We start from the raw sequence: 346,276 nt of genomic DNA, 5'->3' as shown, positions 1-346,276 counted from the left end.
GTGGAATCGAGGCAGGGTCAGCTTTTTGCTTCGCGCATGAAGCTGCAAGCTTGACACGCCGAGCGTTTCGCTCGACGTTCGGCACAAAACGTTTGGAATCTGGGAATTTGAACTTCACGCGCCGCGCTCTGAGGTCGGTGCACGGAGCATTGAGCTTTGCATTCGGCGTGTTGAACCCCGCGCTCACAGCTTTATGCCCCGCCCTTCAAACCATCCGACGCAAGCATCGCGTCATAAGCTCCATCCGCGTACTCCATACACGTCCACAGGTAGTCCGCCTGCCGGTTTTCATCCAAGCTGCGGAAATGTTCAAACCCGTTGGAATGCAGCATGCCCAGCAACGTGCGCAGTTTCGACAGCTTGTCGAACAATTCCGCATGTGCCTCAAGGCGTTTGGGATCAAGGGATTCGGGGATCGAGTGGGTCATCGTGTTTCCTTTCATGAATGGAACCACGCCCAGCCCTTGGGGGAGAGGGTGGGCGAGCACAGGCAAGGTGGAAGACCGATGACTAGCAATCGGCACGGCCGAAGCCGTTCAAGCCTGGCCCGCCCTTTGAAGGCAAAGCCAAGCCATAGCAGGTTGAGGACAAGCGCTTATGCTCAGCACTTGCCCGCCAGTCACGAGGCTTCCACACCTCGACCACTTCCTCTATGGCACCGGAAGTGATGGCAGCGAGTGTAGCGACCACGACTTCCTTCAAGCAAAGGCGGAACTATAAATCAGAATCTGCCGATGCTTCGCCGCGGGGCGCGCGCTGGCACACAAGTACTGCTCACCTTCATCGACGGCGACATCGACCGGCCGATGGTGGCCATGCAGCTGCACAACACGCAGGACGCCCTGCCCTGGCCCGCCGCCGACGCGCCGCTCGGGCAGGCGTTGTCCGGCTGGCATTCGCAAGGCCTGGGCGGCGACGGCTACAACCAGTGGGTGATCGACGATCATCCCGGCCAGTTGCGCACGCGTCTGGCCAGCTCCACCGCCAACAGTCAGCTCAACCTCGGTTATGTGACCTCGCACGGCGCCACGGGTGGCAACCGCGGCAGTTGGCGCGGCACTGGCGCAGAGCTGCGTACCGATGCGTGGGCCGTGGTGCGCGCAGGCGCGGGCCTGCTGCTCTCGACCACCGCGCGGGCGCAGGCAACAGGCACGCTGCTCGACGCGCATGAGGCACGCGGGCAGCTCACCGCTGCGCAGAAGACAGCACAACGCCTGTCCGATGCTGCAACCAGCCAGCAAGCGCTTCCGTTGGCAGCCAACGAAGCATTCGACCCGATCGACAAGGCACTCGACCCATCGCAATACGGGCATTACGCCAGCAACGTCAACGGCCAAGACACGCAGCAACCCGTCGACAAGTTCGGGCAGCCGCTGCTGGTGGCGGAGTCGCCTTCCAGCATTGCGCTGACATCTCAGGCCACCACCACGGTTTACGCGGGCCGCCATTTGCATGGCACCGCGCAGGCCGATTGGCACCTCGCTGCGGGCAACGTCGTGGCCGCCGCCGCTGCCAAGGGCGTAAGCCTGTTTGCGCAGCGCAATGGCATCCGTGCGATTGCTGAGGGCGGGCCGGTGTCGATCCAGGCGCATACCGATGCGCTGGCCGTGCTGGCGGATAAGGCTGTCACCGTCACCTCCTCTGCGGATTCGATTGAGATCCTCGCGCAGCAGAACGTCGTGCTGCACGGCGGGGATTCAATGATTCGGCTGGAGGGGAATGCGATTACGTTTGAGACGTCGGGGTTATTGTCGGTGAAGGGGGCTGGGCATCCGCTGGTGGGGCCGGGGGGGCAGACGGCGGCGTTGCCTCCGCTCCCCTTCGGCACCGTGATGCCAGAGCCTGCGGAGCATTCGCTGTTCCAGAAATTCGACGAGCAGGTGCTCTTCAAGGACGCTGATCAGAAGGTAGTCGAAGGTCGACTGCGCTTCCGCGTGCGCAACCAGGCGCAACCAGAGCAGACCTTGCGCGGCGATGCCCCGCAGGGTGGTGAGACGGAACGGCTTCAGACACCCACGGAGCAACCGCTCGAGCACGCCTTGCGCTACGCCCGATTCAAGTTCGATCGATGAGAGGAGAAGATTTGCACGATGGCGCATGACGACGACAACGGCTACGACATCGAAGTACTGGGCCAGTGCCGGACGAACCCGCGACAAGGTTCCCAGCACACGCAGAACGTCGAGGCCAAGTTCCTGTGGTCCTACGCGCAAGAAGAAGCCCTGGTCGCGCTAAGTGAGCAAGGTGACGACAAGTGTTGGCACCTGATTACCGATCCCGAGCGCCGAGCCAAGCGCATCGCCGCCCGATATGCCGACTTGTACTTCGCCAGCGCCGATAAATCGCGCGGCAAACTGCAGATGCTCTGGCCGGCTCTGGCCGCCTTCGTGGTCAAGGACATCGTGGAGGCCTACCGCTATTCGCGCGAAGATGTCCTCAACGGCGGCTGGCGTAACATGGCGCGCACCTCTGGCTTCTCGCAGGCGGTGTCCGAGGCGTTCGCCGATGCGTCGCCGTATGAGCATTCGCTGCGGGTGTATGCCGCGCTGGCCAAGGGCAACCTGTGGCTGTTCATGGACATCTACCCCTGGCTTTGGTTTGTGCTGGAGTATGGCCTCAACCGGGATGGCAGCCTCAATGCCGACCGGCTACGCAGTCACGTGGAGAAGCGCGACGCCAGCACGCTGCAGCAGCAATCCAGGGATGCAGTCAAGGAATTGCCCTTTGGCGCGAACTGGATGGGGCGGTTGCGGGGACGCATCGCGGGCGACCCGGTATACACACAGGCGAGAAGCTATTTCCAGACGCCCCCTGTGTGGGGCGGAATGGATGGCGGCTATGGACAGTTCCAAGCCAATGCCAGCCAAGCACATCGCTATGTGAAAGCGAACGTGAAAAGCTACGACAAGGGCTACCGCGTTCCAGGCTCGGAGTATTGGGGAAGCTTCAATGAGGCGTTCTATGTCATGGAGGAAGAGCGCAAGGAACTGAGCCGGATTGCGGACGACGCCGGGGCCATCGGAAGATTGCAGAAGGTGGCGCAGTTCAAGGTGACCCCTGAAGTGAAGAAAACATACTCGCTTTTTATCGACGAATATGCTTTGGACCAGGCAGGCAAAGTCAGCAGCCAGCAGGAAGAGGTGAACATCATCGCGCAGCAGGAGCAAATTAACGTACTGCAACCGCTGATCTACCAGGACCCAAAGTTGATTAGGACGATGGATATCAACCATCTGTTCAGCCGTGCGTCGCTAGGATTGCTGTCACCTACCTATACGCTGTACTTCAGTGCTGCGCCCAAGAACGACGATCCTGCGTTGCAGGCAACCTTCGATAAGCCCAAGGGCCCTTGGGACTATGTGACCGGGCGGAAAAAGAGCTTGCCGAACCCCACCGACCGAATGGCCTATGTCAAGGAACTCGCGGACAAATTTAACGACTTGATGAAGAACCGACGGTCATATATGGATGGCGAACTTCAGAAAATCAGAGGGTGGCTTCATGCTTAACCGGCGGCGCTTCATGATGCTTGCCGTGCTACCCGCAGCGGGTAGTTTGCTGGGTTGTAGCAAGACTGCAGGAGAGGGAATGACAGAAATCCGGTTCGATCTTGGAAAGAACATCGTTGATACGGCACGTGCTTCAGGCGTCCCGACATTTTCGACCGACAATATCGATGGCTATATCAGCTATAGCGTTTCGCCAGTGCCGGATGCTGTTGTTGCGCACTACATGCGTGAAGGCTTTGAGGTTCGGTGGCACCCGATCTTCTCGCTCGCCATGCGTGCTGACGAGAAGAGATTTCCGGATCGCCGAGTTCAGTCTGTGTCGCTCCTGCTCAACGATAAGATCATAAAAACCCATGCCGAGGCGCAAGCCCTGGTAGAACAAACGATTGCCCAGTTCCAGCGGGGCAAATGGCAGCGGTACTACGATCCTGAATGGGATGTGTTGCTCACAGGGCGGTCTAGTTTGCTCAATGAGAACGGTCAGTTTGGACGTTTCCCACGAACGATTGACCCTGCATACAAGATTCCAGCGGAGGACTGGCCGGCGGTGGTGCAGCAAGGTCCTATCTGGCGCTGGGTCGGTGATGGAGTGCTGGCGCAATTGAGCGTCAAGGGGGATGCCGGCACCTTGGGATTGAGCTATGACGTTCGTCTCAATTTCGATCTACTGGATGTCGCACTCAAGCGCGACGCAGAGAACCTGGCGCAGCAGCTCAAGGAAGGTGATGCCAAGGGCTGGAACAGCACGGCAGAACACGAAGCGGACAAGAAGAAGCGCGCAGCGCTGAACAAACGCCTGATCGAAAACGCCATCAACCGCGGGGACGCCGTCGTCAGCCCAAGCGCTTTGAAGTGACTGTCAACCCAGGGCGGCGGCTTCATGCCAAGCGATTTCACCGCCCTGGGCGCGAGTACATGCACGCACAGTCAACGCTTTCTCCGATCCTGGCCGCAGCGACCAATCGTAAGTCATTGCCTGAGTACACGTGACCACCACCAGCGCCAGCCCCAACTGGAGCAACAGCCATTTGCTACACGACTGCACGCAATCGCGTCGACAAGTGCAGCAGGGCGAGGTGATGTCCGCAGTCATGTCCGATGACGGTTCCACGAACTGACAGTGGGATAGCGATCCGTCTGATCCAAAGCTGTAGCACAGCCTCGCGATATCGTCGGATCCAATTCAGGAGAGGTTCTTTCAGTGGATGCTGAAATACGCCGCCGGCAAAACTCAAGATTCTCCAGCTCGTCAGACTGCGCGATAACCGAGGGGTATGGCGGGCGGGCCGCAATTCTGAAGAGAGGTTGAACAATGATCAGCGCGATTCGCCGGTTCCTTACTGCGTACGCCGCAGTCAAGACCGAAAGGATCCGTCGTGAGAGTGCGATCGACCACGTCATCGCCCATCCGACGCAGTTTCTCGGCCAACACATCGACCAGATCATCAGTCGATGCGGACAACCTGATCGTTTTTCCAGTTTCGACTTTGGAAAAGGGGAAGCCGAATGGGATGGCCGTCACCCGACCCGTCTACGTGTCTTCTTGCGAGACGGCGCTTATGTCGAAGAAATCGAATGAGGACGGCAGGGCGCGCCCCAACGCGACGCTTGCCCGCGCGGCGGTACTTCCGATAAGGCCATCTCATGCCTGCGTTTGAGGCCAGCACGGACGAGCAAACCGTCAGGCAGTGGAACGTCGATCCGCCGTGATGATCGACTAGCGCAGCACATCGCATTCATCATCTGCAAGCTAAACAGGACAACTGGATGTTCTGGCTTCTCTATTTCGCCCTACCCGTGTATGCCGGGGCACAGGTGGCAACTCGCGTCGGCCCGAAGTACGGCTTTCTCGCGGGCTTCGCCACGTTGGTTGCGGTAGCGGTTGCCGTATTGATCCCGCAGACGGCGCTGCTTTATTGGCTGGGTGGAATAGTGGAGCGCCGAAACAAGGCTGCTCCCACACAGCCCAATGCACCCGCCGCGGCACCCCCTCCCAAAATCAAGTTGCCGGAGCAGACCGGGGCGCGAGCGCGCTTCAGGCAGTTGATCGTCCATGACGATGAAGACGGGCGCCAAGATGCAACGCGTCTCGTCTACAGCCTGCTGGTGAAAGTTTTTGCCGAGCACATTGACGTGGAAGAAAGCAATGCGGGCTCTGACACGTCGATGGTTTCAGCCGATGAGTTGGCCGAGGGATTGGACACACCACCGCCTTGCTCCGACGAGGTACTCGTGGTGTTCCGCTCGCACGACCGTGCATGGTCTGGTTTCCAATGCGGAGGCGACAGTTTCCGCTTCCGGCATCGCGCGCTCACTGACATTGGGGCCACGTTGATCCATCCAGCAAAGGGGCCGGGTGGGTGCGATTTTGCATTTCGGTTCGACGTGTCCCACAAAGCTCCAGCGTCTGGCGCTGGCGGACAACCCAGCATCTACGACAGGTCTGGGTACATCGGCGTATTCGATCTGCCATTCACCGCGAACGAACAGCACGCGCGTGCACTCGTATCCGCATTCGCTGAAGTCGCACACGTGCTCGACGCGAAGTATGAGATCAGCGAGTGCATGGATGTTTAGGCACAGCAACGCTCGCGGCACCATGACTTCATCTGGACGGAACATCACCGCCTCTCGATACAGCCAGCTGAGATGGCTCACTACGCTATGCATGGTGGCAGCCCTCGTCGGTTGCGACCGAAGTGACACGCATGTGAGTTCGGGCACCGCCTCTCTCGCGCAGTACATCCACTTGAATGCGCAACCCAAAGCTGTCCGCCTTGAACTCGCCACGCTTCCGGAACGCAACCCCAGCGACAGCGGTGTGCCGCGCCCCACTGACTATGTGGCGCTGATCGCCGCCGTTACGCTGAAGGATTCCGATGGCAAAGAGATCACCGATCAGCCTCGTTACGCAGAACGCCAGCCGATTCCCGAAGCCTTCCTCCGCGCATGGCTATCGAGCGCTGAAAAGACTGCACTGCGCGATGCCTTCTCCCAGAAAGGCGGCCTCGCCTATGACGTCAGCCAGCTGGTGACTCGGCCAACCAAACGCGCCGTTGCCATTCCGATGGATGCAGATCACTGGGTGCTGTACCTCGAATACGTCGCACCCTAAGCGCAACACCGCACGCCTAGCCTGAGATCGGCATCAGCCGACTCCACCGCACACCTTCGCCCCTCCAGCGCCACCCCCAAAAAGCAAGTTCAACCACTTTCCAACACCGTCCTTGAAATCCACAAATAACTGTATATATTTACAGTATCTGTACATTTATACAGTTATTCGCCATGGACGACCTGATCCGGATCGAAAACGAGTACGACCGCCAAACCGTGGCGTGGCTGCGTAATCGCCTGAGCGACCAAGCCTTGTGCGAAGTCGTGATGCGCATGGAGGGGCGTGGCCGGCCGTACGCGTCGGAGGTGTGCCGCACACTCGGCGTAACGCGCCCGCCATACCAACGCGCTTCGCGGGTACGGCCGCTCAACCGTGCCGTGGGCGAGGCGTATCTCGCCACCATCCGCGGCATTCTTGGCGCGGGTCGGCACGCAACGGCATAACGGCGGCGTCAATCTGATACAGAGGCGGCAGTCTCTTCACGCAGCCAGGCAAGCCATGCACCGGCCGGGCTATCTGGCGTGATTGGCGCGCTCGACAGCAGGCAGTACGCAGATCCATCACGCTGGAAACCATCGGGTGCCACCAGCCGCCCATCATTCAGGTCATCTCCGGCCATCAACCTCGATGCGATGGCGGTACCCTGCCCCGCCAACGCGGCCTGCAGGCTCAAATAGAAATGTTCATAGCGCGCCTCGGGCAACCGCCCGCGTGGGCGCGGTGTGCCGCTAATGCGCCACCATGTCTGCCAGGCATCGGGGCGCGTCGCGGTGTGCAATAAGCGTCGGCGCGCAGCTGCATCCGCATGTGGCACATGCACGGGGCCGATCCACTCTTCGCAGATCGGCTCGGCGTGCACATGTGCTGGCCAAGCAAAGTCATTGCGACGCAGGGCCACATCCACACCTGTACGCGCGAAATCGATCGGCCCACCCGCCGCAAACAGATGCACCTGAATGGCAGGATGCCGCGCCTGAAAGCGTGACAAGCGCGGGATCAGCCAGCGCATCGCCAGTGTCGGTTCACACGACACCACCAGTGCATAAGACGTAGCCCGACGTGCGATCCTGTCGATGCTTTCTGTGAGAATGGAGAACGCATCGGCAGTCGCTAAACGCAGTTGCTCTCCCGCCGGTGTCAGGAAGACGGCCCGATTGCGCCGCTCGAACAAGTCAACCCCTAGCGATTCCTCCAACTGCCGAATCTGCCGGCTGACAGCGCCATGGGTCACGTGCAATTCCTGCGCGGCGCGCACGAAGCTGCCATGCCGTGCCGCGGCCTCGAACACACGCAGGGTATTCAGCGGAGGAAGCGCCATCTGTCAGTTTTTCTCACTGAAAAACAGCATCATAAATCGATTTTCAGCGATGGCCCTGTCGCCCAGAATCGGCGCATCTCCACTTCCCATCGGGCGCCTGACATGGCCGAACTTCTTGCCGTTGCCGTCATCACCGTGCTGGCTGTCATCAGCCCTGGGGCGGATTTCGCCATGGTCACACGCAACAGCTTGCTGCATGGCCGGCGTGCGGGTGTGCTCTGTGCCTTGGGTATTGCATTGGGTGTGCAGGTGCACGTGTTCTATACGATGTTCGGCGTGGGGCTGCTGATTGCGCACGCGCCGGCGCTCTTGCAGGGCATCAAGTTGATCGGTGCGGCCTACCTTGTGTGGATCGGCTGGAAGACGTTGTCAGCCAAGGCGCTGCTGCCGAGTGAGGCGTCTCCCAATAACGCGTTGAACCAAACGCTCTCGACCGGTGCCGCCCTGCGCATGGGTTTTCTTACCAACGCGCTCAACCCGAAGACGACGCTGTTCGTGGTCAGCACGTACACGCAGGTCGTCGACCCGAGCACACCGCTGGTGGCGCAGTTTGGCTATGGGTTGTTCATGTCGGTGGCGCACGCGGTGTGGTTTGCACTGGTGGCGATGGTGTTTGCGTCGGGCGCGCTGCGGCGCTCGTTGCTGGCGCGGCAGCGAATGGTCGATCGCGTCATCGGCGTGATCCTGATCGGCCTGGGCCTGTCGCTGGGTCTGGCACGGCTGGCGTGACACGCTGCGGCACGGCGTCGCAGCGCGGCCGTTGATTGCGGGCCAGGCAGTATCCTCGCGCGATGTCCGCCCGCCGTATCCATTGGAAACCCGCACCCCGTCTGCATCTTGCCGGTGGGCGCATAGTTGCGTGGGTTTTGCTGTGGACGTATCTGCTGGCAGCCGCGTGGATGCCGCTGGCGCATGCGGCACGCGCGCACGCTGAACAGTTGCCGGTAACGCTGTGCTCCGCGCATGGCACCGGCGTGATGATCATTCCGCTGTCGGACCCTGGCGAGCGCAAGCGTGTCGAGCAATCGATGTCGGCGCCGGCATGCTGTGGCGCATGCATCGTCGTTGCTGACATCGCGCCCGCGCTCGACATCGGCATGCCCAACGCACCAGCGCTATTGGGCAGCGTCAGCGCAACGGATATCCTCACCCCTCGCTTTGCCACACCCGCGCCGCAACGGCGCGCCCGCGACCCACCGCTGGGTTGATCCACCCCATCTCAAGACACCCTCGCCCGCGCTGCAACTGCGGCGGCGGGCTTCACCCATTTCGTCTTTTTCATGATGCTGGATCACCCATATTCCGGCCGGCACGCCATTGCCCTGGCGGTTGCCGCGCTGTCGTCCATGTCTGCGGTGCACGCGGCAGAACCCACGCCGCCTGAGATCGATCTGTCGACCACGATGGTGATTGCACCCGCGCCGTCGTCGCCGCTGACCATCGTCACCAACCCGAAATCCCCACGCCAACCGCTGCCTGCCAGCGACGGTGCGGACTATCTCAAGACCATCCCCGGCTTCACGTCCATCCGCAGCGGCGGCACCAATGGCGACCCTGTGCTGCGCGGCATGTTCGGCTCGCGGTTGAATATCCTCACCAACGGCGCCTCGATGCTGGGCGCCTGCCCCAACCGCATGGACGCGCCCACGTCGTATATCTCGCCCGAGAGTTACGACAAGCTCACCGTCATCAAAGGGCCGGAATCGGTGATCTACGGGCCGGTCGGCTCGGCAGGCACCGTGCTCTTTGAGCGCAACACCAAACGCTTTGCCGAGCCCGGCACGCGCTTTGACGGCAGCGTGGTCGGCGGGTCTTTCGGCCGCAATGACCAGAACGCCGACTTCACCGCCGGCACGCCCGACGCCTATGCGCGCATCACCGCCAACCACGCGCACCAGCAGGACTACAAAGACGGCAACGGCAACACCATCCCCTCGCAGTGGGACAAGTGGAATGTGGACGCTGCGCTCGGCCTCACGCCCGACGACCACACGCGCCTGGAGCTGACCGCCGGCACCGGCGACGGCTACGCGCGCTATGCCGGACGCGGCATGGACGGTGCACACTTCCGCCGAGAGAGCGTGGGCCTGCGCTTTGACAAATCGCACATCGGCGAAGTCCTGCAGCGCATCGAGGCCCAGGTCTACTACAACAATGCCGACCACGTGATGGACAACTTCACGCTGCGCCAACCCGACCCGATGAGCAGCATGCCGATGGGGATGGCTGCCGACGTGGGCCGGCGCACGGTCGGCGCTCGCGTGGCCGCCACGCTGCGCTGGGCCGATGCGCTGCAGTTCGTCACCGGTCTGGACATGCAGACCAGCCGCCTGCGCTCACGCAGCGGCACCGAGATGGTGTCGTACAGCACGCGTGCGTGGGTGCCGAGTGCCAGCTTCTTCAACACCGGCGCCTTTGGCGAACTGACCTGGTTTGCCGCCGAGCACCAGCGTGTGATTGCCGGCGCGCGCATTGACCAGGCCAGCGCACGTGACGATCGCGCGTCGATCAGCAGCATGATGGGCAGCCGCCCCAACCCCACCGCGGGCGAAGACCGCTCGCGCACGCTGCCCAGCGGATTCGTCCGCTACGAGCACGACGTGTCCGGCGTGCCTGCCACGCTGTACGCGGGCGTGGGCCATGCTGAACGCTTTCCGGATTACTGGGAGCTGATCTCACCGAGCATGGGACCCAGCGGGTCTGTCAACGCGTTCTCGGCCATCCGCCCCGAGAAAACCACGCAGCTCGACGTGGGGGCGCAGTACAAGAGCGCGCGGTTTGATGCGTGGGTCTCGGCGTATGCGGGTGTGGTCAACGACTTCATCCTCTTCAACTACCGGCCTGGCATGATGGGGCCGATGTCGCAAGCCACCAACGTGGACGCACGCATTGCCGGCGGCGAAATCGGCGGAACATGGCGCGTGAACAATGCGTGGCGCGTTGACGGTGCGCTTGCCTATGCGTGGGGACGCAACAGCAACACCGGACAGCCGCTGCCGCAGATGCCGCCGCTGGATCTGCGTCTGGGCGTGGAGTACGAGCGCGGGCCGTGGTCAGCCGGTGGCCTGTGGCGTGTGGCAGCGGCACAGCATCGCTATGCGTTGAATCAGGGCAACGTGGTCGGTCAGGACTTTGGGCCCAGCGCGGGCTTTGGCGTGCTGTCGCTGCATGCGGGCTACGCCGTCAGCAAGACGGTGCGCGTGGCCGTGGGTGTCGACAACGTGTTGAACAAGGCCTATACCGAGCACCTGAACCTGGCAGGCGATGCGGGCTTCGGCTTTCCGGCACGCACGCCCATTCCCGAGCCCGGCCGCACCGCCTGGGCACGCGTGAGCATCAAGATGTAGCGCGGTATTGCGCCGCCTGCACATTGCGCGAGGGAATTCGCCAAAAGTGACCCCGTAGGCGCACAAAATGACCGCGCCCGCATTGAGGCTCGCCGCGCCCTGCACTACCTTGGAACCATCAGCGATCGCACGCCGCGCCCGGCGCGCGGTCGCTTTTCGTTTGCTACCAAGGAGTGTTGTTCATGCTGCATACGCTTTCCAAGTTGTGGTGGGTGCTCGCGCTGCGCGGACTATGTGCACTGACGATTGGTGTTGGCGCATTCATGGCGCCGGCGGCCACGTTGGCTGCACTGGTGCTGGTGTTCGGTGCCTACGCGCTGGTGGAGGGGTGCCTACTGCTGGCCACCGCCTTTGGCGGCCAGCACCGTGGGCATGAGCGCTGGCCGATGCTGCTGCAAGGGTTGCTTGGCGTGGCGGTGGGGGCCCTGACGCTGTTCAACCCCGGCGTGACTGCGCTGGGGCTGCTGCTGTACATCGCCGCATGGCTGCTGGCACAAGGCGTGCTGCAGATTGTCGTGGCCGTGCGCTTACGTGAAGAACTCTCTGGCGAGTGGTGGCTGGTACTCGGCGGCATCGCCAGTGTGCTGCTGGCCGGTTGCCTGCTGTGGCGGCCTGAGGCCGGTGTACTGGCGGTGCTGTGGTGGATCGGCGTGTGGGCCATCCTGTGGGGCATCGCATTGATCTTCGCGGCGCTGCGTGTGCGCAAGTGGGGCCGCAGCGGCTCCGCGCGCGCGTTCGCTTAGCACTGTCCCATCATGCTCGCGCCGTTTCGTGATCGCGCGGATGCCGGCCGACAATTGGCCGACGCACTCGCAACGCGCAACCTGCCCGCACCGCGCATCGTACTGGCGCTGCCGCGCGGCGGCGTGCCGGTCGGTTACGAGATTGCACGGGCGTTGAACGCAACGCTCGGCGTGTTGCTGGTGCGCAAGCTCGGTGCGCCGTGGCAGCCTGAGCTGGCACTCGGCGCGCTGGCCGATTGCGGCGCGGGCCTACCGCCGCACGTCGAATGGAACACCTCTCTACTGGATGCCATTGCGCCTTCGCAGGCCTACCTTGACGAGGTAATGGCGCAAGAGCTGGCGGAACTGGAGCGCCGTCGCACACGCTACGGCGTCACACCATTGCCGCTGGCAGACGCAACCGTCATCGTGACAGACGACGGCATCGCAACTGGGGCGACCGTGCGCGCAGCCCTGGCTGCCGTGCGCCGTGCCAAACCCGCGCGCGTGGTGCTGGCGATTCCCACCGCGCCCGAGACCACCTGGCAGGCGCTGCGCACCGAGGTGGATGACGGCCTCTGCCTCATCGTCGCGCCCGACTTCAGCTTCCAGGCCGTCGGCCAGTACTACGGCAATTTCGATCAGACCGAAGACAGTGAAGTGACGGCGTTACTGGCCGATGCCTGGCAACACCATCACTAGCCCATCACGCCGTCTGCAGGCGCTGCTTGCGCTCGATGTCCGGCAGGAACACCGTCAACAGGCCGATGAGCGGCAAGAACGAGCAGAGGTGGTAGACGTTGTAGATGTCGGTGGCATCCGCCAGTTTGCCGAGCACTGCCGCGCCAATCCCGCCCAGCCCGAACGCAAACCCGAAGAACAGGCCCGACACCATCCCCACCTTGCCGGGAATCAGCTCCTGCGCATACACGAGGATGGCCGAGAACGCAGAGGCCAGCACCAGCCCGATGATCACCGTCAGCACCGCCGTCCAGAACAGGTTGGCGTACGGCAGCATCAGCGTGAACGGCGCCACACCCAGGATCGACACCCAGATCACGACCTTGCGGCCCACGCGGTCACCAATCGGGCCGCCCACAATCGTGCCCACCGCCACCGAGAACAGGAAGAGGAACAGGAACAGTTGCGAGGTCTGCGCCGACAGGTGGAACTTGGTGATCAGGTAGAACGTGTAGTAGCTGTTCAGGCTCGCCAGATAGAAGTACTTGGAGAACAGCAGCACGACCAGCAGCGTCATCGCAAATGTCACCTGACCGCCTGTCAGCTTGACTGCCGAATGTGCGCGGCCACCCGTGCGGCGAGCGTGGCCCGCAGCGCGCTCACGCTTGTACCAGCCGCCCACCTGGTAGAGCACGAAGATAGCGACGAGCGCGGCAATCGAGAACCATGCCAGGCTGTGCTGCCCATACGGCATGATGATGGCCGCGGCAAGCAGCGGGCCCATCGCGCTACCCGCATTGCCGCCCACCTGAAACAGCGATTGCGCCAGGCCATGTCGCCCGCCCGATGCCATGCGCGCCACGCGTGACGATTCCGGATGGAAGATTGACGAGCCCGTGCCCACCAGTGCCGCCGCCAACAGCACCGTGCCAAAGTTGGGCGCCACCGACAGCAGCACCAGCCCCACCAGCGTGAAACCCATGCCCACCGCCAGCGAATACGGCTTCGGGTGCTTGTCGGTATAGAGCCCGACCATCGGCTGCAGCAGCGATGCCGTGATCTGGTACGTGAGCGTGATCAGCCCGATCTGCGAGAAATCGAGGTGGAAGTTGCCCTTGAGCAGCGGATAGATCGCCAGGATCAACGACTGCATCATGTCGTTGAGGAAGTGCGCGAAGCTGATGGCGCCGATCACGCCAAAGCCGGTCTTGTCGGCCTGCATGGCGGGGGTGCCAGACGCGGCGGCCGTGCCGTTTGCGGTGGTTTGCATGAGGTTTTTGCGAAGAAAGGAACACAAGCGAGGAGCGCTCCATCATGCGCCCAAACGGTGCAGGCTCGTTACCGCAAATTCGACAATGATTAGCGCGAAACAGACAAATTATTGTCCGGGCAGAAGCGTCACCGCACACCGTGCCGCTTCACCCAAAACACCCCCTGATTTCCCGCAAACCCGCGCCGCGCTTGCCTCGGCAGACAGCTAACCTGTTAGCCATTTTCGTGCACGAGGCTCCTCCGTTCGTAGCATGGCCCGTCAGGAGGCGCTTTCTATACTCGCCAGCATGGACTGCAGTACGACGCAAGACACGCAACAAGCGCCAGCACTGACAGCCAGACGGACCCGGCGCATGCGCAGCACAACCAGCCAGCGCATGTGCACGATCTGCATACCGAATCGGTGACCGGCGCCCCAAAAGACTTGGCCGCCGCACACTGACCAGCCATGGGAGGGGAAGCCATGAAGATCCTGATAACGGGAACGCACTGCCGCGCGATGGGAGACCTCTTCTATCAGGCCTTGCTCGACGACCGCGTCGTCTGCTGCTTCGTTACCTCCGAAGCCGTGGACGTGACCGGCAACGCCATGCATCCGTCGCCCGCCATCGCCTCCCCGTGTACCGACCCTCGGCTCGCTGACGTCTCTCGGTCGGCGAGTTATTGCGCGCCCCTCGTCCCGTAGGGCGCGCTCTTTTCTACCGATGCCGTCAGCGCGGGGGCGCTGGCGGATCACCCCGGAACAAACGCCTCAGCCGATCAGCCCGGCATCCGTCAGTTCGCGCTTCATGTAGGCATACAGCACCGGCGCGGCAATCACGCCGCCCACCCCAAACAGTGCTTCCATCACGATCAGCGCGAGGATCAGTTCCCACGCGCGCGCATCGATGCGGCTGCCGATGATGCGCGCATTCACGAAGTACTCGAGCTTGTGCACCACCACCAGGAAGACGAGCGACGCCACCGCCAGCTCCAGCGATGCCGTCACGCTCATCAGCACGATGGCCGTGTTGGAAATCAGGTTGCCCGCCACCGGAATCAGCCCGGCCACGAAGGTCAGCAGGATCAGCGACTTGGAATACGGCACGTGCTGCCCGAACAGCGGCAGCGCCCCCAGCAGGTAGATGGCTGCCAGCGCCGTGTTGAGCGCGGATATCTTCACCTGCGCAAACACCACAGCCTCAAACGCTGCGGTGAGCCGCCCCAGCCGGTTCAGCAGCGCTGCGGCCAGCGGCTTGTGGCGTGACGGGTCAGGTGTATCGGACCACGCCACCATCGCCCCCAGGATCAGCCCAACCAGCATCAGGGCGCTGGCACGCAACCCGTCGATGCCAATGGTCGACACCTGATGGCCGTGCTCCTTGATCATCTCGACAAGCTGCCCACGCAGCTCAGAGACCGACTGCGGAACATAGTCGACCACCGCCGCCGGCAAGGATTCACGCAGGTTGTCGAGCACGTCGGCAAGGCGCGTGAGCATACCTTCGAGCCCATGGCCGTGCTCGACCAGGCGGCCGATCCCGATGCCCAGCCCGGCAAGAATCAGCGCCGCGATCAGGAATACACCGCTCACTGCGATCGCCTTGGCGCTCTTGGACAGCGTGCGCCGCTCACGCAGGCGCGCCTCCAGCTTGCGTGCCAACGCGTAGACGAGGAAACCGGCAATGGCCGCCGGCAGCAGATGCAGCCACAGCACAGCCGCGATCATGGCGACCACCAGCACGTAGCTGACGGTATCAATAGTGCGGGAGTGCATGGGCAGAGGAAGCTTCGTCATGAGAACAGGCCGGCAGCGATGTTGATGGAGAGCGCGAGGATGCTCGTATTGAAGAAGAACGACAGCAGCGACTGCCCGAGCACCGCCCGGCGCATGGCGCGCGAGCGGATGGCAACGTCGGCCGTCTGGCTGGCGACCGCGATCGTAAAGGAGAAGTAGAGAAAATCCCAGTAATCGGGCTCGATCTCACGGTCGGGAAACACCAGCGTCGGCTCGTTCGGCACGCGGTAGTACAGATGCGCGTAGTGCACGGTGAACATCATCGGCACCATCAGCCAGGCACCCACCACCGTCACGCCGGTCAACGCGTAGTGCCAAGCCTGTGCGTGCCCGGCCGACTTGGCCGTCACCAGCTCAAAGACAATCGCCACCATGCTGGCCACCACGCCCAGGCAGACCACCGCCAGCACCGCCGAGGCGCGCTCATCCTCACGGCGTGCCACAGCGCGGATGCGGCGCGGGTTGGCCTTCAGCATCATCACCGAGACCAGCACCAGATACGTCCACACCGCGGCATCCCAGCCGAGCAGCGCGCGTGTCAGCCAACCGTGCGCCGCCGGTATCAGCACAGCAACAACAATGCCCAGCGTGAACGCCCCGAGCAAACGCGGCCGCGTCGAGGCGAATCGGGGGATCGGAAAGGACTCGTCCTGCGGGTTCACGTGGGCCTCTTGTGTGCGTTCAGGCAAGGCGACATGGTAGCCGCTCCAGCCTGAGCGCCCAGCGCCACATTCAAGACGTCGTCAAAATCAACGCGAACGAACGCTTGCACTTCTCCTGCACACGCTCGTGGGTCTTCAGTTGCTCAGCAGTGATGATGGCTTCCGGATAGACGCGGCACATGCCGACCATCGCGATGTCTAGCGAGTCCGACGAGCTGGCTTGGAACTCGAACTGCTCAAGCACCGTGTCATCTGTATCGCGCACGGTGATCTGGAACGGGCCAGGCGTCACGAAGGTGGCACAGCCGGCCAGCATCGTGGCCGCCGCAGCCAGAGCGATACAGGCTGCTGAACGGGCGGTGCGAACGGGGCGGCGGGCACGGATCATCGAGGGAGTTCCAAGCGTGAAATGCTAGTGAGACGCGCGGACACTATATCGGTTCGCTACAAAACAAAAACGCCCGCATCGTGCGGGCGTTCTGTGAATCACGTATGGCAGGCGCCTTCGCGCCAGCTGCAACCTCAGGCGTTGGCACCGTCGGTGTACGTGTTGAACTTGTCGCCAACCTTGGCACCTTCGGTGTAGGTGTCGAACTTGCCTGCACGAGCCAGTGCGCCTTCGGTGTACGGATCAAACTTGCTGCCTGCCTTGGCACCTTCCGTGTACGTATCGAACTTGCCAGCACGAGCCAGTGCGCCTTCAGTGTACGGGTCAAACTTGCTGCCTGCCTTGGCACCTTCCGTGTACGTATCGAACTTGCCAGCACGAGCCAGTGCGCCTTGGCTGTACACATCAAACTTGTCGCCCACCTTTGCGCCTTCGGTGTACGGGTCGAACTTGCTGCCTGCCTTCGCGCCTTGCGTATAGACGTCGAAACGTTGGCCGGCTGCGGCGCCTTGGGTGTACACGTCGAACTTCGCAGCAGCCAGGGCGGGCACGGTTGCCAGGGCGATCAGGGCTGCAATCAGGGTGCGTTGGGCTTTCATGATGTCTTCTCCGGGATGGGCGCAGCGCGTCGGGCAGGTATCCGGTGTTTCTCTTGGACTATTTCGCTGCGGCGCCGCATTCGATGGAGTCATCGTAGGCGAGCCTGTTCAGACAATAAATGTCGCGACAGACAATTTATTGTTGCGATATTCGAAATTACGGGAAAACCCGCACGAACACTGACTTTGCGGCCTGCAGCAAGGGATTGCCGGATTGTTTGCGCAAATCCAAGTCGTGACTTTTTCAGCAAAAGTCAGCTTTGTACGCCGACCGAACGCTTCGGATTGCTGCACCTTCGTGCGTCGCACCAATCACACACACGCGCCACAGATTGTCATTTCCGGATACAAACACGCACAGGTTTGTGGGCGGGCCTATGTCACACTCCGCGGCATTCGCTTTCACCCCTTTGCCCAACCCACGATGAAACGCCTTCTGCTGGCCATTGCCCTACTTGGTGCTGCATTCCTCTCCGGCTGCGGCGTGGTGGCCGCGCCCTGCCGTGTCGCCTCGGCTGGGCTGAAGATGGTGCCACTGGTGGGGCATGTGGCCGCAGCCCCCACCGATGCCTGCGCGGACATCATTGACTGAGCCCCTCCGCATCACTCCGGCGCGCTAGCGATACCCGCCTGCCGCGCCACCCAATCCTGCAGATCCTTCAGTTGCTGGGCGTTGGCGTGGAAAGCTTCGGCTTCACGCTCGTGCTGGGCTTCAACGTCAGAGAGGACAACGCCGCTGGGGGCTTCATCAAGGAGGCTGGTGGTGGTGGGAAGCTCGGCGTGATTGGCGGAGTTCCACATGCCGACAAAGCGGCCAGGGATGCGGCAAGCAGCATCGTCGTGCACAACGACTTCATGGGGTACCTCGCGATCGCGGTAAAGGATGCGGTCTCGAAAGACCGTCTGGATCTGGGTCTGCGCCTGCGCGGACTGGTCAGCAACCTGAGCGGTCACTTCAGCCTGGCGGGTCTCGGTCTTGGCGGCGGCAACCTGACGCTTGAGGGCTTCTGCCTGCTCCACGCGGATGCGATGCAGATCGCCCGCGCCATAACCCAGGCCAAACGCCAGAGCCAACGCCAAGATGGCGCTGCCCCACAAGCGGGGATCGAGCAAGCTCATGGCGTGACGACTCCCACACTGGCTGCAAGAACGGCCCGCGCACGTGACCACAGTGCGCGCCGGTCATTGATGCCGTTGGTGCCGCCATTGATGCGGCGGGTCAGCTCCACAAAGGCGACATCGGTGTCCTGATCGGCAAAGCGGTTGAGCCCGCCGCGTAGCCAGAACCATGCGGCCGATGCAGCTGCATGCACAGGCTGTTCGAGCAGCTCGGGCTGCGCTTCCAGATCCAGCCCCAACGCCATGCCGCAGACGCGGTAGTTGGCGCGGCCCGTAATCTGGATCAAGCCACGGCCCAGGAAACGCTTGCCGTCACCGGGCTGCGTATTGCCCAGGTCTGCACGGCCCTCGTAGCCGCGCTGTGCGGGCGTCGGCCCCCACAGCTCACGCACATAGCGCAGTTGCCCCGATTCGTGCCCGACCTGCGCCAGAAACGCGGCAATGCGCGCGGGCGTGTTGATCTGACGAAACAGGAGAACGTCGGCAAGGATGGGCGCGAACACATCGGCACGCGTGCCGGCGTTGGGCATGACGGTGCGCAGTTGCGCAGCGGTCAGAAGAGGTTCAGCCATGATTTGCCTTGTGCAGGGATTCGCGTACGTCGTCGACGACCTCGGCCAGGTCGGCATCGCGCCGCTTGTTGATGAAGTTGAAGACCCAGCGCACGATCGCCCAGCCCGGCAGGCCGCAGACGAAATAGATGCCGCCGAGTGCCATAGCGCCGTTGGCCGAGCCGATCCAATGCGCCACCCCGAAGTACTGGATAACGGTGGCGCCGCCGCCCACGCTGGCGATGACAGTGGAGATGAGCGCGACCGCCCACTCGCCGCGTGCGCGTGGCAACGTCATCACCATCACAACGATGGTGGCGAGTGCGCTTGCGCCGCCCGCCACGGCTGCGGATCCGCCAAGCGCCTTGAAGGCCGCTGCGCCCGCCGCCCCCGCAACGGCGCTGCCGCTGATGGGTTCAGACATGGTTTCCCCCCGGAATGAAAAAAGAAAAAGCCCGCGCGAAGGCGGGCTTTGCTGCTGAGACGACGGTGCCTACCAGTCAATGGCCTGCACGTCTGCGATGCTGGTTGCGGCGTTGATCTTGGCGATCAGGTCAGCGTACTTTTGCTGGGCAGCGACGCGATGTGCGAGCCAGTCTGCGTTGACTTGCTGGACTTGGGCGGCGGTGTGCGAGGTGAATGACCAGGTATCGCCATCGGCACACCAGATGGGGGTGGTCCAGTTTGGTGAGGCGATGGCGGCTGCGCTGACTGCGCATTGCAGGTTCCGCTGGTCACCGTCTTGCGATGGGTAGGTGTGTGCCGTACCGAGTGCGGATGAGGTGAAGCCGGTGATCAATGCGGCACCGCACGCAGTGCTGGCCTTGGCGGCCTGCGCTGTCCGCACTTGACTCAAGGTCATGAGCGAGGTCGGATCAACGGCAATTGGCTTGCCGTCAGCATCTGACGTAATGGCCTTCCCTGCTGTTTGCGCTTCCATCAACTGCGCATGTGTTATTGACCAATTGGCTTCGTCAACAGCGTCAGCTGGAATATTTGAGCCATGAACGGCAGAATCATAAAAACCGCCGGTGGATTTTGCGAAGAACATAACCATCTCCTTAGTATCCAATGGCAACCCATCCGCAAAGACGGACCCCCGGGTTGCTACAGTTGATCTTCATTGTCGAGGTCGTCGTACTGGTGATTTCGGCGCCAGCGAGGGCCTGAGACCCCGGCACTTCTCCGTTATTGAGGTATGCAGTTGCCCATGCAGCGGAAACACTGATCGGGAATGCAATCGGAAACGTGACGGTGGCGGATGTGTTTACACCCTGTTGGCCCCATTGCAGGATCAACCCGCTAGGCAGCTTTTGATAGCCGCCTGTCGAACTCAACTGTGCCTTAAACAAAGACGAAAACTGCGTTTGCCCTGAGCCAGAAATCGGAAGCCAAGAGCTTGTTGAGGCAAGCAGCGTGATTGAATCAGTTCCACTTAATGGAAGCGAAGCGACAAACCCGCCTCCTCCATAGATAGTGTCGGAACCCTGACGCTGAACTACGGTTCCCGACGCACCCGCTGGATGAAAAGTGATGGTCGAACCAATCGGCACCGATGACAGCAAGGGCAGCGTCAACGTGATGTTGTTGCCGACAACTGTGACCGTCTTTCCGCAGATTGAAGGGGGCAACGTCGAGCTGGTGGCAAATCCCACGTAGTCAGCAAACTGCAACCCTGCAGTCTTGACGAAAGCCGTCGTTGCCAGCTTCGTACTGCTATCGAACTGGGGCGCCGTGGTCCAGTTGGCACCTGACATCACAGATGCATACGGCAACTGCGCGCTACCGCCTGTTGCAACCCATTGGTTCGGGGGAACAGCGACGATCAACAAACTATCACCAGCAGACAGAACCATGCTGTTACCACCGTTCAGCACGCTATCCGAGCCAGCTCGTGTGACCGTCAGTGGAGCACTTCCACTGTTGTTGAACAGAAACGCGCCACCAGCCGGCAAGCTTGAACAAGCTGGCAATGTGAATGTCGCGGCGGAACCACCCCAAAAATTGATCACATTTCCCGCTTGAGCCGCGGTCAGCGTTTGTGAGGTCGTGTAGCCGTTGAAATTCTGAAAATTGCCCAGTGCGCGCTGCACAAACTGCGTCGTGGCCAACTTCGTGTTGTTGTCGAACTGCGGAGCACTAACCCCGAGCGTTGCAGCCCACTGCATGATGCCGGTCCCGCCCATGGCGTAGAAGTAAGAGCCTGCGCTGGACAGCAATGTGAGGGAATCACCTTGCTGCAAGGTGATGGACGTGACAACGCCAGCCGAACCGACAGAGATTCGGTCACTACCGCCAGCAACCTGCACATACAGCTTGCCCCCACCGCTGTTCAGAATCTCAAAGACAGACCCGTTTGGCGTGGCTGTGGAGGACGGCAGTGTCCACGTACCACCATCTGGTCCGTAGTACTGCAGTGCCATCCCCGCCTGAGCCACGGTAAGCGTTTGGTTCGTGCTGTATGCCGCCATCATTTGACGATTGCCCAGCGCCCGTTGCACAAACTGCGTCGTCGCCAACTTCGTGCTGCTATCAAACTGTGCTGGCGTCACCCCCGTGGTCAACGTCTGCCCGGCACTCACCCAACCATTCACGCCGTTCGACACGAACTGCACCGCCTCGCCCGGATTGAGCACAAGGCTGTTGCCACCGTTGCCTTGTCCAAATGCAAGCGTATCGGCGCCGTTGCGCGTGACAGTGGCCGATCCGCTGGCTTGCATGTAGGTCACGCAGATGCTTGTGCCATTCGGGCAGTTGGCAGCGGGCGGCAGCGTGATGGTCTGCCCGGTGGACGTCACGTTCACCAGCGCGCCGAGTGCAGCCGTGGTCAGCACGCTTGAGACCGCAACGTTCTGAATGCTGGAATAGCGCTCACCCACCGCAGCAAGCAAGCCGCCAACTGGCGCCGTCGGCACATTCGGGTAAGGCACAATGCTCGCGTTCGTCACCGTGCCTTGCCCGTTGGCAACCGTGATGACCGCCAGCCCCACGTACCCCGCCGTCACCGCTGGCGTGATCTGTGTGTTGGTAGGTGCGGCCGTGCCGGCGACAAGCTGCAACGACACCTGCCCGGCACGCGTAGTCGGCTGCGAGGCACCGCTGCCACCCGGCCCATTGAACGCCTGCGACGGATTCGCGCTGTTGTAGTACGGCAGCACGACATTGCCGATGTCGTTGTCCAGGTAGGCCGCCTGGATCAGGTAGTTCTGGCTGTAGCCGGTCGTGGCGGGAGCCGTGAGCGTGAAGGACTGCGCGTCCATCAAGATGCCTTGCTTCAGCAGGCTATGCGCGGTGTCTTGTGGCAGTGCGCTATAAGGCGTGCCATCAAGGTTGGCCTGCTGGTAGATCTGCCCCGGGTTGATGTTCACGCTCATCGAGGCAGGCGAGGTGGGCACGCAGTTCAGGCCCGAGACCACGGTGGACGTGCCAAACAGATCGGCGCACAGCTTGGCCAGCGCGATCATGGTCTGCTTGTTGGTATTGAGCAGGTCCGTAGTTTGCGGCACCTGGCCGCTGTAGACAATCTGACGATCCAAGACTGTTCTCCAAATGAAAAAGCCCGGCGTGCTGCCGGGCTGTCGGTGGTGAAGAAAGAAAACGCGTGCGCCTAGGAACTGATGCGCGTCCAGACGATGGAAGCAGCCGGCCGCACCGATTCAATGGCGGCGTAGATGTCGGCATCCGACACAGTGTTGCTGCTCATCGAGAGATCGGTGTACTCGCCCTGCGACGGCACGCTGTAGCCGGTGGTGACGGTGCTGTAGCCGGCTACATTCGGGATGCCGCTGCCAAACGGCCGATACGCCTGCACGAACGCCTGGTAGGTCAGCGAGACCTGTCCGTATGCGCCAGCCATGCCGTAGCCGCTGTTGGGAGCGTCATAGGCGCCGCAGTCGGCCGGGCAGTTGGGTTCGATCACGATCGGTGCGCGGCCGGTCAGGTCTGTCAGCACCCGCACGATGGCGTTGCGCGTGCCGCGTTCACGAAGCACGTTGGCGATGATGTTGGCGCGAAACGAAGCGTCCGACTGGCCGGTCCTGCGCTGGATCGACGTGCCGAAATAGTCTGCCGCGATCATGTCGAGCCAGCCATCGGACGCCGTCCTGATACGCGTCTGCAGCTTTGCATAGGCATACAGGCTGTAGACGTAGGCACCGCTATAGGCCAGCCCCTGCAGCAACGCATTCAGCACCGGGGATTGCGCTACATCCCCAAACCAGCGCGGCAGATAGCCACGGATGCGCGCAAAGATGTCTTGTTGATCACCTGTTGCCATTACGACACCGTGATGGAGTTGAGCGTGGTCTTGATGACCTGCAGGTTGGTGGCCGGCAAGTCTGTCGTGCCGCCGTTGAGCAGCATGCTCGTGACGTTGATCACCCCGGGCGACGCGTCATACGCCACCTGTGCCAGCCGTGAATATGCAAGCGTGGTACCCAGCGGCAAGCTGTTGACGTAGTTCATCAGGGCTGTCTGTACCTGTGCCGTGATGACCTGGTGCGTGTAGCCCGCTGCGGTTGCGATGTTCATCGCCACCGTGGCGTTGACGACCACCGGGCCATACACATAAAACGTGCTGGTCAGTGGTCGAACTGCATCCACCGCGTTGCTCACGCTGGAGAGCAGCGCGGATGAGGGTGAACCGCTGCCGTCATCCACGATCACGATGAACGTACCGTTCTGCTGCAGCCCCGCATACGTCTGGTTCTCCAGGATCACGTACGTCAGGCCTTGCTTGATGCTGGCAATGGCCGAACCGATAGCGGTCTTGGTCGCCTTCGACAGGCTGGCCACGTAGGCGATGAACCGCGAGCGGAAGGCACCGTCGGGCTCGGCATCGGCGCCGTTGGTGAAGGTGGCAGCGTTGGTCACCGTATCCACGCCAACGATGGCCCCCACGATGGTGGAAACCGCGCCAGCCACCGCGTTGCCCGCAACACCGGGTACGACCGCCTGCACCGGCACGACCACGCTGGCAGCGCCCGCTGGGATCACGTAGCCGCCCAGTAGAGCGTTGTAGGCGGGGTTGGTCGTATCGACGGTCACGTTGAACTGCTGCGTACCGTCACCCGTCTGCACCACCGCCGTGAGCGGCACCAGCACCTGCTGCGTGGTCGTGAAGCGCGAGAACGTGACCGTGCCTGTGGCCGGCACTGCGGCCAGGCGACTGAGGCCGAAGTCGGCCATCCACGAATCGAGATCGGCACCGCTTGATGTCGATGCCCGCGTGATCGCCATGACTTGCAGGATCAAACCCTGCAGCCAGACTGTCACCGCGGCGTTGGCTTCGACCACAGCGCGCAGCACCGACCCCACAGTCAGATCGACCAACACCTTGGCATAGCCCTGGATGGCCGTTACCTGGTTGCGCACGAGCGTCACCCAGTCTTGCGTCTGAATGGACATATCACTTGCTCACATTGAATTGAAGGGATACCGGCTCGCGCGTGATCGAGCTGGAGTACAGAATGCGCACGCTCACACCGCCCGTGATGGCAGTCACATCCACCTGCGGCTCGGGCGTCTGTGCGACGCCAGCCTCCAGCGCCGTCTGCGTGCGGATGAGGCCGCGCAACGCAGCGATGTCGAGCGTCTGCCCAATCCGCTGCGGCAGGCCCGCGCCGTAGTCGGTATGAAAAAGGTAGTCACCAGGATTGGTCACCAGGCGTCGCACAATGCGTTGCTGCGTACGCAGGTCCGCACTGGCAAGTCCCAGATCACCCGTGGGCGAGACACCAATATCGTCGCCCACCCAGTGGTTCACGTCGTTCAAGAGTTGCTGGGTCATGCCACGCTCCCCGTTGTGCTGGGGCCGGACTGCACGCCCGTGTGGCGGTGCGTTTCGTCGATCGGATGGCCATTGGCCGACACCCGCCCACTGAACTGCGTGTTGCCGCTGATGCTCATCGAGTTGCCGGTGCCGTTGTTGCCTGACACCGCCATGCCGGCCTGACCGGTGATGGTTTGCGTCACCAGCAGCGTGCCGTCGATCTGCACCGGGCCGCTGTGGTTCCACTGCGGCGCCTGGCTGGTGAGCGTGCCCGCACTGATGAGCGTGACCGTGCCGTCGTTGTGGAACTGCAGCTTGGAACCCGACGCGTGCGAGAGAAAGAACTCACCGGATTGCGCGCCAGTCGGCCGCGCTTGATCACTGAACAGGCGTGCGCAGATGTAGCCGTTCTCAACATCGCCGCCGAGGAACTGCACCTCCACCTGATCGCCCGGGCTGACCGGCGCATCGATGCCCCAGCCATTGCCGACCCAGGCAGAGGCAACGGGCATCCAGCCGGTCAGCGAGCGCGCTGGGTCGGCGGGGTCTTCGGGTTGGAGGCGTACGCGCGCAGATGCCGTGCCCGCGTCGTAGCTGGTGACGATGCCCATGCGATTCTCTGCGCGATTCGACTGCGCCATCATCGCAGCGAGCACCATCTGGTTGCGGAGCTGTTGGATCATTTGCTGGTGTCCCTGTTGATGTCTTTGGCCGAGATCTCCATCACGTAGCCTTCACCCAGGCTCATGCTGCGCGTGATGCTGTCGATGAGGTAGTCCTGGTCGAACTTCGTGCCGGTGCCGGTCAGGCGGATGGTGTCGGTTTGCGTGAGGACGTGATCGGCGGGCAGACGCGCATGCAGTTTCATCTCGTGCTGCGCCACCTCGTCGTGCTTCTGCTTGGCCAGGCGCTTGACGCCAGCCTGGTCGAGGCCGTTGCGCTCAACGGTGTGGGTGGGCTTGCGGCCCTTACCGCCATCGGCCTCGTTGCTATACCGGGCAACAAACGGCTTGCTCTGCTTCTGGTGCCACGAGCGCGCCTCGACCGTTACGCCTTTTGCAACCGTCAGGTCACGCGACAACTGCAGACTGGCCACATTGGCCGCCGGGTTGCCCTTGTCATCACGCCCCCAGCGCAACTCATAGGGCTCAGCCGACGCGGGTGCACGCGGGCCGAAGTACAGCGTCTTGCCAGTGACATAGCAGACGAACCCTTCAGCAAGGGCCATCGCAGCAAGCAGGTCCCATTCACTGCGCTGGTCCGTCATGCTGACCTGATCACGCGCATACAGCTTGCCCACCGGGTTCTTCGTCGCGCTACCGGCGATCTCTAAGCCATGTCCCGTTGCCAGCGTTTCAGCCACTTCCGATGCGGTCTGGTTCTGGAACTGCACGGTCACCTTCGCATCGATGAACAGTGCGGTCAGGTCCCGGCCGCTCAGTGTCAGTTGCGCCACAACCGGATCGCACTCGACGCTATCAACGCGGCCGTAGATCAGCGTTAGCAGATTGGTCTCGTCGTACTGCAGCGGATCCTGCGGAAAGCCGGCAAAGATCTCGACCAGCAGCTCCCGCTGGCTGGAGAACCAGTTCGCGTCGCGGTCGGGTGGCAGGCCACCCATGGCCAGCGTGAGCTGAAACGTATCGGCCTGCGCATACGAGTTGTTCTGCACCGACCAGCTCACACAGGCCGGCACACGCTCGCCGTTGACCCTCACGATCGTGCGTGGTTGCCTCACCTGCGGCACCACGGGTAGTTTGTTCAGGCTCATAGAAGAAAAAGGCCCCGCAGTGCGGGGCCGTCCAGTTGGTGAAACTGCGGAGCTAAGGGTTCATCAGGCCGCCCACGTTGTCCTTGTTAGGCGGAATCGTCAGCGTCTGGATGCCCTGCACCTGCGGGTCACCCATGAGTTGCGGATTGGCCTTTGCCAGGCCAGTCCACGCCATCGCATCGTTGTATTCCTTGACGGCCAACTGCATCAGGTTGCCGCCGGCAACCACGACTTGCTTGGCGCTCGTGTAGGTCGAGGTGATGTTCGCTTGCATTCGGCCGGCAACGCGATCGAGCTGAACCAGAACAGGCAAGCTCAGTGCTGAGCTGATCTGCCCATTGAGCTTGGCCACCTGTTGCGAGACCGGGTTGTTCGGCAGGATGCCGCCCAGCGTCGTCACCGTCGTCAGTGCATTGTTTGCGGACGCGACCAGCGTCTGCGCACGATTGCGGACCGCGGTGACCTGTTGCAGCACGTTGCTGAGCGTCGACTGCGCTGCGTTGGCAAAGCTGGCAACGTTGTCGATCGCCGCGTTGGCCGAGTCCATCAGGCCCGACAGCGCGCTGTCGCCAATGGAGGCGACCATATCGGTGACGGCTGCGGCATCGCTCTTGATCTGGTTGTCGATACTCTGGTCTTCATCCTTGCCTGCGAATTTCGACAGGTCACTGGTCACCTCGCACGCGATCTTGTAGGGGATCTTGTAGAAGCGCTGGAAATCCGCCCGGAACTCGCGAATCACCACGGCGTAGTAGATCTCGGACCATTGCAGTAGTAGCGATGAGCCGCGCACGCGCAGGTCATCCAAGTCACGCGCGCGAGCCAATGCATCCTCACCGAGCAGCCAGCCAGACCACTCGACGGGCGCGCAGAACGCCCCCATTGAGTCGATCACGCGCGTGCCGCCCACCAGGTCATGCATGGCCAGCTTTTGCGTACCGCCAAACGAGAGGCTTTCGGGAATCTCCAGATCCTTGAACTGGAACCTCCCAAGCTTGAGAGCAAAATCAGACATGGTTGGTCAAAGTCCAGAAGGCATCAGTTGCATGCCGGTGTTGAAACTGCTGGAACCGGTTTGCGGCCGTGCGAGGTTGCCGTTGATCTGCTTCCACACCACTTGCCCGACCGAGCGGCCGTCCATCGTCACGTCACCCTTGAGGATGACGGGCTTCTGATCTGCGATCTTGACGGAGCTGCCGACCACCGGGCTGCGGTTGTGACCTTCGTTCGAGTAGGGTGTGGTGGGAGGACTCGTGAGCTTCTTGCCTTCACCCGGGTGCAGCAGGTCGTACAGATAGGTGCCGAGCGTTGCACCTTTGACACCGCTCATACGCTCCGCCAGCGGGTTGATGAGGTTGGTGTTTGCCCAACTGCCGACCTGATAGGCGGTCTTGCCGACTTGCCAAGCTGTGTCGATCGCGTTGACCGCCAAACCAACCGGTCCGGCAAACCGTAACGCTGTACGCGCCACGGGTGACTTGACCAGGGCGCCCACAGCGCCCAGTACGCCTTTCAACGGCGACTTGGCCAAAGCCCCCGCGGTACTCAAGAGCCCCCGCCCCAAGCCAGCGCCCTTGCGAAGCACCGACACGCCGGTTGCCCCCAGCGCCTTCACCATCGTGCCGGCATTGCGCCCAACCAACCGCACCCCTGTTGCAAGCGAACGGCCTCTGCTGGCCATGTTGCGAACCAGCGTCCTGCCCCAGCCTGCACCGGTACGGAGCGCTGACACCGTACTTTTCCCCAGCGACTTCGCCATGGTGCCTGCGCGGCGCCCCACCGATCGCACCCCATTTGCGAGCGAGCGACCACGGTTCGCCACGTTGCGGACCAATCTCCTGCCCCACTCCGCCCCCTTGCGGAGTGCCGACATCCCCGCTTTACTCATCCGCTTCACGCGCGAGCCGAGCGCCCCGCCCAGCTTGCGAAGCGGCTTGCGCGCGATCGACTCACCCAGCTTCAGGCAATCGCACGGTGAGCCCTTGCCCGAGCCACCACCGCCCGCAGGAGGCACCAATACTGGCAACAGCTTCTTGAAGAGCGTCAATCCCGTGACTGCGAGCATGACCCCCTTCGCTACCTCAGGATGCTCCTGCGCAAGCTTCGTGATTTTCTCGATAAGGTGACTGAACTTCTCCAAGCCGGCAATCGCCAACGGCAAGATATTCTCGCCGAGCGTGATCTTCAGATTGGTGACCTTGGCTTCATAGTCCTTCAACTTGGCGTCATGTCCCTCGTTTGCCTTTTCATAGGTCTGGGAAACGCCACCCGCCTGACTGCGGTTCTGAAGGTACTTGCCGGCACGGTCCTGCTCGTGAAGCAGCACGTTCGCGAGGCTGGCGTCTTTCGCCCCCAGAATGGCTTCCAGCTTCGTGTTGAGACGATCCCCCGTGTACCCCTGCTTCTGCAGCGCGGGCACAATCACGTCGGCCACATACTTGAACGGGTTGGCCGCAAACTCTTGCGAACGCGCCATGCCAGTCGCGTCCACGCCGACAATGTGACCGGACTTGTCACGATGCACGGCCTTGTGGTCCAGCAGCTTGACCCGCTCCAGCTCACGCACCGCGGTCGGCGACATCTTCCCCGAGGTCCAGCCCTGGAGCGTGGTCATCGCGGCGACGCTGGTGTTGGAAGCACCCGCGCTCTGCATGAACTGCTTCAGCCCGAAGAATGCGGCCTCGGTTTGTGTGAACTTCGTCGAGAGCTTGCCGGACTGCACCGCCTCCTGGTAGTCCTTCGGCTCGACCTTGCCGTTGCTGACCAGGTAGCTATTCGTTACCGCATCCAGCGTCTCTCGCACTTTCTGCGTGTCGATCTTGCCGGTGTTGGGGTCGATCACCCCGTCACGCATCTGCGCCACCTTCAACGCAGAGAGCACCAGTTCCTCAAACTTCGCCCCATCCTTCGAGCCCGTTGCGGCCATCAGCCCCGATTTCATCTGCGCCAGCATCTCGGTAACCTGCTGCGCCTGGGTTGAATCCTGCAGAATGGTCTGCGCGCCACCATAGAGGCTGGCAAGGTCGGTATAGGACTGGCCCTTGACCTCCAGGCTCTTGATGAACCTGTCATTGGCTGCAAGCGAACCGGGCTGAAGCAAGCTGATGCGCTCAAGCACGGTGTGATACTTCGACGCCGCATCCAGTTCGTCCTTCCACATCAAGGCAGTTTCTTTGCCAGCCTTGGCCAGGGCATCGCCGGTATCGGCCAGCTTCTTGATCTTCTGTAGTCGGGTCTCGACTTTCTCTGCGTTCTTGTCGATTGCCTCGAGCCGCGTGGCGATCTCCATCAACCCGCGCGAGGCGCTATCCACCAGCGCAATCCGTATCCCGATCTTGTAAGCATCGAGGCTCATAGGAATCCTTGTTCATCTGTTGAGGCCACCGATCTCACGTGTGGGCGTGTGCGATAGGGCGGCCCGCCAGCGCCGCCGCCACCGCATCGCCCACCCTCTTCTGCACGCCGTCAGCGCGCGCCAGTGCCCAATCCCAGGACGACCGCTTGGCTGGGGGTGGTGCCGATGGCAGCCACCAGCCCGCCCAAGCGATGCACCATCTCCGCAAGCGAAAGATTCATTCGCGCTCCTTGAAAGACATCGTCTTCAAGTCAAACTCCGCGCCATGAAATTCGCTGCATTTGATGGCCATCGCCTGGCGCATGGTGTCGTCCAGAGAAAACGCCACGTCGAACGGCACACCGTTATGCACGAGCCACATTGCCTCGTGAAACGGGCCGTTCGTCAGGAGTTTTTTAGCTCGGACTCCGGCTCGGCCGTCTGGATGAAGCTGGCCGCCACGCCGCGCTGCGCGGCTTCGTTACCCTCTTCGCCCAAGCGCTGATACAGGGCACGCAGTTGTGCCTCAGTGGAAGGCGTGAGCACCGGTTCGCCATCGATGGCCGAGACGAACTTGAGGTGCGCCACCTCCGCCAGATACAGCATGTTGAGTTCGCTGCTGCCGGCGGCCTTCGCAAAGTCCAGGTTGCCCAGCGGACTTGGCTTGCGCAGCGTGATCTTGCGGCCGAGCGCGTCATCAACCACCACCTCTTTCGCGGCGGCCTTGATGATCTGTTCAGAGGGAGTGATGGTCACGTTGGTCATCAGGACACCTTGACGCGGCGCGAGGCCACGAAGTTGACGGATTGCTTGATAGTGGCGTCGCCCGCGCGGTTGCCGGCGTCAGCCAGCGTCATCATCACCCCGTCGTAGCGGAACTGCGAGACCGAGCCGTTGGCTTCCTGGATCGTTTCGTAGATCTGCGCGCCCAGCTCGTTGAAGCCGGCGTAGTAGCCCGCTTCGAGTTGCGCGAAATAGTTGTCGAGCGTGGCATCCTGGCGCTCCACGTCAAACGAACCCGACCAGCCATCGAAGAAGCGCACGTGGTCGGTGATGCCGTCCAGGCGCTTGACGCGCACGTCGGTCACATCCTGCTTGCTCTTGAAAGCGGTGATCTTGCTCGGTTGCAGCGTGCCGCCTGCAGTCTGGATGACCAGCGCGTAGTCGCGGCCGACGGTATAGCCTTGAATCGGCATAGTGTTCTCCAAAAAAAAAAGCCCCGCGCATTGCGGAGCCGAAGGGTTGATTGAGTAGCGTGTTACTGGTTGTTGGTCGAGGTCCGGATCACGGTGGCTTGCGAGCCTTCCACGTTCACCAGGAACTTCTCGATAACCGACAGGTAGACCACCTTCACGTCGGCCTGCATGTAGCCCAGCGCGACGCGGTTCATCGGGTTGTTGTTCGCATCGATCTGTACCGAGTACGCCGGACCGCCGTTGACCGCGCCGATCATGCCCTGCTGCTCCATCGAGCTCAGGAAGTTCGACAACGTGGCCGCGGCCTGCGCGCGCACCGTGGCCGACTGCAACTGGCCAACGTACTTGCCCATGCCCGCATTGATGGTGCTGGCGATGTAGTTGGTCATGCGCGTGTAGTTGTCACCCTGCGTGAGCGCGTTCGAGCTGGTGTTGTGACCCGCGCGGCAACCGAAGTAGGCACCGCCCGGCACCGGGTTGGTGACCACATCAATGCCGGCCTGGATCAGCGTCTGCAGTTCGGCCGAGCTGTAGCTCTGGTTGGCAAACGTCTTCTGCGTGCCGACCACACCATAGATCTGCTTGTTCAGGCTGCTGTTCTGCGGCGACAGGTTGGCCAGCAGACCCGCCACGAAACCTTGCGGCGAGACCAGGCGCGTCACGCCGTTCACGGTATCGAGCCAGTACACCCAGTCGCCGAAGAGCAGCTTGAAGGCATACGAATCGATGCCGCCGGTGCTCTTGGCGGTCACGGCGTTGGCGATGGTGTCGCCGCTCGGGCTCACGCCGATCATGTAGATGCCTTCCGACAGACCGAAGGCAACCTGCGTCGGCCACGTGGTGGCATCAGCGCAGTCGGCCAGCATGGCGATCGACACGCCCTGGTTGCGCAGCGCATACATGCCCTTGCGCGGCACAGCGTCCTGGCCGAGCAGCACGGCACCGTTGATGGTGGCCGCACCGTCGGTGCCGCCCGTCAGGGTGAGCGTGGCAGCCGTCGGTGCGGTCGTGCCGGCGCCTGCGCTAGCGGTGATGATCTGCGAGGCGCCGCGCATGACGCTCACGCCGTTGTTGATGGCGTTGGCGATGGCCACCCACAGCGCATTGCCGGTCTGGCCCGCGCCAATGTTGTCGAACACTTCCGGTGCCAATGCGGGCGCGGCCACGGTCACCTTCCACGTGTTGGCTGCAGAGCCTGCAGACAGCGCCACCGTGACGGTGTTGCCCAGCGAACCCGTGTACTTGGCGGTGAACGTGATGCCGTTGGTCTGTGCGATCACGGTGGCCGCGGTGTCGGTGCCGTCGGTCACGCGCACGCAGCGGAAGTTGTTGGCGCCTTGCTGGACAGCCACGGCCACGGCGGTGCCCATGTCATACGTGCGATTCTGGATCGCGCCGAATGCCTGGGCATACATGGCCATGTTGCCGATGATGGTCGGCGAGTTGACTGGGCCCCACGTGGCGGTACCGACCACGCCGAGCACGTTGGTCGGCACACCATTGAGCAGGGTGACCTGCGGCGGAACAATCTGGACGTACAGGTCCGGAACGATGAGAGCAGTGGTATTGATGCTGCCCTGCTGAACGATCGGCATGCTTGCCTCCAAGGAAAACAAAAAAAGCCGCGCGAAGGCGGCCACACATGAAAAAGCCGCCCAGAGGGCGGCACGGGTTGGTGAACTGCTACTGCAAATACGCTGGGCTGTTCAGCCCATCACTTACTCCACCAGCGTGCGGACGGGAAACTGCGCGCCCATCGACGCACCGGCCGTCACGTTCTCCACACCGGTGGCGATCTGGTAGGCCGTTTCGGTCACGATGGTCGCGTACTCAACGGCATAGCGCAGGTCCCGCCGGTAGATCAGGTTGGTCGAGTCATCGTGCTGCAGCCCAAGCTTGTAGCGCAGCGCGGCCCCCTGGTCGGGCAGCGTCAGGCGCACGAGGCCCGACAGCACCGCATCGACCTTGCCAGTGATGAGGTCGCGCGGCGCAGCGCCATTCGCCCATGTGGAGATGAGGAACGTGCGCTCCTGCCGGCGCGTCTCGCGCTGCACAGTGCCGATCCCCCCTACACGCGGCGAGATGTAGGTCGCGCCCGGAATCGTGATCGACGCGCCCGTCGCGCTCGCCGGCTGGTCTACCGCCACCAGTGCGGCAACCGCCGTTGCAATGCTCGCGGGTGTATCGCTGGCCTGCACGGCGTAGACATACACGCGCCCATCCACGAGCAACACGACGTTCTGCGGCATGCTGACGGTGCCGTTCACCATGACGGTCTGCCCGGCCAGGCTCAGTGCCAGCGTGTTGGCCGGCGGTGCAGACACCGTCCAGTCAGAGAACGCCGTGCTCTTGTGCCGCTGGTGGCTCTTGGTCGGGAAGACCGACACGTGCGCCTTGTTGGCCTGCAGGTCTGTCTTCAACTGCGTCATGTTGGGCCAGCCGCTATACACCAGTACGGGGTTGCCCGTGATCGACGGTTGGCTGGTGCCGTTCGGATAGACCACACCCGTGACGAGCGCGACGAGTGCGTTGGAAACATCAGAGAGGTCTGCCATAAGACAAGCGCCTTCATCAATGCGCGCGGCGAGGCGCGATCGATCGAGTGAGTTGCATCAAGAAGTGAGATCACCTCGATCAGGTCGTCACCGTGCAGTGACATCGAGGCAGGTGTTGCATGTACGTAAGCGACGCGGAGAAACAAAAAAGCCCGCTCAGTGGCGGGCATTTCTTCAGCGCATCTTCGCTTCGTCTGGGTAAGTCAATGCACCCCAGTGGGGTGCATGTCTCGGTCTGAACCGGTTACGCCGCGAGGGCAATCGAACATCTGGGAAACAGAATACGAAGGGGATATAAACCGTGCAAGGGGTCTGCGAAAAAAATTTTCAGGCAACCATCGGCACTGCCGCAGCGGCGCGCACGGCCTTCATCATCTGCACGCGTGCAACCTCTGAATCAATGACGTGCGACATGATCGACTGCGCCTTCGCAAGACGCACCTTCCAGTGCTTGAGCGTGTGCGGCGATGCGCCGTACTTGCGCACGAGGATGCGGCACACCATCTCCGCAGGCATGCGATGCACGTAGTGATACTGCAGCAGACGCTTCGCAACCGGGTCGGCAATCTTCTGCCACGCGCGCTCCACCAGCCAGCCATCATTCACGTCGATGGTGACGATGGCTTGTGGGGCGCCACTATCGGCATCGCGCATGGCAACCGCCAGGCGTGCCCACGATGCGCAGTACTGCGGTTGCCAGCTCGGGTCACGCACCACGCGGCCCCAGTTGTCCAGACGGTCTTCAATTCCCATATCCCATTTCCTCGTTGGTTCAGTGCTTGTTGATTGCCGTGAGATGGCAGCGCCCATCACAGCGGTAGATATCGTTGAACGTCGTGCCCTGGCTGTCGCTGTGCTCACTGCCAGCGACGCAAGGACGTGACGCGCGCCTACTGAAACAGGCGCACTTGCACGGGCGCCACGCGCACGGATTGCACCCAGCGGCCCGTGGCGCTGCACTTGCGCTCCTCGGCCAGTTCCAGCCGCTTGGCCGCGATCAGCTCGCTGCGGCGGGCAGAGACGCTGGACTTCTCAATGCGCAGCGCCAGCGCAATCTCAGCAATCGTGGCGGTGCCGGCGCGGGCCACGTAGTCGGCAATGCGATCGCACTGCAGCTTGGCGGTCGACGTCGTACGGCCACGTCGAAAGGCATCCATTGAAGTTTCGGTGACGGTCATGGGAAGAGGCTCCTGTCGGCGCACATCGCTGCGCGGATTGAACGAGATTCGGTTCGGCCCGGCAGCCCAGGAAGCGGGTTGGAGGCGGGTCGATGGGTTGTAATTTAGATTATTCTAAACTACGATGTCAAGACACTTCTAACCCACGGATTAGAAATTTCTTGCTCTAATGCGCCCCATGGACATCTACGACAACCGCCGCCAGTGGCTTGCCCACTGGATCCAAACCCTCGTCAATGGCGATCGCGCCGAGTTCGAGCGCCAGTACGGGTACTCGCGTTCACAGGTGGCCCAGTTCCTGTCGCGCACCTATCAGGACGGCCGCAGCATTGGTGATATCGCTGCGCGCCGGCTGGAGAAGAAGCTGGGATTTCCAGACCGCACGATGGACGCGCCGTTCTCCGAGGCGGCCGCAGACGCCGTGGGCGGCGTGGATGATGGCGCCCCCGTATCGGCGCACAGCAAGGGCTTTCCTGCCCGCCCCATCACCACGTATGACAGCCTGGATGAACTGCCAACGGAGTCGACCATCCTGATCACACATGTGGATGTGACACTGTCCGCCGGCAACGGCCGTGAGACCTGGCACGTTGAAGAGAAAGAGCCGCTGCCGTTCCAGGCCGACTACATCCGCCGGCTGGATGCGAGCCCCAAGAACCTGGTGGCAGTCAAGGTGCGCGGCGACAGCATGGAGCCGCGCCTGTTTGACGACGACACGGTCGTAGTCGACAAGGCCGACCGCCGCATCCCCACCGGGGGCGGCGTGTTTGCCCTGGTCTACTGTGGCGAGATGCTGGTCAAGCGCCTGTTCCGCCTGCCCGACGGATCGATCCGCGTGGTCAGCGACAACAAGGAGAAACACGATCCGTTCATGGTTGCTCCTGAGCAGCTCGAGCACATCGACATCGTTGGCCGGGTCAAATACCGGTCGGGCATGGGCGATTTCTGAGCGCACCCGTACCCGCTTCCCCAACACATGCAAACCCGCTTCGGCGGGTTTTCTTTTGGGTGCTCGCAACGTTCTAAACACAAACATTTAGAAGTATCTTGACATTTTATTAGAAACATCTAAAATATCGAGACCAACAGCGCGAGGGGAGCACAATGGTCAACGCGAGCACGCCGATGGAGCGCCTGGTCTGCCAGGCCCTGATTGCCGACGACATGTATTGCGCTGACCGCGGCCTGGATGACACACACATTTACATGGCACCCATCGCCGCCACCCTGCTGCGTAACGACCTGGGCGACCCGGCCATGGCCTCGCTGGGGCGTGAGCTGCTGGGCCAGTTCCTGCGCGACATCAAGCAGGCGGTCGCAGAAGAAGCGGCACTGGCCGATGCTGCCATCGACACGGCCGACATCGGCGAGCGTACGTGGTACCGCAACGGCGCTTTGGCGCTGGCAGCGTGATGCTGCATCGCGACCGTCGCGGCTGGCTGGGCCGCCGGCGCATCGATCTGTTGATCGTCATCGCCCTGTTTGGTGTTGCGCTACGCGCGCTCGCGCACCTGCTCTGACACGGAGATCCCCATGAAGCACGGCATGAGGCGAGACCTACCGCAATGGGTGGATGAACACGCCGCCCTCGTCGATTGGCTGCTCGTGATCGGCGTGGGCTCACTGGCCGGGGCAGTGATGTATCTGGCCGTCGTCCTGCGTACGAGCGGCTGAGCGCCCTGACTCACACACAACACACGTTTCTGAACTGAATGAACGAAGCACTGATCCGCATTCTTCGCACGACCCGCAACGCATGGGGCTTGACTGCCGCGCCACGCAGCGCGCCGCCCAACCCGCCTTACAACGCGCGCTGCATGAGCAAGCAATCCAGCCAGCGCCCGAACTTGTAGCCCACCTTCTCCAGCACGCCCACCTCGCGGAACCCGCAGCGCGCGTGCAGCTTGGCAGACCCCGGGTTCTCATACCCACCGCCCACCACGGCCACCATCTGCTTGAACCCGCGTGCCTGGCATTGCGCAATGAGCGCCTGCAGCAGCAACGTACCAACGCCCCGCCCTTGCGCAGCCGCATCCAGGTAGATCGAGTCTTCCACCGTATTGCGATACGCGGGCCGCGCGCGGTGCGGGCCAGCGTAGGCATAGCCGAGCAGTTTTCCAGCGGCCTCGGCAACGATATAGGGCATGCCAACGTCCTGCAGCGCCTGGAAGCGGCGCGTCATCTCTGTCAGGTCGGGCGGGTCGATCTCGAAGCTGGCCGAGCCGAACAGCACGTGCTGCGTATAGATGGTGACGATGACCGGTAAGTCAGCCGGCGTGGCTGGGCGGATGCTGACGGCGTCAGCGCCGGAGACAACGGCAGAAGCGTTCGTGGGCAATGCAGAGGACATGGCGACAAATGCGTGCGCGAAAGCATCATTGTCATGCCAATTTCACGTGGCGGACACGTCGCCTAACAGTCCATACAGGTATGCCTATCGGACGACGCCGGAATGCGGTAACTTGGCAAACGCATTTGCTACGCCGCGCCTCCCGTTTTCCTCCTATGCACGACCTGTTCCCCCTCCTTGCCGAATACGGTGCATTTGCCGTGTTCCTGAACGTGCTGCTCACGCAGGCCGGCGCGCCGCTGCCCGCCGTGCCAACGCTGTTGGTGGGGGGAGCACTCACCACGATCGGCCCGCTGCACTTCATGGAGTTGCTGCCGGCCGCGATCACCGGCGCCCTGATCGGCGATGCCCTGTGGTACTTCGCCGGCAAGCGCTACGGCCGGCACGTGATGGCGCTCCTGTGCCGCGTTTCGCTGTCGCCCGATTCCTGCGTGCGGCGCACGCGCACACAGTTCGAGCGCTGGGGTGCGCCGCTGCTGCTGATCTCGAAGTTTGTGCCGGGGCTGTCGACCGTGTCTTCAGCACTGTTGGGCACGATGCGCACGCCGTTCAGCGTGTTCGTGTTGTACAACCTGGCCGGCTCGGCGCTCTGGGCGGCAATCTGGCTGCTGTTCGGGCGCATGGCGCATGACAGCATCGACCAGGCGCTGCGGCTGCTCGACAAGCTCGGCACGCAGGCCGTCGTGCTGATCGTCGTGCTAGCGGCGCTCTACGTGGCCGGCCGCTGGCTGCAACGCTGGCGTTTTCGCAAGATGCTGGAGATGGTGCGCATCTCGCCTGACGAGCTGCACGCGCTGATCGAATCAGGTTCAGCCCCGGTGATCATCGACGTGCGCAGCGACAGCTCGCGGATGTCGCAGCCACAGCGCATTCCGGGTGCGATGCTGTACGACATGTCGAGCCAGCACAACGCCATCGAGATCGACGGCCCCGACCGCGAGATCATCATCTACTGCGCCTGCCCGAACGAGGCGTCTGCGGTGGTGGTGGCACGCACGCTGATGGGCCGCGGCTTCAAGCGCGTGCGGCCGCTGCACGGCGGTATCGATGCGTGGGTGGAGCGCGGCTATGGCGTGGAACACGTGGTCTCGGTATCGCCAGACACGCTGACTGCGGCCGAAGCGCGCGCCTGAGCCCGCGTCTTTTCGGCCGCCACAAAAACAAAAAGCGCACCTCGCGGTGCGCTCTCCCGTAAGTACGGCAAACATGCGGTGCGCCAGCCCCCCGGCTCGGACACGCCGCATCGGTCCGTGGCATCCACCCGAAGGTGGATGTGGCGAAGTGATCCCCGTTTGATCCCGTCTTCGCCGGTCGGACTTGACCCCCTTGTTATTCATCGCAAAGCCACCGTCGCTGCTGGGGCATTCGCGTTGTTATTTCCCGTCCTTCTCTACTTTCGTCGCCTTACGGCTGGCCATTGATATGGCACTCGTGAGGAGTAACGGCCGGTCTTAATAAAACTTTAGGAATTGCCCCCAGCCGTCACGCAAAGGTATCGATGGCGCCGTCGTGGCTGGAAACGCGCTGCGGTGCAGCGGCCACGGCGCTGGTGGCATCGGCACGGCCTTGCGCGTTGCCCCCAAAGCGGCTGCCGCTGCCACCATTGCCCGAGCCGTTGCCTTGTGCCGATGCACCCTGCCAGGCACCCTGCTGCTGGCTGAAATCGCCCGTGCTGACGGTCGTTTGCGCAAGCTGCATACCGCCTTGCTGCATGGCATCACGCAAGCGCGGCATGGAATCCTGCACGAGTTCGGCCACGGCCTGGTGCTGGCAAACAAAGCTGGCATTGACGGCACCGTTGTCGACATCCAGCTTGACGTGCAGGCCGCCCAGTTCGGCAGGATTCAGCTGCAGCTCGGCAGAAGACTGGCGGCGCACCTGCATGAAGGCAAGCTGACTGGCCATGCTTTGCGGCCAGGCGGCATCGCCGAAGGTGGGGAGCGTATGAACCTGCGCGGGCGTGATCGTGGCGCCAGCAACATTGCCCGCTGCACCTGCTGTGCCGACGGCGAAGGTCGGTGCAGCAGCGATGGCATTGCCTTCGGCGCGCGCGAAGATACCTTGGAACTGCGTACCACTGCCCTGTGCATCAGTCTGTGCACCGGTATTGCCGCCATTGCTCGCGCGGCTGTTGGCATCGGCCACGGCTGCAGCGGCGGTTTGCGAGATGTTGCTCTGCGTGCTCGATTCCGCGCGCTTCGGCAGGCCATGCTCGCCGTTAGCGTTCTGCGCTGACGAGGCACTGCCAAGCTGGCGTACGGCAGCCGGCGTGTTGTCAGACACGGCACGCGTGCGCGCCAGGGTCTGGGTGAGCGCATTGCCATCGGGCAGCGGCGTGGCGGGCTGCGTCGGCGTGTTGCCGTTCGCAGCGGTGCTTGCGGTCTTGGCACTCTTGGCGGCTTGCAGCGCGGCCTGTGCGGCCGGCGTGGATGCTGCCGCATCGGCGGCTGCATCGGTACCACCTTGCGAACCATTGGCCGCAGCGTTCAGCGCGGCCAGCGTCGCGGCGTCGGCATCGGTCGTAGTCGAGTTGCTCGTGCTCTGCGCCACAGTGGTCGTTGTATTCGACTGCGTGCCGGACTGCGTGGCCGGCAGCGTTGCTGTCGATGCACCGGCGGTCTGCTGCGCAACTTGTTGAGCTGCCTGCTGAGCGGCCTGGCGTGCAGCCTCGATCTGGGCGGCCAATTGGGCAGCCGGATCAATGACAGCCTGCGCCGCAGCCGCATCCAGGTCCTTGGCATCGGCAGGTTGCGCCGGCTTGGTGCTGGCAGCGTCCTGCGTGCTGGTTGCCGGCACGGTCTGCGCAAGGGCCGTGGCAGCGGGTTTGATGTCCTGGTTGTTGCGCGCAGCGTTGGCGTTTGCGGCGTCCTTGCGGGCGACGTCTGCACGGCGGCTGGCCGCGTCGTCAGCAGCAGACTGTGCATCGGCGCGACGGCGCGCGGCATCCTGGGCCAGGCGATCCGAGAGCAGGTTGCCGAAGGTGTCGCCGTTGGACGACGACGCGCTTTGCGACTTGTCTGCGGCAGCGTTGTTGCTGGCGGACAGCATGCCGGTCAGATCTTGCGCGGCAGTATTGGGGGTGGCACTCAAACCCACGTTGACTCCGTCTTCCGTCTGCGTACGTGTACGCGTGTTCAGTTGCCACCTTGGGCCGCACGCATGCGGATCACCTTGGCGGCGTGTTCGTCATTCTCGCGCTGGTCGCGGCGCTCCTGGTCCAGACGCTGCTCTTCAATATGGCGCTGGCGCAGGATGTCGAACGATTGCTCGCGGCGCTGCTTCTCCAGCCAGTTGGCGCGGCTCGCTTCGAGCTGGTTTTCCAGCGCGTTGATCGTGCCCTTCTGCTGGTCCACTGCGGCACCCAGCCGGTCAATGAACGCGGCGTAGTTGCGCAGGCGCGTGATGTCGATGCCGCCCTCGGCGTTGGCCGTGGTCAGCATCTGCTGGTGATAGTTGTTGCGGTAGTCGGACAGCAGGGCCAGCTTTTGCGTGGCGGCCTCGCGCGTGTTCATCAGGCGGCCGACTTCCTGCGTGGCTTTTTCGGTGTCCTTCTGGGCCAGTTCCAGCACCGTACTCAGGCGGAACGGCTTGCTCATGGTGGTCATGGTCGAACCTCCGGATTTCCACACCATCTACCAATCGGTTTCAAACTGTGCGGCTTGAGCCCGAAGCTTTTGCCGCGCTTAACACTTCACACTGTCAAGCAAGCACTGCGTTCATCTTGTCCAACGTGTGCTCGCGGCTCTCGTTCTCAAACATGCCCTGCTGCAGGAACGCTTCCATGTCGGGATAGCGGGCGATGGCCTGGTCGGTCATCGGGTCGCTGCCGCGTGCATAGGCGCCCACCGCAATCAGGTCACGATTGCGCTGGTAGCGGGCATAGAGCTGCTTGAAGCGGCGGGCGGTGTCGAGCTGCTCGCGCGGCACGATGGCCGACATCACGCGGCTGATCGACTGTTCGATATCGATGGCCGGGTAGTGCCCCTGCTCTGCCAGCTTGCGCGAGAGCACGAAGTGGCCATCCAGAATGGCGCGCGCGGCATCGGCAATCGGGTCCTGCTGGTCATCGCCTTCGGCCAGCACGGTGTAGAACGCGGTGATCGAACCACCACGGCCGCTGGCATCCACCATGCCGTTGCCGGCACGCTCCACCAGCGCCGGCAGCTTGGCAAACGCCGAGGGCGGATAGCCCTTGGTGGCCGGCGGTTCGCCGATCGCCAGGGCGATCTCGCGCTGGGCCATCGCGTAACGCGTGAGCGAATCGACGATCAGCAGCACATTGCAGCCGCGGTCACGGAAGTACTCGGCAATGGTGTGTGCGTAAGCGGCGCCCTGCAGGCGCATGAGCGGCGAGTTGTCGGCCGGCGCGGCCACCACGGCCGAGCGTGCGAGCCCTTCCTCACCGAGGATTTCGTCAATGAATTCCTTCACTTCGCGGCCACGCTCGCCGATCAGGCCCACCACCACCACGTCGGCCTGCGTGTAGCGGGCCATCATGCCCAGCAGCACACTCTTACCAACGCCGGAGCCGGCGAACAGGCCCAGGCGCTGGCCTTGGCCAACCGTCAGCAGGCCGTTGATGGCACGCACGCCCACGTCGAGCACGTTCTCGATCGGCTTGCGCTTGAGCGGGTTCAGCGGTGCCGGGGCCAGCGTGCCCCAGGCGAGTTCGTCATGCGTGCCAAGCGGCCCCTTGCCATCCAGCGGCTCGCCGTTCGCATCCACCACGCGGCCCAGCAGGCGCGGGCCCACGGGTAGGAACTTGCTGTGCGAGATGGTCGGGTCGGCTGCATCTGCCGGCAGGCGTTGCGGCTCCAGCGGGAACACGCGCGCACCGGGCACCACGCCCACCAAATCCGTCTGCGGCATCAGGAAGGCACGCTCTTCGGCAAAGCCCACCACCTCGGCCAGCACGTGACGGCCGTGCGGCAGTTCCACGCGGCAGGCGCTGCCCACCGGCAGCTTCAGGCCAACCGCTTCCATGACCAGACCGGCCACGCGCGTGAGCTTGCCGCACGTCACCACCGGGCGGGCCAGGCGAGCACGCTGCGCGGTCTGGCGCAGATGCGCTTGCCACATGCGCACGTTGGGATTGTTGGCGGCTGCCTGCGCGGTGGAGTGCACGGTCTCAGGCGACATGGAGTGCCCCTCCGGCCACGCGTTCGGCCTCCGAGCGCTCGCTGGCGATCCATGCGGTATCGCGGCCCAGCGCGCGGGTCAGTTCTGCCCAGCGGGTTTGCAGCGTGGCATCGGTCTCGCCAAAGCGGGTTTGTACACGGCAACCGCCGCGTTCGATGGCGGCGTCAACGATGATGGTCCAGCCGGCGGCGGCCAGCTCGGCGCCCAGCATCTGGCGGATCAGCTCCGCATCCTCGGCATGCACGCGCAGCATGGCGGGCGCCGGTGCGGTGGGTGCATCGCCTAGGACTTCGCGAATGAGCGGCAGCACGCGCTCGGGCTGCGCATGCAGCGCGCCGCGCAGGAACTGCTGCGCAAGCTGCAGCGCCAGATCCACCAGCTCGTCAGCAACGTTGCCGTTCAGTTGATCGATCGCTTCACGCACCGATTGCATGAGCGCGGCAATCTGCTTGGAATCTTCCTCGCCCTGGCGACGACCTTGCTCGAAACCATCCTGGAAGCCTTGGGCAAAGCCATCGCGACGGCCTTCGTCGCGGGCGGTGGCCAGTTCGGCATCCAGCATCGCCTGCCATTCCTCTTCGGAAATCGGGGGCTCTGCAGGCTCGGCTTCCGGCGGCGGGGGTGGCGGCGCAGCTTCGGCAGCCGCCTGCTCGGCCTGGCGCTCGAAGTCGGTCGGTTCCCACGGCTGGTACTCGACCAGCGTATCGCGCGGAATGATCGGCGGGCGCGGCATCTCAGCGCTCCATCATCAACACGTGAGGCAGGCGCGCGCGATCAGACATATGCGTCCTCTGCCTTGCGGCCGATGCTGATCTCGCCCTCGTCGGCCAGACGGCGCGCGATCATCAGGATTTCCTTCTGCTGCGCTTCGACTTCCGACACCTTGACCGGGCCCAGCACTTCCAGCTCTTCCTTGAGCATCGTGCCGGCACGCTGCGACATATTGGCAAACACCTTGTCGCGGAACTCCTGCTTGGCACCCTTGAGCGCCACCACCAGCACTTCCTGGCTGACTTCGCGCAGCAGCGTCTGCAGCGCGCGGCCATCCAGGTCGATCAGGTTGTCGAAGACGAACATCTTCTCGACGATGGCGTCGGCCAGTTCCGGATCGCGCGAACGCACGCCTTCAATGACGGCGGACTCCACGGCGCTCGGCACCAGGTTGAGAATTTCGGCCGCCGTGAGCACGCCGCCCATCGCGTTCTTCTTGCGATGGTCGTTACCCTGCAGCAGCTTGGTCAGCACGTCGTTCAGCTCGCGCAGGGCGCTAGGCTGAATGCCGTCGAGCGTGGCAATGCGCAAGATGGTGTCGTTGCGCAGGCGCTCGGTGAAGTAGGTCAGGATTTCCGACGCCTGGTCGCGGTCCAGGTGCACGAGGATGGTGGCGATGATCTGCGGGTGCTCGTTGCGGATCAGTTCCGCCACCGACGATGCATCCATCCACTTGAGGCCTTCAATGCCGCTGGTGTCGCCGCCCGAGAGGATCCTGTCGATGATGTTCGCGGCGCGGTCGTCGCCCAGTGCCTTGCGGAAGACGGTGCGGATGTACTCGTTGGAGTCCACGTCCAGCGGCAGGTCTTCGGCTTCCACGAAGAAGGCGTCGAACGCGTCGAGCACGCGCTCGCGCGAGACGTTCTTGAGCGCCGCCATGGTGGCACCCAGCTTCTGCACTTCACGCGGGCCCAGGTGCTTGAGCACTTCGGCGGCTTCGCTTTCGCCCAGCGACATCATGAGGATGGCGCTGCGTTGGAGTCCTTCGGCGCTCATTCGTTACTCACCCATTGCTTGATGACGGCCGCGACGGCACGCGGGTTCTGCTGGGCGACACGACGCATCGTCTCCAGCTTCTTCTCGAAGTCGTTGTTCTTGAGCTGCGGCAGGCTGTCGGGCATTTCGCCCTCAACGCCGGTGGCCGACGACGGGCCTTCCAGCTCCGGCCCGGCCGAGGCCGCAGCGCCGGTGATGATCGGGGCGTTCGGGTCTTCGCCTTCGCGGCCCACGAAGGTGGCGCCGTTGGCCGCTTGGAGCTCGTCCTTCCTGCCCATCGAGCGGATCAGCGGGCGGATCACCGCAAACACCAGGATCAGGAAGCCAATTGCCAGCGCCAGGTACTTGGCCCCTTGAATGGCGTACTGGATCATGTCCGGCTGCTTCCACAGCGGCAGGTCGTCCTTCGGTACCGGCAGCGTGCCCGAGAACTGGCTGTTGACCACGTTCACGGAGTCGCCACGCTTGGCGTCAAAGCCCACGGCATCCTTGACCAGCGCGTTGAGCTTGGTCATGTCGGCGTCGGACAGCGGCTTCCAGGTCTTGCCGTCGGCGCGGTAGTTGACCACCACGGCCACCGACAGGCGGCGCACGGTGCCCACTGCAGCGCGGGTGCGGCGCACGGTCTTGTCGACTTCGTAGTTGGTTGTGGTGTCGCGGGTGCTCGACGAGTTGCCGCTGGACGCGGTGCCGCTCGTGTTGGCTGCAGCAGCCGGTTGTTGCGGCTGACCGTTCGGGCCATTGGCAGCCGGTTGCGAAGCCGAGGCCGGCGCTGGTGCGGTCGGCAGCATGCGCGGCGCGGTCGGCGGCTGGTTGGACAGCGCGCCCGGCACGCCGCCCTGGGCGTCGGCCTTGTTCTGCGTCGCTTCCGCCGTATGCGTGCTGCGCACGGCGGCGTTGGCCGGGTCCTGGTTCGGACGGTACGTCTCGGCCATCTGCTCGGTGTTGTCCAGATCGACGTCGGCCGTCACCTGGGCACGCACGTTGTCGTCGCCCACCACCGGGCCGAGGATGGCTTCAATGCGCTTGATGTAGCCCTGCTCGATCTCGCGCACGTAGTTCAGTTGCGTCGGGTCCAGGCCCGAGGCGTTGTCCTGAAACGCGGTCGACAGCAGGCGGCCGGACTGGTCGACCACCGTCACGTTGGCCAGCGGCAGGTTCGGCACGCTGCTCGACACCAGGTGGCCGATGGCCTGCACCTGCGAGCGGTCGAGCATGCGGCCCGGATACAGCGTCAGCAGCACCGAGGCGCTGGGTTTGGCCTGCTCGCGCACGAAGACGGACGGCTTGGACAGTGCCAGGTGCACGCGGGCGGACTGCACCTCTTGCATGGCCTGGATGGTGCGGGCCAGTTCGCCTTCCAGGGCGCGCTGGTAGTTGACCTGCTCGGCAAACTGGCTGGTGCCGAATTTCTGGTTTTCCATCAGCTCAAAGCCAGCCAGGCCGCCCTTGGGCAGCCCTTGCGACGCCAGCTTCAGGCGTGTCTCGTGCACGTTGGCCTCGGGCACCATGATGGCGGTGCCGCCGTTGGCAAAACGGTACGGCACGTTCATCTGCTGCAGGGCGGCAATGATGGCGCCGCCGTCGCTGTCGCTGACGTTGCTGAACAGCACGCGGTAGTCAGGGGCGCGGCTCCACAGCATGGCGGCAGCAATCACGGCCACGAGCGCGGCCCCGCCGATCATCATGAGCAAACGCGGCGACAGACGGCCGAGCGGGCCCAGAGAGCCCAGTGCTCCCCCGTTCTGGCGCGTCATCGCGCCTTGGCCCACCGCCGGCATATCGACCGTACCGAGCGTGTCGGCGACAGCAACCGAATCGGCTGTCGTTGGCATCCCAAATCTCCTGACTGACTGCGCTAACTACATAACGGGAGCAACTAAACCCCGAGAAATCCAAATAACGGGCAAAGCTCCGTGGTTGCCATTATCGGCAGGGGGTGCACAAGCAAATTGGCAAGAAGAGGGCCTTTTCCCGCTCTTTTGGGCGCTTGGGAACGCCTGCCCGGCGGCTACCTTTGCATCACCGTGGCGCCATAGCGGCCAGAAACCGGCCAACAGCCGGCGCCACACGCAAGAGACGCACAGAAAAGAGGAGTCCTCTTCACATGGATATTACGAACGCCAACTCGGTGGTGTCGCTGATGAACAGCGTGCTGGCACCGTCGGGCAAGGTCAGCGGGCTTGGCGGCGCCAGTGGCGCAGACGGCGACGGCGCCAAAGTCAGTGTCGACTTCGGTGCGGTGCTCAAGTCGTCGCTGGATAGGGTTGATGCATCGCAACAAAAGGCCGAATCCGTCTCGCGCAGTTTCGAAATGGGCAATAGCGACGTGGATCTGCACGACGTGATGCTCTCTCTGCAGAAGGCCAACATCGACCTCCAGACCGCCGTGCAGGTGCGTAACAAGTTCGTCTCGGCGTACCAAAGCATCATGAGCATGTCGATCTGACGCCACACGCTCCGGGTTTTTATTTTTTGTCCGCGCCAACTGGCTGCTGCTGCAGTTGGTGAGTCCGGGAGTCCGTATGTCCAAACACGCCAAGCACCGCGCCAAATCCGACATTGCGCTGGTGGTCATCGCCCGCAATGAGGCCGCCTGCATCGAGCGCTGCCTGCTGAGCGCCAAGCCGCATGTCGACCGCATGATCGTGCTCGACACCGGCTCCACCGACGACACCGTGGCGATTGCCCAGGCATGCGGCGCGCAAGTCCACCACTTCACGTGGGTCGATGACTTCTCGGCCGCCCGCAATGCCGCACTGGCCGCCGCCAATGCCGACTGGAACCTTGTGCTGGACGCCGACGAGTGGATCGAAGGCGGTACCGCAGAGCTGCGCGACGCGTGCACCTTCGGCCCGCTGCTGGGCGTGGTGTGCATCCGCAGCGAATACGACATCTCGGGCCACGTCGAGCACTCCAACAGCTGGATCGCCCGCCTGCTGCCGCGCGGCGTGCGCTACAAGGGCCGCATCCACGAGCAGCCCGTCGCCAGTACGCCCACTGCGGCCAACCTGCAGCGCGTGCGCCTGCCGCTGGTAATCGGCCACGACGGCTACATGAACGCCAAGCTGGACCAGAAGCGCGGGCGCAACCACACCCTGCTGCAACTGGAGCTGGCCGCGCATCCGGATGATCCGTACGTGCTCTACCAGCTCGGCAAAGACTTTGAGATCAACCAGAAAGACCCGGCCCAGGCCGCTGCGCACTACCAGCGTGCGCTGACAACGGCGCCCAAGACGGCGCCGTATCGGCATGACCTGTGCATCTGCCTGCTGGCGTGCCTGTCCAAATCCAAGCAACTGGATGCGGCCATCACCCTGGCCGGCGAGTGGATGGAGGAATGGTCCGGCTCGCCCGACTACTTCTACATGCTCGGCCACCTGATGTTTGAGGCCGCCGCCCAGGACGCCGCGCAGGCCGAAAAACAGTGGCTGCCGATGGCGGAGTCCGCCTTCCTGAAATGCCTGGAGATTGGTGAGCAGCCCAAGCTGGACGCCGCCGTGTTCGGGCGCGGCAGCTTTGCCGCCGCAAAGTACCTGGCGCTGACCTACCGCGCCCAAGCCGACACCCTGGCTATCAAGGCCAATCATTTTTCCAACCTCGCGCGGCAGATGCAGGAACGCACCGCCGCTTCGGCCGCACCGGTCGCCGCATGAGCGAGCACTGAACCATGAAGACAGTCATCCTGGCCGGGGGCCTCGGCACGCGCATCAGCGAGGAGTCGCACCTCAAGCCCAAACCGATGATCGAGATTGGCGGCCGTCCGATCCTGTGGCACATCATGAAGATCTACGCCGCCCACGGCATCAACGACTTCATCATCTGCCTGGGTTACAAGGGCTACGTCATCAAGGAATACTTCGCCAACTACTTCCTGCACATGTCGGACGTGACGTTCGACATGTCGAAGAACGAAGTGACCGTGCACGAGCGCCACGCCGAGCCCTGGCGCATCACGCTGGTCGACACCGGCGAGCAATCGCAGACCGGCGGGCGCCTGAAGCGCGTGGCAGCCTACCTCGACCCGAACGAGCCGTTCTGCTTCACCTACGGCGACGGCGTGTCCGACATCGACATCACCAGCAAGATCGCCTTCCACCGCGCGCACGGCAAGATGGCCACGGTGACGGCCGTGCAGCCACCGGGGCGCTACGGCTTGCTCCAGCGCGACGGCACGCGCGTGACCGGCTTCACGGAAAAGCCGCCGGGCGACGGCGGCACCTGGATCAACGGCGGCTTCTTCGTGCTGAATCCGTCCGTGATCGAATACATCGCAAGCGAAGACACCCCCTGGGAAGGCGCACCGATGACGCGCCTGGCCGAGATGGGCGAACTGAATACGTTTGAGCACCACGGCTTCTGGCAGCCGATGGACACGCTGCGCGACAAGAACAGCCTGGAAGCCCTGTGGCAATCGGGGAGTGCTCCGTGGAAAAAGTGGTGACGCTCCATCCCGCCGCCTGGGCCGGCAAGCGCGTCTTCCTGACTGGGCATACTGGCTTCAAGGGAAGCTGGCTGGCGCTGTGGCTGCATCAACTTGGCGCGCAAGTCTACGGTTACAGCCTGGCGCCGGAAACGACTCCGAATCTTTTCACGTCTGCCAACGTGGAATCCGCGTTGGCCGGTCATACGCTGGGCGATATCCGTGATGCGGATGGCTTGCCGGGTTGCGTACATGAAGCCATGACTGCGGCACAGCCCGACGTCGTCTTTCACCTCGCGGCACAGCCGCTGGTGCGCGCGTCGTACAAGGACCCCGCTGCCACCTACGCCACCAACGTAATGGGCACGGTGAACGTGCTGGAAGCCGCGCGCGGCTGCACGAACCTGTCGGCCATCGTGGTGGCCACCACCGACAAGTGCTACGACAACCGCGAATGGGCCTGGGGCTACCGCGAAACCGATGCACTCGGCGGCCATGACCCCTACAGCGCCTCCAAGGCGTGCGCAGAACTGGTGGCCGCAAGCTACCGGCGCGCGTTCTTTGCCAACGGCCCGCTGTTGGCCACTGGCCGTGCTGGCAATGTGATTGGCGGCGGTGACTGGTCGGAAGACCGGCTCATCCCCGATGCCGAGCGCGCGATGCGTGCCGGTACACCGTTGGTCATCCGTTCGCCGCACGCCACGCGGCCGTGGCAACACGTGCTGGATTGCCTGCATGGCTACCTGGTGCTCGCGCAGCGCCTGCTGGCCGGTGACGCCTCCTGCGCAACGGCCTGGAATTTCGGCCCGGACAGCGCCGCTACGCGCACGGTTGAACAGGTGCTGCAAGGTCTGCAACAACACTGGCCGGATCTGATCTGGCAACTGGACGCCAATGCCACCACCGGCCGCCATGAGGCGGGCATGCTGCATCTCGACGCCAGCCGGGCGCGCCAGCAACTAGGCTGGCAAACAGCCTGGCCGTTCGAGACCGCGCTGGAACACACAGCCGCCTGGTATCGCCAACTGCATGACAAGACAGCAGACGCGCGTGCGCTCTGCGACAAGCAGATCGACCAATTTACCGCCGCCGCATCTGCCTCCACATCCAGGAGCGCCGCATGAGCCGCTTCACCATCGCGCCGACACCGCTGGCTGGCGTGGTTGAAATCACCCGTAAAGTCATCGGTGACCACCGCGGTTTCTTCTCGCGCTTCTTCTGCGCAGAGGAACTTGCCGCCGCTGGGTTTGACACCCCGGTCGCGCAGATCAACCACTCCTATTCCGCCAAGCGCGGCACCGTGCGCGGGCTGCACTTCCAATACCCGCCGCATGCCGAGATCAAGCTGGTGAGCTGCGTGCGCGGCCGCGTATTCGACGTCGCTGTCGACCTGCGCGCGGGCTCGCCGACCTTTCTGCAATGGCACGCGGTTGAGCTGTCTGCCGAGCGGCACAACAGCCTGCTGGTGCCCAAAGGCTTCGCGCATGGTTTCCAGGCGCTGGAAGACGATTGTGAGCTGCTGTACCTGACCTCGACACCGTATGCGCAGGCCGCGGAAGACGGCCTCAACCCGAACGACGGCCGGCTGGGCATTGCCTGGCCGCTCGCCATGACCGAATGCTCCGACCGGGACCGCAACCATCCGCCGCTGACCCACGCGTTCACGGGGATCGACTTGCTGGCCCTGAATCCTGAACCACAGGCATAGCCATGACCCAGAAGATTCTGTACTCCAAGCCGTCGATCACCGAGCTGGAAGTCGAATACGCCACCGACGCCGCCCGCAACGGCTGGGGCGACCAGTGCTACGCCTATATCAACCGCTTTGAAAAGCAGTTTGCCGCGTTTGTCGGCACGCAATACGCCATCGCCACATCGAGCTGCACCGGTGCCATGCACATGGGGCTCGCAGCGCTGGGCATCGGCGCGGGCGACGAGGTGATCCTGGCCGACACCAACTGGATCGCCACCGCCTCGCCCATCACCTACGTGGGCGCCACGCCGGTATTTGTCGACATCCTGCCCGACACATGGTGCGTAGACCCGGCGCTGGTGGAAGCCGCCATCACGCCGCGCACGAAAGCCATCGTCGCCACGCACCTCTACGGCAACCTGTGCGAGATGGACCAGTTGCTGGAGATCGGCCAGCGCCACGGCATTCCCGTCATCGAAGACGCGGCCGAGGCGCTCGGCTCGCGCTGGCATGGGCACGCTGCGGGCTCGCAGGGCATCTTTGGCACGTTCTCGTTCCACGGCACCAAGACCATGACGACGGGCGAAGGCGGCATGTTCGTCACCAACGACCGCGCACTGTACGACCGCGTGATGACGCTGAACAACCACGGCCGCGTGCCTGGCGGCAAACAGTTCTGGTCGGACTTCATCGGCTTCAAGTACCGGATCTCAAATATCCAGGCCGCGATCGGCTGCGCGCAGCTTGAGCGTGTAGATGCACTGGTTACACGCAAGCGCGAGATCTTCGCTGAGTATCAACGGCATCTCGGTGACGTTGCCGGCCTCGCGCTCAACCCCGAGGCGCCGGGCACGCTGAACAGCTACTGGATGCCGACCGTCGTGTTTGACGAAGCCCTGGGCATCACGCGCGATGGGCTGCTGGCGGCGTTCTCGCGCCGCGGCATCGATGCGCGCGTGTTCTTCTATCCGCTGAGCCAGACGGAGCTGTTCGGCACATCGGCAGACAGTGCGCGCAACAAGGCGCCCAACAGCTATGCGATTGCCGAGCGCGCGATCAACCTGCCGTCGTATCACGATATGTCGAGCGAGAACATCGAGACGGTGTCCAACGTGGTGCTCGATCTCGTGCGCGAACACCAGGAGAAGCTGACATGCCTGGCATCCTGAGCCCCGATCAAATCGAGACGTTTCAGCGCGACGGCCTGCTGATCCTGCGCGACTTCTACGCGCCATCGCAGGTCGAGCCGATCCAGCGCGCGATCTACGACATCATCGGGCTGGTGATCGACAAGTACCGCCTCGACATCGTGCGTACGCCGTTTGCACCAGAACGCTTCGACGACGGTTATCAGGCGGTCATCAAAGCCAATCGCAAATACGGCGCCGAGGTGTACGACGCGGTCAAGCAGATCCCGGCATTCGTGCGCCTGCTGGGCGACGAGCGGCACGAACAGCTCGTGACCGAAGTGCGCCCCGGCTCGCTGCCGGGCATTGCACACGCCGGCTCGGGCATCCGCATCGACAACCCGCGTGAAGAGAAATTTCGGGCCAACTGGCATCAGGAATATCCTGCCCAGTTGCGCAGCCTGGACGGTGTGGTGTTCTGGAGCCCGCTGGTGGAAATCACGCCCGAGATCGGGCCGGTTGAGTTCTGCCCTGGTTCCCACGTGGAAGGGCCGCTGCCCGTGTTCAGCGCGGACCCCGACAACGCCGGCAAGCAAGGCGCCTATGCCTTGCTGATCAAGGACGAAGCAAGCTATCTCGCGCGCTACCCGCACGTGCAGCCGTTGACCAAGCCGCGTGATCTGGTGATGGTGGACTTTCTGGTGCTGCACGCATCGGGGCACAACACGAGCCAGCGTTCACGCTGGTCGATGCAGTTCCGCTACTTCAATTTCTGCGAGCCGACCGGGCGCTCGCACGGTTGGAAGGGCTCGTACGCCAACGGCGTCGACTTCCGCACCGTCCATCCCGAACTTTCTGTGGAAGCCTGACCATGACCCAGGGTGCACTGCCATGCAATGTCTGCCAGCAACCGCTGGCAGAGCCGATCTACCGCGCCCCGCAAAGCGCACTGTCGTCACTGCGCCGGGCCATGGAAGGCACGCTGGAGGTGTTCTGCTGCGCCGCGTGCGGCCACATCCAGACCGTCGAGCTGTGTGACAACGGCAGCTTCTACGACACCGAGTACGACATCCTCGTCAATAGCGAGGAAGAAGACCAGATCTACGCCGTCGAGAACGGCCAGAAAATCTTCCGCGCCGACCACCAGGTCGCCCTCTTCCAGAAAAAGCTGCAACTGCCCGAAGGCGCGCGCGTGGTCGACTTCGGCTGCGCCAAGAGCGCGACCATGCGCCTGCTGAAGCAACAGCGCCCGGACGTGAACGTCCACCTGTTCGACATCAGCGACCGCTACATCGGCTTCTGGGAAAAATTCCTCAGCCCCGAACAGTGGGCTACGTACACGATCCCACCGGCATGGCAACGCTCGTTCGATGTGGTCAGCTCGTTCTTCTCGCTTGAGCACATCCCCGACCTGACGACTGCCCTGCGCAACATCCATGGCCTGCTGCGTGACGGTGGCCGGCTGTACGCCATCGTGCCGAACACGTTCACCAACTCGGTGGATTTTCTGGTGGCGGATCACGTCAATCACTTCACACGCACGTCGCTGCAGACGCTGCTGGCCAACCACGGGTTTGATCTGCTCGAAGCGGATGCGCAAAGCCATCGTGGCGCGTTCGTCGTCACGGCCGTGCGCCGGCCCGGCGATAGCAAAGTCGCACCGGTGCTGGATGCGCAGGAACTGGCCGACACGCAGAGCGCCGCCAACCGGCTCGCTCGCTTCTGGCAACAAGCCTCCAGCCATCTGACGGACTTTGAAACACAGCACGGCGGCGCGCCTGCCGTGATCTACGGCGCCGGTTTCTACGGCGCCTACACCGCCAGCAACCTGCAACAGCCGCATGCCCTGCGCGCGTTTGTCGACCAGAACCCGTACCTGCAGGGGTCGTCGCTGGCCGGCAAACCGGTGGTGGCGCTGGACAGCATTCCGGACGAAGTCGAAGTCGTGTACCTGGCCGTCAACCCGGTCATTGCCGACGAAGTACGGCACACCGTGGAAGCCGCGTATCCGAACCGCTTCCGCTACTTCCGCTTCCAGCCATGATTGCGCGCGGCAAACTCATTCTTCGGGAATGGCGCGAGAGCGATATCCCGCAACTGGTACCGCTGCGCAACGATGTGCCGACGCAGCTGCAGTTGATGACACGCCCACGGCCCAACTCTGCCGCCAGCGTGCGCGACTGGTTGATTGGTAAATCCAAGCAGAGCGAGGTGGTGCTGTTCATCATCGCCAGCCAGGCAGATGACAGCGTGCTGGGTTACCTGCAGTTGAACCACATTGATGCGGTCAACCGGCACGCCTCGCTGGGCATCTGCCTGGTGTCGTCCGCCCAGGGCCACGGTCACGGGCGTGCCGCGTGCGAAGCCGCGTTTTCCTACGCCAGTGAAACGCTGTGCCTGCGCAAGATCACGCTGGAAGTGCTGGCCGAGAACACACGCGCGATCGAGTTGTACCGAAAGCTCGACTTCCGGCAGATCGGCACGTTGAACGCGCACTACCTGCAAGACAACCGCTGGCACGACGTTGTCCTCATGGAGCGGATGCTGGCGCCATGAACGTCGTCATCACACAACCGATGCTGTTCCCCTGGGTCGGGCTGCTTGAGCAGATCATGCTGGCGGACGTGCTCGTCAACTACGCCGACGTGCAGTTCTCCAAGGGCAGCTTCACCAACCGCGTGCAGATCAAGGAGCCCACCGGCACGCGCTGGATGACGGTGCCGCTGGAGAAATTCCACCTCGGCGCCCGCATTGACGAGGTCAAACCGGCAACCCATGTCGACTGGCGCGCGCAGCATCTGCGCATGCTGGAGCAGGCCTACGAGGCCGCACCCCATGCAGGCGACATGCTGGCGCTGGTGCGCTCGGTGTACGAAGCGGACTACGCCAACATGGGCGCACTGGCGCTGGCGTCGATGCGCGCGGTCTGCCGCTATCTGGGCATCGAGCTGGACCGCAAGTTTGTCGATTCGCCTGAGCTGGACATCCCCGGCCGCAATACCGACCGCGTGCTGGCCATCGTGCAGAAGCTGCAAGGCGACACCTACATCACCGGACACGGTGCCAAGAACTACCTGGCCCATGCCGAGTTCGAGCAGCACGGCATCACCGTGGCCTACATGAATTACGCGATGCGGCCGTATACACAGTTGCACGGCGCGTTCACCCCCTTTGTCAGCAGCCTGGACCTGATTGCCAATCATGGGCCGGCAAGCAAACCGTACCTGAGCCCTCAGACCCTCAACTGGCGCGAGTTCATCCAATGAGTGAGATTGCAGCAATCCAAACCGAAGCCGGGGCAGCCTTGGCGCCTCAGAAGCCGGATGAGGTGGTCCAGCAGGTCGCACTCAGCGTCTGTATTCCGACCTACAACCGCGCCCGCTACCTCGACAACCTGCTTACCGAACTGGTCACGCAGATTGGCGAGCTGAAGTTCAGCTACGAACTGCTGATTGGCGACAACTGCTCCACCGATGCCACCGAGGAAGTCGTGGCCCGGTATCAGGACAAACTGAACATCCGGTATTTCCGGCGCCCGTCCAACCTGGGCTCCGACCGGAACCTGAGTGAGCTGTACCGTAGCGCGCAGGGCAAGTACGTGCTCTACCACGCCGACGACGACCTGCCGATCCTGGCGGAGATCAACAACAACATCGACATCTTCGAGCGCAACCCTGGCGTGGATGTCATCTTCGCGCCGTGGCTCATCCATGACCTGCCGACCCGGCAGGACTTGACCGCCTTCTATCGCCAGGACGACGACTACCTGATCGAGCAGCACGACTATCCCAAGCTGCTGGCGCTGGTCCTGTCGCACCACCTGTTCCCAGAGATCTACCTGGCGCGTCGCGAGGTGATGAACCGGCTCTATTTCAGCGCGCCGGAGCATGCGTTCTACGCCTTCGTGCATGCGGCGGAAATGCTGGGCACCAGCGCGGTGTACTTCAGCAAGACACCGTTCTACCGCTCGGTCTCGCGCTACTTTGCGGACGAGACCCGCGCCCAGGCCGGCAACGAACAAGTGAAGTTTGCGTGGGACCGCTATCGCGGCGGCCTGGAATATCTGTTCGGCAAGTTCTCGCACACGCTGCCGGCGGCTGAGCGGCCGGAGTGGTTGAACGCGATCAACCAGTTCATCCTGGTGCGCATGAAGGTGGCACTGCGCCTGCGCACCCAGGAGGGCGGCGACTGGATCAACAACTACTACATCGCCAACCGCGTCCGCGCGCTAGGTGAAGTGGCCGATCTGCCCGCGCCGTACGACCTGTACCGCGTCAACGCCGCATTTGAATACCTGACCAAGCTCGACCCGTTCAAGCCCGAGCCGCCCAAGTACGCCACCCTGCGTCGCGCACCGCTGCAGGTCTTCCCGCACGCGCAGGGTTTTGCTGGGGCGGAGTTCCTGGTGCTCGACGACGATGCCGCCATTCCACACCACACCGTCGTCGTGACGCCGATTCCGATGGACATTCCGGTGCCGGCCGGCCGCGAAGTCCACTTCGTGTCGGAACTCGAAACGCTCGCCAAATTTCCCTAAGCCGAACGCAACATGGATTTCTCCAACGCCAACTCCGTGGTCTCGCTGATGAACAGCGTGCTGGCGCCGTCCTCCGCCGTCGGTGCCAGCACCGCCAGCGGTGATGCTGCCAAGCCCAGCGTCGACTTCGGTGCAGTGCTCAAGTCATCGCTGGACAAGGTCGATGCCTCGCAACAGAAGGCTGACGCCATCTCGCGCAGCTTTGAGATGGGCAACAGCGACGTCGACCTGCACGACGTAATGCTCTCGCTGCAGAAGGCCAACATCGACCTCCAGACCGCCGTACAGGTGCGCAACAAGTTTGTCTCGGCGTACCAGAGCATCATGAGTATGTCGATCTGACGTGACCCTGCCGTCGCTTGGTTCTCCTCGCCAGCATCGAGCGACGGCAAGCGCGCTTACAACTGCCGCCAGGCGCGCGCCCCAATTCGCGTGCCGTCCGTGGCAATATTGACGTCCCATTGAACACGGTCACGCGCAAACCGCTTGCCCAGGCCACTGCGGCACGCGCCGCACAGGCGCCAGGACCGTCCCCGGGAGTCTTGCCGTGAACGACGTGCTGGCACTCGATCAGCAGCTCTGTTTTCCTCTGTACGCCGCGGGCCATCTGCTGACGCGCCTGTACCGTCCGCTGCTCGACGAACTGGGGCTGACCTATCCGCAGTACCTCGTGATGCTGGCCTGCTGGCAGCAGGCGCCGTGTGCCGTGGGCGACCTGGGCCGCACGTTGTATCTGGATACCGGCACGCTCACGCCGTTGCTCAAGCGCCTGGAAGAACAGGGGCTGCTGACGCGCACACGCGATCGTGACGACCAGCGCCGCGTCGTCATCGAGCTGACCGAGACCGGCCGCACGCTGAAGGAGCGCGCCACCAAGGTGCCGCAGGCGCTTGCATGCAAGATCCCGCTCGAACTCGACGAGATTGGCGCCACGCGCGAGGTGCTGCGCACGCTGCTGGATGCGCTTGCTGCAGCAGATGACCGAGGTTAACCGCCCCACCACCCCATCACCCTTCACACAGCCGGGCCGGATTGACGTGCCGGGCTGCATCCCGAATTTTCATCTCCCCGACACACCGTGCAATCCACTCCCACCAACCCGGCGCGGGTCGCGCTTGTTGTGATCGCGCGCAACGAGGCCGCCTGCATTGAGCGCTGCCTGCTGAGCGCCAAACCGTTTGTCGATCGCATGGTGGTGTTGGATACCGGCTCCACTGACGACACCATCCCCCTTGCCCAGGCATGTGGTGCGCATGTCAGCCAGATGACTTGGCAGAATGATTTTTCTGCCGCCCGCAACGCCGCACTGGAAGCCGCCAATGCGGACTGGAACCTCATCCTGGATGCGGATGAGTGGCTGGAGTCCGGTGGTGAGCACCTGCGCGCTCTGGGCAACGCCAACCCGATGCTGGGCATCCTCTGCATCAAGAACGATACCGATGCGACCGAAGATGCCAGCCAACTGATCGCGTGGCTCCCCCGATTGTTGCCGCGCGGCGTGCGCTACGTGGGACGGATCCATGAACAGCCGGTGTCATCGTTGCAGGCGGAACGCCTGCCCATCGTGCTGCGGCATGACGGCTACACCACCGCCAAGATGCAGAAGAAAGGTGATCGCAACACGCAGCTCCTGCTCGATGAACTCAAGCATCGGCCGGAAGATCCTTACGTGCTGTTCCAGCTCGGCAAGGAAATCGAACTGCATCAGGAGGACTACGCCAGGGCCGCGGACTACTACGCCCGCGCTTTCGCCCGCGCGCCGCAAGACGCGCCCTACCGCCGCAACCTGGCGCTACGCTATCTGTACAGCCTGGGTAAATCTGATCGCCTGGATGAAGCAATGGCGCACGCGGATGCCAGCATCCATGCATGGCCGGACTTTCCGGATCTGTGTTTCGCGCTGGGTTTGGTGTTGGTGGATGCGGCGGTCAAGCACCCGGAGCATGCCAGCACGCAGTGGCTGCCGCTGGCGGAGCAGGCGTTCTGCCGTTGCCTGGAGATTGGCGATCAGGCGGGGATGGATGGCAGCGTAGTCGGGCGAGGCAGCTTCCTGGCTGCCCAACAGCTCGCCACCGTGTATCAGATGCAGGCCAACGTACTTGCCCGCAAATCCGATCAATACCTGGCACTGTCGCAGGAGATGCAAGGCGCGCCTGCGCCTCGCGAAGTTGGGTAACCCCGTAAGAAATCAGTAGCGCGCCATGCTGCCGTAAGCGTGGCTGGCGGTGTTGGCACGGCGCGCCGTGTCAATGCGCTTCTGCAGACGGTCCAGGCGCGGATACACCATCGCGCGCACGCGGGCGTCGTCTTCAAGAATGCGCACGAGCAGCGTGCGCTTGCGCTCGATGTCGTCGCGTGACAGCGTGGGATGCGGCTCGGAACGGCGCAGCGCATCCACATAGGCGGCGCTTTCGCTCTCAAGCGTACTGACGATTTCCCAGTTACCCACTTCGGCCGCGTTGACCATTTCAGCAGTCAGGCGTGCGATGGCTTCGTAGCAGGCGAACAGACTTTCGCTGTCCTTGATCGGGATATGGCGGTGCATGTTGGCTCCAGGTGGGCCGAATTCGATAAAGAAATCGCTTTGCTGCGCGGCTGGTGTGCAGCAAACGGCGTCAGCTCACAACACTCAGGTGGTTGCTGGGGGCCGCCGCACCCGGCTGGCCAATGGCAAGCCAAGCATCCTGCAGCGAAGCCAGCAAACCGTCAACCTCGGCAAGCATTGACACGTCATTGGTGCCGTTGGCCACCAGCAGGCGGCGCAGCATGTAGTCGTACAGGCCATTGAGCTGCACGGCGATCTCGCCACCACGCTGGTGGTCGAGACTAGCCTGCAAACCCTGGCCGATGATCGAGATGGCCTTGTCAAACGCACGCAGCTTGGTGGGCAGGTCGCCGCGCTCGATGGAGGCGGCAGCCAGCTTGACGGCCGCGCGTGCACCGTCAAACAGCATGGCGATCAATCGATGCGGGTTGGCGTCAACCACAGACGTCTCGATACCGACTTGCGCGTAGGCACCGATGGCGCGGCGTGCTGCGTACATGGAAAAGGTCCTCGCTGTGTGATCTTGTTATGGGTGTTGCTTCAATCCTGACTTAGCTGCTCTTGGTCTGGTTCGCAATGGCCGCGAGCTGCGTGGTCAGGTAGGTGCTGGTATTCGTCATGCTGGCCACCGCTGCAGACAACGCATTGAACTGCGTGTAGTACAGGGCCTGCTTGTTGCTCAACTGCAGTTGCATGCTGCTGATCTGGCTGGCGAGCGAAGTGAGCGAACTGTTGATCGAGTCCGTCTCGTTCTGCACCATGCCGGTGGTCGACAGCAGGTTGGTCATGACTGTGTTGAGTTGCGCGGCATAACCACGCTGCACTGTCACCGTGCCGCGGCTGCCCAGCGCACCGCCGGTCACCTGCACGGTCAGTCCATCGACGGCCGTGCCCGTCGCGCCATACAGGTTCTGACCCGAACCCGTGGCCGCCACCCCGTTGATGGTGCCCTGCACGTCCTGGCCAATCACTGCGGTGGGGCTGCCGCCCATCAGGGACGCAGCACCATTGCCCGACACCGATACCGACGAGATCGAACCGAACTGGCTGTCGGTAATGCTCAGCACGCCGCCAGCATTGGCCGACACCGATGCGGTGATCTTGGCGCTCTGCAGGCTCGACGATGCGTTGATCTGGCTCTGGACCTGTGCGGCCAGGCCCGCAGCGCTGTAGCTGCCGGCCGGAATCGTCACGTTGACGGCGATACCGCTGACGTTGAACGCCAGCGTGTCGTTGGAACCTGCCGTGATGGTCGTGTTGGCCGCGGCCGAGCCGGAGAGCGAGCCCTGCGTGGCCAGTTGCGAAACGCTGACGGCGTAGCTGCCCGACTGCGTGGTGCTCGAAAACGTCGGCACGTTGACCAGCGCATCCGTGGCCGTGCCCGTGCCGGCAAACAGGCCAGCCACCTGGCTGGGCGATGCGGCAATCGCCGCCGACAGCTTGGTGTTGTCGACCGCCAGCGTGCCGTCCGAATTCATCGTCACGCCCACGCTGCCCAGCGACTGATACTGGCCGCTGCCGATGGCCTGGCCCAGCACATCGGTAATCTGGTTGATGAGCGTCTTGGTGCTCACATCGCCTGCCAGCGGGCCGTTGTTGGCGCTGTTGCTGGTGTCGATGTTGGTCAGGTTGTTCAGTTGCGTGCGCAGCGCGTTGTAGCCATTCACGAAACTGGTGATGGCGTTGGTGGTGGCGGTCGGGTCGTTGGCCACCGTCACGGTGGTGCTGCCCGTCTTGGCCAGCGTGAACGACGTGCCATCCACCACGTTCGACAACGTGTTGGTCGGGCTTTGCACGGCAATGCCGTTGACGGTGGCCAGGGCGTTCTGGCCCGTGGTCACCTCGTTCAGGTTCTGCGTGCCGGCCGGATCTTGCGAGAGCAGCGATTGCAGCGTTGAGTCGCCCGACACGGAGATCTTCATCTCCGAGTTGGAACCGCCCGCCGTGGAGGTCAGCACCAGACGGTACGGATTGCCGCTGCCGTCATCCACGATGCTGGCCGAGACGCCCAGGTTGGCCGAGTTGATCGCATCACGAATACCGGCCAGCGTGTTGTTGGACGAGTTGATCGTGATCGAACCACCCGCCAGGCTGCCGTTCTGCGTGAACGTGGCGCCGGTGTACTTGCCGCCCGAAAGCGTACCGCCCGACACCGAGCCGAACGAGAAAGAAATCGTGGTGGACGACCCGCTGCCAATGGCTGCCGTGGTTGACGTCTGCCCCTGCGCGGCCAGCACCTGTGATTGCGCCAGCTGCGTCACATTGACGGCATACGAGCTGGCCGGGGCAGAGCCGGTAACCGATGCGCTCAGCACCGACGAGTCATAGCCGCTCGCCTTCATGGCGCTGTAGTTCGACGCGGTGGTCAGGTTCGACAGTGCAGTCTGGAAGGTCGACAGCGCACTCTTGAGCGTACCCACAGCCGAGAGCTGCGTCTGGTACGAGCTCTGCTGAGTCTGCAACTGTGTCAGCGGCTGGCTTTCCACGCTCATCAGGCTGGAGACCAGCGAGTTGACGTCGATGCTCGTCCCAATACCGGGGATGGAGATCGGCGGAACGTAGTTGCTGGTGGTGGAAGAGGTCGTGGTGGTCGCCATGATCGAATCTGGTGAACGTCTTCGCCGACGGAAGTCTCTCTTGTCAACGGCAGCGCCTGCCACTTCTTTAGGGCATGGCGCCCATACGCCACCCCTGATGAAGTGGGGTGTCGTTCAACCGTCGTTCAGCAAAAAAAAAGCCGGCGCCCCGAAGAGCGCCGGCCCCTACCGACTCTTGCAGCCAGCCGCCAGGCGGCCGAGCCCGCATCAGTCTGCTATTAGCCCTTCAGCAGGTTCAGGATGCTGTTCGGTGCCGAGTTGGCTTGCGCCAGCATGGCCGTACCCGCTTGCTGCAGGATGTTCTGGCGGGTCATGTTCGACGTTTCAGCAGCGTAGTCGGTGTCGATCATGGTGGACTTGGCGGCCGACAGAGCGGTGTTCGACGAGGTCAACGTGTTGATGGTCGAGGTCAGACCGCTTTGCTGGGCACCCAGGCTTGCGCGGGCGGCCTTCAGGCTGGTCAGGTCGGTGGCGATCGCGGCCTGGGCTGCGGTTGCGTTGGCGGTCGAGGTTACGCTCGTACCGGTCAGCGTGCCGAAGCTTGCCAGGTTGGCGTTGGTGACGTTGGCCACGTCGGTTGCTGCGCTTTGGCCGTACTGGAACGACGTCGACGTCACCGAGCCGTCGAACAGCTTGGCGCCGTTGTAGTTGGCGTTGGTCTCGATGCTCTTGTTGGCCGAGGCCAGCTGTTGGTATTCCTTGTCCAGGTTAGCCTGGTCGGTGGTCGACAGACCGCCGTTGTTGGCTTCCACCGCCAGCTGGTTCATACGCTGCAGGTTGTTTTCAACCTGACCCAGGTACGAGTCGGCCGTTTGCAGGTACGACTGCGCGTTGTTGGCGTTCTGGATACCTTGGGTTTGGGCGTTCAGCGTGGTCGTCAGGCTGGAGGCCACAGCGTAAGCAGCGGCATCGTCCTTGGCGCTGTTCACGCGCAGGCCGGTCGACAGACGTTGCAGCGACGTTTGCAGAGCGGACTGCGATTGATTCAGTGCTTGCTGCGTTTGCAGGGACGAGATGTTGGTATTAAGGCTGAGGGACATGACGGCTCCTAAGTTTCCCGATGGCGTTGTTGCCCGTTTGATTGCTCATTCCGGCTAGGCCGGGCAACGTGACCTGCAACTTGAAGGGGATCAGGTCTGCGTTGTACTCAGGTTATCGGTGGCCGCGGCAGAAAGTTTAGGGGCAACTTGACAAATTTGTGCGCGAGCGGCGGTTTGGCCTGGCGGCACCCCCTACTTTCATCCCCCACCAAAAGAGGCGCCGGGCCTCCTTCTTGGCCGGCAGGCCCTCGGCTATACTCGATCGATCCGTTCAAAGGCGCCCGCCCCTATATATAGAGAGCACAGAGCGCCGCCGCACAGATGGGGAGTTGCACGGCCCGCCAGCCTGATCCACAGGTCCATGACCCGCTGGCGGTTAGAAGAGCTCTGAAGTGAGCCCGCTTGACCCGCAACGCCCATGCTTAACGTTCTGATTGTCGAACCGCACGATATTGCCCGTGTCGGCCTGCGCCAGATCCTCAAGGATTCACGCCTGGCCCGGCAGATCGAGGCTGTGCCCGACCTGCGCGACGCCAACAACGACCTGCTCGAACAGCGCGAGTGGGACGTCATGCTGTTCTCGGTGGAATCGGCCACCGGCGATGAATTCCAGACCATCAAGACCGTGCGCCAGCAGCACGCGCGCCTGGCCGTGCTGGCACTCGGCCGCCACCCCGAGGCGCTGCTTGCGGTGCGCGCGCTCAAGGCCGGGGCGTCCGGCTATCTGCCCATGGATGCCAGCCAGCCGCAGTTGCTGGCCGCCGTCAACGCCATCTCCAAAGGCAAGAAATACCTGCCTTCCGACATGGTGGAGGTGTTGGCCGACAACCTGAACGTCGACTGGGACAAGCCCCGCCACGACATCCTGTCTGACCGAGAATTCCAGACCCTGCGCATGCTCGGCTCCGGCCGCACGCTGAGCGAGATTGCCGAGGCACTGCAGATCAGTGCCAAGACAGTCAGTGTGTATCGGGGGCGGGTGCTCTCAAAGATGAAGCTGCGCAACAACGCCGAGGTGACCATGTACGTGGTCAGCAACGGGTTGCAGTTATAGGGTGTCCTGCAAAGCTACTGCGCCACCCGATCTTGGCCCTGCGATGCTCGCCGTACACGTGTACGGCTGCGCTTCTCGCGCCAACCTCGGGCGGCTCGCTACGCTTTTCGGGACACCCCGAAAAGACTCGAAATCACAGAAGACGCGGCTCGCGCGGTAGGCGCATACCGTACTGGCGCACGTTCTCGCGCACCAGGTCCTGCACGGCGGAGGGCTCCAGCGGCCGCGTGAGCAGATACCCCTGATACTCGTCGCAGCCGACCTCGCGCAGGAAATCGAGCTGCCCGGTGGTTTCCACGCCTTCGGCCACGGTCTTCATGCCCATCGCCTGCGCCATCATGATGATGGCCCGCGTGATGGCGGCGCGCTCGGCTACGTGCGGCAAATCCTGCACGAAGGAGCGGTCGATCTTGAGCGTATCGATCGGGAACCGGTGCAGATACGACAGCGATGAATATCCGGTGCCGAAATCATCCAGCGCCAGCGACACGCCCATCGCGCGCAGCTCGGTCAGCAACGCATGCAGCGAAGGATCATCGCGGATCAGGATGCCCTCGGTCATCTCCAGTTCAACCGCATCACCCGGCAAACCGCTGGTGGACAACGCCCCGCGCACCATGGCACTGAGCTGCCCCGAGCTGAAGGCCTGCCCCGACAGGTTGATCGACATGCGCAGTTGCGGCAGCCCGATGCGGCGCCAGCGCGCAAGCTGATCGCAAGCGGCGCGCAAGATCCAGCGGTCGATCTCGACGATCAGGCCGGTCTCTTCCGCGTCTTGAATGAACTGGCCGGGCATCATGCGGCCGAAGTCTGCCGAGTTCCAGCGGATGAGCGCCTCGACGCTGACAATGCGGCCACTCTTCACGTCCACGCGCGGCTGGTAGTCGGCATAGAACTCGTTGCGGTCGCTGGCGCGGCGCAGACCCGATTCAATGCGGAAGCGGCGCGAAACGCGGTCGTCCAGGTCGCTGGTGAAGGTCTGGAAGTTGTTGCGGCCGCGCTCCTTGGCCAGGTACATGGCCGCGTCAGCCTTGCGCAGCAAGGTGTTGGGGTCGTCGCCGTCGTGCGGTGCCACGGCAATACCGATCGACACGCCCAGGAACAGCTCCTGCCCTTCGATATAGAACGGCGCGCTGATGGCCGAGAGAATGCGCTCGGCCACGCGGCGCGTGCCCAGGCCGTCGAGCGATTCGAGCATGACGACAAATTCGTCGCCGCCCAGGCGCGCCACCGTGTCGGCCTCGCGCGCACAAGCCTGCAGGCGGGCTGCCACTTCACGCAGCAGCATGTCGCCAAACTGGTGGCCCAGCGTGTCGTTGACGTTCTTGAAACGATCCAGATCCAGGAACATGACCGAGACGCGCGTGCGGTTGCGTCGCGCGATGGCCAGTGCGTGCTCCAGGCGGTCTTCCAGCGCGGAGCGGTTCAGCAAACCGGTGAGCGTGTCGTGCGTGGCCAGATGGCGGATGCGCTGCTGCGCCTCGCGGATCTGCGTAATGTCGACCAGCGACACCAGCACGGAGTACGGCGGCAAGGCCGCATTGGACCCGGCCGCTGGCACGGCGGTCATCGCGTGGCCGCCCTCGGCGTACAGCGGTGTCCAGTTGCTCGACACCCACACGGTGCGGCCATCCTGACAGTGCAGCCCGAAAATCTGGTTCAACTGCGGCAGGCCCTCGGCCATCACGTCGCGGTCGGGCCAGTCGGTGTCGTGGATGGTCGTCTCGAACTCGTCAACGGCCGACAACACCACCTGTGCCAGCGTGCGGCCGATCAACTCGGCCACCGGCACACCCAGCAAGCGTGCGGCGCTGGGGTTGGCGTACGTCACCCGGCGCTGCCCGTCGCACACCAGAATGCCCTCGGTCAACGCGTTGACCATCGACAGCAGGTCGAGCTTCGGGCAGAAGCCCGGCGGCTCGCCGCGTGCCGGACAGTCGGCCGGCAGCCTGTCGGCATCGACAGGTGCAAGAGCAGCGTGGGTGGGAAAGGGCAAGGAATTCAAGACAGCTTCCGGCAGGACGGCAACACATGTATGCGGCGCCGGAAACCCGTCCGACGCCCTTTGCAGAACTACAACGGCACGCACAGGCAAATCTTTCGGGCGGACATCACTTTTACGCGGAGGTTTGCTTGCCGGGAGATGCGCAAGGCGCCTGAAAGCGGGTCACGCCTCAAAAAAAGTGCTCTATTAATTACTTTTAAGTCACTCAACGGCCACCTCGCTTTGCCGCAAACCCCCGAGATAGACGGGATTGACCGCGTTTCTTGCCGGAATGAGCTGGACAGAGGTGGGGAAGAATGCCATCCGAGAACCCGACTCTGGAATTTACGGATTTCGAGCTGGGAAGGCCCACCCCCCCATAGCCTCCGAGTGATCCCCATGGCCGAAGCTGCTGCCGCCACTACCGCCCCCGCCCCCGCAAAGGGCGGCTCCACCAAGCTGCTGCTGATCATCCTGATCGTGCTCGTGCTCGTCGGCATGGGCGGCGCCGCTGCCTGGTTCTTCCTGGGAGGCGGCAATCACGCTGCATCCCCTGCTGCCCCGGCCAAGCCCAAAGAGCCGGTCTTCGTGGCGATGGACACCCTCACCGTCAACCTGAAGCCCGAGGAAGGCAGCGATCGCTATCTGCAGATCGGCATCACCTTCAAAAGCTTCGACAAGCACGCTGAAGAGGGCATCAAGACCTACACGCCCGAGTTACGCAGCCGGATCCTGACGCTGCTGGCCAGCAAGTCGCCCACCGAGCTGTATCCGGCAGAGGGCAAGGCCGCGCTGGCCAAGGAAATCGTCGAACAATGCGAGCAGGTGTTCAAGGCTGTCGGCAAGGAATCGCCGGTGGCAGACGTCCTGTTCACCAACTTCGTGATCCAGTGACATGCTCAAGGAAGAGTTTCTTTCCCAGGAGGAGATCGATGCGCTCCTCAAGGGCGTCACCAACGAGGTCGACGAGGAACCTGTCGCGGCCGACCCGTCTGGTGTACGCACCTATAACCTGGGCTCTCAGGAGCGCATCGTCCGTGGGCGCATGCCCACGCTGGAAATCATCAACGAGCGGTTTGCGCGCAACTGGCGTCTGGGGTTGTTCAACTTCATGCGTCGCAATGCGGAGATCTCCGTTGGGCCGGTAAAGGTCCAGAAGTACAGCGAGTTCATCCGCAACCTGGTCGTGCCGGCCGCCATCAACCTCGTGCACGTCAAGCCGCTACGCGGCACGGCGCTGTTCGTGTTCGATCCCAACCTGATCTTCCTGGTGGTCGACAACCTGTTCGGTGGTGATGGGCGCTTCCACATGCGCGTGGAAGGCCGCGACTTTACCGACGTCGAGCAGCGCATCATCCAGCGCATGCTGCAGCTCATGTTCGATCACTACGCCAAGGCGTGGCAGCCGATCTACCCGATCGAGTTCGAACAACTGCGCATGGAAATGCACACCGAATTCGCCAACGTGGCCACGCCCAACGAGGTGGTGGTCACGACCAGCTTCAGCGTGGAGCTGGGCAGCAACGGCGGCGATGTGCACATCTGCATGCCCTACACGATGATCGAACCGATCCGCGACCGGCTGACCTCCGCCATTCAGGGCGAGGCGCTGGAAGTGGACAAGCGCTGGGTGCGGCTGCTCTCACAACAGGTGCAAACCGCCGAGGTGGAACTGGTTGCCGACCTGACCACCGCCCGCGTGCAGTTTTCCGACCTTCTGAACATGAAGGTGGGCGATGTCTTGCCGGTGGAGCTGGACGATTCCGTGACGGCCAAGGTAGACGGCGTGCCCGTCATGGAATGCAACTACGGCACCTTCAACGGTCAATACGCCCTGCGGGTTAACCGCATGCTGAATATGAGCGGCAGTGAATCTGCCATGGAGTCTGACGATGACAACTGAACCGACCATGAACCCCGAGACCGGCGCCGACGACATTGACGTCGAGATGACGATGGAAGAGGCCATGGCCCTGGAGGCGGCGCAACGTGCAGCCTCCAATCCGCCGGCCGCCACGCCGGCCGCCGATTCGGTGTTCAAGCCGCTGGTTGTCGATAGCCCCAGTGCGACCGGCAACTCGCGTAACGACATCGACATGATCCTGGACATCCCCGTGCAGTTGACGGTGGAACTGGGCCGCACCAAGGTGCCCATCAAGAACCTGCTGCAGTTGGCACAGGGCTCGGTGGTGGAGCTGGACGCACTGGCCGGTGAGCCGATGGACGTGCTGGTGAACGGTTACCTGATCGCCCAGGGCGAAGTGGTGGTCGTGAACGAGAAGTTCGGTATCCGCCTGACCGACATCATCACGCCGTCTGAACGTATCCGTAAGTTGAATCGCTAAGAACCGGTCACGATCCGTAGCGAGCGGCCCGAGGTTGGCTCGAGAAGCGCAACCGTACATGGGTACGGTGAGCATCACAGGGCCAAGATCGGGCCGCGCAGTAGGATCGGGAGCCGGTTCGACGCACCCTGACAGCAACCAATGCTCCCCCCGGGCAAGGTGTTGAAATGAACCATGCAGTTGATTGGGCCCGCACGCTTGGCGGGCTGTTTGTAGTGTTGGCCATGATCGTGGCAGCCGGCTGGCTGCTGCGCAGGCTGCAGCACCGCGCGGGCATGGGCCCCGGGCGCCGGAGCCAGGTCATCTCGGTGGTGGCGCAGCAGATGCTGGGCGCCCGCGAGAAAGTCGTAGTGGTGGAAGTGGAAGACACATGGCTGGTGCTGGGCGTTACGCAGCAGCACGTGCAGACGCTGCACACGCTGCCGCGCCCGGCAGATGCCGCCACGGCAACCACGCCGCACACCGACAACAACACCACACCCGGCAGCAAGCCGCCCGCCTTTGCCGATGCACTGGCCAGCGAACTCAAGCGCCGCTTCACAGGCAACACAGGGAAGTCGGAATGAACATGCGTGCTGTCTTCCGTTGCTTGATGGCACTGGCGCTGCTGTGCGCGGCGCCTGCCGTGTTTGCTCAGGCACAACCCGGTCTGCCGCTGCTCTCGGGCAGCGCCGGCGGGCAGAGCTATACGCTGCCGGTGCAGACGCTGATCTTCCTCACGTCGCTCGGTTTCCTGCCGGCCATCATCCTGATGATGAGCAGCTTCACCCGCATCATCATCGTGCTGTCGTTGCTGCGCCATGCGCTGGGCACGCAAACCACCCCACCCAACCAGGTGCTGATCGGGCTGGCGCTGTTCCTCACGTTCTTCGTCATGTCGCCGGTGCTCGACAAGGTCTATACCGACGCCTACGTGCCGCTGCGCGACAGCAAGATCACCGTGGAACAGGCCATGGACACGGCCGCCACGCCGCTGCGCCAGTTCATGCTCAAGCAGACGCGCGAGCCGGACCTCGCCCTGTTCGTGAAGATGGGCAACATGCCGCCCATCGCCAGCCCTGAGCAGACGCCCATGCGCGCGCTCATTCCCGCCTTTGTCACCAGTGAATTGAAGAGCGCGTTCCAGATCGGGTTTGCCATCTTCATCCCGTTCCTGGTGATCGACATTGTGGTGGCGGCCGTGCTGATGTCGATGGGGATGATGATGGTCACGCCATCCATCTTCTCGCTACCGTTCAAGATCATGCTGTTTGTGCTGGTGGATGGCTGGCACCTGCTGCTGGGCTCGCTGGCCCAGAGCTTTGTGCAATAAGGAGCCGTCATGACACCCGAGTACGTATTGGATATGGCGCGCCAGGCGATGCAAGTCGCCATGATGGTGGGTGCGCCCATGCTGTTGGTGTCGCTGGTGGTCGGCCTCCTGATGGCGGTGTTCCAGGCTGCCACGCAGCTGAACGAGCAATCGCTGTCGTTCATTCCCAAGCTGGTGGCCGTGGCCGCCACCATGATCCTGGCCGGCCCATGGCTCGTGAGCGTGATCGTCGACTACACGCGCGATCTGCTCACCAACATCCCCAACTACGTGAATTGACGTCACCGAGCTGACCTAGCCGCCATCCACCATGATCCAGTTCACCGCCACTCAGCTCAACGGCTGGATCGCCATGTACTGGTGGCCGCTCGTGCGCGTGCTGGCGTTCATCGCCATTGCGCCGCCGTTTGCCAACACCGAAGTGCCGATGTCGGTCAAGGTGGCGTTCGGCGTCATCATCACGGTGGCGCTGGCGCCCATGCTGCCGGTGCCGCCGGAGGTGTCGGTCGGCTCCTACGAGGGGCTGTGGATCACCCTGCTGCAAGTGGCGATCGGGCTGTCGCTCGGGTTTTGTGTGCAGCTCGTTTTCAGCGCCATCAGCGGCGCAGGCGAGCTGATGTCGATACAGATCGGCCTGGGCTTTGCCACGCTGGTCGACCCGCAACAGACCGAAAGCAGCATGTTGCTCGGCCGCTTCCTCAACCTCACGGCCATCACCGCCTTCATTGCCGGAGACGGGCATCTCGTGCTGCTGCACGCCCTGTTCGACAGCTTTACCGCACTGCCCATCGCGGCCACGCCGCTGGCCAATCCCGGCTGGCAGACCTTGGCCCAAGGCGGTGCCATCGCCTTCGCGCTGGCCATACGCATCGCCCTGCCGATCATCGCCATCATGATGATCGTCAACCTGGGCTTTGCCGTGCTCGCACGCACCGCACAGGCGCTCAACCCATTTGCCGTGGGGATCTCCGCCACGCTAGTGGTGGGGCTGATGCTCCTCATGGTGATGATGACCTCGCTTGCGCCGGTGGTGGAGCGCTCGGTGATGGATGCGCTGGATCTCAGCGGGCGGGCGTTCACTCAATTCGGAACGTTGCCCCGCTAGAACGGCATTGCGCCTCTGCCCCTTCCTCTGCTGTTAGGCTTGCACACATTCAAGCATCTACTTCAGGGAGTCTCACCACATGAGCCGCCGTGTTCTTGTGACGGGCGCAAGCCGTGGCATCGGCCGCGCAATCGCCTACCAACTGGCGTCTGACGGGTTCGACGTCTCGGTCCATTGCCGCAGCGGCCGCAAAGAGGCCGAGGCCGTCGTGGCTGACATCCAAACGCAGGGCGGCAAGGCCCGCGTCCTGCAGTTCGACGTGCGCGACCGCACTGCCTGCCGCACACAGCTCGAAGCCGACGTGGAAGCACACGGCGCCTACTACGGCATCGTCTTGTGTGCAGGCGTCACCCGCGACGCAGCTTTCCCTGCCCTGACAGACGAAGACTGGGACATCGTGCTGGAGACTGGCCTGGACGGTTTCTACAACGTCGTGCACCCGCTCACCATGCCGATGGTGCGAGCGCGCCAGGGCGGGCGCATTGTCACCATTGCGTCCGTCTCAGGCGTGATGGGCAACCGCGGGCAGGTCAACTACAGCGCAGCCAAGGCAGGGTTGATTGGCGCGTCCAAGGCGCTGGCGGTGGAGCTGGCCTCGCGTCGCATCACCGTCAACTGCGTGGCACCGGGGCTGATCGAGACCGAGATGCTGGCGCACATGGAGCACCTGGACCAGGCGCTGGAAGCGGTACCGATGAACCGCGTCGGGCAACCGGCAGAGGTGGCTGCCGTGGTGGGCTTTCTGATGTCGGATGCGGCATCGTATGTCACGCGACAGGTCATTGGCGTCAACGGCGGCATGATCTGATGCAGCTACCGCGCTGAGCAAAACGCTACCTCCGGCGTGCCACCAGATCGTCCACCACCGGCACAACGGCCAGCAGCATCAGAATTGATGCGAGTGGGATGGTGGTGGCATACCCCACGTGCTTGAAACCCAGCGCGCCTGCGACACCGCCCACGAAAAACATCCCCAGCAGGGAGACCAGCAAGCGCAGCTTGGGCCGATTGGCGACCACGGCCGGCAGATTGCGGTGCCCGTGGTTCCAATACAGCGCCTTGCCGACCTCGATGCCGATGTCGGTGGCCAAGCCGGTCACGTGCGTCGTGCGGATTTCCGCCCTAGAAATCTTGGTGATGATGGCGTTCTGCAACCCCATCAGAAAGCACAGCAGCGCCACGGTTGCCGGCACGAACACGAGGCGGTATTGCCCAAGCGACGAGCCCATCAAACCAAAGAGCAACAGCAGCCCCGCCTCGAGCATGAGCGGCAATGCAAATTCACTCTGCGTGCTGCGCCGGCGCCCCCAGTTGACCAGCACAGCCGTACAGGCCGCCCCGCACAGGAACGCCAACAACGAGGCGAAGCCCGCCAGCACGAATAGGAAATCCCCCAGCACGAGGTCGTCGGCCATCGCCGAGACAATGCCGGACATGTGCGACGTGTACTGTTTGACGGCGAGAAAACCGCCTGCGTTGGCGGCACCGGCCACGAAAGCCAGCGATTGGCCCAGCCGGCGGTTGGCGTCTTCGGTACGCTCTGGGCTGGTCAGGCGGCGGAGATATTGAATGGGCATGACCAGTCCTGACGGTAGGCGAGCCGACATGATACGCCGCGCCCCCTGACCGCCCCTGGTCAGCCGATCAAGGATTGAAGTACTGGAACAGCGACATGCCCTGCATGGCCGTGAAGGTTTTCTGCGCGGCCTGCAGCGACACCTGCTGCTGGGCAAACTGCGAAATGGCCGTGGTGTAGTCCACCGACTGCAGCTTGGAGATCTGCTCCTTCAACTGCTCGCCGTAGTTCGAACCGCTGCTGTTGAGCGTGGTGATCTGCGCCTGCTGCGTGCCCACCGTCACCTGCGCCTGCAGGGCGACTTGGTAGGCATTGTCCAGGTTGCCCTGCGCCGTTTGCACGGCCTTCTGCAGGTTGGCAACGTCAGTAGCCTGCGTGGCCGGATTGATCGGGGTGGACAGCGCCGTAATCAGGTTTTCGTACGTCTTGAAAATGCTCTGGTTGGCGCTCGGGTTTGACGGGTCGGTATTGGCAATGCGCACGAACACCGAGTCACCCGACACCGAATTCGGCATCGATACATTTTGCGAGACCTGCACCGTGGGCGGCTGACCGCTGCCGACATACTGCACGCTGCCGCTCGTGCTGACGAACGGGTCGGTCGTACCGTTGGCACCGCCAAACAGGGCCACACCCGAGGCGTCACGCTGGTTGGCCGTCGACAACAGTTGCTGATACTGCTGCTTGACCTGCGCCAGCACGCCAATGCGCTGCGAATCCGTCATCAGCGTGGTGTTGGCCGACACCAGCGACTGCTTGCCCTGTTGCAGCGTGGTCACCAGGTTGGTGAGCGCCGAAGACACGTTGGTCAGGCGCGCATCGGTGGCGTCGCGGTTGACCTGGTATTGGTCGTTCGCGTCTTGCGTTTGCTGCAGTTGCGTCATCTGCCCAAACGCGCTCGGGTTGTCACCGGCGCTGGTGAGCGCAATACCGCTGGCAATCTGCTGCTGCAGCGTGAGCAGGTTCGACTGCGTGTTCTGCATCGAAGCAGAAGACGCGGCAAAGAATTGGGCGGTACTGACTCGCATGATCGGTCCGGACGAAGGGCTTTAGGACGTTATCGGCACGTTGGCGCGATTCTTCAATCGGTTGCGTTAGCTGCCTGCAATCGACAGCAGCGAATCGAACAGCGTATTCGCCGTCTGCATCACCTTGGCCGATGCCTGGTAGGCCTGCTGGTACTTCATCAGGTTCATCGCTTCGTCATCCAGGCTCACGCCCGACACCGATTGCTGCTGCTGCGTGGAGCTTGCCAGCAGCGCCTTCTGCGACGTCAGGTTGCTGCTGGCCGTATTGGCCTGCACACCCACCTGGGTGACGAGGTTGTTCCACGACGAGCCGATCGAGGTGGTGCCGCCATCGAGCAGCGTGGCATTGCGCAGCTTGGCCAGCGCGCTGGCATTGCCGCCGTCGGTGCTGTTGGCGGTGTTGGCCGAGATGGCGAACGTGTCGTTGTTGGCCGGCGTGCCCGAGAGCGTCAGTTGCACGCCGTTGAACGAGTACGTCGCGCCCTGCGTGTACGGCGCCGTACCACCTGTGTATGTGGTGTTGGTGCCGTTCACGTTAACCGTCACGCTGCCCGGGAAGCCCGAGAGCGAGCCGCCCACGGCCGAGCTGTACGTCAGGTTGACCGGCGACGTGAGCGGCGAACCGGCGTACGTGCTGTCCACGCCAATGGACGACACCGTGGCGCTGCCCGTGTTGTTGCTGCCCTGGTTGAGCACCACCGGCGTGGCGGCGGCCACGTTGTGATAGTCGGTGGTGAGCGTCTGCATGCTCGATGCGGCGTTGGCGGTCGGGCGCACCAGGAACGAATCCCCGCTGGCCATCGAGCCCGACACGTTCATCGTGATGCCGTCAATGGTGGTCGGCCAACTCGTCACCGTTACGGAGGCGGAGCCGTCCGGGTAGTGCGAGACGGTGTAGGCGCCGCCCTGGTACTTGATCTGGTAGTCGTAACCCTGGCCCGCGTTGGCGTTGGTGATGCTGGCCGTGACCGTGGCGCTGCCGGTGTTGTTGCTGCTGGCAGCAACGGTGGGGCCGGCCACGGAGAAGAGGTTCGTCCCCATCTTGCCGTTGGCGTCCATCCCCAGGCTGTTCTGCGCGTTCACGTCGGCCGACACGGCCGCTGCCAGTTTGCCCAGGCTGTTCTGCGCCGGGATGAGCGTGTTGCGGCGGAAATCCATCAGCCCGCCCAGGGCGCCGCCGCCCAGTTGGCTATCGTCAATGGTGACGGTACCGGCCGAACTCTTGTAGCCCACCGACAGCTGCGTCGGGTCGTACTGCGACGGCACGGCTGTCAGCTGGTAGCTCTGGTTGCCCTGCACCAGCGCCTGACCATTGCCCACGTAGACGTTGTACTGGCCGTCGCTGGTCTGCACCACGCTGGCCTTGATCGACTTGTTGAGCGTCTGCACGAGCTGGTCGCGCTGGTCACGCAAGTCATTGGCAGGCTGGCCGGTAGAGGCTTCTGCCTTGGTGATCTGGTCGTTCAGGCCGGCAATCTGCTGCGCCACGCTGTTAACGGAGCTGATCTGCGTTTGTACCTGCGTGTTGACCTGGCCGGAGAGCGAGTTCAACTGCCCGGCAATCGAATTGAAACGGCTCTGCAGACCGGCCGCGGCGTTCAGGAACACCTGGCGCGCGGTGGTGCTCGACGGGTTGGACGTCAGGCTGTCTGCGGAGTTGAAGAAACTGGTCAGCGCCGAGCTCAGGCCGCTGTTGCTGTCCGACATGTACTGGCTCAGGCCGGAAACCAGGCTGTTGAGCTGGTCAGCGGAACTGGTAGCGGCCTGGCCGTTCTGCACCTGGGCCGTCAGGAACTGGTCGTAGATACGCTTGACGGTGGTCACGTTGGCACCCTGCCCCAGATAGCCGACGCCGGCGTACAGCGGAATGTTCTCCGTCTGCACGGCTTCCTGGCGGGAATAGCCGGGCGTATTGGCGTTGGCGATGTTGTTGCCAGTCACCTGTAGGTTGATATTGGCGACCTGCAGGCCGGTCGCACCAATATTCAGAAGGGAGCTGCTCATAGTTGTCTCGGTGCAGGCGGCACAGCGCCGCCAGGATGGACCCTACAAACAACATCGGCCGGCTCTGATCAAACTTGAGCCGGCCGATGCTATTGATTTTTCTTACTGATAGCGAACGTCAAACGATCTGTTTGAGCACCGCCATGATCTTGTTGGCGTAGTTTGGGTCTGTGGCGTAACCAGCACGTTGCAGGCCCTTGGCAAACGAGGCCGCATCGTTCCCGTTGCCGGCCGCCACAACGTTGCTGTAGCGCGGGTTGTTGGCCAGCAGGTTGGCGTAGTCCTTGAACGCTTCGGCGTACGAGCCGTAGGCGCGGAACTTCTCCTGGACCTTGTGGGCGACACCGCCCACGTATTCGGTGGTGGTCACCGTTGCGGTCTTGCCCGTCCACGAGCCGCCGGCCTTGATGCCGAACAGGTTGTGCGTGTTGGTGCCGTCTTTGGCCTTGATTTCGCGGCGGCCCCAGCCGGACTCCAGCGCGGCGTGGCCGATCATGAAGTTGGCAGGAATGCCCGTTTCCTGCGCAGCCTGCGAGGCGTGGCCGATCAGCTTGTTGTAGAAGCTGGCCATGCGCTCGCCACGGGGCTCGGAAGCCACGGTCGACAGATCCACATCCGGCGGCGCACTGGTGGACTGCCCAGCGTCGGCCTGCTTGCGCAAGGCAGCCAGGGCACGCTGCACACGTTCTTCCAGACCCGGGCGCGGCACGGTGCTGATGCCCGAGCCGTCATCTTCCGTGCCGGGGGCAACCGCCGCGGCCATGCTGTTGAGCGACGAACGGGCGATGGCGCGGGCGGCGTCGGACGTGGAGCCCGCGGCGCCGGGCAAAGCGGTATTCGTTGCCGTCGTGCTGGACAGCGCGGTGTTCACCGGGCCTCCAGCATCGGGGTTCACGTGGTTGGCCTGGCGCAGCATCTGCTTGAGCAACTGGTCCGCCACGCCCACCCCGCGTGACGCCATCGTCTGCGAGAGCTGCTGGTCGAGCATCGACGTATACATCTTGGTCGACGACGAATCGAACGGCCCGTTCTGCGGCGATGCATCGCGCATCTGCTTGAGCATCATGTTCACGAAGATCGCGTCGAACTGCTTGGCGACGGTCTTGGCGGCGCTGGTCGGGTCGGTGCGCGCGGCCTGCTTGAGTGACTCGAATCCTGTGGAGTCGAGCGCCAGGCGGCTGGTGAGGTCGGTCGGGTTCATCGCGTCGGCCCGTGCTTTAGATGATTTCCAACTCGGCGCGCAGCGCGTTGGCCGCCTTCATCGCCTGCAGGATCGAAATCAGGTCTTGCGGGTTGGCGCCGATCGCATTGATGGCCTTGACCACATCTGCCAGGTTGGTGCCGCCCTTCACGTTGATCAGGCTGCCACCTGCCTGCTTGACCTCGATGTTCGAGCGCGCGGCCGCCACCGTCTGGCCTTGCGAGAACGGTGCCGGCTGGCTCACCACCGGCTCGGTGCTGATGGTGACCGACAGGCTGCCGTGCGCCACCGCGCAGGGCTCAAGCTTGACGAGCTGGTTCATCACCACCGAACCCGTGCGGGCGTTGATCACCACACGCGCGGCGGCCAGGGCCGGCGTCACGTCAATGTTCTGCAGCTTGGCGAGAAACCCGACGCGGTCCGCCGCCAGCGCCGGTGCACGCACGTTGATCGTGCGGCCATCGGCGGCCTGGGCGGTGTCGGTGCCGAACTGCTTGTTGATGGCGTTGACGATGTTCTGCACCGTGCCGAAATCGGTCGAGCCGGTGTCGAGCTGGATGTTGCCGGCTTCGCCCACCGTGGCCTGCACCGCGCGCTCCACCGTCGCCCCGTTGGCGATGCGGCCCGCGCCCAGCTGGTTGATCTGCACCTTGCTGCCATTGGCCGACGCACCCGCGCCGCCAATCACCACGTTGCCCTGCGCCAGGGCATAGAGCTGGCCATCCACGCCCTTGAGCGGCGTGAGCAGCAGCGTGCCGCCGCGCAGGCTCTTGGCATTACCAATGGAGGAGACCGTCACGTCGATGGTCTGCCCCGGCCGCACAAAAGCGGGCAGCGAGGCCGTCACCACCACGGCGGCGGTGTTCTTGAGCTGGATGCTGGCGCCGGCCGGCACGTTGATGCCGAACTGCGTCAGCATGTTGTTGAAGCTCTGGATCGTGAACGGCGTCTGCGTGGTCTGGTCACCGCTGCCGTCCAGGCCAACAACCAGGCCGTAGCCGATCAGCGCGTTCTCACGCACGCCGGCAACGCTGGTCAGATCCTTGATGCGATCGGCGTGTGCCGCGGTGGGAGCAAACCCGGTAATCGCGCTCAGTGCCACCAGGGCTGCGCCAATGATGCGATGCAAAGTCATGGCCGCTTCCTTAGAACGGTGACACGGTCAGGAAGAAGCGCGACAGCCAGCCCATCTGCTGGGCTTCGGCCACATAGCCGGTGCCGCGATATTCCATGCGTGCATCCGCCACCTGGGTGGACAGCACGGTGTTCTGGTTGTTGACGGTGGTCGGGTTGACCACACCCGAGAATTTGACCGACTCGGAGCCTTGTCCAATCGCCGTCTGCTTCTCGCCGCTCACCACCAAGTTGCCGTTGGAGAGCACTTCCACCACCGTCACAGTAATGGTTGCAGTGAAGTTGTTCTGTGCGCCGTTGGCGCCCTTGCTGTCGAACTTGTTGGCGTCGCTGGCAGAGATGCCCAGCAGCGACAGCACGCCCGGGTTCATGCCGGCAAAGGTGGGCACCGACGTGGTCTTGCTGCCGCTGCGGTCCACGCTGCCGGAGGTCTGCTTGCTGGCTGCGGTGTTCTCGGTAATCACGATGGTGATGGTGTCGCCCACCATGTGTGCGCGGCGGTCTTCGAACATGCCGCGAAAACCACCGCTGCCCGATGCAACCTCTTGGTAGATCGCCCCATTCTGACGCGGCGCCATGACAGGCATGGGCGGGCGCGCCGTGGTCGGACCCTGCACGATCGGGGCCGGCGGCGGCAGGAAGCCGCACGCCGTAGCGAGCAGAGCTGCCGTGCCAAGCACGGCCAATCGAATGATGCGCACAGCGCGGCCGCTGCGTTGCACATTCTGGAGCGAGTAGACCGGGGGGGTTTGCATCGCAAAACGTCCTTAAAGACTGCGCTGCCCAGCTTAGAGCTGCGACAGCTTCTCCAGCATCTGGTCGGAGGTCTGCACCGACTTGCTGTTGATCTCGTACGCGCGCTGCGTCTGGATCATGTTGACCATCTCTTCCACCACGTTCACGTTGGACGTTTCCACGTAGTTCTGGTTGAGCACGCCCGTGCCGTTGGAGCCCGGGTTGGCCAGGTTGGCCGTGCCGGCGGCTTCGGTTTCGGCGTACAGGTTCTCGCCCATGCTGCGCAGGCCGGCCGGGTTGATGAAGTTGGCCAGCTGGAACGTGCCCACCTGCGTGCTGTTGACCGAGCCCGGCGTGGTGACGGTCACGACACCGTCCTTACCGACCGTCAGGCTCGTGGCGTTCTGCGGAATGGTGATGGCCGGCTGGATCGGGTAGCCGCTGGAGGTCACCAGTTGGCCCTGCGCGTTGACCTGGAAGCTGCCGTCACGCGTGTAGGCCAGCGTGCCGTCCGGCATCTGCACCTGGAAGAAGCCGTTGCCATTGATGGCCACGTCGGTCGAGTTGCCGGTCTGTGACAGGTTGCCCTGCGTGTGCAGACGCTCGGTGGCAACGATGCGCGTACCGGTACCGATCTGCATGCCCGAAGGCAGCGTGGTCTGTTGCGACGATTGCGCACCCGGCTCACGCACGTTTTGGTACAGCAAGTCTTCGAACACGGCGCGCGAGCGCTTGAAGCCCGTCGTGTTGACGTTCGCCAGGTTGTTCGAGATGACATCCAGCTGCGATTGCTGGGCGTCCATCCCGGTCTTGGAAATCCACAGGGAGCGAATCATGTTCGAGTCCTTGGTTGATTCAATTCATGCGCCAGGCGCTTTAAGCGTGGCGCAGCAATTCATTGGCCGACTGGGCGTTCGTGTCGCTCGTCTGCAGCGATTTCATCTGCATCTCAAGCTGGCGAGAAATCTCAATCATGCTGACCAGCGAGTCGGTCAGGTTGACGTTGCTGCCTTCCAGCGCGCCGGGCGTGATGCGCACGTTCTCGTTCGTGTCGGCGTCTTGCCCATCACGCTGGCGGAACAGACCGTCAGCGCCACGGTTCAGGTTTGACGGATCAATGCTGACCAGCTTCAGGCGGCCCAGTGACACCGGCGGCGTCACGTTATCCGCGCTGATGGCATTGACCGTGCCGTCCTTGGCAAACTGCACCGTCGTGTTGGGCGGCAGCGTGATCGGGCCACCATCGCCCATCACCGGCTGGCCAGCCAGGGTGACGATGGTGCCGTCGGCACTCAGTTGAAACGTACCTGCACGGGTATAGGCCTCGGTGCCATCCGCGGCTTGCACCGCGAAGTACCCCTGCCCGTCGACTGCCACGTCCAGACTGCGGCCGGTGGTCTCGATCGGGCCCGGCGTCACGTCCGTGCCGATGGCCGAAGCCATCACATAGCTACGCGTGGGCGAGCCATCACCTTGCACGCCCACCGTATGGAACGCGTCGATCTGCGCCTTGAAGCCGGTAGTGCTGGCGTTGGCGAGGTTGTTGGCGCTGGCAGCCTGTTGGTCGAACAGGTGCTTCACGCCAGTCATCGACACGTAGATCGAGCGGTCCATGCGAATGTCCTTGGTGTGCGGTCAGGCTATGACGATGGCGATTACATGCTCACCAAGGTCTGCAGGATGGTGTCCTGCGTCTTGATGGTCTGCGCGTTGGCCTGGTACGAGCGCTGGGCGATGATCATGTTCACCAGCTCGGCCGACAGATCGACGTTGGATTGCTCCACCGCCGACGACTGCAGCAGGCCGAACGAACCCATGCCCGGCGTACCCAGGTTCGGGGCGCCAGAGTTGGACGTTTCTACCCACTGGTTGCCGCCGATGTTCTGCAGGCCTTCCGGTGCCTTGAAGTTGGCCATGGCCACCTGACCCAGCACAGACGTGCGGCCGTTGGAGTAGCGCGCGGTCACGGTGCCGTCGGTGCCGACCGAGTAGCTGGCCAGGCGGCCAGTGGCGTAACCGTCTTGCGTCACGCCAGGGGCCGTGTCGTTGTAGCCGCCGCCGTACTGCGTGGTGCCGGTGAAGTCCATGCTGGCGATGCTCATACCGCCAAAGGCCACGGCAACCTTGCTGGGCGCAGAGGTCAGCGCGCCATTGCCGTTGAACGTGAGCGACGTCACCGGATTGCCGCCGGTCGGGTTGTTGCCGTCCACTTGCGAGTAGACATCCCAGCCTGCGGCGGTGCGCACGTAGAAGTTGGTCAGCATGTGGGCCGTGCCCGTGCCGTCGTACACCTGCTCCGAAACGGAGTGGTTGAACGTGGCCGAGTTGGTGGCCGAGAACGGCGTGGTGGTCGGCACCGTGGCAGCGGCATCCAGGTTCACGCCGAATGCGGTGTTGGTGGTGGCCAGCGGCGCCAGGTCGTTGACCGGAATCTGCAGGTTGGTCAGCACGGCGGTGTTGACCTTGCCGGTGGCATCCACACCGTAGCCAGTCAGGTTCTGGCCGGTGGCGGAGATGATGTAGCCGTTCTTGTCGGTCTGGAACTGGCCGTTACGCGTGTACGACACCTGGCCGCTCGACGGGTCCACCATGCGGTAGAAGCCCGTGCCGTTGATGGCGATGTCCAGCGGGTTGCCGGTAATGGTCACGTTGCCTTGCGTGAACGACTGCGACACCTTGGTCACGCTCACGCCCTGGCCGACTTGGTTGTCGGAAGCACCCACCAGCGAGCGTGCGTACACGTCGCCGAACTCGGCGGTCGATTTCTTATAGCCGACCGTGTTGGCGTTGGCAACGTTGCTGCCGATCACGTCGAGGTTGGAAGAGGCGGCGTCGAGACCGCTCAGGCCTTGCTGGAATCCCATAGTGTTCTCCCGAGAATAAAAGCGGGTTCGACCCCGTTACTGAATAGAAGCGACGTCAGACAGCTTGGCCGTCCCGCCGGATGCCAGCACCAATTGCATCGTGCCGTTGTTGATAGTCACGCCGGCCACCTTGTCGACGCCCAGCGCGTTGGCCGTGGCGATCTTGCCGCCTTGCGTGGCCGCCACACTAATCGTGTAGTTGCCGTCTGCCAGCTGGTTGCCCTTGTCGTCCTGACCGTTCCAGGTGTAGTTGCCGGAACCGGCAGTCATCTGGCCCAGGTCAACGGTGCGCACGGCAACCCCGGCGGCGTTCTTGATGGTGACGACCACGTCGTCGGCGCCGTTGGGCACCGAGACGCCAAAGTTGGCCTTGCCGGACGTCAGCGTCAGGTTGGTCGTCGGCACCTGCACGGTCCGGCCGATCATCGACGAAGCCTGCGTGGCCGCGTTCTGCGTGAGCATGCTGGACATCGTGGTGTTCAACTGCTGGATGCCGTTGACCGTATTGATCTGGGCAAGCTGCGAAGTCATCTGCGAGTTGTCCATCGGGTTCAACGGATCCTGGTTCTGCAACTGCGCCACCAGGAGCTGCATGAACGTGCTCTGCAGATCGGTGCTGTTGGTCAGTGCCAGGTTGTTGCCGGTATTCGTGCTCGTGGTACCGGTGGTGCCGGTTGTGCTGGAGGTGGAGCTGACGGTCATGGTCGTGTCTCGCTAGATTCGTCGCGTATGTGGCTGGAGCGGGCGCCGTTTACTGGCCCAGGGTCAGGGCCTTGGCGGCCATCGTCTTGGTGGTGTTGGCGACTTCCACGTTGGCCTGGTACGAGCGCGAGGCAGAAATCATGTTGACCATTTCGTCCACCACATCGACGTTCGGCATGGTCACGTAGCCGTCGGCATCGGCCAGCGGGTTGCCCGGCTGGTGCATGCGCTTCATGGGGGTGACGGTGTCTTCCACCACGCGGTCGACCGACACGCCGGTGGCGTAGTCGTCAGACTCCTGCGCGGGCGAGAACACCACCTGCTTGGCGCGGTAGGCGGTGCCGTTGGGCCCCGTCACGCTCTCGGCGTTGGCCAGGTTGGAGGCCACCACGTTCATGCGCTTGGACTGCGCGGTGAGCGCGCTGCCAGCCACATCCATCACCTTGAATAGCGACATGTTGATTCCGCTGTCTGAATACTGCTTGCTGTTGCCGGATCGGATCCGTTGTTGTGTGGGCGCTCTCCGGGCCAGACTGCCTGGCCCGGGGCGCCGCATCACTCCCGCCCCTCTTTCGTCGCGCCCGAGACTGCGGCGCGATCGTCCTACCCTGTCTTGCTCTGTTCTGTTTTGCCTTGCTAGCTGCTCTGGATGGCGGCCAGCATCGACTTGATCTTCTGCGTCACGATGTTCAGATCGGCCTCGTAACGCACGGTGTTATCGGCAAAGCGCATGCGCTCGCCGTCCATGTCGACCGTGTTGCCGTCAATCGAGGGCTGCTGCGAGGTGCGGTACTGCACTTCGCCCTGCAGCGACTTGGTCTGCTGCGAGAGCGACGCCTGCATCAACGTCACATCGCCGGCAGGCGCGCCATCCACCGTCAGGTGGCCGGACGCCGTGGCCGTCATCGGCAGCGTGTTGCCGCTCTGCTGGCCGACCGCCTTCTGCAGCGCCGACTGGAAATCGAAGTCGCGCGCCTTGAAGTTGGGCGTATCGGCGTTGGCGATGTTCGAGGCCAGGATCTGGTGCCGCTGCGAACGCAGCCGCAGCGCCTGCTCCTGAAAACCGAACAACTGATCCAGCTTGTCGACCATGTCTGTCATTCCTCGCGCGTGGCGTCATGTTGTTGCCGCCACCCGCCGGGTTTGGTTTGTCTTCCGAATGCCGTGGGGTTGGAGAAGCAGACATCGGCGGCCCCTTCAAAACCGCCGATGCCGTCTCCAGAACCGCTGTATTGCTGAGTTGCCGTCATGCAGCCTCAGTGGAGAGGGCCTTGTCTGCTGGTCCGGGAGCCGGCCGGGAAACCGCCTACCGGGGCAGGCCACGCGGCAACCAGCACCGCGCAACACCAGGGACTTCACCACGTTGCAAAGTCTAGGGGCCACCTGGCAAGAGCATTCGTCCGAATAAGGGGGGGATTGGCCGACATTTCCGCATTTGGCCCTCCCGCGCGCGTGGCTACACTTCACCGGACTTTCGATGGAGGGCTTTCCATGTCCACGCGGTTTGTACGCAGCGCCCAGTACCCGAGCTTTGCCGTTGGCCGCCGCCACGGCGCCGTGGCAATGCCGTTGGTCGCCCGCCAGCGCAAGCTGCTGCTGTGCCTGGCGCTGGGCGTGCTGGCAAGCCTCGTCCACCCGATCCTGGCGCATGCGCAAGGCATGGTGCGCGTCGGCTATGCGCCGGCAGCCACCAACATGCCGATGCCGGCCCAGCCCGCTCAACCCGCCGCGACCACCATCCAGGGTCCGAACGCCATCCAGATGCAGATCCAGCAGCAGTTGCAGTCGCAACTGGACATTCTGGGCGGCACCAATGACGCGGGCGCCCCGCGCGCCTCGGTGGAAGTCGGCCCGGTCGACCCGCGAGTGGCCAACCAGCCCTGTGACCAGATCGACCTGATGCTGCCGGCGGCCAACCGCCTGCGCGGCCGCATTCAAGTTGGGGTGCGCTGCAAATCACCCCACGCCTGGGCGGCGTGGGTGCCGGCCACCATCCAGATCACGGGGACGTATTACGTCGCCTCGCACCAGCTGTCGCCGGGCAAGACGCTCGACATGACCGACCTGGAGGCGCGCACGGGAGACCTTTCGATCCTGCCGCCGTCAGTCGTGCAGCAGCCCGCCGACGTGGTGGGGCGCGTGCTGGTAACCAGCGTGGCGGCCAATCAGCCGCTGCGCGCCGAAAGCCTGCGTCTGCCGATTGCCGTACAGGCAGGCCAGACCGTCAAGCTCGTCGCCGAGGGCGGTGGCTTCCAGGTCACAAGCGACGGCCGGGCCATGAACCAGGCCGCCGTGGGCCAGGTGGCGCAGGTGCGCACGGCCAACGGCAACGTCGTTTCCGGCATTGCGCAGTCTGCCGGCGTGGTGGCGATCCAGTTCTGAGATTGATTTGATACCAATCGATCACTTTCATACTGTGATGCGTAACCGATACCCCCCGCTAAAGTTTGGGCCGGGGTTGGCCGATATGGGTGATAGGATGAACGCGCTCTTCGGAGACACCCGTGAAAATCAACCATATCGTCAACAACACGCCGGCCATTGCGCCGACCAAGGACGCAGCGTCCGGGTCGACGCGCGCGACCGGCTCGTCCTCGGCCGCCACCACGGTCACGGGTACGACGCGCCACAGCGACGATTCGCCTTCGCTGTCGGTCCATCAAGTTTCGCGCCAAGTGGGCAGCGGCGACTTCGACGCAGCACGCGTCGAGCAGATCCGCAGCGCCATTCAGAACGGCACGCTCAAGATGGACGCCGGCAAGATCGCCGATGCGGCGCTGTCCGATGCGCATTCGCTGCTCTCGGCACAAAGCAAGAAGGTCTGACGGGAGCCTCCCGTCGTCCGTCCCCCATTTCTCATGACGCCGCCAGCCCGCGTGGGCTGATCGCGGCGGGGCGGTGTGCCGGCCGGCGGCTGCCCAAGCTTGCAAGCTAAAGGTCGCCAACATGGACAACACACTGCTGATCCGCACGCTTTCCGACGAGCAAGAACTGCTGCGTGCCGCCACCCTGACCTTGGAAGCCGAGCGCCAAGCGTTGCGCGACGGCGACATGGTCGAACTCGAGCGCGTCACCCTGACCAAGCAGAAACAGCTCACCGCCCTGGGCGAAGCTGACCGCGAGCGCCGCCTGTGGTGGGCGCAGCACGGCGGCGCCGATCCGTACGGGCTGGTCAAATACCTGCGCACGGATGAAACCGCCAGCCGCCTGTTCGACGAGAACCTGGCCCTGGCCCGCACCCTGCGCCAGTGCAACTTGGACAACGGCACGCTGATCGATCTGCGCCTGCGCGCCACGCAAAACGCGCTGTCCGTCCTGCACGCTGCCAACAACGGCGGCGGCACGCCCTACGGCCGCGACGGCAAGCAACCGCTGTCGATGCCGCGCTTCTCGGTCGTCGCTCAATAAACGCAACCGCAGGGCCGTCAAAGACGACCGAACGCCGGTTTACGTTTACGTCAATGGGTTTGAAGTGGGGCTAGCTGCCCCTGCCTGATCCTGCTATCTATAGGGGTCTGGCACACCACCGATCGGGGTAAACAAAAAGGTTTACATCCCATTGATGGGTGCAACAACCAAGCTGGGGATTTATTCTGCCGATTTTGGCGGGGTATATCCTCCGCGCCTGGCGACATAAACAGAAAACCGGAAAGAAATCGCGCCTGAATGGCACGCCAAGGTTTCGGCCCGGCGGCACCGCACTCGGTGACTGCCGGCTGAACGGGGAAACATACCGAAACCGCGCGTCATTGCGTTTCTACCAGCCACGCCTGTATCAATTTGGATCTCGCCGATCCGAATAGGCGACGGCCGGCCATATTCCGGAAATGGGCAAACAACCATAACCAGACAGGCGGCGCAGTGAAATCGATCGTAGTTGAGGCACACCCCTTGGTGCGTGCCGGTGCGACCCACGTTTTACAATCTTTGCCGGCCATTTCCGAAGTCGTCAGCGTCGACCCGGACGAGGCCCTATTTGAAAATCTCGCGGCGCATGCGGACGCCGAACTGGCCCTGATCGGCCTGCCACTGCCGGGCATCGACGATCTGCCCGCACTCTCTCGGTTGCTGCAGCAGCCGCACCCAAGGCACGTCGCCGTACTGGGTGAAAGCGATTCAGCCGCACATGTGCGTGCGCTGATGCAATTGAATATCTCTGCGTATCTGCTGAAAAGCTATTCGGGCAAATTGATTGCCGCCGCATTGGAATTGGTACTGGCCGGTGGCCGTTATGTACCGGCCTCCATTGTGCTGGCCCGCCCGGATGCGCAAACGGGCGGCGCAAACGGCAGCGACGACTGCGCATTATTGGGGCTCACCCAACGCCAGTACGAAATCCTGGTTCTGCTCTCGCGCGGCCATCCGGTCAAAACCATCAGCCGCATGCTCAGCATCTCCGAGGCCACGGCCAAGGCGCACATCAACGCGCTGTACCGTCGCCTGGAAGTCCGCAGCCGCACCGAAGCCGTATTCGTCGCCACCCAGCGTGGCGCCATGCTGCTGAATCAGCCGCAACTCGTGGCTGAGCCGACCACGTCGTCCGTGGCACCCGTACGCATCGCGCGTACCGGTTGAGCACCCCACCCCACTCGTCGTCCACAAGCAAAAAACGGCGCCCGGAACCCCGGACGCCGCTGTAAATGCCCACCCGCGCTGTCGACACACGGGTGGTGACAAGGAAAGCGCAGGTTTAGAACTTTGCGCGAATACCCACGCCGAACGTATCAGCCGAGCTCAGGTCCGACACCTTGTCGCGGAAGTACGCGGCATACACATCGGTGCGCTTGGACAGCGAATAGTCGTAGCCGATTGCCCAGGTGTTGCGCTTCACGTCAGCAGCGCCCGAGGTCTTCGTGTAGGCGTACGACGCCAGCACGCTGCCCGGGCCGACCGGAATCGATACGCCCAGTTGGCCGCCGTTGCTCTTCGCATCGCCCGAAGCAATCGTGTTCTTGATGTACTGGTATTGGCCGTACAGCTTGACCACGCCAAAGTCATACGACGCACCCAGTTGAGTTGCCGTTTGACGCTGGAAGCCTGCCACCAGCGCGTTCAGGTCACCCGGGTTGGCATCGAAGCGCACCTGCTGGAAAGCGGCGGTGGCTGCAAAGTTGCCGCGGAAGTACAGGAAGCCTGCGCCGAACTTGTTCTGGCCATCGTGGCCGGCCTGCTCACCCGCGCCGTACATCAGCGTGCCGGTGAAACCGTTCATGTCCGGCGTGGAGTACAGGATCGAGTTGTTCCAGCCCGAATCGCCCACCAGACCCGAGATGCCGGCAGCGCCCGTGCGGCCGTTGCCCAGGTAGGTGTGGAACACCATCGGCGAGAAGGTGTACGAATCACCGAACGGGTTAAACAGGATCGTCGAAACGAAGTACTGCGGCGTATTGCGACCCAGCTTGATCGAGCCCCAGGTGTTCGACTGCAGGCCGACGAACGAATTACGCGCAAAGAACGTGTCGCCATCAAAGCGACCGCTCTTGCCGGTGTCAGGGCGGAAGAACGCTTCCACCGTGAAGATCGCCTTCAGGCCGTTGCCCAGGTCTTCGCTGCCCTTCATGCCCCAGTACGACGTGGACATACCGCCGGCGTTCTGCACCCAGGCGCGGTCGGACGACCCCAGGTTCTTCTGTGCGCCCATCCAGGCGTCCACCTGGCCGTACAGCGTGACGGACGACTGGGCCTGGGCCGCACCTGCGGTCAGCCCGGCGGCAGCGGCCAGCACGGCCAGCTTGAAACGTCGCTTGAGTTGCATGGTTGATTTCTCCCTCTTCTGGTTCCGTTGTGTTGAATTCGGCTCGCAGCGGCAGGTGGCTCGCCTGCCCCGCTGAGGTCGCCGCGAGTGAATGCAACAGCCGTGCCAATACGCCGTCAGCATGCTGAAGTGTCACGAATGAATACGTTTTCGCGGGAAGGCGCGCAGACTAGCTTGAATACCCCTGCCAGACAAGTCCCAACACAGGGGTGTGTGGCGCCGTTTCTGCACCGTACTGGAGCCAAGTGCAGCTTCAGTCGTTTTGGAGAACGCGAATGTCCACTTCACGCGTATAGCGCTCGGGCGAGAAATCGCAGTACGTGAGGGAAATCGGCACGTCAGCCACGCTGTAGCCGATGCGGCGTACGCGCACCAACGGCACGCCGGCCGCCACATCAAGCTGGCTGGCTTGGTGGGCATCGGCCACACACGCCAGCGGTGCCTCGCGCGAGCGCGCGATCGTCAGATTGGCCCGCTGGAAGACCTGCACGAACAGGCGGTCTTCAAAATCGCGCGCCTCCAGCATGGCTGCCAGCCGTGACGTCAGCCACGTGCGCAGCAGCATGATTGGCTTGCCTTCGACCTGCGCGCGGCGCTCCACGAACGCCACCTGCGCACCGACCTCCAGACCGAGCGCGGCCGCCACCGTCTCATCGGCCTGCTCCAGCCGGAATGCGCTGACGGTGTAGACGGCACCCGGCACGTACTCCAGCGCCGCATCAGACTGCCCCGGCGCATACAGCACTGGACGATGTGGCCCCACTCGGTCAAGCACCACGCTGCGCTGTCCGCGCGAGCGCTTGAGCAACCCGCGTGCGGCCAGTTCATTGAGCGTGCGGCGGGCAGTCAGCCGCGACACGCCATAGCGCTGAGCGACTTCGTTCTCGCTGGGGGCGACGCTGCCGGCCGGCAAGGCACCGTGCAGGATGTCGAGCCGGATGCGATCGGCCAGTTCGAGGTATTTAGGAAGGCGGGGCGTCATGTCGACGTTATAGTCAGGAACGCTCATGCGCTCCAACGAAAACGGCCCACCGGTCAGGTGGGCCGTCGTACCCGAGGGGGCAAATCAGGCGATCAGGAACTTATCGCGGTTCTTGCCGATCCAGGCCGGTGCACGACCACGGCCGGACCACGTTGCGCCCGTCTTCGGGTCGCGGTACTTCGCCGGGACGGGCGCCTTGGCACCAGCGCGTCGGCCACGACGCGGAGCCAGGCCCAGATCTTCAGCGGTCAAGCCGTATTCGGCAACCGTTTGGCGCACTTGCTGGATAACGGCTTCCAGTTCTTTGGCGCGGGCGGTTTCGATCTGCTCTTCCAGCTTGGCCTTTTGTGCAACCAATTCCTTGTATGTCGCCATATGCGCTCCCAATAAATCCTGTTGTGGGTCAGATATTAGTTCAATTGTATTCATAACTGAAATGAAATTTCAACGGTTTTGATCGCGCTCTGCTACTCGCAGCAAGCGCACCCAAACGGTTCGAATCAAATCAGGCATACCGAATGCTCAGGATTCAACCGGAAAGTCAGATTGACGCATCTACTTGGTATACGCGATCAGACAAGACCGCAAACCTGCGATGCACTGCATTTCAGTGCCATCACATTAGCAAGCGCTTATGGGTTCCGCAATTTCCGAGGCCAACTTCCACACACACATTGCCTGGAGCTTGCAGTACGCAGCCGCAAGACGACGTGGCAACTCACATTGGTACCGTATTGCGCCGACACCCAAGATCCATTTGTGACAGACGATAAAGCCGCTTCAAAGCAGCAGACCCAGCAGGCTGGTGGGCGGATGCATTGGTGATGAATCCGTCCTTGCCCGTGTTTTACAGTCGGCTTTGCACTTTGGCATGCCAGTATGCATCCTGTTTACGGACACAATCTTTTTCTTTCCATAACGTCCAATCGTCCGAGCGAACATCAATTTCGCCTTCACAATGCGAATTCGTATCTTGATGCCAGTGCGTAGGCAGTGCGCCCGCATCACCAGGCCGAACGGCATTTCACCGACAAGGAACGCGCTTCAGATGCAGCATTGCCTGCATCGATTGAATCCCGATCGGTAGAAACCCCTTTACTGCCTACGCAGCAAACAACCGCGCACCGTGCGACCAAATGAAATGCACGGTGTGTTGTATAAATCACAAATCAATCATTTGCGCGACACGCGACTTTTGCGCATCATGAAAGTTGTTGTCCCGCCTCCGCAGGCTGGCGCCTGTTGCGTTGCCCGCGGACACATTCATTGCGTGGTGTCTCGGGCAATACCATTGGTTGGAGCGTGGGATGCAAGACGAACTTTCCTACCCGCTGTCGGCACAAAGTCTGCCCGTTCCCCTCTACGTCGTTCTCGAAGGTCGCATCGTGTATGCCAATGCAGCAGGCATCAGCATGGTGCGCGCGCTCTCGGCCGACCAACTGCTCGGTGAGCCGTTCTCGCGCTTCTTCCAGGATGTGCCGGTCACGCTGAGTGCCAACGCGGGCACGGACGCGGATTCACCCGACGCAACCGTCACGCCAGCTGCACAGGTGGTTTCTGCGGTTTCCCTGGGCGCGTCCGATGCGCCGGTCACGGTCCGGCTGACGGTCACGCCGACACGTTTTGACGGGCTGCCCGCGCAGCAGGTGGTCGTGCACGGGTTGCCCCTGCCGCTTGATGCGCAACTGCCCGGCAAGGCCGGCGAGCGTGTCCTCAGCGCCGAAGCCATCGGCGCGGCGTTGCCGCACGAACACCTTGATCACCTGCTGTCTACGCTGCCATCTGCGGCCTCGCTCGGTGAGCGTTTGCATGCGCTTTTGCGCGCGCTCGAAGCAGCACTACCCACTGCGTTATGCGTCGTGACGCGGGTGGTCTCTGGGCGGGCACGGTTGTACGGTACGCAAGCCGCGCGCGCGCAACTGGTGGCGCCCCCATCGGGTGAACTCGATGTCGAACTCGCTCGCGTTGCGCCGCTGTTGAATGACGTTGCGCCCATCGAACTACTCCGCCAGTCCAATGCGCCGGCCGCCCTGCACGAGGTACTCACGCGCGCGCTCGGCACTGCGTTGCCCGGTTGGCTATGCCGCATCCCGGCCCAGCATGGCGGCATGGCCTCGGGCGATGACCTGCTATGCCTGTTCTACGCCGCACCGGCCAATGCCGCGCCCGACGACGTTGCATTGCGCGCCGCATGCGCCAGTTATGTCAGCGCGCTGGTCAAGCTGCTGCGCCTCGAAGGCGAGTACCGCCAGGCGCGTGACCTGCGCGATCAATACCGCCTGGTCGTCAACCACTTGAGCGAAGGCGTGCTCACGCTGTCCACCGACGGCCGCGTGCTGTCATATAACCGCAGCGCGTCCGAGATCCTGCGCTTGTCGGGCGCATCGTGGAAAGGCCGCCCGCGCATGGCACTGAGCGACATGATGCTCGGCGAGGACGGCACCATCCTGCCTCGCGCGGCATGGCCTTCCACGTTGGCCGCGCGCACCGGACGCGCCATCAGCAACGTGGTGGTGGGCGTACCGGCCGGCACCGGGCAAATCGTTTGGCTGCGCGAATCGGTGCTACCGATGTTTTCACCGGACAGCGCATCGCCGCATGCGGTGCTGGTCATCTTTACCGACATCACGGCGGAACGTTCGACCTACGAGCAGCTGCGCCTGCTGGAAACGAAAGACTCGCTGACCGGCCTGCCCAATCGCGCCGCGTTCATCGAACGGCTCGACGCTCGCCTGGCTCTGCCCTCCACCGGCCGGGCCGCACTGCTCTATATCGGGCTGGACCACTTCAAGACTGTCAATGAGGCGATGGGCCACCATGTCGGCAACCAGGTGCTGAATCTGGCGGCGCAACGCATCCGCGCCGAGGCCGGACAGCGCGCGCTGCTGGCTCGCCTTGGCGGCGACCAGTTCTGCGTAGCCATCGACGACCCTGACACCGTTGATGCACTCGCCCAGCAGGTGCTCGAAGCGCTGGCCAAGCCCTTCACCGGCGGCGAGCGAGAACTGCACCTCTCCGCCAGCATTGGTGTCACGGCGTTTCCGGATGACGGCAACGATGCCGGCACGCTGGTCAGCCATGCTGAAGCCGCCATGTACCGCGCCAAGGAGAACGGCCGCAACCGCATCGCGCGATACTCGCGCGCGCTCGAAACGCAGATGCTGCGCCGCTTCACCCTCAACGAGCGCATGCGCCGCGCACTTGCGCGTGGGCAGGTGCGACTGGTGTATCAGCCCAAGTACGCGCTCGCCTCGGGCGAACTGGTGGCAGTGGAAGCACTAATGCGGTGGTCTGACCCGGAACTCGGCGCGGTGTCGCCCACCGAGTTCATCGCCGTGGCCGAAGAATCCGGCTACATCCTCGACCTCGGCCGCTGGGCGCTCATGCAGGCCTGCACGCAGGGCCAGGCGTGGGAGCGCAACTTCGGCTTCACGGGGCGCGTGGCCGTCAACGTATCGGCACGGCAATGCGATGCCGGCGTGATCGAGCGCGACGTGGATGAAGCCCTCAAGGCATCGGGCATGACGTCATCACGACTGGAGTTGGAGTTGACGGAGAGCGTGCTATTGGCCGATCGCCTGTCAACGCAACGTCTACTGACGAGCCTGGCTGCACGTGGCGTGCGCATTTCGCTGGACGACTTCGGCATCGGGTTTTCGTCGCTGTCGTACCTGCGCAGCTTGCCGATCCACAACATCAAGATCGACCGCTCGTTCATCAGCGGCGTGCCTGCGGTGGCCGACTGCGTGGCGTTGACCAAGACCATCATTGCGATGGCGCGCGCACTGAACATGACCGTCACAGCAGAGGGCGTGGAGACACCCGAGCAATCGGCCTTTCTCTCGACACACGCCTGCGACGAGGTGCAGGGCTTCCTGTTTGGCCGGCCGCTGGAAGTGCCGGCCCTCGAAGGCCTGCTGCGCTCGCTCAGCCGCGCGCAGGCATAAAAAACGGCCCCGAGGTTCTCACCCCGGGGCCGCTTCCAAATGCGTATCAGCGTATCAACGCGTCGATACGTTGCCCACCAGGCCGCCCAGTGCGGCACCACCCAGCGTTGCGCCAGGGCCGCCGATCAGCGCGGCACCGGCCAGCCCGCCCACACCTGCACCGATGGCGGTGTTGCGTTGACGTGCCGTCATGTCGGCACAACCCGTTGCCGTCAGCACCGTGGCAGCCGCCAGAAAAATCGTCAGTACCCGAACCATGTTCTTCTCCTTCAAATGCGTCGGTCGCGACCCGTGATCATCGTGATCGCCGTTGTCGCGTATGGGGAGTCTGGTCGAAGAGCGCCTGACATTCTGTTTCGGGTTGTAATCAAGCGTTGCAAGAAGCGCATCATGTCAACACGACGGGTGTGCCAAATCCCCGAGCAATGCCGACCAAAGCCTGTCGCCACGCGGGTCGGACAACGTTTCCCACAGACTTATCCACATGTTCTGTGCATAACCCGCCATGCCGCAAACCGTTGACATGACAACGGGCTTGACGGATTCCTGCAAACGTGTCGACAACGTAAAACGCACGCGCCGGGCGAAAGTTATCCACATCGAGCATGGTCGTTACATCGTGCAACAAATCCTTGTGCGTCAGGCAGTTGCAGCCGGTTTCGCAGGCGATTTGGGGCTTGTTGTGAACAAATTGTGCAACTGCGACAAACTGACCTGCCCCCTCCCCAGCGGCCAAAGGCTTCCAGCAAAACCCAACCCCGGTTCGCTCAAGGGACGAAGCTACGGCAAGCTGACTACGATGCTTCGATGCGGCGAAAAGGACTTGGATCGACTTGGCCGATCACATTGAAGGGATGCTGCGGCCAGAGCTTGCTTTTCTTACGCGGCCGCGTGGCACACAGCCTCAACACGGTTGCCCGCCGGGTCAACCAGGAACGCCGCATAGTAGTGAGGGTGGTAATGGGGCCTCAAGCCAGCGGCTCCGTCTGAATGCCCGCCAGCCGCGAGCCCTGCGTGGAAAAAGGCATCCACGTGTTCACGAGACGGCGCCTTGAAACACCAGTGCCGTTTGTTCGTCCCGATGTCGCTAGGATCCAGATACACGGCCAGGAAGGTCGAGACGGTATCGTCAGCTGAGCAACGCTCGCCGTAACCGAGTGCGGTGGGCCGGTCATAGACCTTGCTTGCGCCCAGTGCGGTCATGATCGCGTCGTAGAAGTGCCGCGCTTCCTCAATGTCCGGAACACCGATCGACACATGGTCAAGTAGCTGCATTGCATGTACTCCCGTTGCGCCCGCCTGAATCAGCTCGGGCAAAGTAATCCAATCCGCCTGCGACAGGATTCAAAGTGATGTTGTGAGGTTGGTTCGATCGCTCGCGGTCGGCGGCGACGAGATGACCAGGAACACGACATCCTCCTCCGACGTGTTGGCGAATCGATGGCGGACCCCAGGTTCAACATGGACGCCTTCGCCTGCGCCGAATGTGACTGAATGCGTTTCAAACTGCAGCGTCGCCGTACCCGACAGAACGTAGAAGAACTGCCTTGCCTTTGTATGAAAATGCGGTGTTTCTCCCGCACCTGGCGGAACACGTTCCTGGATCACACTCAGATCCGGTTGCTTGAGCAGATGCCAACCGTCACAGACGGTACCCCATACGTAGTGTTCTGATGTTTCGAAAGAGACGGCGGAGATCTTGTCGTTCATGGTGGGGATGTCGAAAATAGAAATGGCGACGTTCGATCGCCATGGGGTTGCGGCTCGTGCATCGGGAACAGTCTGCGTTGGCGACACTCACTCTCGCTGCCGGTAAACGCGCGCCATGCTGGCGAGAAACGAGAGCGCAGAAATCGCGCAAGCCAACGTAAATACGTACACGGCGAACTGGCCATCGGCACCGCCGTGCATGCCGCCCACCAGTGCAATCACCACGGCGACCAGGGCGGCGCCAATGGATTGGCCCGTGGTTCTTGCCGTTGAGAGCACGCCCGATACAGTGGCCGTCCGGTTCTTGGCCGCGTTAGCAAACATTTCCTTGTTGTTTGGCGGAAGGAAGAAGCCGTACCCCATCCCGCAGAGCGCCACACGCCACAGGAAATCCTCAACCGCCGGGTGTTCAGGGAGCAGGACGAGAGAGCCCAGCCCCAGACAGAACATCAAGACCCCCATGCTGGAGACCTGCGTCGCATTCAGGCGGTTCGTCAGCCGACCGGCAACTGGGGCGCACAGCGCGACCGCCATCGGCCAAGGCGTGAATACCAAGGCGGATTTCAGAACGCTGTAGGCGTAGGTGTGCTGCAGCACGAACGGCAGCGCAACCAGCGCAATCCCCTGTGAAACGAACATCGTGACCGATGTCAGCACGGCAAATGTGTACCGGCGCGACCTGAAAATATCCAAAGGCAGAAGCGGATGCCTGGCCCGGGTCTGGCCGACGACGAACACACACACCAGCACGGCGGATAGGACAACAAGCGCGACAACGGTACGGTTGCTCCACCGCCCGATCTGGTCGACGGCAAGCGCAAAAAGACCAAACGCCGCAGCAGAGGTCATGGCGCCAAACAAGTCGAAACCGCGCTCCTTGTGCGTGTCCGCCCCCAGAGCCATGGCTGAGAACGCGATGGCCGCGATGCCAAGCGGGATGTTGATGTAGAACAGCCATGGCCACGACGCATAGGAGACGATGAGCCCGCCCAATGCCGGGCCAAGCGCCGTTCCTACCGCAAACACCAGGGCATTCAAGCCGAAGACGGTCCCCAGGGAACTGGGTGGGAAGATCACCCGGTAGAGGCCATAGCCGACGCTGATCAGGACCGCGTAGCTGATGCCCTGGAGGACCCGCATGACGACCAGCATGTTGAACGTCGATGCCAGCCCGCAGCCCAGAGACGCGACCGTGAACAGCACCAGCCCTGCCGTATAGAAACGCCTTTCGCCAACTCTTGAACCGAGCGACGCGCACGTCAGCATGGCCGCCGCGCTGGCCACCTGATAGCCATTCGCCACCCAGATGACAGAGGCTGCACTGACGCCAAGATCTGTTGCGATGGTCGGCAGCGCGATGTTGACGATCGAACTGTCCAACGCCGACATGAGCACGCCGATCAGGATGGCGGCCGCTGCAAAATGGCGTCGCGGTATGTCGAATCCGTCTTCGCTGGATTCAATGATTTCGGCAGTCGTTGGCATGGGCGGCGGATTTGACAGAGTCGGTTCTGACAAAGGGGCGCTGCGAACTAGGCCTTGGCAGTTCCAATGCAAACGGCGTCCAGGGCGGACTCCAGCATAACGCGTGCGTCTTCACGCCGCTTGCGCGCCAAACGCTCCGATCCGACACGCCACTGTTCAGGATCGTCAACGAGCATGGCATGGATGTCGGCCACCGAACGAATGAGGCCGCGACTGCCCCACTGGCCATCCGGAATCTCCGTAGGGAAGACCCAGACGCGTGTTGCAACGTCCTCGAACGTGCCGTTCTCAGCGCGCGCCACAGCTTCCGTGATTCGCCTCACGAGCGTCTTGCGCGATTCGTCTGAGTATTGCCCCTCTGGCACTGTGGGAATGATCCGATAGCGCGGCAACTTCGACGGCTCGCCTCCCACGTACACGGCCGCCGGCCGATGGAGATTGAGCACCGTGACGCTCTGCGCAATCTTGTTGTCGGAACGGTAGCCCTCCGCCTCGATCAGGATGTCCGAGAGCTCCTTGAACAGGCGGGCCTCCGCCTGCGGGGTCAGGGCGCTTTCAGGGATCAGTGCGTCGATCATCGGCATCGTATTTCTCCTTCCTCAGCTGTCTTGAGATGACCATCTTCGGAATTTACGAGGCGCAACGGGAGTGGCAGAATTGCCATTCTTTGTTGGATATCGGACACACAGGTGACTACCATCCGAATCTGGGTCTACGACGGCATCCTGGCCTCTGGCGTCGCTGGCCCCATCGACGTTTTTAACGCGGCCAACCATTTGATGGATCAGGCGCCCATGCGGGAGGGCGGCCATTCCACCAGGTTCACTTGGCGGGTCGAATCGATTGACGGACAGCCTGTCAAAGCCGCATCAGGACAGCGCATTGCCGTGGACGGCAAGATCGATGGGCGCAAGCGCGCGGACGCCATTCTGCTGACCGCGCCATTCGTCTCCGACATGGAGACATTCCTCACGCGCAAGGATCTGCTGAACGCGCTCCGCTCTGCGATCCGCAGCCAGCACAAAGCCGGCGCCGTGGTTGCCGCGTACTGCACCGCCAACTACCTGCTTGCCGAAACCGGTTTGCTCGATGGCCGCATTGCCACAACACACTGGGCAAAATCCGCAGACTTCGCACAACGTTATCCGGGCGTGCGACTGCGGGCCCAAGAAGTTCTAACCATGCAGGACAGAATTCTTTCGAGCGGCGCGGTCACGTCGTATCTCAATCTCGCGGTACGGCTGATCGAAACATTTGCCGGCGAAAGAGTCGCCGCAATGACCGCAAAGATGCTGCTGATCGATACCAGTCGGACTGCACAGGCTCCGTATGCAAAGCTCCTCGGCGAGCATGGGCACACCGATGCGCTCGTCGCGCGCGCGCAGCAGCATATGGAATCGACACTTGAAGACGGCGTTCAACTCCATGCGCTTGCAGCCGATCTCGCTGTCAGCGAACGAACGCTGAACCGTCGATTCAAGCAGGCAGTGGGCATGCCGCCGTTGGAGTATCTGCAGAATCTCCGCATTGAAGTCGCAAAAACGCTGCTGGAATCCAGACCCATCGGTGTCGACCAGGTGAGTGATCGCGTCGGCTACGGCGACGTCAGCACCTTCCGGCAGCTGTTCAAGCGCAAAACTGGCCTGTCGCCCCGGGAATACCAACTACGGTTTGCGCGCGCCGCCAATCCAATCGACGCGTGACACTGATCGGGACGGAGCCCCCAGCTAGTCCCGCGTTGTACCTTGCCCCGCGTCCAAAACCCACGCGCCCCTCACGGGGCATTACGCCAGATCAGCAGGGGTATCGACGTCACGCAGGATGCCGGCATCGTTGCTGTCGATGCGGATGAGCGCGGCGGGATCAATCAAGCGCCGCGCACCTTCATCGCCGTCGAGCGTGGTCAGACCGGCGAAGAAATCAGCGCCGAAACCAATGGGGTGACCACGCTGCCCCGCGTGGAATGGCGCGACACAATGGTGTGCGTCGAGTGCGTGCGCAACTTGAGCGATGGTCTCAGGCGCAATCCACGGCATGTCGGCCAGGGCGATGACCCAGCCGCCCGCGTCAGGACGTGCAGCCACGCCTGCGGCCAGGCTGGCACCCATGCCGTTGGCCGCCGCCGGGCATCGCAGGACTGTGCAACCGGCGTCGGCCAGCAACACGGCCAGCCGTTCAACCTGCGCGCCATGGGTGTCAGCAGCCGGCACCACAGCCACGACATCACCCACGGCTTGCTGCAGATGCCGCGCAGCCTGTACGGCGACAGGCGTGCCATCGGGCAGCGCGGCGAGCAGCTTGTTGGCCACACCGGCCGGGTCAAACCGGCTGCCGCGGCCCGCAGCCAGCAGCACACCAACAACAGCACCAGCAACGGGCCGCTTGTGCATCAAACCACCTCGGTCTTGAGCGTGACTTCCACGTTGTTGCGCGTGGCGTTGGAATAGGGGCACACCTCGTGCGCCTTGGCCACCAGCGCCTCGGCATCGGCTTGAGACAGGCCGCCAACGCGCGCGGTCAGCCCGACCTTCAGGCCAAAACCGCCTTCGGAACGCGTGCCGATACCCACGTCGCAACGGATCTCGATGCTGCTCGGGTTGAGCTTGAGCATGCTCTTGGCGACAAAGTCGCACGCTGAGCCGAAGCACGCTGCATAGCCCGCAGCAAACAGATCTTCCGGTGTGGTCGTATTGGGTTTGCCGGGGCCGCCCATCGACTTCGGGACCGACAGATCATGCGAGACCTGGCCATCTTCGGTTTGCGTGTGGCCGTTACGGCCGCCTGTGGCGGTGGCGTGGGCGGTGTACAGGATGTTCAATGCCATGACGTGCTCCTCCGGTGGGTGAACAGCGAACAACGGGACAACACAAGCGCGAACGCAAGAAGCGGTCCGCCAAGAATACGCGCCAAAACAAAAAAGCCGGCACACATTGCTGCATGCCGGCTCCAATCGCATCACGCGACGATGATCATCACACCGTATCGAACGGCAACTTACGATGTCGCTTGCCCGTCAACGCAAACACCGCGTTGGCCACGGCCGGTGCAATCGGCGGCGTACCGGGTTCGCCCAGACCCGTCGGGTTGTCTTCCGACGGCACGAAGAACACGTTCACCGGCGGCGCGTCCGGCATGCGCACGGGCGGGTAGTCGGGGAAGTTGCTGTTCTTGGTCGCACCGTTTTCGATGTCGATGGCAAAGCCCGGCTGGATCATCCCCAAGCCGAACACGCAGGCACCCTGGATCTGCGCCTCCGCACCCATCGGGTTGACCACACGGTTGGCATGCACCCCAGCTGTCACACGATGCACGCGCGGTTTGCCCTTGTCGACCGACACCTCCACCACATATGCCACCACCGACTCGAACGATGCGTGCACTGCCACGCCCCAAGCCTGGCCCTTGGGCAGCTTGCGCTTGCCGTAGCCGGACTTGTCAACGGCCAGTTGCAGCGCAGCGCGGTGGCGTGCGTGCTCCTTGTCGTTGAAACGTGCCAGACGGAAGGCCACCGGGTCTTGCTTGGCAGCATGCGCCACCTCGTCGACCATCGTTTCCATCACGAACGCCGTATGCGTGTGACCAACCGAGCGCCACCACAGCACCGGCACGTTCACGTCGGGATGGTGCACCGTCAGCTGCATCGGGAAGCCGTAGTCGTTCTCGATCACGCCCTCGACCATGGTCTCGTCCACACCGTTCTTGACCATGAACGCCTCGAACGGCGTGCCCTTCAGAATCGACTGACCGACGATCACATGATTCCAGCCGACCACCTTGCCGCTGTTGTCGACACCCACATCAACGCGGTGCAGATGCATCGGGCGGTAGTAGCCGCCGCGAATGTCGTCTTCACGGCTCCAGATCACCTTGACGGGGCCGTTGTGGCCGGCTGCCGCGTAGGCTTTGGCCACGTTGGCCGCTTCCGTCAGATAGTCCGAGGTAGGAACCGCGCGCCGCCCGAAACCGCCGCCCGCCATCATCGTGTTCAGCTCCACCTTCTCGGGCGACACGCCCAACACCTTGGCAATCGCGCCCTGGTCGATGGTCTGGAACTGCGAGCCGACCCACACCTTCGCGCCGCTGATCTTGCCGCCGTCTTTCTGCACGTCGATCGTGCAGTTCAACGGTTCCATCGGCGCGTGGGCGAGATACGGGAACTCGTAGTCAGCCTGGATACGCTTGGCCGCGGATTGAATGCCGCTCACGTCAGCGGTCTTGGCTACCGCACCTGGCTGGCCAGCAAGCTTCTTGTATTCCGCCATCAGCGCCGGCGTGGACACGGTCGAGCCAGCGTCTTCCCACGTGGCCTGCAGCGCGTCGCGGCCCTGCTTGGCCGGCCAGTAGCCGTCGGCGACGACGGCCACGCCCTTGCCGCCACGATCGGTCGGAATCTCCAGCACATCGACCACGCCCTTCACGGCCTTGGCTGCAGCTGCGTCGTACTTGGCCACCTTGCCGCCAAAGCGCGGCGGACGGGCCAGCACGGCCACCTTCATGTTCGGCAGACGCGTGTCGAGACCGAATTTGAGCGAGCTGTCGAGCTTGGCGCGCGCATCCAGACGCGGCGTGGGCTTGCCGACAATGCGGAACTGCGACGGGTCCTTCAGCGTGACCTGCGCCGGCACTGGCAGTGCCATCGCGGCTTGCGCCAGTTCACCATACGTTGCACGGTTGCTGCCCGAGGTGATCACGCCGTTGGCCGTCTGGCAGGTGGAAGGCTCCACCTTCCAACGCTCGGCGGCGGCCGAGATCAGCATGGCACGCGCACGTGCACCCAGTTCACGGTACTGCTGGAACGAGTGGTTCAGCGCAGTGGAACCGCCCGTCATCTGGATGCCGAAGCCCGGGTCCTTGTACGGATCCGCTGCCGGCGCGAGCATGCCGCGCACGTTGCGCCAGTCGACGTCGAGCTCTTCAGCCAGCGCCATCGGCAACGCGGTGTGCACGCCCTGGCCGAACTCGAGACGGTTGACGGCCACCGTCACCGTGTTGTCCGGCGCGATGATGATGAATGCCTGCGGCGGCGAAGGCGGTTTGGCTTTCGCGTCCTGCGCGCTTGCCAGCACCGGCGCGATGCCAAGCGCAAGACCACCGCCCGCCAGCGAAGTGAGTTTCAGGAAACTGCGGCGATCCAGCGTTGCCGCACCCGCATCGCCAGACACAGATGCCGGTTGATGCTGCGCGCCACCACCCGCCAGTGCTTCAAGATTTCGAATACGCATCGTGAGTTCTCCGGTGGGGCTCAGGCCAGCGACTTGGCGGCGTCGTGAATCGCCGCACGGATACGCTGGTACGTGGCACAGCGGCACAGGTTGCCGGCCATCGCGCTGTCGATGTCAGCGTCGGTCGGCTTCTTCTTGCTGCGCAGCAGACCCACTGCGCTCATCATCTGGCCGCTCTGGCAATAGCCGCATTGCGCCACGTCGTGCTTGACCCAAGCGTCGAGCACGGCCTTGCCGACCTTGTCGTCGGCGATATGTTCTGACGTGGTGATCTGCTGGCCGGCCACTGCGGAAATCGGCAGCACGCAACTGCGCGTGGGCTGACCGTTCAGGTGCACCGTGCACGCACCGCACGACGCAACGCCGCAACCGAATTTCGTGCCGGTCAGGCCGAGGTTGTCGCGCAGCGCCCAAAGCAGCGGCGTCGACGGATCGGCATCAACTTCCACGGATTTGCCGTTGATATTCAGCGTAACCATGGTGGGGATTCTCCTTGTGGGGCCTTATTGGGGCGTAGTGGAGTCGCACCGTTATATAAATGAAGATACAGCGGTTTTACGGTACGAACGGGGTGTATTAAAGCAGGTTCACGCAGGTTCTGCTGACGCCGGAATCACATGCGGTACGGGGCACTTAGGGATTCGTCTGTGGCCTGGCAAAACCCGGAAACGTCCGAATTCCGCCCAGGCAACTTGACAACACCTCGCCTCCCCCAGCACTATCGAAAAATGCACTCCCAGCAGACCACCCTCCTCACCGCTCAAGCCCGCACCTTCTCGTGCGAGCGCGGTCTGCTATCGCTATCCGCTTCCCTACTACGCGTGTAAGCGCGTAGACCTCTCTTTCCCCCCTCGTTCCGGTGTTTGACCGGTCCGCTGCCGTAACAGGCGACGGGCCTCGTGTGACGCAATCCGTTCGCCGATTTGGAGCCTCCCATGCCCACCTCGATCCTGCTTTCGCTACGACTACCGCTCGGTAGCCAGACCACGCGCCCGTGGCTGTCTGGCCGCCACGCCAACACTGCTCACCCGGCCACGCCGGACGCCGCCCGCGCGGTCGTCCTCGACGTACACACCCGATCTCGATCTCACAGGACATCCACACCATGTTGAAAAACCCTGCCACCAAGTACCGCCCCTTCCCCGCAATCGCCCTCGCCGATCGCACCTGGCCGAACAAGACCATCACCCGTGCTCCGATCTGGATGAGCACGGACCTGCGCGATGGCAACCAGGCCCTGTTCGAGCCGATGAACGCCGAGCGCAAGATGCGCATGTTCAAGATGCTCGTGCAGATCGGCTTCAAGGAAATCGAAGCCGCCTTCCCCGCCGCCTCCCAGACTGACTTCGATTTCGTGCGCGAGCTGATCGAAGGCGGGCACATTCCCGACGACGTGACCATTGAAGTGCTGACGCAGGCGCGTGAAGACCTGATCCGTCGCACCATGGAATCGTTGCGTGGTTCCAAGCGGGCCATCATCCACCTCTACAACGCGATTGCACCGGTGTTCCGCCGCACGGTGTTCAACACCGACCGCGAAGGCGTCAAACGCATTGCCGTGCAGAGCGCCAAGCTGATCCGCGAGATTGCGGAGACGATGCCCGAGACGCAGTGGACGTATCAGTACAGCCCGGAAGTCTTCAGCGGCACAGAGCTGGAATTCGCGCTGGAGGTCTGCAACGCGGTGACCGAAGTATGGGAGCCGACGCCCGCGCGCAAGATCATCTTCAACCTGCCTGCCACGGTGGAGATGGCCACGCCCAACATCTACGCCGACCAGATCGAGTGGATGCACCGCAACCTGGCGCGCCGCGATTCGATCATCCTGTCCGTACATCCGCACAATGACCGCGGCACCGCCGTGGCCGCAGCAGAACTGGCCGTGATGGCTGGCGCCGACCGCGTGGAAGGCTGCCTGTTCGGCAACGGCGAGCGCACCGGCAACGTGGATCTCGTCACGCTCGCGCTGAATCTGTACTCGCAGGGTATCGATCCGGAGCTGGATTTCTCGCATATCAATGACGTGGCGCGCACGTGCGAAGACTGCACGCAGTTGCCGGTGCATCCGCGCCATCCGTATGTGGGCGACCTGGTGTTCACGGCGTTCTCGGGCTCGCACCAGGATGCAATCAAGAAGGGTTTTGCGGTGCAAAAACCCGATGCGCTCTGGGAGATGCCCTACCTGCCGATCGACCCGGCCGATGTGGGCCGCACGTACGACTCGATCATTCGCGTCAACAGCCAGTCGGGCAAGGGCGGCATCGCGTATCTGCTGGAATCCGGCTACGGCGTTGCCATGCCGCGCCGCCTGCAGGTGGAGTTCAGCAGCACCGTTCAGCAGTTGACCGACGAAAGCGGCCGTGAAGTCACCGGTGCAGACATCTGGGCGCTGTTCCAGCAAACCTACCTGCGCGTGGACGGTGCCGTCGGCTACGTGTCACACCGGCTGACCGAGCGGGACGACGGCAGCCAGCACATCCGCCTGGTGGTCAACATCGATGACCACGAGCACATCTGCGAAGGCACCGGCAACGGGCCGCTGGATGCGCTGGTGCATGCGCTGTCGCACGTGCTGGCGGCACCTGTGTCGGTCCACCACTATGAAGAGCGTGCGTTGGGCCAGGGCGCCAACGCCGATGCCATTGCCTTTGCAGAAATGGCCGCGCCAGGTGTGGCCGGCAGCGTGTTCGGCGTGGGCGTGGATGCCAACCTGACCACCGCGTCGATCCGCGCAGTGGTGGGCGGCGTGAACCGCCTGATCGCCCGGGCCGGCAAGGGCATGCTGCGCAGCGGCAAGAGCGCGGCGCAAACGGCATAAGGTGCAGGTCGGCCTCACGCAGTGGAGCGCCAGTTGCTAAATTGGAGAGATGCGGCCCGGGCCACGCCTGGGCGCATCCCTTCCGAAACGCGCAAGCGTGCACGTCCACTGCCAAAGGAGAACCGATATGACCACTCGTCCGACCGCGAAAGACAATGCCAAGCGTTTTGCCAGTGTGATTCAGGCGCTTCATGCCTGCCAAACCGCTTGCGAGCATTGCGCGACGGAATCCGGCAAGAACGGCCACGCTGAAGCCATGGCGCGCTGCATGAGCCTGTGCACGGATTGCGCTGAATACTGCACCATCACGCGCAGGTTCCTGGAACGCAACAGCGAATTTGCGGAATTGCTGCTGGAAGACTGCGCCGAGATTTGTAACCAGTGTGCGGAAGAATGCGATCATCACGGCCAAGGCCATTGCAGCGCCTGCGCCACTGCCTGCCGCGCCTGCATGGACGCCTGCTTGAAAGTCGCTGGCGTTGAAGCAGCCACTGCTGAACCGACCGTTTTCTAACACCGCTTTGCAACGCATATGAAAATTGGCGAGCTCGCCCAGCGCACGGGCATCAGCATCGAGACCATCCGCTTCTATGAAGCGCAGGGCCTGCTGCCCCCGCCGGCGCGCGCCGCCAACAACTATCGCGTCTACACGCCTGAGCATGCCGAGCAACTGGCCTTCATCGCGAAGTGCCGGTCGCTCGACATGGCGCATACCGAGATCCGCCGCCTGCTGGAACTGCAAACCAACCCGCAGGCCTCGTGCGAAGAGATCAACAATCTTCTGGACGAGCACCTGCGCCACGTTGAAGCGCGCATTGCGGAGCTGACCGAACTTAAGCGCCAGATCGAGTCGATCGGGCTGCGCTGCACGACGGCAGCATCGGTGGCGGAATGCGGCGTGCTGCAATCGCTGCACGAAGAGCCCGTTGCAACCCCGCATCACGGTCACAACCATGACCATGGCGAGGGCGAACACGCGCATCGGCACATCCGCGGCGTGCATCGCTGACCTGTCTTTTCCGCCGCCGTGCACGTCACTTTGACGTGCGATACTCGCCGCATTTCACGACATGTGGGTGGGGCGGATGAAGACGAAACCGGCAACGTATTTTCTGCATCAACAACGCTTGGCGCTTGGCGCGCTCACGATGGCTGCCGCCGTAGTAGCGCATGCGGCGCCATCGCGCATTACCGATGTCACGCTGTATCCGGACAGCGCCACCGTTGTGCGCACGACCACCGTTGCGCCCGGCGCGCGTAGCGTCGAGCTGACGTGCCTGCCCAGCACATTTGATTCACAAAGTCTGCGCGTGGAGAGCGATAACGCGATCCGCGTGGGCGATATCCGGACCGAGAGCGTGCCGCGCGAAGGTGCACCCGGCTGCGCGATGACGGCGCTGGATACGCAAATCCGTGCACTAGAAGATCAGCGCACTACGGTGAATACCCAGATGCGAGCCAACGAGCTGTCCGCCAACTACCTGAAGGTGATCAGCGAGCGCACCACCAACGATGGTCGTGCGCCGGCCACGGACTTCTCGTCGCTGGGGAAATCCACCGATGCGCTCACCCGCACCGCACAAGAGGTTTTTGCGCGCCAGGAGCAGTTGAAGAAGCGCGATGCCGAACTGAAGAGCCAGCTCGACGCCTTGCGACTGACGCGCGGAGGCGGTTCAGGAGAGACACTGCGGACGATCCGGATTGCGGTAGCCGCACCGCGTGGCGGCGAACTGCGCATCAGCTACCAGACGCCGAATGCGGGCTGGCGGCCTGCCTACCAGGCGAGTCTCGATTCGGCGCGCTCGAACATTGTCATCGAACGGCAAGCCACCATCGCGCAGGCCACGGGAGAAGATTGGCGCGGCGTGCGGCTGCGCCTGTCGACGGGGCAACCGCGGGGTGCGCAGCGCGGCCCCGAACCCTTCACGTGGCAACTCGACATCGTGAAGCCGCAGCCCGCCGCTCAGCGCGCCTATCCGGTAGCGGCAGCGCCTGCAGCGATGCCGTCACCTTCAGCCCCTATGCTGAAACTCGGTAGAAACGCCGAGGATAACGCCCCGCTCTTCGACGTCAGCACAGTCGAGACCTCTTACGCCACCGAATTCGAAGTACCCGGCACGGTGGAGCTGCCTTCAGACGCGCAAAAAGCCACGTTCTCGCTGGCGACACAAGCGCTTCCCGCCACGCTGACCGCCCGCAGCACCCCGCGCCTGGACAGCGCGGCCTACCTGATCGCCACAATCGATCGCCCGGATGGCGTCTGGCCCGCCGGCCAGATGCAATTGCGGCGCGATGGCGCCACGGTAGGCACCACGCTCTGGAATCCGGCCGGTGAAGACCTGCGCCTGGCCCTGCCCTTCGGCCGCGATGATCTGGTGAGCGTCACCGCAGATGCGCCCAAGACCTTCAACCGCAGCGTCGGGCTGCTCGACAACCGCAACGAGCGCCAGTACGCGTCGCTCTATACCGTGCGTAACCGGCACCGTGATCCGATCCGCATCGAGATTCTGGAAGCGATGCCGGTCAGCCAGACCGAAGACATCAAGGTGCGCGCCGCCTTCAACCCCGAGCCGGCGCAGCGCGAGTGGGAACAGCGTCCCGGCATCATTGCCTGGCAGCAGACGCTCAAGCCGGGTGAAAACGCCCGCTTCTCCGCCGACTACCTCGTCACCTACCCCAAGGACGCGCGCATCACCGGCCTGCGCTGATCGCCCTCCCCGCGCACGCGCCGTCTGACGTCAGCCCTCAGACGCGCGTGCGCATCACCCGCAGCCCGTTGAACACCACCAGCAGGCTCGCGCCCACATCGGCAAAGATCGCCATCCACAGCGTCGCGTCACCCATCACGGCGAGCGCCAGGAACACAGCCTTGATACCGAGCGCCAGCACGATGTTCTGACGCAGTACCGCCACCGTGCGACGGCTGATGCGGATGAAGCCGGCGAGCTTGCGCGGGTCATCGTCCATGATGGCCACATCGGCCGCTTCCAGTGCGGTGGCCGTGCCGGCCGCGCCCATGGCGAAACCGATGTCGGCACGTGCCAGGGCCGGTGCGTCGTTGATGCCGTCACCGACCATGCCGACGAAGCCATGCTGCGCCGCGAGTTCGCCCACCACGCGCTGCTTGTCGGCGGGGAGCTGCTCGGCGTGAACGGCGTCGATGCCCACGGTCTTGGCGATGGCCTGCGCGGCGCGGCGGTCGTCACCGGTGAGCATGACGGGCTGCACGCCCAGCGCACGCAGATCGGCGATGGCTTGCGCGCTTTCCGGGCGCTCGCGATCACGCACGCCAAACAGCGCCACGGCACCGCTCGCGTCGCACAGCGTGACGGCGGACATGCCTTCGGCCTGCAACGCCTCAGCAGCAGCGCGCCAGGCTGACGTATCAAAGCCGCGTTCGGCAACGAGTGCCGCATTGCCCAGGTGCCAACGCACACCACCCAGCGTGCCGGCCACACCACGGCCCGGCAGCACGGACAGATCTTCCACCGCGCCAGCATCCACCGCACCATGCGCGGCGGCCGCTTGCACGATGGCCACGGCAATGGGGTGCGTGGTGTTGGCGTCGAGCGCGGCCGCCACCGCCAGCGCACGCAGGTGAGCGTCATCCGTCGCGGCGTTGAGATCGGCCACGGCACGGCGCGTGCCACCGGGCAGCACGACGGCATCAAGCACCGGGCGGCCAGCGGTGAGCGTGCCAGTCTTGTCCAGCGCCAGCGCACGCAAGCGCCGGCCGCTTTCCAGATAGACACCACCCTTCACGACAATGCCGCGCCGGGCCGCTGCGGCCAGGCCGCTGACCACCGTCACCGGCGTGGAGATCACCAATGCGCACGGGCAGGCGATCACCAGCAGCACCAGCGCGCGATACGTCCACGTGAGCCAGCCGTCCGCCGTCACCAGCGGGCCACCGACAGCAATTGCCAGCGCCAGCAACATCATTGCGGGTGTATAGATGGAGGAGAACTTGTCAACGAAGCGCTGCGTCGGTGCGCGCTGCGACTGCGCTTCTTGAATGGCCCCGGCAATACGCGCGAGCGTGCTGTCGGCCGCCACGGCCGTGGCTTCGGCTTCGATCACGCCATCGGTCACGATGGTGCCGGCGAGGATGATGTCGCCGGCGGCCTTCTCCACCGGCAGGCTCTCGCCGGTGACGGGCGATTCGTCCAATGCCGCGCGGCCGCTGACGATGCGCGCGTCGACGGGCACGCGACTGCCCGTGCGTACACGCAAGCGCGCGCCGATAGCCACGGTGTCAACTGCCACATCACGCCAGCCGCCGTTGCCATCGGTCAACTCAGCGGTGTCAGGCGCAATAGCGGTCAGTGCGCGCACGGCATCGCGGGCACGCACCAGTGCGCGCGCCTCGATGGCTTCCGCCACGGCAAACAGGAAGATCACCATGGCCGCTTCGGCCCACTTGCCGATCAGCAGTGCGCCGATCACGGCCACCGCCATCAGGAAGTTGATATTGAAGGTGAGCGCGCGCACGGCAATCCAGCCCTTGCGCAGCGTCGGCCCGCCGGCCAGTGCGATGGAAGCGAGTGCCAGCGCCAGCACCGGCCAAGCGTGATCGCCCAGCGACCATGCGATGGCCTCGGCGCCAAACGCCGCCACGCCACCGATACCCAGCAGCCAGGTGCGGCGTGAAATGCCAGTGGGCTCGGCCGCTGCGACAGCGCGGTCATGTTCTTCCAGTACCTCGCCATCCATGCCGATGGCGCGCAGCGCCTCCAGGAACGGCGTCACGTCGTCAACGGTGTGGTGGATGGTGAGATGGCGCTCAAGCAGGTTGAAATCCAGCGCGACCACGCCGTCGGCACTGCCCAGCTTGGCGCGGATCATGCGCTCCTCAGTCGGGCAATCCATCTGCTGGATGCGGATCTTCGTGCGCCCCTTGGCACGGGCCAGCGCAGCAGCATCCACAGGCGCGATGGGCACTGCGGCTTCGTGCGCGTGGCTATGGTCATGACCGTGGTCGTGCGCATGGTCGTGGTCATGCGCCTTGTGGGAGGTCTCCCGAGCGACCGGGTGATCGTGGCCACAGCAACCGCCGCAGCCGGACGCTTCCGGCTTGGCGGCGTGGTCGTGGGAAGGCATGGCGGAGGCGAGATCTGATTTCATGCCTCCATTCAAAACCCTGAAGAAGCTTTAGGGTCAAGCCCTCATCTCAAATGGGGCTTTTGCTCCACTTAGCGACGATGGCACGGGCTTCCGGCCAATCGCCCAGGCCCGATTCCGCGTTGATGTGGCCGCGCGCACCCAGATCGATCGGCGCCGCACCCCAGGCTTCGGCCTGGTGGCGGCTCCAGGCGGCATCGCTGAACGGGTCGTTGGTACTGAAGATCAGGGTGGCGGGAAACGGCAGGCGCTGCTGCGGCACCGGTTGGAAGTCAGCCAGCTCGGGCGGCGAATCTTCACGGCCGAGCTGCGGAGGCGCCACCAGCAAGGCACCGCACACACGCGCCATGTGGGCGGAGGCCGCCGCCCAATGCGCCGTCAGCACGCAACCCAGGCTGTGCGCCACCAGCACAACATCGCCCGGGGCGGCACTCACGGCAGCCTCCAGTGCAGCTACCCAGTCGGCACGCTTGGGCGTGAACCACTCGCGCTGTTCGACACGGCGATCCCCATGCAGGCGCTCCCAGCGCGATTGCCAGTGTTCAGGGCCGGAGTTCTGCCAGCCGGGCAGGATCAAGACAGTCGGGGCGGTACGCACAAGGTCTCCAGCATCGGGTTGGAACGCGTCACATTCTGCCGGGATTTGCTGGGCGGCGCCTGCGTCACTTATCGACAGTACCGCACAATTCATCCAAATATTCTGTTTCACAGGCAGATCGGCAGCTTCTACAGTGCCCAACCATAAATCCCGCCAACAGGGATTCCGAATCCAAGCACTCGGAGGAGACCATGCTCGCACTGCTCGGGCTGCTGACCATCGTCGCGCTGTTTGTCGTCATCCTGACCAAACGCATGTCGCCGCTGGTTGCGCTCATCGCCATTCCCGTCATCGCCGCGCTTGTGGGCGGCTTCGGGCTCAACACCAGCAAGTTCATCATCGGCGGCATCAAGGATGTGGCGCCGGTGGCGGGGATGTTCATCTTCGCCATCCTGTACTTCGGCATCGTGACCGATGCCGGCATGCTGGACCCGATCATCGACCGCATCCTGCGCACGGTGGGCAGCCGCCCGCCGCGCATCGTGGTGGGCTCGGCGCTGCTGGCACTGCTGATTCACCTGGACGGCTCGGGCGCGGTGGCGTTTCTCATCACCATTCCGGCCATGCTGCCGCTGTATGACCGGCTGGGCATGGACCGCCGCATCCTGGCGTGCGTGACGTCGATGGCGTGCGGCGTGAACTTCCTGCCGTGGACGGGGCCGATGATCCGTGCATCCGCATCACTGCACATGCCGGTGACGGACATCTTCAACCCGCTGATCCCGGTGCAGATCGCGGGGCTCGTCTTTGTGTTCGTGTGCGCGTGGCTGTTGGGCAAGCGAGAGGAGAAACGCCTGGGCCTCGCCAACCACGGCGGCGCTACGCAAGTCGTCGCCCGCCCGCTCACTGATGCCGAACAGGCACTGCGCCGCCCTCGCAACTTTTGGGTCAACCTCATCCTCACCGTCGTGGTCATGGGCGTGATGGTGAGCGGCAAGGTCGATCCGGTGGTGATGTTCATGCTCGGCGTGGTGGCCGCGTTGCTCATTAACTACCCAAATGTGGATCAGCAGCGCCAGCGCGTGGATGCCCATGCCAAGGCCGCGCTGATGATGGCGAGCATCCTGCTGGCCGCAGGCGTGTTCACCGGCATCATGAGCAAGTCCGGCATGTTGACGGCGATGGCGAAGACGGCAGTCGATTTCATCCCGCCCGCCATGGCGCACCACATTCCGGTGGTGCTGGGCGTGCTGTCGATGCCGCTGTCGCTGCTGTTCGATCCGGATTCGTTCTACTTTGGTGTGCTGCCCGTCGTGGCAGAAGCGTCGAAGATGCTGGGCGTGGCGCCAGTGCACGTGGCGCAAGCCGCCGTGCTCGGCCAAATGACCACTGGCTTCCCGGTCAGCCCGCTCACGCCTGCGACCTTCCTCGTGGTCGGCCTGTGCGGCATTGATCTGGCAGACCACCAGAAATTCTCGATCCCCTTCCTGTTTGGCGCCACGCTGCTGATGACGGTGGCAGCCGTGGTGCTGGGCGTTCTTCCGTGGTGATGGCATGAAGAAACTACGCATCGGCGGCGGCGCCGGTTATTCGGGTGATCGCATCGAACCGGCGCTCGAGCTCGCAGAGCACGGCGACATCGACGTGCTGATGTTCGAATGCCTGGCCGAGCGCACCATCGCGCTCGCGCAGCAGGTGCGCCGCAAAGACCCATCGCATGGTTATGACCCGCTGCTCGAAGCACGCATGCGGGCAGTGTTACCGGCGTGCGCGGCACGCGGCATCCGCGTCGTCACCAACATGGGCGCGGCCAACCCGCAGGCCGCCGCTGAACGCACGCGCGACATCGCCCGCGAACTCGGTCTCAAGCTGCGCGTGGCAGCCGTGACTGGCGACGATGTCTTCGACCTGCTGCAAACGCGCGGCCACGACTTCACGCTGATGGACGGCGGTGCACCCGTCGCCTCGCTCGGCGCGCGCATGGTGTCGGCCAATGCGTATCTCGGCGCGCAGGGCATCGCCGATGCGTTGGCGCAGGGAGCGGATGTCGTCATCACAGGGCGCGTGGCGGATCCCGCGCTGGCACTCGGGCCGCTCGTCCACGCATTTGGATGGCGCATGGACGACTGGCACCGCCTGGGCTGCGGCACGCTGGCCGGGCACTTGCTGGAATGCGCAGGACAAATCACGGGCGGTTACTTTGCCGATCCTGGCATCAAGGACGTCCCCAACCTCGCGCACCTCGGCTTCCCCATCGGCGAAGTCGGCGAAAACGGTTCCGTGCTCATCACCAAGGTGCCCACCGCCGGTGGCCTCGTCACAGAGGCCACGTGCAAGGAGCAGTTGCTGTACGAGATTCATGACCCGGCGCGCTACCTCACTCCCGATGTCGTCGCGGATTTTTCCAACGTGCGCATGCACACCGATGGCGCTGACCGTGTCGTCATCGAAGGCGCAACGGGTGCGCCGCGCACCGGGCAGTTGAAGGTCTCGATCGGCTATCTCGACAGCTATATTGGCGAGGGCCAGATCAGCTATGCCGGCCCGAACGCGGTAGCGCGCGGCAAGCTGGCACTCGACATCGTGCGCGAACGGCTAGCGCTCACGGGCGTGCAGATGACGGAAACGCGCTTCGAGCTGATCGGCGTGGATGCGCTGCACGGCTCGGCTCTCTCCCGCGCGGATGCAGAACCGTACGAAGTGCGCGTGCGCGTGGCCGCCCGCACCGAGTCGATGGCCGAAGCCATCCGCATCGGCAACGAAGTCGAAACGCTGCTCACCTGCGGCCCCTCCGGCGGCGGCGGCGCCACCAAGAGCGCGCGCGAGATCATCGCCGTGGCTTCGACGTTGATCCCCGCCGAGCTGGCCCCGCACGCCGTGCACATTCTGGAGAGCTGACATGCCCCGCACACTCCACGACCTCGCCCACACCCGTGCCGGGGACAAGGGCGACATCTCGTGCCTGTCCGTCATCGCCCATCGCGCAGAAGACTTTGCCGTGCTGGAGCAACACGTGACGGCGGAGCGCGTGCGCGCGCATTTTGCAGAACTCGTCCGCGGCGATGTCGAACGCTACGTGCTGCCGCAACTCGGCGCGCTCAACTTCGTGCTGCACGGCGCGCTGGCCGGCGGCGTGACGCGCTCGCTGGCGCTGGATGCGCATGGCAAATCGCTGTCGAGCGCGCTGCTGACGCTAAGGATTCCGGACTAAGATGCGCCCATCGCTAGACGGGAGACGCAGATGAAGTTCGGATACACCATCGTGTATGTGCCAGACGTGCCGGCATCGCTGGCGTTCTTTGAAGCCGCGTTTGGATTTGAGCGCCGCTTCCTGGCAGAAACGAACGACTACGGCGAACTCGAAACCGGTGCAACCACCCTCGCCTTTGCCGCGCGCGAACTGGCCGAATCGCACTCGCCGGCCGGCTTTGTCTATGCGAGCCAGTCCGACAAACCCCTCGGCATCGAACTGGCCTTCATCACGCCCGATGTCGAGGCAGCGCATCGTCACGCGATAGCCACCGGAGCGACGGAAATCGCAGTGCCGCAAATCAAACCCTGGGGCCAGACCGTCTCCTACGTGCGCTGCCCCGACGGCACGCTCGTGGAACTCTGCACACCCATCGGCTGACCGCACCGTGCGCAGCGGCTTGGTATGAACCTCTCCGTCAAGCAGCTCCGCGCCTTTGCCGCGCTGCGCGAGCACAAGAACTTCACGCAGGCGGCGCAGACCTGCCATCTGTCGCAATCTGCCTTCAGCGCACTGATCCAGAACCTGGAGGCCGATGCCGGCGTACGCCTGTTTGACCGCAACACGCGCCACGTTGAGCTGACACCCGAGGGCGAAGCGTTTGCCGAATCGGCCCTGCGCCTGCTGGCCGATTTCGAAGCCACCTTTGCCGAACTCCGCGACCGCGCCGCCGCGCGCACCGGGCGCGTCACCGTGGCTGCGCTGCCGTCGATTGCGGCAGGCATCCTGCCACGTGTGCTGGCGGATTTTTCTGCGCGGCATCCGGGCATTCAGCTTGCCCTGCACGACTTGCTGTCGGACCCGTGCATCGACATGGTCCGGCGCGGTGCGGCGGACTTCGCCATTGCCGCCATCGGTGCGGACATGGCCGGGTTGACGGCACAACCGTTCTGCACCGACGACTTCCACCTCGTCTGCCACCAGGATCACCCGCTCGCGCGCAAGCCTGCGCTGGGCGTGGGCGATCTCGTTGATGCGCCGTTCATCCACCTCGCGCGCAACACGAGCATCCGGCAATACCTCGATGCGGCCTTGCACCCGACCAAGCTGCGCAGCGGCATGGAGGTCGAGCACCTGGCCACCGCAGCCGCGCTGGCGGCGGCCAATCTGGGCATTACCGTCATCCCTGCGCTGGCGCTATTCCAGTTCCGCTTGCCGGAGCTGGTGGTGCGGCCGCTGCCACTACCGGGGCTGGTGCGTACGTTGTACGTGATCCGCCGCGATGGGCGCAGCCTGTCGGTGGCAGCGCAGGCGCTGCTGGACTTGCTGCTGGCGCACCCCGTACACGCCGACAGCGAGGCTTGATAAGACTTGATGCGACGCAAACGCATGCGCACAGCGGGCATGGGCGGCGTCAAACAGGGCTGCTACAGTGGACGCATCCTCACACCCGGAGCGCCCCATGTATCAACGCATCCTCGCCGGTTTTGACGGCAGCCAGGAAGCGCGGCAGGCCGTCGATCAAGCTGCGGCACTTGCCCAGGCATTCGGCGGCCAGGTACGCGTGGTCTGGGCAATCGGCTCGCCGACCATGCCGGAGTCGCGCGAGATCTACAGCGTCGACAAGCTGCGCGACACCGAGCACCAGACCGCCGATCATTCCCTCGCCGAACTGCAACGTACGCTGGAAGGCGCCGGCGTTGCCGTCGAGACCGGCATCCTGATGCTCGACTCCACTGACGACGACATCGGCAACGCCCTCGAACATGAAGCCGTGCGCTGGCAGGCGGACACCATCGTAGTCGGCTCGCAAAACCGGAGCGGGCTGTCGCGCATCCTGCTGGGCAGCGTGGCCGAGCGCACGGTCAAGCTGTCGCGCCGCACCGTCATCGTGGTACGTGCGCAGCACCCCGATCATACAGGCGGCTGAAAGATCACTTTATTCGAATCGGCACACTATGCAACTTGTTGCATAGTGATAGGTGCTGTGCTATGTTGCCTCCACGCTGATGCAATCTGTTGCACTTCCTATCCAGGAGACACCGTGACCCAGCCGATTCCTGCCACCTTGTCCGCCTCGTCGCAAGCCACGCTCAACGCCTGGCACGCCATGATCGAGAGCGGCAACATGGACACACTCGACGACCTGTTCGCCGACGAAGTCGTCTTCCGCTCGCCCGTGGCGCACACGGCTTACCCGGGCCGCACTGCCACCACGCTGGTGCTGCGCACCGTCAACACGGTCTTTGAAGACTTCCAGTACCACCGCAGCTTCGCCACGGATGACGGGCTGAGCGTGGTGCTCGAATTCAGTGCCAACGTGAGCGGCAAATCGCTCAAGGGCATCGACATGATCCGCTTCAATGACAGCGGCAAGATCGTCGAGTTCGAGGTCATGGTTCGCCCGGCAACCGGCCTGCAAGCGCTGGGCGCCGCCATGGGTGCCAAGCTGGCCGACAAGCTCGCGCTGCTCAAGGCTGAGGCCTGAGCACCCCGCGTCGCTCCCCCCCTTCCCGATTCCATAACAATTTCCAACGGAGACTGCCATGTCGCTGCCCCCGATCCTGCAAAACCGCCTGTCTGTGCCCGTCGTGGGCTCGCCGCTGTTTATCATTTCCAACCCTGACCTCGTGATCGCCCAGTGCAAAGCAGGCGTGGTCGGCTCGTTCCCGGCGCTCAACGCACGCCCGATCGAGCTGCTGGAAACCTGGCTGCAGCGCATCACCACCGAACTGGCCGAATACGACGCGCAGCATCCGGACAAGCCGTCTGCGCCGTTTGCCGTCAACCAGATCGTGCACAAGTCGAACGACCGCCTGGAGCACGACCTGGAGTTGTGCGTGAAGTACAAGGTGCCCATCGTCATCACCTCGCTGGGCGCGCGTGAAGACGTGAACCAGGCGGTGCACAGCTACGGCGGCATCGTGCTGCACGACGTGATCAACAACAAGTTTGCTAAGAAGGCGATCGAGAAAGGCGCAGATGGCCTGATCGCCGTGGCTGCGGGCGCGGGTGGCCATGCGGGCACGACCTCGCCGTTTGCGCTGATCCACGAGATTCGTGAATGGTTTGACGGCCCGCTGCTGCTGTCGGGCGCCATCGCCAACGGCAATGCCATTCTGGCAGCGCTGGCCGCCGGTGCAGACCTGGCTTATGTCGGCTCGGCCTTCATTGCCACGGAAGAAGCCAATGCAATCGAGGGCTACAAGCAGGCCATCGTGGAATCCACCGCCAGCGACATCGTCTACACGAACCTGTTCACGGGCGTGCACGGCAACTACCTGCGCAAGAGTATCGAAAGCGCGGGCCTGGACCCGGAAGCGCTGCCGGAATCGGACCCGAGCAAGATGAACTTCGGCTCGGGCGGCGGCGCCAAGGCCAAGGCGTGGAAGGACATCTGGGGCGCTGGCCAGGGCGTGGGCGCAGTCAAGCGCGTGGTACCGGCGGCAGAACTCGTCAAGCGCTTTGCCGAGGAGTTTGAAGTGGCACGCCGTCGCCTGAACACCATCGAGGCGCTGCGCGCCCCGGCAGGCGCCAAGGCAACGGTTTAAATCGTCAGGCCATTCAGGCCATTAGGCCGTCACAGAGGCTGGCTCCAGCAACGGCAGCACATCGTCTGCCCACGCGAGCCAGCCTTCTTCGTAAACGATGCCGCGCTGAAGCACCGCATGCTGCAGCCGCTGCGCGCGCGTGAGATCGGGGCGCGTGAAATCGCGCTGCTCGATCTCGCGAAACGTGCTCAAGCGCGTGCGGTGCTGCTCAATCAAACGCTGCATCTCGTCGATAAAGCCGAGCGGCCCGATCACGGCCTCGGCACGCAGCTTCACCAGCACCTCTTCACGGTTGTCCGACGACACCGTCGGCTCCAACACCCAGCGCGCCAGTTCTTCACGGCCCGGCGGCAGGACTGTGTAGGTCTTCTTGCGGCCGTCTTCCTCTTCTTCCACGCTGACCCAACCGGCCTCGGCCATGCGGCCAAGCTCGCGGTAGATCTGCTGGTGGGTGGCGCTCCAGAAATAGCCCATCGACTTGTCAAAGCGGCGGGCCAGCTCGTAGCCCGACGAGGGCTTTTCCAGCAAGGAGGTCAGCAGTGCGTGTTGGATGGACATGAGCGAGATGACGTGAGCCTGCGTTGTGCCATCGACCGGGTGCTGGGCACCCCTGGCCAATGCGATCTGCGAACTTTACAGAACAGTGATGGGCGCGTCATGCACTGTTTGCCGCCCACAACAGCGCTGCGCGTCACTCGGCAACTTGTGCTTGCGTGAAGTCCTGCGCCGCTTGCACCAGCCATGACCGCAAGGCCTGCAGCGGCGGATAGTCGGTCCGGCTGGTGGGCCAGGCGAGGTAGTAGCGCTCCGCGCTTTCCATCTCGGGCACATGGGGCAACGCTCGCACAAGATCACCCTGCTGTAACTCGTGGGTGATCAAAAAGCGCGGCAGCAGTGCCACGCCCAAGCCTGCAACGGCGGCCTGTGCGGCGGTGGCGAACTGGTCGAACAACATGCCTTGGGCCTCTGCCCTATCCACATGATCCACCTGATGGCTGGCCAGCCAGCGTGACCAGGCATCCGGGCGCGAAGCCAGGTGCAACAGCGGCGCACGCAGGAGATCGTGCGGCTGCGCAAAGCCATAGCGGGCCAGCAGCGCCGGGCTGCATGCGGGGATGACGGTTTCGCTCATCAGCAGGGCGAGTTCCGCCCCGGGCCAATCCGGCGGACCAAAATGGATGGCCGCATCCACCGCCTCCAACTGGAAGTCGAACTGCGACAGCCTCGTGGTCAGGTTGATGGTGATGCCGGGGTGCGCGTCAAAGAACTGTGGCAGGCGTGGTGCCAGCCAACGGGTACCAAAGGTGGGCAAGATGGCCAGATTCAGGCTGCCGCCCTGCGGATTGGCATGAAGGCCGACCGTGGCGCTGGCAATGCGCATCAACGCGCCGCGGATCTCCTCCGCATACGCCTGGCCCGCCGGGTTCAGGCGCACGGTCTGGCGCTCGCGTACAAAGAGCTCTGCCCCAAGACGGTCTTCCAACGCGCGAATCTGGCGGCTGACGGCACTTTGCGTCAGGTGCAGCTCGGCGGCGGCGGCCGTGAAACTCTGGTGGCGCGCGGCAGCCTCGAACGCGCAAAGCAGGGACATCGGCGGCAGAAAGCGGCGTGACGGAAACATGGCGATCAGCGGGATGGCGATGTGGAAATCGGATAGTTCATTCTATTTTGGAATGAACTATGCCCGGATTATCGTTTGACCGGCGCACAACCTCCACCCCAATATCGCTCCAACCTTGGCAAACCCGATCCAGTCATGAGCGCAACGCATCAACCCCAGGCTGCAAACTTCGTCCAGGCAGACGGCATCCGTACGCGCTTTGCGCGCGCCATGTCGGCCATGTATCGCGAGGAAGTGCCGCAGTACGGCACCCTGGTCGAATTGGTGTCCGACATCAACGCGCACACGCTGGGCACCCAGCCCGCGTTGCGCGCACAGATGGCGCAGTCAGGCGAACTGGAGCGGCTGGATGTGGAACGCCACGGCGCCATCCGCGTTGGCACGGCGGCCGAGCTGGCTACGCTGCGCCGGCTGTTTGCTGTCATGGGGATGGAGCCCGTGGGTTACTACGACCTGTCGGTGGCGGGCGTGCCTGTGCACTCCACGGCGTTTCGGCCAGTAAGCGATGCAGCATTGCTGGCCAACCCGTTCCGCGTGTTCACGTCGCTGCTGCGGCTTGAACTGATTGCCGATGCTGCCCTGCGCGACAAGGCCGCCGCCATCCTGGCGCGCCGCCAGATCTTCACGCCGCGCGTGCTGGAATTGATCGCCCAGTGCGAGGCCGACGGCGGCCTGACCGACGCTGACGCCAACGCCTTCGTACGCGAAGCGCTGGAGACCTTCCGCTGGCACAGCACCGCCACGGTCGACGCCGAGACGTATCGCGCGCTGCAAGCCGCGCACCGCTTGGTGGCCGACGTGGTGTGCTTCCGCGGCCCCCACATCAACCACCTGACGCCGCGCACGCTCGACATCGACGACGCGCAAGCTGCCATGCCCGCGCGCGGCATGGACGCCAAGGACGTGGTGGAAGGCCCGCCGCGCCGCGACTGCCCCATCCTGCTGCGTCAGACCAGCTTCAAGGCACTGCAGGAAGCGGTGCGCTTCACAGACAATGTCGGCGCCCACACAGCGCGCTTTGGTGAGATCGAGCAGCGCGGCGTCGCCCTGACGCGCAAGGGCCGTGCGCTGTACGACCAATTGCTGGCCGAGGTGCGTGATATGGGCGGCGCCGGCAGTGCCGCACCAGACTATGGACATCGGTTGGCGCAGGTGTTCCGCGCATTCCCGGATACGCATGAGGCACTGCGCGCGCAAGGGCTGGCGTTCTATCGCTACACGCTCACGGCATCGGGTCGGGCGCAGGCTGAGACAGTGGCGGCCGATGCCTCGTTGGATGCACTGCTGGCCGAGGGCTGCGTACAGGCCGACCCGATCACGTATGAAGATTTCCTGCCGGTAAGTGCGGCAGGCATCTTCCAATCCAACCTGGGCGGCGAAGAACAGAAGCAGTATCAAGCCCACGCCGCACAGCAGGCTTTTGAAGCTGCACTGGGTGCGCGCGTGCACGATGAAATCGCACTGTACGAAGCTGCGCAACAGCGCTCCATCGATCAGGTGCGCGCCGTCTTGCGCGGCACGCCCGCTATGGATGCCGCATGACTGACCTCGCCATGCCGGCCTTTGCCGCCGTGTTCGCGCACCCAGCCGGCTCGCCCATCCGCGAGCTGTTTCCGTACCTCAGCCAACCGGGAATGATCTCGCTGGCCGGTGGCTATCCGTCGCCCAGCCTGTTTGATGCGCAAGGGCTGGCGCAGGCCGCCGCCCAAGCCATGTCGGGCGATGCGCAAACCCTGCAGTACGGCGCCACCGAAGGGCTGCCGGTCCTACGCAAAGCGCTGGCAGCGCTGATGCGCGAGCGCGGCATCCAGGCCAGCGCCGAACAGATGATGGTGACCACGGGCTCGCAGCAAGCGTTCGACCTGTTGGTGCGCGTGCTGACCGAACCGGGGGATACGGTGCTGGTGGAAGTGCCCGCCTACCCTGCCACGCTGCAAGCCCTGCGCTTGGCGCAAGCGCGCATCGTGCCCGTGCCGATGGACGAACACGGCCTGCAGACCGACGCACTGGCCGAACTGCTGCTTCAGTTGCCCGCTGCACAGCGCCCGAAGCTGCTCTACACCGTGCCGAATTTCTCCAACCCGCGAGGCACGCTGTTGCTGACCGAGCGGCGCGAAGCCCTGGTGCAACTGGCCTGTACCTACGGCTTCTGGGTGGTGGAAGACGACCCCTACGGCGAACTGCGCTTCGATGCGCAGGACGGCAACACACCGCCCATGCCCCCAACGCTACGCTCGGTGGGTGACCGGTTGGCCGGCGGCGGCGTGAACCCGGTGGTGTACCTGTCCAGCCTGTCGAAGACCGTCGCTCCCGCCCTGCGCATCGGGTGGATGCTGGCCGACAGCAGCCTGCTACGCCGTTGCACTGTCGCCAAGCAAACGGTGGACTTGTGTACCTCTCCGCTCGCGCAGATGGTGGCAGCACGCTATCTGGAAAGCGGTCGCTATCCGGCCACGGTGCAGCGCGCCCGCAGCGAATATCAGCGACGCATGCACGCCCTGGTGCACGGCATCGCAACCCAACTCGATGGTCGCGTGCAATGTGCGCCGCCGGCGGGTGGCATGTTCGTCTGGGCGACGTTCGCGCCGTCCATCGACCCACAAGCCCTCTTTGACGCTGCCGTGTCGCAGCAGGTGCTGTACGTGCCCGGCAAGGCGTTCTACCCCGACGCGCCGCAACTCAACACCATGCGCCTGTCGTTCGCCGCGCCCGATGTGCCGCAGATCGAGCAGGCCGTGCAGCGGCTGGCGGCTGCGGTGGCGCTGGCCTCGCGCTGAAAACGCTTTCCCTTCATCGCCATGACACCCGAAAACCTGATCTCCACCTTGCACGGCATCGTGGGCGCCGCCCATGTGCTGACCGGCGATGCCTGCGCCGAATACGAATCCGATTGGCGCCAGCGCGTGCACGGTAGGGCGCTGTGCGTGGTGCGCCCCGGCAGCACGGCGGAAGTGGCTGACGTTGTGCGCGCGTGTGCGCACGCCGGTGTCTCGATCGTGCCCCAGGGCGGCAATACCGGTCTGGTGGAAGGCTCGGTGCCCGATGCCAGTGGCAAACAGGTCATCCTGAGTCTGCGCCGCATGCATGCCGTGCGCGCCATCGACGCCACCAATATGACGGTCACAGTAGAGGCCGGCTGCGTACTCCAATCGCTTCAGGAAGTGGTGCGCGAGGCTGGGCTTCTGTTTCCGCTCAGCCTGGGTGCGGAAGGCAGTTGCACTATCGGCGGCAACCTGGCGACCAATGCGGGCGGCACGCAGGTGGTGCGCTACGGCAACGCGCGCGAGCTGTGCCTCGGGCTGGAAGTCGTGCTGCCCGACGGGCAAGTCCTGGAGAGCCTGCAAGGCCTGCGCAAGGACAACACCGGCTACGACCTGCGCAACCTGTTCATCGGCAGCGAAGGCACGCTGGGCATCATCACGGCGGCCACGCTGCGCCTGTATCCGCAGCCGGCGGCGCAATTGACGGCGTGGGCGGCCGTGCCTTCGCTGGAGGCGGCCACAGCGTTGCTGGCCTTGTCGCACCGGCATCTGTCGGCGGCGCTCACGGGCTTTGAAGTCATGGGCCAAGAAGGGCTCAGGCTGGTCGACACACACTACCCGCATCTGCGGGTGCCGATGTGGCGCGAGACGCCATGGTGTGTCTTGCTGGAAGCGTCCGACAGTGAATCCGAAGCGCATGCCAGGGCTCAGTTTGAACACCTGTTGGAGACGGCGATGGAAGACGGCATCGTGACCGACGCCATCATCGCGGAGAACATCCGCCAGGCGCATGACCTGTGGCACATCCGCGAGAGCATCACCCTGGCGCAGGCGGCCGAAGGGCGCAACATCAAGCACGATGTGTCGGTGCCGATATCGCGCATCCCCGAGTTTGTGGCACAGACCGACGCGCAGCTCCAGGCGCTGGCACCGGGGCTACGCCTGATCAACTTCGGGCACCTGGGCGATGGGAACCTGCACTACAACGTACAGGCTCCATTGGGTGCGGATGCGACGGCGTTCGTTGCCGCGCATGAGGCGGCGATTGGGGACGCGGTGTACCAATCCGTCCACCGCTTTGGTGGCTCGATCTCTGCAGAGCACGGAATTGGCGCGCTCAAGCGCGACCACCTTCCCCACTACAAGACGCCGGTGGCCCTGCAGTTGATGCGCACCATCAAACAAGCGCTCGACCCGCAGGGCTTGATGAACCCGGGCCGCGTGCTCAAAAGATCGCCAAGTCAGATCGCTCGATAGGTATCGCTCACGGCCATGGATTGCATGGGGCGGCGCAGCGTCGGATCAAACGGGTTGATTTGCGTGGTCAGCCGGTTGGCCTCACGCAGCAGCATGTCGTACACGATGGGCAGGCGGTCGGCACTCAGGCGGTTGGCCAACGTGCCCACCGAGAGCGCGGCGACCACGTTGCCATTGCGATCGAACACCGGCACCGCAAGGCCGGCCATGCCTTCGAGCAGCCCATCCGTCTTGGCGCTGTAGCCCTGTTCACGGGCTTTGCGGACTTCGGAGCGCAGGTAGACCTCGTCGTACACGCTGTAGTGGCGGATGCGGGGCAGGTTGTAGCGCAGCACCTCCTCCTGCTCGGCCTCGGGCAGGTGCGCCAGGATCACCATCGCGCCCTGGCCGACGCCCAGTTCAATCCGGCCGCCCACATCGCCTGTGAAGGTGCGGATCGGGTACTGCCCTTCCACGCGATCCAGGCACACCGCATCGAAGCCCGAACGCACCAGCAGCAGCACCGTATCGCCCAGGCTGGCATTCAGGCGCAGCAAAGCTGGCCGGGCCACCGAACGCAGATCGTTCACAGCGCCCGCCTGGGCCGCCAGGCAGAACAAGTCCAGGCTCAGCCGATAGAGCTTGTTCTGCTGATCCTGCTCGACCATGCCCTCTTGCGTCAGGCCCTGCAGCAAGCGGTGCGTCGTGGCGGGGGTCATCCCCAGCGTCTTGGCCAGGTACGTGACGCGCACACCTTGGTGCTGCTGCTCCGCCATGGTGCGCAGGATCTGGAAGGTGCGGTGCATGGCGCTGCGCTGATGCGCATCGTCGTCGGAATCGAAGGACATGAAGCTGGAATGGAGTGAATTTGTTGGTTCGATTGTATTCCGCCAATCGGAATAAATAAGAGAAATATTCCAACTACAGCGTATACACCTAGCTGTAATCGATGTCTTGGCACACGCATTGCAATAGCATATCCAACTTGTTCAGATACAGAAGCCTGCGACACCCCCTGTCGCAAAGGATGACCGATGAGCTTTCTGCGCCTCAACCATGTCTCCAAGCAGTACGGTGACCTCCGGGTGGTTCAAGACTTTTGCCTGGACGTGCACAAGGGCGAATTCGTCTCGCTGCTGGGCCCGTCGGGCTGCGGCAAGACCACGACGCTGCAAATGATTGCGGGCTTTGCCGAGGTGTCCGAAGGCACCATCGAGCTGGACGGCAAGGACATCACCCGGGCCAAGACCAACGCGCGTGGCTTGGGCATCGTGTTCCAGACCTATGCGCTGTTCCCGCACATGACGGTGCGCGAGAACGTGGAATTCGGCCTGGAGATGCGCAAGTGCCCGGCGGCCGAACGCCGCGAGCGCGCCATGCAGACGCTGGCGCTGGTGCACCTGGACAAGCACGTTGACCGCTACCCGCGTGAGCTGTCCGGCGGGCAGCGTCAGCGCGTGGCCCTGGCACGCGCGCTGGTCATCAAGCCGCCGGTGCTGCTGCTGGACGAGCCGCTGTCCAACCTCGATGCCAAGCTGCGCGAAGAGATGCAGTTCGAGCTGCGCGAGATCCAGCGCAAGGTGGGCACGACCACCATCATGGTCACGCACGATCAGGCCGAGGCCATGTCGATCAGCGATCGCGTGGTCGTCATGGAAGCCGGGCGCATCACCCAGGTGGATACGCCGCTGGCGGTATACGAGCACCCGCGCAATGCGTTCATCTCCACCTTTGTCGGCAAGGCCAATCTGCTGCATGCCTCGGTGGTGTCCGGCCACGACGGCGAGGTTCGCGCGGCGGTGGGGTCGGTCCACGTGGCATTGCCGGCAGGCACGCGCGTGGGCAGCAACGTCGTACTGGCACTGCGCCCCGAGAAGATGACCTGCACCGCAGACGGCACCGGCCGCTGCGAAGGCCGCGTGACCGAACGCTTCTTCCTCGGCAATCAGTGGATGTACACCGTCGATACGCCGCTGGGCGCGATGCTGGTGTCGGCCGTCAACGATGGCGCCGCACCCTGCGACGTAGGCCAGACCGTGGGTGTGGATTGGCAGGATCGCTATGTGCGCGTGATTGGGGCTGGGGAGGCGGCATGAGCAGTAAGCAGGGGCCCCGCGCAGCGGGGATGCGCACGGCCGCGAATGCCGCCAGCCACCGACACCACGTCGCTAAGTTGACCGACACAAGTGTGGAGGTGGCAGTATGAGCCGACGACCCACCTGGGTGCCATGGAGCATGACCAGCCCCGCGCTGGCTCTGTTTGCCGTGATGCTGTTCGTGCCGCTGGCGTTGAGCGTGATCCTGTCCTTCAACGTCTTCGATGCCGACAAGGGGCCTGTCCCGGGCACCTTCACGTTCGCGCACTACCTGCATGTGGTGCAGGACCCGTACTACTACGAAATCTTCTGGCGCACGCTGCGCGTGTCGGCACTGGTGACGCTGGTGTGCATCCTGATCGGCGCGCCCGAGGCCTACATCCTGAGCCGGATGGGCAAACCCTGGCGCTCGATCTTTCTGCTCGTGATTCTGGCGCCGCTGCTGATTTCGGTGGTGGTGCGCGCATTCGGCTGGAGCATGCTGCTCGGGCCCGAAGGCTTGATCAACGCCGCGTTCAAGGCCATCGGCATTGGCTCGGTCAAGCTGCTGTACAACGAGACGGCCGTGGTGATTGCGCTGGTGCACGTGATGCTGCCGTTCATGGTGATCCCGGTGTGGACCTCTCTGCAGAAGCTCGACCCGTGGGTGGAAAACGCCGCGCTGTCGCTGTCCGCATCACACTTCACCACCTTGCGCCGCGTGGTGCTGCCGCAGGTCATGCCGGGCATTCTGTCGGGCAGCCTGATCGTGTTCGGTCTGGCGGCCAGCTCGTTCGCCATTCCGGGGTTGCTGGGCGGGCGACGCGTGAAGATGGTCGCCACGCTCATCTACGACGAATACCTGAACGAACTCAACTGGCCGCTGGGCGCGGCCATCGCGCTGATTCTGCTGGCAGCCAACCTGATCATCATGCTCGGCTGGAACCGCATGATCGAAGGCCGCTACAAGAAGACGCTGGGTTAAGGGAGCGCACATGCAAAAGAACGGACCGCTCGCGCTCATCTTCAACGCGCTTGTCATCACCTTCATGCTGGCCCCGTTGGTGATCGTGTGCATCGTCGCCTTCACGCCTGAAGAAACGCTCACGCTGCCGACCAGCCACTTCTCGCTGCGCTGGTTTGACCAGGTGCTGCATCACCCCGACTTCGTGCAGTCGTTCTGGAACAGTCTGTGGCTGGGGTTGGCGGCTGCCACGCTGTCTACCGCGCTGGCGGTGCCGGCGGCCATGGCCATCGTCCGCTTTCGGGCGCCGGGCCTGCAGTACCTGCAAGGCGTGTTTCTGTCGCCGCTGATCATTCCGCACCTCGTGCTGGGCGTGGCGCTGTTGCGCATGTTCTCGCTGGTGGGTGGGCAAGGCAGTTTCGGCTGGCTGATCTTCGCGCACGCATTGATCGTCACGCCCTACACGATGCGGCTGGTGATGGCGGCGCTCGTGGGTTTCGACCACACGGTCGAGCACGCGGCCTACTCGCTGGGCGCGAGCAGCTTCACGGTGTTCCGACGCATGACGCTGCCGATGATCCTGCCGGGCATCACGGGCGGGTGGCTGCTGGCCTTCATCAACAGCTTTGATGAGCTGACCATGTCCATCTTCGTGGTGTCGCCTGCCACCGTCACGCTGCCGGTGCGCATGTACATGTACGCCACGGAATCGCTCGACCCGATGATGGCCGCCGTCTCGGCACTGATCGTCTTCCTCACGCTGGCGTTGATGCTGCTGCTGGACAAGGTCTACGGCCTGGACCGCATTCTGATCGGCAAGCATTGAGACAGAGACCACGATGATTGCTCCTGCAAATCCCTCTGCACACGCGCAGCTCCAGCGCCTCAAAGAGCGGAATCGCCCCACGGTGGCGTTCGTGCTGGATGGCCAGCCCGCGCAAGCCCTGGCGGGCGACACCGTGCTGACGGCGGTGCTTACGCACACGCGCCAATTGCGCATCAACGAATTCAGCCAACAGCCGCGTGCCGGCTTCTGCATGATGGGCGCTTGTCAGGATTGCTGGGTGCGTCTGGCCGATGGCCAATCGCTGCGCGCCTGTCAGACCATGATCGAGCCCGGCATGCACATCTGCACGCAGCCGACCAACATTGAGGGAGCCGTGTGATGGTGCAAGCGGCTCCCACACTGCAGCGTCTGGCACAGCAGGATTTGCAGCCCGTCATCATCGGTGCCGGGCCCGCGGGCGTGCGCGCTGCCGAGGCCCTGCTCGCGCATGGCCTCAAACCCATCGTGCTGGACGAGGCGCCGCATTCCGGCGGCCAGATCTACCGCCGCCAACCCGAAGGCTTCGGCCGCACCGCCGCCGAGCTGTACGGCACCGAGGCCGAACGTGCGCAAGCCGTGCATGCCACCTTCGACCACATCCGTCCCCAGCTCGACTACCACCCGCAAACCCTGGTGTGGAATGCACAGCCCGATCTGCTCGACCTGCTGCATGCGCCCACGCGCGAGGTCCGCAGCCTGCCCTGGCGCGATGTGATCGTCGCCACCGGCGCCACCGACCGCGTGCTGCCCGTCCCAGGTTGGACGCTGCCGGGGGTCTACACGCTGGGCGGCGCGCAGGTCGCGCTCAAATACCAGGGCTGTGCGATTGGCGATGCCGTTGTGTTTGCCGGCACCGGCCCCCTGCTGTACCTGGTGGCGTGTCAGTACGCCAAGGCGGGCGCGAAGGTGGTGGCGGTACTCGACACGGCACCCGCCGCCGCGCGCTACAAGGCCGCACCGGCTATGCTGGGCCAGCCTGCGGTCATGGCCAAGGGCATGGCGCTCGTCGCCTGGCTCAAGCTGCACGGCGTGCCCATGCACCACGGCGTGCGACTGTTGCGTGCTGAAGGCGATGCAGCAGTGGAACAACTCGTGTGGCAAGACCGCTCCGGCCGCGAACAGCGCACCGCGTGCTCCGCCGTCGGCATGGGGTACGCGCTGCGGCCCGAAACCCAACTCGCCGATCTGCTGGGCTGCGCGTTCGAGTTCTCCACGCTGCACCGCTGTCATGTGCCCCGCATCGATGCCATGCGGCGCAGCTCCGTCGCGGGCGTGTATCTGGCAGGCGATGGTGCGGGCATCATGGGCGCCGATGCAGCCGAGCTTTCGGGCGAGCTGGCAGCGCTGGCGCTGTTGCAGGATCGCCAGATCCCCGTCGACGCCAATCGCTTACCGCAGTTGCGCCAGCGCCTGCAGAAGATCGAGCGATTCCGTCACGCGCTGGAGACCGCATTTCCCTTTCCCGATGACTGGGCCGCGCACGCCAGCGACGATCTGATCGTATGCCGCTGCGAGAACGTCACCGTCGGCACGCTGCGCCAGACGGCAACCGAATGCAACGCACGTGAACTGAACCGCCTCAAGGCGCTGTGCCGGGTCGGCATGGGCCGTTGCCAGGGCCGCATATGCGGCGCGGCGGCAGCAGAGATTCTTGCGCACGTGCAGTCCGTTCCGCTCGCACAGGTGGGCCGCCTGCGCGCGCAAGCCCCGATCAAACCCCTGCCATTGGATGTGACCGAGGCGACTGAACCGGAGGACCACCATGCGTGAGCAACTCGCGTGTGACGTGGCCATCATCGGCGGCGGCATCATGGGCAGCGCCACGGCGCTGTTCCTGCGGCGTCGCGGGCTGACCGTCACCTTGCTGGAGCGCGACCTGTGCGGCTCGCGCTCCAGCGGCGTCAACTTTGGCGGCGTACGACGTCAGGGGCGCTTCATCGAGCAGTTGCCGCTGGCCCAACGTTCGCACCAGCTGTGGGGGCGCCTGACCGAGTTGATCGGCACCGAGGCGGAGTACGAGCGCAGCGGTCATTTCAAGATCGCCCGCAGCGTGGCCGACATGGAATCACTGGCCAACTACGCCGAGCGCAGCCAGGGCTATGGCCTGGGCCTGCAGCTCATTGAGGGCCGGGCGGCGCTGCAGAAATACTTTCCGATGGGCGGCGACCAGGTTGTCGGCGGTTCGCTATGTCCGGAAGATGGTCAAGCCAATCCGCGCCTGCTGTCTCCCGCGTTTGCCCGTGCCGCGCAGGCTGCCGGCGCCGATGTGCGCGAGCACGCGCCGGTGCAATCGGTGGAGCACGACGGCACGCGCTTTGTCATCCATGCACGCCAGCATGACCGCGACCTGGAGATCAAAGCCCCCGTGCTGGTCAACTGTGCCGGTGCCTGGGCCGCGCAGTTTGCGGCGCAATGGGGCGAGCCGGTGCCCATGTTCACCATCCCGCCCACCATGGGCGTGACCGAGCCGCTGCCGTTCTTCCTGCCCTGGAGCCTGGGCGTGGAAGGCGGCGGCATCTACTGCCGCCAGGTGCGGCGCGGCAATGTGGTGTTCGGCGGCGGGCGTGGCTACGTGCTGGACGATCAGCGCGCACGCTCATCGCACGTGGCCATCCTGCGCCAGTTGCCCCAACTGGCTGCCCTGCTGCCGCAACTCAAGGGCGCCCACATCATCCGTACCTGGAGCGGTACGGAAGGCAACCTTCCCGACGACCAACCCGTGATTGGCGCCAGTGCCCGTCGCCCGGGCCTGTTCCATGCCTTTGGCTTTGCCGGCGCCGGCTTTCAGCTTGGGCCCGGTGTGGGCGATGTCATGGCCGAGTTGATCGCCGAGGGCCGCACCACCACACCCATCGACGCCTTTTCCATCCAACGCTTTCTGCAACCCGCTGCTTGATGCCTCAGGAGACCACCATGAAACACGCGAACCCATCCTTCACGTCCGTCATTGCAGCGGCTGCCGGTGCTGCGCTGCTCACCACCGTCGCTGCCGGCACCGCCCACGCTGAAACCAAGACGCTGTACATCGGCATGAACGGCGGCAACATGGAGCGCACCTACACACAGTTCGTGTTCCCGCCGTTTGAGAAGGCCAACAACGTCAAGGTGGTCGTCGTGCCCGGCACCTCGACCGACATCCTGGCCAAGGCCCAGGCAACCAAGGGCAAAGCGCAGATGCACGTGATGACGCTGGACGACGGTGTCATGTTCCGCGCCATCGGCATGGGGCTGTGCGAAAAGCTCAAGCCTTCGGCCAACCTGTCGGCCGTGCCCGCCATTGCGCACCTCAAGGGCGACTACGCAGTCGGCCTGTCGATGGGGCTGACAGGCCTTGCCTACAGCACCAAGATCTTTGCCGACAAGGGCTGGACGCCACCCACCTCGTGGGGTGACCTGGCCGACCCGAAATACAAGGGCAAGGTGGTCGTGCAATCCATGCCGGCCTCGTCGTTCGGCCTGGACGCCTTCCTGATGTTCAACCGCCTGAAGGGCGGCACGGAAAAGAACGTCGACCCGGCCTTCAAGGCGTGGCCGACCACCATCGGCCCGAACGTGGTGGAGTACATCCCCAACTCGTCGAAGGTGGTGGAGATGATGCAGGCGGGCGATGCCGCGCTGTTCCCCTACACGCTCACGCAGGTGGAGCTGATGAAATCCAAGGGCATCCCGATGGAATTCGTCGCCCCTAAGGAAGGCGCGGTCGTTCTGCTGACCGCGCAGTGTGTGCTGGCCAACAACCCGGATGCCGATCTTGCTCAGAAGCTGTCGGACTACCTGATCAGCCCCGAGGCCCAGGCGCTCGCCATGGAAAACGGCTCCTACAACCCAGTCAATCCCAAAGCTCCACTCAAGGGCAAGGCGGCTGAAGATCAGGCCCGCATGAACACCATCCTCAAGACTGCCGTTGCCCTGGACTGGGACGTGATCAACGCCGAGCGCCCGGAATGGAGCAAGCGCTGGAACCGCGTTGTCGAGCGTTGAGCACCTCGACAACCGAGCAGTATTTTCGATTGAACATGAGAGAACGGTAAGGACTCGCGATGTCAGATTCCCGAACACGATTGCAAGCAGTATTGAACGCCCTGGACCTGGATTTGCAGGCCTACGAGGGGTCGGATTGGACAAGCCGCGCCCCGCGCGATGGCGCCGTATTGGCGACCGTGAAATCGCACACCGCCGGTCAGGCAGACGCGGCCATCCAGAGCGCGCATCAAGCATATCTGGCCTGGCGCACCGTGCCGGCGCCCGTGCGCGGCGAGCTGGTGCGCCGCCTGGGCGAAGTGCTGCGCACGCATAAGGCTGCCCTCGGCGAACTGGTGTCGCTGGAGGCCGGCAAGATCACCTCCGAAGGCCTGGGCGAGGTGCAGGAGATGATCGACATCTGCGACTTTGCCGTGGGCCTGTCGCGCCAACTGCATGGCCTGACCATCGCGAGCGAGCGGCCGGGGCATCGCATGATGGAAACCTGGCACCCGATGGGGGTGGTGGGCATCATCTCGGCGTTCAACTTTCCGGTGGCGGTGTGGTCGTGGAACGCCGCGCTGGCGCTGGTGTGCGGCAACGCCATCGTGTGGAAGCCGTCGGAGAAGACGCCGCTGACCGCCATTGCCTGCCAGCACCTGATGCAGCAGGTAGTCGATGCGTTCAATGCAGAGAAGCCGGGCGCCATTCCGGCGGGGCTGAGCCAACTGCTGATCGGCGGTCGTGACGTGGGCGAAGCTCTGGTGGCAAGCCACCTGGTGCCGGTGGTCAGCGCCACGGGCTCGACCCGCATGGGCCGTCAGGTCGGCGTGAAAGTGGCGGAACGCTTTGGCCGTTCGATTCTGGAACTCGGCGGCAACAACGCCATGATCGTGACGCCCTCGGCCGACCTGGAACTGGCCGCCCGCGCGATCACCTTCGCTGCCGTGGGCACAGCGGGCCAACGCTGCACATCATTGCGACGCCTGATCGTGCACCGCTCGGTGGCTGACACGCTGCTGACCCGCCTGGAAAAGATCTACCAGAGCATCGCGATTGGCGACCCCTTGGCCGATGGCACGCTGGTCGGCCCGCTGATCGACCATGCTGCATTCGATGCCATGCAACAGGCGCTGGCGCTGGCACGCGCTGAAGGCGGCGCAGTGCTGGGCGGCGAACGCCTGCGTGAAGACCTGGGCGCAGATGCCTGGTACGTGCGCCCTGCACTGGTCAAGATGCCGAAGCCGACGAAGGTAATGGAGAGCGAAACCTTCGCGCCCATCCTCTACGTCGTGGTGTACGACGGTGACACAGAAGAAGCGATCGACATCCAGAACAACGTGCCGCAAGGCCTGTCGTCGGCCATCTTTACCGGCAGCCTGAGCGATGCCGAACGCTTCATGTCGCCAGCGGGCAGCGATTGCGGCATCGCCAACGTCAATATCGGCACATCGGGCGCCGAGATCGGTGGCGCATTCGGTGGCGAGAAGGAAACCGGCGGCGGCCGTGAGTCCGGCTCCGACGCCTGGAAGGGTTACATGCGCCGTGCCACCAACACCATCAACTACAGCGGCGCACTGCCGCTGGCGCAGGGTGTTCGGTTCGACGTGTGATGTTCGGTGATGGGCGGCGGCGTGGAATGCTCCGCCGCCCGGATGCTCAGCGCGCGGGACTACCGACTTCGGTGATCGCGCTATAGACCAGCGTGCGCAACTGCCGGCGCACCGGGTAAGCGGACGACGGCAGGACCTGCGTCAGGAACAGACCGATCAGGTCCTCCTGCGGGTCGACCCAGAAGAAGGTGCCGGCCGCGCCGCCCCAGAAGAAGTCACCGGAACTGCCGGGAATCAGCGTGGTCGACGGCGCGACCGTGGTGGCAAAGCCCAGCCCGAATCCCACGCCGTCATAGGCCGCTTCACTGAACATCGAGCGCGGCGACATGGCCGATATGCTGGCCCCGCCCGGCAGATGGTTGGCGGTCATCAGCGCCAACGTCTTCGGCCCGAGCAGACGCGCACCGTCCAGCTCACCACCTTGCAGCAGCATGCGCGCGAAGCGCAGGTAGTCGGCGGCGGTGGACACCAGACCGCCACCGCCGGAAACAAAGCTGGGCGGCTTCAGGTAAGGGCTGGTGCGCGGGTCGTCCTGCAAGGCCGGTCGGTCTGCCACCGCCGTCGAGCCGAGCGCCCCAACGGCATAGCAGGCGCAGAAGCGCGATGCCTTCTCTTCCGGCACATGGAAGGCCGTATCGACCATGCCCAGCGGGTCGAAGATCCGCTCTTTCAGGAAGGTCTCGAACGGCATCCCGCTGATCTTGCCAACGAGATAGCCCAGCACGTCAGTGGAGACAGAATAGTTCCACGCCTCGCCCGGCGAAAACTCCAGCGGCACGCCGGCCAGCTTCTCGATCATGTCGTCGAGCGTGCCGCCGGTCGCGATGTCTCCCAGCTTCAGTCGACGATACGCCGCATCGACATTGGTGTTCTGGTGAAAGCCATAGGTCAGGCCGGAGGTATGGCGCAGCAGATCGACCACCAGCATCGGGCGTGTGACCGGCCGCGTCTGGAAGCTCTCCATGAGGCCGCCGGCGTACACACCCAGGTTCGCCCACGCCGGGATGTACTTGCTGACCGGATCATCCAGCGCGACCTTGCATTCCTCGACCAGCATCATGAGCGCCACCGACGTGACAGGCTTGGTCATCGAATAGATGCGGAAGATCGAATCCTGGGCCAGCGGCACCTGACGCTCGCGGTCGGCCATGCCCAGCACGGCGTTCAAGGCCAGCTCGCCGCGCCGCCACACCTGGACCAGGGCGCCCGGCAGTTTGCCGGTCGCGACATAGGCGTCGTCGATGAAACGTTCGACCCGTTCGAGCCGAGCGCTGGACATTCCCAGCGTTTGCCTGCCTTGCCTATCCATGCCTTCTCCTTGTTATTCGGGCCCACACCAGCGGTGCAGGTTTGCGAGACTCCGATCCGGTCCATGCGAGATTTCCAGCCGCGTCTGTCGGCCAGGTTGACACTGTACAGCCCCCGACCTGCCGCCCGTGGCAGGGCCGTCCTGTGCTTCAATGCGGTTCGACCGCAACACCGCCCCAACATGAAGCGCTTCGACGATTTGTATCTCTTCACACGCGTGGTGGAAGCCGGTGGCTTTTCTGCCGCTGAGCGCGCCACGGGCATCCCCAAATCGCGCCTGAGCCGCCGCATTGCCGAACTGGAAACGCAGCTCGGTACGCGCCTGCTGCAGCGCTCAAGCCATCGTGTGTCGGTCACGCCGGTGGGCGAGGCGGTGTACCGGCATGCGCGCGACATGGCCGATGCGTCCGCAGCCATCGAAGCCCTGGCCGGTGCTGCGCGCAGCGAGCCGGCGGGGGTGTTGCGCGTGGGCACATCGCCGCTGCTGGCCGAGACGTTGCTCGCGGGCTGGCTGGCCGAGTTTGCAGAAACCCACCCGAAGCTGCGCATCGAACTGGACCTCTCCAACACCTATGTCGACCTGATCGAGCAGCGCATTGACGTGGCCATTCGCGCGGCCACCGGGCCGCTGCCTTCGCGTGATGTGGTGGCGCGGCATCTGGCGGTCTCGCCACGTGTGCTGGTGGGCAGCCCCGCCCTGCTTGCGCGTGTGGAAAACCCGAGCACGCCGGCCGATCTCGACAACCTGCCGTGTCTGGGCCAAGGCACGCTCGCACGCAGCCGCGATTGGGTTCTGCAGGACGCACGCGGTCATCGTCTGGCGCTCCCCATTCGCCCGCGCTTTGCCGCCGACAACATCATCGCCCTGCGCGAAGCGGCCATCGCCGGATTAGGTGTGGCCATCCTGCCCCAGCACTGCTGCCATGAAGCGCTTGCTGATCGTCGTCTGCAGACGGTGTTGCCCGGCTGGACACCCGAGCCGGCCGACCTGCATGCGCTGTACCCGTCGCGCGCGGGTGTGGCGCCGTCGGTGAAGGCGTTGGTGGCATTCCTGCGCGAGCGTTTCGCCAAGGAAGCCAGCATGCAGCCGATGACCCGGGGTTAGTCGCTTACTTCACCACCCGGCCGAGGAAGTCGAGCATGCGTGCACCGATTTCTTCGTGGTGCGTCTCCAGCGCAAAGTGGCCGCTGTCGACAAAGTGCACCTCGGCATCTGGCAAGTCGCGCTTGAAGGCCTCCGCGCCGGGCGGAATGAAGATGGTGTCATTGCGCCCCCACACCGCCAGCAACGGCGGACGGTGCGTACGGAAGTACGCGTGCAGCGCTGGATACAGCGCCACGTTGCTCGCGTAGTCCAGGAACAGGTCCATCTGGATGTCGAGCTGGCCCGCGCGGCTCAGGAAGTATTGGTCGAGCAGGTAGCCGTCCGGCGCCACGCGGGCCGGGTCAGGCACGCCGTTCAGGTACTGCCATTGCGTCATCTCGTCGGAGACCAGCATGTGCAGCGCCCGGCGATGCGCTTCGTCCGGGTTGGCCCAATAGGCTTTGACCGGCGCCCATGGGCCCTCGCCCAGGCCATCCTCGTAACCATTGCCGTTCTGCGTGACGATGGCCGTGATGCGCTCCGGATGCGCCATCGCCAGGCGCCAGCCGACCGGCGCACCGTAGTCGAACACGTAGATCGCGTAGCGCGACAGCCCGATCGCCTGCGTAAAGCCATCCACCACGTGAGCGAGGCTTTCGAAGGTGTAGCGGAAGCCCTCCGGCACCTGCGTCAACCCAAAGCCGGGCAGGTCGGGCGCCACCACGTGATAGTGCTCAGCCAGTCGCGGGATCAGGTTTCGGAACATGTGCGATGCACTCGGGAAGCCGTGCAATAGCAGCAGGGTGGGCGCATCGGCCGGGCCGGCCTCGCGATAGAACACGCGCACCCCCTCAACGTCTACGGTGCGATGGCGCACAGCGGTCGGGGCATACGCATCCGCAACGAGATGGGCGGGCTGGACTGGGGCGTTCATGACAGGGCTCCTGGTGAGATTTTGGGGGATGGCACCGGAACCCATAGTAACCATTGAAAATACGTTTTTCAAGTTACATGAAATTTTCCCATCGATCACATTCCGATCTGTGATGCAAAACGAAACGGGCACGCCGTGTGGCGTGCCCGCGCAGGAATGGAGAGCGTAGGAAAACTCAGGTGAGTCGTTCAAGCGCCTGGTTCGCGATGCGACGCGTGATGACCTCGGCAGAGTCTTCCGTGGCCAGTTGGGCACCCTGGCCCGACCATAGGTTGATGAAATCCCCCGAGCCCGTCGGCTCGGTCTTGGCACGCAGCGGCGCCAGCGAACCACCGGCCGTTGGGAAGGCCGGTGCAAACGCACTCATCGGGCCGATCTCACGCATCAGCCGGTTGATGATGCCGCGCGCCGGGCGGCCGGTGAACAGGTTGGTGAGCGCGGTATCCGCATCGGTCGCCTGCTTGAGCGCGGCACGATGGATGGCAGACGTCTTCGCCTCCGGCGAGAGCATGTAGGCGGTGCCGATCTGCACCGCCGATGCGCCCAGGGCGAGCGCCGCCACCACGCCACGGGCGTCGCCAATACCGCCGGCAGCAATCACGGGCACGCGCACCGCGTCGGCCACCTGCGGCACCAGCGCAAACGTACCGACCTGCGATTCGATGGATGTGCTGAGGAACATGCCGCGATGCCCGCCCGCCTCGTTGCCCATGGCGATGATGGCGTCCACGCCGCGCGCCTCCAGCCAGCGTGCCTCTTCCACGGTGGTGGCGGCAGCGATGACCTTCGCGCCGGTGGCCTTCACACGCGCCTGCAGTTCGGGCACTGGCAGGCCGAAGTGGAAACTCACCACCTCAGGCTTGATCTCCTCCACCAGTGCGCAGGTGGCTGCGTCAAACGGCGCGCGGTTGACAGCCGGTGCTTGCGTGCTCAGGTCGATGCCAAGTTCCGCGTAGTACGGCGCCAGATGCGCACGCCACTTGGCCTCGCGCTCCGGATCAGGCTGCGGCGGCGTATGACAGAAGAAGTTCAGATTGATCGGGCCACGCACGGCCGCGCGAAATTGCTCGACCTGCTGGCGGATCTGATCTGCGCTCAACATCGCGCAGGGGATGGACCCCAGGCCGCCCCCGCGCGCCACGGCAATCGCCAGCTCGGCACCACCCACGCCGGCCATTGGCCCCAGCACGATCGGCACCTCAATGTTGAACAGCTCCAATACGCGAGCATCAGGCCATGCGCTCATGATCATCTCCGGCAAAGGTCTTGGATGGACACATGGTAATGCGACCGCCTTTGTGCAGGATTCCGACATCGACAACACCGCCCTCAATGTAACTGGATTAATTTAATAATCCGGTTACAATTCAAGCACCCACCCTTGGCTCATCTCATGTCCTCGCCCGCCGCCGCATCGCCTGACGCACCCATGCTGATCGCCGACCACCCGGTGCTCGACATGCTCAACACCATCGCCAACGTTGACGGCCAGCCGCACGACTTCTGGCGGACCGACGAGGATGTCTCCGACTGGCTTGTGCGCGCCGGCTGGTTGGCGGAGCCGCTGGCTGGCGGCTATCCGCCCGGCGTGCTGCTGGCGGTGGCGCGGCATCTGCGCGACGTGATCCGCGCGCTGGTGGAGGCGCGCAAGGCCGGCCACCCTGCAAGCGCGGATGCGCTCAACGTCTTCCTGCGGCAGGCCCCCAGCCACCCGGTGCTGGTATGGGAGGGCGACACCCCGCGGGTAGACCGCCTGCGCCCGACCGATTCCGTCGAGCAGCGCCTCGCCCCGCTGGCTGAGGCCGCCGCACACCTGCTGGCTGAAGGCGATTTCCAGCTCGTGCGCGTGTGCGAACACCCGGAATGCACACTGTGGTTCTACGACCGCACCAAGTCGCACAAGCGCCGCTGGTGCAGCATGGCGGTCTGCGGCAACCGGCACAAGGTGGCCGAGTACCGCAAGCGCCAGCAAGGCTGATTGCCCACCTCGGCCCCGGTCGTTCCAATGCTGGAACGCCGCGTCGCTGCCGGGCTGGCTGCGCACAGGCCGGCCAATTCGTAACCTGTTCTCCCGAAACATTGCCCCTTTCAGGAGAACACCATGTCGCAAACCCAATCCCCTTCCGCACAGCGCCTGGCAGGCCGCGCAGCCATCGTTACCGGTGGCTCACGCGGTATCGGCGCTGCCGTCTCGCGTCGGTTGGCCGCAGATGGCGCACGCGTGGCCGTGGTCTATCGCAGCAACAGGAGCGAGGCCGATGCGGTGGTCGAGTCCATCCGCAAGACCGGTGCACAGGCGATTGCCGTACAGGCCGACGTGGCCGACGCCGCTTCCGTCAACGCGATGGTGACTACGGTGCGTGAAGCCTTTGGTGCCATCGACATCCTCGTCAACAACGCGGGCATCCTGGAAGGTCAACCGGTGGGGGAGATCGATCTGGCGTCGTTTGACGCGCAGTTCCGCACCAACGCGTTCTCGGTCATCCTCGTGACCCAAGCGGTGCTGCCGCATGTGCCGGCACGCGGCGGGCATATCGTGAATGTGTCGTCGAGCCTGGTGTACCGGCCGCGAGCGGGCCTGGCGGTGTATGCGGCAAGCAAGGCTGCCGTCGATGGGCTCACGCACGCGTTTGCCGTCGAGCTGGGGCCGCGCAACATCACGGTGAACGCGGTAGCACCGGCGCTTACGCGCACCGACATGACAGCACCGATCCCCGATGAGGTGAAGGACCGCATGCGCGAATCGACCCCGCTGGGCCGCCTGGCCGAGCCGGAGGACATTGCCGACGCAATCGCCTTCCTCGCCTCGGATGACGCGCGCTGGGTCACCGGTCGCACGCTCATGACCGACGGCGGCTTCATCTAAGCAACACGCAAATAAAAACGCCGCGCCGGCAAGAACCAGGCGCGGCGTTTGTGCGTGTGCAGACGCTTACTCGGCCAGTTGCTTGACGAGGCGATACAGGAACTCACGACCGTCATACAGGCGCGCGATCTCGATGCGCTCATCCAGACCGTGCGTGCGCAGGTCCGCCGGTTCGGTGAACAGGCCCGACACGCCATACATCGGGATACCGGCGTTGCGCATGAAGCGGCTGTCGGTCGCACCCGTGCTCATGGCCGGGATGACTGGCACGTTCCACATCTGCTGCGTGAGCGCGTCGACGGTCTTCACCAGATCACCATTGAGCGGCGAGGCCGGGCTGGCGAGCGGCTTGTTGATGTAGCGCACGGCGATCTTGTCATTGCCGATGACTTGCTTCAACTGGCGATCAATCTCCGCCGGATCGTCATGCGGCAGGATGCGGCAATTGACGGTTGCCTTGGCCGATTGCGGCAGCGCGTTCTCCGCATGGCCGGCGTTGACCATCGTGGCGACACACGTGGTGCGCAACTGCGCGTTGTAGAACGGGATGGCCGACAGCCGATCGATTGCCGCCTGATCCGGCTTGCCGGTGCCAACCGAGCGCATGTCGTCCGCCAGTTGGCCCGTGGCCAGCGGAGCACTGCGGGCGAAGTAGGTCTGCGTTACGTCTGCCAGCTTGACGGGAAACTGATACGCGCCCAGCCGATCCAGCGCGGCCGACAGCGCATACACCGGGTTCGTCTTGGTCGGCACCGAGCTGTGGCCGCCCACGTCGCGCACCTCCAGTTCGTAGGTGGTGTACATCTTCTCGGCCACCTGAATGCGGTGGAGCACCGGCTTGCCAGCACGCAGCTCGCCTCCACCGCCTTCGTTGATACCGAATTCAGCCTTCACCAGTTCGGGCTTGTTGTTGACGATCCAGTAGGCGCCGTTGCTGGGCACGTCGCCGCGCTCCTCGTCGGTAGTCAGCGCGAGGATGATGTCGCGCGAGGGCTTGAAGCCTTCCTGCTTGAGCTGCCCCAGCACCGAAACAAACGCCGACGCCATGGCCTTGTCGTCAATCGAACCGCGCGCGGTGAAGTAGCCGTCGGTCTCCTGCAGCTTGAACGGGTCGGTCTTCCAGTCGTCACGCTTGGCTTCCACCACGTCGATATGGGCCAGCAGCAAAACCGGCTGTTTCGCGCCCGTGCCCTTGTAGCGCAGCACCAGGTTGCCCTTCTTCGGGAAGGGCTCGATCACCTGCATATCGGAAGCAGCAAAGCCGGCGTCTGTCAGACGCTTTTCCATCGCGCGGGCGGCCTTGGTGGTGTCACCCGCCGAGTGCGTCGTGTTGATCTCGACCAGCTCCTTGTAGATGTCGTGGTAGCGCTGCTGCTCGGGCGTGAGCGTGGCGGGCGCGGGCTTGCTGGCAGGAATGGTCTGGGCGATCGCACCAGCGCTGCACGCCAATACGGCGGCAGACACAAGGGCGCGGACAGAAACACGACGACACTGGAAACGCATGACACCTCCGAATAATCGTTATGGGAACCTGGTCATGGTCCGTAGCGAGCGGCCCGAGGTTGAGCTGAGAAGCACAACCGTACACGGGTACGGTGAGCATCGCAGGATCAAGATCGGGTCGCGCAGTAGGACCATGCGCAGGTTCTGAGTGCACCGCATAAAACAAAGCGGGGCCGACCCGAAGGCCGACCCCGCAGTGTAGCCCTGCGGCAGCCACTTCGCTGCCGGGGCAATCCTTATACGCCGGTGCGTTACATCGCCACGCGGAACACCGCCACAGCACGGCGCAACTCGTCCGCCTGCTCTTCCAGTGCCTGTGCAGCAGCGGCAGCCTGCTCAACCAGTGCGGCGTTCTGCTGGGTCACGTCGTCCATCTGCGTCACGGCTTCGTTGATCTGCTCGATGCCGGTGCTTTGCTCCGCCGAACCCGCACTGATCTCGCCCATGATGTCGGTCACGCGCTTCACGGCCACGACGATCTCTTCCATCGTCTTACCTGCACGCGCCACCAGGTTCGAACCCGATTCCACGCGATTGGCCGAGTCTTCGATCAGCGATTTGATTTCCTTGGCGGCACCGGCGCTGCGCTGTGCCAGCGTACGCACTTCACCGGCCACCACAGCAAAGCCACGGCCTTGTTCACCCGCGCGCGCCGCTTCCACTGCCGCATTCAACGCGAGGATGTTGGTCTGGAACGCAATGCCTTCGATCACGGCGATGATGTCGGTGATCTTGCGCGACGAGTCACTGATCTCGCCCATGGTCGTGACCACGTCTTGCACCACCGCACCGCCCTGCACGGCGATCTCGGAGGCGCTCACCGCCAGCGTGCTGGCCTGACGTGCGTTGTCGGCGTTCTGCTTCACGATGCTGGTCAGCTCTTCCATGCTGGACGCGGTTTCTTCCAGCGAGCTGGCCTGCTCTTCCGTACGCTGCGAGAGGTTGGTGTTGCCCGCAGCAATCTGCTGCGTGGCCGAGGCGATCGACTCGCTGCCACGGCGCACCGTGACCACGGTTTCCTTCAGCTTGGCCTGCATCTGCTGCAGGCCTTCCATCAGTACACCCATCTCGTCTCGCGAGTGGATACGCACGTCGGTGGTCAGGTTGCCGGCAGCAATTTCACGGAAGTGCACCAGCATCTCTTCCAGCGGACGCGAGATGGCGCGCGAGAGCACCAGGTAGCAACCTGCAGCCAGCGCAATGCCTACACCGATCACGATCACGAACGCCCACACCAGCTTGGTGAAGAAGGACTGTGCATCGGCATAGGAGGCCGACGACACCTCGGTCTGGATCGCTTCCAGGCGCTCCAGCTTGGCGAGGTACGGCGTGGAAAGCGCGAAAATCTTGTCGAGCACGTACGGCTTGGCGGCTTCAAGGTCATGGCGCTTGAAGGCCTCGAAGGTCGGCTCCATACCGTCCTTCATCAGTGCGTCAAGCGCGACCTTGGCCTCGCCTGCGGTGCGCTCTTCTTCGGCGGTGGCAAACGGCAGATCGTTGTATGCCTTCCAGGCGGCCAAGCCTTCCTTGTATCGATCCTGGGCAGCGCTCACGAGCGGCGCGATCTTGGCATCGTCCGTTTCATAGATGGCACGATCGAGTGCGGTGCGGGCCTGACCTATACGGGCAATGGCCTGACCGATTGCACGTGCCGAGGCAAGCTGGTTGCCGTAGGTTTCCTTGAGCGCCGCGTTGGAGCGCATATTGCCGACCAACCCAAGCGCGCCGACGCCCGCCAGGAATACAGCCAGAACAAACAGCACCAGCGCCAGCCGGGCCTTGATGGAGAGCGTCTTCATATCTGCGGTCGATTGCTTGGGGAGAAGGCTTTGATGGGTGCTTCGGGCAGCACCGACTTCAACCAAGCTAACGACAGATACTCAGCGATCTTTAATCACTGTAAGGCGCGGTCACAACATTGCCATGACGCAAAGCTTTGCAAGCGCCCAATGTTATGAAAACGTAATTCAGAACTGCATCCGGATCATCAATGCATTGGCCAATGGCACGCCGCGCACCATGACGGTCTGGCGTGCCATCACGGCAAACCCGTTGCGGGCAAAGAAGGCTTCGGCGCACAAACTCACATGCGCCTGCACACGCGGCAGGCGGCGCTGTGCGGCCAGATTAAGAATGTGATTCAGCAGGCGCTGCCCGATGCCCTGCCGCGCATGCGCCGCCGCCACGAAAAAGTGATCGATGTAGCCGTTTGCCTGCAGATCAGCGTAGCCGACCGGATGCCCATCAACCTCGGCCACGAAGGGCTGGATGCGGCGGATGCGCTCGGCCCATTGCTCGGAGTCGTAGTCGGTGGGTGCCCAGGCCTCGAGCTGCTCTGGGCTGTAGCGCCCGGCGGCGATCTCATGCACGGCGGAATGGAAAACCACGTGCAGGGCGGGCTCGTCGCCAGGTTCAAAGGCACGGATCAGCATAGTGTGATGCCGCAGCGGCGCGTTCATGGTCATTGGCCTGCGTAAGGCAAATCCATGGACGCTAGCACGTCCTTGATGTGCTGCGCCGCCTGCTGGGCGCTCTGCACCGCCGGCACGGGCGGTTGCTGATCGGTCGACAGATTGCGCACGTGGTCATCAATGGTGATGCCTGTGCCCAGCGGCGCCAGCATCGCGGCCGATTCGTGCATGGCCCACTGGAAATCGTTGAGCGGCGCATTGCGCGCGGCCTGCAGGCCGGCAGGGTCGGCCGCCATGGCGCGGGCGACAACCGGGTCCCGGTTGTCGTCGGGTGCCGTCAGCTCCAGCACCTGCGCAAGATCAGGCGCGCTGGCATCGCGGGCAGTCAGTGGTGTCTGGATGTTGTAGCGGTTGCGCAGCGTCTTGATGATGGCGGTGTGGTCGTACGGCTGGGCGGCGGTGGAGCGAAAGATCGTGCCCTTGGGAATCCACGGCGACACCACCACTGCCGGCACGCGCACCCCCAGCCGGTCGAACGCAAAGAGCTGCCCCGGTTGCGGCGGGCTGGGCGGCACGGCAGACGGCGGCGGCACGTGGTCATAGCAGCCGCCGTGCTCATCAAAAGTGACGACGAGCAGGGTCTGGTGCCACTGCGGTGAATTGCGCAGCGCGTTGTACACCTGCGCGACCAACGCATCGCCGTAACCAACATCGTGTGGCGGATGCATGTCGTTGGGCCAGTCGAGATCGGCAAAGTAGCGCGGCTCGATAAAGCTGTACGAGGGCAGCTTGCCGCTGGAGGCATCGTCCAGAAAATCGTCGAACAGGTGGAAGTGGTCCAGATGCAGCCACAGCCGCGTGAGCGTGAGTGACTGCGCAAAGTCGTGGTAGTAGACGCGCCAGTCATCCGGCACCACGCCGTCCAACGCGTTGAACAGCGTCGGCATCAGATACGGAAAATGCACCGGCGAGTTGTTCGAATAGCCGTTTGCGGTGCCGGTGTGCACAAAGAAGCGGTTGGGCCACGTCTGACACGGCGCGGAAGCAAACCATGCATCGCTCACGGCGTAGTTGCGTGCCAGCGTGCTGAGCGCCGGCACCTGGTCCGACGTGAAGAAATGCATGATGTCGTGAGGGTCGCCACCGTTCTTGGCGTAGTTGGTGGTGAAGCCCTGCATGGTGGGCGTCTGCCCCAATGGCGTCTGCGCGCTGAAGAGCTGCTGATTGATGTCGGTGAAGAGTTCGCCCGGGTCGGGGCTCGGCAGCGTCATCACGTTGGGGGGTGCGGGGGTCGTCCACACGCGGATGGGGTTGCCGCTGCCGTCGGGGTTGGTCTCGGTGCCGGAGAGCCCATCGAACTCGGCGCTCTTGGGGTAGAGCGTGCCAAACAGGTTGTCGAATGAGCGGTTTTCCAGCATCAGCACGACCACGTGCTGGATGACGTTCAAGCCTGCCATGATGGCCCCCTCGTCTCGTTGTGCGGCGGCCGCATCCATGGCGGCCTGCGGCTCACTATAGGAAGAAACGAAGGGGACTGGCGCCGCGCCGGGGCTCAGCGGTGTACCGCCGGCAGCACCCGCCACGCAATCAGCGCGCACCCTGCGGTCACCAGCCACACCACCGGCCATGACGACCACGCCAGCACATGCGGCAGAAACAACGAGGTCAGCCCCAGCGCAGAAAAGGCGCCCGTATTGCCCAGCCCCAGCGCGGTACCTGCCCGCTGCACGCCAGCCAGCGTTGCCATCTCGGTAAAGCCCACGCCGTGCCATGCCGACACGCAGATGCCTGCCACCACAATGGCCACGACCAGCGCCGCACGCATGATCGACAGGTCGATCGGCAGTGCAGTCGTCATCCACGCTACGCCGGCCAGCACAACGAACAGCGCGGCGCTCAATCGGGCACAGGTCAGCAGATAGGCACGGCGATTGCCGTGGCGATCCGTCCAACGACCGCTCCACACGCGCATGACTGCCGCGCCACCCTGCACTGCCGCCATCGTCAGGCTAAGCGTCAACACGTTGGCGTGTGCGAAGTCCCGCAGGAACACCGTGGCAAACGCGACGACCGCCCCCTGCGGCACACACAGCAGGCCGATGGACAGCGCCATGCGCCAGAGCACCGGATCTCTGAGTGGGCCGGGGCCTGCGGTGGCTTCAGTCTTGGCGATGGTGGTGACAACGTCCGGCGCTTCGTGCACCCACAGCCACGTCAGCACCGCCGTCAACGCGCAGGCCGCTGCCAGCACGCCGTACACCACAGCAAACCCGGCGTGTGCGGCCAGGCTCGGCAACACCAGCGCACCAATGCCACCGCCCAGCGGCACGGCGGTCTGGCGGATGCTCATGGCCAAGCCGCGCTCGCCCTCACGAAACCAACCCATGACCGCGCGGCCGCTGGAACCATTCACGCTGCCGCCAAGCAGGCCTACGCTCAACATGCCGGCCGCCAGCCACGCGAGCGGTGGGACGCTGCCATGCATGGGCGCCACGAAACACGCCATCACGAACAAGGCCAGCGCCGTCGCCCCGAGGCCCGCCAGTAGCACGGTGCGATCGCCCCAGCGGTCGGTCAGCAACCCCCACGGCAGCTCGCTGATGGCAATGCCCAGCCCCAGCAACCCCAGCGCGATGCCAAGTTCGGCATTGCCCAGGTGGTACGACGAGCGGATGAACACCGCAGTGGTCGGGATGCCCGAAAACGCGGCAGAGAAACTGGCATTGGCCGCTACGCCCACCCCCAGCACCTTCCAGCGGTGGTGGTGCGAAACGTGGGCGGGAGCGGCCGGTGAAAGCGCGGCGGTGGTCATGATCGTCTCTCCAGGAATGCATTTGACAGGCGCAGTCTGGCGGAGGAACATCAGGCCTAAATGACGTTATTCCCTCATTTCAAGACATCATGCGCAGAATCGGCTTTCTGGTGTTTCCAGGCTGCAGCCTGCTGGATTTCACGGGCCCGCTGACGGCCTTTGACGTGGCCAACCGCCTGGCGCCGCAACCGGCTTATCGCATCGACGTGCTGTCCGAAGACGGCACGCAAGTGCAGAGCGCGCCCGGCCTGGTCATGCGGACACAGAAGCTGGACGACCCGGCCTTCGACACGTTTGTCATCTCGGGCGGCACCGGCCCGCGTGAGGACACGTTCTCCCCCGCGCTGATCGCCTTCGTGCAGGAAGCTGCGCAGCATTCACGGCGCATGACGAGTGTGTGCTCCGGCGCGTTTGCGCTGGCCGCCGCCGGGCTGCTCGATGGCCGCCGCGCCACCACGCACTGGCGCATGGCCGCGCAGTTGCAGCGGCGCTATCCCCACGTTCAGGTACAGAGCGACCACATCTTCATCCACGACGGGCCGGTGTGGACGTCGGCCGGCATCTCGTCGGGCATCGACTTGGCGCTGGCGCTCATTGAAGAAGACCTGGGCGTGGAAGTCTCCCGCGCCGTGGCGCGTGAACTGGTGGTGTATCACCGGCGGCCGGGCGGGCAGTCGCAGTTTTCCGCACTGCTGGAGTTGGACCCGGCATCGAGCCGCATTGCGCGTGCGTTGAGTTATGCGCGCGAGCATCTGCACGAGACGCTCGACGTCGACCGCCTGGCCGAAGTGGCGCACCTGAGCCGCCGGCAGTTCGATCGCGCCTTCGCGGCCGAGACCGGCCAGACGCCCGCCAAGGCCGTTGAAAAGCTGCGTGCAGAAGCCGCCCGTCCGCGCGTGGAATCCGGCGATGAATCCCTGGAACAGGTGGCCCGCGCCGTCGGCTTTGCCGATCCGGAACGCATGCGGCGCGCGTTCATCCGTGTGTTCGGGCAGCCACCGCAATCCGTGCGGCGCTCTGGGCGGTCGCGGCTGGCGGCGTAAGACTTGCTGGCCACCACAAACCCGTTACCCTAGCGCGCTCGGCATCAACGCTTCCTGCCTCACCCCATGTCCACCGATATCACCCTGCCCCTGTTGTACAGCTACCGCCGTTGCCCGTATGCCATGCGCGCACGCCTGGCGATGCTGCAGGCCAACCGGCGCTTCCAGACGTTTGAAATCGTGATGCGCGACAAGCCGGCCGCGCTGCTGGCGCTGTCGCCCAAGGGCACGGTGCCGGTGCTGCATCTACCGGATGGCGGTGTGCTGGAAGAGAGCCTGGACATCATGCGCTGGGCGTTCGAACACCAAGACCCGGAAGGCTGGTGGAGCCGCGCCCAGACTGACGAGAACCTGGCCCTGCTGCGCACCAACGATGGCGACTTCAAACGCCTGCTCGACCGCTACAAGTACCCCGACCGCTATCCCGAAGATGGGCGATCGCGCGAGGACGTACGCGCACAGGCAGTGGCCGCGCTGTTGACCCCGCTGGAAACACGGTTACTCGCGGAGCGCTATCTTGGCGGCGCAACACCCTGCGCGACCGATCTGGCGATCTTTCCGTTCGTGCGGCAGTTCGCGGCAGTCGAGCCGGATTGGTTTGCCGCCCAACCGTTGCCCGCGCTGCAAGCCTGGCTGGCGGGCTGGTTGGGCAGCCGCCTGTTCGAGGTCTGCATGACCAAGCAACCGGTGCAGGCCGCTGCGGTGTTTCCCGAGTTTCAGCCCGTCACCTGACCCACAAACACGGAGGCGTTCATGAGCACCAGCAACACGCAGGATGTGGCACCGGACAGTACCGCAGCACGTGTCGCCTTGTGGCGCGCCTTGCATGTTGAAGTCGACGCGCCGCCGCATGTGCTGGAGGACAGCGTCGGCCTGAAGCTGCTGGCACCCGAGCCCGGCTGGCAGCAGCGCGGCGATATGAACCCCCAGTTCACGCGGCCCTTTCGCGCCTCCATCGTGGCGCGTGCGCGGTTTATCGAAGACCTGGTCGTCGAGCAGGCTGCGCGGGGGCTGAGCCAGTACGTCATCCTCGGTGCGGGCCTCGACAGCTTTGCGCAACGCCGGCCAGACATTGCATCCCACCTCAAGGTATTTGAAGTGGACCAGCCCAACCCACAGGCATGGAAACGCCAGCGCCTGGTCGAGCTTGGCTTTGGCGTGCCCGATTGGCTGCGCTTTGTACCGGTTGATTTTGAAGCGGGCGGTTCCTGGCAGGCGGGGCTTGCGGCGGCGGGATTTGATGCCAGCAAACCGGCCATCGTGGTGTCCACGGGCGTGAGCATGTATCTCACCAAGGAGGCGAACGCGGCCACGCTGCGCGAGGTGGCGACGCTGGCACCGGGGTCGATGCTGGCGATGACCTTCCTGCTCCCGCTGGACATGGCAGACCCCGACGTGCGCCCCGGGCTGGAGATGGCCGAGAAAGGCGCACGCGCCAGTGGCACACCCTTCATCAGCTTTTTCACGCCGCCGCAGATCCTGGCGCTGGCCCGTGAAGCCGGTTTCAGCAAGGCCCAGCACATCTCGGCAGCGGAGCTGACCGCACGCTACTTTGCCAACCGGACCGACGGCTTTCGCCCACCGAACAACGCAGAGGAACTGCTGGTCGCAACGGCTTAGCGGCGCCCTGGGGTCAACGTTCGTGCACGGGCCCCGGCAGCGCCTTCAGGCCGATCCACAGCACCCCGATGACCACGTTGATCGGCACGCTGAGTACACCCGGTACGTAGAACACCGCCGACAAGCCGGGCGTCTTGAGCCCCAACTCCACCAGGCCACCCAGGGCGTAGCAGAGCAGCCCGCACCAGAGCCATCGGCGCATATAGGCGAGCAGCCAGTGCGCGTGCGCCTTGTTGAAGCGCCACGCTGCTGAACGCTCGAACAGATTGCCGTGGCTGGCATCCTTGAACAGCCAGCTGAAGAAGAAGTAGCGATACAGCAGGGTGCGAAAGGCAAGCTCTTGCATGATGACTCCTTCACCCGCGGCCCCCGTGAGCCCAATCCGTTTCAGCGTATCAAGGAATCGCCGTCTTTGAAGACGATTCTTTGCAGCCAATACGGTCACACACCGGATGGCCTGAAGCCTCAAACCCCGCCTCTACCCGCCTTTCCCATGCCAACGCCTCGCCACTTCGCGGGGCGTTTTGTATGCCTTTGTATCTGCCAGCAGGGTCGATACGTGCCCTGACAGAAATGGGGGTTCGGCGCTACGTGCGTGATACGTCAGCCGTCTTAAATGCGTCTCGTGGCCCGGCGCTGCACGGCAGCAAAACGAATCCCGGCCGCGCAATCCCAACGCAAACCTTCTCTCCAAGGAAAAACGATCATGACCCGCATCGAGAACGTGCTGTACACCGCCAAGGTTCACGTCACCGGTGGCCGTGATGGCCAGGCCCAGAGCAATGACGACCGCCTGAACCTGAAGCTCTCGCCCCCGGGCAGCAGCGGCCGTGGCACCAATCCGGAGCAGCTGTTTGCTGCTGGGTGGTCGGCCTGCTTCATCGGCGCCATGGGCCGTGCCGCCAGCCAGATGAAGATCAAGCTGCCGGCAGACCTGGCGCTGGATACCGAAGTGGATCTGGGCACTGCCGACGATGCGTTCTTCCTGCAAGCCCGCCTGAACGTCAGCCTGCCGGGTCTGGATCGTGAAGTGGCGCAAGCCGTGATGGAAGCGGCACATCAGATCTGCCCGTATTCGAAGGCTTCGCGCGGCAACATCCACGTCGAACTGCATCTGGTCTGACACCCTCCGCAGCCGGCCCAGCGTGACCGGGCTGGCCATTGCCCCCAACCTATTACGGACTTGAGATCATGCGCACCTACTTGCGTGCCGCCCTGGTGGCGATTGCCATTGGCGCGGCCTACTTTGCTGCCACCGGCGCCCGCGCCTACAGCCCCGCATCGACCAACGCAGCGGCCAACGGCAGCGCCGCCCCCGAGTTCACGGGCATTGACCAATGGCTGAATTCACCGCCGCTCACCATGAGCAGCCTGCGCGGCAAGGTGGTGCTGGTCGATTTCTGGACGTACTCGTGCATCAACTGCATCAACACGCTGCCGTACGTAAAGCAGTTGCACGAGAAGTACAAGGATCAGGGGCTCGTTGTCGTGGGCGTGCACACGCCCGAGTACCCGTTCGAGAAGTCGACTGCCAACGTGCAGGCCGCCCTCAAGCGCTTCGACATCCGCTATCCGGTGGCGCAAGACAACAGCTACGCCACGTGGACGGCCTTCCACAACCAGTACTGGCCCGCCCAGTACCTGATCGACGCGGATGGCCGCATCGTCTATCAGCACTTTGGCGAAGGGCGTTATGCCGAAACGGAAGCCGCCATCCAGAAGCTGCTGGCCGAACGCAAGCCTGCACAGCCGACGCATTGAAGCCGTCACCCCCAGGGGGCCGCCCCCTTGGGGCGTGGCGGAATGCGCCACCACGTGAGCACCACCGCCAGCAAAAACACGGTGTAGCTCACGGCAAACACCCACAGCGGCAAGTCGTAGTAGAGCAGCGCGCTCACCCAGTGCTGGATGAAGCCGCGTGAACCAGCCGAACCGGTGCGCAGCCAATCCTCCAGCACCGTGAGCGGACAGGGCACATCGAGCACCGCCAGCCCGGCAACGATGCTGATGGCCGCAAGATGGATGGTTCGAAAAACGCGATTGCGCGCCCAACTGCGCTTGCGTGCAGCGCCCACCCAAATTGCCACGAGCCCGCCAACGATGAACAGGACGAGCAACGCGTGCAGCACGAGCACGGCATCGGCCAATGCAGTCATGGCACCCCGGCCTCCTGAGGTTCAGGACGACCCAGTTTCGCCCCAAAACCGGGGTGGCGCTACAGCGCCGGGCTCAGCTCGCCAGTTTCTTGAACGTTTCCAGCACGGCATCGCCCTTGAAGGGCTTGACGATCCAGCCCTTCACGCCGGCGGCTTTGCCGCGGTCTTTCATGGCCGGGCTGCTTTCCGTGGTGAGCATGATGACGTTGACCGTCTTGTTGCCCAGCTCGCCGCGCACCTTCTCGACCATGGTCAGGCCGTCCATGTTAGGCATGTTCACGTCGCTGATGACGAGCTTGAGGCCCGGGTTGGCCTTGATCTTCGCCAAGCCGTCCTTGCCGTCCACGGCGGTGTCCACTGCCAGGCCGTTCTTCTTCAGGAAGCCGGCCACCTCGTCGCGCACGGTGCTCGAATCGTCGACCACCAGAATCTTGCTCATGGGTTTTTCCTCTCTCGTTGAGTCACTAACACAGCCTGCCTGGCCAAGCGCACCGACGAAGACAGTGCTTGAGTACGGCTAGGAGGTGTAACGACGCCAGGCAGGTTGTGTTAGTGACGCACAATCAAAACAGTTCCAGCTCGCCGCCGGACTCAACCTCGTCACGCACGTCGGCCACAAAGTTCAGCGGGGCATGGGTGCATACACACACCGTTGCGGCCACCCGCACGGCGTCATTGATCGTGACCGTATAAGCGGCCGTGTATCCCGGCTTGAGCACGTCCAGATACGGCAGGCAGCGCGCGCTCACCACATAGGGCGTCGACATGCCCAGATCAGGAAACACCTGCAGCAGCTCCTGGTTCAACGCGCCACAGCACAGGTTGCCGATCTCCAGGCAGGCTTCGTCAAACGAGCGGCCTGGCGCCTCGCCGGTGTAGTACGCCCGTGTGCTGTCCTCATCGTCAAAACGCAGTACCAGCAGCAAGCGGAATGCGATGGACGAGATGGTCAGGATCATGGCCTGCTCACCGCCAATGCTGTCGACCCTGTTGCCCTGGGCTGCGGTGGCCACATCGCAGGTGTCTTCCGCGTGCAGCGCGAGCCTGCTGCGCGCGGCCTTGCGGAAGATGCGGTCGAAGCTGTCTTGCGCGTTACTGCTGATCACGTCGTACCTGCCTAGTGAAGCTGGGTTTGAAACTGGTTGGCCAATGCCTCGACGCTCGACAATGACGCCGTGATCATCTTCCCGCCCGCCTGGATGTCCTGGAACGTGGCGGTGGTGGTCAGGTCATTGAGGTGCAGGCTGTTGCGATAGCTCTTGGACAACTCTTCCGAGCGCGCTGCAAGCGAGCGCACTTCGCTGGCGACCACGGCAAAGCCGCGCCCCGCCGTGCCCGCACGCGCCGCTTCAATGGATGCGTTGAGCGACACGATCACCACGTGGCGCACGATCGACTGCAGCTCCTGGTTCTTGGCATGCATGTCGTGGTTCTGCTCCATGAGCGAGATCATCTGCTCGTGCCAGCGCTCGAAGGTCAGCGCCAGGCCACGCAGTCGGACCGCTTCATCGGCAATCTGCCGGGCGCGACTGGCCCACTGCTCCTTGGCCTCCGTGGCGGACTGCAGCTCGGTGCGCAGTTGCTCGACAAGCTCTGCCTGATCGGATGCAGCGCTCTGCATCTGCGCGACGGTAGCTTCCAGCGTTTGCACGTCTCGCGCGCCGGCTTCCACGTGTGCGGTTTGCGTTGCCAAGTCATTCGACAGCGTGGCGATGCGGCGCTCTGCGTCACCCAGCGTGCGCGCTACCGCATTCACGCGGCGCTGCTGGGCGATCCACACCAGCACACCCAGCACCACTCCGCCGGCCAGCGCGGCCAGAACAATCGATCCCATCACGACGCTTCCTTATCCATGTCCAGATGCACATCCGGCTGGCCGCCGAGTGCCGCGTTCACGCTGTCCACCGCAAAGCGCTCCGGCAGGCAGACCACGGTCTGGAACTGGCGAAACGCAGCGCCCTTGTGGTCATCGGTAAAGCGCAGCTCGATGTGGCCGTGCTCGCGCTTGAGGAACTCCAGCACGGCATCCATGCCGACGCCACGGCCCGACACTTCGGTCACCGTCTCGGCGGTCGAGAAGCCGGGGCGGAAGATGAACTGCGCGATGTCGTCATCGCTTGGGCGCTCTTCCGCGCCAATCCAGCCGCGTTCAACGGCGATATTGCGGATGCGATCCAGCGCCAGGCCGCGACCGTCGTCGCACAGCGCGATCTGCAGCATGCCCTGGTCGACGCCAACCTCGAGGTCGATCGTGCCCGCCGCCGGCTTGCCATGCGCGGTGCGCGCGTCAGCCGTTTCGATGCCGTGATCGATGGAGTTGCGCAGCAGGTGCGTGAACACGTTCTGCAGGATGCCGCCGGCTTCTGCGCGCACGCGGTAGCCGTTGTCGTCGATACGCACGGCGGCTGGTTCCTTGCCCAGCTCGCGGGCCAACGACGGCAGCGATTGCAGCACGCCCGACAGCACCTCATCCACGGTTTCGCTGCCCAGCAGGCGCAGCAGGTGGTAGACGGCATCGCGCATCGACACCAGCTCGTACAGGCTGCCCGGGTTGGTCGATTCCAGCAGGCGCAGGCTTTCTTGAATGCGCGACATGGGGTCGGGCACCACCTGCGCAGCGCCGCCTTGGGCTGCACCCACCTTGCGGCCCAGCTTGCTTTCGTTGATGCGCGCGTAGTTCTCGATGGCCTCGCGCACGCGGGTCAGTTCCTGCATCAGCCAGTCCTGGTCCCAGGTGTGCTCGCTGCCGGGCTCGCGCAGAGCGTGGTAGGTCTGCTCGGTCTCGTGCACGACGTTGGTCAGGTGCTGCAGGTTGTACGTGCGTGCGTTGCCCTTGATGGTGTGCATGTTGCGGAACAGTGCCGCGATGGCCGCGCTATCGGCCTGCGAGTACTGGCGGATGATCCGTTCGTTCTCGTGCACGAAGCTGGTGGAGCTGTCGATGAAGTGCTGGAACTTCTCCTGGCTCACCGCCAGGATCTCGCCAATCATCTCCAGGTTGCGGCGCTGCTCGCTGGCTTCAGCAGCAAGCTTGCGCAGCTCGGTCACATCGCGCACGCACAGCATCAGGCGCAGGATGGTGTCGCTCTCATCCGTAATGGCCGACCACGACAAGTCCAGCGTCTTCACGCGGCCGTCCGGCATGCGTTTTTCCACTTCGCTGGCCAGCAGATGCTGGTTGAAGGCGAAGTTGATGACGTCCTGCCCCAGGCACGCGTCCACCGCCGCTTCCACCTGCGACAACACATCGCTGCCCAGGTTGGTATCGGCAAAGATCAGGTCCATCAGCTTGCGGCCGGCAATCTCCTGTGTCTCGAAGATCGACTCCAGGTAGATCGAATACTCCTCGTGCACCACGCCGGCATCGACCACCGTCAGGATGCCCTGCTGCATGTTCTGGAGCATCGCCTGGATGTCGGCCGTCTTCTGCTTGAGCAGCGCGGCGTTCTCCTGGATCTTCTCGATCATCTGGTTGAACGCCACCACCGAGTGGCCGATCTCGTCCATGCGCACCACCGGCACGCGGCGCGTGAAATCCTGGCTGGTGGCGATCTCGCTCATCTCGGCCTGCATGCGCGTGAGCGGGCGGGTGATCTGGCGATACAGCAGCATGCCGATCAGCGTGAGCAGCACGATGGCCACACCGCTCACCCCGCCGATAGCCGTGGCGGTGGTGGCCAGCTTGCCGTTGAGCTGCGCGATGGCGTCGTCCTTCTCGCGGTTCTTCTCGATGCGCAGCGTCTCGACAATCTTCTCCAGCACATCGCGATAGCTGGCCACATTGGCAAACAGGAAGGCCTGGGCAAGCTCGTTCTTGCCTGCAAGCTTCATGTCAGTGGTTTGCTGGATGGCCTCGACGTAGCTGTCGACGGTTTCCTTGGCCTGCGCGACAAGCCCTTCCTGCGCATGGCTGTTGGCGCGCTTGGCCTGCACTTCCAGGGCGGCCCGCAGCGCGGCTTCCTTGGTCTTCAGGTCTTCCTTGGCTTGCGCGACGATGTTGTCGTCGGGCGCATACACCAGCACCATCGTCGCCAGCTGCACGTCTTTGACCAGCGATACCAGATCGGCCGATGCCAGCGCGCTCGGCACCACGCCTTCGGTCACCTGCTTGACCTCTGATGCGCTGCTGCGGGTCTGGTAGACCGCATAACCGCCAATGGCCGCCAGCGCGACAAACATCAGCACGATCAGCAAAGTAATACGGTGACGAATAGTCATTTGAAATTCTCTCGATTCAATCGTCACCCCCTGAAAGAAGGGTGCGCCCAATATGTCTGCCTGAACATCGGAGGCGCAATTATTGAAGTCGAAAGATGACCAATCGATGACTGCCACATCAACCATCATGGCATTGCGGCATTGCATTCCCGCAGGCGGGCATTGCGCCACACACCCGCATCACGCTTGGGTTCCCGGCGAAATCGTTTTGCACCCCCACTCAGGTGGGGAACGACACGGAAACGCTAAAGTTATTTTTTGACTTGCCGTTAACTGAGCGCCGATTCATTTTGTTTTTTGTTTCTCGCATTATTTTTTGCCTTGATTCCAAATACAACAAAAAGGCGTTTCTAAGTTTTCCAACAAGGATTCGAGCCATCCCCCGGACACCGCCTCCGGGTGGCTAGCGGGCCACCTTCCTGCCAGAATGGTCTGCTAGTCCCATCACAGAGGCACACCCCATGAAGAAGACCACGCCGGACAACGCTGCACCCGCATCCGCACTGATCGATGCACGCATTGCTGAGCTCAATGACTGGCGTGGCGAGATGCTTGCCCACCTGCGCGCGCTGATCCTGGCCGCCGACCCAGATGTGGTTGAGGAGTGGAAATGGAGTGTGCCGGTCTGGTCGCACGACGGCATCCTCTGCACCGGCGAGACCTACAAGCAAACCGTGAAGATGACGTTTGCAAAGGGCGCCTCCGTGCCGGACCCTACGGGCCTCTTCAACTCCAGCCTGGAGGGCAACACCCGCCGCGCCATCGATTTTCGCGAGGGCGACAAGGTGAACGAGAAGGCGCTGAAGGCGCTCATCCAAGCCGCCGTTGCCCTGAACAAGTCCACCGCAGGGCGCTGAGATTCAGCAAACGGCCAAGGGCGGTAAGATGCTGCCCCTGCTTCCGGGGCATCGCCCTGGCCAACCAACGGAGTGATTTCAGTGATTCAGCCAAGCAACGTATTCAAGGACAACCTCGCCCAGCTGCCCGCCATTGACGGCATCGAACGTATTGATCTGGTCGACGGCAAGGGCGCCGTGGTGGCCGACATCGAGAACAAGCCCGGCAAGCAGGGGTCGCTGGCGGTGTATCACTATCTGCAGCAGGCCTTTGGTCAGCTCAACGCCAAGGCAGCCGAGCATGGCCTGGCCGTGTTTGCCGAACACACCGTCGATGCACGCAACCGCCCGGGCGCACACCCGAATGTGGATCGCCTGCTCGCCATTGCGGCGGGCGGTGAGGCACTCCAGATCAACGTTGTCGCCCGCGTCTGATCCGTTAGCCAAGCAGCCCTGCGGTACCCGTTCTGCGGGCGAGCATCACCGCGAGGCATCATCGGATGGCGATGCCGGACAATGTTCGGCCCCACCCAACTTGCAGCCAGTCTCCGCACGCAAACCATGAAGCTCAACCGGATCCTGCTGGTCACCAGTGCAGCGCTACTGGTTGCACTGCCCGCTGCGGCGCTGGCTTTCGTCAAGCCGCTGCGCGTGATTGCCCCGTCGCTCATGCCGGGGGTTTCCTGCCCCCTGCCCAACATCTGCACCGACAACGTTGCCAGCCTGGACGACGCGCAACGGCTGTATCGGGCGGGCTATGCCAAGACAGCCGATGTGGTTGGCCCATTCGAGCACGCGCCGCGCATGGTGTTCTGCACGACATCCGCCTGTGCTGACACGTTCGGATTGGGCCGGCGCGCCGCAGAAGCCGTGGGCAATCTCGGCCTGGTTGTCGCGCCGCGCGGGTGGAAGACCTATTACGTGACGCACGAGCTGATCCATTTCCGGCAAGCGGAAGTGCTTGGCAACTACGCGGTCGCAACCCGCCCCGGATGGTTGATCGAGGGGATGGCCTATGCGTTGAGCGATGACCCGAGGCCCTCGCTGGGCGAGCCCTTTGAGCAGTGGCGCTCCCGCTTCGTGGCGTGGCATGACAGCCTCGGAACTCGCGACCTGTGGGAAGCGGCAAAAGACGTCCGCTGAACCTCGCGCGAACATCCATGGACACCAACCTGCACGCATCCCGCCCCGCACAGGCCGCCAACGCACTGCGCGTGCTTGCGGTCTTCCTCAAGCTGGGGCTGACGTCCTTCGGCGGTCCGGTTGCACACATCGGCTACTTCCGCCGCGAGTTTGTCGAACGGCGGCGCTGGCTTGACGATGCAACCTTCACCGACTTGGTGGGCCTGTGCCAGTTCTTGCCGGGCCCAGCCAGCAGCCAGGTGGGCTTCTCGATTGGCCTGTTGCGGGCGGGGTGGTTGGGCGGCCTGGCAGCGTGGTGCGGGTTCACGCTGCCGTCCGTTGTGCTGCTGATTGCCTTTGCCATGCTGACGCCCACGCTTGGCGGCCCCTTTGGCGATGGACTGATCCATGGCTTGAAGCTGGTGGCGGTTGCCGTGGTTGCGCAAGCCGTGTGGGACATGGCGCGGCGCTTGTGCCCCGATGTGCGTCGTGCCGGCATCGCGTTGGCGGCCGTCGTGCTGCTGGGGCTGACAACTTCCGTCTATGCACAACTCGTTGCCATTGCGCTCGGCGCGGTGCTTGGCCTTGCGCTGTATCGAGAAGCCTCGGCATCTGGTGCCAATGCTGTGTCCGGACATGGTGCAGAGTTCCGTATTTCCCGCCGTGCTGGCGCCATCGCGCTGGTGCTTTTCTGCGTGCTGTTGTTCGGGTTGCCTGCGCTGTCGCAAACCGACGCAAGCGGCGCCGTTCGCGTGTTCGATGCGTTCTACCGTTCCGGCGCGCTGGTGTTTGGCGGCGGCCATGTCGTGCTGCCGCTGCTGCAGGAGCAGACGGTGGCCACAGGGTGGGTCACCTCCAACGACTTTCTCGCCGGATACGGCGCCGCGCAAGCCGTGCCCGGCCCGCTGTTCACGTTTGCTGCGTTTCTTGGCTGGATGATGAGCGGCGTGCCCAACCACCTGGCGGGCGCTGTGCTCGCTACGGTGGGCATCTTCCTGCCGGGCTTGTTGCTTGTGGTTGCCGCATTGCCGTACTGGCAGGCGTTGCGCGCGCGCAGGTCAATGGCTGCGCTGCTGGCAGGCGTGAATGCAGCAGTGGTTGGCGTCCTGGCGGCCGCGCTGTACTCGCCCGTCTGGACCACCGCAGTGCGTTCTCCGCTGGATTTTGCAATCGCTGCCGTCGGATTCTGCCTGCTAACGCGGTGGAAGCTGCCGCCGCTCGCCGTGGTGGCCTTCTGCGCCGCCGCAGGCATCGCCCAGGCGACCTTCCTGCATTAGCGCGACACTCGCTGTGCTGTCCAACGCTTGTATCGCCGCGTCTGGCACGCGTTGGCCAACTGCTGCATCATCAGCGCCCGGAACGGCGAGACCCTAGGGTGCGTACCGCGTCCCTGGCTCAGCCGCTGCAGTTGGAATTTGACCACCGCCATATTGGCCAGCGAGCCCAGCACCTTGTTCTTCCAGGTAATCGGGCGCAGCACCGGTGCGGTGTTCTTGCCGGCTTGCCAATCGCGCGGCAGGTTCGGATCGATCGACAGCGCAGTCGCAATACCCACCATGGCGATACCGCTGTCGACCACTTGCTCCGCCACCGCACGGCGGCGGATACCACCCGTGACCATCAACGGCATCTGTGCAATGGCGGCGATGTCGCGAGCGAACTCCAGAAAATACGCCTCGCGGGCGAGTGTGCGACCGTCACGGGCCTGCCCTTGCATGGCCGGGGCCTCGTAGCTGCCGCCTGACAGTTCCACCAGATCAACGCCCAAGGGGTTGAGCAGCTCGACCACGCGCTTGGCATCGTCGGGGCTGAAGCCACCGCGCTGGAAATCCGCCGAATTCAGTTTGACGGCCACCACAAACTGCGGCGACACCGCACCGCGCACCGCGCGCACGATGTCGAGCAGCAGGCGTGCGCGGTTCTCGATCGAGCCGCCCCACTGGTCCCGCCGCTTGTTCGTGATCGGGGAGAGAAACTGGCTCAGCAGATAACCGTGCGCTGCGTGAATCTGCACGCCGGTAAAGCCGCTCTGCTCCGCCAGTACCGCGGTGCGCGTGAAGCGTTGCTGCACGTCGGCGATGTCAGCGGCGGTCATCTCCCGAGGCACGGGAAACTGCTTGGACAGCGCGCCCAGGTCCATCGCCACGGCAGAGGGTGCCAGCGTGGTCTGGCCGAGTGCGGCAGGCATCTGGCGGCCCGGGTGATTGATCTGCATCCAGACATGCGCACCGTGAGCGCGCGCTGTTTGTGCCCAGCGCCGGAAGCGGTCCAGATGCGCATCGTCTTCCAGCACCACACCGTTTGCCCCGGTCATGGCACGGTGGTCCACCATGACGTTGCCGGTCAGCATCAGACCCGCTTTGCCGTTGGCCCACGCCTGATACAGGCGCACCAGCGCATCGGACGGTGCGTGGTCCGCATCGGCCATGTTCTCTTCCATGGCGGCTTTGGCCAGGCGGTTGGCAATCACCGCACCATTGGGCAGCGTGAGAGGGGTGAACAGCTTCATGAGGGGCATCCCGGTTTGACGACACCCTAACGTTAAGCTTAAAGTTGACTTTAATGTCAAGCCCCGGAGCATGCGTATGAAAATCGGTGAACTGGCGGAGCTAAGTGGCGTAGCCGCCTCGCGCATCCGCTTTTACGAGGCGAGCGGCCTGCTGCAGCCCGCGCAGCGGCAAACCAACGGCTATCGCGAATACTCACCGGATGCGCTGACCCGGCTGGAGATCATCCTGTGTGCGCAGGGGGCGGGGTTCTCCCTGGACGAAATCCGCGCCATCCTGCCGCCCGATCTGGACAAGTGGTCGCACCAGGAATTGCTGGAAGCGCTGCACCGCAAAATCAGCGAGATCGAATTGCTCGAGCAGCGTCTGGCGCAGAGCAAACACCACTTGCGTGCGCTCGTGGACGACATCACCAACCGCGCAGAAAACGAGAGCTGTGAAGGGCGGACCAAGCGCGTGCTGGACAAGATCACGCAAGGCGCAGCAAAGGCGCCGTCGGCAGACCTGCAAACGCGCCGCACAAAAAAACGCGCCTGATCCGCTTCCCTCCTTTCGGCTGACACGGGTTGCACGTTGCCACCCAAGAGCACGCGGCCTACCATGGAAAAGCTCTTTTTCTGCGCTTTTCGGGAGATAGCCGATGTCTGCCCAGCACGAAGAAAAAGTCCGCCAGCACATGGCGGATGCAGTGGCTCTCGCACGCGGACGTGCGCCAGATATTGCCGCGCTGTTCGAGCCGTTCATGCGGCATTACTACGGGCTGGCCGATCCCGAAGACGTTGTCTCGCGCAGCGTGGCCGATCTCTACGGTGCGGCGATGGCCCACTGGCAACTCGGCCAGAAGTTCGTGTCAGGGCAACCACGCGTCCGGGTCTACAACCCGAGCCTTGAACAGCACGGCTGGTACAGCGGCCACACGGTGGTCGAGATCGTCAACGACGACATGCCGTTCCTGTTCGACTCCGTCACCATGGAGATCAACAGGCAGGGGCTGGCACTGCATTCGGGCTTCCATCCGGTCTACCGCATGCGGCGCGATGCGTCCGGCACGCGACTGGCGGTCGAAGCCGGCGGTGTGCAGCGGCCGGTAGCGCTCGCGGGCGATCGACCCGACCCGCCCGCCGATGCGAATGGCGCCACCAACGGCAGCGCCAACGAGAATGGGCGCTACGAGTCCTACATCCATATCGAGGTCGATCGCTTCTCCGAGCCGCAGCGGATGCAGGCATTGCACGACGGCCTGGTACGCGTGTTGCGCGACGTGCGCGCCGCAGTGGAAGATTGGAAGCCGATGCAGGCAGCGGCCCAGTCCACCATCGACGCGCTTGCCGCACGCGCGGCACAAGCCTCCGCCGACGAGACCGAGCGTACAGAGATTGCCGAAGCGCAGGCCTTCCTCGCCTGGATGCTCGAACGGCATTTCACTTTCCTGGGTTATCGCGACTATGAACTGGTCGTCAAGGAAGAAGGCCACTATCTGCAGGGTCTGCCGGGCACCGGGCTTGGCGTACTGCGCGAGGCGCTGCGTGATCCGAACAGCCCCGACCTATCACGGCTCGCCCCCGGGGCCGTCAGGATCATCAACGCACCCGCGCCAATCTTCCTGACCAAGGCCAACTCGCGCGCAACCGTGCACCGGCCCGGTTACCTCGACTACGTTGGCGTCAAACGCTTCGATGCGGACGGCCGCGCTTGCGGCGAGCGGCGTTTCCTGGGGCTGTACACCTCTACCGTCTACATGGTCCCTGCCGAGAGCATTCCGCTGGCACGGCGCAAGGTCGCCAGCGTGATCGCACGTACCGGCTTCTTGCCGAACGGGCACCTGGCTAAAACGCTCGAAACCATTCTTGAACAGCATCCGCGCGATGAGCTGTTCCAGATCGACGCTGAAGAATTGCACGACACCGCGCTTGGCATCTTGCGGCTGCAGGAGCGGCAACGTACACGGCTGTTCGTACGGCGTGATCGCTTTGACCGCTTCGTCTCGTGCCTCGTCTTCGTGCCACGCGAAAAATTCAACACCGACCTGCGCATGCGCATCCAGAAGCTGCTGCAGGAGGCCTATCACGGCACCACCGTTGAGTTCACGCCGCTGCTGTCGGAATCGATGCTCGCGCGCATCCACATCACCGTGCGCACACAGCCGGGCAACGTGCCCGAAGTGGACGTGCCCGAATTGGAAGAGCGCATCGTGCAGGCTGCGCGACGCTGGCAGGACGACCTGGCCGACGCCCTGCTGGAGCGCGGCGGCGAGGAGCGCGGCAACCGCCTGCTGCGCCGCTATGGCGATGCCTTCCCCGCCGGCTTTCGGGAGGACTACCCTGCACGCCTTGCCGTACGCGACATCGAGTTGATGGAGCCGCTGCTGGCATCCGCGCCGGAGGCCATCGCTGACGGCATGCTCACGATGCAGCTCTACCGGCCGCTCGAAGCCCCCGCCGGCGCCCTGCGCTTCAAGATCTACCGCGCGGGTGAGCCAACCTCGCTCTCGCGCAGCCTGCCGATGCTTGAGCACCTTGGTGTGCGTGTCAACGAAGAGCGCCCTTACTGCATCGAACCCGCCGATGCGGCCCCCATCTGGATGCACGACTTCGGCATGGAGACCATCGACGGCAGCGAAGTCGACCTCGATGAAGCCCGTGTGCGCTTTGAAGACACCTTCGCCCGCATCTGGACCGGCGAAGTCGAGAACGACGATCTCAACCGTCTCGTGCTGCAGGCCGGCCTGACCTGGCGTGAGGTGCGCATTCTGCGTGCGTATGCGCGCTACATCCGCCAGATTGGCTCGACGTTCAGCAACGCTTACATGGAGAGCGCGCTAACGAGCAATCCGTCCATCGCCCGGGCGCTGGTCCACCTGTTTCTGGTGCGCTTCGACCCCGCACTCAATGACACCGAACGCACGCGCGATGCCGACAAGCTGCGCGCGCAGATTGCCGAAGCGCTGGAAGAAGTGCCGAACCTGGACGAAGACCGCATCCTGCGCCAGTTCCTGGGCGTGCTGGAGGCCACGCTGCGCACCAACTACTTCCAGAGTGCGGCAGACAAGGAGCAGACAGGGCAATCCAAGCCCTACCTGTCGTTCAAGTTTGACCCCGCACGCGTGCCGGGCCTGCCCGAACCCAAGCCGATGTTCGAGATCTGGGTGTATTCACCGCGCGTGGAGGGCGTGCACCTGCGTGGCGGCAAGGTTGCCCGCGGCGGGCTGCGCTGGTCTGATCGGCGCGAGGATTTCCGCACCGAAGTACTGGGGCTGGTGAAGGCGCAGATGGTCAAGAACACCGTCATCGTGCCGGTCGGCTCCAAGGGTGGTTTCATCGTCAAGCAACCGCCACCGGCTGGTGATCGTGATGCGTATCTGGCCGAAGGCGTGGCGTGTTACCAGACCTTCCTGCGCGGCCTGCTCGACCTGACCGACAACTACGTCGACGGCCGTCTCGTGCCGCCACACGACGTGGTGCGCTACGACGGGGACGACCCCTATCTGGTGGTGGCCGCCGACAAGGGCACCGCCACGTTCTCGGACTATGCCAACGCCATCTCTGCGGAATATGGCTTCTGGCTGGGCGATGCGTTTGCCTCGGGCGGCTCGGTCGGCTATGACCACAAGAAGATGGCCATCACCGCACGCGGCGCGTGGGAATCAGTCAAGCGGCACTTCAGTGAGATGGGCGTCGATACGCAATCGCAGGACTTCACGGTGGTGGGTGTGGGCGATATGTCGGGCGACGTGTTCGGCAACGGCATGCTGCTCTCGCGCCATATCCGCCTGCTGGCGGCGTTCGACCATCGGCATGTCTTCCTCGATCCATCACCCGATGCCGCCACCAGCTTTGCCGAGCGCGAGCGCATGTTCAACCTGCCGCGCTCAAGCTGGGCCGACTATGACAAGGCACTGATCAGCCCCGGTGGTGGCATCTTCCCGCGCACGGTCAAGTCGATTCCGCTATCTCCCGAAGTGCGGGCCATGCTCGATGTGACGGCAACGGAGATGGCGCCGAATGATCTGCTGCACGCCATCCTCAAGGCGCCGGTGGACCTGCTCTACAACGGCGGCATCGGCACCTACGTCAAGGCCAGCAGCGAAACGCACGCCCAGGTGGGCGACCGCGCCAACGACGGGCTGCGCGTAGACGGCGCCCAGTTGCGCTGCAAGGTCGTGGCTGAAGGCGGCAACCTTGGCTGCACGCAACTGGGCCGCATTGAATATGCGCTGCACGGCGGCCGCATCAATACCGATGCCATCGACAACTCGGCCGGCGTCGATTGCTCGGACCACGAGGTCAACATCAAGATCCTGCTAGGCCTGGTGGTGGCGGATGGCGAGATGACGCTCAAGCAGCGCAACACGCTGCTCGCGGAGATGACCGACGAAGTGGGCGAACTGGTGCTGGGCGACAACTACTTCCAGACGCAAGCGCTCTCACTCGCGCGCACGCGCACGACACAGTGGCTGGATGCAGAAGCGCGGCTGATGCGCTACCTGGAGCGCACCGGACGCCTGAACAGGCTCATCGAGTTCCTGCCGCCCGACGAGGAGATCGACGCCCGCCGGGCCGCCAGCGGTGGCCTCACCACGCCCGAACGCGCGGTGCTGATGGCCTACAGCAAGATGTGGCTGTACGACACGCTGCTAGCCAGCGGGTTGCCCGATCAGCCCTTCGTTGCCGATGGCCTGCCTGGATACTTTCCGCATCCGCTGTTGGCGCGTTGCGGCCCGACCATGCCACGGCACCCGCTGCGGCGCGAGATCCTGGCGACCATGCACGCCAACGCGCTCATCAACCGTGCCGGCGTGACCTTCGTGCACCGCCTTGCTGAGGAAACCGGCGCTGAGCCGTTGGCCGTGGTGTGGGCCAGCCTGGTGGCGCGCGCGGTCTATCGACTCGATCCGCTCTGGCAGCAGGTCGATGGGCTCGATGCACAGGTGCCGCACGAAACGCAGACGGCGCTGTTTACCGCATTCGCGCAGTTGCATGAGCGGGCCACGCTGTGGTTCCTGCGACGGCGCATGTCAGATGTGCCGGCCACGGTTGAGCGCTTCCGCGACGCGGTCGATGCACTGGCGCCGGAAGTGGACAGTTTGCAGACGGAAGACTCCGCGCGCACGTCAGCACAACAGCAGCAGGCGCTGACCGACGAGGGCGTACCCGAGGCTCTGGCGCGCACGGCGGCAGGTGTGCCGGCGCGCGTGTCGCTGCTCGACATTGCCGAAGTGGCCACTGCAAGCGGCTGCGACGCCAAGCTCGCCGCGCGGGTGTACTTTGCGCTCGACCAGCCGCTGGGCTATGGGTGGTTGCAGGGCGGCATCCTCAACCTGCCCACGCAAACCCACTGGCAGATGCTGGCGCGTGCAACGCTGCTCGAAGAGCTGGGGCAACTGCGCCGCAGGCTGACCGGCTCGGTGCTGCGCGACGCACCGGCAGGCGCTGCTGCTGGTGCCGATTCGGAAGCCCTGGTCGACGCCTGGAAAGCCGCCCGGCAAGAAGCATTGGCGCGCTACAACCGCGTGATTGCCGATCAGGTGGCCGCAGGGCAGGCGGATCTGGCCATGCTGTCTGTGGGGCTCAAGGCGCTGGCGGAAGTGGAGGCTTGAACGCAGCGCGCCCCACAACGTAACACCCCTCTCCTGTGCGGCGGCCTCACCACTTCTACCGTGGTATCTTGGCCGCCGCGTCGTGATTCCATCGCCTGATCGCGCCATCCAGTGCGCGATGCCATATTGATCGCTGCATCAGCGGCATGGCAGGCACCTGCGACTCACGTTGCGCATCCGACAGAAATCACACATGGCTAAAGGCCGCATTCAGGCCGCATCAAAGATGTTGGGGGCGGGATGATCATCGGGATTGATCTAGGAACAACAAACAGCCTGGTGGCCGTTTGGGAGGACGGGCGGCCACGCCTGATCCCGAACAGCCTTGGGGAACACCTCACACCCTCCTGCGTGAGCCTGGACGAAGACGGCACCATCCTGGTCGGGCGCGCAGCGCGCGAACGGCTGCAGACGCATCCGGACAAGACCGCCGCCGTTTTCAAGCGCTTCATGGGCAGCGAGCGCACCATCCGCCTCGGCAAGCGCGAGTTTCGTGCGGAAGAGCTTTCCGCGCTGGTCCTGCGCTCGCTCAAGGAAGACGCGGAAGCCGCGCTGGGCCAGCCAATCACCGAAGCCATCATCACCGTTCCTGCCTATTTCTCTGATGCGCAGCGCAAGGCGACGCGCGCGGCAGGTGTCATGGCAGGCCTGAAAGTCGATCGGCTGCTGAACGAGCCCACGGCGGCAGCCCTGGCGTACGGCATCCATCAGCTCGGCGCCGAAACCCGCTTCCTCGTCTTTGACCTGGGCGGCGGTACGTTCGATGTGTCGGTGCTCGATATGTTTGAGGGCGTCATGGAAGTCCGGGCGTCTGCCGGCGACAACTTCCTGGGTGGCGAAGACTTTGTCGCCTGCATCGTCGACCGTTTCTTCGAGCAGGCCAAGGCACCGGCCAAACTCAAGACCGATACCGCATTCATGCAACGCCTCACCGCGCAAGTCGAGGCGGCAAAACGCGCGCTGTCGGAACAGCCGACGGCGACGATCGAGGTTGTCCACAACAGCGATACGTACACGCTGGAGCTGGATGAAGCCACGTTCGAACAGATCTGCGCTCCGCTGCTGCAGCGGCTGCGTACCCCGGTAGAACGTGCCTTGCGCGATGCCAACCTGCGCGGCACCGACCTCGACAAGATCGTGCTGGCCGGCGGCGCCACGCGCATGCCCATGGTCCGGCGCATGGTCGCCCGCATGTTCGGGCGCTTTCCGGAGTGCGAGATCAATCCGGATGAGGTGGTGGCGCTGGGCGCTGCCGTGCAGGCTGGCCTGAAGATGAAGGATGCGGCGCTGGATGACGTTGTCATGACAGACGTCGCGCCCTACTCGCTGGGCGTGGCCGTGGCCATGCGGCTTGCCGACGGCTCCTATACCGACGGCCACTTCGACCCGATCATCGAACGCAACAGCCCGGTGCCGATCAGCCGGGTGAAGGACTACGCCCCGATTCGTGAGGGGCAACGCGAGTTGGATCTTCACATCTACCAGGGCGAGGCGCGGCTTGTGACCGAGAACATCCTGCTGGGCACGTTGAAGGTGCCCTTGCCGAGCCTGGCACGCGCCCAGTGTGCGGTCGATGTGCGCTTCACCTATGACGTCAATGGCCTGCTGCAGGTCGAAGCCACCGTGCAGAAGACGCAGGAAACGGTGAGCCTCGTTATCGAAGACAACCCGGGCCTGCTGTCTGAAGAGGAGATCGCAGAGAAGCTCGCCGCACTGTCAACGCTCAAGATCCATCCGCGTGATCAGATGGAGAACCGCACCCTGATGGCGCGTGCGGAACGGCTGTATCAACAGCTGCGCGGTAACGAGCGCGAATGGTTTGGCGCGCAGATCCGATTGTTCGAGGCCGCGCTGGCATCGCAAGAGATGCACCGCATTCAAGCCGACCGGCAGAAGTTTGGCGAGCTGGTCGAGCATGTCGAGCGTCAGATCCGCGTCTTTCCGCAACCCGAACCCCAAGCCTGATTCGCGACCGGAACGACCATGGTGCCGCGCTTTCTGCAGCAACTCGAACTCGATACCACCGCGGATGAGCGCGCGATACGGCGTGCTTATGCGCAGAAGCTCAAGAAGATCGACCAGGAGGCCGACCCAGCCGGTTTCCAGGCGCTCCGTGCCGCCTATGACGCTGCGCTGATGTGGGCGCGGCAGCCCAGCCGATCCGCACCGGAGCAGGACCCAGCCGCAGAATCCGACGCCGATGCGGCACCAGGCCCGGCGCCCGCGCCATCCTTTGCGCCGCCGAACGTGGCAGTCCCCAAGCTACGCGCGGAGCTGACAGCCCCACCTCCGGTGGCACCAGCACCCGTGCCCGCACCAGCACCGCAGGACGAGGCAGTGGCCCAGGCCAATGCCGCGTTCGCCAGCTTCATGGATGGGTTCGAGGCGGCAGCCGCCAACCCGAAGACCATGCCGGATTACCACACGTGGCAGGCCGCGCTGGAAAAGCGCATGGCCAGCGACGCGCTGATCAGCATGACAGCACGGGAGCTATTCGAGTACAGGTTCGCGGCGTTGCTCACACAGGGTTGGAAGCCGGGCCATGAGGCACTGCTCGTTGCGGCCACCAACGTGTTCCGCTGGAACGAAGACCGCCGGCACCTTCAGAACTTCGGGAACATTGGTTTCGTGCTCGATCGCGCTTTGCAGGAGCGCGCGCTGTTCGATCGCCTGCAGCCGAAGGACCGCGCGCAGCAACGCGCGCTCATCCAGCGCCTGCGCAATCCGTCGGAGCCGAGTCGTCGGGAGTTGCAGGACTCCTTTGTATTGCTGGAGAACACGGTCAGAAATTTTCCGACGTGGCTGGGCATCATCACTGACGTCAACCAACTGCCGCGCTGGCGAGAACTGTATGCCGCGCTGCCGCCCGGCAAGCGCGGAAAGCAGGTGCCCACAGGACAGCTGCCGCAGCACGCCACCTCCACCGGATCGCGCTGGAGCGGGTGGTGGGTTGTGCTGGTGCTCGTCGTGCTGGTGAATGGCGCTCGCCTCATCAGTGGTGGATCGGCGCCGCAGCCAACCGTGTTCCCGGGGCCGAGTACAACGGCCAACAGGCTCCTGCCACCCGCCGAGCCGATGCCTGCGCCCCCGCTCACGACGTCGTTCAACTCCAGCCCGGCCGACGACCCGCGCCACGGCCGGCAACCACCGCCGCCGCTCTCGCAGAAGGCCGTTGCTGCACTCGTCAGGAAAGCACCAAGCCCCGAGGTCTGCGACGAGGTCTTCAGAATCTCGCAGGTCTACGACCTGGGCACGCCCTACCAGAGTGCGAACCCCGGCCCGGCGTTCGATCGCCAAATCGTTGCGTGCGTTGGGAAGCGGTATTGGCCGATGTCGATGATGGGCGATGTGTCTGTCCAGCAGGCGCTGAGCCGCGAGAGAGCACGGTTGGCCGCCGACACCAAGAAGCTGCAGGCCGACCTCGACCATATTCATCTGCGTGACGACAAGCCAAACCCGCCGCCACCACCTCCAGCGGCTCCCGCGCCGCGCCTGCAGGGCATCTTCAAAGAGTCCACGGCCACAAGCGCGACGGCAAACCCGGATTGATCGTCGCACGCGACGATCCGTTGTCAATTTCCTGCCGCCCCTGCTGCACGCGTCTGCGCTTGTGTCCGATACAGCAGCAGATGGTCAGTGCCGGATTCCGATAGCCACAGCTCACCCGGCCGCCCCATCATCTGGCGCACACGCGCGTGCGGCCGAGGCATTGGCAACACCTCGAACCTCTCCGTGCGCGGATCGAAGCGCACGAGCGCATTGGCGGTCCACTCACTGAGCCAGACGATGTCCTGATCGTCGACGAAAACGGCGTAGGCGTGCGGGTCTTCACCCGGCAATTGCCATTCGCGCCATTGGTGGGTTGCCGGATCGAACATGCCGACCTTCCCGGCATTCCACTCGCTGATCCAGACGTGCCCCTTTGAATCCGCCCACACGCGGCGTGCGCCCTGCTTTGGTGTGGGCGGTTCGATGACCTGCGCGGTGCCACTTACACGATCGATATGGGCCAAGTAGCTGCTGGCCAGCGATGCGAAATACAGGTTGCCGTTGGGGGTGATGCAGATGCCGTAGGCGCCAGGGCCGCGCGGCGCATCGAACACGCGCATCTTTCCGCTGGCCGGGTCCAGCTCGCCGTAGATGCCGCTCTGGCCGGTAAACCACAGGTGCCCCTGCTTGTCGAACACGGCGGTGTTCAGGTTGGCGCCGGCGCGGTTCTTCGGCAGCGGGAAACGCGTAACAGCAAGCGTCTTCGGGTCAACGCGCACGATGGCGTTGAGGCCGCCGTCGGTAATCCACGCGGCCTGATCGGGGCCGACGATCACACCATGCGGGGCCGACCCCGTGCCCAACGCAACACGCTCCGCCTTGCCGCTGCGCGGGTCCAGCCGCCCAACCGCAGCTTGCGCCTGCGCGGTGTACCACACGGTGCCATCGGGGGAGGGCGCAACATCGTGCGGCGCGCTGCCGATCGGCACGGAAAAGCCTTCAAACGATGACGATTGCGGCGACTGTGCCCACACCGTACCGATGGCGAGTGCGATGCACACCAGCGCTGCCATACCTGTTCTCTGACCGACGTTCAGCATGTCCGCCTCCATGCGAAGGATACCGACCGCTTTATTGTTGCACCGATACCGTTGAGCGCATCAGCCCAGAAAAAAAGCCCATGCGAATGCATCGCATGGGCCCCCTGGAATTGCCATGGCGCTGGCAGATCAATGCTCCATGTGCTCGCGCATCTCTCGCTCGTGCATCTCATGCTCATGGGCTTCGCGCTCACGGCGGGCACGCAGTTCACGCTCTTGGTTCTTGGCCGCCTTTTCGTGCATCTGCATCTGCTGGCGGTCACGCGCCATCTCGTGGTGTTCCTCGGCTCGCTTCTCTGCGCGTTCGTGGTCCTGGCGGAGTTCGTGATGCTCTTCCGGGCCCGGCATGGGCGGCGCCGTCTGCGCATAGGCGGCGGTTCCGGCCAGGGCAAAGAGTGCGGCAATCAACGTGTGTTTGGTTTTCATGGTGGCTCCTCGTGAGGTTCATGGCGCCTCACCCGGCGGTGCTGACGCGCCGGTCCACGAAGGCCGTGTGCCCGCAACATCCCGCACAGAGGTGGACATCTGTTACTCAGCAAGAAGCTCGCCCCGCGCACTTGCGCCGGGGCAGAAATCAGCCATGTGTCGATTGGGTTGCAATCAGAACGATCACAACCGTTCGCGTGCAGCCGACGGTCGGCGGTGCTCCGAAAGCCACGCGCTCTGGAAGCAGCAAGCCGCAACCATCACGACCGGAAGCCGAGATGGCTCACACCAGGAACAGGGAGAAGCGCGTGCTTGAAACCACGCTTAGTGCGCGGTTGCCGCAGCCAATCTTCGGCCGCTTGCGCGAACATGGCCCGACGCTTTGAGGAAGACATAGCCCTGGAGCGTCACCCGCGCGTAGCAGCGGTCGGGGCCACGATGCTCCAGCGTGACGAGCTGCCGCTCGATCAGCGCTTCAACATCCGCGCGATCCAGTTCATCGGGCTCGGCACCATCGTTGACGAGAAGCAGGACGGCAAATTCATGGGGACTCAGCACAGTCGACTCCGGCAGTTTGTCGGTCACGGAAAGGCCGCCGTGACGATAGGCTTGATTCACTGACACCATGAGCACTGCAAGAGCCGATGAAGATGAGAGAGAGCGTGCTGTGCCGGCCTGCAGGAGAACCAAGCATAGGCGGGCGCGAATGACCAATCAAGGCGCCTGCGCGCCACGTTTTCGTGGTGCGCCGCACGATCGTTCACACCTTCACGAGCCGTTCAGGGCGACACACGTTTGCCCCGAAAACGCGCGCGCGGGTGACAACGATTGCGCTGGCCTTGTGCGCGCGCCCTAGTCTTTTTTCACTAGGGCGTCTGCTTGTTGCTGCCGAGCCTTGTTGCTGGTGCAGCAATCAACCGTCGACCGGTTGCTCGGGCATCTGCAGGTTCAGTTGATAGAACGCGGCATCCAGCCAGCGGCCGAACTTGAAGCCGGCCTCTTTGACGGTGCCCGCGTGCACGAACCCGAGGCGGGCGTGCAGGCCGATGCTCGCCGCATTGGCCGCATCAATGCAGCCCACCAGCACGTGCACCTGCTTCTCTTTCGCGCGCCGGATCAGCTCGCGCAGCAACCGCTCGCCAAGCTTGCGACCGCGGCATGCATGGTGCACGTACACGCTGTGCTCCACCGTGTACTTGTAGGCGGGAAATGCGCGGAACGTGCCCCAGCTCGCAAAGCCCAGCAGCTTGCCCGTGCCATCGACCGCCCCCACCACCGGGAAGCCACCTGCGCGCTTGGCGGCAAACCAGGTCTCCATGGCCTGCGGCGGACGTGGCACGTAGTCGTACAGCGCCGTGGAGTTGACGATGGCCTCGTTCAGGATCTCCAGGATGGCCGACGCGTGCTCAGCCTCGGAGCAGTCGATCAAGCGGATGTCGTCGTGGGATTCAGGGGAAGTCATGCAAGCTCCAACTGCAGGGGGGCGGCGCGGTTGCTCAATCAGTGCAGCATCAAACCGTCGATAGACGCTTTCCATGCATTCCATTATAATGGAAAATAAATCCATTAAACTGGAATATCGCATCAACAGCACCGCCCCAGCCGGGATCGTCATGCCGTTGCTCTGATGCTCGATGACCCACTTCTGTATTGCGCGACATCCACCGCGTCAATCTGCTCCGGCTGCATGAAGCGTTTGGCGTAGCGCAGGTACACCCCGCTGCTCAGGAACAGGTCGAACAGTTCCGGATCAATATGCTGCTGGTCTTTGGCGATGGCCATGATGCGCACCGATTCCGACAGCGATTTGGCCTTCTTGTAGGGCCTGTCTGCCGCCGTCAATGCTTCAAAGACATCGGCAATGGCGAGCATTCGAGCCAGCGGACTCATTTGTTCGCGGCGCAACCGTCGCGGGTACCCCGTGCCGTCCATCTTCTCGTGGTGATTGCCGGCAATCTCTGGCACGTCGCGCAGGGGTTTCGGAAACGGCACGCGCGACAGCATGATCTGCGTCTGCACGATATGGTCTTCGATCTTGAAGCGCTCTTCTTCCGACAGCGTGCCGCGACTCACGAGCAGGTTGTGCAGTTCACCACGGTTATACAAGTGCTCTGGCGTGTTCAGCTTGAAGCCCCAGGGGTTGTCCGCTGGGATGGTGTCATGCGCGGTACGCTCGACCACGTGCTCGGGCTTGTCGGCCAGCAGCAGTTCCTGCGCCGGCATCGGCACGGCCGGATGCCGCTGCCTGCGCGCCAGCTCCTCCTGCGAGATGCCGAGGCGATCATCCAGCGTACGCATCCATGTGTGGGCAGCGATGCGCTGCAGCCGCTCCTTCTGCGGCGCATCCATGAATTCACCGCCCCGGTTGCATGAGGCGACGAAGGCGAAGTCCTCGTCCAATGACGCCAGCTCGGCATCGCGCCTGCGCTGCGCGGCCTTGGCATCCTCGCCATCGAGACACGCGCGGAGGCAGCCGATCTCCGCATCGCGCTTGAGCACCTCAAAGCGCATGCGCACCTCGTGGATGCGGTCATGGAGCGTTTCAAGCTTGGTCCCTTTGTCGATCACGTACTCGGGTGTGGTGACCTTGCCGCAATCGTGCAACCACGCTGCCACATGCAACGCATCCCATTGCGCATCACTCATCTGAAACGTCTGGTACGGCCCGTCGGTGGCATCGCAGGCGGCCTGGGCCAGCATCTTGGCAAGCTCCGGCACTCGGCTGCAATGGCCGCCCGTGTGTGGGCTCTTGGCGTCAACGGCACCAGCCATGACCTGGATAAACGCGTCGAACAGCTTGCGCTGGGCATCGGTCAATGCACGCACTTCGAGTGCGCCAGCGCACAGGCTGGCGAGCGTTCCCACCAAGGCCAGCTGGGCGGGTTCGATCGGCCTGTCACGCACGATGAGGATGACGCCTTGCAACGCATGCTGGCGCGTGACGAGCGGAATGGCCGCCGCATGACACGACCCGCCTTCTGCCAACGGTTCGAGCTGCGCCATGCGGATGTCGTCCGGCGTGAGCATGCCAGCCTGCGGTGCGACCGCACCGGCGGCGGAGCGGATCAGGGGCAAGGCGTGCTCCATGCTGGTCTGCGTCATCGCAGCCGAGATATCCGCGCCCTCGCGGTCGAACGCCACGGCTGCTTTCAGCAGGTCATCATCCTCGAGGTACAGTGCACCCGCGCTGCCACCGGCAGCATTGAGCATCTTGCGCAGCAGCAGCGGCAAGAGCTGGTCCAGCCTGCTTTCTGCAGAAACAGCCTGCATGATGACCAGAAAGCGCTGGATGGTCTGGCGCATCTGCTCCGACGTTTCGCCAAGCGCTCGCACCTCGCTAATGCGTGACTGCGCGGCGATAGGCTGCTGGAAATCAAACCGCCGAATGGCCTCCATACCCTCGGCCAACGCCTGCATGGGCCGGGCCATGCGACGTGCCGCCCACCAGATCAGCGGCAATGCCAACAGGATGATCAACCCGGTCGTGCCGATGCCCAGCCATGCCCGCCGCCGCGCATCCTTCAAAAGCTCGTCCTGCGGGACGGCTGAGACGAGGTAAAGCGGCTTGCCCCCGGTTGGCGTCAGGCGGTCGATGCTCGTGTACCACGGTTCTCCGCCCGCAAGGATCATCGTCTGCCGACTGGCCGGCGCGCCCGCGACATTCAAGACGGCGGCGAGTTGCGTCAGGACGGGCATGCCGTAATCGGCAGGGGCCGCCAGCAGCCCCGACTGGATCGCATCCGGGGCCGAAGCGGATGCGGGAAGGTCCCGATCGATTGCGATGACCTGCCCGCTTGCATCCAGCAGCGCCAGCACGGAACGTGCGACGGTTTCCTTGTGCGACAGCATCTGCCCCAGCACATCCAGTCGGAAATCACCGCCGACCACGGCATGACGTGAGGTGGTCGGCACGGCCAGCGTGGCGCCAGCTTGCCGGTCGGAGAAGAACAGGTAGGGCTCCGTGCGGATCAACCCACCAGTCGTCATGGCGGAGACGAACCACGGCCGCTGCCGTGGATCAAACCTCGCCGCAAAATCCGTGGCGTCGACCGTCTGGATGATCGCCAGCCCTGTATCCAGGAAGTACAGGCGGCCCCGTAGCGCGCCGTTGGCACGCTCAACGCTTCGCACAACATAGGCAGCGTGATTTGGGGCATGGAAGACCGCGCGGTCCGCCGCTTCGTGCAACGGCCGGACATAGAAGAAGCTGCCGTCGGTATAGCCGATGAACAGCGACTGCAACACCGGTGAGGTCTCCAGCGCATCACGCACCAGGGCAAGACGCGCCAGCCGCTGCTCGATCGTCTGCGCTTCAGCCAGCGAGCTATGGCTGATGAGCTTGACGGCCATCTGCGCTGGCGCCATGAGGTCTTCAACCTCATCGAGCGTTTCACGACTGATGCGATGCGTTGCCTCGGCAGCTGCAGCCTCCAGCGCAGACTTTGTATTGATGAAGTGGATGGCACATATCAACCCGCCCACCACTAGCATCAGCGAGCCGAACAGCACCCACAGATGGACATGAAGCCGGTAACTTCTGCGCGTTTGCATGGGCCCCTCCCTCGATGGGGAACACGATGGATTGGGGCGGTGTTGCCTCAACCTCTGCAGGGTTCCGCGCCCGGGTCTTAGTCCAGTTTCGATGTCGCCTGAGTGATCGTCAAGGCGCGTGTACCGTCCAGCTCACCCGCAGCGCCCTGAGTCAGCCAGCCACTGGCAATCCGGCAGAAGTGTCGATATTTCCCTTGGCATGCAAGCCATGGCTTGCCTATGCTTCATGCAAGCAACCACTTGCCTATTATCCCGTCGCCCCCATGGTCGAGCCCGCTGATGACACCGACCTGCTGTTCAAGGCCCTCGCTGACCCGAGCCGGCGCAAGCTGCTTGACCTGCTGCATGCACACGACGGCCGCACGCTCAACGAGCTGTGCGAACACCTGGACATGACGCGACAGGGTGTGACGCAGCACCTGGGCGTGCTGGAGGCTGCCAATCTGGTGACCACCGTGTGGCGGGGCCGCGAGAAGCTGCACTTCCTGAATCCCGTACCGCTGCAGGAGATCTACGAGCGCTGGATTGCCAAGTTTGAGAAGCCGCGCCTCAAGGCGCTAAGCAGCCTGAAACGACGACTGGAGGAACCCGATGACTAGATCGACCTTTGTCTACGTGACCTACATCCGCACCACGCCCGAGAAGCTGTGGCACGCGTTGACCGACGTGGAGTTCATGAAGCAGTACTGGTTCGGCATGCACTGCGAAAGCCAGTGGACGGCCGGTGCCGCGTGGAAGCTGGTATCCGGCGACGGTGTGATCTTCGATGACGGCGAGATCGTCGAAGCCGAGCCGCCACGCCGCCTGGTGATCCGCTGGCAACACCAGACCAAACCCGAACTCAAAGCGGAAGGCCCTTCGCTCTGCACGATGGAGCTGGAGCCCAGTAGCACGGCGGTCAAACTCACGATCACGCACACCATTGAACGTGAGCCTTCGAAGCTGATCGAGGCAGTCTCCGGCGGCTGGCCGAAGATCCTCTCCAACCTCAAGTCGTTGCTGGAAACGGGTGCCGTTGCGCTGCAGGAAGCCTATCCGCCCGCGACCAACCAGGCGCAGAAGGCATGAGTGGCAGGCCATAAAAAAAGGGCGCGCCTTCCAAGGAAAGGCGCGCCCTTGTCATTGCAGGTCCAGGCGATCAGTCTTCGTCTGCAACGATGTTGCCGCGACGCCCGAAGCCATGCAGCGGGTCGATACGCTCAACGCGCTCCATCGCTGCATACGGGTCTTCCAGCTGCGCGTGCGCGCCAAAGGCATGCAAGGTACGGCGACGCTCCGATGCACGGCCTGCCACTTGCGTTGCCGCGCGACCATGCACCACCGCACTCACGCCGCCATAGTGGCGTGCCATGCCCGGGCGCATCGCAAAGGATGCCGGTTCTGGCGGCTCCACCCAGTCGTTACGGCCCAGCCGGCCGCGATAACCGAAGCGGTGGAAGCCAGCCGCTTCAGCGGTGATGGCATCGGCGGCCTTCACCACCTCGCGCCGCTGCGGCGCCGGTGATGTCTGCGATGCAGGTTGTGCTTGCGGTGCCGCGTCGGCTGCGCGGGCCAACGACGGCTCGGCACGATCGGCACGGTCCACGACGATCACTTCGCCGGTCGAGAGCACCGGTTCTTCCGGGTCATATTCCGGGCTGCGTGTGAACGGCGTGGCTGGCGCGGCGGTACCGGCAGGTGCCGGGCGGCCGCTCCATTCCTGCCACGAGCGCACGTGGGTGATATCGCCGTCGTCGTCATGGTCGACCACCAGCAGGCGCGTGTTGCGCGGGCGCTGCCAGGCAGTCTGCTGGGCACGCAGTGCAGCGCGCGAAGCCGCTGCCGTGGGTGTCAGTGTTGGCGTCTTGGCGCGCGTCATCTTGCGGCGGATGGCGCGGTCTAGACGCGAGAGGATCAACCACACCACCAGCACCCCGCCCATGCCGGCGATGATGTTGCCGTACAGGCGCAGTTGCTCGAACGGCAGGCCGCTCGGCCCCACGCTGCTGATGGAATACCCCACATACAGCCCCAGCAGCGCCCAGATCGAGATCACAAGCACCGGCCGGAAGATACGGAACCACAGCACGTGATGCACCGTGCCAACAATCCCCTTGTCCGAGAACGACTGTCGGATCGAATTGCGCGAAACGTCAATGACAAGCATGGTCATGGCGAATTCCCCTGTTGTTGTACGCCCCGGTCAGGGCTGGTCCAGCGGGCGCGGGCGCGCGTGCGCTGGAAGGCGACGGCCGGAAAACCGACCACCGTGGTGATGAGGTTGAGAATCCAGAACGCCACCGGATACCAGACGGTATCGATGAAGTAGCGCAGGATGCCGTCGTCGTAGCGGCGGTCGATAAAGCAGCCGATCAGCAACTGCAGCACGCACGTGATGAACAGCAGCGTGCCGTGCCAGCGCGGAAAAGCTTCCATGCGCCACTCGGGCGGCATGTCGACAAAGAAGCCGAGCACCGACCACGTAATGACGAACAGCATGTTGTACGCCCACACGACCGACAGCGCGTACTCGAAGAAGATCGGCCACATCATCGATTGGCGAATCGACAGCATGGCCGGCGCGTACTTGATGAGCGCCTGGATGCCACCCTTGGCCCAGCGCAGGCGCTGCTTGTACAGGCCGCGGAAGGTCTCGGGCATCAGGATCCACGACAGCGCGCGCGGCTCGTAGCGGATGATCCAGCCGCCCACCTGCAGCTTCCAGCTGATGTCGATGTCTTCGGTGAGCATGTCGTCGCTCCAGTAGCCCACCTCTTCAATGGCGTGCTTGCGGAACATCACCACCACGCCGGACACCGTCAGCAGCCGACCATAGATCTGCTGCGTGCGCTTGATCAGCCCCACGATCGACGAGAACTCGCCCACCTGCATGCGCCCCAGCAGCGTGGAGCGCGTGCGGATGCGCGGGTTGCCCGTCACCGCCCCGATGGTCGGGTTCTCCAGCAGGTGGCGGATCATCCAGGCAATGGCGTCGACGTCGAGGATGGAGTCACCGTCGATGCACATCAGGTACTCGGCATCGGTCACCTGTGCAGCGGTGGTGAGGCCAATCGCCTTGCCCTGATTGGACGACTGATGGATCACCAGCAACTGCGGGTACTGCGCGGCCAGTTCGTTCAGGCGCTCGCCGGTGCGGTCGGAACTGCCGTCGTTGACGGCGATGATGTCGAAGTTCGGATATCGCATGCGTGCAAGGTGGCTGATCACCTCGCGCACGTTGGCCTCCTCGTTGTAGCAGGGCACGATGATCGACACCTTGGGGTAGCTCTTCACCCCCAGCAGCGCCAGCGGATGCTGCACGTTCTGCGTACCGCGTTCCAGCAGGAAGTAGTGCAGCAGCCCCCCGATCATCCAGAAATACGACATGAAGAACGGGTAGTAGAAGACAAACCCGGACACCCAGCGTTTAGCGATGAGAAGGTCAACCATGTCAGCCTCCCGCCTTGTTGTTGGCCGGTGCAGCGGCGCCCGCCGCGGCTTCGGTTGCGACCGGGCTCTTGGGCGCCGGCGCGGCATCCGCACGCGGTGGCTGCGTCTTCGGCAACGCGCCATCGATCTTCTCAGCGCTGGGTGGTGCCTTACGCGTTTCGATATAGCTCTTGAGCGACATCACATCGCGCAGCACCTCGGTGTCGGGCCGCCCGGCAATGAAGTCGTCCGGGTAGTAGCCGTAGTTGAGGGCACCGGCAGCACGCAGGTGGCTCATCTGGTCGCGCAGCTCGGCGGTCGGGATGGGCTTGTCCTTGTTGCGCCAGTCCACGGCCTGCAACTCGAAGATGGTCTTGCGCAAGCCATCCTTGTGCTTGGCCACGGCGGCTGTGAGCTTCTTCATCCAGTCCTTCGGGTCGCGGGCTTCTTCCATGTAGGGCATGGCCTCCAGCGCAACGTAGTCGTAGGCCTGCAGGAAGTCGTCGTAGTTCTGCGCCGTCCAGGTCTCGGCCTTCGGATCGAGCACAGGGCCCGCGAAGATGTTGCGCGCGGTCAGCATGTCGCGGCCGTTCTGGTAGCCCTGCACGGTGGAGGTCAGCTCGTGCGAGAAGGCGATCAGCGCAGCGGTCTTGCCGCGCGTCCACTTCTGCATCAGTTCCGGCGACTGGCGGATCTGGTTGATGTCACCCGGCAGACCCATGGCCTGGTAGGCCTTGAGCGCGGCTGGGCTGGCATCTTCGTAATCGTCGAGCACACCGTCGTCGTGGAAGAGAATGCCGTCGATGATCGAGTTCTTGGCCAGATCCTCATAGATGTCCTGGATCATCTTGCGCGCCTGCGGATCGAACGGCGACAAGCGCGGCGGCTTACCTGAACCTTGCGTGCCCGGCTTCTGCGGCGCGCCCGGCAGCGACTGCACGAGGTGCGTGGCGGCAGGGTTGTTGTCCGGCAGCTTGAACGACAGCATGGGCAGCCAGGCGTAAACCTCCACCCTTGCGCGCGTCTTCAACTGCCACGACACACGCGAGAAGAGGTCCGCACGCATTGGCATGTGGCGGTTCGGGAAGTACACGGAATCCACCGCGCCGTTGCCCTTCGGGTCCGCATAGGCCTGCAGGTAGACCACACGCGGCGCCAGATCCTTGATGCGGTCGATCAGCTTGCCGAGGTTGGCTTCCTGCTGCTTTGGGTCGGGGTCGTAGATGTAATCCATGTCGACCTGCACGACGCGCTGCACGGGGTTGATCTCACCATGGTGGGTGACCGGCTCGCGCAGCGAGCGCTCCAGGTTGCCGGTGCCCGTGTCGTAGCCCATCAGGCTGCGGCGGATGGCGGTGAGCGGCACGTCCGGCGTGTTCGGGCCCGGCTCCAGCGTGAGCATGTACTTCAAACCCACGTTGGCGGCTTCCTGGTCGAGCATCAGGTTGTGCGCGCCGTACGGCCACACTACGGTCTGCACCTTGGCGCCGATGTTCTTCTCGATGATGTCCTTGCTGCGCTGCAGGTCATCGCGCACACGCTTGCGGTATTCGTCGTCGTTCTCGTACCGGCCCAGCTTGGGCAGGTACTGGTGCGTGCCAGCGGCCGGCAGTTCGTTGCCCTGGGGATTGGCCAGAATGCCGTGGTGCATGTCATGCGTGTGGGTGCCGAATTCCGCCAGGCCCGAGGCCTGCATCTCACGAATCTGCTGCCAGTTCATGAAGAAATCGCGGTCGACGATCTGCTTGTCCGACAGCTTGATCTTGGCGCCCTGGGGCGCGTTGGTCCACTCCGTCACCAGCCCGAACACTGCCGGGAATCTGAACTGCTTGAGCAACGGGAAGACCTTCGAGTAGTGGCTCTCGTAGCCATCATCAAACGTCAGCAGGATCGGGCGCTTGGGCAGCGGCTTGCCACCGCGACGCGCTTCATCAATCTGCGCCAGCGTGACCGGGTGATAGCCGTTGGACTGCAGCCAGCTGAACATATTGGTGAGCGCCTTGGTGTCGATGGCAAACGCATCGGGCAGCGTCTCGAAGCTGGCGCGCAGGTTGTCGCGAATGTCATGGAAACACAGCACGCGGAAAGTCTTGCCGTCGTCCGGATCGGGCTTGGGCAAAAAATCCACCTGCAGGGCAGCGGCCGGACGGACGGCGGCGACCAGCGTCATCGCCGCAATCAAGACCATCCAGCCGAAGAATCGTCGCAATGACGTATGTCGGAGTGCTTGCATGGGCATCAAAGAGGAATGTTGAGGTTCAGGTACAGGAACTTGCGGTTCTCGGGCTGGCCGTCGTAGCGATGGCGCCCGTAACCGATCCCGTACGAAACCTGCGTCTTGCGGTTGATCTGCCAGACGTGCTCAAGCCGCGCCTCATACATCGGGCTGTTGCCGAACGACTGCTGGTTGTACATACCGCCGGTCAGGTAGACGCGCTGCGTGAACGACTTGTCGGCGTAGCGCCAGGGTGTCCATGACCAGATGGCGGTAGCGGTGCCGCTGTAGTCGCGTGATGGGCTGAAGTAGTTCAGGCCCGTCATGGTGTTGGTGCTGGTGTCGGCACCCAGCAGCACGCCTACCGTGTTGCGCGGCGAGGTGAACACCTGCTGGTAGAAGTTCGCCGCCACGTGCTTGCGGAAGTTGTCGTCGGAATAGCGCGACATGCCGTACGTCAACGATGCATAGCGCGTTTCATCCCACGTGTAGCGTACGTTGCCCGACACCGTCTTGCCGGTCACGCCCACCTGGTAGGCCTTGTAGGGCACCTCCAGGTCATCGGTGGTGACCAGGCCAGACACCTTCCAGTGGTCGCTCGGCATCCAGGTCGCGTCGAGCGTGCCGCCGGTCTTGCCGGCCGCGCCCACCGATTGGTGCACCTCACCGTTCACCTCGACGCCGGTGTCGAACCACTGCAGGCCCGCGCCGTTGCGTACGCGGCTTTGCGATGTGCCATCAAACTGCGCACGCCCCGCAAAGTTGTCGAAGAACAGCCGATAGTGGTCAGAGAACGGGCCGCTATAGACCTTGGTGTTGACGCCGTACTCGTTGTTGGCGAACACCGAATTGCCCTTGTCGGCCGTCGACTGAATGATCAGCTGCGGGCTCTGGTAGACATCCAGATCCTTGTTCAGTGCATGGATGGAGCCGTTCTCAGGAAAGCGATCGGCCAGCCCGTTGGCGACATCCTTGGCGGTCTTGAGGTCATCCACCGCAAGCGATGCACGCCCGTAGCCCGACACCACGCTCAGATCATCCGGGTGTTCGGCCAGCGCGGTCTTGTACATCTCGCGCGAGCGGTACGGCTCGGCCTGCACCATGGCACCGTCGGCACGCGCACTCACCAGCGAGGCGGAGAACGGCGCTTCATGCCGCCACTTGTCCATCTCGGCAATCCCTTGGTGCGTGCGGCCCGTCAGCACTAGGTACTGCGCCTCCAGGCGCTTCACACGCGAGTAGTCCGGGTTGGGCGTACCGGCTTCCGGCGCCAGGCGCACGTACTCCGGGTTGTCGGCTTTCATCTTGTCGAGCAGCGCACGGGCGTCTTCAAAGCGGCCGGTGTCCAGCATCGCGTAGAACAGGCCTTCCTGTACGTCGCCGGTTTCGATCTCGCCAGGGCCGGCGTCCTTCAATGCCTGCGCGTAGGCAGCTGCAGCCTTGTCGGGCGTATCGAGAAATGCGTAGGCATCCCCCGCCGCCACGCGCGTGTAGGCCGGCACCTTGCCCGACTGCGACATCTCTTCGTAGCGCTTGACGGCATCCTTCATGCGCCCGCGTGACGCCAGTGCAACGACCTCGTCGGCGACGATCTCCTGACGGAACTCGGCGTTCTCCTTCGTATCGGGCACCTTCTTGATCAGCGCCTCGATCTCGGCAACGGCCTGGTCGATGATGACGAAGCGCTCAGGCCCCTGGATCGACTTCAACTGCTGACGCCCCCAGCGGATACGCTGTGCGGCAGCAGCATGATCAACGTGCCAGGACTCGGCTTCCGTGAACCAGTCCGGGTGCTCGCGCAGATGTTCCTGCGCCAGCGTCGCTGCGCCTTCGCGCGCCTCGCGTTGGACTTCGTCATGGAATGCCTGACGCTCGGTCGGCATCGGGCCAGCCGGCGCGTTCTCCGGCGGGTTGCCGGTGGTGGTACCAGTCTCGGCAGCCTTGGCAGCCTCGGGCGAGACCTGCAGCGGTTCCAGCGTACCCGGGCCTTGAGCACTCGGCCCCGTGGGCACGGCCGGTGCAGGCTGCGCGGCGTCAGGCGAAGGCACGCCCGGCGGCAGGATCACCGTGGGCGACGGCGGCGGCGCGGGCGGGGCCGCAGGTGCTGCCATGTCAGCGCCAGGCACAGGTGACGGTGCTTGCTGCGCAGGCGCTGCCGGCATCGCGGACGTGGCATCGGCTGGGGCGGGTTGCTGTGCTTGTGCCACCAGCATGGCGTTGGCGGGCGAAGCGGGCAGACCGCTCGATGCGGTCGGCGCGGCAGCCGCTGTGGCGCTGCCGTTCAGTTCCGCAAGCTCAGCAGCAATCAGATTGTGTGTGGCGGTGTTCGAGGCCTCGCTGGTGGTGGCCGCAGCCTGCGCAACCATCGGCGCCGTGCCGACCACGACGACTGTGGCAGCGGCAATTGCGCACCTGCGCGGGTGCCAGGCCGGCGCCGCGCCTGCGCACGGCTGGCTCAAGAGAGTTGGCTCGTAGGGGTTCATGTTGTTTTGGTGTCCGGTAGGCGGCGCGCACGTGCAGTCCGTGCGTCAACCGCGTGATGTGGGGATCGGACCCTGGGGACCAGAGCGTGTCAGCCCAGGCGGGCCATGCCGTTGGCAGTGCGCACGGGCGTGCGCGGTGGTTTGGCAGGTGCCACGCCGCCAAAGGCGCGGGTCATGGCGGCCCAGCGTGATTCAGCACCGTGATCCGGCACGGCAACACGAGGGGCCGTCATCACGGCATCAGCAGCGGCGGCAGGCAGCGAAGCGCGCGATGGGGCGGCCGCGGTCTGCACGAACACGGGCTCGCTCTCCTGCACGGGGGCAGCGGTTTCAGCAGACGCCATGGCGCTCCCTTGCAGTTCAAGCGGAATGCCCAGGCGCATGGCGGCGTACACAGCCTCGCTCTTGTTGCGCACGTTCAAGCGGCGGTACAGCGTGCACGCGTGCGTCTTGACGGTGGCTTCTGAAATGCCGAGCAGGCGGCCAACCCCCTTGACCGAGTGCCCGCGTGACAGCAGCACCAGCACCTCGTACTGGCGCAGCGATACGTTCAGCCGCTGCGCGGCTTCCGATGCATCGAGCGCGAGCATGGTCACGGCCGTAGCGGCTGTAGTAACCCTCGGCGGCATCAGCGCCGGATACGACTGGCCACCCGCCAGTACCAGTTGCAGCGTGGCCAGCAGCACTTCGGGCGGTTGAGATTTGGCAGCATAGGCATCCACCCCGCACGTCATGGCAACGTGCGCCTCTTCCGCCGACTGGCGGGCGGCCAGCAGCACAACGCGGCTGGCCTCGCTGCAGGCGATGGCCTCGCGCAGTTGAGCGGTGTCGACGGGTGCATCGGTCTCGTCCAGGCCGATCACAAGCAGGTCGGCGGGCGTATCAACGGCATGCACGTCGCCCGGCTCGCCAACAGGCGGAACGGGAGCGACGACTTCCAGGCCCAGGGTGGGATGCGCGAGCAATTGCGCAAGTCCGGCTCGCAGCAACGGATGATTCTCCAGCAGGACTGCTTTCATGGTTTCCTCGTTTTCTGGTGAAGCGATTCCGGTCGAGCGCGTACCGAGCCTGCCTCAGCAGGCATGCGCGTAGTCGACCGTTGAAACCCCGGGACCGTCCGAGAGGCGCCCTGCCACCAGCGCGTGCAAGAGAGCCGGCAGTGGAGAAGCGAAGTGCGAATGCCGTTGGTACTGATCCGGATCCGCTTATAGGAAGAACGTTGGTTGCGTGTGGTGTCAGATGAAGCGCCAAATGAGGCGCCACGCACCTTGTGCACGCAGAGTGACCGCACGACATTGAGCAAGCATCGGGCCAGAACCGTGCAATGCAACATCTGCTTACACTCTCGGCACAAAACCGACCGGTCGGAAGGCGATCGAGACCCACTGTGGCAAAGGCTCGTGGGCCCGCGGCGTCGTTTGCTGCACCGCCGCGTGCGCACCCCGTTTCTGTAACCAGACGGTTACGACTTCAGGACGAGTGGCGAATGCACGCTCGTGCGGTCGGTCGACAACTGAACGTTTTTACAACCTGTTTTAAAACTTACCGAGCAAGCGAGGCCGGCGCCACGCGGCATGTGTTGCCGGCAGCGCGGAAGTGAGGGATGCGTGGCCGTTCAGGGCTTACGGCGCATGACGAAGAGGAAGAGGCTATCGATGGCGCCCATCATGAAGATGAGGCCCGCAGCCGCGTGGAGCATCCACGCGCCGTCTGAAAACGGCAGCGAGATCGCAGTGTGCGGAATGGCACCCACCACCGCGGCCGCCACCGACATGCGCACCACCGGCACCCACCATGTGCGCTGCGCCGGCGGTGGATCGTCACGATGATGCTTCGCCCGATCGGGCGAAGCGGAACGCTCATCGGGCGTCGGACAGGGCATGCGGCGGGGGCAGGAAGTGGCGGGCATGCTGCATTGTTGGACACAACTTGCCCGACTGATACTGGGAGCAGCCCTGCACATCCACCCCATTTCTGCCGACTAGCGGGCGTGTGCTCAATGCGCCAGATGCGCGAGATTCTTCAGCATGTCGGCGGTCATTTCCGCGACACCGTACTCGGGCTTCCAGCCCCAGTCGCGTTGCGCCACCGAATCGTCAATCGAGTTGGGCCAGCTCGCCGCAATCGCCTGACGGAAATCCGGCGCGTACGCCACCTCAAACGCGGGGCGGTGCTGGCGAATCTCCGTCGCCAGTTCTGCCGGCGTAAAGCTCACGCCCGCCAGGTTGTAGCTGCCGCGCTCGGTAATGCGCTCGGCTGGCGCCTCCATCAGCTCGATGGTCGCGCGCACGGCGTCGGGCATGTACATCATGGGCAGCGCTTCGTCGCTCTCCAGGAAGCACGTGTAGCGCTCGCCCTTCACGGCGGAGTGGAAGATGTCGATGGCGTAATCGGTCGTGCCGCCGCCCGGTGCGGTCTTGTACGAGATCAGCCCCGGATAGCGCAGGCTGCGCACGTCGATGCCGTGGTGCTCGAAGTACCAGCGGCACCAGCCCTCGCCCGCCAGCTTGGAGATGCCATAGACGGTCTTGGGCTCCATGATCGTGCTCTGCGGCGTGTTGTCGGCAGGCGTGGTCGGGCCGAAGGCGGCAATCGAACTGGGCCAGAAGATGCGCTCGATGTTGTGCTGGCGCGCAGCCTCCAGCACGTTCAACAAGCCATTCATGTTGAGCTGCCAGCCCCACGTGGGCGACTGCTCGGCCGCCGCGGACAGCGCCGCCGCCAGGTGGTAGATCTGCGTGATGCCGTGGCGCTCGATGATCTCGCGCAACTGGCCGCGGTCAGTCACATCCAGCATTTCATGGCGGATCTGCGGATGGCGGCCCTTGGGCACCATGTCGCTGGTCACCACATTGCCGGTGCCGTAACGCTCAGCCAGCGCTGCGGCCAGCTCCGTCCCCAACTGCCCGTTGGCGCCGATGATGAGGATGCGCGGCGCGTCGCTGGTGCCTGTGCTCGTGCTGCTGCTCATCAGATGATCCCCAGTTCCTTGCCGGCGGTTTCAAACGCCTTGAGTGCCGCATCGAGCTGCGCGCGCTCATGCACTGCGCTGATCTGCACGCGAATGCGCGCCTGCCCCTTGGGCACCACCGGGTAGAAGAAGCCAATCACATACACACCCAGTTCGAGCAGACGTTTGGACAGCGCCTGCGCCTTGGGCGCGTCGTACACCATGATCGGTACGATGGGGTGGTCGCCCGGCTTGATGTCGAAGCCCAACTCGACGATCTTGCGGCGGAAGTACTGCGCGCTGTCTTCCAGCTTGTCGCGCAGCGAGGTGTCGGCTTCCAGCAGATCCAGCACCTTGATCGATGCCCCAACGATGGACGGCGCCACCGTGTTCGAGAACAGATACGGCCGCGAGCGCTGGCGCAGCAAGGCCACCACTTCCTTGCGCGCGCTGGTGAAGCCACCCGACGCACCGCCCAGGCCCTTGCCCAGCGTGCCGGTGATGATGTCGATCTTGCCGAACACGCCGCGGTGCTCATGCGAGCCGCGCCCGCGCTTGCCGAGGAAACCCGTGGCATGGCATTCGTCAATGCCCAGCAGCGCGCCAAACTCATCGCAGATGGCACGAATCTCATCCAACCGCGCGATGGTGCCGTCCATCGAGAACACGCCGTCGGTAAAGACCAGCTTGAAGCGCGCGCCCGCCGCATCGGCGGCTTTCAGTTGCTCGCGCAGGTCGTCCAGATCGTTGTGCTTGTAGCGATAACGCTTGGCCTTGCACAGGCGGATGCCATCGATGATGGACGCGTGGTTCAGCTCATCGCTGATCACCGCATCGTCCGGCCCGAACAGGGTCTCGAACAACCCGCCGTTGGCATCGAACGCCGAGCCGTAGAGGATCGTGTCTTCCGTGCCGAGAAACGTCGCCAGCCGCGCTTCCAGCGTCTTGTGCAGATCCTGCGTGCCGCAGATGAAGCGCACGGAGCTGAGGCCAAAGCCGTGCGAATCCAGTGCCTCGTGCGCGGCCTTCAGCACCTCGGGGTGCGACGACAAACCCAGGTAGTTGTTGGCGCAGAGATTGATGACCTCCTTGCCGTCAGCCGTGCGGATCACGCTGCCCTGCGGCGAGGTGATGATGCGCTCGGTCTTGTACAGACCGGCCGCTTCGATGGCTTCCAGTTCGTGGCGAATGGCCGCGTAGAAGGCATCGATCGAAGCGCTGCCGGAAGCATTGGCTGCCGTTGTCCCCATGGTGCTCCTCCTGTAGACTGCGTTGATCGATAAATCGAACAAGTTCGATATATTGAATAATTCGTTCAATTTACAAGATACCATCCGATGGCACAAGCCCCTGCCACCCGTCCGTTCGATGAAGGGCTCGCCGAAGGCCCGCCGGCCGTTGGCGCCAAGCTGCAAGTGCTGCGTCAGGCACGCAAGCTGTCGCTGGACGAACTCTCGCGCCGCGCCGGCGTGTCCAAGTCGATGCTCTCGCAGGTCGAGCGCAACCTCGCCAACCCAACCGTTGCCGTGCTGTGGCGCTTGGCGACAGCGCTGGGCGTGGGGCTGGCGGATTTCCTCTCACCCGAGGGCGCGGCAGATGCGGCGCCGTCTGTGACGGTCATCCCGGCTCACTCCATCCCAGTCATCAAAAGCCCGGATGGCAAGTGCGAATTGAAGATTCTTGGGCCGGTGGACTTGGCGGCGCGCTTTGAATGGTATGAGCTGGCAATCCAGCCAGGTGGTGTGCTGGCATCCGAGCCGCACGAGCTGGGCTCGAAGGAGCACATTTCTGTGCTGAGCGGCACGGTGACGGTGCAGTCAGGCCCGAGCGAGAAGAAGGTGCGTCACGGAGAATCGGCGCGCTATCCGGGGGACGTGCAGCACGCGATTTCGAATGCGGGGAAGACGGTGGCGACGGCGTTGCTGGTGGTGGAGTACGCGCAGTAAGTCCCGCTGACCAGAGACCCCGGATCTGCCACTCTGGCTCACTACCGCATTGAGAACGCTGGGCATTTGGCTGCACCGGCATAAGCAGTCACATTCACAAGCCCGCGCACTTCGCAACGACACACACTCCACCACCGGCATTCGCACTGAACACTGGTGGTGGCTCAAGAGGCCGCGCGCTCAGTCCAGCCGCTCGACAGCTGGCACGCGCACGCGACCATCACGCAATTCGGCCTTGGGTTCATAAGCGCGCAGCACCAGGGCGAAATCACCGGCCGGGGTCGGCAGCCAGTTGGCGCGCTGGGCCGGATCAGCCGGGGCATCACGCTGGATCACGATATCAATCGCGCCATCCGGGCTGGTCTTGAGGCCCGCCGTGCGATCACCGATGGCGTAGCGTCCGATCGGGTTGGGCGTGAAGAACAGTTTACCGTCCGACTCCACCTCGTACATCGACAGCGACCAGAACGCGTTGACCGGCAGCGCGCCTGCCGGCAAGTGCAGGCGATACCGATGTGCGCCCGAGAACCGCTGCTTCTGCTGATCGGCAAAGCTGATCGGATACATGGCCTCGACCGTCTTGAGCGCGAGCAACCCGCCCAGGGCGACTTGCGCGCGGTATGCATAGTCGGTGCCGAAATCGCCAAGGTTGTCCTTTGAGTACGACCAACCGTCGCTCTTGGGCCCGGCACCAGACAGCCCGCCCTTGAGCGAAGCCAGCATGGCCGGCAATTGCTGCGCCCACAGTGTCTTGATTTCCGGCGACAGCGCATCCCAGCGGCAGGCTGCCCCGCAGATGCCGACCGACGCTAGGCGCTGAATCAGTGCGTCTTCATAGCGCGGTGCGGGGTTGCGGGCCAGCATCAGGTTGGCCATGTCGACGAAGGCCTGCGGGCTTTGTTCGAGCGGCGGCGTGGCCTGCCACAGAGGCGGCATCTTGCCGTTGCCCAGCGGCTGCACCTTGAACTGGTCCTGCAGGGCAATCACGGCGGGCATGTCGGCATCGCCATTTACCAGAATGCGCGCCAGCACAAGCACGTCGTTGGCCGGCGCGCGGATCACCTGAGCATTGGGCGGCAGTGGCTGCGTCGTGTCCGGCCCCACCACGATAAAGGTGCCGCCACGCGTGCCGTTGGCGCGCCGGCCGAGGATCTCGAAATTGTTCGTCGCCATGTCGAGGAAGGCGAGCGAATAGTAGCGGCTGGCCATGTCCGGCACCGACAATGCCACCGGCCCTTGCCGCAGGTCCAGCCACAGCGTGGAATACGCCGTATCGCTGTTGGGCGTGGTCACCCAACGGTCATCCGGGCCGGACAGCTTGTGCTGGTGCAGCCATGTGTTCAGCTGCGAACGACCGGGCTTGGCGTCCACACCCAACAGGCCAGCGCGCAAACGCCCCATTGCGACCAGTGGAAAGGCGTAATCGAATGCTTGGTGAAGCGTGACCTGCTGCGAAGGCGCGGCCCCCGTCTGAATCCAGTCCTGCGCGTCTGCGGCTGCGAGATTCGCGCATAGGCACGCGGCAATGGCGGCAAGCAATCGAGGGGTCAACGCCGGGCGTCGCTGGCTGGACAACATGGGGGCTCCTCCTGATATACGGCATGGGTGTGGCGCCCATAATATGAGCCTTGCTCACATCCTGCCACTCGCGTTCCATGGCCCCGCAAGCGAAGACGAAACCCGAGACAGATCAACCACTTACGCGACGCGCGCCACGTCAGACGCGCTCACGCGAGAAGGTTGAACTCATCTTGGAGGCGACGCTGCAGATCCTCGACCAGGAAGGGCTGACCGCCCTGACAACCAACCGTATTGCCGAGGTGGCCGGCATCAGCATCGGGACGCTCTACCAGTACTTCGTCAACAAGCAGCAGGTACTGGATGAATTGGCGCTGCGTGAAAGTGATCGCCTGACGACCGAACTGCTGGCAGTCCTGACCAAGCCGACCAGGCAGACACCGGACCAGCGACTCCGGCAGGTCATCCGCGCCTTGCTCGGTGCGTTTGGCGGGCGGCATCGGGTACGCCGCATCGTGCTCGAACAAGCCATCGCCCGCGGAGGCAACCCGCTGGTCACGCCAGGGCATGTGTCGACGTTCCTGAGTTCGGCCGGCATCCGCGACGTTGATGGGCGACTCGTGACGCTCTCCCCCATCCAGGCATTCGTACTCACCCGCTCGGTCATGGGTGCCATCGGCAGCGCGCTGTCGTACGACGAGCAATGGCTTGCCAGCACGGCTTTCGAAGACAGCCTGTTCACATTGGTGAGCGGCTTCCTGCGCGAGTGCGCCAACAAGGCGGCGGTGCCTTGAGCATGAAGGCCCCTACCGCGCGGTCGGTACGGTAACCAGAGGCGCCAACCAATGCCCTGGCGTTTGTTTGATGGCAAAAGACAAAGACCCCGCGCGCCGCGCCGCGCCGCCAGCCGCAGCGGCAATCCAGTTGCCGTCTTTTTATGCAACGCGCTTGCGGTTCCCGACGAGTCTCAGGCCACCCGCACTTGCGCCACTCGCCACACGCGCGGCAGCAGCGCACCAAGCATCAACCCGCGCAGCGCCATGAAGCCCAGCATCGACAACCACAGCCCATGGTTGCCCCACAGCGGTTGCAGTGTGACGGACAGCCCCAAGAACGCAGCCGCCGCCACGGCCATCGTCACCAGCAGTTCTCGCGTGCGCGTGGCGCCGATGAACACGCCGTCAAACTGGAAGCCCCATACCGACACGATCGGCAGCAGCGCCGCCCACACCAGGTAATGGCGCGCGGCTTCACGCACGGCCGGCTGATCGGTCAGCACGCCGATGATGGCCGCGCCCGCCAGCGCATACACCGCCGCAAACAGCCCAGCGCCCAGCGCGGACCAGAGTGTTGATACGCGGATCGCCATGCGCAGTGCGTGACGATCACGCCCGCCCAGTCCGGCACCCACCAGGGCTTCGGCGGCATGCGCAAAGCCGTCCAGCCCGTAGGCCATGAAGGTCAGGAAGTTGAGCAGCAGCGCATTGGCGGCCAGCACCACGTCGCCCTGCTTTGCACCCGCGTGGGCAAACCAGCCGAAGGCAGCCAGCAGGCAAAGCGTGCGCAAGAAGATGTCGGTGTTCAGGCCCATCAGGCGGCGCCAGGCATCGCGCGCAAGCAGTTCAGCACGCGTGAGCGACGGCAAACCGAGCGGCCGTTGCAGCCACAGGAGCAGCATGCCCAGCACGAAGCCCGCAATATCCGCCAAGGCCGTGGCCGCGCCAATGCCGCCTACCCCCAGGCCGGCACCCAGCACCAGGCCTAGCACCGCCACCATGTTCACCGTGTTGATCAACACCTGCAGCAGCAGCGCACGCCGCACCTGCTGGCGCCCGAGCAAGGTGCCGAGCACCACATAGTTGGCCAGCGCAAACGGCGCTGACCAAATACGCGCATGGCAATACACCTCGGCCATGCGTGTCACGGATTCGCTCGCACCCAGCAGTGCCAGCGTGATGTGGATGGCCGGCCCCTGCAGCACCAGCAACGCCGCCCCGATGGCAAGCGCCAGCAGCAGTGCCCGCACGACGCTCGCGCGCAGCGCGCGCGCATCGCCCGCGCCGTGCGCCTGCGACACCAGCCCCGTGGTGCCCATGCGCAGGAAGCCGAAGCCCCAGAACACGAAGTTGAAGAACACCCCGCCCAGCGCCACCCCGCCGATGTATTCCGGCCCCGGCAAGTGCCCCGCCACGGCCGTATCGACCGCCGACAGGATCGGCTGCGTGAGGTTGGCCAGCACGATCGGAAACGCCAGCGTCAGTACGCGACGGTGCCACTGCGCAGGTGTCGCAGGTGCAACCGATGTGACGGATGAGGACTCCATGGGGTAAAAAAACTGGGAGAAACGGTGAAAAAGAGGTGCAACCGCCAACGATTTCGCTATGATTGCGCCCCATTGCGAGCTCCGGCAATCGGGCGATAAGTGCGGCACCCTGCACAACGTCGCCGATGACTATACGCGAATCCCCCCGGAAGGCAGGCACCGCGCCCCGCCTTTCATCGCGACCGGACAGGTGCGGTTGATGCTACGCGTCAACCCGTGCACGCATGTTCCGCGCTGGTGACACCCACCATGCGGGACGGTGGGCGATGCTGAAACGGCGTCGCCTCGGTAGAACTAAGCGGACTGGTAAGCAAAACCGCGATACCCCTGTCGAGCCATCGACTCGCCGGGTGGAGACTCCCTTGGAAAAAAACGTACAACGCAACCTCGGCGCCTGGCCCCTGATGTTGACCGGCCTGGGCTCGATCATCGGTTCGGGCTGGCTGTTCGGTGCGGGTCATGCCGCACAGGTGGCAGGCCCTGCCGCCATCTTCACCTGGGTCATCGGCGCAATCGTTATCCTGGCCATCGCCCTGACGTATGCGGAACTGGGCGCGATGTTCCCGGAGTCCGGCGGCATGGTGCGCTACGCGCGCTATTCGCACGGCTCGCTGGTGGGCTTCGTGGCCGCGTGGGCCAACTGGATCGCCATCGTCACCGTCATCCCGATCGAGGCCGAGGCCTCCATCCAATACATGAGCAGCTGGCCGTGGCCGTGGGCGCAGGGGCTGTTCCAGCATGGCGAGCTGACGCCGGTAGGGCTGGTGCTCTCCGCGGTGCTGGTCGTCGTGTACTTCCTGCTGAACTACTGGGGCGTGAAGGTGTTTGCGAAGGCCAACAACGCCATCACCATCTTCAAGTTCATCATTCCGGCGGCGACGGCCGTGGCGCTCATCGGTGCGGGCTTCCACCCGAGCAACTTCGGCATGACCGAAGGCGTGAATGGAGCCGCACAGGGCTTCGCGCCGTACGGCTGGTCTGCGGTGCTGACCGCCATTGCCACCAGCGGCATCGTGTTCGCCTTCAACGGTTTCCAGAGCCCGATCAACCTGGCCGGTGAAGCGCGCAACCCTGGGCGTAACGTGCCCATCGCGGTGATCGGCTCGATCCTGCTGGCGGCGGTGATTTACGTGGCGCTGCAGATTGCCTTCCTGGGCGCGGTGCCGCCGGAATCGCTCGTCAATGGCTGGCACGGCATCGATTTCCATTCGCCGTTTGCCCAACTGGCGATTGCGCTCAACTTGAACTGGCTGGCCATCGTGCTGTACATCGACGCGTTCGTCAGCCCCTCGGGCACCGGCAGCACGTACATGGCCACCACCACGCGCATGATCTACGCGATGGAGCGCAACAACACCATGCCGGCCATCTTCGGCCGCGTGCATCCGGTGTTTGGCGTGTCGCGTCCGGCCATGTGGTTCAACCTGGGCGTGTCGTTCATCTTCCTGTTCTTCTTCCGTGGCTGGGGTGCGCTGGCGGCCGTCATTTCGGTGGCGACCGTCATTTCGTACCTGACGGGGCCGATCAGCGTGATGTCGTTGCGCAAGACCTCGCCGGGGCTGCATCGCCCGCTGCGCCTGGCAGGCCTGTCGCTGGTGGCGCCGTTCGCGTTCGTGTGCGCGTCGCTGATCCTGTACTGGGCCAAGTGGCCGCTCACCGGCGAGATCATCGTGCTGATGCTCGTGGCCCTGCCCGTGTACTTCTACTACCAGGCCAAGGCTGGCTGGCCCGACTTCAAAACCGAGCTCAAGGGCGCGTGGTGGATGATCGCCTACCTGCCCACGATTGCCGCGCTGTCGTACTGCGGCAGCAAGGAGTTCGGTGGCCACGGCTACATTCCGTACGGCTGGGACATGGGCATCGTGGCGGCCATCTCGCTGTGCTTCTACCACTGGGGTGTGGCCAGCGGCTGGCACACGCGCTATCTGGACGAAGTGGATGCCGTGCATGAGGACGCTGAAAGCGCCTCCGGCAAGCGCGCGCCGCGCGGGGTACCGCAAGGCGCCTGACCACTGGCTTGATGCATGACAAAACGCCCGGTTCTGCCGGGCGTTCTGCATTTGCGGCGCAGCATTGCCGTATTTGTTCTGGCCCTCAGGCGAACTAAACTTCATGGGATGACTCCCGCCACTCCGGAGAGACCCCATGAAACGCGTGATGAAGAGTTTCCTGCTCGCCGCTGCCCTGCTGACCGTGGTTGGCGGCACCGTTGGCACCTTTGCGGTCCTCTCCGCATCGTCGGCGCACGCTGAGCCGTGCGGCGGCCGTGGGTATCCGGAGGGTAAGGGCAGCAGCCAGCCCTGATCCGAGAATGCAACACCCCAAAAAAAGTGGTGGCCAATCCGCACCACTGATCCGTGCCTCGTCATCTAGCGTGCTTCAGCGAGTTTCGGTTCACCCGCAAACGCGCGTGCCCGCCGGAAGAACGCCACAAAAATCACCGCCGCCATCACCAGCGCACCGCTGAGCAGAAGCAGGCTCAGCGTGAACCCGCCGGTGGCCGCCTTGATGATGCCCACCGCCACCGGCGCGACCATCCCCGCACTGCCGCCAATCGTGCTGATGATGGCGATGCCGGCTGCGGCGCTCCTGCCGGCAAGGAGGCTTCCCGGCATCGCCCACAGCACCGTGAACGCACTGGAGATGCCGGCAGACGCCAGCGCAAGACACAGCAGGGCCCCGCCGACGTTGGCCGGGAACGCGCTGGTGGCCACCAGCCCCGCCGCCCCCACCAAGGCGGCGATACCGAAGTGCCAGCACCGCTCGCCGGTGCGGTCCGAGTGTCGTCCGACCACGATGGAAGCCACCACGCCGCAGACGGCAGGCAGTGTTGAAGCCAAGCCGACCTGCATGACGGTGAGCCCCATCCCCTTCAACATCGTGGGGCTCCAGAACGCGAGCGCATAGACGCCCAGGATCACGAGAAACGAAACGAAGCCGAGCACCCAGATGCGCGTATCGCGCAGCGCATCGACCAACCCACCCGCGTGGCTGCCGGGCTGCTGCACACCGCTCTCCTGCAACAGCACCTGCAGCCGCCCGCGCTCGGTGGTATTCAGCCAAGGGGCATCGGCCGGCCGGTTGGGCAACGTGCGGAAGGCGACGATACCCAGCAGAACGCAGGGCAGCCCTTCCAGCAGGAACAACCACTGCCAGCCGTGCAACTGCCCAACGCCGTTCAGGTAGGTCATGATCGCGCCCGCCGCCGGTCCGGCAACGATCGGTGCCAAACCGTAGGCCATGAAGAAGAAGGCCGTGGCCTGCGCGAGACGCCGCTTCGGAAACCAGAGCGTCAGGTAGTAGAGCACCCCAGGTGCGAAGCCGGCTTCGAACACGCCGATCAGGAAACGCAGCACATAGAACTGTGTCGGCGTGGTCACGAACACCATGGCCGCACATGCGAGCCCCCACAGGCTCATGATGCGCAGCAGGGTCGCGCGTACGCCGATGCGGGCGAGCAGCATGTTGCTCGGGACTTCAAAAACCGCATACCCGAGAAAGAAAATGCTCGCCCCGATCCCGAACACGGTGTCGCCAAAGGCAAGTTGCTCGCGCAATTGCAATTGCGCAAACCCGACATTGGTCCGGTCCAGGTAGTTGAAGAGGTAGCAGACACACAGCAACGGCAGCAGGCGCCAGCTGATTTTCCGGAACAGGGCGTCGTCCACCATGGGGGGACGGGTACTGCTGGCATCGTGCGTTGCGGTCATCGTCGGGGCTCGCTGGTACGCCCTTGGGGGGCGGATTCGACATGGGCCGGCACATGGTGACGTCAGCACAGTGGCAAGACTGTCGCCGATTGGCACTCTCCGATGAGGACTAACCCTGTCTGGAACGATCGCGAGAATCCCTGTGAAATACCGGGCAGGAACCCATTCTTGTGCTGGCTCCCACGGCACACGCCCCATGCAAGAAGACCCCACCGGCGCATCCGAACCTGCGGCCCCGGCACTGTCCGCCGAGCTTGACGCCTTGCTGCGCGCTCACTCCCGAGAACGACGCCTGGCCAAGGGCGACGTGCTCTTTACCTACGGATCCGCACCGGATGCGCTGTTCTACCTGCAGCGCGGCCGGATCCGCGTCAGCACGACGGCGGCCAGCGGGCGCGAGGCGATGCTGGGCATCGTCGAGGCAGGCCAGTGGTTTGGCGAGGTGTCGCTGCTGATGGATGCACCGCGCGTGTATGACACCCGCGCCGTGGTCGACTGCGAACTGCGGGTCGTGCCGGCCGCCACGTTCCACGCGCTCGTCGACGAACAGCCGAAGTTCCTGCGTGAGTTCGTCCGTCTGATCGGCCACCGTTATCGCTGGGCGCTGGAGTGGATCGACGCAACGGTTCTGCTGCCATTCCCGACGCGGCTGGCGCGCCGTCTGCTGGATGCGCAGCAACTGCATGCCCACGCGGTACCCAGCGAGGCGGACGCGGCGCTGCGCCTGTCGCAGGAAGAACTGAGCCAGATGCTCGGTGTCTCGCGGCAGAGCGTGAATCGCCAGCTCAAGCATTGGGAGGGCCAGGGCATCCTGAGCCTCGACTACGGATGCGTGACGCTGCTCGACAAGGCGGCATTGCGCCAGCTCGCCAACTGAAGCGCTGCATCGGATACGAGGCAAGGCCATCGGACAACGGCCTTGCCTGGCATCTGACGCTGCGGCTTACAACGTCGAGAACTCGGCCCCGCCCTTGGGCCGGATGTACTTGGGCATGGGGATGACACCCATCTTCACCGCGCCGAGCACGGCCGCTTCAATGGCGCCGGCATCCATGATGCTGTGGTACTCGCCGTTCACGAAATTGATGTTGGCGCCGTACACCACCATCACACCCTCCGCCGCCTCCTTGGCATCGGCGGGCACCGAGAAGGTATGCATGGAGCCGCCCGGCTCGAAGAGATAGCTGCCCGCGGTCTGCGGGTCGTGCGGATACTCGACGTAGTTCCATTGCCCTTTGGTTGTGTAGAAGTGAACGGTGCCGGTGTGGAAGTGCGTCGGCAGGACAGTGCCGGGTTCAAACTTGCCGTACAGCACCCACACGCCGTTCTCGCGATCGAGAAACAACGGCGTGATCGTCACGCCGGGCATTTCGGTCGGCAGGCCGCCCACTTCGTTAACGTTGACCGTGAGCAGACGGTCCTGGTGTGTCGTGACTTCAGGGTGAGCCATTGCAATCTCCCATGGGTTTATAGGCCGGTGATACCGGCATCCACCGCCAGCGTCTGGGCGGTGATGTAGACGCTCTCGTCGGATAGAAAGAAGAGGAGCGCGTAAGCGACTTCCCACGCGGTGGCATGCCGGCCGAACGGGCCCGCAACGGTGCCGCGCTCCGGACGGCCCGCGGTGGTCAGGCGCCCCAGCGGGGTATCGATCAGCCCAGGCATGACCGTGTTCACGCGGATACCGCGTCGCGTGCCCTCCATCGCCACGTGCCGGGCAAGCCCCTCCAGCCCAGCCTTGGATGCGTCGTACGGAACCAGCTGCGAACCCGCACGCCGGGCGGCAACGGACGACACGAAGAGGATCGAGGCACCGTCCTCCATGCGCTCAAGACCGTGGCGGCAGCACAGCATCGGGCCGCGCAGGTTGGTGTTGAGCACGCGGTCCCATTCGTCGAGCGTGAAGCCGTGCAGCCCTGTCGTGCACGTGATGCCGACGTTGAGCACCATGCCATCGAGGCCGCCCGGGCCACCCAGACCCGTCGCCGCCGCATCGATCATGCGGCGTACGTCGTCTTCGCGGGTGATGTCGGCCTGAATCGCAACCGCGCGACCGCCCTCCTGCGTAATCCGGTGAACTGTCTTGCGTGCGCTGGCAAGGTCGTAGTCAGCCACCGCGACGTGTGCGCCTTCGCGGGCGGCGAGGATGGAGACCGCCCTGCCGTTGCCGATCGGGTCGGTGGCCGCATCAAAGACGCGCTGTCCGCCGCCCACCACCAGAACGCGCCGCCCTGCCAGCCGGCCTCTGCCGGGCGCCTCGCCAAGCGAAGCCGCGCTGGGCGCTCGTATGTATGCGTTGGATTCCATGGCCATCTGCCCGTGCGGATCAAGCCGTGGGCGCAGGCTGTGCATCGGCCTGGCCGAGCATGCCGGACAGCACCTGGAGCTTGGCCGGCTCAGGCAACCCGCCAAGCAACTGGCGCATCATCGTCAGGCTGTCGAAGTAGATCCGCTCGCAGATCAGGGTCTCGCCGTCAAAGAGGAACAGCGCGATCATGCGGCAGCGGAAGCTGTTGCCGGTGGGCGGCAACCCACGGAGTACGCCACGGTGCGTACCCAGCAGCCAGAATTCAACGATGACGGCGTCTTCCGTGTGGCGCAGCTGGATGATCTCGCTGCGCTGGTCAGGAAAGGCCTTTCGGCTCTGTGTGTAGTACGCGCGTACGCCGTCGTTGCCGTCGTAGATGTCGCCGTTGGGAATGATCTCGTAGTGCGGATGCGGGAACGTTGCCAGCACGGCGTCAAAGTCCTGCTTGATCTCGTCGGCAAAGTGATCCAGCACGAGGCGTTCGCGGTGCGCGCGAAGCGCTGCGCTGATCGATACGGTGTCCATCGTCGTCTCCAGTCCTGTCGGCATCGTCGGGGCGCCCGTGGCCGCCATCGGAAGCGGCCGCGGACCAGCGCATTATCAAAAGCCGCCCGCGCGCAGACTGTCGTGGATTGGCGATCTTGCCCTGGGACTAACCCGAAGCTAAGGAAACGACCGGCAACCCACCCGCAACGTTAGGGAACGTGAACATAGGAACCGCCTCCCTACGCTAGACTGCGCTCCACAGCGCATCTCCAACGTTCAAGACACCTCCATCAAGATCAACGCATGCGGTCCTCATCTATGAAACGGCTTCTCTTTGTTGTTGTGTCGGTGCTTGCCCTTGGCGCGTGCGGCAAAAAAGAAGAAGCACCCAACGCGGCAGGTGCCATCGGCCAGGCTGCCATGGCGCCCGCGCCAGAAGCCAGCGCCAAGCAGGCCGAGGGCGCCGAGCGCCGCTTTCTCGCCTACGAGCATCGCGTCTCATTGGAAGTCGATGCCCCGCAGATGGAGCGCCTGTACCGCGAGCTGCAAGACGCTTGCGTGAACGAGGCCACCTGGCACTGCACGGTCATGGACGCGAGCATCCAACTCGAACGCGACCAGCGCGGCGGCACGGCCCACCTGAACCTGCGCGCCAGCTCCGAGGGCGTGCGCGCCATGCGCAAGCGTCTGGCCGACAGCGGTGGCGTAGTCAGCCAGGGCACCCACGTGGATGACCTGGGCCAGCCGATTGCCGAAGTCGGCAAGCGCCTGGACATGCTCAAGAACTACCGCGCCAGCCTGCTCGACCTGCAGCGCAAGGCGACCAAGGTGGAAGACCTGATCCTGATCGCAGAAAAGCTGTCGGAAACGCAATCTGAGTTGGAAGCGGCCACGGGCCAGAGCGCGCACCTGATGGACCGCGTGAACCGCGAGGTGCTGTCGATCGACCTGAGCACCCGCCAGACCGCTGCGCGCAGCTTGTGGGCGCCCATCGGCAACGCCTTGCATGAGTTCATGCCGTCACTGGTGCATGCCAGCGCGAGCGTGATCTCGGCAGTGGCCTACCTGCTGCCATGGGTGATCGTGCTGTCGATCGTGGGCGTGCTGATTGCACGCGTGCGGCGCAAGTGGCGGCAGCGAAAGACAGCCGACTAACGGGTCACCGAGTCATGCACAAAGCGCTCGCCAGAAACAGCGAGCGCTTTTTCTTTGGACTCGGGCTGCCCCAACTGACGGCGGAGGCTCGTGCGCCCGCTCCCCTCGACTAACGTTCCTCCGCAAACGTGCTGCCAAACATCGGATGGCCGCCGGCAGATTCGCTGCGCGTTGCCTCGTCCTGCAGCACGTCCCAATGCTCGACGAGTTTTCCGTCTTCGATCCGCAGGATGTCCATGGCGATCATGGCGGCGGGCGTTGCTGAACTCGTGTATCGACTGTGCACCCAGACAAAGTCGTCTTTGGCGATGACCATGTCGTATTCAAAGCGGATGTCGCCCATCGAGCGGACCAGGCTGAACAGTCCATCGCGTCCGGCAGGCACATGCCGGCTGTGCTGGACGTAGGCCTCAGACCAGAACAGCGCTGCCTTCGCGTAGTCCTTCTGGTTGAACAGCGTGTCCAGCGCATTGAGAACGAACGCGGTGTTCTTCTCTTCCAGTGTTGTCGTCATGGCATGCACTCCGATTCATCGCACCACCGCATAGCGCGGCGCCGGGGTGTTCATCGACAGGTGCGGCGACATCGTCCGCCGCGCGGCCTCGTAGGCTTCCCACTCCTCGCCGGCATGCAGTGAGGGGATCGTCACAAGCTCGCGACGATCGAAGCCCGTCAATGCGGCGTCGACCATGTCGGTGGCCGACATGACAATCTCCTTGGGCAGGTGCTCAAGCGGGAGACCTCCGCTCTGCCAGAAGTCGGTGGCCGTAGCGCCGGGCAGCACGGCTTGCACCTGCACGCCCTTGTCGGCGAGCTCGTGATGCAGCGATTGGCTGAAAGCGAGCACAAACGCCTTGCTGCCGCCGTAGACACCGTTGAGCGTTTCCGGGGTGATGGCAACGATGGACGAGATGTTGATGACTGCGCCCTTACCACGTGCAACAAAGCCGGGGATGGCGGCATACGTCAGCCGGGTGAGCGCGGTGACGTTCAGATCAATCATGCGTGCCATCGCGTCAACATCACTCTCCAGCAGCGGTGTATGCGTACCCACGCCCGCGTTGTTGACCAGCAGTGTGATGCTGGCGTCCTGTTTCAACTTGGCCTCGACGCTGGCAAGTGCCTTGCGGTCACCCAGGTCTGCGTCGACGATCTCAACGCTGCGGTGCGTCTCGTTTGTGATGCGGTCGGTCAGGGAGAGCAGGCGGTCGCGATTGCGCGCAACCAGGATCAGGTCGTAGCCGCGTCGCGCCAAGCGGTCGGCATAGACTGCGCCGATACCCGACGATGCGCCGGTGATCAGCGCCGTACCTTGATGTTGATGTGATTCCGTCATGATGTCGCTCCTGTTCGTGGGGAGGGGTTGTCAATGAATGCGTGAGTGCATTCTGGTTCCAACGCACCGCGACGTGAATGACGTAGATGGGTATGATTCAGGACATGGCTCAACGGGAAACGTAAGGAGAACGGACATGCACCGGATCGGCTTCCTCATCAGCGATGGCTTCCAGATCATGGCGCTCGCCGCACAGTCCGTGTTCGAGTACGCGAACATGGGCATGGGCGAGCCGTTCTATGTGATGGACAACTTCTCCGTCACCGGCGGCGAGGTGCGCTCGTCGCTCGGGCTGGCGGTGGGCACGCGGTCCTTGCGCGGGCGGATTGATGTCGACACCTGGATCGTCGCCGGGGTCAACGACCCGCTCAGCTCCCCAGCGCCCGACAAGATTCTTGCGTACCTGCGCAGGGCGAGCCATCGCGCAAGGCGCATCGCCGGGGTCTGCACCGGCGCGTTCGTGCTGGCAGAGGCGGGCCTGCTGGCACAGCGGCGCGCCACGACCCATTGGGCGTACGGGCGTGAAATGCAGCGGCGGTTTCCGGAAACCCGCGTGGAGGAAGACCGGATCTACATCGTCGATGGGCCGATCTGGACGTCCGCCGGCATGACGGCCGGCCTGGACCTGGCGCTTGCCATGGTGGAAAAGGATCTGGGCGCGGAGGCCGCCCGTTCGGTCGCGCACAAGCTGGTGATGCATCAGCGCCGGGCGGGTGGCCAATCGCAGCATTCCGAAATGCTGGACCTCGCGCCCAAGTCAGACCGCATCCAGGATGCGTTGAACTATGCGCGTCAGAACCTAGGCGGTTCACTGACAGTGGAGGCGCTGGCGGACGCTGTTCACTTGAGCCCGCGCCAGTTCAGCCGGGTGTTCACGCTTGAGACGGGGCAGTCTCCAGCCAAAGCCATTGAGAAACTCCGGCTGGAGGCCGCGCGCCTGATGATCGAACAGAGCCGGCATCCGCTTGAGGTCATCGCTCGGGAGACCGGCTTTCGTGACCGCAGGCATATGCGCGAGGCGTTCATGCGCGGGTTCGGCCTTCCACCCCAGGCAGTCCGGCGCGACGCGCGCCTGGATGGGTAGAGCGCCTGCCCGAACAGCTTGCGCCCTTCCCCCTCCAACTTACGCCGCCTTCAGCCCTTCCATCGCCTCACGCACGTAGGCGATCAGGTCAGGGCCCATCCATGGGCTGGCGGAAAGCTCCGGCTCACGCTCCATCGCCAGACGGATTTTCGCCTGCGTTTGCGGATCGTCACCGGCATACGAGCGGAACAGCTCGACCCAATGCCGGGCAAGCTGCTGCATCTCCGGCGCATGCGGCGCCGTGCCCTTGGCCAGATGCTGCCGCACCTCGGCAATGAGGGTCGGCCACTCGTTAGCGCGCTTGCCGAAGTTCGCCCGCATGTACTGCAGTTCCTGCGGCGACAGGTACTTCGCATAGATCGCGAGCTTGGTCTCGTTGGCCGCTTCCATGATGAAGTCGAGCATCGCCAGGCTGATGCCGGTGCGATCCTGCAGGACCGGCTCGTTCACATGCATGGTGTGCAGCTTGGCCGTGAGGATCGGGTCCGCCACCGCATCGTGCGCGAGCAATTCCATCCAGCGTTTGGACAGCGCCTGTGCCTCTGTGCTGCGGGCGTGTACCCCACGCGTCATCGCCTCCTGCACGGTTGCCACCAGTGCCGCCCAGCGCTCGTGGCGTGCGGTATCCGCATCCAGACGTTCGGCACGCGCGCGTTCTTCCTGTGAAAGATATTTGTCGTACATGGTCATCCATTCCAAGGTTGTGAGCCATTCAGCAAGCTCGGGCTCTTCCTCGCGCATGAGCTGGTCGTGCAGACGGGTCAGCCGGTCGCGCAGCACGCTGGCCTGCGTGATCTGCTGATCGAGCATCGCAATCTGCCGTTCCATGATCGTGGTCAGGGGAACGTCCGGGTTTGCCAGGAAAGCCCCAACGTCAGCCAGCGACATGCCGAAACGCCGCAACGCCTGGATCTGGTGCAGCCGGGCGATGTCAGCCTTGTCGTATAGCCGGTAGCCGCTGTCGGAGCGGGCCGAAGGCGTGAGCAGACCGATGCTGTCGTAGTGATGCAGCATGCGGACCGTGAGGCCGCAGCGTTTGGCGAGATCGCCCACTTTCAACAACATGGCTGGCTCCTGTCTTCTGGCTTGAACCCCAGGCTAGGACCTCACGCAGTGTGAGGGTCAAGCGCGGCGTGAATGGATCGCGCCCCGTGAAGACGCAAGCGCACTCCGCATTCTGAACCATGCCCCCTCCGTGGTGGGGACTCCGGCCCGCCAACCCGCGCCGCTCCGTGCGTCATAAAAAATTCATTCAACTCTGTGTTCAGTGCACCCGCATGTGACCGTTAGGCGGAATGTCCGATCTTGCGTCCCCACGCCATGACCTCCTCACCGCTTCCCTTGCCGGCGGGCATTACGCCCGAAATGCTGCGCACGGTGTTCCAACCGATCTTTCGTCTGTCCACCACCGAGGTGCTTGGCTACGAGGCGCTGCTGCGCGGGCCGGTCGGCTCGGCCATGGAGTCGCCCGCCGCCTTGTTTGCCGCAGCATCGGACACTGAGGGTGCGATTGCGCTGGAGACGACTGCCGCGCGCCTGGCCATCGCCAACTTTTCGGCCATGCGCCTGCCGGGCAAGCTGTTCCTGAATTTCAGCGCGTTTGGTGTGCGTCAGCTGCTGCAAGACCACGCCCGCCTGCTGCACGCGATTGCCGACCACGATTTGCACCCCTCGCGCATCGTCATCGAGCTGACCGAGCAGACGCCTATTGACGACCTCGCCAGCTTTGCCCAAGCGCTGTCAGTAGCGCGTGACTTTGGCATGCAATGCGCGCTGGACGATTTCGGCACGGGCAACGCCAACCTGAACCTGCTGATCGAGCTGACGCCGGACTTCATCAAGCTCGACAAGTACTTCCTGCGCGACATCGCCAAGCACCCGGCCAAGCTGGACGTCACACGCTCATTGCAACAAACCCTCAAGGGCAGTGCGACCAGCATCATTGCCGAAGGGCTGGAAACGGAAGACGAACTGGGTGTGGTGCGCGATCTGGGTATCCGATTTGGCCAGGGCTTCTTCCTGGGGCGGCCGCAGGACAGGCCGGCAGGTGACATGTCGAGCCAGGCAGCGCGCGTGCTGCAGTCGTCGCAGATTGCGGTGTTTCCGCAAGCCGTGCGGGTGGGCTGGCGCGCCATCACGGCGAGCAAACTGCTGCGCGTGGCCCCCACCCTGCCCCTGCGTTGCAGCAACGACGATGTGCTGAACCTGTTCAACCGCCACCCCGATCTGCACGCCGTGGCGCTGCTCGATGAAGACGAACGGCCGCTGGCACTCATCGCCCGCCGTGCCTTCATTGATCGCTATGCGATGCCGTATCACCGTGAGCTGTACGGCAAGAAATCTGCGCTGGCGTTTGCCAACCGGCAGCCGGTGCTGGTGGAGAAATCGGCATCGCTGGAAGACATGTCAGCACTGCTGATGAGCGAAGACCAGCGCTACCTGACCGACGGTTTCATCATCACCGAGCACGGCCGCTACCTGGGCCTGGGCACGGGCGAAGAACTCGTGCGCACCGTCACCGAAATCCGCATCGAAGCGGCGCGCTATGCCAACCCGCTCACGTTCCTGCCGGGCAACATTCCGTTGAACCTGCACATTGAACGTTTGCTGGAAGCCCGCGCGGAGTTCTACGCCTGCTATGTGGACCTGAATCACTTCAAGCCCTTCAATGACCAGTACGGCTATTGGCAAGGCGACGAGATGCTGAAGATGGCCGCCGCCGTGCTGGCCACGGCGTGTGAGCCGACACGCGACTTTCTCGGCCACGTGGGCGGGGATGACTTCCTGATCCTGTTCCAGAGCGCCGACTGGCACGCGCGCGTGGAGCATGCCATCGCCGCGTTCAACACCAACGCGCTGGCCATGTACACACCGACCGACCAGATGGCCGGCGGCATCCATGCCGAAGACCGCAAGGGCTTGCCGGCGTTCTTCCGTTTCGTGACGATGGCGGTGGGCGCGCTGCACGTGGTCCCCGGCGCTGCGCGCAACAGCGACGACATCGGCACCGCCGCCGCACTGGCCAAGCGCCGTGCCAAGCAGAGCGACAACGGTTTTTACCTGGAAGCGATGCGGCCCGCGCAAACGCTGTCGGCCATCGCCTGAGCGCGTTCGGCTACAGCGCCTCCGCCGGATCACGCCGGCGGCGGGCCGGACGTTTGCTTGCCAGCCGCGTGAGGTCGTCCACCAGGTGCGCATGCAACGCCTCCAACCCCTCCTGCTCGAAGAAGTGGTGACCTGGCAGCGTGCGCAATACGCTCGGGCCGCGCGTGACATCGGCCCAGGCGGCATAGTCCGCCTCGTTCAGCAGCGGGTCATCCTGGCCGCGAAAGCCGAACAGCGGCAACGACAGCGGCGGCTCCTCGCGGTAGTCATAGATTTCCGACAGGCGCAGATCGGCCCGCAAGGTCGGCAGGATGTACGACAGCGTGCGCGTGTCCGTCAGCACGGATTCCGGCATCCCCCCCAGCCCGCGCAGGCGGTCGATGAATGCTGTCTGCTCCAGCTCGCAGATGGGTGGGCGGCCCAGCAACCGATGCGGTGCGCGATGCCCTGAAATGGCCAGCGCCACCGGCTGCGCACCGCCACGGGCGCGCAGCGTACGTGCCAGTTCAAACGCCACCAGCGCACCCAGGCTGTGCCCGTAGAACGCAAACGGCAACGCATCCGCCTGCGCACCGGCCACCTCATCGGCCATGCCCGGCAGCAGCGCATCGAGATGGCTGGCACGCGCCACCCCCGCGGGCAGGAAGCGATGCGGCAACTGGATGGCGCGTACCTCAAAGCTCGGCAGCCCGGCTGGCCATTTGGCGAAGTTGCCCGCGCTGCCGCCCGCGTGGTGGAAGCAGTACAACCGCAGGCGCGGCGCTGTCACAGGCGTGCGCCCGATCGGAACGATGTAGCGTAGCTGGGACATGGCAGTCGCCCTCCTTACCAGGAAACCTCGCGCGGCAGGCCGTAGGCATCTGCGCCGGGGAATGCGGACCACGTGGGCGCCTGCGCTTCCTGCGCCGGGCTGTGGCCGGTAAATTGGGCCAGCAGCGCGTGCTGGCGGGTGCGGGCAGACGCAATGCTGGCCGCCTTCACGTGGCCATACCCGCGAATCTGCTTGGGCAGGTTGGCAAGCTGCAGTACTGCGTCGTACGTGAGCGCGTTGAGCTTGCCCAACGCAATGTCGATGGCCTGCTCGTACTCGACAATCAGCGCACGCTCCTGCCGGCGTTCATGCGTGTAGCCAAACGGATCGAAGCGCGTACCGCGCAGCCATTTGAAGCGTGCCAACACGGCAAACAAGCGCTGCGTGCCGGGCCCGAACGTTCGCTTGCGCGGCGTGCCGCCTTCCAATGCCGAGAGAACGGGCGGCGCCAGGTGAAAGCGCAGCGTGACGTCGCCTTCAAAGGTTTCGGCCAAGGCTCGGCGGAAGTCCTCACCGCTGAACAGCCGTGCCACCTCGTACTCATCCTTGTAGGCCATCAGCTTGAACAGGTTGTGCGCCACGGCGGTCGCCAATGTCTGCTTGCCGGTGGCAGCGCGCTCGGCCTGGCGCACGTGCTCGACAAAATTCACATAGCGGCGCGCATACGCTTCGTTCTGATAGGCCGTCAGAAAGCCACGGCGATGGGCGAGCACGGCATCCAGGCTGGCAGGCTTTTGCAGCTTGACGATGGATTCCGCCAGCGGCTTGCTCGTACCGATGCCCGCATCGAACGCGGCATACCTGCCCCACTGGAACGCGCGCTGATTGGCCTGCACAGCGACGCCGTTGTGTTCGATGGCGCGCAGGATGGACGCCTCCGACACCGGCAGCAGCCCGCGCTGAAATGCGTAGCCGAGCATCAGCAGGTTGGTGTACAGCGCATCGCCCAGGTGGTGCTGTGCAAGCGCACCCGCGTCGACAAAATCCAGCTTGGCCTCGGCCGTCTCCCCCAACAGGCGGCGTAGTTGCTCTGAGGGGAACTGCCAGTCCACCTGCCGGATGGCATGGCCGGGGGGTTTCTCCTCCGTGTTCAGCACGATCTGCGTGTGACCGGGCTTGATCTTGTCCACCGCATCACGCGCAGCAGCGGTGAGGATGTCGTAGCCGAGCACCACATCGGCCTGGCATGCGGGAATGCGCTGCGAGTGCAACGCGTCCTGCCGCTGCGCAATGCGCACGTGCGACATCACCGCACCGTTCTTCTGCGACATGCCGGTCATGTCCAGCACCGAGGCGCCCTTGCCTTCCAGGTGCGCGGCCATGCCGAGGATGGCGCCGACCGTGATGACGCCCGTACCACCAATGCCGCAGATGAGCACGTTGAACGGCGCATCGAGCGCTGCGAGTTGCGGCGTCGGCAAGGCCGGCAGGTTGTCGGGCAACGCGGCCTTCTGCTGTTTGCGCCCGCTGCCGCGCAGGCGGCCGCCTTCCACGGTCACAAAGCTTGGGCAGAAGCCCTTGGCGCACGACGTGTCCTGATTGCACGACCCCTGGTGCACGGCACGCTTGCGGCCGAACTCGGTTTCCAGCGGCACGATGGACGAGCAGTTCGATTGCGTGGCGCAATCTCCGCAACCTTCACACACCAGCGGGTTGATGAAGAGGTGCCGGGCCGGCGCCTGCACCGCCTGCTTCTTCTTGCGGCGGCGCTTCTCCGCCGCGCACACCTGTTCGTAGATCAGTACGCTGGTGCCCTGCACCTCGCGCAACTCACGCTGTACGGCATCGAGTGCCTCGCGCGGGTGGAGGGTCACGCCGTCGGGCAGGCCCGCGCGGCCATCGTGGCGCGACGGATCTTCCGACACCAGCGCGATGCGCGTCACGCCTTCCGATGCCAACTGCCGTGCAATCGCCGGCACAGTCACGGCGCCGTCCACCGGCTGGCCGCCCGTCATGGCCACTGCGTCGTTGTAGAGCAGCTTGTAGGTGATGTTCACCTTGGCCGCAATGGCCGCGCGGATGGCGAGATAGCCCGAGTGGAAGTACGTGCCGTCGCCCAGGTTGGCAAACACATGCGGCACCTGCGAGAACGGCGCCTGGCCGATCCACGTTGCGCCCTCGCCGCCCATCTGCGTGAAGGTCTTGTTGTGCTCAGGGTAGATGGCGGTGGCCATGATGTGGCAACCGATGCCGCCCAGCGCCAGGCTGCCTTCGGGCACCTTGGTGGACGTGCTGTGCGGGCACCCCGAGCAGTAGTAGGCCGAGCGCGCGGGCGTTGCCACCTCGCGGTCGAGAAAGGCCTGCCGGTCACGCAGCCATGCCGCCGTCTTGGCAAGGCGGCCCTGCGGGTGCAACAGTGCCAGCCGGTCGGCAATCACCATGGCGATCTGCGCGACGGACAAATCCGTCTTGGCCGAGAACACACCGTTGCCCGCTGGCCCCGCCAGTTCCCCCACCCCATCGGACTTGCCAACGATGCGCGGGCGCGCGTTGTCCGGCAGGTCATACAGGAACTGACGCAACTGCGATTCGACCACCGGGCGTTTCTCTTCGATGACGAGAATCTCGTCCAGCCCCATCGCGAAATCGCAAATGCCATGGGGCTCCAATGGCCACGGCATCGCTACCTTGAACAGGCGCAGGCTGGCCATCTCGGGCGCATCGGCGTCGATCTCCAGCAGGGCGAGCGCTTCGCGCACGTCGCGGTAGCTCTTGCCGGAAGCAACGATGCCCAGCCGCGCGGTGGGCGCATCGTGCGTGGTGCGGTTGAGCCGGTTGGCACGTGCGTAGGCCAGCACGGCAGGCAGCTTGTGGTCTTGCATCAGCGCTTCCTGCTTGCGTGCGGTCAGACCCAGCGGGTCTGAAGAGAGGCGGCAGTTCACACCACCTTCGGGCAGCACATGATCTGTCGGCAGATGAATCTGCAGCGCAAACGGATCGGCGTCGATGCTGGCGGACGATTCCACCGTATCGGCCAGCGCCTTGAAGCCGACCGCGCAGCCCGAATAGCGCGACATGGCCCAGCCGTGCAGGCCCAGCTCGATGTATTCCTGCACATCAGCCGGATACAGCAGGGGAATCATCGCCGAGCAGAACAGGTGGTCGCTCTGATGCGGCAGCGTGGACGAATACGCACCGTGGTCGTCACCCGCCACCAGTAGCACCCCGCCGTGCGCGCTGGTGCCGGCATGATTCAGGTGCTTGAGCACATCGCCCGAACGATCGACGCCTGGCCCTTGGCGTACCAGAGCGCGAAGACACCATCGTGCTTCGACTCACCCAGCAGATGCACCTGCTGCGTGCCCCATACGGCGGTGGCGGCCAGATCTTCATTCACCCCCGGCTGGAAACGGATGTCGTGCGCCGCCAGCGCATCGCTGGCCTTCCAGAATGCCTGATCCAGCCCGCCCAGCGGCGAGCCGCGATAGCCCGACACAAAGCCCGCCGTGTTGAGCCCAGCAGCGCGATCACGCAGGCGCTGCACCACCATCAGGCGGACCAGCGCGTCGATACCGCTCAGGAACACGCGCCCCGTGTGCGCTGTGAATTTGTCTTGTGCCGTGATGAGTTGCACGCGAACCTCGCGAAAGGTGGGGCCGGTATCAAAATGCGGCGCGAGCGGGGGCCTGCCCCGCCGCGCAGCGGGCATCGGAACAGCGTTGGTTGGAAGGCGAGGAAGCGCCCGGTGGCTTACCAGTCGATCAGGCAGGCGCTCCACGACAGCCCGGCGCCAAAGCCGATCAACACGACCTTGTCACCGCGCATCACGCGGCCCTGCCGCACGGCATCGCCCAGCGCCAGCGGAATGCTGGAGGCGCCAGTGTTGCCGGTATCCGCCAGGCTCACGAAGAAGCGTTCGGGCGCAATGCCCATCTTGATGCGCACCGACTCCAGCATGTGCGCATTGGCCTGATGGAAGACGAACAGATCCACGTCTTCTTGCTCCAGGCCGTTCTTCTCCAGCAGCGCGTCAATCACCTCCGGCACCTTGGTCAGCACGAAGTTGAAGACGCCGGGCCCATTCATGCGGAAGTCCGGTTGATACGCGCCGCCGCTGGTCAAGCCGTGCAACCCCGAGGTGTGTGCGGTGATAGCTTCAGCGCCTGTGCCGTCGGTGCCGAACTCGAAATCACGCACCCCGATGCCGTGATCGGCCCGGCGGATGAACGACGCCGTGGCCGCATCGCCCATGATGGTCTTGAGGCTGCGGTCTTCCGGCGCCACCAGCTTGGTGTACGTGTCGGCCGTGATGAGCAGCACGCCCTTGGCGCGGCCGCTGTCGACCAGCCCTTCGGCCAGCATCAGGCATGACACGTAACCCGAGCAGCCCTGATTCACGTCGAGCGCGCCGCTGCGCGTGGGCAGGCCCAGCGCGTGCTGCACCAGGCAGGCGCTCGTCGGGATCAGGAACTTGGGCGTCTGGCTGCAGAACAGGATGAAGTCCACCTCTTCCGGGGCGATGTCGTGTTCGTCCAGAAGACGGCGTCCGGCGGCGATGGCCAGCTCAAGGCTGTACTCGTCGTCGCCGGAAATATGCCGAAGGTGGATGCCGGTTTTGCCCGCGATTTTGTCGACAGGCCAATCCGGGTTCAGCTCGGCAATGGATTGATTGCTGAGCGTCGCATCCGGCAGCGCATAGCTGATCGATTGAATCTGTACCGCCATGAGAGGACTCCGCGTGATTGCGTGGTGGCGCGATTGCGTTATTGACGGTGATACACAAGAGGAACCATCACGGGATCGGCCTGCCGCAGCAGCGCCCCACCCCACGAAAAGCCCACGCCAAAGCCGACCATGCCGAGCGTTTCGCGCGCCGGGCGCGGTGCGTCCGCATCGTGCTCGGTCACCATCATCAGTGGGATGGACGGCGGGCTGGTGTTGCCGAAGCGGTCGATGTTGCTCGGCATCTTCTCGGGCGCAATGCCGATCTTCTTCGAGAAGTAATCGAGCATGAACTTGTTGGCCTGGTGGAAGAGCCAGCGGTCGACGCTCTGCACGGGCCAGCCGGAGATGGTGGAGAGCTGCTGCACCAGTTCCGGCACGTGATTGAGCGTGAGGCCAAACACGGCCGAGCCGTCCATGTACAACTCTTCCTGCGAGCGCAGCACCTTGTCCTGCGGATGCGGACGGCGCTCGGCAGATTCGGTCGTGCGCGGCTGGCGAAAGCCACCGGCTTCGATGATGAGCGAATCGCTGCCCGCGCCGTTGGTGCCGGCAAAGAAGACGCTCTCGGCCGCGTCTTCCGAATACTCGATGGCCGTGGCCGTGCCCGCATCACCAAACAGGATGTTGGCCGGAATGTCGTGCGGCGAGATCAGCTTGCTGGGCGTATCGCCCACCAGCAGCAGCACGCGCCGCATGCCTTCCTTGGCCAGCAGCCCGAAGGCCACCATCAGCCCATACACATAGCCCGAGCAGCCGAGCGTGATGTCGAACGCCGCGCAGTGGAACGACAGCCCCAGCCGGCGTTGCAGCACGCAGCTCGTGGCCGGCACTACGTAGTCGGGCGTTTGCGAGAGGAAGATCAGCGCGTCGACGGAATCCTTCTCCCAGCCGACCGACTCCAGCAGGCGCTCGGCAGCCGCATAGCAGAGATCGGATGCACACATGCCATCAGGCGCCACGTGCCGGGTCTGGATGCCGCACAGCTTGGCCGTGCGGCCGATCTCCACCGGATCACCGGCGATGTCTTCGTTGCGCCGGACGTGATCCGGCACCGCGGCAGACACCCCGGCAATGCGCGCGTTGTGAAAGCGCCGGTAGCCCATTCAAGCCTCAACGCTCTGGCCGTGCACCAGCGCACGCAACTGGCCGAAGGTGATCAGCTCCTGCAACGCCATCGGGTCAACCACCTTCTGGTAGTGCGTGTCGATCAAGGCGATGGTGCTGAGAAACGCCAGCGAATCCCACACTGCGTCTTCCACCAGGTTGAAGTCGTCGGTGATCCGTTCCGGCGACACTTCGAGCAGGGCCGCGAAGTCTTCAATGAATTTGCGATCGTCCATCGGTTCACCTCAATCATCAGGAAACAGCGGGGGAAATACGCCAGTCGTGCCGGCGAGCGTGGTCCAGCAATACTGCGTTGGAGCCGACCGCCACCGGGTGGTCAGCCAGGGAAAGCAGGGGGATGTCGCTGTCGTGGTCGCCGTAGGCAAAGCCGCCGCGCATCGACAGATCGTGCGCTTGCAGGAACTGGCGCAGCGCAATGGCTTTGCCTTCACCAATCGTCGGCTCACCCAGCATGGCGCCGGTGTAGCGGCCGTCGCGCTGCTCCAGGCGGGCGCACACTACGTGTTCGATCGATAGGTCAGCCGCGATGGGTGCAATCGCCTCGGCAAACGAACCGCTCACCACGATGACGGTGGCCCCATCCTGCTGATGCGCCTTGAGCTGCGCGACCACCGTGTCGTGATACAGCGCCGCACGATTGGCCTCGAACCACTGCTGCGCGGCGCGCGCCATGTCTGCCACCGGAATGCCCGCGAGCTGCCGATAGAAGTAGTGGTTCTGCGCGGCGCGGTTGGCGTTGCGCTCGACGTACCACGTCAGGTTGGCGCGCACGTCACGGATGCGGCGCTCGGCCTGGTCGGGCGCGCAAGCTGAGCTGCGGTGGTATTGCTCCAGCACGGCGAGCATGCTCTTCGAGCGGATCAGCGTTTCATCCAGGTCGAACACTGCGCAGATGCGTGCGGCTTCGACCTCGGGCGCAGCACGTGCGGGAGCGACGGGCGAGATGACAGCGGTCATAACAGCGCCTTCGCTTCAGTTGTGTAGCGACTTGAGCGCCGTACTTTCCAGCGCCGAGACGAACTTGCGGTCCAGCACCGTAAAGGTGAGCGTGAGCTGCGCAATCACCTTGCCCTGCTGGCGAAAGTCGATCTGCACGGCCATCTTGCCGTCGCCCGTGGTGCGCAGGTTGCGCTCCAGCACGCGGTACTCCAGGTCCACCCGGAACGGATAGGCAAACGCCTTGAAGTCCACGTTGATGTTCTCGGCCAGGTACATCTTGGCTGCCGTGGAGTGGAATTTTTGCGTGACAGCGTTGCCCATCTGCCGCGCCGCTTCCAGCAACACCATGAACTGCACATGCTTGCCGGTCACGTGGTCGCTCAGGTCGGCGCAGTCATCGTCAATCAGCAGCACGCTGGCATAGGTGTCTTCGCCCGTTTCCTGCGGGTCGGAGATCAACGTGTTCGAACGCTTGGTCTTGTGCGTGAGCGCGCCGTCACAGCGCTGGTGGCTATCGAAATAGCTGCGCAGTGAAATCTGCCCGGCATGGTTGCTCTGCGCCACCAGATCACGCAGCACGTCGACCTGCGATTCCGAGATGCCCTGCTCCAGCGAGATGGCAGCCGGCTCCAGCTGCCCTTCACGAACACGCGTGACGAGCTCGTCGAACGTGAGGATGCTTTGCGCGTTGGACAACTCCTGAAACTTGTTGCCAACCACACGAATGAGGGTATCGGTCATAGGGCGCCTGTCGTATGCGTGCCGGGTAGTCGAATTGCCAATTGCGAATCACTCAAATCAATTTGAGCGTCGATCGCATTTGTCATCGTTTTTATATCGACCCGCCTTTTCCGCATGTGCGTCATTGCATTTACATATGCGGCCAACCTGATGAATTCGCGCTTTGGTGCTCTGCCGCAAATCCACTGCTGGAAACGGGTCACTGCCTCTGCTGGACGCATCCTACCGTTTGCTGCAATGCGGTCAACTGCAAAAAAGTACAGTAGACGCGTTGCCGCTTTTCACACAGCATCCGCGCTTAATCACGGCGCCTTTGTGCTTTGAACCAAATCGGGGCACAGGCGGCGCTGCGGCACCTTTTTGATCTGCAAAACGGTGCGTGCACGTGATTTAAAAGGCCGCCATTGGATTGCCAATCAATCCAATGCGACGGATTGGTGAAATCGCGCGTTGGTATGCGGCCTCCAGCCCAACCTGGAGGCCTGCATTCCGACCCGCCCCACACTCCAACAGAGGCAACAAGATGGCTCAACACGATTCCAAGGCCTTGGCCAATCAGTTCATCCGTGCGCTGGAAACGCGCGACCTTGACGCCGTATCGGACCTGCTGGCCGATGACGTCGTTTTTGAAGACGTGCCACTGGCCGACACCGTGCACCGCGGCAAGCCCCGCGCCGTCGAGAAGGTGGCCGAGTTCTTCGGCAAGTCGTCTTCGTACGTCTGGAACAAGCACCGCGTGGTGTCGGAAAACGGCACGGTGTTTGTCGAGCGCACCAGCGACATCGTCTTCGGCGACAAGAAGGTCACGCTGCCGATGGTCGTCATTCTCGAGTTCAACGACGCCGGCAAGCTGACGCTGTTCAAGGACTACTTCGACCTGCAGACGCTGCAAAACCAGCTCGCCTGATTCAACTGAATCACTGAATGCAGGCACGCCGTCATCCCGAGCGGATGGCGGCGCCTTCCTATCGATCCACCGTTTGAGGAGATGACCGATGAGCACGTCGTATCGCTCCGAAATCCACCGCTTTGGCGCACCCGCCGAAACCCGTGACCTGCACATCGATGAAGCCGTGGCGCTGGTGCGCGATGGTGATGCGATTGCCGTGTTGCTGGATGTGGTGCAGCCCGAACAACTCGATACGTGGTGGGCCGACCCGGCCTACCCCGAGGTGATTCCGCACCGCTCGCTCTCGGGCGTGGCCAACACCGGCGTAGCCGTCGGGCCGATGCAGTTTCTGGAAAACGAAAAGCTCGTGGTCGGGCTGGCCGACTACTTTGCCTATGCCGGCCGCTTCAACGGGCAACTGCGCAACACCGCCTTCGCGCGGCTCATTCACGATGCGCTGCACATTGACACCGTGCAGGTAGGCACGTGGGCGGAGTTTCCGCTCACCTCCAAACGCGAGTTCCAGCCCAAGAAGGAAGGCGTGTACAGCGTGCCGCCGCATTGCGACGCCATCCACTTCTCGCGCGACCCGGGCAACTGGCCGATTGGCGAGAACTACTCCGAGCTGAAGAACCAGATCTCGGTGTTCCTGTCGGTGGCGGATTCCGATGAAGGCACGGGCCTCGTGTTCTGGGACTACCGCCCGCAGGACTTCGCCCAATTGCACACACTGATGGCCGAGTTCTTTGCCAATCAAAGCATCCCCCAGCTTGAAGACGTGCCCAAGCTGGTGGTGCATGGCAAACCCGGCCAGCTGCACGTGCTCAACACGCGCGTCATGCATGCCGTGGAGCAATGCCAGGCCGTGCGCCGCACGATCGGCGCCTTCCTGGTGCGCCACGAAGACAGCTGGCGCATGTTCCACTGACCCCGCCCAGCCACCCGTTGACCGGCAGATGCCCGCGCGGTGTCTGCCGGTGCAAGAGGCCATCTCATGAAGAAATGGATCGTGCTGTTTTCGATCGGCATCTACCTGTTGCTGATCAACCTGGACCTGACCATCGTCAATCTGGCGCTGGCGGAATTCTCCAAAGATTTCAACGCCAGCATCGAGCAGATTCAGCTGGTGATCGTCAGTTACCTGGCGGCTGCGGCGGCGTTCTTCTGTCTGTCGGGCGTGCTGGCCGACCGCTACGGCAAGAAGCGTGTGTTCATGGCGGGCGGGCTGCTGTTCGTGCTGTCGTCGCTCTACATCGGGGCGTTTGCACACAGCATCGAGGCCATCATCGCGGCGCGCTTTGTTCAGGGCATCGGCTTCTCAGCCACGCTGGGGCTGGCGCTCATCCTGATCGGCAAGGCGTTTCCGCCCGAGCAGAAGGGCCTGGCAACGGGCGTGGCCGTCACCATTACCGGGATCGGGCTGGCGGCGGGGCCGCCGCTGGGCGGCTTCATCCTGCAGGCGTTCGGGTGGGAGATGATCTTTCTCATCAACGTGCCGCTGGGGTTGCTGTCGCTGCTGCTGACCGCCGCGTTCGTCGACCGTGACGACGCGAACGAGCTGAGTGCTCGCAAGCTCGACGTGGTGGGCGTGCCGCTATACCTGCTGGGGCTGGGCTGCCTGATCGTGCTGTCCAACGCGCTGGCCACGCTCACGTGGGCGCAGATCGGCGCGCTGGCAGGGGTGGGCGCCATCTCGACCGTGCTGTTCGTGCGCCGCAGCCTGCGTGTGGAGGCACCGCTCATCAATCTGTCGCTGCTGAAGAACGGCACCTACCTGACGGTGGTGGGCATCCGCATCATCTTCAACTTCGTGATGGCGAGCTTCCTGTTCGTGCTGCCGTTGTTCATGCAGAACATCCTGAACTACTCGAAGGTGCGTGCTGGGCTGTGGGTGCTGTGCATGACGGCGTGCATCTTCGTGGTGGGGCCGATTACCGGCAAGGTCATCGACCGCCACGGCTACAAGCTGCCCACACTCACGGGCATGACGTTGCTGCTGGTGAGCTGCGCAGCGTTCCTCACGCTGCGTGTCGACTTGTCCATCGTGCTGTTCGTGATCGGGCTGGTGAGCTTCGGGCTGTCCAACGGAACGCTCACCACCGCCACCATCAACGGCGCGACGTCGCAGGTGTCGCCCAAGCACACGGGCACGGCCATCGGCCTGTTCTTCACGCTGTCGATGGTGGGCGCAATGTTCGGGGTGGCGGTGTCAGGGCTGATCCTGAGCAAGGTGGGGGAACTTGAACTCGCACGCCATATCGCCAGCGCAGCCGCCACGTTCACACCCGAGCAGTTGCGCGCCCTGCAAGGCCTCGTCAATGCCAGCCAGAACCTGGTCAACGTCGCAGGCACGTTTGCCGATCACCCGATCGATACCGTGCGCGATCTCGTCAACACGAGCTACGTGCCCGCCATGCGTGCGTTGATGGCATTCAACGCGCTGCTGGCCGCCATCGGCATCGGCCTGTCGGTTGCGCTGTTCAAGCGCAAGGAAACGCGCCCTGCCGAATCCACCGACACCCCCCAATCCCGCAACGAACACCTCGAAGGAGCCCTGTGATGCAATCCAGATTCCTGAATTTCGATTTCGGCAAGCTGCACTATCTGCAAGGTGGCAAGGCCAACGCGCCCACCATCGTCTTTCTGCACGGCACGGCGTCCACCGCCGCTTCTTTCGCCGATCTGGAACCGATTCTGGGCGACCAGTTCAACCTGATCGCGCTGGACTTTCCGGGCCACGGCCTGTCGGACCACATCGACGTGGCGCGCTTCGGCTTTCAGTACAGCATGATCGGCCTGCGCACCTTGTTTGAAGAGTTCCGCCACCGCCTGTCGCTGCACGAGATCATTGCCGCAGGCAACAGCGTGGGCGCCAACATCGCAACGCAATCGCTGTTCAAGGATCCGAACCTGCTCGGCCTCGTGTCGATCGCCGGCGTGCATGCCGTCAGCCGCGAAGATGCGTTCTCCAACTTTCGCCCCGAGGCGCCCAAGGAACTCGCCTTCAAGAACCACCTGGTGGGCGACGAGGCCGATGCGCTCACGCGTGCCTACCTCGACGTCTCGCAAGCCGGCACCGAAGTCTACAAACGCATGCTGGCGGACATCAAGGAATCCGACGGCAACTTTCGCGAGCAGTTCGCAATCCACCTCAAGACGCAAGGCTGGCTGGATGAGCTGGCCATTCTGTCGGGCAGCAAGGTGCCCTTCCTGTACATCGGCGGCAAAAACGACGCCTTCATCGACAACGCCTACTACGACAAGCTGCAGGCCCGCGTGCCGCGCATCCAGCCCGCCAACGTGCACATCCTGGAAGACGTGGGACACGTACCGCACCTAGAAGCGCCCGAGGTGTGCGGCAAGCTGATCCTCGAATTTTCCAAGACGCTGTAAGGAGCCGGCCATGAGCCTACTGATCGTCGGGTGCGGCCCCGTGGGGATGACGCTGGCCGGGCTGCTCGCCCAGCAGGGCGAGGCGGTGCAGATCATCGACAAGCGGCTGGAGCTGTCGACCCTGCCGCGCGGCATTGCCGTCAACCAGGCGAGCCTGGCCGTGTTCGACCAGCTTGGCATTGGCGCGCAGCTGGATGCGCTGGGCCTGCGCGTGCCGCGCATGAACCTGTACCGGCGCCGTACGTACTTTGCCGACATCAACTTCCACCAGCTCGACATTGCGCGTCCGCACTTCTTCCACCTCACACAAGACGTGATCGAGCGCGCGCTGTATCGGCGGATTTCCGAGCTGGGCGTGTCGATCCGCCAGGGGCTGGAACTGCAGGCGCTGGAGGAGACGCCCACCGGCGTGGTCGCCACCTGTACCCATCTGGATGGCACCGAAGAGCGCATCTTTGCCGACCACGTCATCGCGTGCGATGGCGGCAACAGCACGGCACGTCGCCTGCTCGAGGTACCCGTCGACCAGGTCATGTATGCGGGCTACTTTGTCGTGGCAGACGTGAGCTTCGACGCGCTGCCGCTGGCCAACGACGAGATGCACTGCTTCTGCGGTGTAGATGGCTACCTGATGATCGTGCCGATCCCGGGCGGCAGCTACCGCGTGATCGCGTCCTTCCCGGGTGAAGACCCGCAGAGCGGTTTCGATGCCGCGTTCATTGAACGCATCATCCGCGACATGACGCCCATCACGGCCCACGTGCAACACCTGCACTGGATCACGCACAGCGCATTCGGCCACCGCATTGCCAGCCGCGCACGCGTGGGGCGCGTGTTCTTTGCCGGTGATGCGTGGCACCAATTCAGCCCGATCGGCGGCACCAACATGAACCTCGGCATTGAAGATGCGGCGGTGCTGGCGCGCGCCATCCTCGCCCGCGATCTGGACGCCTATGAGCTGCCGCGCCTGGGCGCCGTCGCGCGCAACCTGGCGGTCACGCGCTACCTCAGTCGCCTGCTGGTGCGCTCGCCCGACCTGGCCACCACGGAGTGGCCGTTTGGTGCGCCATCGCTCCAACACCTGCTGCATGACGAGCTGCCGCGCTTCCTGACCGGGCTGCGCACGCGCATCTCCACTGCAAAGGCCCGCCCGGAAACCGAAGTCGCTACCGCCTGACCGGCACAGGAGACCTTCATGGTGCTCACGCTCCGCATGCCTGCGGCCAGCCGGCTGCCGTCGCTCACCGGGCTGCGCTTTCTGGCGGCCTTGCTGGTCTTCCTGTACCACGGGTCGCTCATGAAGATCGTGGTGTTCAACCCGTTTGCCGATGTGCAGTGGGCCACGGTCTACAACCACCTGTTCAACGTGGGCGGGCGCGTGGGGGTGTCGTTCTTCTTCGTGCTGAGCGGGTTCGTGCTGACATGGTCTGCGCGCAGTACCGATACCACGTCGGCCTTCCTCAAACGGCGCCTGCTCAAGATCTACCCCAACCACATCGTCACGTGGGCCGTGGCCATGATTCTGCTGGTCGCGCCCGGCACACGGGCGGCGGTATGGCTGCCCAACCTGTTCCTGCTGCATGCGTGGGTGCCGGAAGACGACATCCTGCGCGGCGTGAATGCGGTGTCGTGGTCGCTCTGCAGTGAGCTGCTGTTCTACATGCTGTTTCCGCTGATCCTGCCACTGGTGCAGCGCATACGGGCAGCGCGGTTGTGGTGGTGGGCGGCGGGCACCGTGGCGGCGCTGCTGGCAGCTCAAGGGCTCATCACGCTGCTCACCCCGGATGCGCCAATCGCGCCTGGTTGGCCCCTGCCCGAGTTACGCTTCTGGCTGGCGTACTTCTTTCCGCCGTTGCGGCTGTTCGAATTCGTGCTCGGCATGCTGATGGCGCGCATCCTCATGACCGGGCAGTGGATCAGGCTCGGCATGCTGCCCACGTTGCTCTTCATGGCGGTGGGCTATGCAGCGGCGCGCGTGGTGCCGTTTCAGTACAGCCTGAACGCGGTGATCATCGTGCCGATTGCACTGCTCATCACCGCCGTGGCGGCAACGGATGTGGCCGATGCGCCCACGCTGCTCGCCTCGCGCACGATGGTGTGGCTGGGCGAGGTGTCGTTCGCGTTCTACATGGTCCACCTGGAGGTGCTGTACGGCGCGCGTGCGCTGCTGCACGGACAGGCGTTTGCCACGCCCGTTGCGCTGGGCGTGATTGCTGCGGAGTTTGGCGTGGCGCTGCTGCTGGCGTGGGCGCTGTACGCGCTGGTCGAGCGGCCGATCATGCGCCGCTGGGCCGGCAACGCACGGCAGCACACCGCGCGCGCGTTGGTCGGCCGTGCAGACGACGGCAGCCGCGCCTGAGCTTCAGGCTGCCGTGGCCGGAATCAACCCCAGCATCGCCGCCTTCACCACCGCATGCGTCTTGTTGGCCGCGTTGAGCTTGGTGATGGCGTTCTGGATATGAAAGCTCACGTTGCGCTCGGTCATCTCCAGGATGGCCGCCACCTCGGCCACGGTCTTGCCCTCGGCCGTCCAGTGCAGCGTCTGGCGCTCGACGTCTTTGAGGCGCGCGGCGGCATCGGGCAGCACCTTGCTCGCCATCAGGTTGCTGATGGTGGCGTGGGCAAGCTGGCCCAGCCAGATCATCTCGGGCTCGATGGCGGCCAACTCATCGGTGGTGATGGGCTCGGCGTTGCGCGCCAGGCTGAAGGTGCCGAAGATGCCGCGATGATCTCGCATGGTCTGCGACCACCCGTGGTTCAACCCATGCGCGCGCGCATCCACCCAGAACGGCTCGTTCGGATCACTGATGCCAGGCCACAGCATGGGCTTCACGCAGCGCTGGCCGAACTGCAGCACCGGGTCGATGGCGGCATAGCCGCGCGCCGAATAGGTCTCACGCCAGCGCTCGGGGTAATTGCTCCACGCCACGGTGTTGAAGCGCGTGATCGGGATCGCCGCACGCAGGGCATAGGCGTAATAGTCGAAGCCCAACAGGGTGACGGCCGTGTGCAGGCTACGAAATGCAGCATCGGCATCGTCCAGGGTGTTCAACTCGCGCAACAGTTCTGCGCGCCACGACGTTATCCGGTTTTCCGTCAATAAAATGCGAGCGCCCATTCAAGCGTTCTCCCAAATAAGTTCAGCGCGGCAGCAATTGCGCTGGATAATCCCGCGCGCATCACTGCCTCCACTTGCAGACGTTTTGAACATGGCCGCGTGCCGGCACAGCATGCGGCACTCCCCCCGGCTCAGGCTTGTGGCTGTCAGCCCGCGTCAGCGCGCGGTTTCCGCCTTGATCTGGTCGTCGCCTTACGCTTCACTGATTGCGTGAAACAGCGTGCTGGAACTATACAAAATTTGAGGCAGTTTGCGCGCCGCAACATACTAACGAGGGGTAGTACCTTTTCTCGAATGCGGATTTGACTGAAGGCAGGAATAAATCAGCTGATAATCGCCCGTCTTTGCGCAAAATCGGCTCGATGATATGGCCACCTGTTTTTTGTTGGCTGCCGTACGGTTGCTTTTTGTTCAATTTTTTAAGATGTTCACGTTACGTGAACGCCGATCCCCCTTGAACGAAGCAGACTTATCGTTCATAGTTTTCGCACGTTCACGATACGTGAACATGCGATAACCATGAACAATCAAACGTGGCGACCCGATACGACCCCCAGCATCACGAGCGTGAAGTGCTCGATACTGCGCTGAAAGCCCTGGGCGAACTCGCCGGCATTGACGGCAAGATTGTCGCGACCGGGGCTCGCACCAGTTCCCGCGCAAAGTCCGACGCCGTTGTCGACCTAAGGGTCGCTGGCCAGACACATCGTTACCTCGTGGAATGCAAGCACACGATGGACCGAGCCTCCGCACTGGCCCTAGTCCGCACACAACTGGCCCGACACCTCGACACTGGTCTGCTGGTAACACCGTATCTCAGCCCACAACTGGCAGAGCACAGCCGGCAGCTTGGCCTGCAGTTCATTGATACCGCAGGCAATGCCTACCTCAAGGCCGATGGCCTGTACGTATTCGTGAGCGGACGCAAGCCGCTAGACGTTCCGGCACAGACGTCCACGCGCAGCGCGGGCAATGCCACAACCTGGCGCATGGTCTTCGCCCTGCTCTGTGAGCCTGCTCTCATACAGGCGCCATATCGGGAGATGGCAGAAGCCGCTGGCATTGCGCTCGGTTCGGTAGGCGCTGTGCTGCGGGACCTGACCACTCGCGGTCTACTGGTTGAATCAGCCAGGGGCCGTCGTCTGGCAGCACCAACACGAATGCTCGACGAATGGGTTACCGGCTACCCAACGATACTACGCCCAAAGCTGCATCCGCGCCGCTTCCAGGCAAACGACCCAAACTGGTGGCAAGACGCCAGCCTGGCCGACCTGACACCACTGAGCGCGCAATGGGGCAGCGAAGTCGCAGCCGCCCGCATGACCGACTATCTCAAACCCGCCACGCAGACGCTCTATATTGATCCGCCTGCCATGCGAGACACGCTGCGCCACCTGGTCACAAAGTACCGTCTTCAGCCTAGCGCGGATGGCCCTATCGAACTGCTGGAGACCTTCTGGCGACCGCCGACCGGCCATACCGACCGGGAAAGTCTTGTACCACCGATCCTGGTTTATGCGGATCTCATCGCCACGATGGACTCGCGCAATCTAGAAACCGCCAACCTCATTCGAGAAAAAAGCATCGCTCGTGTACTCGATTCGCTCTGACCGCCCACTGGACCACTCAACCCAGGACATCCTCAGTGCCATACACGACGTGGCTGTACCACTGGCACTGCCCATCTTCGTGGTGGGCGCCACGGCGCGCGACATTCTGCTGACACATGTGTTCGGGATCGAAACTGGACGTGCCACGCTCGACGTGGATTTCGCCGTTGCCGTAGAGCATTGGCCGCACTTCGAAGACATCAAGCAGCGCCTGCTGGCCAATGGTCGCTTCGACTCCACTGCCAACATCGTCCACAGGCTGCTCTACCGCACGAGCGACAACACGATCGGCAGGCCAATAGACCTCATCCCATTCGGTGGTATCGAACAACCGCCAGCCACCATCAAATGGCCGCCCGACATGGCTGTGATGATGAATGTTGCTGGCTATGCAGATGCCTGGCGGGCCGCAGTCGAAGTTGAGTTTGCGCCCGGACGCAGCATGCGCGTGGCATCGTTGGCTGGGCTTGCCGTGCTCAAGCTAATCGCCTGGAAGGACCGTGGCCTGGAGGACCCCAAAGATGCGGGGGACCTGCAGGTCCTGCTGCAGAGCTATGCCAGCGCCGGCAACTTAGATCGTCTATATGACGCCGAATCCGCTCTGCTGGAATCGGCCAACTACAACCCGGACCTCGCAGGCATGGCCTTGCTTGGCAGAGATGCCGCCACGCTGGCCGGTCCGCAAACCTGTGAGCAATGCATTGCCCTGCTCGACAACACAGCAATGCGCGATCGCCTGGCCCAGCATATGGCCCAAGCGCGTGCCGGCGCAACGGATGCGCTGGACGCGGCGCATACCCGCTTGGACTGGTTCCGGCACGGGTTCGAACTGCACGCAACCGGCCACGCCTCTGTCTGATTGCAAGGCGGTGGCAACTCGAACGTGTCGCCAGTGGACGCGCATTCACACGAACGCCTGCCGGAACGTGCGCCATGCCTCGGCGTGTGTCTCAAAGCCGATGCCCGGCGCCTGCGGCAAGCCTGCGTAGCCGGCCTCGATGCGCGCACCATCGGCCAGCCCGCGAAACGGTGCAAACGCAAACGGGCTGACCTCCGCACCGCCCAGACCAAGTGCCGCCACCAGATGCAGCCCAAAGAGATGTCCGCCATGCGGCCAGAACGCCTGACGCGGCCAGCCATGCGCGGTCATGGTCTCAATGATGCGCAGGTAGCCCGGCACGCCATAGCAATGCACGGGATCGAACACCAAAACGTCGCGTGCGCTGCGCAGGCCGCCGTACTGGTCGAGCAACCGTGCTTCAGCCTGCGAGAACAGCGCTTCGCCTGCTGCAATAGGTGGTGCGTACACCTCGGCCACCTTGGCGTGCGTGGTGAAGTCCAGCGGGTCGCATATGTCCTCAAACCACCAGAGCGCGTAGGGCTCCAGCACGATTGCGGCCTGCAGCGCGGTGGCCTGGTCATACAGGTTCATGGCATCCACGGCGAGATGGCGGGTACCGGACAACTGCGCGGCCGCCACTTCAATGCGTTGGCAATCCACGTCCAACGGCGCGGCGCCGATCTTGATCTTCGCGTGGGTGAAGCCGAGATCCACACAGCGGCGCATCTCGTCAGCCAAGCGCGCTAGATCGTCATGCGGGTAGCGATACCCGCCACCGGCATACACGCGCACACGCAGCTGCGCCGCCCCGTCGAGCCGCTGTGCAAGGAAGGCGTACAGCGGCACACCAGCGATCTTTGCAGCGGCATCCCAGATCGCCATATCGAGTGTGCCCACCGCCACGCAGCGCTCACCGTGGCCGCCGGGTTTCTCGCCCGCCATCATCGTGTGCCACGCACGGAACGGGTCGAGGTTCGTGCCCGTTTCATCCGCCAGGCTGCCGGGTGATGCGCGCAGCAGGCGCGGCGCAAAGCGCTCGCGAATCAAGCCACCCTGCGCAAACCGGCCGACCGATGCATAGCCGTAACCGACCACCGGTTTTCCGTCTCGCATCACATCGGTGGTGACGGCCACGAGGCTGGTCGTCAGCCCGCCCGATGGAATGGACGGATCGTCATATCGGGAAACTGGAATGGCCTGTTCGCGGATGTCGATGATGTGCATGTCAGCCCTCGTTGTTCCCGAGCATTGTCGCAAGGCTGCGCACGATGCGTGCGCCGATGGCGACATGGCGGCACGCTCCTCAGCAAGGCTTGCACCGTCGCCACGCGACAAATTGTCGCGGTAAAAATGACCAACTTTGGGCGTGTGCGTGCAGTTCGATCAACGTTGTGTTGAGCGCGCGTGTCACTTTTACACGCGTTTGTGGCCGCGCGCTCCCACCCCAAAAACTGAGCGCTGATTTGGCGCCAGAAGCGCGTTCTTCTCACGCTATCGAATTGCGCGCAAAGCCCTTAAAGTCTCGCCCGCGACTCGCCTTTTCGATGTAGTCGAGACCCCGACAACAAGCACGACGGTACGAAGCAACAGGGTCACTTTTCGGCGCGTCTTCGTCGCCTCGTCACTCCCCTGGTTTGTGGCGCTTTTTCAACTTGGGCCTGTCCCGAGATGGCGGAGCTTTGTCTGCAATCTGGCGAGGCGACGAGGACGTGATCTTGACCTAGCGCTGCGGTCTTTGCCGCCCGCCTTTTTGCACAGGAAGTACCCGTTTCATGCGTATCCAACGACTCCCACTCAGCATTGCCGTCGGCACAACGTTTGCCCTGCTTGCCGCTGGAGCCCAAGCCAACTGCGTGGCCAATCCGCCCACGCAATCCAACAGCACCTTTCCGGCCAGCCTGACCGGCAAGCTCGCGTACCACAGCTACGTGAGCTACGGCGACGGCACCAGCCAACTCTTCATCTACGACTTTGCTGCGCGCACGCTGCAGCAGGTGTCACAGCCGTCCTGGGGCATTCAGGACCCGATGAACGCGGTGTTCAGCCCTGACGGCAAATGGCTCGTCTTCATGGGCATCACCAACAACGCGTGGAACGTGTTCTTCTGGCAGGTCGGCACCAACAACATGCCGATCAACATGACCAACAGCACGGGCCAGACGCGCAACGAAGATCCGAAGTTCAGCGCGAACGGCACGTCACTGCTGTTCAAGCAGAACGGCGACGTGATGCAGGCCGCGCTGTCGTACACGAGCTCGGGCCCGGTGTTCACCTCCCTCGTCAACCTGACGCGCACGGCACCTGCAGTGGAAGACTCGATGCCGTTCCCCTCGCCGGATGGCACCGCCGTGTACTACGCCACCGGCACGGGCAGCAACATGGGCCTGTACAAGCAAACGATCGGCAGCACCAACAAGGTGGCGTTCGACACGCCAGCCGGCCTGGTCGCGTACTACCCGATCGTGCGTGCGGACGGCACCGTGTTCTACGCCCGCTGGCTTGACGCCACCAGCCAGGCTGACCAGATCTACACCAAGGTCAACCCAAGCGACACGCCCAACCAGCTCTCGCTCAACGACTGCAACAGCAACAACTCCGACCCCTCGCCCGTGAACGGCACGAACTACGTGTTCTTCTCGTCCACCACCGCCGGCGGCTACCAGCTCTACCTGGGTGACGCGAACACCGGCCAGCGCTGGAGCCTGTCGCAATTTGGCGTGAACAACGACACGACCAAGGCCAAGCTCGGCTCGAACTACTTCCCGGGTGCCTCGGCCTCGGTTGCATCGCAGACGACGGTGCTGCTCTCGCAAGGCAAGCCGGCCAGTGCTTCATCCAGCTACAGCAGCGGCCTGGGCCCGGCCTACGCGTTTGACGGCAACACCACCAGCACGCGCTGGGATTCGGTGGAAGGCGTTGCCGGCACGCAGTGGCTGATGGTGGACCTGGGCTCCACCCGCACCATCAACGGCGTCGACCTGTATTGGGATGCCGGCGCCAAGGTGTATTCCATCCAGACCTCCAACGACGGCGTGAACTGGACCAACATCTACTCGACCACCAACGGTGTGTCGTATGGCCACGTGGCGCTCCCCAACCTCAAGGGCAGTGGCCGCTATGTGCGCATGGTCGGCACGCAGCGCGCCACGCAGTGGGGCTATTCTCTGGACGAAATGCAGGTGTGGGGCTACTGATCGATTGATCGATGGATCGATCCGTCTGCCTGACATGACAACGCCCCGGTGGCCACGGCCATCGGGGCGTTTGTCTTTGCAGCGCGCTAACGCATCAACCCGCCTGGAACTCCCCGGGCGCCCAGGCAAACGGCTTGGCGATACGGTTCCATGTGTTCATCTGCGCAACCACCAGCGTGAGGTTCGACAGCTCGGCCTTGCTGAAGTGGCGCAGCATCTCGTCGATCAGGTCGTCACCGATGGTGTTGCCGGCCAGCAGCGTCACCGCATCGGCCCAACGCAGCGCGGCGCGCTCGCGCTCGGTATAGAACGGCGTCTCTTCCCACACGGGCAGGGAATACAGGCGCATGGCGGTCTCGCCCGCATGGATGCCTTCCTTGTAGTGGCGATCCAGGCAATACGCACAGCCGTTGAGCTGCGAGATGCGGTAGCGCAGCAGCTCCAGCAGGCGCATTTCGAAACCGCAATTGTTGACATACGACTCGACCGCCAGCACAGCTTCAATCATCTTGGACGGCAGTTCACCAAAAGAGATGCGTTCGTTCATGCAAGGGCTCCGTTGAAAGACCGGAGCCATGGTAGGCAGCACGGACCTTTGCCGCGAGCGTGGACGCCGTATAGCGAAGATCAAACTGCTGGTATACGCCGCGCCGTTGCACTCCGTTGAGGACTAACCCCTAGATTGTCAAAAGCTGAACATTCAGCGCCGACGCGACTCGGCACGATGGCGTCTCCGCACCACGCCAGAGGATGGACGATGCCCGCCCCAGTCAAACCGCGCGCCACAGCGCACACCCAAGCGCCACACGGCATGAGCCGGCGTGATTTCCTGACCCTCGGCACCGCCGCTGCCGGCCTGGGCGCACTTGGCCTGGCCTTACCTGAAACCGCACTGGCAACCACGCACGCGGCCGACACCAACTGGCACGCCGGGCAGCTCCAGCACCTGATTCCTGCCGCCAGCCACGACCGCTTTCTCATCAAGGCATCGTTTCAGGCACCACTGACACGCGCGCCGTGGTTGATGGTGAACGGCAAGCGCGTTGCCGGTGAGCCCACCGATGCGGCAGGCCGCTTCTGGCGCTTTGATGCACGCGGCCTGCAGCCCGCCACGCAATACACGCTGCGCATCGTCGATGCCGGCGGCAAGCCGCTGGCCGATGCATGGCCGCTCAAGACGTTTCCCGCACCCAATGCCACGCCCGCACGCCTGCGCATCCTGGCTTACACCTGCGCTGGCGGCTACGACGGCCCGGCGATTGCCGGCAAGACCGCATGGCTTGACATGGCCGCGCGCCGCCGCCTGTTGGCACGCGGCATGGCCTTTGCGCCCGACGCCGTCATCGCCAACGGCGACCACATCTACTGGGATTTGCAAACCTCACAGAACAAACCCTTCGCACGCCACGTGCGCGAACTGATGTGGGACAAGTTTGGCGGCGCACTCGACATGTCGGTGCCGATGTCGCACCCGAAAAACGAGGCGATCTTCACACGTGTGTGCGACTACCAGATCGGCGGCTTGTACGGCACCACGCTGCGCGCCACGCCCGCGTACTTCCTGACCGATGACCACGACACCTTCGAGAACGACGAGTTTGACGACAAGGTCGCCACGCTGCCGCCGGAGCCGTATGGGCTGATCGGTGCGGAGCTGACCCAGCACCGCTACTACCCCGAGTTTCTGCCCGATGCCAACCGCCCGGTCTGGCTGCCCGGTGGCGACAAGGCCGGCATGCCCATCGACACCAACAGCGCGTTCGGCACGCTGCGCTACGGCACGCTGCTTGAGGCCGTGCTGTATGACTGCCGGCGCTTTCTCGACAACAAGGGCATGCACGCACGCGTGGTGCCGCAATGGGTGGAAGACTGGCTCGTCGCACGCACGCGTGCCGAAGACACGGCGCATTTTTTTCACGTGCCGTCGCTGCCGTTTGCGTACTCCTCTGGCAAGCTGGGCGACTGGTATCCGGATCTGCTCGACAAGAAGACCGGGCACCTCGTCGGGAATCAACCCAAGCCCGGCTGGCAGACCGGCTGGCACGCGCAGCACCAGCGTCTGGTGGCTGCGCTCGGGCAGCAGAAGCAGCGCGCTGCCGTCATCGTGCAGGGGGATTTCCACGCGTCGGCTGTCGGGTCGATGTCGCGTTCGGCCGAGCTGGAGTTCGCCCATCCGATACATGCCATCATGACCGGCACGCTGGGCACCGGCGACATGGGCTTCCCCTCCGCCTTCCGCAGCATCGAGACCTCGCCGGCGCTGTCCGTCGCCATGCAGGAAGCCTTGCGCCCAACCGAGAAGAACGGCTTTACCATCATCGACGTGACACCCGAGAAGATGACCTTCTCGCTGTTCCTGTGGCGCCCGCCTGAGCCGGTGGATGCCATCGACACCCTCCAGCCGGCCCTGGTGTACGAGGTGCCGCGCCTGGCTTAAGGTGCCCGCATAACAAGAGGGAGACGCATGGCGAAGATCTGCATCGTGGGGGCCGGGTCGATCGGCTGCTATCTGGGGGGCCGGTTGCTGGCCGCAGAGGCTGACGTCACGCTGGTCGGGCGTGCACGCATTGGCGATGAGCTGCGCGCGCATGGCCTGACGCTGACGGACTACCGTGGTGGCCGCTGGCAAGTGCCTGCCGCCGATGTGGCCTACGTGACCGAGCCCGATGCCGCGGCCGCGGCGGATCTGGTGCTGGTGACCGTCAAGTCTGCCGCCACAGCATCGGTGGCGGACGCGCTGCTGCCCGTGCTGCGCCCCGGCGCGGTGGTCATCAGCTTCCAAAATGGCCTGGGCAACGCCGATATGCTCCGCGCCGCCCTGCCGCAGCAGACGGTGCTGGCAGGCATGGTGCCCTTCAACGTGATGCAGCCTGGGCCGGGGGCCTTTCATCAGGGCACGGCGGGCGAACTGGAGGTCGCCGCATCGCCGGCATTGGGCGCGTTCCTCGATGATTTCCAGCGTGCAGGCCTGCCGCTGGTCCAGCGCACCGATATGGCATCGGTGCAATGGGCCAAGCTGCTGCTCAACCTGAACAACGCCATCAATGCACTGGCCAACCGGCCGTTGAAGGAAGAGCTGTCGCAGCGCGCTTACCGGCGCTGCCTGGCGCTGGCGCAAACCGAGGCGTTGCGGCTAATGGCGCGCGCAGGCATCCAGCCCGCGAAGCTCACCCCCATACCGCCCGCGTGGATTCCGCGCCTGCTGGCCACGCCCGATGCCGTGTTTGCGCGGCTGGGCGGCAAGATGCTCGCCATCGATCCGCTCGCGCGCTCGTCGATGTCGGACGATCTGGCCGTCGGGCGCGCCACCGAGGTCGACTGGATCAACGGCGAGGTCGTGCGCCTGGCCGATCGGCTTGGGCAACGTGCGCCCGTCAATGCGCAGCTATGTGCGCTGGTGCACGCAGCGGAAGCCGCCGCCACGCGCCCAAGCTGGTCAGGCAACGATCTGCTGGCCGCACTGCGCGCGGCCACCTGAACACCTGAACGCGCATCAGCTCACGCTAAGTAGCAACGGCATGTCCTGAATTTCGATGTGCCCATAGCGCAGGCGGATGGCACCCAGTTTCACCAGCGCCTGCAGCTCCTTGCTGAGCGTCTGCCGGCTGATGCCCAGCATCATGGCCAGCGCGTCCTGCGAGGTGTTGATGGTCGCGCGCCCCTCGGCCGATTGCGAAACATCGCCGTGCGCCAGCATGGCAATCCGCCGCGCCACGCGAGCGCGCGTGCCCTGCAGCGCAGCGCTCGCCAGCGAGCCATACGCCAATCGCAAACGCATCGCCACCAGCCGCGCGATAGCGGCCGCAAATGCGGCATCGCACATCAACGCCTCGAAGCGCTCGGCACTGACGGCAAGCACTGTGGCATCTTCCAGCGCAATCGCGCAGTGGCCACGCGGCTGCTGATCCAGCGTCGACACCCCACCAAACCAGTTACCGGGCTCAACCAGCGCGAGGATCGCTTCATCGCCTTCGGTATTGAAGATCGACAACTTGAGCACGCCGCTGGCGACGCCAAAGAAGGCGTTAGCGCCAGCGTCCACCGGATCGCCCTGTCGGAAGAGGAACGCCCCTGCCGCAACAGACACGGTTGTGGCGGCTTCCAACAAGGCCTGCGCCGCCTGCGGCGGAAGGCTCTGGAACCAGGGGTTGGCAGAAAAAACTTGCATGGGCGGTGGCGGTCAATGCGCTGTCACGAGACTACAGGCAATGCCTGCCTATTGGCAAAACGGCTGTGCGTTGCTGCCCGCCGACATACCCCACTTCCGGGTGCCCTCCTGACCGGCACCTTCTGCTACCGTCGCTCGACCATTCGATTGGGGGTCTCATGCCGTATCCGCGTGTTCTGGCTGCCGTTGCCGCGCTACTCGCCAGCGCATCTGTCTGGGCGCAAAACCCGCCCGCCGCCAATGCGGACGACCTCCGCAATGCCCAGCTTCTGCAGGAGGGTGCGCAGCTCGCCAAAGCGAGCCGGCAAGGCGAGGCCATCGACGATTTCGACAAGGTGGCCGCCTTCTACGAGAACGCCTATCGCGACGAAACTGCCCGCCTCTACAGCGCCCGCAGCCAGGTTGAATCGCTGCTGTACCTGGTGGAAGCCGCCAACGCCAAGACGAGCGCAAAAGTCGTGTCGTCCAACTGGGCGTATGCGTATTACCTCAAAGCCTACGCCCTGATGGATTTGAACCGCACGGATGAGGCCAAGGTAGTCCTGCAGCGTGCCATCGACCTGGCGCCGCACAACGCGCAATTCCACGCGGAGATGGGCAATCTCTACCAGCGCGAGAAGAATTGGCCGCTGGCGCTCACCAGCTTCGAGGCCGCTGCACGCGACGCGCGCGAGTTCTCGCCGCCGCAGATCAAGAATGCCGAGCTGACACGTGCCTGGCGCGGCACAGCCTATGTGTATGTCGAACAGAACCGGCTGGACGATGCCGAGGCGCTATACCGCAAGTGCCTGGAGCTGGACCCCAAAGACAGCCGCGCAACAGCGGAACTGCGCTACGTGCAGGCGCAACGCGCCAAGGCGGGCAACCCTTAAGCGGATTCCCCTGGCCGGCGCCCCAGCACCCACCCCAACGAGAACACATACCGGCTGCCTCCCACCACGCGCGTCACGCTGTGCTCGCACGCATCGGGCCGGAACAGCTTGATGCGCCGCGTCTGGAAGATCGGGTTGGCGCAGACGAACTCACCGCCCGCACGCGGCGACTTCAACACGACGTTCAGCCGATAGTGCCGCCCGTTGGACACGGGGTCGGTATGCGCCGGGATCTCCGAGCCTTCCGGGTAGCGGATCAGGTAGCTGTCAAACGGAATCGGCCACGTTGCGGTCGCCAGCAGCATCTTGTCGTAACCCGTGCCCTGGCGGCCGCGTTGCCAACGAAATGCGGTCTGGAAGAACTGGCGCAAGGAAGGCATGGGATCGGTGGGTTGTTCAACCCACGCATGTTAGCCGGGAACTACCGGCGCTTGCCGGCCTTTGACCAGTACGTGAACGGTTCTTCGTGGCATTCGTAGTCGAGTTCCGCCACGCGTGTCTGCAGGCGTTCCTGTACGTCGCGCACGGCGAGGTTGTAGACCACCGGCCCAATCTCTTCCAGGAAGAAACCCAGCAACGCGCCGGCCTGAATGTTGCCGATGCGTTCTTCCATGTGCTCGGTGAAATAGCGCTGGATGGACTGAATCGCTTCTTCGCGGGTATCGCGGTCAAGTTCGATCGGCATGGAGGGTCCTGAGTCCTGAGAATGGGCAATCCGAAAGTGATCGACAGCAGTGCCGCCACTGACACGGTTGGCCGCAAGTCTAAGCCCTTCCATGCCATCGGGCGGCGGCATGGATGTTCCACAGCCAAAAGACTGCCAGCCATCGTCTATCGTTAATGCAGGATCATCGTGGCCTTGACCGCAAGTGCCTGGGCCGCCTCACCGCACGGGAGACCCAGCATGCGCGTCGAACTGAACCACACCATCGTCTGGTGCCGCGACAAGCAACAGTCCACCCGCTTTCTGCGCGACATTCTCGACCTGCCCGAGCCGATTCCGTTCGGACAGATGCTGGTCGTGCCGCTGTCCAACGGCGTCTCGCTCGACTTCTTCGACAGCGACAAGCCGATCGCCTCGCAGCACTACGCCTTCCTCATCAGCGATGCCGAGTTCGAGCGCGCCTTCGCAAGCATCCAGGCCAAGGGGGTCCCCTACTGGGCCGACCCCGCCAGACGACACCCCGGCGAAACCTACGAGCACAACGGCGGCCGTGGTCTGTATTTCGATGACCCGGATGGGCACTTGCTGGAGATCATGACGCGGCCGTATGACCTGGGGTCGTGAGCACTACCCGCGCACCACCTCGTAGCGCAACTCCACGAACGTTTCCTTATACGGCGTGGCTGAAGTCAGCTTCAATGCCGGCGTCACCACCGCCCGCGGCAGGAGCGGCAACCCGCTGCCCAGCACCACGGGCATGACCTGCACGATCAACTCGTCGAGCAGGCCGCGGTCGAGAAACTGTCCGGCCAACTCGCCACCACCAACAATCCACACGTTCTTGCCGTTGGCCGCCGCAAGCATCTGTTGGTGCACAGGCGCCACGTCACCCTGCACGAAGCGGACATCCGCGCCCTCCACCACCGGCAGCTTGCGCGACGTGAAGACCCACGCAGGCTGCGTGTACGGCCATGACTCCGCTTGCGCCGTGCCGGCCTTGACCAGCTCGCGCAGCAGCCATTCATACGTCGATGCGCCCATCGCCAATGCGCCCACATCGCGAATGAAGCCGTCGTAGCTCGTGCCGTCCAGCGAGCCAAACTGCATCAACCAATCCAGCGAGTGATCCGTTGTGGCGATGAATCCATCGAGGCTAGCGGCGGCGTAATACTGGGTCTTGGACATGGCGTGCGTTCTTGTTGATGTTTGGGAACACGATGCTATGTGCAGCACGTTAGCACCGGCTTGCGGACATACAATGCAGCCCAGCCCACTGCGGGCTGATTCCAACCAGTTCACCCAGGACACCCCCGCAATGCCCGCCGGCTCCGCCTTCATCGCTGCCTTTGTGCTCTGCGCGCTGCTCCATCTGACGACATTCGCCATTGTCGGCTCGGCGTTCCGGATTCCGGTGCGCGAGATGAGCCTCGGCTTCGGGCCACAAGTGATCCGCTTCGGGCGCGTACGCATCCGCCTGCTCCCGCTTGGCGGTAGCGTCCGCTTCAAGGACCTGGGCGAGGCGGGACTGACCGAAGCCGATCTGCAGGGCGCGCTGGATACGCAGCCCACGTGGGTACAGCTTGTGGTGGCGCTCTCGGGTGTAGCGTTGCTGCTGAGCGTGGCACTGGTGACACTGCAGCTGGAAGGGCTGCGTGCATTGACCGATGGCTTCGCGCAGATCGTGCTCGGCGCGCTGTCGCCCACCGGATATGCACAGACCCTGCTGGCGCAGGCGCATCAAGCCATCCTGCAACTGCCCTTCGCTGTGCTGCTGGGGCTGGTGGCGGCCAAGTCTGCGGCGTTCAACCTGCTGCCGTTTCCGGCAAACAACGGCGCGCACGCACTGTTCATCATCGGGCGCGCGCTGGGTTTAGGCAGGTTCTGGCCCGCACAACTGACACGATGGCTGATGCTGGCACATCTGGCGTTGATGTTGTCCTGGGCCGGCGCGCTGGTGATGTACCTCTTGAACCGATAGCCTGGTTGCCCGATCATCGGCGGCCATATCGCGCTCACCCCGCCCGCAGCCCCTTCTGCGCCAACCACTGCGCATTGAACAGCCGTGCGAAATACAGCGTGCCCCGATCGCACAGGAGCGTGACGATGGTGTGCCCGGGCCCCATCTCGCGCGCCAGCTGCACCGCCGCGCCCACGTTGATGCCGGTCGAGCCACCGACGAACAAGCCCTCTTCGCGCAACAGCCGATAGACCATCGTCACGCAGGTCTGGTCATCAATGCGGATGGCGTCGTCAATGGGCGTGCCCTCCAGGTTGGCTGTCACGCGCGTCGAGCCGATGCCCTCGGTGATGGAGCTGCCTTCGGCCTGGATGGCGCCCGTCTTGATGAAGCTGTAGAGCCCGCTGCCATGCGGATCGGCCAGCACGGTCTTCACCTTTGGGTTGTGCTCCTTCAGGTAACGCGCCACGCCGGCCAGCGTGCCGCCCGTGCCCGTCGCGCAGACAAACGCATCCACCTTGCCCACGGTGTCGCGCCAGATCTCAGGGCCGGTGGTCTCGTAGTGCGCCTGGCGATTGACAAGGTTGTCGAACTGGTTGGCCCAGATGGCGCTATGCCTATGGTCCTGCGCCAGCTCCTGTGCCAGACGGCCGGCAATCTTCTGGTAGTTGTTCGGATCTTTGTACGGCACTGCCGGCACGGGGCGCACCTCTGCGCCCAGCACGCGCAGCAGGTCCATCTTCTCGGGCGATTGCGTTTCAGGAATCACGATCACACAGCGATAGCCGCGCGCCGCGCAGATGTGTGCCAGGCCGATGCCCGTGTTGCCTGCGGTGCCCTCCACGACCGTGCCACCTGGTTTGAGCATGCCGCGCCGCTCGGCGTCTTCGATGATGTAGCGCGCGGCGCGGTCCTTGACCGATCCCCCGGGGTTCAGAAACTCAGCCTTGCCAAGGATCTCGCAACCGGTCTCGTCGCTCAGCCGCGCCAATCGGATCAGCGGCGTGTTGCCAATCGTGCCGACAAACCCATCGTGGATGGACATGGCGCCTCCTGCAGTGTGGTGTGCACACCTCTACAGGATAGGCAGTGAATGCAGGCCCAGCGGGCTAGACCACACCGGCAGCGTTGGTGACGTCGGCAGCGCAGACTCGGTTGCGCCCCTGGCGCTTTGCGTCGTACAGCGCGCGGTCTGCGCGTACGCTCAAGCGGTCGAAGGATTCACCCGCCTGCCAGCTGGCCACGCCACCGCTCAGGCTGTAGTGATGCACCTGTGCACCGATCGCCACCGCCTGCGCAGCCGCCGCCTTGCGCAACCGTTCAGACAGATGCATGGCGTTGTCGAGACTGGTTTCCGGCAGCAGCAGCGCGAACTCCTCGCCGCCGATGCGCCCCAGAAAGTCGGTCGGCCGCAACTGCGCCTGCGCCATCTGCACGAAGGCACGCAGCACGGCATCGCCACCGGCATGGCCCAGCGTGTCGTTGATGCGTTTGAAATAGTCCAGATCCAGGATCAGCAGCGACAGCGGCCGCGCCTCCATCTGCAAGCGGTCCACATAGCGGCGTGCCAGTGTTTCAAAGCCTTTGCGCGACAGCGCGCCGGTCAGGAAGTCGCGGTTGGCGGCTTCGCGCGCATCGGCCAGCAGTGCGTCGTGCATCATCAGCATGGCCGACATCGACAGGATCGGCATGATGGCCGCCGCAACCACCAGCAGCAGCACACTGCCCGCCGTGGCAAACATGCTCGGGCTGGAGGCGGTGTCGAGCGTCAGGAAGTAGATGCCGCGCGCGAGCTGGCAAGCGCCAAAGGTAAAGGCAATCGCGGCCGTCACCCGATACGGATACGTTGGCCGGTCGGTTGGCGGATGCCGCACCAGCATCCAGGCCAGCGCCGTGCAGAACGCCGCCGAAAACAGCGTGGTCGAAAACACGCGCATTGGGATGCTGTCGATGGCGTAGCGCCAGTAGATGACAGCCAGGCCCACCGTCGCCACGCCCGCCAGCAGGGCGGGCCAGTGCGGCCGGCGCCCCAGAAAGCGCGCGCAGCCTGCGTAGTACGCCGCACCGCCCAGCGCCAACAGCACGTTGGCCGCAACGATGGAAAGTTCATCGGGGATCTTGCCGCGCAGCAGAAGCATCGGCAATGCCAGCACCACGGCAAGGTTGGCGCCAAACCACTCGGCCACACCCGGCTTGCCCGTGCGCAGCAATGAGCCCAGCAGCACCAGGAGCACAAAGCTCATTAGCGCAGACGTGGCAATGGCGACGCCTGGATCCAGCATGGGCACCCTCCCCGGGTCTTGAGCGGGAGGATTCTACGTGAGACAACGTTTTGCGGGCATCACCGGGTGGTGGGGCACGAACTGCAGCCAACTTGTCTACATTACCGACTCAAGTTGCGCAAACACATGTGTCAGATGGGATGGATTGCACCTGTGTGCGGGAATCATGCCTTCCGCTCAAGCGTCGGCGCAAAGGTAGTGCGCCGGCACCGTGTCGGTCAGCCACACACCATTCTCTGAGCGGAAGAACACGTGTCCATCGGCATGCATGCGCGCTGCGTCCACCGTCAGCAACACCACAACCCCATAGCGCTGGCCAACTGATCGTGCAACGGCAAGATCGCTGGTCAGGTGTACGTGGTGGCGCTGGCGCTTGTCCAGGCCAGCGGCCAGGATGGACGCCAGAAAACGCGTTGCCGTGCCGTGGTACAGCACGGCAGGCGGCGCCACGGGTAACAGGCCGAGGTCCACATCGATCGAATGGCCCTGGTTGGCACGGATACGCAGGCCATCTTCGCTGATCGCAAAGCGTTTCTTGTCGCTGGTTTCAACCACGGCTTCGAGTTGCGCACGCGTCATCGGGCGCCCTGATGCGGTGGCATTTTCCAGCAACGTATCGATGCCGGCCCAGCCGGCATCGTCAAGCGTCAGCCCGATGCGCTCGGGCTCGTGGCGCAGGATCAGGCTGAGGAATTTACTGAGAGATTTGAGTTCGGACGGATTCATAGGCGCGATGTTCTTACCCCGCATGACAGGCGTACATCAGGCGTAGCCAGAAAGCTGCGAAACAATCGCGCCCGGATGCTTGGTCGCCGGCGCCACCGTGACGCCCGTCACCCCATGCCGCTGCAACGCCTGCGCAACAAACCCCGATGCTTTCATGTCTTCAACAAACCCCGCGAGGTACGCAGCCGCCTTCGCACCTCGGCTGGTCGGCACGCCCATTGCCTGGCGGATCACCATGAAGCGCTTGTCCAGCAATCGCAGGCCCGGCACGTTGGCAGCGTCGGCTTCAAGCTGTTGCTTGACGCCCGCCGCCACCTCGCACTGCGTGTCGAGGAAGGTCTGCACCACCGTCGGCGACGTGGGTGCGCGCACTATCTCGGCATGGTGCAGTTCGCGCGTGAGGAAGAGGTCGTACGCACTGCCCTTACCGACGACCACGTGATTGCCCGCGCGATCCACATCGGCGTTGGTGCGGATGGGCGAATCGTTGCGCACGAGGTAATAGCCTTCGATCAGCACGTAGGGCTCGGTAAAGGCGATGCTCGCCGCGCGACGCGGGTCGATGGCGAAGAAGCCGATATCCGCTTGCTCTTGCGACACCACGTCGACCGACTTGCCGGCGGCATCCACCACGACCAGTTTCAACGCAACACCCAAGCGTTCAGCCAGCGCACGGGCCAGATCAACGGACACGCCAACGGCCTGCCCTTGCGCATCCAGCCCAGCAAGGATCGGGTTGCCCGTGTTGATGGAGGCGCGCAGCACGCCCGTGGGCGCCAGCGCGGCAATCAAGGTCGAGTCGATGGACATGATCGTGCCTAGTAAACCTGGGAAGAATATCGAATGGTATAGCGCTCACCCGCGCCACGCACCAGCCACCATCCGCGCCAGCAACTCTACATAGGACCACCCGACAGCCCGCGCCGCAATCGCGGTCAGGCTGTCCTGATCTTCCCGCCCTGGCCTGCCCGCACCCGTCATGTTCGGCTTCATGTTGAGGTCGAACAGCCGGCAGCGCCCGCTTGCATCGGCTCGGCAATCGATGCGGATGGGCGCTCGGGCGCCGACCAGTTCGTACGCACGCAGGCAATCGGCGATCAGTGCGCGCACAGCAGGTGCTTCCGTTTCTTCGGGGGTGAGCGCCGCGCTGTTTTGCGTGACGGCAACAACGCCGTTGTAGGGCGCGACGCCGTTGTCGTGATTAAAGCGGCGCACGGGTGGCAGCACGCTGGCGGTCTCGCTGCTGAAGTGCGCAGGCAAATCCGGCTGACGTGGCATGACGGTCAGCGTCAGCTCCTGCCCGCTCAGGAATTGCTCGACGATGAGTGCATTGCCGAAGGCGCCGCCATCAAGCAAGGCCGCCGCTGCGCGATGGAGTTCAGGCAGATCACGCACGAGCGTCACGCCCTGGCTGCCGCGTCCGCGCACCGGCTTGATGATGAGGGGGAAAGCAAGACCGAGACGATCCAACACATCGGCATCGAAGGCATCGATCGGCGGGACGTCACCCATCGGCTCGTGCCCGGCGAGGCAAGACGCGGCCACAGGCAGCCCGCGCGCACGCAACATCGCATTGGTCGCGAATTTGTCGTCTGCGTCCTGCTGGCGTTGTGGCAGCTGGCCGACGATTTGTACTCGCCGTGTGGTGGCTTCGAGCGGGTGGCCCGCAAACAGCACGGTGTTGGCCCACAACAGCGTCGCACCCCGTGCGAGCGCATCGGCAATGCCCTCAGCGGTATCGGCAAAGACCCAGTCCATTGCACGTGCCGGGTTAGGTTCAGCCACGGGTGTCAGCAGGTCATGGCCGGACTGACGCAGCGCAAAGGCGATGTCCGCACCGCTGTCGGAATAGCCGCCCGGTTTGGCGTCCTTGCGCAGGCCGTCAATCACGGGCGGCGGCAACGCCTGGTAAAGGATGGCGATGCGGGGCGGCGGGCGATTGGCGGCGGGCATAGGCATGCGGCAGCAGAAGGACTGCCTCGCATTCTACGAGCCCATATCGGGGTCAGTGCCTGGGACACAGATCATCGATCGCGGCGCCACCAGCCTTCGCCAGTATGACTTCGGTGGCGGCAGCTTCTGTCGGATCGGCCTCGACGATCAGCACATAGCGGCCGCCCAGCACGACGTTCTGGAACTTGCTCTCGTAGGTTTCGGCCATCTCGCCGCGCGGCTGGTGGTCTCCGCTGACGAAGTTGCCGCGCACGGCACCGGCTTCGTCACCTTGATACGAGAGCGCCACGCAATCGAGTGTCAGGCCAGAGCGCAGTACGGTCTGTCGGGCCGCTTCAGCGTCGGCGTGGTCAATAAAGATACGGACGATGGTGGACATGGGGCTCTCCTGATCTGGTGAACCCTCGTTGACGCATCGCGTGTGCCTGCGCCAGCTCAGACCGCTTCGTGCGTCGGCCCGTCCCACCCATCCAGATACTTGGGCAGCGCATCGGCCACATCCACCACGCGATGCCGGTAGAACAGGTGCATGGTCGGTGCCAGGGCATCGGGCAGCGTGTTGTGCGCAGCGCGCGCAAAGAGGCTGTTGGGAATCACCGCCATGCCGAACCGGTTATTGCCGAACAGGGTCTCGCCGCAGTGGCGACAGAAATTGCGCTTGAACTGGCGTGTGGGATGTTGAAAGACGGCGAGGTCATCGGCGCCGCGTTCAATGGTGACGTGCGCCGGGTCCCATGCAGTAGCGGAGAACACCGGCGTGCCGTAGAAATCGCGGCAGGCGTTGCAGTGGCAGTTGGCGCGTGCGGCAGGTGCGCCGGCAATGCGCAGTTGCACGCGGCCGCAGATGCATTGCAGGGTATCGGGGATTGCTGTCAAACCTGAGCTCCTGAGCTGGAATGCTGGCGCGCATTCTACGGGCGCCCGCTCAAGTCTGCTGGTGGCGCTGCGCTGCCTAGAACAGCGCCATCTGCCGCATCCCAAACCCGATCGCCTCTTCCACCCGCACACGCGCGTGCGACAGCGACCCTTCGATGCCCGAGAGCGTGCCGGCCAGCCAGCGATAGACGAGCGGCGCCTGGCCACGCGGGCTCAGGTGGATTTCACCGAGCTTCTTGCCGCGTTTGTCGCGGTAATAGTGGGAGCGGTAGCCGCGTTCCCAATGCGTGATCGGGCCGCGCCATTGGCGCAGACGGCGGGGTTTGGCAGGGGGTGTTTCGGTTGGCGCTGCCGACGCCGAATCCTCCCAGCCGAATGCGGGTTTGGCGAACAGCGGCAAACCTTCCAGATCGGGGTAGAAATCCATCGTCGTAGGCTCAGCTAACCGCGCCGTCTCTGGCTTTGCAGACACACACGGCGCGTAGTCCGCATGATACCTGGGTTTGTAGAGAACATCACGTGCAAACGTAATGCGGGCGCGCTCCGGATGCGGGTCCGCATCGGTATCATGGCGATTGCCAACCCACGTAAACATCCGGCAATCCGCCGACGCCCGCCATGAACCTCTCCTTCAAGCCGTTCGTCACGGCCAAGACAGCCTTGCTCGCCAGCGCCGTGTGTCTCGTAGCGGGTTGCGCGGCCCCGGTCACTGCCCAGGAAAGCGCCTTCGCGCCGCTGCTGCGCCATCTGGCGGATCGCCTTGTCACCGCCGATCAGGTGGCCCTGAGCAAGTGGGACACCGGCCAGTCGGTCTACGACCCCGAGCGGGAGGCCAAGGTCATCGCCAACGTTTCGGGCACCGCGCCCACCTTCGGGTTGAGCGCCACCGACGTGGCCAATGTCTTTGCCGATCAGATCGAAGCCAACAAGGAAGTGCAATACGCCCTGCTCAACGATTGGCGCAGAGCGGGCGCTGCGCCCAACACGCCGCGGCCAAGTCTGGCCGGTGACATTCGGCCGCGCCTGGACAAACTGCAGACAGCGATCCTGCAAAGCCTGCACAACGCCGCCCCGGCCCGCAGCCAGGCAGACTGCCCGACGCAGGTCGCACAGGAAATCGGCCGCGTCGCCCGCGAGAAATCGCTCGACACGCTGCATCGCATTGCGCTGGATCGCGCCACCGCGCGGCTTTGCACCCGATCCTGAGCGACAGAGATGTCAGCGCGGTGACTGGTCGAACCGGCTGACCAGGAAATCCACGAACAGCCGGATGCGCGAAGACAGCTGATGGCGCTGGTGGTACACCGCATAGATGTCGGCCTCGGGCGTGGCGTACTGCGGCAACACCTGCACGAGCCGGCCGCTCTGCAGGTAGCGCGCGATGTCCCATTCCGCGCGCATGACGATGCCGTGCCCTTCCAGCGCCCAGTTCACGGCGATCTCGCCATCGTTGGTGGTGAGGTTGCCGCGCACGTGCACGGTTTCCGTCCGGCGCCCATCGGACTTACGGGCCTTGCCGGAACTCAGGCGCCACACACCATAGGCGTCGCTGCCCTGCCGGATGCCGATGCAGTTGTGGCGGGCAAGCTCAGCGGGCGTCTGCGGCGCCCCATGCTGGCGCAGGTAGTTGGGCGAGGCACACAGCAACCGGCGGTTGGGTGCCACCTTCTTGGCGATGATGCGCGCGTCCGGTGGCTCGCCAAAGCGCACGCACACGTCAAACAAGTCTTCGTTCAGCGGCGGCGGATCGGCCGTCAGCTGTAGCTGCACATCCACCTCCGGATACGCCTTCACGTATTCCGAAATAGCCGGGGCGATGTGCATGCGCCCGAAACCCAGCGTGGCGTTCACACGCAGCAGGCCGCTCGGTCGGCCCTTGGCCTGGGTCAGCAGTTGGTCCAGGTCATCGATCTCGCCCAGGATGCGCCGGGCGCGTTCCACGAAAACCTCCCCTTCGGGCGTCAGGCTCATGCGCCGGGTCGTGCGCGTGACCAGCGGCATGCCGATGCGCCCTTCCATCTGCGCCAGGCGCTTGCTGACCGCCGCCGTGGTGATGCCGAGATTGCGCGCCGCCGCGCTCAGGCTGCCGGCCGTGGCCAGGGCGACAAAGAAGCCCAGCTCAGCAGGTTGGATACCGGGAACCGACATGGCTTCACTTTCAACCTGAAGTTAAGAATGGATTAACTTTAGGCGTGATCCAAAACCGTGTCCAGCACCGACCATTGCCACACAACACGCCGCACACCCCACCCGCATTCCGATGAGGAGACACCCATGAAGACCTACCGCATTGCAACCATCCCCGGCGACGGCATCGGCAAGGAAGTCGTGCCCGCCGGTCGTGAAGTCATGGAAGCGCTGGCCGCCGCTGGCGCCGGCTTCCGTTTCGAGTTCGAGAACTTCGACTGGGGCGGTGACTACTACCGCCAGCACGGCGTGATGATGCCGGCCGAGGGCCTGGACGCCCTGCGCGACAAAGACGCCATCCTGTTCGGCTCAGCCGGTGATGCGCAGATTCCCGACCACATCACGCTGTGGGGCCTGCGCTTGAAGATCTGCCAGGGCTTTGACCAGTACGCCAACGTGCGCCCGACGCGCATCCTGCCGGGCATCGATGCACCGCTCAAGCGCTGCGGCCCGAACGATCTGGACTGGGTGATCGTGCGTGAGAACTCCGAAGGCGAATACGCCGGCGTGGGCGGCCGCGTGCACCAGGGCCACCCGATCGAAGCCGCCACCGATGTGTCGATGATGACCCGTGCCGGCGTGGAACGCATCATGCGCTTTGCCTTCAAGCTCGCGCAGTCGCGTCCGCGCAAGCTGCTGACTGTCATCACCAAGTCCAACGCACAGCGCCACGCCATGGTCATGTGGGACGAGATCGCCGTGCAGATCGCCAAGGAATTCCCCGACGTGAAGTGGGACAAGGAGCTGGTGGATGCCGCCACCGCCCGCATGGTCAACCGTCCGGCCACGCTCGACACCATCGTCGCCACCAACCTGCATGCGGACATCCTGAGCGACCTGGCTGCTGCGCTGGCCGGCAGCCTGGGCATTGCGCCCACCGGCAACATCGATCCGGAGCGCCGTTATCCGTCCATGTTCGAGCCGATCCACGGTTCGGCCTTCGACATCATGGGCAAGGGGCTGGCCAACCCGGTCGGCACGTTCTGGTCGGTGGTGATGCTGCTGGAGCACCTGGGCGAGCAGGCAGCCGCCAAGCGTGTGATGCAAGCCATCGAGGCCGTCACCGCCAACCCGGCGCTGCACACGCGCGACCTGGGCGGCCATGCGACCACCTTGCAGGTCACGCGGGCCGTGTGCGACTTCCTGGCCGCAGAACACGCGCAGGCCGCGTGATCACGTAGCACCTGAGACAGGGCGGCGGGCCAACACCGCCGCCCTCATGCGCTTTCCACCTCAAGACGGGCCACAGAGCCTGCGGCCGAGCGCAGCAGCAAACGAAAGGAGACAGCCATGATTCGCAAGACGCTTGGCAAGCTGTACGTGCAGGTCCTGATCGGCGTGGCCGCCGGGATCACGCTCGGGGTCCTGGCCCCGAAGCTCGGCGCCGACCTGAAGCCCCTCGGCGACGTGTTCATCAAGCTCATCAAGATGGTGTTCGCGCCCATCATCTTCGCGACAGTGACACTGGGCATCGCGCGCATGGAGAACATGAAGGAGCTCGGCCGCGTGGGTGTGCGCGCGCTGATCTACTTCGAGGTGCTGTCCACCTTTGCGCTGGCGATCGGGCTGATCGTCGTCAACCTGATCCAGCCGGGCCAGGGCATGAACATCGACGCGGCACATCTGGATACCAAGGCCATCGCCAGCTACACGCACGCGGCCGCCAAACCCCAGACGTTTGTCGACTTCCTGATGAACCTGGTGCCGTCGAGCATCGTGGATGCGCTGGCCCGCAACGACATCCTGCAGATCCTGGTGTTTGCCACGCTGTTCGGCATTGCGCTCTCGCGCCTGGGCACACGGGCCAAGCCGGTGGTCGATTTTCTGGATGCGTTCACGCACGGCGTGTTCACCATCGTCGGCATGATCATGCGGCTTGCGCCCATGGCAGCGTTTGGTGCGATGGCCTTTACGGTGGGCAAGTACGGGCTGGGGTCGATCGTATCGCTGGGCAAGCTGATGGCGACGATGTACATCACCTGCATCCTGTTCGTGGTGATCGTGCTGGGCAGTGTGGCGCGTGTGTCGGGCTTCAGCCTGTGGAAGTTCCTCAAGTACATCCGCGACGAGATCTTCACGGTGCTGGGCACGAGCTCCTCGGAGTCGGTCATTCCGCAGCTCATGCAGAAGCTGGAGGCGGCAGGCGTGTCGAAGCCGGTGGTCGGCCTGGTGGTGCCCTCGGGGCTGACGTTCAATCCGGACGGCCAGTGCATCTACTACACGATGGCTGCCATCTTCGTGGCGCAGGCCACCAACACGCCGCTTACGCTGACCGATCAACTCGTGGTGCTTGGGGTGTTGCTGCTGACGTCCAAGGGCTCGGCAGGCGTGACAGGCTCGGGCTTCATCACGCTGGCGGCGACGCTCGCTTCGCTGGGCAACATTCCGGTGGCAGGCATGGTGCTGCTGCTCGGCATTGATCGCTTCATGTCGGAAGCGCGCGCCATCACCAACACCATCGGCAATGCGGTGGGCACACTGGCCATCGCCCGGTGGGTGGGCGCGGTGGATCGGCAGCGCCTGCAGGCCGTGCTGGACGGTACGCCGCAAGCACAGCCGGAGCCCCCCGTCATGCACGCCCCCATCCACAAAGCCGAAGCCATGCACCCGCCCCTGGCCCATTGATCCAACGTCCTCCAGAAGCCAACCATGCGACGCCTTCGCAATGCCAAGATCGTAGCCACGCTGGGGCCTTCCAGCACGGAGCGCAGTGTCATCCAGGCGCTGTTCGAGGCCGGTGCCGATGTCTTCCGGCTGAATTTCAGCCACGGCACGCATGAGGATCACAAGCGGCGCCTTGATGTCATCCGCGCGGTGGAGCGCGACAGCGGCCGCCCCATCGGTGTGCTGCTCGATCTGCAAGGCCCGAAGCTGCGCATCGGCACCTTTGAGCGCGGGCGCATTCAGCTCGTGCCGCAGGCCAAGCTGCGCCTGGACCTGAACGCAGATCAGCCCGGCACCGCCGAGCGCGTTTGCCTGCCGCATCCGGAGATCTTCGCAGCCCTGCAGCCGGGTGCGGAACTGCTGCTCGACGACGGACGCGTGCGCCTGCGCGTGGACCGCTGCGGCAGCGACTTTGCCGAGACAACGGTGCTCGACGGCAGCGTGCTGTCCGATCGCAAGGGCGTAAACGTGCCGGGTGTGGTGCTGCCGCTTTCCGCGCTGACGGAGAAGGACCGCCGCGATCTTGAATTCGGCCTGACGCTCGGGGTGGATTGGATCGCACTGTCGTTCGTGCAACGCCCGGAAGACATCGTCGAGATCAAGCACATCGTCCAGGGCCGCGCTGGCATCGTCGCCAAGCTGGAAAAACCTGCCGCCATCCACAGCCTGGAAGATATCGTCGCAGAGGCGGATGCGGTGATGGTGGCCCGCGGCGACCTGGGCGTGGAGATGCCTGCCGAGCAGGTGCCGTCCTTGCAGAAGCGGATCGTTCGCGCGTGCCGGCGAGCAGGTAAACCCGTCATCGTCGCCACGCAGATGCTGGAGTCGATGGTGACTGCACCGGTGCCGACGCGCGCCGAGGCATCGGACGTGGCGACCGCCGTGTACGACGGCGCTGATGCGGTGATGTTGTCGGCAGAATCGGCTTCCGGCCAGTACCCGGTCGAGGCCGTGAGCATGATGAGCAGCATCATCTGCCGCACGGAAGGCGACTCGCACTATCACGAGGCCATCCAGGCATCCCACACCGCGCCGCGCCAGGATGCTGCCGATGCGATTGGCTACGCCGTGCGGCACGTCGCCAATCTGCTGGGGGTGCCGGCCACCGTGGCGTACACCAGCTCCGGCTACTCTGCCCTGCGCATGGCGCGCGAGCGGCCCGAGGTACCGATCCTCGGGATGACGCCCAAGCTCGCCACCGCGCGACGCCTGGCGCTCGCCTGGGGCGTACACGCTGTGCTTTGCCATGAAGTGGCCGACGTACCGGAGATGACGGAACTGGCCAGCCGCACCGTGCTGCGCGAAGGCTTTGGCGCGCAGGGCCAGCCGATCGTGATTTCTGCCGGGTTGCCGTTTGCCGTGGCAGGTACGACGAACCTGCTGCGGATTGCGCAGGTTCAATGAGGACGCTGCCGGTGCTTAGGGCGTGTCTGCTCGGCGACAGACTTCCTTGACCAGCGTGTTCAGCAAGACCCGCTCATCGGTTGCCGCCTCAACCAGCGGCACGGCCCAGGCACAGTCCGACAGCGCGAAGTGATGCTGCCAGTCTGGCAAGGCATGCAGCCCGGCCAGGTTGAAACCGGCCGACCCGCCCGTATCGGCATGCCCGCCGCCAATCGATTCCCCCAGCTCGAACGGGCGATCCCTGAACGGGCAGAGCCAGACGCCGTAGACGTGATGCGAAGCATGTTGCGGTGTCGGCGCCTGGTTCTGGTAGCCGAGCCGGAGCACTTGCCGCTGCAGCGCCCAGCCCTCGATCGGCGCGGACTTCTCATAGAGATACGCGGCATCGAGCACGCGACCACCAGGCCAGCTCACCTGGTGCGCGTCGAACGTCAGGTGCTTGAACTTGTGCGGGTAGGCAAGCTCAGGCCAAGCCTTCTCCGTCCGGGCGATCGATGCGTCGAACAGGCGAATCTCCTGCCCGTCAAACTCGAGCGCGAGTTGCCAGGTTTCGTTCGGGATGACGTTGGTAAGGGAGGGCATCGTGTCCTGGCTCAAGGGTCTGGCAACGGGCGAATGCCGTTGCACACCGCGCATTTTTACGAGATTTTCATTTGACGCGCTATAGCACGGCGCGTACCATCATTTCACGGTTGAGGGACAGACCCGACGCCGCCAATCTCTTGAGGGAGCCTCATGAGCACCAATGCAAAGCGCTTCGATGCGCTTGTCTTCATCGGCCGTTTCCAGCCGATGCACCGTGGACACCTTGACGTACTGCGCCGGGCATTGGGCCTTGCCGATACGGTTTGCGTCCTGATCGGTTCGACCGACAAACCCCGCACCATCAAAGACCCGTTCTCGTTTGACGAGCGCCGGCAGATGATCGCCTCCGTGCTGGACGAAGCGTCCCGCGCCCGCGTGCGTTTCGCGCCGGTGCAGGACTCGACCTACAACGACGGCGACTGGGTGCGCTGGGTGCAGGACGCCGTAGCCGCCGAGCTGGGCGACACGACGGGCCGCAAGATCGGCATCATCGGCCACGAGAAAGACAGCAGTTCGTACTACCTCCGCATGTTTCCGCAGTGGGAACTGGTGGAAGTCGACAGCACCGAAGACATTTCCGCTACCGAGATCCGCGAGCAGTTTCTGGCCGAGCGCAGCAACAGCTTCGTGTCGTGGGCCGTGCCCGCGCCGGTGTTCGAGTGGATGGAAGACTTCCGCAACCAGCCGGCCTTCGCGCAACTGAAGGCAGAGGCGGAGTTCATTGCCGCTTACAAGAAAGCCTGGTCGGCCGCGCCGTATCCGGTCACCTTCGTCACCGTGGATGCGGTGGTCGTGCATTCCGGCCACTTGTTGCTGGTGCGCAGGCGCAGCGAGCCTGGGCGTGGCCTGTGGGCGCTGCCGGGCGGCTTCGTCAACCAGGAAGAGCGACTGGAGACGGCGTGCATTCGCGAGTTGCGCGAAGAGACCGGGCTCAAGCTGCCCGAGCCCGTGCTGCGCGGCTCGTTGAAGGACCGGCAGGTGTTCGACCACCCGCAGCGCTCGCTGCGCGGGCGGACCATCACCCACGCCTTCCTGTTCAGCTTTCCGGTGGGTGAGCTGCCGCGCGTCAAGGGCGGCGACGACGCCGACAAGGCGCGCTGGGTACCGCTCAACGATTTCGCGCGCATGCGCAGCGTCATGTTCGAAGACCACTTCGATATCGCTTACCACTTTCTCGGCAAGCTCTAACGCTTCCAACATCGGATTCATCCGCTGGGACAGACCCGGCGGCCATTCAACGGCATAGAGGAGCTCTAGCCATGCAAAACGACCTGCGTCGTCTGTCGTCCATCCTGTCCAATCCGATCCTCAACACAGATTCGTACAAGGCTTCCCACTATCTGCAGTATCCGCCGGGCACCTCGGCGATGTTCTCCTACATCGAGTCGCGCGGCGGCCGCTATGACAGCACGCTGTTCTTCGGCCTGCAGATGCTGCTCAAGGAATACCTCAGCCAGCCCATTACCACAGCGATGATCGACGAGGCCCGCGCCTTCTTCAGCGCGCACGGCGAGCCGTTCAATGAAGCCGGCTGGCGCTACATCGTCGAGGCCTACGGCGGCTACCTGCCGGTGCGCATTCGTGCGGTGCCCGAGGGTGCAGTGGTGCCGACGAACAATGTGCTCGTCACGGTGGAGTGCGACGACCCTCAGGCATTTTGGTTGACCTCGTACATCGAGACAATGCTGCTGCGCGTGTGGTATCCGGTGACCGTGGCCACACAGAGCTGGCAGTTGCGGCAACTCGTGCGCCGCTACCTGAAGCGCACCAGTGATGACGTCTCGCAGCTGCCGTTCAAGGTGCACGACTTTGGCGCACGCGGCGTGTCGAGCGCAGAATCCTCGGCCATTGGCGGTGCCGCGCACCTGGTGAGCTTCATGGGCTCGGACACCGTGCTGGGCGTGGTGGCAGCCAATGCCTACTACAACGCGCCCATGGCAGCGTTCTCGGTGCCGGCGGCCGAGCACAGCACCATCACCGCCTGGGGCCGGGATGGGGAAGGTGATGCGTATCGCAACATGCTCCAGCAGTTCGGCAAGCCGGGGGCCATCGTCTCGGTGGTGTCGGACTCGTATGACCTGTTTGCCGCGCTGCGCATGTGGGGCTCGGAACTTCGGCAAGCGGTCATCGACTCCGGTGCCACGCTGGTCATTCGTCCGGACTCCGGCGACCCGAAGACCATCGTGATGCAGACCGTACGTGCGCTCGACGAAGCGTTCGGCTCGGTGGTCAACGGCAAGGGATACCGCGTGCTCAACCATGTGCGCGTGATCCAGGGCGATGGCGTCAACGCGGAATCCATCGAGGCCATCCTCGCCGCGCTGGAGGCAGCCGGTTACGCGGCAGACAACATCGTGTTCGGCATGGGCGGCGCGCTGCTGCAGCAGTTGAACCGCGACACCCAGCGCTTTGCCATGAAGTGCTCGGCCGTCAAGGTAGACGACGCCTGGCGCGATGTCTGCAAGGACCCAGTCACGGATGCGGGCAAGCGCTCCAAGCAAGGGCGCCTGACCTTGCTGCGCAATCGTCAAACCGGCGCCTACCAGACCGCAACACTTCCGCTCGCTTGGGACGACCGGCGCATCGAAGGCGATTGGGAAGAGGCGCTTCAAACGGTCTTCGACAGCGGCAAGCTGCTGGTTGACATGTCGCTGGATGACGTACGTGCCCGCGCCCAGGCGCACGAAGTCTGAGTCAGGGGCTGCCACCCTGACGCTGTAGAGTGCCCGCCGCGGCCTGGACCGCCGTACACGTGGTTCCGCCGCGGCACATAGAGAAGCGTCAAGAACCTGATCCGATCATGATCGAGAAGAAGAAGCTCTATCACGTGACCGTGCTGTCCAACTTTGCACGGGCATTCGACAAGTACTCGCTTTGCTATGCGAAAACCGGCATTCCGGAAAGCACCTATCCCGACCGCTTCTATCTGCTGGAGCGTAGCGAACTCGAGATCGGCTACCAGAAGGCTTCACGCTTGATTGAGAAGCTGGCGATTCCGGGCAACCGGTTGATTGCGCTGGAGACCGAAGTCGACCCCAGGCTGATCCAGGAGAACACGACCACCAGACGCGGCGTGTTCATCCAGTCCGGGCACATCAGGCTCAGCGGGCTGTATGACCTGGAGCTGAACGACAGCGGCATCGCAATGCGCCGCGCTGTGGTTGAGGAAACGACAGCAGCGTCGCTGCGGCTGGCGAGCCAGCAGTTTCAAGGGTTTGCAGCGCTGCGGCCGCGCACGCTGTCCATCCTGCCCATCGCACAGGGTTGCCAGGCCAAGTGCGCGTTCTGCTTTTCCAAGGCGTCGATCTCTGCTGATCAGGCGCCGTATCGACCCGACTGGGACGCTGTTGGCGCATGGCTCGACAAAGCGGCAGCGCAGGGGGCCGAGCGCGCCGTGATCACCGGCGGCGGCGAGCCGACACTGCTGCCTTTCGCACAACTCGAAAAACTCATTACCTGCTGCGCAGCGCGCTTCAGCAAGGTGGTGCTGATCACCAACGGGCATGCATTTGCAACGCTTCCGGAAGCCGAGCGCATCGCGCATCTGCGTGCCCTGCATGACGCCGGGCTCCGCGTGCTCTCCATTTCCCGACATCACTTCGATGCGCAGCGCAACGAACGCATCATGAAGCTCCACACGCCCGTTGAAGCGCTCGCCCGTACATGGCGCGAGCATCGTCATCTCTGGCCGAATCTGCGCCTGCGGTTCATCTGCGTTCTGCAGGACGACGGGGTGGAAGACGAAGCGACGCTCGAGCAGTACTTGGCCTGGGCGGCAGACCAAGGCGTTGAAGAAATCTGCTTCAAGGAGCTCTACGTTTCAACCAGCACGGAATCGATGTACTTCGATCGTGCAGCAAACGATTGGAGCCGGCATCACCAAGTGCCGCTGTCGCTCGTGACCGGCTTCGCTGCACGCGAGGGTTTTTCGGTTGCACACCGGCTGCCGTGGGGCGCGCCCGTCTTTGCCGGTGAATGGGCGGGCCGACCGATGCGCATTGCGGCCTATACCGAGCCAAGCCTGTACTGGGAGCGCTCACACGGCATTGCCCGAAGCTGGAACGTCATGGCCGACGGCCACTGCTTTGCATCACTGGAAGACCGCGCGAGCGAACTCACCCTGGGGACCCCGACATGAACTTCGCCGCGTTCAAGCTGTGGCGCGAAGCCTGCCTGCGCACAACGCCCGACGTGGTGGATTGCGCAGAAACGAACCTGTACGACGCTCTCGCCACGCTGCAGCCGCACCTCGATCCATCGCAGGCACCGCAGCGCGTGCACCGTTGCGATCTCGCACGGGCGTGGCTGCAACGGTATGGCTTTGACATCGCGCATTCGCGCCGGGCACTGATCAGCCGCGGAGTGCGGCATGCGCTGCAGTTGATCTTCAGGAGGCTGTCTGCGCAGGGTGCCCGCCTGTGGCTGCCGAGTGATGTCTACCCGGTCTACCAAGCACTCGCCGAATCGGCGGGCCTTGAGCCGCGCACGTTCCCAACGCTGCCCACGCCAAGCTTTCCCATAGACGAGGCCATCGACGGCCCCGAATTCCTCCTCATCGCAAACCCGCTCAAGCCGCTGGGGCGATTCTTGAGCGACGAAGACTGCACCGCGCTGGTTGCGTGGGTCAATGCGGCGCCCGGCCGGCGCCTCCTGATCGATTGCGTCTACGACCTGGGCGCGCCGTTTCATCCCACGACGATGAAACTGCTGCAAACCGAGCGCGCGATTCTGCTGCACTCGGCCACCAAAGGCTGGCTCACGCCGCAGACGTTCGGCGTGGCATTGGTGGGTGAGGACTGCGCTGGATTCGAAGCCGATTTCCGTGAAGATTCCCCGTCTGCGACGCAGCTGCAGCTCGCGCACCACTTCCTGTCAACTGCGGCCGACTGCCCAGCGCAGGTGGTCGACGCACTTCAGGCGCGTGCACGCCGCCTTGTCGAACGACTGCCCCAGGCTGTTCTTGATGCACGCCTGATGGCGCCCGCAGACTGCGCGCCCGGTTGCTACCTCTTTCCGGTGCCGTTCAGTACGGAGCAACTCTTGAACGACTACGGCCTGCTGGCCGTCCCGGCAAGTGCATTCGGCGCGCAGGATTGGAATGGCAGCATCCTGACCAGCCTGTCCGACACATTTGCTCACCAACACCATGCATCGCTCTGACATGACGCCACTTGCCGACATGGCCGTCTACGAAGACGCCGATTTCTACGATCAGGAATTCGCTCACCGCGAGCACGACGCCCGCTTCTTCATCGAGCAGGCCATGCGCGCCGATGGCCCTGTGCTGGAGGTGGCGTGCGGTACCGGCCGCATCACGCTGCCCATCGCGCGGGCCGGCATCGACATCACGGGGCTGGACGTCATGCGTTCCATGCTGGATCGGGCACAGCAGAAATCGCGGGCCGAGGGGCTCGATGTGACCTGGCTTGAGCAGGACTGCCGGGCGATTCAATCAAGGCGGCGCTTCTCGCTGGTCTTCTCGGCCACGAACGCCATGCAGCATCTGCACGACCTGGATTCGGTCAACGCGTTTCTGGGTGCTGTGAAGCGTGTGCTGGCGCCGGGCGGCACGTTGATCCTGGATGTGTTCAATCCGGACATCCGCAAGCTGGCGCGACCGGCAGACACCCGCTACCTGCACAAATCGATGGTTGACGCCGAAGGAAGAGAGATTCGCGTCGAGGCGACTTCGCACTACGACGCGGCATGCCAGATCCTGCGATTCGAGCTCGATTACCTGCGTAACGGCGAGTGCATCCGGACCAAGCAGGTGAGCATGCGCTGCTTTTTCCCGGAAGAGCTGCTGGCGCTGTGCCGATTCAACGGATTCGACGTCGTGCGGCGTTTGGGAGGCTACGACGGGTCGCCGTTCACGGCGCACTCGCCCAAGCAGATCCTGTTCTGTCGTGCCAGCTGAGATACGCAGGTCGGTCGCCGTTTCCAGCCAGGAGCAGAAGATCAACGAAGCCCTTCTGCTCCTGGCCTGAAGAGGCCAACGTGCGGCTTATGCCTGCGCCTCCGCACCGAGGGTCAGCAGCAGCTCGTCGAGTCGTTCAAGGGTGGAGGTCATGCCATCCCTCAACCCCATGTCGATCACCTTTTGCACATCCTCTGGCGAGTTGTACACAACCACGGTCGTCACCAGGGTCTGGTCCCTCATATCGGTAAAGGCGACATCCCAACGCGCCCTGGGCATGTCGGGATTCACGACGCCAGTTTCGTCGCTGAAGCCGTCCAACGCCGTGTAGCCGTCGATCGGGTTGATGGACTGATAGTCCAGACGGCTCCAGAAAGCTTGCCCTTCAGGGGTGATCATGGCGTAGAGCCAATAGCCCCCTGCCTTGAACTCCATGTGCTTGGTCTGGGTAGTCAGAGGCTTGGGTGCAAACCAGCGATCGAGCAATTCACGCTTTGTGTGGCAATCCCACACGAGTTGGCGCTTTGCCGCGAACGCCTTCTTCACTGTGATGCTGCTCTTTTCCTTGTCGACGAGGAAATCAAATTGAAGCTCAGCTTTCATCACCATCTCCTTTCAGTTCTTCTAAGAGGTTGTCCAGGTTGCGATACCGGCTTGCCCAGGTCGCGCGCTGGTCTGCAAACCAGCGCTCGGCGGCATCCAGCTTCTCTTGTTCAAGCACGCACGTCCGGATTCGGCCGCTCTTGCTGGAACGGACCAACCCGGTCATTTCCAGTACCCGCACGTGCTTCATGAAAGACGGCAGGGCCATGTCGAATGGCTCTGCCAGTTCACTCACCGTTGCGGGCCCGCTACCCAGCCGATGAACAACAGCCCTGCGCGTCGGGTCTGCAAGCGCATGAAAGATCGCGTCTAGCGCAACTGCATTGTTATCCATTTGGCTAACTATACTCTCGATGATTTCTTGCTGCAACACAGTTCGACCGCGTGCGCTCCACGCCCCTGAAGCGCACGATGGCAATGCATAGTAGGGAGAATGGTGACTGGCGTCTGTGATGCCGTCATCCCAGCGCAGCAGATGACCCCGCCCACCATGGCGGCGGCATCCTCCTGGATCGCACCGACATGCATCTGCTGCGAGAGTGTGAGACATTGGCCGTCCCGACAACGGCATGCATCCCGTCCTGCAGCACGCGGCGATGTGATCGATTGAAGCCGCTCCATTCGTGACGGATGCCCATGCCCGACGCGTCAGGAGACGCCTATGCCCAGCAAGAACTCGATCTGTCTGTGGTTCAACCACGATGCGGTTGACGCGGCCAACTTCTATGCCGAGACCTTCCCCGACAGCGCGGTACAGGCCATCCACCGCGCACCGGGCGACTACCCTGCCGGCAAGCAGGGCAACGTGCTGACCGTTGAGTTCACCGTGGCAGGCATTCCCTGCCTGGGGCTGAACGGCGGCCCGGCGTTCCAGCACAACGAAGCCTTCTCTTTTCAGATCGCAACGGACGACCAGGCCGAAACCGACCGCTTGTGGAATGCCATCGTCAACAACGGCGGCGAGGAAAGCGCCTGTGGCTGGTGCAAAGACCGCTGGGGCATCTCGTGGCAGATCACCCCCCGTGTTCTCAGTGAGGCGATCTGCGACCCCGACCCCGCCGCCGCCAAACGCGCATTCGACGCGATGATGACGATGGGCAAGATCGACATCGCCGCGATCGAAGCTGCACGGCGGGGCTAACGCCTGTCCTCAGATGGCGCGCGGGTTGGGCCGTTGGATGACTACATCAACGCCCGTTCCAACACCCTGGCTACATGGACAGCCTCCGCCTGCGCGCCGTCCTTGATCTGGTGCCGGCAGCTCGTGCCGTCTGCCACGACAATCGTCCCCTCCGCCCGTTTGCGCACCGCCGGCAGCAGCGACAGCTCTGCCATGGCCTGCGATGCCGCATAGTGCTCTGCCTCGTAGCCGAAGCTGCCGGCCATACCGCAGCACGATGACTCCACCGGCGACACCTTCAGCCCCGGAACCCAGCCCAGCACGGTCTGCACCGGCGTGAACGCGTCGAACGCCTTCTGATGGCAATGGCCGTGCACCAACGCCTCGGGCACATCCAACGCTTTCAGTTGCAGCGACAGCCGGCCAGCTTTGCGCTCGCGCACCAGAAACTCTTCGAACAGGAAGGCGTGATCAGCCAACTGCCGCGCGGCATCGCCGTAGCCGTAGGTCAGGAACTCATCGCGCATGGAAAGCAGACACGACGGTTCCAGCCCGACGATGGCAACGCCGCGTTCCAGGTACGGGCGCAATGCGTCCAGCGTGCGGCGTGCTTCTGCCTTGGCCTCGTCGACCAGCCCAGCGGCGAGGAAGGTGCGGCCGCAGCAGAGCGGGCGCTCGCCAGGGCGCACGTTGAAGTGCACGGTGTAGCCGGCGGCTTCGAGCACGGCCTGTGCGGCGCGCGCGTTCTCGGGCTCCTGCGTGTTGCTGAAGGTATCGACAAACAACAGGACCTCGCGCGTGGCCGACTCGGCGGGCGTCGCCGTTGCACGCGCATCAGACAGGAACGGCTTGGCAAACCGCGGCAGCGAACGCTGCGGCGCCAGACCCATCCACTGTTTGACGCGGCCCGAGACAAACGGCACGCCATCGGCCAGCGCCAACACAGTGCGCAGGCGCGTAGCCCACGGCGCATAGCGCGGCAGGTAAGCCACCAGGCGCTCGCGCAGCGTGGTGCCGTGTTTGCGGTTCCACGCATGACGCGCCTCGATCTTGAAGCGCGCCATGTCGACACCGGTCGGGCAATCGCGCTTGCAGCCTTTGCACGACACGCACAGGTCCAGCGCAGCCTTCACATCCTCACTGGCCAACCCGTCGGGGCCGAGTTGACCAGACACCGCCAGACGCAGTGTGTTGGCTCGGCCGCGCGTTACATGCTGCTCATCACGCGTGACGCGGTAACTCGGGCACATGGTGCCGGCGTCGAACTTGCGGCAATGCCCGTTGTTGTTGCACATCTCCACGGCGGAGGCGAGGCCGTGCGACAGGTCCGTGCCCGTGCCGGGCGCCGTCTCCTGCCCCGTGAGCGGATCGCGCTTGACGTTCCATGCGGACCAGTCCAACGCGGGCTGCATCGGCGTGGCCGCATAACCCGGCGCAAAGCGGAAATGCTCGCGCGCATCCATGCGCGGCGGGTTGACGATCTTGTCGGGGTTGAAACGGTTGTCGGGATCGAACAGCGTCTTGATTTCAGTAAAGGCGGCGTTGATGCGCGGGCCGTATTGCCAGGCTACCCACTCACCTCGGCACAGGCCGTCACCGTGTTCACCGGAGTAGGCGCCTTTGTACTCGCGCACCAGCGCGGCAGCCTCTTCCGCAATCTCGCGCATGCGCGTGGCGCCGTCGCGCCGCATGTCGAGAATGGGCCGCACATGCAGCGTGCCGACGCTGGCGTGGGCGTACCACGTGCCCTCGGTCTCGTGCTTGTGGAACACCTCCGTTAGCTTGCTCGTGTACTCGGCCAGATGTTCGAGCGGGACTGCGCAGTCTTCAATGAAGGACACGGGCTTGCCGTCGCCCTTCATGCTCATCATGATGTTCAGGCCCGCCTTGCGCACATCCCACAGTGCCTTTTGCGGACCGGCTTCGGGCATCTTCACCACGCTGTCAGGCAGCCCCAGATCGGCCATCAGCTCGGTCAAGCGGTCGAGTTGAGCCAGCAGCGCATCGCGCGTCTCGCCGGCAAATTCCACTAGCAGGATGGCCTGCGGTTCGCCCACCAATGCCTTCTCGATGACGGGGCGGAAGGCCGGGTTCTCCATCGACAGGTCGATCATCGTGCGATCGACCAGCTCCACCGCCACGGGCTTGAGCTTGACGATGTGTTGCGTCATGTCCATCGCCTGGTAGAAGGTCGGGAAGTTCACGACCCCCAGCACCTTGTGCGTAGGCAGCGGCGCCAGCTTGAGCGTGATCTGTCGGCTATAGGCCAGGGTGCCTTCCGAGCCGACGAGGATGTGCGACAGGTTGGCGTAGCCGTCGTCGGTATAGGCGCGCGGGTTCTGGCAATCGAACAGGTCGATGTTGTAGCCGGCCACGCGGCGCAGCACCTTGGGCACGCGCTCGATGATTTCGTCACGCTCACGTTGGGCGATGCGCTCCAGCCCACGCAGCAGGCCGAGCGTGCGGGCATCCGCCACCGGCTGCGCGAGTGAACCGAAACGGCATTCACTGCCATCGGCCAGCACCGCGTCGATGGCGAGTACGTTGTGCACCATGTTGCCGTACTCGATCGAGCGCGAGCCGCACGAGTTGTTGCCCGTCATACCGCCAATCGTGCATTGCGCACCCGTCGACACATCCACCGGAAACCACAGCCCGTGCGGCTTGAGCCACGCGTTCAGGTGGTCCAGCACGATGCCGGGCTCCACGGTGACGGTGCGCGCCGGTGCGTCAAAGTCGATGACCTTGTTGAGCCACTTGCTGTTGTCGATGACCAGCGCCTCGCCCACGGTCTGGCCGCACTGGCTCGTGCCAGCGCCGCGCGCCAGCACCGGCATCTTCTGATCACGCGCAATGTCGAGCGCGCGCAGCAGATCGGCCTGATCGCGCGGCACGACCACGCCCAGCGGCATGATCTGATAGATCGACGCGTCGGTCGCATAGCGGCCACGGCTGGCGCGGTCGGCCAGCACATCGCCACGCAGTTCCTTGCGCAGCCGGGCAAACAGCGGTGAAAGCGCCGCGCCCTGCGAGGGCACGAAGCGCACGGGTTGGAGCAGCGAGGCAGGCGTACTGGCGTTCATGGCGGTGCGGGTGAGAGACAGCGTTTCAGGCGAGCGTGAAGCCCACAGGCGGCAGGCCGTCGATACGACCGAGCACGGCGTTCGGGCCGGTTGCGGTGTCCGGGAAATGCATGCCCGTGTACGAACCGGTGGTGACGAGCGTGCCGGACGGCAACGTCATCCCACGCTGCGTGGCGTGATTGACGAGCCAGGGCAGCAACCGTCGTGGGTCCCCCGCCGGATTGGCCGGCGTGCCGTCAACCACGCTGCGGCTGTTCACGGTGAATGAGAGGCTGGGTGCCACGAATGGAAAATCCGCGCGGTACGCCACCACCTCGCCCATCACCAGCGCGCCGTGGTTCTGCAGATCGGCAAGCTGCGCGAAGCGGTCAACCGCTGGCCATTCGTGGAAGCGGCTGGTGACGATCTCCACGGCGGCGGCCATGTAGGCGATGCCGTCGAGCACCTCGGCATCGTCATACGCCTGGGCACGTGCGGCGAATGCGCGGCCAAAGCAGAACGCGATTTCCAGCTCCAGCCCCAGTGGGCGAAACGCATGCTGCGGCAACGTGGCGCCGTGAAAGTGCAAACCACTCTGCGGCAGCGGCGAACCCTGGATGGGCGCATCCGGCCCCTTGGCGCCGACCTTCCACGCACCGATGGAAGTGCCGTGCGCAATCAGCAACTGTGCTTGCGCGGCATACGCTGCCTCTGCGCTGGTGGGAATGAGTGCATGCGGCAGCTCGGCAAATGCAATGCCGCTCTGCCAGCCGGCCGCAAGGCGTTCGGCCAGGGTCTCAGTAGAGGTTTCAATCATGGGGAAGACGTAGGAAGGCGGGCGCCACCGCGGCGGCGCCCCGTTTGACTGCAGGCATCAGGCCGGTGAACGTTCGGTGGCCACCGGCGTAGCGGTAGTATTGGCGAAGCGGCTCTCCGGCTGCATGCGGAAGGCCAGCACCACACCCAGGCCCATCAGCACCATGCTGCCGATGAAGGGCAGCTCCCAACTGCCGAAGCGGTCGATCACGTAGCCGGAAATGACCGGCGACAGGATGGCCGCCAGCGCGGAACCCGAGTTCATCATGCCGCTGGCGGTGCCCGAGTGCTCCGGCGCGATGTCCATCGGCACGGCCCACATCGGCCCGATCGTCATCTCGGCAAAGAAGAAGCCTGCCGCCAGGCACGCCATCGACACATACAGGTCATGCATGAACAGCAGCGGCAGGAGTGACAGCATCGTCAGCAGCATGCACACCGCCACCATCCAGCTGCGGGCGCGCTTGAGGCTGCCGGTGCGGGCGTAGATCTTGTCGGTCACGATGCCGCCCAGCGTGTCGCCAATCACACCCGCAAAGAACACGGCCGAAGCGAACACGGCAGATTTCTTCAGGTCCAGCGAGTAGCTGTGCAGGAAGTACTGCGGGATCCAGCTCAGGAACAGCCACAGCGTCCAGCCGTAGCAGAAATAGACCACCGTCACGGGTGCCATGCGCTTGAACAACGGACCCCACGGCACGCTGGTGGGCTTCTGCTTGGGCGCGGGCAGCATGTCGAGTTCTTGCTGCGTGATGCGCGGGTGGTCTTTCGGGTGCTCGGTATAGACCAGCGCCCACAGCGCCACCCAGACCAGGCTGATGACACCGCAGATGTAGAACGACTCACGCCAGCCATACACAGCCATGATGGCCACCACGGCTGCCGGGGCGACGGCATTGCCGATGCGGGCGAACGCATGGGTGATGCCCTGCGCGAAGCCGCGCTTCTCGCGCGCCACCCAGCGCGACATGGCCGCCGTGGCCGCCGGGAAGGTCGCGCCTTCGCCCAGGCCCAGCAGCAGGCGCGCAGCCAGCAGCGAGATCAACCCGCCGGCCATGCCGGTGAGCAACGTGGCGATGGCCCACAGCACGCCGCACACCAGCAACGTGCGGCGCGCGCCAAAGCGGTCGCTCACCCAGCCGCCGATGATTTGAAACACGAGATACGGGTACGCAAACGCGGAGAACACCAGCCCGATCTCCGTCTTGTTCAACCCGAACTCGTTGCCAAAGCCCGCGGCTGCGGTACTCACGTTCACGCGGTCGAGGTAGGTGACGAAATACATCACGCATAGCATGACCAACACGACATTGGTCGCTCGGAACAGCTTCATGTTTTGTCTCCTTGGGTGGTCGGCCTGCAGCAGAGGCCGGCTCTTTGTCCGGCTAATTGGTTGCTGAGCAATCGGGCGGGGCGCACGCCGCCCTGGCCGCGCGCCGACTCAGTCGTACGGCGCAGCCATCGCTGTCTGCTGAAGGGGTGCGTCAGTTAGGAGGGCGCCGCTTATCGGTCAGCGCCCTCGGGTTGGGAGTGCGCTCAGGCCGCCGCGCGCAACGCGGGCGTGTGCGTGTGCGTGTGCGAGGCCAGGTACTCCATCGCTGCCACCACGCCGCTGGCGGCTACCGGCACGCCGGCCAGCTTCAGGCCCATCTCGCAGCCGGTGAGCGTGGCCATGAGCGTGAGGTCGTTGCAGTCGCCCAGGTGGCCGATGCGGAACATCGTCCCGCGAATCTTGCCCAGCGCCTGCCCCAGCGACATGTCGAAGCGCTCGTAGATGATCTTGCGCACGGCATCGGCATCCACGCCCTCGGGCATCATCACGCCGGTCAGCACGGGGCTGTAGACCGCCGGGTCCGCACACTGGATCTGCAGGCCCCACGCGCGCACGGCGCGGCGCGTGGCTTCCGCCAGTCGCGCATGGCGCGCGAACACGTTGTCGAGCCCCTCGCCCAGGATCATGTCGAGCGCTTCCGACAGGCCATACAGCAGGTTGGTATTGGGCGTGTACGGCCAGTAGCCATTCTTGTTGGCTTCGATGATCTCTTCCCAGCCCCAGAACGCGCGCGGCAGCTTGGCATGCTTGCTGGCCGCGATGGCCTTGGCCGACAGCGCGTTGAAGCTGATGCCCGGCGGCAGCATCAACCCCTTCTGCGAACCGGACACGGTCACGTCCACGCCCCACTCGTCGTGGCGGTAGTCGGCGGAGGCCAGACCCGAGATGGTGTCGACCAGCAGCAGCGCCGGGTGGCCCGCCGCATCAATGGCCCGGCGCACGGCCGCGATGTTGGACGTCACGCCCGTCGACGTTTCGTTGTGCACCACGCAAACGGCCTTGATGGTGTGCGCGGTATCCGCACGCAGGCGCGCTTCGATCATGTCGGCCTGCACGCCGCGCCGCCAGCCCTCGACACCCGGCAAGCCGATGAACTCGGGCTTCAAACCCAGCGCCTCGGCCATCTTCTTCCACAGCGTGGCGAAGTGGCCGGTCTCATACATCAGCACCGTATCGCCGGGGCTCAACGTATTGGTGAGCGCGGCTTCCCACGCGCCCGTGCCCGACGCCGGATAGATGATCACCGGCTGCTCGGTCTTGAAGATCTTCTTGATGTCGGCCAGCACCTTGCGGCCCAGCGCACCGAACTCCGGGCCGCGATGGTCGATGGTCGGGTAGCTCATGGCCCGCAGGATGCGATCGGGCACCGGGCTCGGCCCCGGAATCTGCAGGAAGTGGCGGCCGGCGGGATGGAAATCGAGTTGCAACATCGCTGTCTTGTCTCCGTGGTTGAATCTTGAATTTTGCATGCAAAATACTTTAGCAGAGTGAGCCGACGGATTCCAAGCTAAGAATTTGCCGAAAATGCCGGTGTTTACCCGATGTTTGCAGTGCAATATGCGCCGGAAGCAAGTTGCAGTAGAATCACCGCAAGCAAGAAGAAAGGACTTTGCATGCAAGATTCAGAAGATGTGGGTGTGAGCAGCAGTGCCCCGGCGCTGCCCCGGCTGGAGCGCCAGCGCCTGCACGACACGGTGGTCGAGCACCTGCGCAAGTTCATCGTGGAAGGCGTGCTGGCGCCGGGCATGCGCCTGAACGAGCGCGAGTTGTGCGAGACGCTGGGCATCTCGCGCACGCCGCTGCGCGAGGCATTCAAGGTGCTGGCTGCGGAGGGGCTGCTCGTGCTGTCGCCCAACCGCGGCGCGAGTGTCTACCGCATGAGCGAATCGGAGATCCGCGAGACGTTCGAGCTGATGTCGGGGCTGGAGGCGTTTTCTGGCGAGTTGGCTTGCGAGCGCATCACGCCCGTGGAACTGGCCGAGATCAAGGCGCTGCACTACGCGATGCTGGCGTGCCGCGTGCAGAACGATCTACCTGGTTACTACAGCCGCAACCAGGAAATCCACAACCGCATCAACGAGGCCGCACGCAACTCGGTGCTGCGCAACACATATCTGTCGATCAACCGCCGGGTCATGGCGATGCGGTTTCGCTCAAATCAGCTCGGCGACAAGTGGGACCGCGCTGTGCACGATCACGAAGAGATGATCAAGGCGTTGGAAGCCCGCGACGGCAAGGCACTGTCGGGCATCCTGCGCCAGCACTTGCTGGAAAAGCGCGATGCCGTGCTGCAGATGTATCTGGAAGCGGAGCACGTGCAAGGCGCACGGAAACTCGCTTAACGCGAAAGCTCACATCACGGGCGGCGGCGAGCTTCCACCCACGCCGCCTCTTGCCCAAACCAGTCCGTCAGAAAGTCGATGAACGCGCTCACCTTGGCCGACAGGTTGGCGCGCTCCGGATACACCGCATAGACGTCAGCTGCAGGCAATGCCCAGTCGGCCAACACGGGCACCAGGCGCCCCGCGCGCACGTGTTCGTGGATATCCCATTCGGAGCGCATCAGGATTCCATAGCCGGCCAGCGCCCACACCACACCGGTTTCGCCATCGTTGGTGCTGAGCACGCCGCGCACCTTGACGGTCTCCTGTTTGCTCGCACGCGTGAAGTACCACGTACCGTAAGCCGCATCGCTCTCGCGCAGCACGATGCACTGGTGCGATTGCAGATCGCGCGGCACCTGCGGCACGCCCGCGCGTTGCAAGTACGCGGGCGACGCGCACAGCAGCCGGCGGTTGCTGACAATCTTGCGCGCCACCATGCGCGAGTCCGGCACCGTGCCAAACCAGATGCCGATGTCGAACGCCTTGTCAGCCAGATTGACGGAGCGGTCCGTCAGCTCAAGCTGCAGCTCCACCTCGGGATAGCGCCGCGCAAACTCCACCACAGCCGGCGCGATATGCCGGCGCCCGAACCCAAACGTCGCATTCACCCGCAGCAACCCCTTGGGGGTGCCCCGGCTGCTGGAGACGGTCTGCTCCAGCTCCTGCAGTTCTTCAAGCAACCGCGCGCCGGTGGCCAGATAGATCTCCCCTTCGTGGGTGACGCTCAGCCGGCGCGTGGTGCGGTTGAGCAGCCGCACGCCCAGCCGCTTCTCCAACTGCGCCAGGCGCGCGGTGATGGCCGGCGGCGTCACGCCCAGCTCGCGCGCCAGTGCCGCCAGCGAGCCCTGCTTGACCAGCTGGGTGAAAAACTCCAGATCCGATACGCGATCCATTATTCAATTGAAATGAAGAATAGATAAAGTTACCGGCCAATTATAAAACTCTTCTGCATATCTACACTCCAGTTCGCCAGTGGTCCGGGCCTGATAGGTACAACCGGCCGGCCACCCGACTTGGAGGAAGCATGGCAAAGACGTTGTATCAAAAGCTGGTGGAGTCACACACCATTGCCCAGCTCGATGCGCAAAACGTGCTGCTCTACGCAGACCTGCACATCATGAACGAGTACACCAGCCCGCAGGCCTTTGCGGGCCTGGCAGAAGCCGGCCGCGCAGTCGCCGTGCCGGGCCAGCAGATGGCCGTGGTCGACCACATCATCCCCACGCACCCGGTGCGCGTGCGCGTCATCCAGGACCCGGCCTCTGCGCTGCAGGCATCCAACCTGGCGAAGAACTGCAGCGAACACGGCATCGTGCTGTTCGACACGAACGACGCCCTGCAGGGCATCGAACACGTGATCGCGCCGGAGCTGGGCATGATCCGCCCGGGCATGGTGGTGCTCTGCGGAGACAGCCACACGACCACCTACGGCGCATTTGGCGCGCTGGGGTTCGGCATCGGCACATCGGAAGTCGAACACGTGCTGGCCACGCAAACCCTGGTCTACCGGCTGGCGCAAGACATGCGCATCCGTGTGGACGGCGAGCTGCCCATCGGCACCACCGCCAAAGACCTGATCCTGAACATCATCAGCCGCATCGGTGCGCAGGGTGCACGTGGTTACGTGGTCGAGTTCACAGGCAGCGCCATCGCGGCGCTCTCCATGGAAGCGCGCATGACCCTGTGCAACATGGCCGTGGAAGCCGGTGCGCGCGGCGCGCTGATTGCGCCAGACGCCAAGGCCACGCGTTACGTGCTCGAACATGCGCGCGACGTGGCGCACACGCACGCCAGTGCTGCGCTTGCTGACTGGCGCCAGTTGTTCAGCGATGCCGATGCGCGGTTCGATGCCGAACACCGCTTCGACGCACGCGACGTTGCACCGTATGTGACGTGGGGCACGAGCCCCGATCAGGCAATCCCCGTGACGGGAATGATCCCGCAGCCGGATGCGGCCTCCGCTCAGGCGTTGCGCTACACGGGTCTGCAAGCCGGTACTGCCATCGCAGGCGTGCCCGTGCAGCGGGTGTTCATTGGCTCGTGCACGAACGCGCGCATTGAAGACCTGCGTGCGGTCGCCGCCATCGTCAAGGGCCGCAAGGTGGCACCCGGTGTGCGCGCCATGGTCGTGCCGGGCTCGGGTGCGGTACGCCGCCAAGCCGAGCAGGAAGGCATTGCCGACGTGCTCCAGGCCAGCGGTTTTGAATGGCGTCAGCCAGGCTGCTCGATGTGCCTGGCCATGAACGACGACTTTCTCGCCCCCGGCGAGCGCTGTGCGTCCACCACCAACCGCAACTTCGAAGGGCGCCAGGGGCGCGGCGGCATCACGCACCTGATGAGCCCCGCCATGGCCGCCGCCGCCGCCATCACCGGCTGCATCACCGACGTCCGCCAACTGCAAGCACAACACGCCGAGGCTGCCCATGTCTGACACCCAACGCATTGAAGGCATCGCCGCGCCGCTGCCGACACCCAACCTCGACACCGATCAGATCATGCCCAAGCAGTTCCTGCGCGGCATCGACAAATCCGGTCTCGACAAGGGCCTGCTCTACGACCTGCGCTACGACGCCAATCACCAGCCGCGCAGCGCGTTCGTCCTAAACCAGCCAGCGTATGAAGGCGCATCCATCCTGGTGGGCGGCAGCAACTTCGGCTGCGGCTCCAGCCGTGAGCACGCCGTGTGGGGCCTGCAGCAGTTCGGCATCCGGGCCGTCATCGCGCCGAGCTTTGGCGAGATTTTCTACAGCAACGCGATGAACAACCGTCTGCTGCTGGTGATGCTCGACCCGGCAACGGTCGAGCGCATCCTGGCCGACGCGTCCAACACGGCCACCAGCCACATCGCCATCGACGTCGAAACGATGATCGTGCGCAGCCACAGCGTCGAGGCGACGTTCTCGTTGTCTGAACGCCATCGCCACATGTTCCTGCACGGCCTGGACATGATCGGCGCCACGCTGGCGCGCTGGGGCGAGATCAACACCTTCCAGCAAGCGCACTGGAAAACGCGCCCCTGGCTGCGCGATGTTGCCGCCACCACGCGCGCACGCCTTGCCGCAATGACGCCGGGCAGCAGCCTCTGAGGCTAGCCCGCAGGTTCTTCAACACACACAGACAGCGCCGGCGCTCCACCACCTCGCTCAAGACGAGGCGCGCCGTGCGTCCAACCAGGAGACAACCATGGAAGCATCCATCCAGGTGCAGACCGCGCGTGCCAGCCTATGGCGCACGCTCGTCGACTACAAGATCGGGCCGCTGCCGCTTCCCGTGTATGTGACGATCGCCGTCATCACCGTATTGGCGGCGCTCAACAAGAAACTGCCCAATGACATGATCGGCGGCTTTGCGGTGCTGATGCTGCTCGGCTTCCTGCTGGGCGAGATCGGCGCCCGATTGCCTGTCTTCAAGCACATTGGCGGCGCGGCCATCCTGTGCCTGTTCGTACCGTCAGCGCTGGTCGGCTACAAAGCGATCGACCCCGAGATGCTAAAGGCCATCACCACCACCATGAAGACGGCCAACCTGCAGTATCTGTACATCGCCTGTCTGGTGGCCGGCAGCATCCTAGGCATGAGCCACCGGGTGCTGGTGCAGGGGTTCGCGCGCATGTTCATCCCGCTGCTGGTGGGCACGCTGGCGGCCATCGCGGCGGGTATCACGGTCGGGCTGTTCTTCGGCTATGACCCAAAGCACACGTTCTTCTTCATCGTCATTCCCATCGTGGGGGGCGGCATTGGTGAGGGCATCCTGCCGCTGTCGATCGGCTATTCGGAAATCCTGGGCCGGCCGCAGGCAGAGCTGATCGCCATGCTGGTGCCGGCCGCGCTGCTCGGCAACGTGGTCGCCATCCTGGCAAGCGGTGTGCTCAAGACACTGGGCGAGAGGCGACCGCACCTCAGCGGCAATGGCGATCTGGTCAAATCCGGCAACGATGCCGACCTGCTCAGCAACAGCCACACCGACGTGCCCATCAACCTGAGCCTCATGGGCGCCGGCCTGATGATCAGTTGCGCGTTCTTCATCTTCGGGGCGCTGCTCTCGCAGTTCACAGGCATTCCGGGGCCGATCCTGATGATCATCAGCGCGGCGCTGCTGAAGGTGTCCAAGGTGCTGCCGCAAAAGATGGAACTGGGCGCCTACCAGATGTACCGGTTCGTCTCGACCAACCTGACCTTCGCCATCTTGGTCGGCCTGGGCGCGCTGTTCGTGTCGTGGAAGGAGCTGGTGGCGGCCTTCACGCCGGGCTACTTCGCAATCTGCGCGGCCACGGTGCTGGCGCTCGTCGGCTCGGGCTTCTTCGTCGGCAAATGGCTGGGGATGTATCCAGTGGAATCGGGCATCGTTACCGCGTGCCACAGCGGGCTTGGTGGCACGGGTGATGTGGCCATTCTGTCGGCGTCCAACCGCATGGGCTTGATGCCGTTCGCGCAGATTTCAACGCGCATCGGCGGAGCCGCGATGATTGTTTGCGCGACGCTTCTGCTCAAGGTGCTGCACTGACCTGCGCCGACTCCAGACCCACGCTTGCACGGTAGAACGCATCGATGGCCTCCACCATCTGCGACAGCCCTGGTTGCTCAAGCGGATAGTGCCCCGCGTTCTCCAGCATGACGACCTTCACCGGCACCTTCTGGATGCGGTTGAGGAACGGCTCGCTCAGGTGCAAGGGGGTCCATCGGTCCGCAGCCGGTTGGGTCAGCAGGATCGGGCAGACGTCGAAATCCTCCGGCTCCGTCACCGGCTGATAGGACATATAGCTGCTGAGAAAGGCCATCGTCATCGCATTGCCTGCGGAGCGCTTGTCAGACAGCCAGACCTTCAGGGCGGCATCGTTGTTGACCAGCGCAGACATCTGGCTGGCCAGCGTCATCGGCATACGCATGACCTTCAACGGCGTCCTGGCGGAGAGGTTCAACAACGGGCCGCCCACGCGGCTCATGAACCGGTTAAGGGCGGTCTCGTCGCGCACCTGCTGCAGGCGCTGGTCAAGAAAGGTCATGCCGACGATGCCCTTCACCTTCTTGTTCAGTGCCGCCACGTGGTACGTGAGCATGCCACCTGCGCTCAGCCCGTACAGGACGATCGGGCGGTCATCCTTTGCCAGTTCGGCGTCGATCAGGTCACTGCCGGCGCGCACCCAATCGTCATAGCGGACCAGCGCACCCTTGGCCACTTCCGTCATGCCGTACTCCGGCATGTCCACGGCAATCGTCTCGTAGCCGCGCCGCGCCAGCGGCTCGCCCAGGATCATCGACATCTGCCGCCCGTTCGTACCCACACCGTGGAACAGGATGATCTTCACCTTCGCCCGCGGGTTGCGATACGTATCGAGATGCAGGCGGTGGCCATTCCAGCTCCACCATTCTTCCTGTGGTTGTTGCCCCGCGCTCCACTGGAACTCGGGCGGAAGGAATTGCTGCATCTCGCGCCAGACAGGCTGGTCTGCATAGGTCTTGGGCATGGCGGGTGTCTCAGGTGGGTTAGGCGGATAGGCTTCTTCGGCATGAATGGGCGCGATCAATGCGCTCGACAGCCCAAGGGCGAGCAATAGCGCTCGCACTCGGCTAACAAGAGGGGCGGGGTTCATGGTGACGTTGCGGTGCGCGTTGCGATGCCCCATCTTGGTCGGACACGTCAACGCGGTCGATGTTGGGGCGGGCCAACCGCTTTAGAATCTGGGCCAACCCCCATGGCGAGGTACCCCATGAATGTCTGGAACGTTGCACGCAGTCCGGCTTCCGTTTTGCTCATGCTCGAGTACGGTCGCGGCCGCAAGATCGCGCCGGCGGCCTTGCTCAAAGGCTCGCAGCTCACCCAGAAGCAACTCGCTGATCCCGACTTCACGGTGCTGGCTGCACAGGAACTGACGGTCGCGTCCAACCTGCGCAAGCTGACCCGGCACGAAGCTGGCCTGGGCCTGAAGGTCGGCTTGTCCTACCACCTCTCGGCGTATGGGCTGCTGGGCTATGGATTGCTGAGCAGCGCGACGGGCATGATGGCCATGTCACTCGCGCGCCGCTATCTGGCGCTGACGTTCACCTATGTTGGGATGACGCATCGCCGCGCAGGGCGGCACGACGTGATCACCTTCGCGCCGTCACCCGAACTGCCGGCAGATCTGCAGCGCTTCTTCGTTGAGCGGGCCATGGGCGCCACGTGCCGTGTCACGCGCGACGTGATCGGCGGCGAATTCGCACTCGCCGCGTTTGACCTGGCTTACGCCGAGGAACCTGGTGGAAAGAACAACGTGCTTGGCGCCAAAGTCCGGTACAACCAGCGCGCCAACACGCTCACTTTCGAGCATGCCTTCCTTGAGCAACCATTGCCGCAGGCAAATGCCGTTACGGCGGCGATGTGCGAGCGCATGTGTGCAGAGCTGCTTGCGCGCCGGCGCACTCGCCTGGACATGGTGTCCTTCCTGCAGGAATACCTGACCACGCACACGTTCGATGGCCCGCCGCAGTTGAAGGACATCGCCACCCTGCTCAACACCAGCGAGCGCACGCTCAAGCGCAGGCTGCAGGAAGAAGGCGCCAGCTTCCGGGACATCTCGAACACCGTGCGCAAGGCAAAGGCCCAGGCGTTGATTGCGGAGGGGCGCCTGTCCATGAAGGAGATTGCCCAGGTACTGGGGTTCAGCGATCTGTCATCGTTCTCGCAGGCCTATAAGCGATGGACAGGGGTGGCGCCGAGTCTTGCGCGGTAAACAAGAATGGCCGGCCCCAAAGGACCGGCCATCTGCGACACAGGCCTCAACCCGCGTCAGCCGAGATCAAGCGGCACAAAGATCTTCGTGTCATCCCGCTGCACCAGCAGCGCGACATGCTTGCCGGCGCGATCCACCAGTGTGCGCAGCTCCTGCGCCGACGACACCGGCGTACCGTTGAGCGACAGGATCACGTCACCCGGCTGGATGCCGACCTTGGCCGCGGGGCCGGTCGCATCCATCACCACCAGCCCACCTGGCAGGCCGCTCTGACGCTTCTCTTCCGGTTGCAGCGGACGCACCGCCAAGCCCAGGCGGCCTTGGTCGGGGGCCGCCTTTGCGTTGGACGCCACCTTCGCATCCTTGGATGCACCCACGGTGACCGACAGCGTGGTCGGCTTGCCCTGGCGAATGATCTGCATCGGCACCGTCGTGCCCGGCTTGATCTCGGCCACCTGTTCCGGCAGGTCGCCCGAGTGGTCGATGCGCGCGCCGTTGATCTGCAGGATCACGTCACCGGCCTGCAGGCCCGCCTTGGCGGCGGGGCCGTCCTTCTCGACCGAGTTGACCAGTGCGCCTTCGGGCTTGGGCAGCTTGAAGGAATCGGCCAACGACTGGTCGACCTCCTGCACCGCAATGCCCAGACGGCCGCGTGTGACCTTGCCGGTGGACACGAGCTGCTGCTCCACCTTCATCGCCACATCAATCGGGATGGCAAACGACAGGCCCTGGTAGCCGCCGGTCTGGCTGTAGATCTGCGAGTTGATGCCGATCACCTCGCCGCGCACATTGAACAGCGGGCCGCCCGAGTTGCCGGGGTTCACGGCCACATCGGTCTGGATGAAGGGCACATACGTATCGTCCGGCAGTGAGCGCGACTTGGCGCTCACAATGCCCGCCGTGACGGTGTTATCGAAACCATACGGCGAGCCGATGGCCGCCACCGGCTCACCCACCTTGGTGTTGGCCGGGTTGCCGATCTGTACCACGGGCAGGTTGTTGGCCGAGATACGCAGCACAGCCACATCGGATTGCTTGTCCACGCCCAGCACCTTGGCCTTGAACTCGCGGCGATCGGTCAGCTTGACGTTGACTTCCTGCGCGCCATCCACCACGTGGGCGTTGGTCAGGATCAGCCCGTCAGCCGAGACGATGAAGCCCGAGCCAAGCCCACGCACGATCTGGTCGCCGCGCTGCTGCGGCGCCTGCGGCATGAAACGCTTGAAGAACTCGGCAAACGGATCGTCCGGGCTCATGCCGGGCGGCAAGCCTTGCATGCTGGTGCGTTGCGCATGCGCGGTGGTGCTGATGTTGACCACGGCGGGGCCATAACGCTCGACGATGCCGGAGAAGTCCATCGGCGCGGCCACGGCCATCGGCGCATTGACTGCAGCCTGCGCAGCCACGGGCGCCAAGGGGGCCGCCACCGCGTGCGAGATCATGTCTTTCTGCAGATAGGCATAACCGCCTGCAACGGCCATCACGGCGGCCAGGCCAGCTGCGCTGCGTGTCAGGGTTTGACGCGTCATTGTCGTGTCCTCTCTTGCTTGGAACGTGGGCCACGACTGACAAGGTCGCCTGTCGTGCCCATCGGTTGCAAACATCGTAGGCACGCAGACTTAACCAAGACTTAAATGCTTGGGCGTCACATGCAACAAAGTATTTCTGTGGAGGTGACGACTATGCGGCAGCCTTGAATGGAAAGCGCAGCACCACGCGCAAACCGCCGCCTTCACGCTCCTCCAGCGCCAGCGTGGCGTCGTGCCCCTGTGCAATCTCGCGCACGATCGCCAAGCCCAGGCCGCTGCCGCCGGTCGGTGCCTGCGCGGGGCGATAGAAGCGGTCGAGCACGCGTTCGCGCTCTTCGGCAGGAATGCCGGGGCCGTTGTCTTCCACCACGAGTTGCGCGCCACCGTCAGGTGCATGGCTGGTCGATACATCCACCCGCGCGCCGCGCGGGCAGTAGTTGAGCGCGTTGTCGACGAGATTGACCAACAGCACGCGCAGCGCATCGCCGTTGCCGGTGACAGACGCGGGCTGCGACTCCATGGCGACGCCGAGGTCAATGCCCTTGTGCATGGCCGCCGGTGACAGCTCGGCCACCACATCGGCCGCCACTGCATCGAGCGCAACCGGCGCGCGCTGTGTATCCGCCGCGCCCGGCTCCTGCCGCGCGAGCGTCAGGAGTTGGCCAACCAGCCGAATCATCCGTTCCACGCCGCGATGCAGATCGGCATGCGCGGCGCGGCGTTCGTCCTCATCCTGCGCGCGGTCGGCCACCTGCAACTGCAGCTTGAGTGCGGCCAGCGGCGTGCGCAACGCATGCGCCGCATCGGCAACAAAGGCACGCTGATGTGCGAGTGCAGCGCCAAGACGGGCCAGCAGATCGTTCAACGCTGTGGTGAGCGGGCGAATTTCATCCGGCAACCCCTGCGTGGGTAGCGGCGACAACGCTGCAGCGTCGCGCGCCTGTACCTGCTTGGCGACCGAGCCCAGCGGCGCCAACCCGCGCCCCACCGCCAGCCACACGATCCAACCCAGCAGCGGCAGCAGGATCAGCAACGGCGCCACCGTGCGCAGCGCCATGCGGGCGGCTACCTCGTGCCGCGCGCTATACGGCTGGGCGATCTGCACGACCGCCGGCCCATAGGCCACGCTGTAGACGCGCCACGGCCCTTCTGGCGTGCGCACATCGGAGAAGCCCAGTGCCGCGCGCGCGGGCAGGTCAGGACGCGCGTGCGAAAGATAGAGGCTGCGGCCGGTATCGTCCCAGATGCGGATCACCACATCGTCGTCCCCGGCAATGGCGGCCAGCGCAGGCGGTGGCGGGTCAATCCACTGGCTTGGCAACGCGGCGGCCACCTGCTGCATCTGGTAGTCGAACAGCGCGTTGGCTTCCTGGCGCGCCTGGGTGTAGATCAGGCCGGTCGCCACGACGATGGCCGCCAGCAGGCCGCCAGCCAGCCACCAGAGCAGGGTTTTTCGAATCGATTGCATGCGCTATTGGTGGTCTTTGCTGTCGGCAGGTTCCGCAGGCGACGCGGGCGTCTCGCGCGGGATCACATACCCCACGCCACGGATGTTCTGGATGAAGTGGCTGCCCAGCTTCTTGCGCAACGCGTGGATGTAGACCTCCACCGTGTTGCTGCCGACCTCCTCATCCCAGCCGTAGAGGTTGTCCTGCAATTGCGCGATCGACCACACCTTGCCCGGCCGCGCGAGCAGCGCATGCAGCACAGCAAACTCGCGCCCCGACAGCTTGACCGGCAAGCCTGCGCGCAGCACCTCGCGCGTGACGGGGTTGAGCAACACCTCCCCATGGCGCATGAGCGGGTCAGCACGACCGCCCTGGCGGCGCAGCAGCGCATGCATGCGCGCGGCCAATTCCTGCAGATCGAACGGCTTGACGAGGTAGTCGTCCGCCCCCGCATTCAGGCCGGCCACGCGGTCGGCCACCGCATCGCGCGCAGTCAGGATCAGGATGGGGATGGCGATGCCGCGCTGGCGCACTTCGCGCACCACCTCCAGCCCGTCGCGCTTGGGCAGGCCGAGGTCAAGCAGCATCAGGTCGAACATGGAGGTGCCGGCGGGTTGGGCACCATCGGCGCCGGCCGCACCGGGGGCGATGACCGCCTGCACGGCGGCTTCACCGTCGCGCACCCAATCGATGGCGAAACCGTCGTGGCGCAAACCCTTGCGCACGCTGTCGCCAATCATGTCGTCGTCTTCTACGAGGAGCACGCGCATGACAAATCAAAAATGAGCCGGGGAAGGCTCATTGTAGAACCGCCGGGTGGGCGATGGGGGCAGCTCACGCTTTCCGTGAAGCTGCCCGCAACATCACCGCCGCATCAGAACCCGCCCGACTGGATGAGCTGGTTCAGCGCGCCGATGTTCAGGCTGCCCCAACCCGTCGGGTAATCCCAGCCCTGGGCGGCGTTGTAGCCGTAGCCCTGATAGCCGTTGTTGCCCGACACCACGTCGTACCGCAACAGCGAGGCGTTGGCCGGAATGGCGCTGTACAGCCGCGCCGCCGGGAAGCCCAGGTTGCCATTGGCCGCCAGCAACCGTGCCCAGAAGCCCACGAAGATCGGCGACGACAGGCTGGTGCCGCCAATCTGCTGCAGTTGCCCGTAGTTGTAGATGTAGGCGCCGGTGCTTTGCGCGGCATCGAACGAGACATCGGGCAACAGGCGTGCATTGCCGCCCTGCCAGCTCGGTGCCGGCAGGATCTGGCTGACACCGCCGCCCGTGGCCCACAGCTTGCCGTTGCCGTCCAGGCCTTCGTTCCACACCGTCTCGCTGGCGAAGCTCGAACCGCTGGTGTAGAGCGTCGTACCACCAATGGCCAGCACGTGCGGCGACGATGCCGGCCACGACACGCTGTAGTTGCCGCCATCCGGGTAGCCGCGGTTGTTGCACTCGTAGACGCCCTCGTCACCGGAGGAGACGGAGAAGGTCTGCCCCTGCGCGGCGGCCGTGGTGAAGATGGCCTCTTCGGCGTTGAGCGTGCCGTCGGCGTTGGCGTCGTTCTCGCACCAGCCGAGCGACACGTTGACGATCTTGGCCGTGTTGTCCGACACCGCCTTGTTGAAGGCCTTGGTCAGGCCCGTGTTACCGGGCGCATTCAGGTCAGCCATGTAGAAGGCCAGCTTGCCGACTGCACCGCCGGCCGCGCCCACGATGGATTGGCTGTCGAGGTTCCACTCGCCCTGGCCGTCCTGATCATCGGTGTAGTTGCCGCTGGTGCCGTTGGTCTTGATGGTTTGCGTGGCAACGGTGGCGTAGCCATTGCTGCTGGTGAAGGTGCGCAGGTCGCGCAGCGTTTGCGACACGCCACCAATGGTGATGATGCCGATGGTGGTGCCGCTGGCCGTCGGCACACCGGTGGCGCCGTACAGGGCCGGGAACTCCTTCGGATAGTGGCCCGTGGCCGTGCCGGCGGCCAGCGTACGCGCCTCCGCTACATCCCCCACGCGCAGCAGCGGGCGCGCACGCGTCACGTTCTGCAGCCCCAGCACAGAACCGACGATGCCGCCCAGCGCACGCGGCACCTGCGCGCGGCCGCTGTTGGCAAAGCCACTGCGGCCGGCAAACTGGTAGTGCACCAGCGGCGTGTTGAATGCCGTCTTGACCGTGCCCGCCGTACCGCGTGCCGACACCAGCAGCCGGTTGGGCGCGACTTCGATGTCGATGAAACCGTTCTGGCGCAGATAGTTCACCACGGCATCCACCTGCGCCTGGGTGGGCGCGTGGTCCGCCAGGAACTGCGTGCTCGTGAGGTACTTGCGGTAGTGCGGGCTGCGCGGGTCGTTCACGTCGTGCGCGAGCGCCTTGAGCTTGGCCTCGTTGCGCGGCGTGAGGCTGATCAGCACGTCGGTGGTCTGGCCGGGGGCGACCTCGTTGGCGGCACCGCGCGCCATGAGTTGCGGGCCCGTGACGAAGGCCTTGGTGTGGGTGTCGACCCAGTCGGTGGCTGCATGGATGGACCCGGAGGCCCCAGCCGCCAGCACCAGCGGCCATGCGCGGGCCAGGTGACGGCACAAGGAGGAGAGGTGCTGCATGGGGGTGGCAGTACTGAGCATCGGATGTCCTTTTGAGGAGTACGACGTTGTCGAACCACGGCGCTTGTGGCGCTGTGGGCGTCGTTCACCGTATCCACCGTCCGGCCCCTGCAACAGTGCAAAAACATACAGTTGCGGGCGGAGGCATCGACACCTAAGCAAGCGGTTGCGCAAGGCTGCACAAGCCTTTATCGTGACGCGATCGACCACCGGACACCCGCGCAGATGAGCGCCCAGACAAGCGCCCCACAGGCCACGCCCCCCGCTCCCGCCAATGCTTCAACCGACCTGCGCGAACGCATCCGCACCGCGCGTGCATCGCTGTCGCCAGCGGAGCGTCAGGTGGCGGACTGGGTACTGCGCCAGCCAGGCACGGTGCTGAGCCTGCCCGTGGCCGCCATTGCACGCGAGGCCGGCGTGAGCCAGCCGACCGTGATCCGCTTCTGTCGCTCGATGGGCTGCCACGGCCTGTCGGACTTCAAGCTGCGGCTGGCGCAAGGCAACCTCGGCAACGTTGCGCATGACGGCGCACGCGGTGCCGCGCCTGAACGCGCCGCACCGCCACCGGGCACGCGCGTGCTGCAGAACACCATCGACGCACTCGCCGCCTTACAAGACCGGCTCGACGCACACGTGCTGGAAGCCGCCGTTGCACTGGTCGATACCGCACACCGCATCGACCTCTACGGCTTCGGCAGCTCCGGCGTGGTGGCCGCCGATGCGCAAACCAAGTTCTTCCGCTACGGCATTCCCGCCAATGCGTACAGCGATCCGTATCTCGTGTCGATGTCGTTGAACGTGCTGCAGGCTGGCGATGTGGTGATCGCCATTTCCAAGTCGGGCGCGCTGCCTGAATTGCAGACGGCAGTGGAGCGCGTGCGCGAACTGGGCGTGCACGTGATTGCCGTGACGGCGCCCGACAGCGCACTGGCTGCGCTGGCCGATGTGGTGCTGCCAGCCGACGTGGACGATGCCGTGGCTGACCGCTCCATGGTGGCCCGATTGCTGCACCTGGCGCTGCTCGACGCGCTGGTGCTGGAAGTGGCGCTGCGCAAGGGCAACGCTATTCCGCAAGACCGTCAGCTGCCTGAGTAGATCGGGCTGCGTTCAATCAGCACGCGCACATCGCCGGGCAGTTGGGGAATCAGCTCATTCAATGCCACATTGCCGGCACTGCTGCGCGGGGTGAAATGCCATGCGGCAGACTGGCCGCCAATACGGAAGACCACCGTCTCGCCGGAAATCACGTGGATCAACTTCTGGCCGCGCAATTCGATCACGCGGGTGGCGGCCTTCGCGTCGGCAGGTGTGCCGAACAGGTGAGCATAGGCGCCCGGCAAGGCCGCTTCCTGCACGGTCATCTGCGTCACGGCATGCGCCGGTCCGGCACCGAAAAATGCCGCAAGCGACAACGCCGCGGGCAATACATAAGAAGCAGAGAAGGTCATCGCAGACTCCTGTCGTCGTGTAAGAGACAGGGTCAGCGTAGAAGGCGGCCCCCAACGCGAACGTGGCGCGCAGATGACAAACGCTTCATCCGCCGCACCGACTTCCAGGCGCGATCAGTGCCCTTGCGCCACCGCGTGGTCCATCGCCGCGCACAGGCCGATGAGCGCAGGGTACGGCGAGCGGATCACATACACCGGCATCGACGCCACGTAGGCCGAGAAGCGGCCCTTGTCTTCAAAGCGCCGGCGGAACGGCGAGTTGGCGAAGGTCGGCCCCAGACGCGGCACGATGCCGCCACCGATGTACACGCCGCCGCGCGCGCCCACCGTCACCGCCAGGTTGGCCGCGATGGTGCCCAGGAACGCGCAGAACGTGTCAACCGCATAGCGGCAGCGCGCGTGATCACCAACGTTGTCTTCCATCTCGCCGAGCGCGATGGCGGTGATGTCAGCCGCACGGCGCACGGCAGGGCCTTGCTGCCAGAGGTCGAAGCACGCGCCCAGCGCTTCGTAGATCAGCTCCAGCCCCATGCCCGAGATCAGTCGCTCCGCCGACACGTGGCCGAAGCGGTCGCGCGCGAAATTCCAGATGGCGACTTCCTCGTCGTTCATGGGCGGAAAGGCAACGTGACCGCCCTCACCCGCCACGGCGACGAAGCGACCGTCCGGCGTGGGCAGCAATGACGCTACGCCCAAGCCCGTGCCGGCGCCCAGCAGCGCGCGCGGCGCATCGGTCAGGCTGGCACCACCGCCCACCTGCTCCAGCTCATCCGCCGGCAGGTACGGCAGCGCGTGCGCCAGCGCGGCAAAATCGTTGAGCACGACAAAGGTGTCGAAACCCAGTGACTGCCGCATCGCTTCAATGGAAAACGCCCAGTCGCGGTTGGTCATGCGGATCTGGTCGCCCAGCACCGGGTTGGCGATGCCGATGGCCGCGTGGCGTACACCGGCCGCCGCAATCTCGCGCGGCAACGCGGCAAGGTAGGCGCGCATGGCCGCTTCGAGCGAGGGGTAGTCATCACCGGCCAGCACGCCGATATGGGCGAGGCGCATGGGCGCCATCTCGAGCGCGAAGCGCACGTTGGTGCCACCCACGTCGGCCACCAGGCGCGGGTAGGCCGTGACGTCGGCCGCGGTGCCTGCGCTCACTTCATGCAGTCCAATAGACATCGAGCGGTACCTCCCGCTGATGAATGACGTAGCTCACCGGCAGCGCGTGTTGTGCCACGCCCTGCGCCGCCTGATCGAACACCGTGCGCTTGACTGGCCCCGTGATCGACAGGAACAGCCGCCGCGCCGCACACAACGCCGACAGGTTCAGGCTGATGCGCCGATGCGGCGCCGTACCGGGGCGCACCGGCAGATATGCAGGCGCGTGCTTGCGATCGATGCCGTCGCCCAGTTCTGCCGCATCGGGAAACAATGAAGCCGTGTGCCCATCGTCGCCCATACCGAGGATCACTACGTCGGGTTGCTGAAACGGATCGTTGGCGGTCGCCACACACGCATCCACATCCACCGACTCGCCGTGCACATGCGGTGACAGCACCAACGGAAAGAAACGCGCCACCGCCGCCGCATCCTGCAGCAAGTGCTCACGCACGAGGCGCGCGTTGCTGTCGGCATGCGCGGGCGGCACGGCGCGCTCGTCGACCAGCGTGATCGATACATTGGCCCAGCGCAGTGGCAGCACACGCAGCGCGGCAAACAAGGCGATGGGCGAGCGGCCACCGGATACAGCCAGGCAAGCGCTGCCCTGCTCGTCGATCACGCGCGCAAGCGCGCCGGCAATGGCTTCTGCCAAGCGCGCGACCTGCGTTTGCGCGTCAGCCACGGCATGCCATTGCATCGTCATCACATCTCCTCGTGCCAGGCGGCGGTATCGCGCGAGAGCAACGCGCTCGACGCGGCCGGGCCCCAGCTACCTGCGGTATAGCCCTTGGGCGGCGTACGCGCTTCGTTCCACGCTTCGATAATCGGTTCGACCCAGCGCCACGCCTCGGCTTGTTCATCGCGGCGCACAAACAGGCCCAGCTTGCCGTTGACTGCGTCCATCAGCAGACGCTCATACGCGCCGGCATGGCGCACACCGCCGTGGTTGGTGAAGTCCAGGTCCAGCGTGGAAGGCTGCAAGCCCAGCGCCGCGCCCGGCGTCTTGGTCAGGAACTGCAGACGGATGCTTTCTTCCGGCTGCAGGCGAATGACGAGACGGTTTTCCGGAAACTGGATCAGCGGCTTAGGAAACAGCGCGTGCGGCACGTCATGAAAGCGCACCACGATCTCGGCCAGCCGCTGCGGCATGCGCTTGCCGGTGCGCAGGTAGAACGGCACGCCGGCCCAGCGCCAGTTGGCGATCTCGGCCTTGATGGCAACAAACGTTTCGGTACGGCTGTCGGGCGGAATGCCCTGCTCGTGCAGATACCCCTGCACCGGCTGCCCGGCGATGGCGCCTTCCAGGTACTGGCCGCGCACGGTCTTCTCCGGCACTTCTTGCAGCGGGATCGGCTTGAGCGCCTTGAGGATCTTCAACTTCTCGTCACGGATGGCGTCCTGCGACAGGCTCGACGGCGGCTCCATGGCGACGATGCACAGCAGCTGCAGCAGGTGGTTCTGCACCATGTCGCGCAGCGCGCCGACACCGTCGTAGAAATCACCGCGCTTTTCCACGCCAAGCTGCTCGGCAATGGTGATCTGCACGTCCTTGATCCACTCACGGCGCCACAGCGGCTCGAACAGCGCGTTGCCGAAGCGGATCGCCATCAGGTTCTGGACAGACTCTTTCCCGAGGTAGTGGTCGATCCGGTAGATCTGCTCTTCGGCAAAGAACTCCGCCACGGCGGAGTTGATGCGCTCGTTCGACGCGAGATCGGTGCCGAGCGGTTTTTCCAGCACGAGCCGCACATTGGGTGTGTTCAAGCCCACGCGGGCGAGTTGCGCGCAGATGTCGATGAAGATGCCGGGAGCGGTGGCCAGATAGCACACGGTCACAGGCGCGCGGTCTTCACCCAGTGCGACGGCCAGCCCGTCGAAATGCTCGGGTTTGCGGGCATCGACCTGCTGGTAGACGATGCGCTTGGCAAACGACTCCCAGGCATCGTCCGAGACAGGCGCGCCGGAGTACAGGCGCATGGTCGGGCGCGTTTCGCGCTCAAGCAGGGCCAAATAGCCCCCTGTCTCCAGCGGCTGAGTGCCGATGGCGAAGATCCGCCCACGCGGGTGGAGTTCGCCGCCCTGGTGCGCATCGAACAAGGCCGGAATCAGCTTGCGGCGGGCCAGATCGCCCGTACCGCCAAACAACACCATGTCGAATGCGGGCACCGACATCGTCTTCTCCTGTGTGTGAGCCATCGATTAGGCTAGCCTAGAAGACCTACGAAAAAGCGCGCAGGAATCAGGTCGATTCATTGTGAGCGCGTTTTGTGGCGGCTAGCGGTACAACGTGCTTTTCTCGCCCATTCTGTAGTATTACTACATCACAGGCAAGACGTTGTTACGACTGTCCAGGCAACGTTTTCCGATCGACCGCCGAACGCCTGGAGTGGCGCACAGCCAGACCCGTGGCGCTTCTCCGGGCACGCAATTCGCGTGCTCAACCGCCAGGAAGCAACGGGCACCTGTGGAAAACCCTGCACCACGGCCGGCTCGTTTGTAGGAAAATTACAGTATTCCGCCCCGAGACCCCACCAGGAGAACCCGTATGGCCCTGCACCGCGTACTGGCCGACGTCACCCAGCGCATCATCGACCGCAGCCGCGGCCCCCGTCAGGCCTATCTGGACGTCACGCGCAAGAACATCGGCCGCAAGGTCGAGCGCTCGCTGCTGTCGTGCACGAACCTCGCCCACGGTTTTGCAGCCATGCCGGGCGAGGCGAAGATCCGCCTGAAGGCGCTGGAGCGGCCCAACATCGGCATCGTCTCGGCGTACAACGACATGCTGTCGGCGCATCAGCCGCTGGAGGCGTTTCCGGCGTGGATCAAGGAAACCGCACTGGAAGCCGGCGGCACCGCGCAATATGCCGGCGGCGTGCCGGCCATGTGCGATGGCGTGACGCAGGGGCAGGACGGCATGGAGCTGTCGCTGTTCTCGCGCGACACGATTGCGCTGTCGACCGCCGTGGCGCTGTCGCACCAGATGTTCGACGCCGCGCTGTACCTGGGCGTGTGCGACAAGATCGTGCCCGGCCTGGTGATCGGCGCGCTGTCGTTCGGCCATTTGCCGGCCATCTTCGTGCCCGCCGGCCCGATGACCACTGGCATGAGCAACGATGAGAAGGCCCAAACACGCCAGCGCTACGCCGAGGGCAAGCTCTCGCGCGCTGACCTGCTGGAAGCCGAATCCAAGTCGTACCACGGTGCCGGCACCTGCACGTTCTACGGCACGGCCAACTCCAACCAGATGCTGATGGAGGTCATGGGCCTGCATCTGCCGGGCACCGCTTTCATCAACCCGGGCACGCCGATGCGCGAAGCACTCACGCGTGAATCCGCCCGCCAGGTGCTCAAGCTCGTCTACGGCGGCGATCAGTTCACCCCCATTGCCGATGTGCTGGATGAACGTGCGTTCGTCAACGGCATCGTCGGCCTGCTGGCCACGGGCGGCTCGACCAACCACACGCTGCACCTGATCGCCATGGCACGCGCGGCGGGCATTCTGCTCACGTGGGACGACTTCAACGATCTGTCAGGCGTGATTCCACTGCTGGCGCGCGTGTACCCGAACGGCAAGGCCGACGTGAACGAATTCCAGGCGGCGGGCGGCTTGTCGATCGTGATTCGCGAGTTGATCGATGCCGGCCTGCTGCACGACGACGTGACGACGATCATGGGCCGCGGCCTGCGCCGTCATTCGCAAGAGCCGTTCCTGGAAGATCACAAGCTGGTGTGGCGCGACGGCGCCGCAGCCTCGCTCGACACCAACATCGTGCGCGGCGTGGCCGAACCGTTCTCGGCAGACGGCGGTCTGCGCGTGCTGGACGGCAACCTCGGGCGCTCGGTCATCAAGGTGTCGGCGGTCAAGCCGGAGCATCGCTTTGTGGAAGCGCCGGCGCGTGTCTTCCATGCCCAGGACGACCTGATCCACGCCTTCAAGGCCGGGGAACTGGAGCGCGACTTCATTGCCGTGCTGCCGTACCAGGGTCCGGCTGCCAACGGCATGCCCGAGCTGCACAAGCTCACGCCCACGCTGTCGGTGCTGCAGGAACGCGGCTTCAAGGTGGCACTGGTCACGGACGGCCGCATGTCGGGCGCATCGGGCAAGGTGCCTGCCGCCATCCACATCACGCCGGAAGCGCTCAACGGCGGGCCGCTGGCGCGTGTGCGCGATGGCGACATCGTCGTGCTGGATGCGGAAGCCGGCACGCTGCAAGTCCGTGTGCCGGAAGCGGAATGGAATGCCCGCCAAGTCACGACGCCAAACCTGGCGCACTACCACGCTGGCGTTGGGCGAGACCTGTTCTCGGGCTTCCGCCGCAATGTGTCGGCGGCGGAAGAAGGCGCCTGCACGTTGTTTGTGTCGGCGGGCGCGTGAACTGACGGCCTGTGTGCGGGCCCACAATGCCGGGCCTGTACACGCTTGAAGTCGGGCGCGTCGCGCTTACAGCGTCGACGTGTCGATCGAGATACCCAACTCCCCCGCCATCTGTTCGACCAGCGCCTGAAGCCGGGCGACCTTGTCGGCCAATCGCTTCTGCTCCGCTTTCAGCGCTTCGAATTCAGAAGGCGCGATGGCCTCGTCGGCGGTGCCGCTCTGCTGCATGTCGGTTGACGCGACTTCACCGCACAGCAGATGCATCCAACGGCTTTCACGCTCACCCGGGGTGCGCGGCAACTTCACGACGGTTGGTGGCTCGCTTTCCGCCATCTCATCCAGAAACGCTTCAACGGACGAGATGTCGGCAAAGGCGTGGAGCCGTGCGGCGTTCAGCCGCAGCTCCGCGGCGGTCTGCGGGCCGCGCAGCAGCAGCACGGTCAGCAACGCGATGGATTGGCTCGGCACACCCAGCACGCGATTCATGTTGTGCTCGAAGCGCGGCACGCGACTACTGCTGCCCTCCATGACCAGGCTTATCGATTTCAGTCCATCGATGGCCGTGAGGATCTCGGCTTCGGTCACGGTCATCACCGGCGCGCGTGCGGTTTTCTGATTGCAGCCGGCAACCAGCGCGTTGAGCGTCAGCGGGTAGGTGTCGGGCACCGTTTTCTGCTTCTCGACCAGGACGCTGAGCACGCGTCCTTCGAGCGGGGTCAGGGTGCGGATAGCGCGACGCTGCGGGGCGTCTGGAGTGACATTCATGGTGGGATGACGACGGAGGCGTTTGGAGCAAACTGGATCGCGCACCTCGCAGGCCGCGACCCTCATCCCAACATGATATCTGGCCGATGCCGCCGAGCCTCCGCCTGCACAACAACAACCGATGCTCAGCCCTTGGCGGGACCACGCACCAGCAACACCGGCATGGTGGCCTGGCGGATGAACTTCTCGGCCACGCTGCCCAGCATGACATGCGCCAGACCGCGGCGGCCGTGCGTGCCGATCACCACGGCGTCAGCGCCCCACTTGACGGCCTCGCGCTGCAGCGCGCCGGCCACGTCTTCGCCCACGCTTTCGGTTTCCACCAGCGCGGTCTCGTGCGTCAGGCCTTCCTTGGTCAGCGTGGCGCCGGTATCGGCCAGCAGTGCGGTGCCGGCCTGGATGAATGATTTGCGCAGCTCGCTCGGGTCGTAGTAGCCGACGTCGAACAGCATGGCCGGGCTGTCGACGATATACACAGCACGCACGGTGCTCTGGAAAGCCTTGGCCAAGCGCACAGCTTCGGTCAGGGCCAGTTTGCTGGTTTCGCTGCCATCCACGGCGACCAGGATTTTCTTGTACATGGTTGAAGCCTCGCAGGAGAGTGGTTGTAGATGATTGCTATGGCACGGCTTTGCCGGCACATGCGTATTCTGTGACATCCACGGCCCTTTTGCGTTGCGCCAAATCAGATGACTGTGACCAAGTGACACAACAATGCACCGGCATCCACCTGCTCCCACACCCGAGTTAATTGCGGCCTACCGCAGCGCACGGTATCGCGTCGAATCGCCGCAAGGCGACGTGCTGCTGCCCATCGATGCCGCCAACCCGAGCGTGGCCGCGCTGCTTGCACAAGCCGATGCACCGTGGGCCGTGTTCGTGACGGCGCACCAGCCGTTCTCGCACCCGGTCTCTGCAGAGGAGAACGCCGCGCGCCAGACCAAGCTGCTTGCCTGGGCCATCGCACGTGGCATGCCTTGGCTTGCGGGCGAGGGCGGCCCGCCTGAAGACACGCCCACGGGCATATCAAATGCGTGGGCACCGGAGCCCAGCCTGCTGCTCTTCGTCGACAGCGTTGACCCTTGGGCCATCGCCGACACCCTGATGCTGACCTTCGAGCAGAACGCGGTAGTGCTGTGTGATGCGCAGGGTTTTTGTAGCTTGCGTTGGCACCCGTATCTGCCAGACTGAGTTACGCAAAAGGGCACTTGTGCGAGTGGCGCTTTCGAGCACTGCGAGTGGCGCTTCCGATGCTTAAGTGCTGACGTAGATACATCAGCAGGAGGTCCGTATGGAACTGCATATGCAATCGCATCATTGGGAGCGCCGCATGCCTGACTGGATGGCCGCCGCCGTGTCGGGCATTGTGGGTGGCGCACTGGTCATCGTGCTGGAGTTCTTCTGGTCGACCATGGTGCTCAATGAAAGCCCGTGGCGCCCGACCCACAAGATCGCGGCCATGGTGATGGGCCAGGGGGCGCTTGAGCAGATGTCGCTGTTCAGCTTCGGCATCGTGGCAACCGCGCTGGTGCTGCACTTCGTGCTGGGCGCCATCATGGGGATGATTCTTGGGGCCATCATCGCTCCATTCCACTTTGACTCAAGCATGGGCATGCTTGCCGCCATTGGGGTGGCCTTCGGGATCGTGGCGTACGTGGTCAACTTCTACGGCATGACGGCTGTATTCCCATGGTTCGCCTCAGAGCGCGGGTCCGGGCCGTTGCTGGCGAACCTGCTATTTGGCGCGGTCACGGCTGTCACATACGGCATGCTGGAGCGGCGCGCCCAGGAAACGATGCACTGACGCGCCGTTTTTTTTCCTGCGGCGCCGCAAGACACCCGACGCCATCAGGAGACGGCCGCCTGCGGCAACACATGCCGGAGGCGGCCGTTTTGCATTGCATCGCAGCATGCAGAGCGTGCATCCGCGCTATCCGCATGCCGGGCGCGCGTCCTCCTTTCGTTGCCTTGCACGATCCGAGTGCGCGACCTAGCCTGTCCTTAGCGTGTGGAGGAAGATCCTCGGCGGGAGGTGCCCATGGCCCTTGCGATTGCGCTTGTGCTGATCGTCGTGCTGGCGGTGGGGTTTCACTTTGTCAGCCCGTGGTGGATCACACCGATCGCGTCCAACTGGGTCCGCATGGACGACACGCTGACGATCACCATCGTCATCACCGGCGCGCTGTTCATCGCCATCAATCTCTTCGTCGTCGCGGCGCTCCTGCGCTACCGCCACAGGGAAGGCAACCCCAACGGCCACCGTGCCACGTACGAGCCACACAACCGCCGCCTGGAATGGTGGCTGATCGGCATCACCTCCGTGGGCGTGGCGGCGATGCTGGCACCGGGCCTGTTTGTCTATGCCGATTACGTGCGCCCACCGGCCAACGCGTTGCAGATGGAAGTGCTGGGGCAGCAGTGGCAGTGGCGCTTCCGCTTTGCCGGCGCGGGCGGCAAGCTCGGCACGACCGACGTGCGCTACATCTCCGACGACAACCCGTTCGGCCTGAACCCCAACGACCCCAACGGACGCGACAACCACCTGATCGACGCCGCCGAGGTGCACCTGCCGCTGAACCGCCCGATCCAGGTGCTGGCGCGCTCGCGCGATGTGCTGCACGACTTCTATGTGCCGCCGTTCCGCGCGCGCATGAACATGGTGCCGGGCATGGTCACGACCTTCTGGTTCACCCCCACCAAGGCGGGCCGCTACGACATCCTGTGTGCGCAGCTCTGCGGCATCGGCCACTCCAACATGCGCGGCGTGGTGGTGGTGGAAGATGAAGCGTCGTTCGCGCGCTGGCTGGCGCAGCAACCCACGCTTGAGCAACACGAGCAAGCCAAGGTGCAAGCGGCATCCGCTACCGCCGGCGGCAGCGCGCAGGCGTTGGCAGAACAAGGCAAGGCGATCGCGCAGGCCAAGGGCTGCGTTGCCTGTCACACGATCAACGGCAGCCCTGGTGTTGGCCCCACGTGGAAGGGCCTGTACGGCTCCACCCAGACCATGGCCGACGGATCAACCGCGACGGCCGATGAAGCCTATCTGCGTGCTTTCATCCGCGACCCGAAAGCGCGCGTGGTGAAAGGCTTCGCACCGATCATGCCGAACTTCGATCTGAGCGAGCAGGAGTTGTCGGCGCTGGTGGCCTACATCAAGGCGCAAGGTGCCGACGCTGCAGCCACCGCCGCAAAACCGTAGCGAGGAGACTCCATGTCCTACGCACACACCGACCACGACCACGGCCCACAGAGCTTCTGGACACGCTACGTCTGGAGCCAGGACCACAAGGTCATCGCGGTGCAGTACTCGCTCACGGCCATCGCCATCGGGCTGGTGGGGCTCGTGTTGTCGAACCTGATGCGGTTACAGCTGGGCTTTCCGGGCAAGTTCGCCTTTATCGACGCCAACCACTACTACCAGTTCGTCACCATGCACGGGATGATCATGGTGATCTACCTGCTCACGGCGCTGTTCCTGGGCGGCTTCGGCAACTACCTGATCCCGCTGATGCTCGGCGCGCGCGACATGGTGTTCCCGTTCCTGAACATGCTCAGCTACTGGGTCTACCTGGTGGCGGTGCTGGTGCTGGTGGCAAGCTTTTTCGTGCCGGGTGGGCCGACCGGCGCGGGCTGGACGCTGTATCCGCCGCAAGCCATCCTGCCGGGCACACCGGGCACGGAATGGGGCATCGTGCTGATGCTGGTGTCGCTGGCGATCTTCATCGTTGCGGCCACCATGGGCGGGCTCAACTACGTAACGACCACGCTGCAGGCGCGCACGCGCGGCATGACGCTGATGCGCATGCCGTTGACTGTCTGGGGCATCTTCACGGCAACCGTGCTAGCGCTGTTGGCGTTTCCTGCACTGTTCGTGTCGGCCATCATGATGCTGCTCGACAAGACGCTGGGCACGAGCTTCTTCGTACCGGCGGTGGTGTCGATGGGGCAGCATCTCCAGCATGCCGGCGGCAGCCCGTTGCTGTTCCAGCACCTGTTCTGGTTCTTCGGGCACCCCGAGGTGTACATCGTTGCGCTGCCGGCCTTCGGCATCGTGTCAGACCTCATCAGCACGCACGCGCGCAAGAACATCTTCGGCTACAAGATGATGGTGTGGGCCATCATCATCATCGGCGTGCTGTCGTTCGTGGTGTGGGCGCACCACATGTTCGTGTCGGGCATGAATCCGTACTTCGGCTTCTTCTTTGCCACCACCACGCTCATCATTGCCATCCCGACGGCGCTCAAGGTCTACAACTGGGTGCTCACGCTGTGGCGTGGGGACATCCACCTGACCGTACCGATGCTGTTTGCCATCGGCTTCATCAGCACGTTCGTCATCGGCGGGTTGACGGGGCTCTTCCTCGGCAACGTGAGCGTGGACATTCCGCTCTCCAACACGTACTTCGTGGTTGCGCACTTCCATATGGTGATGGGCGTGTCGCCGATCCTGGTGGTGTTTGGCGGCCTCTATCACTGGTATCCGAAGGTGACGGGCCGCATGCTGAACGACACGCTGGGCCGCGCGCATTTCTGGATCACCTTCATCGGCACCTACCTGATCTACTTCCCGATGCACTACCTGGGCGTGCTGGGCATGCCGCGCCGGTACTACGCGTATGAGGGCTACAGCTTCATCCCCCCATCTGCACAGACGCTGAATACGTTCATCACCATCATCGCGATCATCGTGGGCGTGGCGCAGTTGCTGTTTCTCTTCAACCTGGCGTGGAGCCTGGTGCGCGGCAAGCAGGCCGGCGGCAACCCGTGGCGCGCCACCACGCTCGAATGGCAGACCCCGCAAACGCCGCCCGTGCACGGCAACTGGGGGCCGACGCTGCCGGTGGTCTATCGCTGGGCGTATGAGTACAGCCCGCCTGATCGCACGGAAGACTTCGTGCCGCAGAACGAGCCGCCTTCCGGTGCACCTGGTGCGCCTGAAACGGAAGCCGACATCCTCCACGCTGGCGGGGTGCGCGCATGACGACCCTGCCCCGCCACTTCGTTCCTGATGCTCCACCTGTTCTACCAAGCGCTGGCCAGAATGTGGGAAAAACGGGCCTGCGCGTCTTCATGGGTGTGGTGACGGCGCTGTTCTCGCTGCTGATCCTGGCCTATGCAATGCGCATGCGCGAACCCGATTGGATGCCCGTGCCCCACCCCGTGCTGTTGTGGTGGAACACCGGTGCACTCGCGTTGGCCAGCTTGGCGATGGAGCTGGCACGGCGCGCAGACGGACGCCGCACGATCTGGTTGTTGGCAGGCGGTGCACTCGCCGCACTGTTCGTCTTCGGCCAATGGACTGCGTGGCAGCAACTCTCGGCCAGCGGGCAAGGGGTTACAGTCAACCCATCCAACAGCTTCCTCTATGTCTTCACCGGCCTGCATGCCGCACACGTGATCGGCGGGCTCATCGTCTGGGCGGTGACAGTCGCACGCCTGCGCAGCAACGCTGCATTTGCCCAATACCGCACCCAGCGCGCCATCGCCCTGTGCACAACGTACTGGCACTTCCTGCTGGCCGTGTGGCTCGTGCTGCTGGCGGCGATGTGGTGGATCACCCCTGCGTTCGTCACCGCCGTCTGCGGGCCGTTGTATGGAGCCACGCCATGAGCACCCCCACGCTCCCGAGTGATTCTGCTGAAGCCTTGCCCGAGGGCTGGCACGGCATCGTCAACGACTGGTCGGCCGACCGCGAAGCCTTCAAGGTGCCGTGGGGAAAGGCCATGATGTGGATCTTCCTGCTGTCGGACACCTTCATCTTCAGCAGCTTCCTGATCGGCTACATGACGGTGCGCATGTCGACCACGGTGCCGTGGCCCGACACGGCCGAGGTGTTCGGCATGAAGATCGGCAGCGTAGAGGTGCCACTGCTGCTGATCGCCATCATGACCTTCGTGCTCATCAGCAGCAGCGGCACCATGGCAATGGCCGTCAACTTTGGCTACCGGCGCAACGCCAAACGTGCGGCCGCGCTCATGCTGGCCACTGCGCTGCTGGGCGCCAGCTTCGTCTGCCTGCAGGCGTTCGAGTGGACCAAGCTGATCGTGCTCGAAGGCGTGCGGCCGTGGGGCAACCCGCTGGGCGCCGCGCAGTTTGGTGCGTGCTTTTTCATGATTACCGGGTTCCATGGTTTTCACGTGACCTGCGGCGTGATCTATCTGCTGCTGATCGCGCGCAAGATCCGGCAGCCGGGCTTTGCCGAACACGGCAACTTCCAGATCGTCGAGATCGCGGGCCTGTACTGGCACTTCGTCGATCTCGTCTGGGTGTTCATCTTTGCGTTGTTCTATTTGTGGTGAGGCATGTCATGGACACGATAGACCACGGCGACCCATCTTCCACACCCGCTGCCCACGGCCAACAACACCCCATCGGCATCTACTTGAAGATCTGGGGCCTGCTGTTCGTGCTTAGCACGTTGTCGTACCTGGTGGATTACTTTCGCGTGGAGGGCCTGACGCGCTGGATCCTCATCGTCGTGCTGATGATCGCCAAGGCGGGGCTGATTGTGTCGGTGTTCATGCACATGGTGTGGGAGCGGCTGGCGCTGGTATACGCCATCCTGATCCCGCCCCTGTGCCTGCTAGTGTTGATGGTGCTGATGGCCGCGGAGGCGCATCACACCTTTGGCATGCGCACCCTCTTCTTCCACTGAGCCCGCCGCTCCCTCCAGAAAGAGCGCCCCGCAGCAACGTCAGGATTGACTGCGGGGCGCCCATCGAAGCGCAACAAGGCCCGGCCACTTCACGCTATCGAATCACCATCAGGCGGACAATGCGACGCGACTTCTCCGCCGTGAGCACAGTGAGGGTCAAGCGGTCGTGCAAGGCACGTAGGATCAACTCACCGATCTCCTTTTCCCGGCTCTCGAAGACTTCACGGTCGCAGCAGTTGTCGAGAGCGAAGCCGACGAAGTCGCCAAAGCAGTCAAACATCACCTCGCTGACCTTGCCGGTGAATTCGTGCGGGTGGCCGGGCTGCGGTTGCACTGGGTGGTGATATCCGAGCAGGGATGGCGGGATGGCGCCCGCGTAGCCGCCCAGGCCGTCCACACGTCCGGCAATCTGGTCAATGAAGCGCAGCAGCACCGGATACCAGCGGTTGGTCTTGGGCAGCGCCTCCAGCCGCGCCTTGAGGATCGCGAGCGTGCTCTCCTCCGCAGGCAGCATCGCCTCGCGCGTGGAGACCGGAATCTTCACCTGGAAGGAGCCGACGATATAGCGCTCATAGGCCGGTGACGCCGCGACGAGAGCCCCGGGCTCGGGCACCTTGCTCGATTGCGGCGCGGCGGCAGGCTCGGGCAAGTCGATGTTGCTAGTGCCGCGCTGGACTGTCGAGACCTTTGCAATCTGCAATGCCGGCGTCGGCGGGTTCGGCACAGGATTGTTGTCTTGGCGCCGGCGTAGCGGGCGCTTGCCGATCCGACGGACCACGATGTTGAACTCCTCACCCGTGGTCACCGTCTGCGGCAGATCCACGGTGAACAGCCCCGCGAACGCCGGACCGGTGCCTTGCGGGATGGGCACGAACGTCACGCCCTTGATGGTCTTGCATTCAATCGTGTGGCCATCGAATGCGCTCAACGGGTGCACGCCGTACATCCAAGAAGCCAGCTTGACCACCTCGGCGCTCGATACTGCTGGCCAATAGATGCGGGCCGTGGATCCTTCCGGGATTTCGCCCCAGTCGATCATCAGCTCGTCGGTCCGGCCGGCTAGTGACCCCATCGTCAGTGGCGCGGCGCTCGGCCTCACTTCGAACGTCTGCGGGACCCGGTGCGCGGAGGCCGGACCAGGATTATCCGAGGTGGTGACCTGCATGTTGCGCTGGGCCAACTGGTCGCTGCTCTCAGGCGTCGGCACGCTCCCGCCGACAGTCTGGATCGGCGCCCCGGCGTAGGCGATCTGCGCGACCAGGCAGTGATGGGTGCCGCCCGGAAAGGCCTGCGAGACGGACACGCCGTTGACCTGTCGGCTGCTATCGTTCACGTCGAGGAAGCAGCCGAAATAGGCCCACTGAGAATCCCCCTGGGCAATGGTGATGGTGAGATTGTTCGCGCCAGTGTTGGTGAAGCCGCCGGTCGCGAACTCGGCGTCGGTGGCTGCGCCAAAGTTGGGCGCGGCGCTCGTCGCAAAGAAGGGAACGGTGTGGTTGTCGGCGGGTGCCTGAGGCCAGAGCGGATTGCCGCTGGCGTCGTTGTGACTGAGATAGGTTGACGTCGGGTCCCAACCAGTGTCGGCGCTTTGCGTGCCCCAGATTCGGAAGAACACCTTGACGCCCGTTGCTGCGCCAGCCGACCCCTGCGAGCCCTTCAGCCGCACGCGTGCCAGGGCGAAGCTGTAGTTGTTGTATGTGTTGGCACCAATCGTCGTGAAGGGCGTGACCGACGAGTCGGCGTTGAATTCGCTCTGCTGCTGAGGAATCACGTTACTGCCGGGTAGGAACGGATCGATGCCGGAGGGATTGCCATAGTTCTGATTCAAGTACACCAGAAGCGCCTGGACATAGGTGTAAGCGCCGGAAAAATCAAAGGCGCCGCCTACGCTGTTCTCGACAAACTGCGGCCCGCCCGGGACAGGGGTTTGCTGCCCCGGTGCCCCGGGCGTCGCGGTAAAGACTCTGAGGTCTTCGCTCAACCAGGGGACGGTGAGCTTGGACGGATCGGTCGGGTCCTGCACGACATTGGTGAAGTACGGATCAGCCCCCGCGAGGAAGAAGAATTCCGTCGCGGCAGGAAACGCCGTGCCCAACACATTGATCGACGATGTGACCGCCGCTGCTGTCTCGCCAGTCGCCGGAAAGCCACCGAGTGGGTTGGCGAAGCGGATGTCGAAGGCAAACAGAATCTGCTGGGGCGCCTTGAGATTGGTGCTCGAGTAATAGATGGCGGGCGGTGTTGTCGAGACCACGGAGGTCACACCACCAAAAGCGATGGCCGGTAGGCTGGGTGAGGCCCCCTGCAAGATGTCGCGGCTGAAGCCGTCAAGCGCCAAGTAGATGCCGTCGGGGTAGGTTCCCCCGTTTCCGATGATGTCGTTGATCTCGTCGTGGCCCCAGGTGTTCTTGGCGCCGACAAAGCTCAGCGTGCCCAGTGGCCAGGGGTCGTCGCGGTTCGCCCCACCAATGGCGGAGACTTGATTGGGCGGGAAGGCTGCGGCAAGCAGGCTCGCGAAGTACGGGAACGGATCGGAGCTGTCGCCGGTCAGGTTGCGGTAGACGCCGCGCAGGCACGAGCCGCCGATCAGGTTGTTGCTCGAATCGAGGCCGGGCGCTGCCGCGATGATGGCCGGAATCGAAAAGCCGAGTTGATGGAAGAGATAGTAAAGAAAGAGCAGCGAGCAGCCCGTCCCGGGGCCATTCCCGGCGAACGGTTCGGTGTTGTTGATCCAGTCGGCGCGCGCTCCGTAGTGGTTGGTTCCATCGAACTCGGTCGACGCTGGATTGCTGGCCGGCAGCGACGTGTTGAGCCAACCGGCGCAGCTACCCGTCGAGATCAGGCTTGTGTCACCAATGCTGATCTGGAACTGCACCAGCAGGAACAGCGAGAGCGCCTCACCGCAGCTCTCCTCGTCGCCCACGCCGTTGGAATAGCCCCAGCCCTTGTGCTGGGCGGCCATGAACATCTCGACGACCTCGGCGATGATCAGCTCACGCACGAAGTTCGCACCGCCGGTGCCGGGCTTCAGCGTCAGGGGCCACCAGCTCGCGCCGCCACCGAAAGACGTGACAAGCGTCGGGATGGGCAAGGTGCCTGGGGTCACGCCAGCGAACTGGGTCTGCATCCAGTTGTAGTCGCTTTCGCAACCGGCGATCACCGAGTTGGTACGGGCGGGCTCGACGCCACCCGGGCCGCCGAGCTTTTCTTCATACGCAAACGTGTAGTGGGTGGTAACACCACCACCCGTTAAGCCAGTGGTGATGGCCCAGATGGCGTAGAGCGTCAGGTCACCCGGTTGATTGGGGAAGGCGAAGCTCGAATCCGCGATGCCGCCGTGATACGTCCCACTCCCGTCAGCGGCGGTATTCCAGTAGAGGAAGGTCGCGCCGCTGCGAACCAAGGCTCCTGGGGCGGCCACCGTGACAGTGGCGCCGGCGGCGTAGTTGGTAGCATCGACGGGGACGGCCCCTCCGGTCGAGCCGTTCCCGTTGTACACAACGTTTGGCATTGCTTTCCCCCCTGGCGACTCTGGCAACTAGCAGATCAAGTGGATCGCGCAACCCTGCGAGCGCCGTTTGTCACGACGGAGGCGCGGTGCTTTCATCACACTGATAGGGGTATCAGCCAAAAAAAGCTGATACCTGTTGTTTTTATATTTGCAATATTCCTGACTTAAAACCCGCAGGACACTTTCTCTTCAGTTGCACATCCTAGGAGGTTGCCGAAAAACATGGCCTGAAAGATTCTTACTTCTTATTTATTTTTTATTGATTACGACGCATGCCGCACTTCCAAACGATTGCAATAGGCGACGCAATCGTTGCCTATGTCGAAACACCGTTGATCTCAATGAGACATCACCATTCTTTGCCTTGAAATCGGAGTCTCACGGTTATGACCACCTGCGAAGATGTAAATAAAAACCGGACACGGAATACGCCGCAGCATCTCCGCTGGCCATGGTTCTTTTATGAATAGACTGTTTAATTATTGCGCTGACACGAAGTGAGGACAGCCATGGGTATACGCCACCGACAAATAGGCCATTCAATCGGCGATTTTTCCAATACCATCAGATCGTGGGTTGATTCAATGGCATTGGTACCGGACCAATAATACGAAGAGGGGGTCAGCCCCGACGACACCTGATTTTCGAAGGATTTCAAATCTGCCCGTAAAACGCTTGCACAAGCCCAGCGTGTTTATCGTCCAGCGCGCCGTAAGCGTTGCACCGGATCGCAGCGCAGCAATGTAAGGATTGATTGCATCTCACACCGCCGTACAGGCATTCCTAGCAACATCTCCTGATCGGGGCGGCACAAGCCTCGCTGCGAGCGCCCTACGTGGCGCGTCGCCACAACTCAGGAGACAGACATGGACAAAGCGTTAACGCGGACCGACCTGTGCGACAACGCGCAGCCCAATGACGATGCACTCTTTGCCAAGGTCAGTTGGCACCTCTTGCCACTGCTGATCACCTGCTACGTCATTGCCTACTTGGACCGCATCAACATCGGCTTTGCGCAGTTGCAGATGAAGCAATCGTTGCCGTTTAGCGATGCGGTGTATGCGGCGGGCGCGGGTATTTTCTTCGTCGGCTATTTCCTTTTTGAAGTGCCCAGCAACCTGATCCTGGAAAAGATCGGTGCGCGCAAGACACTGCTGCGCATCATGGTGTGCTGGGGGCTGTGCGCGGCAGCCATGATGTTCGTGCAGACACCCATGCAGTTCTATGCGCTGCGCTTTGCGCTGGGCGCGTTCGAGGCGGGGTTCTTTCCGGGCGTGATTCTGTACCTGACGTACTGGTACCCCAGCAGCCGGCGCGCCAAGGCCATCTCCATCTTCATGGTCGCCCTGCCGATTGCGGGCATCATCGCCGGGCCGGCCTCGGGCTGGCTCATGAAGTTCATGAACGGCGTGCTCGGCCTGCATGGCTGGCAGTGGCTGTTCGTGGTGCACGGGCTGCCGGCGCCACTGCTTGGCATCGTGGTGTACTTCACGCTCAAAGATCGCCCCGAAGACGCCACCTGGCTCACGCAAGGCGAAAAGCACACGCTGCGCCGTCTGCTGAGCCAGGACAGCGCACACGCGGGCCATGGTCATGGCGCACTGGGTGCGCTGTTGCGTGACCCGAAGGTCTATCTGCTCTCGCTCACGTACTTTCTGTTTCTGGGTGCGAGCTACGCGGTGGTGTTCTGGACGCCGACGCTCATCAGGAGCTGGGGTGTGGCGGATGTGTTTGTGGTCGGGCTGCTGGCGGGCATCCCAGCGGTGGTGGGTGCGATCAGCATGGTGGTGGTTGGCCGGAGCTCCGACCGCCACCAGGAGCGCCGCCGGCATTTTCTGTGCATGGCCGTGCTGGCCGCGCTGGGGCTGTTTCTGACGATTTTCGCCAAGGGCCACCTGGTGTGGTCCATCGTGGCGTTGGCGGTCGTGGCGGTGGGTAAGTCGTCCACCACGCCGCTCTTCTTTACCGCCGTGAGTGAGTACATTCCGCGCAAGACGGCGGCCGGCGGCATCGCCCTCATCAGCAGCCTGGGGAACCTCGGGCCGTCCATCATGCCGTCGGTCACGACATGGATCACGAGTACGACGGGCTCCCCAGTGCCGGGGCTGACGTTCGTGATGGGCTTGTACCTCTGTGCCGGCGCCCTGCTGATGTGCGTGGTGCGGCGTGGGCCAAATCACCCCGCCTGAGTCCGCCGTGCAGTCAAACACCTTTGCCGACACCCAATGAAAAGGCCCGCCCACTGCAGGAGTGGGCGGGCCGAAAAACAGAAACCGAACCGTCGATTTAGCTGACTGTCGTCGAATCCAGCGCCTGCGTGAAGTCGGCCAGCAGGTCGGCCTCATCCTCAATACCAACCGACACGCGCACCAGCGAATCGGCAATGCCCATCGAGGCGCGGCGCTCGGCGCCCATTTCCCAGTAGATGGTCGGCGCAACGGGAATCACCAGCGTGCGCGTGTCGCCCAGGTGGGTGGCGCGTACGGCGTAGCGCAGGTGGTTGAGCATGTCGACATAGTCCGCGCCTTCCACCAGCTCGAAGCTCAGCAGGCCGCCGTAGTGGCGGAACAGCTCGGTGGCGCGAGCGTGTTCGGGGTGCTCGGGCAGGCCGGGGTAGTACACGCGCGCCACCTTCGGGTGTGCCGCCAGCGTGCGGGCCAGCGCCAGCGCGTTGCTGCAGGTACGGTCCACGCGCAGGGCCATCGTTTCGGCGCCCACGGCAATGCGGTGTGCGGCATCAGCGATGAGCGTAGCGCCCTGGTCGCGCAGGCCCTTCTTGCGGATCTGCTGGATGCCCTGCATTTCCGGCTTGGCCTTGCGATAGGCCGGGAAGATGTTCGGATACGTCGTCCAGTCGAACAGGCCGGTGTCGACCACCGCGCCGCCCAGCGCGTTGCCGTGCCCGCCGATGTACTTGGACAGCGAATGCACCACGAGGCTCGCCTGCGCATCACGGCCGCGGAACAGCCACGGCGAGGTCATCGTGCTGTCGATCACGTACAGCAGGCCACGCGCTTTGCAGATGTCGCCGATGCCCTTGAGGTCAGCCACCTGCGTGCGCGGGTTGGCGATGGTCTCCACAAAGACGAGGCGCGTGTTCGGCTGCACGGCATCCGCCACGGCCTGTGCCGAGGTGGCATCAACAAACGTCACCTCCACGCCCATGTGGCGCAGCGTCTCGAACACGCTGTTGGTGTTGCCGAACAGGAAGGCGCTGGAGACCACGTGATCGCCCGCGCGCAGCATGGTCGAAAACACTGCGACGATACCGGCCATGCCAGTGGCGAAGCACGCAGTGGCCAGACCGTCTTCCATCATCGTGATCTTGGCTTCCAGCGCCGCCGTGGTCGGGTTGCCCTGGCGCGCGTAGGTATAGCCGGGCTTGCCCTGGAACACGTCGATCAGCTCGCGCGTGTCCGTATAGCCATACGTGGTGGACGTATGCAGGGGCTTGTGGACGGCATAGTGCTCAGAGCCGGCTTCGCGGTCGGCGTGCAGGAGGGCGGTGGTCAATCCGGTCATGGCGGGCGGGGGCGAAAGAAATGCGGGAAAGCTTGGCATTATCGCGCGATTTGGGGCGCACCTGCGGCGACGCAGCACGTGATGTCGGGTATGGCGCCAAAAGCCGCGCGGCATCTGCGGCTTGCCGCGCATGTCTGCCAAGGCCCTTAAGTTGCCCGGGCAGCCGCCGTTATGCACTGTAATAATGTCTGATCATCAAAACATTCTGATCGAACAGTCCCGGCGCTAGAATTGTTGGTCGCTGCCCGCTCGGGTCTTCCTCGAACAGTCGTCGCCCCCGTCAACGCTTCGCGGTTCTGAAACGCTTCCATGTGGATTGTCCAACTCGCGCTGCGAAGGCCGCTGACGTTCATCGTCCTTGCGCTGCTGATCCTGCTGGCAACGCCGTTTACGCTCATGCGTACGCCAACGGACATCTTTCCGGAAATCGACATTCCGGTCGCCAGCATCATCTGGAGCTACAACGGCCTGCCCGCCAAGGAGATGGCCGATCGCATCGTCTCCGTGACGGAGCGCAGCCTCACCACCACCGTCAACGACATCGAGCACATCGAGTCGCAGTCGCTGGGCGGCATCTCCATCATCAAGGTCTTCTTCCAGCCCAACGCCAACATCCAGACGGCGCTGGCGCAGATCGTGGCGAGCACGCAGGCGCAGGTGCGCCAGCTGCCGCCGGGCACCACGCCGCCGCTGGTGATCAAGTATTCGGCGTCGAGCATTCCGATCCTGCAATTGGGGCTGTCGTCCAACACCCTGTCGGAGCAGGAACTCAATGACACGGCGCTGAACTTCCTGCGCCCGCGCCTGATTACCGTGCCGGGCATTGCCGTGCCATTTCCGTACGGCGGCAAGAGCCGGCAGATCACGGTCGATCTCGATACGCAGAAGCTGCTGGCACAGGGCCTCTCGCCCGTGGACATCGTCAACGCGGTGGGCGCGCAAAACCTGATCCTGCCGGCCGGCACACAGAAGATCGACGCCACGGAATACGGCGTCACGCTCAACGGCACACCGGGCAGCATCGCGGCGCTCAACGCCATTCCGGTCAAGACCAGCAACGGCGCAACGCTCTACCTTGGCGACGTGGCCAACGTGCGCGATGGATTCTCGCCGCAGACCAACGTGGTGCGCCAGGACGGCCAGCGCGGCGTGCTGCTCTCCATTCTCAAGAATGGCGGCGCATCCACGCTGGATATCGTCAACAACATCTACAAGCTGCTGCCCGCGGCGGAGGCGGCCCTGCCGCAAGACCTGAAGATCACGCCGCTGTTTGACCAGTCGCTGTTCGTGAAGGCCGCCATCGAGGGCGTGATTCGCGAGGCGCTGATCGCCGCGTGTCTGACGGCCGCCATGATCCTGCTGTTCCTCGGCAACTGGCGCAGCACGGCCATCATTGCGGTGTCGATTCCGCTGTCGATCCTGTCGTCGATCATCGTGCTGCACCTGATTGGCGAGACCATCAACCTGATGACGCTGGGCGGCCTGGCACTGGCGGTGGGGATCTTGGTGGACGACGCCACCGTCACCATCGAGAACATCGAGCGCCACTTGCACGAGGGCAAAGACCCGATCACGGCCATTCTGGATGGTGCGGCCGAGATTGCCGTGCCGGCCTTCGTGTCCACGATCTGTATCTGCATCGTGTTCGTGCCGATGTTCTTCCTCACTGGCGTGGCGCGTTACCTGTTCGTGCCGATGGCCGAAGCGGTGATCTTCGCGATGCTGGCGTCGTACGTGCTCTCGCGCACGCTGGTGCCGACGCTGGTGATGATGCTGATGACCGGCCACACGCAAGACACCAAGAAGCCCGACGCCAAACCGAGCACCTTCAGCCGCATCTACAAGGGGTTCAACGCGCAGTTCGAGCACATGCGCGGCAACTACGCGGCCATCCTCGGCGGGCTGCTGGAGCGCCGCCGCGCGTTTGCGCTGTCGTTCCTTGGCTTTTGTGTGGCGTCGTGCGCGCTGTACCTGGTGCTGGGGCGCGACTTCTTCCCCGATGTGGATGCAGGGCAGATCCGCCTGCACATGCGTGCACCGTCCGGCCTGCGCATTGAAGAAACTGCGCGCTTGGCCGACGAGGTGGAAGCTGCCATCCGCGAGATCATCCCCAAAAACGAGCTGACCACCATCCTCGACAACCTGGGCGTGCCGAACTCGGGCATCAACCTGTCGTACAGCAACGCCGGCACGATCGGCACGCTGGATGGCGAAATCCTGATCGCCCTGCGCGAGGGTGAACGCAAACCCAGTGCCGTCTATGTCAGCCGCCTGCGTGAAGAACTGCCCAAGCGTTTTCCCGGCGTGGAGTTTGCCTTCCAGCCGGCGGACATCGTCAGCCAGATCCTGAACTTCGGTCTGCCCTCGGCGATCGACGTGCAGTTCTCGGGCGCGGATGTGGCGACCAATCAGCAGTTGGCCGGCATTCTGGCCAACCGCATCAAGCAGATTCCGGGCGCGGTGGATACGCACGTGCACCAGCGCTTCGACCAGCCCACGCTGGCGCTGAACATGGACCGCACCCGCATCCAGCAGGTCGGCCTGGAAGGGCGTGACGTGGCGCAGAACCTGCTCGTGTCGCTCAGCTCCAGCTTCCAGACCTCGCCCACGTTCTGGCTCAACCCGATCAACGGTGTGGTGTATCAGGTGGCCGTCACGAGCCCGCAATACCGCGTGGATTCGCTCGATGCGCTGCTGCGCACGCCGGTAGCAGGCTCGCGCGGGGGTACCGCGCAGGCTGGCGGCCCGCAACTGCTGGGCAACCTCGTGCAGGTAAGCCCCGGCGTGCAACCGCAGGTGGTCTCGCACTACGACATCACGCCGGTGGTGGATGTGTACGCGTCCGTGCAAGGCCGCGACCTGGGCGCCGTCGCCAAGGAAGTCCAGAAGGCCGTCGACGATATCCGCCCCAAGCTGCCGCGCGGCGCACAGGTGACCATCCGCGGCCAGGTGCAGACGATGGAGTCGTCCTTCGTGGGCCTGGGCGTCGGACTGGTGATGGCCATCGTGCTGGTCTACCTGCTGATCGTGGTGAACTTCCAGTCGTGGATCGACCCGCTCATCATCGTGACCGCCCTGCCGGCGGCGCTGGCGGGCATTGCGTGGATGCTGTTCGTGACGGGCACGACGCTGTCGGTGCCGTCGCTCACGGGCGCGATCATGACGATGGGGGTGGCAACGGCCAACTCGATTCTGCTGATCTCATTTGCACGCGAGCGGTTGGCAGAAGGCATTGCCCCGGTGCAGGCCGCGCTGGAAGCCGGCGCCACCCGCCTGCGCCCGGTGCTGATGACTGCCTTGGCGATGATTATCGGCATGGTGCCGATGGCGCTGGGCCTGGGCGAAGGCGCAGAACAAAACGCGCCGCTGGGCCGCGCGGTGATCGGTGGCCTGCTGTTTGCGACCGTATCGACACTCTTCTTTGTTCCGGTGGTGTTTGCCAGCGTGCACAACAGATTGCAGCGGCGCGCCGCACGGCGTGGTACTGACTTACGGGGAAGCGAAGGACATGTCTGAGCAAGTATCGGGAACCCCTTCCGGACACCATTCCGGACACATGGCCGACGGCCCGCCGCATCACGTCGTCACCGTTGATCCGATCGAGCAAGTGGACCGCGGCCGCGCCATGCGACGTGCGCGCTGGGTCGTCATTGTCGTGGCAGTGCTGCTGGCGCTGGGCGCTGCACGCACGCTGGTCGGCCGCTACTACAACGCGCACGCACTGGAGCGCCAAGTGGCTGCGCAAACCAGCCGCTACGTCAATACCACCGCGCCCAAACCCGCCAACGCCAGCCGCGATCTGACGCTGCCCGGCACACTCCAGGGCTTTGTGGAGTCACCCATCTATGCACGCACCAACGGCTATGTGCTGCGCTGGTTCAAGGACATCGGCGCGCATGTCGACAAAGGTGAAGTGCTGGCCCTGCTCGACACGCCGGAAGTGGACCAGGAACTGAACCAGGCCCAGGCCGCACGCAACCAGGCCGCCGCACGCCGCTCACTGGCACAGACATCGCTCACGCGCTGGCAGAACCTGCGCCAGAAAGACGCCGTCTCGCAACAAGAGTTGGATGAACGCACCAGCGCCGCCAACCAGGCCCAGGCCGACCTGGCCGCCGCTGAAGCCAACGTGCGCCGCCTGCAGGAGCTGCAAGGCTTCCGCCGTGTGGTGGCACCGTTTGCAGGTGTCGTCACCAAGCGCAATGTCGATGTGGGCGCGCTGGTCAACGCCGGAAACGCCGGTGCCAACCGCGAGCTGTTCACGCTGGCGCAGACCGACCCGCTGCGCATCTACCTGTACGTACCGCAGGCGTATTCGCAGCAGGTAAAGGTCGGCCAGGACGTGGCCGTCACGCTGGCCGAAATGCCGGGGCAGACCTTCCACGGCACCATCGCGCGCGCTTCCGGCGCCATTGATACGGCCACGCGCACCATGCAGGTCGAGGTGCAGTTGCCCAACAAGGATGGTCGCCTGATGCCCGGCGCGTATGTGCAGGTGGCGGTTGCCGGCAAGACCGGGGCGGCTGGCGATGCGCCGACGTCGTTCATCGTGCCGACCAACACGCTGCTGTTCCGCAAGGAAGGCCCGCGCATTGCGGTGGCGGAGAACGGCCGCGTGGACCTGCGCCCAGTCAACATTGGCCGCGATTTCGGCCGCACGGTGGAGATCCTTTCCGGCCTGAAGCACGACGATGCGCTGATCCTCAACCCGGCCGATTCCATCGAACAGGGCGAGGCAGTGACCATCGTGAAGCCAGCGCCTGGTGCCGCTCCCGCCTCCTCGCCTGCGGCGTCCGCGCCGCGCGCATCATGACCACACTGCGTCCAACAACGCCGGTAGCGGTGCTAGCCGCCCTGCTGGCAGGGTGCTCGCTGGCGCCGCACTACGAGCGCCCGGCCATGGACGTGCCCGCGCACTGGCAGACCGAAGCGCCCTGGCGCGCCGCGCAACCCGCCGACGCCGCACCCAAAGGCCCGTGGTGGCAGCACTTCAATGATCCGCAGCTCGACAAGCTGATCGATCAGGCCCTACGCGAGAACCAATCGCTCAAGGTGGCACTGACCAACCTGGAGCAAGCCCAGGCGCTCACACGTGTGGCGCGCGCCAGCCTGCTGCCCACCGTCACGGCCAGCAGCAACGATTCGCGCACGCGCACGTCCGCCTTCCGGCCGCTCGCGTCGTACAGCAGCCCGACCATGTCGACGGTGCAGAACGACCTGGTACTGCGCGCCGACGTGAGCTACGAAGCCGATCTGTTCGGCCGCGTGCGCAACACTGTTGCCAACGCCACAGCCAGCGAACAACAAGCCGCGGCCAACCTGGAAAACTTCCGCCTGCTGCTCACCGCGCAAGTGGCCACAACCTGGTACAACCTGCGCGAGACCGATGCGGAAATCGCCGTCGTGCAGGAAGGGCTTGCCCTGCAGCGCAAGGCGCTCGATTTCGTCACCTCACGGCATCAGGACGGCGTGGCATCTGGGCTGGATCTCGCGCAACAGCAAGCGCTGGTCGACAGCACCGCCACGCAGGCAGAACTGCTGACCAAACAGCGTGCGCAGTATGAGCATGCGCTGGCTACGCTGGTCGGCACGCCGGCCCCCGCTTTCCACATCGACCCCGTACCGCTGGCAGGGATGCCACCCGCGATTCCGGTAGCGCTGCCGTCCGACGTCATTGAACGCCGCCCCGACGTAGCCGCTGCCGAACGCGGTGCCGCCGCCGCCAACGCACAGGTGGGCGTAGCACGCGCTGCGTTCTTCCCCAGCGTGATGCTGGGCGGCGGCGCCGGCTGGGAAAGCCGTGATCTCGCGCTGCTGTTCAGTGCGCCCACGTTGCTGTGGTCATTCGGCACGCAGATCGCGCAGACGGTATTCGACGCCGGCCGCACAAGCGCGCGTGTGGACTTTGCCAACGCGGGTTACCAGGGCTCGATTGCCAACTATCGGCAAACGGTGCTGGGCGCGCTGCAGGAAGTGGAGGATGGATTGGCCGGGCTGCAATCACTCGACCGTGCCGCCACGCAGGCGCGCAACGCTGTGGAGAGTGCCCGCAAGGTCTACGACATCGCCAGCGTGCGGTATGAAGGCGGGCTGGCGACTTCGCTGGACGTGATCACCGCGCAGCAATCGCTGTTGAACAACCAGCGCACGGCCGTGCAGATCCTGGGGCAGCAACTGACGACCAGCGTGTTCCTCGTCAAGGCCGTGGGCGGCGACTGGACCCACCCCGCTACGCCGCCGACGGCCAAACAGTAGCGGTCGGATCAGGCGACGCGTTGCAGGAAGCGGGCGCCGGCAAACAGGCCCACCAACCAACACAGCGTCAGCGCTACGGTGACCCCGGCTTCGAGAAGCTCAGAGGCGTCACCGGGCACGCGCAGCGCCAGCGCAATCACCGCGGCCGCCAACAGACCCGCCGCGACAAGGCTGACGAGCAGCGCACCCAGGCCCGACGCAAGCGTGCGCACCAGCGGCGGATGCACATGTGCCGGCGGACACAGCACCGCCATGCGTGCACGCACGTAGGCGGCGGTGCGCGTGCTGTCGGTGGCATCGGCGTGATGGCGCATCACCTGCATCCACGTCTGCGTGTCCAGCACACCGGAACTCAGTTCCTGCGTCACGCGGCGCAACGCGGCGCGCTCGCGCGCGTGGTCAGTGGCGTCGGTGGGCGTGTCGTTCGGGTTAGGCTTGTCGAATACCGCCGGCGCTGCAGCCGGATCCATCGCTCGCACCTCGTGCCGGTAGGTCACGCGCACGCGGCGTGAACGGGCGAGATAGGCCACGGTTCCAATCGGTATCAGCATGTCCGACGCCAGCAACAGCAGCATCGGCAGACCGCCCATCGCATCGCCTGTTGTTTGCGCGGCCCACGTCTTGATCCCACCGCTCATGGCCAGCGCGGCCACCACCTGCAGCAGGCAGTACCCCAACCAAACCGGGGGAAACCAGCGCACGCGCAAAAACGCCATGACCACCAACCCGAATGGAAGAACCAGCCCCGGAAGCACCAGCAGCGGCTTGTCCGAGCCGCCGGCCATCTTCCCAAGCATCAGGACCGCGGCCACGCCCAGCACGATCACCAGCACCGGCAGCGTGTTCAACCACAACAGTGTCACCAGCCAACCCCGCACGCCATACAGCCGATGCGCTCGCGCGCGCGCTGCGGAGATTGCAATCCAACTTCCCTGCATGAAGTTCCCCCGTCCGGATCTGCAATGGTTTCGAGTGCCGTCAAGGCCGCAGTTTCCGGTTTTCCGGCGATTGTGTCATCGGGCAAAAAGCGCACGCTCCCCACAGGCGGGGGGAGATATTTAAATCTGCCTCACATATTCCGCAAACCCAATACCAGCATAGCTTTCCGCCAGAATCAAGTTTGCTTAAATCAGATTTTCAATAATCTTACTGTTGTACCGGACCGGTCTTTCTCGACAAATGCCCACGTGACCTGCTAGGCATGTCTGCCGCACATAGGGGGCGGATCATTTTGCATAGGGCAACCCGGCCGGCTGTACCGGACGCAACCCCGGCAAGCGCGCTACCATCGACAGTCTTTCCCCCTCACCCCCGACCCCAACATGTCCGACATCCAACGCTTCCACACCAACGCCCGCATGAGCCAGATCGTGATCGCCAACGGCATCGTGCATCTGGCCGGCCAAGTGCCCGACGCCGCGTTCGACTTCAAGCCGGTGACCGAGCAGACCAACAACATCCTCGCGCGCATCGACACGCTGCTGGCCGAAGCCGGTGTCGACAAGACGCGGCTGATCTCCGCCAACATCTGGCTGACCGACGCCAAGCACTTCGCCGAGCTGAACGCCGCGTGGGAAGCCTGGGTGCCGGCCGGCCACGCGCCCACGCGCGCCTGCGTGCAGTCGGGCCTGATGCGTCCGGGCATTGACGTGGAAATCGCCGTCACGGCACTGGCCAAGGGCTAAAGCGAGAAGGCTGGACACACCATGCGTTTTGACACCATCGTGCTGGGTGCCGGCATCGTCGGCGTATCGGTGGCGGTGCACCTGCAGCAGCGCGGGCGCGCCGTCGCCCTGGTTGATCGCCGGGCGCCGGGCTTTGAGACGTCGTTCGGCAATGCCGGGCTGATCCAGCGCGAGGGCGTCTATCCGTATGCCTTCCCGCGTGACCTGTCGACGCTGCTGCGCTACGCAAGCAATACGTCGGCAGACGTGCACTACCACCCGGGTGATCTGCCCAGGCTGCTGCCCTTTCTGTGGCGCTACTGGCGCAACTCGCATCCGAGCCGGCACGCCGCCATCGCACGGGCATATGCACCGCTCATCGCGCACAGCGTGAGCGAGCATCGCGCACTGGCTGAGGCTGCGGGCGCCACAGACCTGATCCGCCCGAGCGGCTGGATCAAGGTCTTCCGCAACGCGGCCACGCAGGATGAAGAAACCCGCGCCGTCGAGCGCTGGCAGCGCGAATACGGCGTCGCCTTTGAAACGCTGGACCCCGCACGCCTGCGCACGGTTGAGCCGCACCTGGACCCGTCGCTGCTGGGCGGCCTGCGCTATACGGAAGCCGATTCCGTAAGCGACCCCAATGCGCTGGTGACAGCGTATGCGAAGTATTTCGAGCTGATTGGCGGCCAGCTGTTTGAAGGCGATGCGAACTCGCTCACCAGCAATGCGCCGTGGCTTGTGCGCAGCAAGGCGGGCGAGCTGCGTGCGGACAACGTCGTCATCGCCATGGGCCCGTGGGCGGATGTGGTCACCTCGCGCCTGGGCTACAGCCTGCCGCTGGCCGTCAAGCGCGGCTACCACATGCACTACGCCCCCGCGCCGGGCACGCAGTTGAACCACCCGGTGCTCGATGCCGACGGCGGTTACGTCCTGGCCCCGATGGCACGCGGCATCCGCCTGACCACGGGCGCAGAACTCGCGCACCGCGATGCGCCGAAAACGCCCGTGCAGCTGGAAGCCGTCGAGCCTGTCGCGCGCAAGCTCTTCCCGCTGGCCGACCGTGCGGATGCCGAGCCGTGGATGGGCGCCCGCCCCTGTACGCCCGACATGCTGCCGATCATCGGGCAGGCGCCGCACCACCCGAGCATGTGGTTCGCATTCGGCCATGCCCACCACGGTCTGACGTTGGGCCCCATCACCGGGCGCTTAATTGCAGAAATGATGACGGGCGAGACACCCGCCGTGGATGTTCGCCCGTTCCGTGCCCAACGCTTCTGGGATGGCGCCCGCTAGCGCACGCTAGTTCAGCCCGCCCTGGCACAGGTACTTGATCGACAGGTAATCGTCGAGCCCGTACTTGGAGCCCTCGCGGCCGTAGCCCGATTCCTTCACGCCGCCAAAGGGCGCTGCCTCGCTGGCGAGCGCGCCTTCGTTGATGCCGACGATGCCCGCTTCCAGCGCGTGCGAAACACGCTCGATCCGGCGGACGTCCTGCGTGTAGAAGTACGAGGCCAACCCGAACGGTGTGTCGTTGGCGGCCTGCACGGCTTCGGCTTCATCAACAAAGCGGAACAGCGGCGCGACGGGGCCGAAGGTTTCTTCGCTGCACAGGGCCATACCATCGTTGGCGTCGGCCAGGACTGTGGGCGCGTAGAAGTGGTCACCAACTTCCAGCAGGCGCTTGCCGCCCGCGAGCACACGCGCGCCGTTGGCGACGGCGTCTTGCACGTGGCGTGCGATCTTGTCGACGGCGCGGGCGTTGATCATCGGGCCGATCTGCGCGTCGGGGTCGGTGGCGGGCGCAACTTTCAGCGCGGAAACCCGCTCGGCCAGCATGGCACCAAAGCGGTCGTACACGCCGGCCTGCACGTAGACGCGGTTCGGGCACACGCAAGTCTGACCACCGTTGCGGAACTTGGCCGCCAGCAGGCCGGTAATGGCCGCATCGAGGTCCGCGTCGTCAAACACGATGAACGGCGCGTTGCCGCCCAGCTCCAGCGACAGCTTCTTCAGCGTGCCCGCCGATTCACGAGCGAAGTATTTGCCGACCGGCGTGGAACCCGTGAAGGTGATCTTGCGCACGCGGCCGTCCTGCAGCCAGTCGCCCACGGCAGCGATACCGCGATCGCGCGAGGCGGAGATCATGTTCAGCACACCCGGCGGCAACCCGGCTTCCTGCGCGAGTTGTGCCAGGGCAAGCGCCGTGAGCGGCGTGTCTTCTGCCGGCTTGGCGACCACGGTGCAGCCCGCCGCCAGCGCCGGCGCGATCTTGCGCGCGATCATCGCCAGCGGAAAATTCCACGGCGTGATGGCGGCCACGATGCCCACCGGCTCCTTGATGGCGCTCATGCGCTTGCCGCGCTGCTGCTGCGGAATCAGGTCGCCATAGATGCGCGTGGCCTCGTCTGCAAACCAGGCGACGTAGGACGCGCCGTACATGACCTCGCCGCGCCCTTCAGCAAACGGCTTGCCCTGCTCCAGAGAAATCAGCCGCCCCAGCGCATCGGCATTGGCAACGATGGCCGCGTGCCAGCGGCGCAGGATGGCCGCGCGCTCTGCGGGCAGCGTGTCGCGCCATGCGGGGAAAGCACGTGCGGCCGCATCCGTAGCGGCTCGCGCATCGGCGGCGCTGCTGTCGGGCACCTGGGCGATGATGCTGCCGGTGGCTGGGTCGGTCACGGCAAAGCGTGCGCCGTCGGCACCGGCCACCCATTGACCGTCGATCAGGTTGTCGGAGCGGATCAGCCCGATCTGGCGGAGCTGGTCAAAAGTGAAAGCCATCGTCAGTTCCTTGATGCGATCAGCCCAGGCGCGCGGCAATCGCCTCGCCCACCTGCGTGGTGTTGGCGGTGCCGCCCAGGTCCGGCGTGCGCGGGCCATCCTTGAGCACGCCCTCGATGGCGGCGACGATGGCGTCGTGCGCCGCGCGGCCTTCGCCCTGGCCTTCGGTCAGGAAGTCGAGCATCAGCGCGGCGGACCAGATCATCGCGATCGGGTTGGCGATGTTCTTGCCGTAGATGTCCGGCGCCGAGCCATGCACCGGCTCGAACAACGAGGGGAACGTGCGATCCGGGTTCAGGTTGGCTGACGGCGCCAGGCCGATCGTGCCGGTGGTGGCGGGGCCCAGGTCCGAGAGAATGTCGCCAAACAGGTTGGTGGCGGCCACCACGTCAAAACGGCCCGGCTGCAGCACGAAGCGCGCGGTCAGGATGTCGATGTGCTGCTTGTCGAGCGTAACGTCGGGGTAGTGCTGCGCGACTTCGTCAGCGCGCTTGTCCCACCACGGCATGCTGATGGCGATGCCGTTGCTCTTGGTGGCCAGCGTTACGTGCTTGCGGGCGCGGCTCTGCGCAAGGTCAAAGGCGAACTTCAGCAGGCGTTCTGCACCACGACGCGAGTAGACCGACTCCTGGATCACGATCTCGCGGTCGGTGCCTTCGTACATGATGCCGCCGAGCGAGGTGTACTCGCCCTCGGTGTTCTCGCGCACGACGTAGTAGTCGATGTCGCCCGGTTTGCGGTTGGCCAGCGGGCACGGCACGCCTTCAAACAGGCGCACCGGGCGCAGGTTGATGTACTGGTCGAACTCGCGGCGGAACTTGAGCAGCGAGCCCCATAGCGAGACGTGATCGGGCACCGTTTGCGGCCAGCCCACGGCGCCGAACAGGATGGCGTCCATGCCTTGGAGTTGCTGCTTCCAGTCGTCCGGCATCATCTGGCCGTGTTGCTGGTAGTAATCGCAGGCGGCCCATTCGATGTGCTGGGTTTCGATGTCGATGCCAAAGCGGCGCGCAGCGGCTTCGAGCACGCGCAGGCCTTCGGGCATCACTTCACGGCCGATGCCATCGCCGGGGATCACGGCGATCCGGTAAGTCTTGCGAGTCATGTCAGGTTCAGGATCAGAGGAGAGAAGCGACAGCGCCTGCCGGCGGCGGCGCCAGGAATTCACGCGCGAGCTTGCGGGCGCCGTTGGCGAACATCAGGATGTCGACGCCGGTGGCCACAAACGTGCAGCCCAGTTCCAGGTAGTGGCGTGCGAGCGCGGGGTCGGAGGTCAACGTGCCTGCGGCCTTGCCCGACGCGATGATGGTGCGGATGGCGTTGTCGATGGCGGCCTGCACCTCCGGGTGATTCGCATTGCCGCGATGGCCCATCGATGCCGCCAGATCCGCCGGGCCGATGAACACACCGTCCACGCCATCCACGGCGCAGATGGCCTCGAGGTTCTGCAGCGCGGTCACGGTTTCGGCCTGCACCAGCAAGCACGCTTCGTCATCGGCCACTTGCAGGTAGTCGGTACGAGCGCTCCAGCGCGATGCGCGGCCCACCGCGCTGCCCACGCCGCGAATGCCGTAAGGGGGATAGCGCATCGCACGCACGAGTTCATGCGCTTGCTCGGCCGTGTCGACCATCGGTACCAGCAGCGTGCGCGCGCCGATATCGAGCAAGCGCTTGATGAGCGACGGATCGCCGTTGTACGGCCGCACGATGGGCTCGGCGCGGTATGGCGCTACGGCCTGCAGTTGCGCGAGGATCGTACGCACATCGTTGGGGGCGTGCTCGCTGTCGATCAGCAGCCAGTCGAAGCCGGCAGTGGCGCTCACTTCGGCCAGGTACGGATCGCTCATCGCCAGCCAGAAGCCGATCTGACGTTGGTTGGCGGCCAGCGCGGCCTTGAAACGGTTAGGCGCGGGCGTTTGCATTGTGTTGCTCATGCGAATTCACGGTTGCGGAAGTGGGCTCGAAGGTGATGGGTTCCACCTTGCCGAGCAGGAAGAGGTAATTGAGGATGGCCAGGCCGATCAGCACGGCGGAGAACACCAGCGCCGGAATGAATGAGCCCGTCGCACCAACGATGGCACCGGTGACGATCGGGCCGACCACGCCGCCCATGTTCGACACGCTGTTCTGCAAGCCAGCCACCATCGACACCGTGTTGCCCGGCGCCACGTCTGCCGGCAGCGCCCACACCTGCGATGCGGCCACCGTCATCCCCGACTTGGCGATGCACAACAGGATGACGGCCACCACCGCCGACTGCGCAAACGCCGCCAGCCCGATGCTCGACGCCATCACCAGCCCGATGATCAGAAACAGCTTGCGCGTGGCCGTGAGCGAGAGCTTGCCCGACGCATACACGCGATCCGATGCCCAGCCCGCGAACACCTCCACGAACATCGACAGGAACAGCGGCAACGACGCCACGAAGCCCATCTCCATCAGGCCCATGCCGCGCTCCTTGACGAGGTACGTCGGCAGCCACGTGATGAAGAAGTACGAGTTGTAGTTGATCATGAAGAAGCCGATGCACATCGCCCAGATGTTCCGGTGCGTGAGGAGCTTCGTCCAAGGCACCTTGGGGGCATCCTTGCTACGTGCGGGCGGCAAGCCGCGCTCGATATGTGCCAGCTCGGCAGCGTTCACGCCCTTGTGCTCGGCGGGCGTTTCCTTGAACACCGCCCACCACACCACGCTCCACACAATGCCCAGCGCGCCCGTTACCGCAAAGGTGATCTTCCAATCGAACATCACCAACAGCCAGGCGATGAGCGGCAAGGCGACCGCGCTGCCGAGCTTCGAGCCGCTGTCGAAAATGGCCGCCACCGTCGCGCGTTCCTGCTTGGGGAACCAGCGCCCGGTGATGCCCGCGCTGCTCGGGTAGGCACCCGCTTCACCAATGCCCAACGCCACACGCAGGCCCACCAGCGACTTGAAGCCGGTGGCCAAGCCTGTGATGGCCGTTGCAAGCGACCACCACAGCACCGCAAACCCGAGCACCTTCTTCTGCCCGAAGCGATCGGCCAGAATGCCGGCCGGCAACTGCAGCAGCGCATACGACCAGAAGAACGCCGACATGACGACGCCCATTTCCACCGCGCTCAGGTGGAATTCCTTCTGGATATGCGGCGCGGCGGCCGAGAGCACGGTGCGGTCGATGTAGTTGATGGCAATCGCCGCCCACATGAGGCCGGCAACGGCCCAGCGCACTTTCGAGCGCTGGCCGCCCTGTGGTGTGTCCTGCATGGTGTTGGTCTCCTGTTTTGTAATAGGTGATGCGTGCCTTCGAGTCGAGGCGCTAACTCACGATGCCCATGTGCCAAGGCACAAACTCGTGGTCGCCCAGGCCGAGCAGTTCGCTCTTGGTGCGCTCGCCCGAGGCGGTGCGCAGGATGTGCTCGAAGATGTCCTGGCCCATCTCTTCCACCGAGCGTTCGCCGTCGAGAATGCGGCCGCAGTTGATGTCCATGTCTTCCTCAAGCCGGCGGAACATGGGCGTGTTGCTGGCGAGCTTGATGGTGGGTGCGGGCTTGGAGCCGAACATCGAGCCGCGCCCCGTGGTGAAGCAGATCAGGTTGGCGCCACTGGCAATCTGGCCGGTGACGGCGACCGGATCGTAGCCCGGCGAATCCATGAAGACAAAGCCGGCGCGGTCGATGGGCTCCGCGTATTCGTACACGGCCTGCAGCGGCGTGGTGCCGCCCTTCATGGCCGAGCCGAGTGACTTTTCGAAGATGTTGGCGAGGCCGCCCTGCTGGTTGCCGGGGCCGACCACGCCGTTGAACTGGCCGTTATGACCGCGCGTGTAGTTCTCCCACCAGGCGAGGCGGTCGAGCAGCTTCTGGCCGACTTCCGGCGAAACCGCACGGCGCGTGAGCATGGTTTCCACGCCATGAATCTCCGGCGTTTCCGACAGGATCGCCGTGCCGCCGTGGCGCACCAGCAAGTCCATTGCCGCACCCAGTGCCGGATTGGCGGTGATGCCCGAGAAACCATCCGACCCACCGCATTCCAGCCCGATCTTGATATGGCTGGCCGACACCGGGCGGCGCACGATGTCGTTGGCCGCCGGCAGCATCTTCTGGATGGCGGTAATGCCCGCTTCGATGGTGGCGCGCGTGCCACCGGTGTCTTGCATCACCAGCGTGTGCATCAGCTTGCCGGTCTCGAGCCCCTGGCTGGCCATCAGGTCGGCCACCTGGTTGCGCTCGCAGCCCAGGCCCACGACCAGCACGCCCGCCAGGTTCGGATGCCGCGCATAGCCGGCCAGCGTGCGTCGCAGCACATCAAAGTGTTCCGACGGCGACGACATCCCGCAGCCGCTCGTCTGCGCAAACGCCACCACGCCATCCACATTGGGGAACGGCGCAAGGCGCTCCGGCGTGAACCACGCCGCAATGTTCTTGATGACGGTGGACGAGCAGTTGACCGACGCCAGAATGCCGATGAAGTTGCGCGTGGCCACGCGCCCATCCGGCCGGACGATGCCGTGGAAGGTGGCGCGCTTAGCTTCGGGGAGGTAGTCCACCGGACGCACATCGAGGCCGAAACCAGGGTCGCGTGCGTAGTCGATCAGCTCAACGTTGTGCGTGTGGACGTGCTCGCCCGCTTCGATATCACGCGCGGCGCAGCCGATGATGGTGTCGTACTTGCGGATGGCCTCGCCCTGCGCGATGCGGCGTGCGGCGATCTTGTGGCCGGCCGGCACCTGCGCGCGCAGGCGCACGGTCACACCGCCCACGGACACCGATTGCCCGAGCGACAGCGCTTCGCGGGCGATCAGCACGTTGTCTGCCGCGTTTAGCTGAATCAGCGGGCCAGCGTAGGCAGCATTTGCCTGCAACATCCTTTGCTCCTCCGGGCTGTCTTCTTGTGCAGCCGTCGTCGATAGTGGGGTTTTCATGTTACCGGTTTATGTAACCGGTAACATTGGCGCAATCGTAGTCGGGTTTTGCGATAATTGCTAGCCCTTCTTTCCCTAGACGCTCCCAGATCACTCGTGACCAAGTCCACCACCGTGTCTCTCGCAGAAACCGCGCCCGCCACCGCACGCCGTGCGCGCAAAAGCACTGGGCGCGTCACATTGAGCGATCTCGCCAAGCTGGTGGGCGTGACCAAGGTGACAGTCTCACGCGCGTTGAATACGCCGGAGCTGGTGTCGAGCGACACGCTGGAACGCGTGCGCGAAGCGGTGCGGCAGACTGGTTACACGCCGGATTTGGTGGCGGGATCGTTGGCGTCCAACCGCAGCCGGTTGATCGTCGCGCTCATCCCCACCATTGCGGGCAGCGTGTTCCAGGAAACCGTGGCCGCGCTCACCACCGAGCTGGCGGCAGCGGGCTATCAACTGCTGATCGGCCAGAGCGGCTATGACGAATCGCGTGAAGATGCGCTGCTCGATGCCATCGTCGGGCGGCGCCCGGCGGGCATCGTGCTGACCGGCGTGGTGCACTCGGCCAGCGTGCGACAGAAATTGCAGGCCGCCGGTGTGCCGGTGGTGGAAACGTGGGACATCACGCGCAACCCGCTGGATATGCTGGTCGGCTTCTCGCACCAGAAGGTGGGGCAGGCGGCGGCGCGTTATCTGAAGCAGCGTGGCGCGAAGCGCCCTGCCGTCATCACGCCGAGCGACCGCCGCGCACAGGCGCGCGCGCAAGCCTTCGTGAAAGCATTCGGTTCAGAGGAAGCGATTCCCGTCATCGCCGCCGAATCCCCCGCCAACCTGGGCGACGGCCGACGCGCGCTGGGTGCATTGCTCGCACAGCATCCGGACACCGACGCGATCTTCTGCGGTGCCGACATCCTCGCGCTCGGCGTGCTGATGGAAGCTGAGCATCGCGGCATTGTGGTGCCCCAGCAACTGCGCGTGGTCGGCTACGGCGATCAGGTCTTCGCCAAGGACACCACGCCCGCGCTCACCACCATCCGCATCGACGGCACGGGCATCGGCAAGCTGGCCGCATCGCTGTTGATCGACCGCATCGAGCACGGTGACGAAGAGCGCCGCACGGTCGACGTCGGCTTCACGCTCGTGGAGCGCGACAGCGCATAGCGCTCAGGCGGCCACCGCTTCCGCGTCGAGCGGAAACACGGGCCGCTGCACCTTCGCAAACGGAAAGCGCGCGTAGTCGGAACTGGTCACGCCGCCGCCGTCGCACTCCACTACAGCTTTGGCGATCGGCACGAATACGGGCCGGCAATACATGCGCGACTTCAGCAGCAGAAACCGCGCAGCATGCGGGTCCACGCCGATGTGCGTGAAGATGCCAAGGTCCCAATGCTCCTGCGGCGTCTCGGTGACGACCACCTGCGCCGCGCCGATGTCGAGCAACGCCGTACGCCCCATGCGGATGCGCTGACCGGTGTAGGTCGGCCCGGTAATGACGTATTCACCATCGCTGATAGCGGCGACCTTGCCCGTCAACGCGCGTGGCACCGGGTACACGCCCAACTGCGTGAGCGGCACCTTGTCGCCCACGGGCAGTGTGACAGTGGCACCCACACCTGCATCGATCATCGCGGCGACGGCTTCCGGGTCGCACACGGGCCCGACGGCAATGCCGCTCAAACCTTGCTTCAACGCTTCATGCAGGACGTGCATGTCGTCGCACGTGCCGCCGGACATGCAGTTGTCGCCGTGGTCGAGCAGCAGCACGGGGCCGTTGCCTGGAGCGTCTGCCAACTTGGCTGCGCGTGCGATCGATTCAGTCAGCGGCTCGGAGCGGTAGACGAAGCCTTCGCGGTCAGCCCAGATAGCATCGGCAATACGCTGGGCTGCGGCGTCAGCGGCTTGCGCATCGCCATTGCCAACCACCACGATGGACAGGCACGGCGCGGCAATGTCCGCCAACCCAAACCCCGCGAGGATCGACACGGCCAACATGCCGTCCTGCTCCGCTTGCCTGGCCAGCGCCACGGCGCGATGCATCGCGCCTTCGTCGGTGCGGCTGCGCAGCGTGTGCGTGACCATCGGCAAGCGGCGCCACGTGAGAACGGGGTTCGCGCGGCCGGCAAGTTTGTCGAACAGCAGACGGCCTGCATGCTCACCGGTTTCGTACATGTCGACGTGCGGATAGGTCTTGAAGGTCACCGCAATATCTGCGAGGTCGATGAACTTCTGCGTGAGGTTGCCGTGCAGGTCCAGCGCGACGGTAATCGGCACGTTGGGCGCCACCGCGCGCAGGCGTTCGAGCAGGTCGCCTTCGCCGTCATCGCTGTTCTCGGCGACCATCGCGCCGTGCAGGTCGAGCATCAGTGCATCGCACCCCGGCGCGGCCGCAACGATGGCATCGCACAGCCTGGTGTACGCGTCGGCAGCCACGCGCCCGCTCGGGTTGGCCCCGGCGATGACAGGCACGACGATTTCCGCGCCTGCCGCTTCAGCCAAGTCGATGAACGCGCCCGCTGCCGTGCGCGTGCCCTTGGCGGCGCGGTAAGCATCGGCACCGTAGTGCGGATGAAACGAAGCCAGCGGCGTCGGCACCGGCGAGAACGTGTTGGTCTCGTGATTGAAGCGGGCGATCAGGATGCGCATGGGCGTGTGTCGGTTATGAGCGGCCAGCAGCTTGCAGCATGGCGTGCAGCAGCACGTTGCAGCCGGCTTCCAGATGTTCGGGGCGGGCGTCTTCGATCTCGTTATGGCTGATGCCGTCCTTGCATGGCACGAAGATCATCGCAGTGGGCGCCACGCGGGCGAGGTAGACGGCGTCGTGGCCGGCGCCGCTGATCACATCCATCTCCGACAACCCAAGCTGCCGCGCGCCGTTGCGCACCGCATTCACCAGCGTCGCGTCAAACGGCTGCGGCGGGAAGTAGACGACCTGACGCAGTGCGATGTCGATGCCGCTGCGCGTGCGCAGCTCGGCCACGGCGGCGTGCAGTTCAGCATCCATGTCGGAGAGCACCGCGTCGTCCGCTGCACGCAGGTCGATCGTCATCGACACGCCACCCGGAATCACGTTGCGCGAATCGGGGTGCACGCTCAGGCAGCCCACCGTGGCGCGCGCATGCGGCGGGCGCTCCAGCGCGATGCGGTTGGCAATGCCGACCAGCTCCGCGGCGGGCAGCAGCGCATCGCGGCGCAACTCCATGGGCGTGGGCCCGGCGTGCGCCTCCATGCCGGTGAAGACCACGTCGTACCAGCGCTGGCCGAGCGCGCCCGTCACCACGCCGATGGTGGTCGCGTGCGCCTCCAGCACTGGCCCTTGTTCGATATGTGCCTCGAAGTACGCGCCGACCTGCCGGCCACCAACGGCCTCGGTGCCTGCATAGCCGATGCTGCGCAGCGCTTCGCCCACGGCTACGCCATCGCGGTCCTGCGCGGCCAGTACGGCTTCCAACTCGAACTCGCCGATGAAAGCGCCCGAGCCCATCATCACCGGCACGAAGCGCGAGCCCTCTTCGTTGGTCCACACAGCCACTTCGATGGGTGCTTCGGTTTCGATGCCCGCATCGTTGAGCGTGCGCACCACCTCGATGCCCGCGAACACACCGTAGTTGCCATCGAACTTGCCGCCGGTGGGCTGCGTGTCGATATGGCTGCCAGTCATTACGGGCGGCAGCGTGCTGTTGCGCCCCGGGCGACGCGCGAAAAGGTTGCCGATGGCATCCACGCGCACGGTGCAGCCCGCGGCTTCGGCCTGCGCAACGAAGAAGTCGCGGCCCTGGCGATCAAGATCGGTCAGCGCCAGGCGGCGCACGCCGCCCTTGGGCGTGGCGCCGATGCTGGCCTGCTGCATGAGCGTGTCCCACAGGCGCGCGCCATTGATGCGCAGGGTGGAGTCGAGTGTCGTTGTTGTCATTGGGAGTTCCGTTCAGGCAGCCAGGCCGACGCCGAGGTAGCGGTCCTTGACGGCGTCGTCGGTGCGGAAATCGTCGTTGCTGCCGGTGTAGACCACGCGGCCCTGTTCGATGATCACGTGGCGGTCGGCCAGTTGTGTGCAGACCTCCAGGTTCTGCTCCACCAGCAGGATGGACACGCCCGCCTGCTTGATCACCTTCAACTGCGCGACGATCTCTTCCACGATGACGGGCGCGAGGCCCTCCACCGGCTCGTCGAGCATCAACAGGCGCGGGTGGTTCATCAGCGCGCGGCCGATGGCCAGCATCTGCTGCTCGCCGCCAGATAGATTCGCGCCGCCGTTGCGCCGCCGTTCGTGCAGGCGCGGAAAGATGCGGTAGATGTCGGCCAACTGCCACGGCGAATCGCGCCGCGCGCCGAGCTTCAGGTTCTCTTCCACCGTCAGCAGCTTGAAGATGCCGCGATGCTCGGGCACCAGACACAGCCCCTGTGCGGCAATGCGATGCGGCGGTTGGCCAGCGATGTCCTTGCCGCGAAAGCGTACGTGCCCACGCGGCGCGACCACACCGGCAATCGCCTTGAGCGTGGTCGACTTGCCCGCGCCATTGCGGCCGAGCAGCGTCACCAGTTCGCCTTCGCGCACCGACAGCGCCACACCCTGCAGCACGTGGCTCTTGCCGTAGTAGCCGTGCAGGTCTTCAACGTCGAGGATCATCGTGGTCGTCACTTCTTGCCTCCGGTGATCATGTTGCCGAGGTAGGCAGCTCGCACGCGCGGGTCGGCACGTACAGCATCGGGCGTGCCCTCCATCAGCACCTTGCCTTGCTGCATGACGGTGATGGTGTCGGAGATGTCCATGACGATGTCCATGTTGTGCTCGATCAACACAACGGTGTGGTCATGCGCGAGGCCACGGATGAGCGCCTTCATGGCGGGCAGGTCGTCCACGCCCATGCCGGAGGTCGGCTCGTCGAGGAAGATCGCGCGCGGATTGGCGGCCAGCGCCATGCCCACTTCCAGCCGGCGCTGCTGGCCGTGCGAGAGTGCGGCTGCCGGGGTGTCGGCCAGGCGCGGCAGTTCAAGCCGATCCAGCACGCGGTCGACCATATCGGTGCAGGCCAGATCGCCCTGCGGCATTCGCCAGCCGTGCATGGCGCGGTGGGGCGTGGTGCCGAGCGCGGCCAGCCGCAGGTTCTCGCGCACGGACAGGCTCAGGAACAGGCTCGTCACCTGGAACGAACGCGCAATGCCGCGCTGCACGCGCTGGTAGTCGGCCTCGCGCGTCACGTCATGGCCATCGAAGACGATGGTGCCGCTGGTGATCATGCGCGTGCCCGTGAGCATGTGGAACAGCGTGGTCTTGCCCGCGCCGTTGGGGCCGATGACGGAGTGCACGGTGCCGGGCAGTACGCGCAAATCCACGCCGCCCAGCGCGGTGAACTTGCCGTACTGCTTGACGATGCCGGTAGCCTGCAGGATGGGCGTGGTGCTCATGCGCGTTCCTCCTGAACGGCCGTTGCGCCGCGCGACGTGCGCACGCGTTGCCACAGCTTTTGGCCGAGCCCGAACAGCCCGCGCTGCATGAACAGGCTCACCGCAATCAGCAGGAAGCCCAGCAGCATCAGCCAGCGCGGCCACAGGCTGGAGAGCCAGTCCGACAGCAGCACATAGAACGCCGCCCCCAGCACCGAGGCAAACACATTGCCGGTGCCGCCAATCACGGTCATCACCAGGATCATCTCGCTGACGTGGTAGTCGATATTGGCCAGCGGCGCGATGCCTGTGAGCATGGCGTGCAGCGCGCCAGCGAGCCCCGTGACGGCACCCGAGATGACGAACGCCAGCAGCTTGAACGTCTTGACGTTGTAGCCGACGGCGAGCGCGCGTTCTTCGTTGTCACGAATCGCCAGCAGCGTGCGGCCGAACACCGATTCCGTCACGCGCTGCACGAGGAAGAACACGATCAGGAACAGCACTGCCACGAATGCATAGAACGCCCACGGCGATGCCGTGAATGCGGGGCGCGGAATATCAAGCAGCCCGTTGTCCCCGCCCGTGAGTGACGGGGTGGTGTAGGCCAGGAAATAGAACATCTGCGAAAACGCCAGCGTGAGCATGACGAAGTACGTGCCGCGCTGGCGGATGGCGAACCATCCCACCGCCGCTGCAACGACTGCGCCCACGACCACCGCCAACCCGATCGCCACCGGCATCGGCAACGACAGCTGCGTGAGGCCGACACCCACCGCATAGCTGCCCAACCCGAAGAAGATGCCCTGCCCGAACGACAGCAACCCCGTATAGCCAAGCAGCAGATTGCAGGCCATCACGGCCATGGCGTAGACGAGCACTTCAGTCGCCAAGGTGCCGGAGGTCAGCACCAGCGGCAGCACCAACGTTACGAACAGCGACAGCCACCAGAAGCGGTAGCGCGCGAATCCATGAGCTATCCCTTGCATCATCCCCTCCCCAGCAGGCCGTGTGGGCGCAGCAGCAGCACGGCCGCCATCGCCACGTAGATCATCAGCCGCGCGCCCTCGGGCCACAGCGTGCTCATCAGGCTCTGCACGATGCCCACCAGCAGGCCGCCGACCAGCGCCCCGGCAAAGCTGCCCATGCCACCCACCACCACCACGACGAAGGCGATGCCGAGCGCCTCCACGCCCATGAAGGGCTCCGCACCGCGAATGGGTGCGGCCAACACACCGGCCACCGCCGCGGTGGCGGCACCCAGCGCAAACATCAGGCTGAACAGACGGAACACGTTGATACCGAGCAGCGACACCATCTCGGTCGACTCACTGCCCGCGCGCACCGCGCTGCCAAGGCGTGTACCTTCAAGCAGCCACCACAGCCCCATCGCCAGCACGGCGGTAAAACCGATCACGAACAGGCGGTACTTGGGGTAGACGAAATCGCCCCACATCACCACACCCTGCAACGCATCGGGCGGCGGCACATCCACGCCCAACGGCCCCCACGCCACGATGATGAGTTCCTGCACCACCAGCGCCAGACCCACGGTGACGACGATGTGGAACTCATGCGCCTGCGCATACACATGGCGCAACAGCACCTTCTCCGTCACCCATGCAAGCGCGCCGATGACGATGGGTGCCAACATGAGTGCCAGCCAGAAATTCATGCCCATCTGCAGGGCCTGAAAGCAGAGATACGCGCCCAGCGCATAAAACGCGCCGTGGGCGAAATTGACGAAGCGCAACAGCCCGAAGATGATCGACAGCCCTACCGCCAGCAGGAAGTAGAGCATGCCGATCCCCACGCCGTTGACGACCTGGAGCAGGTAGACGTTCATTGGAATCGCATGCAGGAGAACAACTGCGTCGCGGTGGACCCGCGACGCGCGTGGCGCATCAAGCCAACTTGCACTGGGTCTGTTCGACCGGCAGGAACGCCTTGCCGACAGCAACCACCTCGGCAAAGTCGTCCTTGTCCTTCATGCGGCTCTTGGGCTTGCCCTTGAGCAGGTAGTAGTTCTTGAGCACCTGGTGGTCGGCCGCGCGAATCTCTTCGGGGCCGGTCAGGCCGTCGTACTTCATGCCCTGCAGCGCGGCGATCACGGCCTTCGGGTCAGCGCTGCCCGCCTTGGCCATCGCATCGAGCAGAATCTTGGTGCAGGTGTACGAGCCCGCCAGGCTGTAGTTGGGGTTGGCCTTGAACGCAGCCTGTGTTCGCTTCACCAAGTCACGGTTGGCGGGGGTATCCACGTCGTGCCAGTACTGCGCACCGAAGTACACGCCGTCGCACAAGTCCGCGCCGAGCGATTCGAACTGCTCCAGCCCTGACGCCCACGCCACCAGAATCGTCACGTTCTTCTTCATGCCGAAGCTCACCGCCTGGCGCAGCGTGTCGGACGATTGCGAACCGAAGTTCAAGATCAGCAGCACATCGGGCTTGGCGGCCATCGCGTTGGTCAGGTAGCCGCTGAACTCCTTTTCGGTGAGCGCGTGGTAGCTGTTGCCCACGTGCTCGATGCCCTTTTCCTTGAAGATATTCTTGGCCGCCGAGAGCAGCCCGTCGCCAAACACGTACTGCGGCGTGATGGTGTACCAGCGCTTGGCCTTGGGCATCGATTCGATCAGCGGGCGCACAGTGCGCTCGATGGCGCCGTACGTCGGTACCGACCAGCGGAACGTCGCGCGGTTGCAGTCCTTGCCGGTAATCTCATCGGCCCCGGCGGTGGTGATGAACACGCCGCCAAACTTCTCCGCCTCCTTGCCCATCGCCAGCGATTCGGAAGAAAGAATGCCGCCCGCGAAGTAGCGCGCGTTCTTCTGCTGCGCCAGTTCTTGCACCTTGCGCACGGCCGTGGCGGGCTTGCCCTCGGTGTCGAGCACGCTGTACGCCAGTGGCCGGCCGAGCACCTTGCCAACCTGCTCCACGGCCAGCTTCATGCCCAGATCGGCAAACTTGCCGTTGGCGGCAAACGGGCCGGACATCGGCACCGGGCAGCCCAGTTCGATGGCATCAGCAGCAAACGCAAAACGGGCCTGCAGCACCGACGCGGGCACAGCGGACAGCGCCGCCAGTTTGAGCAAGTCTCGACGATTCAAAGCGCACTCCTTGGGTTCATGTGGGTACAGAACAGCGCTCGGAGCCACCCATATCGCATATCGGCGCCTCCTCCTGGCCTTCACCGGCGAGGTTTTCGCCGACCATCGAGTCGAGCAAGAACCAGACCAGTTTCTTATATTTGTTATGATAAATAGGCGAAATCATCATAGAAGCCGCATCCGCGCCGCGTCAACGGCGAAGAGGTCGGTGTTTACGCCAAGGTGTGTGCGGCGAAAGTGCCGGGCGAGGATGTGAAGATGCGGTGCGCGCGCACGATTGACGGGCACGCATGCACCAGCCGGGCGCGCTGTCGGCGCAGGCCCCGCAGTTAGAATGCGCGCAACTCAGGAACGACAATCATGGCCACACTCGGAGCAGGCAAGACAGCGTCGATCGGCATCCGCAAGCAGAAGCGCGCCGACCTCGTTGCCGAAGAACTCAAGCGGCTGATCACGCAGCGCAACCTCAAGCCCGGCGACAAGCTCCCGCAGGAGATCAAGCTGCAGGAGACCTTTGGTGTGAGCAAAGGCACCATCCGCGAGGCGCTCAAGTCATTGGAAGTGCAAGGCCTGGTAAGCGTGAGCACGGGCCCGGCCGGCGGCGGCACCATCGTCGAGGTGCCGCTGGACCGCACGTTCCAGCTGATGCAGAACTACCTGTTCTTCAAGGACATCGGCATTGCAGATGTCTACACCGTGCGCCGCCTGCTGGAGCCCGAACTGGCCGCCGGTGCCGTGCCGCACCTGACGGAAGAGGATTTCCACGCGCTCGAACACACCATCGACCTGTGCGACCCGGCCTCTGCCAAGGCTGCCGCGCCGCTGGATCAGCGCCAGGAAGACCTGAGCTTTCACGACATCCTGGCCGCGGCCAACCCCAACCCGATGCTGCGGTTCTGCTGCGAGCTGATCAACGAGATGATTCGGCAACTCGTGGTGTTCGCCAACGAGACCTCACCCAAGGAGCACGCCAAGTTCGGCGCGTCCAACGTCAGGTTCCACCGGCAGATTCTCGACGCCGCACGCGCACGCGACGCCGAACGCGTGCGCGAGCTGATGAGCACGCACATGGAAGACTGCACGCACCACGTCACGCGCATGAAGGGCCGCGTGCACGGCCGCCTCGTGCTCGATTCTGAGATGCCGCGCCGCAGCCGCCCGCTCATCGACGAACACAACCACGAAGGCCACGGCGACGCGTAGCACCTCAGTACGTCTTGTACGGCAGGAACTTGCCGCTCATCACGATGCGCACCCGATCGCCCTTCGGGTCGGGCTCGCGCGTGAGGTCCATGTTGAAGTCGATCGCGCTCATGATGCCGTCGCCAAACTCCTCGTGGATCAGCGCCTTGAAGGTCGTGCCGTACACGCTGATCAACTCGTAGAAGCGGTAGATCAGCGGATCCGTCGGCACGGCGGTCGGCAGTGAGCCCTTGTAAGGCGGCACCTGCAGCAGCGCGATCGCCTCGTCCGGCAACTCCAGCGCCGCACCCACCGCATTCGCCTGCACTTCGGTCAGCGTCATCTGGCCAAGCAGCGCGGCGGTGCTCCACTCCTTGCTGTGCCCAATCACCTCGGCCAGTTGTACCCATGTCAGCTGCTTCTTGATCTTCTGCAGGACGATCAGGTCAGTCACATCTTCGCGTTGCATGTTCGACTCCTTGGTTTGAGAGAAAGACGACGCGCAACACGAGCAAGGTCGATGCCATACATCGAACGCCGCGCCGGTGTTGAGGCTTGTGCCCGCACCTGATTTTTCTGCGCCGCAGCATTCCACTTTCCCCTGCCAGTGCGATGCCAATCAGCTTACGGACTAGGGCAAACCCCGAGATTGACAGCGCTGTCAATTGTGGCCATTCTTGCGTCCGTCAGCCCGCCACATCATTGAGAACAGAACGCTGACACCGCTGTCATGCAAGGCAGACGGGACCAATATCAGGAGACAGTCCATGGAGCTCGAACCCCGCTTCGATGCCGTGTCGAAGCCCGCGCGCACGTTGCGCGCACATCGTCAACACACAGCCAAGCGCATTGGTGCGTCGGCCATCGCCGCTGCCGTGCTGGCACTGGGCGCAGCCAGCGCCCACGCGTACGACGTCACCACCAGCCCCTACCTGCTGGGCGACTGGGGCGGCCTGCGTACGCGGCTGGCCGATCAGGGTGTGACGTTCAACCTCGGCTACGGCAGCGAACTGGCACACAACTTCAGCGGCGGCACCGAGCACCTCACGCGCTATACCGACCAGTGGGTGATGGGCACCACGCTGGATATGCAAAAACTGACGGGCTGGACGGGCGCCACCTTCCAGGCCACCGTCACCGACCGCAACGGCCGCAACCTCGGCAGCGATGCGAACATCGGCAACAACATGCTGATCCAGGAAGTCTATGGCCGCGGCCAGACCTGGCACCTGACGCAGTTCTGGCTGAACCAGAAACTGCTCAACGACCGCCTGGAAATCAAGGCTGGCCGTGTCACGGTGGGCGAAGATTTCTTCTCATTCTCGTGCGACTTCCAGAACCTGACGTTCTGCGGCTCGCAGCCGGGCAACCTGGTAGGCAGCTACTGGGTCAACTGGCCGACCAGCCAGTGGGGCGCGCGCGCCAAGGTGCACACCTCGGCCGAGACCTACGCGCAGATCGGCATCTACCAGGTCAACCCGAACTACGTGGATGACAGCTGGGCCCGCCGCAACGGCTGGAAGCTCAACAACCCCGGCGGCACCACCGGCGCGCTGATCCCGCTGGAGTTCGGCTGGCTGCCCAACATCGAAGGTCGTCCGGGTTCGTACAAGGCAGGCGTCTGGTACAACACGTCCAACGGCAAAGACCTGTACGAAGACGTGAACGGCAACCCGCGCGGCATCACCGGCCTGGACGCCAAACAGCGCAGCGGCCAGTATGGCGCCTACCTGAACCTGCAGCAGCAGATCACCGGCACGGCCGGCGGACGCGGTGCCACGGTATTCCTGAACTTCTCGCAAGCCGATCGCAATACGGCGCAGACCGATCACCAACTCTCGGTGGGCGTGCAGTACAAGGGGCCGTTTGATCGCCTGGCAGACACCATCGGGTTTGCCGTGGGTGCAACGCACAACAACGGCCGCTTTGCCGACTTCGTCCGCCAAAACAACGCCCGCACCGGCTCGAACGCTGTCGTGGGTGACGGCTACGAATACGTGAGCGAGCTGTACTACAGCTACTCGCCTGTGCCCTCTGTGTACTTCCGTCCTAATCTGCAGTACATCCTGCATCCGGGCGGCACCACGCAGAACAAGAACGCGTTCGTGATCGGCCTGAAGACCGGCATCACGTTCTAAACACACTTTGAGGCGCTATCAAAATGAAGCGAAGCGGTTCTGGCTAGGCGTGCGGCCGCAGACAGTACAAGTCGTACGGCAAGGCCGCACAACGACGCCAGAATCATTCTGATAGCGCCTCTTACGCACAACAGGAGACCTTTCATGCTTTCCCGCGTACTGAACACCATTGCCGCTGCAGCGGTCCTGACCTTCGCCGCAACGTCGGCGCACGCCAGCAAGGAAGCGCCGGTGATCGGCTTCTCGATCGACGACCTGCGCGTCGAGCGCTGGACGCATGACCGCGATTACTTTGTCGAATCGGCCAAGAAGCTGGGTGCGACCGTCAACGTGCAGTCGGCCAACGCCAATGAAGCCAAGCAGATCGCCCAGATCGAAAACCTGATCGCGCAGAACGTGGATGTGCTCGTGATCGTGCCGTTCAACTCCAAGGTGCTGGGCAACGCCATTGCCAGCGCCAAGAAGAAAGGCATCAAGGTCGTGTCGTATGACCGCCTGATCCTCAATGCGGACATTGACGGTTACGTGACCTTCGACAACGTGAAGGTGGGCGAGATGCAGGCGCAAGGCGTGGTCAAGCTGGCGCCCAAGGGCAACTACTTCCTGCTGGGCGGCGCATCGACCGACAACAACGCCCGTCTGCTGCGCGACGGCCAGATGAAGGTGCTCAAGCCGCTGGTTGACAAGGGCGACATCAAGATCGTCGGCGAGCAGTGGACGCCGGAGTGGGACCCTTCGAAGGCACAGAGCATCATTGAAAACGCGCTGACTGCGAACAGCAACAACATCCAGGGCATCGTCGCCTCCAACGACGGCACGGCGGGTGGTGCGATCCAGGCGCTGGCAGGCCAGAAACTGGCAGGCAAGGTGCCGGTGTCGGGCCAGGATGCTGACCTGGCGGGCGTGCGCCGCGTGGCCGAAGGCACGCAAGCCATGACGGTGTACAAGCCGATCAAGGTGATTGCCGCCAACGCCGCTGAGATGGCCGTTGATCTGGTTAAGGGCACCACGCCCAAGTTCAACACCAAGCTCAACAACGGCAAGAAGGATGTCGATACCGTGCTCCTGACGCCGACCGTGCTGACCAAGGACACGCTGGACACCGTCATCAAGGACGGCTTCTATACCAAGCAGCAGATCTTCGGCAAGTAAGCGGTCGATGCAGTTGTCGTCAGTCGTAGTACGTAGGAGGCAGCCATGAGCAGTAACGGCACCCTGTTCGAGATGCGCAACATCGTGAAGTCGTTCTCCGGTGTGCGCGCGCTCGACGGCGTGAGCCTGGCAGTACAGCCGGGTGAATGCGTCGGTTTGTGCGGGGAGAACGGCGCCGGGAAATCCACCCTCATGAAGGTGCTGTCGGGGGTCTACCCCTACGGCACCTTCGAGGGCGAGATCGAATGGGAAGGCACACCGCTGCGCGCGCATTCCGTGCGCGACAGCGAGCGTGCAGGCATCGTCATCATCCATCAGGAACTGATGCTGGTGCAGCAGCTCTCCGTCACGGAGAACATCTTCCTCGGCAACGAGATCACCAAGCCGGGGGGCCGCATGGACTACGACGCCATGCACGCCAAGGCCGAAGCCCTCCTCGCTCGCCTGCGCCTGACCGACGTGAACGTGGCCGCGCCCGTGATGAACTACGGCAGCGGCCACCAGCAGCTCTTCGAAATTGCCAAGGCGCTCGCCAAGAACGCGCGCCTGTTGATCCTGGATGAGCCGACGTCGTCGCTCAGCGCCAAGGAAATCGAGGTGCTGCTTTCCATCATCGAAGACCTCAAGCGTAGCGGCGTCGCGTGCGTCTACATCTCGCACAAGCTCGATGAGGTGAAGCGCGTGTGCGACACCATCACGGTCATCCGTGACGGCAAGCACATCGGCACGCGTCCCGCCGCTGACATGACCATCGACAACATCATCACGATGATGGTCGGCCGCGAGATGACTTCACTCTTCCCCAAGGTGGAACACACCGTGGGCGAAGTCGTGCTGGAAGCGCGCAACGTCACCTGCTGGGACGTCAGCAACCCCAACCGCAAACGTGCCGACAACGTGAGCTTTGCCGTACGCCGCGGCGAGATCCTCGGCATTGCAGGCCTGGTTGGCGCGGGGCGCACGGAGATGGTGTCGGCACTGTTCGGCGCCTACCCCGGCCGCTCCAGTGCCGAGATCATCATGGACGGCAAGCCCGTCAAGGTGAACACGCCGGCACAAGCGATTGCCAACGGCATCTGCCTCGTCCCCGAAGACCGCAAGCGCCACGGCATCGTGCCGCTGATGGCCGTGGGCGAGAACATCACGCTCGCCACGCTGGCGCAGTACGCACGTGGTCTGCGCGTCGACAAGGGCGCAGAACTCATCACCGTTGACCGCGAAATCAAGCGCCTGCGCATCAAGACCGCCAGCCCGGCGCTGTCCATCGCCAGCCTCTCGGGCGGCAATCAGCAAAAGGCTGTCGTCACGAAGATGGTGCTGGCCATGCCAAAGGTGCTCATCCTCGACGAACCCACACGCGGCGTGGACGTCGGCTCCAAGTACGACATCTACAAGATGATTGCCGACCTGGCCGCCAGCGGCGTGGCAATCATCATGGTCTCTTCCGAGATGCCGGAAATCCTGGGCATGAGCGATCGTGTCCTGGTCATGGGCGAAGGCCAACTGCGTGGCGACTTCGTCAACCAAGGCCTGACCCAGGAGCGCATCCTGGCTGCTGCCATCCATGCTGAACCGCAGCCCCAAGCTGCCTGAACAGAGCTTCGCCATGTCGAACATCCTGCAATCTCAACTCGCCCGCCAAGGTGGCGGCGGTGGTCCGCGTCTGGACAGCCGTGCCATCCAGCAACTGTTCGTGCGCTACAAGGTGCTGGCCCTGCTGCTGGCCGTGGCGCTCATCTGGATCTTCTTCTACTTCCAGACCAACGGCACGTTCCTCAAGCCCAACAGCATTTCCAACCTGTTCCTGCAGATGTCGGTGACGGGCATGCTGGCCTGCGGCATGGTGTTCGTCATCATCGCGGGGGAGATCGATCTCTCGGTCGGCTCGCTGCTCGGCTTGCTGGGCGGGCTGGTCGCCATCCTCACGGTCAACCTCGGGTGGAACACCTGGTTGGCGGTGGGCACGGTGCTCGCAGCGGGTGCGGCCATCGGTGCGTTCAACGGCTTCATCACGACCAAGTTGCGCGTGCCATCGTTCATCGTCGGGCTGGGCGGCATGCTGGCCTTCCGCGGCGTGCTGCAGTGGAGTACCGACAGCGTGACCATCGCCCCGGTGCCCGATGATCTCGTCAACATCGCGCAGAGCTTCGTGCCAGCGTGGATGGCGTGGTCGCTGGCGGCCGTCATCGTCGCCATGGCTGTCGTGCTGACCGTGCGCCGCCGCAGCGAGCGCGCCCGCCTGCAGCTCGCACTCACACCGCTGTGGGCCGATGGCCTCAAGCTGCTGGCCATTGCGGCGGCATCGTTCGGTTTTGTCGCCGTGCTCAACCAGGCCAACGGCGTGCCGCTGCCGGTGCTGATCCTGCTGGTGCTGCTGGCGGTGTTCTCGTACGTGGCCACGCAAACCGTGTTCGGCCGCCACGTCTACGCAGTGGGCGGCAACATGGAAGCGACGCGCCTCTCAGGCGTGAACGTGAGCCGCGTCAAGCTGCTGGTGTTCGTGCTGATGGGCCTGATGTGCGCCTGCGCGGGCATCATCACCACAGCGCGTTCGGCGGCGGGTTCGCCCTCGGCCGGCGTGGGCGGCGAGCTGGATGCGATTTCTGCCTGCTTCATCGGCGGCACGTCGATGCGCGGCGGCTCGGGCACGGTGTACGGCGCACTGATCGGCGCGCTGGTCATGGCCAGCCTCGACAACGGCATGCAGCAGATGAACGTCGATGCCTCCTGGCAGATGATCGTCAAGGGCGTCGTGCTGGTGCTGGCGGTGTGGATCGATGTCTTGTCCGGCTCGAATCGCGGTTAAAGCACGCACATGCCCGGGCGCCAACACAAGCACCAAGACGGTTTGGCCGTTGACGTTCCTGCCCTTGATGGCGCCTTGAATTTTTGTAAGCGTGCGGAAAAAAGACGGGGAACTGTCTGAGCGAAGCGAGTTTTCCCCGTCTCCGCCCGGTTACGGACATTCAAGGAGGCTTTCGCCATCTCGGGCGCGCCTTTCTTTGCTTACTTTCTTTGGCAAGACAAAGAAAGTGAGTCGGGCCCGGCAGGGCACGAAACGGGGGATGGACCACCAAGCCCAAACCCCAACCACACACCTCACCCCAGATAAGATCCAACATCGTGGCTGACTACCAAACCCCCGCTCGCGTACTCGTCACCGGCGTGGCCGGCAACCTGGGCCGCAAGGTCGTCGAGGCGCTCGCTTCCACCCCGTGGTGCACGTCCATCATCGGCGTCGACTGGGTCGAACAGAACGTCGCATTCTCGCCGCAGGCAGCCGAGCGTTTCCGCTGGGTGGTGGCAGACCTCACGCAAGCCGACGGCGCGTGGACCGAGTTGTTGAACAACGTCGATGCCGTCATCCACCTGGCCGCCATCCACTCCACACCCGACGCAACGTGGGAACAGGCGCTGGCCTCGTACGGCATGACGCTCAACGTGCTGGAGGCAGCCGCCACGCGTGGCGTGCGGCGCTTCGTGTTCACCTCGTCCAACCATGCGATGGGCGCGTACAAGGATCAACCGCTGGCCGGCACCATCGGCCCAGGCCAACTCACCGCCGAGCTGGCTCCGGCACCCGGCACACGCTGGAACAACGGCATCGAAGACGTCTACTCGCTTGCCTATGGCACGTCCAAGGCAATGGGCGAACGGCTGTGCAAGGCAGTGGGTACCGTATCGGCAGCGGCAGGCGGCAAGCTGTCAATCGTGTCACTGCGCATCGGTTGGGCACTGCCAGACGAAAACGACCCGAACGACATCAACTACTCCGGCACCGCCGACACGCCCGTACCCACCGAAGTGCCTGATGAGGCCAGCCGCATCGCGCTGCGCTGGTTCCGCAACATGTGGTTGTCGAACAACGATCTGCGGCAGTTGTTCCTCTGCGCCGTCACCGCGGACCCGGCGGACTGGCCGGCGCCCGCCATCGTCGTGAACGGCGTATCGAACAACCGCGATATGGATTGGGGCCTTGAAAACGGCCGCAAGCTGATCGGCTATGACCCGCAGGATGATTTGTACGCGTTGATCAAGAACACGCAGTAGCCCATATGAAAAAAGCCCGGCATGGTAGCCGGGCTTTTTTTGACGCTGAGAAATCAGGCGGCGCGAACTGGCCGCAGATCATCTTCGTGGCCGATCTCTTCGTCTTGTTCAGTATCGGCAGTATTCGGCTTGCGTACTTTGTCCACCAACAACGTGATCCCGGACGCCAGCACAATCCCGCCAATCAGCGACAACAGGGCCAGAACCAGGGCACCTGGGCCAGAACGCGTGTCCGGCAACGTGGGGCCCGACACGAATCGCGCTTCCGAAATATGCTTGGTGCGCATCTGCTCGGCGACCAGCATGATCTGGTTGTAAACCTCACGCGTCTTGTCGTCCTGAAGATTCTTGCCCTTGAAGACGTCCTGGCCGATCTTCACGAACTCAGCCAGCAGACCATTGCCGGTCTGCGCCTGTCGGCTGCGCCGGTCAATCCGTTCCAAGAACTCGTTGCGCAGCGCATTCTGCTCAGCGTCGCGCTCCAACAGGGCGAGTTGAGACTTTAAATCGGCGATCTCGGTCTCCACTCCAACAAGCTGCGCCATTGGAGACAAGTAACGCACCGAGTCCTTGTCGTTGCCCGTCGAAAGCAACTGGCGCGCCTCCATTCTGGAGGCTTCTGGATACTTACCCGCTATGGTGCGGGCAGCATCGAGTCGGGCAGTTGCTTGAGCCAACGCCAACCGTTTCTGGATGATCTGGTTGTCGATCTGTTGCTTCTTCGCTTTGGTTTCACCAACTTTCGTGTAGATCGCATCGAGCAGATCCTCGCTCAGCATGGTGTCTTTGACGAAGTCACCTAGCAGTTGGACGCGCGCTTGGGCATTTTCCGCTACTTGATCCTTGAAGGTGATCGAGAAACCCAAGATGCCGACGGCTTCGAGAGTACCTTTTGCATCGGCAATGAAACGCAGATCGTCTTTCGACAATGGCAGGACAGCCTTGAGATGTGCCTGCACAAAGCGCTCACTCAGCGCCCCAAGCAAATAGCGACCGTTCGGATCGTCGAGTTTCTTGTTCACTTCAAGGTAGCGGCGCAGCGCCTCACGATCCCCAAACGCTGCTTTTTGAACGTTGTACTCCGCAAACTTGCGAGGAGCACGCAGGAAACCTTCACTGGAATACTGACGGCCAACCCAGAAAGACAGCACAAAAAACAACACGAAAAAAGCAGTCGCAAAAAGAAGCACTTGCCGGCGCAACTCCCAGCAACGCGATACCGGATCTTTCAAATCAATGCTCAAAAGATCTTCCTGCTGTACTACTGCAGTGTCGTTTTTCATCACTTCCGCCCCTACTGAAAGTAGCCAATCATTGGCAAACAACCGCACCCAAGATCGCTTGCAGCTTGCGATGCTCTGCTTTGTTATTCCCTTGGGTGCTCTTGCGCTGTTGGCTAGCCTCTCGAACCATCACTCACCATGTAGCCAAGAAGACGTTGTAGATTGGTGGCTCGCTGCGCGAGTGAAGGGGCGATTCGACGGAACTACACGCATTGATTCTTCCGTCACTGCTCTCAGATGCCGCCCAGCCAACGATAGGCAATTTTCGATATTTTTATTCCAAACATCAAGATCTACGATTAGCTAGAGCAGAAAAAATTTCGAATAATTAAGGAACAATTAAAAATACAGAAAAATTAAAGAAAAATTAAAATTTCTTTCCAAATACCCACCCAGCCCCTCCGAAATCCGGAAGATGGGTTGAAGCCCCCCCCAGTGCAACTGCTGCGTCGGGTTGATATCGAAATGTCGAAAGCCTGAGGGATACGCCAACGCGGCTTACCCCAACACTTCAGCGCATTGGCGGGCAAGTCGACTCACGAATCACCAGTTCGTACTGCAGATTCTCGTGCACCGAATGCGGCTTCAGCCCGGGCAAATGCGGGCGGTGGATGGCAATCAATTGTTCGACCGCAGCATGCGCCATCGCCTGAATCGGCTGGCGCACGGTGGTGAGCGCCGGCCAGAGCTGGCGCGAGAGCGGCGTATCGTCGTAGCCGCAAATGGAAAGCTCTTCCGGCACCTTGATGCCGCGCGCCTGCGCCACGCGCAGTACACCGGCAGCCATATCGTCGTTACCAGCAAAGATGGCGGTCGGACGCGGCTCGCATGACAGCAGCCGCTCGGCGCAGGCCACGCCGGATTCAAACGAGTGCTCACCCTGCTCCACCAGTCGCTCATCGATGGCGATACCCGCTTGTGCCATCGCGTCGCGGTAGCCGAACACGCGCTGATATGCCGCGCCGTGATCCGGGTCGCAGACCACAAAGCCGATGCGGCGGTGCCCCAGGCCGATCAGGTGCAGCGTCATATCCCGTGCAGCGGCACGGTCTTCGGTGTTGACGGACAAACCTTTGTGCTGGCGATCGGCAGGCGCCAACCGCACGTAGTCAACACCGGCCTCGTCCAGTGCATGCACCAACGAGGCCACATCCGACACCGGTGGCGTCAGGATCAGCCCAGCCAGCGCGCGCTGGCGCACGCTCTGGATGATCTGCTCGGCGAGGTTCGGATCGCGGTAGTTGCAAGGCGTGAGCAGCAGACTGTAGTCGAGCGCCTGGCAAGCTTCGAGCGCGCCATGCTGGATGTTGACGATGTAGTTGTCGGAGGGGTTGTCGTAGACCAGCGCGATGATGTCGGCGCGCTTGCTGGCCAACCGCCGCGCGGCGGGGTTGGGCCGATAGTCGAGCGTCTGCATCGCCTCGACCACCTTGGCGCGCGTCTTCTCGCTGATGTTGGGCTCGTGGTTCAACACGCGCGAGACGGTCTTGATGGACACGCCCGCATGCGCGGCAACATCATCGACGGTGACGGCTCCTGCGTTGCGCTTCATGGTCTGGCGAGTGTGGTTCTGGAACACGGAACGGGCGCAATCACGCGCCCGTCAATGTGTTCGATTTTACCGCCAACCCCCACGCCTCGCGGCCGAAAAAAACTAACGGGCGCTCAATCCCGAGCGACCCATCGGCAGGCGGACTATGCCCTGCGCCAGACTCACACCCAGCAGCACAAGCCCGCCACCGACCCAGTGGTAGCCGTGCACGGTCTCGCCCAGCATGACCGCCGCCATGGCCGCCGTAAAGACAGGCATCAGGTTCATCAGTACCGCCGTCCGCTCGCTGCCGATGCGCTTCAAACCCAGCATCCACAAGTACGACGCGGCAATCGACGAAGCAATGCCCGCAAACACCACGAGCCCGATGCCCTGACGCGGAATCGCCAGACTCTGCGCGGTGAATGCCAACGGCACCAGAAACACCACCGCGATCAGCACCTGCACATACAGGTTGAGCCATTGCCCGAACGGCAACGCCCAGCGTCGATACAGGATGTTGTACAGCGCGTATGAGGTCGCGCCAATGAGGATCAGCACGTCGCCGCGGTTGACGCCACCGTCGAGGAACGTGGCCGGATGCCCCCGGCCAAGCAGATACAGCACGCCCAGCAGCGACACCACCACGCCCGTCACCGCCTGCACCCCCACCGGCTGGCGGAACACCACCAGGTTGATGATGAGCCCCAGCATCGGTATCAACGCGCCGATCACGCCCATGTTGGTGGCGCTGGTGCTATGCGCGGCGTAGTACGCCAGGCACTGGTACATCACCATGCCCAGCAAGGCGAGCACAGCAAAGCGCGGCAGTTGCGCCGCTACCTCCGCGCGCTGACGCCACAGTGGCCGCACGCAGAACGGCGTGAGCACGCACGCCGCCAGCAGCCAGCGATAGAGCGAGATAGCCGCCGGGTCCAGAACACCGGCCGCGGCCTTTGAAACGATGGTGTTGGCGGCCCAAATCAACACCGCCAGCAGGGGATACAGCACAGGCACTGCGGCCTCCGTTGTCACACGATGGCCGAAGTGTAGTGATGTCTGGTTCGGAACATATAATGCAAATCAGACAATCTGACGTATCAAAGGCGACAACATGTACACCGCCTCTGCCTACCGTGAAGCCGATCTGCGCGTGCCCAAAGGCGTGCCGTTCTACTTCCGCTACGACCACTTCGAGCCCGAGACCGCCATCGAGCCGCATACCCACCCGTGGGGCCAGCTCTGCCGCATCAGCCTGGGCCTGATGGAGGCGACCGTGGACACACACAAGCTGACGGCGCCGGCGGAATACCTGATCTGGGTGCCGGCCAACGTGCCGCATTCCGCGTCGATCCGGCAAGCGACGGATTTCATCTCGGTGTACGTGGCCGAATCACTGGCCGAACGCCTGCCCGCCAAGGGCTGCCTGATTGCGCAAACGCCGCTGGTGCGCGCGCTGTTTGAAGACTTTGCCTCACGCCGCGTGTCGGTTATGCAAGACGCATGGGACTTGCGCCAGTTCGAGCTGATGCTCGAACTGCTCACCCGCGCCGAGCACACTGACAGCTATCTGCCCGACAGCCATGACCGCCAGCTCGAGCCCATCCTCCAGGCCATTCGGCTGGACCCCGCTGACAACACCACGCTGAGAGCCTGGGCAGAGCGCGTGCACAGCACCGAGCGCACGCTCGCTCGCCGCTTTCAAACCGAACTCGGCATGAGCTTCGTGCAATGGCGCAACCGCGTGCGTCTGCTGCGGGCGCTGGTGTGGCTCAAGGAAGATTGCTCGGTGCAGGACATTGCGTTAGCGCTCGGCTACGGAACGCCCTCGGCTTTCATTGCGATGTTCCGCAAGCAGGTTGGGTTCTCGCCGGAGCGCTATCGACGGCAGATGTGCGGCGAGACCGAGCGCCCCGCCGCATAGGTCACCCGATTCAAGCAACCGAATAGCCACCATCCGCCACCAGCGCGTGGCCTGACACAAAGCTCGCATCGTCCGAGGCGAGGAAGGCCACGATCGTCGCCATCTCCTGCGCGCTACCGACGCGGCCCGCCGGCGTGGTCGCGGCAAAGTCATACATGGCTTCAGCCGACGGCCAGATACCACGATGATGGAACGGCGTCTCAATCAGCCCCGGTGCCAGCGCGTTGACGCGGATGCCACGGCGGAACCATTCGATCGACGCGGTCTTCGTCATGCCGATCACCGCGTGCTTGGTGCCGATATACAGGCCCGCGTTCTCAAAGCCGATCACGCCACCCATCGATGCGTTGTTGATGATGCTGCCCGAGCCTTGGCGGAGCATCACCTCGGCTTCGTACTTCATCGAATGGAAGACACCGCGCACGTTGGGGTCGAACACCTTGTCGTAGGTGGCGTTGGTCTGCTCGGTGAGCGGTGCGAACACGCCCTCAGTGCCCGCGTTGTTGAAGGCGATATCCAGGCGCCCATACGTGCTGACGGTGAAGTCGACCATTTTGCGGATGTCGTCTTCCTGCGTGACGTCCGCTTCAATGGCGGCCGCTTCGCCGCCTTGTGCGCGAATCGTCTGCACCAGCGCGTCGAGTTCTGCCTTGCGCCGTGCGGCCACGACCACCTTGGCGCCGCGCTTGGCCAGTTCAATGGCCGAGGCGTGCCCGATGCCCGAGCTGGCGCCCGTGACGAGGGCGACCTTGTCCTTGAGTTGTGTGGATTGCGTGGACTGCGTGTTGGTTTGGGTTGCTGCGTTCATTGCCGGCTCCTTGCCGTGAGTTCTGATGATCTGGCGTCCGCTGAATCGTCCAATCCGTCGGCGCTGCCAGGCTTGGAGCCAAGTATGGGTAGGCTGAGTCAGCAAATAAATGGAATAATCCGGCAAACAAAATTCCCATTTCTGGAATTCAAGGGGTTGCCATGCAAGACCGGCTTGAACTGCTGCGCATCTTCACGGCGGCTGCCAGTGCGACCACGTTTCGAGAAGCGGCTGCGCGGCTTGGCGTGTCGCCGCAAGCAGTCACGCGTGCGGTGCGCGAGTTGGAAGACACGCTGGGCGAGACGCTCTTCCACCGCAACACGCGCAGCGTGCAGATCACGCGCTACGGGCAGGACTTCGCCGCGCAGGCACAGACCGCTTTGCAGACCGTCGATGGCCTGTTTGATGCATCGTCAGCCAAGGCGGCGGAAGCGGGTGGCATCGTGCGTGTCACGGCGCCTTCGCACGTGGGGCGCACCTATGTCATGCCCGTGCTGACAGCGCTGATGCAGCAGCACCCCGGCCTTGTCGCAGACCTTCGCCTGTCAGACACCCCATCCGCTGTCGTCGATGAGCAGATCGACGTGGGGGTGCGCGTCGGCTTCATCGGAGACAACCGCTTCGTAGCGCGCTCGATCGGCAGCGTGCCGTTGTGGGTAGTGGCCGCGCCCGCGCTGCTCGACCGCGTGGGCGAGCCCAAGACGCCCGACGCACTGCTGGCGCTGCCCGTCACCACACTCATCAACCGCACCGATGGGCGCGCCTGGCCGTGGGCCTTCCGTGGTGACACCCAACTCCAGCCGCACCGCACCGCCTTCGTGACCGATGACCCGGAGACCGAAGTGCAAGCGGCCTGCGCGGGCCTCGGCTTCACGCAGACCTCGGAGTACCTGCTGCGCCCGCACGTCGAACGCGGTGACCTGGTGCGTGTGCTGCGGCGGTTCGAGCCCCTATCGTGGACGCTCCACGTCTACCGCCCGCAGCGTGGGCCGGTACCAACGCGGGTGCGGGTGGTGTTCGATGCGCTGACCACGCACCTGAAGACGCTCTGCCGATCGTGAAAGCGGGCAGCAGTAGCCGCCCCACTGCACAATGACGTTTCGACCGCCCAGAGGAAAGCCCGTGCAAACACAGATGGCGCGACCACATCCGGCCCTACGCCCTTACATCGACCGCTACTGGAGCTGGGAAGCCGCGCCGGGCGAGCGCATCGCGCTGCCACGACTCCTGCCCGGCACCGGCGCTGAAGTGTTCCTGCATCACCGCCAGCCGTTTCACAGCGAGAGCGGCGCCGCACTACCCTCGGCCCACATGCTGTGCGTACGCCTGCAGCCGTATGCGCTGGCATCCACCAATGGCATCGGCTTCACGGCGATCCGGATTCGCGCAGGCCGATGGGGCGCGTTGGTGCGCGAGTCCATCGGCCAGTTGCTCGACACGCAGGCACCGATCGATGTGCTGTGGGGCCGTGAAGCGCTCGATTGGCACGAACAGGTGGCACAGGCCGCGGATTTCTCACAGCGCGTCGCGTTGATCGATGCGTTCCTGCTGACACGGCTGGCGCCCGCGCACACCGACGCCCACGTGACGGCAGCGGTTGCCGCCCTCTACGCCGCGCCGCACGCCACCTCTATCGATGCGCTGGCCGCGCAGTTACACCTCGGCCGGCGGCAACTGGAGCGCCGCTTCCTGGCGGTCGAAGGATTGCCGCCCGTCGCATTCCGGCGGCTGGTACGGTTCCAGCACACCGTGCGCGCCTTGCATCTGCAACCGCAGTTGCCGCTGCTCGACACCGCACTCGCGCATGGCTACTACGACCAGCCGCAGTTCAACCGGGAGTTTCGATCGCTCACCGGGCAATCGCCGTTGCGCTATCGGCAAGACGCGCAATTGAAGACGCATTTCTACAAGACCTCGCTCGCCTGACCAGGAAAGATGGCAGTTCCATCTTCCTGGTGATGAGGTGAAGCATGTATCTGCTGATCGTTCGACTGCAGGCGCGGCCCGACGCCGTTGATGCGCTCTGCCGGCAGCTCTCAACGTTGGTCGCATTGGCGCGCGAGGAGCCTTGCACGCTGGCGTATTCCTTCTATCGCGCGCATGACGAGCCGGGTGGTTTTCTCTTGCACGAGGTGTACCGGGACCGGGCTGCGTGGGAGGCGCACATGGCCTCCGAACCCGTGCGACGCGCGCTGGCGACGTTCGATGCGCTGCTGGTCGCCCCCCCGGCCGTCACCAGTGGAGACCTAGTGGAAGCCCATGGATTAACGCTGGGCTTAACAGTATAGGTGACCCGCGCCAACTGAAAACAATTGTGGGAATCCGCGCCACATAACGGTTTCCGGGCGGTGACATCCCTTAGAATCAAGCGCGTTGCAGATTTGGAAGCCCCCCATGCGCACACCTTGGTTCACATCCGCACGGATGCTGGGCTGTGCCCTTGCCCTGAGCGCCCCCGTACTTAGCGGCTGCAGTTCGTTCATGTCGGAAGGTACGACGGCCGTGGCCGGCGTTGGTGGCGCGGCCCTCGCCGCCAAGGTGACCGACAACGCGGCAGTGGCCACCGGCATCGGCCTGGGCGTGCAAGCAGGCGCCCGCGCGGCGCTACAGCACAGCCAGCGCGTCGTGCATACCGAAACGCAAGACCAGATTGCTCAGGTTGCGGGCGCGCTGTCCGACAACGTCGTCGGCAACTGGCAGATCAAACACCGCATTCCCCTTGAGCCTGACGAGCGCGGGCGCGTTGTCGTCACCCGTTCGATCAACGGACCGCTCGTCAGCTGCAAGGAAATTCTCTTCACCGTGGACGGCGAAGCCACGCAGGTCGACTTCTTCATCGCGTCGATCTGCAACGACGGCAAACAGTGGAGATGGGCAACCGCCGAGCCGGCAACCGCGCGATGGGGTTCGCTGCAATGAGGGCGTTGCGCTGGCTTGTGCTGGGCTGCGCTGGCCTTGTTGCCGGATGTTCGTCGGTCGGGCCGCTAACCGGCGCGGCGGCAGGTGTGGCCAGCGGCGCGGTCACGGCCAATCCGGCAGTGGCGTATGGCGTGGCTGTCACAGTCAACGCGGCCACCGATGCGTCGATCAAGTACGCCACGCGCAAGTGGGCGGCCAGCGAGCAGGATGCCCTGGCCACCGCCGTTGGCCGGCTCAGCGACGGCACACCTTCGCTCAACTGGTCTCTGGAACGCCTGATGGGCATGACCAAGGCGAACGGCAAGGTGGTGCTTGTGCGCACCTTCACCACACCGCTGGCAACCTGCCGCGAGGCGATCCTCACCGTGCAGAACGGCGACGCGCCCAAGACCGCACCCGGCTACACCATCTACGCCTGCCAGAACGGCAACGCCTGGCAATGGGCCAATGCGGAACCCGCTGTGCCGCGCTGGGGCAATCTGCAGTAGCGCGGACGCTGACGCCTAAGCCTTGGCGGCCAAGCGCATCACCGCGTCCTGCAGAAACCGCTTGCTCGCTTCGATGATGATCCGCTGCATGGCCTCGTCCGGCATGGCCCGGGCGATGTGGATGGCGCCAACCAACTGCGCGATCATCGCCCACGCGGCATCGTCCGCTGTTTCGTCATTCCCCAGACGCTGCGCAAGCACCGCGTGGCCCTTGCACATCTCTTCCTGATACAGCGCGCGCACGGAGACGTCTGCGCGCGCGATCTCGGCGGCCAGGCCGGGCACCGCACAGCCCGCCTCGGGATGCTTCACGTGGGCGAGGTTCAGGTAGCGGTCCAGCTCAAAGCGCAGCCAGTCTTCGGCCGTGTCGTGCGGGTTGCCCGCCCACATCTCGCGGCTGGCGGCCAACTCGGCCTCGATCAGCGCCTTGAGCCAATCTGATTTGGAACCAAAGTGGCTGTAGAACGCGCCGCTGGTCATGCCGGCGGCCTGCGCGAGCGCATCCACGCCCGTTGCGGCAAAGCCGGTCACCTTGACCTTACGAGCGGTTGCCTTGAGCAGCTCCTTGCGCTTTTCCTCTTTGTGACCTGGCTGGTATCGCATCCTGACCTCACACTTCCCATCGCTTGACACTATGCAACCAGTATCATAACGTTCGTTACGGTAACGATCGTTATTTTATAGACGAGGTGGATATGGAGACAAGCAACAAGCAGGCGGCTCTCGTCATCGGTGCGGGAGACGCCACGGGCGGTGCCATCGCCAAGCGCTTTGCGCGCGAGGGCCTGGTCGCCTGCGTCACACGCCGCTCAGCCGACAAGCTGCAGCCGCTGGTCGAGGCGATCCGCGCGGAAGGCGGCCAGGCGCTCGGCTTCGCGTCAGACGCGCGCAAGGAGGAAGACGTCATCAAGCTCGTGGACGACATCGAGCGCGACGTCGGCCCCATCGAGGTGATGGTCTTCAACATCGGCGCCAACGTGCCGAGCAGCATCCTGGAAGAGACCGCCCGCAAGTACTTCAAGATCTGGGAGATGGCGTGCTTCTCCGGATTCCTGGCCGGGCGCGAGGTGGCCAAGCGCATGGTCACGCGTGGGCGCGGCACGATTCTCTTCACTGGTGCAACGGCGGGGATGCGCGGATCGGCCAACTTTGCGGCATTTGCGGGCGCCAAGCATGCGCTGCGGGCACTGGCGCAAAGCATGGCGCGCGAGCTGGGCCCCAAGGGGATCCACGTGGCGCATGTGGTGGTCGACGGTGCGATCGACACGGAATTCATCCGCGAGAACTTTCCCGAGCGCTACGCCCTGAAAGACCAGGACGGCATCCTCAACCCCCAGCACATCGCCGAGAACTACTGGTACCTGCACACGCAACCGCGCGATGCCTGGACGCATGAACTGGATCTGCGTCCGTGGATCGAGCGCTGGTAAGACCATCACAACACCAGGAGACACACGCATGAAGCAGGTTGAATTCTTCTTTGATGTGGGCAGTCCGTACAGCTACCTCGCGTATCACCAGTTGCCGAAGATCGCGCAAGCCAAGGGCGCGGAGATCATCTGGCGGCCGATGTTGCTGGGCGGCGTGTTTCAGGCCACGGGCAACAGCAGCCCGGCCACCATTCTGGCCAAAGGTCACCACTCCAACATCGATCTGGAGCGCTGGGCAAAGTCCTTTGGCGTGCCGATCCAGCAGAACCCACACTTCCCCATCAACACGCTGCAACTGATGCGCGGTGCCGTGGGCATGCAGTTGCGCAGCGAGGCCGAGTTCCACCGCTACCTCGCCACCATCTTCAGCGCGATGTTCGAGCACCCGCGCAACCTGGGTGACCTGAAAGAGCTGGCCGCCGTGCTGGAGGCCGCTGGCATCTCCCCTGCGCTGATGATGGAGCTGGTGCAGGACGACCACGTCAAGCAGACGCTGCGCAAAACCACGGAAGAGGCCGTGGCGCGCGGCGTGTTCGGCGCACCCACGTTCTTTGTCGGCAATGACATGTTCTGGGGGCAGGACCGTCTGCATTTTGTCGAGCAGGCGCTGTCCTGACACCCACATGCGCCGGCAATGGTGTGCCGGCGCATCTCCCCCCCCCCTTTCTTCCTACCTTACGACGCGACCCGGCATCGGCTTGCCTCATTCAATGCGAATCATTATCATTTGCGTTATTGATTCCATTGACCTCTGTCATGCACGGTGTTGCCCTTCTGCTCGGGTTGCTGGCCGCAGGCTGCCTGTACGCGGCCTCGCCTAACCAAGCGCTGCTGGCGCCAGGCTCGATTGCGCGTGGCCGTGTGCTGTGCGCTGCCGCGCTGGTGATGGCGGCGATTGCCATCGTGCTGTGGAACGACGTGCTTGGCTGGGCCGGCGCAACCATCGGCGTGTTGCTGGTGGTGGCAGGTGGCCTCTCGCTGTGGCCGATGGCGGGCGCATGGATGCAGCAACGTCGTCAAGCCGCGGAGGCACGGTCATGAACGGCATGGGCACCAAATGGCTGGCCGGTGCGGTGCTCGGCCTGCCGTTGTCGATTGCGCTGTGCACGCTGGCGATCCTGTGGCTGCCGGGCGGCTGGGAGAGCGGCCTGATTGGCGCGCTGCTCGTCTGCCTGCCGCTGTGGGCTGTCTTCATCAGCGTGAGCGTGCTGTTTTCGACCAGCGTCCATGCGTGGATCGTGTTCGGCACGGCCAACCTCCTGTCCTTTGGCGTGCTCTGGCTGCCGCGCCTGCTGCATCTCTGATCATGAAATCCGCCACCCTCCGCCTGTATCAGACGCTGCATACGTGGGTCGGCCTGATGGCTGGCTGGGCACTATTCATCGCGTTCTTTGCCGGCGCGCTCACGGTGTTCCATGAAGAGTTGCACGCGTGGCAGAACCCGCTACGGGCCGAACATGCAGCCGTTGCCACCACGCCGGCCGATGTCGACCACTTCGTAAACACGCTGGTGCGCACGCACCCGGCTGCGGCCGCCAGCGCCTACGTCATCCTCCCCAACGAGGGTGAGCCCGAGTTCGCTGCCTACTGGCAAGACAAGGTGGGCGAATGGCAAACGACCACCGGCAGCAAGCTCACCGCCGGCAAGACTGCACCGAAAGACCTGTCGCTCGAACCCTCCAAGGGGGAACTGGCCAACTTCCTGAACCGGCTGCACTACTCGCTGGGGCTGGAAGATGTGGGCATGTACTTCATGGGGGCGATCTCGGTGCTGTATGGCGTGGCGCTCATCTCCGGCGTGCTGCTGCACCTGCCGCGCCTGAAGAAGGACCTGCTGGCCGTACGCCCCGGACGCAACCTCAAGCGCTTCTGGATGGACGTGCACAACGTGCTCGGCCTGTTCAGCCTGCCGTTCCACCTGATCTTTGCGATGACCGCGCCGGTGCTGTGCCTGAGCGTGATGCTGATGACGGTGTTCAACAGCGTGGCGCTCAACGGCAAGCTGTTTGATGCCGTGCCGCGCGTCACCACGGCGGCCGGTACGGTGGTGGCGGCCAACCGCTCGGCATCGATGTTGTCGGCCGAGGAACTGCTGGCCCGCGCACGTGAAACCGCCGGCCCCAACTTCACCGTCAAGTCGATCCACTACCAGCACATCGGCGATGCCAACGCCGTGGCAGAAGTGCGCGGCAGCAGCACGCGCGCGGTGGGCGACTACGGCTCCGTCGCCATTCATGCCGCCGCCGGCCAGTCCAACAGCGGCCAGCTCGTCAGCAACCAGACGCCCGGTGCACGTGACACCAACCACGGCATCTTCAGCCTCGTCTACGGCCTGCACTTCGGCACCTATGGCGACATCGTCCTGCGCCTGGCATACCTGGTGATGGGCATTGCCGGTGCCTTTGTCTTCTACTCGGGCAACCTGCTGTGGATCGAATCGCGCCGCAAGCAGCGCAAGATCGATCAGCCGCGTGTGCATCAACTACTGGCGCGCGCCACGGTGGGCGTATGCATCGGTTGTTGCGTGGGCGTGATGGCGATGTTCCCGGCGGCACTGCTGTGGCCGGAACGCTCAACGGGCGTGACGTACTACACGGTGTTCTTCGCGGCGATTGCGTGGGCACTGGTACGGCCGCCTGCGCGCGGTGCCGTTGAACTGCTGAGCGCCGCTGCCATTGCGGCGGTGCTTGTGCCCATCACCAATGCCATCGTGACTGGCGACCACCTGCTGCGCACGATCGCGCGCGGCGAATGGAACGTGGCCGGCTTCGACCTTGGCGCACTGGTGCTTGCGTGCGGCTTTGTCGCCCTCGCACATGCCACGCTGCGCCGGGCGCGCCACGGTGCGCCTGATTCTGTCTGGGCCATGCCGGCACGCAAGACCGACACCAGAAACACCCCTGCCGCACGCGCCGGCAACGGCCTGCATCCGAGCGTGGCCAAAGAGCCTTAACGCCCCAAACCAGCAGCACAAAACCACAACCACACGCACGTTCCCGCGCCTGCCGTTCAACGGCATGCGTGGGCACGCACACGTTTTTTCGATGACAACGCTGTCCAGGGGAGCATCACATGTCAGCCGCAGTTTCTCGCCGATCCACCCTTCGCCGCCGCACGCGGGCCGCACGTTTGCGCGTCACGCCGCTGACGCGACAACTCGCGTGGATGCTCGCCGCCATGAGTGCGGGCGCACCCGCCTGGGCGCAGCAGACCTCGACCCAGGTCGACCTGCCAGCCACACAGGTCTGGGCCGGCAAAGCGGCTGCGTATGGGGCCAAGCAGGCGAGCACCGGCGCGCTGGGTGACAAGCCCCTGCTCGACACGCCGTTCTCCATCAACGTCGTCACGCAGGAGCTGATCCAGAACCGCCAGGCGCAGACGATTGGCGAGGTGTTCAAGGGTGACCCGTCCGTGACCGCCAACAACGATGGCTACATTGGCGAGGCATCGAACATCACCATCCGCGGCCTGCAGCTCGACTTGCTGGAGGGCTACAAGATCGACGGCATGGCCGTGCCGAACTGGGGCAGCGATGTGCCGCTGGAGCACTTCGAGCGCGTGGAACTGCTCAAAGGTCTGTCGGGTTTCATGTACGGCTTCGGCACGCCGGGTGGCATTGCCAACTTCGTCACCAAACGCCCCACCAACACCTTTGGCGGCAGCGCCACGTTCGGCTTTGCCAGCGGCGGCACGCTCAAGGAATCGATCGACCTGGGCGGTCGTTTTGGCCCCACCAAGGCACTGGGTGCGCGGCTTGGCGTCGTGCATGAAGAAGGCGACACCTTTGTCGACGGCGGCCATATCAAGCGAGACTCCGCGTCGCTCGCGCTCGATGCGCGCATCACGCCGGATCTGCAGTGGTCGTTTGATGGCCTCTATATGCAGCGCAACGTGCAGGGCGCGTACTACGGCATCATCCCCGGGCAGGACTTTGGCGTGCCGGTGACCGAGTTTGTGCGCACGCCGCGCGCCATCGACGGCAGCCAGCGCGTGGCCTCGCGCGGTTCGTACTATGAGACCGAGATCAAGTCCGTTGGCACCGAGCTGAACTGGGCTGCCACACCCGACTGGAACGTGCGCGCGTCGTACCGCTACACGCAGCAGAACCGCGGCAACGCCGACAGCGCCATCCAGCTGACCGACAACGCTGGCACCTTCAGTGAGCTGCAGTACGGCTCGTACCAGCGCTATGCATACAGCCAAGCGCAGGTGATGGCCAACGGCAAGGTCCACACCGGCTCGATCGAGCACGAGCTGGTGTTCGGCACGTCGTGGCAGAGTCTGACGCAGGCGACCACCGGCTTCGCGTCCACCTTCCTTGGCACGGGCAATCTGTACAACCCGTCGGCCTTCGTGTCGTCGGGAGCGCAGTTGATGCAGGTGCCGTCGTCCGAGGGGATGTACCGCACATCGAAGATCAACCAGACCTCGGTCTTCGCCAGTGACACGGTCAAGTTCAACGAACAGTGGTCGGTGCTTGGTGGCCTGCGCTACACGCGCTTCAGTCAGACCGGCTACACGCCGACCGGCAGCATCTCGGCCAAGTACGACCGCGAACCGATCACGCCCACGGTGGCGCTGATGTTCAAACCCGTGCAGCCGATGACGCTGTATGCGAGCTATGTGGAATCGCTCGAAGCCGGTGCCAGCGCGCCCATCACGGCGGCCAATGCGGGCACCGTGTTCGGCCCGCTCAAAAGCAAGCAGTACGAGATCGGTGCCAAGGCCGAGATACATGACTGGACCCTGGGCGCGGCCCTGTTCCAGGTGCAGCGGGGCCTCGCTTACCTGCGCCCCGACAACATCTACACGCAAGACGGCATGACGCGTTATCGCGGCCTGGAGCTGAGCGCACGCGGCAAGCTGGCGCGTGACTGGACGGTGCTGGGCGGGGTGTTGTTCATGAACTCCGAGAACACGGAATCCGATGTGTCCGTGCTGGGAAAACGTGCCTACGGGTCGCCGCGGTTCAAGGCAACGGCGTATGTGGAATATGCGGTGCCGGCCATGCCGGGGCTGGTGCTCTCGGCGGGTGGCCAGTACGTCGGCAACTCGGCGCTGGAGGCCAACAACAGCAATATCGTGCCGGGATATCACACGTTTGATGTGGGGGCGCGGTATTCCACCAAGGTGGGCGGTAAGCCTGTGACGTTGCGGTTCAATGTCGACAACCTGACGAATGAGAAGTATTGGTTGCCGAGTTGGGGGTTCATTCTTGCGCAGGGGGCGCCGCGGACTTTCCGGGCGAGTGCGACTGTTTATTTCTGAGTTTTCTTGCGCTGGTGGTTTGCCTCCCTTTCGTGCCCGGCAGGGTACGAAACAGGGATGGACCACCAACAACAAAACCAAAAACAAGTTGCATATCTAACTAACAACACCTACCATGCAACTCACCATGTTCGACCACTGCCTCTACTTCAACACCTCAGCACTAGCCCGCAAGCTCGAACGCGTCTGGGCAGATGCCTTCGCGCCCTTCGACCTGACGCCCCCACAAGGCTTCATGTTGAGAGCGATCGTCGACCGTCCCGGTATGCTGCAAAGCGAGCTATCGGAAGCGATGTCCGTCACGCGCCCCACGGCAACGCGTGCGCTGGATGGCCTGGAAGCCAAGGGCCTGATCGAGCGCCGCAAGACAGAAGCCGACGGCCGCGAGACCGCGATCTTCCCGACGCCCGAGGCCATGAAGATCGGCGCGGCGTTGAATGATGCAAGTGGCGCAGTCACCGCCCGCCTCAAGCGCGTGCTGGGCAGCACAGAGTTCACCGACACGGTGTCGAAAATCCGAGGTGTGCGCTCGACCCTGACCTGAGCGCATTTTTTCTGGCTCTTATAGTTGCATTGCTAACCAATAAAGGAAGCTATCATGCCGATCCTCAACGTCAAAGTCAGTGCCCAGCGTTCTGCGGAAATGACGCAGAAGATTTCCACCACGCTGCTGGAACTCACCTCCCGCATCCTTGGCAAGGACCCGAAGGTCACAGCCATCGTCATCGACTACGTCGACCCGGCGGACTGGATCGTCGGCGGGCAAACGCTGGCCGCGCAAGGCAAGAGCAGCGTCTATTTCGACATCAAGGTGACGGACGAAACCAACACCAAGGCGGAAAAGGCGCAGTACATCGCCGAGGCGTTCGAGGCTTTTGCAGCGTTGCTCGGCAACCTGCACGAAGAGTCCTATATCTATGTACAGGACGTCCGCGCTGCAGCGTACGGCTATGGCGGCAAGACCCAGGAGTATCGCTTCCAGCACGCGTGATGCGCACAATGTGCCGGCAGCGCCACTCCACCCACATAACAATCAGGTGTGATCATGAACCGCATGAGTGCTTTTTTCGCGGCCAGTTGGCTGGCCGCTGCGTTGCTGTATTTCGGCCAACATTCATTGGCGTTGACCGCGTTGGCGGGTGTTGTACTGCTCGCCGGTTACGACCTGTTCCGCCCGTGATGCACTCAACTGCTGCTACCACGCTGCTGCGCCCGATAGCGCAACGGGCTGCAGCCGTGGCCTGCGGCAAACGCGCGGCTCAGCGCACTGACGCTGCCAAAACCACATTCATCCGCAATGTGATCCAACGGCTGCCTGCCCGTGCGCAATAGGAAAGCCGCTAGTTCCAGCCTTAACGCCGCCACATAGCGCCGCAGGTTGCTGCCGGTAGCAGCAGCAAAACGGCGTGTCAGGGTCCGCTCACTCATCGCCGCCTGGGCGGCCAGCACCGCCAACGCTGGCGGTGCTGCCAACTCCCGCTCCACGATCTCCTGAATCGCCAGCACGGCCGCATCGCCGTGGCGCTTGAACTGCGCCGTCCACACCGCCATGTGCTCGTAAGACGGCAGCGACTGCGTGAGCGCCGTGCGCAGCAGACGCCGTGATGCGCCCGCACCTCGGCAGTGGTCGATCACGTAGGCACAGGCATCCACGGCCGGGTTGATCCCGCTGACGGTGATGAGGCGGCCATCCACCACGAGTGGCTTGTCCGGCGTGTACTGCACGTCGGGAAAGTGTCGGGCGAACCAGGCGCGCTCACTCGCCAGTCCTGTCGCGCGGCGACCATCGAGCAAACCCGCCTTGGCAAACAGCGGTGCCGCATTCAGGCCCACCAGCAGCGCACCGGCGTCGTACTGCGTGCGCAGCCAATCGGCAAATAGCGCCTCCGCCCCTTCCAGCATGACCTGCGGCGCGAACTGGCCGGGCACGATCACCACGTCATGCGGGCCGGCCGTTTGCAGCACACCATTCGCCGGCACGGCCATGTCGGCAAAGCTGATCGCCGGTTGCCCATCGGCCGACAGTAGATCGATCTCGAACAGACGGCTGCCCATCACGTCCACGCTGCGCGCCTGCATGGTGCCAGCCACCAGCAACATCTCCTGCGTGAGGAACACGTAGCCTGCGAACAGACGCGGCGGCAGCAGGATGGCGATGCGGGCGCGCGCTGGGCGCTCAAGCCGGCGCGGGCGTTTGGAGGTCGTTTTCGGCTGGCGCTTCATATCAAGAACGTGGCGATCCAGATCAACCGGAATTGTGCTGGTCTTGCTGAAATACGGCAACCATCCGCCCCTCAACCGGAGCCGTCATGATTGCCCGTACGCTGTTCGACGCTGAACACGACACCTTCCGCGAATCCGTTCGCCGCTTTATCGACGCAGAAGTCCTGCCCCACCACGAACGCTGGGAAGACCAGGGCTACGTCGACCGCACCGTCTGGGAGCAGGCAGCCGCCGCGGGCTACCACTGCGCGAGCATGCCCGAGGCGTACGGCGGTGCCGGTGCCGACATCCGCTACAGCACCGTGCTGATCGAAGAGATTGCCCGCGCGGGTGCCACCGGCCTCGGCTTTGGCCTGCACTCGGAAATCGTCGCGCCCTACCTGCTGCACTACGGCAGCGAAGCGTTGAAGCAGCACTACCTGCCCAAGCTCGCCAGCGCAGAGATGATCGGTGCGATTGCCATGACCGAGCCCAGCGCCGGCTCCGACCTGCAGGGCGTGCGCACCACCGCGACACGTAGCAGCGATGGCGACTACTACGTGCTCAACGGCTCGAAAATCTTCATCACCAACGGTTGGCATGCCGATGTGGTGATCGTCGTGGCGCGCACCACGCCGGAAGGCGGCGCCAAGGGCACGAGCCTGCTGGTGGTGGACACCACCATGGACGGCTTCAGCAAGGGCAAGCGCCTGAAGAAAGTCGGCATGAAGGCACAGGACACCGCCGAGCTGTTCTTCGACAACGTGCGCGTGCCCACCTCCAATCTGCTCGGCGAAGAACATCGCGGCTTCGCGTACCTGATGCAGGAGTTGCCATGGGAGCGCCTGCAAATCGCCATCAGTGCCATCGCCTCGGCCGAAGGCGCGCTCGACTGGACGCTGCGCTATGTGCGCGAGCGCCAGGCCTTCGGCAAGTCCATCCTCGACTTCCAGACCGCGCGCCACGCGCTGGCCGAGTTGAAAACAGAAGTGCAGATCGGCCGCGTGTTTGTGGACCAATGCATTGCATTGAAGCTGGCCGGCAAGCTCGATGCGGCCACCGCATCCATGGCCAAGTACTGGACCACCGACCTGCAGTTCAAAGTCATGGACCGCTGCGTGCAACTGCACGGCGGCTACGGCTACATGTGGGAATACCCCATCGCCCGCGCGTGGGCCGATTCGCGCGTGCAGCAGATCTACGGCGGCACCAACGAGATCATGAAAGAACTGATCGCCCGCACCCTCTAACGCGTACGACACCCAGGACTGAACGCTATGGAAGCCTATATCTATGACGCCGTGCGCACGCCGCGCGGCAAGGGAAAAAAGGATGGCAGCCTGCACGGCGTGACGCCGCTGCGCCTGGCCGAAACCGCGCTGCGTGCGATCCGTGACCGCAACCAGCTCGACACCTCGCTCGTCGATGACGTGGTGCTCGGCTGCGTCGAACCCGTGGGCGAACAAGGCGCCTGCATCGGCCGCGTGGCGGTGCTCGCTGCTGGCTATGCGGAGACGACCGCCGGCGTACAGATCAACCGCTTCTGCGCCTCAGGCTTGGAGGCGTGCAACATGGCCGCCGCGCAGGTGATGTCCGGGCAGAGCGACTTCGCCATTGGCGGCGGTGTGGAGAGCATGTCGCGTGTGCCGATGGGCGCCAGCGGCGGCGCCTGGCCGGTCGACCCGGCCATCGCCATTCCGTCGTACTTCGTACCGCAGGGCGTGTCGGCCGACACCATCGCCACCAAGTGGGGTTACAGCCGCCATGACGTCGATGCCTACGCCGCCGAGAGCCACCGCCGCGCACATGCCGCCGCCACCGCAGGCAGGTTCACAGGCTCCATCGTGCCGGTGCGCGACCAGAACGGCCTGACCATCCTCGACCGCGACGAGACGATCCGCCCGCAGACCACGGTGGACACGCTCGCGCAGCTCAAACCGTCGTTTGCCGAACTCGGCGAGCAATACGGCTTTGACGCCGTGATCCGCCAGCGCTATCCGGAGCTGGAACGCATCGAACACGTGCACCACGCCGGCAACAGCTCGGGCATCGTCGATGGCGCGGCCGCAGTGCTCATCGGCAGCCGCGAGGCCGGCCAGCGCGCGGGCCTCAAGCCGCGCGCGCGCATCCGCAGCTTTGCGAGCATCGGCTCCGAACCGTCGATCATGCTGACGGGTCCCTCTTACGCCGCCGAGAAGGCGCTCAAACGTGCGGGCATGCGCGCGTCCGACATCGATCTATACGAACTCAACGAAGCCTTTGCCTCCGTGGTGCTGCGCTTCATGGAGGTCATGGCCGTGCCGCACGACCGCATCAACGTGAACGGCGGCGCCATCGCGATGGGGCATCCGCTGGGCGCAACCGGCGCCATGATCCTCGGCACGCTGCTCGACGAACTGGAACGCCGCGGCGCCAGCACGGGCCTGGCCACACTGTGCGTGGGTGCGGGCATGGGTACCGCCACCATCATCGAACGCATCTGAACGGAGAGCCGACATGATCGACATCACCCTCGACAACGACGGCATCGCCACGCTCACGTGGAACCAGCCGGGCCGCGCACAGAACGTGCTCAACGGCGAGACCTGCGCCGCCTTCTTCACCGCCATCGATCAAGTGGTTGCGGACGCCAGCGTCAAAGGCATCCTCGTCACCTCCGCCAAGCCGGATTTCATTGCCGGTGGAGACCTGGAATGGCTGCAGGCCAGTGACGATGCGGCCACGCTGTTCACACGCACGTGTGAGCTGCACCGTGCGCTGCGCAAGCTGGAGACCTGCGGCAAACCCGTGGCGGCGGCGCTGCCTGGCTCCACGCTGGGGGGCGGGTTGGAGATTGCGCTGGCATGCCACTACCGCGTGGCCGCAGACAATGCGCGCGCACGCTTCGGCCTGCC

General features: G+C 64.0%; 332 protein-coding genes and 2 pseudogenes (1 of these 334 running past the window's edge). 165 read left to right on the top strand and 169 right to left on the bottom strand.

What is annotated here, in order from left to right; genetic code table 11:
* Positions 1 to 191: 191 nt before the first annotated feature.
* Positions 192 to 428, bottom strand: a complete 237-nt coding sequence (locus PI87_RS06545; protein WP_039596850.1) for a hypothetical protein — start codon at positions 426 to 428, stop codon at positions 192 to 194.
* Positions 429 to 752: 324 nt separating this feature from the next.
* Between PI87_RS06545 and PI87_RS06540 the strand changes: the two are divergent.
* The 7 genes and pseudogenes from PI87_RS06540 to PI87_RS06510 form a co-directional block, all read left to right on the top strand.
* Positions 753 to 2,072 (top strand): annotated as a pseudogene (locus tag PI87_RS06540) (DUF2345 domain-containing protein); the annotation flags it as partial.
* An 18-nt stretch (positions 2,073 to 2,090) separates the two neighbouring features.
* A complete protein-coding gene (locus PI87_RS06535; protein ID WP_039596849.1) occupies positions 2,091 to 3,509 on the top strand; it encodes a DUF2515 family protein in 1,419 nt (472 codons plus the stop codon).
* 79 nt (positions 3,510 to 3,588) lie between these two features.
* A complete protein-coding gene (locus PI87_RS06530) occupies positions 3,589 to 4,365 on the top strand; it encodes a hypothetical protein (RefSeq protein WP_039596848.1) in 777 nt (258 codons plus the stop codon).
* A 456-nt stretch (positions 4,366 to 4,821) separates the two neighbouring features.
* Complete coding sequence (locus PI87_RS06525) at positions 4,822 to 5,088, top strand: hypothetical protein (protein ID WP_039596847.1); 267 nt, start codon at positions 4,822 to 4,824, stop codon at positions 5,086 to 5,088.
* A 188-nt stretch (positions 5,089 to 5,276) separates the two neighbouring features.
* Complete coding sequence (locus PI87_RS06520; RefSeq protein WP_039596846.1) at positions 5,277 to 6,086, top strand: hypothetical protein; 810 nt, start codon at positions 5,277 to 5,279, stop codon at positions 6,084 to 6,086.
* Positions 6,087 to 6,177: 91 nt separating this feature from the next.
* Entirely contained in the window at positions 6,178 to 6,624 is a 447-nt protein-coding gene (locus PI87_RS06515) for a hypothetical protein (RefSeq protein ID WP_039596845.1), read from the top strand.
* Positions 6,625 to 6,797: 173 nt separating this feature from the next.
* Positions 6,798 to 7,070 (top strand): hypothetical protein, encoded by a 273-nt coding sequence (locus tag PI87_RS06510; RefSeq protein WP_039596844.1) that lies wholly within the window; start codon positions 6,798 to 6,800, stop codon positions 7,068 to 7,070.
* A gap of 8 nt (positions 7,071 to 7,078) precedes the next feature.
* Here the strand turns inward: PI87_RS06510 and PI87_RS06505 are convergent, their stop codons facing one another.
* Positions 7,079 to 7,945 carry a LysR family transcriptional regulator gene (locus PI87_RS06505; protein ID WP_039596843.1) on the bottom strand — a complete coding sequence of 289 codons (867 nt, stop codon included), beginning with the start codon at positions 7,943 to 7,945 and terminating at the stop codon, positions 7,079 to 7,081.
* 102 nt (positions 7,946 to 8,047) lie between these two features.
* On the opposite strand from PI87_RS06505, the gene PI87_RS06500 reads away from it, so the two are divergent.
* The 5 genes from PI87_RS06500 to PI87_RS06480 all read left to right on the top strand — a co-directional run bounded on the left by PI87_RS06500 (position 8,048) and on the right by PI87_RS06480 (position 12,716).
* Entirely contained in the window at positions 8,048 to 8,674 is a 627-nt protein-coding gene (locus tag PI87_RS06500; protein ID WP_039596842.1) for a LysE family transporter, read from the top strand.
* Between the two features lie 137 nt (positions 8,675 to 8,811).
* The gene (locus PI87_RS06495) at positions 8,812 to 9,153 is read left to right on the top strand and encodes a hypothetical protein (protein ID WP_039596841.1); all 342 of its coding nucleotides are present in this window, start codon (positions 8,812 to 8,814) and stop codon (positions 9,151 to 9,153) included.
* Between the two features lie 72 nt (positions 9,154 to 9,225).
* Positions 9,226 to 11,292 carry a TonB-dependent copper receptor gene (locus tag PI87_RS06490; protein WP_332308684.1) on the top strand — a complete coding sequence of 689 codons (2,067 nt, stop codon included), beginning with the start codon at positions 9,226 to 9,228 and terminating at the stop codon, positions 11,290 to 11,292.
* 182 nt (positions 11,293 to 11,474) lie between these two features.
* Positions 11,475 to 12,035, top strand: coding sequence for an HdeD family acid-resistance protein (locus PI87_RS06485; protein ID WP_039596840.1), 561 nt, complete (start codon positions 11,475 to 11,477; stop codon positions 12,033 to 12,035).
* 12 nt (positions 12,036 to 12,047) lie between these two features.
* A complete protein-coding gene (locus PI87_RS06480) occupies positions 12,048 to 12,716 on the top strand; it encodes a phosphoribosyltransferase (protein WP_039596839.1) in 669 nt (222 codons plus the stop codon).
* A gap of 4 nt (positions 12,717 to 12,720) precedes the next feature.
* Here the strand turns inward: PI87_RS06480 and PI87_RS06475 are convergent, their stop codons facing one another.
* From PI87_RS06475 to PI87_RS06450, 5 genes are all read right to left on the bottom strand, one after another.
* Positions 12,721 to 13,965, bottom strand: coding sequence for an MFS transporter (locus tag PI87_RS06475; protein ID WP_039596838.1), 1,245 nt, complete (start codon positions 13,963 to 13,965; stop codon positions 12,721 to 12,723).
* 753 nt (positions 13,966 to 14,718) lie between these two features.
* On the bottom strand, positions 14,719 to 15,744 hold the full coding sequence (locus PI87_RS06465) for an AI-2E family transporter (RefSeq protein ID WP_039596836.1): 1,026 nt from the start codon (positions 15,742 to 15,744) through the stop codon (positions 14,719 to 14,721).
* Positions 15,741 to 16,406, bottom strand: coding sequence for a DUF1345 domain-containing protein (locus PI87_RS06460; RefSeq protein ID WP_084209906.1), 666 nt, complete (start codon positions 16,404 to 16,406; stop codon positions 15,741 to 15,743). The genes PI87_RS06465 and PI87_RS06460 overlap by 4 nt, the downstream gene beginning before the upstream one ends.
* Before the next feature lie 70 nt (positions 16,407 to 16,476).
* Positions 16,477 to 16,794: a hypothetical protein gene (locus tag PI87_RS06455; RefSeq protein WP_039596835.1), complete on the bottom strand. Its 318-nt coding sequence runs from the start codon at positions 16,792 to 16,794 to the stop codon at positions 16,477 to 16,479.
* A gap of 134 nt (positions 16,795 to 16,928) precedes the next feature.
* Positions 16,929 to 17,393: a hypothetical protein gene (locus PI87_RS06450; RefSeq protein ID WP_039596834.1), complete on the bottom strand. Its 465-nt coding sequence runs from the start codon at positions 17,391 to 17,393 to the stop codon at positions 16,929 to 16,931.
* A gap of 424 nt (positions 17,394 to 17,817) precedes the next feature.
* On the opposite strand from PI87_RS06450, the gene PI87_RS29405 reads away from it, so the two are divergent.
* Complete coding sequence (locus tag PI87_RS29405; RefSeq protein ID WP_198139519.1) at positions 17,818 to 17,985, top strand: DUF6726 family protein; 168 nt, start codon at positions 17,818 to 17,820, stop codon at positions 17,983 to 17,985.
* Between the two features lie 11 nt (positions 17,986 to 17,996).
* Here the strand turns inward: PI87_RS29405 and PI87_RS06445 are convergent, their stop codons facing one another.
* The 19 genes from PI87_RS06445 to PI87_RS06350 all read right to left on the bottom strand — a co-directional run bounded on the left by PI87_RS06445 (position 17,997) and on the right by PI87_RS06350 (position 34,867).
* Entirely contained in the window at positions 17,997 to 18,512 is a 516-nt protein-coding gene (locus PI87_RS06445; protein WP_039596833.1) for a hypothetical protein, read from the bottom strand.
* Positions 18,509 to 19,084, bottom strand: a complete 576-nt coding sequence (locus PI87_RS06440; RefSeq protein ID WP_039596832.1) for a glycoside hydrolase family 19 protein — start codon at positions 19,082 to 19,084, stop codon at positions 18,509 to 18,511. Before PI87_RS06440 ends, PI87_RS06445 begins: the two co-directional genes overlap by 4 nt.
* Entirely contained in the window at positions 19,077 to 19,487 is a 411-nt protein-coding gene (locus PI87_RS06435; RefSeq protein WP_039596831.1) for a hypothetical protein, read from the bottom strand. Before PI87_RS06435 ends, PI87_RS06440 begins: the two co-directional genes overlap by 8 nt.
* Before the next feature lie 69 nt (positions 19,488 to 19,556).
* Positions 19,557 to 19,925, bottom strand: a complete 369-nt coding sequence (locus PI87_RS06430; RefSeq protein ID WP_157003088.1) for a DUF4376 domain-containing protein — start codon at positions 19,923 to 19,925, stop codon at positions 19,557 to 19,559.
* A gap of 199 nt (positions 19,926 to 20,124) precedes the next feature.
* On the bottom strand, positions 20,125 to 22,599 hold the full coding sequence (locus tag PI87_RS28035; protein WP_052321429.1) for a gp53-like domain-containing protein: 2,475 nt from the start codon (positions 22,597 to 22,599) through the stop codon (positions 20,125 to 20,127).
* A 71-nt stretch (positions 22,600 to 22,670) separates the two neighbouring features.
* Positions 22,671 to 23,339, bottom strand: a complete 669-nt coding sequence (locus tag PI87_RS06410) for a hypothetical protein (RefSeq protein WP_157003087.1) — start codon at positions 23,337 to 23,339, stop codon at positions 22,671 to 22,673.
* Positions 23,339 to 24,469, bottom strand: coding sequence for a baseplate J/gp47 family protein (locus PI87_RS06405; protein WP_039596830.1), 1,131 nt, complete (start codon positions 24,467 to 24,469; stop codon positions 23,339 to 23,341). Before PI87_RS06405 ends, PI87_RS06410 begins: the two co-directional genes overlap by 1 nt.
* A gap of 1 nt (position 24,470) precedes the next feature.
* Positions 24,471 to 24,851: a hypothetical protein gene (locus tag PI87_RS06400; RefSeq protein ID WP_052321428.1), complete on the bottom strand. Its 381-nt coding sequence runs from the start codon at positions 24,849 to 24,851 to the stop codon at positions 24,471 to 24,473.
* A complete protein-coding gene (locus PI87_RS28030; RefSeq protein WP_052321427.1) occupies positions 24,848 to 25,516 on the bottom strand; it encodes a phage baseplate assembly protein V in 669 nt (222 codons plus the stop codon). Before PI87_RS28030 ends, PI87_RS06400 begins: the two co-directional genes overlap by 4 nt.
* A complete protein-coding gene (locus PI87_RS06390) occupies positions 25,513 to 26,604 on the bottom strand; it encodes a phage late control D family protein (RefSeq protein WP_039596829.1) in 1,092 nt (363 codons plus the stop codon). The genes PI87_RS28030 and PI87_RS06390 overlap by 4 nt, the downstream gene beginning before the upstream one ends.
* A gap of 52 nt (positions 26,605 to 26,656) precedes the next feature.
* Positions 26,657 to 27,619 (bottom strand): hypothetical protein, encoded by a 963-nt coding sequence (locus tag PI87_RS06385; RefSeq protein WP_039596828.1) that lies wholly within the window; start codon positions 27,617 to 27,619, stop codon positions 26,657 to 26,659.
* A gap of 6 nt (positions 27,620 to 27,625) precedes the next feature.
* Positions 27,626 to 29,893, bottom strand: a complete 2,268-nt coding sequence (locus PI87_RS06380) for a phage tail tape measure protein (protein WP_198139518.1) — start codon at positions 29,891 to 29,893, stop codon at positions 27,626 to 27,628.
* 283 nt (positions 29,894 to 30,176) lie between these two features.
* Entirely contained in the window at positions 30,177 to 30,299 is a 123-nt protein-coding gene (locus PI87_RS29825) for a hypothetical protein (protein ID WP_269746638.1), read from the bottom strand.
* Between the two features lie 44 nt (positions 30,300 to 30,343).
* A complete protein-coding gene (locus tag PI87_RS06375; RefSeq protein ID WP_039596826.1) occupies positions 30,344 to 30,703 on the bottom strand; it encodes a hypothetical protein in 360 nt (119 codons plus the stop codon).
* Positions 30,703 to 31,134, bottom strand: a complete 432-nt coding sequence (locus PI87_RS06370) for a hypothetical protein (protein ID WP_039596825.1) — start codon at positions 31,132 to 31,134, stop codon at positions 30,703 to 30,705. The genes PI87_RS06375 and PI87_RS06370 overlap by 1 nt, the downstream gene beginning before the upstream one ends.
* A gap of 62 nt (positions 31,135 to 31,196) precedes the next feature.
* A complete protein-coding gene (locus PI87_RS06365) occupies positions 31,197 to 32,729 on the bottom strand; it encodes a tail protein (RefSeq protein WP_039596824.1) in 1,533 nt (510 codons plus the stop codon).
* A gap of 123 nt (positions 32,730 to 32,852) precedes the next feature.
* Positions 32,853 to 33,689: a hypothetical protein gene (locus tag PI87_RS06360; protein WP_039596823.1), complete on the bottom strand. Its 837-nt coding sequence runs from the start codon at positions 33,687 to 33,689 to the stop codon at positions 32,853 to 32,855.
* 327 nt (positions 33,690 to 34,016) lie between these two features.
* On the bottom strand, positions 34,017 to 34,442 hold the full coding sequence (locus PI87_RS06355) for a hypothetical protein (protein ID WP_039596822.1): 426 nt from the start codon (positions 34,440 to 34,442) through the stop codon (positions 34,017 to 34,019).
* Between the two features lie 137 nt (positions 34,443 to 34,579).
* Entirely contained in the window at positions 34,580 to 34,867 is a 288-nt protein-coding gene (locus tag PI87_RS06350) for a hypothetical protein (protein WP_039596821.1), read from the bottom strand.
* Positions 34,868 to 35,045: 178 nt separating this feature from the next.
* Here PI87_RS06350 and PI87_RS28025 point away from each other — a divergent pair, with 178 nt between their 5' ends.
* The 3 genes from PI87_RS28025 (at position 35,046) to PI87_RS29005 (ending at position 36,541) form a co-directional block, all read left to right on the top strand.
* The gene (locus PI87_RS28025; protein WP_052321426.1) at positions 35,046 to 35,816 is read left to right on the top strand and encodes a S24 family peptidase; all 771 of its coding nucleotides are present in this window, start codon (positions 35,046 to 35,048) and stop codon (positions 35,814 to 35,816) included.
* A 155-nt stretch (positions 35,817 to 35,971) separates the two neighbouring features.
* Positions 35,972 to 36,280, top strand: coding sequence for a hypothetical protein (locus PI87_RS06340; protein WP_052321425.1), 309 nt, complete (start codon positions 35,972 to 35,974; stop codon positions 36,278 to 36,280).
* Between the two features lie 120 nt (positions 36,281 to 36,400).
* Positions 36,401 to 36,541: a hypothetical protein gene (locus tag PI87_RS29005; RefSeq protein WP_157003086.1), complete on the top strand. Its 141-nt coding sequence runs from the start codon at positions 36,401 to 36,403 to the stop codon at positions 36,539 to 36,541.
* Between the two features lie 127 nt (positions 36,542 to 36,668).
* On the opposite strand, the gene PI87_RS06335 is transcribed toward PI87_RS29005, so the two are convergent.
* Positions 36,669 to 37,217, bottom strand: a complete 549-nt coding sequence (locus PI87_RS06335) for a GNAT family N-acetyltransferase (RefSeq protein WP_052321424.1) — start codon at positions 37,215 to 37,217, stop codon at positions 36,669 to 36,671.
* 155 nt (positions 37,218 to 37,372) lie between these two features.
* On the opposite strand from PI87_RS06335, the gene PI87_RS06330 reads away from it, so the two are divergent.
* Entirely contained in the window at positions 37,373 to 38,350 is a 978-nt protein-coding gene (locus PI87_RS06330) for a DedA family protein/thiosulfate sulfurtransferase GlpE (protein ID WP_039596820.1), read from the top strand.
* Between the two features lie 349 nt (positions 38,351 to 38,699).
* On the opposite strand, the gene PI87_RS06325 is transcribed toward PI87_RS06330, so the two are convergent.
* From PI87_RS06325 to fliF, 6 genes are all read right to left on the bottom strand, one after another.
* Positions 38,700 to 40,313 (bottom strand): flagellar hook-length control protein FliK, encoded by a 1,614-nt coding sequence (locus PI87_RS06325; protein ID WP_039596819.1) that lies wholly within the window; start codon positions 40,311 to 40,313, stop codon positions 38,700 to 38,702.
* A 38-nt stretch (positions 40,314 to 40,351) separates the two neighbouring features.
* Positions 40,352 to 40,822: a flagellar export protein FliJ gene (gene fliJ / locus PI87_RS06320; protein WP_039596818.1), complete on the bottom strand. Its 471-nt coding sequence runs from the start codon at positions 40,820 to 40,822 to the stop codon at positions 40,352 to 40,354.
* 94 nt (positions 40,823 to 40,916) lie between these two features.
* Positions 40,917 to 42,356 carry a flagellar protein export ATPase FliI gene (gene fliI, locus PI87_RS06315; RefSeq protein ID WP_039596817.1) on the bottom strand — a complete coding sequence of 480 codons (1,440 nt, stop codon included), beginning with the start codon at positions 42,354 to 42,356 and terminating at the stop codon, positions 40,917 to 40,919.
* Positions 42,346 to 43,089: a flagellar assembly protein FliH gene (gene fliH / locus PI87_RS06310; RefSeq protein ID WP_039596816.1), complete on the bottom strand. Its 744-nt coding sequence runs from the start codon at positions 43,087 to 43,089 to the stop codon at positions 42,346 to 42,348. The genes fliI and fliH overlap by 11 nt, the downstream gene beginning before the upstream one ends.
* 41 nt (positions 43,090 to 43,130) lie before the next feature.
* On the bottom strand, positions 43,131 to 44,123 hold the full coding sequence (fliG, locus tag PI87_RS06305) for a flagellar motor switch protein FliG (protein ID WP_039596815.1): 993 nt from the start codon (positions 44,121 to 44,123) through the stop codon (positions 43,131 to 43,133).
* Positions 44,120 to 45,958, bottom strand: coding sequence for a flagellar basal-body MS-ring/collar protein FliF (gene fliF, locus PI87_RS06300; RefSeq protein WP_039596814.1), 1,839 nt, complete (start codon positions 45,956 to 45,958; stop codon positions 44,120 to 44,122). Before fliF ends, fliG begins: the two co-directional genes overlap by 4 nt.
* Positions 45,959 to 46,230: 272 nt before the next feature.
* Between fliF and fliE (PI87_RS06295) the strand changes: the two genes are divergently transcribed.
* The 14 genes from fliE (PI87_RS06295) to PI87_RS06230 all read left to right on the top strand — a co-directional run bounded on the left by fliE (PI87_RS06295) (position 46,231) and on the right by PI87_RS06230 (position 58,079).
* Positions 46,231 to 46,572, top strand: a complete 342-nt coding sequence (gene fliE, locus PI87_RS06295; protein ID WP_039596813.1) for a flagellar hook-basal body complex protein FliE — start codon at positions 46,231 to 46,233, stop codon at positions 46,570 to 46,572.
* Positions 46,573 to 46,648: 76 nt separating this feature from the next.
* The gene (locus PI87_RS06290) at positions 46,649 to 47,779 is read left to right on the top strand and encodes a glycosyltransferase family 2 protein (protein WP_039596812.1); all 1,131 of its coding nucleotides are present in this window, start codon (positions 46,649 to 46,651) and stop codon (positions 47,777 to 47,779) included.
* Positions 47,780 to 47,793: 14 nt separating this feature from the next.
* Positions 47,794 to 48,567: a glucose-1-phosphate cytidylyltransferase gene (gene rfbF, locus PI87_RS06285; RefSeq protein WP_039596811.1), complete on the top strand. Its 774-nt coding sequence runs from the start codon at positions 47,794 to 47,796 to the stop codon at positions 48,565 to 48,567.
* A complete protein-coding gene (gene rfbG, locus PI87_RS06280; RefSeq protein ID WP_052321423.1) occupies positions 48,552 to 49,670 on the top strand; it encodes a CDP-glucose 4,6-dehydratase in 1,119 nt (372 codons plus the stop codon). Before rfbF ends, rfbG begins: the two co-directional genes overlap by 16 nt.
* On the top strand, positions 49,667 to 50,254 hold the full coding sequence (gene rfbC, locus PI87_RS06275; RefSeq protein ID WP_039596809.1) for a dTDP-4-dehydrorhamnose 3,5-epimerase: 588 nt from the start codon (positions 49,667 to 49,669) through the stop codon (positions 50,252 to 50,254). Before rfbG ends, rfbC begins: the two co-directional genes overlap by 4 nt.
* A gap of 2 nt (positions 50,255 to 50,256) precedes the next feature.
* On the top strand, positions 50,257 to 51,408 hold the full coding sequence (locus tag PI87_RS06270) for a DegT/DnrJ/EryC1/StrS family aminotransferase (RefSeq protein ID WP_039596808.1): 1,152 nt from the start codon (positions 50,257 to 50,259) through the stop codon (positions 51,406 to 51,408).
* Positions 51,393 to 52,235: a phytanoyl-CoA dioxygenase family protein gene (locus tag PI87_RS06265; RefSeq protein WP_039596807.1), complete on the top strand. Its 843-nt coding sequence runs from the start codon at positions 51,393 to 51,395 to the stop codon at positions 52,233 to 52,235. Before PI87_RS06270 ends, PI87_RS06265 begins: the two co-directional genes overlap by 16 nt.
* 2 nt (positions 52,236 to 52,237) lie before the next feature.
* Positions 52,238 to 53,410 (top strand): class I SAM-dependent methyltransferase, encoded by a 1,173-nt coding sequence (locus tag PI87_RS06260; protein WP_039596806.1) that lies wholly within the window; start codon positions 52,238 to 52,240, stop codon positions 53,408 to 53,410.
* Positions 53,407 to 53,922, top strand: a complete 516-nt coding sequence (locus PI87_RS06255) for a GNAT family N-acetyltransferase (protein ID WP_039596805.1) — start codon at positions 53,407 to 53,409, stop codon at positions 53,920 to 53,922. Before PI87_RS06260 ends, PI87_RS06255 begins: the two co-directional genes overlap by 4 nt.
* Positions 53,919 to 54,632, top strand: a complete 714-nt coding sequence (locus PI87_RS06250; protein WP_039596804.1) for a WbqC family protein — start codon at positions 53,919 to 53,921, stop codon at positions 54,630 to 54,632. The genes PI87_RS06255 and PI87_RS06250 overlap by 4 nt, the downstream gene beginning before the upstream one ends.
* Positions 54,629 to 55,903, top strand: coding sequence for a glycosyltransferase family 2 protein (locus PI87_RS06245; protein ID WP_039596803.1), 1,275 nt, complete (start codon positions 54,629 to 54,631; stop codon positions 55,901 to 55,903). The genes PI87_RS06250 and PI87_RS06245 overlap by 4 nt, the downstream gene beginning before the upstream one ends.
* A 12-nt stretch (positions 55,904 to 55,915) precedes the next feature.
* Positions 55,916 to 56,245: a flagellar hook-basal body complex protein FliE gene (gene fliE, locus PI87_RS06240; RefSeq protein ID WP_039596802.1), complete on the top strand. Its 330-nt coding sequence runs from the start codon at positions 55,916 to 55,918 to the stop codon at positions 56,243 to 56,245.
* A gap of 205 nt (positions 56,246 to 56,450) precedes the next feature.
* A complete protein-coding gene (locus PI87_RS06235) occupies positions 56,451 to 56,894 on the top strand; it encodes a MarR family winged helix-turn-helix transcriptional regulator (RefSeq protein ID WP_039596801.1) in 444 nt (147 codons plus the stop codon).
* An 87-nt stretch (positions 56,895 to 56,981) separates the two neighbouring features.
* The gene (locus PI87_RS06230; RefSeq protein WP_039596800.1) at positions 56,982 to 58,079 is read left to right on the top strand and encodes a glycosyltransferase; all 1,098 of its coding nucleotides are present in this window, start codon (positions 56,982 to 56,984) and stop codon (positions 58,077 to 58,079) included.
* Between the two features lie 12 nt (positions 58,080 to 58,091).
* On the opposite strand, the gene PI87_RS06225 is transcribed toward PI87_RS06230, so the two are convergent.
* The 4 genes from PI87_RS06225 to PI87_RS06210 all read right to left on the bottom strand — a co-directional run bounded on the left by PI87_RS06225 (position 58,092) and on the right by PI87_RS06210 (position 62,085).
* Positions 58,092 to 58,448: a flagellar protein FliT gene (locus PI87_RS06225; RefSeq protein WP_039596799.1), complete on the bottom strand. Its 357-nt coding sequence runs from the start codon at positions 58,446 to 58,448 to the stop codon at positions 58,092 to 58,094.
* 70 nt (positions 58,449 to 58,518) lie between these two features.
* Positions 58,519 to 58,947 (bottom strand): flagellar export chaperone FliS, encoded by a 429-nt coding sequence (gene fliS / locus PI87_RS06220; protein WP_039596798.1) that lies wholly within the window; start codon positions 58,945 to 58,947, stop codon positions 58,519 to 58,521.
* 52 nt (positions 58,948 to 58,999) lie between these two features.
* Positions 59,000 to 61,045 (bottom strand): flagellar filament capping protein FliD, encoded by a 2,046-nt coding sequence (gene fliD / locus PI87_RS06215; RefSeq protein ID WP_052321422.1) that lies wholly within the window; start codon positions 61,043 to 61,045, stop codon positions 59,000 to 59,002.
* 218 nt (positions 61,046 to 61,263) lie between these two features.
* Positions 61,264 to 62,085, bottom strand: coding sequence for a flagellin N-terminal helical domain-containing protein (locus tag PI87_RS06210; protein ID WP_039596797.1), 822 nt, complete (start codon positions 62,083 to 62,085; stop codon positions 61,264 to 61,266).
* Between the two features lie 418 nt (positions 62,086 to 62,503).
* Here PI87_RS06210 and PI87_RS06205 point away from each other — a divergent pair, with 418 nt between their 5' ends.
* On the top strand, positions 62,504 to 63,139 hold the full coding sequence (locus tag PI87_RS06205; RefSeq protein WP_039596796.1) for a LuxR C-terminal-related transcriptional regulator: 636 nt from the start codon (positions 62,504 to 62,506) through the stop codon (positions 63,137 to 63,139).
* A 133-nt stretch (positions 63,140 to 63,272) separates the two neighbouring features.
* On the opposite strand, the gene PI87_RS06200 is transcribed toward PI87_RS06205, so the two are convergent.
* The gene (locus PI87_RS06200) at positions 63,273 to 65,021 is read right to left on the bottom strand and encodes a putative bifunctional diguanylate cyclase/phosphodiesterase (protein WP_039596897.1); all 1,749 of its coding nucleotides are present in this window, start codon (positions 65,019 to 65,021) and stop codon (positions 63,273 to 63,275) included.
* A 501-nt stretch (positions 65,022 to 65,522) separates the two neighbouring features.
* On the opposite strand from PI87_RS06200, the gene fliL reads away from it, so the two are divergent.
* The 8 genes from fliL (at position 65,523) to PI87_RS06160 (ending at position 70,693) form a co-directional block, all read left to right on the top strand.
* On the top strand, positions 65,523 to 66,017 hold the full coding sequence (gene fliL, locus PI87_RS06195; protein ID WP_039596795.1) for a flagellar basal body-associated protein FliL: 495 nt from the start codon (positions 65,523 to 65,525) through the stop codon (positions 66,015 to 66,017).
* A gap of 1 nt (position 66,018) precedes the next feature.
* On the top strand, positions 66,019 to 67,026 hold the full coding sequence (fliM, locus tag PI87_RS06190) for a flagellar motor switch protein FliM (protein WP_039596794.1): 1,008 nt from the start codon (positions 66,019 to 66,021) through the stop codon (positions 67,024 to 67,026).
* Positions 67,016 to 67,468, top strand: a complete 453-nt coding sequence (fliN, locus tag PI87_RS06185; protein WP_039596793.1) for a flagellar motor switch protein FliN — start codon at positions 67,016 to 67,018, stop codon at positions 67,466 to 67,468. Before fliM ends, fliN begins: the two co-directional genes overlap by 11 nt.
* Positions 67,469 to 67,635: 167 nt before the next feature.
* On the top strand, positions 67,636 to 68,034 hold the full coding sequence (fliO, locus tag PI87_RS06180; RefSeq protein ID WP_039596792.1) for a flagellar biosynthetic protein FliO: 399 nt from the start codon (positions 67,636 to 67,638) through the stop codon (positions 68,032 to 68,034).
* Positions 68,031 to 68,780: a flagellar type III secretion system pore protein FliP gene (gene fliP / locus PI87_RS06175; RefSeq protein WP_039596791.1), complete on the top strand. Its 750-nt coding sequence runs from the start codon at positions 68,031 to 68,033 to the stop codon at positions 68,778 to 68,780. Before fliO ends, fliP begins: the two co-directional genes overlap by 4 nt.
* A 9-nt stretch (positions 68,781 to 68,789) precedes the next feature.
* Entirely contained in the window at positions 68,790 to 69,059 is a 270-nt protein-coding gene (fliQ, locus tag PI87_RS06170) for a flagellar biosynthesis protein FliQ (RefSeq protein WP_021193480.1), read from the top strand.
* A gap of 31 nt (positions 69,060 to 69,090) precedes the next feature.
* Entirely contained in the window at positions 69,091 to 69,885 is a 795-nt protein-coding gene (fliR, locus tag PI87_RS06165) for a flagellar biosynthetic protein FliR (protein ID WP_039596790.1), read from the top strand.
* A 79-nt stretch (positions 69,886 to 69,964) separates the two neighbouring features.
* Positions 69,965 to 70,693 carry a 3-ketoacyl-ACP reductase FabG2 gene (locus PI87_RS06160; protein WP_039596789.1) on the top strand — a complete coding sequence of 243 codons (729 nt, stop codon included), beginning with the start codon at positions 69,965 to 69,967 and terminating at the stop codon, positions 70,691 to 70,693.
* A gap of 25 nt (positions 70,694 to 70,718) precedes the next feature.
* Here the strand turns inward: PI87_RS06160 and PI87_RS06155 are convergent, their stop codons facing one another.
* The 13 genes from PI87_RS06155 to PI87_RS29000 form a co-directional block, all read right to left on the bottom strand.
* Entirely contained in the window at positions 70,719 to 71,462 is a 744-nt protein-coding gene (locus PI87_RS06155) for a YoaK family protein (RefSeq protein WP_039596788.1), read from the bottom strand.
* 67 nt (positions 71,463 to 71,529) lie between these two features.
* The gene (gene flgL / locus PI87_RS06150; RefSeq protein WP_039596787.1) at positions 71,530 to 72,489 is read right to left on the bottom strand and encodes a flagellar hook-associated protein FlgL; all 960 of its coding nucleotides are present in this window, start codon (positions 72,487 to 72,489) and stop codon (positions 71,530 to 71,532) included.
* A 66-nt stretch (positions 72,490 to 72,555) separates the two neighbouring features.
* Positions 72,556 to 74,493, bottom strand: coding sequence for a flagellar hook-associated protein FlgK (gene flgK, locus PI87_RS06145; protein ID WP_039596786.1), 1,938 nt, complete (start codon positions 74,491 to 74,493; stop codon positions 72,556 to 72,558).
* Positions 74,494 to 74,611: 118 nt separating this feature from the next.
* Positions 74,612 to 75,694 carry a flagellar assembly peptidoglycan hydrolase FlgJ gene (gene flgJ / locus PI87_RS06140; protein ID WP_039596785.1) on the bottom strand — a complete coding sequence of 361 codons (1,083 nt, stop codon included), beginning with the start codon at positions 75,692 to 75,694 and terminating at the stop codon, positions 74,612 to 74,614.
* A 16-nt stretch (positions 75,695 to 75,710) separates the two neighbouring features.
* Positions 75,711 to 76,829, bottom strand: a complete 1,119-nt coding sequence (locus tag PI87_RS06135; RefSeq protein ID WP_039596784.1) for a flagellar basal body P-ring protein FlgI — start codon at positions 76,827 to 76,829, stop codon at positions 75,711 to 75,713.
* 10 nt (positions 76,830 to 76,839) lie between these two features.
* Positions 76,840 to 77,583: a flagellar basal body L-ring protein FlgH gene (locus tag PI87_RS06130; RefSeq protein ID WP_039596783.1), complete on the bottom strand. Its 744-nt coding sequence runs from the start codon at positions 77,581 to 77,583 to the stop codon at positions 76,840 to 76,842.
* Positions 77,584 to 77,616: 33 nt separating this feature from the next.
* Positions 77,617 to 78,399, bottom strand: coding sequence for a flagellar basal-body rod protein FlgG (flgG, locus tag PI87_RS06125; RefSeq protein ID WP_039596782.1), 783 nt, complete (start codon positions 78,397 to 78,399; stop codon positions 77,617 to 77,619).
* A gap of 40 nt (positions 78,400 to 78,439) precedes the next feature.
* A complete protein-coding gene (gene flgF, locus PI87_RS06120) occupies positions 78,440 to 79,177 on the bottom strand; it encodes a flagellar basal-body rod protein FlgF (protein ID WP_039596781.1) in 738 nt (245 codons plus the stop codon).
* A 41-nt stretch (positions 79,178 to 79,218) separates the two neighbouring features.
* Positions 79,219 to 80,427, bottom strand: a complete 1,209-nt coding sequence (gene flgE, locus PI87_RS06115) for a flagellar hook protein FlgE (protein WP_039596780.1) — start codon at positions 80,425 to 80,427, stop codon at positions 79,219 to 79,221.
* A 36-nt stretch (positions 80,428 to 80,463) separates the two neighbouring features.
* A complete protein-coding gene (locus PI87_RS06110; protein ID WP_039596779.1) occupies positions 80,464 to 81,129 on the bottom strand; it encodes a flagellar hook assembly protein FlgD in 666 nt (221 codons plus the stop codon).
* Positions 81,130 to 81,178: 49 nt separating this feature from the next.
* Positions 81,179 to 81,586, bottom strand: coding sequence for a flagellar basal body rod protein FlgC (flgC, locus tag PI87_RS06105; protein ID WP_039596778.1), 408 nt, complete (start codon positions 81,584 to 81,586; stop codon positions 81,179 to 81,181).
* Between the two features lie 179 nt (positions 81,587 to 81,765).
* A complete protein-coding gene (flgB, locus tag PI87_RS06100; RefSeq protein WP_039596777.1) occupies positions 81,766 to 82,221 on the bottom strand; it encodes a flagellar basal body rod protein FlgB in 456 nt (151 codons plus the stop codon).
* Between the two features lie 5 nt (positions 82,222 to 82,226).
* The gene (locus PI87_RS29000) at positions 82,227 to 82,379 is read right to left on the bottom strand and encodes a hypothetical protein (protein WP_157003085.1); all 153 of its coding nucleotides are present in this window, start codon (positions 82,377 to 82,379) and stop codon (positions 82,227 to 82,229) included.
* Positions 82,380 to 82,620: 241 nt separating this feature from the next.
* Between PI87_RS29000 and flgA the strand changes: the two genes are divergently transcribed.
* The 4 genes from flgA (at position 82,621) to PI87_RS06080 (ending at position 85,704) form a co-directional block, all read left to right on the top strand.
* Complete coding sequence (gene flgA / locus PI87_RS06095; RefSeq protein WP_039596776.1) at positions 82,621 to 83,511, top strand: flagellar basal body P-ring formation chaperone FlgA; 891 nt, start codon at positions 82,621 to 82,623, stop codon at positions 83,509 to 83,511.
* Positions 83,512 to 83,633: 122 nt separating this feature from the next.
* Positions 83,634 to 83,954, top strand: a complete 321-nt coding sequence (gene flgM, locus PI87_RS06090; protein WP_039596775.1) for a flagellar biosynthesis anti-sigma factor FlgM — start codon at positions 83,634 to 83,636, stop codon at positions 83,952 to 83,954.
* A 121-nt stretch (positions 83,955 to 84,075) separates the two neighbouring features.
* Positions 84,076 to 84,537 (top strand): flagella synthesis protein FlgN, encoded by a 462-nt coding sequence (locus tag PI87_RS06085; protein ID WP_039596774.1) that lies wholly within the window; start codon positions 84,076 to 84,078, stop codon positions 84,535 to 84,537.
* A gap of 453 nt (positions 84,538 to 84,990) precedes the next feature.
* A complete protein-coding gene (locus tag PI87_RS06080; protein WP_084209896.1) occupies positions 84,991 to 85,704 on the top strand; it encodes a LuxR C-terminal-related transcriptional regulator in 714 nt (237 codons plus the stop codon).
* Positions 85,705 to 85,819: 115 nt separating this feature from the next.
* Here the strand turns inward: PI87_RS06080 and PI87_RS06075 are convergent, their stop codons facing one another.
* The 3 genes from PI87_RS06075 to PI87_RS06065 form a co-directional block, all read right to left on the bottom strand.
* Complete coding sequence (locus PI87_RS06075; protein ID WP_039596772.1) at positions 85,820 to 86,884, bottom strand: porin; 1,065 nt, start codon at positions 86,882 to 86,884, stop codon at positions 85,820 to 85,822.
* Between the two features lie 253 nt (positions 86,885 to 87,137).
* A complete protein-coding gene (locus PI87_RS06070; RefSeq protein WP_039596771.1) occupies positions 87,138 to 87,866 on the bottom strand; it encodes a GntR family transcriptional regulator in 729 nt (242 codons plus the stop codon).
* 84 nt (positions 87,867 to 87,950) lie between these two features.
* Entirely contained in the window at positions 87,951 to 88,241 is a 291-nt protein-coding gene (locus PI87_RS06065; protein WP_021193457.1) for an H-NS histone family protein, read from the bottom strand.
* Between the two features lie 932 nt (positions 88,242 to 89,173).
* Between PI87_RS06065 and PI87_RS06060 the strand changes: the two genes are divergently transcribed.
* Positions 89,174 to 91,813: a putative bifunctional diguanylate cyclase/phosphodiesterase gene (locus PI87_RS06060; RefSeq protein ID WP_039596770.1), complete on the top strand. Its 2,640-nt coding sequence runs from the start codon at positions 89,174 to 89,176 to the stop codon at positions 91,811 to 91,813.
* Positions 91,814 to 91,867: 54 nt separating this feature from the next.
* Here PI87_RS06060 and PI87_RS06055 read toward each other — a convergent pair whose 3' ends face one another.
* Positions 91,868 to 92,071 (bottom strand): hypothetical protein, encoded by a 204-nt coding sequence (locus PI87_RS06055; protein WP_039596769.1) that lies wholly within the window; start codon positions 92,069 to 92,071, stop codon positions 91,868 to 91,870.
* Between the two features lie 247 nt (positions 92,072 to 92,318).
* On the opposite strand from PI87_RS06055, the gene PI87_RS28995 reads away from it, so the two are divergent.
* Positions 92,319 to 92,663: a hypothetical protein gene (locus PI87_RS28995; protein WP_157003084.1), complete on the top strand. Its 345-nt coding sequence runs from the start codon at positions 92,319 to 92,321 to the stop codon at positions 92,661 to 92,663.
* 29 nt (positions 92,664 to 92,692) lie between these two features.
* On the opposite strand, the gene PI87_RS06050 is transcribed toward PI87_RS28995, so the two are convergent.
* The 4 genes from PI87_RS06050 to PI87_RS06035 all read right to left on the bottom strand — a co-directional run bounded on the left by PI87_RS06050 (position 92,693) and on the right by PI87_RS06035 (position 95,592).
* A complete protein-coding gene (locus PI87_RS06050; protein WP_039596768.1) occupies positions 92,693 to 93,088 on the bottom strand; it encodes a VOC family protein in 396 nt (131 codons plus the stop codon).
* Between the two features lie 69 nt (positions 93,089 to 93,157).
* Positions 93,158 to 93,523: a cupin domain-containing protein gene (locus PI87_RS06045; RefSeq protein WP_039596767.1), complete on the bottom strand. Its 366-nt coding sequence runs from the start codon at positions 93,521 to 93,523 to the stop codon at positions 93,158 to 93,160.
* 87 nt (positions 93,524 to 93,610) lie between these two features.
* A complete protein-coding gene (locus PI87_RS06040; RefSeq protein ID WP_039596766.1) occupies positions 93,611 to 95,008 on the bottom strand; it encodes an MFS transporter in 1,398 nt (465 codons plus the stop codon).
* 47 nt (positions 95,009 to 95,055) lie between these two features.
* Positions 95,056 to 95,592, bottom strand: a complete 537-nt coding sequence (locus PI87_RS06035; protein ID WP_039596765.1) for a tautomerase family protein — start codon at positions 95,590 to 95,592, stop codon at positions 95,056 to 95,058.
* A gap of 105 nt (positions 95,593 to 95,697) precedes the next feature.
* Here PI87_RS06035 and PI87_RS06030 point away from each other — a divergent pair, with 105 nt between their 5' ends.
* On the top strand, positions 95,698 to 96,711 hold the full coding sequence (locus tag PI87_RS06030) for a GlxA family transcriptional regulator (protein ID WP_039596764.1): 1,014 nt from the start codon (positions 95,698 to 95,700) through the stop codon (positions 96,709 to 96,711).
* An 81-nt stretch (positions 96,712 to 96,792) separates the two neighbouring features.
* Here PI87_RS06030 and PI87_RS06025 read toward each other — a convergent pair whose 3' ends face one another.
* From PI87_RS06025 to PI87_RS06010, 4 genes are all read right to left on the bottom strand, one after another.
* Complete coding sequence (locus tag PI87_RS06025) at positions 96,793 to 97,398, bottom strand: nucleotidyltransferase family protein (RefSeq protein WP_039596763.1); 606 nt, start codon at positions 97,396 to 97,398, stop codon at positions 96,793 to 96,795.
* Entirely contained in the window at positions 97,398 to 97,832 is a 435-nt protein-coding gene (locus PI87_RS06020; RefSeq protein ID WP_039596762.1) for an organic hydroperoxide resistance protein, read from the bottom strand. The genes PI87_RS06025 and PI87_RS06020 overlap by 1 nt, the downstream gene beginning before the upstream one ends.
* A 148-nt stretch (positions 97,833 to 97,980) precedes the next feature.
* Positions 97,981 to 100,230 (bottom strand): xanthine dehydrogenase family protein molybdopterin-binding subunit, encoded by a 2,250-nt coding sequence (locus PI87_RS06015; RefSeq protein ID WP_039596761.1) that lies wholly within the window; start codon positions 100,228 to 100,230, stop codon positions 97,981 to 97,983.
* A 20-nt stretch (positions 100,231 to 100,250) separates the two neighbouring features.
* The gene (locus PI87_RS06010) at positions 100,251 to 100,709 is read right to left on the bottom strand and encodes a (2Fe-2S)-binding protein (RefSeq protein ID WP_039596760.1); all 459 of its coding nucleotides are present in this window, start codon (positions 100,707 to 100,709) and stop codon (positions 100,251 to 100,253) included.
* A 626-nt stretch (positions 100,710 to 101,335) separates the two neighbouring features.
* Here PI87_RS06010 and leuA point away from each other — a divergent pair.
* The 4 genes from leuA to PI87_RS05990 all read left to right on the top strand — a co-directional run bounded on the left by leuA (position 101,336) and on the right by PI87_RS05990 (position 105,756).
* Positions 101,336 to 103,048, top strand: coding sequence for a 2-isopropylmalate synthase (gene leuA / locus PI87_RS06005; protein WP_039596759.1), 1,713 nt, complete (start codon positions 101,336 to 101,338; stop codon positions 103,046 to 103,048).
* A gap of 127 nt (positions 103,049 to 103,175) precedes the next feature.
* A complete protein-coding gene (locus PI87_RS06000; RefSeq protein ID WP_039596758.1) occupies positions 103,176 to 103,562 on the top strand; it encodes a four-helix bundle copper-binding protein in 387 nt (128 codons plus the stop codon).
* Between the two features lie 18 nt (positions 103,563 to 103,580).
* A complete protein-coding gene (gene cadR / locus PI87_RS05995) occupies positions 103,581 to 104,057 on the top strand; it encodes a Cd(II)/Pb(II)-responsive transcriptional regulator (RefSeq protein ID WP_039596757.1) in 477 nt (158 codons plus the stop codon).
* A gap of 76 nt (positions 104,058 to 104,133) precedes the next feature.
* Positions 104,134 to 105,756, top strand: coding sequence for a DUF4139 domain-containing protein (locus tag PI87_RS05990; protein ID WP_039596756.1), 1,623 nt, complete (start codon positions 104,134 to 104,136; stop codon positions 105,754 to 105,756).
* A 37-nt stretch (positions 105,757 to 105,793) separates the two neighbouring features.
* On the opposite strand, the gene PI87_RS05985 is transcribed toward PI87_RS05990, so the two are convergent.
* Together PI87_RS05985 and PI87_RS05980 are read right to left on the bottom strand one after the other, a co-directional pair.
* Positions 105,794 to 108,172: a heavy metal translocating P-type ATPase gene (locus tag PI87_RS05985; protein ID WP_039596755.1), complete on the bottom strand. Its 2,379-nt coding sequence runs from the start codon at positions 108,170 to 108,172 to the stop codon at positions 105,794 to 105,796.
* 46 nt (positions 108,173 to 108,218) lie between these two features.
* Entirely contained in the window at positions 108,219 to 108,767 is a 549-nt protein-coding gene (locus PI87_RS05980) for an RBBP9/YdeN family alpha/beta hydrolase (protein WP_039596754.1), read from the bottom strand.
* A 191-nt stretch (positions 108,768 to 108,958) separates the two neighbouring features.
* Here PI87_RS05980 and PI87_RS05975 point away from each other — a divergent pair, with 191 nt between their 5' ends.
* From PI87_RS05975 to PI87_RS05940, 8 genes are all read left to right on the top strand, one after another.
* Positions 108,959 to 110,257, top strand: a complete 1,299-nt coding sequence (locus PI87_RS05975; RefSeq protein WP_039596753.1) for a CitMHS family transporter — start codon at positions 108,959 to 108,961, stop codon at positions 110,255 to 110,257.
* A 4-nt stretch (positions 110,258 to 110,261) separates the two neighbouring features.
* Positions 110,262 to 111,605, top strand: a complete 1,344-nt coding sequence (locus tag PI87_RS05970; RefSeq protein WP_039596752.1) for an acyclic terpene utilization AtuA family protein — start codon at positions 110,262 to 110,264, stop codon at positions 111,603 to 111,605.
* 1 nt (position 111,606) lies between these two features.
* Positions 111,607 to 111,918 carry an AtuA-related protein gene (locus PI87_RS05965; RefSeq protein ID WP_039596751.1) on the top strand — a complete coding sequence of 104 codons (312 nt, stop codon included), beginning with the start codon at positions 111,607 to 111,609 and terminating at the stop codon, positions 111,916 to 111,918.
* Between the two features lie 30 nt (positions 111,919 to 111,948).
* On the top strand, positions 111,949 to 112,338 hold the full coding sequence (locus PI87_RS05960; protein WP_039596750.1) for a VOC family protein: 390 nt from the start codon (positions 111,949 to 111,951) through the stop codon (positions 112,336 to 112,338).
* 24 nt (positions 112,339 to 112,362) lie between these two features.
* Complete coding sequence (locus PI87_RS05955) at positions 112,363 to 113,262, top strand: LysR family transcriptional regulator (RefSeq protein ID WP_039596749.1); 900 nt, start codon at positions 112,363 to 112,365, stop codon at positions 113,260 to 113,262.
* 97 nt (positions 113,263 to 113,359) lie between these two features.
* Entirely contained in the window at positions 113,360 to 113,827 is a 468-nt protein-coding gene (locus tag PI87_RS05950) for a universal stress protein (RefSeq protein ID WP_039596748.1), read from the top strand.
* A 114-nt stretch (positions 113,828 to 113,941) separates the two neighbouring features.
* A complete protein-coding gene (locus tag PI87_RS05945) occupies positions 113,942 to 114,385 on the top strand; it encodes a nuclear transport factor 2 family protein (RefSeq protein ID WP_039596747.1) in 444 nt (147 codons plus the stop codon).
* Positions 114,386 to 114,443: 58 nt separating this feature from the next.
* Entirely contained in the window at positions 114,444 to 115,448 is a 1,005-nt protein-coding gene (locus PI87_RS05940) for an NAD(P)H-dependent flavin oxidoreductase (protein ID WP_039596746.1), read from the top strand.
* 21 nt (positions 115,449 to 115,469) lie between these two features.
* Here the strand turns inward: PI87_RS05940 and PI87_RS05935 are convergent, their stop codons facing one another.
* Positions 115,470 to 116,006: a PadR family transcriptional regulator gene (locus PI87_RS05935; RefSeq protein ID WP_039596745.1), complete on the bottom strand. Its 537-nt coding sequence runs from the start codon at positions 116,004 to 116,006 to the stop codon at positions 115,470 to 115,472.
* A gap of 133 nt (positions 116,007 to 116,139) precedes the next feature.
* A complete protein-coding gene (gene gcvA, locus PI87_RS05930) occupies positions 116,140 to 117,069 on the bottom strand; it encodes a transcriptional regulator GcvA (RefSeq protein WP_039596744.1) in 930 nt (309 codons plus the stop codon).
* 135 nt (positions 117,070 to 117,204) lie between these two features.
* Here gcvA and hglS point away from each other — a divergent pair, with 135 nt between their 5' ends.
* From hglS to PI87_RS05915, 3 genes are read left to right on the top strand one after another with little or no spacing between them, the layout of a single operon-like run.
* Positions 117,205 to 118,611 (top strand): 2-oxoadipate dioxygenase/decarboxylase HglS, encoded by a 1,407-nt coding sequence (gene hglS / locus PI87_RS05925; protein WP_039596743.1) that lies wholly within the window; start codon positions 117,205 to 117,207, stop codon positions 118,609 to 118,611.
* Positions 118,608 to 119,846 carry an aminotransferase-like domain-containing protein gene (locus PI87_RS05920; protein WP_039596742.1) on the top strand — a complete coding sequence of 413 codons (1,239 nt, stop codon included), beginning with the start codon at positions 118,608 to 118,610 and terminating at the stop codon, positions 119,844 to 119,846. Before hglS ends, PI87_RS05920 begins: the two co-directional genes overlap by 4 nt.
* 21 nt (positions 119,847 to 119,867) lie before the next feature.
* Positions 119,868 to 121,307, top strand: coding sequence for an FAD-binding oxidoreductase (locus tag PI87_RS05915; RefSeq protein WP_039596741.1), 1,440 nt, complete (start codon positions 119,868 to 119,870; stop codon positions 121,305 to 121,307).
* On the opposite strand, the gene PI87_RS05910 is transcribed toward PI87_RS05915, so the two are convergent.
* Positions 121,292 to 122,134 (bottom strand): IclR family transcriptional regulator, encoded by an 843-nt coding sequence (locus PI87_RS05910; protein WP_052321421.1) that lies wholly within the window; start codon positions 122,132 to 122,134, stop codon positions 121,292 to 121,294. The two genes, PI87_RS05915 and PI87_RS05910, sit on opposite strands and share 16 nt — an antisense overlap.
* Before the next feature lie 186 nt (positions 122,135 to 122,320).
* Here PI87_RS05910 and PI87_RS05905 point away from each other — a divergent pair, with 186 nt between their 5' ends.
* The 8 genes from PI87_RS05905 to amaB all read left to right on the top strand — a co-directional run bounded on the left by PI87_RS05905 (position 122,321) and on the right by amaB (position 130,724).
* A complete protein-coding gene (locus PI87_RS05905) occupies positions 122,321 to 123,382 on the top strand; it encodes an ABC transporter ATP-binding protein (protein ID WP_039596740.1) in 1,062 nt (353 codons plus the stop codon).
* 106 nt (positions 123,383 to 123,488) lie between these two features.
* The gene (locus PI87_RS05900; protein WP_039596739.1) at positions 123,489 to 124,346 is read left to right on the top strand and encodes an ABC transporter permease; all 858 of its coding nucleotides are present in this window, start codon (positions 123,489 to 123,491) and stop codon (positions 124,344 to 124,346) included.
* A gap of 10 nt (positions 124,347 to 124,356) precedes the next feature.
* Positions 124,357 to 125,151 (top strand): ABC transporter permease, encoded by a 795-nt coding sequence (locus PI87_RS05895; RefSeq protein ID WP_039596738.1) that lies wholly within the window; start codon positions 124,357 to 124,359, stop codon positions 125,149 to 125,151.
* A gap of 13 nt (positions 125,152 to 125,164) precedes the next feature.
* Positions 125,165 to 125,491, top strand: a complete 327-nt coding sequence (locus PI87_RS05890) for a (2Fe-2S)-binding protein (protein WP_039596737.1) — start codon at positions 125,165 to 125,167, stop codon at positions 125,489 to 125,491.
* A complete protein-coding gene (locus PI87_RS05885) occupies positions 125,491 to 126,921 on the top strand; it encodes an FAD/NAD(P)-dependent oxidoreductase (RefSeq protein ID WP_052321420.1) in 1,431 nt (476 codons plus the stop codon). Before PI87_RS05890 ends, PI87_RS05885 begins: the two co-directional genes overlap by 1 nt.
* A complete protein-coding gene (locus PI87_RS05880; RefSeq protein ID WP_039596736.1) occupies positions 126,914 to 128,047 on the top strand; it encodes an NAD(P)/FAD-dependent oxidoreductase in 1,134 nt (377 codons plus the stop codon). The genes PI87_RS05885 and PI87_RS05880 overlap by 8 nt, the downstream gene beginning before the upstream one ends.
* Positions 128,048 to 128,064: 17 nt before the next feature.
* On the top strand, positions 128,065 to 129,132 hold the full coding sequence (locus PI87_RS05875; protein WP_039596735.1) for an ABC transporter substrate-binding protein: 1,068 nt from the start codon (positions 128,065 to 128,067) through the stop codon (positions 129,130 to 129,132).
* Between the two features lie 59 nt (positions 129,133 to 129,191).
* A complete protein-coding gene (amaB, locus tag PI87_RS05870) occupies positions 129,192 to 130,724 on the top strand; it encodes an L-piperidine-6-carboxylate dehydrogenase (RefSeq protein WP_039596734.1) in 1,533 nt (510 codons plus the stop codon).
* Positions 130,725 to 130,770: 46 nt separating this feature from the next.
* On the opposite strand, the gene PI87_RS05865 is transcribed toward amaB, so the two are convergent.
* Positions 130,771 to 132,033, bottom strand: a complete 1,263-nt coding sequence (locus PI87_RS05865) for a serine hydrolase domain-containing protein (RefSeq protein WP_039596733.1) — start codon at positions 132,031 to 132,033, stop codon at positions 130,771 to 130,773.
* Positions 132,034 to 132,213: 180 nt separating this feature from the next.
* On the opposite strand from PI87_RS05865, the gene PI87_RS05860 reads away from it, so the two are divergent.
* Entirely contained in the window at positions 132,214 to 133,137 is a 924-nt protein-coding gene (locus tag PI87_RS05860; RefSeq protein WP_039596732.1) for a LysR family transcriptional regulator, read from the top strand.
* Positions 133,138 to 133,141: 4 nt separating this feature from the next.
* Here PI87_RS05860 and PI87_RS05855 read toward each other — a convergent pair whose 3' ends face one another.
* Both PI87_RS05855 and PI87_RS05850 read right to left on the bottom strand, forming a co-directional pair.
* A complete protein-coding gene (locus tag PI87_RS05855; RefSeq protein WP_039596731.1) occupies positions 133,142 to 134,050 on the bottom strand; it encodes an alpha/beta fold hydrolase in 909 nt (302 codons plus the stop codon).
* A 175-nt stretch (positions 134,051 to 134,225) separates the two neighbouring features.
* Positions 134,226 to 135,296, bottom strand: a complete 1,071-nt coding sequence (locus PI87_RS05850; protein ID WP_039596730.1) for an NAD(P)H-dependent flavin oxidoreductase — start codon at positions 135,294 to 135,296, stop codon at positions 134,226 to 134,228.
* A gap of 147 nt (positions 135,297 to 135,443) precedes the next feature.
* Here PI87_RS05850 and PI87_RS05845 point away from each other — a divergent pair, with 147 nt between their 5' ends.
* Both PI87_RS05845 and PI87_RS05840 read left to right on the top strand, forming a co-directional pair.
* The gene (locus tag PI87_RS05845) at positions 135,444 to 136,028 is read left to right on the top strand and encodes a CGNR zinc finger domain-containing protein (protein ID WP_039596729.1); all 585 of its coding nucleotides are present in this window, start codon (positions 135,444 to 135,446) and stop codon (positions 136,026 to 136,028) included.
* A 123-nt stretch (positions 136,029 to 136,151) separates the two neighbouring features.
* Positions 136,152 to 136,916, top strand: coding sequence for an SDR family NAD(P)-dependent oxidoreductase (locus PI87_RS05840; protein WP_039596728.1), 765 nt, complete (start codon positions 136,152 to 136,154; stop codon positions 136,914 to 136,916).
* Positions 136,917 to 136,982: 66 nt separating this feature from the next.
* Here the strand turns inward: PI87_RS05840 and PI87_RS05835 are convergent, their stop codons facing one another.
* From PI87_RS05835 to PI87_RS05815, 5 genes are all read right to left on the bottom strand, one after another.
* Entirely contained in the window at positions 136,983 to 138,419 is a 1,437-nt protein-coding gene (locus PI87_RS05835) for a M20/M25/M40 family metallo-hydrolase (protein WP_039596727.1), read from the bottom strand.
* Positions 138,420 to 138,670: 251 nt separating this feature from the next.
* Complete coding sequence (locus tag PI87_RS05830; protein ID WP_039596726.1) at positions 138,671 to 140,218, bottom strand: methyl-accepting chemotaxis protein; 1,548 nt, start codon at positions 140,216 to 140,218, stop codon at positions 138,671 to 138,673.
* 168 nt (positions 140,219 to 140,386) lie between these two features.
* Positions 140,387 to 140,851, bottom strand: a complete 465-nt coding sequence (locus PI87_RS05825) for a GNAT family N-acetyltransferase (protein WP_039596894.1) — start codon at positions 140,849 to 140,851, stop codon at positions 140,387 to 140,389.
* Between the two features lie 29 nt (positions 140,852 to 140,880).
* On the bottom strand, positions 140,881 to 142,287 hold the full coding sequence (locus tag PI87_RS05820) for an alkaline phosphatase family protein (protein WP_039596893.1): 1,407 nt from the start codon (positions 142,285 to 142,287) through the stop codon (positions 140,881 to 140,883).
* Between the two features lie 95 nt (positions 142,288 to 142,382).
* Entirely contained in the window at positions 142,383 to 143,642 is a 1,260-nt protein-coding gene (locus tag PI87_RS05815; protein ID WP_039596725.1) for an MFS transporter, read from the bottom strand.
* A gap of 89 nt (positions 143,643 to 143,731) precedes the next feature.
* On the opposite strand from PI87_RS05815, the gene PI87_RS05810 reads away from it, so the two are divergent.
* The 3 genes from PI87_RS05810 (at position 143,732) to PI87_RS05800 (ending at position 146,305) form a co-directional block, all read left to right on the top strand.
* On the top strand, positions 143,732 to 144,685 hold the full coding sequence (locus PI87_RS05810; protein ID WP_039596724.1) for a GlxA family transcriptional regulator: 954 nt from the start codon (positions 143,732 to 143,734) through the stop codon (positions 144,683 to 144,685).
* Between the two features lie 66 nt (positions 144,686 to 144,751).
* The gene (locus PI87_RS05805) at positions 144,752 to 145,417 is read left to right on the top strand and encodes a glutathione S-transferase (RefSeq protein ID WP_039596723.1); all 666 of its coding nucleotides are present in this window, start codon (positions 144,752 to 144,754) and stop codon (positions 145,415 to 145,417) included.
* Positions 145,418 to 145,438: 21 nt separating this feature from the next.
* Positions 145,439 to 146,305 carry a class I SAM-dependent methyltransferase gene (locus tag PI87_RS05800; protein ID WP_039596722.1) on the top strand — a complete coding sequence of 289 codons (867 nt, stop codon included), beginning with the start codon at positions 145,439 to 145,441 and terminating at the stop codon, positions 146,303 to 146,305.
* A gap of 13 nt (positions 146,306 to 146,318) precedes the next feature.
* Here the strand turns inward: PI87_RS05800 and PI87_RS05795 are convergent, their stop codons facing one another.
* Complete coding sequence (locus PI87_RS05795) at positions 146,319 to 146,651, bottom strand: hypothetical protein (protein WP_039596721.1); 333 nt, start codon at positions 146,649 to 146,651, stop codon at positions 146,319 to 146,321.
* Between the two features lie 360 nt (positions 146,652 to 147,011).
* Here PI87_RS05795 and PI87_RS05790 point away from each other — a divergent pair, with 360 nt between their 5' ends.
* Together PI87_RS05790 and PI87_RS05785 are read left to right on the top strand one after the other, a co-directional pair.
* Positions 147,012 to 147,428, top strand: a complete 417-nt coding sequence (locus PI87_RS05790; RefSeq protein WP_198139517.1) for an organic hydroperoxide resistance protein — start codon at positions 147,012 to 147,014, stop codon at positions 147,426 to 147,428.
* A gap of 68 nt (positions 147,429 to 147,496) precedes the next feature.
* Positions 147,497 to 148,066 (top strand): thioredoxin family protein, encoded by a 570-nt coding sequence (locus PI87_RS05785; protein WP_039596720.1) that lies wholly within the window; start codon positions 147,497 to 147,499, stop codon positions 148,064 to 148,066.
* A gap of 5 nt (positions 148,067 to 148,071) precedes the next feature.
* Here PI87_RS05785 and PI87_RS05780 read toward each other — a convergent pair whose 3' ends face one another.
* The 5 genes from PI87_RS05780 to PI87_RS05760 all read right to left on the bottom strand — a co-directional run bounded on the left by PI87_RS05780 (position 148,072) and on the right by PI87_RS05760 (position 152,679).
* A complete protein-coding gene (locus PI87_RS05780) occupies positions 148,072 to 148,461 on the bottom strand; it encodes a DUF2784 domain-containing protein (protein ID WP_039596719.1) in 390 nt (129 codons plus the stop codon).
* A gap of 73 nt (positions 148,462 to 148,534) precedes the next feature.
* Positions 148,535 to 148,900 (bottom strand): response regulator, encoded by a 366-nt coding sequence (locus PI87_RS05775; protein WP_021193405.1) that lies wholly within the window; start codon positions 148,898 to 148,900, stop codon positions 148,535 to 148,537.
* Positions 148,901 to 149,024: 124 nt separating this feature from the next.
* Positions 149,025 to 149,567 (bottom strand): hypothetical protein, encoded by a 543-nt coding sequence (locus tag PI87_RS05770; protein WP_039596718.1) that lies wholly within the window; start codon positions 149,565 to 149,567, stop codon positions 149,025 to 149,027.
* Positions 149,568 to 149,578: 11 nt separating this feature from the next.
* Entirely contained in the window at positions 149,579 to 150,295 is a 717-nt protein-coding gene (locus tag PI87_RS05765) for a methyl-accepting chemotaxis protein (protein ID WP_039596717.1), read from the bottom strand.
* Positions 150,295 to 152,679, bottom strand: a complete 2,385-nt coding sequence (locus PI87_RS05760) for a HAMP domain-containing protein (RefSeq protein ID WP_039596716.1) — start codon at positions 152,677 to 152,679, stop codon at positions 150,295 to 150,297. Before PI87_RS05760 ends, PI87_RS05765 begins: the two co-directional genes overlap by 1 nt.
* Before the next feature lie 461 nt (positions 152,680 to 153,140).
* On the opposite strand from PI87_RS05760, the gene PI87_RS05755 reads away from it, so the two are divergent.
* The 4 genes from PI87_RS05755 (at position 153,141) to chrA (ending at position 155,914) form a co-directional block, all read left to right on the top strand.
* On the top strand, positions 153,141 to 153,536 hold the full coding sequence (locus PI87_RS05755; protein WP_039596715.1) for a DUF1801 domain-containing protein: 396 nt from the start codon (positions 153,141 to 153,143) through the stop codon (positions 153,534 to 153,536).
* 81 nt (positions 153,537 to 153,617) lie between these two features.
* A complete protein-coding gene (locus tag PI87_RS05750) occupies positions 153,618 to 153,950 on the top strand; it encodes a DUF2322 family protein (protein ID WP_039596714.1) in 333 nt (110 codons plus the stop codon).
* Positions 153,951 to 154,076: 126 nt separating this feature from the next.
* Entirely contained in the window at positions 154,077 to 154,658 is a 582-nt protein-coding gene (locus tag PI87_RS05745; protein WP_039596891.1) for a hypothetical protein, read from the top strand.
* 17 nt (positions 154,659 to 154,675) lie between these two features.
* On the top strand, positions 154,676 to 155,914 hold the full coding sequence (chrA, locus tag PI87_RS05740; protein WP_039596713.1) for a chromate efflux transporter: 1,239 nt from the start codon (positions 154,676 to 154,678) through the stop codon (positions 155,912 to 155,914).
* Here chrA and PI87_RS05735 read toward each other — a convergent pair.
* A complete protein-coding gene (locus PI87_RS05735) occupies positions 155,911 to 157,146 on the bottom strand; it encodes an NADH:flavin oxidoreductase/NADH oxidase family protein (RefSeq protein ID WP_039596890.1) in 1,236 nt (411 codons plus the stop codon). The genes chrA and PI87_RS05735 overlap by 4 nt on opposite strands.
* Before the next feature lie 76 nt (positions 157,147 to 157,222).
* Between PI87_RS05735 and PI87_RS05730 the strand changes: the two genes are divergently transcribed.
* The 4 genes from PI87_RS05730 to PI87_RS28020 all read left to right on the top strand — a co-directional run bounded on the left by PI87_RS05730 (position 157,223) and on the right by PI87_RS28020 (position 166,289).
* A complete protein-coding gene (locus PI87_RS05730) occupies positions 157,223 to 157,681 on the top strand; it encodes a MerR family transcriptional regulator (protein ID WP_039596712.1) in 459 nt (152 codons plus the stop codon).
* 103 nt (positions 157,682 to 157,784) lie between these two features.
* The gene (locus tag PI87_RS05725; protein ID WP_039596711.1) at positions 157,785 to 162,740 is read left to right on the top strand and encodes an NAD-glutamate dehydrogenase; all 4,956 of its coding nucleotides are present in this window, start codon (positions 157,785 to 157,787) and stop codon (positions 162,738 to 162,740) included.
* A 240-nt stretch (positions 162,741 to 162,980) separates the two neighbouring features.
* Positions 162,981 to 164,705, top strand: a complete 1,725-nt coding sequence (locus PI87_RS05720; RefSeq protein WP_039596710.1) for a molecular chaperone HscC — start codon at positions 162,981 to 162,983, stop codon at positions 164,703 to 164,705.
* A gap of 18 nt (positions 164,706 to 164,723) precedes the next feature.
* Positions 164,724 to 166,289 (top strand): hypothetical protein, encoded by a 1,566-nt coding sequence (locus tag PI87_RS28020; RefSeq protein ID WP_052321419.1) that lies wholly within the window; start codon positions 164,724 to 164,726, stop codon positions 166,287 to 166,289.
* 23 nt (positions 166,290 to 166,312) lie between these two features.
* On the opposite strand, the gene PI87_RS05710 is transcribed toward PI87_RS28020, so the two are convergent.
* The 5 genes from PI87_RS05710 to PI87_RS05690 form a co-directional block, all read right to left on the bottom strand.
* Positions 166,313 to 167,329 (bottom strand): Vgb family protein, encoded by a 1,017-nt coding sequence (locus tag PI87_RS05710; RefSeq protein WP_232313946.1) that lies wholly within the window; start codon positions 167,327 to 167,329, stop codon positions 166,313 to 166,315.
* Positions 167,330 to 167,458: 129 nt separating this feature from the next.
* A complete protein-coding gene (locus PI87_RS28015) occupies positions 167,459 to 167,755 on the bottom strand; it encodes a hypothetical protein (RefSeq protein ID WP_052321418.1) in 297 nt (98 codons plus the stop codon).
* A gap of 324 nt (positions 167,756 to 168,079) precedes the next feature.
* Positions 168,080 to 168,340, bottom strand: coding sequence for a hypothetical protein (locus tag PI87_RS28435; protein ID WP_442965457.1), 261 nt, complete (start codon positions 168,338 to 168,340; stop codon positions 168,080 to 168,082).
* Between the two features lie 328 nt (positions 168,341 to 168,668).
* The gene (locus PI87_RS05695) at positions 168,669 to 169,217 is read right to left on the bottom strand and encodes a GNAT family N-acetyltransferase (RefSeq protein WP_039596707.1); all 549 of its coding nucleotides are present in this window, start codon (positions 169,215 to 169,217) and stop codon (positions 168,669 to 168,671) included.
* A gap of 149 nt (positions 169,218 to 169,366) precedes the next feature.
* Positions 169,367 to 172,306 carry an HD domain-containing phosphohydrolase gene (locus PI87_RS05690; protein WP_039596706.1) on the bottom strand — a complete coding sequence of 980 codons (2,940 nt, stop codon included), beginning with the start codon at positions 172,304 to 172,306 and terminating at the stop codon, positions 169,367 to 169,369.
* 263 nt (positions 172,307 to 172,569) lie between these two features.
* Between PI87_RS05690 and PI87_RS05685 the strand changes: the two genes are divergently transcribed.
* Together PI87_RS05685 and PI87_RS05680 are read left to right on the top strand one after the other, a co-directional pair.
* Entirely contained in the window at positions 172,570 to 172,905 is a 336-nt protein-coding gene (locus PI87_RS05685; protein WP_039596705.1) for an ArsR/SmtB family transcription factor, read from the top strand.
* Positions 172,898 to 173,374: an SRPBCC family protein gene (locus tag PI87_RS05680; RefSeq protein ID WP_039596704.1), complete on the top strand. Its 477-nt coding sequence runs from the start codon at positions 172,898 to 172,900 to the stop codon at positions 173,372 to 173,374. Before PI87_RS05685 ends, PI87_RS05680 begins: the two co-directional genes overlap by 8 nt.
* 70 nt (positions 173,375 to 173,444) lie before the next feature.
* Here the strand turns inward: PI87_RS05680 and pgaD are convergent, their stop codons facing one another.
* The 8 genes from pgaD to kbl form a co-directional block, all read right to left on the bottom strand.
* Positions 173,445 to 174,458, bottom strand: coding sequence for a poly-beta-1,6-N-acetyl-D-glucosamine biosynthesis protein PgaD (gene pgaD, locus PI87_RS05675; protein WP_039596703.1), 1,014 nt, complete (start codon positions 174,456 to 174,458; stop codon positions 173,445 to 173,447).
* A complete protein-coding gene (pgaC, locus tag PI87_RS05670) occupies positions 174,455 to 175,735 on the bottom strand; it encodes a poly-beta-1,6-N-acetyl-D-glucosamine synthase (RefSeq protein WP_039596702.1) in 1,281 nt (426 codons plus the stop codon). Before pgaC ends, pgaD begins: the two co-directional genes overlap by 4 nt.
* Before the next feature lies 1 nt (position 175,736).
* Complete coding sequence (gene pgaB / locus PI87_RS05665) at positions 175,737 to 177,947, bottom strand: poly-beta-1,6-N-acetyl-D-glucosamine N-deacetylase PgaB (protein ID WP_198139516.1); 2,211 nt, start codon at positions 177,945 to 177,947, stop codon at positions 175,737 to 175,739.
* Positions 177,948 to 177,952: 5 nt separating this feature from the next.
* The gene (pgaA, locus tag PI87_RS05660; RefSeq protein WP_039596700.1) at positions 177,953 to 180,412 is read right to left on the bottom strand and encodes a poly-beta-1,6 N-acetyl-D-glucosamine export porin PgaA; all 2,460 of its coding nucleotides are present in this window, start codon (positions 180,410 to 180,412) and stop codon (positions 177,953 to 177,955) included.
* Positions 180,413 to 180,501: 89 nt separating this feature from the next.
* On the bottom strand, positions 180,502 to 181,431 hold the full coding sequence (locus PI87_RS05655; protein ID WP_039596699.1) for a LuxR C-terminal-related transcriptional regulator: 930 nt from the start codon (positions 181,429 to 181,431) through the stop codon (positions 180,502 to 180,504).
* Between the two features lie 596 nt (positions 181,432 to 182,027).
* Positions 182,028 to 182,321, bottom strand: a complete 294-nt coding sequence (locus PI87_RS28010; protein ID WP_157003083.1) for a hypothetical protein — start codon at positions 182,319 to 182,321, stop codon at positions 182,028 to 182,030.
* An 87-nt stretch (positions 182,322 to 182,408) separates the two neighbouring features.
* Positions 182,409 to 183,383, bottom strand: a complete 975-nt coding sequence (locus PI87_RS05645; RefSeq protein ID WP_039596698.1) for an NAD-dependent epimerase/dehydratase family protein — start codon at positions 183,381 to 183,383, stop codon at positions 182,409 to 182,411.
* Positions 183,383 to 184,612: a glycine C-acetyltransferase gene (kbl, locus tag PI87_RS05640; protein WP_039596697.1), complete on the bottom strand. Its 1,230-nt coding sequence runs from the start codon at positions 184,610 to 184,612 to the stop codon at positions 183,383 to 183,385. The genes PI87_RS05645 and kbl overlap by 1 nt, the downstream gene beginning before the upstream one ends.
* Before the next feature lie 87 nt (positions 184,613 to 184,699).
* Here kbl and PI87_RS05635 point away from each other — a divergent pair, with 87 nt between their 5' ends.
* The gene (locus tag PI87_RS05635) at positions 184,700 to 185,308 is read left to right on the top strand and encodes a helix-turn-helix domain-containing protein (protein WP_039596696.1); all 609 of its coding nucleotides are present in this window, start codon (positions 184,700 to 184,702) and stop codon (positions 185,306 to 185,308) included.
* Positions 185,309 to 185,488: 180 nt separating this feature from the next.
* On the opposite strand, the gene PI87_RS05630 is transcribed toward PI87_RS05635, so the two are convergent.
* Positions 185,489 to 186,886 (bottom strand): DUF1254 domain-containing protein, encoded by a 1,398-nt coding sequence (locus PI87_RS05630; RefSeq protein ID WP_084209894.1) that lies wholly within the window; start codon positions 186,884 to 186,886, stop codon positions 185,489 to 185,491.
* Between the two features lie 173 nt (positions 186,887 to 187,059).
* On the opposite strand from PI87_RS05630, the gene PI87_RS05625 reads away from it, so the two are divergent.
* Complete coding sequence (locus tag PI87_RS05625; RefSeq protein ID WP_198139515.1) at positions 187,060 to 187,620, top strand: TetR/AcrR family transcriptional regulator; 561 nt, start codon at positions 187,060 to 187,062, stop codon at positions 187,618 to 187,620.
* A 173-nt stretch (positions 187,621 to 187,793) separates the two neighbouring features.
* Here the strand turns inward: PI87_RS05625 and PI87_RS05620 are convergent, their stop codons facing one another.
* Positions 187,794 to 189,149: an MATE family efflux transporter gene (locus tag PI87_RS05620; RefSeq protein ID WP_039596695.1), complete on the bottom strand. Its 1,356-nt coding sequence runs from the start codon at positions 189,147 to 189,149 to the stop codon at positions 187,794 to 187,796.
* A gap of 362 nt (positions 189,150 to 189,511) precedes the next feature.
* Between PI87_RS05620 and PI87_RS05615 the strand changes: the two genes are divergently transcribed.
* Positions 189,512 to 191,158: an APC family permease gene (locus tag PI87_RS05615; RefSeq protein WP_039596694.1), complete on the top strand. Its 1,647-nt coding sequence runs from the start codon at positions 189,512 to 189,514 to the stop codon at positions 191,156 to 191,158.
* A 136-nt stretch (positions 191,159 to 191,294) separates the two neighbouring features.
* Complete coding sequence (locus PI87_RS29400; RefSeq protein WP_198139514.1) at positions 191,295 to 191,453, top strand: hypothetical protein; 159 nt, start codon at positions 191,295 to 191,297, stop codon at positions 191,451 to 191,453.
* Between the two features lie 65 nt (positions 191,454 to 191,518).
* Here the strand turns inward: PI87_RS29400 and PI87_RS05610 are convergent, their stop codons facing one another.
* On the bottom strand, positions 191,519 to 192,859 hold the full coding sequence (locus PI87_RS05610; RefSeq protein ID WP_052321414.1) for an MFS transporter: 1,341 nt from the start codon (positions 192,857 to 192,859) through the stop codon (positions 191,519 to 191,521).
* Between the two features lie 196 nt (positions 192,860 to 193,055).
* On the opposite strand from PI87_RS05610, the gene PI87_RS05605 reads away from it, so the two are divergent.
* Positions 193,056 to 193,736: a Crp/Fnr family transcriptional regulator gene (locus PI87_RS05605; RefSeq protein ID WP_039596693.1), complete on the top strand. Its 681-nt coding sequence runs from the start codon at positions 193,056 to 193,058 to the stop codon at positions 193,734 to 193,736.
* Positions 193,737 to 193,802: 66 nt separating this feature from the next.
* Here PI87_RS05605 and PI87_RS05600 read toward each other — a convergent pair whose 3' ends face one another.
* From PI87_RS05600 to PI87_RS05590, 3 genes are read right to left on the bottom strand one after another with little or no spacing between them, the layout of a single operon-like run.
* Complete coding sequence (locus PI87_RS05600) at positions 193,803 to 194,309, bottom strand: 2,4'-dihydroxyacetophenone dioxygenase family protein (RefSeq protein WP_039596692.1); 507 nt, start codon at positions 194,307 to 194,309, stop codon at positions 193,803 to 193,805.
* A gap of 17 nt (positions 194,310 to 194,326) precedes the next feature.
* Entirely contained in the window at positions 194,327 to 195,166 is an 840-nt protein-coding gene (locus PI87_RS05595; RefSeq protein WP_084209900.1) for an SDR family NAD(P)-dependent oxidoreductase, read from the bottom strand.
* A 19-nt stretch (positions 195,167 to 195,185) separates the two neighbouring features.
* Positions 195,186 to 195,692, bottom strand: a complete 507-nt coding sequence (locus tag PI87_RS05590; protein ID WP_039596691.1) for an ester cyclase — start codon at positions 195,690 to 195,692, stop codon at positions 195,186 to 195,188.
* A gap of 279 nt (positions 195,693 to 195,971) precedes the next feature.
* Between PI87_RS05590 and PI87_RS05585 the strand changes: the two genes are divergently transcribed.
* A complete protein-coding gene (locus tag PI87_RS05585; RefSeq protein WP_198139513.1) occupies positions 195,972 to 196,808 on the top strand; it encodes a DUF4349 domain-containing protein in 837 nt (278 codons plus the stop codon).
* A gap of 109 nt (positions 196,809 to 196,917) precedes the next feature.
* On the opposite strand, the gene PI87_RS05580 is transcribed toward PI87_RS05585, so the two are convergent.
* Both PI87_RS05580 and PI87_RS05575 read right to left on the bottom strand, forming a co-directional pair.
* The gene (locus PI87_RS05580; protein WP_039596689.1) at positions 196,918 to 197,322 is read right to left on the bottom strand and encodes a nuclear transport factor 2 family protein; all 405 of its coding nucleotides are present in this window, start codon (positions 197,320 to 197,322) and stop codon (positions 196,918 to 196,920) included.
* 15 nt (positions 197,323 to 197,337) lie between these two features.
* Positions 197,338 to 198,144: an SDR family NAD(P)-dependent oxidoreductase gene (locus tag PI87_RS05575; RefSeq protein ID WP_039596688.1), complete on the bottom strand. Its 807-nt coding sequence runs from the start codon at positions 198,142 to 198,144 to the stop codon at positions 197,338 to 197,340.
* A 136-nt stretch (positions 198,145 to 198,280) separates the two neighbouring features.
* Here PI87_RS05575 and PI87_RS05570 point away from each other — a divergent pair, with 136 nt between their 5' ends.
* The gene (locus PI87_RS05570; protein WP_039596687.1) at positions 198,281 to 199,228 is read left to right on the top strand and encodes a GlxA family transcriptional regulator; all 948 of its coding nucleotides are present in this window, start codon (positions 198,281 to 198,283) and stop codon (positions 199,226 to 199,228) included.
* Between the two features lie 39 nt (positions 199,229 to 199,267).
* Here the strand turns inward: PI87_RS05570 and PI87_RS05565 are convergent, their stop codons facing one another.
* On the bottom strand, positions 199,268 to 200,293 hold the full coding sequence (locus tag PI87_RS05565) for a MerR family transcriptional regulator (RefSeq protein WP_039596686.1): 1,026 nt from the start codon (positions 200,291 to 200,293) through the stop codon (positions 199,268 to 199,270).
* A gap of 255 nt (positions 200,294 to 200,548) precedes the next feature.
* Here PI87_RS05565 and PI87_RS05560 point away from each other — a divergent pair, with 255 nt between their 5' ends.
* A complete protein-coding gene (locus PI87_RS05560; protein ID WP_039596685.1) occupies positions 200,549 to 202,333 on the top strand; it encodes an EAL domain-containing protein in 1,785 nt (594 codons plus the stop codon).
* A 10-nt stretch (positions 202,334 to 202,343) separates the two neighbouring features.
* On the opposite strand, the gene PI87_RS05555 is transcribed toward PI87_RS05560, so the two are convergent.
* From PI87_RS05555 to PI87_RS05525, 7 genes and pseudogenes are all read right to left on the bottom strand, one after another.
* The gene (locus PI87_RS05555; RefSeq protein WP_052321413.1) at positions 202,344 to 203,144 is read right to left on the bottom strand and encodes a thioesterase II family protein; all 801 of its coding nucleotides are present in this window, start codon (positions 203,142 to 203,144) and stop codon (positions 202,344 to 202,346) included.
* Positions 203,145 to 203,158: 14 nt separating this feature from the next.
* Positions 203,159 to 206,793, bottom strand: a pseudogene (locus PI87_RS05550) (indolepyruvate ferredoxin oxidoreductase family protein).
* Between the two features lie 41 nt (positions 206,794 to 206,834).
* Entirely contained in the window at positions 206,835 to 207,809 is a 975-nt protein-coding gene (locus tag PI87_RS05545; protein ID WP_039596684.1) for a 3-oxoacyl-ACP synthase III family protein, read from the bottom strand.
* Between the two features lie 38 nt (positions 207,810 to 207,847).
* Positions 207,848 to 208,912 (bottom strand): 3-oxoacyl-ACP synthase III family protein, encoded by a 1,065-nt coding sequence (locus PI87_RS05540; protein ID WP_039596683.1) that lies wholly within the window; start codon positions 208,910 to 208,912, stop codon positions 207,848 to 207,850.
* A complete protein-coding gene (locus tag PI87_RS05535; protein WP_039596682.1) occupies positions 208,913 to 209,149 on the bottom strand; it encodes an acyl carrier protein in 237 nt (78 codons plus the stop codon).
* A 16-nt stretch (positions 209,150 to 209,165) separates the two neighbouring features.
* Positions 209,166 to 209,891, bottom strand: a complete 726-nt coding sequence (locus PI87_RS05530) for an HAD family hydrolase (RefSeq protein WP_052321412.1) — start codon at positions 209,889 to 209,891, stop codon at positions 209,166 to 209,168.
* A gap of 15 nt (positions 209,892 to 209,906) precedes the next feature.
* Positions 209,907 to 210,614 (bottom strand): AfsA-related hotdog domain-containing protein, encoded by a 708-nt coding sequence (locus PI87_RS05525; RefSeq protein ID WP_039596681.1) that lies wholly within the window; start codon positions 210,612 to 210,614, stop codon positions 209,907 to 209,909.
* A 523-nt stretch (positions 210,615 to 211,137) separates the two neighbouring features.
* Here PI87_RS05525 and PI87_RS05520 point away from each other — a divergent pair.
* The 6 genes from PI87_RS05520 to PI87_RS05495 all read left to right on the top strand — a co-directional run bounded on the left by PI87_RS05520 (position 211,138) and on the right by PI87_RS05495 (position 217,255).
* Positions 211,138 to 211,521 carry a nuclear transport factor 2 family protein gene (locus tag PI87_RS05520; protein ID WP_039596680.1) on the top strand — a complete coding sequence of 128 codons (384 nt, stop codon included), beginning with the start codon at positions 211,138 to 211,140 and terminating at the stop codon, positions 211,519 to 211,521.
* Between the two features lie 88 nt (positions 211,522 to 211,609).
* On the top strand, positions 211,610 to 212,431 hold the full coding sequence (locus PI87_RS05515) for a hypothetical protein (RefSeq protein ID WP_039596679.1): 822 nt from the start codon (positions 211,610 to 211,612) through the stop codon (positions 212,429 to 212,431).
* Positions 212,432 to 212,497: 66 nt separating this feature from the next.
* On the top strand, positions 212,498 to 214,063 hold the full coding sequence (locus tag PI87_RS05510) for an MFS transporter (RefSeq protein ID WP_052321411.1): 1,566 nt from the start codon (positions 212,498 to 212,500) through the stop codon (positions 214,061 to 214,063).
* Positions 214,063 to 214,896: an alpha/beta fold hydrolase gene (locus PI87_RS05505; RefSeq protein WP_039596678.1), complete on the top strand. Its 834-nt coding sequence runs from the start codon at positions 214,063 to 214,065 to the stop codon at positions 214,894 to 214,896. Before PI87_RS05510 ends, PI87_RS05505 begins: the two co-directional genes overlap by 1 nt.
* A 10-nt stretch (positions 214,897 to 214,906) precedes the next feature.
* The gene (locus PI87_RS05500) at positions 214,907 to 216,073 is read left to right on the top strand and encodes an FAD-dependent oxidoreductase (protein WP_039596677.1); all 1,167 of its coding nucleotides are present in this window, start codon (positions 214,907 to 214,909) and stop codon (positions 216,071 to 216,073) included.
* 18 nt (positions 216,074 to 216,091) lie between these two features.
* A complete protein-coding gene (locus PI87_RS05495) occupies positions 216,092 to 217,255 on the top strand; it encodes an acyltransferase family protein (RefSeq protein ID WP_039596676.1) in 1,164 nt (387 codons plus the stop codon).
* 3 nt (positions 217,256 to 217,258) lie between these two features.
* Here the strand turns inward: PI87_RS05495 and PI87_RS05490 are convergent, their stop codons facing one another.
* Complete coding sequence (locus PI87_RS05490; RefSeq protein WP_039596675.1) at positions 217,259 to 218,014, bottom strand: autoinducer binding domain-containing protein; 756 nt, start codon at positions 218,012 to 218,014, stop codon at positions 217,259 to 217,261.
* 533 nt (positions 218,015 to 218,547) lie between these two features.
* Between PI87_RS05490 and PI87_RS05485 the strand changes: the two genes are divergently transcribed.
* Positions 218,548 to 219,624, top strand: coding sequence for a type IV toxin-antitoxin system AbiEi family antitoxin (locus PI87_RS05485; protein WP_052321410.1), 1,077 nt, complete (start codon positions 218,548 to 218,550; stop codon positions 219,622 to 219,624).
* On the top strand, positions 219,605 to 220,483 hold the full coding sequence (locus tag PI87_RS05480; RefSeq protein WP_084209892.1) for a nucleotidyl transferase AbiEii/AbiGii toxin family protein: 879 nt from the start codon (positions 219,605 to 219,607) through the stop codon (positions 220,481 to 220,483). The genes PI87_RS05485 and PI87_RS05480 overlap by 20 nt, the downstream gene beginning before the upstream one ends.
* A 45-nt stretch (positions 220,484 to 220,528) precedes the next feature.
* Here PI87_RS05480 and PI87_RS05475 read toward each other — a convergent pair whose 3' ends face one another.
* Entirely contained in the window at positions 220,529 to 221,689 is a 1,161-nt protein-coding gene (locus PI87_RS05475) for an enolase C-terminal domain-like protein (protein WP_039596674.1), read from the bottom strand.
* Positions 221,690 to 222,237: 548 nt separating this feature from the next.
* Between PI87_RS05475 and PI87_RS05470 the strand changes: the two genes are divergently transcribed.
* Positions 222,238 to 223,659 carry a discoidin domain-containing protein gene (locus PI87_RS05470; RefSeq protein ID WP_039596673.1) on the top strand — a complete coding sequence of 474 codons (1,422 nt, stop codon included), beginning with the start codon at positions 222,238 to 222,240 and terminating at the stop codon, positions 223,657 to 223,659.
* Positions 223,660 to 223,753: 94 nt separating this feature from the next.
* Here the strand turns inward: PI87_RS05470 and PI87_RS05465 are convergent, their stop codons facing one another.
* Positions 223,754 to 224,206: a carboxymuconolactone decarboxylase family protein gene (locus tag PI87_RS05465; RefSeq protein ID WP_039596672.1), complete on the bottom strand. Its 453-nt coding sequence runs from the start codon at positions 224,204 to 224,206 to the stop codon at positions 223,754 to 223,756.
* Positions 224,207 to 224,416: 210 nt separating this feature from the next.
* On the opposite strand from PI87_RS05465, the gene PI87_RS05460 reads away from it, so the two are divergent.
* Positions 224,417 to 226,096 carry an alkaline phosphatase D family protein gene (locus PI87_RS05460; RefSeq protein WP_039596671.1) on the top strand — a complete coding sequence of 560 codons (1,680 nt, stop codon included), beginning with the start codon at positions 224,417 to 224,419 and terminating at the stop codon, positions 226,094 to 226,096.
* A gap of 27 nt (positions 226,097 to 226,123) precedes the next feature.
* Positions 226,124 to 227,137: a 2-dehydropantoate 2-reductase gene (locus PI87_RS05455; protein ID WP_039596670.1), complete on the top strand. Its 1,014-nt coding sequence runs from the start codon at positions 226,124 to 226,126 to the stop codon at positions 227,135 to 227,137.
* Between the two features lie 15 nt (positions 227,138 to 227,152).
* On the opposite strand, the gene PI87_RS05450 is transcribed toward PI87_RS05455, so the two are convergent.
* Entirely contained in the window at positions 227,153 to 227,827 is a 675-nt protein-coding gene (locus PI87_RS05450; RefSeq protein ID WP_039596669.1) for a Crp/Fnr family transcriptional regulator, read from the bottom strand.
* 158 nt (positions 227,828 to 227,985) lie between these two features.
* On the opposite strand from PI87_RS05450, the gene PI87_RS05445 reads away from it, so the two are divergent.
* A complete protein-coding gene (locus PI87_RS05445) occupies positions 227,986 to 228,699 on the top strand; it encodes a tetratricopeptide repeat protein (RefSeq protein WP_039596668.1) in 714 nt (237 codons plus the stop codon).
* On the opposite strand, the gene PI87_RS05440 is transcribed toward PI87_RS05445, so the two are convergent.
* Together PI87_RS05440 and PI87_RS05435 are read right to left on the bottom strand one after the other, a co-directional pair.
* Positions 228,696 to 229,079, bottom strand: coding sequence for a 2OG-Fe(II) oxygenase (locus PI87_RS05440; RefSeq protein WP_039596667.1), 384 nt, complete (start codon positions 229,077 to 229,079; stop codon positions 228,696 to 228,698). The two genes, PI87_RS05445 and PI87_RS05440, sit on opposite strands and share 4 nt — an antisense overlap.
* A gap of 41 nt (positions 229,080 to 229,120) precedes the next feature.
* Positions 229,121 to 229,384 carry a DUF2164 domain-containing protein gene (locus PI87_RS05435; protein WP_039596666.1) on the bottom strand — a complete coding sequence of 88 codons (264 nt, stop codon included), beginning with the start codon at positions 229,382 to 229,384 and terminating at the stop codon, positions 229,121 to 229,123.
* Between the two features lie 219 nt (positions 229,385 to 229,603).
* Here PI87_RS05435 and PI87_RS05430 point away from each other — a divergent pair, with 219 nt between their 5' ends.
* The gene (locus PI87_RS05430; RefSeq protein ID WP_039596665.1) at positions 229,604 to 229,987 is read left to right on the top strand and encodes a VOC family protein; all 384 of its coding nucleotides are present in this window, start codon (positions 229,604 to 229,606) and stop codon (positions 229,985 to 229,987) included.
* A 3-nt stretch (positions 229,988 to 229,990) separates the two neighbouring features.
* Here the strand turns inward: PI87_RS05430 and PI87_RS05425 are convergent, their stop codons facing one another.
* A complete protein-coding gene (locus PI87_RS05425) occupies positions 229,991 to 230,548 on the bottom strand; it encodes a dihydrofolate reductase family protein (RefSeq protein WP_039596664.1) in 558 nt (185 codons plus the stop codon).
* Between the two features lie 73 nt (positions 230,549 to 230,621).
* Here PI87_RS05425 and PI87_RS05420 point away from each other — a divergent pair, with 73 nt between their 5' ends.
* Positions 230,622 to 231,341 (top strand): site-2 protease family protein, encoded by a 720-nt coding sequence (locus PI87_RS05420; RefSeq protein WP_039596663.1) that lies wholly within the window; start codon positions 230,622 to 230,624, stop codon positions 231,339 to 231,341.
* A 34-nt stretch (positions 231,342 to 231,375) separates the two neighbouring features.
* Here PI87_RS05420 and PI87_RS05415 read toward each other — a convergent pair whose 3' ends face one another.
* The 8 genes from PI87_RS05415 to PI87_RS05380 all read right to left on the bottom strand — a co-directional run bounded on the left by PI87_RS05415 (position 231,376) and on the right by PI87_RS05380 (position 237,584).
* A complete protein-coding gene (locus tag PI87_RS05415) occupies positions 231,376 to 232,365 on the bottom strand; it encodes a cysteine synthase A (protein ID WP_039596662.1) in 990 nt (329 codons plus the stop codon).
* Positions 232,366 to 232,429: 64 nt separating this feature from the next.
* Positions 232,430 to 233,602 carry a GGDEF domain-containing protein gene (locus PI87_RS05410; protein WP_039596661.1) on the bottom strand — a complete coding sequence of 391 codons (1,173 nt, stop codon included), beginning with the start codon at positions 233,600 to 233,602 and terminating at the stop codon, positions 232,430 to 232,432.
* A gap of 177 nt (positions 233,603 to 233,779) precedes the next feature.
* Entirely contained in the window at positions 233,780 to 234,328 is a 549-nt protein-coding gene (locus PI87_RS05405) for an RNA 2'-phosphotransferase (RefSeq protein WP_039596660.1), read from the bottom strand.
* A gap of 36 nt (positions 234,329 to 234,364) precedes the next feature.
* Positions 234,365 to 235,138, bottom strand: a complete 774-nt coding sequence (locus PI87_RS05400) for an ABC transporter substrate-binding protein (RefSeq protein WP_052321408.1) — start codon at positions 235,136 to 235,138, stop codon at positions 234,365 to 234,367.
* 45 nt (positions 235,139 to 235,183) lie between these two features.
* Positions 235,184 to 236,281 (bottom strand): biotin carboxylase, encoded by a 1,098-nt coding sequence (locus PI87_RS05395; protein ID WP_039596659.1) that lies wholly within the window; start codon positions 236,279 to 236,281, stop codon positions 235,184 to 235,186.
* A 52-nt stretch (positions 236,282 to 236,333) separates the two neighbouring features.
* Positions 236,334 to 236,660, bottom strand: a complete 327-nt coding sequence (locus PI87_RS05390) for a hypothetical protein (RefSeq protein ID WP_039596658.1) — start codon at positions 236,658 to 236,660, stop codon at positions 236,334 to 236,336.
* Between the two features lie 56 nt (positions 236,661 to 236,716).
* Positions 236,717 to 237,157 (bottom strand): GFA family protein, encoded by a 441-nt coding sequence (locus tag PI87_RS05385; RefSeq protein WP_084209890.1) that lies wholly within the window; start codon positions 237,155 to 237,157, stop codon positions 236,717 to 236,719.
* Between the two features lie 76 nt (positions 237,158 to 237,233).
* A complete protein-coding gene (locus PI87_RS05380; protein WP_039596657.1) occupies positions 237,234 to 237,584 on the bottom strand; it encodes a hypothetical protein in 351 nt (116 codons plus the stop codon).
* Positions 237,585 to 237,775: 191 nt separating this feature from the next.
* Here PI87_RS05380 and PI87_RS05375 point away from each other — a divergent pair, with 191 nt between their 5' ends.
* A complete protein-coding gene (locus PI87_RS05375; RefSeq protein ID WP_039596656.1) occupies positions 237,776 to 238,363 on the top strand; it encodes a chorismate mutase in 588 nt (195 codons plus the stop codon).
* A 12-nt stretch (positions 238,364 to 238,375) separates the two neighbouring features.
* On the opposite strand, the gene PI87_RS05370 is transcribed toward PI87_RS05375, so the two are convergent.
* On the bottom strand, positions 238,376 to 239,305 hold the full coding sequence (locus PI87_RS05370; RefSeq protein WP_039596655.1) for a LysR family transcriptional regulator: 930 nt from the start codon (positions 239,303 to 239,305) through the stop codon (positions 238,376 to 238,378).
* 126 nt (positions 239,306 to 239,431) lie between these two features.
* On the opposite strand from PI87_RS05370, the gene PI87_RS05365 reads away from it, so the two are divergent.
* The 3 genes from PI87_RS05365 (at position 239,432) to pyk (ending at position 243,412) form a co-directional block, all read left to right on the top strand.
* On the top strand, positions 239,432 to 240,517 hold the full coding sequence (locus PI87_RS05365; RefSeq protein ID WP_039596654.1) for a tartrate dehydrogenase: 1,086 nt from the start codon (positions 239,432 to 239,434) through the stop codon (positions 240,515 to 240,517).
* A 117-nt stretch (positions 240,518 to 240,634) separates the two neighbouring features.
* Positions 240,635 to 241,969: a dicarboxylate/amino acid:cation symporter gene (locus PI87_RS05360; protein WP_039596653.1), complete on the top strand. Its 1,335-nt coding sequence runs from the start codon at positions 240,635 to 240,637 to the stop codon at positions 241,967 to 241,969.
* Between the two features lie 24 nt (positions 241,970 to 241,993).
* Entirely contained in the window at positions 241,994 to 243,412 is a 1,419-nt protein-coding gene (gene pyk, locus PI87_RS05355; protein WP_039596652.1) for a pyruvate kinase, read from the top strand.
* A gap of 15 nt (positions 243,413 to 243,427) precedes the next feature.
* Here pyk and PI87_RS28005 read toward each other — a convergent pair whose 3' ends face one another.
* Entirely contained in the window at positions 243,428 to 243,994 is a 567-nt protein-coding gene (locus PI87_RS28005; protein ID WP_052321407.1) for a hypothetical protein, read from the bottom strand.
* Positions 243,995 to 244,147: 153 nt separating this feature from the next.
* Between PI87_RS28005 and PI87_RS05345 the strand changes: the two genes are divergently transcribed.
* The 5 genes from PI87_RS05345 to PI87_RS05325 all read left to right on the top strand — a co-directional run bounded on the left by PI87_RS05345 (position 244,148) and on the right by PI87_RS05325 (position 249,914).
* Positions 244,148 to 245,185: a bifunctional nicotinamide-nucleotide adenylyltransferase/Nudix hydroxylase gene (locus PI87_RS05345; RefSeq protein ID WP_039596651.1), complete on the top strand. Its 1,038-nt coding sequence runs from the start codon at positions 244,148 to 244,150 to the stop codon at positions 245,183 to 245,185.
* 71 nt (positions 245,186 to 245,256) lie between these two features.
* Positions 245,257 to 246,690 carry a nicotinate phosphoribosyltransferase gene (locus tag PI87_RS05340; protein ID WP_039596650.1) on the top strand — a complete coding sequence of 478 codons (1,434 nt, stop codon included), beginning with the start codon at positions 245,257 to 245,259 and terminating at the stop codon, positions 246,688 to 246,690.
* A 107-nt stretch (positions 246,691 to 246,797) separates the two neighbouring features.
* Positions 246,798 to 248,135, top strand: coding sequence for a radical SAM protein (locus PI87_RS05335; RefSeq protein ID WP_039596649.1), 1,338 nt, complete (start codon positions 246,798 to 246,800; stop codon positions 248,133 to 248,135).
* Complete coding sequence (locus tag PI87_RS05330; protein ID WP_039596648.1) at positions 248,132 to 249,157, top strand: aminotransferase class I/II-fold pyridoxal phosphate-dependent enzyme; 1,026 nt, start codon at positions 248,132 to 248,134, stop codon at positions 249,155 to 249,157. Before PI87_RS05335 ends, PI87_RS05330 begins: the two co-directional genes overlap by 4 nt.
* 1 nt (position 249,158) lies before the next feature.
* Positions 249,159 to 249,914 (top strand): class I SAM-dependent methyltransferase, encoded by a 756-nt coding sequence (locus PI87_RS05325; protein ID WP_039596647.1) that lies wholly within the window; start codon positions 249,159 to 249,161, stop codon positions 249,912 to 249,914.
* Positions 249,915 to 250,001: 87 nt separating this feature from the next.
* On the opposite strand, the gene PI87_RS05320 is transcribed toward PI87_RS05325, so the two are convergent.
* Complete coding sequence (locus tag PI87_RS05320) at positions 250,002 to 250,517, bottom strand: SRPBCC family protein (protein ID WP_039596646.1); 516 nt, start codon at positions 250,515 to 250,517, stop codon at positions 250,002 to 250,004.
* Positions 250,507 to 250,851 carry an ArsR/SmtB family transcription factor gene (locus PI87_RS05315; protein WP_039596874.1) on the bottom strand — a complete coding sequence of 115 codons (345 nt, stop codon included), beginning with the start codon at positions 250,849 to 250,851 and terminating at the stop codon, positions 250,507 to 250,509. Before PI87_RS05315 ends, PI87_RS05320 begins: the two co-directional genes overlap by 11 nt.
* Positions 250,852 to 251,178: 327 nt before the next feature.
* On the opposite strand from PI87_RS05315, the gene PI87_RS05310 reads away from it, so the two are divergent.
* A complete protein-coding gene (locus PI87_RS05310; protein WP_039596645.1) occupies positions 251,179 to 251,658 on the top strand; it encodes a VOC family protein in 480 nt (159 codons plus the stop codon).
* 41 nt (positions 251,659 to 251,699) lie between these two features.
* Here PI87_RS05310 and PI87_RS05305 read toward each other — a convergent pair whose 3' ends face one another.
* The 4 genes from PI87_RS05305 to PI87_RS05290 all read right to left on the bottom strand — a co-directional run bounded on the left by PI87_RS05305 (position 251,700) and on the right by PI87_RS05290 (position 258,278).
* Positions 251,700 to 254,720: an FAD-binding and (Fe-S)-binding domain-containing protein gene (locus PI87_RS05305; RefSeq protein WP_039596644.1), complete on the bottom strand. Its 3,021-nt coding sequence runs from the start codon at positions 254,718 to 254,720 to the stop codon at positions 251,700 to 251,702.
* Between the two features lie 25 nt (positions 254,721 to 254,745).
* A complete protein-coding gene (locus tag PI87_RS05300) occupies positions 254,746 to 255,516 on the bottom strand; it encodes a fumarylacetoacetate hydrolase family protein (protein WP_039596643.1) in 771 nt (256 codons plus the stop codon).
* A 57-nt stretch (positions 255,517 to 255,573) separates the two neighbouring features.
* Complete coding sequence (locus PI87_RS05295) at positions 255,574 to 256,848, bottom strand: MFS transporter (RefSeq protein WP_039596642.1); 1,275 nt, start codon at positions 256,846 to 256,848, stop codon at positions 255,574 to 255,576.
* Between the two features lie 203 nt (positions 256,849 to 257,051).
* Positions 257,052 to 258,278, bottom strand: a complete 1,227-nt coding sequence (locus PI87_RS05290) for a pyridoxal-phosphate-dependent aminotransferase family protein (RefSeq protein WP_039596641.1) — start codon at positions 258,276 to 258,278, stop codon at positions 257,052 to 257,054.
* Positions 258,279 to 258,461: 183 nt separating this feature from the next.
* Here PI87_RS05290 and PI87_RS05285 point away from each other — a divergent pair, with 183 nt between their 5' ends.
* The gene (locus PI87_RS05285; protein ID WP_039596640.1) at positions 258,462 to 259,190 is read left to right on the top strand and encodes a GntR family transcriptional regulator; all 729 of its coding nucleotides are present in this window, start codon (positions 258,462 to 258,464) and stop codon (positions 259,188 to 259,190) included.
* Between the two features lie 14 nt (positions 259,191 to 259,204).
* On the opposite strand, the gene PI87_RS05280 is transcribed toward PI87_RS05285, so the two are convergent.
* On the bottom strand, positions 259,205 to 260,125 hold the full coding sequence (locus PI87_RS05280; RefSeq protein ID WP_039596639.1) for a LysR family transcriptional regulator: 921 nt from the start codon (positions 260,123 to 260,125) through the stop codon (positions 259,205 to 259,207).
* Positions 260,126 to 260,256: 131 nt separating this feature from the next.
* Here PI87_RS05280 and leuC point away from each other — a divergent pair, with 131 nt between their 5' ends.
* The 3 genes from leuC to PI87_RS05265 all read left to right on the top strand — a co-directional run bounded on the left by leuC (position 260,257) and on the right by PI87_RS05265 (position 263,735).
* Positions 260,257 to 261,663: a 3-isopropylmalate dehydratase large subunit gene (leuC, locus tag PI87_RS05275; protein ID WP_039596638.1), complete on the top strand. Its 1,407-nt coding sequence runs from the start codon at positions 260,257 to 260,259 to the stop codon at positions 261,661 to 261,663.
* The gene (leuD, locus tag PI87_RS05270) at positions 261,656 to 262,318 is read left to right on the top strand and encodes a 3-isopropylmalate dehydratase small subunit (RefSeq protein WP_039596637.1); all 663 of its coding nucleotides are present in this window, start codon (positions 261,656 to 261,658) and stop codon (positions 262,316 to 262,318) included. The genes leuC and leuD overlap by 8 nt, the downstream gene beginning before the upstream one ends.
* Before the next feature lie 97 nt (positions 262,319 to 262,415).
* The gene (locus tag PI87_RS05265) at positions 262,416 to 263,735 is read left to right on the top strand and encodes a 2-hydroxycarboxylate transporter family protein (RefSeq protein ID WP_039596636.1); all 1,320 of its coding nucleotides are present in this window, start codon (positions 262,416 to 262,418) and stop codon (positions 263,733 to 263,735) included.
* On the opposite strand, the gene PI87_RS05260 is transcribed toward PI87_RS05265, so the two are convergent.
* Positions 263,719 to 264,822: an alpha/beta hydrolase gene (locus PI87_RS05260; protein WP_157003081.1), complete on the bottom strand. Its 1,104-nt coding sequence runs from the start codon at positions 264,820 to 264,822 to the stop codon at positions 263,719 to 263,721. The genes PI87_RS05265 and PI87_RS05260 overlap by 17 nt on opposite strands.
* Before the next feature lie 117 nt (positions 264,823 to 264,939).
* On the opposite strand from PI87_RS05260, the gene PI87_RS05255 reads away from it, so the two are divergent.
* Positions 264,940 to 265,941, top strand: coding sequence for an AraC family transcriptional regulator (locus PI87_RS05255; RefSeq protein ID WP_039596634.1), 1,002 nt, complete (start codon positions 264,940 to 264,942; stop codon positions 265,939 to 265,941).
* 56 nt (positions 265,942 to 265,997) lie between these two features.
* On the opposite strand, the gene PI87_RS05250 is transcribed toward PI87_RS05255, so the two are convergent.
* The 4 genes from PI87_RS05250 to PI87_RS05235 form a co-directional block, all read right to left on the bottom strand.
* On the bottom strand, positions 265,998 to 267,470 hold the full coding sequence (locus tag PI87_RS05250) for a DegQ family serine endoprotease (RefSeq protein WP_039596633.1): 1,473 nt from the start codon (positions 267,468 to 267,470) through the stop codon (positions 265,998 to 266,000).
* 151 nt (positions 267,471 to 267,621) lie between these two features.
* On the bottom strand, positions 267,622 to 268,938 hold the full coding sequence (locus PI87_RS05245; RefSeq protein ID WP_039596632.1) for a sensor histidine kinase: 1,317 nt from the start codon (positions 268,936 to 268,938) through the stop codon (positions 267,622 to 267,624).
* Positions 268,939 to 268,941: 3 nt separating this feature from the next.
* Positions 268,942 to 269,688 (bottom strand): response regulator transcription factor, encoded by a 747-nt coding sequence (locus PI87_RS05240; protein ID WP_039596631.1) that lies wholly within the window; start codon positions 269,686 to 269,688, stop codon positions 268,942 to 268,944.
* A gap of 104 nt (positions 269,689 to 269,792) precedes the next feature.
* The gene (locus PI87_RS05235; protein ID WP_052321406.1) at positions 269,793 to 271,526 is read right to left on the bottom strand and encodes a S53 family peptidase; all 1,734 of its coding nucleotides are present in this window, start codon (positions 271,524 to 271,526) and stop codon (positions 269,793 to 269,795) included.
* A 204-nt stretch (positions 271,527 to 271,730) separates the two neighbouring features.
* On the opposite strand from PI87_RS05235, the gene PI87_RS05230 reads away from it, so the two are divergent.
* Positions 271,731 to 272,600, top strand: coding sequence for a MurR/RpiR family transcriptional regulator (locus PI87_RS05230; protein WP_052321405.1), 870 nt, complete (start codon positions 271,731 to 271,733; stop codon positions 272,598 to 272,600).
* On the opposite strand, the gene PI87_RS05225 is transcribed toward PI87_RS05230, so the two are convergent.
* From PI87_RS05225 to zwf, 4 genes are all read right to left on the bottom strand, one after another.
* The gene (locus PI87_RS05225) at positions 272,585 to 272,953 is read right to left on the bottom strand and encodes a CzcE family metal-binding protein (RefSeq protein WP_052321404.1); all 369 of its coding nucleotides are present in this window, start codon (positions 272,951 to 272,953) and stop codon (positions 272,585 to 272,587) included. The genes PI87_RS05230 and PI87_RS05225 overlap by 16 nt on opposite strands.
* Before the next feature lie 114 nt (positions 272,954 to 273,067).
* On the bottom strand, positions 273,068 to 274,123 hold the full coding sequence (locus PI87_RS05220) for a glucokinase (RefSeq protein WP_039596629.1): 1,056 nt from the start codon (positions 274,121 to 274,123) through the stop codon (positions 273,068 to 273,070).
* Entirely contained in the window at positions 274,104 to 274,808 is a 705-nt protein-coding gene (pgl, locus tag PI87_RS05215) for a 6-phosphogluconolactonase (protein WP_039596628.1), read from the bottom strand. The genes PI87_RS05220 and pgl overlap by 20 nt, the downstream gene beginning before the upstream one ends.
* Positions 274,808 to 276,277 (bottom strand): glucose-6-phosphate dehydrogenase, encoded by a 1,470-nt coding sequence (gene zwf / locus PI87_RS05210; RefSeq protein WP_039596627.1) that lies wholly within the window; start codon positions 276,275 to 276,277, stop codon positions 274,808 to 274,810. The genes pgl and zwf overlap by 1 nt, the downstream gene beginning before the upstream one ends.
* 373 nt (positions 276,278 to 276,650) lie before the next feature.
* Here zwf and edd point away from each other — a divergent pair, with 373 nt between their 5' ends.
* Positions 276,651 to 278,480, top strand: coding sequence for a phosphogluconate dehydratase (edd, locus tag PI87_RS05205; protein WP_039596626.1), 1,830 nt, complete (start codon positions 276,651 to 276,653; stop codon positions 278,478 to 278,480).
* A 66-nt stretch (positions 278,481 to 278,546) separates the two neighbouring features.
* Here the strand turns inward: edd and PI87_RS05200 are convergent, their stop codons facing one another.
* Both PI87_RS05200 and PI87_RS05195 read right to left on the bottom strand, forming a co-directional pair.
* Entirely contained in the window at positions 278,547 to 279,245 is a 699-nt protein-coding gene (locus tag PI87_RS05200; protein WP_039596625.1) for a YceH family protein, read from the bottom strand.
* A gap of 125 nt (positions 279,246 to 279,370) precedes the next feature.
* Entirely contained in the window at positions 279,371 to 279,826 is a 456-nt protein-coding gene (locus PI87_RS05195; protein ID WP_039596624.1) for a universal stress protein, read from the bottom strand.
* A 133-nt stretch (positions 279,827 to 279,959) separates the two neighbouring features.
* Here PI87_RS05195 and PI87_RS05190 point away from each other — a divergent pair, with 133 nt between their 5' ends.
* The 7 genes from PI87_RS05190 (at position 279,960) to PI87_RS05160 (ending at position 285,900) form a co-directional block, all read left to right on the top strand.
* The gene (locus PI87_RS05190) at positions 279,960 to 280,436 is read left to right on the top strand and encodes a DUF3293 domain-containing protein (protein ID WP_039596623.1); all 477 of its coding nucleotides are present in this window, start codon (positions 279,960 to 279,962) and stop codon (positions 280,434 to 280,436) included.
* Positions 280,437 to 280,536: 100 nt separating this feature from the next.
* Complete coding sequence (locus PI87_RS05185) at positions 280,537 to 281,049, top strand: hypothetical protein (RefSeq protein WP_039596622.1); 513 nt, start codon at positions 280,537 to 280,539, stop codon at positions 281,047 to 281,049.
* Positions 281,050 to 281,283: 234 nt separating this feature from the next.
* Positions 281,284 to 282,444, top strand: coding sequence for a cytochrome c oxidase subunit II (locus tag PI87_RS05180; protein ID WP_039596621.1), 1,161 nt, complete (start codon positions 281,284 to 281,286; stop codon positions 282,442 to 282,444).
* 12 nt (positions 282,445 to 282,456) lie between these two features.
* Positions 282,457 to 284,226 carry a cytochrome c oxidase subunit I gene (gene ctaD / locus PI87_RS05175; RefSeq protein WP_039596620.1) on the top strand — a complete coding sequence of 590 codons (1,770 nt, stop codon included), beginning with the start codon at positions 282,457 to 282,459 and terminating at the stop codon, positions 284,224 to 284,226.
* Positions 284,223 to 284,855 carry a cytochrome c oxidase subunit 3 gene (locus PI87_RS05170; RefSeq protein ID WP_039596619.1) on the top strand — a complete coding sequence of 211 codons (633 nt, stop codon included), beginning with the start codon at positions 284,223 to 284,225 and terminating at the stop codon, positions 284,853 to 284,855. Before ctaD ends, PI87_RS05170 begins: the two co-directional genes overlap by 4 nt.
* Positions 284,852 to 285,544, top strand: coding sequence for a heme-copper oxidase subunit III family protein (locus PI87_RS05165; RefSeq protein WP_039596618.1), 693 nt, complete (start codon positions 284,852 to 284,854; stop codon positions 285,542 to 285,544). Before PI87_RS05170 ends, PI87_RS05165 begins: the two co-directional genes overlap by 4 nt.
* Positions 285,545 to 285,552: 8 nt before the next feature.
* Complete coding sequence (locus tag PI87_RS05160) at positions 285,553 to 285,900, top strand: cytochrome C oxidase subunit IV family protein (RefSeq protein ID WP_442965456.1); 348 nt, start codon at positions 285,553 to 285,555, stop codon at positions 285,898 to 285,900.
* Between the two features lie 94 nt (positions 285,901 to 285,994).
* Here PI87_RS05160 and PI87_RS05155 read toward each other — a convergent pair whose 3' ends face one another.
* Positions 285,995 to 289,411 carry an InlB B-repeat-containing protein gene (locus tag PI87_RS05155; protein WP_039596617.1) on the bottom strand — a complete coding sequence of 1,139 codons (3,417 nt, stop codon included), beginning with the start codon at positions 289,409 to 289,411 and terminating at the stop codon, positions 285,995 to 285,997.
* 866 nt (positions 289,412 to 290,277) lie between these two features.
* Between PI87_RS05155 and PI87_RS05150 the strand changes: the two genes are divergently transcribed.
* Positions 290,278 to 291,600, top strand: coding sequence for an MFS transporter (locus PI87_RS05150; RefSeq protein WP_052321403.1), 1,323 nt, complete (start codon positions 290,278 to 290,280; stop codon positions 291,598 to 291,600).
* 97 nt (positions 291,601 to 291,697) lie between these two features.
* On the opposite strand, the gene PI87_RS05145 is transcribed toward PI87_RS05150, so the two are convergent.
* Complete coding sequence (locus tag PI87_RS05145) at positions 291,698 to 292,972, bottom strand: cystathionine gamma-synthase family protein (protein ID WP_442965455.1); 1,275 nt, start codon at positions 292,970 to 292,972, stop codon at positions 291,698 to 291,700.
* Between the two features lie 270 nt (positions 292,973 to 293,242).
* Between PI87_RS05145 and PI87_RS05140 the strand changes: the two genes are divergently transcribed.
* Genes PI87_RS05140 through PI87_RS05130 form a run of 3 tightly spaced genes read left to right on the top strand, consistent with a single transcriptional unit; the run spans position 293,243 to position 299,188 of the window.
* On the top strand, positions 293,243 to 296,449 hold the full coding sequence (locus tag PI87_RS05140) for an efflux RND transporter permease subunit (protein ID WP_039596615.1): 3,207 nt from the start codon (positions 293,243 to 293,245) through the stop codon (positions 296,447 to 296,449).
* Positions 296,442 to 297,746 carry an efflux RND transporter periplasmic adaptor subunit gene (locus tag PI87_RS05135; RefSeq protein ID WP_039596614.1) on the top strand — a complete coding sequence of 435 codons (1,305 nt, stop codon included), beginning with the start codon at positions 296,442 to 296,444 and terminating at the stop codon, positions 297,744 to 297,746. Before PI87_RS05140 ends, PI87_RS05135 begins: the two co-directional genes overlap by 8 nt.
* A complete protein-coding gene (locus tag PI87_RS05130) occupies positions 297,743 to 299,188 on the top strand; it encodes an efflux transporter outer membrane subunit (RefSeq protein WP_039596613.1) in 1,446 nt (481 codons plus the stop codon). The genes PI87_RS05135 and PI87_RS05130 overlap by 4 nt, the downstream gene beginning before the upstream one ends.
* Before the next feature lie 8 nt (positions 299,189 to 299,196).
* Here PI87_RS05130 and PI87_RS05125 read toward each other — a convergent pair whose 3' ends face one another.
* Positions 299,197 to 300,126: a hypothetical protein gene (locus PI87_RS05125; protein ID WP_039596612.1), complete on the bottom strand. Its 930-nt coding sequence runs from the start codon at positions 300,124 to 300,126 to the stop codon at positions 299,197 to 299,199.
* Positions 300,127 to 300,510: 384 nt separating this feature from the next.
* Here PI87_RS05125 and PI87_RS05120 point away from each other — a divergent pair, with 384 nt between their 5' ends.
* Positions 300,511 to 300,873 carry a RidA family protein gene (locus PI87_RS05120; protein ID WP_039596611.1) on the top strand — a complete coding sequence of 121 codons (363 nt, stop codon included), beginning with the start codon at positions 300,511 to 300,513 and terminating at the stop codon, positions 300,871 to 300,873.
* Positions 300,874 to 300,894: 21 nt separating this feature from the next.
* Entirely contained in the window at positions 300,895 to 302,148 is a 1,254-nt protein-coding gene (locus PI87_RS05115; RefSeq protein ID WP_039596610.1) for an NAD(P)/FAD-dependent oxidoreductase, read from the top strand.
* 6 nt (positions 302,149 to 302,154) lie between these two features.
* Here PI87_RS05115 and PI87_RS05110 read toward each other — a convergent pair whose 3' ends face one another.
* Genes PI87_RS05110 through PI87_RS05090 form a run of 5 tightly spaced genes read right to left on the bottom strand, consistent with a single transcriptional unit; the run spans position 302,155 to position 308,479 of the window.
* Positions 302,155 to 303,636 carry an NAD-dependent succinate-semialdehyde dehydrogenase gene (locus PI87_RS05110; protein ID WP_039596869.1) on the bottom strand — a complete coding sequence of 494 codons (1,482 nt, stop codon included), beginning with the start codon at positions 303,634 to 303,636 and terminating at the stop codon, positions 302,155 to 302,157.
* A 19-nt stretch (positions 303,637 to 303,655) separates the two neighbouring features.
* On the bottom strand, positions 303,656 to 304,741 hold the full coding sequence (locus PI87_RS05105) for a tartrate dehydrogenase (RefSeq protein WP_039596609.1): 1,086 nt from the start codon (positions 304,739 to 304,741) through the stop codon (positions 303,656 to 303,658).
* A gap of 13 nt (positions 304,742 to 304,754) precedes the next feature.
* Positions 304,755 to 305,570 (bottom strand): 4-hydroxy-2-oxoheptanedioate aldolase, encoded by an 816-nt coding sequence (hpaI, locus tag PI87_RS05100; RefSeq protein WP_039596608.1) that lies wholly within the window; start codon positions 305,568 to 305,570, stop codon positions 304,755 to 304,757.
* Positions 305,539 to 306,879, bottom strand: coding sequence for an MFS transporter (locus PI87_RS05095; protein WP_039596607.1), 1,341 nt, complete (start codon positions 306,877 to 306,879; stop codon positions 305,539 to 305,541). Before PI87_RS05095 ends, hpaI begins: the two co-directional genes overlap by 32 nt.
* A 52-nt stretch (positions 306,880 to 306,931) precedes the next feature.
* A complete protein-coding gene (locus tag PI87_RS05090) occupies positions 306,932 to 308,479 on the bottom strand; it encodes a UxaA family hydrolase (RefSeq protein WP_039596606.1) in 1,548 nt (515 codons plus the stop codon).
* 153 nt (positions 308,480 to 308,632) lie between these two features.
* Here PI87_RS05090 and PI87_RS05085 point away from each other — a divergent pair, with 153 nt between their 5' ends.
* Positions 308,633 to 309,685 (top strand): LacI family DNA-binding transcriptional regulator, encoded by a 1,053-nt coding sequence (locus PI87_RS05085; RefSeq protein ID WP_039596605.1) that lies wholly within the window; start codon positions 308,633 to 308,635, stop codon positions 309,683 to 309,685.
* A 3-nt stretch (positions 309,686 to 309,688) separates the two neighbouring features.
* Here PI87_RS05085 and PI87_RS05080 read toward each other — a convergent pair whose 3' ends face one another.
* From PI87_RS05080 to PI87_RS05050, 7 genes are read right to left on the bottom strand one after another with little or no spacing between them, the layout of a single operon-like run.
* Positions 309,689 to 311,167: a M81 family metallopeptidase gene (locus PI87_RS05080; RefSeq protein ID WP_039596604.1), complete on the bottom strand. Its 1,479-nt coding sequence runs from the start codon at positions 311,165 to 311,167 to the stop codon at positions 309,689 to 309,691.
* Positions 311,168 to 311,180: 13 nt separating this feature from the next.
* Entirely contained in the window at positions 311,181 to 312,434 is a 1,254-nt protein-coding gene (locus tag PI87_RS05075) for a Zn-dependent hydrolase (RefSeq protein WP_039596603.1), read from the bottom strand.
* 12 nt (positions 312,435 to 312,446) lie between these two features.
* Positions 312,447 to 313,148, bottom strand: a complete 702-nt coding sequence (locus PI87_RS05070; RefSeq protein WP_039596868.1) for an ABC transporter ATP-binding protein — start codon at positions 313,146 to 313,148, stop codon at positions 312,447 to 312,449.
* A gap of 8 nt (positions 313,149 to 313,156) precedes the next feature.
* Entirely contained in the window at positions 313,157 to 313,927 is a 771-nt protein-coding gene (locus PI87_RS05065) for an ABC transporter ATP-binding protein (protein ID WP_039596602.1), read from the bottom strand.
* Complete coding sequence (locus PI87_RS05060; RefSeq protein ID WP_039596601.1) at positions 313,924 to 314,892, bottom strand: branched-chain amino acid ABC transporter permease; 969 nt, start codon at positions 314,890 to 314,892, stop codon at positions 313,924 to 313,926. Before PI87_RS05060 ends, PI87_RS05065 begins: the two co-directional genes overlap by 4 nt.
* Positions 314,892 to 315,749: a branched-chain amino acid ABC transporter permease gene (locus tag PI87_RS05055; protein WP_039596600.1), complete on the bottom strand. Its 858-nt coding sequence runs from the start codon at positions 315,747 to 315,749 to the stop codon at positions 314,892 to 314,894. The genes PI87_RS05060 and PI87_RS05055 overlap by 1 nt, the downstream gene beginning before the upstream one ends.
* Before the next feature lie 58 nt (positions 315,750 to 315,807).
* A complete protein-coding gene (locus tag PI87_RS05050) occupies positions 315,808 to 317,007 on the bottom strand; it encodes an ABC transporter substrate-binding protein (RefSeq protein WP_039596599.1) in 1,200 nt (399 codons plus the stop codon).
* A gap of 360 nt (positions 317,008 to 317,367) precedes the next feature.
* Between PI87_RS05050 and PI87_RS05045 the strand changes: the two genes are divergently transcribed.
* Positions 317,368 to 318,210, top strand: coding sequence for a FadR/GntR family transcriptional regulator (locus PI87_RS05045; protein ID WP_039596598.1), 843 nt, complete (start codon positions 317,368 to 317,370; stop codon positions 318,208 to 318,210).
* 4 nt (positions 318,211 to 318,214) lie between these two features.
* On the opposite strand, the gene cynS is transcribed toward PI87_RS05045, so the two are convergent.
* Positions 318,215 to 318,658, bottom strand: a complete 444-nt coding sequence (cynS, locus tag PI87_RS05040) for a cyanase (RefSeq protein WP_039596597.1) — start codon at positions 318,656 to 318,658, stop codon at positions 318,215 to 318,217.
* Positions 318,659 to 318,956: 298 nt separating this feature from the next.
* Between cynS and PI87_RS05035 the strand changes: the two genes are divergently transcribed.
* From PI87_RS05035 to PI87_RS05015, 5 genes are all read left to right on the top strand, one after another.
* The gene (locus tag PI87_RS05035; RefSeq protein WP_039596596.1) at positions 318,957 to 320,327 is read left to right on the top strand and encodes a carbohydrate porin; all 1,371 of its coding nucleotides are present in this window, start codon (positions 318,957 to 318,959) and stop codon (positions 320,325 to 320,327) included.
* Positions 320,328 to 320,471: 144 nt separating this feature from the next.
* Positions 320,472 to 321,479, top strand: a complete 1,008-nt coding sequence (gene xylF / locus PI87_RS05030) for a D-xylose ABC transporter substrate-binding protein (RefSeq protein ID WP_039596595.1) — start codon at positions 320,472 to 320,474, stop codon at positions 321,477 to 321,479.
* 45 nt (positions 321,480 to 321,524) lie between these two features.
* A complete protein-coding gene (locus PI87_RS05025; RefSeq protein ID WP_039596594.1) occupies positions 321,525 to 323,072 on the top strand; it encodes a xylose ABC transporter ATP-binding protein in 1,548 nt (515 codons plus the stop codon).
* 13 nt (positions 323,073 to 323,085) lie between these two features.
* Complete coding sequence (locus PI87_RS05020) at positions 323,086 to 324,285, top strand: sugar ABC transporter permease (RefSeq protein ID WP_039596867.1); 1,200 nt, start codon at positions 323,086 to 323,088, stop codon at positions 324,283 to 324,285.
* A gap of 317 nt (positions 324,286 to 324,602) precedes the next feature.
* Positions 324,603 to 325,529 (top strand): NAD-dependent epimerase/dehydratase family protein, encoded by a 927-nt coding sequence (locus PI87_RS05015; RefSeq protein WP_039596593.1) that lies wholly within the window; start codon positions 324,603 to 324,605, stop codon positions 325,527 to 325,529.
* Positions 325,530 to 325,582: 53 nt separating this feature from the next.
* Here the strand turns inward: PI87_RS05015 and PI87_RS05010 are convergent, their stop codons facing one another.
* From PI87_RS05010 to PI87_RS05000, 3 genes are all read right to left on the bottom strand, one after another.
* Positions 325,583 to 326,812: a hypothetical protein gene (locus PI87_RS05010; RefSeq protein WP_039596592.1), complete on the bottom strand. Its 1,230-nt coding sequence runs from the start codon at positions 326,810 to 326,812 to the stop codon at positions 325,583 to 325,585.
* A 511-nt stretch (positions 326,813 to 327,323) separates the two neighbouring features.
* The gene (locus PI87_RS05005) at positions 327,324 to 328,364 is read right to left on the bottom strand and encodes a LacI family DNA-binding transcriptional regulator (protein WP_039596591.1); all 1,041 of its coding nucleotides are present in this window, start codon (positions 328,362 to 328,364) and stop codon (positions 327,324 to 327,326) included.
* A 102-nt stretch (positions 328,365 to 328,466) separates the two neighbouring features.
* Positions 328,467 to 329,360, bottom strand: a complete 894-nt coding sequence (locus PI87_RS05000; RefSeq protein WP_039596590.1) for a DMT family transporter — start codon at positions 329,358 to 329,360, stop codon at positions 328,467 to 328,469.
* Positions 329,361 to 329,457: 97 nt separating this feature from the next.
* Here PI87_RS05000 and PI87_RS04995 point away from each other — a divergent pair, with 97 nt between their 5' ends.
* Positions 329,458 to 330,267, top strand: a complete 810-nt coding sequence (locus PI87_RS04995; protein ID WP_039596589.1) for an AraC family transcriptional regulator — start codon at positions 329,458 to 329,460, stop codon at positions 330,265 to 330,267.
* Positions 330,268 to 330,277: 10 nt separating this feature from the next.
* Here PI87_RS04995 and PI87_RS04990 read toward each other — a convergent pair whose 3' ends face one another.
* Positions 330,278 to 331,075, bottom strand: a complete 798-nt coding sequence (locus PI87_RS04990; protein WP_039596588.1) for an SDR family NAD(P)-dependent oxidoreductase — start codon at positions 331,073 to 331,075, stop codon at positions 330,278 to 330,280.
* Positions 331,076 to 331,236: 161 nt separating this feature from the next.
* Between PI87_RS04990 and PI87_RS04985 the strand changes: the two genes are divergently transcribed.
* The 5 genes from PI87_RS04985 to PI87_RS04965 all read left to right on the top strand — a co-directional run bounded on the left by PI87_RS04985 (position 331,237) and on the right by PI87_RS04965 (position 334,482).
* Positions 331,237 to 332,136 carry a LysR family transcriptional regulator gene (locus PI87_RS04985; protein WP_039596587.1) on the top strand — a complete coding sequence of 300 codons (900 nt, stop codon included), beginning with the start codon at positions 331,237 to 331,239 and terminating at the stop codon, positions 332,134 to 332,136.
* A 73-nt stretch (positions 332,137 to 332,209) separates the two neighbouring features.
* Complete coding sequence (locus PI87_RS28000) at positions 332,210 to 333,001, top strand: AraC family transcriptional regulator (RefSeq protein ID WP_052321402.1); 792 nt, start codon at positions 332,210 to 332,212, stop codon at positions 332,999 to 333,001.
* A gap of 44 nt (positions 333,002 to 333,045) precedes the next feature.
* Positions 333,046 to 333,363, top strand: a complete 318-nt coding sequence (locus PI87_RS27995; RefSeq protein ID WP_052321401.1) for a putative quinol monooxygenase — start codon at positions 333,046 to 333,048, stop codon at positions 333,361 to 333,363.
* Between the two features lie 136 nt (positions 333,364 to 333,499).
* Positions 333,500 to 333,994, top strand: a complete 495-nt coding sequence (locus PI87_RS04970; protein ID WP_039596586.1) for a hypothetical protein — start codon at positions 333,500 to 333,502, stop codon at positions 333,992 to 333,994.
* The gene (locus PI87_RS04965) at positions 333,976 to 334,482 is read left to right on the top strand and encodes a hypothetical protein (RefSeq protein ID WP_232313945.1); all 507 of its coding nucleotides are present in this window, start codon (positions 333,976 to 333,978) and stop codon (positions 334,480 to 334,482) included. Before PI87_RS04970 ends, PI87_RS04965 begins: the two co-directional genes overlap by 19 nt.
* Positions 334,483 to 334,497: 15 nt before the next feature.
* On the opposite strand, the gene PI87_RS04960 is transcribed toward PI87_RS04965, so the two are convergent.
* Positions 334,498 to 335,085 (bottom strand): TetR/AcrR family transcriptional regulator, encoded by a 588-nt coding sequence (locus PI87_RS04960; RefSeq protein WP_039596585.1) that lies wholly within the window; start codon positions 335,083 to 335,085, stop codon positions 334,498 to 334,500.
* Positions 335,086 to 335,177: 92 nt separating this feature from the next.
* Between PI87_RS04960 and PI87_RS04955 the strand changes: the two genes are divergently transcribed.
* From PI87_RS04955 to PI87_RS29820, 9 genes are all read left to right on the top strand, one after another.
* Positions 335,178 to 335,912, top strand: coding sequence for an SDR family oxidoreductase (locus PI87_RS04955; RefSeq protein WP_039596584.1), 735 nt, complete (start codon positions 335,178 to 335,180; stop codon positions 335,910 to 335,912).
* A 28-nt stretch (positions 335,913 to 335,940) separates the two neighbouring features.
* Positions 335,941 to 336,528, top strand: coding sequence for a 2-hydroxychromene-2-carboxylate isomerase (locus PI87_RS04950; protein WP_039596583.1), 588 nt, complete (start codon positions 335,941 to 335,943; stop codon positions 336,526 to 336,528).
* 140 nt (positions 336,529 to 336,668) lie between these two features.
* Positions 336,669 to 336,953: a hypothetical protein gene (locus PI87_RS04945; RefSeq protein WP_039596582.1), complete on the top strand. Its 285-nt coding sequence runs from the start codon at positions 336,669 to 336,671 to the stop codon at positions 336,951 to 336,953.
* A complete protein-coding gene (locus PI87_RS04940) occupies positions 336,950 to 337,216 on the top strand; it encodes a hypothetical protein (protein ID WP_039596581.1) in 267 nt (88 codons plus the stop codon). Before PI87_RS04945 ends, PI87_RS04940 begins: the two co-directional genes overlap by 4 nt.
* A gap of 2 nt (positions 337,217 to 337,218) precedes the next feature.
* A complete protein-coding gene (locus PI87_RS04935; RefSeq protein ID WP_039596580.1) occupies positions 337,219 to 338,865 on the top strand; it encodes a PepSY-associated TM helix domain-containing protein in 1,647 nt (548 codons plus the stop codon).
* A 119-nt stretch (positions 338,866 to 338,984) separates the two neighbouring features.
* On the top strand, positions 338,985 to 341,180 hold the full coding sequence (locus PI87_RS04930) for a TonB-dependent siderophore receptor (protein WP_039596579.1): 2,196 nt from the start codon (positions 338,985 to 338,987) through the stop codon (positions 341,178 to 341,180).
* A gap of 127 nt (positions 341,181 to 341,307) precedes the next feature.
* On the top strand, positions 341,308 to 341,724 hold the full coding sequence (locus PI87_RS04925; protein ID WP_039596578.1) for a MarR family winged helix-turn-helix transcriptional regulator: 417 nt from the start codon (positions 341,308 to 341,310) through the stop codon (positions 341,722 to 341,724).
* A 54-nt stretch (positions 341,725 to 341,778) separates the two neighbouring features.
* On the top strand, positions 341,779 to 342,171 hold the full coding sequence (locus tag PI87_RS04920) for a tautomerase family protein (protein ID WP_039596577.1): 393 nt from the start codon (positions 341,779 to 341,781) through the stop codon (positions 342,169 to 342,171).
* Between the two features lie 63 nt (positions 342,172 to 342,234).
* Positions 342,235 to 342,360 carry a hypothetical protein gene (locus tag PI87_RS29820; protein WP_269746639.1) on the top strand — a complete coding sequence of 42 codons (126 nt, stop codon included), beginning with the start codon at positions 342,235 to 342,237 and terminating at the stop codon, positions 342,358 to 342,360.
* Between the two features lie 5 nt (positions 342,361 to 342,365).
* On the opposite strand, the gene PI87_RS04910 is transcribed toward PI87_RS29820, so the two are convergent.
* Positions 342,366 to 343,403, bottom strand: coding sequence for a GlxA family transcriptional regulator (locus tag PI87_RS04910; protein WP_039596863.1), 1,038 nt, complete (start codon positions 343,401 to 343,403; stop codon positions 342,366 to 342,368).
* Positions 343,404 to 343,489: 86 nt separating this feature from the next.
* Here PI87_RS04910 and PI87_RS04905 point away from each other — a divergent pair, with 86 nt between their 5' ends.
* The 3 genes in view from PI87_RS04905 to PI87_RS04895 are tightly spaced (at most 27 nt apart) and all read left to right on the top strand, a layout consistent with a single transcriptional unit that may run on beyond the window.
* Positions 343,490 to 344,632 carry an acyl-CoA dehydrogenase family protein gene (locus PI87_RS04905; protein ID WP_039596575.1) on the top strand — a complete coding sequence of 381 codons (1,143 nt, stop codon included), beginning with the start codon at positions 343,490 to 343,492 and terminating at the stop codon, positions 344,630 to 344,632.
* Between the two features lie 27 nt (positions 344,633 to 344,659).
* Positions 344,660 to 345,865 carry an acetyl-CoA C-acetyltransferase gene (locus PI87_RS04900; protein WP_039596574.1) on the top strand — a complete coding sequence of 402 codons (1,206 nt, stop codon included), beginning with the start codon at positions 344,660 to 344,662 and terminating at the stop codon, positions 345,863 to 345,865.
* A gap of 13 nt (positions 345,866 to 345,878) precedes the next feature.
* Positions 345,879 to 346,276, top strand: partial view of a 3-hydroxyacyl-CoA dehydrogenase NAD-binding domain-containing protein gene (locus PI87_RS04895; RefSeq protein WP_039596573.1) — the beginning only. It continues 1,729 nt past the right edge of the window; only the first 398 of its 2,127 coding nucleotides appear in the window; the start codon lies at positions 345,879 to 345,881; the stop codon falls past the right edge of the window.

The sequence above is a fragment of the Ralstonia sp. A12 genome, from assembly GCF_000801955.1.
Lineage (GTDB): Bacteria > Pseudomonadota > Gammaproteobacteria > Burkholderiales > Burkholderiaceae > Ralstonia.
This window is presented reverse-complemented; position numbering and strand designations above follow the sequence as displayed.

What these genes read in the sequence shown, in the direction of transcription:
- PI87_RS06545 (WP_039596850.1), bottom strand. Translation starts at nt 428, where the DNA reads ATGACCCACTCGATCCCCGAATCCCTTGATCCCAAACGCCTTGAGGCA.
- PI87_RS06535 (WP_039596849.1), top strand. Translation starts at nt 2,091, where the DNA reads ATGGCGCATGACGACGACAACGGCTACGACATCGAAGTACTGGGCCAG.
- PI87_RS06530 (WP_039596848.1), top strand. Translation starts at nt 3,589, where the DNA reads ATGACAGAAATCCGGTTCGATCTTGGAAAGAACATCGTTGATACGGCA.
- PI87_RS06525 (WP_039596847.1), top strand. Translation starts at nt 4,822, where the DNA reads ATGATCAGCGCGATTCGCCGGTTCCTTACTGCGTACGCCGCAGTCAAG.
- PI87_RS06520 (WP_039596846.1), top strand. Translation starts at nt 5,277, where the DNA reads ATGTTCTGGCTTCTCTATTTCGCCCTACCCGTGTATGCCGGGGCACAG.
- PI87_RS06515 (WP_039596845.1), top strand. Translation starts at nt 6,178, where the DNA reads ATGGTGGCAGCCCTCGTCGGTTGCGACCGAAGTGACACGCATGTGAGT.
- PI87_RS06510 (WP_039596844.1), top strand. Translation starts at nt 6,798, where the DNA reads ATGGACGACCTGATCCGGATCGAAAACGAGTACGACCGCCAAACCGTG.
- PI87_RS06505 (WP_039596843.1), bottom strand. Translation starts at nt 7,945, where the DNA reads ATGGCGCTTCCTCCGCTGAATACCCTGCGTGTGTTCGAGGCCGCGGCA.
- PI87_RS06500 (WP_039596842.1), top strand. Translation starts at nt 8,048, where the DNA reads ATGGCCGAACTTCTTGCCGTTGCCGTCATCACCGTGCTGGCTGTCATC.
- PI87_RS06490 (WP_332308684.1), top strand. Translation starts at nt 9,226, where the DNA reads ATGATGCTGGATCACCCATATTCCGGCCGGCACGCCATTGCCCTGGCG.
- PI87_RS06485 (WP_039596840.1), top strand. Translation starts at nt 11,475, where the DNA reads ATGCTGCATACGCTTTCCAAGTTGTGGTGGGTGCTCGCGCTGCGCGGA.
- PI87_RS06480 (WP_039596839.1), top strand. Translation starts at nt 12,048, where the DNA reads ATGCTCGCGCCGTTTCGTGATCGCGCGGATGCCGGCCGACAATTGGCC.
- PI87_RS06475 (WP_039596838.1), bottom strand. Translation starts at nt 13,965, where the DNA reads ATGCAAACCACCGCAAACGGCACGGCCGCCGCGTCTGGCACCCCCGCC.
- PI87_RS06465 (WP_039596836.1), bottom strand. Translation starts at nt 15,744, where the DNA reads ATGACGAAGCTTCCTCTGCCCATGCACTCCCGCACTATTGATACCGTC.
- PI87_RS06455 (WP_039596835.1), bottom strand. Translation starts at nt 16,794, where the DNA reads ATGATCCGTGCCCGCCGCCCCGTTCGCACCGCCCGTTCAGCAGCCTGT.
- PI87_RS06450 (WP_039596834.1), bottom strand. Translation starts at nt 17,393, where the DNA reads ATGAAAGCCCAACGCACCCTGATTGCAGCCCTGATCGCCCTGGCAACC.
- PI87_RS29405 (WP_198139519.1), top strand. Translation starts at nt 17,818, where the DNA reads ATGAAACGCCTTCTGCTGGCCATTGCCCTACTTGGTGCTGCATTCCTC.
- PI87_RS06445 (WP_039596833.1), bottom strand. Translation starts at nt 18,512, where the DNA reads ATGAGCTTGCTCGATCCCCGCTTGTGGGGCAGCGCCATCTTGGCGTTG.
- PI87_RS06440 (WP_039596832.1), bottom strand. Translation starts at nt 19,084, where the DNA reads ATGGCTGAACCTCTTCTGACCGCTGCGCAACTGCGCACCGTCATGCCC.
- PI87_RS06435 (WP_039596831.1), bottom strand. Translation starts at nt 19,487, where the DNA reads ATGTCTGAACCCATCAGCGGCAGCGCCGTTGCGGGGGCGGCGGGCGCA.
- PI87_RS06430 (WP_157003088.1), bottom strand. Translation starts at nt 19,925, where the DNA reads ATGACCTTGAGTCAAGTGCGGACAGCGCAGGCCGCCAAGGCCAGCACT.
- PI87_RS06410 (WP_157003087.1), bottom strand. Translation starts at nt 23,339, where the DNA reads ATGGCAACAGGTGATCAACAAGACATCTTTGCGCGCATCCGTGGCTAT.
- PI87_RS06405 (WP_039596830.1), bottom strand. Translation starts at nt 24,469, where the DNA reads ATGTCCATTCAGACGCAAGACTGGGTGACGCTCGTGCGCAACCAGGTA.
- PI87_RS06400 (WP_052321428.1), bottom strand. Translation starts at nt 24,851, where the DNA reads ATGACCCAGCAACTCTTGAACGACGTGAACCACTGGGTGGGCGACGAT.
- PI87_RS28030 (WP_052321427.1), bottom strand. Translation starts at nt 25,516, where the DNA reads ATGATCCAACAGCTCCGCAACCAGATGGTGCTCGCTGCGATGATGGCG.
- PI87_RS06390 (WP_039596829.1), bottom strand. Translation starts at nt 26,604, where the DNA reads ATGAGCCTGAACAAACTACCCGTGGTGCCGCAGGTGAGGCAACCACGC.
- PI87_RS06385 (WP_039596828.1), bottom strand. Translation starts at nt 27,619, where the DNA reads ATGTCTGATTTTGCTCTCAAGCTTGGGAGGTTCCAGTTCAAGGATCTG.
- PI87_RS06380 (WP_198139518.1), bottom strand. Translation starts at nt 29,893, where the DNA reads ATGGAGATCGCCACGCGGCTCGAGGCAATCGACAAGAACGCAGAGAAA.
- PI87_RS06375 (WP_039596826.1), bottom strand. Translation starts at nt 30,703, where the DNA reads ATGACCAACGTGACCATCACTCCCTCTGAACAGATCATCAAGGCCGCC.
- PI87_RS06370 (WP_039596825.1), bottom strand. Translation starts at nt 31,134, where the DNA reads ATGCCGATTCAAGGCTATACCGTCGGCCGCGACTACGCGCTGGTCATC.
- PI87_RS06365 (WP_039596824.1), bottom strand. Translation starts at nt 32,729, where the DNA reads ATGCCGATCGTTCAGCAGGGCAGCATCAATACCACTGCTCTCATCGTT.
- PI87_RS06360 (WP_039596823.1), bottom strand. Translation starts at nt 33,689, where the DNA reads ATGGCAGACCTCTCTGATGTTTCCAACGCACTCGTCGCGCTCGTCACG.
- PI87_RS06355 (WP_039596822.1), bottom strand. Translation starts at nt 34,442, where the DNA reads ATGGGAATTGAAGACCGTCTGGACAACTGGGGCCGCGTGGTGCGTGAC.
- PI87_RS06350 (WP_039596821.1), bottom strand. Translation starts at nt 34,867, where the DNA reads ATGACCGTCACCGAAACTTCAATGGATGCCTTTCGACGTGGCCGTACG.
- PI87_RS28025 (WP_052321426.1), top strand. Translation starts at nt 35,046, where the DNA reads ATGGACATCTACGACAACCGCCGCCAGTGGCTTGCCCACTGGATCCAA.
- PI87_RS06340 (WP_052321425.1), top strand. Translation starts at nt 35,972, where the DNA reads ATGGTCAACGCGAGCACGCCGATGGAGCGCCTGGTCTGCCAGGCCCTG.
- PI87_RS29005 (WP_157003086.1), top strand. Translation starts at nt 36,401, where the DNA reads ATGAAGCACGGCATGAGGCGAGACCTACCGCAATGGGTGGATGAACAC.
- PI87_RS06335 (WP_052321424.1), bottom strand. Translation starts at nt 37,217, where the DNA reads ATGTCCTCTGCATTGCCCACGAACGCTTCTGCCGTTGTCTCCGGCGCT.
- PI87_RS06330 (WP_039596820.1), top strand. Translation starts at nt 37,373, where the DNA reads ATGCACGACCTGTTCCCCCTCCTTGCCGAATACGGTGCATTTGCCGTG.
- fliJ (WP_039596818.1), bottom strand. Translation starts at nt 40,822, where the DNA reads ATGACCACCATGAGCAAGCCGTTCCGCCTGAGTACGGTGCTGGAACTG.
- fliI (WP_039596817.1), bottom strand. Translation starts at nt 42,356, where the DNA reads ATGTCGCCTGAGACCGTGCACTCCACCGCGCAGGCAGCCGCCAACAAT.
- fliH (WP_039596816.1), bottom strand. Translation starts at nt 43,089, where the DNA reads ATGCCGCGCCCGCCGATCATTCCGCGCGATACGCTGGTCGAGTACCAG.
- fliG (WP_039596815.1), bottom strand. Translation starts at nt 44,123, where the DNA reads ATGAGCGCCGAAGGACTCCAACGCAGCGCCATCCTCATGATGTCGCTG.
- fliF (WP_039596814.1), bottom strand. Translation starts at nt 45,958, where the DNA reads ATGCCAACGACAGCCGATTCGGTTGCTGTCGCCGACACGCTCGGTACG.
- fliE (WP_039596813.1), top strand. Translation starts at nt 46,231, where the DNA reads ATGGATATTACGAACGCCAACTCGGTGGTGTCGCTGATGAACAGCGTG.
- PI87_RS06290 (WP_039596812.1), top strand. Translation starts at nt 46,649, where the DNA reads ATGTCCAAACACGCCAAGCACCGCGCCAAATCCGACATTGCGCTGGTG.
- rfbF (WP_039596811.1), top strand. Translation starts at nt 47,794, where the DNA reads ATGAAGACAGTCATCCTGGCCGGGGGCCTCGGCACGCGCATCAGCGAG.
- rfbC (WP_039596809.1), top strand. Translation starts at nt 49,667, where the DNA reads ATGAGCCGCTTCACCATCGCGCCGACACCGCTGGCTGGCGTGGTTGAA.
- PI87_RS06270 (WP_039596808.1), top strand. Translation starts at nt 50,257, where the DNA reads ATGACCCAGAAGATTCTGTACTCCAAGCCGTCGATCACCGAGCTGGAA.
- PI87_RS06265 (WP_039596807.1), top strand. Translation starts at nt 51,393, where the DNA reads ATGCCTGGCATCCTGAGCCCCGATCAAATCGAGACGTTTCAGCGCGAC.
- PI87_RS06260 (WP_039596806.1), top strand. Translation starts at nt 52,238, where the DNA reads ATGACCCAGGGTGCACTGCCATGCAATGTCTGCCAGCAACCGCTGGCA.
- PI87_RS06255 (WP_039596805.1), top strand. Translation starts at nt 53,407, where the DNA reads ATGATTGCGCGCGGCAAACTCATTCTTCGGGAATGGCGCGAGAGCGAT.
- PI87_RS06250 (WP_039596804.1), top strand. Translation starts at nt 53,919, where the DNA reads ATGAACGTCGTCATCACACAACCGATGCTGTTCCCCTGGGTCGGGCTG.
- PI87_RS06245 (WP_039596803.1), top strand. Translation starts at nt 54,629, where the DNA reads ATGAGTGAGATTGCAGCAATCCAAACCGAAGCCGGGGCAGCCTTGGCG.
- fliE (WP_039596802.1), top strand. Translation starts at nt 55,916, where the DNA reads ATGGATTTCTCCAACGCCAACTCCGTGGTCTCGCTGATGAACAGCGTG.
- PI87_RS06225 (WP_039596799.1), bottom strand. Translation starts at nt 58,448, where the DNA reads ATGCACCGCCATATCCCGATCAAGGACAGCGAAAGTCTGTTCGCCTGC.
- fliS (WP_039596798.1), bottom strand. Translation starts at nt 58,947, where the DNA reads ATGTACGCAGCACGCCGCGCCATCGGTGCCTACGCGCAAGTCGGTATC.
- fliD (WP_052321422.1), bottom strand. Translation starts at nt 61,045, where the DNA reads ATGGCGACCACCACGACCTCTTCCACCACCAGCAACTACGTTCCGCCG.
- PI87_RS06210 (WP_039596797.1), bottom strand. Translation starts at nt 62,085, where the DNA reads ATGTCCCTCAGCCTTAATACCAACATCTCGTCCCTGCAAACGCAGCAA.
- PI87_RS06205 (WP_039596796.1), top strand. Translation starts at nt 62,504, where the DNA reads ATGCTTAACGTTCTGATTGTCGAACCGCACGATATTGCCCGTGTCGGC.
- PI87_RS06200 (WP_039596897.1), bottom strand. Translation starts at nt 65,021, where the DNA reads ATGGTCAACGCGTTGACCGAGGGCATTCTGGTGTGCGACGGGCAGCGC.
- fliL (WP_039596795.1), top strand. Translation starts at nt 65,523, where the DNA reads ATGGCCGAAGCTGCTGCCGCCACTACCGCCCCCGCCCCCGCAAAGGGC.
- fliM (WP_039596794.1), top strand. Translation starts at nt 66,019, where the DNA reads ATGCTCAAGGAAGAGTTTCTTTCCCAGGAGGAGATCGATGCGCTCCTC.
- fliN (WP_039596793.1), top strand. Translation starts at nt 67,016, where the DNA reads ATGACAACTGAACCGACCATGAACCCCGAGACCGGCGCCGACGACATT.
- fliO (WP_039596792.1), top strand. Translation starts at nt 67,636, where the DNA reads ATGAACCATGCAGTTGATTGGGCCCGCACGCTTGGCGGGCTGTTTGTA.
- fliP (WP_039596791.1), top strand. Translation starts at nt 68,031, where the DNA reads ATGAACATGCGTGCTGTCTTCCGTTGCTTGATGGCACTGGCGCTGCTG.
- fliQ (WP_021193480.1), top strand. Translation starts at nt 68,790, where the DNA reads ATGACACCCGAGTACGTATTGGATATGGCGCGCCAGGCGATGCAAGTC.
- fliR (WP_039596790.1), top strand. Translation starts at nt 69,091, where the DNA reads ATGATCCAGTTCACCGCCACTCAGCTCAACGGCTGGATCGCCATGTAC.
- PI87_RS06160 (WP_039596789.1), top strand. Translation starts at nt 69,965, where the DNA reads ATGAGCCGCCGTGTTCTTGTGACGGGCGCAAGCCGTGGCATCGGCCGC.
- PI87_RS06155 (WP_039596788.1), bottom strand. Translation starts at nt 71,462, where the DNA reads ATGCCCATTCAATATCTCCGCCGCCTGACCAGCCCAGAGCGTACCGAA.
- flgL (WP_039596787.1), bottom strand. Translation starts at nt 72,489, where the DNA reads ATGCGAGTCAGTACCGCCCAATTCTTTGCCGCGTCTTCTGCTTCGATG.
- flgK (WP_039596786.1), bottom strand. Translation starts at nt 74,493, where the DNA reads ATGAGCAGCTCCCTTCTGAATATTGGTGCGACCGGCCTGCAGGTCGCC.
- flgJ (WP_039596785.1), bottom strand. Translation starts at nt 75,694, where the DNA reads ATGAACCCGACCGACCTCACCAGCCGCCTGGCGCTCGACTCCACAGGA.
- PI87_RS06135 (WP_039596784.1), bottom strand. Translation starts at nt 76,829, where the DNA reads ATGACTTTGCATCGCATCATTGGCGCAGCCCTGGTGGCACTGAGCGCG.
- PI87_RS06130 (WP_039596783.1), bottom strand. Translation starts at nt 77,583, where the DNA reads ATGCAAACCCCCCCGGTCTACTCGCTCCAGAATGTGCAACGCAGCGGC.
- flgG (WP_039596782.1), bottom strand. Translation starts at nt 78,399, where the DNA reads ATGATTCGCTCCCTGTGGATTTCCAAGACCGGGATGGACGCCCAGCAA.
- flgF (WP_039596781.1), bottom strand. Translation starts at nt 79,177, where the DNA reads ATGGACCGCTCGATCTACGTGTCGATGACTGGCGTGAAGCACCTGTTC.
- flgE (WP_039596780.1), bottom strand. Translation starts at nt 80,427, where the DNA reads ATGGGATTCCAGCAAGGCCTGAGCGGTCTCGACGCCGCCTCTTCCAAC.
- PI87_RS06110 (WP_039596779.1), bottom strand. Translation starts at nt 81,129, where the DNA reads ATGACCGTCAGCTCCACCTCCAGCACAACCGGCACCACCGGTACCACG.
- flgC (WP_039596778.1), bottom strand. Translation starts at nt 81,586, where the DNA reads ATGTCGCTATTCAAGGTGATGGATGTGGCTGGCAGCGCGCTCACCGCG.
- flgB (WP_039596777.1), bottom strand. Translation starts at nt 82,221, where the DNA reads ATGGTCGACAAGCTGGATCAGTTGTTCGGTTTTCAGGAGCAGGCGCTG.
- PI87_RS29000 (WP_157003085.1), bottom strand. Translation starts at nt 82,379, where the DNA reads ATGACGGCAACTCAGCAATACAGCGGTTCTGGAGACGGCATCGGCGGT.
- flgA (WP_039596776.1), top strand. Translation starts at nt 82,621, where the DNA reads ATGTCCACGCGGTTTGTACGCAGCGCCCAGTACCCGAGCTTTGCCGTT.
- PI87_RS06085 (WP_039596774.1), top strand. Translation starts at nt 84,076, where the DNA reads ATGGACAACACACTGCTGATCCGCACGCTTTCCGACGAGCAAGAACTG.
- PI87_RS06075 (WP_039596772.1), bottom strand. Translation starts at nt 86,884, where the DNA reads ATGCAACTCAAGCGACGTTTCAAGCTGGCCGTGCTGGCCGCTGCCGCC.
- PI87_RS06070 (WP_039596771.1), bottom strand. Translation starts at nt 87,866, where the DNA reads ATGACGCCCCGCCTTCCTAAATACCTCGAACTGGCCGATCGCATCCGG.
- PI87_RS06065 (WP_021193457.1), bottom strand. Translation starts at nt 88,241, where the DNA reads ATGGCGACATACAAGGAATTGGTTGCACAAAAGGCCAAGCTGGAAGAG.
- PI87_RS06060 (WP_039596770.1), top strand. Translation starts at nt 89,174, where the DNA reads ATGCAAGACGAACTTTCCTACCCGCTGTCGGCACAAAGTCTGCCCGTT.
- PI87_RS06055 (WP_039596769.1), bottom strand. Translation starts at nt 92,071, where the DNA reads ATGGTTCGGGTACTGACGATTTTTCTGGCGGCTGCCACGGTGCTGACG.
- PI87_RS28995 (WP_157003084.1), top strand. Translation starts at nt 92,319, where the DNA reads ATGCCGCAAACCGTTGACATGACAACGGGCTTGACGGATTCCTGCAAA.
- PI87_RS06050 (WP_039596768.1), bottom strand. Translation starts at nt 93,088, where the DNA reads ATGCAGCTACTTGACCATGTGTCGATCGGTGTTCCGGACATTGAGGAA.
- PI87_RS06045 (WP_039596767.1), bottom strand. Translation starts at nt 93,523, where the DNA reads ATGAACGACAAGATCTCCGCCGTCTCTTTCGAAACATCAGAACACTAC.
- PI87_RS06040 (WP_039596766.1), bottom strand. Translation starts at nt 95,008, where the DNA reads ATGCCAACGACTGCCGAAATCATTGAATCCAGCGAAGACGGATTCGAC.
- PI87_RS06035 (WP_039596765.1), bottom strand. Translation starts at nt 95,592, where the DNA reads ATGCCGATGATCGACGCACTGATCCCTGAAAGCGCCCTGACCCCGCAG.
- PI87_RS06025 (WP_039596763.1), bottom strand. Translation starts at nt 97,398, where the DNA reads ATGCACAAGCGGCCCGTTGCTGGTGCTGTTGTTGGTGTGCTGCTGGCT.
- PI87_RS06020 (WP_039596762.1), bottom strand. Translation starts at nt 97,832, where the DNA reads ATGGCATTGAACATCCTGTACACCGCCCACGCCACCGCCACAGGCGGC.
- PI87_RS06015 (WP_039596761.1), bottom strand. Translation starts at nt 100,230, where the DNA reads ATGCGTATTCGAAATCTTGAAGCACTGGCGGGTGGTGGCGCGCAGCAT.
- PI87_RS06010 (WP_039596760.1), bottom strand. Translation starts at nt 100,709, where the DNA reads ATGGTTACGCTGAATATCAACGGCAAATCCGTGGAAGTTGATGCCGAT.
- leuA (WP_039596759.1), top strand. Translation starts at nt 101,336, where the DNA reads ATGTTGAAAAACCCTGCCACCAAGTACCGCCCCTTCCCCGCAATCGCC.
- PI87_RS06000 (WP_039596758.1), top strand. Translation starts at nt 103,176, where the DNA reads ATGACCACTCGTCCGACCGCGAAAGACAATGCCAAGCGTTTTGCCAGT.
- cadR (WP_039596757.1), top strand. Translation starts at nt 103,581, where the DNA reads ATGAAAATTGGCGAGCTCGCCCAGCGCACGGGCATCAGCATCGAGACC.
- PI87_RS05990 (WP_039596756.1), top strand. Translation starts at nt 104,134, where the DNA reads ATGAAGACGAAACCGGCAACGTATTTTCTGCATCAACAACGCTTGGCG.
- PI87_RS05985 (WP_039596755.1), bottom strand. Translation starts at nt 108,172, where the DNA reads ATGAAATCAGATCTCGCCTCCGCCATGCCTTCCCACGACCACGCCGCC.
- PI87_RS05975 (WP_039596753.1), top strand. Translation starts at nt 108,959, where the DNA reads ATGCTCGCACTGCTCGGGCTGCTGACCATCGTCGCGCTGTTTGTCGTC.
- PI87_RS05970 (WP_039596752.1), top strand. Translation starts at nt 110,262, where the DNA reads ATGAAGAAACTACGCATCGGCGGCGGCGCCGGTTATTCGGGTGATCGC.
- PI87_RS05965 (WP_039596751.1), top strand. Translation starts at nt 111,607, where the DNA reads ATGCCCCGCACACTCCACGACCTCGCCCACACCCGTGCCGGGGACAAG.
- PI87_RS05960 (WP_039596750.1), top strand. Translation starts at nt 111,949, where the DNA reads ATGAAGTTCGGATACACCATCGTGTATGTGCCAGACGTGCCGGCATCG.
- PI87_RS05955 (WP_039596749.1), top strand. Translation starts at nt 112,363, where the DNA reads ATGAACCTCTCCGTCAAGCAGCTCCGCGCCTTTGCCGCGCTGCGCGAG.
- PI87_RS05950 (WP_039596748.1), top strand. Translation starts at nt 113,360, where the DNA reads ATGTATCAACGCATCCTCGCCGGTTTTGACGGCAGCCAGGAAGCGCGG.
- PI87_RS05940 (WP_039596746.1), top strand. Translation starts at nt 114,444, where the DNA reads ATGTCGCTGCCCCCGATCCTGCAAAACCGCCTGTCTGTGCCCGTCGTG.
- PI87_RS05935 (WP_039596745.1), bottom strand. Translation starts at nt 116,006, where the DNA reads ATGTCCATCCAACACGCACTGCTGACCTCCTTGCTGGAAAAGCCCTCG.
- gcvA (WP_039596744.1), bottom strand. Translation starts at nt 117,069, where the DNA reads ATGTTTCCGTCACGCCGCTTTCTGCCGCCGATGTCCCTGCTTTGCGCG.
- hglS (WP_039596743.1), top strand. Translation starts at nt 117,205, where the DNA reads ATGAGCGCAACGCATCAACCCCAGGCTGCAAACTTCGTCCAGGCAGAC.
- PI87_RS05920 (WP_039596742.1), top strand. Translation starts at nt 118,608, where the DNA reads ATGACTGACCTCGCCATGCCGGCCTTTGCCGCCGTGTTCGCGCACCCA.
- PI87_RS05915 (WP_039596741.1), top strand. Translation starts at nt 119,868, where the DNA reads ATGACACCCGAAAACCTGATCTCCACCTTGCACGGCATCGTGGGCGCC.
- PI87_RS05910 (WP_052321421.1), bottom strand. Translation starts at nt 122,134, where the DNA reads ATGTCCTTCGATTCCGACGACGATGCGCATCAGCGCAGCGCCATGCAC.
- PI87_RS05905 (WP_039596740.1), top strand. Translation starts at nt 122,321, where the DNA reads ATGAGCTTTCTGCGCCTCAACCATGTCTCCAAGCAGTACGGTGACCTC.
- PI87_RS05900 (WP_039596739.1), top strand. Translation starts at nt 123,489, where the DNA reads ATGAGCCGACGACCCACCTGGGTGCCATGGAGCATGACCAGCCCCGCG.
- PI87_RS05895 (WP_039596738.1), top strand. Translation starts at nt 124,357, where the DNA reads ATGCAAAAGAACGGACCGCTCGCGCTCATCTTCAACGCGCTTGTCATC.
- PI87_RS05890 (WP_039596737.1), top strand. Translation starts at nt 125,165, where the DNA reads ATGATTGCTCCTGCAAATCCCTCTGCACACGCGCAGCTCCAGCGCCTC.
- PI87_RS05885 (WP_052321420.1), top strand. Translation starts at nt 125,491, where the DNA reads ATGGTGCAAGCGGCTCCCACACTGCAGCGTCTGGCACAGCAGGATTTG.
- PI87_RS05880 (WP_039596736.1), top strand. Translation starts at nt 126,914, where the DNA reads ATGCGTGAGCAACTCGCGTGTGACGTGGCCATCATCGGCGGCGGCATC.
- PI87_RS05875 (WP_039596735.1), top strand. Translation starts at nt 128,065, where the DNA reads ATGAAACACGCGAACCCATCCTTCACGTCCGTCATTGCAGCGGCTGCC.
- amaB (WP_039596734.1), top strand. Translation starts at nt 129,192, where the DNA reads ATGTCAGATTCCCGAACACGATTGCAAGCAGTATTGAACGCCCTGGAC.
- PI87_RS05865 (WP_039596733.1), bottom strand. Translation starts at nt 132,033, where the DNA reads ATGGATAGGCAAGGCAGGCAAACGCTGGGAATGTCCAGCGCTCGGCTC.
- PI87_RS05860 (WP_039596732.1), top strand. Translation starts at nt 132,214, where the DNA reads ATGAAGCGCTTCGACGATTTGTATCTCTTCACACGCGTGGTGGAAGCC.
- PI87_RS05855 (WP_039596731.1), bottom strand. Translation starts at nt 134,050, where the DNA reads ATGAACGCCCCAGTCCAGCCCGCCCATCTCGTTGCGGATGCGTATGCC.
- PI87_RS05850 (WP_039596730.1), bottom strand. Translation starts at nt 135,296, where the DNA reads ATGAGCGCATGGCCTGATGCTCGCGTATTGGAGCTGTTCAACATTGAG.
- PI87_RS05845 (WP_039596729.1), top strand. Translation starts at nt 135,444, where the DNA reads ATGTCCTCGCCCGCCGCCGCATCGCCTGACGCACCCATGCTGATCGCC.
- PI87_RS05840 (WP_039596728.1), top strand. Translation starts at nt 136,152, where the DNA reads ATGTCGCAAACCCAATCCCCTTCCGCACAGCGCCTGGCAGGCCGCGCA.
- PI87_RS05835 (WP_039596727.1), bottom strand. Translation starts at nt 138,419, where the DNA reads ATGCGTTTCCAGTGTCGTCGTGTTTCTGTCCGCGCCCTTGTGTCTGCC.
- PI87_RS05830 (WP_039596726.1), bottom strand. Translation starts at nt 140,218, where the DNA reads ATGAAGACGCTCTCCATCAAGGCCCGGCTGGCGCTGGTGCTGTTTGTT.
- PI87_RS05825 (WP_039596894.1), bottom strand. Translation starts at nt 140,851, where the DNA reads ATGCTGATCCGTGCCTTTGAACCTGGCGACGAGCCCGCCCTGCACGTG.
- PI87_RS05820 (WP_039596893.1), bottom strand. Translation starts at nt 142,287, where the DNA reads ATGGCAGGCTTGAACGTCATCCAGCACGTGGTCGTGCTGATGCTGGAA.
- PI87_RS05815 (WP_039596725.1), bottom strand. Translation starts at nt 143,642, where the DNA reads ATGACCACCGCCGCGCTTTCACCGGCCGCTCCCGCCCACGTTTCGCAC.
- PI87_RS05810 (WP_039596724.1), top strand. Translation starts at nt 143,732, where the DNA reads ATGCGCAGAATCGGCTTTCTGGTGTTTCCAGGCTGCAGCCTGCTGGAT.
- PI87_RS05805 (WP_039596723.1), top strand. Translation starts at nt 144,752, where the DNA reads ATGTCCACCGATATCACCCTGCCCCTGTTGTACAGCTACCGCCGTTGC.
- PI87_RS05800 (WP_039596722.1), top strand. Translation starts at nt 145,439, where the DNA reads ATGAGCACCAGCAACACGCAGGATGTGGCACCGGACAGTACCGCAGCA.
- PI87_RS05795 (WP_039596721.1), bottom strand. Translation starts at nt 146,651, where the DNA reads ATGCAAGAGCTTGCCTTTCGCACCCTGCTGTATCGCTACTTCTTCTTC.
- PI87_RS05790 (WP_198139517.1), top strand. Translation starts at nt 147,012, where the DNA reads ATGACCCGCATCGAGAACGTGCTGTACACCGCCAAGGTTCACGTCACC.
- PI87_RS05785 (WP_039596720.1), top strand. Translation starts at nt 147,497, where the DNA reads ATGCGCACCTACTTGCGTGCCGCCCTGGTGGCGATTGCCATTGGCGCG.
- PI87_RS05780 (WP_039596719.1), bottom strand. Translation starts at nt 148,461, where the DNA reads ATGACTGCATTGGCCGATGCCGTGCTCGTGCTGCACGCGTTGCTCGTC.
- PI87_RS05775 (WP_021193405.1), bottom strand. Translation starts at nt 148,900, where the DNA reads ATGAGCAAGATTCTGGTGGTCGACGATTCGAGCACCGTGCGCGACGAG.
- PI87_RS05765 (WP_039596717.1), bottom strand. Translation starts at nt 150,295, where the DNA reads ATGGGATCGATTGTTCTGGCCGCGCTGGCCGGCGGAGTGGTGCTGGGT.
- PI87_RS05760 (WP_039596716.1), bottom strand. Translation starts at nt 152,679, where the DNA reads ATGACTATTCGTCACCGTATTACTTTGCTGATCGTGCTGATGTTTGTC.
- PI87_RS05755 (WP_039596715.1), top strand. Translation starts at nt 153,141, where the DNA reads ATGAAGAAGACCACGCCGGACAACGCTGCACCCGCATCCGCACTGATC.
- PI87_RS05745 (WP_039596891.1), top strand. Translation starts at nt 154,077, where the DNA reads ATGAAGCTCAACCGGATCCTGCTGGTCACCAGTGCAGCGCTACTGGTT.
- chrA (WP_039596713.1), top strand. Translation starts at nt 154,676, where the DNA reads ATGGACACCAACCTGCACGCATCCCGCCCCGCACAGGCCGCCAACGCA.
- PI87_RS05735 (WP_039596890.1), bottom strand. Translation starts at nt 157,146, where the DNA reads ATGAAGCTGTTCACCCCTCTCACGCTGCCCAATGGTGCGGTGATTGCC.
- PI87_RS05730 (WP_039596712.1), top strand. Translation starts at nt 157,223, where the DNA reads ATGAAAATCGGTGAACTGGCGGAGCTAAGTGGCGTAGCCGCCTCGCGC.
- PI87_RS05725 (WP_039596711.1), top strand. Translation starts at nt 157,785, where the DNA reads ATGTCTGCCCAGCACGAAGAAAAAGTCCGCCAGCACATGGCGGATGCA.
- PI87_RS05720 (WP_039596710.1), top strand. Translation starts at nt 162,981, where the DNA reads ATGATCATCGGGATTGATCTAGGAACAACAAACAGCCTGGTGGCCGTT.
- PI87_RS28020 (WP_052321419.1), top strand. Translation starts at nt 164,724, where the DNA reads ATGGTGCCGCGCTTTCTGCAGCAACTCGAACTCGATACCACCGCGGAT.
- PI87_RS05710 (WP_232313946.1), bottom strand. Translation starts at nt 167,329, where the DNA reads ATGCTGAACGTCGGTCAGAGAACAGGTATGGCAGCGCTGGTGTGCATC.
- PI87_RS28015 (WP_052321418.1), bottom strand. Translation starts at nt 167,755, where the DNA reads ATGAAAACCAAACACACGTTGATTGCCGCACTCTTTGCCCTGGCCGGA.
- PI87_RS05695 (WP_039596707.1), bottom strand. Translation starts at nt 169,217, where the DNA reads ATGACTTCCCCTGAATCCCACGACGACATCCGCTTGATCGACTGCTCC.
- PI87_RS05690 (WP_039596706.1), bottom strand. Translation starts at nt 172,306, where the DNA reads ATGCAAACGCGCAGAAGTTACCGGCTTCATGTCCATCTGTGGGTGCTG.
- PI87_RS05685 (WP_039596705.1), top strand. Translation starts at nt 172,570, where the DNA reads ATGGTCGAGCCCGCTGATGACACCGACCTGCTGTTCAAGGCCCTCGCT.
- PI87_RS05680 (WP_039596704.1), top strand. Translation starts at nt 172,898, where the DNA reads ATGACTAGATCGACCTTTGTCTACGTGACCTACATCCGCACCACGCCC.
- pgaD (WP_039596703.1), bottom strand. Translation starts at nt 174,458, where the DNA reads ATGACCATGCTTGTCATTGACGTTTCGCGCAATTCGATCCGACAGTCG.
- pgaC (WP_039596702.1), bottom strand. Translation starts at nt 175,735, where the DNA reads ATGGTTGACCTTCTCATCGCTAAACGCTGGGTGTCCGGGTTTGTCTTC.
- pgaB (WP_198139516.1), bottom strand. Translation starts at nt 177,947, where the DNA reads ATGCAAGCACTCCGACATACGTCATTGCGACGATTCTTCGGCTGGATG.
- pgaA (WP_039596700.1), bottom strand. Translation starts at nt 180,412, where the DNA reads ATGAACCCCTACGAGCCAACTCTCTTGAGCCAGCCGTGCGCAGGCGCG.
- PI87_RS05655 (WP_039596699.1), bottom strand. Translation starts at nt 181,431, where the DNA reads ATGAAAGCAGTCCTGCTGGAGAATCATCCGTTGCTGCGAGCCGGACTT.
- PI87_RS28010 (WP_157003083.1), bottom strand. Translation starts at nt 182,321, where the DNA reads ATGCCCGCCACTTCCTGCCCCCGCCGCATGCCCTGTCCGACGCCCGAT.
- PI87_RS05645 (WP_039596698.1), bottom strand. Translation starts at nt 183,383, where the DNA reads ATGAGCAGCAGCACGAGCACAGGCACCAGCGACGCGCCGCGCATCCTC.
- kbl (WP_039596697.1), bottom strand. Translation starts at nt 184,612, where the DNA reads ATGGGGACAACGGCAGCCAATGCTTCCGGCAGCGCTTCGATCGATGCC.
- PI87_RS05635 (WP_039596696.1), top strand. Translation starts at nt 184,700, where the DNA reads ATGGCACAAGCCCCTGCCACCCGTCCGTTCGATGAAGGGCTCGCCGAA.
- PI87_RS05630 (WP_084209894.1), bottom strand. Translation starts at nt 186,886, where the DNA reads ATGTTGTCCAGCCAGCGACGCCCGGCGTTGACCCCTCGATTGCTTGCC.
- PI87_RS05620 (WP_039596695.1), bottom strand. Translation starts at nt 189,149, where the DNA reads ATGGAGTCCTCATCCGTCACATCGGTTGCACCTGCGACACCTGCGCAG.
- PI87_RS29400 (WP_198139514.1), top strand. Translation starts at nt 191,295, where the DNA reads ATGAAACGCGTGATGAAGAGTTTCCTGCTCGCCGCTGCCCTGCTGACC.
- PI87_RS05610 (WP_052321414.1), bottom strand. Translation starts at nt 192,859, where the DNA reads ATGACCGCAACGCACGATGCCAGCAGTACCCGTCCCCCCATGGTGGAC.
- PI87_RS05605 (WP_039596693.1), top strand. Translation starts at nt 193,056, where the DNA reads ATGCAAGAAGACCCCACCGGCGCATCCGAACCTGCGGCCCCGGCACTG.
- PI87_RS05600 (WP_039596692.1), bottom strand. Translation starts at nt 194,309, where the DNA reads ATGGCTCACCCTGAAGTCACGACACACCAGGACCGTCTGCTCACGGTC.
- PI87_RS05595 (WP_084209900.1), bottom strand. Translation starts at nt 195,166, where the DNA reads ATGGAATCCAACGCATACATACGAGCGCCCAGCGCGGCTTCGCTTGGC.
- PI87_RS05590 (WP_039596691.1), bottom strand. Translation starts at nt 195,692, where the DNA reads ATGGACACCGTATCGATCAGCGCAGCGCTTCGCGCGCACCGCGAACGC.
- PI87_RS05585 (WP_198139513.1), top strand. Translation starts at nt 195,972, where the DNA reads ATGAAACGGCTTCTCTTTGTTGTTGTGTCGGTGCTTGCCCTTGGCGCG.
- PI87_RS05580 (WP_039596689.1), bottom strand. Translation starts at nt 197,322, where the DNA reads ATGACGACAACACTGGAAGAGAAGAACACCGCGTTCGTTCTCAATGCG.
- PI87_RS05575 (WP_039596688.1), bottom strand. Translation starts at nt 198,144, where the DNA reads ATGACGGAATCACATCAACATCAAGGTACGGCGCTGATCACCGGCGCA.
- PI87_RS05570 (WP_039596687.1), top strand. Translation starts at nt 198,281, where the DNA reads ATGCACCGGATCGGCTTCCTCATCAGCGATGGCTTCCAGATCATGGCG.
- PI87_RS05565 (WP_039596686.1), bottom strand. Translation starts at nt 200,293, where the DNA reads ATGTTGTTGAAAGTGGGCGATCTCGCCAAACGCTGCGGCCTCACGGTC.
- PI87_RS05560 (WP_039596685.1), top strand. Translation starts at nt 200,549, where the DNA reads ATGACCTCCTCACCGCTTCCCTTGCCGGCGGGCATTACGCCCGAAATG.
- PI87_RS05555 (WP_052321413.1), bottom strand. Translation starts at nt 203,144, where the DNA reads ATGTCCCAGCTACGCTACATCGTTCCGATCGGGCGCACGCCTGTGACA.
- PI87_RS05545 (WP_039596684.1), bottom strand. Translation starts at nt 207,809, where the DNA reads ATGGCGGTACAGATTCAATCGATCAGCTATGCGCTGCCGGATGCGACG.
- PI87_RS05540 (WP_039596683.1), bottom strand. Translation starts at nt 208,912, where the DNA reads ATGGGCTACCGGCGCTTTCACAACGCGCGCATTGCCGGGGTGTCTGCC.
- PI87_RS05535 (WP_039596682.1), bottom strand. Translation starts at nt 209,149, where the DNA reads ATGGACGATCGCAAATTCATTGAAGACTTCGCGGCCCTGCTCGAAGTG.
- PI87_RS05530 (WP_052321412.1), bottom strand. Translation starts at nt 209,891, where the DNA reads ATGACCGCTGTCATCTCGCCCGTCGCTCCCGCACGTGCTGCGCCCGAG.
- PI87_RS05525 (WP_039596681.1), bottom strand. Translation starts at nt 210,614, where the DNA reads ATGACCGATACCCTCATTCGTGTGGTTGGCAACAAGTTTCAGGAGTTG.
- PI87_RS05520 (WP_039596680.1), top strand. Translation starts at nt 211,138, where the DNA reads ATGGCTCAACACGATTCCAAGGCCTTGGCCAATCAGTTCATCCGTGCG.
- PI87_RS05515 (WP_039596679.1), top strand. Translation starts at nt 211,610, where the DNA reads ATGAGCACGTCGTATCGCTCCGAAATCCACCGCTTTGGCGCACCCGCC.
- PI87_RS05510 (WP_052321411.1), top strand. Translation starts at nt 212,498, where the DNA reads ATGAAGAAATGGATCGTGCTGTTTTCGATCGGCATCTACCTGTTGCTG.
- PI87_RS05505 (WP_039596678.1), top strand. Translation starts at nt 214,063, where the DNA reads ATGCAATCCAGATTCCTGAATTTCGATTTCGGCAAGCTGCACTATCTG.
- PI87_RS05500 (WP_039596677.1), top strand. Translation starts at nt 214,907, where the DNA reads ATGAGCCTACTGATCGTCGGGTGCGGCCCCGTGGGGATGACGCTGGCC.
- PI87_RS05495 (WP_039596676.1), top strand. Translation starts at nt 216,092, where the DNA reads ATGGTGCTCACGCTCCGCATGCCTGCGGCCAGCCGGCTGCCGTCGCTC.
- PI87_RS05490 (WP_039596675.1), bottom strand. Translation starts at nt 218,014, where the DNA reads ATGGGCGCTCGCATTTTATTGACGGAAAACCGGATAACGTCGTGGCGC.
- PI87_RS05475 (WP_039596674.1), bottom strand. Translation starts at nt 221,689, where the DNA reads ATGCACATCATCGACATCCGCGAACAGGCCATTCCAGTTTCCCGATAT.
- PI87_RS05470 (WP_039596673.1), top strand. Translation starts at nt 222,238, where the DNA reads ATGCGTATCCAACGACTCCCACTCAGCATTGCCGTCGGCACAACGTTT.
- PI87_RS05465 (WP_039596672.1), bottom strand. Translation starts at nt 224,206, where the DNA reads ATGAACGAACGCATCTCTTTTGGTGAACTGCCGTCCAAGATGATTGAA.
- PI87_RS05460 (WP_039596671.1), top strand. Translation starts at nt 224,417, where the DNA reads ATGCCCGCCCCAGTCAAACCGCGCGCCACAGCGCACACCCAAGCGCCA.
- PI87_RS05455 (WP_039596670.1), top strand. Translation starts at nt 226,124, where the DNA reads ATGGCGAAGATCTGCATCGTGGGGGCCGGGTCGATCGGCTGCTATCTG.
- PI87_RS05450 (WP_039596669.1), bottom strand. Translation starts at nt 227,827, where the DNA reads ATGCAAGTTTTTTCTGCCAACCCCTGGTTCCAGAGCCTTCCGCCGCAG.
- PI87_RS05445 (WP_039596668.1), top strand. Translation starts at nt 227,986, where the DNA reads ATGCCGTATCCGCGTGTTCTGGCTGCCGTTGCCGCGCTACTCGCCAGC.
- PI87_RS05440 (WP_039596667.1), bottom strand. Translation starts at nt 229,079, where the DNA reads ATGCCTTCCTTGCGCCAGTTCTTCCAGACCGCATTTCGTTGGCAACGC.
- PI87_RS05435 (WP_039596666.1), bottom strand. Translation starts at nt 229,384, where the DNA reads ATGCCGATCGAACTTGACCGCGATACCCGCGAAGAAGCGATTCAGTCC.
- PI87_RS05430 (WP_039596665.1), top strand. Translation starts at nt 229,604, where the DNA reads ATGCGCGTCGAACTGAACCACACCATCGTCTGGTGCCGCGACAAGCAA.
- PI87_RS05425 (WP_039596664.1), bottom strand. Translation starts at nt 230,548, where the DNA reads ATGTCCAAGACCCAGTATTACGCCGCCGCTAGCCTCGATGGATTCATC.
- PI87_RS05420 (WP_039596663.1), top strand. Translation starts at nt 230,622, where the DNA reads ATGCAGCCCAGCCCACTGCGGGCTGATTCCAACCAGTTCACCCAGGAC.
- PI87_RS05415 (WP_039596662.1), bottom strand. Translation starts at nt 232,365, where the DNA reads ATGTCCATCCACGATGGGTTTGTCGGCACGATTGGCAACACGCCGCTG.
- PI87_RS05410 (WP_039596661.1), bottom strand. Translation starts at nt 233,602, where the DNA reads ATGCTGGATCCAGGCGTCGCCATTGCCACGTCTGCGCTAATGAGCTTT.
- PI87_RS05405 (WP_039596660.1), bottom strand. Translation starts at nt 234,328, where the DNA reads ATGAATCCGTCCGAACTCAAATCTCTCAGTAAATTCCTCAGCCTGATC.
- PI87_RS05400 (WP_052321408.1), bottom strand. Translation starts at nt 235,138, where the DNA reads ATGTCCATCGACTCGACCTTGATTGCCGCGCTGGCGCCCACGGGCGTG.
- PI87_RS05395 (WP_039596659.1), bottom strand. Translation starts at nt 236,281, where the DNA reads ATGCCCGCCGCCAATCGCCCGCCGCCCCGCATCGCCATCCTTTACCAG.
- PI87_RS05390 (WP_039596658.1), bottom strand. Translation starts at nt 236,660, where the DNA reads ATGTCCACCATCGTCCGTATCTTTATTGACCACGCCGACGCTGAAGCG.
- PI87_RS05380 (WP_039596657.1), bottom strand. Translation starts at nt 237,584, where the DNA reads ATGGATTTCTACCCCGATCTGGAAGGTTTGCCGCTGTTCGCCAAACCC.
- PI87_RS05375 (WP_039596656.1), top strand. Translation starts at nt 237,776, where the DNA reads ATGAACCTCTCCTTCAAGCCGTTCGTCACGGCCAAGACAGCCTTGCTC.
- PI87_RS05370 (WP_039596655.1), bottom strand. Translation starts at nt 239,305, where the DNA reads ATGTCGGTTCCCGGTATCCAACCTGCTGAGCTGGGCTTCTTTGTCGCC.
- PI87_RS05365 (WP_039596654.1), top strand. Translation starts at nt 239,432, where the DNA reads ATGAAGACCTACCGCATTGCAACCATCCCCGGCGACGGCATCGGCAAG.
- PI87_RS05360 (WP_039596653.1), top strand. Translation starts at nt 240,635, where the DNA reads ATGATTCGCAAGACGCTTGGCAAGCTGTACGTGCAGGTCCTGATCGGC.
- pyk (WP_039596652.1), top strand. Translation starts at nt 241,994, where the DNA reads ATGCGACGCCTTCGCAATGCCAAGATCGTAGCCACGCTGGGGCCTTCC.
- PI87_RS28005 (WP_052321407.1), bottom strand. Translation starts at nt 243,994, where the DNA reads ATGCCCTCCCTTACCAACGTCATCCCGAACGAAACCTGGCAACTCGCG.
- PI87_RS05345 (WP_039596651.1), top strand. Translation starts at nt 244,148, where the DNA reads ATGAGCACCAATGCAAAGCGCTTCGATGCGCTTGTCTTCATCGGCCGT.
- PI87_RS05340 (WP_039596650.1), top strand. Translation starts at nt 245,257, where the DNA reads ATGCAAAACGACCTGCGTCGTCTGTCGTCCATCCTGTCCAATCCGATC.
- PI87_RS05335 (WP_039596649.1), top strand. Translation starts at nt 246,798, where the DNA reads ATGATCGAGAAGAAGAAGCTCTATCACGTGACCGTGCTGTCCAACTTT.
- PI87_RS05330 (WP_039596648.1), top strand. Translation starts at nt 248,132, where the DNA reads ATGAACTTCGCCGCGTTCAAGCTGTGGCGCGAAGCCTGCCTGCGCACA.
- PI87_RS05325 (WP_039596647.1), top strand. Translation starts at nt 249,159, where the DNA reads ATGACGCCACTTGCCGACATGGCCGTCTACGAAGACGCCGATTTCTAC.
- PI87_RS05320 (WP_039596646.1), bottom strand. Translation starts at nt 250,517, where the DNA reads ATGAAAGCTGAGCTTCAATTTGATTTCCTCGTCGACAAGGAAAAGAGC.
- PI87_RS05315 (WP_039596874.1), bottom strand. Translation starts at nt 250,851, where the DNA reads ATGGATAACAATGCAGTTGCGCTAGACGCGATCTTTCATGCGCTTGCA.
- PI87_RS05310 (WP_039596645.1), top strand. Translation starts at nt 251,179, where the DNA reads ATGCCCAGCAAGAACTCGATCTGTCTGTGGTTCAACCACGATGCGGTT.
- PI87_RS05305 (WP_039596644.1), bottom strand. Translation starts at nt 254,720, where the DNA reads ATGAACGCCAGTACGCCTGCCTCGCTGCTCCAACCCGTGCGCTTCGTG.
- PI87_RS05300 (WP_039596643.1), bottom strand. Translation starts at nt 255,516, where the DNA reads ATGATTGAAACCTCTACTGAGACCCTGGCCGAACGCCTTGCGGCCGGC.
- PI87_RS05295 (WP_039596642.1), bottom strand. Translation starts at nt 256,848, where the DNA reads ATGAAGCTGTTCCGAGCGACCAATGTCGTGTTGGTCATGCTATGCGTG.
- PI87_RS05290 (WP_039596641.1), bottom strand. Translation starts at nt 258,278, where the DNA reads ATGTTGCAACTCGATTTCCATCCCGCCGGCCGCCACTTCCTGCAGATT.
- PI87_RS05285 (WP_039596640.1), top strand. Translation starts at nt 258,462, where the DNA reads ATGCAAGATTCAGAAGATGTGGGTGTGAGCAGCAGTGCCCCGGCGCTG.
- PI87_RS05280 (WP_039596639.1), bottom strand. Translation starts at nt 260,125, where the DNA reads ATGGATCGCGTATCGGATCTGGAGTTTTTCACCCAGCTGGTCAAGCAG.
- leuC (WP_039596638.1), top strand. Translation starts at nt 260,257, where the DNA reads ATGGCAAAGACGTTGTATCAAAAGCTGGTGGAGTCACACACCATTGCC.
- leuD (WP_039596637.1), top strand. Translation starts at nt 261,656, where the DNA reads ATGTCTGACACCCAACGCATTGAAGGCATCGCCGCGCCGCTGCCGACA.
- PI87_RS05265 (WP_039596636.1), top strand. Translation starts at nt 262,416, where the DNA reads ATGGAAGCATCCATCCAGGTGCAGACCGCGCGTGCCAGCCTATGGCGC.
- PI87_RS05260 (WP_157003081.1), bottom strand. Translation starts at nt 264,822, where the DNA reads ATGAACCCCGCCCCTCTTGTTAGCCGAGTGCGAGCGCTATTGCTCGCC.
- PI87_RS05255 (WP_039596634.1), top strand. Translation starts at nt 264,940, where the DNA reads ATGAATGTCTGGAACGTTGCACGCAGTCCGGCTTCCGTTTTGCTCATG.
- PI87_RS05250 (WP_039596633.1), bottom strand. Translation starts at nt 267,470, where the DNA reads ATGACGCGTCAAACCCTGACACGCAGCGCAGCTGGCCTGGCCGCCGTG.
- PI87_RS05245 (WP_039596632.1), bottom strand. Translation starts at nt 268,938, where the DNA reads ATGCAATCGATTCGAAAAACCCTGCTCTGGTGGCTGGCTGGCGGCCTG.
- PI87_RS05240 (WP_039596631.1), bottom strand. Translation starts at nt 269,688, where the DNA reads ATGCGCGTGCTCCTCGTAGAAGACGACGACATGATTGGCGACAGCGTG.
- PI87_RS05235 (WP_052321406.1), bottom strand. Translation starts at nt 271,526, where the DNA reads ATGCTCAGTACTGCCACCCCCATGCAGCACCTCTCCTCCTTGTGCCGT.
- PI87_RS05230 (WP_052321405.1), top strand. Translation starts at nt 271,731, where the DNA reads ATGAGCGCCCAGACAAGCGCCCCACAGGCCACGCCCCCCGCTCCCGCC.
- PI87_RS05225 (WP_052321404.1), bottom strand. Translation starts at nt 272,953, where the DNA reads ATGACCTTCTCTGCTTCTTATGTATTGCCCGCGGCGTTGTCGCTTGCG.
- PI87_RS05220 (WP_039596629.1), bottom strand. Translation starts at nt 274,123, where the DNA reads ATGTCTATTGGACTGCATGAAGTGAGCGCAGGCACCGCGGCCGACGTC.
- pgl (WP_039596628.1), bottom strand. Translation starts at nt 274,808, where the DNA reads ATGACGATGCAATGGCATGCCGTGGCTGACGCGCAAACGCAGGTCGCG.
- zwf (WP_039596627.1), bottom strand. Translation starts at nt 276,277, where the DNA reads ATGTCGGTGCCCGCATTCGACATGGTGTTGTTTGGCGGTACGGGCGAT.
- edd (WP_039596626.1), top strand. Translation starts at nt 276,651, where the DNA reads ATGGCCCTGCACCGCGTACTGGCCGACGTCACCCAGCGCATCATCGAC.
- PI87_RS05200 (WP_039596625.1), bottom strand. Translation starts at nt 279,245, where the DNA reads ATGAATGTCACTCCAGACGCCCCGCAGCGTCGCGCTATCCGCACCCTG.
- PI87_RS05195 (WP_039596624.1), bottom strand. Translation starts at nt 279,826, where the DNA reads ATGTACAAGAAAATCCTGGTCGCCGTGGATGGCAGCGAAACCAGCAAA.
- PI87_RS05190 (WP_039596623.1), top strand. Translation starts at nt 279,960, where the DNA reads ATGCACCGGCATCCACCTGCTCCCACACCCGAGTTAATTGCGGCCTAC.
- PI87_RS05185 (WP_039596622.1), top strand. Translation starts at nt 280,537, where the DNA reads ATGGAACTGCATATGCAATCGCATCATTGGGAGCGCCGCATGCCTGAC.
- PI87_RS05180 (WP_039596621.1), top strand. Translation starts at nt 281,284, where the DNA reads ATGGCCCTTGCGATTGCGCTTGTGCTGATCGTCGTGCTGGCGGTGGGG.
- ctaD (WP_039596620.1), top strand. Translation starts at nt 282,457, where the DNA reads ATGTCCTACGCACACACCGACCACGACCACGGCCCACAGAGCTTCTGG.
- PI87_RS05170 (WP_039596619.1), top strand. Translation starts at nt 284,223, where the DNA reads ATGACGACCCTGCCCCGCCACTTCGTTCCTGATGCTCCACCTGTTCTA.
- PI87_RS05165 (WP_039596618.1), top strand. Translation starts at nt 284,852, where the DNA reads ATGAGCACCCCCACGCTCCCGAGTGATTCTGCTGAAGCCTTGCCCGAG.
- PI87_RS05160 (WP_442965456.1), top strand. Translation starts at nt 285,553, where the DNA reads ATGGACACGATAGACCACGGCGACCCATCTTCCACACCCGCTGCCCAC.
- PI87_RS05155 (WP_039596617.1), bottom strand. Translation starts at nt 289,411, where the DNA reads ATGCCAAACGTTGTGTACAACGGGAACGGCTCGACCGGAGGGGCCGTC.
- PI87_RS05150 (WP_052321403.1), top strand. Translation starts at nt 290,278, where the DNA reads ATGGACAAAGCGTTAACGCGGACCGACCTGTGCGACAACGCGCAGCCC.
- PI87_RS05145 (WP_442965455.1), bottom strand. Translation starts at nt 292,972, where the DNA reads ATGCCAAGCTTTCCCGCATTTCTTTCGCCCCCGCCCGCCATGACCGGA.
- PI87_RS05140 (WP_039596615.1), top strand. Translation starts at nt 293,243, where the DNA reads ATGTGGATTGTCCAACTCGCGCTGCGAAGGCCGCTGACGTTCATCGTC.
- PI87_RS05135 (WP_039596614.1), top strand. Translation starts at nt 296,442, where the DNA reads ATGTCTGAGCAAGTATCGGGAACCCCTTCCGGACACCATTCCGGACAC.
- PI87_RS05130 (WP_039596613.1), top strand. Translation starts at nt 297,743, where the DNA reads ATGACCACACTGCGTCCAACAACGCCGGTAGCGGTGCTAGCCGCCCTG.
- PI87_RS05125 (WP_039596612.1), bottom strand. Translation starts at nt 300,126, where the DNA reads ATGCAGGGAAGTTGGATTGCAATCTCCGCAGCGCGCGCGCGAGCGCAT.
- PI87_RS05120 (WP_039596611.1), top strand. Translation starts at nt 300,511, where the DNA reads ATGTCCGACATCCAACGCTTCCACACCAACGCCCGCATGAGCCAGATC.
- PI87_RS05115 (WP_039596610.1), top strand. Translation starts at nt 300,895, where the DNA reads ATGCGTTTTGACACCATCGTGCTGGGTGCCGGCATCGTCGGCGTATCG.
- PI87_RS05110 (WP_039596869.1), bottom strand. Translation starts at nt 303,636, where the DNA reads ATGGCTTTCACTTTTGACCAGCTCCGCCAGATCGGGCTGATCCGCTCC.
- PI87_RS05105 (WP_039596609.1), bottom strand. Translation starts at nt 304,741, where the DNA reads ATGACTCGCAAGACTTACCGGATCGCCGTGATCCCCGGCGATGGCATC.
- hpaI (WP_039596608.1), bottom strand. Translation starts at nt 305,570, where the DNA reads ATGAGCAACACAATGCAAACGCCCGCGCCTAACCGTTTCAAGGCCGCG.
- PI87_RS05095 (WP_039596607.1), bottom strand. Translation starts at nt 306,879, where the DNA reads ATGCAGGACACACCACAGGGCGGCCAGCGCTCGAAAGTGCGCTGGGCC.
- PI87_RS05090 (WP_039596606.1), bottom strand. Translation starts at nt 308,479, where the DNA reads ATGTTGCAGGCAAATGCTGCCTACGCTGGCCCGCTGATTCAGCTAAAC.
- PI87_RS05080 (WP_039596604.1), bottom strand. Translation starts at nt 311,167, where the DNA reads ATGCGCATCCTGATCGCCCGCTTCAATCACGAGACCAACACGTTCTCG.
- PI87_RS05075 (WP_039596603.1), bottom strand. Translation starts at nt 312,434, where the DNA reads ATGACAACAACGACACTCGACTCCACCCTGCGCATCAATGGCGCGCGC.
- PI87_RS05070 (WP_039596868.1), bottom strand. Translation starts at nt 313,148, where the DNA reads ATGATCCTCGACGTTGAAGACCTGCACGGCTACTACGGCAAGAGCCAC.
- PI87_RS05065 (WP_039596602.1), bottom strand. Translation starts at nt 313,927, where the DNA reads ATGAGCACCACGCCCATCCTGCAGGCTACCGGCATCGTCAAGCAGTAC.
- PI87_RS05060 (WP_039596601.1), bottom strand. Translation starts at nt 314,892, where the DNA reads ATGCAAGGGATAGCTCATGGATTCGCGCGCTACCGCTTCTGGTGGCTG.
- PI87_RS05055 (WP_039596600.1), bottom strand. Translation starts at nt 315,749, where the DNA reads ATGAACGTCTACCTGCTCCAGGTCGTCAACGGCGTGGGGATCGGCATG.
- PI87_RS05045 (WP_039596598.1), top strand. Translation starts at nt 317,368, where the DNA reads ATGGCCACACTCGGAGCAGGCAAGACAGCGTCGATCGGCATCCGCAAG.
- cynS (WP_039596597.1), bottom strand. Translation starts at nt 318,658, where the DNA reads ATGCAACGCGAAGATGTGACTGACCTGATCGTCCTGCAGAAGATCAAG.
- PI87_RS05035 (WP_039596596.1), top strand. Translation starts at nt 318,957, where the DNA reads ATGGAGCTCGAACCCCGCTTCGATGCCGTGTCGAAGCCCGCGCGCACG.
- xylF (WP_039596595.1), top strand. Translation starts at nt 320,472, where the DNA reads ATGCTTTCCCGCGTACTGAACACCATTGCCGCTGCAGCGGTCCTGACC.
- PI87_RS05025 (WP_039596594.1), top strand. Translation starts at nt 321,525, where the DNA reads ATGAGCAGTAACGGCACCCTGTTCGAGATGCGCAACATCGTGAAGTCG.
- PI87_RS05020 (WP_039596867.1), top strand. Translation starts at nt 323,086, where the DNA reads ATGTCGAACATCCTGCAATCTCAACTCGCCCGCCAAGGTGGCGGCGGT.
- PI87_RS05010 (WP_039596592.1), bottom strand. Translation starts at nt 326,812, where the DNA reads ATGAAAAACGACACTGCAGTAGTACAGCAGGAAGATCTTTTGAGCATT.
- PI87_RS05005 (WP_039596591.1), bottom strand. Translation starts at nt 328,364, where the DNA reads ATGAAGCGCAACGCAGGAGCCGTCACCGTCGATGATGTTGCCGCGCAT.
- PI87_RS04995 (WP_039596589.1), top strand. Translation starts at nt 329,458, where the DNA reads ATGTACACCGCCTCTGCCTACCGTGAAGCCGATCTGCGCGTGCCCAAA.
- PI87_RS04990 (WP_039596588.1), bottom strand. Translation starts at nt 331,075, where the DNA reads ATGAACGCAGCAACCCAAACCAACACGCAGTCCACGCAATCCACACAA.
- PI87_RS04985 (WP_039596587.1), top strand. Translation starts at nt 331,237, where the DNA reads ATGCAAGACCGGCTTGAACTGCTGCGCATCTTCACGGCGGCTGCCAGT.
- PI87_RS28000 (WP_052321402.1), top strand. Translation starts at nt 332,210, where the DNA reads ATGGCGCGACCACATCCGGCCCTACGCCCTTACATCGACCGCTACTGG.
- PI87_RS27995 (WP_052321401.1), top strand. Translation starts at nt 333,046, where the DNA reads ATGTATCTGCTGATCGTTCGACTGCAGGCGCGGCCCGACGCCGTTGAT.
- PI87_RS04970 (WP_039596586.1), top strand. Translation starts at nt 333,500, where the DNA reads ATGCTGGGCTGTGCCCTTGCCCTGAGCGCCCCCGTACTTAGCGGCTGC.
- PI87_RS04965 (WP_232313945.1), top strand. Translation starts at nt 333,976, where the DNA reads ATGGGGTTCGCTGCAATGAGGGCGTTGCGCTGGCTTGTGCTGGGCTGC.
- PI87_RS04960 (WP_039596585.1), bottom strand. Translation starts at nt 335,085, where the DNA reads ATGCGATACCAGCCAGGTCACAAAGAGGAAAAGCGCAAGGAGCTGCTC.
- PI87_RS04955 (WP_039596584.1), top strand. Translation starts at nt 335,178, where the DNA reads ATGGAGACAAGCAACAAGCAGGCGGCTCTCGTCATCGGTGCGGGAGAC.
- PI87_RS04950 (WP_039596583.1), top strand. Translation starts at nt 335,941, where the DNA reads ATGAAGCAGGTTGAATTCTTCTTTGATGTGGGCAGTCCGTACAGCTAC.
- PI87_RS04945 (WP_039596582.1), top strand. Translation starts at nt 336,669, where the DNA reads ATGCACGGTGTTGCCCTTCTGCTCGGGTTGCTGGCCGCAGGCTGCCTG.
- PI87_RS04940 (WP_039596581.1), top strand. Translation starts at nt 336,950, where the DNA reads ATGAACGGCATGGGCACCAAATGGCTGGCCGGTGCGGTGCTCGGCCTG.
- PI87_RS04935 (WP_039596580.1), top strand. Translation starts at nt 337,219, where the DNA reads ATGAAATCCGCCACCCTCCGCCTGTATCAGACGCTGCATACGTGGGTC.
- PI87_RS04930 (WP_039596579.1), top strand. Translation starts at nt 338,985, where the DNA reads ATGTCAGCCGCAGTTTCTCGCCGATCCACCCTTCGCCGCCGCACGCGG.
- PI87_RS04925 (WP_039596578.1), top strand. Translation starts at nt 341,308, where the DNA reads ATGTTCGACCACTGCCTCTACTTCAACACCTCAGCACTAGCCCGCAAG.
- PI87_RS04920 (WP_039596577.1), top strand. Translation starts at nt 341,779, where the DNA reads ATGCCGATCCTCAACGTCAAAGTCAGTGCCCAGCGTTCTGCGGAAATG.
- PI87_RS29820 (WP_269746639.1), top strand. Translation starts at nt 342,235, where the DNA reads ATGAGTGCTTTTTTCGCGGCCAGTTGGCTGGCCGCTGCGTTGCTGTAT.
- PI87_RS04910 (WP_039596863.1), bottom strand. Translation starts at nt 343,403, where the DNA reads ATGAAGCGCCAGCCGAAAACGACCTCCAAACGCCCGCGCCGGCTTGAG.
- PI87_RS04905 (WP_039596575.1), top strand. Translation starts at nt 343,490, where the DNA reads ATGATTGCCCGTACGCTGTTCGACGCTGAACACGACACCTTCCGCGAA.
- PI87_RS04900 (WP_039596574.1), top strand. Translation starts at nt 344,660, where the DNA reads ATGGAAGCCTATATCTATGACGCCGTGCGCACGCCGCGCGGCAAGGGA.